The organism is Streptomyces sp. NPDC003035 (assembly GCF_042888285.1).
GTDB lineage: Bacteria > Actinomycetota > Actinomycetes > Streptomycetales > Streptomycetaceae > Streptomyces.
Genome location: NZ_JBIAPJ010000005.1, coordinates 209425 through 652285, shown reverse-complemented (window position 1 = coordinate 652285; position 442861 = coordinate 209425). Strand labels below are relative to the sequence as shown.

Here is a 442861-nt window from a genome sequence, read left to right as displayed (position 1 = left end):
GTAGGCGGTGCCGCGCTTCAGGCTCCGCTTGTAGCTGCGGTTGATCTCGAACCACTTGTAGAACGTGCGGTGCTTGTACGGGACGTACACGGCGGCGAGCGCGAGCATCGGGAAGCCGGTGAGCAGCACGATCCGCAGGGTGAGGACGGGGACGAGGAGTCCGCTCATCATGCCGAGGAACGCACCGGCGATGATCAGGGCGATCTCGCCGGTCTCGCGGTTCTTGCCGACGATCGCGTTCGGCCGGGCGCGGCCGATGAGATACGTACGGCGGGGCGTGACCGGCTGGGACTGGGTCGTCAACGCCCTCCACCTCCTGTGCTTCCTGTGTTCTTGCGGCTGCTGTGCGGGGTGCCTGATGTGGGGCTGCTGCTACGGGGCGGGGGTGCGGCGGAGGGGACAGTTCCGCCGCCGCCCCCGGCCGAGCCCCCGCGGCTGCTGTGGGCGGCGACACCGCCGGCGAGGGGGTTGGCGGGGCGGCTGTTGCCGCTTCCTCCTTGGCTCTGGCCGCCGTCGCCGCGGGCGCTGTGGGTCTTGATGCCCTGGGAGACGAGGGAGGCGGGGGAGGAGATGACGGCGGCGGCCGCGTTCTCGCCGGCGCGGTGGAGGCGGTTGTTGCGGGAGGCGACGATCTCGTCGCCGAAGCCGGGGACGAAGCGGTAGATCATGGCGGAGGCGAAGATGGCGAGCAGGATGATCGCGAGCCCGGACACGACGGCGGAGAACGAGTCGGGTCCGGTTCCGGAGGAGAGCGCGCCGGCGAGGCCGAGGACGATGACGATGACCGGCTTGACGAGGATGACCGCGATCATGATCCCGGCCCAGCGGCGGACGTGGCCCCACATGTTCTTGTCGACGAGCCCGGCGTAGACGACGACGCCGAGGAGGGCGCCGACGTAGAGCAGGACGGCGCGCAGGAACAGCTCGAGGTAGAGCACGCCGGCGGCGAGGATGCTCACCAGCGACACGATGATCAGCATGATCGGCCCGCCGCCGATGTCGTCGCCCTTCTGCAGGGCTTGTTTGAAGCTGCCGAAGAAGACGTCGGTCTGCTGGCCGGTGCCGGAGGCGATGACTTCGGTGACGGCGTCGGTGGCGTTGACGACGGTGTAGAGGATGAGCGGGGTGAAGGCGGAGGCGAGGACGGTCAGCCAGAGGAAGCCGATGGCCTCGGAGATGGCGGTGGTGAGGGGGACGCCGCGGATGGCGCGCTTGGCGACGGCGAGGAGCCAGAGGAGGAGGGTGAGGAAGGTGGCGGCGGCGAAGACGATGGCGTAGCGGCCGAGGAACTCGAGGTTGGTGAAGTCGACGTCGGCGGTCTCTTTGACGGCCTGGGAGAGCTTGTCGACGATGGCGACGGCGGCGTCGGCGCAGCCGCGGGCGAGGGAGGAGAGGGGGTCGAGGGCGGTGGTGGGGTCCTCGAGCCCGGTGCGGCCGGAGCTGCCGGGTTCGCCGCTGTTGCAGTATTCGCGTGCGGGCCCGCGGATAAGGTCGCACGGGTCGTTGCTCGTGCTCGGGCTGGGCGTCGGTGTCGGCGCCGCGAAGGCACGACCTCCAAGAAGAACCAGCGAGGCCTGTACCGCGGTGGCGGCGGCGACGATGGCGAGCGTACGAGGCGGACGCTTACCGGGCATAGGTGAACCCCCCGAACTGGTCGACGGCGTCGGCCATCTCCTCCGCGCTGGAGGCCCTCTGGTCACGGCCGACCGGCACCGGGCCGTCCTTCTGGTCGAAGTCCGTCACCTTCCAGTCGCCGCCGACCCACTGCAGTTGGTACGTGGTCGTGTACCAGCTCTCGGACACGGGGTTCGTGGACCCCTCGCCGGCCATGCCGAACAGCGACGAGAACCAGACGGCGACCGTGGCCCGGTCACTGCTGTAGCTCTCGATCTTCGAGCCCACGGGGATGACCCGGGAGATGAACGTCAGCCCGCTCGGAGCCGTGCCGTCCTCCTGCAGCCCGATGCGGGCGAGGAATCCCTTGTCCGAGTAGACCTTGTCCAGGTCGTCGCCGCGTTCGGCGGCAGCTGCCGGGGCGTAGACCGAGTTGACGATCTCGTGGCGGCGGGAGGCCACGAACATGTCGGCGGATCCGAGCGGTACCGAGTAGTTCACCGCCGCGCTCTGGGCGCCCTGTTCGTCTCGGGCGAAGCCCGTCGGGATCGTGCCGTTCTTGCCCGTCACCGGGCGGACGCCCGTCGCCGCCGTCGGGGCGGGGGCGCCGGGGGCGGAGGAGGAGGCCGCGGCGTTGTCGCCGGTCTCGTCCCCGGCGCCGCCTCTGTTCGCGAAGGCGATCGCGGCGATCAGCAGGACCACCACGCCCACGACCGTGACGAGCGACCGCGAGGTGCGGGCCGGTGGGCGGCGGGCGCCGCCGTAGACGTCGCCGGTGCCGCCCTCGGGGAGGCGCGTGCGGGTCTGGCCCGAGCCGCCGAAGCCGTCGTTGTCGTCGCCGAGGCTCATGACGGGTACGCCCCCTCAACCGTTCGTGGTTTCCGCGCGGGCGCGGTGTGCTGACTGGACATCAGGGAACGTGACCTCGGTGGTTAGACGGCCATCCCGTACACGATCGTGAACAGCGTCCCGAGTGATCCGATGATGAAGACTCCGGTCAGACCGGCCACGATCAGGCCCTTGCCCTGCTCGGCGCTGAACGTGTCCCTGAGGGCGGTCGCGCCGATGCGCTGCTTCGCCGCACCCCAGATGGCGATGCCGAGGCAGAGCAGGATGGCCACGGCCATCACGACCTCGATCATCACCTTGGCTTCATTGCCCAGGCTCCCGAAAGGCCCCCAGTTCGGGGCGATTCCACCGATGATGGTGGTGATGTCGCCCTTCTCGGCCGCCAGGTACATGTAACTCACCGCCCCTGTTGGGTAGTTCGTCGCCCCTGCCCGATGGCATGGGTCATCGCCCTATCTTCGCTGATGAAACCGCTCGCGTGTGACGGCTTGACGGCTCTCTTTACCCGATCCCCGCACACATGACCGAACTGGCCGTCTTGACCTGCGACGGTGTGGCCGGTTTCTCTACGAAGAAGCGTATGGTCACTCTGTGTATCACGGAGGGTGACTCCGGGCAATGACTGTCGTTGTTGCACTCTTGGGGTGGTCGTCAGGCGTAGGAGGCGATCAGTCGGGAGAGGTGGCGGCCGGCCAGCAGGAGCGGGGTCTCCGAGCGCGTGACCTGGGCGGTCACTTCGGCGCCTTCCAGGGTGTTGATGACCGTCGCCGCGAGATCGCGCGCCTCGGGGTCCGGGAAGCCGCAGCCGAGGAGCTTGTCGGCGACCAGGTTCTGCCAGGCCAGCAGGGCTTCGGCGCAGGCGCGTTGGATGGGGTTGTCCGTGCCGAGCGTCTCCAGGGCGGCCGCGGTGACCGGGCAGCCGTCGGTCCAGCCGGAGGCGCGGAGTTCCTTGGCCAGGAGGCGGGCGCAGGCGTCGACGGCCTCGGCGGGGTCGTCCTCGCCGTCCAGAGCGGTACGCAGGACCGCGGCGAACTCCTCGCGGCCGTACTCCATCGCCGCGACCGCCACGGCTTCCTTCCCGCCGGGGAAGAAGTGGTAGACGGAGCCGAGGGTGGCCTCCGCCTCGGTGGCGATCTGCTTGATGCCTGTGCCGACGTATCCCTGGCGCTGGATGAGGCGGGAGGCGGCGACGATGATCCGATCCCGCGTGCTCGTGGAGCCGGTGCTGGTCTGCATGGGGTGAGTGTAACGAGGCATTGAGTAGAGCGTTCGTTTTAGAGCTGTGCTACGTTTCTGGTCCCGGCTCTAAATAGAGCGTTCGTTTTAGGGAGGACATCGCTATGCGCAACTCCGTCACCGTCATCGGGCTCGGCCCCATGGGCCACGCCATGGCCGGCGCCTATCTCGACCAGGGCTACCGCGTCACCCTGTGGAACCGCACCGCCTCCCGCGCCGACGACCTCGTGCGCCGCGGCGCCGTCCTCGCCGCCTCACCCGCCGAGGCCGTGGCCGCCAACGAGCTCGTGATCGTCAGCCTCACCGACTACGCGGCTCTGTACGCCGTACTGGACGGGGTCGACCCCGCTGTCCTGGCCGGCCGGGTCCTCGTCAACCTCAGCTCCGACACACCCCGTCGGGCCCAGGCGGCCGCGGCTTGGGCGCAGGAGCGGGGCGCGGTCCAGCTCACCGGTGGGGTGCTCGTGCCGCCGTCCGGCATCGGCGACCCCGGCTCCTCCGCCTTCTACAGCGGCCCGCGCGAGGTCTTCGAGGCCCACCGCCCCGCCCTCGAAGTGCTCACCGGCACGGACTACCGTGGCGAGGACCCCGGTCTGGCCGCGCTGTTCTATCAGCTCAACATGGTCATGTTCTGGACCGCCCTCAGCGGTTACTGGCAGGCCCTCGCGCTCGCCGACGCGCACGGCTTCAAGGCCGCCGACCTCCTGCCGTACGCCGTCAACGCCCTGGACCTGCAGCAGTTCGTGGAGTTCTACGCACCGCGCGTCGACGCCGGTGACCACTCCGGTGACGTCGACCGTCTCGCGATGGGGCTGGCGAGCACCGAACACGTCCTGCACACCGTCACCGACGCGGGCGTCGACGGAGCGCTCCCCGCCGCCGTCGTCGACCTCTTCCGGCGCGGTGTCGAGGCGGGACACGGACAGGACAGCAGCTCCAGCCTGGTGGAGGTGCTGAAGCGGAAGTGAGGGCGGCGTGGACGGATCCCTCCGGGCACGACCTAGGGCCGGGACGGCGGTGTGTGGAAGCCCGTGCAGCCGAAGCGCCGCCACTCGGCCCGGTCGTCGCCGTCGGCGCGGTAGGCGACCACCGTCCAATCCCCGTCCCCGAGCAGGATGTGGTCGCCTATGCGCGCGGGGTCCTGCCCGGGTCTCAAGGGGTCCACGTCGCCGCACTGTAGTGCGGGCGGTGTCGTCCGCGGGGGCTGTCGGCCGCCTCGGGACACTTCCGGTCCGTCCCGTTCGCCACCCCCCGAACAGCCTCCCGCCACCTAGACTTGGCCGGGATGGACTGCCAAGACCCTAGGGGTGGTTGACGGTGCGTAGGGCGCGAGGGGCGCGCAAGGCGTGGCTGGTGGGCGCCGGGGTCATCGGGATGTGCTTCGGCTTCGTCGCGCTGCTCGTCGTCGGGACGTACTCCGCCGCCGCCGGGCTCCTCGGTGGTGCCGGGAACGCCAAGAACGGCACCGTCGGGCTGGCCAAGGGGGCCGTGCCGGCCGCGTACCAGGGGCTGGTGCAGAAGTGGGGGAACCTCTGCCCCGCCATCAACCCCGCCCTGCTCGCCGCGCAGCTCTACCAGGAGAGCGGCTGGAACCCGCGGGTCGTCTCGCCCGCCAACGCCATGGGCATCGCCCAGTTCATCCCCGGCACCTGGGCGGGCCACGGGATCGACGGCGACAAGGACGGCGACCGGGACGTCTGGGACCCGGCGGACGCGATCCCGTCCGCCGCCTCGTACGACTGCGAGCTCGCCGGCTATGTGAAGGACGTGCCGGGCGACCCGACGAACAACATGCTCGCCGCGTACAACGCGGGGGCGTACCGGGTCATAAAGTCCGGCGGGGTGCCGCGCATCAGCGAGACACAGAACTACGTGCGGATCATCCGCTCCCTGGAGAAGAGCTTCGCCCGGCCCCTGGGCCGGGTCGACCCCTCGCGGCAGGCCGCCGGAGCGATCCACTTCGCGCAGCAGAAGCTCGGCACGCCCTATCTCTGGGGCGGTACGGGAACAGCCGCGCAGAATGGCCGATTCGACTGCTCCGGGTTGACACAGGCCGCGTACCGGACCGTCGGGATCGAGCTGCCGCGCGTCGCCAACGACCAGTACAACGCGGGGCCTCATCCGGCCCGCGCCGAGCTGCTCCCGGGTGACCTCGTCTTCTTCTCCGACGACCTGACCAATTCACGTGCCATCAGGCACGTCGGCATCTACGTCGGCGGCGGCTACATGATCGACGCGCCGCGCACCGGGGCCGTGATCCGCTTCACCAAGGTCGACACTCCGGACTACTTCGGGGCGACCCGGGTCACCGAGGAGGGCGCGGCTGCGCTGCCGACCCACCTGCCGCAGACCTGACATTCCGTCGGACATGGCCGGAACTGGTCGGAACTCTCCGTCAAGCGCAGGCCCTGAGCTGCGACGACGTGTCTCTCTTCGGTAACGTCATGGTGATCGTCGAGGAAGAGCGGAACGCCCGCCTCAGGCGGTTCGTTTCCTGATCCGACCGGCCACGGTCGACTCACGTGACAAGGCAAGGGGCCTCAGCAGATGGCTGGACTCGCATCGGACGGTTCGAACCCCGATGTCAGCCTGCTCTACGACATCAACGGGCTGGCGCGGGAAGCCCCGCCGTGGTTCGACCGCGTCATGGGGTTCGTCGGCGAGTACGGGATCATGCTCGGCCTCGTCCTCGTCGCGCTCGGGTGCTGGTGGAGCGTCCGCCGGCGCGGCACGCTCACCGACTCCGTCACCGCCCTCTCGGGACTCGTCTGGGCCCCGATCGCCGCGGGCATCGCGCTGCTCGTCAACATCCCCATCCGGGGGTTCGTCGAGCGGCCCCGGCCGTTCAAGGACCACGAGGGCCTCGACGTCCTCGTCGACGGCAAGACCGACTTCTCCTTCGTCAGCGACCACGCCACCATGGCGATGGCCATCGGCGTCGGGATCTTCGTCGCCCACCGGAAGTTCGGCCTCGCCGCCATCGCCCTCGCCTTCGCCGAGGGCTTCTGCCGCGTCTACATGGGCGTGCACTACCCGACCGACGTCATCGGCGGCTTCGCCCTCGGTACGGCGGTGGCCCTGCTCCTCGCGCCCGTCGCCCTCGCCCTGCTGACCCCGCTGGTCTCCGCCGTCGCCCGCTCCCGGCACGGGGCGAGGCTGGTCCGCTCCCGGAGCGCCGCAGAGCGCTGCCCGCTGCCCGAGACGCTCGGCGTCCCCGAGCAGCGCATGGGGTCCGCCGAGAAGGACCTGGCCGCGTAAGGGCCGACCGCGGGGCGTGGTGGGGGACCTGGCCGCGGTCGGCACTGCCTGTACCCCTAGGCGGTCGGCTGCCGTGCCTCCGCCGCGTGCGTCGTCGCGTCCGACCGGGCCTTCTCCCTCGATCGGCGTGCCGGGCCCGTCCAGCCACAGCTGCACCGGGCTATCGCGAAGGAGCCGCGTTCCGTCGTGGTCGTGTGATGCGGGGCCTGCTGATGCACGGATCCACCGTACTGCGCGTGACGGGTGGCCCAGGACCGTCGTTAGGCGGGTCGGGCGGGTCCCGGACAGGCAGCGGTACGGCGTTGGGGGTTGGCAGGCGATGGTGGTGCAGCGGTACGGGCGCGGGGGCGGCTCCCTCGCTGTCGCGGCGGTCCTGGTCGGGGCGGTGACCACGGGCGGGTGCGCCGCCCCCGAGGACCCCAAGCCGGGCGGCGACCCGACGAGGACCGTGCGGGACGCGGCCGAGGTGCTGACCAGGGCCGGCACCTCCAAGGCGAGTACGAGCATGGAGATGGCGACCGGCGGGACCCGGGTGACCATCCGGGGCGAGGGCGGGTACGACTTCCGCCGTCGTACCGGACGCCTCCAGGTCGTCCTGCCCAAGGACGCCGCCGGGGCCTCCGAGCACCGGCCCATCACCGAACTGCTGGCGCCCGGCGCGCTCTACATGAAGAACCGCGGGGCCGGCGTCCCGGCCGACAAGTGGGTACGGGTGGACACCACCACCCTCGACGACGGCAACCTCGTCACCGGCGGGGCCACCGACCCGGCCGCCGCAGCCGAGCTGCTGCGCGGCGTGCGGCAGGTGACGTACGTCGGCGAGGTCGACCTGGCAGGGGTGAAAGTCAGCCACTACCGGGGGGTCACGGACATCGCCGTGGCCGCCCGAGCGGCCTCGCCGCAGGTGCGCGGGGCGCTGGCCGCGGCGGCGAAAGGGTTCGCCAAGGACACCGTGCCCTTCGACGCGTATCTGGACCACGAGGGGCGGCTGCGCAAGGTGCGTCACCAGTTCAGCTTCGCCAACCAGGGGCGTACGGTCGCGGTCGCGTCGACGACCCTGCTGTACGGGTTCGGTGCCGCCGTCGACGTACGGCTGCCGAACCGGAAGGACATCTACGCCGGGAAGATCGAGGCGTAGCGGGGGGCGTCCGCAGGCCATTCCCAAATGGTCCGGACGTGTCATGCGCGGTGCGTGGCGCGCTCCCTACGCTGGGAGACCGACGCCGGCAGGAAGAGGTGAATGCGCGTGGCTCCGCCCAGTACCGCGACAGTGCCCACTGACCAGGACTGCGTCGCTCTCGCCGAGATCGAGCTGTGCGGCGAATTGATCATCGCGGCCTCGGCCGCCGACGGGGAGCGGCTCAGCGCGGACCGTATCGACGAGGTGCTGAGGGTCGCGACGGAGCGAGCCGAACGCTGCTGAACCGCGGCCGCCGAGACCCCGACGACCGCCACCGACAGGGCCACCGCCACCGACACAGCGACCGCCACCGATCCGACGACCGCCGCCGAGAGGCCGGGGCCGTCGGCCGGGCTCCGGCTCTCAGGTGCGCATCATCCGTGCGATGGCCTTCGTCGCTTCCTCCACCTTCGCGTCGATCTCGTCGCCGCCCTTCATCGCCGCGTCGGCGACGCAGTGGCGCAGGTGCTCCTCCAGGAGCTGGAGCGCGAAGGACTGCAGGGCCTTCGTGGAGGCCGACACCTGGGTGAGTATGTCGATGCAGTACGTGTCCTCGTCGACCATCCGCTGCAGACCGCGAATCTGGCCCTCGATCCGGCGCAGCCGCTTGAGGTGCTCGTCCTTCTGTTTGTGGTAGCCGTGCACGCCGTGGTCGTGCTCGGTGACGGGCACAGCGCTCTCGACGGGCTGGGGGATGCCCTCGGCCGCCTCGGTGGTCGTCATCGCGTCCTCCCGTTGTCCAGAAAGGGTGTGTATACCCCTCGTGGGTATATGGTACCGATCCCCGCCGGTCCGGGCGGGGGCACGTGCAGATCACTGTGCCTGATGGGCGACACTGAAGGGACGCCGGTTAGCCGTGGCCGGATGATGCGCCTAGCATCAGCCTGACCGAAACCCAGCACCCCGAGGACCCCACGTGCGATTTCGTCTGACCCCCAGGGAGACGAGCTTCTACGACATGTTCGCCGCGTCGGCGGACAACATCGTCACGGGCTCGAAGCTCCTCATGGAACTGCTCGGAGCGGACATGTCCGCCCGGGCCGAGATCGCGGAGCGGATGCGGGCAGCGGAACACGCCGGTGACGACGCCACCCACGCGATCTTCCACCAGCTGAACTCCTCCTTCATCACGCCGTTCGACCGCGAGGACATCTACAACCTCGCGTCTTCCCTCGACGACATCATGGACTTCATGGAGGAGGCCGTCGACCTGGTCGTCCTCTACAACGTCGAAGAGCTTCCCAAGGGTGTCGAGCAGCAGATCGAGGTGCTGTCCCGCGCGGCCGTGCTGACCGCCGAGGCGATGCCGCACCTGCGGACGATGGACAACCTCACCGAGTACTGGATCGAGATCAACCGTCTCGAGAACCAGGCCGACCAGATCCACCGCAAGCTCCTCGCGCACCTCTTCAACGGCAAGTACGACGCCATCGAGGTGCTCAAGCTGAAGCAGATCGTGGATGTGCTGGAGGAGGCGGCCGACGCCTTCGAGCACGTGGCGAACACGGTGGAGACCATCGCGGTCAAGGAGTCCTGAGGCTTCGTGGACACCTTTGCGCTGATCGTGACCATCGGTGTCGCGCTCGGCTTCACGTATACGAACGGGTTCCACGACTCCGCGAACGCCATCGCCACCTCGGTCTCGACCCGGGCGCTGACGCCGCGCGCGGCGCTGGCGATGGCCGCGGTGATGAACCTCGCCGGAGCGTTCCTCGGCAGCGGGGTCGCCAAGACCGTCAGCAAGGGACTGATCGAGACGCCCGAGGGCAGCAAGGGGATGGGCATCCTCTTCGCCGCGCTGGTCGGCGCGATCGTCTGGAACCTGGTCACCTGGTACTTCGGCCTTCCGTCCTCCTCCTCGCACGCGCTGTTCGGCGGCATGGTGGGCGCGGCGCTCGCGGGCGGGATCGAGGTGATCTGGTCCGGGGTGCTCGAGAAGGTCGTCATCCCGATGTTCATCTCGCCGGTCGTCGGTCTGCTCCTCGGCTACCTGGTCATGTGCGCGATCCTGTGGATCTTCCGCAAGGCGAACCCGAGCAAGGCGAAGCGTGGCTTCCGTATCGCCCAGACGGTGTCGGCGGCGGGCATGGCGCTCGGTCACGGTCTTCAGGACGCGCAGAAGACGATGGGCATCGTGGTGATGGCCCTGGTCATCGCCGATGTCGAGCAGGCCGGTGACGCGATCCCGGCCTGGGTGAAGATCGCCTGTGCCGTGATGCTCTCGCTCGGTACGTACGCGGGCGGCTGGCGCATCATGCGGACGCTCGGCCGCCGGATCATCGAGCTGGACCCGCCGCAGGGCTTCGCGGCGGAGACCACGGCGGCGTCCGTGATGTACACGGCCTCGTTCATGTTCCACGCGCCGATCTCGACGACGCACGTGATCACCTCGGCGATCATGGGTGTGGGCGCCACGAAGCGGGTGAACGCGGTGCGCTGGGGCGTCGCGAAGAACATCATCCTGGGGTGGTTCATCACGATGCCGGCGGCGGCGCTGGTGGCGGCGGTGAGCTATTACGTGGTGAAGCTGTTCTTCGGGTAGCCCCCCGGCAGGTAGCTCCCGGCAGGCGTACGCGTACGGAAATGGGCCCGCCCCCTCGGGTAGAGGGGGCGGGCCCTTTCGTCCTGTGGTGGCACCGCCATGCAGCACCGCAGGACGGTCTCGGGGGTGTCGGCTTATCCGAAGCGGCCGGAGATGTAGTCCTCGGTCGCCTGGACGCTCGGGTTGGAGAAGATGCGCTCGGTGTCGTCCAGCTCGATCAGCTTGCCGGGCTGGCCCACGGCCGCCAGGTTGAAGAAGGCCGTGCGGTCCGAGACGCGGGCGGCCTGCTGCATGTTGTGCGTCACGATGACGATCGTGAAGCGCTCCTTCAGCTCGCCGATCAGGTCCTCGATCGCCAGCGTGGAGATCGGGTCCAGGGCCGAGCAGGGCTCGTCCATCAGCAGGACGTCGGGCTCGACCGCGATCGCGCGGGCGATGCACAGACGCTGCTGCTGACCGCCGGAGAGGCCGGAGCCCGGCTTGTTCAGGCGGTCCTTGACCTCGTTCCAGAGGTTCGCGCCCTTGAGGGAACGCTCGACGATGTCGTTGAGCTCGGACTTCTTGTACCGGCCGTTCAGGCGCAGGCCCGCCGCCACGTTGTCGAAGATCGACATCGTCGGGAACGGGTTGGGGCGCTGGAACACCATGCCGACCGTGCGGCGCACCGCGACCGGGTCGACGTGGGAGCCGTACAGGTTCTCGTCGTCCAGCATCACCTTGCCCTCGACGCGGCCGCCGGGGGTGACCTCGTGCATGCGGTTCAGGGTGCGCAGGAAGGTCGACTTGCCGCAGCCGGAGGGGCCGATGAAGGCCGTCACCGAGCGGGGCTCGACGGTCATGGAGATGTCGTCGATCGCCTTGTGGGCGCCGTAGTAGGCGGAGAGGCCGCTGACGTCGATTCGCTTGGCCATATCAATTCACTTCCCAGGTGGCCGCGGTCAGCGGCCGGTCTTCGGTGCCTTCCAGCGGGCGATGCCGCGGGCCACCAGGTTGAGGAACATGACGAAGGCGATCAGGACGAGCGCGGCGCCCCAGGCGCGGGCCACGGCTGCGTCGGTGCCGACCGCGTACTGCTCGTACACGTAGAGCGGCAGGGAGGACTGAGCGCCTTCGAAGGGGTTCGGGTTGATGAGCTTCGTCCCGAACACGAGGAGCAGGACGGGGGCCGTCTCACCGGTGATGCGGGCGACCGCGAGCATGACGCCCGTGGTGATGCCGCCGATCGCGGTGGGCAGGACCACCTTCAGGATCGTGCGCCACTTCGGGATGCCGAGGGCCAGGGAGGTCTCGCGCAGCTCGTTCGGGACGAGCTTGAGCATCTCCTCGGTGGAGCGGACGACGACCGGCATCATCAGGATCGCGAGGGCCATCGCGCCGGCGAACCCGGAGGGCCCGAAGCCCAGCATCAGATTCCAGGTGGCGAGGATGAACAGACCCGCGACGATCGACGGGATGCCCGTCATGACGTCGACGAAGAAGGTGACGGCCTGGGAGAGCCTCCCACCGCCGTACTCGACGAGGTAGACCGCGGTCAGCAGGCCGATCGGCGCGGCGATCAGGGTCGCGATGCCGACCTGCTCGATGGTGCCGAGCAGCGCGTGGTAGACACCACCGCCGGCCTCGGCGTCCAGGACGCCGTTCATCGAGTGGGTGAGGAAGTACGGGTCGAGTACCTCCATGCCCTTGCTGATCGTGACCCAGGCGAGGGAGAGCAGCGGGATGACGGCCAGGACGAAGCAGACCCAGACGAGGCTGGTCGCGACCCGGTCCTTGGCCTGGCGGGAGCCCTCGACCTTGGTGGTGATCGCGTACGTCGCGAGGACGAAGAACAGCGCGGCGAGCAGGCCCCACTGGATGCGGCTGTGCCAGCCGGCCGCGAGACCGAGGCCGACGCCGCCGGCGATCGACCCTATGGCGATGGCGAACGGGGTCCAGCGCGGGAGCCGGGCGTGCTTGAGCGGGTCGTGCGTGACAATGCTCTGCACCGGCGGACGGTCCTGTATGGCGTGGCTCATGCTGCTTCCCCATCAATCGCTTCTCCGCCCACGCGGCGCAGAGGTGCGGGCTGTGTCTCCGTCTGCGACCCGGCGGCCGCGCGTGCGTCGCTCATGCCGCGGCCCCCGAGTACTCCTTGCGGCGGGCGATGATCCACCGGGCCGCGCCGTTGACCAGCAGGGTGATGACGAAGAGCACCAGGCCGGAGGCGATCAGGGCGTCCCGGCCGAACTCGTTCGCCTCGTTGAACTTGGCGGCGATGTTCTGGGCGAACGTGCCGCCGCCCGGGTCGAGCAGGTGGCCCGAGAGGACGAAGCTGGGCGAGAGCACGACGGCCACTGCCATCGTCTCACCGAGCGCGCGGCCGAGGCCCAGCATCGAGGCGGAGATGATGCCCGAGCGGCCGAAGGGGAGGACGGACATCCGGATGACCTCCCAGCGCGTGGCGCCGAGGGCGAGTGCGGCCTCTTCGTGCATCTTCGGGACCTGGAGGAAGACCTCGCGGGTCACGTTGGTGATGATCGGCAGGATCATGATCGCCAGCAGGATGCCCACGGTGAACATGTTGCGGGCGACGCCGTCGCTGGCCTTGTCGAAGATGTACGTCCAGCCCAGGTACTCGTCGAGCCACTGGTTCAGGCCGTCCAGGTACGGGACCAGGAATATCGCGCCCCAGAGGCCGTAGATGATGCTGGGGACGGCGGCGAGCAGGTCGACCACGTACGCGAGCGGCTTGGCCAGCTTGCGCGGGGCGTAGTGCGAGATGAACAGCGCGATGCCGATGGCGACCGGCACGGCGATGACCATGGCGATGATCGACGAGACGACCGTGCCGAAGGCGAGGACGGCGATGCCGAAGACCGGCGGGTCGCCGGCCGGGTTCCACTCGAAGGTGGTGAAGAAGTTCGTGGAGTCCTGGGAGATCGCGAGCGCGGCCCGGTAGGTGAGGAAGCCGGCGATCGCGGCCATCAGCACCAGGAGCGTGATGCCGGATCCGCGGGACAGCCCGAGGAAGATCCGGTCTCCGGGGCGGGTCGCGCCCCTGGCGCGCCCGTCGTTTTCTATGGGTGGGGTTGTCGTAGCCATTCCGACTCTCCGGTCTGCGGAGCCGGTACGGATGTACGGGCTCCTGGCGGCGGTGCACCGGATGCCGGGCCGGTCCGTCGGGGGTGGCCGACGGACCGGCCCGGCCTGGGATCAGGACAGGGTGGGGACGATCTCGCGGACCTTGGCCGCGATCTCGGCCGGCATCGGGGCGTAGTCGGCCTCGGCGAGGACCTTCTGGCCCTCCTCGCTGATCGCGTAGTTGAGGAACGCCTTCAGGGTCGGCAGGGTCTCCGCCTTGTTGCCCTTGTCGCAGGCGATCTCGTACGTGACCAGGACGAGCGGGTACGCGCCCTCGGCCTTGGTGGCGTAGTCGAGGGAGAGGGCCATGTCGCTGCCGGTGCCCTTGACCTTGGCGGCGGCGATGGCCTTGGAGGCGTTCTCCGTGGTGGCGGCGACGGGGGCGGCGGCACCGGTGTTGACGCTGACCGTGGAGATCTTGTTGGCGGTCGCGTAGGAGAGCTCGAAGTAGCCGATGGAGCCCTCGGCGTCCTTGACCGCGGCGGCGACACCGGAGGAGCCGTTGGCGGCCTGGCCGCCCGGGGCGGGCCAGGACTTCGCCTTCGGGTCGTGCTTCCAGTCGGCCGCGGCGGCGGTGGAGAGGTACTTGCCCAGGTTCTGGGTGGTGCCCGACTCGTCGGAGCGGTGGAAGGCCTGGATGTTGCTGTCCGGCAGCTTGGCGCCCGGGTTCAGCTTGGCGATCGCCGGGTCGTTCCACTTGGTGATCTTCGTGTCGAAGATCTTGGCGATGGTGGAGGCGTCGAGGACCAGGTTGTCCACGCCGTCGAGCTTGTAACCGATGGCGATGGGGCCACCGACCATCGGCAGGTTGATGCCCTTGCCGCCCTTGCAGATCTTCTGCGAGGCGGCGACCTCCTCCTCCTTCAGGGCGGAGTCGGAGCCGGCGAAGGCGACCTGGCCCTGGTTGAACTTGGTGATGCCACCGCCGGAGCCGATGGACTGGTAGTTGACCTCGACGCCCGAGCACGCGGCCTGGAAGTTCTTGACCCAGAGGTCCATGGCGTTCTTCTGCGCGGAGGAGCCCGCGGCGAGGAGCTGGCCCTTGGCGTCCTCGCACTTGATGTTCGACGCCGCGGCGGACGTCTTCCCGCCGTTCGGGGTCGTGCCGGTGTTGTCGTCCGAACCACACGCCGACAGGACGAGGGCGCCGGAGACGACGAGGGCACCGATCGCAGAGGCGCGAAGCCCGTTGTTGCGCGAAAGCTTCACTTTCGGGTGTTCCTTCCAGAAGCCGCCTGGCGCGGACCCAGTGTCCTGAACGTTCTACGGCGGCGTGTGTCGGGGTTGTGGGTGCAGCGCTGTGCTTGTGCACCTTGTACGGCCGAAATTAGGCAGAACAGGTGAAGCGGCCGACGGGGGAGAGTGAACGGGAAGTGAACCGTGACGGAAGGCCGAGTGCGGGGCCCTCGGGCGGGCGGCCGGACGGGCGACAGTGCCCGGCCCCGGGCGCCTGCCCGCGTCTACGGGGTCGACACCAGCACGTCGAGGAGTTCGCGGTCCCTGGGCTGGGTCAGGCGGTCGCGGGCCTGCGCGGGGGTGAGCCAGTCCACCCGGTCGACCTCCGCCGTCGGGGTGAACGTACCCCCGAGCGCACGGGCCGACCAGTACGTGACCTCCTTCTGGCGACCGTTCGCCAGGTAGCGGACCGCGGGGAGGCGGGGGCCCAGGGCGCAGGACTGGCCGGTTTCCTCCCGTACCTCGCGGACCGCGCACGCCTCGGCGGTCTCGCCGCGTTTCAGCTTTCCTTTCGGATGGGACCAATCATCATATTTCGGCCGGTGGACCAGGGCGATCTCGATGCCCCGCCCCGAGCGGGCGGGACGCCACAGGACGCAGCCGGCAGCGAGGATCACGGGACCGGCGCCGTCGTGCGCTGCCAGGCGCGCTGGAAGGCGAAGCGGGCGGCCTCGACCTCGTGGCGCTGGTCGGCGTGGAGGACGCCCAGGGCGTACGCCGTGGCCGGGGCGATCCGGGGGGTGCGGGCCGCCGTGGCGGCCGCGGCGGCGGCCTCGGAGGCGTCCCGGTGGCGGTCGAGGGCGCGGCCTGCCTCGTAGAGGGCCGGATCGGGCTCGGTGCCGTGCAGGACCTCGCAGGCGTACCGGTGGAGGCGCAGCAGAAGCCGCGTCTGGTGCCAGGGCGCGTCCTGGGCCTCGCCGGCCGCGAGGGCGAGGGCGTCCGCGTTGTACGGGTGGGCCGCCCGGGACAGCGGCAGGCCGGCCACGGCCTCCGTGAGGCGGCGCTCGACGACCGCGGCCGGGGCGTCGAGGACCTCGATCGCCGGGGCCTCCCCCGCGGGCCCAAGAGGCACCTCGGAGGCGAGGAGCGCGACGGCGTCCGCGACCGCGTGGAAGCGGGAGGAGCCCAGCGCCTGGAGGGCCGCCGAGTGGGCTCGCGTACGGGCGAGGCTGAGCTGGCGGTCGAGCAGGGCGCCGGCGCGGGCGGCGCCGACCGTAAGACCCCGGCTGCCTTCCGTACCCCGCGCCACCGGGACGGGACCACTGCCGTTCGACAGCCGGGACAGCGCGTCCACCAGCCGGACGAGCCGGGAGGTGCAGGCGTGCTCCAGGGCGAGCGTTCCCGACAGCCAGGCGAGCTCCGTACGCAGCTGGTCGGCCCAGGCGGCGTCGAGAAGCGGCCGGAAGGTGTGCAGGGTGCCGCTGATCCGGCGGGCGGCGGACCGGAGCGACCGGGCGGCCTCCTCGGAGCCCGCCGTGTCCGCGCCGCTCTCGGTGTGCAGGCGCAGGGCGCGCAGGAAGTCTCCGGCGCGCGCCTGGAGGTAGGGGGAGAGGACCTCACCCGCCGTGACGCCTCTGAAGTCGCCCGCGGAGGCGCGCGGGGCGCCCGTGGAGGCGCCCGCGGAGACGTTCCGGGAGAGGGAGGGGTGGTCAGGGTTGTGCACGCCGGCGCCTCCGCGCGTCGATGAGCATCTCCTGGACGTGCCGCAGCGGCTGGCCCTCCGGGTCGGTCGCGTGCCGCGTCCAGTTCCCGTCCGGGCCGAGGTGCCAGGAGGAGGTGGTGTCGGACATTCCGGTCTCCAGGAGCCGGCTCAGGGCGGCTCGGTGGGCCGGGTCGGAGACCCGTACCAGCGCCTCTATCCGGCGGTCCAGGTTCCGGTGCATCATGTCGGCGCTGCCGAACCAGACCTCGGGCTCGCCGCCGTTGCCGAAGGCGAAGATCCGCGAGTGCTCCAGGAAGCGGCCGAGGATCGAGCGGACCCGGACGTTCTCGGAGAGGCCGGTGACGCCGGGGCGGATCGCGCAGATGCCGCGGACCCAGATGTCGACCGGGACGCCCGCCTGCGAGGCCCGGTAGCAGGCGTCGACGACGGCCTCGTCGACCATCGAGTTGACCTTGATCCGGACGTACGCCGGCCGGCCCGCCCGGTGGTGGGCGATCTCCTTGTGGATCCGGGACACCAGACCGTCCCGGAGGGACTTGGGCGCGGTGAGCAGCCGGCGGTAGGTCTCGCGGCGCGAGTAGCCGGAGAGCCGGTTGAACAGGTCGGAGAGGTCGGCGCCGACCTGCGGGTCGGCGGTGAGCAGACCGAGGTCCTCGTAGAGCCGGGCCGTCTTGGGGTGGTAGTTGCCGGTGCCGACGTGCGAGTACCGGCGCAGCACCTCGCCCTCCTGCCGGACGACGAGCGACAGCTTGCAGTGGGTCTTCAGACCGACGAGGCCGTAGACGACATGGCAGCCGGCCTCCTCCAGCTTGCGCGCCCACTTGATGTTGGCCTGCTCGTCGAAGCGGGCCTTGATCTCCACGAGGACGAGGACCTGCTTGCCGCTCTCGGCGGCGTCGATCAGGGCGTCGACGATGGGGGACTTGCCGGAGGTCCGGTACAGCGTCTGCTTGATGGCGAGGACGTCCGGGTCGGCGGCCGCCTGCTCCAGGAACGCCTGGACGGAGGTGGAGAAGGAGTCGTACGGGTGGTGCAGCAGCACGTCCCGCTCGCGCAGCGCCATGAAGATGTCGGGCGCGGAGGCCGACTCGACCTCGGCGAGATCGCGGTGGGTGCCGGCGACGAACTTGGGGTACTTCAGCTCGGGCCGGTCCAGCGAGGCGATCCCGAAGAGACCGGTGAGGTCGAGCGGGCCGGGCAGCGGGTACACCTCGGCGTCGGAGACCTTCAGCTCGCGGACGAGCAGATCGAGGACGTACGGGTCGATGGACTCCTCGACCTCCAGGCGGACCGGCGGCCCGAAGCGGCGGCGCAGCAGCTCCTTCTCCAGGGCCTGGAGGAGGTTCTCGGTGTCGTCCTCCTCGACCTCCAGGTCCTCGTTCCGGGTCACCCGGAACATGTGGTGGGCCAGCACCTCCATGCCGGGGAAGAGCTCCTCCAGGTGCGCCGCGATGACGTCCTCCAGGGGGACGTACCGCTGCGGAGAGGCCTCCAGGAAGCGGGTGAGGAGCGGCGGCACCTTGACGCGGGCGAAGTGGCGGTGGCCGCTGACCGGGTTGCGTACGACTACGGCGAGGTTGAGCGAGAGGCCGGAGATGTACGGGAAGGGGTGCGCGGGGTCGACGGCCAGCGGCGTGAGCACCGGGAAGATCTGCTGCCGGAACAGGGTGAAGAGCCGCGCCTGCTCCTTCTCCGTCAGCTCGGGCCAGCGGATCAGGTGGACGCCCTCCTCGGCGAGGGCCGGGGCCACGTCCTGCTGGTAGCAGGCGGCGTGCCGGGCCATGAGCTCGCGCGAGCGGGTCCAGATCAGGTCGAGCACCTCGCGGGGCTGCAGCCCGGAGGCGGAACGCGTGGCGACGCCGGTGGCGATCCGGCGCTTGAGACCGGCGACGCGCACCATGAAGAACTCGTCGAGGTTCGAGGCGAAGATCGCGAGGAAATTCGCTCGTTCGAGGAGGGGCGTGGTGGGGTCCTCGGCCAGTTCGAGGACCCGTTCGTTGAACGCGAGCCAGCTGCGCTCGCGGTCGAGGAAGCGGCCCTGGGGAAGCTCGCCGGCGGCGTCGTCGTCCTCGTACGCGTCGGGGTCGGCGTCCAGGTCGGGCTCGAGGTCCGACGCCGGCCCCGTGTGGACGGCGTGGGGGCGGTGCGCCGCTATGGAACCGACGGACGGCTGGGCGGTCGGCTCACCGTTCTGGGCACTCTTGGCGGACGGCTTCGAGGACGCCTTCGCGGACGTCTTGGCGTTCTTCGCGGACGGCTTGGCGGAGGACTGGACCGGGACCTCGGCAGGCTGCTGGCTCATGGCCCCATTCTTCCGCGCGAAGGGGTCGTCGGGCGCGTCGGAGCGGGCCGTGGGCGAGGGAAGTCTCCCTAGGGGGAGCCCCTTGGCGAGAGGAGACACGGCGGGCTTCATTGCGTGAGCGTCGCAAGCGTGTCTGAATGGCCGGTAACGACGACATGTCGTGCGGGAATCGGGGGCGGGGCCCTGAAGGCCCCGCCGACCGGTTCTCGACGGCTCGATCCGTACGTTACGGGTGCCGGGCGCGCAGCACCCGGAAGGCGGCGAACAGGGCGAGGGCGGCGAGGGCGAGGACGATGCCGGTCTCGACCAGCTGGAGTGGCCAGAAGTGGGCGGAGGGATGGAAGTCGGCGTAGTCGGCCGCGCCGCCGCGCCCGATCATGCATGCCGCGCTTTCTCCCGAGTAGGTCTGGCAGGCGTCCCACCCGATGCGCTCGCCAGAGGCGGTGACCATGCCGTTCTCCACGATCCAGGCGTCGGACACCTTGAGTGACAGTTCGCGGCCGGTGACGGTCTCGACGGGCCAGAGGCCCGGGCGCACCCAGGCCAGGGCCGCCAGCGCGAGTCCGATGACCAGCGCCGCTGCGCCCATCGCGACGACCGTGCGACGCACGAGCAAGCCGACGACGGTGCCGACGGTCAGCCCCAGGAGCGAGTGCGCCAACGGCACGACACCGTGCGAGGCGAAGACGTTCGGGTCGTACCAGTACGTGGGGTAGTCGTTGGCGGGCCCCGTCCGCCAGGCCCACGAGAAGAGCAGGCTCAGCAGCGGCACGATCGCGACGACGAGCGCGGCGGGCACGGCCAGCTTCGCCACGAGCCAGCGCGCCGGGCTGACGGACTGCGTCCATGCCAGCTTGTACGTACCGGACTCCAGTTCCCGGGCCAGCATCGGGCCCGCGACGAAGGCGCCGACCAGTCCCGGCAGGACGAGCATGCCGAGTGCGGTGTACTCGATGAGGTGACGGGACATCCACATGCCGTCCCAGTACTCGCGCTCCGGCTGGAAGCAGGAGCGGTCCGTGCTGCCGACGGCGCACCCGGCCGCGCGCAGCGCTTCCACCGTGCTGTCCGACCACAGGCGGGAGCCGATCAGTGCCGCCGTCGCCACCACCGCGAGGGCGATCGCCACCCACAGTGCCCGCCGGTGCTGGCGGGCCGTCACCCAGTACGGGCCCTTCAGGGCGAGGCTGCTCATGCGGAGGCTCCTTCGGGGGTGCGGGCGGCGCGGAGGTGGGCGAGGAGGAGTTCCTCCAGGGTGGGCGCGGAGGTCTGCCACGGGCCTTCGAGCGGCCCCTCCCGCCGAACGAGGGCGGTGAGCTGACGGCCCGTCGTGCGGGAGTCGACGACCGTGTGCGGGGCGAGGTCGGCCACCGGGCCCCTGACCAGGGTGTGGGTGGCGAGGAGGTCGTCGATGGGGCCGTCGAGCCGGACCCCGCCGCCCTCGACGAGGATCAGGTGGTCGCAGGCGCCCTCCAGCTCGCCGAGGATGTGCGAGGACATGACGACGGTCGTGCCGCGCTCGGCGGCGTCGGCCATCAGGACGCCCATGAGCTCGTGGCGGGCCAGCGGGTCGAGGTCGGCCATCGGCTCGTCCAGGAGCAGGAGTTCCGGCCGCTTGCCGAGGGCGAGGGCCAGTGCGACACGGGTGCGCTGGCCGCCGGAGAGGGAACGGATCCGGGCGTCCGGGTCCAGGGGCCCGGCGGCGACGATCCGTTCCGCGAGGGCCGCGTCCCAGCGGTCCGGGTTGAGCTCGCGGCCCATCCGGAGCGTTTCGGCGACGGTCAGCTGCGGGTACAGCGGCTTGTCCTGGGCCACGTACGCGAGATTCTCCCGGGCGGGGGCGAGGATCGTGCCCGCGGTGGGCTTGATCAGGCCCGCGGCGAGGGCGAGGAGCGTGGACTTGCCGGCGCCGTTGGGACCGACGACGGCGCAGACGCGGCCGGCGGGAAGCCGGAAGGAGCAGTCGAGCAGCGCCCAGACCCGCTTGCGTCCGGCGTAGCGTTTGCCCAGCCCGCTGGCTTCCAGAGCCGTGTCGGCGGTCATGCGTCGTCCCCCTCGAAGTGTTCTTTCAGTACGGATGTGAAGAGCGCCGCCACGTCGTCCCGGTCCAGGCCCTCCTCGCGCGCCCGGCGGGCCCAGTCGACGAGCTCGCCCCGCAGGGGTGAGTCGGCGGGGCCGGTGCCGAGCGTCGCGCGGACGAAGGTGCCGAGGCCGCGGCGGGCTTCCACGAGCCCTTCGCGTTCCAGTTCGCGATAGGCCTTGAGGACCGTGTTCGGGTTGATGGCCGTGGCCTCGACGACCTCGCGTGCGGTGGGCAGCCGGTCGCCGGGTTCCAGTACGCCCATGCGCAGGGCCTGTTTGGTCTGCTGGACGATCTGGAGGTAGGTGGCGACTCCGCTGCGCCGGTCGATCCGGTACTCGAGCACGTTCCTTCCACCACCCTTTCACTAATCAAGTAGTGAAAGGGTGGTGGAAAAGAGGGGGCGGTGTCAACCGCCCCCTCCGAAAGTCCGGTTCAGGACTCCGTGCGGTACATCAGGTCCACCTCGTGCGTGACGAAGCCGAGCCGCTCGTACACCGTCACCGCCGCCGTGTTGTCCGCGTCCACGTAGAGCATCGCCGTCGGCAGCGCCTGCGCCGCGAGGTGCCGCAGGCCGATCGCGGTGAGCGCCTTGCCGAGGCCGCCGCCCTGGGCCTCCGGCAGGATCCCGACGACGTACACCTCGCCGAGCTGCTCCTCGGCGTGCACCTTCGTCCAGTGGAAGCCGACCAGCCGCCCCTCCCTCTCCGCGAGGAAGAAGCCCTTCGGGTCGAACCACGGCTCGGACATGCGGTCGTCCAGGTCCCGCTGCGTGAGCGAGCCCTGCTCGGGGTGGTGGGCGAAGGCGGCCGCGTTCACCGCGAGCCAGGCCGCGTCGTCCTGGCCGGGTACGTACGTACGGACGGTGACGCCCTCGGGCAGCACGGGCTCCGGGATGTCGAGCGGCACCAACGGTCGGCGCAGCTGGCGCAGTTCGCGGAACAGGGTCAGGCCGAGCACCTGGGCCAGGTGCCGGGCCGCCGACTTCCCGCCGTGCGCCCACACCCGCAGCCGCTTGCCCGAGGCGGCGAGCAGCGCCGCCCCGAGCGCCCGCCCGTGGCCGCGCCCGCGGTGCGACGGGTGCACGACCAGCTCGGCGGCCGGGGCCTCCACCGGATCGGTGTCCTCCAGCTGGGCGTAGCCGTAGAGGTGTGATCCGACCGTGAGCAGGAAGTGCCGTACGCCCTCGCGCCTGCCGCGCCGCAGATACAGCCGCCCCTGCTCGGACACGGCGTGCAGTCCGTCGGCGCGGTCGGCCGCGTCCAGCAGGTCCAGGACGTCCTGGACCTGCTCGGGGGAGAGTTCGTCGAGGGTGAGGATCTGCCGTCCGGGTTCAAGGACCGGTGTCGGGTCAGGAGTCATGCCCCGAGCCTACGGAATCAACTGACTTGTAACCCGGCCCCCCCTGTTGCGCTACGCGCGTTGACTCTAGGCTGCGCTGGCACACCAGGAGTCGAGCAACGCCGCAAAAGGGGCGAGGAGACAAGGGGAGCGATGTCAGCAACACCGAAGAAGAAGAGGACGGCGCGGCGGATACTCGCCGTGGGCGCGGGGCTCGCCACGGCCGGTGCGCTCGTCGCCGCGCTGCCCGCGGGCGCCTCGGGCACCGAGGACCGACCGGGCGCCGCCCACGGGCGTTACGTCGACGTCCAACTGCTCTCCTTCAACGACCTCCATGGCAACCTGGAGCCGCCGACAGGTTCGTCGGGCCGGCTCACCCACCTCAACGAGGACGGCTCGACCAAGACGATCGAGGGCGTCGGCGGCGTCGAGTACCTCGCCACGCACCTGCGACAGGCCCGCGAGGGCAACCGCTACTCCGTCACCGCCGCCGCGGGCGACATGATCGGCGCCTCCCCGCTGCTCTCCGGGCTCTTCCACGACGAGCCGACGATCGAGGCGCTGAACAAGCTGAAGCTCGACGTGAGCTCGGTGGGCAACCACGAGTTCGACGAGGGCGCGCGCGAGCTGGCCCGCATCCAGAACGGCGGCTGCCACCCGACCGAGGGCTGCTTCGAGGAGGGCCGAAGCTTCGAGGGCGCCGACTTCCCGTACCTCGCGGCCAACGTGACGGACGAGAAGACCGGCCGGCCGATGCTCGACCCGTACTTCGTGTGGGAGCGCAACGGCGTCAAGATCGGCTTCATCGGCGTGACCCTGGAGGGCACGGCGGACATCGTGAACGCCGACGGCATCAAGGGCCTGAAGTTCGGCGACGAGGTCGAGACGATCAACAAGTACGCCAAGGTGCTGGAGCGCAAGGGCGTGAAGTCGATCGTCGCGCTGCTCCACGAGGGCGGACTGCCCGCCTCGGGCGCGTACAACTACGACTGCGACACCCCGGGCGCGGGCGCCGGCATCTCCGGCCCGATCGTCGACATCGCCAAGAACGTCAGCCCGCAGGTCGACGCCCTGGTCACCGGACACACTCACCAGGCGTACGCGTGCAGCATCCCGGACCCGTCCGGCAAGCCGCGCACGGTCACCTCGGCGGCCTCCTTCGGCCGGCTCTACACCGACACGACGCTGACGTACGACCGTCGTTCGAAGGACATCGTCCGCACCGCCGTCGCCTCCGCGAACCACGTCGTCACCCGTGACGTGACCCCGGCGAAGGACATGACCGACCTGATCGGCCGCTACAAGACGCTGGCCGCGCCGGTCGCGAACCGCGCGGTGGGTCACATCTCGGCCGACATCGAGAACCCGATGCCCGACCCCAAGAACCCGCTCGCCGGCATCGAGAGGCCGGCCGGCTACCTGATCGCCGACGCGCAGCTGGAGGCCATGGCCCCGGCCGACAAGGGCGGCGCCCAGCTCGCGCTGATGAACCCGGGCGGCGTCCGCATGCCGCTGGTCCACGCACAGTCCGGTGGCGAGGGCGACGGCGTGGTGACCTACGCCGAGGCGTACGCCGTCCAGCCGTTCACCAACATGATGACGGCGGTCGACCTGACCGGCGCCCAGCTCATCACCACGCTCCAGCAGCAGGTCAGCGGCGCGAACCAGGCCGCACCGAAGTACCTGCAGGTCTCCAAGGGCTTCACGTACACCCTGGACCTGACCAAGACCGGCGCGGACCGGATCGTGGTCGACTCGGTGAGGCTGAACGGCGAGGCGATCGACCCGGCGAAGACCTACCGGGTCGCGATGAACGAGTTCCTGGCGGCCGGCAGCGACGGCTTCCCCGTGCTGAAGGAGCACAAGAACAAGCTGGTCGGTGCCTCCGACCTGGATGTGCTCGTCGCCTACCTGGGCGCCCACTCCTCGGCGAGCGCCCCGCTGGCGCCGCCGGCGCTGGGCCGGATCACCATCGTCAAGTGAACCTGACGTAGCGCCCTGAGCGGAGGGGCGGCGGCCGGAGCGACCGGTCCGCCGCCCCTTCCGCATACGCGGGACCTTCCCCGTACGCGCGACTCTGGCGTTTCTTGACGCGTACGCGTCATACTCCGCGCATGGACCGACGCAGCTTTCTCGCGGGAGCCACGGCGGCCGGCGCCGTCCTCCTGGTCGGAGCCCCGCCCGCGCGAGCGCGCACCCGGGCCCTCACGACCCAGGACTGGATGGCCGGCCACGGCGACCTCACCCCGCTCCAGAGGCTCACCATCCCCGGCACCCACGACTCCGGCGCGCGCTTCGGCGGCCTCTGGTCCGAGTGCCAGAACACCACCGTCGCACAGCAGCTCGCCGCCGGAATCCGCTTCCTCGACATCCGCTGCCGGGTCACCGGCGGCTCCTTCGCCATCCACCACGGCGCCTCGTACCAGCGCATGATGTTCGGTGACGTCCTCATCGCCTGCCGCGACTTCCTGGCCGCCCATCCCTCCGAGACCGTCCTCATGCGGGTCAAGCAGGAGTACTCGTCGGACTCCGACGCGACCTTCGGCGCCATCTTCACCGACTACCTCGACCACCGCGGCTGGCGCTCCCTCTTCCGTATCGGGGACGCGCTCCCCACCCTGGGCGAGGCCCGCGGCAAGGTCGTCCTCATCGCCGACAACGGCGGACTGCCCGGCCTCAAGTGGTGGGACGGCGGGGCCATCGCGCTCCAGGACGACTGGAACGCCCTGCCCAACGCCAAGTACCCCAAGATCGAGGCCCACTTCCGCCAGGCCGTCGAGCAGCCCGGCAAGCTGTACATCAACTTCGTCAGCACCTCGGCCTCCCTGCCGCCGCGCTGGAACTCCGACAACCTCAACCCGCGCGTCCACGGCTTCCTGGACTCCACGGCGAGCGGCTGGAAGGGCCTCGGCATCGTCCCCCTGGACTTCCCGAACACCCGCTCAGGACTGGTCGAGTCCCTCATCCGCCACAACTGACGGCGGCGGCATCGGCGCGCCTGGCAGGCGGAGCACCGCCGCCGTGCCGCCGCCCTCCGGCGACGTCAGGGCCACCGTGCCGCCCGCCTGCTGGACCGTGCGGGCCACGATCGACAGACCCAGGCCCGAGCCGGGGAGGCTGCGCGCCGACGGTGAGCGCCAGAAGCGGTCGAAGACGTGGGGGAGTTCGTCGGGGGCGACGCCGGGGCCATGGTCGCGGACCGTCAGTTCGCCGCGCATCAGGGTCACCTCGACCGTGCCGCCCGGCGGCGAGAACTTCACCGCGTTGTCCAGCACGTTCACCAGTGCCCGCTCGAGCCCCGCCGGTTCCGCCCGGACGTACCAGGGCGCCAGATCCGTGACGAAGGTCAGCTCGGGGCCGCGCAGCCGCGCCCGGTCGAGCGCCGAGCGCAGGATCGTGTGGAGCGGTACGACCTCCAGCGGGCCCGGCTGCACCGCGTCCGGGCGGGCCAGCTCCTGAAGGTCGCCGATGAGCGCGGCCAGCTCCGTCATCTGCGCCTTCACCGAGGCCATCAGCGCCCGCCGGTCCTCGGGCGGCAGCGCGCGGCCGGTCTGCTCGCTGCGCGCGAGCAGCTCGATGTTGGTGCGCAGCGAGGTCAGCGGGGTCCTCAGCTCGTGACCCGCGTCGGCGATCAGCTGCGCCTGCCGGTCCCGGGACACCGCCAGCGCGGCCGTCATCGCGTTGAAGGAGCGCGAGAGCCGGGCGATCTCGTCCTCGCCCTCGACCGGGATGCGCACCGTCAGGTCCTCGGTCGCCGCCACGTGCTCGACCGCGCCCGTCAGCCGGTTCACCGGCTCCAGACCGGTCCGCGCCACCCAGAGCCCGGCCGCCCCGGCGCCCACGACACCGATTCCGGAGACCAGCAGCAGCACCCAGCCCAGCGTGGACATCGAGTTGTCGATCTCGTACAGCGGGCGGGCGACCGAGATCGCCACCGGCTGGTCGTTGATGGTCGCGGGATAGGAGTAGACCCGCATCTCCGTGCCGTTCTCGGCCCTGGTGGTGTGCAGGGTGTACGGCTCCTCCAGGCGCGCCACCGCGAGGTCCCCGGGCTCCGAGGGGATCGGGGAGGTGCCGAGCGAGCAGACCTCTCCGGTGGCGGTCACGATCTGGAGGGTCTGCGAGGGGCCCGCCGGCACCGGACGGTTCTGCGCCCCCGGTGCGCAGGCCGCCAGCAGCCTGCGCGCGTCCTCCTGCGTGAGCCGGGTGCCGCGCAGCGACGAGTCCAGCTCCGCCTCCAGCTGCGCCCGCGTCACGAACCAGCACGCCAGCGACACCGCCGCCACCGCGACCGCCACCGCGGTCGCCGTCAGGAGCGCCAGCCGGGACCGCAACGGCCGCGACCGGAACCACGTCACGGGTCCGCTCACTCCGGACCCCCGCCGCGCAGGACGTACCCCACGCCCCGCACCGTGTGCACCAGGCGCGGCTCGCCGCCCGCCTCCGTCTTGCGGCGCAGATACATCACGTACACGTCCAGGGAGTTCGAGCTCGGCTCGAAGTCGAAGCCCCACACCGCCTTCAGGATCTGCTCGCGCGTCAGCACCTGACGCGGGTGGGCCAGGAACATCTCCAGGAGCGTGAACTCGGTACGCGTCAGCTCCACCGGACGCCCGCCGCGCGTCACCTCGCGGGTCGCCACATCCATCCGCAGATCGGCGAAGCCCAGCACATCGCCCTCGGGCTGCGGTTCGCCGGCCGCCGCGTACGAGCTGCGGCGCAGCAGGGCCCGGATCCGCGCGAACAGCTCGTCCAGCTCGAAGGGCTTCACCAGGTAGTCGTCGGCGCCCGCGTCGAGCCCGGTCACCCGGTCGCCGACCGTGTCCCGCGCCGTGAGCATGAGGATCGGCACGGTCGAGCCGGAGGCCCGGATGCGGCGGGCCGCCGTCAGGCCGTCCATCCGCGGCATCTGGATGTCGAGGACGACGAGATCGGGGGCGTACGACTCCATCCGGGCGAGGGCGTCGACGCCGTCGACGGCCTCCTCGGTCCCGTACCCCTCGAAGGCGAGACTGCGCCGCAGCGCCTCCCGCACGGCGGGCTCGTCGTCGACGATGAGGATGCGGTCGCCTTCGTTCACCGGGCCAGTCATGGGGTCAGCCTCGCACGTGTTTCAGCCCGATCTTGAGAGAAACCTCGGGTGCTCCCGCCCGGGCGGAATCGCATCCTGAGTGCGGGGGCGTGGAGCGCCGCATCGCTCTGGAGTGCTGCCCGGCTGCGGTGGGGAGTTTCTGGTTCTGGATACGTCCTGATGACCGCGAGCGGTGCTCCGCCGCATGATCCGGCGAAACGGGAGGGGGCCGGAAGTGGCCCGCTCACACACAGACACGTACGGATGTATCTGGGGAACTCCTGCCGCAGGAACCGCGCGGAAACACCTTTCAGCGCGCCGTCGAGCCGGGACAGGACCTGGTCGGTGAATATCCCCACCGGTACTTCGTCATGAAAACAACGTGGATGTGAAGAACCACACAGTGTCTGCCAGTTCTGGTGGATCGGTACGGTGTTGTGGCGAGCCGTCGTACGTTGATCGCTATGAAGCTCGTTGTGCAGGTTCGTCTCATGCCGGATGCCGTGCAGGCACCGGCTCTTAAGCGCACCTTGCGCACGGTCAACGAGTGTGCGAACCGGGTCTCGGAAGGATCGTTCGAGAACTTCGGGCTCAAGGGCTCTGTGCGGGATCTGCGGTCGATGTCGTACGGGGAGCTGAAGGCCCGTGGGCTGGGGGCGCAGGCAGCGCAGCACGTCATCAAGCGTGTGGTGGACGCCTACACCACCCTGCGGGCGAACATACGAGCCGTGAACCTCGGTAAGGAGGGGTCGAAACGCCGGATAAAGGCCGGGTCCAAGCCCGTCGTGTTCCGCGTCGACGCGGCGCACACGTTCGATGACCGGTGTCTGTCGTGGAACTACGACGCGCAGGCCGTGTCCATCTGGACCTTCGACGGGCGCATCAAGAACCTGCGGTTCGTGTGCTCGCCGGGCGCTCTCAAGCAACTGGCCGAGCACCGTAGGGGTGAGTCCGACCTGGTGTTCCGGGACGGCAAGTGGTTCCTGGTCGCCACCATCGACGTCCCCGATGCCGAGGTGTTCGAACCGAAGGGCTGGATCGGGGTGGACCGGGGCGTCAACAACCTCGCCACCACCAGCGACGGCACCAACTACACCGGCCGCCGCCTGAACCGGTACCGGCGCTGGCAGGCTCGTAAGAAGGCCGAGTTGCAGGCCAAGCGCACCCGCTCGGCGACGCGTCTGCTCAAGAAGCGTGCCCGGCGAGAAGCCCGGCACGCCACCCACATCAACCACAGGATTTCCAAGGACATCGTGGCCGTCGCCCAACGCACCGATCGCGGCATCTCCGTCGAGGAACTGGCGGGCATCCGCGAGCGGGTCACGGTTCGACGCGACCAGCGGGCCACACAGTCGTCCTGGCCGTTCCACCAGCTCGGCTCCTTCCTGGAGTACAAGGCGCGCCGCGCAGGTGTGCCGTTCATCGCGGTGGACCCGGCCTACACCTCGCAGCGCTGCCCGCGCTGCGGGCACACCGAGCGGGCCAACCGGCCCACTCGGGAACACTTCCGCTGTCGTCGGTGCGGGCTCGCTGGCCCAGCCGACCATGTCGCCGGGGTCAACATCGCCAAGCGCGGTGCCCTGGCGTGGGGCTTCGTCAACAGTCCCGTCCCCGAGTCGGCCTGAGCCGAACCGAGGAGATGCGACCCGTGACCGCCCCGTCGTAGGGGGCAGTCGGGAGCGCGACAAGGTGGAGACGACCGAGCCGACAAGCTCGTCGTTCACGGCCGAGAAGTTGACTTGCCGTCACCGGACCGCAGATCGTCCAGATCGGCCTTGAGCGTGTTGACGGGGATGGCGAATCCGAGACCGACGCTGCCGGCCGAAGAACCGTTCGACGCGCTCGGCGCGTACATGGCCGAATTGATCCCGATGATCTCGCCGTTCATATTGATCAGCGCGCCGCCGGAATTCCCGGGGTTGAGCGAGGCGTCCGTCTGGATCGCCTTGTACGTGGTCTTCGACGAGCCGGTGTCACCGTTGAACTGCTGCCCGCCGAATTCGAAGGGCCAGCCCTGGCGCGGGTCGTACTGCTGCTGCTGCTGTCGCTGGTCCTGGCCGTCGTCCTTGGCCACGGTCACATCGCGGTCGAGCGCGGAGACGATGCCGCTGGTGACCGTGCCGGTCAGACCCTCGGGGGAGCCGATCGCGACGACCTGGTCCCCGACCTTGACGCTGTCGGAGTTCCCGAGCGTGGCCGCCTTCAGCCCGGACGCGCCCTGGAGCTTGATCAGCGCCAGGTCCCTGTCGGGGTCCGTGCCGACGACCTTCGCCTCGTACGTCTTCCCGTCGGACAGCCGCACGCCGATCGAGGAGGCGCCCGAGATCACGTGGTTGTTGGTGACGATCTCGCCGTCGGCCGTGATGATCACGCCGGAGCCGGTGGACTTGCCGGACGTCGAGCTCGCGGAGATCTCCACGATCGAGGGGGAGACGGCCTCGGCGACACCCGAGACTGTGCCCTTGCTGCTCGCGGAGACGGTCGTCCCGCTCACGCCGGACGCGCCCGTGGTGCCGTCCGCGGTGAGCTGCTGGACCAGCGTCGCGCTGCCGCCGCCGACGGCCGCCGCGGCGATCGCCACCGCCGCCATCAGCCCGACGCCCCGCTTGGCCCGCCGGTGGGGGAGAGGGGCCGCGTGGGCGGGACCGGGTGCCGTGGGGTCGTACGGCGGCTGCGGCGGGTAGTACGGCTGCTGCTGCGGCTGCTGCTGGTAGTCCCTCATGTCCGTCATGGAGACGACTCTGGGAGCCGTACATGAGAGCTTCCTGAGGACGGCCTGAGAAGCCCGACAGAACCCTGTATGCCCGATATAAAGGCGGGTCAGCCCTGGCAGCCACAAGAGCGGCGGACGACCAGGGCCGAGGGGAACTGCTTCACCCGCTCGCGCTTCGATCCCGCCACCCGCAGCGAGTCGTCCAGGACGAGGTCCACCGCCGCCCGGGCCATCGCCGGCCGGTCCGAGGAGATCGTCGTGAGCGGCGGGTCCGTGAGGGCCGCCTCCTTCACGTCGTCGAAGCCCGCCACCGCCAGCTCGGTCGGCACGTCGATGCGCAGCTCGCGCGCCGCGCGCAGCACACCGAAGGCCTGGTCGTCGGTGGAGCAGAAGATGGCCGGCGGCCGGTCCGGGCCGGAGAGGATCTTCAGGGCGACCTGGTACGCGTCGTAGCGGTTGTACGGGGCCTGGAACAGCCGGCCCTCGATGGAGAGGCCGGCCTCCAGCATCGCGCGCCGCCAGCCCTCCTCGTGGTCCGCGACCGGGTCGCCGACCGCCGGGGTGTTCGGGACGCCGCCGAGGCACGCCACGTACGGGTGCCCGTGCTCCAGGAGGTGCCGGGTGGCGAGCTGGGCGCCGCCGATGTCGTCGGTGACCACCGCGACGTCGTCCAGCGCCTCGGGCCGCTCGTGCAGCAGCACGACCCGGGCGTCCCAGGCCTCGATCTCGCTCGCGGCCCGCTCGCTCATGCCCTGGCTGACCAGGATCAGACCGGAGACCCGCATCCCGAGGAAGGCGCGGAGGTAGTGGACCTCCCGCTCGTCGCGGTAGTCCGAATTGCCGACCAGGACCATCTTCCCGCGCTCGGCGGCGGCCTGTTCGACGGCGTGCGCCATCTCCGCGAAGAACGGCTGGCGCGCGTCCGGGACGATCATGCCTATGAGGTCCGTCCGGCGCGACGCCATCGCCTGGGCCACCCGGTCGGGCCGGTACCCCAGCTCCTTGATGGCGGCGAGGACACGCTCGCGCGTGGCCGGGGCAACCGGCCGGGGTCCGTTGTTGATGACGTAACTCACCACAGCGGTCGAAGTACCCGCCAGTCGCGCTACGTCATCCCGCGTCACCTTGGCCACGCGCGGCAGTCTACGCGGGGTGACCTACCTACCGGCAGGTCGCACTGTGGCATCCACCACGTTCACGTCGCCCATCGGAGTGACATCCCGGTCCGCCTCCTTGACCCGGGCGGTGCGCGCCTCCTCCTTGGCACGCGCCTCCTCGGCGGCCCGCTCGACCTTCTCCGGGGTCACGAAGCGGTAGCCGACGTTGCGGACGGTGCCGATCAGCGACTCGTGCTCGGGGCCGAGCTTGGCCCGCAGGCGCCGTACGTGGACATCCACCGTACGGGTGCCTCCGAAGTAGTCGTACCCCCACACCTCCTGGAGGAGCTGGGCGCGGGTGAAGACCCGGCCCGGGTGCTGCGCGAGGTACTTCAGGAGCTCGAACTCCTTGAACGTCAGGTCAAGCACCCGGCCCTTGAGCTTGGCGCTGTAGGTCGCCTCGTCCACGGAGAGATCGCCGTTGCGGATCTCCATCGGGGAGTCGTCGGAGACGATCTGCTGGCGGCCCATCGCGAGCCGCAGCCGGGCCTCGACCTCGGCCGGACCGGCGGTGTCGAGGAGGACGTCGTCGATGCCCCAGTCGGCGGTGACGGCCGCGAGACCGCCCTCCGTGACGACGAGGATCAGCGGACAGCCCGGTCCGGTGGAGCGGAGCAGCTGGCAGAGGCTGCGCACCTGCGGGAGGTCGCGGCGGCCGTCGATCAGGATGACGTCGGCGCCGGGGGTGTCCACGAGCGCCGGGCCCTCGGCCGGGGCCACCCGCACGTTGTGCAGCAGCAGGCCGAGTGCCGGAAGCACCTCGGTCGACGGCTGGAGGGCGTTGGTCAGGAGCAACAGTGAGCTCATCGCGCCCCACCTGCCTGGGTCGTCGGTCGGTCGTGCTTCGTTCGCTCGTCCATGACGTCGGTTCCTCCTCGGTCCCTGCGAGGACTACGGCACTGCTTCGTACGCGTCACTGCTGGCTCTCGCGCCCTGAGAGCTTTTGTTCATCCGTCCGTAACAACGGTCGGAAAACGCAAAAGGACCCGGGGGCTGCGTTGCCCGGATCCTCTGCCTAGGAGAATAGCCCACATGACTTCCGAGGCAGAGGGTCGATTTCACATCGTGGATGTTTCCTCGCTCACGTTCCGACACCAGCGTGCCACTTTGCGGACGGATGACGGTGTCCGTATCGAGGCTGTTTACGAACCCTGTACGGCGGGCGTCACCGATACGGTGATCGTCCTCGCCCATGGTTTCACCGGCTCGGCCGACCGGCCCGCCGTCCGCCGGGCGGCCAAGACCCTCGCCCGCCACGCGGCCGTCGTCACCTTCTCCTTCCGCGGTCACGGCCGGTCCGGCGGCCGCTCCACGGTCGGCGACCGGGAGGTCCTCGATCTCACGGCCGCGGTGCGCTGGGCCCGGAAACTGGGCCACACGCGCGTGGCGACCGTCGGCTTCTCCATGGGCGGTTCGGTCGTCCTGCGCCACGCGGCCCTGGAACGGGACACGGGCGGGCACACCGACGCGGTCGCCGCGGTCAGCGCGCCGGCCCGTTGGTACTACCGGGGCACATCCTCGATGCGGCGGGTCCACTGGGTGATCACCCACCCGATGGGCCGGCTGGTCGGCCGTTACGGACTCCGGACGCGGATCCACGACCAGGACTGGGATCCCGTACCGCTGTCACCCGTGGAGGCGGTTCCGCTGATCGCGCCGACCCCGCTGCTGATCGTGCACGGCGACCGCGATCCGTACTTCCCCGTCGACCATCCGCGGATGCTGGCGGCGGCGGCCGGGGAGGGCGAGCTGTGGCTGGAGCGCGGCATGGGGCACGCCGAGAACGCCGCGGGCGACGAGCTGCTCGCCCGACTGGGGGACTGGCTCACGCGCCGATAGCTCATGATGGACAGCGGCGCGCACACGAACGAAGGGAGTGCCGCTATGGCAGCGGGAACCATCCGCTACTGGGCCGCGGCCAAGGCCGCCGCCGGAGTCGCCGAGGAGCCGTACACCGCCGAGACCCTGGCCGAGGCGCTGGAGACGGCCCGCGAGAAGCACCCGGGCGAGCTCGTCCGTGTACTCCAGCGGTGTTCTTTCCTCATCGACGGTGACCCCGTCGGGACCCGCGCGCATGAGACCGTACGGCTTGCCGAGGGCGGCACGGTCGAGGTGCTCCCGCCGTTCGCAGGAGGGTGAACCCCACAGCATGAGCAGCGATCAGCAGCAGCCGTACGATCCGGGTCACGACCCGTACGCGGGACAGCGCCAGTACGGGTATCAGGACCAGGACCCCTACGTCACGCAGACGTGGGAGGGGCAGACCTGGGACACCCAGTACCAGCCCACGGTCCAGCCTTCGCCGACGCCGCAACCGGCCCCGCAAGCGATGGCGTACGACACCGCGTACCTGCCGCCCCAGTCGGCGTACCCGCTGCCGCCCGAGACGCCCGTCGCCCCCGCCCCTGAGGAGCCGGCCGCCGCGCCCGCGTACTCCGCCCCCACCACGGTCGGCAACGCCCGGGTCACCGACGCCCAGCGCGCCAGGGCCGAGGGACGCTCGCCGGTCATCGAGCCGGGGATGCAGCCGGCCGCCCTCACCGCGGGCCTCGGCGTCCTGCTCGCCGCCGGGGCGGCCGTCGGGCCGTACGGACTGCTCGTGCCGCTCGTCCTGCTCCAGGTGGTCACCGCCGCCGGCTGGTTCCGCCTCAACGGCATGTGGCCGGCCCGGCAGGGCATCGCGCTCGCCTTCGCCGGCGGCCTGACCGCCGACGTCGCCCTGCTCGCCGCGGGCCGCGAGCACGCCCCCGCCGCCATCATGGGCACCCTCGGCGTCTGGGTGCTGCTCACGCTCGTCCTCCAGCTGCGCAGCCACGCCGACCCGGACGAGCGCATGTACGGCCTGATGGCGACCGTCGCCTCCGCGGCGCTGACCATCGTGGCCACCGGGCACCTCGGTGCCGCCCCGGACGCCGTGGTCGTCGGCGGGGTCGCCGTCGCCGCCGCCGTTCTCGCCCGGGCGCTTCCGCTGCCGGGTCCGGCCTCCGTCGTCGTGGCGCTCCTCGCCGCCGCGGGCGCCGGCATCGCGGCTGGCGGGTTCACCGACCTGGGCACCTCCGGCGCGCTGCTGGGCCTCGGGGCCGGGGTGTGCGCGCTGGTCGGGCTGCGGGCCGCGAGCTACGACTACCCCTCCCGCTTCGTCCACATGACCGCCGGGGTCGCGCTGCCGCTGACCGCCGCGGCCCCCGCCGTCTATCTGCTGGGCCGCGCGCTCGCCTAGGTCGTGTCCGGAAAGTATCGCCTGGTCCGCGGCGTCCGGCACGCCCGCTCGCTGCGTTGGCCAAAAGCCCAAGTAGCTCCGCTACGAGGGCTTCCGGCCGCCTTGCGATCGCACGCACCGGACGCCGCGGACCCCGCCCTTCGGGCGGACGGCGCTACTTTCCGGACACTCCCTAGCGCTCCCCGCCCGCCCGTGGGAACCATCCGGGCCCCCGACACGTCGATCTTGGTGTCGGGGGCCGGAGACTTATCTGGGGGCGGACAGGCCATGCGAGCACTGCGCGTACTGCTGATCGTGGCCGTACTGCTCGGGGGGATCCTCGTCGGTGTGGACCGGATCGCGGCCGCCTACGCGGAGTCGGAGGCCGCCGACCGGGTCCGGCTCGGTCCCGCGCGAGCGGCTTCGACGGACGTCGACATCAAGGGCTTCCCCTTCCTGACCCAGCTCATGGACCGGCGCTTCGACGAGGTCGACGTGGTGCTGACCGGCGTCGAGGCCACGGCCGGCGGCCGGAAGATCCGCATCGGCGAGATGACCGCGGCGCTCCACGACGTGACGCTGAACGAGGACCGGACGAGCGCACGCGCGGGCACCGTCAGCGGGACCGCGCTGATCTCGTACGCGGACCTCGCCGCGGCCTCCGAGCGCGAGGTGAAGGTCGCCTACGGCGGCGACGGCAAGGTGAAGGTCACGGGCGGGGTCGAGATCCTGGGCCGTACGGTCACCCGCAGCGTCGTCTCGACGGTGACGCTGATCGACGGGAACACGATCCGGGTGCGGGCCGACCGGGTGCCCGGGGGCGGCATTCCCGGCCTGGAGGACCTCGTCCGGCAGCGCACGGACTTCGACCGGCAGATCGGCGGACTGCCGGACGGGATGAAGCTGGAGAAGGTGGAGGCCCGCGAGGACGGTGTGGCCATCTCCGTGAGCGGCAGGAACATCGCGCTGACGGGCTGATCCGCCCTGCGGCCACATGGTGAGACGCCCCCGTCCGATCCGTAGAAGCCTATCCAGGACACCCTCTCCCCAGCCGGGCCAGGACCTCCTCCCGGGTGATCACGTCCCACATCTCGGACGATCGCGTCTCAAAATACGACACACCGGTGACACGGCCGCCTGTCCGTCCCTACGATCGTGGGCATGAAGCGACAGGCGGAACTCACGAAGCGGCGGGCAGTAGACCTGTGCCGCGTCGCCGCCATGCTCTGTCGCTCCGTCTGAGCGGGACGCCCGACTCCCGTATTCCTCAGGCCCTTCGACGATCCGTCGGGGCCGCCCGTGTAGCCCGTACGCACCTCGTTCCCCGCGATGACGCGTACCCGCACCACCCTGCGCAACACCGCCGAACACTGCCCCGGAGGAGAAACGAACATGAGCCGCAGCGACGTCCTGGTAGACGCCGACTGGGTCGAGGCGAACCTCGACAACCCGCAGGTCGCGATCGTCGAGGTCGACGAGGACACCTCGGCGTACGAGAAGAACCACATCCGCAACGCGATCCGGATCGACTGGACCAAGGACCTGCAGGACCCGGTCCGCCGCGACTTCATCGACCAGGAGGGCTTCGAGAAGCTCCTCTCGGCGAAGGGCATCGCGAACGACACGACGGTCGTCCTCTACGGCGGCAACAACAACTGGTTCGCCTCCTACGCCTACTGGTACTTCAAGCTCTACGGCCACCAGGACGTGAAGCTCCTCGACGGCGGCCGCAAGAAGTGGGAGCTCGACTCCCGCGACCTCGTCGCCGAAGTCCCGACCCGCCCGGCCACGTCCTACAAGGCGCAGCCGCAGAACACCGCGATCCGCGCGTTCCGCGACGACGTCGTCAAGGCGATCAACACCGAGAACCTCGTCGACGTCCGCTCGCCCGACGAGTTCTCCGGCAAGCTGCTCGCCCCGGCCCACCTCCCGCAGGAGCAGTCGCAGCGCCCCGGCCACGTGCCGAGCGCCCGCAACATCCCGTGGTCGAAGAACGCCAACGACGACGGCACCTTCAAGTCGGACGACGAGCTCAAGGCCCTCTACGAGGACGAGCAGGTCGACCTGGCGAAGGACACCATCGCCTACTGCCGCATCGGTGAGCGCTCCGCGCTGACCTGGTTCGTGCTGCACGAGCTGCTCGGCGTCGAGAACGTCAAGAACTACGACGGCTCGTGGACCGAGTACGGCTCCCTCGTCGGCGTGCCGATCGAGCTCGGCGCCAACAAGTAATTCTCCGGACCCCTCCCCGGACCTCCCGACCGTAAGGACAGAAGACATGTGTGGTGCGCAGCCCGGCGGCCCCGACGCCTCGACGATCAAGCCCGGTGAGACCACCATCCAGGGCTTCGTGACCAAGGACGGCCAGCCCGTCACCGGTTACGTCCGCCTCCTGGACTCGACCGGCGAGTTCACCGCGGAGGTCCCGACCTCCGCCACCGGCCAGTTCCGCTTCTACGCGGCCGAGGGCACCTGGACGGTCCGCGCCCTGGTCCCGGGCGGCACCGCCGACCGCCAGGTCGTGGCGCAGCAGGGTGGTCTCGCGGAGGTCGCCATCGCCGTCTGACGGCACCGTTGAACCGGCCGAAGGGCCGTGCCTCCTGGGGGGTTGGACGCCTATTCCAGGACTCGAGGCACGGCCCTTCGGTCTGTCCTGTCCGACCGGGGACGCGCCCCGCCCGGACGCGGAACGAAGAAGGCCCCCACCGGGTACGCCCGGCGGGGGCCTTCTCGTGCTGGGGCCCGCGGACGGGCCACCGGTGTCACGACCGGGCCAGCGACTCCTTCTTCTGCTGGACCTTGGCCTCATCGGCTTCGAGGCCCTGCGGGGAGCGGCTCGGGGCCGGGTAGGCAAGGTGGGCGAGGCGCGACTGCTCCTGGCGCAGGTGCATGAACGACTCGAGGATGTACCCCACCAGCAGCACGAGCACCGCGATGGTCATGATCGCCGCGGCGAGCATGGCCGTCGGGAAGCGCGGCACCGTGCCCGTGTTCACGTAGTCGACGATGACCGGCGTGCCGAGGCCGAGGGAGACCAGGGCGAGCAGGCCCGCGACCACGCTGTGGAAGAGCGAGGGCCGCTGGCGGCGGGCCAGGCCGAGGATCATCTTGAGGATGCGCCAGCCGTCCCGGTAGGTGCGCAGCTTGCTCTCGCTGCCGGCCGGACGGTCCTTGAAGTCGACGGGAAGCTCCGCCGTGGGCAGCCGCAGGTTCAGCGCGTGGACTGTCATCTCGGTCTCGGTCTCGAACTCGTGCGACAGCGCCGGGAAGGACTTGATGTAGCGCCGCGAGAAGACGCGGTAGCCGCTCAGCATGTCCGTGACGTCGTTGCCGAAGAGCGTACGGACCGCACCCGTGAGCATCTTGTTGCCGACCGCGTGACCCGGACGGTAGGCGCCCTCGACCGTCTCGCGACGGGCACCGACGACGTGGTCGTAGGGGCCCTCGAAGAGCAGGTCGACCATCTCGCGCGCGCGCGACGCGTCGTAGGTGTCGTCGCCGTCGATGATGAGCAGCGCGTCCGCGTCGACATCGGCGAAGGCACGGCGGATGACGTTGCCCTTGCCCTTGCGCCGCTCGTGCCGCACCGTCGCGCCGGCCTCCAGCGCGACCTCCACCGTGCGGTCGGTCGACGCGTTGTCGTAGACGTATATCTCGGCCTCGGGAAGCGCCGCACGCAGGTCGCGGACCACCTTGCCGATGGCCGCCTCCTCGTTGTAGCAGGGGACGACGCAGGCGATCGTGGGTCTCATCTCTAGGTCCTTCGGCTTGTCGTACACCCATGACGCGAGCGGGGCGTCTCGATACGACGAGTGGGCATGGTGCGGAGACGGGTGAGAATACCCTGCGGTTACTCTCTTTTTCATGTCCGATCAAGTCTCCCTGCGCCTCCGTCTGCGTGACGTCATCCGTGGTCTCTGGCGGGAGGTGGCGAAGTTCGGTGTCGTCGGGGCTCTCGCCTTCGTCGTGGACGCCGGCGGCTACAACCTTCTGGTCTTCGGCCTGCCTGGGACGATCGACGGGCCCATGGCATCCCTGCCGGTCCTGGCGTCGGTGGTGGCCACGGCGGCGGCGATGGTGGTCAGCTGGGCGGGCAACCGGCACTGGACCTATCGCGACCAACGCTCGGAGACGACACCGCGCGAGGTCGTCGTGTTCGTGCTGGTAAATCTTGCCGGGATCGTTATCACGGCCGCCCCGGTCTTCGTCTCCAGGGAGCTGGGCTTCGACTCGGCTCTGACCGACAACGTCACGCGTCTCTTCGGCTGGGCGGTGGCCACGCTCGTCCGCTTCGTCGTCTACCGGCGTTACGTCTTCCAGGCCGCGTAGAAGCGGTCCTGACCAGGCCCACCCGATGCGCGTTCGGTGGGTGAAGCGTGTCGACCTTGTGCTGTTAGGCTCCGACCCCATGAGACCTGAGCGACCCGTGCGACCGATCTCGCGGATGTGGTCAAATCTGTCAGATCGTCGGCTCTGGCCCTGGGTTCTCGCCGCCATCGCCGTGTTCTGCGGCGTGGGAACGGCCCTCCTCTTCTCTCCCGGCTTCCTGAGCCTGGACAGCTCCGACCAGCTGCAGCAGGCGCTGGGCAAGCAGCCCATGACCGACTGGCACCCGCCCGTGATGGCGCTGCTGTGGCGTGGGCTCATCGAGGTGACCGGCCGCCCCGGAGCCCTGGCCGCCCTGCAGTCCGCCGTCCTGTGGGCGGCGCTGTGGACGATCGCCTGGCGGGTCTGGGCCCGCACCGGCAAGCGGGTGGGCTCCCTCGCGGTCCTCGCGATCGGTCTCGCCCCGTTCGTCATCAACTTCACCGGGGTGGTGTGGAAGGACGTCCAGATGGCGTTCGTCCTCCTTGCCGCCTGCGCGGTCGCCTTCGTCGCCCGCGACCTGCCGGCCGACCGCACCCGTACGCGCTGGGCACTGCTGGTCCTCGGCGTGCTCTTCATCGCCTACGCCCTGCTGGTCCGCAAGAACGCGGTGCTGGCCGGCATCCCGGTCTTCTACCTGCTCGTGCGCTCCCTGTGGCCCGCCACCGGACGGCGCCGGTGGCTGATCTCGGCCGGTGCCCTGATCGCCGCGTTCGCCGTGGCGAGCGGGACCGTCTCCGCCGTGGCGAAGCCGACGGAGACCCGCCAGTTCTCGCAGATCCTGCTGGACGACCTGGTGCACGTCCTGACCGTGGACGAGGTGCGGGTGGCGGCCGGAAAGGCGGCGACCACGCCGGACTTCCAGCAGGCCATGGTCGTCACGGCCGAGCGGTGCCTGCCGGAGAAGAACCTGTCCGACGCCTACTGGCGGTGCTACCCGCGCGACCGCGCGGCCGGCCTGGCCGACCTGGGCAGGCACGCGGACGAGCTGACCTCGATGTGGATCAGCGAGATCCCGGGCCGACTGCCCCAGTACGCCGAGTACCGCCTGCAGGTCTTCTCGAAGGTGCTGTTCCAGGGCCGGTACACGTTCCAGAACGGCAGCCTGGACAACATCCCCGGGATCGGCGAACCGGACGAGCGCCGCACGGCGATCCTCCGCTACTACGTCGTCGGCATGGGCCAGGACCTGCCGATCCTCTTCGCGGGCTGGTTCTGGCTGGCCGTCGGCCTCACGCTGACGTTCCGGCCGGGCCGCGGGCAGTACGCGATGCCGATCCGCGTCCTGGGGATCAGCGCGGTGGCGTACTTCGCCGGCTACCTGCCGACGGTGCCCGCCGGCGACTTCCGGTACTTCTACTGGCCCGCGATCGCCGGCACGCTCAGCGTCCTGCTGTTCTGGCTGGGGCGGACCAAGGCGGCGCGCGCCGGCGGCAAGGACACGGCCGCGGCGGGGACCGGCGCCGGGACCGACACCGAGCAGGGTGCGTCGCGCGGTGCGGCTCCGGCCGATCTGACCGGGGTCGACGTCCGGTCGTAATCTGAGGGTATGTACGCGCGTCGGCGCCGCACCTACTTCTGGATGATGGGCATCTGCCTGGTGCTCTTCGTCGGGGCGTGGGCCGTCGTGCGGCTGTTCTCGATGCCCGTCGCCATCGGGATGTGCGTGGTCGCCATGCTCATCCCGCCGGTCGCCGCGATGATCGCGAATCGGCGGGGTCCCGAGGACCGCTGGTGGGACGACCCGTCCGGGGACCCGCAGTCCGACGAGTGGTGGGACGAGCTCGACGGCAAGAAGCGCCGGGAGTCCTGACCGCGAGTCCTGGCAGGGCCCGACTCAGTAGACGAGCGCCTGGGTGCCGTCCGTCATGGCCTCCTGGACGAAGACCTGCGCACCGGCGATCCGTACGCCCTCCAGGACGTCCTTCTCCGTGATCTCGCGCCGGGCCGCGCACTGCGTGCAGAGCGTGATCCGCCCGGCCGCCAGGATCGAGTCGATCAGGTCCGGCAGCGGCGCGGCGTGCGGCAGCTCGAACTCGGCCGCACGGCCCGGGAGCGCGAACCACGACGACTCGCCCGTCAGCCAGAGCGAGACCTCGACCCCACTGGCCACCGCGACCGCGGCCACCGTGAAGGCCTGCGAGCAGCGTTCGGGGGCGTCGGCCCCGGCGGTCACCTTGATCACGAGCTTCTTCGCCATATACCGAACTGTAATGCGGGCCACTGCAACCCCTTGCACCACTCGGGGGTCAGTTGGGTGCGCGGGTTACGGAATCTGCGCTTCAGGTCTCGTGGGGGGACCCTTTGGAAGCCATAGAAACTACGGAAAACACCGGAAACGCCCCGGTCACGGGGCTGGACCCGGTGACGCAGCCGGACTCGGTGACGCAGCCGGAGTCGGCGCCGGTCACGGAGCCTGCGTCCGCGCCGGTGCCGGACGCCGAGCCGCCGCGCCGCCGCCGGACCGGCCGTACCGTCGCGCTGATCGCCGTCGCCGCCGTCCTCGGCCTCGTCGGCGGTACGGCGGTGGGGTACGGCATCCAGGCCGAACGCGAGCCGACACCGCTCGCCGCGCTGAACCAGCCGGACCTCGCCTACCCGAAGCCGCTCCCGAGGGGCCAGAACCCGGCGCCGCTCACGGCCGCCGAGGACCGCAAGGTCAAGACGGACGGCGATCTGCGCAAGCTGCTGCTGCCCAGGCCCGCGGGGACGAAGAAGTCCGAGTTCTCGGACGCCGACGGCTGGATGACGCTGCGCGAGTACGCCTCTGGCTTCAGGAGCCCCGAGTGGGCCCTGGAGGACCAGCTCGAGAACAAGCTGCGACGGATCGCCGCCACGTCCTGGCAGAAGGGCGAGTTCCGGACCACGGAGATCCGGCTCGTCCAGTACCGCGCCGGCGATTCCCTCGGGGCACGGGACCATGCCGAGGGGCAGATCGAGGCGACCGCGGAGATGGCGGAGAACGACGGCGAACCGATCAAGGGATCGGCCGACGGGCGCGTCTTCGTCCTGCCCGTGCACAAGGAGGCCGGGTACGTCGACGTCTACGAGGCCCGGGCGTACTTCCACCGCGGCGACATCATGGTCACGGTTTACATCATCGACACCAAGAAGATCTCCGTGAAGGAGATCAGTTCGGTGGCCGAGCAGCAGCTGGGGCGCCTGTGAGCGAGGACCTGAACACCGTGACCGAGCCGCACAACGTCATGGCCCCGCCCGTGGACGTGCCCGCGAGTGAGCCGAAGAAGAAGACCGGCCGCGGGCGCAAGCTGCTGACGGTCGTGCTGCCCGCCGTGCTCGTGCTCGGGGCGATCGGTGGTGGCGTCACGTATACGGGCGTCACCGTCAGCTCCGCGGACCGCACCGCCCCGACGACCGTGTGGGAGCAGCCGGACCTGGGGGCGATGCCCAAGGACCCGGCGCTCGACGTCGCTCGCGGCCGCTCGTCGACGCCGCTCAGCAAGCTGTTGCTGCCGGTCCCGTCCGCGTACGAGCTCGGTCCCGACATCGAGTCGTACGGGAACGACGGCGAGCTGGGCGCGAAGGAGGCGGCCGCGCTGCTGAAGCAGCAGGGCAAGGGGCTCTCCGGCAAGAAGCGCCGTGACTACGAGAAGCGGGTCGAGCGGCTCGGCGTGCAGGGGATCGCGGTCCGCTCCTTCGCCTGGCCGGAGCAGGGCCTGCTGGTCGACGTGCACATCACGCGGATGAAGGACAAGAAGCGCATCCGCGAGATGTTCGAGCTCCGCGAGGACCTCTCCGGCCTGCTGGAGTTGCCCGCGGGGCCGAAGATCGGCGGACACAGGAACTCCGCCTGCTTCATGATTCCGCAGGACGAGGACGACGGCATGGACAAGGAGGAGAAGGAGGCGCAGCTGGACGGGATGGTCTGTGCGGCGTACGACTCCGATGTCTTCGTCTCGGTCACCGCCGTGGGCGTCAAGCCGTTCCAGAAGTCCGCGGTGGCGGAGCTGGTGAAGAAGCAGCTGGACCACATCAAGTCCCCGGGGGAGTACGTATGACCGAGCAGACGGAGACAGCGACGGAGACGGCGATCCCGCCCCTCCCGGTGGAGGAGCCGCCCGTCCCGCCCGTCGCGAAGTCCTCGCGGCGCGTGCTGTGGGCCGTCGCCCGCTGGACCGCCGCCGTGCTCGTGTGCGGCGGGCTCGGTGCCGGGACCGCGTTCGGGATCACCTCCATGGAGCGCACCGACGTGCCCGGTCTCGCGACCGAGAGCGACGGCCGCTGGGAGTACCCGAAGCTCAGCCTTCCGGCCCTCCCGGCCGACGCCCCGCGTCCCTTCACCGAGGGCAACGTGGGCGAGATCCACCACGCCGACCTGCGCAAACTCCTGCTGCCCGCCCCTGCGGGCGCCACGCCCGACCCGAAGCTGAACGGCGGCTGGGCCACCGTGGACCAGTACCTGGCCGAGTACCGGCCGGAAGACCGCACCGAGTTGAAGGACGCGCTGACCGAGTCCGCGCTGCGGCACATCGCGTCCCGCGGCTGGACCATGCCGGACGGCACGACGACCCGGATCCACCTGCTCCGGTTCAACTCGGTGGCCTTCGCCGAGGCGTACAAGGACGACGCCGTACGGGCCGGCTCGGTCGACGGCCCGCTCCTCGGGGTCGAGGGCATCAAGATGGAGAGCGAGTTCGCGAGCATGGTGCGGGTGCCGTACACCGCCCTCTACACCTTCGTGGAGGCGCCGCAGAACGCCGACCAGACCCGCTGGGCCTACATCCAGGCGGGCGACACCCTCGCGCTGGTCACCCAGACCCGGAAGGGCGAGGCGCTGAAGGTCCCCTTCCAGCAGACCGTCACCCTGCAGAACCAGCTTCTGGGCTGATCGGGCAGGACGCACCTCACAGCGCGGGGCCGGACCCCAGCCCAGTAAGCTGGGGTCCGGCCCGTTCTGCCTTCACCGCTCATTCGAGGAGCACCTGTGATCATCTTCTTCGAAGCCCTGCTGGCTCTGGTCTGCGTGGCCGTGCTCGCGTTCACCGTTCTGGCCGTGAAGAAGCTGTACCAGGGCCAGCGCTAATCACCTCTACAGATCGACAGAGCTGCTCATGATCGAGATCCCGTCCGACCTCAACCCGGACCTCGTCCCCCTCGCGTTCCTCCTCGGAACGTGGGAAGGCGCGGGCGTGGCCGACTTCCCCGGTGCCGAGAAGTGCAACTTCGGCCAGTCCGTGACGTTCAGCCACGACGGCCGTGACTTCATCGAGTACCGCTCGCACTCGTGGGTCCTGGACAACGACGGCAACCAGATCCGTCCGCTGGAGAGCGAGAGCGGCTACTGGCGGATCGACAAGGACCGCAAGGTCGAGACCGTCATGGTCCGCGACCAGGGCATCGTGGAGATCTGGTACGGCGAGCTCGCCGACAAGAAGCCGCAGATCGACCTGGTGACGGACGCCGTGGCCCGCACCGCGGCCTCCGGCCCGTACAGCGGTGGCAAGCGGCTCTACGGCTACGTCAAGGGCGACCTGATGTGGGTGGGCGAGAAGGCCACCCCGGAGGTCCCGCTCCGGCCGTACATGTCGGCGCACCTGAGGAAGGTCGTGACGCCGGAGGAGGTCGCGGAGATGGCACGCGGCCTCGGCGACCTGCCGGACGACGGCATCGCGTTCTTCAAGTAGGCCCGCGAAGACAAGTAAGCCCGCGAAACCCTCGGCTTCTCGCCACGCCCTCCTACACTGGGGGCGTGGTGAGCACCGACTGGAAGAGCGACCTGCGGCAGCGCGGCTACCGGCTGACGCCTCAGCGCCAGCTTGTCCTGGAGGCGGTGGACGCGCTCGAACACGCGACCCCCGACGACATCCTCGGTGAGGTCCGCAAGACCGCCTCCGGTGTGAACATCTCCACCGTGTACCGGACCCTGGAGCTCCTGGAGGAGCTCGGTCTCGTCTCCCACGCCCATCTGGGCCACGGGGCGCCGACGTACCACCTCGCCGATCGGCACCACCACCTCCACCTGGTCTGCCGGGACTGTACGAACGTCATCGAGGCGGATGTCGACATCGCGTCCGAGTTCACCGGGAAGCTGCGCGAGACCTTCGGCTTCGAGACGGACATGAAGCATTTCGCGATCTTCGGCCGGTGTCAGGACTGCTCCCGCAAGGCGTCCGCCGCCGGGTCGTAGGCTTGGCGCATGCAGCGACATTCACCGATCAGCCCTCTGCTGTCCCTCCCGGGTGCCGTCCCCGCCGAAGGCGCTGACGAAGGCGTCGCCGCGCACTACGGCGATCTCTTCCGTGAGCAGCGCACCCTCGCCGCGGGGAACGGTTTCGTCGACCTCTCGCACCGCGGGGTCGTCACCGTCTCCGGGGACGACCGGCTGAGCTGGCTCCACCTGCTGCTCACCCAGCACGTCAGCGAGCTTCCGGCCGGCCGGGCGACCGAGGCGCTGATCCTCTCCGCCAACGGCCACATCGAGCACGCGCTCTATCTCGTCGACGACGGCGAGACGGTCTGGGCGCACGTCGAGCCCGGCACGCGCGAGGAGCTCCTCGCCTATCTCGAGTCGATGAAGTTCTTCTACCGGGTCGAGGTCGCCGACCGTACGGACGACTTCGGCGTCGTCCACCTGCCGGCCGGCTCCATCGCCGAGGTGCCCGAGGGCGTGGTCGTACGGGAGACCCCGCACGGACGCGATCTGTTCCTGCCCCGCGCCGACCTGGAGTCCTTCGCGGCCTCGCACGGGCCGGCCGCGGGGATCCTCGCGTACGAGGCGCTGCGGATCGAGACCCACCGGCCGCGGCTCGGCTTCGAGACCGATCACCGGACCATCCCGCACGAGCTGGGCTGGATCGGCAGCGCGGTGCATCTGCAGAAGGGCTGCTACCGGGGACAGGAGACCGTCGCCCGCGTCCACAACCTGGGGAAGCCGCCGCGGCGGCTGGTCTTCCTGCACCTGGACGGCAGCGAGGTCCATCTGCCGGGCCACGGCACCCCGATCCGGCTCGCGGCGGACGGTGCCGATGGCCGGCAGCTCGGCTTCATCACCACCTCGGCCCGCCACCACGAGCTGGGCCCGATCGCACTGGCGATGGTGAAGCGGAACGTGCCGGTGGACGCGGAGCTGATCGCCGGTGACACGGCCGCCGCGCAGGAGACCGTCGTCGAGCCGTAGCCCGGAGCCGTAGCTCCTCCGGACTCAGACCTCGATCAGGACCGTGAACGGGCCGTGATTCGTGAGTGAGACACGCATGCTCGCTCCGAACCGGCCCGTCTCCACGCGCGCGCCCAGCGCCCGCAGTTGGGCCACCACCTCGTCCACGAGGGGTTCGGCGACGGGGCCGGGCGCGGCGGCGTTCCAGGTGGGCCTGCGGCCCTTGCGCGCGTCCCCGTAGAGGGTGAACTGAGAAATCACCAACAAGGGCGCATTCACGTCCGAACAGGATTTCTCTCCCTCCAGAATCCGGACGGACCACAGCTTTCTGGCGAGCTGAGCCGCCTTCTCCGGCGTGTCCTCGTGGGTCACTCCCACCAGTACGCACAGCCCCTCGCCGACGATCTCGCCGACCGTCTCGCCTGCGACGACGACGCTCGCGCCGTCGACCCTCTGCACCACTGCTCGCATACGGACCAACCTACAGACCGACGCATCTGGGGCCGAACGGGTGCAGAGCGCCTGCATACGCACTGCGGGAGTGGCACCATGCCTGGAGGCGGTGCGGCTCCGCACCGGTCGAGGGGACGAATCACATGAGTGCACCTGGTGCTGGGCAGTCGCCGTCCGGTCCCGTATCGCTGACGCGCGTCGGCGCGACCGTACGTCCGGCCGTACGTCCACCCCTGCAGCGGACGGCTGCCCCCACGCTGCCGGAACGGCCACAGCCCGACCTCGCCGCCCTGCGGCTGCCGGAGCTGCGCGCTCTGCGCCGTGACGCCCAGGGGGACGAGGCCGACCTCAGTTACGTACGGCGGATGCTGCAGGGCCGGATCGACATCCTGCGGGCCGAGCTGGCCCGGCGTACGGATCCGGAGACGCCGGTCCTGGACCGGCTCTCGGAGATCCTGGCGGACGCGCCCTCGCGGCTGCGGACCTCGGCGCGGCACGTGACGCTGTCGACGCCCCGGAGCGAGGAGTACCGGCGGCTCGCGGCGGAGATGCTGTCGGAGGTCGAGCTGTCGGACCTCGGCGCGCGGACGGACGACGAGCTGCACACCGCGATGGGGCGGCTCGCGGGGTACGAGCAGCAGGTCTCGCGGCTGCGGCAGCGGTTGCAGCGGACGGCCGACGACTGCAGCGCGGAGATCGCCCGCCGCTACCGCGAGGGCGAGGCACAGGTGGACGATCTGCTCACCTGACGGGCGGAACCGGACGCCCCGAGGACCCCGGGGAACCGGCCGAAACTCGGGTGCGAGGTGCGCCGAGCCCGGCTTAGCCTCGGAGGATGAGTCTTGAGGTGCGTGCTGTCGTCGAGTCCGAGTACGCCGACTGGCTCCGGGCCATCAACACCGGCTTCCTCCGGCCACCGGTCGTGTCGGACGAGGAGGTCGCCGACCGGCTTCCCCACACCGATCTCTCTCGTGTGCTGGGTGTCTTCGACGGCGGGCGGGTCGTCGCCACCTTCCGCTCGTTCACGCAGGAGCTGAGCGCGGTCGGCGGCGGCTCGCTCGTCGCCGACGCCGTCAGCGGCGTCACCGTCTCCGCGACCCATCGCCGGCAGGGGCTGCTCAGCCGGATGATGGCGCACGATCTCGCCGCCGCGAAGGAGCGGGGCGACGCCGTCGCCACGCTCATCGCCGCCGAGTACCCGATCTACGGCCGGTTCGGCTTCGGCCCGGCGACCTGGACGACCGAGTGGACCGTGGACGTCCGCCGCGCCGGTCTTGACCCGCGCCGTACCGGGCGGCCGGAGGACGGCGGGCGGGTCGATCTCACCGACGGCGAGGAGATCCGGAAGATCGGTCCCGAGCTGCACCGCCGGCTCGCCGCGATCCGGCCCGGCATCGTCGGGCGGGACGCGCGCGGCTGGGACGTCGGCACCGGCCGTGCCTTCCAGAGCACCCCGTGGACCGAGCCGTTCTACGTCGTCCACCGCGACGAGGCGGACCAGCCCCAGGGCTTCGCCGCCTACACCTGCGACGACAGGTGGGAGGACGGCAAGCAGCCCCTCAACACGGCCAAGGTGAAGGACCTGATCGCGGTCACGCCGGCGGCGGAGCGGGCCCTGTGGCATTTCCTGTGCTCGATCGACTGGGTCACGACGGTCAAGTCCGGCTACCGCGCGCCGGACGACCTCCTTCCCCTGCTGCTGCCCGACCCGCGCGCCGCCCGCGTCACGACCCAGGCCGACATGCTCTGGGTGCGGGTCCTCGATGTCGCCAAGGTCCTGGAGGGCCGTACGTACGGAGCATCCGGCACCCTCGTCCTCGATCTGCGGGACGCCGCCGGTCTGGCGGGCGGCCGCTACCGCCTCGACGCCTCCTCGGAGGGCGCCACCTGCGTGCCGTCCACCGCCTCGGCCGATCTCGCCCTCGACATCGCCGAGTTGGGCACGCTCTCGCTCGGTGACGAGTCGGTGGTACGGCTGGCCGCGCTCGGCCGGGTCGTGGAGCTCGTGCCGGGGGCCGCCGCCCGCGCGGACGCCCTGCTGCGGACCTCGCGCCGGCCCTGGTGCCCCGACATCTTCTGAGCCGGGCGGTCAGCGGGTGGTCCGGGTCACGCGGTGCGGCGGCGGAAGAGCGCACCGGACGCGGCCACCGCGAGCGCGAGCAGTGCGGCGCACCAACCGAGCGCGATCCATGGGGTGGTGCCGACCGGCTGGTCCAGGAGCAGCCCGCGCAGTGACTCGATGACGGGGGTGACCGGCTGGTGCTCGGCGAAGCCGTGCAGCCAGCCGGGCATGGTCTCGATCGGGACGAACGCGCTGCTCGGGTAGGGCAGGAACATCATGAAGAAGGTGACTCCGCCCGCCGCCTCGGGAGTGCGGGTGAGCAGTCCGACGGCCGCGGCCAGCCAGGAGATCGCCGTGATGTAGGCGAGAAGCAGTCCGATGGCGGCGAGCCAGCCGAGCGGGGTGGCCGAGGGGCGGAAGCCGATGAGGAAGGCGACGCCGAGGACGAGCGCGGTGGCGATGAGGTTGCGGGCCGCGCTGGCGGCGACATGGCCGGCGAGGATCGGCGTGCCGCCGATGTCGAGCGAGCGGAACCGGTCGATGATGCCGCCCTTCATGTCCTCGCTGACGGCCACGGCGGTGCCGGCCGCGCCGAAGCCGGAGCACAGGATCAGGACGCCGGGGACGACGTACGTGACGTACCGGGTGCCGGTGTCGATGGCTCCGCCGAAGAAGTAGACGAAGACCAGCATCAGCATGATCGGCAGCATCATCGAGGTGATGACGGCGTCGATGTTGCGGCGGCTGATGCGGATGCCCCGGCCGGTCAGCGTGCCGGTCACGGTGAGGACGTCAGACATGGGCGGGCTCCCGGTCGGTGAGGGCGAGGAAGACGTCGTCGAGCGTCGCCGTGTGGAGCGAGAAGCGGACGATGTCCGTGCGGTCCGGGTCGAGCGTGTCGAGCAGGGTCCGGACGTGGGCGGCGCTGCCGTCGGTGGGGATGCCGAGGGTGAGTGACTCGGGGGAGTGGTGGCTCGCCCGGTCCGTGAGCCGGAGATAGGTCTCGCGGTCGCGCAGGACGAGGTCGAGGCGGTGGCCGGCGACGCGTGACTTGAGCGTGTCCGCGCTGCCCTCGGCGACGATCCGGCCGGCGTCCATGACGGCGATGCGGTCGGCGAGCCGGTCGGCCTCCTCCAGGTACTGGGTGGTGAGGAAGACGGTGATGCCGCTGTCGGAGAGGTCGCGGACCGCCTGCCAGAGCTCCTGGCGGCTGCGCGGGTCGAGGCCGGTGGTCGGTTCGTCGAGGAAGATCACCGCGGTGTCGTCGGGGTCGCGGACGAGGCCGGCCGCGAGGTCGAGGCGGCGCCGCATCCCTCCGGAGTACGTCCGGGCGAGGCGCCCGGCGGCCGCGGCGAGGCCGAAGCGCTCCAGGAGTTCGGTGGCGCGCCGGTCGGCGGCGGCGCGGGAGAGGCCCGAGAGGCGGGCCATCATGCGCAGGTTCTCGGCGCCGGTCTGGGTCTCGTCGACGGCGGCGAACTGGCCGGTGAGGCTGATCGCGCGGCGCACACGGGAGCGTTCGGTGGCGATGTCGTGGCCGGCCACGCGCGCGTGGCCGGCGTCCGGTGCGGTGAGGGTGGCGAGGATGCGGACGGTGGTGGTCTTGCCGGCGCCGTTGGGGCCGAGCAGGGCGAAGACGGTGCCCTGCTCGACGTGGAGGTCGAGGGAGTCGAGGACGGTGAGGTCTCCGTAGGCCTTGCGCAGGCCGGTGGCGTGGATGGCGGTGGGCATGGAAGTCCCCCTGAGATCTACTGCGTATGCCATACGCGTTACTGTGTAAGGGTTACGCATTACTAGGATGGCGTCAAGCGAAGAAGGGGCGGCTTGTGATGGCGGACGGCAAGGGCGAGGGCGGTGGGGGCTTCCTGCCCGCGAGTGTCGAGGCCGCCTGGGGGCTGCGCGAGCGCCCGTCCAAGGGCCCCAAGCCCGGGCTCACCCTCGACCGGATCGTGGAGAAGGCCGTCGGCATCGCCTCGGTGGAGGGGCTCGACGCGGTCTCCATGGGGCGGATCGCCAAGGAGCTCGGCGTCTCGACCATGTCCCTCTATCGCTACGTGGGCGCCAAGAGTGAGCTGTACGTCCTGATGCAGGACCTGGCGATGGGTCCGCCCCCCGCCGATCTCGCGGCGGGCCCCGACTGGCGCGCGGGGATCGAGGAGTGGGCCTGGGCCGCCCGCGAGGGCTACCACCGCAACCTCTGGATGCTCCGCATCCCGCTCTCCGGCCCGCCCGCCACGCCGAACACGGTCGCCTGGTGGGAGCGGGCGATGGTGGCCCTGGAGGGCACCGGCCTCGACGAGGGCGCCAAGGTCTCGGTCCTCATGCTGATCGGCGGGTTCGTCCGCAACGAGGCGCTGATGATGGCCGACCTCGGCGCCGTCATCGGCGCCAGCGGGCAGAGCCCCTCGGAGGTGCTTTCGCGGTACGGCCACACCCTGCGGCGCCTCGCGGATCCGGCCCGCTATCCGGCGGTGGCGCGGATGCTGGACTCGGGTGTGATGGAGCAGGCGGACGAGCCGGACTACGAGTTCCGCTTCGGCCTGGAGCGGATCCTCGACGGGATCGCGCTGCTGGTGGAGAAGGAGGGCGGCAGGTGAGCGGGCTCCGGGAGCGGAAGAAGGAGCGGACGCGGCGGGCCATCTCGGACGCCGCCGTCGCCCTCTTCCTGGAGAAGGGCTTCGACGCCGTCTCGGTCGCCGAGGTCGCGGACGCCGCCGAGGTCTCCAAGCCGACGCTGTTCCGCTATTTCCCGGCCAAGGAGGACCTGGCGCTCCACCGGTTCGCGGACCACGAGGACGAGGCCGCGCGGGTGGTGGCCGGGCGGGGCGAGGGGGTGTCGCCGCTCGACGCCCTGCGGGCGCACGTCCTCGCCGGCCTGGAACGGCGCGAGCCGGTCACCGGGCTCTGCGACGACGCGGACGTGCTGGCCTTCCAGCGCCTGCTGTACGGGACTCCGGCGCTGGTCGCGCGGCTGTACGCGTACCAGAGCCGGTCGGAGGCGGCCCTCGCGCAGGCGCTGGGCGGTGCGTCGATGGCCGGCGGGGCGGTGGGCGGTGTCTCGCTGGAGGCGCGGCTCGCGGCCGGTCAGATCGTGGCCGTCCTGCGGATCCTGGCGGAGGAGAACGGGCGCCGGATCGCGGCGGGGGAGAGTGCGGCTGACGTGTACCCGGAGGCGGTGGCGGCGGCCGAGGGCGCGTTCCGGGCTCTGCGGGAAGGGCTTCCCTTCTCGTAACCCGATAACGAATGTGACTGAGTAACGTTATGCGTCTATCCTGGGCGCATGACGTCTCTCGACCGTGCACTCCTCAGCGAACGGAACCACCACGACGCCTGCCGCGCGGCCCTCGTCCGCATGGCCGAGGACGTCGCCGACCAGGTCGTCATCGGCGAGGACGTCGCCGCCTCGGGCGCCGACGCCGAGGTGCTCGGCCACCACCTGCGTACCCGCGCCAAGGAGTTCGGCGAGCAGCCGCCCGGCCCCCTCTTCTTCGGCCGCCTCGACCGAGAGGACGGCCAGACCCACCACATCGGCCGCCGCCGGATCGCCGAGCACCCGGCCGCCCCGCCCCTCGTCGTCGACTGGCGCGCCCCCGTCTCCCGCGCCTACTACCAGGCCGGCGCCCACGACCCGCAGGGCGTGATCCGGCGCCGCCGGTTCGGCTGGGCCCCGAACAGCCGGGGCGACTCGGCCGACCTGACCGGCCTGGAGGACGAGCACCTCGCGACCGGCCACGAGACCGTCAGCGCCATCGTCGCCGGGGAGATCGAGCGCCCCAGGATCGGCCCGATGCGGGACATCGCCGCCACCATCCAGCCCGAACAGGACGACCTCGTACGGTCCGGTCCTGCCACCTCCCTGTGCGTGCAGGGCGCCCCGGGGACCGGCAAGACCGCCGTGGGGCTGCACCGGGCCGCGTACCTCCTCTACACCCACCCGCAGCGACTCCGCCGCTCCGGCCTCCTCGTCCTCGGCCCCCACCGCACCTTCCTGACGTACATCTCCGAGGTCCTGCCCGCGCTCGGAGAGACCGGGATCCGCCAGGCCACCCTCGACGAGGAGATCGCACGTCACCCGGCGCGCGCGGTGGACGGCGAGGCGGCGGCGCGGGTCAAGCACGACGTACGGATGGCCGAGGTGCTGCGCCGCGCCCTGTACGCGCGCGTGGCGGTGCCCGAGGGCGAACTGGCCGTCACCGACGGCTCCTACCGGCTGCGCCTCGCGCCGGAGGAACTCGCGGAGATCGTCACGGCGGTACGGGAGGAGGCGCCGCCCTACGCCACCGGCCGGGAACGGGTCCGGGCCCGGGTCGTGCGCGCCCTCCAGCTCACGGCGGAACGACGGGCCGGGCCCCTGGGCAACGCCTGGGTGCGGAGGGTCGAGCGAGCGCGGCCGGTCTCGGCGTTCGTGGACGCCTGCTGGCCGCGGACGACGCCCGAGGAGGTGCTCGCCGCCCTGCTCACCGACCCGCGCGACCCGCTGCTCACCCCCGAGGAGCGGGCGGCGATCCGGTGGGCGAAGCCGCCGCGTTCCTTCCGCTCGGCGCGGTGGAGCGCCGCCGACCTCGTCCTGCTCGACGAGCTGGCCGGGCTGATCGAACGCCCGGAGGGCTACGGCCATGTCGTCGTCGACGAGGCCCAGGACCTGTCGCCGATGCAGTGCCGGGCCATCGCCCGTCGCGCCGGCTTCGGCGCGCTGACCGTGCTCGGCGACCTGGCCCAGGGGACCACCCCGTGGGCGGCGCGCGACTGGCGCGAGCAACTGGCCCATCTCGGCAAGCCGGAGGCGGAGATCGTGCCGCTGACCACCGGCTACCGGGTCCCGGCGGCGATCGTGGACCTCGCCAACCGGCTGCTGCCGCACCTGGGGGCGGGCGTGCCGGCGGGCAGGTCGCTGCGCGCGGACGGGGAGGTGACGGTCGCCCGGGTCGCGGACGTGGTGGCGGGTGTCGTGGCGGCGGTCCGTGCGGCGCCGGCGAAGGAGGGCTCGGTGGGCGTGATCGCGGCCGGGGAGCACGTCGGCCCGCTGGCGCGGGCGCTGGCCGCGTGCGCGGGGGAGCGGCTGACGGTCCTTCCGGCGACGGAGGCGAAGGGGCTGGAGTACGACCATGTCGTCGTCGCCGAGCCCGCCGCGATCGTGGCCGCCGAGGAACGCGGACTGCACCGGCTGTACGTCGTCCTCACCCGGGCCGTCTCCCGGCTGGACGTCGTCCACAGCGAGCCGCTGCCCGACTGCCTTGCCGTTCAGGCTTCCTGAAGGGCGGTCAGCAGGTCCCGTACGGCGGGCAGGGCGAGCGAGGAATCCCGTACCGCCGCATGGATCGAACGGACCGGCTCCGGGCCGCGGACCGCGCGGACGACGACGTTCGGGTGCCGGCTGCCCAGGCCCATCAAGGGGATCAGGCTGATGCCGAGCCCGGCCGCGACGAAGCCCTGGGCGGTGGCGTACTCCTCGCACTCCACCGCGAGGTCCGGGGTGAACCCGGCCGCCGCGCACGCCTCCAGGACGGCGTCCAGGCAGGGCCCGGGGCGCTCACTGCCCACCCATGGCTCGTCGGCGAGCTCGGCGAGGTCGATGACCCGGCGGTCGGCGAGCCGGTGGCCCTTGGGGAGGACGGCGCGGTACGGGTCGTCGACGAGATGGACCAGGCTCGTGCCGTCGCCGGGCGCTCCCCGGGGCCGTACGACGAGGGTGAGGTCGGCCTCCACATCGGGCGTCGCGCCCTCGGCGATCCTCAGGTCGACCCGTACGCCGGGGTGTTCGGCGCGGAACCGGGCCAGGGCGGGGGCGACGAGATCGGCGCCCGCGGTGGCGAAGTAGCGGACGGTCACCTGCCCGGTGCGTCCGGCCCGCAGATCCGCGAGGGCGGTCTCGGCCTCGGCGACCTGGCGGCCGATCACGGCGGCGTGCTCGGTGAGCAGCCGCCCTGCGGCGGTCGGACGCACGCCCCGGCCGAAGCGTTCGAGCAGGGCGATGCCGGCCTCCTTCTCCAGGACGGCGATCTGCTGGCTCACGGCGGAGGGGGTGTAGCCGAGGTTCGCCGCGGCGGCGGTGACGGAGCCGCTGGTGACGACGGCCCGGAGCACCTGCAGACGTCTCACATCGAGCATGTAGCAGAGCTTAACGCGGGATGCATGATTCTTCGCTTGTCCTGTCAGGTTCCGGCGAGGACCGTGGAGTCCATGACTTCGGCTGTACGGATGGGCGTCCTGGCCCTGCTCTGGGGCTCCGGCTTCCTGTGGATCAAACTGGCCCTCGACCACGGCCTCACCCCGGGGTGGATCACTCTCGTACGGTGCCTGTTGGGCGCGGGCGTGCTCGTCGTTCTCGCGTACGCGGCGGGGCAGGGGCTGCCGCGGGAACGGGGGACCTGGGGGCGGCTGGTCGTCGCGGCCTTCTTCTGCAACGCCCTGCCGTTCTTCTTGTTCGGCGTGGGTGAGCAGACCGTGGACAGTGGGGTCGCGGGTGTCCTGAACGCCACCACCCCGCTCTGGTCCCTGCTCATCGGCCTGGGTCTCGGTACGGAGCGCCCTCTGTCGGCGGCCCGGCTCGGCGGTCTCGTCCTCGGCTTCGCCGGTGTCCTGCTGATCTTCGCCCCGTGGAGCGGGGGCGGCGGGCTGATGAGCCTCGGGGCGCTCGCTCTCCTCGCGGCGTCCGCGAGTTACGCGGTGGCCTTCGCGTACATGGCCCGCCGTCTCACCGGCCGGGGCACCGCGCCGCTGGCGCTCTCCGCGGCGCAGCTGCTGACGGCGACGGTCCTGAGTGTCCCCACCCTGGCGTCCGGCGGCGAGGCCCGGCCGACGTGGACGGGCGTGCTGGCGGTCGTCGTCCTCGGGATCTTCGCGACCGGCCTCACGTTCCACCTCAACTACCGGATGATCGCGGAAGAGGGCCCGACGAGCGCGGCGACGGTCGGCTATCTGCTGCCGGTGGTGTCGGTGACGCTCGGGGCCCTCGTGCTCGGCGAACCGCTGACGGTACGGGTCGTGGCCGGGATGGCGGTCGTGCTGGTGGGAGTGGCGCTCACACGGCGGGGGTCGCGACCCGTTCCCGCTGCTCCCGCTTCGACTCCTCCCCTGCCGGCTGCTCGGGCCGCTTCGGCCGGCGAAGGACGGTGAAGGCGACCGCGAAGGCGGCGAGGAGGAGACCGGCGCCGACCCCGAAGGCCAGGTGGTACCCGCTGGTCAGCGCCTCGGCGGCGGGGCGGCCGGCTTCGGTGAGGGACTCGGTGCGGGAGGCGGCCAGGGTGGACAGGACCGCGATGCCGAGGGCCATGCCGATCTGCTGGGTGGTGTTGAACAGGCCGGAGGCGAGGCCCGCGTCCTCCTCCTTCGCGCCGGACATGCCCAGCGAGGTGAGGGCGGGGAGCGCGAGGCCGAAGCCGGCGGCCAGCAGCATCACGGGCAGCAGGTCGGTGACGTACGAGGCGTTCACGGGCAGGCGGGTCAGCAGCCCGAGGACGCCGACGAGGAGGGCGATGCCGGTGAGCAGGACGGTGCGCTCGCCGAAGCGGGCGATCAGACGGGTCGAGACACCCAGGGAGACCGCGCCGATGACGGCCGCGGCCGGCAGCATCGCGAGACCGGTCTCGGCGGCGCCGTAACCGAGGACCTTCTGCAGGTAGAGCGCCACGAGGATCTGGAAGGAGAAGAGCGCGGCGACCATCAGCATCTGGACGAGGTTGGCGCCCGAGACGCTGCGCGAGCGGAAGATCCGCAGCGGCATGAGGGGGTTGGCGGTCCTGGCCTGGCGGAGGACGAAGCCGGCGAGGAGGGCGAGCGAGAGGGCGCCCAGGCCGAGGGTGTGGGCCGAAGTGACCCCGTACTCCTCGATCTTGACGACCGCGTAGATGCCGAGCATCAGACCGGCGGTGACGAGCAGCGCGCCCAGGACATCCGCGCCGCCTCCGGCCTTCAGCCCGGGGCCGCGGTCGCCCGGCAGGGCGGGGAGGGCGACGAGGATCGCCGCGATGCCGATGGGGAGGTTGATGAAGAAGATCCAGTTCCAGGTGAGCGCGTCGGTGAGGACGCCGCCGAGGACCTGGCCGATCGAGGCGCCGGCCGCACCGGTGAAGCTGAACACGGCGATGGCCTTGGCCCGTTCGCGCGGCGCGGTGAAGAGCGTGACGAGGATGCCGAGGCTGACGGCGGAGGCCATCGCGCTGCCCACGCCCTGGAGGAAGCGGGCGGCGATCAGGACGCCGGGCGAGGTGGCGAAGCCGGCGAGGAGCGAGGCTGCGGTGAACACTCCCGTACCCGCGAGGAACATCCGCTTGCGGCCGATCAGATCGCCGAGGCGGCCGGCGAGGAGGAGCAGCGAGCCGAAGGCGATGAGGTAGGCGTTCACGACCCAGCTGAGTCCGACCGGGGTGAAGCCGAGGTCGCTCTGGATGGCCGGCATGGCGACGGTGACGATGCTGCCGTCGAGGATCGTCATCAGCATCCCGGTGGCCAGGACGCCGAGGGCGAGCCAGCGGGAGCGGGAGGGGGCTTGAGGGGCGGGGGTGGAAGGCATCGCGGTCTCTCCTGTCGTTGGGAGGCAACAGGAGAGACCGTAGCAGATAGTTTTGTTGCAGACTATCTTTTACGGATCGAGGTGTGCGGGCCTGCGGTCGTCATCCCTTCTGGCGAGCCCTCCGCGCCGGCCTCGCGCCCTCCACCGGCGCCTCCAGGTGCCCGGTGACCAGGCGGTTCAGCGCCCGCAGCAGTACCTCGCGCTCGTCGACGGGCAGGGAGGCCAGGGCGCTCTCGTGGACTCCGTCGACGATCTTCTGGCTCTCCGCGGCGACCTTCGCCCCCTCCTCGGTCACCGCGATGATCCGCGCCCGCCGGTCGGTGCTGGACGGCCTGCGCTCGGCGAGCCCGGCCTTCTCCAGGGCGTCGACGGTCACGACCATGGTGGTCTTGTCCATGTCCCCGATCTCGGCGAGCTGCGCCTGGGTGCGCTCTTCTTCGAGGGCGTGGACGAGGACGCAGTGCATCCGCGGGGTGAGCCCGATCTCCGCGAGTTCCGCGCTCATCTGTGTGCGCAGGACGTGGCTGGTGTGGTCCAGGAGGAAGGACAGGTCCGGTTCGGTGCGCGTGGGTGCCATGGCGGTCATGCCTGCCAGGGTAACGAAAGTCGATCCGTCGCGGATTATCAGGAAGTGGACGACAGGGCGGACGCGCTCGTCGGGCTCGGGCTCGGGCCCGTGGCCTTGCCCGCGCTCGTCGAGGCGAGCTCCGCGGCGGCGTCGATCACCTCGTCCAGGACCTCACGGGAGCGGACCAGGTCCGTGATCAGCCGGTCGATGCGTTCCCTTTCCTCCGCGAGTTCGGTGAGCAGCTGGGAGGTGGCGACCTCGGAGGGCCCGCCGTCCGTGTCGCGCATGCAGGGCAGGAGGCGGGCGATCTTCTTGCTGTGCAGGCCGGCGGCGTACAGCGCCTGGATGCGGATGACACGGTCGACCGCCCAGTCGCCGTAACTGCGGTGACCGCCGGGCGTGCGCTCGGCGGCGAGCAGGCCCTGCATCTCGTAGTAACGCAACGAACGCTCGCTCACACCGGTCCGCGCCGCCAGTTCACCGATCCGCATTCCCACCCCGCCCACCCCATCCGTCCCACTCGTCGCTCGCGGACTTGAATCTGACACCGATGGCAGCTTCTACGGTACCGGCATGACGCACACGGCCACGGAAACAGTCCGCGCATCCCGCCACGAAGTCCCCCTCGAAGTCCCCCTCGAATCCCGCCTCTTCGAGCCCGCCCGCCTCGGCGAGCTGGCCCTCCCCAACCGCCTGGTGATGGCGCCCATGACCCGTAACCGCGCGGGCGCCGACGGCGTCCCGCGGGAGGTCATGGCCACTTACTACGCGCAGCGTGCCTCCGCGGGGCTGATCATCGCCGAGGCCGCCACGCCGAACGCGGTGGGCCTCACGTACCCGCACATCCCCGCGATCTACGACCCGTCCCACGTGGCCGGCTGGCGCCGCGTCACCGACGCGGTACGGGACGCGGGCGGGCGGATGTTCCTGCAGCTCCAGCACGGTGGCCGGGTCGGTCACCCCGACAACAGCGGGCTGACTCCGCTCGCGCCCTCGCCGGTCCCGCTGCCCGATCCGATCCACACGGCGAGCGGTCCGCAGGAGCCGGTCGTACCGCGCGAGATGACGGCCGACGAGATCCGCTCGACGATCGCCGACTTCGCCGCCGCGGCCCGGCGCGCCGTCGACGCGGGCTTCGCCGGCGTCGAGGTGCACTCCGCGAACGGCTATCTGCTCCACCAGTTCCTCGCGAAGAACACCAACCGCCGCACGGACGCGTACGGAGGTCCGGTGGCGGGCCGCATCCGCTTCACGGTGGACGTGGTCCGGGCCGTCGCCGAGGCGATCGGCCCGGAGCGGGTCGGCGTACGGATCTCGCCCGGGCTGACCGTCAACGGCATCGAGGAGGGAGACACCGAGGCGATCTACCCGGACCTCGTCGGCACCCTGGCGGAGCTCGGCCTCGCCTATCTGCACATCGTGCACGCCGACCCCGACAGCCCGCTCTTCCAGAAGATCCGCGCGGCCTGGCCGGGCACGCTCATCGCCAACCCGGTCCTGTCGCGCGCGGCCGTCGCCGACGGCGGCGGCCGGCGCGAGGGCGAGCGGCTGCTCGCGGCCGGGGCCGACCTGATCGCCCTCGGCCGGCCGTTCCTGGCCAATCCGGACCTCGTCGACCGCCTGCGCACCGGCGCCCCGCTGAACCCGATCCGCGAGCGGTACCTGATGCACACCGGCGAGGAGACGGGCTACACCGACTACCCGGTGGTGACCGGCCAGGTCACCTGACGGTGTGCGTGCTGTCTCCATCGGTCAGGGCATCGACCGTCGGAACGACGAGACCGAAGAGGTCCGTGATGGTCGTCAGGCTGCTCCGCTGGAGGACGGCGGCGGGCACGGTTCCGCCGTCGGGCGCGGGCAGGGCGCGGGTGGCGGTCGCCTCGGCGACGACGGTGGGGCGGTAGCCGAGGTTGAAGGCTCCCTGGGCGGAGAAGGTGACGCACATGTGGGTCATGAACCCGGCCAGGATCAGATCGGGACCGGCGCCCAGGTCGCGCAGCGTCTTCTCCAGGTCGGTGGCGTGGAAGGCGTTGGGGACCCGCTTGACCACGACCGGTTCGCCGTCCGCGGGCGCCACCTCGGGGCTGATCGCGCCGAGCTCGGAGTCGATGTCGTAACCGGCGTCCAGGACGTGGACGACCGGCGTGCCGGCCGAGCGGGCGGCGGCGAGCAGGCGGGCCCCGGCGGCCAGGGCGGGCTCGGCGCCGTCGAGGGCCATGACGCCGGTGCGGTACGTGTTCTGGAAATCGATCATGATCAGCGTGGCCTCGCCGAGGCGGGGCAGGGTGTTGTCGAGGCCGATGACGTCGCGCAGGGTCGCGGAGGCGTTCATGGGTGAAAGGTTCCTTTCGGGACGTGGACGTGCGTGGGCATGGCGAGGCCGCCGTGTCGCGACGGCTCGCCTGTCGTATGCCGGATGTGGGGATGTAGGGATGCCGAGTGTCAGGAAGCGGTGCGGAACCGGCGGCGGTAGGACGCCGGGGTGGTGCTGATCTGCTTGCGGAACGCGCGGTGCAGCGTCTCCACCGAGCCCATCCCGACCGCCGCCGCGACCTGCTCCAGCGGCTGGTCGGTGGTCTCCAGCAGGCGGCGGGCCGCCTCGACCCGGGCCGCCTCCACATAGGAGGCCGGGCTGGTGCCGGTCTCCTGCCGGAAGACCCGGGCGAAATGGCGCTCGCTCAGGCACATGCGGCCGGCCAGCGCGGGCGCCGACAGATCGCCGTCGAGGTGCTCCGTGATGAACACGCGCAGCTCGTCGATGTCCCTGCGGGCCGCCGCCGGCCGGCTCAGCGGCACGCTGAACTGGCTCTGGCCGCCCTGCCGTCGGAGATACATCACCAGCTGACGGGCCACGGACAGCGCGAGCTCCTCGCCGTGGTCCTCGGCCACCAGGGCGAGCGCCAGGTCCATGCAGGTGCTGATGCCCGCCCCGGTCCACACCCGTCCGGAGCGGACGAAGATCGGGTCGGCGTCGACCTTCACCCGTGGGTGCTCGGCCGCGAGCTGTGCCGCGGTCGACCAGTGCGTGGTCGCCCGCCGCCCGTCGAGCAGCCCGGCGGCCGCCAGCAGGTGCGCGCCCACGCACACGGAGGCGATCCGCCGCGCGTGCGGCGCCGTGGCCCGCACCCACTCCACCACCGTGTCGTCGACCCGGGCCACCGGGCCGTCCGGGCCCGGATCCACCGCGCCGGGCACCAGCAGGGTGTCCACCGCGGTCCCCACCTCGGCGAAGGTGAGGTCCGGCACCAGCCGTACGCCGGCCGAGGTGGTGACCGGTTCGGTGCTCGGGCCGGCCAGTCGGACCACGTAGCCCGCCCGGCCCCCGGTCTCCCGGTTGGCCAGGGAGAAGACCTCGGCCGGGCCGGTGACGTCGAGCAGGTCGACGTCCGGGAAGACCGCGATGACGACACGGTGTGCGGGGGACATGCGTCCATCGTCGCGACGGCGCCGGGTGACCGCAATGACGGCTGTCTGTCACATCCGGACATCGGTGAGACGCGACACTCTTGCAAGCATGTGCTTGCAATAGTTAGCAAGCGATGGCATCGTCGGGGCATGGCATCACTCAACGTCGGCAATCTTGGCGAGTACCTCCGCGAGCAGCGGCGCACCGCGCAGCTCTCGCTGCGGCAGCTCGCGGAGGCCGCCGGGGTGTCCAATCCGTATCTGAGTCAGATCGAGCGGGGGCTGCGCAAGCCCAGCGCCGAGGTGCTGCAGCAGGTCGCCAAGGCGCTGCGGATCTCCGCCGAGACTCTCTACGTGCGGGCCGGGATTCTCGACGAGAAGGAGCGGGAGGAACTGGAGACGCGGGCCGTCATCCTCGCCGATCCCTCGATCAACGAGCGGCAGAAGCAGGTACTGCTCCAGATCTACGACTCCTTCCGCAAGGAGAACGCCGCCGAGGCGGCCGACGGCGACAGCGCCGGTCCCGATGCCGAACGAACCGTGAGCTAGTACGTACACATCCGGGAGGACCACACCCATGGCCATCATCGAAGAACTGCGTACCCCCCTCTACTTCGCCGCCGGCACCGCCGACCTCGCCGTCCAGCAGGCCAAGAAGGTCCCGGCTCTGATCGAGCAGATCGCCGCCGAGGCGCCCGCGCGGATCGACGCCGTGCGCAAGACCGACCCCAAGGCCGTGCAGGAGAAGGTGACCGACCGGGCCAAGGAGGCCCAGGCCACCGTGCAGTCGAAGCTGGCCGAGGTCGTCGGCAGCCTCGACACGGACCTGAAGAAGCTCGGCGAGACCGCCCAGGACCTGGCCCTGCGGAGCGTCGGCGTCGCCGCCGAGTACGCCGTCAAGGCCCGCGAGAAGTACGAGGAGGTCGCCGCGCACGGCGAGGAGGCCGTCAGGACGTGGCGCGGTGAGGCGGCCGAGGAGATCACCGAGATCGCCATCGTCGTCGAGCCCGAGCCGGAGCCGAAGGCCGAGCCGGAGCCGAAGGCCGAGCCCAAGGCGGAGGCGTCCGAGGACTCCAAGCCCGCCCGCAGGACCACCGCCCGCAAGCCGGCCGCCAAGAAGACCGCCGCCGCCGAGAAGTAGGGCGGGACGGGAAGGACGGGGACAGGTAAGGCGGGGACAGGCGGGGCACCAATCAGGGTGACCGGTGCGTTGTACCGGGTACCTTGGCCGCGAGGCGCTCCACTCACTCACGAGGCGGTTCAGACATGTTGCGCGCGGGATTCGACTCCATCATCTGGCTGGTGATCGGCCTGGTCTTCATCGGCATGGCCGTCGCCGCGCTCGTCTTCGCGGTCATGGCGCGCGAGGACGCCTACCGCGCGGCCGACAAGCAGACCAAGAAGTTCTGGCTGATCGTCCTGGGCATCAACCTCGCCGTGAACCTGCTGCTGCCGATGCTCTTCCTGCAGATCGCCGGCGTCATCGCGGCCATCGTCTTCATGGTCGACGTCCGGCCGGCACTCAAGCAGGTGTCCGGTGGAGGTGGCGGCGGCCGTCGCGGAGGCTCCAGCAGCGACGGTCCGTATGGCCCGTACAACGGCGGACGCTGACCGCCGGAGGGTGCTGAGCGACGGCGGATGCCGGTCGCTGAGCGACGCCGGACGGGTGACCGTCGGCCGTTGCCGACCGCCGGAGGGCGCTGACCGGCCGGTACAGGGAGAACGCGGAAACGGGCCCGGGGCTATCCCCGGGCCCTTTCCAGTGCCAGGACCGCCACGTCGTCCGTCAGCTCCCCGCCGTTCAGCGAGCGCACCTCCGTCACCGCCGCGTCCAGGAGCTCCTCGCCCCGCAGGCCCTCCGCCAGCTGCCGGTTGATCATCTCGACCATCCCGTCCTGGCCGAGCCGCGGCGAACCGGGACCGGCCGAGCGGCCCTCGATCAGGCCGTCCGTGTACATCAGCAGACTCCACGCCCCGCCCAGCTCCACCTGGCGCCGCGGCCAGCGGGCGCGCGGCAGCAGGCCGAGGGCCGGCCCGCCGTCCTCGTACGGCAGCAGCCGCGCCGCCCGGCCGTGCCGGGCGATCAGCGGGGAGGGGTGTCCGGCGAGGCACAGGCCCGCCCGGCGCCCGTCCGGGGCGATGTCGACCGTGCAGAGCGTCGCGAAGATCTCCTCGCTCTCCCGCTCGTGCTCCAGGACCTTCTGCATCGTGGAGAGCAGCTCGTCCCCGCACAGGCCGGCGAAGGTCAGCGCCCGCCACGCGATGCGCAGCTCCACGCCGAGCGCCGCCTCGTCCGGGCCGTGCCCGCAGACGTCGCCGATCATGGCGTGGACCGTGCCGTCGGAGGTCCGGACGGTGTCGTAGAAGTCGCCGCCGAGCAGGGCGCGCGAGCGGCCGGGCCGGTAGCGGGCCGCGAACCGCAGGTCGGAGCCCTCCAGGAGGGGGGTGGGGAGCAGTCCGCGCTCCAGGCGTGCGTTCTCCTGGGCCCGCAGGCGCGACTCGGTCAGCTTCACCTGGACCGCGTCGGCCCGCTTGCGCTCGACCGCGTACCGGATCGCCCGGCTCAGCAGCCGGCCGTCGAGCTCCTCGCGGAAGAGGTGGTCCTGGGCCCCGACCCGTACCGCCTCCGCCGCCAGCTCCGCGTCGGCCGAGGCGGCCAGGGCCAGCACGGCGTGGCGCGGCGCGAGCCGCAGGACGTGCCGCAGCGGCGCGAGGGGGTCGTCACCGGCCGCCCGGGGCCCGGGCAGGGCCAGGTCGACCAGGACGCAGTGCACGTCGTCGGTGAGCAGCCGCTCGGCCTCGGTGAGGTTCCGGGCGGTGCGGATACGGACGCGGGTCCCGTCGGCGTCGAGCATTTCAGGTACGGCGAGGGCACCCGCCGGGTCGTCCTCGACGACCAGAAGGGTGAGATCGGTGCCTGTCACAGCCGAGGCGGCCGAGGCGGCCGGGGCAGCCGTGACAGTGCCTGGCGCCGCGGCAGAGTCGTTTCTCTGACGCGGTACGGGTACGGGCATCGGTCTTTCTTCCTTCCCTCCCCCCGAGGGCGCGGCAGGGCGACGAACGACGTCCCGCCAGACCGGGACCATAGCGGTACCCCGCCGGGCAACGGAATGGTGATCACGGTACGAGCGCCGAGGGGCCACTGGCATATGCCGCGCATGGGGAGGTTGTTGCCCGTGAGGTCATGACGAACATCACGCCGCCGAGGTGAGCGGCCTCACTCCGGGCGGACGACTCCCAGGATCTCCATCGAGCCCGCCCCCGCGAGCGTGACGTTCCGCCCCGGCCTCGGCGCGTGCACCATCGCGCCGTTCCCGACGTACATCCCGATGTGACTCGCGTCCTTGTAGTAGACGATCAGGTCACCGGGCCGCATGTCCTTGATGTCCACGCGCGGCAGCAGCCGCCACTGCTCCTGGGAGGTGCGCGGGATGGGCCGGCCGGCCTCGCCCCAGGCCCGCTGGGTCAGTCCGGAGCAGTCGAACGAGCCCGGACCCTCCGCGCCCCAGACGTACGGCTTGCCGATCTGCGCGGTGGCGTACTCCACCGCGCGCTTGCCCTGCGCGGTCGCCTTGCCGTCCAAGCCCTTGAGGACACCGGTGTTCAGCCAGGCGGTCTGGGCCTTGTACCGCTCCTGCTCCTCGAGCCGCAGCAGCCGCGCCCGCTCCTCGGCCTCAAGCTCGGACTCCAGCTTCTCGGCCGCGGCGATCTTCGCGTTGATCTCCTTCTTCGCCTCGGCCTGCTTGACGCGGTTGGCCTCCAGCTTGGTCCAGTTGGTGCCCGCGTCCTTGGCGTAGACGGTCAACTGCGCCTGGGTCCGGTTCATTTCAGCGAGCAGGTCCGTGGTGGCCTTCTGGCCCTGCTGGAGCCGGCCGGCGTTGTCGAGGAAGAGCTGCGGGTCGTCGGTGAGGACGAACTGGGCGCCCTCGGGCAGCCCGCCGTTGCGGTACTGCGCGCGGGCCGCCGCGCCCGCCTGTGCCTTGAGCGCGTCGATCTTCTCGCGGCCGGCCACGATCATCCTGGCCAGCTCCACGAGCTCGGCCGACTGCTCCTTGGCCTTCTCCTCGGCGAGGTTGTACGCGTCGGTGGCGGAGGCGGCCTGGCGGTACAGGCCGTCGATCTCCTTGCGTACCTCTTCGAGCGTCTTCTTGGGAGGGGCGGGCGGCAGCGGTGCCGCCGGTGCCGACGGGGGGCGCGGGGCCGCGGAGGCCTGGAGGGTCAGTGCGGGCGAGGCCAGCACTGTCAGGGCGCAGACCACGGTGATCGCGGTGGTGGCGCAGCGGCGTCGGTTCACAAGCTCCCCCTTGGTCGGCCCTGAGGTTCCCATACCTGATTTACCGTCAGTAACTTAGCGGTGACCTCGGCGATAGTGCCATGCGAAACGTGAAAGCAACAGGGGATACCGGGGCCTGTCGGGTCACTGTCCCCCACAGGGGACGAGTGATCGGGGAGTCGCGTTCCCGACGTACCAAGATTTCACCGGCAGTTGGTCGGCTGCGGCGGGTGCGACCTGCGGCGCGTGTGCGGCGGGTCAGGGGGCCGCGGGCGCCAGGGCCTCCCAGCGCACCGTCACCTCGCCCTGCCGCCACCGCCGGTGCCCGTCCGTCAGCGGCCAGTCCGCCCCCAGGTCACGTACGGCCCGGATCCACCGCTGCCGCGCGCCGAGCGAGGCGTACGGAGCCGCCGCCGCCCACGCCCGGTCGAAGTCCCGGAGGAACGCGTGGACCGGCTCGCCCGGCACGTTGCGGTGGATCAGCGCCTTCGGCAGCCGCTCAGCGAGGTCCGAGGGCCGCTCCAGCGAGCCGAGCCGGGTGGCGAAGGTCACCGTGCGCGGCCCCGTCCGGTCCAGCGCCACCCACACATGGCGCCGCCCGATCTCGTCGCAGGTCCCCTCCACCAGCAGGCCCCCGGGCGCGAGCCGGGCGCACAGCCGCTGCCACACCGCGGCCACCTCGCCCTCGTCGTACTGGCGCAGCACGTTCGCGGCCCGGATCAGGGCGACCTCGCCCGCCACCGGGACCTCGAAGCCGCCGTGCAGGAACGTGAGACCCGCCCGCTCGTACGGGCGGGCTGCGGCGACCCGGGCCGGCTCGATCTCGATGCCGACGACCTCGGTGCGCGGGTCGGCGGTGCGCAGGCGGGTGAGCAGCTCGACGGCGGTCCAGGGGGCCGCGCCGTAGCCCAGGTCGACGGCGACGGGCGGCTCGGGGGACCGGCGCAGGGCCGGTCCGTGGACGGCGGCGATCCAGCGGTCCATGCGGCGCAGCCGGTTCGGGTTGGTGGTCCCGCGGGTCACCGTGCCGACGGGGAGGGTGGTGCGCGGGGCCATGGGACGAGGGTACGCGCCGAAGGCGGGGGCAATGAATTGGCAAAACGGAAATGGATGGCCTCATTCCGGTGTTGTGCCGCGTGGAGGGCGTCATGCGCCGTCCTTGTTGCCGTGCCCGCTATCTCTTGCCGTGCCCGCTACGCCCCCACTCAGCGGAAGGATCGTCGACGTGAGCCAGTACGTGTCCCGGCTCGCCGGCTCCCTGGCGACACCGGCCAGGCTCCGGTTCCCCGGACGTCACCGGACCCCGCGCCGGGTGGCCATGCTCAGCGTCCACACATCGCCCCTCCATCAGCCGGGCACCGGCGACGCCGGCGGCATGAACGTCTACATCGTGGAGCTGGCCAAGCGGCTCGCCGCGATCAACATCGAGGTCGAGATCTTCACCCGGGCCACCACCGGCGGACTCGCCCCGGTCGTCGAGCTCGCGCCCGGCGTCCTGGTCCGGCACGTGGACGCGGGCCCCTACGAGGGCCTGGCCAAGGAGGAGCTGCCGGCCCAGCTCTGCGCCTTCACCCACGGCGTGATGCAGGCATGGGCGGGCCACCGCCCCGGCCACTACGACCTGGTCCACTCCCACTACTGGCTCTCCGGCCACGTCGGCTGGCTCGCCGCCGAGCGGTGGGGCGTCCCGCTCGTCCACGCCATGCACACGATGGCCAAGGTCAAGAACGCGGCGCTCGCGGAGGGCGACACCCCCGAGCCCGCGGCCAGGGTGATCGGCGAGACGCAGATCGTCCGCGCCGCCGACCGGCTGATCGCCAACACCGCCGAGGAGGCCGACGAACTCGTCCGCTTCTACGAGGCGGATGCCGGCAAGGTCGCCGTCGTGCACCCGGGGGTCAACCTCGACCACTTCCGCCCGGCCGACGGCCGGGCCGCCGCGCGGGCCCGCCTCGGGCTGCCGACCGACGCCTTCATCCCCGTCTTCGCGGGCCGCATCCAGCCCCTGAAGGCCCCCGACATCCTGCTGAGGGCGGCGGCCCGGCTCCTGGAGGAGGACCCGTCGCTGCGCTCGCGCATGCTCGTGCCGGTCGTCGGCGGTCCCAGCGGCAGCGGCCTGGCCAAGCCGGAGAAGCTGCAGAAGCTCGCCGCCCGGCTGGGCATCGCGGACATCGTCCGCTTCCACCCGCCGGTCGGCCAGGACCGCCTCGCGGACTGGTTCCGGGCGGCATCGGTACTGGTCATGCCCTCGTACAGCGAGTCCTTCGGGCTCGTCGCCATCGAGGCGCAGGCGGCCGGCACGCCGGTCGTCGCGGCCGCGGTGGGCGGCCTTCCGGTCGCCGTACGGGACGACGTCACCGGTTTCCTGGTCCAGGGGCACGATCCGGCCGACTACGCCCGCGCGCTCGGGCGGTTCGTGGCCGACCCGGGGCTGTCCGCCCGTATGGGCGCCGCGGCGGCCCGGCACGCGGAGTCCTTCGGCTGGGACACGGCGGCCTCCGGCACGGCGGACGTGTACACGGCCGCGATGCACGATCACCGCCGTCGCGTACGCTCGCACCATGGCTGACGTCACCCGTGCCCAGCAGGTCATCGAGGACACCTTCAAGGACGCCGAACTCGAATGGGAGTCCCCCGAGCCCGGCTCGTACGTCGTCAAACTCCCCGGCACGCGCAAGCTCTTCACGACGCTCTCCCTCCGGGTGGGCCGCCACTCGCTCTCCCTCAACGCCTTCGTCATCCGTCACCCCGACGAGAACGAGACGGGCGTCCACCGCTGGCTCCTGGAGCGCAATCTCAAGCTGTACGGCGTGAGTTACGCGGTCGACGGCCTCGGCGACATCTATCTGACCGGCAAGCTGCCGCTGGCCGCCGTCACCCCGGACGAGCTGGACCGGCTCCTCGGCTCGGTCCTCGAAGCGGCCGACGGGTCCTTCAACACCCTCCTGGAGCTGGGCTTCGCGAGCGCGATCCGACGCGAGTACGAGTGGCGGGTCTCGCGCGGCGAGTCGACGCGGAACCTGGACGCGTTCACGCATCTGACCCAGAAGCCGACGAGCTGACGCTCCTTCCGTAGGCGCGCACGACCCCTTCCGTACCTCCCGTGGCCGTGCCATGCTCGCGGCCGTCGCACATCTGAATGTCGTTCACATTCATGAAAGGCGGGGCGGGGCATGGTCATGGGAATCAGCAGAAGGCAGTTCGTGGGCGGTGCGGTGGCGGTCGGAGTGGCCGCCACGACATCCGGATTCGCTCCGGCCCCGGCTCCCGCCGCCCGCCTCTGGGAGGAGTACGCCGACTCCCCGTACACCCACCCGCAGATCCCCTACGTCGGGCGCGCGGGCGCCCGCCGCGGCGCGACGCGGCTGCCCGAGCCGCCCGTCGTCGCGAACGTCCTCGCGTGCGGAGCCGTACCGGACGGCTCCGCGGACTCCGCCCCCGCCATCAACCGGGCGCTGGCGGAGGCGGGGGAGCGGGGCGGCGGCACGGTGCTCGTGCCGCCGGGGACGTACCGCATCGACGGCTACCTCCACATCGGCCACAGCGGCGTCGTCCTGCGCGGCGCAGGATCCGCCCGTACGACACTGCTGGCGACGAAGCACCTCACCGAGCTGATCGGCCCGTACGGCTCGCGCTACGGCGGCGACAAGTCCTCCTGGTCGTGGGCGGGCGGCCTGATCTGGCTGGCCCCGCGTGCACGTTTCGACTCCCTCACCGCCGCGATACGGGAGCGAGCCTGGCCCTTCGAGGGCTGGACCGGCAATCGCCGTGACGAGTGGCGGACCCTGACCACCGTGCGCCCCGCCCGACAGGGCGACTGGTCGGTGACGGTCGACGACCCGTCAGCTCTGCGCCGGGGCCGTGTCGTCCTCCTCCGGCTTGCCGACGACGCCGACCACACGCTCCTGGAGCACTTGGCGGGCGGAGGCGCGGGCCCGGAGGCGTACCACTGGGACGACAAGACCAAGCTGACGTCGTACGTCCCCTACGAATGGCCGGTCCGCATCGCCTCGGTGCGGGGCAGCCGGGTCACGTTCGAACGCCCGCTGCCGCTCGACGCCCGCCCGGAGTGGGACCCGAGGATCGTCACCCCCGCCGAGCCGCTGACGGACTCGGGGGTCGTGGGCCTTACGCTCGAAGCGGTCGAGACCGCGCAGTCCCCGCATCTGCTCGACAAGGGCTACAACGGCGTCACCTTCCAGTGCGCGTACGACTGCTGGGCCGAGGACGTCGTCGTACGCCATGTCGACAACGGCTTCGGTCTCGTCGCCGCCTCCGCCTGCACGCTGCGGCGCACCCGGGTGGAGGGGCGCGGCTCGCACCATCCGTACTTCTGCCGCGAGGGCGCGCACGACAACCTCGTGGAGGACTTCCGCATCGCGGCCCGTACGGTCCCGGCCCCGGCGGGCACCCAGCTGCACGGGATCAACGTGGAGGGGCTCTCCAGCCACAACGTGTGGTCGCGGGGGGCGATGGAGATGGGCACCTTCGACACGCACCGCGGGATGCCGTTCGCCAACGTACGGACGGAGATCACGGTCGAGAACAACGGCCGGCACGGCGGGGACGCCTCGGCCGGTCCGCTGTACGGCGCCCGCTTCGCCCATTGGAACGTGACGGTGACGAACGGCCGGGCGGGCCTGGTCAAGATCGACACGATCGCCCCGTACAGCGCGACGGTCGGCATCAGCGAGGTGCGGGAGTTCGACCAGATCGACGTACCGGACTTCGCGGGCGAGCTCCACGCGCGCGTGGAGGCGTACGGGAGCCCGGGGGCGGTCCACCCCCGGAACCTGTACGAGGCGCAGCGGACGCTCAGGCGCTGACGGAGCCGCTCTCGGTCTTGCCCTCGACGGCCTTCGCGGCAACAGTCCTGCTCTCCGTCGGCTCGTCGTCGTCGAGGGCCTTGCGGAGGCGAGTCGTGTATCCGAGGGCGGCGATGCAGCCGATGACCCCGCAGGCGATCCACAGCACGTCCGATCCGGGGCCGTCGATGACCCAGCCCGCGAGGATCGGAGCGAGGAAACCGGACAGCGCCCAGGACATGCCCATGACGCCCTGGTAGCGGCCGCGGGCGTGCTCGGGGGCGAGCTTGGCGGTGGCGGCGGCGTTGGTGGGGACGTGGACCATCTCGCCGATGGTCCACACGACGACGGTCGCGGCGAACACCAGCGGGGTGCCGGCCAGCGCGGTGGCGCCCGTGCCGACGGCGAAGAGCAGCGCGGAGACCGTGAGCAGCATCGCCGACGAGCGCTTCTCGGTCACCTTGTTGACCAGCAGCTGGAAGGCGACGATCAGGACACCGTTGACGGCGATGACGGCGCCGTATGCGGAGGGTTCGAGTCCCGCTTCCGCCATGGTGAGGGGCAGGCCGACCCAGGGGGCGGTGAAGACGAGGCAGACGAGGAGGTTGAGGAGGACGAGCGTACGGAAGGGGGCGTTGCGCAGGACGTCGAGGACGCTGACACGGTCCTTCTCGACGCGTTCGCCGGCGGGGTTCCGCTTGGTCTCCGGGCGGGTCTCCGGCAGCCGCAGGAAGACGATCAGGGCGCAGAGGGTGACCGCGACGGCCTCGACGAGGAAGAGCGTCCGGTAGCCGAGGAAGACGGCGGCGCCGCCGCCGAAGGCGGCGATGGCGAAGCCGAGGTTGAGGGCCCAGTAGTTGAGGGCGAAGGCCCGGCGGCGGTCGTGCTCGGGGACCATGTCGGCGATGGTGGCCTGGATGGAGGGGCGCACGGCCTGCATGGAGACGCCCATCAGCAGGACGACGGCGGCGATGCCCCAGGCGGTGGTGACCACGGAGAGTGCGGCGGCGCAGGCGGCCGTCATCAGGTGCATCGTGACCATGGTGGGGCGCCGGCCCCACTTGTCGGCGAGCGTCCCGCCGAGCGGGGATCCGGCGACGCCGCCGAGACCGTGGAGGGCGACGACGAGCCCGGCGTACCAGGCCGACTGTCCGAGCTCCTGGGTCAGGTAGAGGGACAGGAAGGTGAGGACGAAGGCGCCGGTGCGGTTCACGAGGGTGGAGAGCCAGAGCCACCAGAATCCGCCGGGGAGACCGGAGACGGTCGCGCGGGCTGATCGTCTGAGCGAGTCGATGGACATGTGGGCCGGCCCCCTGCTGTGTGTAAGTCCCTCTAGCGGCCCTCGTAACTTACGCATCTCTTATCCTGGACGCCAGCGAATTGACGGGGAGCGTCAAGCGTCGGGCGTCGATTAGGCTCGGGCGCATGGCCGACGCACCGTACAAGCTGATCCTCCTCCGCCACGGCGAGAGCGAGTGGAACGCGAAGAACCTGTTCACCGGCTGGGTGGACGTGAACCTCACCGAGAAGGGCGAGAAGGAGGCGGTCCGCGGCGGTGAGCTGCTGAAGGACGCCGGCCTGCTCCCCGACGTACTGCACACCTCGCTCCAGAAGCGCGCCATCCGCACGGCGCAGCTGGCGCTGGAGTCCGCCGACCGCCACTGGATCCCGGTCCACCGCTCCTGGCGCCTGAACGAGCGCCACTACGGTGCGCTCCAGGGCAAGGACAAGGCGCAGACGCTCGCGGAGTTCGGCGAGGAGCAGTTCATGCTCTGGCGCCGCTCGTACGACACCCCGCCGCCGGCGCTCGCCGACGACAGCGAGTTCTCGCAGGCGAACGACGCCCGCTACGCGACGATCCCGCCGGAGCTGCGCCCGCGGACGGAGTGCCTGAAGGACGTCGTCGACCGGATGCTGCCGTACTGGTACGACGGCATCGTCCCGGACCTCCTGACCGGCCGCACGGTCCTGATCGCGGCCCACGGCAACAGCCTGCGCGCCCTGGTCAAGCACCTGGACGACATCTCGGACGCGGACATCGCGGGCCTGAACATCCCGACGGGCATCCCGCTGGCGTACGAGCTCGACGAGAACTTCAAGCCCCTGAAGCGGGGCGGCACGTACCTGGACCCGGACGCGGCGGCTGCGGCGATCGAGGCCGTGAAGAACCAGGGCAAGAAGTAGCCCAGACGCACGGAAAGGCCCTCTACCTGCTGGTTCTCGGCGGGTAGGGGGCTTCTTCATGCCCACCGGACTCCTTCGCGTTCCCTTGACGGTCTACCGTTGAGACGTGGGGAAGCAAGGCCCTCGCAGGCAGAGGTGACTCCCGATGATCATCACCGTCGTCCGGCCCACCGAACTGGGCCCCGCCGAAGCGGACGCTTGGCGCACCATGCTGGACGACGGGCCCGTTCCCGCCAACCCCTTCCTGTCCCCCGAGTTCTCCCGGGCGGTAGGCCTGCAGCGCCCCGCCGTGCGGGTCGCCGTGCTCACCGAGGCGGACCGGTGCGTGGGCTTCTTTCCGTTCGAGCGGCGCCCGCTGGGCCTGGGCCGGCCGATCGGCGACGGTATCTGCGACGCCCAGGGGCTGGTGCACTCCGCCCAGCTCACCAGCTGGGACACCGATGCCCTGTTGCGGGCCTGCCGGCTGTACGCCTGGCAGTTCGACCATCTCACCACGGGGCAGGGCCCGTTCGAGGCGGGTATCACCCACCGGGCGGGCTCCCCGGTCATCGACCTGTCCGGAGCCGCCGAAGGCCGCGACCTGTTCGCCCACTGCTCGGTGAGGTTCCGGCGCGACGCCCGCGCGAAGGAACGCAGGCTGGCGCGGCGCGCCGGGGACATCCGGTTCGTCTTCCACGAGAGCGACCCGGACGCGCTGGAGAAATTGATGGCATGGAAGTCCGCGCAGTACCTCGCGAAAGGCAAGCCGGACCTGTTCTCCCGCCCGTGGGTCGCGGAGACGCTGAGGGAACTGCACCGGACCCGGTCCCCGGCGTGCTCCGGTGTGCTCTCCGTCCTGTACGCCGGCGACCGGCCGGTGGCCTACCACTTCGGCCTGCGCTCACAGCACATGCTGTGTCACTGGTTCCCCGTCTACGACCCCGACGTGGCCACCTTCTCGCCCGGACTTCTCCACTTCCGGAAGCTGGTGGAGGCGGCCGCCGCTGCGGGCCTGTCCCGCATCGACCTCGGCAAGGACGACTACGAGTGGAAGACCTCCGTCAAGACCGGTGACGCCCCGGTCGCCGAAGGCCACGTGGCACGCGCCACTCCCCAGGCCGCGCTACGCGTGCGGGTGCGGCATTCGGAGCTGGTACGAAGGGGCCGCGGTCTCGTGGCGGCCAACCCGGTACTCCGCGCGGCCGCGCTGCGGGTTCTCGACCGCTCTTGATCGACCTGCCGTCCATGAGGGCATGTCAGCCCTCCCGCTGATGCGGCTCTCTGGGGCTCATGAGGAGAAGTGGCATGCCGAGTCGCATCCTGGCCCGGACCCTGGGCGTCGTCGCGACCATGACCGTGGCGCTCACGGCCGCACCGCTCGTGAACACCGCCCATGCCCACACGGCCGCGTCCGGAACGGTGAGCTTCAGCGGTGAAGCGGGCGAGCCGATCTCGGGCGGTCGGTCGTACGCGTACACCGCCGGCGCGGTCGACCTGTTCGACGTCCAGGGCAGCACGGACGGGAACAGCCTCGCCGTCGCGATCGACGCGCGGGAGGGTACGTTCTGGCGTCTCCACATCGCCGCGCCGGAGGGTCAGAAGCTGACCGAGGGCACCACGTACACCGGGGCGAAGCAGTGGCCCGACGCCCAGCCCGGAGACCCGGAACTGCAGTTCAGCGGAACCGACAACGGGACCGACAAGTGGTGCGGCACCAGCTCCGGCTCCTTCACCATCCAGCACATCGCCTTCGGCCTCTACGGATACGTACGCGAACTCGACGCCACCTTCGAGCAGTTCTGCAACGGATCGACGGTGCCGCTCCGCGGTGAGGTTCACGCGGTCATGGTCGAGCCCCCCGTCGAACTGGCCCTGGGAATGAGCGTCGACCCCCACGGCACCGTAGGCGTCCCGGACGGCCGGATCACCGTCGGCGGCACCGTGACCTGCAACAAGCCCGTGAACGTCTCGCTCGGCGGCCACGTCTTCCAGCTCCAGAAGAAGCAGACGCCCGTTGCCTCCTACGGAACGACCGTGGCCTGCACCCCAGGCGCGCCCGTCCCCTGGTCCGTCGCGCTGACCAGCCAGGAACCCGGCACCGCGTTCCAGCCCGGCACCGCGACGCTGCGCGGCAGCGCCCGAGCGAACGACCCGGACTACCCGGTGACCGTCAGCACCGAACAGCAGGAGGCGGCGGTCACGCTCTCGAAGGGCTGATCCCGACGGGGACAGGATCGCCTGTCCCGGCCGGGGTGCGAGGAGGCTCGCGCCGTGCGGGCCTCCGACGACCGCCACCGGCAACCCGTCAGCGGTCGTCGCAGCCCTTCTCGCGGAAGTCCTCGATCGAGGAGGTGACGACCGTGTCGCCGACCTCGTACCGCACCTGGCCCGGCGTCAGGGCCGCCAGGTCCGCCGTCGTGAAGGACACCGACGCGGCGGCCCAGGAACTGTCGGTGGTCCATCCGTACATGCGGTAGGTCTGCTTCGGGTCCAGCCTGCCCAGAGGCGTCTCGACGGTCCAGCCCTCGACCGCGCCACCGGCGGCCATGGCCAGGGGCCAGGTCGTGAACCCGGTGACGGCCTCGTCCCGCTTCCAGCGGCCCGTCTGCTCCCGCGTGTTCGGATCGTCGTCGTCGGGATGGAGGGTTACGCCGTCGATGTGGTCGTGGCACATGAGCACCGCCCCGAGCGGCTGCCCGTCCGCCGTCACCGAGATGCCGGTCCTCCCGGCGGAGGGAACGGTGCAGCCGGCGACGGCGGCAGTCACCGCGCAGGCGGCGGTCATCGCGATCGGACGACGGGTCCATGTCGGACGACGGGTCCATGTCAGCACGGGCACATCCTGGGGTCCGCCCGGGCGCGTGACCAGAGCCCCGGGGAAATTCGCGGGCAAGGCTCATGACCGGCCGGTAGCCTCCGCGCCATGCCTCCATCGCTCCGCCTCGAGAAGATCACCCCCGACACCGTCGACGCCGCGCTCGCGCTGCGCGTCCACCCGCACCAGGAGAAGAACGTCGCGCCGGTCGCGACCTCGCTGGCCGAGGCGTACGCCTTCGGGGACACCGCCTGGCCGCGGCTGATCTTCGACGGCGAGGAGCTCGTGGGCTTCCTGATGGCCTTCCTGGACATCCAGTGGGCGCCGAAGAAGGACCCCGAGGACCGGCGCAGCGGGCTGTGGCGGCTCAACATCTCCGCCGATCACCAGGGCAAGGGGTACGGGAGCTTCGCCGTCGAGGCCGTCCGCGAGGAGATACGCCGGCGGGGCGGCAGCCTGATGTACGTGTCGTGGGAGCCGGGCGAGAACGGGCCCGGGGACTTCTACCTCAAGCACGGCTTCCGTACGACCGGCGAGACCACCGGCGGCCAGACCGTCGGAGTACTCGACGTCGTCGACGGGTGACAGGTGTCCCCGCCCGGCGAACCGGGCGGGGACACCTCCTCGTACGCGCCTATCCGGAGCAGCCCCCGCACTGGCACGGCCCGCCGGACTGGCAGCCGCAGCCGCAGCCCGAGCCGCACCCGCAGGCGCCGAGGACGGGCAGGAAGACCGCGTCGCGCGGCGTCTCCTGCTGGGGGTCGGTGGTGGCGGATTCGGCCATGGGGGTCCCTCCTCGAAGGCGTACGTCGCCTCTCCCCATTGCATGCCCACCCCACCGGGCGCATCAACGGCGCACAGGAGTGCGAACCGCCGCCCCCCGAGTGCGAACCGCCCCCCGAGGACGACGCCCGGATCTACGCCCCGGACCTACGCCCGGACCTACGCCCGGACCTACGCCCGGACCTACGCGCCCTCGACCGGAGCGTCCGCCTGCTGCAGCTCGTCCGCGTGCTCGCCCGTCACCAGGTACACGACACGCTTCGCCACCGACACCGCGTGGTCCGCGAACCGCTCGTAGTACCGCCCGAGCAGCGTCACGTCGACCGCCGTCTCGATGCCGTGCTTCCAGCGGTCGTCCATCAGGTGCTGGAACAGCGTCCGGTGCAGCAGGTCCATCTCGTCGTCGTCCTGCTCCAGCTGGAGCGCCAGGTCGACGTCCTTCGTGATGATGACCTCCGCCGCCTTCGCCATCAGGCGCTGCGCCAGCTGACCCATCTCCAGGATCGTGGCGTGCAGGTCGCGCGGCACCGCCGTGTCCGGGAAGCGCAGCCGGGCCAGCTTCGCCACGTGCTGGGCCAGGTCGCCCGACCGCTCCAGGTCCGCACTCATCCGCAGCGAGGTGACCACGATCCGCAGATCCGTCGCCACCGGCTGCTGCCGCGCGAGCAGGGCTATCGCCCGGGCCTCCAGGCCGTGCTGCAGATCGTCGACCTTCTGGTCCGCCGCGATCACGCTCTCCGCGAGCTTCAGGTCGGCGTCGAGCATCGCCGTCGTGGCGCGCCCGATCGCCGACCCGACAAGACGGGCCATCTCGACCAGGCCCTCGCCGATCGAGTCAAGTTCCTCGTGGTACGCGTCCCGCATCGATGTCCCTCTCTCACAAGCGTCCGGGGTCCGGGTGGGGCTCGGACCCCCACGCTCCCACGTTCGGGCTCCTAGAAGTCAGGCCCTGGCACCCCACATGAATCAGCCCTTTCCCCTCGGTGAACTCTGGGCGACGCGCGCCGCCGCCCCGAACGGTCCAAATGAACCACCACCGTCCCCACGGTGAACTCTGGGCGACGACTGTTCGAGCAGCCACTCGGACGGCTGGGAGAGTGTCCGTGACCACGCATAACCTGGATGGCATGGACGTGAACGCGGCGGTCGCCGCATTGGCCGCGATCGCCGGGGTGTGCACCGGCGTGATCGCCATGCTGGCGTTCCGCTGGAGCGAGCGCGACCAGGCGCGGCCCACCCGGACCTCCCTGCACACCGATGCCGTGCTCCCGCCCGGCGTCGACACCGTGCTGTCCGTGCTGCGCTCCTCCGCCGTCGTCCTCGACGAGAGCGACTCCGTGGTCAAGGCCAGCTCGGCGGCGTACGCCCTCGGCCTGGTCCGCGGCGGGAAGCTGGCCGTCGAGCCCATGCTCAACATGGCCCGCGACACCCGCCGTGACGGGGAGATACGACAGGTCGAGCTCGACCTGCCCCGGCGCGGCACCGGACGCGGCGAGGCCCTCGCCGTCTCCGCGCGCGTGGCACCGCTCGGCTCCCGCCTGGTGCTGCTCCTGGTCGAGGACCTGACGGAGGCCCGCCGTATCGAAGCGGTACGGCGCGACTTCGTCGCCAACGTGAGTCATGAACTCAAGACTCCGACAGGTGCGCTCTCTCTGCTCTCCGAGGCCGTCATGGACGCCTCGGACGACCCCGAGGCGGTCACCCGTTTCGCCGGCCGCATGCAGATCGAGGCGACCCGTCTGACCAATCTCGTACAGGAACTCATCGACCTCTCCCGGGTGCAGAACGACGACCCGCTCGAGGACTCCGAGCCCGTACGGGTGGCCGAACTGGTCGCCGAGGCCATCGACCGCTCCCGGCACACCGCCTCCACCAAGCAGATCACCATGGTCTCCGGAGGGACCGCCGATCTGCACGTCTGGGGCAGCCGCGGCCAGCTCGCCGCCGCTCTCGGCAACCTCGTCGAGAACGCCGTCAACTACTCTCCGGCCCGTACGAGGGTGGGCATCGCCGCCCGCCGCGTGGCCGCCCCCGGCGGCGACCTGATCGAGATAGCCGTGACCGACCAGGGCATCGGCATCTCCGAGAAGGACCGCGAGCGGATCTTCGAGCGCTTCTACCGCGTCGACCCGGCCCGCTCCCGCGCCACCGGAGGCACGGGCCTCGGCCTGGCCATCGTCAAGCACGTGGCCGCCTCGCACGGCGGAGAGGTCACCGTCTGGAGCACCGAAGGCCAGGGCTCCACCTTCACCCTGCGGCTGCCCGAGGCGGGCGCCGTACGGGACCGCCGATCATCCGCCTCCGCGTCTCCCACCCCCGATCTCATGACCGAACCGCTCCCTGCCCCGGAGGTCCTTCCGTGACCCGAGTGCTCGTCGTCGAGGATGAGGAATCCTTCAGCGACGCCCTGTCGTACATGCTCCGCAAGGAAGGCTTCGAGGTCGCCGTGGCGGCGACCGGGCCCGACGGCCTCGACGAGTTCGAGCGCAACGGAGCGGATCTCGTCCTCCTCGACCTGATGCTGCCCGGCCTGCCCGGCACCGAGGTGTGCCGCCAGCTGCGCGGCCGCTCGAACGTCCCGGTGATCATGGTGACCGCCAAGGACAGCGAGATCGACAAGGTCGTCGGCCTGGAAATAGGAGCCGACGACTACGTCACGAAGCCCTTCTCCTCGCGCGAGCTGGTCGCCCGCATCCGCGCGGTCCTGCGCCGCCGTGGCGAGCCGGAGGAGGTCACCCCGGCGGCCCTGGAGGCCGGCCCGGTCCGCATGGACGTGGACCGGCACGTCGTCACGGTCTCCGGCGGCAAGGTCGACCTCCCGCTGAAGGAGTTCGACCTCCTGGAGATGCTGCTGCGGAACGCGGGCCGCGTCCTGACCCGTATGCAGCTCATCGACCGGGTCTGGGGCGCGGACTACGTCGGCGACACCAAGACCCTCGACGTCCACGTCAAGCGCCTGCGGGCGAAGATCGAGCCGGACCCGGGCGCGCCGCGGTACCTGGTGACGGTCCGGGGTCTGGGCTACAAGTTCGAGCCGTAGACCGTACGAGTGAGAAAGGGCGCCCCCGCCGGAGTGATCCGGTGGGGGCGCCCCTTTCGTACGTCCGCGCGTGTCCGCGTGGGTTCGTACGTACGTGTCAGTGGCCGGCCGCGTGGCTCGCCTCGCCCGACGGGTCGGCGGAGGAGCCGGACTCGGCGCCGTGGCCCCCCGGCGACGCGGTGGCCGTCGCCGTCGGCGAGGCGGCCGGCGGCTTCGGGATCTCGGTCGGGCCGAAGTCCTTGAAGTAACCGCTCGCCGGGACGACGAACGCCTGCAGGCTCACGTCGCCGGTCTCGCTCAGCTTGAAGACGAGCTTCTGGACCCCGCCGTCCTTCACGGCCTCGTGGCCGTTCTCGATCGTGGCGCTGGCGTTGCCCTGGCCGCCGATGATGACCGAGCCGCCCGCGGGGACGGTGATCGGACCCGTACCCTCGGCCGCCTTGAGCTTCACGGGCGAAGGGGAGCCCGCCAGGGTGATCGATTCGAGCGTCTGCGGCGCGCGGCCGTTGTTGAAGACCGTCGCCGAGACGACGGCCGGGCCCGGGGCTCCGGCGGTCGGCTGGGTGATCACGATCGCGTTCTGGATCTTGACATCGTCCACGGCGACGGCGGCGTTGTCCGGCCGCACGCCGAGCGTCTGCGCGTCATTGCCCGCGCCACAGGCGGACAGCGAGGCGATCGAGATCACGAGGGCGGAGGCGGCGAGGGCGCCGCGTCGAAGGCTGCGGCTCACGGCGGCGGCAACTCCTAGGACGTACGGACGGGCGGGCTAAGGGCGACCGGCTGGGGGTGGAGCTCAGGACCAACCGGCTAAGGACGAGCTAAAGGTGCGTCAGCGCGCTTAGGTTACCGAGCCGCACTCTCCGTCCCGCACCCGACCCGCCCCTTCGCGCACCCGGGCCCTCCGCACACCCACCGCGATGGCCTGATCACGACGCATTGGCCGGCCGTTCACATAACGGCCTTGATCAATTCTGCGGCCGTGCGCGCATTCCTCCGCCCGCCGCGCGGAAAAACTCCGGTCCGGCCGCCGCGTGATCAATTCGGGATTCGGTCCGGGAAGCATCCGTACGAGTGACCGATCCTCGAACGGAGTACGCGAAGATGCCCGACCTGAACCCGGCAAAACGGGACATCGCTCCTCCTTCGGAGCTCTCCGGGCGGGTGTAACGTGCGTGTTTCTCTGCGTCCGTGCAGCCGCTCCGACCTGCGAATACCGCCTTCCATGAGCCCTCCGCAGCACGTTCGCGTTGCAGTTGTCAAGCCCCGAGATATGCCCTGACCTGCGAAAACGCCATTCAGAAGAAGCCGTATCCGTGTTACCCTGGATAGCCACGGAAGGGGTACCTGTCACATGACGTTCAAGGTTGGCGACACCGTGGTCTATCCCCATCACGGGGCCGCGCTGATCGAGGCCATTGAGACTCGCCAGATCAAAGGCGTGGACAAGACCTACTTGGTGCTCAAGGTCGCCCAGGGCGACCTGACAGTTCGTGTGCCGGCGGACAATGCGGAGTTCGTCGGTGTGCGCGATGTGGTCGGTCAGGATGGGCTGGACCGGGTCTTCGAGGTGCTGCGCGCGCCGTACGCCGAAGAGCCGACGAACTGGTCCCGGCGCTACAAGGCAAATCTCGAGAAGCTCGCCTCCGGCGATGTCATCAAGGTCGCCGAAGTGGTCCGTGACCTGTGGCGCCGGGAGCGCGAGCGCGGACTCTCCGCAGGTGAGAAGCGCATGCTCGCCAAGGCTCGGCAGATCCTGGTGAGCGAGCTGGCCCTCGCGGAGAACACGAACGAGGACAAGGCCGAGGCTCTCCTCGACGAGGTCCTCGCGTCCTGAGTGAAGCGATGCCGCGGTGCCCGTTGACGGCTGTGAGACTCACAGTGCTGTCGCCGGGCGCTGCGGCATGTTCGCGTCCTCGCGACAGCGACACGCCCACCGCATCGACCGTATCGAGACCGATCGGATCGACATCGATCTCCTCGACACCGACCGGATCGATCGGATCGACACCCGCACCATCCGCACCATCGGCATCCGCCGCCCGGACGTCCGCCGCCTCGCGGCCCGGCCGCCCACGGCGCTGCTACAACCGCCCCCCTCGCGTCTTCCTGTGCCACATCCCCTGTGCCGCGCGATACGCCCCGACCGTCGTCACGGAAAGGGCCCGGTCAAGGCGTCGCGTCCAGCACGGTGAGGCCATACCCATGTGGGCCGAGGAAACAAACCTGCCGGAGTGCAACCGATGACAGACGAAACGCGTCCCGCGCGCACCGCCGCTGTGATCCCCGCGGCGGGCCGGGGCGTACGGCTCGGCCCGGGCGCCCCCAAGGCGCTCCGCGCGCTGAACGGCACCCCCATGCTCATCCACGCCGTCCGGGCGATGGCCGCTTCCCGCGCCGTCTCCCTCGTCGTCGTGGTCGCGCCCCCCGACGGCGCCGCCGAGGTCAAGAACCTCCTCGACGCCCACGCCCTCCCCGAGCGCACCGACTACCTGGTCGTCCCCGGCGGGGACACCCGCCAGGAGTCCGTACGCCTCGGCCTCGCGGCGCTGCCCGAGGGCGTCACCACCGTCCTCGTCCACGACGCGGCCCGCCCGCTCGTCCCCGTCGACACCGTGGACGCCGTCATCGAGGCGGTCCGGGACGGCGCCGTCGCCGTCGTCCCCGCACTCCCGGTCGCCGACACGGTCAAGGAGGTCGAGCCCGCGGAGAAGAAGGGCGACCCCGAGAGCGTCGTCGCCACCCCCGAGCGCGCCCGCCTCCGCGCCGTCCAGACCCCCCAGGGCTTCGACTACGAGACCCTCGTCAACGCCCACGCGACCGTCGCCCTCACCGGTGACGGCGCCACCGACGACGCCGGCATGGTCGAACGCCTCGGCGCGCCCGTCGTGGTCGTCCCCGGCCACGAAGAGGCGTTCAAGGTGACCCGTCCCCTCGATCTCGTGCTGGCCGAGGCCGTACTCGCCCGCAGGAGGGCCAACGATGGCTTCTGAGCCCGTACGACTTCCCCAGGTCGGCATCGGAACCGACGTCCACGCCTTCGAGCACGGCCGCGAGCTCTGGTGCGCCGGCCTCCTCTGGGAAGAGGAGGAGTACGGCCTCGCCGGGCACTCCGACGGCGACGTCGCCGCCCACGCCGCCTGTGACGCCCTCTTCTCCGCCGCCGGCATCGGCGACCTCGGCGCCCACTTCGGCACCTCACGCCCCGAGTGGTCCGGCGCCTCCGGCGTCACCCTCCTCACCGAGGCAGCCCGCATCGTCCGCGCCGAGGGCTACGAGATCGGCAACGTCGCCGTCCAGGTCATCGGCGTCCGCCCCAAGGTCGGCAAGCGGCGCGACGAGGCCCAGAAGGCGCTGAGCGAGGCGGTCGGCGCCCCCGTCTCCGTCTCCGGCACGACGACGGACGGACTCGGCCTCACCGGCCGCGCGGAGGGCCTCGCCGCCATCGCCACGGCCCTGGTGATCCGTACCGCCTGACGCCTGGCGATCCGTACCACCTGACGGCCGTGACCCGTACTGCCTGACGGCCGGTGACCCGTACCGCCTGACGGCCCCGGCCCGGCGCACCGCCCGGACGGGCGCCACCCCCCGGTGTGCCCGCGCCCACAAACCTGCCCCGCGTAGCCGAATCGTGCGCGGGGCACTACCACACGCCCACTACCCTGGAGTGGTGACTATTCGCCTGTACGACACCAGCGCCCGGCAGATCCGTGACTTCACCCCGCTCACACCGGGCCACGTCTCGATCTACCTCTGTGGCGCCACCGTCCAGGCGGCCCCGCACATCGGCCACATCCGCTCGGGGCTGAACTTCGACATCATGCGCCGCTGGTTCGAGTACCGCGGCTACGACGTCACGTTCATCCGCAACGTCACCGACATCGACGACAAGATCATCACCAAGGGCGCCGACCAGGGCCGCCCCTGGTGGTCCATCGGTTACGAGAACGAGCGCGCCTTCAACTCCGGCTACGACGCCCTCGGTTGCCTCCCGCCCACCTACGAGCCCCGCGCCACCGGCCACGTCACCGAGATGGTCGAGATGATGCGCGGCCTCATCGAGCGCGGACACGCCTACGAGGCCGACGGCAGCGTCTACTTCGACGTCCGCTCCTTTCCGGGCTATCTGCAGCTCTCCAACCAGGACCTCGACGACCTGCGCCAGCCCGCCGAGGAAGGCATCACCGGCAAGCGCGACCCCCGCGACTTCGCCATGTGGAAGGCCACCAAGCCGGGCGAGCCCGACTGGGAGACCCCGTGGGGCCGCGGCCGTCCCGGCTGGCACCTGGAGTGCTCGGCCATGGCCCACAAGTACCTGGGCTCCGCCTTCGACATCCACGGCGGCGGCCTCGACCTGATCTTCCCGCACCACGAGAACGAGATCGCCCAGGCCAAGGCGTACGGCGACGACTTCGCCTCGTACTGGGTGCACAACGCCTGGGTCACCATGAGCGGCGAGAAGATGTCGAAGTCACTCGGCAACAGCGTCCTCGTCTCCGAGATGGTCAAGAACTGGCGCCCCATCGTCCTGCGCTACTACCTGGGCACCCCGCACTACCGCTCGATGATCGAGTACAGCGAGGAGTCCCTGCGCGAGGCCGAGTCCGCGTTCGCACGGATCGAGGGCTTCATTCAGCGCGTCACCGAGAAGGCCGGCAAGACCGTCCCGCCCGCCCCCGAGGTGCCGCCCGCCTTCGCCGAGGCCATGGACGACGACCTGGGCGTCCCGCAGGCGCTCGCGATCATCCACACCACCGTCCGCCAGGGCAACAGCGCCCTCGCGGCGGACGACAAGGACGAGGCCATCGCCCGCCTCGCCGAGGTCCGGGCCATGCTCGGCGTCCTCGGCCTGGACCCCCTCGACCCCCACTGGGCCGAGGAGACCGACCGCGGCGAGGAGCTCCACGGCGTCGTCGACACCCTCGTACGGCTCGTGCTCCAGCAGCGTGAGTCGGCGCGCGAGCGCAAGGACTGGGCCACCGCTGACGCGATCCGCGACCAGCTGAGCCAGTCCGGCCTCGCCATCGAGGACAGCCCCGACGGCCCCCGCTGGACGCTGGGCAACCGCTGATGATGTGCCGCCCGGGGAACTGGGCGGCACACTTCACTTACAGACCTACGTACGCAACACCGAGGATGAGAGTAGTCATGGCCGGGAACAGCCAGCGCAGAAACCGCCGCACGTCCAACAAGAAGGGCGCGACGGTCGGCAGCGGTGGCCAGCGGCGCAAGGGCCTCGAGGGCAAGGGCCCCACGCCGCCCGCCTCCGCCCGCAAGGGTCACAAGAAGAACCGCGTCGCCAACGCCCAGGCCAGGCAGGCCGCCGCCCGCCGCCCCGCCCCCCGCCGCGGCGGCCCGAAGGGCACCTCGGAGATGGTCGTCGGCCGCAACCCGGTCTACGAGGCCCTGCGCGACGGCGTCCCCGCGACCACGCTGTACGTCCAGCAGTTCATCGACAACGACGAGCGCGTCCGCGACGTCCTCAAGCTCGCCGGCGACCGCGGCAACATCAACCTGATGGAAGCCCCGCGCCAGGAGCTCGACCGGATGACCAACGGCCTGAACCACCAGGGCCTCGTCCTCCAGGTCCCGCCGTACGAGTACGCGCACCCCGAGGACCTCACCGCGGCCGCCTACGACGCCCACGAGGACCCGCTGATCGTCGCCCTCGACGGCGTCACCGACCCCCGCAACCTCGGCGCGATCGTCCGCTCCGTCTCCGCCTTCGGCGGCCACGGCGTCGTCGTCCCCGAGCGTCGCGCCGCCGGCATGACCGCAGGCGCCTGGAAGTCCTCGGCCGGCACCGCCGCCCGCACCCCGGTCTCCCGCGTCACCAACCTGACCCGGGCCCTGGAAGGCTTCCAGAAGGAAGGCCTCACGGTCGTCGGCCTCGCCGCCGACGGCGAGCACACCGTCGAGGACCTGGAGGCGCTCGACGGCCCCGTCGTCATCGTCATCGGCAGCGAGGGCAAGGGCCTCGGCCGCCTCGTCGGCGAGACCTGCGACTACCGCGTCCGCATCTCGATGCCCGGCGGCGCCGAGTCGCTGAACGCCGGCGTCGCCGCCGGCATCGTCCTCTACGAGGTCGCCCGCCGCCGCCAGGGCTGAGCCGCGCTGGACCAGGGCCGGTCCCGGTAGTCCTCCTCGCCGGTCCGCCGCGACATCCCATCGCGGCGGACCGGCGATGCGTGGAGCGTGCACGCCTAGATTCCAGCTGGGGGCGGCATGGGCACCCGGATACTGATCACCGGCGGTGCTGGGTTCATAGGATCGACGTACACCCGGATGCTTCTCGGCCCCGAAGGGGCCGGAGGCATAGAGATCACCGTCGTGGACAGCCTCACGTATGCCGGGAACCGGGAGAACCTGGCCGGACTGGGCGACGATCCCCGCCTCACCTTCGTGCGAGGCGACGTCTGCGACTTCAAGCTGATGGAGTCGCTTGCCGCCCGGCACGACGAGATCGTCCACTTCACCGCCGAGTCCCACGTGGATCGCTCCAACGAGTCCGGCACCCCGTTCGTCACCACCAACGTCCTCGGCACTCAGACCCTGCTGGAGGCAGCCGTCCGCCACGGCATCGACAGGCAGGCCCCGAGCCTCGCGGAGCTGACGGCCGACAACGCGCTGCCGTCGTACGAGAGTTGCCTCGCCCATGCGCGGACGCACCGACGCGTGACGGAATGAGCCGCACACACGCGCCGAAGTGGGCGGCCCGGTTGCCGATCAGACCCCGGATGCCCCGCGGTCACCGTTGATCTTGACGGGCCTCGGACATTTCGCGCCCGTCAAGGCAGTGTCCTAACCCCGCGTCACTCGGTTAGATGAGTGTGGACACCAGAACGCCCCGGCCGGGGTTCGACGATCAGCCCGCGCTGAGCATGGTCAAAGTGGATTCCGACCCCGCGCAGGTCATCGTGAACCACGCCAGCTTCCGTGTGCGGCTCGCGCCGGCCCAGCAGCCGAAGTTCGCCGCCGCCCCCCGGCTCTCCGCCCTGGGGACACCGGCGGGAGCGGCCGCAGGCGCCGCCGGCCGCCGCCGCCCCGTCGTCTGGACCGGAAAGTCCGCGCCTGGCGCCACCGGACTGCTCCAGGCCGTACGCGAGTCCTCCGTCTCGACGCTGGAACCGCCGGACACCGGAATCACCCAGGCCATCCCGCGCATCGACGACACCATGCCGACCCCCGTCGTCACCGCCGACGCGCCCCCGCTCCTGCCCCCCATGCGGCGGGCCGAAGGCGCGTACGACCTCCCGGACGAGACGGCACACGACGACGCGGCCGGCCAGGACGGCGACGACGAGTACCGCAACCGCGCCCACCGCCACGGCGCCGATCCGGTCCGCCACGCCTACTACCCAGGGCGCCGGATGAACCTCGGCGTCGTACTCCTCCCCCTCCGCGTCTTCCTCGGCTTCATCTCCATCTACGCCGGCATGGGCAAGCTCTGCGACCCCGTCTACTTCGACGGCGGCGAACGCGGCTCCATGGTCAAGTGGCTCACCTCGCTGCACCCCTGGGCCCTCGCCGAGCCGCTGCGCGACTTCGCCCTCCAGCACCCCGTCGGCGCCGGCCTGACCGTCGCCTTCCTCCAGGTCGTCGTCGGCGTCCTCACCGTCCTCGGACTCTGGCAGCGGGTCGCCGCCGTCATCGGCGCCCTGCTCTCCGCCGCCCTCATCCTGACCGTCAGCTGGAAGACCGTCCCGGTCTACGACTCCGCCGACATCATCTTCCTCGCCGCCTGGTCCCCGCTGATCATCGCCGGCGCCCCCGTCTACTCCATCGACGGCCGCCTCGCCGGCGAAGCCTGGCGCACCCTCGGACCCCGCTCCGAACTGTGGGAGCTGCGCCGCCGCGTCCTGCGCCGCGGCGCCCTCGTCACCTCCGTCGTCGTCGGCCTCACCCTCCTCGTCGGCTCGATGCTCGGCGGCGCCGTACGGTCCGCCGAGATGGTCACCGTGCCCGGCCCGAACGACGACCCGATCAACCACCTGCCCGGCCAGCCCCTCCCGCAGGACCCGGCCCCCGGCACCCCCTCCCGTACCGCCCCCAAGAGCCCCAAGCCGTCCGCGACGGCCGGCGCGAGCGGCACGAGCGAGGACGACGAGAAGGCTGAGCCGAGCCAGACCGTACGGGAGACCGGCCGGATCTCGGAGAGCCGCCCGACCGCCACCCGCGGCACCGACAGCGCCCCGACCCGGACCCGCCCCGCGCCCCCGCCCTCCACCAGCTCCGGCCCGACCAGTTCGGGCGGCACGAGCGGCGGCGGCACCGGCACCACCGACCCCACGAGCGGCTCGACCTCCGGTGGCAACCGGAACCCGATCGGCGGCCTGCTGGGCTGACGGAGAACCCCCGCCTGTACGGGAAGGGCGGCACCACTTCCGAGTGGTGCCGCCCTTCCTGTTGCGTACGAACCGACCGAGCGGCTCTCAGCGTCCCTGAGCGGCCAGCTCCTTCGCCGCCTCGGTCAGGTCCTTCGCCGTGTCGATCGCCCGCCAGTAGGCCCCCTGAGGCAGCGGGAAGCCCGCCAGACGGCGCTCCCGGGCCAGCCGGGGGAACGTGGTGCGCTCGTGGTCGCCCCGATCGGGGAGCAGCGCCGTGAACTCGGCGGAGAAGACGTACACGCCCGCGTTGATGAGATACGGCGAGGGCGGCGACTCGATGAAGTCGGTGATGTGCCCGAAGGTGTCCGTCTCCACGGCACCCCAGGGGATCCGGGGGCGGGCGAGGGCGAGCGTGGCGGTGGCGTCCCGCTCCGCGTGGAACTCGGCCATCTCGCGCAGGGAGAAACGGGTCCAGATGTCGCCGTTCGTGGCGTACCAGGGCTTCCCGGGCTCAGGAAGATGCGCGGCGGCGTACTTGAGGCCGCCGCCACGGCCCAGCGGCTCCGACTCGACGACGGTCGTCACACGGAGCGGCAGATCGGCGCCCCGCAGCCATTCCTGGAGCACTTCGGCGAGATGGCCGCAGGACACGACGGCATCCGTCACGCCCTCGGCGGCGAGCCAGGACAGCTGATGGCCGATGATCGGGGTCCCGGTGCCCGGGATCTCGACCATCGGCTTGGGGCGGTCGTCGGTGTACGGGCGCAGGCGCGAGCCCTGGCCGCCCGCCAGGACCACGGCCTGCGTCGGAGAGGTATCCATACCGGGAACGATATGCGTACCTCTCGAGGCTGCTGTTCAGCTTCGTGGCGTGGAGTCGTGAAGGGGTGTCGTGGCTCAGCTCGCGTACATCACGCCCGTCGCGAACGAGGTGTCGCAGACCGGGCGGGAGTAGGACTGGGCGCGGGTGGGGCCGTAGTACCGCACGGCGGCCTTGCCGAGGGCACGGGCGATGGACATGCAGTGCTTGGCGAGCGACGGGCTGTTCTCGACCTCGCGCTGGAGGTGCGTCAACGCCGTGCCGGGGTCCTTCTCCTGAAGTTCTGCGAGGAGGCGGTCGCGCAGAATATCCTGCGGTGCACGGGACTTGGCGGGGACGGAGACGTCCTCCGAGGACGCGGTGAGCATCTGGGTCCCGGAGGCCTGACCGGCCCACGGAACGGCGGACACCGCGAGCGTCCCGGAGAGCACCAGGACGACGGGCAGGACGAGAGCGAGAGAGCGGCCGATACGGCGGGCAGTATGCGTCACGCAGGCGAGCGTAGCGGCCGGTAGTGATATGGCGACATTTAGTCACTCTCGCGGGGGATGGTTCGAGGAGCCTTTTCGAATCCCGTGTTGACGCGGCCGCCCGAATTGGCGGTTCTGCCGGGGTATTTGTCGACACGCCCGCCGCGTACGCGAAAGGCCCCGCATCTGCAACAGATGCGGGGCCGTTCAGCGGTTCACGGCGTCAGCCGGAGAGACGCTCACCCGTCGAGGTGGAGAAGACGTGCAGCTCGTCGGCGCGCGGCACCACGTGCAGCGTGGAGCCCTTCTCCGGCACGGCACGGCCACCGACACGGACGACCAGGTCCTTGTCCTCGCTGCCGACGCGCGCGGAGCCGTAGACGTAACCGTCGGCGCCGAGCTCCTCGACGACGTTCACGGAGACGGCCAGGCCCTCCTTGCTGGTGGCACCCGAGACGTCGAAGTGCTCGGGGCGGATGCCGACCGTGACGGTCGTGTCGCCCTTGGCGGACGCGGCGGACAGCGCGTCACGGGAGACCGGGACGACGCTGTTGCCGAACTTCACGCCGCCCTCGATGATCGGCACCTCGACCAGGTTCATGGCCGGGGAGCCGATGAAGCCGGCGACGAAGAGGTTGGCGGGACGGTCGTACATGTTCCGCGGCGAGTCGACCTGCTGCAGCAGACCGTCCTTCAGTACGGCGACCCGGTCGCCCATGGTGAGGGCCTCGACCTGGTCGTGGGTGACGTACACCGTGGTGATCCCGAGCCGGCGCTGGAGGCTGGCGATCTGCGTACGGGTCGAGACGCGGAGCTTGGCGTCGAGGTTCGACAGCGGCTCGTCCATGAGGAACACCTGCGGCTCACGCACGATCGCGCGCCCCATCGCGACACGCTGCCGCTGACCACCGGAGAGCGCCTTCGGCTTGCGGTCCAGGTACGGCGTGAGGTCGAGGATCTTCGCGGCCTCCTCGACCTTGGCGCGGATCTCGGCCTTGTTGACGCCGGCGATCTTGAGCGCGAAGCCCATGTTGTCGGCGACGGTCATGTGCGGGTACAGCGCGTAGTTCTGGAACACCATGGCGATGTCCCGGTCCTTCGGCGGCAGGTGCGTGACGTCGCGGTCACCGATCCGGATGGAGCCGCCGTTGACGTCCTCCAGACCGGCGAGCATGCGCAGGGAGGTCGACTTGCCGCAGCCGGACGGGCCGACGAGGACGAGGAACTCGCCGTCCTCGATCTCGATCTCGAGCTGGTCGACGGCGGGCTTGTCGGAACCCGGGTAGAGCCGGGTCGCCTTGTCGAACGTGACAGAAGCCATGGTGATGTGTCCCTTCACCGGCAGGAACGTGCCGGACGATCCGAGTAAAGGAAGGATTGAGGTCTAGTCCACCGGAGTGAACTGCAGGCGACGCTACCTGGCGCCGCGCGATCTGTCAGTAGTCGGAGACCAGTGAGATTTCCGACCGGGGCAGGGTGGGTGTTGGTTACACTGCACTCGCTGCCTCCTTAGCTCAGCTGGCCAGAGCACCGCTCTTGTAAAGCGGGGGTCGTCGGTTCGAACCCGACAGGGGGCTCACGGCAAAGGGCCAGCGCAGGGGCATGATTCCCCGGCGCTGGCCCTTTCGCATGATCACGGCCGTGCCACCTACGTGCCAGAAGGCCCGTCCTTACGGGCTTGGCGGATCATCTCTCCGAGCTTCCCCGCGATGTGCTGATCACGGTCGCTCGTCATGTGCTGGTAGATCAGCGCGGCCCGGGTCGTGCTGTGTCCCATCCGCGTCATGAGTTCGCGGGTGCTGGCTCCGGCGCTGGACGCGAGGGTGTTCCCGGTGTGGCGGAGGTCGTGGAAGTGCACGTCCCTGGAGATGCCGGCCTTGGTGCGGGCGGCGGTCCAGTCGTCACGGAAGTTGCTGCGGCGCAGGAGCCCGCCGCGGGGACCTTGGAAGAGGTGGCCGTCCTGCCCGGCTCCGGCGAAGTGCTCCAGGTGGTGAGCGAGCTCGGGGACGAGTTCGGCCGGGAAGGCGACCGGTCGGACGCCGGCGGCGGACTTCGGTGCCTTGTCGGCCAGCGTGCCGTTCTGCAGCTCGGACTGTGCGCGGCGGACCAGGACCACGCAGCGGGTCAGGTCGAGGTCTCGGCGGCGGAGCGAGGCCAGTTCGCCGAAGCGGAGGGTGGTGAAGGCGGCGAGGAGGACGAGGACCCGGTAGTGCGGCTGGATGGCGTCGGCCACGGCGTACACCTCGGCAACGGTGAGGACGGGGCGCTCGGGCACGTCGTAGCGGTCGGCGCCCTTGATCCGGCAGGGGTTGCGGCGGATCAGCTCGTCGTCCACGGCCGTGTTCAGGATCGCGCGGAGGAGTTGGTACGCCTTGACGACGGTCGGCTCACCTACGCCGTTTTCCAGCAGGGCGGTGCGCCAGGCTCGGACGCGGGGGGTGGTGATCGCGGCCACCGTCCCGGCGCCGAAGGTCGGCTTGATGTGCAGCCGGATCACGCTCTCGTTCCGTTCCCGGGTGCGATCCTCCAGCTTGCGGTGCTTCAACCAGTCGTCGGCGTACGGCCCGAAGGCGACCTTGCCCGCGTCGGGGGCCTGGTAGGTGCCCCGGATGATCTCCGCCTCGATGGTGGTCAGCCAGACGTCGGCGTCTGTCTTCGTGTCGAAGGTGTGCGGGGCGGACTTCGTCTCGCCCGACAGCGGGTCGCGGTAGCGCGCCTGCCAGCGGCCCGAGGCGAGCTGTCGCACAGTGCCGAACCGGCGACGCCTGCCCTTGCGGTTCGCCATCAGGCCACCTTCCTGTAGCGACGCTCGATGGGCTGCACGGTGTGGGTCTCGATGTGCGCCTCGATGGCGGGCTCGGGGATGCGGACGTGACGGCCGACCTTGACGAAGGTGATGCGCCGTTCCTCGATGAGTCGACGGGGGAACCGGACGGAGGTGCCGAGGAGTTCGGCGACCTGGTCGACGGTGAGCAGACGTGCGGACATGGTCACCACTCCCCTTCGGTGGAGGATTCGAGCTCGGATCGGATCTCGCTGGCGAGTTCGCGGTTGTGCTGGATGTCGCGGTGGATGTTGGCGGCGAGCCACGATTCACCGGGTGTGGCGCCGTGGCCGGCGTAGGTCCAGTGGGCGACGACGAGGACGGTGGCCTCGGGGTGTTCGTCGGGGTCGGGCAGGCCGAGGGCTTCGCGTTGTTGGGCTGCGCGGTAGTCGGCGCGGACCTGGCGTAAGGCGCCGAGGGTGGTGGAGTAGCGGCGGGATTTGGTGGAGAAGTGACCGCGGAACCCGAGCATGTGAGCCCAGACCCTCAGGCGCCGGTCGGGGTAGGCGGCGTCGAGGTCCATGCAGGCTTCCATGAGCCGCCGGGGGTGGTCGGGCACGTCGAGGAGGACGAGCGCTTCCTTGTTGCCGACCCGGTGGTCGACGCTGCCGGTGGTCTCGGCGGCTTTGGTGGCGTACTTGGCGACGTAGGCGGCGACGGCTTGTTCGGCCAGGTCCTCGCCCTGGCCGAAGGCGCCGATGGGCTGGACGTCGAGCTGCGTGCCCCAGGTGAGCGTCAGGTCTTGGCCGACGCCGTGGTCCGGGGCGGCCGGTACGACCACCTGGACGCGGGTGGCGGCGGCTCGGATGGCGTCGGTGAGGAGGTCGAGGGTGGCCCAGGCCGGGGGTGGGCTGTCGGGTCCTTCGGGGCCGTCGAAGCGGATGACGGCGTGGAAGTGGACGGCGCCGCGCTTTTGGTATTCGGCGACCTTGCCGAAGGAGACGCGGGACTGTTCTCGGGCGGCTTTCTGGGTGAGGCCGGCGCGGGCGGCGATCTCGCGGCGGAGGTAGATCGTGAAGTAGCGCCACAGCTCGGAGGCGTGGTTGTTCCACAGCACCGCCCCGGCGTAGTCGTACGCGTATGGGTCGAGCGGGGTGCCGAGTTCGGGCGCGTCCTCCTGGTGCTGCCTGCCGCAGCGACACGGCCGGGTGCCGGGCCGGTTATGGACCGGACCGAAGGACGGGGCGGTCAGGGTGGCGAAGACGCGGGGATGGTCCCGGATCGTCTCCGGGGTGCCCTTGTCCGGGTTACCGACGAGCCCGGCGCGGATCAGGTGGTAGGTGTCGCCCGCGTAGGTCCAGGCGCAGGCCGGGCAGCGAGAGGCCCGGCGGTTGCCACAGGCGACCCGCAGCACGCCACCGGGCTCGTTGTCCGTGGTGTACGCGTTGAGGACGGTCCGGGTCGACGGGTCGAGGAATTTGGTGCCGCCGGAGAGGCGGATGGGTGCGGCGCATCCCCCGGTGCGGCGGATCTGGTCGGTGAGGCGGTCGAAGCCGGGGGACCCGGCCACCCGGAGCAGATCGCTCAGGGTGGCCGGGTCAAGGCCCGCCGCGGTGGCGGTGTCGGTCAAGGCGGTCACTTCCCGGCGCGGACGAGGGCGGCCGTCACGGTGCGGGTGCCGGTGCCCTTACAGGCCGGGCAGGTGGCCGGAAGGGTGCGGCGCCGGCCGTCTCGGGTGACGCTTCCCGTCGTGATGTGGACGACGGGAAACCCGTCGCAGTGGGAACAGACACGAGCAATCTGGGCGTGGGGCATCATGGGCTTTCCCTTTCGGGTCCGTTGGATCTGGAGGGGGTTGAGGCGCCCGGGGCGGCGGAAGTTTGGCGACCGAGGCCGCTCCGGGGGCCGCTCAGTGTGTGTTGCGCCTGCCGTGGCCCTTGGCCGCATACATCGAGGCGTCAGCGGCGGACAGGGCGTCGGTAAGGAGCGGGACCGGCAGGTGTTCGCGGTGGCAGTGCCCGACCGAGGCCGAGACCCGCAGGGTGTGTCCGTCGTGCGTGACCGGCTGGTCCAGCGCGGCGCGGAGGGCGGGAAGGCCGGCGGTGTGGTCGGGGTCGGTGACGATGGCGGCGAACTCGTCTCCCCCGAGGCGGGCGGCGATGCCGTGACGTCCGCACCAGGCCGCCAAGCGACTGGCGGTCGCGGTGAGCACGGTGTCTCCGGCGGCGTGGCCGTGGGTGTCGTTGATGGCCTTGAAGTCGTCCAGGTCGACCAGGAGCACGAGCGCGTTGCCGTGCCGGGTGATGAGGTGTTCGGCGCGGGTGGTCCATCCGGCGCGGGTGTGCAGGCCGGTCAGCGGGTCTCGGCGGGCGGCGCCAAGGCGGCGGGCGAGCATGCTGCCGTGCAGGGCCCAGCCGAGGGCCGGTAACCCGGCGGCGGCGATCGTGTAGGTGTCCATGCGGGTCACCGGCCCTTCTGCATGTCGCGGATGAGCATTCGCAGGACGACCGCGACGACGGCGACGGAGATGCCGGTGATGGCGACGGCCAGGAGCAGGGAGACGAGGACGGTGCCGACGACCAGGACGACGGCCCCGCCACCGGCGGCGAGTGCGACCGCGTTTCCCGGGGTGAGCTGAACCGTCGTGCGGGCCGGGGCGACCGGCACGTGGGCCGGGGCCGGGGTGGCCGGCGTGAGGACGGTCGAGTCGGGCACGGTGTGCTGGACCGGGATGTAGGTGTCGGGTGCCGGGTATTTCGGTGTGAACACGGGGCTTGCTCCTCTCAGGCTTTGCAGCGGTGGGTGCGGGCGGCGAGTTCGGCGGCCGGGCGGGTGAAGTAGTCGGCGGAGAAGTCGCAGCCGGGGGCGGTGCACACGGCGGTGTGCTTAGTACGACCGCGGCCGTCGTGGTGGGTACCGACCTTCACCGGGCCGAAGCGGGCGACGTTGTAGAAGCGGTTCGGGCGCACGGGTCTCCTTTCGAATCAGGCGAGTTGGAGGGCGATCGAGTCCGCGAGCGCGGGCGGGACGCCGAGGCGAGCACGGAGGGTTGCCGCGTCGATCGGGGCGCCGGTCTGGGCGGGGTGGGCGTCCGCGATCTTCCGGGCGTGGTCGAGCAGCGCGGGCGGCACAGGCACGGCAGGCGCAGAGGGAGTGGGCTCCGGCGGGGCTTCCTCGGGAGCGGGATCGGCCGGCGGCAGCTCGGGAGCCGGTTCCGGGGCACGCTCCACGGTCAGATCCGTCAGCGGTTCGGAGTCGGGTTCTTCCACGGGCTCCGGTTCCGGCCTCGACGACGGGGCGGGTGCGTGGGCGAGGAGCGTGCCGCCGAGGAAGGCCAGTGCCGGCCATCCGGCGACGAGGATGCGCAGCCAGGCCGGGACGTTGTTCATGTCGAGCAGTCCGGCGGTGGCGACGTTGGCGCCGAGCGAGGCGACGAGGGCGATGGTGAACCAGAGCCAGGCGTCGCGGTTGGATGCATCGGTTCGCATTCGGCGCCAGGCGGCGACCATCAGCAGGTCGACGCTGACCGGGTAGGCCCACGCCTTCCAGCCGTCCTGTCCAGCCGCGGCCGCCAGGTCGTGCAGGTGGGCGAAGGACAGGGCACCGGCGATGACGGCCTGGATGAGGACGGCGTCGAAACGGAGAGTTCGGAACACGGTTCACCTCCTTTCGGGCATGGGTCGGGTAGGGACCTGGCGTGAGACGGTCACGCCAACCGGCGGGAAGCGAAGGTCAGTCGGTTGCCGGGAACGGCTTGAACAGCGGCATCGGCGGGACGGGCTTGCCCGCGATGAGCTGCACCGGCCGGTAGACGGCGAGGCGCGGGAGGACCGGGGTCAGATGTGCGTACTCGGCGCACGTGGCTGCCGCATCGGCCGCGCTCAACTCGGGGGTGCGGATGCGGGACCAGCCCCCGGAGGAGTCACCGGCCACCGCCACACCGGGCCGGTCGGGCGGGATCGTCGTCACGGCCACGACCGCGTCCGGGGCGATGTCGCCCAATCCCATGTCGGCGGTCTGCTTGTCGTTGACCCGGTGGACGACGCGTCCGGTGAGCTGGGCTCGCAGCGTGGTGGCACCCCTGCCGAGGTCGGAGCCGAACCGCTGGCCGCAGACCTCCAGGAAGATGCCGGCCGCACGGGCCATCTGCCCAAGCCGGATCATCTGCATGACCATCCGGTCCCGCCGTTCCTCGTCCTTCTTCCCCGCAACGAGGAACAGTTCCGCGACCTCGTCCACCAGGACCACGACCGGCACCGGCCGCACCTTCTCCGGCAGAGCCCACACATCAGCGGCGCCGTGCTCGCTGAGCAGGTCGAAGCGCCCTTCCATTTCTTCCACCAGAGCGTCCAGAAGCCCGGACGCTTCCTCGGGCGTCACGGCGAGCGCCGACAGGCGGGGTGCGTATCCGCGCTGTTCGACCCCGCGCTTGCAGTCGATCCCGACCAGGGCGACGTTGAGCCGTGCGAGCCCGGCGATGAGGTTGCGCTGGTACATCGACTTGCCCGACTGGTTTGCGCCGAGCGTCAGCGCGTGCGGGACTTTCAGGTAGTCCCGGACGAACGCGGTGCCGTCCTCCCGCAGAGCGACCGGAACCGTCAGTTGACCGGAGGGGCGACGGCGCGGCATCTTCACCCGCCGCAGGACGTCGTAGCCGGTCATCCGCAGCTCGACGAACCCGGGCTTGGTCTCGATCACGTTGACCGAGTGGACGCCCCAGGCGTGCCGGAGCCGCTCCGAGGCGGCCATCACGTCGGCGGGTTCCAGACCGGCCGGAAGCCGGAGGGTGACCCGCATCCCGGTCGAGGTCCCCCGCACCCGGCGGATCTTCGGCGGCACGGGCTGGACGTCGCTGCGACGGGCCACGTTGCGGACGAGGAAAGCGCGGAAGCGGGAGGGCTGAACCGTCAGCCCGCACACGTCCATCGTGGAGCGGTACGACATCGCGAACCGCACTTGGGTGACCGGCAGTCCGACCAGCGACCAGAACACCCGAGGCGCCCGCACCTTCGCGTACCCGAGTCCACCGGCCCCGGCCAGCGGGAGGCCGACCTCCCATAACGTCGACAGGTCCGTCATGGTCAGGCCCCCATCGGCGTGACCGCGACAGCGCGGAAGGAGATCCCGTGCCGGGTCTGGCCGTTGAACGTGTTCTCCCAGTCGCGGGCCTTGAGGCCGATCACCGAAACCGGGGTCCCGGGCGTCAGGTTGTCGGGGAGGCCGGTCTCCGGCACGGTCACCTGGTAGAGGTTGCCCTCGCCCTCGTCCGAGATCAGCAGACCCACAGTCGACAGGCCGGCACCGGTCTCCCGGTCCATCGCGCGCTCACCGGTCTGCTTGCTTACGAGCTTCGGCGTCGGAGCGGTCGCGACGAACACGACGGCAGTCGAAAGATCGATCTTGAAGGACGGCATGTCCACTCTCCCGGTAAGGGGGGCTTAGCATGTGGCGTATGAAGTCAGATCTCCGTCCGGTTCCGCGAGGTGTTCGCCGTGATTGAAGAAGTGCGGCGGGTTGGCGCCATGCAAAATCACGCGCTCCGCGTGAAGGCCGCAGTGGAGCTGATGACGGAGCTGCAAGCGGCCGTCGTGGAGACGTCACGCATGCGCAAAGAGAGCATCGCGTGGCTCCGCGACAACGGGCACTCGATGGCCGACGTAGCGAAGCTCATGGGCGTGAGCCGGGCGCGCGTTGCCCAGCTCCGTGACGCCGGCCCACCGCCCGAGCGCGCGTTCTTCGGCACCCAGCACGCCCAGGTGCTCGTGCCGATGCGACCAGGTGAGCGTGAGTACGTGGCGCTCGAAGACAGTTCCACGGGCCAGAAGCTCTTGGCGCTCGCGCATCACCTCCAGCTCGAGGGCGACCTGGGGTACATCCCGACCTCTGGCGATATCGATCTCAACCGCGACGACCTCATCGTCGTCTGCGGCCCCAAGACCTCCCCTGTGGCGGCGGCAGCCCTCCAGGGCGATCCTCGTCTCTCGTACGAGACGCTGCTGGACGGCCGTTGGGCCCTCATCGAGCGAGACAGCGGCAAAACGTACACGTCACCGAGCGACGATCCGGACAACCCAACTCGCTCCGACGTGGCATACATCGGCAGGCTCCCGAGGCCGGACGGTCAGGGCACGTTCCTGCTGATCGCGGGCGTGCACGCGGTCGGCTCCCTCGGGGTCGCGCACTTCCTCACGGAGAATCTCGCCGACCTCTACGGCCGAGCCGGAACGCCCGAGTTCTCGATGGTCGTCGAGTGCGACTACGAGCAGGGGACGAAGGCGATCACCGACAGCCGTGCGGCCAGCGAGGTGCTTTTGCACGAGGTGACCTGACGTGCACGTCTCCCTGTCCAGCCTTTCCCGCCCCGGCGGGGTCAACGAGGACTTCGCGATCGCCAGCGCCGAGTGCGCCGTGGTGCTGGACGGCGCCGGCACCCCGAAGGGACTGCCCACCGGGTGCGTCCACGGCGTGGCCTGGTTCGCCCAGAGGCTTGGAACCATGCTGCACCGCGAAGCCGTCGAGAGCGGGCGCGACCTGGCCCGCTGTCTCGCCACCGCCATCGAGGGCACGGCGAAGCTTCACCGGGCGACGTGCGATGTGGGGAGTCCGTTCTCCCCGTCAGCGACGGTCGCCGTGCTCCGAAGCCGCGGGCAAGACGTGGAGTGGCTGGTGCTGGGTGATGCCGTTCTCGTCCTCGACGGCGGTGGAAGACCCGAGGTCGTCACGGATCAGCGCTTGGCGCGGGTGGCGAGTGAGGAGCGGGTCGCCCTGCGTACGACCGAACGGGGGCCGGAGGGGGAGCTGGGGGCGCACACCGCGTTGGTGGAGGCCGAGAGGGCGATGCGCAACCGGCCGGGCGGGTACTGGGTAGCTGCTGCGGAACCCGAGGCGGCGGACGAAGCCATCACAGGTCGGATGTCCATCGCGCAGCTGGACCGGGCAGCCCTCCTCACCGACGGCGCGTCCCGGTTCGTAGACACCTTCGCCCTTGGTGACTGGTCCACCTGTCTCGACGTGCTGGAGCACCACGGCACAGCCGACCTCATCGACCAGGTCCGCGACGCCGAGCGCAGCGACATCAACCTGGAGCGATGGCCGCGCTCCAAAACGCACGACGATGCGACGGTGATCTTCGCTCGCTTCTAAGTCGAGCTGTTACAGGTTTCTCTACCTCATCAAGCACCCGGCTCCGCGTTCCGCTCCGCCGGGCGGGCTTCCCGGCTCCGCTCCGCGCGACGCTCCTGCCTCCGGCCCGCTCCGCGCGCGCTGCGCCGACGCCCGCCCCTGCGAGTGGGATAGGCCCAAAGGCATGAGCCGAGCCCCAACGGTCCGCGGTTCCCTCTCCGTCACCGACATGCCTCCGGCGGGGGCGCTCCGGCTCCGGGATGGCGGGGGCGCCGTACGCGCGTGCCGGCCAGTGGGGGCTTGGGCGGGGAACTCCCATCCCGTCTGCCATCGACCCAGGACAAGCCGAGCAGACACGGCGCCGGGCGTCCAGGTCGTTCGTACAGTGGCGCGCTCCACCTGGACGCCCGGCACCGCGCCCGCTCCACGGTGTGTGGGTCGACGGCAGACGGGATGGGAGTTGGGGGTGAGTGGGGAGAGGCTGGAGATCCGGCTCCCATGGCAGGTTCGGCTTGAGGCCGCTCCCGCAGACTGGGTAACCCTCTGCCGCGACATGGAAGTTGAGGCCCCATGAGACGTGTACAGTGAGCGGCGTCATTCGCGGAAAATGACATGGCTATGAGCCGTAGGCGCTTGCTTGCACGCTGCCGCCACGGCTCTTTAGAGGCAGGAAGTTCAGATGAGGACTAGAAAGCCTGATCCGAAAGACCCAACCCAACGCACTAAGCAGTGCGCATCCAACGAAGGAAACTGTACACCACGTCCGGGACCTGGCAAGTGGCACACTGTTGCAGCCGTTTGTACAGGGCTTGGATCACTCATGGCGGGAGCGGCCGCACTGGTTGGGACAGTCGCAATGCTCGGGCTGAGTGTCTAACTGCGTGACAACGCCGACGAACAGCGGCGGACAAGCGCGAACGTCTGCGGACCATCAGCGCAGGTGAAAGACACACGGGACCAAGGCAGAGCTCCCACCCGAGTTGCTTCGGGATGAAGAAGTCATCCGTACAGCGGCTCTGTACGCAAGCTAAGCGACCAACGGGGCCCGACAGATGCGGGGTCGGCGACTCGCACTCGCCGACCCTGCAATACTCGCGCCGTGACGTTCCCCCAGGAGGCAACCGAGCCGCTCGACCCTGCAGAAGTGCTGGCCAGAACAGCATGGAGCGCTCTGGACCATGCCTATGGGACAGCTGAGGACGCACCGCAGATTCTGCTAGATCTTATGGACACCGATCTGCGCGTGAGGTCGCAGGCGTTGAGCCGCCTTCATCACGTCTTGCACCACCAGAACACCTTGTACACCGCCACAGCGCCGGCCGCCGTGTACGTGGCGGGCATCCTCGGCGACGCCCGGGCCCTTGAGGCCGTCGAGAAGGAGCGTCACGCCTTCCCTGGACCGATGCGTGCCGAATTGCTGGGGTGGCTCGACTCTGTCGCCAATGCCGCAGACGACGAGGCCGCGGCCACCATGCGGCGTTTCGGGTTCCCGCCGGAGAAGTACCCGCCATTCGTCGCAATCTGCCGGATTCGGCCGCAGCTCTTCCTTGCCGTTTCCGCGTTCCTCGACGACCGCGACCCTGACGTACGTGCAGCAGCTACCTCTGCCTGTATCCCACTACTGGACGACCCCCGTCTGGTTCACCACCGAGACACCTTGACCCCCATGTTGCGCGACAGCTTGGCCGCGAGCGTGCTTTGGCAGTACCAGGCGAGGGCGATCGACGCTTTGGGGAGTTGGGGCCAGGACGTCACTGGGTTGGAGGTCCGGCAGGAGCGGTACGCGTTCTGTGACGCCGAGCGTCAGCCTCAGGCTCGGGTGGCCGAGGCGCAGGACTGGAACGACGCCGATCTCCCCTTCTGAAGGCTTCCCAGTTGGCCGACCTCCCCACTCGGCTCCGTCTCGTTTGGCTCCGTCCGTCGTAGTTCAACGGAGGCCGAGAGCCGCGACACCGTCAGCAGCCGAACACGCGTGAACGCAGGAAAACGACCCCGTACGGGCCTCGGAGCAGCAATGACAGACTTGGAAAGCGCGCGCGGCCGGCGCTGGCAGGGCACTCTTGGCCATCGGCGGAGCCTGGCCGTCGGTTGGGTCCCGGGCTTGCACCGGGCCGCCCCCGGACAAAGCCAGGGATGCAGCTGCACTACAGAGCTGGACACCTCGGAAGCCGACCGCGCGCAGGTGGACGCTATCCCGAGGCACTGACAGTCCGCGGGGAAGACCGTGCCACATCCGTGCCAGATCGTGCGGGAAACCTCGGGGAATGAGGGGCGTTGTCGGGCTCCGGGGTGTCGGTCAGCTCCCGCAGTTTTTGTGCAGGTCAGGCATGGCCCCGCCTTCCCTCTCTTGTAAAGCGGGGGTCGTCGGTTCGAACCCGACAGGGGGCTCTGTGAGCAAGGCTCTGAGCTGGGGTTTCTCCTCAGGGAGGGGCTCTAGTCGGCCTCGGGCGTCTCGTCCGGGGCCGTTTGCGTGAGCGGACGTGGAGGGGATCGGCAGCCCGCTGCCTCCCTCCGAGCCGTCACCCCGCGAGCGTGATCGCGTGCGGTGTCGACGTGAGCCGGGCCCGGTAGCGGCGGATGCCCCAGTTGCGGTGGTGCAGTTCCGCTGCCATCAGTACCTCCGCGGTGTTCGGGTGGTCGGGTACGAGTTCCACCAGGGCGGTCACCGGGTGGTCGCCGGCCAGGGGGGAGCGTTTGGTCCCGCGGAACTCCCACAGGGGGTTCGGCTGGGAGGCGCCGTGTCCGCGGACGATCCACTCCTCCTTCGCCGGTCCCGCGTCCGGCGGGCGTTCCACGCCCACGTCCAGCAGACCCGCGTTGACGGTGAGGCTCATGCCCGTACCGAATCCCGCGACCGGGCGGGTGCGTTCGCCGGGGTCGATGAGGCGTGCGACCGGCCGGGCCTCGGGGTCCGGCGTGGAGAGTGCCACCCCCAGGGAGGCGTGGCGGAAGGTGCCTTTGCTCGTCGGTGTCTCCGGGCGGAACGAGCACACCATCAGCAGGTGCCGGAACTCCCGTTCGGGCGTGGCCTTGACGTAGGACAGCCACTCCGCCGGCGCACCCTCGTGGTCGGCGGGCAGCACGTCCCAGCCGAACGTGAGCCGGCCGCGCAGCGGCGCGTCGTCGGCCGGGCTGCCGAGTGTGCGCTCGGGCACGAGCTCGACCTCGTGCGACGGGATCTCGGTCATGCCACGGCTCCTTCGCTCCGGCCACACAGGTAGCTGAACGCCCCCCAGTCACGGTAGTGGGGATACACGGCGCGGGTGGCGAGTTGGGCCTCGCGGAAGGCCTCCTCCGGGGTGGTGCCGTGCGCGACCCGCCGGTGCATGTGGTGGAAGAAGTGCGTGGCCGGTTCCGGGCGTACGGGCCACAGGCAGCCGACGACGGCCTGCGCCCCGGCCGTGATCAGGGCCGAGGGGATGCCGCGGACGTTGTCTCCGCGGTCGTACCGGCCGAGGGCCGACTCGCAGGCGGCGAGCGTGACCAGACGGACGCCGCGCAGGTCCGCCTCCAGGAAGTCGTACGCGAACACCCGGCCGTCGTCGTCGCTGTCCGGGGTGAGGTAGAGGCAGTGCATCCAGGGAGCGTCCTGGTCCGCCGTTCCGTGTACGGCGATGTGGACGACATCCGCCGTCGACAGTTCGGTGAGCAGCCGTTCCCGCGTGGCCGCCGCCCCCGTGACGGCCTCCACGCCGATCACCTGGGCGATGTCCCGGGCGTGCTCCTCCAGGGTGGGTTCGGCGTGGAGCCCGTACGGTACGCCGCCGACGGCGGAGGCCAGTACGGCGGTGCGTGGCGGCCGTGCGGGACCCCGGGCGGGGGTGAGGGCTTCGAGGCCGACGACAGTGGTGACCGTCCAGTCGTCCGCGATCAACCGGCCGGCCCTGTGGCACAGGTGCAGCGGCAGGTAGTGCAGCGCGCCGTGCGGCCAGGCCAGAACGCGGTCCTTGCCGCCGGCCCGCCACTCGGCCCACCGTTCGCCGGGACCGAGCGGCAGACCGTCCGACTCCAGCAGTCGTCGGCCCTCCGGCGTCACGTCGGCGAACAGCGGGTCGCGCTCGATCTCCGCCCTGATCGCTTCGACGTCGTCCGCCATCGGATGCCGGTCGCTGTCCTCGTCCCCACCGTCGCCCAGGTGTACGACGAGGTCCCGGCCCTCTCTGGTCACCGCGAGCAGGACGACCCCGCCGCTCACCGCCGCGGGCAGGAACCAGGTCAGCAGCACGGTTCGTTCGTCGAGGAGTTCGTGCACGTGTGTCCAGAGGCGTTGGTCCTCGACGAACGGCACCGAGCCACGACGCAGTTCGTCGTCGATGAACGCGGAGATCCGCCACCGGAGGTTGCGGGCGACCTGCGTGTCGTCATGTCCTCCCGGTCGGCGGTCGGCCTCCAGTGCGGTCAGCAGGTTCGTCGACGCGCCGCCGAAGGCCGCGGACCGCTCCCGGTCACGGAGCTTGCCGAGGAAGAACTGGATGTGCTGGGGCAGCGTGAGCGGGCCCTCGATCCGCCACCGCACGCCCAGCCGCGACCCCTTGCCCGCTTGGTGCAGACCGAGCATGAGCCCCATGGGCAGCGTCTCGCTGTGCGCGGCGAGCTGCCACACCGCTGTGTGGACGAGATCGCGCAGTACCTCGCCCAGTTCGGGCATGCCGCTCGTGTCGAAGTTCGGCACGTCCACGATGAGCGCGTACAGGGCCCGCTGGAGTTCTTCTCCACGCAGGTTGCCCACCTGCTGCACGAACGGCACGAGGCACGCCCGCGCCGGCTCCTCGAAGCCGAGGGAGGCGTAGGCGGCAGCAGCGTACGTGTAGTAGCCCCACGGGAACGGGAGGGGACCGGCGGCCGGTTCGCCCGCCTCGGCCGCTTGGTGGTGCAGGTCCGCCGTCAGGAGCCGGAGCTCCTCGCTCGAGCCACCGCCCGCCCGGCGCAGGAGAGCCAGCCCCAGCGCCGGCTGCCGTCGGTCGCGGGCGTGAGCCGCCGTGTGCAGCAGCGCCGCCGTTCGTTGCGCGGATGTCCAGGAATCCGGGAACGACGTCGCCAGTTCCTGGTCAGGCCGGGGACAGTCGGTGGGATCGTCGGGCAGGGCGTGCAGCCGCGCCTCGATCAGCTGTCTGCGGTGGGCGGAGTCCCGCCGCACGTGGAGTCGCTCCGCCCAGTCGAGCGCGTGGCGCAGCAGCGGACGGTCGGCCCGCTCGCGGGCGAGGTTGAGGCTCTGGCTGATCACCCTCGCGGTGGTGTCAGTGCCATGGGTGGCGACGAAGTCCGCGAGGGGCGTCCCGAACACCGTGGCGAGCAGGCCGTCTGCTGTCTCCGGGGGAATACCCTCCACCACTCTCAGCAGGAACAGGGCGACGTCCGGATCCCGCATGTCGGGGGAGCCGAGCAGGGCCGAGAACGCCGCTTCGGCGGCTTCCCGGTGAACCTTCCGTTCGTCCGCGAGGATCTGCGCGAGTGTCGCGAGGAGGCGGGGTCGTCGCGTTCCGGCTCCGGCGTCCAGTTCCAGTGCCCGCACCACCAGATGACCGGCCTCCACCACCAGGCGGGGGGACTCGGCCTGGAACGGCTCCTCGTCCGTGAACCACGTGCGGTACAGCTCCGCCGACCAGCGGGCGAACCAGATGGTCTGTTCCCTGCGGGCGTACGCGTCGGCGGCGAGGTCCTCCGGCCCCCGCGAAGCCATCCGTAACCGTGCGGCGGCCAGCAGCGCGGCCTCCATGTCGTCGACGTCGGCGGGGTCGTCCAGGTCGTCGATCAGCCGGGTCGCCACCGCGTCGGCCTCCTCGAAGACCGCGCGCGAGCACCGGTCCGCGAGGAGCGGGACGGCCGTCTCGACGGTGCGGAGCGCCGCGATCCGCCAGGCGGCCCGGCTCTCGCAGGCGTCGGCCACCTCGGTGACCAGGCGCCAGTAGACGTACGTGAGCTCGACCAGGCCGCGGTGGTCGAGGAACTCGTCCCGGAACAGCAGGCCGACCATGGTCTCGGCCGACAGGGCGGAACCCGTGGCGTACCGCACCAGGTCACGCCGGACCCGCTCCAACTCGCGCGCCCGACGCATCGCCTCGTCCAAGGACAGGATCCGGTCGCACACGAACAGGGCCAGTTCCCGCAACTGGCCGACGGGGTCGATGAGGAACCTGGCCGTCGGCTCGCCTCGCTCCGCCTGGTCGGGTGCGCCGAACCGCACCGGGCAGGCGCACACCAGCCCTTGGCGCGTTTCGAAGGCGAGTGTGTCGAGCGGATCGTCCGTAGCGGGCAGCGCGTGAGAGACGACGAGCATGACCGAGCCGGTGCCGTGCGCCGCCTCGCGCCAGCCCGGCGGCCTTTCCAGGTCGAGGTCGTACGCGAATCCCGCGCCGTCGGGGCTGAGGACGGACAGCGTGCCGTCCTCGGCCTCGACGACACACCAGCGAGGGTCGACGGGACGGTCGAAGGGCAGCGCGTCCAGGGAGAGGAGCTCCGGGAGGCCCCACGCGAGCGCGCGGGCGAACAGGCTGCCGCCGGCCCCGTCGGCGGTGGTGAACGGACTGATGCCCGACAGCCCGACCGCCAGGCCGGCCTGCCGGACACCATCCACCTCCGCCAGGAACGCCCACCCGGTGATTCCTTGCGACAGTCGCACGTTGCCCCTTCGTGCCGATCGGCCGTGAACGGATCCCCGCGGTCCCCCCGGGTCCTGTTGGCGTTGGTGTGTCAGCGGCCCGAGAGGCGGTCCGCGAGTGTGGCGAGGCGGTCCGTCGTCGCCGTATGGGTCGTGGATTCGCGGCGGTCGGCCGTGCGGTAGGCCGCGTACATCGTCTGGACGCCGAGCCAGCGCAGGGGTTCCGGCTCCCAGGTGCGGACCTTGTGGTTGACCCAGGGGAGCGTGGTCAGGTCCGTGGGGCCCGACTGGCCGGAGTCCTGTTGGATCAGGTCGCGGAGGGTGCGGGCGGCGAGGTTGGCGGTGGTGACGCCCGAGCCGACGTAGCCGCCGGCCCAGCCGAGGCCGGTGGAGCGGTCGAGGGTGACGGTGGCGCACCAGTCGCGGGGGACGCCGAGGACGCCGGACCAGGCGTGGGCGATGCCGAGGCCGGCGAGCTGGGGGAAGAAGCGGGTGAGGATCTCGCGGAGGGCCTCGATGGTCCGGGGCTGGGTGCGGCCGTCATTGTCCGTCTTGGAGCCGTAGCGGTAGGGGACTCCGCGGCCGCCGAGGGCGATGCGGCCGTCGGCGGTGCGTTGGGCGTACATGTAGGCGTGGGCCGTGTCGCCGAGGGTTTCGAGGCCGTTCCAGCCGATGGATTCCCATTGGGCGTCGGTGAGGGGCTCGGTGGCGATCATGGAGGAGTTCATGGGGAGCCAGGTGCGGCGCTGGCCGGTGAGGGAGGCGGTGAAGCCTTCGGTGCAGCGGAGGATGTAGGGGGCGCGGACGGTGCCGTACGGGGTGATGGCGTGTTTGGGCTTGATCTCGGTGACGGGTGTCGATTCGTGGATGGTGACGCCGAGTGCTTCGACGGCCGTGGCGAGGCCCTTGACGAGTTTCACGGGGTGGAGGCGGGCTCCGTGGGGGGTCCAGGTGGAGCCGACGGCGCCGGTGACGCGGATGCGGTCGGCGGTTTCGCGGGCGCCGTAGAGTTCGCGGTCCTTTTCGCCGAAGGCGATTTCGGCGGCGTGGAAGTGCTTGAGGCGGGCGAGCTGGGCGGGGCTGTGGGCGATTTCGAGGACGCCGCCCTGGTGGATGTCGGCGTCGATGCCTTCCTCGGCGGCGGCGCGGATGACTTCGGTGACCGATTCGTTCATGGCCTGCTGGAGGCGTACGGCTGCTTCGTGGCCGTGGAGTTTCGCGTAGCGGTCGCGGCCGGCGATGCCGTTGTAGAGCCAGCCGCCGTTGCGTCCGGAGGCTCCGTAGCCGCAGAACTTGGCTTCGAGGAGGGTGATGTTGAGGAAGGGGACGGCCTTCTTGAGGTAGTAGGCGGTCCAGAGGCCGGTGTAGCCGCCGCCGACGATGCAGACGTCGGCGGTGGTGTCGCCGGGCAGCGGTTCGCGGGGGGCGGGGGTGCCTTCTTGGGCGTACCAGAACGAGATGCCGCCGTTGACCGTGCTGCTCATGTGTTCCTCGATGCGTCATGCGTACGGAGAGGTGTGGGCGGGAGGTTACTGGATGCGCGGGGGGCGTTCGCAGGGTGCGGGGTGTCTAGCATCGGTGTGTGATTGATGTTCCGGAGGAACTTGCCGCGTCCCAGGTCCGGTTCAACGGTGATGCGGGTCGGGCGTTCATCGCCGCGCTGCCGGGGCGGGCGGCGCGTTTTCTGGACAGGTGGGGGCTGCGGCGGGCGGGGCCTTCGATGTACGGGGTGGCGTCGTTGGTTCTGCCGGTGGTCCGGGTGTCCGACGGTGTGCCCGCGGCGCTGAAACTGCAGCTCCTGGACGAGGAGAGCGCCGGCGAGGCGGTCGCGTTGCGGGTGTGGGCCGGCGGCGGGGCGGTGCGTCTTCTCGCGGAGGACGCGGAGACGGGGACGTTGTTGTTGGAGCGGTTGGACGAGGGCCGGCATCTGTCGGTGCTGGAGGACTCGCGGGAGGCGGTGCGGATCCTGGCGGGTCTGCTCGCGCGGTTGGTGGCGGTTCCGGCGCCGGAGGGGTTGCGGGGGTTGGGGGACATCGCGGTCCGGATGCTGGCGGAGGTGCCGGAGGCGGCGGGGAAGCTGGGGGAGGCGGACGCGCGGCTGTTGCGGGACTGTGCGGCGGCGGTGCGGGGGGTGGTGGGGGAGCCGGGGGACCGGTTGCTGCACTGGGATCTGCATACGGACAACGTTCTGGCGGGCGGGCGGGAGCCGTGGCTGGCGATCGATCCGAAGCCGTTGGCGGGGGATCCGGGGTTCGATCTGTTGCCCGCGTTGACGAGTGCGTTCGATCCGGATCCGGCGGAGACGTTGTGGCGCTTCGATCTGTTGACGGAGGTGCTGGGTCTGGACCGGGCGCGGGCGGCGGCGTGGACGTGGGGGCGGGTGTTGCAGAACGGGTTGTGGGACGTGGAGGACGGGGAGCCCGCGCTGGATGAGGAACAGGTGCTCATCGCGCGGACGCTGCGGGCACGGCTGGGGTGATCGGGTGCGGGCTGGGCGCCGGCCGGGGTGAAAAGGGGAGGCGTGGGGAGAGGGGGCGGTGGCAGGGTGGCGGGGTTTGTGACGATCACGAGGGAGACGAGATGTCCGTGGGCCGTGCCATCACTTTGATCCGCTCCAGTGCTCTTTCCGATGTCGCCGAGTACGCGTACGCGGCGACGGCGCCCGCGGAGGCCCGGCTGGTGTTTCTGGCCGGGGCTTGTCCCTTGAACGAGGACGGGTCGACGGCGGCGGTCGGGGACTACGCGGGGCAGGCGGCGAAAGCCGTGGAGAACATGCGGGTGGCCCTCGCCGCCGCCGGGGCGTCGCTGGAGGATGTCATCAGTACGCGGGTTCTGGTGGCGTCCGCGCGGCGGGAGGATCTGGTGACGGCCTGGCAGGTCGTGCGGGACGCCTTTGGCGACCATGACGTTCCCAGCACGCTGATGGGTGTGACGGTGCTCGGTTACGACGATCAGCTCGTCGAGATCGAGGGTGTGGCCGCCGTTCTCGATTCGTAGGACTGTCGTACGGCTAGGGGATCAGGACCACCTTGCCGGTCGTGCCCCGGGTTTCCAGGGCGTGGTGGGCGGCTGCCGCCTGGGCGAGGGGGAAGCGGTGGACGGCGGGGCGGAGGGTGCCTTCGGCGGCCGCGGCGAGGGAGGCGAGTTCGAGGTGACGGACGTCTCCGCCGGCCTTCTGGATCATGACGGGGCCGAGGACGCTCTCGGAGGTGATGCCCCGGGCGGCGAGTTCCTCGTCGGTGAAGGTGAGCGGTTCGCCGTCGTGGATGCCCTTGCCGGACCAGCCGAAGACGATGTGCTGTCCGCCCTTGCCGAGGAGGTCGACCGCCGCGCGGCCGGTGTCGCCGCCGACCGAGTCGAAGACGACGGTCGCCGTGCGGGAGCCCAGGTACGCGCGGACCTGTTCCGGCCAGTCGGGGAGGGTGTAGTCGACGGCCAGGTCGGCGCCGTTCTCCCGGACGAGGGCGACCTTGCGGGGGCCGCCGGCGAGGCCGATGACGGTCGCGCCGGCGTTCTTGGCGTACTGGACGAGGAGGGTGCCGATGCCGCCGGCGGCGGCCGGGACGATGGCGATCGAGTCGGGGCCCAGGTCGGTGAACTGGAGGATGCCGAGGGTGGTGCGGCCGGTGCCGATCATGGCGACGGCTTCGGCGTCGCCGACGGTCTCGGGCAGGGCGTGGAGCTTGGCGGCGTCGACGACGGCGAGTTCGGCGTAGCCTCCGGGGGCGAGGCCGAGGTGGGCGACGACCCGCGTGCCGAGCCAGGCGGGGTCGGTGCCCTCGCCGAGCGCGTCCACGGTGCCGGCGACCTCGCGGCCGGGGATCGTGGGGAGCTCGGCGGGGGCGGGGAACGGGCCGGACTGGCCCTGGCGCAGGGCGGTGTCGAGGAGGTGGACGCCGGCCGCGGTGACCGCGATCCGTACCTGGCCGGGGCCGGGGGTGGGGTCCTCGGTCTCCTCGTAGGTGAGGTTCTCGGCCGGGCCGAAGGCGTGGAGGCGGATGGCGTGCATGGCGGGCTCCCCTGGTGGTGTTCTCCCGTTGACGTACGACAGCCTTCAGCCTCAAGCGTGCTTGAGGTCAAGCGTGGTTGAGGCCAAGCGCGTGCTTGAGGTCAAGCGTGCTCGGGGTCATGCTTCCTTGAGGTCGAGCTTCCTCGTGCGCAGTGCCAGGGACACCGCTTCGACCGCGCTCGTGAACGACACCTCGGACAGTACGCCGGGCGCCGCGACCTGGTCGCCCACGAGGTAGACGTCGTCGCCGCGGTCGATCGCGGGGCGGTCGCGCCAGGTGGTGCCGGGGCGGTCGACCGCTCCCGTACGGCCGCTGCAGAGGGCTTCGCGGCGCCAGACGGTCCGCTCGCGCCAGCCGGGGAAGCCGAGGTCGAGCAGGCGCTCGGCGTGGGCGATGCCGTCGGCCTTGTTCTGGTCGGGGCCGATGGGGAGCTGTGCCTGGATCAGCTGGTGGCCGGCCGGGGCGAGGGAGGGGTCCTGTGCGGTGAAGCGTTCGATCCAGCCGGGGGCGTCGAGGTCCGAGACGATGTACGGGTCGCCCTTGCGGGTGCGCACCGCCAGGTCGAACAGGACGGTGCGGCCGCTCTCCCAGGTCAGGCCGGGGTCGCCGAGGAGCCGGGCGGCGGCGGGGAGGGAGGTGGCGATGACGACGGGGCCGTCGGTGAGGGGCGGGGTGTCGAGGCGGGAGGACATCTCGATCCGTACGCCCAGGTCCCACGCACGGGCGGCCATGCGGTCGATCAGCTGTCCCCAGCCGCCGCGGATGAAGTGGGCCTCGGGCGGCAGGGCGGCGGCCCGGTGCAGCCGTTCCTGGACGAAGCGGGCGGAGAGCGCGCCGGGGTCGTGGTGGAAGAGGGCGACGCCGCTGTACGCGGCGGCCTGGCGGGCGGCCTCGGGGCCGGCGAGGCGGGTGGCCCAGGTCAGGAAGTCGGTCTCGACAGGGGCCTGTTCGGCGGTACGGAGGGTGTGGCGGAGGAAGCCGAGGGGCGGGGTGCGGCGCAGGGCGCCGGCCTGGTGGAAGCGGAAGCGGGCGGCTTCGGAGAGCGGTACGGGTGCGAGCGGGCCGAGGAGGCCGCGCTGTGCGAGCCAGGTCCAGTGGGGGCCGCCGTTGTAGATCGCGTGGGGTCCCTCGTTGGTGAGGTAGGGGCCTTCGGCGGTGCGGGCGCGCCCGCCGAGGGTGTGGTGGGCCTCATGGAGGGTGACCTCGGCCCCGGCCTCGGCGGCGGTGATCGCCGCGGTGAGTCCGGCGAATCCGCCGCCGATGACGGTGATGTGCTTCCTGTTCCGCTGCATGTCGTGCTCCCTCGTGTGGGTCGTACGCATGGGACGGCGGAGGGGGCGCGGTTTGTGACATCGGGGGCGTTGTCAGTGGCGCACGTCACCATGGGGTCATGGTGACGGGGAAGAAGAAGGTGGCGGTCGTGCGTCGGCCGGAGGTGCGGTTGCCGCCGCCGGGGGAGCGTGCACGAGGTCGGTTCAACTCGATCGCGGCTACGGGAGGCGGGGGAAGCGGGCCTGGAGGTCCCAGATCACCGGGTTGTCGCCGAGGCCCTCGTGCATGTCGGTGAGGTCGGCGATCAGGTCGTGCAGGAAGTCGCGGGCCTCGCGGCGCAGTTCGCGGTGGTTGAAGGTGAGCGGGGGCTCGTCGCCGGGCATCCAGTCGGCCTCGACGTCCACCCAGCCGAAGCGGCGCTCGAAGAGCATGCGGTCCGAGGACTCGGTGAAGTCGAGTTCGGCGTACTGGGGCTGGGAGGCCCGGTTGCCGCGCGGGTCCTGGTCGATCTGCTCGACGATGTCGCACAGCGCCCAGGCGAAGTCGAGCACCGGCACCCATCCCCAGGCTGTGGACACCTCACGGTCGGCCTTGGGGTCGGCGAGGTACACGTCCCCGCAGAACAGGTCGTGGCGCAGCGCGTGGACGTCCGCGCGGCGGTAGTCGGTCTGCGGGGGGTCGGGGAAGCGACGGGAGAGGGAGTAGCCGATGTCGAGCACGGAGACGATGGTCCCACGTGCCCGGGCCCCCGCCGCCCGCGCTCCCGCCCCGCCGCCGCCCGCGCTCCCGCCCCGCCGTCGTCCGCGCTCCCGCCCCGCCGTCGTCCCCGCTCCCGCCGCTGTCGACGGCAGCCCGCGCCGCTGCCGGTAGCCGGTGCCGATACCAGTTGTGTTGTCAGGCGCGCGTCCGGGCGTGCAGGGCGCGGGCCATGCGGGGGCCCAGCCAGCGCTTGAAGCGGCGCAGCGGCTCCAGCTGCTCGGCCGCCCGGTCGATCCGGTAGTAGAGCTGCGGCGGGATATGGGGGAGCAGGGGCGAGTGGCGCTGGCCGAGGAGCGCGAACATCTGGCGCGGCTCCAGGCCCATGTAGCGGGGGAGGTTCTCGTACCACTGGGCGCTGTAGCGGGCCGCGCTCTGGGCCGAGAGGAGCTCCGCGTGCCGCCGCTTGCCGTACCGGGTGAGCGCCGCGTCGAGGTCGCCGCCGTCCCGCAGGGCGTCCGCGAGGGCGAGGGCGTCCTCCAGGGCCAGGGTGGTGCCGGCGCCGATCGAGTAGTGCGTGGTGTGGGCGGCGTCGCCGAGCAGGACGAGGTTGCCGTGGTGCCAGGTGCGGGTCGTCAGGGTGCGGAAGTTCAGCCACTGCGCGGCGGCCTCGGCGTGCTGCGCCCGGCCGATCAGTGCCTGGCCGTCGAGGAGGTCCGTGAAGATCTTCTCCAGGGCGTTGAGGGTGTCCGGCTCGGACATGGTGTCCAGTCCGAGACCCGTCCATGTCTCCGGGGAGCACTCGACAACACAGGTGGACCGCTCGCCGCTGAAGCCGTAGGCATAGCACCAGATCCAGCCGTGGTCGGTCTCCTTGAAGGCGAAGCTGAAGGAGTCGAAGACCTTGGTGGTGCCGAGCCAGATGTAGTGGTTGCGCCCGGTGGCGACCTCGGCGCCGAAGTGGGTGGCGTGGGCCTCGCGCAGCACGCTGTTGACCCCGTCGGCCGCGACGACCAGGTCGGCGTCCGCGAGTTCCGGGTCGTCCGGTCCGCTGATCCCGTGCTCGAACGCGAGGCGTACGCCGAGGGATTCGGCCCGCTCGGCCAGGAGGGTGAGCATCCGGCGTCGGCCGATGCCGAAGCCCTCGTCGCCGCGGTGGACCGTCCGCTCGTCGCGGACGATGGCGACGCCGTCGGTCCAGCGGACGGACGCCTCGTCGACGGCGCGTGCCGACTCCGGGTCGCCGGCCCGCAGCTTGTCCAGGAGTCCGGCCCAGTAGGTCACGCCCCAGCCGTAGGTGGAGCCGGCCGGGTTCCGCTCGTAGACGGTGATGTCGTGGGACGGGTCCTGCCGCTTCATCAGGATCGAGAAGTACAGGCCGGCGGGCCCGCCGCCGACGCAGGCGATCTTCACGTTGCGCTCCCACTCCACGATCGAAAATGACACTTTGTGAAGGAATCGCAACGCAGAGTAGCAGCGTCAAGGCAGCAGGCGGCGTTCCTTCGCCACGGCGACGGCACCCGCACGTGTGTCCACGCCGAGCTTGGCGTAGATGCGGCCGAGGTGGGTCTTCACGGTCGCCTCGCTGATGAAGAGCGCGCGGGCGATCTCGCGGTTGCCGAGGCCGTGGGCGAGCTGGCCGAGGATGTCGCGTTCGCGGTCGGTGAGGGTGGGCCCGGCGGCCCCTCGCATCCGGTCCATGACCCGGCTGGCGACCGGTGGGGAGAGGGTCGTACGGCCCTGGGCGGCGGAGTGGATCGCGGCGAACAGCTCCTCGGGGCGCTCGGCCTTCAGGAGGTAGCCGGTGGCGCCGGCCTCGATGGCGCGGGTGATGTCGGCGTCCGTGTCGTAGGTGGTGAGGACCAGGACGTGTACGCCGGACCCGGCTCCCGAGATCCGGCGGGTCGCCTCGACGCCGTCGATGCCGGGGCCGAGCTGGAGGTCCATCAGGACGACGTCCGGTCGCAGTTTGGCGGCCATCGCGACCGCCTCCTCGCCGCTGCCGGCCTCGCCGACGACCTCGATGTCGGGGGCGCTGCCGAGCAGGGCGAGCAGCCCGGCGCGTACGACGGCGTGGTCGTCGCAGAGCAGGATCCGTACGGTCATGCACCGGCCTCCAGGGGCGTGGACAGGGGGATCGCGACGGAGAGCACCGTGCCCTCGCCGGGGGTGGACTCCACGGTGAGTGTGCCGCCGAGCTGCTGGGCCCGTACGCGCATGGCGGGCAGGCCGTGGCCGCGTACGCCGCTCTGCCGGGCGGCCGAGGCGTCGAAGCCGCGGCCGTCGTCGGCGATGTCGAGGACGACCTGGTCGTCGAGGTAGGTCAGGGTCAGGGCGGCGGAGCGGGCGGCGGCGTGCTCGCGGACGTTGGCGAGGGCGCCCTGCGCGATGCGCAGCAGCGCCGACTGGACGCGCTCCGGCAGCGGGACGGGGGCGCCGTCGACGCGGAACGCGGCGGACTCGCGCCCCGCGAGGGTGCGCAGCGCCTCCTCCAGGCCGCCGCCCTCGGCGAGGTCGGCCGGGGCGAGGTCGTGGACGAAGCGGCGGGCCTCGGCGAGGTTGCGTTCGGCGATCGACTCGGCCGTACGGACGTGGCGGCGGGCGGTCGAGGGGTCGGCGTCCCAGGTGCGTTCGGCGGCCTGGAGCAGCATCTGCTGGCTGGACAGGCCCTGGGCGAGGGTGTCGTGGATCTCCATGGAGAGCCGCTGGCGTTCGGCGAGGGTGCCCTCGCGGCGCTCGATGGCGGCCAGTTCGCGCCGGGTGCGGATGAGGTCGTCGATCAGCGCGCGCTGGCGGTCGGCCTGACGCTGCGCGTGGACGAAGACGGCGGTGGCGATGGCGGCGACGGCCGGCGGGGCGACGAGCAGGTTCGGGTCGAAGCCGCCGTGCGAGAGCTGGACCTGTGCCGTGACGACGAAGGCGGTGAGGAGGGCGACGAGGGCGAGGGCGGCGCGTGGCGGGAGGGTGCGCAGCCCGGTGTAGAAGAGCGGCACCGCGCACCAGGCGAAGCTCGGCGCGAGGACGACCAGGAGCACCCAGACGGCGACGACGGTGCAGAGCCAGGCGATCCGGCGGGGGGTGGCGCGGGTGCCGAGGACGGGGCCGAGGAGGTAGAGGGAGGCGAGGGCGCCGGAGAGGGCGACGATCCAGGGGCTGCGGTCCTCCCACGGGTGGCGCAGCAGGAAGCGGACGAGGGACGCGCCGAGGAGGAGGAAGAAGGCGATGTGCATGACCCGCGCCAGCCAGCGGGCGTCCGGATCCTGCTCCATCGCGTGCTTCTCCATCGGGCCTCTCTCGGTCGTGGCCGGGTCTCCATGGGTCGGCCACGGCTCCCGTCCGCGGCTCTGACCTGGCTCTCCGTGTCCATGCTGGCCCGGGGGGACCACAGGGGCATCAACCGATCGGCTGACACCCCCGTCGTCCATCATGCGCGACGGGGGGAGCCGGTTCGTGGACCGTACGGGCCCGGAATCGGCCGGAGGATCGATGGCAGAGCGAACGAGCCGCCCGGCTCGACCGCCGGGCCGACCACCTGGCTCGACCACCCGCTCGACCACGCCACAGCCTCAAGGAGACCTCCATGAAGAAGAAGATCCTCTTCGGTGCCGCCACCGCCGCCATCGCCGCCGCCGGTACCTTCGGCGCCGTCTCCGCGAACGCCTCCGCCCCGGCCGCCGCGCCCGCCGTCGCGGCCAAGGCCGACGCGTCGGACCAGAACCTGCGGCAGACCACGCACCTGACGATCGAGGCCGCCACCGAGGCCGCGCAGGCCACCCTGGACGCCGCCGAGGACGAGAACCAGCGCGTGACGGTCGCCGTCGTGGACCGCAACGGCAACACCATCGTGACCCTGCGGGGCGACGGCGCCGGCCCGCAGTCCTACGAGTCCGCCGAGCGCAAGGCGTACACCGCCGTCTCCTGGAACGCCCCGACCTCCGTGCTCGCGGAGCGCCTCGCCCAGGCCCCGAACCTGAAGGACATCCCCGGCACCCTGTTCCTCGCCGGCGGCGCCCCCGTGACCGTCAAGGGCGCGCCGATCGCCGGCATCGGTGTCGCCGGTGCGCCGAGCGGCGCCCTGGACGAGAAGTTCGCCCAGGCGGGCGTCGCGGCGCTCACCAAGTAGGAGGCCCGGCGGGCGGGACGCGTACGCCCCCCCGCCCCCCGCCCCCGACCCCCGCCCCCGGACCCTCCTCGCCGGGTGCCACCGATGCCGTACGCCCGCCGCCCATCCCGCCGTACGCCTGCCTAAGATCGGCGAGTGGAATCACGTATCCGCGCCGTTCTGGGAGCCGCCACCGCGCTGCTGCTCCTCGCGGGCTGCACCGGTGCCGCCGACGGCGGTGGCGTGGACATCGGCGGGGTGCGGGGCACACCCGGCGCGGCGGGGCTGCGCGACCCGTACTTCCCCAAGCTCGGCAACGGCGGCTACGACGTCACGCACTACGCGCTCGACCTCGCCTACGACCCGAGGAGCGGCAGGCTCGACGCCACCGCCATGATCACGGCTCGCGCCGGCCAGGACCTCAGCGCCTTCAACCTGGACCTCGCCGGCCTCACCGTCGACTCCGCCGCGGTCGACGGCGCCCCGGCCGCCGCCAGCCGGGCCGGGAACGAGCTGACGCTCCGGCCGCGCGAGGACATCGACAAGGGCGCCGTCTTCCGTACGACGATCGCGTACTCCGGCACACCCGAGACGATCACCGACGCGGACGGCTCGAAGGAGGGCTGGCTGCGGACCGAGGACGGGGCGGTGGCGCTCGGACAGCCGGTCGGCTCCATGGCCTGGTTCCCCGGCAACCACCATCCGTCCGACAAGGCGACGTACGACATCACCCTGACCGTGCCGCAGGGAACGCAGGCGATCTCCAACGGCGTACGGACGTCCGAGCGGACCGCGAACGGCCGGACCACCTCCGTCTGGCACTCCGCCGAACCGATGGCGAGCTACCTGGCGACCGTGGCCGTCGGGCGGTACACGACGAAGGTCTCGGCCACCCCCTCCGGGCTGCCCGTGCTCACCGCCGCCGATCCGGTCGTCGCCGCGAAGAGCGCGCCGCTGCTCGCCCGGATCCCCGAGCTCCTCGCCTGGCAGGAGAAGACCTTCGGGCCCTACCCCTTCTCCGCCACCGGCGCGATCGTGGAGCGGACCGGCGACGCCGGCTACGCGCTGGAGACCCAGACGCGGCCCGTCTTCCCGCTCGACTCCCTCACCGCCGAGATCCTCGTGCACGAGCTGGCGCACCAGTGGTTCGGCAACTCGGTCACGCCCGCCACCTGGCAGGACATGTGGCTGAACGAGGGCTTCGCGGTCTACGCGGAATGGCTGTACGCGGAGGACTTCGAGAACACCCCGGCGCAGGTGAACTTCGAGACCGCCTTCGCCGCCGACATCAACTGGGCCTTCCCGCCCGCGCGTCCGCCGGCGGCGGAGGACCTCTTCGACCCGCCGGTGTACCAGCGGGGCGCGATGGTGCTGCACCGGATCCGGCAGCGGGTCGGCGACCGCACCTTCCGCGAGCTCCTGGCCGGCTGGGCGGCGAGACACCGTCACGGGAACGCGTCCACCGCCGACTTCACCGCGTACGCGGAGGAGGTGGCGGGGGAGGACCTCGGTGAGGTGTGGGACGTCTGGCTGTACGGGGACGAGAGGCCGCGGCGCCCGAACTAGGTCAGTCCCCGGGCACAGCCGAAGAAAGGAGCCCCGGCGCAGTCCTCGCGCCGGGGCTCCTCGTCCTCAGTTCTTCCGTTACGTCAGAGGGTGACGCCGAAGTCGCGGGCGATGCCCTCGAGGCCGGAGGCGTAACCCTGGCCGACCGCGCGGAACTTCCACTCCGCGCCGTTGCGGTACAGCTCGCCGAAGACCATGGCCGTCTCGACGGCGGCGTCCTCGGAGAGGTCGTAGCGGGCGATCTCGCTGCCGCCGGCCTGGTTGAGGATGCGGATGTACGCGTTGCGGACCTGGCCGAAGTTCTGCGAGCGGTTGACCGCGTCGTAGATGGAGACCGGGAAGACGATCTTGTCGACGTTCGGGGGCAGCGCGGCGAGGTTGACGTTGATCTGCTCGTCGTCGCCGCCGCCCTCGCCGGTGCGGTTGTCACCGGTGTGGACGATGGTCTGGTCCGGGGTGGACTTGTTGTTGAAGAAGACGAAGTGCGCGTCGGAGGCGACCTTGCCGGCCGGGTCGACGCCGATGGCGGAGGCGTCGAGGTCGAAGTCGGTGCCGGTGGTCGTCCGGACGTCCCAGCCGAGGCCCACGGTGACGGCGGTGAGACCCGGGGCCTCCTTGGACAGGGAGACGTTGCCGCCCTTGGAGAGGCTTACAGCCATGGGAAGTGCCTTTCTTCGTGACCTTCGTGATGTCGTCGCAGGGGATAACGCGTGCGGAGGCACGGCGGTTCCATCGCGGAAAACAGGATGACGTGGGGGAGCCCCTCCGGGGAACATGGATGACATGTCCGGTCCGTATCCGATCCGCGGCTCCGTCTCCCTGCCCGAGGCCGAGCTCATGTGGCGTTTCTCGCGGTCGTCGGGGCCGGGCGGGCAGCACGTCAACACCAGCGACTCGCAGGTGGAGCTCCGCTTCGACCTGGCGTCGACGGAGGCGCTGCCGGAGGTCTGGAAGGCGCGCGCGCTCGAGCGGCTGGCTTCCCGCCTGGTGAACGGGGTGGTGACGGTCCGCGCGTCCGAGCACCGCTCGCAGTGGCGCAACCGTGAGACGGCCGCGGTCCGCCTCGCGGCGCTCCTCGCGGAGGCGACGGCGCCGCCGCCGAAGCCCCGCCGGGCGACGAAGATCCCCCGGGGCATCAACGAGCGCCGGCTGCGGGTGAAGAAGCAGCGGTCCGAGACGAAGCGGGGGCGCCAGGGCCGCGACTGGGGCTGACCCGACCCCGTCGAGGGGAAGACGAGACGATTCCCCAGCGGGGGCGGGCGTCAGGACAGGCGGCGGTACTTGCCGCGGAAGTACGTCAGGGGGCCGCCGTCCGCCGACGGGAAGTCGGCGGTCAGGACGCGGGCGACGACCAGGGTGTGGTCGCCGGCGACCACGCGGCTCTCCGTACGGCACTCCAGGGTCGCCAGGGCGCCGCCCACCAGCGGTGCGCCGCTCTCCTTCCCGCGCGTGTACGGGACGTCCTCGAAGAGGAGACGGTCGCTCACCCGGCCCTTCATGGCGAAGCGGCCCGCGATGTGGCGCTGGCTCTCGGAGAGGACGGAGACCGCCCAGACCGGGACCTCGCCCAGCAGGTCGTCCATGCGGGAGCCGTTGCGGAGACTGACGAGCACCAGCGGCGGATCGAGGGACACGGACATGAACGCCGTCGCCGTCATGCCGACGTCCTCGCCGCGCGGACCGTCGTCCGGGTCGTGCGCCGTCACCAGCACCACGCCCGCCGCGAGGCGGGACATCGCCGCCCGGAACTCGTCGTTGCTCACCCCTTCAGCATGAGGGATCGCCAGATCCGTGGCGGGGCGCGGGGCGGGAGTCGTCGTCAGCACACCTCGCACGCTAGTCGCGCCCCGCGCCCGCCCACATCGGGCCGGGGGACCAGTCCGGGCCCCCTCGCCGGTCCTAGGACCTCCGGTTCCGGCCCCGTACCCGCCCCGTGCGGCCTCGCACCGCCCCCCGTACCGCACTGTTCTCTTTGCGTTCAAGAAAGAACGGGAGCGCTTTCCGGCCGCGTCTGTGACGCTTCATCACCTGTTGTGACTTGAGTCACAGAGCACAGTATTTGTTGACCCTGTGTACCGGGTGCACAGCTCGCTGTGATTCAGTGGCAAGGACAGTGCAGCACGAAGCCGATGAGAACCCTGGAGTTGCTGTCGAGGTCTCGGGGAGAGCGAGCGATGGAGACCGAGTCGGAGCCGTACGTCCGTCTTGCGACCCTGCGGCAGCTGCATCAGGTCGTGGCGGACCTCAATACTGCCCGCAGCCTGGCGGACACCCTGCAGACCGTCGCCGACGGCATCGTCGCAGGTCTGAACTACGAACTGGCCTGCGTCAACCTCGTACGCCCCGACGGTGACCTCGTCGTCGCCGCCTTCGCCGGCAGCACCGCCGCCGAAGCGCTGATCACCGGCCGCGTCGGCTCCCGGGAGTCCTGGGAGCGCCGCCTCTCCATGGGCGTCGCCTGGGGTGACCTGCGGTTCATCCCGCACACCGAGGGCTGGGTCCTCATAGAGGACGACGTCCCGCAGTGGCACACCGAGGGCCCCGCCCCCCGCTTCGAGGACGAGTGGCACCCCCACGACCGTCTCTACGCCCCCATGTACGCCTCCGGCTCCAAGCGCGAGCTCCTCGGCGTGATCTCCGTCGACCGGCCCCGCAACGGCCGCCACCCCGGCCCCTGGGGTCAAGAAGCCCTGCAGATGTACGCCTCCCAGTCGGCCATTGCGATCAGCAACGCCCGGCTGCGCGCAAACATGCAGCGCGCCCTGGTCCGCCTCGAACGCGAGCAGCAGGCCCTGCGCGCCAGTGAAGAGTCGTTCCGGCAGGCCTTCGAGTACGCCCCCTCCGGCATGGCCATCGCCGAGATGGGCGGCGACCAGCACGGCCGCCTCCTGCGCACCAACGACGCCCTGTGCCGCCTCCTCGGCCGCCCCGCCTCGGTCATGCGCCGGTACTCCTTCGCCGACCTGGTCCACCCCGAGGACATAGGGACCCTGCTCCGCACCTCCGCCGAGGGCGGCCGCGCCGAGCTCCGCCTCGGCCGCCGCGACGGCACCTACGTCTGGGTCTCCCTGCGCAACTCCGTCGTCGCCGACACCGCCGACGGCCCCCGCTTCCTCCTCACCCATGTCGAGGACATCGAGGAGCGCAAGCGCCACGAGCTCCAGCTCGCGCACCGCGCCTCGCACGACGCCCTCACCGGGCTGCCGAACAGCGCCGAGCTCCGCTCCCGGCTCAGCGCCAGGCTCTGCGAGCGCCCGCACGCCGCACCGGAGACCGACTACGACGTCCCGTACGGGCACGAGCACAACTTCGGCTTCGACGCCGGGCCCGGCCCCGCCGGGCCGTACGACCACCACGTCCACACCGTCGCGCCCGCCGGCGGCGAGGTCGACGACGGGACGAAGGGGCTCGCCGTCCTCTTCTGCGACCTCGACGGCTTCAAGTCGATCAACGACCGCTTCGGACACCACACCGGTGACGCCGTGCTCATCGAGGTCGCCCGACGGCTCACCACCGGCGTACGGGACGGGGACACCGTCGCCCGCCTCGGGGGTGACGAATTCGTCGTCCTCGCCGACGGGCTCGGCGCGGCCGACGCCGCTGACCTGGCCGTACGGCTGCGCAACGCCATCATTCCGCCGATCCGGGTCGACGGACGGGCGGTCAGGGTCGGGGCGAGCTTCGGCATCGGCTGGGCCGAGTGCGGCATGAGCGTCGAAGAGGTCCTGAACTCCGCCGACCAGCGGATGTACATCGAGAAGCGGTCCCGGGCGAAGATCCACCGCCGCGCCGGATAGCCCGTTCCGTGCCGCAGCCGTTACTCACGGGTCACCTCCTGCTCGGTCAAGGGCCGGATCGGCGGGTGGTCCGTTCGAGGTAGGCTCGGCCGGTCGGCGACGGCTGGCGAGCATGGATAGGAGTGACCAGGGATGGCTGCCGGTAACAACGGCGCGAACACGCCCGAGGACGACGATCCGTTCGGCTACCTGTACGCGGACGGCCAGGCGGCAGGCGCCCAGCCGCCGGGACAGGCCGGTGGTTACGGCTACCCCGGACCGGCCGCGCAGCCGGGTGTCCCCAGAACCTCGTACAACCAGGTCAGGACGGTCGGCGAGCGCCAGTACGGTGGCGTGCCGCAGCAGCAGACCTACGGCGGCCAGCAGCAGTACGGCCAGCCGCACCCGCAGTACGCCGCGCCCGAGACCTACCCCGGTGGCGACCGGACCCGGCAGTCCCCGATCCCGCCCCAGCGCGGCGGTGGCGGTGGTGGCCGTGGCCCCAACACCAAGGGCCTGCTGATCGGCGCGATCGCGGTCGTCGCGGTCGTCGTGATCGGTATCACCGCCGCTGTCATCAGCAACACCGGTGACGAGAACACCGACGGCGGGACCGCGGGCGGCAAGCCGACCGGCGGGTCCACGCAGGTCCAGGAGCAGCCGTCCACCGAGCCCAGCGCGGACGAGACCCCGGCCGCGCTGCCGCAGCAGGACGCGGCGACGCTCAAGCTGGGCGGCACGGCGCTGCTCGCCAAGGACATCAAGGGCGCGGAGGGCACGGACGGCCTGTACGTGACCGGGTTCAACGCGATCGGCTCGTCCGCGACCTGGCAGACCGAGGTGCCCGAGGCCGGCACCTACCGCATGTACGTGAGGTACGCGATCCCCGCCAAGGACGCCAACGCCACCGTGACCGTCAACGGCAAGGCGAACACCTCACCGATGAATCTGAAGAACTTCATCGGCTCCACCGACCCGAACCCCGAGAAGAACTGGCAGACCACCTGGTCTCAGGTGTCGCTCCAGAAGGGGCAGAACACGATCATGCTCTCCTGCGAGCAGGGGAACCAGTGCGACGTGATCTTCGACTGGGTGAAGATCAGCAAGGGTGAGATCTGAGCCGTACGGCTCGGCCGAAGGCCCCGTGGAACCACAGGTTCCGCGGGGCCTTCGTCATGCCGCCGCGACCTGCTCCGTCACCGTGACCCGCGGCAGCAGCTCCTCGTACGCCGCCCGGTCGAACTCGCCCGCGACCGGGGAGAGCACCGTCGCCGCCGACAGGGCGACCGCCCGGGTCAGCCGGTCCGGCCACGGCAGGCCGTCGACCAGAGCGGACAGCAGGCCCGCGACGGCCGAGTCGCCGGCGCCCGTCGGGTTGCCCCGTACGGTGGCCGGCGGGGCGGCGTGCCACAGGCCGTCCGGGGTGGCGGCGAGGATGCCCGCCGGGCCGAGCGAGGAGACGACCGCGTGCGCGCCGCGCCGTCGGGCGTCGCGTGTGGCGCGGTGCGGTTCCCGGGAGCCGGTGAGCTGGGCGAGCTCGTCCGCGTTGGGCTTGACGAGGTCGGGGCGGGCCGCGATGCCGCGCCGCAGGGGCTCGCCGCTGGTGTCGAGCAGGACCGGGACCCCGACGCCGCGGGCGATGCGCACGAGTTCCGCGTACGCACCGACATGGATGCCGGGCGGCAGGCTGCCGCACAGGGCCACCGCCTCGGCGCCGGCGAGCAGCTCGGTGTAGTGGCCGGTGAAGGCGGACCACTCGGCGGGGGTGAGGTGGGGGCCGGGCTCGTTGAGCTGGGTGGTGTCGCCGGTCGAGGTGTCGACGACGGCGACGGTACGGCGGGTGGGCCCGGCGATCGTCAGGAGCGCGTCGGTCAGCGGCAGCTCGGCGAGGTGGGCGCGGACGACCTCGCCGGTCGGGCCGCCCGCGAAACCGGTGACGACGGTCTCGTAGCCGAGGGCGGCGAGCACGCGGGCGACGTTCAGGCCCTTGCCGCCGGGGCGTTCGATCACCTGGGTGACGCGGTGGGAGGCGTGCGGGGTCAGGGCGGGGACGCGGTAGGTGAGGTCCAGTGCCGTGTTGAGGGTGACCGTGAGAATCACCTGCCGTACCCCCGTACGCCGTCGAAAGATCGTGGAACAGCCGTGGAACAGCCGTGGAACGAGCCCTGATCATGCCAAACAGAAGGCGGTTGGCCCAGTCCCCGGGCCAACCGCCGTGTGCTCTGTTCCGTCGCGATCAGGCCACGTGCGGGTCAACCACCCAGGCGCCCTTGCGCATCACGCCCTTGACGTCGAAGTTCGCGTCGAGAACGACCAGGTCGGCGTCCTTGCCGGGCTCCAGCGAGCCGACCCTGTCGTCGATCCCGAGCAGTCGGGCCGGGTTGGCGGAGATGGCCTGGACGACGGATTCGACGGGCAGCTCGTCGATGGTCGCCGCCCGCTTGAACGCGCGGTCCAGGGTGAGGGTCGAGCCGGCGATCGAGCCGCCCTCGACGAGGCGCGCGACACCGTCCTTGACCTCGACGGCCAGCGAGCCGAGCGCGTAGTGCCCGTCGCCGAAGCCCGCCGCGTCCATCGCGTCGGTGATGAACGCGACGCGCCGCGGGCCCGCGTGATGGAACGCCAGCTCCAGCGAGGCCGGGTGCAGATGCGTGCCGTCGTTGATCAGCTCGACCGTGACGCGCTCGTCCTCCAGGAGGGCGGCGATCGGGCCGGGGGCGCGGTGGCCGAGGCCGGGCATCGCGTTGTACAGGTGGGTGGCGACGGTGGCGCCCGCCTCGATGGCCTCGACGGTCTGCTCGTACGTCGCGTCGGTGTGGCCGATCGCGGCGATCACGCCGTGTTCGGCGAGCAGGCGTACGGAGTCGATGCCGCCGGGCAGTTCGGTCGCGAGGGTGACCATCCGGGCCTGCCCGCGGGCGGCGTCGACGAGCTTGCGGACGTCGGCGGGGTCGGGGTCGCGCAGCAGCGTCTCGTCGTGCGCGCCCTTGCGGCAGGGGGAGATGAACGGCCCCTCGAAGTGGATGCCGGCGATCTCGCCCTGCTCGGCCAGTTCGGAGAGCAGGCCGGCGCGTGCGCTCAGGAAGTCCAGGTCGCCGGTGACGAACGAGGCGACGACGGTGGTGGTGCCGTGCAGCCGGTGGGTGTGGACGCCGGTGAGGATGTCCTCGACCGTGCCGGAGGTGAAGGAGGCGCCGCCGCCGCCGTGGTTGTGCATGTCGACGAAGCCGGGGACGACCCAGTGGCCGGACAGGTCGAGGGAGGGGGCGTCGGCGGGGGAGCTGCCCACGATGCGGCCGCCCTCGACGATCACGCGTCCGTTCTCGACGATCCCGGTCGGCAGCACCACGCGGGCGCCGGCGAGAACTGTGCGATCGGCCATCAGGCGGATACCTCCGAGTCGGGCTCGTTGCGGGCGGGGCCCTCGTGGTGGGTGGGGCGCTGGTTGGCGAGCAGGTCCCAGGCGAGGAGGCCCGCGCCCAGGCATCCGGCGGTGTCCCCGAGGGCCGCCGGGACGATGGCGGGCAGCTTCTGGAACGTCACGCGTTCCTCCACCGCGGCCCTCAGGGGTGTGAACAAGGTTTCCCCGGCCTCGGCGAGACCGCCACCGATGATGAGCGTGCGGGGGTCCAGCAGGGTGAGCGCGGTGACCAGGCCGTCGGCGAGGGCGTCGACGGCGTCCTGCCAGACCTGGACGGCCCGGGCGTCCCCGGACTCGACGGCCTTGGCGCAGTCGGCGGCGTCCGCGTCCGGGTCGCCGGAGGCGGCGGCCCAGGCGAGGGAGACGGCGGAGGCGGAGGCGTACCGCTCCAGGCAGCCGCGCTGGCCGCAGCCGCACGAGGCCCCGCCGGGGCGGACGACGATGTGGCCGATCTCGCCGGCGTAGCCGTGGGCGCCCGCCTCGATGACTCCGCCGATGCCGATGGCGCCGGCGATGCCGGTGCCCAGGGGGACGAAGAGGAAGCGGTCGGCGCCGTTCCCGGCGCCGATCCGGCCCTCGGCGAGGCCGCCGGTGCGGACGTCGTGGCCGAGGGCGACGGGGATGCCGTCGAGGCGCTCGCTGAGCAGGGCGCGCATCGGCACGTCGCGCCAGCCGAGGTTGGCGGCGTAGACGGCGATCCCGTTCTCGGCGTCGACGATGCCGGGGACGGCGACGCCGGCGGCCGCGGCGGGCTGTCCGTACCGCTCCAGGCCGTGGGCGCGCAGCTCGGCGGCGAAGCCGAGGATCGTCTCCACGACGGCCTCGGGGCCGCGCTCGCGTCCGGTGGCGCGCCGTGCCTCGTGGAGCAGGGTGCCGTCCGCCCCGACGAGGGCGGCCTTCATGCCGGTGCCGCCCACATCGAGGGCGATGACGTGTCTCACGGGACCATCCTCGCGCGTGAACGACCGAAAGGTCTAGTCCACTCGCCGATATTGTTGTGCGGGCATACAAATGACCGGCAATGGTGTAGGCCAGTGGTGTAGACCTTATGATTCCTCTTCTGTGAGAAACACAGCTCGACGACGAGCAAGAGGGTGGGACGACGCTGTGCAGCGGCGATTTCTTGGACTGACCGCGACGATCGCCGCACTGGGCCTGACCGCGGGTCTCTCCGGCTGCGGCCTGACCGGCGCCGACTCGGGCGACGTGACCCTGAAGCTGGTCGCCGCCGACTACGACCTCACCGGTGGCGACACCACCGAGCGGTACTGGGACAAGCTCACCGACGCCTACGAGGCCGAGCACCCCGGCGTGAACGTCGAGGTCCAGATCGAGTCCTGGAACGACGTCGACCGCAAGGTCGCCGAGATGGTCAAGGCCGGCCAGGCCCCTGACATCGCCCAGATCGGCGCCTACGCCGACTACGCCGCCGCCGGCGAGCTCTACTCCGCCGACGAGCTGCTCTCCATCCCCGTCCAGGCCAACTTCCTCGCCCCGCTCGTCTCCGCCGGCGAGATGCGGCGCACCCAGTACGGCCTGCCGTTCGCCGCCTCCACGCGACTGCTCTTCTTCAACCAGGACCTCTTCGACCGGGCCGGGATCACGAAGGCGCCGACCACCTGGGCGGAGCTGGCGGCCGCCGCCCAGAAGCTGAAGGACGAGGACGTCCCCTACCCCTTCGCGCTGCCGCTCGGCCCCGAGGAGGCGCAGGCCGAGACGATGATGTGGCTGCTCAGCGGCGGTGCCGGCTACACCGACGGCAGCGACCGCTACCGCATCGACTCCGACCAGAACGTGCGGACCTTCGACTGGCTGAAGGAGAACCTGGTCGAGAAGGAGCTGACCGGACCCGTCGCCCCCGGCAAGCTCAACCGCAAGGACGCCTTCGCGGCCTTCTCGCGCGGCGAGGTCGGCATGCTCAACGGCCACCCCTCGCTGATGCAGGAGGCCCGGAAGAAGGGCGTCAAGGTCGGCAAGGTCGCGCTGCCGGGCGTGTCCGGCAAGGCCAAGGCGTCCATGGGCGTCGCCGACTGGATCATGGGCTTCAAGCAGAACGGCCACCGCGAGGAGATCGGCGACTTCCTCGACTTCGTCTTCAGCGACGAGAACGTGCTGGAGTTCGCGGGCGGCAACGACCTGCTGCCGGTGACGGTCAGCGCGTACTCCCGTATGGAGAGCGAGGAGGAGCACAAGGACCTCCGCGAGTTCCTGGAAGAGCTGCCGAACTCCCAGCTCCCGCCGGTGGGCAAGACGTCCTGGGCCCGGGTCAGCGACACCATCAAGCAGAACATCGGCAAGGCCGTCGCGCCCGGCCAGAAGCCCGCCGAGGTCCTGGGGAAGATCTCCCGCGAGGCGACGGAGGCGGAGAACGCCGAATAAGTTGGGTCGTATGACCAACGATGAGGAACGGGGAGGCGGCAACGGTCCCGGCCACGGCCACGGCCTGGGCACGGGCGGCGGCCTCGGGGAGCGCGAGCGCGCCGTTCTCGCCCTGGAGCGCCGCTCCTGGCCGGGCCCCGGCGCCAAGGAGCGGGCCGTCCGCGAGCAGCTCGGCCTGTCCGCCACCCGCTACTACCAGCTCCTCAACGCGCTCCTGGACGACCCGCGCGCCCTGGAACACGATCCGGTGACCGTCAACCGGCTGAGGCGGGTCCGTGCGGAGAAGGAGCAGCGCCGCTGAGCCCGCCTCGGTAGGGTCGTCGTATGGTCAGCAGCCTTCCGCACCCGACCACATCCGCAGGCCGCGACGGCCTGGGCGCGCTTCTCGCGCGGCCGGACAAGGCCGTCGTCGCCCTCGACTTCGACGGGACGCTCGCCGAGATCGTCCCCGACCCGGAACAGGCCCGCGCCCACCCCGGCGCCGTCGCCGCGCTCGCCGCGCTCGCGCCCGAGGTCGCCTCGGTCGCGGTGGTGACCGGCCGCCCGGCAGGCGTCGCGGTCCGCTACGGCGGTTTCGCCGGCGTCCCCGGCCTGGAACGCCTCGTCGTCCTCGGCCACTACGGCGCGGAGCGCTGGGACGCGGTCACCGGCACCGTGCAGGCCTCCGCCGTGCATCCGGGCGTGGCCGCCGTCCGCGCCGAACTCCCCGGCTTCCTGGACAGCGTCGGAGCCTGGCCCGGCACCTGGATCGAGGAGAAGGGCCGCGCGGTCGCCGTCCACACCCGCCGCTCCACCGACCCCCAGGCCGCCTTCGAGGCCCTCAAGGGCCCCCTCGCCGAGCTCGCCGCCCTGCACGGCCTGGTCCTCGAACCGGGCCGCATGGTCCTGGAGCTGCGCCCGCCGGGCATGGACAAGGGCGTGGCGCTGGGGGAGTACGTACGGGAGGTGGGCGCCGCCTCCGTCCTGTACGCGGGCGACGACCTGGGCGACCTCCCGGCCTTCGCCGCGGTGGAGAAGCTCCGCTCGAACGGCACCCCGGGCCTGCTGGTCTGCAGCGGCTCCACGGAGGTCCCGGAACTGGCCGAGCGGGCCGACCTGGCGGTGGCGGGCCCGGCGGCCGTGGTGGACTTCCTGGCGGAACTGGCGAAGGCGGTACGGGAGGCCCGCTGAGGGCCCGCCCGCACCGCCTGGGCCGGCGTACCGGCGTACCAGCGGGCCCGGCGTGAAGGTCACATGAGCTTCACGCCGGCCTGCGGGGCCCGCCGTGCCGCGGGACGCGTCCGCGTCCGTGTGGTCGGACGCGATGCCGGGACCGACGGCGCGCGCGCCGCCATGGTCACGATGTGCCAGGCCCGTCGACCGGTGCGTCCCGCAGCGCCTCCAGCTGTTTCAGGAACCACTGCTGCGGCGGGAGCGCCGTCGCCGTAGCCGCCAGGCGCTTCGTGCGCTCGGCTCGCTCGCCCGGGGGCATCGTCAGGGCCTCGTGCAGGGCACGCGCCGTCTCGGACACGTCGTACGGGCTGACCGTCAGCGCGTCCTCGCGCAGCTCGTCGTACGCGCCCGCGCCCGTCGAGAGGACCAGCGCGCAGCCCTCCTCCGACACCACCGGGATCTCCTTCGCCACCAGGTTCATCCCGTCGCGGACCGGGTTGATCAGGGCCACGTCCGCCATCCGGTACGCCGCGAGGGAGCGCGTGAAGTCGTCCTTCACCGACAGCAGCACCGGCTGCCACTCGTCCGTGCCGAACTCGGCGTTGATCTCCTCCGCCAACTCCGCCACCGCCGCCGTGTACGCGCGGTAGACCGCGAGGTCCTGGCGGGAGGGGTACGCCGAGGCCAGGTGGACGACCCGGTCGTGCCACTCGGGCCGCTCGCGCAGCAGCTCGCGGTAGGCGAGCAGGCCGCGCAGCACGTTCTTGGACAACTCCGTGCGGTCCACCCGCACGATCGTCTTCCGGTCGCCGACCTCGGCCCGCAGCTGCGCGAGCCGCTCGTCCACCTCCGGTCGGTGCGCCAGGGACCGCAGTTCGTCCGCGTCCACGCCGAGGGGGTACGCCTGCACGCGCGTGGAGCGCTTGGGCCCGCCCCACCGGCGGTGGTGCACTCCGCGCCAGGGGTCGCCGCTCGGCCAGGCGCCCTGCGCCGTTCCCTCGGCACTGTCGATCTGCGCGCCGTTGATGAACGCCCCCGCCCAGCCCCAGGTGTGGAAGCCGAGCTCGTCCGCGCCGAGCATCCCCCACATCAGCTCCTCGCGGATGTCCTCCGGGAGCATCCGCAGATATTCGGACGACGCCCACGGCGTGTGCGTGAAGTGGGCGATCCGCAGGTCGGGACGGAGCTCGCGCAGCTGCCCCGGCACCAGCGCCAGGTGGTAGTCCTGGACCAGGATCTCCGCGCCCTCGGCCGCCTGCTCCGCCAGCGCTTCCGCGAAGGAGCGGTTGTAGGCGCGGTACGACTCCCAGCGGCGCCGGAACTCCGCGTCGAAGACCGGCTCGCGGGGGACGTCCCACAGGTGGTGGTGGAGGAACCACAGCACCGAGTTCGCGATGCCGTTGTACGCGTCGTCGTAGACCCCCGGGTCGAGGGCCAGCATCCGCACGCCGGGCTCCGAGACGCCCCGGCGCACGGCTTCCCGGTCGCCGTCCGACAGCGCGGCGCAGACCCACAGCGCCTCCGGCTGTTCGGCGAGGGCGGCGGACAGACCGGAGACGAGACCGCCCCCGCCGCGCCGGGCACTGAGCGTGCCGTCGGCGGCGAGGGCGTACGAGAGAGGGCCCCGATTGGAGGCAACGAGCACAGAAGCCATGTGGCGAACCTAGCCCGTCCCGTAAACGCTCAAACGTACGTATACGAGTGTGGCGAATCCACGCCTCAGAGTTCGCGCCGGCCGCGCAGGGCCGCCTTCGCCACCACACCCGTCGCCGCCAGGGCGAGGGCGAGGCCGCCGAGCAGCCAGAGGCGCTCGCCGTTGCCGCCGGTCTCCGCCATCGAGCCGCCGGGGCCGTGCGGGGCCGGGCGCGGCTCATGGGGGCTGGTGACCGGTGTCGGCTCGACGGTGGTATCGGTCGGAATCGGAGACGGCGAGGGATCCACCGGGTCCGTCGGCGTCGGCGTCGGTGACGGGGTGGGATCCGGGTCCGGCTTCGGGTCCGGGTCCGGCTTCGGGTCCGGCTTCGGTTTCGGCGCGTCGATCACCGGCGCCACCGCGCAGGCCGGGTCCTTGCTCCCGTCCCCGCAGTTCGAGCGCGGCGAGGCCGCCTCGACGCCGTTCAGCAGCTTCCCGTCCCCGCGCACCGGGTCGCGGACGGTGACGGAGTACGTGATCGTGGCCGCCTTGCCGGCCGGGATGTCACCGACGTAGCCGATCTTCGGCGCGTCGTACGTGACCTTGCCGATCGTCGCCTTCGCGTCGCCGTTGTAGACGGCGTCGTCCAGGGTCCCGGTCAGGTCGTCGGCGAGCGAGGCGCCCGGGTGGTCGAGCGGGCCGGTGTTCTTCGCCGTGATCGTGTACGTGAGGGTGTCGCCCGGCTTCACCTTCTGCGGGTGCGCCGTCTTGGTGACCTCCAGGTCCGGCACCGGTACGGAGAAGGCGAGGGCGGAGGGCACGTAGGTGTCGCCCGTCGTGGTGAAGGTCAGCTCCGCCGACCGGGCGCCCACCGGGATCGCCCCGTCCGGGATGTCGAAGGCCTTGGCGTCGATGCTCAGGTTGTTGACCAGCTTGGGGGAGACGGCCCCGTCGTCCTCGCTGACGAAGAAGTTCTTGGTGTTGCCGGTGTGGCTCTCGGTGACGTTCTTGCCGTCGACCAGGAACTGGTCCCCGGGCGTGTTCCAGTCGCCCTCGTACGCCGTCACGCTCGCCCGCGCCGTGCCCGCCGTGCGGTGGAAGCCGTCGACGGTGATCGTCGTCGCGGGGGAGGTGGAGCGCTGGAGCACGTGCCCGCCGTAGATGGACACATGGCGGCGGTCCGGCGCGTGCGTCGGCTCGGGTCCGGGGAACGCGTAGACGACGGTCAGGGACCAGCCCGCCACACAGCCCTTGCCGTTCGGCGCCCAGATGTTGCCGACCGCGACCTGCGCGTCGATGCCGCGCAGGCCCGCGAAGGCGGCCGTGACGTCCGACTCGCCCGTGTAGTAGTGCGGGCCGCCGGTGTCCGCCGGGTCCGTGACCATGGAGTCGATGGAGACCGCTGTCTCGGCCCCCGCGCCGACCCGGATGTGCGGCACGGTCGTCGCGTGGTCGCCGGGGGAGGGCGCCACATCGGGCCCGGAGATGTCGCAGCGTCTGAGCTGGGCGCCGCTCGGCCCCTTGTACGTGCCGTCGTTGCCGCCCCAGAAGAGCCGGGCGTACGCGACCTCGGCGCCCGCCGGGATCTTCACGTAACCGGTGCTCGATCCGTAGCCGTGGGCCATGGAGCCGGTGTTGACGCGCTCCATGGCGAAGGTGTTGTTGTTGTCGCCGCCCTGGCCCGCGGCGGCGACCGCGCAGCGAGCGGCCAGGTCGGCGGGGAACGTGGGGCAGGCCATGACCGTGTTGCCGATGGTGGTGAAGTCGCCGTACAGGGACGCGTCGTACCGCTTGCCGAAGGGCTCCACCACATCCGCCGCGGCCGGACCGGCCGCGGCGAGGGACAGCGTGCCGAGTGCGCCGGCGGCGAGACCGAGCGCCGCCAGGAAGGTAGTCATTCGATAGGTGAACCACATAAAACGGAAATTTAGGCAAGAAGCGCCATTCCGCGGCGTTACGCCACGCGCCGGTGCGCGTACTCCGTGATCTCGACCATCGGCGGCCGCTCCTCGGTGTCCACCGCGTACGTCCGGGGCGCGAAGCCCCTGCCGCCGTCCTTCTCGTCCCGCTCGAACTGCGTCAGCCGCGGCCGCACCAGATGCCCGCGGGACAGCCGCAGCTGCGCCGTGCGGTAGATCGCCGCCGCCATCCGGCCGAGCGCCTGACCGTCCTGATGGCGGTGCTTGCGGACGCCGACGTCGACCTGGGCGAGGGCGTCGAGACCGACCGTGTGCAGCGCGTCGACGAGGAGGCCCAGCTCCACTCCGTAACCGACGGGGAACGGCAGCCGCTCGAGCAGCGAGCGCCGCGCCGCGTACTCGCCGCCCAGCGGCTGCACGAAACCGGCCAGCTGCGGCCAGTGCAGATTGAGCAGCGGCCGGGCCACCAGCTCCGTCACCCGACCCCCCTGACCTGGGGTGTCGCCGAGCGGGCGGTCGTACATCGCCTTCACGAAGTCGACGTCCGGGTCGGTGAGGAGAGGGCCGACGATGCCGGTGACGAAGTCCGCGGAGAAGTCCCGCAGATCCGCGTCGACGAAGCAGACGATGTCACCGTCGGTCACCATCAGTGACCGCCACAGCACCTCGCCCTTGCCGGGCACGGCCGGTATCCGCGGAAGGATCTCGTCCCGCGCCACCACCCGCGCCCCGGCCGCCGCCGCGACCTCGGCCGTACGGTCGGTGGAACCGGAGTCGATCACCACGAGCTCGTCGACCAGCGGGACCGCCTCGGACATCAGCTCGCGGCGGATCACGGAGACGATGTCGCCGACCGTCGCCTCCTCGTCGAGCGCGGGCAGCACCACGCTGACCGTCGTCCCCCGCTTGGCGGCCAGCAGCCGCTCCACCGGACGGTCTGCCACGGACCAGGACCGCCGGGCCAGCCAGCGCTCCACCTCATCCAGCAACGTGATCTCCATCTCGCGGTTCGGACGACCATCTCGCCCGCCCATGCCTTCGGTTACAGTCTTGAACAACGCGGACGCCCGATGCATGTCGGGGTACCGCCCGCGTTCCACAACCGAATACCGCTCATCCAGAGGGGCAGAGGGAAACGGCCCGTTGAAGCCCCGGCAACCCTCCAGTCGGTCTCGTCCGCAGTCGTCGCACTGCGCAGCGAGGCTCCCGGCTAGGGAAGGTGCCAAATCCGTCTCATGGCGACGTTCGTCATGGGAAAGATGAGGAGAAAGGGCCTCGCCTCCATGGCTGTACAGACTGTTTCCACCACCGAAACCCCCGCCGAGACGGTCAAGACCGTTGATCTCGGTCCCGCTTCCGGGCTTTCCTGCCGGGAATGCGGCGAGGTTTTCGCCCTCGGCCCCATCTTCGCCTGCGAGCTGTGTTTCGGCCCGCTCGAAGTCGCGTACGACCTCCCCACCGGTGACCCCGAGGCGCTGCGCAAGCAGATCGAGGCCGGCCCCGCCAACATCTGGCGCTACGCCCCGCTGCTGCCCGTCCCCGCCGACGTCGCCGAGAAGCCGAACCTGAACCCGGGCTGGACCAAGCTCGTCCAGGCCGACAACCTCGCCCGCGAGCTGGGCGTCGAGCCGGGCAAGCTCTTCGTCAAGGACGACTCCGGCAACCCGACGCACTCCTTCAAGGACCGCGTCGTCGCCCAGGCCCTGGAGGCCGCCCGCGCCTTCGGCTTCACCACGCTCTCCTGCTCCTCCACCGGCAACCTGGCCGGCGCCGTCGGCGCCGCGGCCGCCCGCGCCGGCTTCCGCTCCTGCGTGTTCATCCCGCACGACCTGGAGCAGGGCAAGGTCGTCATGGCCGCCGTCTACGGCGGCGAGCTCGTCGGCATCGAGGGCAACTACGACGACGTCAACCGCTTCTGCTCGGAGCTCATCGGCGACCCGCTGGGCGAGGGCTGGGGCTTCGTCAACGTCAACCTGCGCCCGTACTATGGCGAGGGCTCGAAGACGCTCGCGTACGAGATCTGCGAGCAGCTCGGCTGGGTCATCCCCGATCAGTTGGTCATCCCGATCGCCTCCGGCTCGCAGCTCACCAAGATCGACAAGGGTCTGCAGGAGCTCATCAAGCTGGGCCTCGTCGAGGACAAGCCGTACAAGATCTTCGGCGCCCAGGCTGAGGGCTGCTCCCCGGTGTCGGCGGCCTTCAAGGCCGGCCACGACGTCGTACGGCCCCAGAAGCCGAACACCATCGCCAAGTCCCTGGCGATCGGCAACCCGGCCGACGGCCCGTACGTCCTGGACATCGCGCGCCGTACGGGCGGTGCGGTGGAGGACGTGAACGACGAGCAGGTCGTCGAGGCGATCAAGATCCTGGCCCGTACCGAGGGCATCTTCGCCGAGACGGCGGGCGGCGTGACGGTCGGCGTGACGAAGAAGCTGGTCGAGGCCGGTCTCATCGACCCGAGCCTGACCACGGTCGTGCTCAACACCGGCGACGGCCTCAAGACCCTGGACGCGGTGGCCGAGACCTCCCAGGCGACCGCCACCATCCGCCCGAGCCTCGACGCGTTCCGCGACGCCGGCCTGGCCCACTGACCACCCTCGTCACGGAAGGCAGCACCACCATGAGCGTCAAGGTCCGCATCCCCACCATCCTCCGTACCTACACGGGCGGCCAGGCCGAGGTCGTCGCCGAGGGCGCGACCCTCTCCCAGGTCATCGCCGACCTGGAGAAGAACCACACGGGCATCGCGGCCCGCGTCCTGGACGACCAGGGCAAGCTGCGCCGCTTCGTGAACGTGTACGTCAACGACGACGACGTCCGTTTTGAGCAGGGCCTGGAGACGGCGACGCCGGACGGCGCCGGCGTCTCGATCATTCCCGCCGTCGCCGGCGGCTGCTGAGCCCTCGCATGACCCGCCGTAACCGAATTGCCCCCTCCGCTCGGGAAGCGGAGGGGGCAATTCTGCATGGTTGAACGCGGTAGAGTTGGGGAAGCCCCCCGGCTTCCCTTCGCTGCTCATGCCAGGCGCATATGAGAATGCGTCCGTGCGCGACAAGATGCAGCCAAAGTGTTCGAGTGTTGTGTACCTTCTGCGCACTTTGCCGGGCCCGACTTGCCCCGGAATTCAGTGAATTCTCCTGAATTCTCCTTTACGCCGCGCCCAGAATTCTCGCCCGATTGCCCTGTTGCAGAGGGCAGTTGGGCAGATACATTCAGCCGCGGTCGACGCGTTCCGGCGCAGGGTCTGACCCGGGTCCGCGAAGTGCGGTCCCGCGCAAGGGCCAGTAATAGGGGAGTTAGGCATGGCTCAGGGCACCGTCAAGTGGTTCAACGCGGAGAAGGGCTACGGCTTCATCGCGGTCGACGGTGGTGCGGATGTATTCGTCCACTACAGCGCGATCCAGATGGACGGTTACCGCACCCTTGAAGAGGGTCAGCGGGTCGAGTTCGAGATCTCGCAGGGCCAGAAGGGTCCGCAGGCGGACATGGTCAAGCTCGCCGTCTGAGCACGGCGCGATCGGCCACCACGTACGCACTCACGCGTTCTCATCGCCGAGGGGTCCGCATCCTGACCAGGATGCGGACCCCTCGTGCGTTCGCCGACGGCTTCGCCGGAGGGCGCCCGATCTCCGAGAGGCGCTTGCCCCCGCCCGTCGCCCGACCACCACCCCTCATCGACGTCCCTTCGGGACGGCCTTGCACTCTCCCGGGTCGAGTGCTAATCATTGGCGTTAGCACTCTGAAGGTGAGAGTGCTTACGAGGATCGGGCAGACGAGGCCCGCGGCCAGGTGGGGCAAGGAACCATCGGGCACGCAGGCCGTCCGTCGCGGGCGTCGGTTCGGTCCTGGAGCGTTATCCACCCCATGTCCGGGAGGACCACTTCACATGGCCAAGATCATCGCGTTCGACGAGGAGGCACGGCGCGGTCTCGAGCGCGGGATGAACCAGCTCGCCGACGCCGTCAAGGTCACCCTTGGCCCCAAGGGCCGGAACGTCGTCCTCGAGAAGAAGTGGGGCGCCCCCACGATCACCAACGATGGTGTGTCCATCGCCAAGGAGATCGAGCTCGAGGACCCGTACGAGAAGATCGGCGCCGAGCTGGTCAAGGAAGTCGCCAAGAAGACGGACGACGTCGCCGGTGACGGTACGACCACCGCGACCGTCCTCGCCCAGGCGCTCGTCCGCGAGGGCCTGCGCAACGTGGCGGCCGGCGCCAACCCGATGGCCCTCAAGCGCGGCATCGAGAAGGCCGTCGAGGCCGTCTCGGGCGCCCTGCTCGAGCAGGCCAAGGATGTCGAGACCAAGGAGCAGATCGCTTCCACGGCCTCCATCTCCGCCGCCGACACCCAGATCGGCGAGCTCATCGCCGAGGCGATGGACAAGGTCGGCAAGGAAGGCGTCATCACCGTCGAGGAGTCCCAGACCTTCGGTCTGGAGCTGGAGCTCACCGAGGGTATGCGCTTCGACAAGGGCTACATCTCGGCGTACTTCGCCACCGACATGGAGCGTATGGAGGCGTCCCTGGACGACCCGTACATCCTGATCGTCAACTCCAAGATCTCCTCCGTGAAGGACCTGCTCCCGCTCCTGGAGAAGGTCATGCAGTCGGGCAAGCCGCTGCTGATCATCGCCGAGGACGTCGAGGGCGAGGCCCTGTCGACCCTGGTCGTCAACAAGATCCGCGGCACCTTCAAGTCCGTCGCGGTCAAGGCCCCGGGCTTCGGCGACCGCCGCAAGGCCATGCTGAACGACATCGCCATCCTCACGGGCGGCACGGTCATCTCCGAGGAGGTCGGTCTCAAGCTCGAGAACGCCGGCCTGGACCTGCTGGGCCGCGCCCGCAAGGTCGTCATCACCAAGGACGAGACCACGATCGTCGACGGCTCCGGTGAGAGCGACCAGGTCGCCGGTCGCGTCAACCAGATCCGCGCCGAGATCGAGAACTCGGACAGCGACTACGACCGCGAGAAGCTGCAGGAGCGCCTGGCGAAGCTCGCCGGCGGTGTTGCGGTCATCAAGGCCGGTGCCGCCACCGAGGTCGAGCTCAAGGAGCGCAAGCACCGCATCGAGGACGCCGTTCGCAACGCGAAGGCGGCCGTCGAGGAGGGCATCGTCGCCGGTGGTGGCGTGGCCCTGCTGCAGGCCTCCTCGGTCTTCGAGAAGCTCGAGCTCGACCTGACGGGCGACGAGGCCACCGGTGCCAACATCGTCAAGCTGGCGCTCGAGGCCCCGCTGAAGCAGATCGCGATCAACGCCGGCCTCGAGGGCGGCGTCGTGGCGGAGAAGGTCCGCAACCTGCCCGTCGGCCACGGCCTGAACGCCGCGACCAACGAGTACGTGGACCTCATCGCCGAGGGCATCATCGACCCGGCGAAGGTGACGCGTTCCGCCCTGCAGAACGCGGCCTCCATCGCCGCGCTGTTCCTGACCACCGAGGCCGTCATCGCCGACAAGCCGGAGAAGGCGTCCGCGCCGGCCGGCGGCGGCATGCCGGGCGGTGACATGGACTTCTGATCCTCCCGGATCGGTAGTTCATCGCTGTACGCGACCGAGGGCGGCACCCCTGTTGGGGGTGCCGCCCTCGGGCGTTCGGGGTGATGCTGGTGGGAGGACCCCCACGGCGGGAGAGCGGACCATGATCACGCTGCTGACGACACCGACCGACCGCGAGCTGGTCATCACCCGGACCTTCGACGCCCCGCCCGCCCGCGTGTGGGAGGCGTGGACGAAGCCCGAGCACGTCCGCCAGTGGTACGGGGTCGCCGCCCTGCCCACGGTGGTCTGCGAGATCGACCTGCGCGTCGGCGGCGCGTGGCGCTGGGGACAGAAGGCGCCCGACGGCCGGGAGATCGTCTTCTCGGGGACGTACGAGGAGATCGTGCCGGGCGAGCGGCTGGTCTACACGGAGACCTTCGAGCTGATGCCGGGCCCGCCGGTCCACGTGACCCTCACCTTCGACGACACCCCGGACGGCGGCACGGCCCTCACCAGCACCTCGCTGTGGCCGTCGACGGAGATCCGCGACCAGGCGCTGGCGACCGGAATGGAGGATGGGGTGAAGGAGGAGTACGACCGGCTGGCCGAGTACCTCCGCACGATGTGAGCTTGATCGTTCCCCGGCTGACGGCCGGGTCCTTCGCCGTGCGCCGGTGGGAGCGCGCCGACCTGCCCCTCGTGGAGGAGGCGTCGTCGGACCCGTACATCCCGCTGATCACCACCGTGCCGCCGGTGTACTCCGAGTCGGAGGGCGAGGCGTTCGTCCGGCGCCAGTGGGCCCGCTCGGAGACCGCCGCCGGCTATCCCTTCGTCATCGTCCGCCGCCGTGACGAGCGGCCCGTCGGCATGATCGGCCTCTGGCTCCGCGACCTGCCCGAGGGCCGTGCGACCCTCGGCTACTGGATCGCCCCGTCCTGCCGCGGCGAGGGCGCGGCCGGGGCGGCGCTCACGGCCGTGAGCGACTGGGCGCTGGGCGAACTGGGCATCCCTCGCCTCCAGTTGCTGGTCGAACCCTGGAACGAGGCCTCGGCCCGTACGGCGGAGCGGGCGGGGTTCGTACGGGAGGGGCTGCTGCGGTCCTGGCAGGAAGTGGGCGGGGAGCGGCGGGACATGGTGATGTACGGGCGGGTGGCGATGCCGACGGGGCCCGGGCTTGGGGATCCGGTGACCGGGGAACGCTGAAGAGAGGCCGAGGGGAGGCCGAGGCCGAGGGGAAGCCGAGCGGAGCCGGATCGCGGGGGTGGGCCGATGAGTCGCCGGAAACTGCCGTACCTCGATTACGTGGGGAAGACGTTCCCCACCCAGGAAGCGGACGAGCCGGTCGAGCCGCGCGACGGCACGATCCGCGTGCACGAGCACGTCTTCCGCCGGTCGCTCGACGGGAAGCAGGCCCCTTCCGTCTTCCTCGTGCGGACCCCGGGGCCCGTGGACGGCTCGCGGGGCCTCGTCCCCTGCACGCCGGAGGCGAGCCGTCGCTGGGCGCGGGCCGCCGTCGCCTACATCACCGCCGTGGACGAGGTCACCGACGCACTGTGGGCAGCCCGCCGACGTGCCGCGTCCGTCCCCCGGTGGAGGACCTTCGCCGCGCGCCGCGCCCTGCGCGACTGGGAGGAGACGCGGCAGCGGTACGAGCGGGTGATGCGGGAGGCCGGTGAGGCGTACGAGCCCGTCGGCCGGGAGATCCGGCAGGCGATCCAGGCCGAGAAGGACAAGGCCGCCGAGCGGGCGCGCGAACTGGCCCGGCGGGAGGAGGAGGCCCGGCGTCGCAGGGCGCGGCTGGCCGAGCGGGCGATCTGGGGCCGGGCGGTGGTGACGGAACCGGGCTGGCGGGCGGTGTGCGTCTTCCGGCACGACGTCCCGCGCGGCGAGGCTCCCGACACGGCCTCCCCAAAGGAGAGTCCGCATCTCGACCTGCCGGGTCTGCGCCGGGCGCTCAGGGAGCTGGACCTGCCCCATGTCCTGTGGGACGGCCCCGCGCTCGCCGAGACGGAGCGCGAGCTGGAGGGCGTCAGCTTCGGGCGCTGGTGGCGGGAGCTGTTCCACGAGGACTACCGCACGCTCACGGAGCGCCCGCCCAGCGGGGAGTATCCGGGCGGGGGATCCTCCAGCGGGGGTTCCTCCAGTGGGGGTTCAGGCCGCCGGGGGAACCCTTCCGGCGGGACCGGTACCAGCGGCTCGGGAGGCTTCAGCGGCGGCTTCAGCTGCGTCGGCGGCTTCTGACGCCGGGGCAACGGCTTGGGTGCGCCGGCCTCGGTGTTCCGTGCGAGACCGGCGCGCCCGTCGTCGTCGTGTGCGGCCTACCAGGTGACCGGGCGGCCCCCGAAGGCCGCGACGAGGCGGCCGTCCGCGGCGTAGGACCAGCTCAGAGCCCCGGCGTACGAGGAGCATCGGGAGCCGTTCGAGCCGGACCAGAACTGGTTCGTGCCGTCGACGTCACCGATGGTCCGGTCGTTCGTCCCGCTGCTGGTGCTACGGCAGGAGGTGTTGCTCCGGAACACCGACGTGCCCGCGTCGAAGGAGAAGTTGCGCTGGGCGTTGTCGATGCTGATGTTGTTCGAGACCGTCATCGAGCCCGGGTTGCTGTTGTACGTGAACCCGTGCTTGCCGTTGTGGAAGGCGATCGTGCGCCGGACGACGTGGTCGACCTTGATGTCCTCGCCGCCGAGCTTGAAGCCGTTGCGGTCACCGGCGCCGGCCTGCGAGCCGTCGCTGAGGGTGCCGTTGTCGTACGCGAGGGAGTCCTCGATGGTCACCACGCCGATGGGGCCGGTGTCCGTCTTGGTGTACAGGTCCCAGCCGTCGTCGATGTTGTGGTGGGCCACGGCGTAGCGGAAGACGTTGCCGCTGCCGACGGTGAGCTTGGCGGCGAAACCGTCGGCGTCCTCGCCGTCGGAGTCGGCGTTGTCGTGCGACTCGGCGCTCAGGACGAGGTTGTTGGACGGCCACTGCTCGCGGGGGGTGGTGGAGGCGATGCGCGAGAGCTGGAGGCCGGTGTCGCGGTTGAAGCGGGTCACCGTGCGCTCGATGACGTTGTTGCTGCCGCCGACGAAGATCCCGTTGTCGCCGGCGCGCTCGACGACGATGCCGTTGACGTGCCAGTACGACCCGTTGAGGGCGAGGCCGCGGTTGGCGGGGTCCTCGGTCATGGCGGAGAAGTTCAGCACCGGGGTCTCGCCGGGGTAGGCGGAGAGCTTCTTCCGGGCGGCGGCCGTGCCGTTGTTGGCGGGCGGGACGGTGATCGTCGTGGAGTGACGGTAGGTGCCGCCGCGGAGGTAGATGGTCCCGCCGGGGGCGATGCGGGCGATCGCCGAGGTGAGCGTCGTGGGGTCGGACTGGGTGCCGGAGGCGTTGTCGGTGCCGTTCGGCGCGACGTACAGCGCGCTGCTCGTCGGCGGCGGTGTGGTGTCGCCCGTCGTCGTGACGTTCAGGGAGTCGATGTTGGGCAGGCCGGCGGAGGTGGTGGGGCTGAGCCGGATGGTGTTGCTGCCTGCGGTGAGCGTCACGGTCAGGGTCTTGGTGGCCCAGGTGGACCAGGCGCCCGTGGCCTCGAAGGACGGCGTCTGGACGGTGGACCCGTTGACGACGAGGCCGGCGGGGCGCGCGGCGGTCCCGCCGTTGGCGAACCGGACGGCGAGCGTCGCGGTGCCGGCGGCGGGGGCGTTCACGGTGAACTGGGCGGAGGCGCCGACGGCGTTGGTGCCGTTGCAGAAGCCGCTGCCGGTGAAGCCGGACCAGTCGGACTCGATGGCGCCGGTGCAGACGGCGGGGGAGGCCTCGGCCTCGTACAGGGTGGAGGCGGCGTGGGCGGTGGTTCCGGACAGGGCGACGAGGGTGCCTGCCACGAGGCTGACGCACGCCGTGACGGATCGCAGATGCATCGTGGGGTCTCCAGAGTGGGGAAGGGAGGGCGTTCCGGGACTGGACGAGAAAGCGCTTTCACCGGAAGCTAGGGGCGTGGTCGTGGACGCGTCAATAGTCGCGTACATGATTAGTGTTCAGGTGAGTGAACGCGGTCGAGGCGCCGGGGGGCCGGCCCTGGAGAGGGGCGGGCTTCATGCCCCGCTGGTCACTGCCGGTGGGTGGCGGAACCCCCGACGCCCGTACGGGGCGCGGGGGTAGCCTCCGGGCAGGACGAAACAGGGGGAGTGGACGTCGTGGATGAGCAGACGTGTGGAGTCGTGGGGCAGTTCTGCGACGACGAGGGCTTCGAGGCCGAGTGCGTACTGCCGGCAGGGCATCCGGGCAGGGTGCATAAGGATCCGGTGATCGGCACGTGGGATGAGGACGAGCTCTACGGCGCCCCTCCCGCGTAACGCCGGATCGTAGGCATGGTGCGCGTGCGTAAGTGCTCCCGCATCAGCGGTACTCGGCACAAATAAGCGGCATTTACGGACAAAGTGCATCGCTCGGTGAGTTCTGGGCGGCCTTAGAACTCCTAACGAAATGATCTCCAGGGTGGTTGGATCACTTCGGGACGCTGCGCCGCGGAGAACATAAATGCGTCGACAGCGCCCCTCGGCACCCGGCAAAGTGCCCGTCCGTGACGAGCAGTGAACTGTGGACCCGTGCGACCGCCGACCGCTACGACGCCGAGGAGGCCGAAGCGTCCTCGGCTGCCGTTCTCGGACCGACTCTCGCCTTCCTTGCCGAGCTCGCCGGAGACGGCCGGGCACTGGAGTTCGCCATCGGGACCGGACGAGTGGGCGTCCCGCTCCGGGAACGCGGCGTGCCGGTAGTGGGCATCGAACTGTCCGAGCACATGGCAGCGGTGCTGCGGCGCAAGATCGACGAGGACACGCTCCCGGTAGCCCTCGGGGACATGGCCACCACCGTCGTTCCCGGCGAGTTCGCCCTGGTCTATCTCGTCTACAACACCATCACGAACCTGCTCACGCAGGACGAGCAGGTCGAGTGCTTCCGCAACGCCGCACGTCATCTGGAGCCCGGCGGCCGATTCGTCATCGAGCTGGGCGTGCCGCCGCTGCGGTTCCTGCCGCCCGGCCAGGTCGCGGTGCCGTTCGACGTCTCTGAGCAGCATCTCGGCTTCGACACCTTCGACCTCGTCGAGCAGATTCTCGTCTCGCACCACCTCACCCGCGACGGCGACGACGGCCGCTACCGCCGCGACAACTCCCGGCACCGCTACGCCTGGCCGGCAGAGCTCGACCTGATGGCACGGATCGCTGGGCTCGAGCTGGAACGTCGCGTAGCGGACTGGGACGGGGCGCCGTTCACCCAGGACTCCGCGAAGCACATCTCCGTGTGGCGCAAGCCAACCTGAGGTCGGCCAAGCCGACCACTCAGGGTCGGGTGTCCACACCCACCGGGCAGTGACCAGCCGGGCATGAAGCCCGGCCACCCACCGGCCGCAACACGCTGAGCTCTGCCGGGCCGCCCCATTCCACTGCCGCGCAAACCCACCCACGGACCCGCAGGCGCTCCACGGAGCTCGGGCGCAGACGGTCTTCCGCGCCCGCCCCACCCCCGGGCCGCCCTCCGAGAGTTTTCACGCGCCTGGAGCCGCCGGGTCAAGGGTGGGCGAAGCCCATCGCGCAGCGACGCGACGAAGGAGCGCCCTTGACGCGGCGGCGGAAGGTGCGACTCTCGGAAAGAGGGCGGTCCTACGGTGCCTACTTCAGGCCGTCCACGAAGAGGGCCCAGGAGGCGGTGCCGAAGACGAGCTTGGGCCCCTCCGGGTTCTTGGAGTCGCGGACGGGGACGATGCCGGGGTGGTCGTCGGAGACCTCCAGGCAGTCGCCACCATCGCCTCCGCTGTACGAGGACTTGCGCCAGGTCGCGACCTCGATGCAGTTGCCGCCGCTGCCGTCGCTGTAGCTGGACTTGAACCAGATCGCCGTGCCCAGGTCGTACTCAACGTTGCTGATCTTCATGGGCGTAATCCTCCGCCACTGACTCAATCAGGACCAGGGAATCGCGCGGTGACAGCGCAGCGGCCCCGAGCAGTTCGTAGGTGAGGGTGTGGCGGGCGACCGTGGCCGGATCGTCCTCAAGGCGGCCTGTACCAAGGCCCTGGAGGTAAACCAGAGGTGGGGCGTCCTCGAAGGACATCAGCTTCATCGAGCCGGTCATAGGTCCGTACGCCCCCGCCTTGAACGGCAACACCTGCGCGATCACCCGATGCTTCCTGATCAGCGTCGCCACATGCCGTAACGCCTCCGCCATCACCGCCGAGCCTCCGACCTCCTGTCGCAGCACCGCCTCCCCCAACACCACCCACAACAACGGCTTTGTTGGGTCGTCCAGCAGATGGCCACGGTCCAGGCGCGCCGCCACCAACTCGGCGATCCTCTCGTCCGGAGCGGTGGGCTGGTACGCGCGGAAGACCTCCCTCGCGTACGCCGGCGTCTGCAGCAGGCCCGGGATCAGCAGCGGCGCGAACTCCTTGATGGCCTCCGCCATCGCTTCCGCCTCCGCCGCCTCCGCGAAGTGGTCCGGGTACTTCGACTTGTTCGCCGCCTTGCAGTTCCGCGCGAAGAAGCCGCCCGTCCCCAACACCTCGTCCAGTTGCGCCGCCATCTCCGGCCGGATCCGTCGGGTGCCCGCCTCCATCTGGCCGACGTACGAGCCGCTCACGAACACCAGCTCCCCCAGCGCCTCCTGGCTCAGGCCCTTCCGCTCTCGTGCGTGGCGCAGTTCCGCGCCGATTATCGCTCTGGGCGAGGTCGACGGGTCCGGCTTCCGCTGTCCGTACATGGGCATCAACTCCCGCTTGCACATCTGGGGTTGTTGGGGCTCCACCACTGTTCCCCAGTGTTCTCCATCCGGACACTCTGTGGAGGCGAAATCGATACACACAGTGGAAAGGACCGTAAAATGCCCACTTCACTTGAGCGTCTGCAAGCCGCCCAGGAAGTCGTCACCCGACTCAAGGGCGAGTTCGACGCCCTCGGGGTCGGTCTGCCCTCGCTCGGGGTCGACCCGCTCACGATGGCCGGGGCAGGGAACACGTACCCCCTCGTCGAACTCGGGCGCTGCAACCTCGACACCGCGCTGCGGCTCCTCGCCGTGCTCGGGGAGGTGAAGCGGTGAACATCGGCGCGTACGTCATCGACTCCCGCGACGGCCGGATGGGTCGGGTCATGGCGCGCGTCGGACCCTATGTGCAGCTGAGACCGCCCGGTGGTGGGCGGGAATGGGACTGCCCGGTCGAGGAGCTGACTCCGGCGTCGGTGGGTGACGTGCTCCGGGCGCGGGTGCGGGCGATCAACCGTGAGAGCCGGCTGCCGTGAGCATGTCGGAGATCCCGGGCAGGGGGATAGCCCCACCCCGTACCGTCCCGGCTGCCGGATGGGAGCGTGGCCGGGTTTCAACCAGGCTCAGCACATGACGACTTACGCACGTTCGGGCCTCGTTCTCGTCCTCTCCGCCGCCGCCGTCGCGGCCTCCCTCACCGCCACCGCCACCGCTACCGCCGCCGGCGGGGGGCTCGTGTGGACGGACTGTGCCAAGGAGGGCGGGCCCGCCAGGCAGGAGTGCGCCACGCTCACCGTGCCGCTGGACTACGGCGACCCCGGCGGGGAGCAGGTCTCCCTCGCCGTGTCGCGGATCCGTAGCGACCGGCCCGAGGCGCGGCGCGGGACGCTGATGGTGATTCCCGGGGGGCCGGGCAGCTCCGGTGTGCAGCGGCTGTCGCAGAGGGGGGCCGCGCTGGCGGAGGAGATGGGCGGGGCGTACGACCTCGTGGCGTTCGACCCGCGGGGGGTCGGGGGCAGTTCGACTGCGAGTTGCGCGCTCGACGCGGACGACCGGCGCATGGTGAACCTGCGCTCGTGGCCGGCGGCGGACGGCGGGATCGACGAGAACGTGGCCCGTTCGCGCCGTATCGCCGAGGCGTGCGCACGCAACGGCGGCGAGGTGCTGCGCAGCTTCTCCTCGGCGAACCAGGTGCGGGACCTGGACCGGCTGCGGCAGGCGCTCGGGGAGGAGAAGCTGTCCGCGTGGGGCGTGTCGTACGGGACGTACGTGGGTGCCGTGTACGCGCAGAAGTACCCGGAGCGCACCGACCGATGGGTTCTGGACAGCAGTGCCGACCCGGACCCGAAGCGGGTCGAGCAGGGCTGGATGCGGAACATGGCGCGGGGGGCGGACGACCGCTTCCCGGACTTCGCGGCCTGGGCGGCGGCCCCGGAGCGGGAGGCGGCGGGACTGCGGCTGGCGGGGCGGGCGGAGGATGTACGGCCGCTGGTGCTCGGTCTGGCGGCGCGGCTGGACCGTGCGCCGAGGGAGTCGACGACTCCGGGCATGCCGCTGACCGGGAACGTACTGCGGCAGGCCCTGCAGAACGCCCTCTACAGGGACGCCGCGTTCCCGGGGCTCGCCCGGCTGATCCTGTCGGCGCAGGACCCGGACCCGGCCGTGCGGCCCGTCCTGCCGCCCGGTCTGGACAAGCCCCTGTCCGACGAGGACGCGGCCATCACCGTCGGCGTGATCTGCAACGACGTGAAGTGGTCCGGTTCCGTCCGCTCCTACGAGCGGGCCGTCGCCGCCGACCGGGCCGCCCACCCGCTCACCGCCGGGCTGCCCGCGAACATCACGCCCTGCTCCTTCTGGAAGGCCCCGGCCGAGAAGCCGACCCGGATCACCGACCGGGGGGCGTCCAACATCCTGATGATCCAGAGCCTGCGCGACCCCGCGACCCCCTACTTCGGCGGCCTGAAGATGCGCGCGGCCCTCGGCGAAAGGGCCCGGCTGGTCACGGTGGACCAGGGCGGGCACGGCATGTATCTGAGCAACGGGAACGCGTGCGGGGACCGGGCGGTGACCGCGTTCCTGCGGACGGGGGTGCGGCCGGAGCGGGACGCGTACTGCGGCTAGGGGCTGTGTGGGGGCGTGCGAGGACGTTCCCCGTACCGGGTGCGTCCTCGCACGTCTTGGCCGAGGTCAGGCCGCCGGGCGGGCGGCGAACCTGACCTCTTCGCGGTCCTCGTCCAGCGCGATGGTCAGGGAGGCGTCCAGTGCGACGGCGAGTCGGCGGAGGAGGGGCAGTGTCGGCATGGAGTCCGCCCCCTCGATCCGGGAGATCTTCGCCTGTGAGAGACCGGCCCGGGCGGCGACCTCGGTCTGGGACAGCCCCAGCTCCGTGCGACGGTCGTAGACGGCCTTCGCAAAGGCCATGGCCAGCCGAATCTCCGCCCGCTCGGCGATGATCTCCGGGGGCTCGCCGAGCCCGTCGACGTGTTGCCTCTCGCGGGCGAGCTTCCAGCGCGTGTGGTTCATGGGCGTCCCTTCCTAGCCGCGACTGTAGGTCTTGTGGGCGGGGCCGTGGTCGCTCTCGCACAGGGCGCGTGCGGTGACGGCACGAGCGACTTGGGCGGTCTCGCGCATGCGGGTTTTGCGGAAGACCGTGAGCAGGACGATGCGCCTGTCCGGTGCGAACCAGTAGGTGATCCTTGTGTCCTCCCCGTCCAGTGTCGGTCGAAGTTCATACACGCCATCCCTTAGTGGGCGGGCGAAGGGCATCGGGGTGTGCGTGCCGAGAGCGGCCAGCAGGTCCGCGTACTCCTCGACCTTGCGGTACTGCTTGGCGGGGAGGAGCTCCAGCCATTCGCGTACCTCTGGTTCCAGCTCAATGACGTGCGGGGTCTCCATGCGGCGCACCGTATTATGTCGTGCACGACATAATACGGGACTTGGTGCGGATTCGCTCGTTTCGGTGACGGAGGGGCGGACTGCTCAGGCGGTCGGCGGCGCGTGGAGGGCCGCGCGCAGGTGGCCCCGGGAGTCGGTGAGGCGGTCCGCGGCGGTCTTGGCGTCGATGTCGGCGAGGATCATCAGGATCGCCGTCTTCACCTCCCCGTCCGCCTCCGCCAGCGCCGTCTCGATCTGTTCGTCCGGTGCGCCGGTGGCGAGGGCGACGATCCGCCGCGAGCGTGCCTGGAGCTTGTCGTTGGAGGCGCGGACGTCGACCATGAGGTTTCCGTACGTCTTGCCGAGCCGGATCATCGTGATCGTCGAGATCATGTTGAGGACCAGCTTCTGGGCCGTGCCCGCCTTCAACCGGGTGGAGCCGGTGAGGAGCTCGGGGCCGGTGACGACCTCGATGCCGTGCTCGGCGGCGGCCGCGAGCCCGCTGCCCGCGTTGCAGGACAGGCCGATGGTCAAGGCGCCCCGGGCCCGGGCGTGTTCGACGGCGCCGATGGCGTACGGGGTGCGGCCGGAGGCGGAGATGCCGACCACCGTGTCGTCGGGGGTCAGGCCGAGCGCGTCCAGGTCCTCGGCCGCGAGTTTCTTCGAGTCCTCCGCCCCCTCGACCGCCTGCACCATCGCCGTGGGTCCGCCCGCGATCAGGCCGACGACCTCGCTCGGGTCGGTGTTGAAGGTGGGCGGGCACTCGCTGGCGTCGAGGACGCCGAGTCGGCCGGCCGTGCCCGCGCCGGCGTAGACGAGACGGCCGCCCCGCCCCATCCGTACGGCGGTGGCGTCGATCGCGGCGGCGATCTGCGGCAGCTGCGCGGTGACGGCGGCCGGGACGGTCTGGTCCTCGGCGTTCATGGTGCGGGCGATGTCGAGGGTCGGGAGCTGGTCGATCTCCGCGAGCTCGGGCCGGAACGCCTCGGTGGTGAGGTTGGCCAGCTGCGCCTGAAGCTCGGAGTACGTAGAGGACACGTGCGGCTCTTTCGGTGCTGTGGGTCGTCAGCGGGTGCGGGGGGAGTGGCGGTGGGCGAGGGCTTCGTACGAGGCCGCGAGGGCAGGGGCCGCCGTCTCGTACGTACGTTGGGTGACGCAGGTGAACAGGCAGTCCACGACCAGGAGTTGGCTGGTGCGGGACGACATCGCGGCGGGGCGCAGTTCGCTCTCGCGGGCGGTGGAGGTGGTGAGTATGTGGTCGGCGTACTGCGTCACGGGCCCGTCCGGGCGGCCGGTGATCGCGACGGTGGTGGCGCCGTGGTCGAAGGCGACGCGGAGCGGTTCTATGACGTCGCCGGTCGAGCCGGAGTGGGTGATGGCGATGGCGACGTCGCCGGAGCGGAGCTGTACGGCGTTGGTGACGGCGAGGTGCGGGTCGCTGTGCGCGTGCGCGAGGAGGCCGATACGGAGCAGCTTCTGGCCGAGGTCCTGGGCGACGAGGCCGGAGGCGCCGACGCCGTAGATGTCGATGCGCCGGGCGACGGCGAGGGCGGCGACGGCGGCGCCGAGCTGGACGGTGTCGAGTCCGGCGGCGGTGTCGGCGAGGGTCTGCTGCTCGTCGTAGGCGAGCTTGGCGACGACGTCGGCGATCGGATCGTCGACGGCGATGTCCGCGGTGACGGAGGGCGCGCGGCCGGACTGCTGCTGGGCGGCGAGGCCGGCGAGGGCGAGGCGCAGGTCGCGGTAGCCGGGGTAGCCGAGGAGGCGGGCGGTGCGGACCACGGTCGCCTCGCTCGTCCCGGTGAGCTCGGCGAGGCCGGTGACCGTGAGGGCCGCGCAGCCGGCGGGGTCCCCGGCGACGGCTTCGGCGACCCGCTGCATGGAGCGGGTCATGGACGGCGCGAGGGTGCGCACCTTGGCCGCGAGGGCGGCGGGTGCGGGCGGGGCGTCCTTGGCGGGGGGACCGCCACCGGCGCCCCCGCCCGCGCTGAAAATTTCCTTCACGTGATGGGTCACACCTGAAAGATATTTTCGGCTGGTGGGAGCGTCAAGACGCGTGACAATGGCTGCATGGACGACATCGACCCCCTGGAGCAGGCGCTGCACACCGCCCGCGCCCTGGTCCTCGCTGATCTGGCGGCGCGGAACGTGGCCGCGGCCGAGGTCGTGTCGATGGTCGAGGACTCCGTCACCCACCGCCGGTGGTGGGTCGAGCAGTGGCCGGAGGGCCTCACGTACGTCGCCGGGCTGGTTGCCCAGGACGTGCAGGACGCCCTCCTGGAGCGGCACGGCCGCTGGCCGCTCTGCCCGGTCTGCTCCTCCGGCGACCCGCACGCCCTGGACGTCGAACCCGAGCTCGGCCCGGACCCGCACTGGGTCTGCGGCAAACAGGGCGTGGTCGTCGCGCCGGTCGGCGGTCTGACGTGATGGCGGGCCCGACGTGACGCTCTACATCGATCCGCCGACCTGGCCGGGCCACGGCCGGATGTGGTCGCACCTGGTCAGCGACGTCTCGCACGAGGAACTGCACGCCTTCGCCGCCGCCATCGGCTGCCCACCGCGCGCCTTCGAGCGCGACCACTACGACATCCCGTCGGACCGGTACGCGGACGCGGTGGCGGCGGGCGCGGTCGAGGTCGGCTCGAAGGAACTCGTACGGCGGATCACGGAGGCGGGGCTCCGGCGGCCGAAGTTCCCGCGGCGGGAGCCGGAGACCGACGTGCTCTAGCGGCAGCGGGCGGCAGTCCGACGCGCTCTGGCGGCCGGCTCGTGGCAGTCCGACGCGCTCTGGCGGCAGCGGGCGGAACGGGGAGACCGACGTCCGCTAACGGGACGACACGGCCTTCTCCGGCCGCGGGGTCGAGGAGGCCACCACCCGCGAGCGGGAGCGGTGCAGCCGCAGCGAGAGCGCGACCGTTCCCAGTGCCACCACCGTCATCGCCGCGCCCGCCCACGCCGTCGCGGCGAAGCCGAGGTCCGCGTCGATGACCGTGCCGCCGAACCAGGGGCCGGCCGTGTTGCCGAGGTTGAAGGCGGCGGTGGTCGTGGCGCCCGCGAGGGTCGGGGCGGCGCCGGCCACGTTGAACATGCGGGCGTTGAGGGCGGGCGCGGTGTAGAAGGCCGAGACGCCGAGGAGGAAGGAGAGGGCGACCACGGCGACCGGGCTGGAGGCGAAGAGGGCCAGGGCGGCGAGGAAGACCGTCGAGGCGGTGATGCCGCTGAGCAGGACCCCGAAGAGGTGCGCGTCGGCGACCCGGCCGCCGATCGTCGTACCGATCAGCGCGCCGATGCCGAAGAGGCCGAGGATCGCGGAGACCCAGCGGGTGTCGATCCCGGCGACGTCGGTGATGACCGGGGCGAGGTAGGAGAACGCGCAGAAGACGCCGCCCGCGGCGAGCGCGGTGATCACGACCGAGAGCAGGACCTGCCGGTCGCGGTAGATCACCAGCTCGCGCTTGAGGCGGGGCTTGGTCTCGGGCACCGGGATGTGCGGGATGCGGGTCACCACGCCGACGAGCGCGATGGCGGAGGCCACGCCGACCGCCCAGAACGCGGAGCGCCAGCCGAGGTGCTCGCCGAGGAAGGCGCCGGCGGGGACGCCGAGGACGTTGGCGATCGAGAGGCCGCCGATCATGACGGCCATGGCGCGGGCGCGCGAGCCGACGGGGACCATCGCGATGGCGACGGCGGCCCCGACCGCCCAGAAGCCGGCGCAGGCGAGCGCGCTCACGATGCGGGAGGCGAAGAGGACGGCGTAGTTCGGCGCGAGGGCGCCGGCGACCTGGCCGAGGCCGAAGAGGGTGATCAGGGTGACCAGGGTCGTCTTGCGGGGGAGCCGGAGGGTCGCGACGGCGAGGAGCGGGGCGCCGACGACCATGCCGATGGCGAAGGCGGAGATGAGGAGGCCGGCGCGGGGGATGGAGACGTTCATGTCGTCGGCGATGGGTGGGAGCAGGCCGGACAGCATGAATTCGCTCGTGCCGAGCGCGAAGACGGAGAGGCCGAGGATGTAGACGGCCAGGGGCATACGGGTGGGGGCGGCGGATTCGGGTGTGGTGCGCTCGGCGGAGGTTGACGGCATGACATGGGTCAACGGGTGGTTTGTGCCTGACATTCCCCCGGGCGCGCGCGTCTCGGCATCCGGACCGGTGGACGGCGATAAGTCGACTGCAGCCGCACGGGCAATGCCGTGTCCTCCCTCCGAGGCCGACGGCCGGAAGTTTAGGCGAGAAGGCGCTCGCGCGTGGCTACTTTGAGTAGTCGCGTGGGTGCGCCTTGCAGCCGCCCTATGCTTGGCGGCATGCTCTCACCCGCCGCTGTGGCACCGGCCGACCAAGAATGCCCTCCAAACCACGGGGCCGTCTTCACGCGCCGCTGGGTGGTCGAATTGATCCTGGACCTCTGCGAGTACGTTGCGGACCGAGACCTCACGAGAATCCGCGCCGTAGAGCCGGCGGCTGGAGCGGGTGCGTTTCTGACGGTAATGGTGGAGCGCCTGCTGCGATCGAGGAAGCTGCATGCTGGGATGCAAAGCTGGTCGGACCTGGCTCCATGTCTGCGAGCTTGGGACCTGCAGGAGAACCATGTCGCCTCGTGCCGCCTGGCCGTGACAGAGACTCTTCAGGCCGCTGGCTGTCCACGCGAGGAGGCCCGTGAGCTTGCTGAGGCCTGGGTGCAGCAGGGGGATTTCCTGCTCCTTGAGCATGAGGAGAAGTCTGCCGACCTTGTCGTGGGGAACCCTCCCTACATCCGCATCGAAGACCTCTCGCCGAAGGTCTTGGCTGCGTATCGGAAGGCGTGTCCCACTATGGCGGGGCGGGCTGACATCTACATCGGCTTCTTCGAGAAGGCGATGACACTGCTGAAGCCGGAATCGAAGCTCGGATTCATCTGCGCCGACCGGTGGATGAGGAACCAGTACGGTCGGCGACTGAGAGAGAAGATCGCCACTGAGGGTTACGCCGTGGATGTATCCCTGATCATGCATGACGTCCAGGCTTTCGATGAGTCTGTGAGCGCATACCCGGCCATCACTATCCTGCGTCGAGGAATCCAGGAGTCAGCGGTTCTCGGGAACGCCAGCGATGAGTTCGGCGAGTCGGCTGCACGCCGCTTCGCGTCATGGGCTATCGATTCCGAGGCCGTCGCGTGGACTGATCCCACCGTGACCGCGGCGAGGCTGCCGCACTGGCATGAAGGCGGGGATTCATGGCCGGAGGGTTCGCCTGCGCTCATCGCATGGCTGGAAGAACTGGCTGGCGCGCATCCTCCCCTCGAGGATGAGGAGACGGCGACCCGCATCAGTATTGGTGTGGCATCGGGCGCTGACCGGGTATATGTCACGACTGACAGCGAAGCTGCCGAGCCCGAGCGGATGCTACGGCTGTCCATGGCGTCGGACATCAAGTCGGGCAAGTTTGTCTGGGGAGGTCGCTACCTGGTCAATCCGTGGGACACCAACGGCCTGGTGGATCTTGCAGATTGGCCTCGGTTGCGTGGGTACCTGTCCCGCCATGGCGAGCAGGTACGCGGCCGGGCCATTGCCCGTAAGAACGAGGCAACCTGGTACCGGACGATCGACCGCGTTTCCATGTCCCTGACGGCACGGCCCATGCTGCTGTTGCAGGACATGAAGTCGCACATTCATCCAGTGCTGGCGCCGGCTGGGTACTACCCCCACCACAACCTGTACTACGTCACCTCGGACGTCTGGGACCTGGAAGTGCTCGGCGGGCTGTTGCTGAGCGAGGCAGTAGAGCGCCAAGTCGAGGCGTACTGCGTGAAGATGCGCGGAGGCACCATGCGCTTCCAGGCCCAGTACCTCCGCAGGGTGAGGGTTCCTCAGTTGTCCAGCTTGCCCGAGGAAGTTCGGGATGAATTGAGGCGATCCTTCCAACTGCGTGATCGCCAGAGGGCCAGTGCTGCCGCGCTGCGCGCATATGGGATTCTGGAGCTGCCACGGTAGTGGCGTGAGCCCGTGCACGAGGCTCTCGACGGAATCCTGGGGGGGGAAACGTGAACGAAGCGTCGCGGATGAAGGTCGACCGTGCCCTTCGCAGCTGGGTGGACACCCGATTCGCACAAGCGACGCGGTCTGCCGAGAGTGGGAACGCGCAGCAAGGAAACCGCTCGGCAGTCACTGGTGGGCAGCATCTGAACGGCGTTGATCTGCTTGTGCGCGAGGAGCTTGCCGCTGCATCGGCGACGGGCCTCATCTTCAAGACCGGTCGGCCGACCCTGCCGGGTTACTACAGGGCCACCAAGGCTTGGGACCTTGTGGTCTTCCAGGGCCCGGAGCCGATCCTCGCCATCGAGTACAAGTCGATGAAGGGCAGCGAGGGCAAGAACCTCAACAACCGAGCCGACGAGGTGTTCGGGGTGGCCGAGGATCTGCGGCAGGCGGAGAAGCACGGCCTGCTCCCGGCGACGATGCGGCGGGCCTACGTCTTCGTCATGGGTGTAACGGAGGAGAGTCTGGCGCCGAAGAAACTGCCAGGCGTCCTGGCCGGGAAGCCCGACGAGGCCTTTGAGGGCGCGTCCTACCTGCACAGAGCCGCCATCATGTGTGAGCGTATGCGCGAAACCGGCCTCTACCATCTGACGTGGGCCGTTGGGGTTCAGGAGAAGCCTTTCGAATGGCAGGAGCCGATGCCCTCCGTCGGCTGGGATGTGTTCGCCAAGGGCTTGCGTGACATGTTCGACGACGGTGTCGTCAAACCGCTGCCCAGGGAAGAGATCTGATCTGGTCCGGCGGTTCAGCGGCTGGTCTGGCTTTCAGGTGACGAGGGCCGACAGCTCCCGCTCCAGGTTCCGGCGCGCCTTCGTCTCCCAGTTCCGGGTCCCGTACGGGGTGCGGAACAACCTCGGCAGGGCGAGGAGCTGGCGCAGGACCGCTGCGCGGCCCTCGCGGAAGGTGTCGTCCGGGACGAAGGCGTACTCCTCGCGGACCGCCCGCGCATACCCCCCGTACGTATCCGCGTCCGTCGCCAGGATCGCGAGGTCCGCGTCGCAGAGCACCTCGCCGTCGAGGTCGCCCGCGGCCGGGTCGTGGGTGATCGTCAGGCGGACCAGGCGGGCGACCTCCGTGACCGCCTCCGGGGGCAGGCCGGCCTCGGTCAGGGCCTTCTCCGCCAGGGCCGCCGAGCGCTCCTCGTTCTCGGAGCGGTCCGGGCGGTAGACCGCGTCGTGGAACCAGGCGCCGAGGCGGGCCAGCTCCACGTCGCCGGCGTGCTCGGACAGTTCGTCGACGCGGTCGAGGACCGCCCGCAGGTGGGTGACCGTGTGGTACCTGCGCTGCGGCTCCGCCCAGCGGGCGAGGAGGTTCCGGCCGTACGGGACGGGGTCCGGGCCCTCGCGGCCGGCGCGCGCCGCGAGCAGGGTCGAGGTCCAGCGCCGGAGCAGTTCTTCTTCGCCGTCTGCGGTCATGCGGTCATTCTGCCTGCCCGAGCCCGCTCCTCACCTCACCCTTACATACCCCCCACGGGTATGCTACGGTGCTCCGCGAAGGTACCCCCCAGGGGTATGTACGAGAGAAGGAGCAGGGCAATGTCAACCGTCAACCCCCGGCGCTGGTGGGCACTTGTCGTGCTCGCGGCCGCCCAGTTCATGGTCATCATGGACACCTCGATCATCGGGGTCGCGCTCCCCGAGATGCAGAAGGACCTCGGCTTCACGCAGAGCGAGCTCTCGTGGATCTTCAACGCCTACGTCATCGTCTTCGGCGGGCTCCTGCTCCTCGGCGGCCGTCTCTCCGACCTCCTCGGAGCCCGCAAGATCTTCGTCTCCGGCTGGGCGATCATGATCGCCGGCTCGGTGGTCGCCGCCGCCGCGCAGACCGCCTGGGTGGAGATCGTCGGCCGCGCCGTCCAGGGCGTCGGCGGTGCGCTCATCGCCCCGTCCGCCATGACGCTGCTGATGATGCTCTTCATGCACGACCCGAAGGAGCTCGGCAAGGCGATGGCCCTCTACGGCGCCGCGGCCCCCGCCGGCGGCACCGCGGGCGTCTTCCTCGGTGGTGTCTTCACCGAGTGGATGAGCTGGCAGTGGGTCTTCATCATCTACATCCCGATCGGCCTCGCCACCCTCGCCGCGACCAAGCTGCTCCCGGCCGTCGAGTCCCGCCGCGGCTCCGTCGACATCCTCGGCGCCGTCGCCGTCACCGCCGGTCTCGCGCTCGCCGTGTTCGCCGTGGTCTGGGCCCCCGAGGTCGGCTGGGGTGCCACCGCCACCGTCCTGGAGCTGGTCGGCGCCGCCGCTCTCCTCATCCTCTTCTTCGTGATCCAGAAGTCGGTCCGCGAGCCGCTCATGCCGCTCAGCGTCTGGCGCGTCCCGCGCCTCGGCTCGGCCAACCTGGCGATGACGCTGCTCGGCGCCGCGTGGATCCCGATGTGGTACTTCCTCAACCTCTACCTGCAGCAGGTCCTCGGCTACGGCGCCTTCGCCTCCGGTGCGGCCCTGCTCCCGATGACCGTCCTGCTCATGATCTTCATGACGGCCATCACCGCCCGCCTCATGGGCAAGTTCGGTGCCAAGCCGCTGATCGCCGGCGGTCTGCTCGTCCTGGCGGCCGGGCTCGTCTGGCTGGCGGCCGTCCCGCCGACCGGCACCTTCCTGATCGACGTCCTGCCCGCCTCGCTGGTCGCCGCGCTCGGCATGTCCCTGGCCTACATCCCGGCGATGATCGCCGCGATGGCCGGCGCCCCGCAGGAGCAGGCCGGTCTCGCCTCCGGCATCGTCAACACCACCTACAACGTCGGCTCCGCGCTCGGTCTGGCCGCGCTGACCGCCGTCGCCATGTCCCAGGGCGCCGACAAGATCGGTGACCTGCCCGCCCTCACCGACGGCTTCTCGGCCGCCTTCATCGGCGCCGCGATCATCGCCGCGGTGGGCGGTGTCATCACGCTCCTCGTCATGAAGAGCGACACGTCCCTGGCCGCCGAGCCCGCCCCCGCTCCCCAGGGCGAGAAGGTCTCCGCCTGACGTGAGCACCCGCGTGCTTCCGAAGGGGCCGCCCGATGTCCGACCCGGACATCGGGCGGCCCCTTTTCCCGTATCCGAAGAGGAGAGAAGGGCCAGAGATGGACATCCGTACCCGGGCCGTGCACGTCGTCGACGAACCGCCGGAGGAGGGGAGCCGGCCGCTCTCCGTGCCGCTCGTGCAGTCCTCGGCCTTCGCCTTCGACTCGGCCGACGCGCTCGCCGAGGCGATGGCGGGACCCGACGGCCGGTACGTCTACAGCAGGCGCGGCAATCCCACCGTACGAGCCCTGGAGAAGACCCTGGCCGGGCTCGAGGGTGGCGCCTCGGCCCTCGCCTTCGCCTCCGGCATGGGAGCCATCAGCGGCGCCCTGCTCGCCCTGCTGCGGCCCGGCGACCGGGTGGTGGCGCAGCGGTGCCTGTACGGGGGTACGTACGCGGTCCTCGCCGATCTGTCCGAGCGGTACGGGATCGAGGTCACGTACATCTCCGGCGACGACGTGACCGAGTTCGAGGGGGCGGCCGTCGACGGAACCCGGCTCCTCGTCCTGGAGACCGTCGCCAATCCGACCGGCCAGGTGCCGGACCTGCCGGGCCTCTTGGCGGCGGCGCGGCGCCTCGGGGTCACCTCCCTGGTCGACAACTCGCTCGCCTCGCCCGTCCTCTGCCGCCCCCTGGAGCTCGGCGCCGACATCGTCGTCCACTCCACCACCAAGTACCTCTCCGGGCACTCGGACGTCCTCGGCGGCGCCGCGGTCTTCGCCGACGACGCGCTGCGGCGGGCGGTGTGGCCGCGGACGGTCGAACTGGGCGCCTGCGCCGACCCGTTCGCCGCCTGGCTGACCCTGCGCGGGCTGCAGACGCTGCCGCTGCGGATGCGCGAGCACTGCGCGAACGCCGCCGTGCTCGCCGAGCGGCTCGCCGCCCGCCCGGAGGTGGCGGCCGTCCACTATCCGTGGCTCGCGGGCCACCCCTCGTACGACACGGCCCGCAAGGTGCTCTCCGGGGGCGGCGGGCTGCTCTCCTTCGAGCTGTCGGGCGGCCGGGATGCGGGGCGTGGCTTCATCGAGCGGGTGCGGCTCGCCCGGCTCGCCCTGTCCCTCGGCGGGGTCGAGACCCTCGTGACCCATCCCGCGTCCACCTCCCACCGGGAGCTGGGCGAGGAGGCGCTGCGCGAGGCCGGGATAGGGGCCGGGCTTGTGCGCATGTCGGTCGGCATCGAGGACGTCGAGGACCTCTGGGACGACATCCTCCGCTCTCTTTTGGGTTGACAAAATAAATGGGCCATTCGTAGATTGGGTGATGCCAGGGAACGACCATCCTTTAGGTCAAGGGGGGCGCGTGATGCGCTACTTCGAGGACTTCCGGCCGGGCGACGTCCATGAACTGGGCACCGTCACCGTCACGACGGAGGCCGTGCTGGAGTTCGGCAGGCGCTTCGATCCGCAGCCCTTCCACACCGACCCCGGGCTCGCCGCCGACTCGCAGTTCGGCGGTCTGATCGCCAGCGGTTTCCACACCCAGGCGATGTTCATGCGGCGCTACGTGGACGGGCTGCTCGCCTACAGCGCCTGCATGGGCTCGCCCGGTATCGACGAGGTCCGCTATCTGCGGCCCGTACGGCCCGGGGACGTCCTCGCCGCCCGCGTGGAGATCCTTGGCTCCACCCCGTCGCCGTTCAACCCCGCCACGGGCACCGTCAAACCGCGGTGCACGCTCGTGGCCGCCGACGGGACGGCCGTGTTCAGCATGATCCTGCACAGCATCTTCCGGCGCCGTCCCGCCGGATCCGAGGCCGGCCATCTGTCGTCGATGCCCGCGGCCGAGGACCCCGTCGCCTGTGCGCGCGTCAGTGCCTGAGCACGGCCGTCCGTATCTCTCCATCACATGAAGCGCCATCACATGAAGCGCCATCACATGAGGCGCCATCACACGAAGGGGGACCTCCTGTGGAGGCCGTATCCCGCACCGCCCAGTGGACCGCCGCAGCGCGCGCCCTGGAGACCGAGCGCGAGGACCGGCTGTTCGCCGATCCCTACGCGCGCACCGTCGCCGACGAGATCGGCTTCGAACTGCTCGAGCGCTACGCCGGGGCCGGCACCGTGCCGTTCCTCGCCATCCGCACCACCTACCTGGACCGGGCCATCGTCAAGGCGGTCGAGGAGCGCGGCATCCGCCAGGTCGTCTTCCTCGCCGCCGGCATGGACACCCGCTTCTTCCGCCTGCCCTGGCCCGACGGCGTGACCGTCTACGAGCTCGACCGCCCGGCGCTCCTGGAGGCCAAGGCGAAGATGCTCGCCGACGAGCCCCTGCCGGCCGGCCGCACCCGGATCACCGTGCCGGTCGACCTCACCCAGGACTGGACCGGCCCCCTGAAGGAGGCCGGCTGGAAGAGCGACGAGCCCGTCCTGTGGGTGGTCGAGGGGTTGCTGTTCTTCCTGCCCGAGCAGGCCGTACGGACCCTCATCTCGACGCTCTCCGCCCACGCGGCGCCCGGCTCCGTGCTGCTCGGCGACGTCATCTCCCGGGCCGCCCTGGAGAACCCGCTCTCCCGCCCGTTCCTCAACGCGCTGAGGGAGGACGGCAACCCGTGGCTCTTCGGCACCGAGGAGCCCGAGGCGCTGCTCGCCGCCTGCGGCTGGGACGTGACCGAGGTCAAGCAGCCCGGTGAGGAGGGCGCCGACTTCGACCGCTGGCCCTACCCGGTCCCGCCGCGCAACGTGCCGCGCGTGCCGAGGTCCTTCCTGTTCACCTGCGACCTGCCGGGTTCGAACCGGCCTACGTACGAGGAGGGGAAGGCCGCATGAGCGCCGGCGCCCACGACTTCCACCAGAAGGTCATCACCGACGCCGGCGCCGCCGTCCGCGGGCTGACCGTCGCCCTCGGCGAGCGGCTCGGGCTGTACAAGGCCCTGGCCGAGTCCGGCCCGCTCACCGCCGAGCAGCTCGCCGGGAAGACCGGCACCAACCCCCGCTACATCGAGGAGTGGCTGCACGCCCAGCTCTCCGCCGGGTACGTCGAGCGCCACCCGAGCTCGCTCACGTACACGCTCCCCGCCGACCACGTCGAGGTCCTCGCCGACCCGAAGGCCGTCACCTTCGCCGCCGGGTTCTTCACCGCGCTCAAGGCGCTGTACGCCACCGAGGACCTGCTCGTCGAGGCGTACCGCACCGGCGACGGCGTCGGCTGGGCCGAGCACGACGCGGCCCTCGACACCGGCATGGGCTCCTTCTTCCAGCCCACGTACGAGCACAAGCTCGTACCGGACTGGCTGCCGTCCCTGCACCAGGTCACGGACAAACTGCGCGGCGGCGGCACCGTCGCCGACGTCGGCTGCGGCGTCGGCCACACCACGCTGCTGATCGCCAAGGCGTTCCCCGAGGCCACGGTCCACGGCTTCGACTACTCCGAAGAGGCCATCTCCATCGCCCGGCAGCTCGCCGAGGAGGCCGGCCTCTCCCACCGGGTCGTCTTCGAGGTCGCCTCCGCCGACGACTACCCCGGCACCGGCTACGACCTGGTCTGCTTCTTCAACGCCCTGCACGACATGGGCGACCCGGTCGCCGCCGCGCAGCACGTGCACAAGTCCCTGGACGCGGACGGCACCTGGATGCTCGTCGAGTCGAACGTCTCGCCCGCCGACATCGACACCAACACGCCCGCCGCGCGCATGTTCATGGCCCTGTCCGCCGTGATGTGCCTGCCCGTCGCGGTCGCCCAGCGCGGCCCGCACGCGCTCGGCAACCACTCCGGCGAGAAGGCCTTCCGCGCCATCGCCGAGGAGGCCGGCTTCACCCGCTGGCGGCGCGCCACCGAGACCCCGGTCAACGCGGTCTACGAAGTCCGGCCCTGACGCCCCGCATGCCCGATGGCGAGTGAGCCGAAGGGCGCCGCGGGTGTCGAAAGGGAGAGCGCGCGGAGGTCCCGAGGAACGAGGGACCGAGCACGGTCGACCGTCGACGCACGCAACAGGGCGCCCGGAGGCGAACCGAGCCCCAAAACAGAGGAGTAGAGATGGGTGTCAGCGCCCCGCTGCCCGTTACCGACCGGTTCATGGAAGTCCTGGAGCGGCTCAGTTCCCGCTCCATCGAGGAGTACTACAACCCCTACCAGCAGTTCGACTGGCCCGACCAGCTGGAGGAGAAGCAGCTGTGGATGACGCCGGAGCTGCTCACCGTCTACGGCACGCCGTACTACGACGAGCTCGGTGAGGAGACGATCCAGAAGCTCTCCAAGTGGGAGTCGATCAACTTCTACAGCCTCAACGTGCACGGCATCCGCGAGCTGCTCATCGAGGTCGTCGGCCGCATCCACATGCCCGGCTTCGAGGTTCCCTCGGACTTCTTCCACCACTTCATCGGCGAAGAGAACGAACACATGTGGTTCTTCGCCGAGTTCTGCCGCCGCTACGGCAACAAGATCTACGGCTCCACCGCGATGCGCGCCGACTCCGCCTGGGAGCCGGAGGTGGAGAACTTCCTCGTCTTCGCCCGCATCCTGTTCTTCGAGGAGCTGGTCGACCACTACAACATGCGCATGGCCCAGGACGACTCCCTGTGCCACACCATCCGCGAGGTCAACCGCATCCACCACCAGGACGAGTCCCGCCACATCGCCTTCGGCCGTGAGCTCGTCTCGCTGCTGTTCAGCCGGATGCGCGAGGCGGTCCCCGCCGCGCGGGTCGCCGAGGTCGAGGCGTATCTGAAGCGGTACGTCGTCTACAGCGTCAACTCCCTCTACAACCCGCACGTCTACCGCGACGCCGGCGTCGCCGACCCGCTGGCCCTGCGCAACGCGCTGGTCGCCGACGAGCGCCGTCGCCCGTTCGAGCGCAAGGCGATCCGCAAGCCGCTCGCCTTCTTCCTGAAGACCGGGATCTTCTCCGACGACGTCCTGCCCGTCGTCTGAGGGCACCCGATCGACAGATCACCCGAGAGGTGAACAGACCATGACCGTGACGACCCCCGCGAGCGTCGGGGTCCCCGGGGAGACCAGGGGACTGCCGTCCCTGGGCCCCGAGGCGACCGCGCTGCTGCGGCTCCTCGACGACACCTTCGAGAGCTGGGGAGTGAGCGCGGGCGCCCGCCCGATGACCATGCCCCCGCTGCTGCCGGCCGCCGACCTGGCCCGGCTCGACTACTACGACAACTTCCCCCACCAGGCCGTCGTCGCCGCCCCGCTGAACCTGGAGCGCCGCGAGACCTCGACCTTCTGTACCGACACCGGCTGCTTTCCGTGCGACGCGCTCGAACCCGCCGCGCTCGGACTGCCCTCGGCGTCCTGCTACGCCGTCTACCTCGACCACCAGGGCCGGCAGGTGGCCGACGACACGCTGGTGACCATCTGCTCCTGGTGCTTCCGCAAGGAGACCCACTACGAAGGCATGCGGCGCCAGCTCGGCTTCCGTATGCGGGAGGTCGTCGCCATCGGCGCGCGCGAGCACGCCGAGACGCATCTCGCCGACTTCACCGACCGGATCCACTCCTTCGCCGCGGCGCTCGACCTGCCGCTGCGCCGGGAGGCGGCCTGCGACCCGTTCTTCGACAAGGGCGGCTCCAAGGCGGTGCTCCAGCGCCTCACCCCGGTGAAGCACGAGTTCCTGTACGAGGACCTGGCGATCGCCTCGGTCAACACGCACCGGAACTTCTTCGGCGAGCGCTGCGCCATCACGCTGGCGTCGACCGGCGGGCCCGCGTTCACCAGCTGCGTCGCCTTCGGCCTGGAGCGCTGGCTGTCCGCGCTGACCCGCCGCCACGGCAGCTGGGACGCGGCCACCCAGGCGGTACGGGACGCGGCCGGGCCGGTGATCTGACGTGCCGGCCCGACCCGTCGCCCCGCCGGCGGGCGGCCTGGGCTGGGCGAACCTCGGCATGGACATCGTGTCCGTCAACCGTGTCCGCGCACTCCTCGCCCAGTACGGCGAGGTGTTCTTCGAGCGGATGCTCACCCCCGGCGAACTCGCCGACTGCCGTACCTCCACCGGGCTCGACGTGCTGAGTCTGTGCGGACGGATCGCGGCCAAGGAAGCGGCCTTCAAGACCCTCCGGGTCCGGGGCAGGTTCCTGCCCTGGTCCGACATCGTCGTACGGCGCTCCGAGGGCGGCTGGCCCCTGGTGGAACTGCACCGGTCGGCCGCCGAGATGGCCGCGGGGTCCGGCATCACCGAGATCACCGTGTCCATCAGCCACGACGTGGACTACGCGGTGGCGGTGGCCGCCCCCATCATCGCCCCCACTTCCCTCCCCAACAGCTAGAAGGAGAAGCACCATGGCCGACGGCCTGCAGCAGGTGAAGAACTGGATCCTCGAGCGTCACCCCGAGCGCGAGGACATCGCGTCCGACCTCGACCTGATCGAGAACCGCCTCATCGACTCGCTGTCCTTCGTCGAGTTCGTCTTCCTGCTGGAGCAGGAGAGCGGCCGGTCCATCCAGATGGAGACGCTGGAGGTCGACGAGATCCGGACGCTCGACGCCATCGGCACCCACTTCTTCGCGGACACGCGTGCGGAGGTGGGCCAGGCATGAGCAGCCGGCGCCTGTTCACCTCGGAGTCCGTGACCGAGGGGCATCCCGACAAGATCGCCGACCGGATCAGCGACACCATCCTCGACGCGCTGCTCGCCGACGACCCGGGCGCGCGCGTCGCGGTGGAGACCCTGCTGACCACGGGTCTGGTGCACGTGGCGGGCGAGGTGACCACCACCGCGTACGCCCCGATAGCGAAGCTGGTGCGCGAGGCGATCCTCGACATCGGCTACGACTCCTCCGCGAAGGGCTTCGACGGCGCCTCCTGTGGTGTCTCGGTGTCCATCGGCGCCCAGTCGCCGGACATCGCGCAGGGTGTGGACACGGCGTACGAGACCCGGGTCGAGGGCGGTTCGCAGGAGCTGGACGCCCAGGGCGCCGGCGACCAGGGCCTGATGTTCGGCTACGCCTGCGACGACACGGCCGAGCTGATGCCGCTGCCGATCGCGCTGGCTCACCGGCTGGCGCGCCGGCTGACCGAGGTCCGCAAGAACGGGACCGTCCCGTATCTGCGGCCCGACGGCAAGACGCAGGTCACCATCGAGTACGACGGCGACCGGCCGGTCCGTCTGGACACGGTGGTGGTGTCGTCGCAGCACGCGGCGGACATCAGCGTCGAGGGACTGCTGGCCCCGGACATCCGGGAGTTCGTCGTCGAGGCGGAGCTGAAGGCGCTCGCCGAGGAGGGCGTCAACCTGGAGTCCGACGGCTACCGGCTGCTCGTGAACCCGACGGGGCGTTTCGAGGTCGGCGGTCCGATGGGCGACGCCGGTCTGACCGGCCGGAAGATCATCATCGACACCTATGGCGGCATGGCCCGCCACGGCGGCGGCGCGTTCTCCGGCAAGGACCCGTCCAAGGTGGACCGCAGCGCGGCCTACGCGATGCGCTGGGTCGCCAAGAACGTCGTCGCGGCGGGCCTGGCCCGGCGCTGCGAGGTGCAGGTCGCGTACGCGATCGGCAAGGCGGAGCCGGTGGGCCTGTTCGTGGAGACCTTCGGCACGGGCACGCTGCCCGACGAGAGGATCCAGGACGCCGTGTCGGAGGTCTTCGACCTGCGGCCGGCCGCGATCATCCGCGACCTGGACCTGAAGCGGCCGATCTACGCGCAGACGGCGGCGTACGGCCACTTCGGCCGCGAGCTCCCCGACTTCACCTGGGAGCGCACGGACCGGGTGGAGGCCCTGAAGAAGGCAGCGGGGGTTTAGAAGTGCGTATCGCTGTCACGGGATCCATCGCGACCGACCATCTGATGACCTTCCCCGGCTGGTTCAGCGAGCAGCTGCTCGCCGACCGGCTGGACCGGGTCTCCCTGTCGTTCCTCGCCGACAACCTGGAGGTCAGGCGCGGCGGAGTGGCAGCGAACATCGCCTTCGGGCTCGGCGTCCTCGGACTGCGCCCGGTCCTCGTGGGCGCGGTCGGCGCCGACTTCGAGCCGTACCGGGTCTGGCTGAAGGACCACGGTGTGGACACCGACTCGGTGCGCGTCAGCGAGTCGCTCCACACCGCCCGGTTCGTCTGTACCACCGACCGGGCGCAGAACCAGATCGCCACCTTCTACGCCGGAGCGATGGCCGAGGCCCGCGCGATCGATCTGCGGGAGGTCGTGGCCCGGTCCGGGCGCCTCGACCTGGTCCTGGTCTCCCCGGACGATCCCGAGGCCATGCTCCGGCACACCCGTACCTGCCGCGCGCTCGGGATCCCGTTCGCCGCCGACCCGTCGCAGCAGCTGGCGCGGCTCGGCCGGGACGAGGTGCGGCAGCTGGTGGACGGCGCGCGGTGGTTGTTCTCCAACGAGTACGAGACGGCCCTCCTCGGCGAGAGGTCGGGCTGGTCGGAGGCGGAGATCCTGCGCCGCGTCGGCGCCTGGGTCACCACCCACGGCGAGGCCGGTGTCCGCATCCGCGGCGAGGGCCGGGACACCCTGGCCGTGCCGGCCGTGGCGGTGCCGGGGGTCGTCGACCCGACCGGCGTCGGGGACGCCTTCCGGGCCGGTTTCCTCGCCGGTACGGCGTGGGGCGTGCCGGAGCGGTGCGCGGCGCAGCTGGGCTGCGCGGTCGCCGCCACCGTCCTCGACTACGTGGGCACGCAGGAGTACCGGCTGCACCGGGAGTCGCTCCTGGACCGGATCAGGACGACGTACGGCATCGGCTGCACGGCCGAGCTGCTCGCTCATCTCAGGGGGTTGTCATGAGACGGTCGGCGCGCGGATCGCTGCGGGACGAGTTCACCACCCGGGTCGTCGTGGCCGACGGGGCGATGGGCACCATGCTCCAGGCCGCCGACCCGACGATGGAGGACTTCGAGAACCTGGAGGGCTGCAACGAGATCCTGAACGTCACGCGGCCGGACATCGTCGCCTCCGTCCACGACGCCTACTTCGCCGTCGGCGTGGACTGCGTCGAGACGAACACCTTCGGAGCCAATCTGGCGGCGCTGGGGGAGTACGGCATCGAGAACCGCGTGTACGAGCTGTCCGAGGCCGGCGCCCGGATCGCCCGTAACACCGCCGACGCCCACACGGCGCGGGACGGCCGGCCCCGCTGGGTCCTCGGCTCCATGGGCCCCGGCACGAAGCTGCCGACCCTGGGACACATCACGTACGAGCCGCTGCGGGACGCGTACCAGCAGAACGCCGAGGGGCTGCTCAGGGGCGGCGCCGACGCCCTGCTGATCGAGACCTCGCAGGACCTGCTCCAGACGAAGGCCGCCGTCGTCGGCGCCCGTCGCGCCCTGGAGTGGTGCGGGCTCGACCTGCCGCTGATCGTGCAGGTGACGGTGGAGACGACGGGGACGATGCTGCTCGGCTCGGAGATCGGGGCGGCGCTCACCGCCCTGGAGCCGCTCGGCATCGACATGATCGGGCTGAACTGCGCCACCGGCCCGGCGGAGATGGCCGAGCACCTGCGGTACCTGTCGAGGCACGCCGGGATCCCGGTGTCGGTCATGCCCAACGCCGGTCTCCCCGTGCTCACCTCGGACGGCGCCCACTATCCGCTGTCGCCGGACGAACTCGCGGACGCCCAGGAGCGTTTCGTACGGGAGTACGGCCCCGCGCTCGTCGGCGGCTGCTGCGGTACGACTCCGGAGCATCTGCGCCGGATCGTGGAGCGGGTCCGGGGCGCGGCCGTGCCGGCCCGTGCACCGGTCACGGAACCGGGCGCCTCCTCCCTCTACAGCCATGTGCCCTTCCGCCAGGACACGTCGTACCTGGCGATCGGTGAGCGGACGAACGCCAACGGTTCGAAGAAGTTCCGCGACGCCATGCTGGACGGCCGCTGGGACGACTGCGTCGAGATGGCCCGCGACCAGATCCGCGAGGGCGCGCACATGCTCGACCTGTGCGTGGACTACGTCGGCCGGGACGGGACGGCCGACATGGCCGAGCTGGCCGGCCGCTTCGCCACCGCTTCCACGCTGCCGATCGTGCTGGACTCCACCGAGGTGGCAGTGCTGCGCGCCGGGCTGGAGAAGCTGGGCGGGCGGGCCGTGATCAACTCGGTCAACTACGAGGACGGCGACGGCCCCGAGTCGAGGTTCGCGCAGGTCACGGCGCTCGCGAAGGAGCACGGCGCCGCGCTGATGGCGCTGACGATCGACGAGGAGGGTCAGGCGCGGACGGTGGAGGCGAAGGTCGCCGTCGCCGAGCGGATCATCGCCGATCTGACGGAGAAGTGGGGGATCAGGGACTCGGACATCCTGATCGACACCCTCACCTTCACCATCTGCACCGGGCAGGAGGAGTCCCGGCGCGACGGTGTCCACACCATCGAGGCGATCAGGGAGCTCAAGCGCCGTCACCCGGACGTCCAGACGACGCTGGGCCTGTCCAACATCTCCTTCGGGCTCAACCCGGCCGCGCGGATCGTTCTGAACTCCGTCTTCCTCGACGAGTGCGTGAAGGCGGGGCTCGACTCGGCGATCGTGCACGCCTCGAAGATCCTGCCGATCGCCCGCCTGGAACCGGAGCAGGTCGAGGTGGCGCTCGATCTGATCCACGACCGGCGCTCCGAGGGCTACGACCCGCTCCAGCGCTTCCTGGAGATGTTCGAGGGCGCGACGGCGAAGTCCCTGAAGGCCGGGAAGGCCGAGGAACTGCTCGCGCTCCCGCTGGAGGAGCGGCTGAAGCGCCGGATCGTCGACGGCGAGAAGAACGGCCTGGAGGCGGATCTCGACGCCGCGCTGGCCGGGCGTCCCGCCCTGGAGATCGTCAACGACATCCTGCTGGACGGGATGAAGACGGTCGGTGAGCTGTTCGGCTCCGGCCAGATGCAGCTGCCGTTCGTGCTCCAGTCCGCCGAGGTCATGAAGACGGCGGTGGCCCATCTGGAGCCGCACATGGAGAAGGTCGAGGGCGAGGAGGGCAAGGGCACCATCGTCCTGGCCACCGTGCGCGGAGACGTCCACGACATCGGCAAGAACCTCGTCGACATCATCCTCTCCAACAACGGCTACAACGTCGTCAACATCGGCATCAAGCAGCCGGTGTCGGCGATCCTGGAGGCCGCGGAGGAGCACCGCGCCGACGTCATCGGCATGTCGGGCCTGCTGGTCAAGTCCACGGTGATCATGAAGGAGAACCTGGAGGAGCTGAACCAGCGCGGCCTGGCCGCCGACTTCCCGGTCATCCTGGGCGGCGCCGCCCTCACCCGGGCGTACGTCGAGCAGGACCTGCACGAGATCTACCAGGGCGAGGTCCGCTACGCCCGCGACGCCTTCGAGGGCCTGCGCCTGATGGACGCGCTGATGGGGGTCAAGCGGGGTGTGCCCGGGGCCGTGCTCCCGGAGCTGAAGCAGCGCCGGGTGCCCAAGCGCGAGACGCCGCTGCTTGAGGTACGGGAGCCGGAGCCGGCCGGCCGCTCGGACGTGGCCGCCGACAATCCCGTACCGGAGCCGCCGTTCCTCGGCACCCGGGTCGTCAAGGGCATCCAGCTCGCCGAGTACGCCTCCTGGCTCGACGAGGGTGCCCTGTTCAAGGGCCAGTGGGGCCTGAAGGACGCCGACACGATCGAGTCGGAGGGCCGGCCGCGGTTGCGCGGCTGGATCGACCGGCTGCAGACCGACCAGCTCCTCGAAGCGGCCGTCGTGCACGGCTACTTCCCCTGTGTGTCCAAGGGCGACGACCTGATCGTCCTGGACGAGGACGGAGGCGAGCGGACCCGCTTCTCCTTCCCCCGCCAACAGCGGGGCCGCCGCCTCTGCCTGGCCGACTTCTTCCGCGCCGAGGACTCGGGCGAGGTGGACGTGCTCGCGCTCCAGGTCGTCACGGTCGGCTCGCGGATCGGCGAGGAGACGGCCCGGCTCTTCGCCGCCGACCGCTACCGCGACTACCTCGAACTGCACGGCCTGTCCGTGCAGCTGGCCGAGGCCCTGGCCGAGTACTGGCACGGGCGGGTGCGCGCGGAGTGGGGCATCGCGGGCGCCTCGGAACCGGCGGGCATCGAGGGGATGCTGCGCACCGAGTACCAGGGCTGCCGGTACTCCCTCGGCTACCCGGCCTGCCCCGACCTGGAGGACCGGGCGAAGATCGCCGAGCTGCTGCGGCCGGAGCGGATCGGCGTCGAGCTCTCGGAGGAGTACCAGCTGCACCCCGAGCAGTCGACGGACGCGATCGTCGTCCACCACCCCGAGGCGAGCTACTTCAACGCGGGAGGCCGACGGTGAGCCGTGTGGGAGACCCCACCTTCTCCTTCGAGTTCTTCCCGCCGAAGAGCGAGCGCGGGGAGACGGTGCTGTGGGACGCGATCCGGCGGGTGGAGGCGCTCGCGCCGGACTTCGTCTCCGTGACGTACGGTGCCGGCGGCTCGTCGCGGGACCGGACCATCGACGTCACGAAGCGGATCGTCACCGAGACGACGCTGCGCCCGGTCGCGCACCTCACGGCCGTCGGCCACTCGGTGGCCGAACTGCGGGCCATCATCGGCGCGTACGCGGACGCGGGGGTACGGGACGTGCTCGTGCTGCGCGGCGACCCTCCGGGCGACCCGCGCGGGCCCTGGACCCCGCACCCGTACGGCTTCACCTACGCGTACGAACTGGTCGTGCTGGTCCGCTCGTTGGGCGACTTCCGGATCGGGGTGGCCGCCTTCCCGGAGGGCCACCCGCGGTCGGGTTCGCCGGCCGAGGACATCCGCCACTTCGTGGCGAAGTGCGAGGCCGGTGCCGACTACGCCATCACGCAGATGTTCTTCGACCCGGAGGACTACCTGCGGCTACGGGACCGGGTGGCCGCCGCCGGCTGCGACACCCCGATCATCCCGGAGATCATGCCCGCGACCGACGTCCGCCAGATCCGCAGGTTCGCGGAGCTGAGCGACGCCGCGTTCCCGGAGGACCTGGCGCACCGCCTGGAGGCGGCGAAGGACGACCCTGCGACCGCGTACCAGATCGGTGTCGAGCACGCGACGGCGATGGGCCTGCGGCTGCTGGACGAGGGCGCGCCGGGCCTGCACTACATCACGTTGAACAAGTCCACGGCGGCACGGGAAATCCACCGAACGATTCGAGCTTCAAGGAGCGTTGTCCATGTCTGAGGTCACCGAGTTCACGGACTACAAGGTCGCCGACATCGGCCTGGCGGAGTTCGGCCGCAAGGAGATCACGCTGGCCGAGCACGAGATGCCGGGCCTGATGGCGATCAGGAGGGAGTACGCGGCCTCCCAGCCGCTGGCGGGTGCCCGGATCACCGGCTCCCTGCACATGACCGTGCAGACGGCCGTCCTGATCGAGACGCTCGTCGCGCTCGGCGCGCAGGTGCGGTGGGTGTCGTGCAACATCTACTCGACCCAGGACCACGCGGCTGCCGCGGTCGCCGCCGCGGGCATCCCGGTCTTCGCCTGGAAGGGCGAGACCCTGGAGGAGTACTGGTGGTGCACGGAGCAGGCCCTTACGTGGCCGAATGCTGTGGGTCCCAACATGATCCTGGACGACGGCGGTGACGCCACCCTCCTCGTCCACAAGGGTGTGGAGTACCAGAAGGCGGGCGCCGTGCCCGACCCGTCGACGGCCGAGAACGACGAGCACCGCGTGATCCTGGAGCTGCTGCGGAACACGACCCTGGACTGGGCGGCGCTCGCGTCCGAGATCCGCGGCGTGACGGAGGAGACCACGACCGGTGTCCACCGCCTGTACGAGATGCACCGCGAGGGCGCGCTGCTCTTCCCGGCGATCAACGTGAACGACGCCGTGACGAAGTCGAAGTTCGACAACAAGTACGGCTGCCGCCACTCCCTGATCGACGGCATCAACCGGGCGACGGACGTGCTGATCGGCGGCAAGACGGCCGTGGTCTGCGGGTACGGCGACGTCGGCAAGGGCTCGGCGGAGTCGCTGCGCGGCCAGGGCGCGCGGGTGATCGTCACGGAGATCGACCCGATCTGCGCGCTGCAGGCGGCGATGGACGGCTACCAGGTCGCGACCCTGGAGGATGTGGTGGAGACGGCGGACATCTTCATCACGACGACCGGGAACAAGGACATCATCATGGCGTCGGACATCGCCAGGATGAAGCACCAGGCCATCGTCGGGAACATCGGCCACTTCGACAACGAGATCGACATGGCGGGACTCGCGCGGATCCCGGGGATCGTGAAGGACGAGGTCAAGCCGCAGGTCCACACCTGGACCTTCCCGGACGGGAAGGTCGTCATCGTCCTGTCCGAGGGCCGGCTGCTGAACCTGGGCAACGCGACCGGGCACCCGTCCTTCGTGATGTCGAACTCCTTCGCGGACCAGACCCTGGCCCAGATCGAGCTCTTCACCAAGCCGGAGCAGTACCCGACCGACGTCTACGTGCTGCCCAAGCACCTCGACGAGAAGGTCGCCCGCCTCCACCTCGACGCCCTCGGCGTGAAGCTGACCGAGCTGCGCCCGGAGCAGGCGTCGTACATCGGGGTCCCGGTGGAGGGCCCGTACAAGCCGGACCACTACCGCTACTGATGTGTACCGCCGATGTGCGTGATCCCTGGCTCCCGGACCGCTTGCTGCGGACGGAGCGGGACGCGCTGATGCCCCTGCTGCGGCGCACGCCGGAGGCGTCGTTCGACCTGCGCACCGCCTGCCCGGGCTGGACGGCCCGGCAGGTGCTCGCGCACTGCGCGGCGGCCCTCGTCAGGATCGTCGAGGGCCGTCTGGAGGAGGGTGTCTTCCTGCCGGAGGCCAACGCGGTCGACGTCGCCGAGCGGGAGTCCTGGCCGCTCGCCCGGATCCTCGACGAACTGGAGCGCGGCTTCACGGAGGCCGGCCCGGTGATCGCGGAGACGGCCGACGGCACGCTGGACGCGGTAGCGCTGGGGGAGTGGGTCCACGCCGGAGACGTACGGGAGGCCTTCGGCGAACCCGGCGCGTACTGCGGGGCCAGCCTGGAGCTCGCCCTCCCGCTCCTGTCGGTCACGAGCCGCAGACGGGAGACCCCGGCGCTCGTGGCCGTCCTTCGGGACCACCCGGACCCCGTCTCCCTCGGCAACGCGATCGCCGGCCGCCCCCCGGCCCGCTACGAGGGCGACGCACCGACCCTGATCCGCCTCTACTCGGGCCGGCCCCTGGTCCGCACGCGCTACACCCTGACGGGCGCGACGGAGCAGGAACTCCTCATCTACCGCTGAGCACGGCCCGGGCGGCGGCCGGCGGGCGGGCGCCGGGCAGGGGCCCGGCGCCCGCCCAGGGGCTTACCAGGACACGGCCCTGTTCCTGAAGCCCTGGTTGGCGCCGTAGTGGCAGTCCCACAGCCGCGCGCGGGCGCCCGGCTGCGTGCTCCAGTCGGCTATCTCCAGGCACTTGCCCTGGACGTACGAGTAGTCCATGTAGAGAATGCCGTCGCCGCCGTGGAAGAGCTGGTTGAGGCCGTAGTGGCAGTCCCACTGGTTGGCGGTCGCACCGTTGTTGCGCCCCCAGCCGCCGATCTCCAGGCACTTGTTGCTGTTGACGTTGACGTAGTAGGACGACCCAACGAGATCGTTCGACCGCCAGAAGCGGTGCCACTTCTGGTTGGCGCCACCGGTGCAGGGCCACTGGCGGACGGCCGCGCCGTTCGCCGTGCTCCAGTCCGCCACCTCAAGACACTGGCCGGAGTGGTCCACGCGGATCTCGACGGTGCCGAGGTAGGTGAAGGAGGGCTCGGCCGCCTGGGCCGGAATGGCCGAGACGCCGAAGACGAGACCGAGGGATGCGGCAAGAACGAGCAGGCCGCGACGGGCGCGGACGATCGGGTTGAACTTCATGGTCCTCTGCAATCAGAAAGGCTCCGGCCGATGGCCGGAAATCATTGTCATGATCGCACAAGTGTCCGCATCAACTGATCTCGCTGGAACGCCACTTGATGACAGAAATCGGAGCGCCTCCCTCCGCTCTGTCCGCTTCAGTGCGCCGGCCCTGGCGCGGGACGTGGAGGGCGCCGGGGGTGCGGAAAACCCGTTGCCGGGCCGGTACGGCGCGCGCCACGCTTCGGCGCATGACTTCCCACGCCGTATCGAACCCGGTGGCGGACCTGTTCTCCGCCGAGGGGCGCCTGAAGGCGATCCCGCGCAAGGCCGCGCGCCGCGCACAGCTGCTCGCCCACCTCACCGAGACGCTCTTCGAGCCGACCCGCTCCTACAGCGAGCGTGAGGTCAACGAGGCGCTGCTCTCCGTCCACGAGGACTTCCCGGCCCTGCGCCGCTACCTCGTGACCGACGGCCACCTCTCCCGTACGAAGGACGGCGCCAGCTACCGCCGCCAGCAGCAGCCCGGCTCCCCCGGAGGCGCGATCCCGTCCGTCGCGTGACCGCCGCGGTGGTGGCCGGCCTGCTCGCCGGCTACGGCATCGCGATCCCGGTCGGCGCGGTCGGCGCCTACCTCGTGGCGGTCACGGCGCGCACGGGCTGGCGTACGGGAGCGGCCGCGGCGCTCGGCGTCGCGGCGGCGGACGGGCTCTACGCCCTGATCGCCGTCCTGGGCGGCTCGGCGCTCGTACCGCTCCTCACCCCCGTCATGGCCCCGCTGCGCTGGGTCTCCGCGGTGGTCCTGGTGGGACTCGCGGCCCGCTCGGCATGGACGGCGGTACGGGCCTACCGCGCCCGGGACCTTGCGGTCCGCGACGAGCGCGACAGTCCTCTCACCCCGTTGCGGGCCTTCCTCACCTTCCTGGGCATCACGATCCTCAACCCCATGACCGTGATCTACTTCGTGGCCCTGATCCTGGCGACGGGCCCCTCGGGTCCGGCCACGCCCCTGGACCGTACGGCCTTCGTCCTGGCCGCCCTGGTCGCCTCCGCCAGCTGGCAGCTCTTCCTGGCCTCGGGCGGCGCGCTGCTGGGCCGGGGCCTGACGGGCCCCAGGGGGCGGCTGGCGACAGCCCTGGTGTCGAGCGCGTTGATCGGGGGGCTGGCGATCCACCTCGTGAGCTGATCGAACCCCCTGAAAGGGCGGCGTCGGGCCACGTCTAGGGGGTTTGCGGCCGGAGGCGGAGCATGGAGATCTCCGGCCGCACCTTGGCGATGGAGATGGAGTCGTCGTCCACGTGGATCAGCGTGAGGCGGTGCTGCTCGAGTGCGGGCACCCAGCCGAACGTCTGGCTCAGCATGGTGAAGAACGGCTCGTGGTCTCGATCGGCGCGAACTGCCGAGGTGTTGGCAAGGCAGTTCACAGCCCCGACCGCTCCCGCACTTCCAGGACTTTGAAGTCGAGAAAGTCCTCGGCGTTGTCCTGGAGCCAGCGGAGCGCCCGCGCGCGATCGTCCGCGCTGATCGCCGCCGCCATCGTCAGCGCCCGGTTGATGGTGTCGCGCTTCGTCCTGGTGCCGAGCTGCTGCTGGGCGAGGGCCAGCACGGCATCGTCGATGTCGATCAGTGTCTTGGACGTGGGGCCTCCGCACGGCGGGCGTATACGCGTCGAGACTACGGGTCGGTCACATCTCCCGGCGGCCGTGCGCGGCGGCCCCCGGGGACGCTCAGGATGGGGCCATGCGTACTCGTACCCGCCCCGCCGCGGCTGCCTCCGCCCTGCTTCTGGTCACCCTCGTCGCCGGCGGCTGCGCCGTCCCCCCGGACGACCTGCGGGCGGCCGGGGCGTCGACGGGGACGCCGACGGGGAGACCGGCGGGGACGCCGAGCTTGTACGACCCGGACGACATGGCCGACAAGTACGCCGAGAACCACGGCTACCGGCGCGAGATGGAGCTCACCCCGGAGCAGCGGGCCGGGGCGGAGGACGAGGCGGAGGCGCTCGGGGCCACGCTGCGGACGTTCGCGGGGAAGCCGGCCACGGAGGCCGAGCTGCGGGACGCCGTCGCCCCGGTCATCGGCGTCCAGCCGAACGAGGTCGAGATACGGGGCGAGTTCGGCAAGCCCTTGAAGAACGTCCTCGTCGGCGGCGGCCACGGCAAGGTGTGCGTCAACGGCCGCATCGGTGACCTCGACGGCGTCACGGCCGAGGTCGCCGGCCGCACGATGGACGGCACGTGCCTTCCGGGTCTCGGCGGCCACTGATGGAGGAGAACATGCGTCAGATCGTCAGTTCAGGATCCCCGCTGGAACCGCAGATCGGGTTCTCCCGCGCGGTGCGGGTGGGGCAGCACGTCGCCGTCGCGGGGACCGCACCCATCGGGGACGACGGCTCCACCGTCGGCCCCGGCGATGTCTACGCCCAGACGGTGCGCTGTCTCGACATCGCCGAGCGCGCGCTGCGGGAGGCGGGGGCCTCGCTCGAGGACGTGGTGCGGACGCGCGTCATGCTGACCGACGTCACGACCTGGAAGGAAGCCGCGCGGGCCCACGGCGAACGCTTCGCCGCCGTGCGGCCGGTGACCACGTTCGTCGAGGTCTCCCGCTTCATCGACCCCGACTGGCTGGTCGAGGTCGAGGTCGACGCGGTGACGCCTACGAGCCCTTGAGCCCCTGAACGAAGGGCGTCCAGGCGGCGGCGGGGAGGACGAGGACGGGGCCGTGGGGACGCTTGGAGTCGCGGACGGGGACGAGACCGGGGGCGTCGTCCGCGACCTCGACGCAGTTGCCGCCCGAGGAGTTGCTGAAGCTGCTCTTGCGCCAGCGGGCGAACTCCTCGGCGACCTCGACGCAGTCGCCGCCGGACGTGTTGCTGTAGCTGCTCTTACGCCAAGTGGCGGCGCTCAAGTCAATCCGACTGCGGGCCATTTCGGTAGTCCTCTGCCGCGTCCTCGATCATGGCGAGGGACGCCTCCAGCGGCAAAGCGGCGGCCCTCAGGAGATCGTACGACCTCCGATACTGCTTCACGATGGCCGGATCGTCGACGGTGTTTCCGTGGTGCTGCCCCTCCATGTAGACCATCGGTGGTGCGTCGGAGAAGTCCAGAACCATGGCGTTCCCCAGCATGAGGGCATGGGCGCCGGAGTTCCACGGGAGGATTTGCGTAAAGACCCGACCCCGCCTGATGAGGGCGGCGATGTGATCGAGCTGTTCGGCCATCTGCGCGCCTGGCAAGACGGTCAGCCGAAGCAGGGACTCGTGCAGAACGACGCAGTACTCGGGCTTCTTGTGGTCCTGCTCGAAGAGCTGGGCGCGCGCGAGGCGGCCGTTGATCTTCTCGTCGATCTCCTCTGGCAGGTCCTGGGCCCATTCGGCCCGGAACAGCGCGCGCATGTACGGGGCGGTCTGGAGCAGGCCAGGGAACACGGTAGGTGACCACTGCTGGATGGTCTCGGCGCGCTTTTCCGCCTCCAGCACACGCTCGAAGTACGGTGCGTGCCCCTTCCGCCTCGCCTTGCGGACGTCCTCGCAGCGACGTGCGAAGAAGCCGTCCGTCTTCAAAACCCGGTCCACGTGCCGGGCCAAGTCCAGCGGCATGCGGCGCTCACCGCGTTCGATCTCGCTCAGATACGTGACGCCGTAGAAGCTGCCGTCCACCAGCCTCTCCAGCGTCAGCCCCGCCTCCTCCCTCTTGAAGCGGAGCTCCTTGCCGTAGAACTCCGGCACGCTCGCCGAGCCGTCGATCTCCTTGCGTGCAGCCACCGTTGACCGCCTTTCGCACCTTGCGCCGTGGAGCGGGAAACCCTTCCACCGTAGGGCCCGGCGCGGCAGCGTGTGATCCGTTCATCACAGCACGCAACCGAAGGTGGACCCCCATGGACGACGACATCCGTCCCGACATCGACGCCCTGCGCGCCGCACTCGCAGCTCACGGCATCACGCTGCCGTCCCTCGGCGTCGATCCGGTCACCCTCGCCGGACGCTCGATCCGGCCCCCGCTCGTCGCGCTCGGCAACTGCAACGTGGCGACAGCTCGCCAACTGGCCGGCGTCCTGCGCAAGGCGGCCGAGGGATGAACGAGCTCACCGTGGAGCTGCTGGCCGTACCCAAGGCCGTGCCGGAGGTGCGGCACGCACTGCGTGACCGTGGGCCCGATCTCCAGCTCTGCGTCAGCGAGTTACTGGCCAACGTCATCACGCACGTGGGGGAGGGAACCCCGGTCACCCTCCACGTACGCGCGACGGCCGACGGTCGCACCCGCGTCGAGGTGACCGACCCGGACCCGAGGGTCTGGCCGGTCCTGCGGGACGCGACGGGCGAGGACGAGTCGGGGCGGGGGCTGGCGCTGCTTGAGGCGCTGTCGGTGCGGTGGGGCGTGGAGCAGGCCGCGGACCGGAAGACGGTGTGGTGCGAGCTGTCGGGGTGAACGCGGGGCGGCGCTCAGCGTTTTCGCGCCCGGTGGGCGGCGGGGCTTCATGCCCCGTGTGCCCCGGCCGGTGCGGCTACAGCGCACCGGCTCCCGCCAGGACCGCCACGGGAAGCAGCAGCATCCACTGCGGCAGTCGCAGCAGGGGGCGCGGCCAGCCCGCGCGGAGGGTGATCACCAGGAACACCGCCGCATACGCGAGGAAGTGGGCCGCGATGAAGAGGACGAGTGGCGCGTTCGGCGTGGGACGGGCCGCGAGGGCGATCAGTGCGACGCCGCTGAACAGGAGGTCCGCCGTGGCGAAGTGCCACACCGCGTGCAGGGTGCGCAGCGGCTCGGCTGCCAGGGCGCTGTCCAGCAGCGGGCGGACCACGTCGCGCCCCCCGGCGACGAGGTGGATCAGGGCCGTCACGGTCGCCAGGACGCCTGCCGCCAGAAGCCATCCGTTCACCGGGCCTCGATCCCCTTGGCGGCGATCCCGGCGATGTCCCGGGCCAGTTGGGGCCCGGCGGGCTCGCCGAGGATGCCCAGTCGGAACAGGATGGTGCCGACGAGGGTGTCGAGCACCAGGTCGGTCTCGACGCCGTCGCCGGTCTCGCCGCGCTCCTGGGCCCGTTCGAAGACATCGGCCAGGCGCTGCTTGGCCGGGGCGAGGAAGGCGGTGCGGATGGTGGCGCGCAGCGCGGGGGAGGCGGCGAAGTCCGCCAGCAGGCCGGGCAGCGTCGCCGCGGCGGCCGGTGCGGTGAACTCGTCGATCAACTGCTGTACGAGGACGGTGAGGTCCCCTTCGAGGGTGCCGGTGTCGGGAACCGGGGCGCTGTCGGTGGTGGTGAACACCGCCTCGTAGACCAGCTCGGCCTTGCCGGTCCACCGGCGGTAGATGGTGTCCTTCCCCACCCGGGCCCGGGCCGCCACGGCTCCGAGGGACATGGCGGCATAGCTGGTCTCGGCCACCAGTTCGGTGGCAGCGGCGAGAATCGCGGCATGCGCACGCTCATCACGCGGGCGTCCGCGCGGAGTTGTCCTGACAGTCACGACTCACTTTTACCATACGAGTCGTCCCGTTTGGTTATTCGAGGCGAGTTCATGGCGAGCGATCAGGGCAGCCGAAGCGCCGCTCAGTCGATGTGCACGATCTGGAACGCCTCCGCCATCCGGCCCGGCGGCAGGCCGCCCGCCGTCGCGTGCTCGCTCAGCCACTCCCGTAACAGCCCCGCGAGGTCGTCGAAGTGGGCCGTCTGGGAGGTGTGGATCCGCAGCGCCTCCACCTTGCGGTCGAAGACGGAGGTGACGTCGACGTACTGGTTGGGCGTCGGGCCCGTCATCAGCCACAGCTCGTGGACGATCCACGGCTCCAGGCCCTCCTCCTTCAGCAGCTCGGGGTGGGCGAAGGGGTTGCGGGCCTCGGGGTAGATCGCGCGCAGGCAGGCGTCGCCGACGGCGCGGTGGTCGGGGTGGAGGTCGGCCACGCGCGCCCAGTTGATCTCGGGGGAGGGGATGATCGCCCGCTGCGGGCGCACCTCGCGGATGACCCGGCACAGGTCGCGGCGGAGTTCCACGCTCGGCTCCACGAAGCTGTCGGGGTAGCCGAGGAAGCGGACGTCCGCGACGCCGCTGAGCTTGGCGGAGTGGACCTGCTCGGCACGGCGCAGATCCGCCATCGCCTGGCGCGGGAGCCGGTCGTCGTAACCGCCGGCGCCGCCGTCCGTGACGATGCAGTAGGTGACGCGGGACCCGCGTTCGATCCACTGCATGACCGTGCCGCTGACGCAGAACTCGATGTCGTCCGGGTGTGCGGCCACCACGAGCAGGGACGCGGGGGCGGTGCGATCGGTGTGGTCGAAGTCCTCCATGGGGCCAGCCTGTTGGGGTGGCGGGGGCGTCGCAAGGCCATGTCGTGGCGTGAACTGGACATGGCACTTACGCGCCATTCAAAAAGTTGGTAGATTCAAATCATTGGGTGTGACGGGTTACGTGCTTGGAGGGTGACCGGTATGTGCAGGATCTTCGGCTCCTTCGCCGCCGGGGCGGCGGCCCGCGCGGCCCGCCCCGAGCCGGCCGAGCTCGCGGCGGTGTCGGCCCGCCAGCGACACGGCGGGCCCGACGAACACGAGGTGCTCAGCGGGGCCGGCTGGTCGCTCGGGTGCGACCGGCTCGCCGTCACCGACCCGTGCGGCGGGCAGCAGCCCTACCGGCTGCCGCATCTGCCCGGCGTCCTCGCCGTGCTCAACGGCGAGGTCTACAACCACGCGTCGCTGCGCCGGCACCTCGCCGCCCGCGGACACCGCTTCCCCGACCGCTGCGACGGCAACGTGCTGCCCGCGCTGTACGCGGAGTACGGCCCCGCGTTCGCCGAGCACCTCGACGGCATGTTCGCCGTCGCGGTCCTCGACCTCCGGCCCGGGCGCGCCCAACTCGTCCTCGCCGTCGACGACATGGGCATGAAGCCCGTCCACTGGCACCACGCCGCCGCCGACGGGTCCACCCGGTTCGCCTCCGAGATCCCGGCGCTGCTCGCGTTCGAGGGGGTACGGATCGCTCCGCGCGAGGACTCCCTCGACACCGTCCTCGCCACCCGTACGTCGTTCTCGGCCCGCACCGCGCTCGACGGCATCGAGGTGCTGCCGCCGGGCGCCACCGCCGTCGTACGGCCCGGCTGCCGGCCGGTCGTGCGGCGCCGCGCCCCGCATCCGGCGAGGCCGGTCGGCGACACCCAGGACGTGTTACGGCGCGAGGTGCGGCGGCTCGCCCGCGCCGAGGTGCCCGTGTGCGCGATCACGAGCGGCGGCCTCGACTCCGGACTCGTCACGGCCCTCGCCGCCGAGTACGCCCGCGAGAGCGACGCCCCGCCGCTGCACACCTTCCACCTCACCTACCGGGGCAAGTGGCCCGACTCCGAGGCCGCGTACGCCCGCTCGGTCGCCCGCCGCGCCCGGACCACGCACCACGAGGTGGCGCTCGACCCCGACGAGCTCGGCTCGCTGCTCACCCGTACGGTCCGCCACCTCGGCCAGCCCAACGCCGACCCCATCGCCCTCTCCACGTACGCGCTGTTCCGGGCGGTACGGGAGGCCGGGTTCACCGTGGCCCTCGCGGGGGACGGCGCCGACGAACTCTTCGGCGGGTACGACCGGATGCGCGCGGCGCTCGACGCACCGGCGGGCGCGGACTGGGCCGGGGCGTACGCGGACGCGCTGTCGGCGGCGCCGCGGATGCTGCGCGAGCACCTGTACACCTCGGGATACCGCGCGTACATCGCCGAGCAGGGCTCGGCGGCCGACCGGATCGAGCAGGAGCTGCGCTCGGCGGGGCCCGACCGGATGACGGCCCTGACGGCGTTCGAGACGCGGTGGCGGCTGCCCGCGTACCACCTGCGGCGCGTGGACCATCTGTCGATGGCGTGGGCCGTCGAGGCGCGGCTGCCGTTCTGCCAGCCGGGGGTGGTGGCGCACGCGCGCTCGCTGCCGCCCGCGGCCCTGCGGGGCAAGCGGGCGCTGTACGAGGCCGGGGGCGACCTGCTGCCGGCCGCGGTCCTCGCCCGCCCCAAGCAGCCCTTCACGCTGCCGATCGCGGCCATGCTGACGCCGGGCGGCCCGCTCTTCGACACGGTCCGCGAACTCCTCTCCCCGGCCCGCCTCGTCCTGGGCGGCAAGGTCCGGGCCGACCGCGTCCAGAAGCTCCTCGCCCGGCAGATCGCGCGGCCCTCGCAGCGGGACGCGCTGGCCCTGTGGGGCCTGGCCGTGCACGAGCTGTGGTCGGACGTGGTGCAGGGCATGAGGATCCCGGTGGGTTGTGCGGCGTGATCGCCACGGTGGTCCGGGCCGAGGACGCGCCCGGGCCCACCCTCGTCGTCGAGACGGGACAACTGCCCGGCAGCGCACTGGCGTCGCGGGGAGAGCTGGGCGCGCTGCGTGAGGCCCTCGCCGGGACGCCGTACGCGCGACTGAACAAGATCGCGCTGTACGGCCCCTCGGCCCGCCCCGGCCCGGACCTGGACTACCGCTTCGTGCAGGCCCTGCCGGACGGTGGCTTCGACTTCCGTACCGGCTGCGGGCATTCCCTCCTCGCCTGCGTGGTGGCCTCCGGCCGCCAAGGGCCGGTCACGGTCCGCGCCGTGACGACCGGCGACGTCCTCCACTGCACGCCCGAGCCGCCCGGACCACCCGGACCGCCCGGACCGCCCGGGCCGCCCGAGTCACCCGGACCGCCCGAGCCGCCCGAGCCCTGGAGCTCGTACACCCTCCGCTTCCTGCGACCCCCCGACGCCCCGGGCACGCTCCCCACCGGGCGCCCGGTCGACGTGCTCGACGAGGTGCCCGTCTCACTCGTCCGGTACGGGAATCCGTACGTCTTCGTCGACGCCGCGCACCTCGGGATCCGTACCGCCGAGGGGCTGTTCCGGGCCGGGGACGACACCCTCCGGCGGCTGCTCGCGCTGCGCGCCCACGCCGCCCGCGTGCTCGGGTACGCACCGCACTCCGCCCTGCCCAAGATCGCCGCGTTCACGGCCGGCCCGGGCGGGACCGCCGTCCGTGCCCTCACCGTCGGCGGCTGGCATCCCCGGCTCGCCCTCACCGGCGCCGCCGCGCTCTCCGCCGCGGCCGCGCTCCCCGGGACGGTCGTACCGCCCCTCGACGGGCCCGTACACACCCCCGGCGGGACCGTCGCCGTCTCCGCCGACCCCCGCGGTGTCGCCGTCCACCACAAGCGCGCGACCGTGCTCGGCAGGCTGGAACTGCCGTGGCGTATCCACGCAACGGCGTGAACGCGCACCCCTCTCACCGGGCTTCGGCGCCGATTCCTCTGCCACGCTGAATTCCGACCGGCAACCGGTATCCATGGGGAGAGCGGACGAGCATGAAATTCGAGAATCTGCGTGTCGTCGTGACCGGAGCGTCCCGCTATTTCGGCCGCGCACTCGCCGTCGGATTCGCCCATCTCGGCGCCGAGGTCTATGTCTCGGCCCGCACCGTCGAGGCCGCCGAACGCACCCGTACCGAGGTCATGGGATCCGCCCGCGACCGCATCCACGCGTTCGGCTGCGATCTGAGCAGGCCCGCCGAGATCCGTGAGTTCGCGGCGCGGGTCGGCGAGCGCACCGACCGGGTCGACCTGCTGGTGAACAACGGCGCCCGCTGGCTCGACGGCATGGACCTGGAGGCGGCCAGCGACGACCAGATCGTGGAGACGATCGAGTCGACGGCCGGCGGCACCGTCCTCATGGTCAAGCACTTCCTGCCGCTGCTGCGCGGCTCCCTGCGGCCCGACATCGTCAACATGGTCGCCGTGCGGGACGCCGGGGGCGCCTCCGCGGCGGCGGGCGCCGCGCACGAGGCGTTCTGGGCGGCGAAGAGCGCGCAAGCGGGCTTCGCCGACATCCTCTCGCGCCGGCTGCGCCCTTCCGGCGTCCGGGTCTTCTCGCTCTTCCCGCCGGATTTCTCCACCTCGGATCCCCGGTTCGCGGAATGGGACGGATCGAATCCGGACGGAATAGCCCCGGACGAGAAGCTGACCACCCAGGCCCTTTTCGAATGCATCGTCTATGCCGTCGAACAGCCCCGTGACTGCTTCATCCGCTCCTTCCATTTCGAACCGCGCTGAAGCTCACCGCACCACAGCGTCAAGGAGGTCCCATGAGTACGCCCGTCTGGATCACCGCGACCCCTCCCGCCACCCACGGCGAACTGCACATCGGCCATCTCGCGGGGCCGTACGTCGCCGCCGACGTCCTGTCCCGGTTCCTGCGGGCCGAGGGCGAGCCCGTACGGTTCACCACCGGTACCGCCGACCACGCCAGCTCCGTCGAGGTCCGGGCCCTGCGCCACCACCGCAAGCCCGAGGAGGTCGCCGAGGGCTACCGCGCGGCGATCACCGCCGACTGGCTGCGCTCGGGCGTCGAGTTCGACCACATCGTCCGGCCGCGCCGCGACCGCGGCTACGGCCGCTGGGTGCAGGACCTCTTCAGCCGGCTGTACGCGGACGGCGTCATCGCGCCGCGCACCCGACTGCTGCCGTACTGCGAGCCGTGCGAGCGCTGGCTGTACGGCGCGCACGTCACCGGCGCCTGCCCGCACTGCGGCGCGTCCAGCGACGGCGGGATGTGCCACGAGTGCGCCCGGCCCAACGACGGGGGCGACCTGATCGCGCCCCGGTGCTCGCTCTGCGACACCCCCGCGCTGTCCCGCCGCTGCCGCCGTCTCTACATCCCCCTCGAACCCTTCCGCGAGACCCTCGCCGACTACTGGGCGACCGCCGGCCTTCCGCCCCGTCTCGCCGCGCTGTGCGAGTCGCTGGTGGAGGACGGGCTGCCGGACATCGCCGTCGGCCACCCGGCCGAGTGGGGCCTCCAGGTGCCGGTGGAGGGCTTCCCCGACCATCGCGTCGACGGCTGCTTCGAGGCCGCCGCGATGCACCTGTTCGGCTACGACACCAAGGGCCCGCTGCCCCGCCGCGCCATCCACTTCTGCGGCTTCGGGCACGCGTTCTGCCACGCCGTGCTGCTGCCGGTGATGCTCCTGGCCCAGGACATCAAGCTCCCGCAGGACTTCTGCGTCAACGAGTCGTACGTCGTCGAGGAGGGTGTCCAGGAGGGCAACGTCTGGGCGCTCGACCTGCTCACCGAGTACGGCTCCGACACGCTGCGCCGGCACGTCCTGCAGGCCCGCCCGCTGGGCCGCCGCACGGTCTTCCACCGTGACCGGCTCGCCGCGGCCCGCCGTGAGCTGGACGAGAGCTGGAACAGCTGGCTGTCGCGGCTCTTCACCTCCGTACGCGAGGAGTGCGCCGGCCTCGCCCCGCAGGCGCTGCCCGGCGGCACCGGCTGGGAGGTCCTGGAACGGCGGCTGCACCGGGCCGTCGAGGATCTGCGGGAGGCGTACGGCCCCGATGCCTTCGACCCGCGCCGCGCGGTCGCCGTCCTCGACGAGGTGGTGCGCTCGGTCGCCGACTTCGGCCATGTCAACGCCCATGAGCGCTGCCGGCCGACGACGGCCTGCCGCCATCTGCCCGCGCTCGCCACGCAATTGGCGGTCGCGTCGGCGCTGTCCGCGTGGGCGCGGCCGGTGATGCCGGAGGGCGCCGACCGGCTGGCGGCCGCGCTGAGGGTGGAGCCGGGCCGTCCGATCGACAGCTCCGCCCTGGCCGGGCCGCTGCCGGGCACCCGGCTCGCTCCGCCGTCCGGCCCCGTCTTCGGTTTCTGATCCATCGGTCTCTGATCCATCACCGTCCCGACCACCCTCTCCACCCCCACCCGCCGCGTGGCCGTGCGCGACGCAACGCAGGGACACGTGGCCCGCCCTCACAGGAGCCCCACGTGTCTCTGCGCGTCGCCATGCTCAGCGTCCACACCTCCCCGCTGCACCAGCCCGGGACCGGAGACGCCGGCGGGATGAACGTCTACATGGTCGAGCTGTCCCGTGCCCTGGCCGAACAGGGCGCGGAGGTCGATCTGTTCACCCGCTGCCGGGGCGAGGGCCGCCCCCCGCTCGTGGATCTCGCGCCGGGCGTGCGGGTCCGTCATCTGCACGCCGGCCCGCGCCGGGCGCTCCCCAAGGAAGCCATGCCGGGTCTCGTCGTGCCGTTCTCGCTGGCCCTGCTCAAGGAGGACCGGCGCTACGACCTGGTCCACTCCCACTACTGGCTCTCCGGGCAGGCCGGCCGTATCGCCTCCGCCGGCTGGCGGATACCGCTGGTCCACACCGCGCACACCCTGGCCCGGGTGAAGAACGCGGCCCTCGCGGAGGGCGACACCCCCGAGCCCGAACTCCGGATCCGTGGCGAGCGCCAGGTCGTCCACTCCGCCGACCGGTTGATCGCCAACACGGCCGACGAGGCCGAGGCGCTGCGGGCGCTGTACGGGGCCGAGGCTCCGCGCACCGTGGTGGTGCGGCCGGGGGTCGATCTGCGCACCTTCGAGCCGGGTGGGGGTACCTCCCCGGCCGCAGGCTCCGGGGGAGGGCGCGCGGCGGCCAGGGCCCGGCTGGGGCTGCCGGCCGATGCGTTCATCCCCCTGTACGCGGGGCGCATCCAGCCCCTCAAGGGCCCTGACGTGCTCGTACGGGCGGTGGCGGAGCTGCTGTCGATGGCGCCGGACCTGCGCCGCAGGCTGCTGGTGCCGGTCGTCGGGGGTCACTCGGGGGCGACCCGGGAGGGTTCGGCCTGGCAGCTGGCGCGGGAGCTGGGGGTGACCGATGTGCTGCGGCCCTGTCCTCCCGTACCGCAGGAGCGGCTCGCCGACTGGTATCGGGCGGCGGACGTGCTCGTGGTGCCCTCCCGCAGCGAATCCTTCGGTCTGGTGGCCCTGGAGGCGCAGGCCTGCGGGACGCCGGTGCTCGCGGCGGCGGTGGGCGGGCTGCCGACGGCGGTGTGGGACGGGGTGACGGGGCTGCTCGTCCGGGGGCACGATCCGGTGGAGTACGCCCGCCGGCTGCTGTGGCTGGCGGCGCATCCGGAGGCGCGGGCGAGGATGGGTGAGGCGGCGGTCCGGCACGCCCGGGGGATGAGCTGGCGCTGCTCCGCCGCCCGGACGATCGAGGTCTACGAGGCGGCTCTGAGGGAGGGGGAGAGGGGTGGGGCAGGAGCGGCGGCACGCTCCTGCCCCGACGGCCTCTCTCTCCTGGAGGAACGAGAAGGCCGTACCACAAGCCTAACATCTCTTTTGGTCTGACCAAAGGTATGGGGCATCCCGGATTCGGCAATTCCGTTGTGTGGCCGTCGCATTGGCACAATGACGCATCCACGCCATGGCAGATCCACGCATGGAGAAACTCTGGATCCGTTTCCCGGAGCGGGCCAATATGGAGATGTCTTCAGGGAGCGCCCGGCGGCACGGGCCCCCGGAAGGCGGAATTCACATTCCCACTCCTGGAGGAATCATGTCTGCTGCGCGTCACGCCGGTATCCGCAAGATCGTCCGCCAGTTCGCCCTCGCCATGGTGGCCTGTACGGCCGTCGCCGGCGGCGCCTCGCTGGTCGCCACCCCGCAGAGCGCCCCCGCCCAGCTCCACCAGCAGGCGGACGGGACGAACGACGACTGGCCGGTGCCCTCCCCGGCGCCCACCAACTGATCCGGCAAGAAGCTGAATTCAGCTGGGGAGTCAGCGGTAATCAGCTGGAAACAGAGGAGCCCCGCAATCGCCCGAAGGCGATCGGCGGGGCTCTTTTCGTTTCCGGCGCCGGAGGAACTCAGTCCACCCAGCCCATGCGCAGCGCACGCACGCCGGCCTCGAAACGGCTCGTCGCCCCTAATTCCTGCATGAGTTCCGAGAGCATGCGGCTGACCGTGCGCAGCGAGACCCCGAGGTTCCGGGCGATCTTCTCGTCCTTCATCCCCGTCGCGAGCATCTGCAGCGCCGCCCGCTGCTGCTCGGAGAGGCCGTCGCCGCCCCGGTCGGCCGCCGTGTCGTCCCCGTAGGGGGAGGCGGTGTGCCAGCAGTGCTCGTACAGGCTCAGATACGAGCGGACGAGGACGCGGCCGCGGGCCAGGATGGCGCCCTCGCGGGGGGCCTCCGGGCGGAGCGGCACCACGGCGTACTGCTCGTCGGCGATGACCATGTTCATCGGCACGACGGACGCGATGCGCACCTCCACCCCGAGCTCGACCCGGCGGTTCAGCAGGTCCGTGTGCTCCGGCCGGGCGGCGTCCCGGCTGTGGTAGATCGCGCGGACCCGCACCCCGTTGTCGATCTTCCGCCGGTCGCGGTCGAGGATCCGCTCCGGGATCGCCCGGGTGGGGCCGCTCGGATACATCGAGCAGGAGCTCTCCTGCACGACGTCGACGATGTCCTCCAGGGCCTGCTGGATCCGCCGGTAGTCGGTGATCGCCTCCACCGCGATCCCGGAGCGCGTCAGCGACCCGGCCCGCAGGAAGGTTCCGGCGAGCGTCTCCAGCGTGCTGTACGCCTTGTCGGCCTCGGCCAGGTGCTCCCGCAGCCGCTCGCGCTCCCGGTCGAGCAGGCGCAGCAGGGCGATCTCGGGATCGACCGCGGCCACCGTGTCCGTGTCCGGCTGCCAGTTGGCGTCCCGCACGTCGGAGATCGTGGCGTGCGCCCTGGTCGTCGGGACGATGAGGCCGAGCGAGGTGAGTTCCTCGCGACATCGCTCGTACTCCTCCGGCGCGAGCCGCACGCTCGCGCACGCCTCCCGGAAACTGGACACCCCGCGTCTGCGCAGTTCCTGATAGAGGGTCAGGGCCGCTCCGACGGCCTCCTCGTTCATGCCGTCGCTCACCGTGGCCATGGCGAAGTGACCCCCCTCGTCGCTCCGAGTCGCCCCCGCCTCACCCTGTCACACGGCGCGGCGAGCGGTCGTCGGTCGATCTTGTCCGTGCCGTCGTCACCCTAACTCGGCGTCCCGTTCGCGTAGTTCCCCGTCCAGCAGACCGAGCCGGGCCGCCTTCACCCCGGCCTCGAAGCGGCTCGCCGCGTCCAGCTCCTGCATCACCTCGGAGATCAGCCGGCTGACCGTCCGCAGCGACACCCCCAGGTTCTTCGCGATCTGGTCGTCCTTGATGCCCGAGGCGAGCATCTGGAGCGCGACCCGCTGCTGCTCGGACAGTCCGTCGCCGCCGTGCGTCTCCGTCGCCTCGTCGCCATAGGCGGTGGCCGCGTGCCAGCAGTACTCGAAGAGCGCGCGGTAGGAGCGGACCAGGCCGGGGCCGCGGGCCAGGATCGCGGCCGAGTCCGGATCGTGCGGATCGGTGGGCAGCAGGGCGAAGTTCTCGTCCGCGAGGACCATGTTCATCGGGACGACGGGGGAGAAGCGGAGCTCCACCCCGAGCGCGGCCCGCGCCTCCAGGTGCTGCGCCATCTCCGGTACGGCGCTGATGCGGCGGCTGTACATGGCGCGGACGCGCACCCCGCGGGCGATCCTGTGACGGTCGCGCTCCAGCTCCTCGGCCATGTCCTCGCGCCGTACGGAACCGGTGTGCATCACGTGCAGGGAGCTCTCCACGGTGTCGGTGAGCCCGGCCAGTTCGCGGCGCACGCGCGCGGCGTCGGCGACGATCTCGACCTCGACCTCGGAGCGCGGGGCGTCGGAGGTCCGGAGGAAGGGGCCCGCCAGGGTCGCCAGGCTGGTCTGCGCGCGGCTCGTCTCGGCGAGCCGGCTCTCCAGCCGGTCGCGCTCGTACTGCAGGAGGCGGACCAGGGCGACATCGGGGTCGACGACCGCGTCCGCCGTGCACTCGGCCGGTTCGATCAGGCCCAGGGTGGCGAGTTCGCCACGACATCGCTCGCGCTCGTCGGCGGAGAGGTCGAGCCCGTCGGCGACCTCGTCGAAGGCGTGGGCGGAGACGGGGCGGGCCCGGAGTTCGAGATAGACGGCGAGAGCCTGATCGCTTCCCGTACGCGTCCCGGTGGCGTTTTTCGACACAGCGCAGCAGACTCCCCTCGGATCCCTGCGGATCCCGTTGAATCGCCCCGCTAGACCCTGCCACAAAATCGAACGCGACGCACGGTGTTCAATCGGCCTCAGCCTGACGCGGAAGCCTGCGCGCAGTCGGGGCACAGCCCCTTGAAGACGACCTCGGCGTCGGTGGTCTGCCAGTCGGGAAGGCTGCCGCGGGGCGGGGTGGGCGCCTTGGCCTCGACGTTCTCCACACGGCCGCACTGCACACAGAGCGCGTGCTGGTGGGGCGGTCCGGAGATCTCGAAGACGGCCGGAAGGCCGGGGCGGTCGAACTTGCTGACCAGGCCCGTCTCCTGGAAGTGCCGGAGCATCTCGTACACCGCCTGGCTGGTGAGCGTGCCGAGACGCTCTCGGGCGGTGGTGGTGATGGCCTCGACGTCGAGGTGGCCGGCCGAGGCGAGCACCGTGAGCACCTCCAGGCGGGGGCCCGTGACGCGCAGGCCGACGTCGCGAAGGCGCTGGATCACCGCTTCGCGGCCCGTCAGCTCATCCACGACTGCCATCTTCTCCGCCTGGTCCTGGTCTGCCTGGTCCGCCTGGTCCGCTCAAACTTTTGCAGGCATCGTACCTCTTGCCCGTCCTTGATGTCAGTCGTCCGTACGACAGACCAGCAGCACGCTCTCGGTCCGTTCGTCGATGCGGTGCCGGCGCCGGCCCTCGATGTGCAGGCCGGCGGAGTGCAGTTCGGCCGCGAGGCTCTCGGGGTCGATGATCCACTTGTCGGTGGTCAGCACGGTCCGCTCGGTGGAGAGCTTCCCGGTCCTGGCGGCGTAGTACGTGATCCGCTCGCTCATCTCGCCGAGGTCGAAGACCTGCCGGGCGACCACCCACTCGTCGATCCCGTCGAAGCGCGGGACCTGGAAGGCCCAGGTCCGCCGTGGTTCGGCGACGAGTCCGGGGAGGAGGTGGGAGGTGTAGTCCAGGGCGAGGGCGCCGCCGGTGTCCAGGTGCGAGGCGATCTCGCGCAGCAGACCGGGGCGGGCCATCGGGGGGACGGCGGACACCATGGCGCCGGCGAGCAGCGCGAGGCGGTAGCTGCCGTGCAGGCGGAGTTCGGTGAGATCGGCGTGGGTGGTCACGATCAGCTCGGCGACCTGGGGGCCGATGCGGCTGGCCCAGGTCCGCAGCCGCTCCAGGGCGGCGGCGTCCCGGTCGACGGCCTCGACGGCGAAGCCGTGCCGGGCGAACGGGACGGCGAGCCGCCCGGCGCCGGAGCCGAGGTCGAGCACGGGGCCGTGGCCGCCGGTGGCGCGGGCGAGGCCGAGATAGCGGACGATGTCCGCGCTGTGGGGGCCGAGGAGGGCGTCGTGCAGCCAGACGGAGTCCTCGTCGCCGGGGGCGACGGACTCCAGCCCCGGGAGGGGGTCGGTGGTGAGGTCGTATCGGGACGGCAGGACCGGCGCGAGCGCGGCGCCGCTCTGTTTCTGCATCGCTCCTCCAGGGGCTCGCTCGGTCCATGCCGTCCGGGCGAGGATCCCGTGCCGCCGGGCCCGCGCCGCTGTGATCCATCCTGGAGGGGGGTGGCCCGCCGGGGCCAGCGGATCGCACGGCGTGAACACGCGATGGCGTTCATCTGCCAAGGCGCGACCACCGGGTGGCGGGCCCGTCCCGCCACCAGAGGCGGACGTCAGAGCGGGCGGCTCAGGCGGGTTGGGGTCAGGGGGGTGAAGCCCCGCTTGTCGTAGAAGGGGAGCGACGGGTCGGCCTCCAGTGGGAGGCTCACCCGCTGTTCGGCCGCCCCGTACCCCCGCATGCGGTCCGTCGCCGCCGCCAGCAGCGCCGACCCCACGCCCCGCCGTCGCGATCCCTCCGCCACCGCCAGCGCGTACAGCTCACCCTCGCCCGGGACCGGCACCCCGCCCGCCGCCGCGCCGACGACGGCGCCCTCCGCGTCGGTGGCCACCAGCCAGCCGAGCCAGCCCGGCGCGCCGCCGGGAATTTCAATTTCCGCGCGTATACGGGGAAGTGCGCATTGCGTGGAGACGAGTCGGCGCACGGGGATTTCACCGAGTATTCCGTCATAGCTGCCTCGAATGGCGTCGGCCAGCAGCCTGGATATCGTCGTCGCGTCCCCGGCCGCAGCCGTCCGCACGTCAGCCAGCTGCATTGGTTCGTACCCTTCGATGTGCCGAGCCTGAGCGCCAACATACCCACAATAGCCGGGAATTCAGAGTGATGTGACCGTTGCGAAATCTACGAATTCACTTAGTAATTACGTAGTGAATCGAGTCAATTAGCTGGAGAAGGAACAGCAGGCGATGATCAGCGGCGCCACCGCGAGACCCGCCGCCGCGATCGTCGACAGGCCCCGCAGCACCGGATGCCCCGCACTGTGCGGAGTGAGGATCCGCCGCATCCGCAGCGCCGCCGACGGGCCGCCCGCCGCGAACGCCACGCGCGGCGCCTGCCCCGATGCCAGGGCGTACAGCGCCGTGGCCAGCGCGTCGCGCGTGCAGCGCCGCAACGCCCGGTCGTCCGCCGTCATTTCGAGCAGCAGCGGTACGGCCGCCCCGCCGTGCCGTGCCAGGGGAAGCCGCGGGAACACCGCCGCGAACGCCTCCGCCGCCGCCACCAGCAGATGGTGGCGCCCGGTGATGTGGGCCCGCTCGTGCGCGAGCGCCGCCGCCAACTGGGCGTCGGTGAGCGTGTCCACGGCCCCCGAGGAGACCACGACCCGGCGGGTGCGCCCCGGGAGGCAGTACACCGCCGGCCGCGCGTGGTCGAGCACGGTCGCCCGCAGAGCCGGGTCGTACCGTCCGACCAGTCGCAGGACCCCCGCGTGCCGCAGCCTCGCCCGCCTCGCCCGTACCAGCTCCCGCGCGTACCCGACGGCGGGCAGCGCGAGCACCGTGAGGGCCAGGGCGAGGGCCAGGTATTCGCGGCCGGTGGGGTCGAGGAGCCGCTCCAGGGCCGGGAAGCGGAGCCCGAGATAGACATCGCTCAGCCGGTGGCTGGTGTCCGCCGGCAGGACGAGATGGGCGGGCAGCAGCGCGGCCGACGCGGCGAACACCGCGCCGCTCACCGCCCACACCGCCAGCGCGAGCCGGGGCACCTGCTGGGTCCAGCGCGCCCGGACCAGCAGCCAGGGGACCAGGAGCCCCGAGGAGAGGGCGAGTCCGAGCGGCGGCAGGAGGTGGTGGTTCACCCTGTCTCGCCGCCCTGGGGGCGGCGGGCGGACCGGAGCGCCGCGTCCAGGGCCCGCATGTCCTCGTCGGAGATGGTCTCCACGAAGCGCAGGAGGGCGGCCGGCCGGTCCGCGCTGTCGACGAGGGCGTCCTGCATCAGGGCCGCGGTGTACTCCTCGCGGCTGCGGACCGGTTCGTACAGCCAGGCCCGGCCCGCCTTCTCGCGGCGGAGCCAGCCCTTGCGGTGGAGGATGTCCGCCACCGTCATCACCGTCGTGTAGGCGACCCGCCGCCCCAGATTTATGTCGTCGACGATCTCGCGGACCGTGGCGGGCCGTTGCCAGGCCCACAGTCGGTCCATGATCTCGGCCTCCAGCTCACCCAGCCGGCGCACGCGCATCCCCTCCCCCTACGGGCCCGCCCATCGTACGGGCCGCTCCACCCGCGAAGGTATACCCCCCAGGGGTACGATGTCCGGATGTCGATCCCCATGAAGAACCGCCCCTGCGCGAAGGTCTGCGGCCCCGGTCTGCCCGGTTCGGTGGAGCTGACGCTCCTCCGTCAGGTGCTCGGGCTCTGTCTTCGCCTGAGCGTCCGACTGTCCGCCGACTGCCCTTCGCACAAGGGCGGTTGATCCCCTCACGTGGCCCCCTCAAGGAGGCTTACGTCCTGATCAGCCGGGCGATGGCCTTCGATGCCTCGCCCACCTTCACCTTCGCCTGGTCCCCGCCCTGGGCGATCGCCTCGGTGACACAGCAGCTGAGGTGCTCGTCCAGGAGGGCCACGGCGCAGGACTGGAGGGCCGCGTTGATGGCCGAGACCTGGGTCAGCACGTCGATGCAGTAGACGTCCTCGTCCACCATCCGCTGCACCCCCCGGACCTGCCCCTCGATGCGCCGCAGGCGCCTGATGATGTCTTCCTTGTGCTGTACGTAACCGGCCACGGCGGCCTCCTCGGATGTCCGCAGGGATGTCAGCGGTCGGCGGCCTGGAAACCGCGCAGGCGCAGGCTGTTGCCGACCACGAAGACCGAGGAGAAGGCCATGGCGGCCCCCGCGATCATCGGGTTGAGCAGTCCGGCCGCGGCGAGCGGCAGGGCGGCCACGTTGTAGGCGAAGGCCCAGAACAGGTTCGAGCGGATCGTGCCGAGCGTCTTGCGGGAGAGCCGGATGGCGTCGGCCGCGGCCCGCAGGTCCCCTCGTACGAGGGTCAGGTCGCCGGCCTCGATGGCGGCGTCCGTACCCGTACCCATCGCCAGGCCCAGGTCGGCCTGGGCGAGCGCGGCGGCGTCGTTGACGCCGTCGCCGACCATGGCGACCGAACGGCCCTCGCCCTGCAGGCGCTTGACGACGTCGACCTTGTCCTGCGGCATGACCTCGGCGATGACCTCGTCGATGCCGACCTCGGCGGCGACGGACTCGGCCACGGCCTTGTTGTCACCGGTCAGCAGGATCGGGGTCAGGCCGAGCGCGCGCAGCCGTCGGATGGCTTCGGGGCTGGTCTCCTTGATGGCGTCGGCCACCTCCAGGACCGCGCGGGCCTTGCCGTCCCAGGCGACCGCGATGGCCGTCTTGCCGGCCTTCTCGGCCTCGTCCTTCGCGGACTTCAGCGGCTGCGGCAGCTCCATCGCCCACTCTTCGAGGAGCTTCTCGCGGCCCACGAGGACCGCGTGGCCCTCGACGACGCCCTGCACACCCAGACCGGGAACGTTGGTGAAGTCCTCGGGGGTGGGGAGCGTACCGACCTTGGCGGCGGCGCCGGTGGCGACGGCCTGGGCGATGGGGTGCTCGGAGGAGTGCTCCAGGGCGCCCGCGAGACGCAGGACGTCGGTCTCGTCGGTGCCCTCGGCGGTGTGGACCTTGATGAGGGTCATCCGGCCGGTGGTGACGGTGCCGGTCTTGTCCAGGACGATGGTGTCGACCTTGCGGGTGGTCTCCAGGACCTCCGGGCCCTTGATGAGGATGCCGAGCTGCGCGCCGCGGCCGGTGCCGACCATGAGGGCGGTCGGGGTGGCAAGTCCCAGGGCGCACGGGCAGGCGATGATCAGGACGGCGACGGCGGCGGTGAAGGCGGCCGTCAGACCGGAGCCCGAGCCGAGCCAGAAGCCGAGGGTGCCGAGCGCGAGCGCGATCACGATGGGGACGAAGACCGCGGAGATCTTGTCGGCGAGGCGCTGCGCGGCGGCCTTGCCGTTCTGGGCGTCCTCGACCAGCTTGGCCATGCGGGCGAGCTGGGTGTCGGCGCCGACGCGGGTGGCCTCGACGACGAGCCGGCCGCCGGCGTTGAGCGTGGCGCCGGTGACGGAGTCGCCGACTCCGACCTCGACGGGGACGGACTCGCCGGTGAGCATGGAGGCGTCGACGGCGGAGGAGCCCTCGACGACGGTGCCGTCGGTGGCGATCTTCTCGCCAGGGCGGACCAGAAAGCGGTCCCCGACCTGGAGTTCGGCGGTCGGTACGGTGACCTCGCGGCCGTTCCTGAGGACCGTCACCTCCTTCGCGCCCAGCTGCATCAGCGCCTTGAGCGCCGCGCCCGCCTTGCGCTTGGAGCGGGCCTCGAAGTAGCGGCCGGCCAGGATGAAGGCGGTGACGCCGGCCGCGGCCTCCAGGTAGATGTTCCCGGCGCCGTCGGTGCGGGCGATCGTGAACTCGAAGGGGTGGGTCATCCCGGGCGTACCGGCGGTGCCGAAGAACAGCGCCCACAGCGACCACAGGAACGCGGCGATCGTGCCGACCGAGATCAGGGTGTCCATGGTGGCCGCGCCGTGCTTGGCATTGGTCCACGCGGCCCGGTGGAACGGCCAGGCGGCATAGACGACCACGGGCGCGGCGAGGGTGAGGCTCAGCCACTGCCAGTACTCGATCTGCAGCGCCGGGACCATGGCCATGGCGATGGTCGGGACGGCGAGGGCGACGGCGGTGATCAGCCGCTGCTTGAGGGGCCGCAGCTCCTCGTCGGCCTTCTCCTCGTCGGTGGGCCCTTCGTCGCCCGCGGCGGCCGTGCGCTCCGGCTGGGGCTCGGCGGCGGTGTAGCCGGTGGCCTCGACGGTCGCGATCAGGTCGGCGACCGAGATGTCGGCGTCCGCGTCGAAGGTGACCTTCGCCTTCTCGGTGGCGTAGTTGACGGTGGCCTCGACCCCGTCCATGCGGTTGAGCTTCTTCTCGATACGGGCCGCGCACGAGGCGCAGGTCATGCCGCCGATGGCGAGCTCGACCTGGGCGGCGCCGGGTGTCGTCGTGGTGGACAAGGTGCACCTCTTTCTGTGGAGACTCGTGGCGGCCGGCCCTGAAGCGGGAACTCGGGGGCCGGGGCCCATGGACGGACGGGCCCCGGCGGCCGGGGTGGGGCTCGGCCGGACGGTCAGGCCCGGCCGGTCAGCTCGTAGCCGGCGTCGTCGACGGCGGCGGCGATCGCGGCGTCGTCGGGCGCTCCGCCGGTCGTCACGGTCACCAGGCCGCCGGCGACGTCGACGTCCACGGAGATGACTCCGTCGAGCGCGCCGACCGAGGCGGTGATCGCGGTCTTGCAGTGTCCGCAGGTCATGCCGGACACGGCGTAGACGGTGGCGGTGCTGTCGGCGACGGCGGTGGTGGTGCCCTCCGCGGTGGTCGAGCAGCTGTTGTCAGGAGTACAGCAGGAACCCATGTCTTCCTCCTCGCTGGGTTGGATACCCTCGGGGGGTATCCGGCTGAGACCATGTATACCCCCCTGCCGTATCCGGCGCAAGCGTCTCCCCGACTTGACTTGATACCCCCCAGGGGTATGGTGAAGTGCATCGAACGGTTACTCACGTACGGGAGAGCTGCCATGAACACCGGTGTGAAGATCACTGCCTTCGCCGCCGCGCTCGCCGCGACCTTCGGGACCGCGTACGGGGTCGGCAAGGGCGTCGGACCCGTGGACGAGCCGGCGAAGGCCACGCACGGGGAGCACGCGGCGTCGAAGCCGGGGGCGGAATCCGGGGCGGGAGGCCACGCGGGCCATGGGGAGGGCGCGGCGAACGCCCCCGCGGCCGGCGGCCTCCAGGTCTCCGACGGCGGCTACACGCTGGCCATGGAGACGCCGAGGCCGGCCGCCGGCGCGAGCGTGCTGAAGTTCTCGATCAAGGACGCGGCCGGCCGGAAGGTCACCGCGTACACCACCGAGCACGGCAAGGAGCTGCACTTCATCGTGGCCTCGCGGGACCTCACGGTCTACCGCCACCTGCACCCCGTGCGCGCGGCCGACGGCACCTGGTCGACGCCGGTCGACCTGCCCACCGCGGGCGGGTACAAGGCCTTCGCCGACTTCAAGCCCGCGGGGAAGAACGCCAAGGGCGTGACCCTGGGCGTGGACCTGTCCGTACCGGGCGCGTACGCCCCGCAGCCGCTGCCGGCCGCCGCGCCGACCGCGACGGTCGACGGCTACCAGGTCGCGCTGGGCGGCACCCTCGCCCCCGGCAGGGCGGGCGAGCTGAAGCTGACGGTCAGCAGGGGCGGCAAGCCGGTCACCGACCTGGAGCCGTACCTCGGCGCGTACGGCCACCTCGTCGCCCTCCGCGACGGCGACCTCGCCTACCTCCACGTCCACCCGAACGAGGGCGGCCCCGGCCCGGACGTCTCCTTCACGGCGACGGCGCCCAGCGCGGGGACGTACCGTCTGTTCCTGGACTTCCAGCACGGCGGGAAGGTCCGGACGGCGGCCTTCACCGTGCACGCGGGTCCCGGCCACGCGACCGGTCCCGCGTCGACCGACAGCGCCGCGCACGATGCGGGAGGTCACTCGCACGGCTAGTCTGGTCATTGGACTAGACCTGTAGCCGTCATTCATGGAGGAATGGGCTCGATGAGCAAGCGTGCAGTCCTTGAGGTGATCGCCCTCGGCGCCGAGGACGCGGTCGCCGCCCAGGAGGGCGGGGCGGACCGCCTCGAGCTGGTCACGGACATGGCGGCGGACGGGCTGACGCCGTCACGGACCGGCTTCGAGGTGATCCGTGGCGCCGTGGACATCCCGCTGCGCGTGATGCTCAGGCTCGCCGACGGCTTTGCGGCCGGAGACATCGACGCGCTGGTGGCCCGTGCGTCCGACCTGCGGGAGGCGGGCGCGGAGGAGTTCGTGCTCGGTTTCCTGACGGCGGACGGGGACGCGGACCTGGTGGCGGTCGAGCGGCTGATCACCGTCCTGGACGGCTGCCGCTGGACCTTCCACCGGGCGATCGACCGCGCGGCGCACCGCGAGACCCTGCGCAAGCAGCTCGCGGACCTGCCGGGCCTCGACACCTACCTCACGGCGGGCGCGGCGACCGGCGTCGACGACGGCCTCGCCGTCCTCAAGGCCGAGGCGACGCGGGCGGCTTCGGGCGAGCCGGGCTACGAGCCGCAGATCCTGGTCGGCGGCGGCCTGCGCCTCGACCACCTCCCGGAACTCCGCTCGGCCGGCCTCACCGCCTTCCACATCGGCGGCGCGGCCCGCCCCCAGGGCTGGACGTCCCCGGTCTCACCGGACGCGGTCCGCGTCTGGCGCGAGGCGCTGGACGGGTAGGCGCGGAGGACGCGCAGACGACAAAGGGCGCCCCCTCCGAGGAGGGGGCGCCCTTTGTCGGGTGCCGGGGGTGGGTCAGTGCGCCGTGGAGTTCCTGCGGCGCTTCCACCAGATCACGGCTCCGCCGGCCGCGAGGAGGGCCGCTGCCAGACCGGCCACCGTGCCCACCCGTGTACCGGTGTCGGCGAGTCCGCCGTCCGCGCTGGGCGGCTGGGTGTGGCCGCCGTCGGTGGGCGCCGGGGTGGACGGGGCCGGGCTCGACGGGTCCGTCGGGGTGGGGGACGGGTCGGGCTTGCCGGTGCCGGTCGGCGTCGGCGTCGGCTCCGGCGTGGGGTCACCGGACGGCGTCACGTGGGTGCTGCCACCCAGAAGCTGCGTCCCGGTGTCGCGGTAGTCCCGCGGTGCGATCTTCGAGCGGTCGGTGACCTGCGGCAGGCGCGGGTTCTCGAGGTCGAAGCGCACCTTGGGGATGTTCTTCTTCGGCGCCTTGGAGAAGTCCACGCCGCCGACGCTGTACGTGTAGACGAGGCCGCCGTACTCGCGCTCGAACGAGTAGTCGCCCTCCCTGAAGGACTTCACGTACTTCTGGTAGACGTCGTTCTTGTCCCACTTCTCGCCGCGGATCGGCCAGCTCTTCACGTCGTTGCTGCCGATGATGCGGTGGTAGTCGCCGGCCTTCTTGCGGTCCTGCTGCATGACCCACTCGGCCGCCACCCGGGAGGTGTAGACCCGGCGCAGGTCGGCGTAGATCGGCTCGTCGCTCTTGTTGATCTTCTCTTCGATCTTGGGAATGACGTACTGCTCGATCAGGCGGTGGTTGTGCTGGATCTGCGCCTCGGTGAGGTGGCACTTCTCACCCGGGACGGGGGCGCTGAACTCCTGTGGCACGGACTTGACCTTCAGCGGGGCGTCGAGGATGTAGATGCCGCCGTCCTGCTCGCGCACCTGCGCGGGCTTCGGCTCGATCCAGTTCCGCACACTGTGCAGGCACGGGGCGCCGTCCACGCGGGTGAGGGAGTCCCAGACCCGGGCCGCGTCCGCGTCCTTGGGGTTCAGGAACGCCGCGTAGTCGTGCTTCATCTGGAGGTCGGCCTCCAGGAGCACCCGTCCGGCGTCGGTGGTGCCGAACTTCTCCTCCATGACCCGGTTCGGCTCGTCCGGGTTGAGGTTCACCCAGAACTTCTCCGGGGTGAGCGCCATCCACGTGAAGAACGAGTCCGAGACGAGCTGGGCCTTCTCCTCGCCTCCGAAGGAGGGGTTCTCGTCCGCGTCCGGGTTGATCCCGGCCTTGTACGAGTAGTCCAGGCCCTTGCCATCGACGGGGGTGCCGACGTAGCGCAGCTCGAGGGTGGAGAAGTCGACGCCGCCGGGGCCGCGCATACGCTGCGAGGCGTTCCCGTCGGCGCGTTCGGCCGCGGCGACGCGGCGGGCCTGCTCCCGGTTCTTCGGGGAGCCGTTGGCCGTCCGGTCCGCGGCGCCGTTGGCGGAGCAGATGCCGCCCGCGGCCGCGAGGTTCATGGTGCCGGTGCGCGGGGTCTGGCAGGCGGGGTTCAGGCTGCCGGAGGGCTTGTTGTAGCCGGTGTTGTTGTTGTACTTCGGCTGGGGCGTCGCGGTGTGCTTGTAATTGCCGATCTTCCCCTTGCCGTCGGCGTCGACTTCGGCGAGCTTCCGCTTCGTGGCTTCGTCGGGCTCCTCGCCGAAGATGTAGACGACCTTCCAGCCCCGGCTGGCGAGGGCCTTGTCGACGTGGATCTCCTTGTAGTCGAAGCGCCCTCCCGCCTTGTACTCGTAGATCGTCTTGGTCCTGGGGTTGACCGCGTCGAACCGTCGGTCCTTGTTCGGGAACTTGTCGCCGAGTTCCTTCTTCAGCTCCTCGTGCAGCTTCTTGTCGATGCCCTTGAGCGAGCCCTGGCACAGCCAGTCCGGGCCGGCCAGCTTGTAGTGCCGGGTGACCTGGCGCTCGAACTGGGCGCCTCGCTTGCCGTTGCCTTCGAGGCGGATGACTCCCTTCAGCCACCCGTCGAAGTCGGCCCGTGGCCACCGCTTCGACGCGTCAGTGTTCGCCTGGTTGCGGTTCCAGCGTGCGTAGATCTGCTTGTGGCGGTCGTTCGGCCACTTTTTGGGGTCCTTGCCGTAGCTTTCCAACTCCCTCTGACTCGCCGGAAGCTGGAGCCCGTCGTAGCCGAGGGACGGGTTGTCGTAGTCGTAGACGTACTGCTCGGCGTTCGGGGTGGCGTCCCGGCCGTTGGAGCCGGGCAGGCTGCCGGCCGGCGGCGGCGTGTCCGGGAGGCCGTACTTCTGGTCGCAACGGTTACGAGGCGCGGCCGTGGCGTCCTGGGCGTCCAGGAAAGGCAGTCCACCGGCGAGGAGCCCGGCGCTGACCGCGATGACCGACGCGCGCACGCCGAAGCGTGTACGTATGCGGGTGAGATGACTCAACTGGGTTCCCTGGGGGCAGGGAGGAGGAGGGGGCAGCGCGCATAGCCCCCGTCATGACGCTGCCATGACACACACTAGGGCAGTGTCTTCCCGTTGGCGAAGGGCGCCACGCGGGGCGTGAGGTGGGTAACCGCCCGGTGTGGCCGACTCGTTCAGCGCGGGACCAACCCCCTAGGGTCATGGGCATGACCTCAGGACAGAGTGTGCGCACCGGCGGAGTACCGGACCTGATCGTGTGGATCGACCACGTTCCGGAGGCGATCGACCGGCTGCGGGAGGAGAGTCTTCCCGAAGAGACGCGGCTCGATTTCGGCGTGGAGTCCCTGCCGCGGCTGGAGGCGGCCTTGTTGCGCCACTACGCCCCGGACGCGCCGGCGGAACCGGGCGTCGCACTCGTGAACGACGCCATGGCCTATCTCGGTGAGGTTCTGCTGACGGTCGCGGGCGGAGGATGGGGCTGGGACACGGAGCCGGTCGGTGAGGTGGAGGGCCGGCCGGTGGTGGTGCCGGACGCCGCGCTCGGGCTCGAACCGGTGGCCCCGATGCTCTTGGTCGAACGGGCGCTGAGCCGCCGTACCGGCGACGAGTTCGCGGCGGCCGCCCGGCGGCTGAGCGACGCCGTGGCAGGGATGCGCGAGGAGCGGCCGGACTGGGAGCCGGTGAAGGAGCACACGCCGGGAGTGGACCCGGAGCCGGAGGTCGCGCTCCATCCGTGGCTGGCCGGCTGGCTCGCCGAACGGGAGCGGGCGTTCGCCGCCTGGGTCCAGGAGACCGGGCAGCCGGCGGAGACCTGGGACTTCTCCGCCTCCTCCCTCGACGTGCTGGAGCGGCTGACCAAGGAACGGTTCTCCTCCGGCCCCCACTTCGAGGCGTCGGAGCCGGAGTCGTTCCTCCAGGGCGCCGTCTGGTACGTGGGGGAGGTGGCGCGGCGCTCGCGTGGCGCGGCGTGGAGCTACATGGACCCGGAGGAGCACGACACCACATGGGCGGGCCAGCCGTACCTGACCCAGCCGGGGGTACGGGACGGCAACATCGCCTCGCCCATGGCCGAGCTGTACGCGGCCTCGGTGATGGCCGGGGAGGACGAGAGCGGCGTGCTGCGGGAGCGGCTGAGCTGGTACAAGGAGAGCTGACGGCCGCGGGCCGGCGCTCTCGCCTCCGGTCAGCGGCCGCCCGAGACCCTCAGGATCGTGCCCGTCGTGTACGACGCGTCCGGGGACAGCAGCCAGGCCACCGCCGCCGCGATCTCCGACGGGTGGCCCGGGCGGCCCAGGGGGATCGTGGCCGCGGCCTTCGCCGGGCGGTCCGGATCGCCCATCGTCGCGTGCATGTCGGTCTCGATGATGCCGGGAGCCACCGCGTTGACCCGGATGCCGTCCGGGCCGAGCTCCTTGGAGAGGCCCACCGTCAGGGCGTCGGTCGCCGCCTTCGTGGCCGCGTAGTGGACGTAGTCGCCGGGGCTGCCCAGCGTGGCCGCGGCGGAGGAGATGTTCACGATCGCCCCCCCGCCGTGCGCGCCCATGTCGCGGGCGGCGCGGCGGCAACACAGCAGGTAACCCAGGAGGTTGACCTCCACCACCCGGCGCAGGTCCTCGGTCGTGGCGTCCGCGAGGCGGCCCAGCGGGCCCGTCACACCCGCGTTGTTGACCAGACCGGTCACCAGGCCCAGTTCGGCCTCCGCCGTGTCGAACAGCCGCTCCACGTCCGCCTCCACCGACGTGTCGGCCCGTACGACGGCACACCGCCGGCCCGCCGCCCGGACCGCCCGCGCCGTCTCCTCCGCGGCGGCGCCGTCGCGTACGTACCCGAGCACCAGATCGTGCCCCTCGGCCGCCAGCCGTACGCAGGTCGCCGCGCCGATCCCGCGGCTGCCGCCGGTGACGACGGTGACGGAGGTCGTGCTGGACATAGGGGTTCCACCCTTCTCGCGGTCGCGCCGCCCCCACCGTAATCCGGTCGCCCGGCGCGGGTTCCGCTGGCTACCCTCCGCGCCATGACCGACCTCGTGCGCAGACTGATCGCCGCCCAGTTCCCCCAGTGGGCGGAGCTGCCCGTCACGCACGTGCCGTCCGCCGGGACGGACAACGACATGTTCCGTCTCGGCGACGCGATGGCGGTCCGGCTGCCGAAGACCGCCGACAACGCCCGGTCCATCGTCAAGGAACAGCGCTGGCTGCCGCACCTCGCCCCGCACCTCCCGCTGCCGGTGCCGGTGCCGCTGGGCAAGGGCGTCCCGGGGGAGGACTTCGCGCTGCCCTGGTCGGTGTACGGCTGGCTCGACGGCGCCGACGCCTTCGACGAGCCCCTCACCGATCTCGCCCACGCGGCTGTGGAGTTGGGCCGCTTCGGCGTGGCCCTGCGGGCCGTGGACGCCACCGGAGGCCCGCGGTCCTTCCGGGGCGGCCGGGTCACCGAGTGGACGGGGGACCACATCGACCGCGCGCTGCGTGAACTCGGTGGAGACGGCACGGTCGACGGCGCCGCCGCGACCGAGGCATGGGAGTCGGTCCTGCGCCTTCCGCCGTGGGACGGCGACCCCGTCTGGGTCCACGGCGACCTGCTGCCAGGCAACCTGCTGACCCGGGAGGGGCGGCTCAGCGCCGTCATCGACTTCGGCGGCGTCGGCACCGGGGACCCGGCCTGCGACATGATGGCCGCCTGGACACTCCTGACCCCCGAGACCCGCCCGCTGTTCCGCGAGGCCGCCCAGGTCGACGACGCGACCTGGGCCCGGGGCCGGGGCTGGGCGCTCGGCTGGGGCCTGGTGACCGAGCACTACTACCGTGCCACCAACCCCGTCCTGGCCGCCGTCGCCCGCCGCGCCCGGTCCGAGGCGCTCGCCGAGTACCCGATCGAGTCTGCTCACCGTTTCTGCACCGAAGTCCTACGGGGCGGGGCGGCCTTGTGCGAGCGCAGGCCATAGGGTGTTCTGCGAGTGACGGGGAGGGTGGCCGGGAGATTGCGAGACGTGCTCGGCATGAGCTCGTACACGCAACTCGGACGAGGCCCGGCAGAGTTGCAAGCTCGCTCCTCCGTGAGGCCGGACCGTGCCACGTGCTCCCTCATCGAGTGAATGGTGCGAGAGGGAAACTATGTCGTATTCGGCGCCGCCCGGAGGGCCGGGCCCCGCGGGTCCGTACGGGGCACCGGGCCAGCAGCCCATCGCCCCTCATGGGGCACCGCCCCAGCAGCCCGGGTGGTACCCGCCCGGACCGCCTCCGCCACCGCCGCCGGCCGGCAACCCGGGCGGCGGCAAGGGCCTGAAGGCGGCCGTCATCGGGCTCTCGGTCCTGGCGCTCGTGGCAGTGCTCGGTGTCGGCGGGTTCGCCTTGTACAACGAGGTCGGCGGGGGTTCCCTGCCTCTTGCCGAAGGGTCGGGGGAAGACACCGAGCAGGTGGTGAGCCAAGAGGACATAGCCACATTGCTCGACGGCCGCACCCAGGCGCTGAAGAGCGGTGACGAGGACGCGTACCTCGCCCCCTTCGTCGGCCAGGCCAAGGAGGAGCAGCGCAAGCTCTTCCGGAACCTGCGCAAGGTGCCCTTCGCCGAGTCCAAGTACATGGTTCTCAAGCAGACCGGCGGCTCGGACGAGTACGGCTCCGACGTGAAGGTCGCCCTCGACATCGCCTTCGTCCATCAGATCAAGGGGGTCGACGTACGTCCGGTGTCCGAGTGGTACCGGTGGACGGTGGAGCGGGAGTCCGCGTCCGCCGAGCCGCGCATCACCGGCGTGGGCGGTTCACCCTCCGCGTACGGGCTCGCATCCGCTGTCTACTACCCGGCGCCCTGGGACCTCTACGAGGACATGTACGTCAAGCGGAACGCGCACACCGTGACCATCGCGGCGAAGAAGAACGCCGCCGCCGCCGGTCGCTACGCGCCGATCATCGAGCAGGCGGCGAAGGCCGACGTGGAGCTGTGGAAGTCGAAGGCTCCCGAGGTTTCCGACATACCCTCCGGCTTCCTCGTCGTGATCGAGCCGGACCGCAAGACGTACACGAAGCTCTACAACAACGGCGGCCGGGACGTCGGCTGGGACGCCGGGCAGAGCGTGCCGATGCCGGCCTTCAACGCGGGATACGGGGGAGGCACGGAGGACGCGCTGGAGTACGGCGGTGCGCGCATCAAGCTGGACGCCTCCACGAGCCGCTTCACCTCCTCCGCCTGGCAGCGGGGCGTAGCAGAGATATCCCGCCATGAGATCGCGCACGCGCTCGTCCAGCCCCTGGACGACGGGTCGTACGGCTACGACGAGAAGACGAGCATCCGGGCGTGGGTCGTCGAGGGGTTCGCGGAGTACGTCGCGTATCGCTTCGACCGAGGACTTGGGAAGGACCGTGTCCGCCGCGATCTGTCGGGTGAGGACTTCGACGGCAAGCTGCCGGAGCAGGACTTCGAGGGTTCCCTCAACCCGATCGGCATGAACTACGCGCTCAGCTATCTCGCGGTGCAGTTCATCGCCGACAAGGGCGGCGAAGAGGCCGCCTTCGAATTCGTCGTGGCCCACTACAAGAAGCCCACCGAGTTCGAGCAGCAGCTGCGGAAGGCCGTGGGCATGGGCGAGAGCGAATTCGAGGCCGCGTGGGCCCAGTACGTCAGGAGCAACAGCTGATGAGCACCAACGGTCCCGTGCCGGGCACCGACCCCTACGGGCAGCAGCCGCCCATGCCGCCGCAGGGCTATGGATACCCGCAGCAGGGCTACGGCTATCAGCAACAGCAGCCGATGGCGCCACAGCAGGGCTACGGCTATCAGCAGCAGTTCCCCGGGGCTCCCGTACCGGCAGCACCGCCACGCAAGAAGAACACCGGGCTGATCGTGCTGCTCGTCGTCGCACTCGTCGTCCTCGGCGGAGCGGGAGGAGGAGCCTGGTATCTCCTGGCGGGTTCCACCGAGCCGCTGTGGAGCGTGTCGTCGAAGACCGAGTGGGGCGGGAGCAGCGAACAGGAGGTGGACGGCACCTGGTTCACCGACAAGGCCGTGGTGCAGACCCTGGCCGGCGGTGTGAAGGCCTACGACCGCCTCACCGGGAAGAAGTTGTGGGCCACACCGCTCCCCGGTGCGGGCAACCAGGCGTGCGTGGCACCCTCCGGTTCCGACGGCGGGATCGGGATCGTCGCCTACGGCGCCTCGGGCGTCGGTGGGGCACACGGCAAGTGTGATCACGTCGCCGCGTTCGACCTCGGCACGGGCAAGGAGCTGTGGCACAAGCGCTTCAAGGTGAAGGACGAGTTCGGCTCGGGCACGAAGCTCGCGGTGGCCCGGACCGGTGAGGCGGTGGTCGTCAGGACGGACCTGGAACAGGTCGCGCTGAAGGCGTCCGACGGCTCCACGGCCTGGGACGTGAAGAAGGCCGCTCCGAAGGGCTGTTACCCCGGCACGTACACCGGTGGCAGGAATCTGATCCGTCTCAACGCGTGCGACGGCGGGGACGCGTTCTCCGGCGAGAAGTGGAGCGAGGCGTCCCTCATCGACCCCGCCACCGGCAAGGCCCGGTGGACGAAGCGGTTCGGTGAGGACGAGGCGGAGATCGTCCTCTCCAGCTCCCCGATCGTCATCAGCGCGGTGGGGCAAGGGGTCGATGTGTTCGCACTCGACGAGAAGTCCGGCGAACTGCGCAGCGAGCTCCCGAAGATCACGGAGAAGTACTACGCCCTCACGGACGACAACGGAATGCCGATGCGTCAGGCGGCAGGCTTCGGGAACATCTTCCTTCTGGGGACGAGCGAGCGAGGCGGTGAGGGCGAGTCGCGCACGCTGGTCGCCTACGACCTGGACACCGGCAAGGAGCTGTGGAAGGCGCCGGCAGCGGACGCGATCCAGTACATGCCGCTGAGGGAGACCGGCGGTGAGCGGCTCCTGGTGTACGTCACCGAGGCCACGAAGCAGCCGAAGCTGGTGGAGTTCGATCCCCAGAACGGTGCGATGACGACAGTCGCCGAGTATCCCGAAGAGGTGGACAAGAACCTGGGCGTCGGCGCGTGGCCGTTCTGGCACAAGGACACGATCTACGTCACCACGGTCGGTGCCAGCATGAGCGACACGTCCTACTCCCTCGTGGCCCTGCCCACGGCCACGTAGGAGCGGACCCGTCCGACGGCGAGGCCGGCTCTGAGCCGGCCTCGCCGCACTGCGGAACGCGTCCGTCAGTCCTCGGCCAACTGCGACGGCAAGGCCGAGGAGTGAAGCACCGTCAGGCCCGAGACGGCACGCGTCAGCGCCACGTACAGCCGCCGCAGGCCCGTCCGCTCGTCCGGCTCGCCGTCGACCACCGCCGCCGGGTCGTCCAGGACCACGTAGTCGTACTCCAGGCCCTTCGCCAGGGACGCCGGAACCAGCGTCAGCCGGGACTCGGCCGTCGTCTCCTCGCCCGGGGCGAGGTACGCGAGGCCGGCGGCCGTCAGCGCCTCCGCCAGCGGCGCGATCCGCGCGTCGGCGGCGATCAGGCCGATCGATCCCTCGTGCCCCAGGGACTCCACGCAGGCGGCGACGACGGCCGCGTCCAGCTCATCCGGCCCGAAGCGCCGGATCTCCAGCGAGCCCGGGTTCTCCCGGACCGACTCGACGGCCGCCAGGCCCGGGGACATGTGCGGCAGGAGCCTGGAGGCGTACGCGATGACCTCGCGCGGCACACGGAAACCGGCGGTCAGCTCCTCCACCACGGCCTCCGGCTTCCCCAGATGCCCCAGCGCCTGCGCCCAGCTCTCCGTCGCCCACGGCGTCGTGCCCTGCGCCAGGTCGCCCAGGATCGTCGCCGAGCCGGTCGAGCAGCGGCGCCCCACGGCCCGGTACTGCATCGGGGACAGGTCCTGCGCCTCGTCCAGGACCACGTGCCCGAGCGAGTGCGTGCGCTCCACCAGGTCCTTCGCCTCGTCGATCAGGACCGCGTCCGCCGCCGACCACTTCGCCGACTTCACCGACCGCGCGGGCTTCGTCCACAGCAGCAGCTTCTGCTCGTCCGCCGACAGCACCCCCTCCGCGTGCTCCGCCAGGAAGACCGGGTCGCTCAGCAGCCGCAGCACCAGCTTCGCCGGGTCGACCGCGGGCCAGACCGCCTTCACGAACGCCTTCACCGCCGCGTTGCGGGCCACCGCGTCCTGCACACGGTCGTCCGGCGCCTCACCCGCCTGCTCCATCCGCACCAGGACCGCGTGCGCGACGCGCTGCGGCAGCGCGTCATGGGCGGCGCCGTAGCGGATGTCCCGGTCCAGCAACTCCCGGACGATCTGCTCCAGTTCGTACGCCGGTACGCGCCACCGGCGGGAGCCGCGCACCACCATCAGCGGCTCGGTGGGCAGCGTGACGTGCGAGCGGACCGCGCGCCGCAGCACCTCCGCCATCCGCGCGTCGCCCTTCACGACCGCCGTCGCCGCCTCGTCCGTCCCCCGCACCTCGACATGCGCCACGAGGTCGTCGACGGTCGCCTGCCGCACCTCCAGCTCGCCCAGCGCCGGCAGCACCTGCTCGATGTAGTGCAGGAAGGACCGGTTCGGGCCGATGACGAGGGTGCCGGTGCGGGCCAGCCGCTCCCGGTGGGCGTAGAGGAGGTACGCGACCCGGTGCAGACCCACGGCCGTCTTTCCGGTGCCCGGCCCTCCCTGCACGCAGACGCTTCCGGCGAGACCGGACCGTACGATCTCGTCCTGCTCGGGCTGGATGGTGGCGACGATGTCCCGCATCGGACCCACGCGCGGCCGCTCGATCTCCGCCTGGAGCAGCCTGCTCGTCCGTTCCAGCTCGTCGGGGTCGGAGAGGTGCTCGTCCTCGTACGCGGTGAGCTCGCCGCCCGTGTAGCCGAACCGGCGCCGCAGCCCCACGTCCTGCGGATCCTTCTTCGAGGCCCGGTAGAACGGCTGCGAGACCGGGGCGCGCCAGTCGATCACCATCGGGTCGCCCTGGGCGTCGTGGACGTGCCGGCGGCCGATGTAGAAGCGCTGCCCCTCCTGCGTGGTGTGCAGGTAGTCGAGCCGGCCGAAGAACAGCGGGGTGTGGGAGAGGTCGGCCAGCGCCTTGATCCGCTCCTCGATCTGGGCCTGCAGCACCGCTGCGTTGACCCAGTTCGCGGTGACGTCCTTGATGTCCAGCGCCTCGGCGTCCTCGCGCATCGCGCGCAGCGCGGCACGGGAGTCGGTGAGATGGGCGCGCTCGCGCGCGAGGGGGTCGTCCGAAGCGGACATGGCGGTGCCTCCGAGTACGCGTGCATGACGGGGGCCGCCGGTTTCCGACCGGACGGCGACTCTCCACGAAAGGGAGGCGGGGAAGTCGGAGAGTGTAGCTTCCGCCCACGGTGGCGGGCGAACGATTTTCGCCTCGGCGTTTTCGCCTCGGCGGACCGTGCAACTTTCACCCGCCCCCGGAGGTCTCCTCTTCGCACCGCCGTCTCCCCACGGAGCACAGAGGAACAGAGGAGATCATGAGAAAGCCTTCCGCCGGCCGCGTCACGCGACTCGGTGCGAGCGTCACCGCAGCGGGTCTGTTCACGGTCGGGATGGCCGCCACCCCGGCCGCCGCCGACAGCGACCAGCTGTGGATCTCGGCGCCGTACGAGCTCGTGCTGCCCAAGGCCGCCGACAACGGCACGCAGACCCCTGCCACCACCGTCGCCCTGGGCCTCTCCCATGACAACGACACCTATCGCGTCACCGACGGCCGGCTCACCGTCGACGTCTCCGGCCTGGCAGGCGTGGCCGACGTCACCTGGCCGGAGAACTGCGCGCCGAGCGGTACGACCGCCGTGTGCTCCTTCCCCGAGGTCCAGCTGACGGGCTTCCCTCCCCAGCTCCATCTGAAGGTCCGGGCGGCGTCCGGGGCGGACGTCGGCGTCGGCGGCCGGATCTCCTACACGGCGACGGCCACGACGACGGGCGAGGGCGGCCTGCTCACGGCGCACGAGAACTCCACCACGGTCCGGGTCGCCTCCGGCCCCGACCTCGTCCTGAACCAGCCCGCGCCGGTCTCGGACGTCGCGCCGGGCAGCACCGTGCCCGTGCCGTTCTCCGTCGTCAACAACGGCAACGAGCGGGCGGAAGGCGTCCAGGTCACCTTCTACGCCACCCGCGGACTCGACATCGGCGCCGTCGCCCCGCAGTGCACCAGCACGCCGGTCGGCGAGGGCACGATCAAGCCGGTCACCAAGGTGGAGTGCGCCTTCGACGACGTCGTCGAGCCGGGCGGCTCCTTCGCCCTGCCGTCGCCGCTGCGGGCGACGGTCGCGTCGTACGCGCTCGCCGAGCGCATCGACATGGGTGTGCAGCCCCGCGGTGGCGTCGAGGACCTGGCGCCGGAGAGCAACGGCGCGATCGCCTCGATCGGGGCCAGGAACACGGCGGACTTCGCGGTCCGCGGCGCGAAGGTGAGCGGCGCCGCCGGTGAGACGGTGAAGGCCGAGCTGACCTTCCGTAACCGCGGCCCGGCGTGGATCGCCAACCTCGGCTCCGGCGACCCGGTCGCCGCCGTCGACATGACCGTCCCCCGCGGCGCCACCGTCACGGCCGTCCCGGACAGCTGCGAGCCCCGCACGCTGGACGGCGGCTGGTACGAGAGCGAGACCCGCACCGGTGCACCGCGCTACCTGTGCCAGCTCCCGATGTGGGTGGCCGAGCAGCAGACGGTGACGTTCCCCTTCGAGCTGCGGATCGACACCGTCGTCACCGGCGCCAAGGGCGCGATCACGCTGAAGCCCCCGTACGGCGACGCGCCCCTGCCGTTCGACCCGAACGTCGGGAACAACAAGGCGAAGCTGGTTCTGAACCCGGCGGTCTGACGACTGCACGCAAAGGGGCCCCGTCCGGTCCGGACGGGGCCCTTCGGCGTGGTCTAGGCGGGTGCGTCGCCTGCCATCAGTTCGTCCGCGTCGACGATCCGGTACGCGTACCCCTGCTCGGCCAGGAACCGCTGGCGGTGCGCCGCGAAGTCCTGGTCGATCGTGTCCCGCGCGACCACCGAGTAGAAGTGCGCCTGGTGGCCGTCGGCCTTCGGCCGGAGCACCCGGCCGAGGCGCTGGGCCTCCTCCTGGCGGGAGCCGAACGTGCCCGACACCTGGATCGCGACCGTCGCCTCGGGCAGGTCGATCGAGAAGTTCGCGACCTTCGAGACGACCAGCACGCTGATCTCGCCCTGGCGGAACGCCTCGAAGAGCTTCTCGCGCTGCGTGTTCGACGTCTCGCCCTTGATGACCGGCGCGTTCAGGTGCTCGCCCAGCTCGTCCAGCTGGTCGATGTACTGGCCGATGACGAGGATCTGCTGCCCGGCGAACTTCCGCACCAGGGCCTCCGTCACCTTCCGCTTCGTCGCCGTCGTCGCGCAGAAGCGGTACTTCTCCTCCGCCTCCGCCGTCGCGTACGCGAGCCGTTCGGCGTCCGTCAGATTGACCCGGACCTCCACGCAGTCGGCGGGCGCGATGTACCCCTGCGCCTCGATCTCCTTCCACGGCGCGTCGAAGCGCTTCGGGCCGATCAGCGAGAACACGTCCGACTCCCGCCCGTCCTCTCGGACGAGGGTCGCCGTCAGCCCGAGCCGCCGCCGGGCCTGCAGGTCGGCGGTGAACTTGAAGACGGGGGCCGGCAGCAGGTGCACCTCGTCGTAGACGATCAGGCCCCAGTCCCGGGAGTCGAAGAGCTCCAGGTGCGGGTAGATGCCCTTCCGCTTGGTCGTGAGGACCTGGTACGTGGCGATGGTGACCGGCCGGATCTCCTTCTTCGTACCGCTGTACTCGCCGATCTCGTCCTCGGTCAGCGAGGTCCGCTTCACCAGCTCGTGCTTCCACTGACGGGCCGAGACGGTGTTCGTCACCAGGATCAGCGTGGTCGCCTTGGCCTGCGCCATCGCACCGGCGCCGACCAGCGTCTTGCCCGCGCCGCAGGGCAGCACGACGACCCCGGAGCCACCGTGCCAGAAGCCCTCGACGGCCTGCTTCTGGTACGGCCGGAGCGCCCAGCCGTCCTCGGCGAGGTCGATGCGGTGCGCCTCGCCGTCCACGTACCCGGCCAGGTCCTCGGCCGGCCAGCCCAGTTTGAGGAGCGTCTGCTTGATCTGCCCGCGCTCGGAGGGGTGCACGGCGACCGTGTCCGCGTCGATCCGGGCGCCGACCAGCGGCTGCACCTTCTTCGAGCGGAGGATCTCCTCCAGGACGGGCCGGTCGGTGCTGGTGAGGACGAGGCCGTGGGTGGGGTGCTTGGAGAGGGTGAGCCGGCCGTAGCGGGCCATGGTCTCGGCGACGTCCACGAGGAGCGCGTGCGGCACGGGGTAGCGGGAGAACTCGACCAGCGCGTCGACGACCTGCTCGGCGTCGTGCCCGGCCGCCCGGGCGTTCCACAGCCCGAGCGGGGTCACCCGGTAGGTGTGGATGTGCTCGGGCGCCCGCTCCAGCTCCGCGAAGGGCGCGATGGCTCGCCGGCAGGCGTCGGCCTGCTCGTGGTCGACCTCCAGGAGCAGGGTCTTGTCGCTCTGGACGATGAGTGGTCCGTTCACGCCTTCAGGGTCCTTCCCGCCGTGCCGCTCCCTGGATTCCGGTAGCGGCCAAACATCCAGTGTGCATGACGGGCGGCCGGTGCAGGGGGGAGCAGCGGGTGACCTTCGCCCCGGGGGACCTACACGTGGTCGTCCGCCAGTTCCGCGACGCCCGTGATGCGGTGCAGCGGGTACGTGCGGACTTCGTCCGCCGTGTGGTCGTAACCCGTCACGAAGCCGCCCTCCACCCGGACCGGGGCGATGACCCGCTGGCTGGCCGCGCCCCCCGCGTTCACGTAGCCGATCCACACGGCCGAACCCGTCATCGCGGCGGCCTGGACCGTGGCCAGGGTCTCGGCGGCGGAGGTGCGGGGAAGTTCGCCGGGGGCCGGCGGGGCGCCCTCGGGGCGCTCCTTGCGGACGGCCGTCGAGGCGAGGTCCCCGGCCCGGATCGCGCGGACCGCCGCGCCGAGCAGGGTCGTGTCCGGTACGGGCGGGCCCTCGGGGACGGGGGCGGGCGCGGTGCGGGCGCCGGTGCGGTAGGCGTCGGCGCGGGTGATCAGGACATCGCCCTCCGCGGACTCGGCGGCCGGGGCGTACCCCATCGACCGCAGTCCGTCGAGCAGCGACGCCGGGTCGGTCTGGGCGGCGAGCACGGTGGGCGCGAGGCGGCGCAGCCGCAGCGACGTGGACCGCTTGTCGGCCAGGATCTCGCCGAGGAGCGCGTCGTCGTCGCAGCGTACGTAGGCGGAGGCGGCGCCGATCCGCAGATGGCCGTGCCTCCGCGCCACGTCGTCGATGAGGTACGCGAGGGGCTGCGGGACCGGCGTACGGGAGTGTGCCGTCAGGAAGTCGTGCAGATCGGAAGCGCTGCGTCCGGCGTCGAGCGCGCGGCGCACGGAGCCGGGCGTGAACCGGTAGACGGTCGCGCCACCCTTCGATTCCACGTCCGCGAGGACGGCGAGCATGTCGGCGAGGGGACGCCGGAGCGGCCCGGGCGCGACCGCGGTGAGGTCGGCCTGGAGCAGTACGTGGTCGACGGCCTCGGGGAGGAGCGGGGCGAGCAGGGCCGCGGCCCGGGAGGCGGCGACGGACAGCTCGACGTCGTGGAGGGCCACCGGCTCGGCGGCGGCCTCGGCGAGGGGCAGGTTGAGCAGCGCCCGGGCGTGCGAGGCGAGGGCCCCGCGGCCGGTGATCCCGAGCATCTCGGCCTCGGAGAGGGTCCACAGGGCGATGCGGGAGCGGAGGTCGGTGGGGGCGGTGTGCGCGGCGGAGGGGTGCCCGGGGTGGTCGGTGCCTCGACCGTACGCCGTGCCCGTACCGTGGCCTGCGCCTGCGCCTGCGCCTGCGCCTGCGCCTGCGCCTGCACCTCGGCCGTACGCCGTGCCCGTACCCGCGCCGTGGCCGTGCGCGCCGGCACCGGCACCGAATGTCGCACCCGCGGGCGCGCCCCCGCCGGCTCCCGTGCCCGCGCCCTGAGTGCCCGGCCCCGTGGGCCTGGCGGCCGCGCCCCGCAGGGGGCGTTCCCACCGCAGGCGCGCCAGCACCGACTCCGGGTCCGCCGCCGCGCCCGGCGGCAGCGTGGCCTGCAGGGTGAGCACCCGCCGCCGGACCTCCGGCGCCGCGCCCCGGTCGAGGTCCGGGCCCAGCGCCGACAGCGCGCGGCCCTTCGCGTCCTGGCCGCCGACCAGACCGGCGGTACGCGTCCCCACCAGCCAGGCCGTGACGAGCGCGGCCCAACGCTCGGCCGCGGGCAGGTCGAGCCAGTCGTCGTACGCGGGCGTCGGCGCGTACCGCTCGTCCGCCTCGCCGTCCGAGGCCAGCAGCCCCGCCCCGTAACAGAGTTCCAGCCAGAACGCGGCGACCGGCTCCGTGACGTCCAGTGCCGCGGCCGTCCGCTTGAGGTCCCGTACCGACAGACCACCCGAGCGCAGGACGGCGGGACCGCCCTGGTTCCAGCCCTTCAGCATCTCCTCGACCGTCGCGAGCGCCGTGTACGCCTGGCCGGCCGCCGCGTTGTCCACAGCCTTGGGAGAGTACGCGCGCAGGACGGACAGTGCCGGGGCGTGCGGCTCCGGCGTGCGGTGGGCCCGGCCGCCCCGCAGGTGCAGCGCGGCCTCGCGCGGCAGCACCACCGTGCGCGTCGAGGAGGGCAGGAGCAGGCCGCGGTCACGCAGCCAGCGGACCGGCGGGGCGGGGTTCGCCGTCACCTCTCCGTACGGCGGACCCCACACCAGCCGGTCGAGAACCGCCAGCGCCTCGGGCGGCGCCGTGTCGAGCAGCGCGCCCATCCGGTCCCGGTCGGTGAACAGCTCGGTCAGCGCGGCGACCGCCGAGACCGGGTCGTGCGTCGCGGGCAGTCCGGCCGCCGCGATGATCTCCTGGATCCGGCCGGGCGACATCCCCGCCGTGGCCTCGGCGACGGTCGGCCCCAGACCGGTGGGGGACGGGTGCTGCGGTGAGGGCGCGAGCAGCTCCCGCGCGGTCCGCACGAGCCGCAGCCGGTCGTCGTCGCCCCAGACGAGCGCCTGCTCGCGCAGGACCTCCAGCGCGCGCGGGAGCGCGGCCTCGATGTCCGGGTCGCCGTCGTCGCCGGTGAGCAGGGCGAGGAGTACGGGATACGGGGCGGGGTCCGGGGCCACGGCCAGCGCCTCGGCGGTCTGGAGCGTGAACCGGTCGAGCCGTTCGAGCGCGCGCACGACGGAGCCGCGGGTACCGGCCCGGGTCGCGAGCTGGGTCAGGTCGTTCGGCACGGGGGAGAGGAGATCCGGGCGGGCGCGCAGCAGCGCGGCCAGCCCTTCGTCGCCCCGCGCGCGCAGCGCCTCCGCAAGCGTGCGTGGCGCAGCGGCGGCACCAGTTCCTCCGGGCACGTGCGCCTCCCGATCGAGCTCACCGATCCCCATCCGCCCCACGTTAGCCCCTGCGCGGGCGCTAACGTCGGGGCGTACCGGCCGTGGAGGGGCACTGTGGGGATCGAGAGCGACCAGTTGGTCTTCGACTATCTGAGCCGGGTCGGCGATCTGGCGCAGCAGCGGCAGCTGTCGTCGGGCACGCGGATGCGGCTCGTGTCGTCGCTGCGGGGCGAGATCGACCGTCGGCGCGCCACGGACGGCCGGGAGAGTCCGACGGCGGTCCGCGGCATCCTCGACGAGCTGGGCACCCCGGACGAGGTGGTGGACCGGGCGGTACCGGAGCAGCGGGGGCGGTCGCGGAGCAGGGGCGCGGTGCCGGACGTGGGGGCGGCGCCGCCGCACGTGGCGGGTACGGACGAGGTCGGGGCGGCCGACACGGACCCGGACTGGTGGCGCCTGGACGGCACGCCGGAGCCGCGGCCGGGGGACGACCTGGTGCCGGGGTTCAGGGGCGGGGTGGAGATCCCGGAACTGCTGAAGCCGCCGGTGGAGGAGGACGAGGAGGAGTGGGAGGAGGGTGAGGAGGCGGCCGAGGCGCCGCGCCGGGGGTGGCGCCGGCTGCTGCGCCGCGCCGCTGCGGCCGAACCGGTGGAACAGGCGGCACCGGTCCGACGCTTCCGCCTGGGCAGCCCCTTCCTGCTCCTGGCCGCGCTGCTCCTGATCGGCGGGGCGGCCTTCGGCTCCCTCGTACCGCTGGCCGTGGGCTGGCTCCTCGCGTACACCTCCCGCCGCCTGTCCCGCGCGGAGGCCCAGTGGGCGGTCGTGGTGCTCCCGGCCCTGGCGGCCACGGGGGGCGCGGTCTGGCTCTGGGGCCGGGTGGAGGGCCGCTGGGGGGCGCCGGTGGCGGCGGGGGGCGAGGCGATGGGGGCGGCGATCTCGGAGACCTGGCCCTGGACACTCCGCTCAGCGGCCCTGGCCTCGGCCCTCTTCCTCCTCTGGCGCGCCCGCAAACACTGACCCCCGCCAAGCCGCCCGCGCCGACGCGGCGCGTCCGCCCCGTGTCACCCACCCCCGCGGGGGCAGCTGCCCCCCACTCCACCTCCGCCCCCACCCCGTGTGGGCAATCGTCCCGCGGGGCGGGACGGGTGGGCACACGGGACGGTGCCCTTGCGGGCGCTTCCGCTCCGACCGCCCCCGGACCACGAGGGCGTTCAGCCGTGCGGGCTCTCGGAGCGCGGGGGCTCGAGGGGCAGAGGCGCCTGCAAGGGCGCCGTCCGTTGTGCCCACCCGTCCCGCCCAGCGGGACGATCGCCCACAACGGGGGTGGGGGGAAGGGCGTGGCCCCGCAGGCCCCCGGGCGGGCGCCCACGACGAGGGAGCCCCCCGTCACCCCTCCACCGCGACCCCCTCCGTCGCCCCCCACGGCGCCCCCGGGATCACCAACGGCGAACCCGTCACCGGGTCCGGGATCACCACCGCGTCCAGGCCGAAGACGTCCCGCACCAGGTCCGCCGTCACCACGTCCTTCGGGTGGCCCTCCGCCACCACGCGGCCCGACTTCATGGCCACCAGGTGGTCGGCGTACCGCGCCGCCTGGTTCAGGTCGTGCAGCACCACGACGACCGTCCGGCCCCGCGCCACGTTCAGGCGGCGTACCAGGTCCAGCACCTCCACCTGGTGCGAGATGTCCAGGTACGTCGTCGGCTCGTCGAGCAGCAGCAGGTCCGTCTCCTGCGCGAGCGCCATCGCGATCCAGACCCGCTGCCGCTGCCCGCCCGACAGCTCGTCCACCGAACGCTCGGCCAGCGCGGCCACGTCCGTGCGCTCCATCGCGTCGACGACGGCCCGCTCGTCCTCCTCCGACCACTGCTTCCACCACGCCTGGTGCGGCTGGCGCCCGCGCGACACCAGGTCCGCGACCGTGATCGCCTCCGGGGCGACCGGGGTCTGCGGCAGCAGGCCGATCTGCTGCGCGATCCGCTTGGTCGGCAGTTTCGCGAGCGACTCCCCGTCCAGCAGCACCGCGCCGCCCGCCGGCTTGAGCAGCCGGCCGAGCGCCCGCAGCGTCGTCGACTTCCCGCACGCGTTCGGGCCGACGATCACGGTCACCTTGCCGTCCGGGACGGCAAGGTCCAGGTCCCGTACGACCGTACGGTCCTCGTACGCGAGCGTCAGCTCGCGCGCGGTCAGCCGGCTCACGACTCGGCTCACGACGTTCCTCCCACGGTTCGGCTCCGGACGATGAGCCAGATCAGATACGGGGCGCCGACCGCTGCCGTCAGGACACCCACGGGCAGCTCGGTCGGCGAGAGCAGCCGCCGCCCCAGCAGGTCCGCCAGGACGACCACGAACGCGCCCATCAGGGCCGAGCTCAGCAGCGGGATCTGCGCGGTACGGGTCATCCGGCGGGCGATCTGCGGGGCGAGCAGCGCCACGAAGTCGACCGGACCGGCCACCCCGGTGGCCACGGACGCCAGCACGACACCGACGGACACCAGACCCAGCCGGACCCGCCCGAGCCGTACGCCCAGCGCCGTCGCCGTGTCGTCGTCCAGGGAGACCGTCCGCTGCGCGCGGGCGGCCCACAGGATCGCCGGCAGCAGCACGATCAGGGTCCAGAGGATCGGCGCGGCCTCGTCCCAGCCCCGTCCGTTGAGCGAGCCCGTCATCCAGATCTGGGCCTGCTGGGCGACCAGGTAGTCGCCCTTGGTCATGAACAGGGTGATGAGCGAGCGCAGGGCGATCGCGAAGCCGATGCCGATGAGCACGAACCGGGTGGCGTGCAGCCCACCGCGCCAGGCGAAGACGTACACGAGCGCCGCCGCGGCGATGCCGCCGGCGATCGACAGGTACGGCAGGACGGTGTACGAGGTGAGGCCGAAGGTCATCGCGCCGACCGTCAGGGCGCCCGCACCCTGGCTGATGCCGATGATGTCGGGGCTGGCGAGCGGGTTGCGGGCGACGGTCTGGATGAGGGCGCCCGCGATCCCGAACGCGGCGCCGACCATCAGCCCGACGGCGAGCCGCGGCATCCGCAGCTCCTCGACGACGAAGGCGGCCCGCGAGTCCTGCCCGACGAGCACCTTCAGGACCTCGGACGGTTCGACGAACCTCTCGCCGACGCACAGATACGCGACGCCGACGGCGGCCAGGACCAGGGTCAGGCCGACGGCCACCACGGCCGAGCGGCGGTGGAGCAGGAACGATCCGCCTGCGGCGCGGACGATCCCGTAGCCCACGGGGCGTACCCCGGAAGAGGTCGCCGTCATGCCGGCACCGCCTTCCGGCGGACCAGCGTCACCAGGAACGGCACGCCGATGAGGGCCGTCATCACACCCGCCGGGACCTCGCCCGGTGGGAAGAGCACCCGCCCGATCACGTCCGACACCAGCAGCATCACCGGCCCCACGAGCGCCGCCATCGGCAGCACCCAGCGGTGGTCGCTGCCCACGATCGCGCGGGCGATGTGCGGGACCGCGAGGCCCACGAACGCGATCGGACCGGCCGCCGCCACCCCCGCGCCGGTCAGCACGGTGGCCCCGACGCCGCCCACGATCCGTACCGTCGCGACCCGCTGCCCCAGCCCCTTCGCCACGTCCTCGCCCAGCGCCAGCGCGTCCAGGCCGCGCGCCACCGACACCACCAGGACCGCGCCGATCAGCAGGAAGGGCCAGATCTGGCCGACGACCTCGGCGTCCCGTCCGTCGAGCGAGCCGATCTGCCAGAACCGGAACTCGTCCAGGGCCGACGCCCTCGTCGTCAGGATTCCGGTCGTCACGGAGAGCAGCAGGGCGTTGATCGCGGCGCCGCCGAGCGCGAGCTTCACGGGGGTCGCCCCGCCGCGGCCGCTCGCGGCGATCGCGTACACCGCGACCGAGGCGAGGGCCGCACCCGCGAAGCCGAACCACACGTACCCCGTCAGCGTGTGCACCCCGGCGAAGGCGATGGCGAAGACCACCCCGACCGAGGCGCCCTGGCTGATGCCGAGGATGCCGGGGTCGGCGATCGGGTTGCGGGTGATGCCCTGGAGGGCCGTGCCGGCCAGGGCGAGCGCGGCGCCGACCATCAGCCCGATGAGGGTCCTGGGCACCCGCATCTCCCGCACGACCTGGGCGTCGTCGCTCGTCCCGCCGTGCAGCAGCGCGTCGAGGACGGTCGACGGGGCGATGGCGCGGGCGCCCACGGCGAGGCTCAGGAGGATCGCGAGGAGGAGGGCGATGACGGCGGCGACGGTGGCGAGGACGCGTCTGGAGGGGAAAGCGGCTGTCATCGGGGCCCATCAGGAGGTGCGGGTGCGTGTGCGTGCGCGTGTTCGGTAAGGCTTGGCTTGGCTCAGTGACTCGGCGGCTCAGTCTAAGCAGCGGCCCGAATCGAACACCTGGGCACAATGTCCCCCATGACTTCTCTGACCGTCGGCTTCGACCTCGACATGACGCTGATCGACTCCCGCCCGGGCATCAAGGCCACGTACGAGGCCTTCTCCGCCCAGGTCGGCGTGCGCATCGACGCCGATCTGGCCGTCTCCCGGCTCGGGCCGCCGCTGGAGCACGAGCTGGCGCACTGGTTCCCGGAGGCGGAGATCGAGCGGCGCGTGACCGAGTACCGCGCGCTCTACCCGACGTACGCGATCCTGCCGTCGCTCGCGATGGCCGGCGCCCGGGATGCGATTCAAGCCGTTCGCGAGCGGGGTGGCCGGACGATCGTCGTCACCGCGAAGAACGAGCCGCACGCCAAGCTGCACCTCGCCCACCTCGGCATCGACCCCGACGCCGTCATCGGCGGCCTGTGGGCCGAGGGCAAGGCGGAGGCGCTGCGCGAGCACGGCGCGGGCGTGTACGTGGGTGACCACATCGGGGACGTGCGCGGCGCCGCGACCGCGGGCGCCGTGTCGGTGGCCGTGGCCACCGGACCGTGCGACGCGGAGGAGCTGCGGGCGGCGGGCGCGGACGTCGTCCTGCCCGACCTGACAGAGTTCCGCCCCTGGTGGGAGGCGTATCAGGCCTGAGGGGCCGGGCTCGCGGCCGCCGCTTTCGCCTGGCGGCGCTGCGCCGCGATCGAGCGCAGCACGCCGGCGCCCGCGACCAGGAATCCGACGCCCATCAGCATGCACACCGCGTACGCGACGGGCGGGAACGGTTCGGTGCCCAGGAACAGCGGGGCGACCGTGACCAGCGTGGCCACCGCGCCGATGATGAAGACGATCGCACCGGCACGGACGAGACCGTCACCCGGCGCGGAGTCGTCCGACGGGGCGGAAGGGGTTTCACTACGCATCCGGCCAGGGTAGTTCCCAGGCCGGAGGAACAAACCGGCGACGTCTTGTCACCAGCCCGGAGCCCATTAGCCTTGGCGCCTGGGGGTCCCCCCTGATCGAGCGGAGCGAGAGCTTGGGGAGGGTCGGGCGACCCGCTGTATTGCTATCCAGAGCCGGATTCCCGGCGCATCCATCGAGTACGAGGACAAGGACAGACGTGCCTACCGGCAAGGTCAAATGGTTCAACAGTGAGAAGGGCTTCGGCTTTCTCTCCCGGGACGACGGCGGCGACGTGTTCGTCCACTCGTCGGTGCTCCCTGCCGGAGTCGACGCCCTCAAGCCGGGGCAGCGCGTGGAGTTCGGGGTGGTGGCGGGCCAGCGCGGTGATCAGGCTCTGTCCGTCACGGTCCTCGACCCGACCCCGTCCGTCGCCGCGGCGCAGCGCCGTAAGCCCGACGAACTGGCGTCCATCGTGCAGGACCTGACGACGCTCCTGGAGAACATCACGCCGAGCCTGGAGCGGGGCCGCTACCCCGACAAGGTGCACGGCGCGAAGATCGCGGGTCTGCTGCGGGCGGTGGCCGACCAGCTCGACGTCTGACCCGTCCCGCTACGGGAACGCCAGCGCGTCCGGGCCGAGGGGCGGCACGAGCCCCTCGGCCGCGGCGCGCGTGAGCAGCCCGCGGACCGCCGCGTAGCCGGACTCGCCGAGGTCGGCCGTGAACTCGTTGACGTAGAGACCGATGTGCTGATCGGCCACCTTCGGGTCCATCTCCTGCGCGTGTTCGCGTACGTACGGGCGTGAGGCGGCCGGGTCGTCCCAGGCCATCCGTACGGATGTGCGGGCCGCGTCGGCGATCCGTCGCAGGGTCTCCGCGCCCAGCGAGCGCCTGGCGATGATCGCGCCGAGCGGGATCGGCAGGCCGGTGGTGTCCTCCCAGTGGGAGCCCATGTCGGCGAGGGCGTGCAGGCCGTAGTTCTGGTAGGTGAAGCGGGCCTCGTGGATGACGAGCCCCGCGTCGACCTTTCCGTCGCGCACGGCGGGCATGATCTCGTGGAACGGCATCACGACGACGTTCCCGACGTCTCCCGGGACGACGTCCGCCGCCCACAGCCGGAAGAGCAGGTACGCGGTCGAGCGCTCGCTCGGCACCGCCACCGTCCTGCCCGTGAGTCCCCCAGGGCCTTCGGCCCGGGAGGTGCCCCCACGAGCGTCCGGCTCGCGGGTGAGGACGAGCGGGCCGCAGCCGCGGCCCAGGGCGCCGCCGCAGGGCAGCAGGGCGTACTCGTCGAGGACCCAGGGGAGCACGGCGTACGAGACCTTGAGGACGTCGTACGCGGACGTGCCGTTCTCGGCCCAGCCGTTGGTGAGGTCGATGTCGGCGAACGTCACGTCGATGCGCGGAGCGCCGGGGACGCGGCCGTGGGCCCAGGCGTCGAAGACGAAGGTGTCGTTCGGGCAGGGCGAGTACGCGATCTTGAGCTTGGGCGTCATGGGGCGGGCTCCACGAAGAGGGAGTGGCTGAGCAGCTGGAAGGTGTGCCGCAGGGCGTCCATCGCCTGGCCGATCCGCCAGGCGCCCCGGTCGCGCGGGCCGACCGCGTTGGAGACGGCCCGGATCTCGACGACGGGCACGCCGTACGCGGCGGCGGCCTCGGCGACCCCGAAGCCCTCCATCGCCTCGGCGGCGGCGCCCGGGTGACGCCGCGCCAGCTCGTCGGCGCGCTCGGCGGTGCCGGTCACGGTGGAGACGGTGAGCACGGGTGCGACGGTGTGGGGCTGCCCGCCGCGGGTGAGGACGGCGGAGATCCGGCGGGTGAGCAGGCGGTCGACGGCGTGCGTGGACCGCCCGAAGCCGAGCTCCTCGACGGTCAGATAGCCGTCGGGCGTCTGCGCCCCGAGGTCGGCGGAGACGATCGCGTCGGAGACGACGACGGAACCGAGGGGCGCGAGGGCCTGGAACCCGCCGGCGATCCCGGCGGACACGACGAGGTCATAGGGCGCGGGCGGCGGCGCCGAGCCGAGGGCAGGGTGCCCGAGGGAGGCCGCGTGCGCGAGAGCGGTGGCGGTAGCAGCCGCGGCGGCGGCGGGCCCGACCCCACCGACCAGCACATCAACGCCGCCCCCGCCGCCCGCCGCCCCACCGTGCGGGACCCCGGGCTCCTGGCGGGCACCCCGGTCGGCGCCCGGCTCGGGAGATCGGCTTGTGCCGGAGACTCCGGCGGTGTCGGTGTCGGTGTCGGTGTCGGTGTCGGTGCGGGGCGCAGGAGCCGGGCCTGCGCCGGCAGCCCGGGCGGGGGTCGGTCCGGGGGTCGGCTCCGGAGCCGGGTGTCCGTCGGGCGTCGCGGCAGTCGGTGCCGTGTGGCGGAGCAGGCGGTAGCCGCCCGGGAGCGGGTACTCGGACGAGCCCGGTCCGCCGAGCGTGAGGCCCCGGGCGACGGAGTCCGCCTCCGCCGCCACGGCCGTCACGATCAGGATCCGGAGGGCCACCGGAGGATCAGGCGTCCTTCTTCAGCTCGAAGTGCCAGATGCCGGTCAGCTTCTTGCCGTCGGTCTCCACGATGGTGACCTGCGTCTTGTTGGTGGTCTCGCCGGTCTGGCTGGAGAAGAAGGCGCTGGCCGGGATGGACCGGTACGTCTTCTTGTACGGCTCCGGCTCGGCCTGCTGGCCACCGAGGAAGATGGTCCAGCCCTTCTCGGCGATCTCGGGGTCGACGCCGAACCGGACCTTGTCGTCCGCGGAGACCGTGATGGTCTTCTCGGCCTTCTTGTTGAGGCACTGCTGGACCTGCGACTCCTTGATGGCGTCGCCGTCGTTGTAGCAGGCGGCCTCGGAGTGCACCGAGTCGGTCCCGACCGTCAGGGTCGCGAGCGGAGTCGGCTTGTCGCAGGCGGAGAGTACGAGGAGCCCGGCGGAGACGGCCCCGAGGGCGACGGCGGCCCGGCGGCGCGAGCCGGTGAAGAACGCAACGGTCATGGCCCGAAGGCTATCGGGCGTGTCGAGCTCCGCCACGCGGGGGTGCGGCGCGCCGCGTTTTCCCCCCGTTGTGGCCCTGGCCCGTCCAGGCCCGCCCGGCCCCCGCCGGCCCCGCCCCTTCAGTCCGGGTGGCGGGCGGGCAGCGGCTTGCGCGCCGCGCCCAGAAGGCCCCTGACCGCCAGCAGCGCCCCCAGGCCCAGGATGCCGGCCGCCACCGACATGCCCACCCGGCCGCTCAGCGGCAGCGAGATGCCGACCGCGCCGCCCACCACCCAGGCCATCTGCAGCAGCGTCTCCGAGCGGGCGAACGCCGACGTGCGCACCACCTCCGGCACGTCCCGCTGGATCAGCGCGTCCAGGGACAGTTTCGACAGCGCCTGCGTCAGGCCCGCCACCGCCCCCAGCACAGCCACCATCGCCCCGCTGAAGAACACCGCCGCCAGGATCGCCGCCGTACACACGCTCATGATCATCGTGGCGATGATCACTTCCGGCGCGTGGCCGCGGTCCTTCAGGAGCGAGCCGACCGCCGTGCCGCACGCGTTCCCCACCCCCGCCGCCACCGCCACCATCGCCAGCGACACCGCCGCGCTCTGTCCCGAGAGCGGATGCTCGCGCAGCAGGAACGCCAGGAAGAAGATCAGGAAGCCCGACAGCACGCGCTGCGCCGCGTTCGCCTGCAGCCCGTGCAGCACCGAGGGGCCCACCGTGCGCAGGCTCGGCTTCTCCTCGCCGTGCGTCAGCAGGTGCGCGCGTCGTTCGCCCTTCGCCGAGTCGACCTTGTGCGGCATCCGGAAGGCCCAGTACCCGCCGAGCAGGAACAGCGCACATGCCCCGTACAGCGGATACGGCGGCCCGATCTGCTGCAGCCCCACCCCGGCCGGCGCGGCGATCCCGGTGGCGAGCAGTCCCGCCAGGGTGACCCGGGAGTTCGCCTTGACCAGGGAGAAGCCGTGCGGCAGCAGGCGCGGCACGACCGCGCTGCGGACCACGCCGTACGCCTTCGACGCCACCAGCACGCCCAGCGCCGCCGGGTACAGCTCCAGGCCGCCCGTGGCGACCGCCCCCGACAGGGTGAGTGCCAGGACCGCCCGGGTCAGCATCGCCCCGGCCATCGCCGCGCGGCGGCCGTGCGGGATGCGGTCCAGGAGCGGGCCGATCACGGGGGCGAGGAGCGTGAACGGGAGCATCGTGATCGCCAGGTAGAGCGCGACCCGGCCGCGTGCCTCGTCCGTCGGTACGGAGAAGAAGACCGTGGACGCGAGGGCGACGGTGATCATGACGTCACCGGCGCCGTTCACGGCGTGCAGCTCGATCAGCTTTCCCAGGCCCGACTCGCCCGCGCCGTGCGCGTGCGTCGCCTTCCGGATGCCCTTCGCCGTGCCGGTGAACGGCAGGTGGAGGGCGCGCCCGACCGCCCGGCCCGCTCGGCTGAGCGGCCCGGCATGATCGTGGGATCGTGCGGACGACCGTGCGGCTGCCACTCCGTCATAGTGCCCCACACCCGTCCCGTACGAACCGTGGCACGGCGGACGGCCGGTCCACGATCCGGGCCACTTGGGGCGGGCAGGTGGGCGGCGGGCGGCAGAGGGGGTAGCGTGCGTAGCGCGCCACCGGCGGAAGTTCTCGGCCGCGCGCCTCTTCGGCATCCCGCAGAATGGATGACGAGAGGTGTGCCCGAGACACGCGAGACATGTCGGGTGCGGACGTCGATGCGGCCCCCTGGTCCGCTCCGCCCGCCGCCCGTAGCTTCGCTCCCGCTCCTCGGCCCGGCGCACCCGTGAGACGGCGTAGGAGAGAAGCGAGACCTGTGAGTGCTGCGACGACGCGAAGCCGTACCCCGCGTACCCCCGACCGCCTGTGCGCCGAGGCGGTAGACCTGGCGCGTGCGGCCGCCGAGGAGGCGGCCGCACCCGGGATCGTTGGGCCGCATGTGGAGGTCGTCGCCGAGGGTGATCGGGTGGTCACGCACTTCTTCGAGTGCGAGGAGCCCGGCTACCGCGGCTGGCGCTGGGCCGTGACGGTCACGCGCGCCTCGCGGGCCAAGAACGTCACCCTCGACGAGACCGTCCTGCTGCCCGGCGCCGACGCCCTCCTGGCCCCGGAGTGGGTGCCGTGGAGCGAGCGGCTGCGGCCGGGCGACATGGGGCCGGGGGACCTGCTGCCGACGGAGCAGGACGACCTGCGGCTGGAGCCGGGGTACACCGGGGAGGACGCGCCGCCGCCGAACTCCGCGGTCTCGGAGGAGATGGCGGACCACCTCGACGCCGAGGACGCCGAGATCGTGTCCCGTACGCCGTCCCGGGGCGCGATCGCCTCGGTCGCCGAGGAACTCGGGATGCGGCGCGCGCGGGTGCTCTCGCGGTACGGGCTGCACGTGGCGGCGGACCGCTGGGACGAGGCGTTCGGCGCGAAGACCCCGATGGCGCAGGCCGCGCCGGCGTCGTGCGACTCCTGCGCGTTCCTGGTGCCGCTGGCCGGGTCGCTGAAGCAGGCTTTCGGTGTGTGCGCGAACGAGTTCTCGCCGGCTGACGGGCGGGTCGTCTCGCTCTCGTACGGCTGTGGCGGGCACTCGGAGGCGGCGGTGATGCCGAAGCCGCCGAGGCCGGCGGCGCCGGTGCTGGACTCGATGGGGGCGGATGTGTTCCCGCTGCGCCCGCCGAAGGACTCGGGCTCCACGACGTTCCCGGACACCTCGGACGACCTGGGCCACTCCTAGCCCCCAGGGCCCCCGGCCCCGCTGGGGCGGTGCCCACCCTCACCCCCGACCTGGTTGTGGGCAGGCGTTCCGCAGGGCGGAACGGGTGGGCACAACCCACGACGGCGCCGCACCCGTGGGCACCGCGGGCACGGGGGCCTGGGCCCGGCAAGGGCGCCGTCCCGTGTGCCCACCCGTCCCGCCCTGCGGGACGATTGCCCACACGGGCGTGGGGGTGGGCACCCGCACCCTGCGGGGCGAACGCCCACGCGGGCGCGGGGCGGCGGAGGTGTGAGCGTGAGGGCGGTACCCGCGCAACGGGATGAATGCCCGCACCCGGGTGGGTGACGGGCGTTCGAGTGGGCAGGCGTGCAGCAGCGTCCTGGGGCGTTCCCGCCGTCCCCACCCCGCCCGCCCGGAACGGGCGACGCGAGAGGCCCGCAGGTCGCGGTACCTTCGGGCCCCGGCACAATCCCGCCCCGCAGAGTGGAGTCAGACGTGAGCGTCAGCGTCAGGACGTCGACCGACGGAGCCGACCCCTTCGGTACCGCACGGCTGCGCAGAGGCGTCCTCGATGCCTGGGGCGCCGGGCCCGCCCGGTTCCGGGAGGACGCCAACGCCGAGGAGGACCTCGCCCTCGGCGGCTACCGCGACCGCCTCGTCGTCGAGCTCGCCCAGAACGCCGCCGACGCCGCCCGCCGGGCAGGGGTGACCGGCCGCCTCCGGCTCACGCTCCACCCCGCCGGCCCCGACGCCCCCGCCGTCCTGGCCGCCGCCAACACCGGCGCGCCGCTGGACGCGACCGGCGTCGAGTCGCTCTCCACCCTTCGCGCCTCCGCCAAGCGCGGCGAGCACGACACCACCGCCGTCGGCCGCTTCGGCGTCGGCTTCGCCGCCGTCCTCGCCGTCTCCGACGAGCCCGCCGTCCTGGGCCGCCACGGCGGTGTCCGCTGGTCCCTCGCCGAGGCCCGCGAGCTGGCCGCCGACGCCGCCCGGCACAGCCCCGGCCTCGGGGACGAACTGCGCCGCCGCGACGGCCACGTGCCGCTGCTGCGCCTCCCGCTGCCCGCCGAGGGCACCGCCCCCGAGGGTTACGACACCGTCGTCGTGCTCCCGCTGCGCGACTCCGCCGCCGTCGACCTCGCCGAGCGGCTCCTCGACTCCATCGACGACGCCCTGCTCCTCACCCTCCCCGGTCTCGCCGAGATCGTGGTCGAGACCTCGGAGGGCGTACGGACGATGCGCCGCTCCGAGGAGGACGGTTACGTCCACATCGCCGACTCCACCACCGGCACCCACCGCTGGCGGACCGTCAGCCACGGTGGCGCCCTCGACCCCGTCCTTCTCAAGGGCCGGCCCGTCGAGGAGCGGCTGCGCCCGCACTGGTCGGTGACCTGGGCCGTACCGGTCGACGGCCAGGGCGCCCCGCTGTTCCCCCGTACCGCCCCCGTCGTGCACGCCCCCACCCCGACCGACGAACCGCTCGGCATGCCCGCCCTGCTGATCGCCTCGCTGCCGCTCGACACCACCCGCCGCCACCCGGCGCCCGGGCCCCTCACCGACTTCCTGGTCGAGCGGGCGGCCGACGCGTACGCCGAACTCCTCGCCGACTGGCAGCCGGTGACGGTCGCCACGATCGACCTGGTGCCCGGACCGCTCGGCAAGGGCGCCCTGGACGGGGCGCTGCGTGCGGCGATCCTGGAGCGCCTGCCCCGGGTGGCCTTCCTGGCGCCCGAGGCGCCGTCCGAGGACGTGCCCGCGCTGCGGCCCGTGGAGGCCGAGGTGGTGGAGGGCGCGGGCGCCGAGACCGTCGCCGTCCTGGCGGAGGTCTTCCCGGCCCTGCTGCCCGCGGGACTGGAGCGGCGGACCGAGCTGCGCACGCTGGGGATCGGGCGCGTGCCGCTGACGGAGGCGATCGACCGGCTGGCCGGGGTGGACCGGTCGCCGTCGTGGTGGTGGCGCCTGTACGACTCGCTGGCCGGGGTGGACCCGGACCGGCTGACGGGCCTGCCGGTCCCGCTGGCCACGTCGGGTGAGACGGCCCGGGACGCGGACCTGGACATGGACCTGGACGCGGGCCCCGGCACGCGGCTCGGCGGCACCCGCCCGGACGAGGAGGGCCGGCCGGAGCCGGGGCGCCGTATCCGGACCACCATCGGCCCCCGGCACGTCCTGCTGCCCCAGGACCGCACCCCCGCCGACCTGACCCGGCTCGGCCTGAAGGTCGCCCACCCGGACGCCGCCCACCCCCTCCTGGAGAAGCTGGGCGCCCTGCCCGCCACGCCCCGCGCCGTGCTGACCACGCCGCAGGTCAGGGCGGCGGTCGCCGGTTCCCTCGACGTGGGGGAGATCTGGGACGAGGACGCGGACACGCTGGACGCCGACGAGCTCGCCGAGACCGTCCTCGCGCTCGTCCGGGACGCGGATCTGGAGCCGGGAGAGGAGCCGTGGCTCGGCGCGCTGGCCCTCCCGGACGAGGACGGGGAGCTCGCGCCCGCCGGTGAACTGGTTCTGCCCGGCAGCGCGTTCGCCGCCGTGATGCGCCCGGACGAGCTGGCGCTCTGCGACGCCGAACTGGCCGAGCGGTGGGGCGAGCAGCCGCTCGCCGCCTGCGGGGTGCTCGCCAACTTCGCCCTGGTCCGCGCCACCGACCTCGTGCTCGACCCGGACGAACTGGAGCCCCGCGAAGGCGACTTCGCCGAGCCTGACGACGCCGGTCTGCTCGACGCGGTCGACGTGTGGTGCGAGGACGTCCTCGACCGGCTGCCGGAGGCTCCGGTGCCTCCGCTGGCGACCGAGATCGTCGCCGTACGCGACCTGGACCTGGTCGACGACGACGCCTGGCCGCAGGCGCTCGCCCTGCTCGCGCAGCCGCCGCTGCGGGACGCGCTCATCCAGCCCGTACGGGTGCTGATGCCGGACGGGACGACCGAGACCGTACGGTCGTACACCGCCTGGTGGCTGCGCGACCACCCGGTCCTCGACGGCCGCCGCCCGGCCGGTCTGCGGGCCGCCGGGACGGACCCGCTGCTCATCGGCCTGTACGACTCCGCCGACGCGACCGGCTTCGAGGACGAGCAGGTCCTGCGGGCCCTGGGCGTCCGCACCTCGGTCTCCGCGCTCCTGGACGAGCCGGGCGGCGCGGCCGAACTCCTGGCCCGCCTGGCCCACCCGGAGCGCGAGGTGACCGGCGCGCAGCTGCACGCCCTGTACACCGCGCTCGCCGACCTGGACCCCGAGCAGGTCACCCTCCCCGACGAGCTGCGCGCGGTCGTGGACGGCGAACTCGTCGTGGTCGACGCCGCCGAGGCGCTGGTCGCGGACGCCCCCGACCTGCTGCCGCTAGCCGGCGGGCTGCCGCTGCTGCCGGTCGCCCCGTCGCGGGCGGCCGATCTGGCGGAGCTGTTCCAGGTGCGGCGGCTGAGCGAGACGGTCGAGGCCGAGGTGACCACGGTCGGCGAGGAGCACGACGTGCCGCCCGCGGTCCACGCCCTCCTCGGGCCGGCGACCCCGGACTCGTACGTCGAGCATGAGGAGCTGCGCGCCGCGGGCGTCGAACTCGACTGGCGCCGCACGCCCGACGGCACGATCCACGCCGCCACCCTGGAGGGCGTCGCCGCGGGCCTGGCCTGGGCGGCGGGCCAGTGGCCCCGCCGCTTCGAGGTCGCGGCCCTGCTCGAGGACCCGTCCCGCACGGCGGAACTGGCCCGGGACCGCTGGTTCGACTGACACGCCGTGCGCGCACGGGGGCGAGGCGCTTCACCGGCGCCGCGCTTCCCCGACTGGTACGGTAAAGCCGTACGACTCGTTGCCGTACGACTCGTTGCATGGTCGGATACCCGGAGGTCAGCCCGTGTCGATTTCGGCGAATGAGGCCCGGCAGCGGTTCTACCCGTTGATCCGGCAGGTCAACGAGGACCATGAGCCCATAGAGGTGACCTCTCGCGAGCACGGCGACATCGTCATCATGTCCGCCGAGGACTTCCGGTCCTGGCAGGAGACGGTCTACCTCCTGCGCTCGCCGCGGAACGCGCAGATCCTCATGGAATCCATCGCGGAGCTTGAGGCCGGGCATGGGGAGGCCAGGGAACTGATCGACACGGCGGACGCCGAGGAGCCCGCCGCGTGAAGGTCCTGTTCTCCAGCCGGGCGTGGGATCAGTACGCGTACTGGGCAACAGCCGATCCGAAGATCCTCAAGAGGATCAACCGCTTGATCAAGGAGATCCAGCGGACGCCGTTCGAGGGGGCCGGCAAGCCCGAGCCGCTGAAGGAGAACCTCTCGGGATGGTGGTCCCGACGGATCACCGACGAGCACCGCCTGGTGTACCGCGTGAGGGACGAGGCCGTGGAGATCGCTCAGGCCCGGTACCACTACTGACGCGCCCTGCCCTGCGCCCCGCTCACGCCCCGCTCACGCCCTCACGCCGGGAACCTGTGGTCCACCCACCGCCAGGCGAACTCCAGGATCAGCCCTCCCGCCGCGGCGATCGCCACCGCCGTCCACGGCATCGTCACGCCCACCAGCTTCAGGGCGAAGAAGTCCTGGAGCCACGGGACGACGAGGACGAGGAGGAAGGCTCCGCCCATCGTCGCCACCAGAGCGATGCGCCACCAGGTGTAGGGGCGGGCGACGATCGCCAGGACCCACATGGAGACCAGGAAGAGGGTCAGGGTGGCGGCGCTCGTCTCGGCGTCGAGCGCGCCCGTGCCGCTGTAGTGGGAGCGGGCGACGAGGTACGTGGTGAAGGTGGCCGCCGCCGCGATGATGCCGCCCGGGATCGCGTACCGCATCACCCGTTTCACGAAGTTCGGCCTCGCGCGCTCCTTGTTGGGGGCGAGGGCGAGGAAGAAGGCCGGGACGCCGATGGTCAGCGTCGACAGCAGGGTCAGGTGTCTCGGCAGGAAGGGGTACTCCACCTGTGAGCAGACCACCAGGATCGCCAGGAGCACCGAGTAGACGGTCTTGGTCAGGAACAGGGTCGCCACGCGCGTGATGTTGCCGATCACCCGGCGGCCCTCGGCGACCACCGACGGCAGGGTGGCGAAGGAGTTGTTCAGGAGGACGATCTGGGCGACGGCCCGGGTCGCCTCGGAGCCCGAGCCCATCGAGACGCCGATGTCGGCGTGCTTGAGCGCCAGGACGTCGTTGACGCCGTCGCCTGTCATGGCGACGGTGTGGCCGTGGGACTGGAGCGCGCCGACCATGTCCCGCTTCTGCTGCGGGGTGACCCGGCCGAAGACCGCGTTCTCGTCGAGCGCCTGGGCCATCTCCTCCCGGTCGGTGGGCAGCCGGCGGGCGTCGACGGTGTTCTCGGCGCCCGGCAGGCCGAGCTTTCCCGCCACGGCTCCGACGGAGACCGCGTTGTCGCCGGAGATGACCTTGGCGGCCACGTTCTGGTCCGCGAAGTAGGCGAGGGTGTCGGCGGCGTCCGGCCGCAGCCGCTGCTCGAGCACGACCAGGGCGCTGGGGCGGGCCTCCTCGGCGACCTCGGGGTCGTCCAGTTCGCGGGTGGTGCGGGCGAGGAGGAGAACCCGGAGCCCCTGCTCGTTGAGGTGGTCGATCTCGTCGAGCGTCGGGTCCCCGGCCTTCAGGAGGACGTCGGGGGCGCCGAGCAGCCAGGCCGAGGTCTCGCCGTTGCCCTCGCTGAAGGCCGCGCCGCTGTACTTGCGGGCGGAGGAAAAGGGCAGCGCCTCGGTGCAGCGCCACTCCTCGGCGTCGGGGTAGGCGTCGATGATGGCCTGGAGCGAGGCGTTGGGGTGCGGGTCGGACTCGCCGAGGGCGCCGAGGACCTTCCGTACGTATTCCTCGCCGTTCCCGTCGAGGGTGCGCAGCTCGGTGACGTCCATGCCGCCCTCGGTCAGCGTGCCCGTCTTGTCGAGGCAGACGACGTCGACGCGGGCCAGGCCCTCGATGGCCGGCAGCTCCTGCACGAGGCACTGCTTGCGGCCGAGCCGGATCACGCCGATCGCGAAGGCGACCGAGGTGAGGAGGACGAGCCCTTCGGGGATCATCGGGACGATGCCGCCGACGGTGCGGGCGAGGGAGTCCTTGAGGTTGGTGTCCTTGACGACGAGCTGGCTGATGATGAGGCCGATCGCGGTCGGGACCATCATCCACGTCACGTACTTGAGGATCGTGGAGATGCCGGAGCGCAGCTCGGAGTGGACGAGGGTGAAGCGGGACGCCTCCTCGGCGAGCTGGGCGGCGTACGCCTCGCGCCCGACCTTGGTGGCGGTGAACGCGCCGCCGCCCGCGACCACGAACGAGCCCGACATCATCGTGTCGCCGGGCTTCTTCACCACCGGGTCGGCCTCGCCGGTCAGCAGCGACTCGTCGACCTCCAGGTTGTCGGCCTCCGCGACCTCGCCGTCGACGACGACCTTGTCGCCGGGGCCGAGCTCGATGAGGTCGCCGAGGACGATCTCGGAGGTGGAGACCTGGGAGGAGACCCCGTCCCGGCGGACCGTCGGTTTCGCCTCGCCGATGACGGCGAGCCCGTCGAGGGTCTTCTTGGCGCGCAGTTCCTGGATGATGCCGATGCCGGTGTTGGCGACGATCACGAAGCCGAAGAGGCTGTCCTGGATCGGGGCGACGAAGAACATGATCACCCAGAGCACGCCGATGATCGCGTTGAAGCGGGTGAAGACGTTGCCGCGGACGATGTCGGCGGCGGAGCGCGAGCTGCGGACGGGTACGTCGTTGACCTCGCCGCGAGCGACGCGCTCGGCGACCTCGGCGGAGGTCAGTCCGGCGACGTGGTGGACGACGGGGGGTTCCTCCGCCGCTGTCTCCCTGTCGTCCGTGTCGATCTTCGCCCGCTGAGTCATGTTCTCGACGGTACGACCGGAAGGGCACGTTCACCCGCCGAGAAGGCGGAAGATCAGACCGGGGGAGGACGGAAATGGTCCCCCGGTACTACGGGGCCTCCGCCTGCCGGGCCGCCTCGGCCCGCTTGATCGCGGCGTCGCGCTTGCGGACGTACCAGATGCCGATCAGGCCGAGGCCCGCTCCCGCCAGGCAGGTCCACACCCACCAGGTCAGGTCACGGTCGTCGAACCAGCCGTAGAAGGGGACCTGGACGAGGAAGAGGACGAACCAGAGGATCGTGCCGCCGGTGATGGTGGCGACGACGGGCCCTTCGAGGGGCTCGGGTGCCTCGTACTTCGGTGTCCACTTGGCCATGGGGTCAGTCTAGGTGGCGGGAAATCGTATCTACGCGCGGAGATGGACGCTCGCTCGTTCATGTGTTCATACTGAAACGGTTTGCCTCTGGCGGGTTTCCCTCGTATGAACCGCCAAAAAGGACTTTTCTCCGAAGAGGAACCCCCCATGAGCACCACGGCCACCGCCAAGGCCACGTCCCCCGAGGGCCCCGACGTTCCCGTCTCGGGCCTCGACCGCTTCTTCAAGATCTCCGAGCGCGGCTCGACCGTCGCCCGCGAGGTCCGCGGCGGCTTCGCCACCTTCTTCGCGATGGCCTACATCATCGTGCTGAACCCGATCATCCTCGGCAGCGCCAAGGACATGTACGGGCACCAGCTCGACGGCGGCCAGCTGGTCACCGCGACCGTCCTCACCGCCGCCTTCTCGACGCTCCTCATGGGCGTCATCGGCAACGTCCCGATCGCCCTCGCGGCCGGCCTCGGCGTCAACACCGTCGTCGCCCTCCAGCTCGCGCCGAGGATGTCCTGGGCGGACGCCATGGGCATGGTCGTCCTCGCCGGCATCGTCGTGATGCTGCTCGTCGCGACGGGCCTGCGCGAGCGCGTGATGAACGCCGTCCCGGTCGGCCTGCGCAAGGGCATCGCGATCGGTATCGGGCTGTTCATCATGCTCATCGGCCTCGTCGACTCGGGCTTCGTCTCCCGTATCCCCGACGCCGCGCACACCACCGTCCCGCTCCAGCTCGGCGGCGACGGTCACCTCACCGGCTGGCCGGTCCTGGTCTTCGTCCTCGGCACGCTGCTCACCCTCGCGCTGATCATCCGCAAGGTGCCGGGCGCGATCCTGATCTCCATCGTCGTGATGACGATCGTCGCGATGGTGATCAACGCCGTCGCCACCGTGCCGTCCTGGGGCCTGACCACCCCGACCTGGCCCGGGAACCCGGTGGCCTCGCCCGACTTCGGTCTGGTCGGCGAGGTGAGCCTGTTCGGCGGCTTCGAGAAGGTCGGGATGCTGACCGGCGTCCTGTTCGTCTTCACCGTGCTGCTGTCCTGCTTCTTCGACGCGATGGGCACCATCCTCGGCGTCGGCGACGAGGCGAAGCTGGTCGACAAGGACGGCAACTTCCCCGGCATCAACAAGGTGCTGCTCGTGGACGGCCTGGCCGTCGCGTCCGGCGGCGCCACCTCCTCCTCGGCCACCACCTGCTTCGTGGAATCCACGGCGGGTGTCGGTGAGGGGGCGCGCACCGGCCTCGCGTCGGTGGTCACCGGTGGTCTGTTCTCGGTGGCGCTGTTCCTCACGCCGCTCGCCACGATGGTCCCGTCCCAGGCGGCCACGCCCGCGCTGCTCGCGGTGGGCTTCCTGATCCTGGCCGGTTCCGTCAAGGACATCGACTGGAGCGACTTCACCATCGCGGTGCCGGCGTTCCTGGCGATGGTGATGATGCCGTTCACGTACTCGATCACGAACGGCATCGGGATCGGCTTCATCGCCTTCAGCGTGCTGCGGCTCGCGGCCGGCCGGGGGCGCGAGGTCCCGGTGGCCATGTACGTCGTCTCGGCGGTGTTCGTCTTCTACTACGCGATGCCGGCTCTCGGCCTCACGTAGGCCGCGTCAGGCCGTAGAACTTCTCTGTCTCGTCGACGGCGGTCTGGAACCGTTCGTCGAAGTCATCGCGGATGAGCGTCCGGACCACATAGTCCTGGACGCTCATTCCGCGTTTGGCGGCATGTCCCTTGAGACGGTCGAGCAGCTCACCGTCGATGCGCAGGCTGAGCACGGTCGATCCCATGCCCGTCAGAGTCGCGGCAGGAACGGTGCCCGTGCGTCACTTTCCGGATCCATCTCACTCGTTCGGGTGACAGATTCGGTCGCCGGCATTCCGAATGGTATTTAGACTGGGTAATGAGTTATGCTAACGAACATGCCTGACCTGTCCCATGGCGCCGCTGCCGACGCGGCCGCCGTGAACGAGCTCCGCTCCGCCGTCATGCGACTGGGCCGACGCCTCAAGCACCAGCGTGTCGACGAGTCGCTGAGCCCGACCGAGATGTCGGTGCTCGGCACCCTCGCTCTCTGCGGCTCCGCCACCCCCGGCGAGCTGGCCCGCAAGGAGCACGTCCAGCCGCCGTCGATGACCCGCATCGTCGCGCTGCTCGAAGCCAAGGGACTGGTCCGGCTGGAGCCGCACCCCGACGACCGCCGGCAGAAGGTGGTCAGCCCGACCGAGCGGGCCGAGGCCATGCTGGAAGAGTCCCGCCGCAAGCGGAACGCCTGGCTGGCGACGCTCGCCGAGGGCCTGGACGAGGACGAATGGGCCAAGCTGCGCGCGGCCGCCCCCGTCCTGGAGAAGCTCGCCCACCTTTAGAGATCTACGCCGAGGAGGCGACGCACTTTGAGTACGGGACCCGGAGCAGACTCCGCACCCGTCCACAAACCCGATACCCACACCCGCGGGCGGGGGGAAACCTTCTCCTCACTCCGCATACGCAACTACCGGCTGTTCTTCACCGGTGCCATCGTCTCCAACACCGGCACCTGGATGGCCCGTATCACCCAGGACTGGCTGGTCCTGAGCCTCACCGGCTCCGCCGCCGCCGTCGGCATCACCACGGCGCTGCAGTTCCTGCCGATGCTGCTGTTCGGTCTGTACGGCGGTGTCCTCGCCGACCGCTACCCGAAACGGCGCATCCTCCTCATCAGCCAGGCCGCCCTCGGCCTCTGCGGGCTCGCGCTCGCCGCCCTGACGCTCTCCGGCCACATCCAGGTCTGGCACGTCTACCTGGTCGCCTTCCTCCTCGGCATGGTCACCGTCGTCGACAACCCGACCCGGCAGTCCTTCGTCTCCGAGATGGTCGGCCCCGACCAGCTGCGCAACGCCGTCTCGCTGAACTCCGCGAACTTCCAGTCCGCCCGGCTCGTCGGCCCGGCCGTCGCCGGCCTGCTCATCGCCACCGTCGGCAGCGGCTGGTCGTTCCTGCTCAACGGCCTGTTCTTCCTCGCCCCGCTGGCCGGGCTGCTCCTGATGCGCCCCGCCGAGTTCCACAAGGTGGAGCGCGCGCCGCGCGGCAAGGGGCAGCTGAGGGAGGGCCTGCGATACGTCGCCGGGCGGCCGGACCTGATCTGGCCGATCGTGCTCGTGGGCTTCGTCGGCACCTTCGGGTTCAACTTCCCGATCTGGCTCACGGCCTTCGCCGACGACATCTTCCACGTGGGCGCGGGGACCTACGGCTTCCTGAACACGCTCATGGCGGCCGGCTCGCTCGCGGGCGCCCTGTTCGCCGCGCGGCGCGGCAGCACGCGGCTGCGGATGCTGGTGGTCGCGGCGGTGATCTTCGGCCTCCTGGAGATCGCGGCCGCGTTCTCCCCGTCCTTCTGGCTCTTCGCGCTGCTGCTGGTCCCGATCGGCATGTTCGGCCTCACGGTCAACATCACCGCCAACTCGGCCGTCCAGCTGGCGACGGATCCCGTCATGCGGGGCCGGGTCATGAGCCTCTACATGATGGTCTTCGCCGGCGGCACTCCGATCGGGGCGCCGCTCCTCGGCTGGATCACCGACACGTACGGGCCGCGGATCGGCTTCGCGACGGGCGGTCTGGTCTCCCTCGCGGCGGCCTGCGTCATCGGCCTGGTCCTGGCGCGGGTCGGCGGCCTGAAGGTGTCCTTCGCCTGGCGCCACGGCCACCCCCAGGTCCGCCTCGTCGCCCGCGAGCGCCTGGCGACAGCGGCGTAGCCGGGTCTCCCGGGGCTGCTCCCGCGGCCGGTCCGTCACGACGGGGCTGCCCGCCGATCCCGGCGGGTGGCGCTGTCGGCAGGCCCCGGCCGCGTGCCCGCCGGGACGGTGTGTCAGACCATCGCGAGCCGGTCCACCAGCAGGTCCACCCTGCGCTCGGTGTCCTCCGGCGGCAGCCGTCGCGCCCGGGTCAGGGTCGCGAGGCCGTGCAGGGCGGCCCAGAACACCTCGGTGAACAGCGCCGGGTGGACGCCGTCCCCGGCGACCTCGCCGAGGCTTTCCAGCAGGGCGGCGAAGGCGTCCTTCAGCGGTTCCGGGGTGTCCTCGTGCGCGAAAGCCAGACCGCCGTCGAGCTGGAACATGGCGTCGTAGACCGCCGGGTTGCGCTCGGCGAAGTCGAGGTAGGTGCGGGCGAGTGCGGTGACCCGGGTGCGAGGTCCGTCCGCGGCGGAGGTCGCGGCCCGCAGCGCCGCGGCCATCTCGGCGGCGCCTTCGAGGGCGACGGCGCCGATGATCTCGCGCTTGCCGCGGAAGTGGCTGTAGAGGACGGGCTGGCTGTACTCGATGCGCTCGGCGAGCCGGCGGGTGGTGACCGCGTCCCAGCCCTGCTGCTCGGCGAGTTCGCGGGCCGTCGCCACGATGAGGCGCTCGCGGCCGGCCCGTTCGCGTTCCTTGCGTTCCTGTACCGACATGCCTCGATCCTAGCATCGCTAGACAATCAAGCGGCAGCAGTACTAGCGTTGCCTCATCAGCTAGCAGCGCTAGATCCCAGAAGGGGCCGTCATGCTCAACGCACTCGAGGTCTTCACCACCGTGGTCGTCGGCGTGATGGTGGGGGTGGAGTTCTCCGTCGCCTTCGTCGTCAACCCGATCCTCAACGCACTCCCGGAGGACAGCGGCCAACTCGGCCGCGCCCACGGGGGCCGGATGCTCGGCGCCGTGATGCCGGTCTGGTACATCACCTCGCTCGTCCTCGTCGCGGTCTGGGCCGTCGCCGGATGGCACCACCACGGCACCGGCCTCGTCGTCACCGCCGGCGCGCTGCTGATCCTCAGCGTGATCATGTCGATCCTGCTGCTCGTCCCGATCAACAACCGGGGCAAGACGTGGACCCCTGAGAACCGGCCCGCCGACTGGAAGCAGCAGATGAACCGCTGGGACCGCTATCACTACGTCCGCGTCGCCGTCATCATCGCCGCCTTCACCCTGCTGGTCGCCGCCCTCGTCTGAGCGGACCTGGGGTGGCCCGGGTGCGCGCGCCCGAACCGCGCGCACCGCTGCACCCCCGGCCCGCAGCGTCAGACCCGGCGCTCCAGCACCTGGCCCGGCCAGTCGCCCACCGTGAACGGCTCCGTCCTCGTGAAGCCCTGGCGCTCGTAGTACGCCACCAGGCGGCCCTCGCTGCCCGCGAAGCAGTCCACCCGCAGCAGCGAGATCCCCTGGCGGCGAGTCTCCTCCACCGCGTGGGCGAGCAGCGCCGCGCCCACCCCCCGCCCGTGGAAGCGCCCGTCCGTCGCCAGGAGGTGGACGTAGACCTCCGGCTCGTCCACCGGCGCCACGTACGACGTCGGGTGCGGGGTCAGCGTCACGGTGCCCGCCGGCTCGCCGTCGATCTCGGCGATCCACGGCGTACCCGAGTCGACGATCTCCCCGACCTTCTTCACGGCCGCGGGCTTCGACGTCCAGGGGTCCGTGCCCCACTGGTCGGTGATCCCCATGCCGTTGAGCCAGACGACGGCGCTGTCGAGCATCGCGAGTATCGCGGGGACGTCGTCCGCCCCGCCCTTCCTGATCGTGATCTCCATCCGGCCCACGTTAGCCACTGCCAGACTCTCCGTATGAGGCTTTTCGCTGCCGTACTGCCACCGCCGGAGCAGCTGACCGAGATCGCCCGGGTCGTCGACCGTCTGGACCACCTGCCCGGTGCCGAGCGGTTGCGCTGGACCTCACGGCCCGGCTGGCACTTCACGCTCGCCTTCATGGGCGAGGTCGACGAGGAGCTGCTCCCCGACCTCCACGAGCGGCTCGCCCGCGCCGCCCACCGCACCCCGCCGTTCGGCCTGCGGCTGCACGGCGGCGGACACTTCGGCCGGGCGGTGCTGTGGACGGGGGCCGCCGGGGACCTCGACGTGATGCGGCTGCTCGCCGAGCGCGCCGACGCGGCCGCCCGCCGGGCCGGGGTGCCGATGGACGAGCACCGCCGCTACCAGGCGCACCTGACGATCGCCCGCTCCCGCGACGGCGTCGACCTGCGCCCCTTCGTCGACGCGCTCGCTTCCTTCGAGGGCACCCGCTGGCAGGTCCCCGAGCTGGCGCTGGTGCGCAGCAACCTCCCGGGCGGCGGTGTGCCGGGGGAGCAGCCGCGGTACGAGACGGTCGCCGCATGGCCGCTCGGAGGCGCGGGTTAACCTCGAAGGGTGGACCCGAAAACCCGTAACCGGATCATGGCCGGTGTGCTCGTCCTGATGTTCGCGATCATCGCGGTGACCTCCGTGGTCGGTCAGTAGCCGCCAGTACCGCGACCGCCGACCGCGCCGGCCGCCGCCCCGCCCCGCGGGGCGACGGCCGTTCCCGCGTCGTGCTACGCCCTCACCAGGCGAAGGCCTCCGGGGACGGGCCCGGGCCGGGGAAGATCTCGTCCAGGCCGGACAGCACCTCGTCGCTCAGCTCCAGCTCCAGCGCCCGCAGGGCGGACCGGAGCTGCTCGGCGGTGCGCGGGCCGACGATCGGGCCGGTGACGCCGGGGCGCGTGAGCAGCCAGGCCAGGGCCGCCTCGCCGGGCTCCAGGCCGTGCTTGTCCAGCAGCTCCTCGTACGCCTGGACCTGTGCCCGCACCGCGCTGTCGGCCAGCGCCTCCGCGGTCCGGCCCGAGGCGCGCCGCCCGCCGCTGGTCTCCTTCCGGATGACCCCGCCGAGCAGTCCGCCGTGCAGCGGGGACCAGGGGATGACCCCGAGTCCGTAGTCCTGGGCGGCCGGGACGACCTCCATCTCGGCGCGGCGCTCGTAGAGGTTGTAGAGGCACTGCTCGCTGACGAGGCCGACCATCCCACGCCGGGCCGCGGCCTCGTTGGCCTGGGCGATCTTGTAGCCGGGGAAGTTGGAGGAGCCGGCGTAGAGGATCTTCCCCTGCTGGATCAGGACGTCGATCGCCTGCCAGATCTCGTCGAAGGGTGTGCGCCGGTCGATGTGGTGGAACTGGTAGATGTCGATGTAGTCGGTGCCGAGCCGCTTGAGGGAGCCCTCGACGGCCCTGCGGATGTTCAGCGCGGAGAGCTTGTCGTGGTTGGGCCAGACGGTCTCGCCGTCGGCGGCCATGTTGCCGTAGACCTTGGTGGCCAGGACGGTCCTGTCCCGCCGGCCGCCGCCCTGGGCGAACCAGCTGCCGATGATCTCCTCGGTGCGGCCCTTGTTCTCGCCCCAGCCGTAGACGTTGGCCGTGTCGAAGTAGTTGATCCCCGCGTCGAGGGCGGCGTCCATGATCACGTGGCTGTCGGTCTCGTCGGTCTGGGGTCCGAAGTTCATCGTGCCGAGGACGAGTCGGCTGACCTTGAGTCCCGTGCGTCCGAGCTGTGTGTACTTCATGGGGCACAAGCCAACGCCCTCGAGCGCGCTTCAGGCAAGAGGGGCCCGGGGCGCGGGTGTTGGGATCAGCTGCCGCCGAGCCAACTGGTGGCGTCGAGGCGGAAGGCGGTCTCCGGCGGGACGACCTGGCGCAGGGCGGTCTCCATGTCCCGTACGCGGTCGGCGCCGAGGGCCGCGCACCACTCCGCGCGCAGTTCGTCGAAGATGGCGGCCGAGCGGGCCAGGGCGTCGTGGCCGTGCGCGGTGAGGCGGACGAGTTTGCGGCGGGCGTCGGCCGGGTCGTCGGCGCGCTCGGCGTAGCCGACGGCGAGGAGGCGGTCGACGGTCTTGCCGGCGGCCTGCTTGGAGACGCCGAGGCGGCGTCCGATGTCGCTCGCGGTGGCGCCCTGGGGCCCGCTCGCGCCGATGGCCTGCAGGGCGAAGCCGTGGGCGGGGCGCAGCTCGGGGTGGCCCTGGCGGGTCAGTTCGGCGTGGAGCCGGTCGATGAGGGTGCGGAAACCGGCGAAGAGAAGCAGGGGCAGCTCGAACCCCGCGGGGGATTCCCCCTTGCCCGTATCGACAACCTGGTTTACGTTTCTCTCATCGGCATGGTCAACCATGTTGTCGATCCTATCTCTCTGTCCCAGGAGCCGCCTTGTTCACCGATCACACCGTAGAGACCGCCCCGGACGCCTCCCGCCGCCCCATGGAGAAGGTGACCGCCGCCTGGGGGCATCTCCCGCAGGCCGTCGCGCGCATGGCCGAATCCCCGCACGCGCTGGACGGCTTCCTGAGGATGAGCGCGCTGTTCGAGACCACGACGCTCGATCCGCACTCCCGCGAGACGGTCATCCTGACGGTCGCCGAACGGAACCAGTGCCATCTGTGCGTCGAGCTGCACGAGCGGAAGCTGACCGGCCTCGGCCCGGCGGAGAAGCCCGAACGGCTCGAGGCGGTACGGCGGTTCACCCATCAGGTCCTCGCCGCGTCGGGCGCGGTGAGCGACGCGCAGCTGGAGCGGTTCTTCGCGCACGGCTACACCCGCCAGAACGCCCTGGAGGTCGTCCTGGGCATCGGCGCGTACACCCTGTCGACCCTGGCGAACCGGCTGACGCGCTCGGTGTGAGCGGCGTGAGCGGCGTGTCAGCGCGCCCGGTAGGGCGAACCCAGGCCCCACGCCTGGTGCATGGCCGCCGCGAAGGCACCCGCCAGCTTGTGCTCGCCGGTCGGGCCCGGATGGGTGCCGTCGTAGGTGTCCGTGTGGATGTCGTACGACTCCGGAACCGTCGCGAGCAGCAGTGGCGACACGGCCGTGTCGAGGTCGGCGACGGCCTTCGCGAGGAGTTCGTTGAAGCGCTCGCACTCGGCGGCGAAGGGCGGGTCGTACTCGGCCCGTACGTTCGGGATGACGGGCAGGATCACGGCCTTGACGCGCGGGTTCGCCGCGCGGGCGGCGGTGACGAAGGCGCGCGTGTTCTCGGCCGTCTGGCCGCTGTTGGTGTAGAAGCCGAGGTCGATCAGGCCGAGCGAGACCAGCAGGACGTCCGCCCCGGTCGCGGTGACGGTCTCGCCGATGAGCGGGGCCATGTGCAGCCAGCCCTCGCCCCAGCCGGCCAGATGGCGCCGGGCCGGGGCGGGGAAGCCCGGGTCGGCGTACGCGTGGGAGAGGGGCGCGTCGGCGGCGGTGTCGTACAGCTCGGTGCGCGGCCCGACGATCTCGTACCGCCCCGGCAGGACGGTTTCGAGGTGCTGCCACATGCGGTAGCGCCAGGTGTGATCGCCGGCGCGTCCGATGGTGCAGCTGTCGCCGACGAACATGAAACGCATGGCGCTCATTCTCGCCGAGGGCACGGACCGCCGACGACGTGATCCAGGACACGGGAGCTGCCTGGTGGCCGGGGCCGGTCGGCGTCCGACGGTGTCGGTCGGCGTCAGTGCGTCAGTGCGTCAGTCGACGTACGACTCGAGCGTCCCGCGCCGCCGGACGTCGAGCGTCGCGCAGTGGAACGAGCCGCCGAACGGCGCGTAGTGCAGCAGCTCGCACGGGATGGGCTCGAACCCCCACCGCTCGAGCGCGCGCAGCATGCCGGTGTGGTGCCGCTCCGCGATCACCCGTTTCTCGTCGACCATGAGGACGTTCATGCTGAGCCACTTGCCGCACATCGAGGTGAGCCTGAGCAGCGGATCGCGGATCGGGTCGGGCTCGGGCGCGATCAGGACGTCCCACGAGCGCAGGACGTCGGGCAGGCGGTCGACGTCGACGTACTCGGGATTGACCAGCACCTTGCCGGGCGCGAGCGGCACGAACGTCGTGTCGATGTGCATGGGCGTACGGCAGCGGCTCTCGATCTCGTGGATGCGGTAGCCGGGTCCGAGGTGGCGGCGCAGCCACTCGATGCCCATCCGGTTGGTGACGTTGCTTCGGGTGACGAAGAGGTCGCGCCCCGCGCGCACGAAATCCGCCGCGTCGAAGACCGGCTCGAACTCGGTCAGGATGTAGCGCATGGGCTCGCCGTCCCGGGGGGCACGGAAGTCCGCCTCGTACAGCGCCTCGGTGAGCTGCGGCTTCGGTGCCGCCGTCCAGCGCGCACCGCGCCGGAAGTAGTCCTTGATGAGCGTGCGATAGGAGTGGGTCTCGAAGTACCGGCTCGGCCATGCTCCCGGGGTCTCGATGATCTCGTCGCCGATCACGAGCAAGGTGTCACGAGGGCAGGAGTTGGCGAATCCGCGCGCGGACCAGTCCGGGGTGCCGAAGCGCTTCTTGTAGTCCACCGCGTCCGGCCGCCGGACCGTGACGCCGAGGGACTGCAGGAGGGTGACGAACTCGTCGAGCTCCTGCTGCGCCTGATGGAGCAGCAGGCGCGGATACCGGAAGCCGGAAGCCAGTGCCTGCCACCGTGCCGCCCGGGGCGGGATGTTGCAGGTCACCACCGGGTGGTTGGAAGGGATCGTCGCGCCCTCCAGGCGTCCGACGATGATCTCCTCCAGCGGGTCCCACTCGTTGTGTGACCCGACCGGTGAGACGCGAGTTTCCGCCACCTCGGCAGTCATCGGGATGCCGGGCCGCTCTTCCACCGCCATGTTCAACCGCCTTCGATCACAGAAGTCGGCCACTTTCCGTGTTCGACCGTGACCCCACGTGAACACATCGGAGGGGGCGGGTCAACGAACGGCGCGGCCCGCGTCGTGGCCTTCGTGGCCTTCGTGGCCTTCGTGCGGGGCGGGCCGGTCGGCCAAGATCGAGGAGTGCTCCCCGTAACGCGCCGCGAATGACTCCTACGCGCCCTGTTACCGGAGGTCAGGCCGGCATTTTTCCCACCGCGCGGGGTGATGGTCCGGGTAGGTGATGACCGTACGTCGTGGGGTGAACGGAGGAACGGCTCTGATGAGAACCGCATGCGTGGTGGCGGCCGCGCTGCTGATGTCGGTGCTGCCGACGTCCGCGGCACCCGCGAACCCCGAGAAGATCCCCACGGTGTTCCTGGGCGACGCTTCCATCGGCGGGTACGGCATCGCACCCGTCGACCAGGGCGCGCTGCTGTGCGTGCGGGCGGCGGAGAACCTGCCGGACGTGATCGAGGACCAGCTCGCCGACCAGTCGATCCTGCTGGACATCACGGCGGACGTGTCGTGCGCGGGCGCCGCGCTCCACCACGTGTGGGAGGAGCAGGACCTCGGCGGCGGCATGACGGCGGCACCGCAGAAGCGGGCGCTGACGAAGGAGACGCGGCTGGTGGTCGCGGGCCTCGGGGCCGGGACGGTGGGGCTGGGGCAGATCCTGAAGCAGTGCTCGGCGCGGCTGCGCGGGACGGAGGGCGCGCATCTGCCGGACCGCCCGGTGGACGCGGCCTCGCCCGCGGCGCGGTGTCGCGCGTACTTCTCGACGGGCGCGGGCGCGGCGTGGCTGGAGGCGCGGTTCGAGCGGACCGGCAAGGACCTCGACAAGCTGTTCTCCGAGATCGGCAGCGAGGCGCCGTCGGCGAAGACGGTTCTGGTGGGCTACCCCCGGCTGGTCCCCGCGGACCGGACGCTGTGCCGCGCCCCGCTCCCGGGCGGGGGCGGCGGCCCGCTCGGGGACGTGCCGGAGGAGGCATGGGCCTTCCTCGACGAGAAGGTCCAGGCCCCGCTCAACGCGCTGATGGCGGCGAAGTCGAAGCGGTCCGGGGCGCACTTCGTCGATCTGTACGCGTCGACGGGCGCGTCGACGGCGTGCGACGGCACGGACCGGGCGGTGGGCGGCCTGCTCGAACCCTCGCAGGTGACGCTCCTCCACCAGACGCTGCCGTGGTTCCTCCGGTCGAACGAGACGGGCCGGGACGGCAACGGCGACGCGGTCGCCCAGTCGATCGCGGCGATGTACGGCCACGGCCCGGCCTGACGCGGTGCCCGCGGATCCGGCCTGACGGCGGCGCCTACGGCCCGGCCTGACGGGGCGGTGCCCACGGCCCCGGCCTGACGGGGCGGCGCGTACGTCCCCGGCCTAGCCGTCGATGTCGAGCGCCGTGCCGTACAGCCGGTCCACCTTCAGCCGGATGACGACACGGCGCTCGGCCACCGCCTGAGCCAGGAAGGCGTCCGCGTCCTCGCCCTGCGGTCGCGCGGCCTCCGGGACCATCGAGAGCAGCTCCCGCCCGACCGCGTCGCCCGGCGTGCTCGTGGTCTCGGAGACCTCGGCCTCACCCTCGGCCACGGCGAACGACCACACGTCGCCGCCCGGTACGTGCACGGCCGCGTGCGGGTCGCGCCGGAGCTGCTTGACCTTGACGCGGTCCGCGGTGGTGGAGAACCGTACGATCCGTGCTTCGGCGTCCCAGCTGTAGAGCATGGTCGTGAGGTGGGGGTGGCCACTGCGCTTGTTGGTGGCCAGGGTGCCGAACCGCTGCGTGCTCAGCAGCTCGGAGAGCTCGTCGTCGGAGAGGGGGCGGGGAGGCGCGGGCTTCTGGGTCATGTCGGGGCCAACTCCCTTACAGGCTCAGGAATTCCGGTCGGTCGGACGTGACGCGGCGTGAGGGCGGGCGGCGGCCCGGACGTCCGATCGGCGCCGGCTTCGCCGGCCTCCGTGGCAGGCTGGAGGGCATGCGATCACTGCTGGGCGTCTCCGGTGCCGCCGTCCTCGTCCTCCTCTCGGGCCCGGCCGCGTACGCCGCCGAGGCCGACCAGGACTTCACGATCAAGGATCCCCGGATCACCGAGTCCAGCGGTCTCGCCGCCAGTCGCGCCCACCCGGGCGTCTACTGGACGCACAACGACCAGGACGCGCCGCTGATCTACGGCATCGACTCCCGTACCGGCGAGACGGTCGCGACGCTCACCATGAAGGGCGTCGGCACCCCCCGGGACATGGAGGCGATCTCCGTCGGCCCGGACGGTGACATCTACGTCGGTGACATCGGCGACAACCGGGACGGCACCTGGGACCACGTCTGGATCTACCGCTTCCCCGAGCCCAGGCAGCTGAAGGACCAGACGGTCACGGCGAAGCAGTACGACGTGAAGTACGCGGACGGGCCGCGCAACGCCGAGGCCCTGATGGTGCATCCGAAGACCGGCCGGGTCTACATCGCCAGCAAGAACGAGAACACCGGCGGGCTGTACGCGGGCCCGGAGCGGCTGTCGACCGCGGGGACGAACGTCTTCCGCCGCGTCGACGACGTGCCGTGGGTGACCGACGGCGCCTTCTCGCCGGACGGCGGCCGGCTCGTGCTGCGCGGCTACTTCAGCGCGAAGGAGTACGCGTGGAAGGACGGCCGCCTCGGGGACGACGGAGAGTCCGTGGGGGCGCCCTTCCAGGGGCAGGCGGAGTCGGTGACGTACACGAGGGACGGATCGGCGCTGATGTTCGGCTCGGAGGGTGAGGGGAGCCGGGTCGTCCGGGTCGAGACGGACCGGCCGAAGCCCTCGGAGAGCGGCGGCGCCCCGGCCCCGGCTCCGACGCCGTCGGCCGACGCGCAGGCGCCCGGCACGGAGACCGACCGGGGCAATTTCACCGTCGGCGTGTTCGTGCTCGCCGCCGCCACCGCCCTCGTCATCGGCGGGAAGCGCCTCCTGCGCCGCGGCTGACGAGCACCTCGAAGCCCTGATCTGGGTGGGCGTGTGGTGTGGTCTCGTGCTTCCGAACGCCGAGGCGACGGGCGCGCTGTACGCCGTGATCTTTCCGCTCACGATGGTCTCCAGCGTGTACGTGGCGCCGAGCCTGATGCCCACCTGGCTGGCGCCGGTGGCCGCCTGGAACCCCGTCTCCTCGACGGTAGCCGCCGCCCGCGAACTCTTCGGGAACCCGGGCGCGGGCGGTGCCGGCTGGGTGGAGCAGCACGCGGTCCTGATGGCCTTCGTCTGGCCGCTGGCCATCACGGCGGTCTTCCTCCCGCTCGCGGTCCGCCGGTTCCAGCGGCTCAGCCGCTGACCTGCGGGTCTTTTCCCCGCGTCACGGCGAAGGGCCCGGCATCGACCATGTCCGATGCCGGGCCCTCACCTGTGCTTGCGAGCGTTACAGCTTCTCGATCACGTAGTCGACGCAGGCCGTCAGCGCCCGCACGTCCGCCGGGTCGATCGCCGGGAACATCGCGATCCGCAGCTGGTTGCGGCCCAGCTTGCGGTACGGCTCGGTGTCCACGATGCCGTTGGCGCGCAGCACCTTGGCGACCGCCGCCGCGTCGATGTCCTCGGAGAAGTCGATCGTGCCGATGACCTGCGAACGCTTCGCCGGGTCGGTGACGAACGGCGTCGCGTACTTGGACTCCTCGGCCCAGCCGTACAGCGCCTGGGAGGACTCCTTGGTCCGGGCCACGGCCCAGTCCAGACCACCCTGGCCGTTGATCCACTTCAGCTGCTCGTTGAGCAGGAAGAGCGTCGCGAGGGCGGGGGTGTTGTACGTCTGGTTCTTCAGCGAGTTGTCGATCGCCGTCGGCAGCGAGAAGAACTCCGGGATGTGCCGGCCCGACTCGTGGATCTTCTTCGCCCGCTCCAGGGCGGCCGGGGAGAAGGCCGCCAGCCACAGGCCGCCGTCGGCGGCGAAGGACTTCTGCGGGGCGAAGTAGTAGACGTCCGACTCGGTGATGTCGACCGGCAGGCCGCCCGCGCCGGAGGTCGCGTCGACGAGGACCAGCGCGCCCTCGTCGGCGCCCGCGACCCGCTTGACCGGGGCCGCGACACCCGTGGAGGTCTCGTTGTGGGTGAACGCGTAGACGTCGACGCCCGCCTCGGCCTGCGGCTCCGGGTGGGTGCCCGGGTCGGAGGAGATCACGGTCGGCTCGGCCAGCCAGGGGGCCAGCTTCGCGGCCTTCGCGAACTTGGAGGAGAACTCGCCGAAGTTCAGGTGCTGCGACTTCGACTCGATGAGCCCATGGGTCGCGATGTCCCAGAAGGCGGTGGAGCCGCCGTTGCCCAGGATCACCTCGTAGCCCTCGGGCAGCGAGAAGAGGTCACGCACTCCGGCACGTACCTCGCCGACCAGGTTCTTGACCGGGGCCTGGCGGTGGGACGTGCCGAGGAGGGAGGTGCCGGTGGCCGCCAGGGCGTCCAGCGCCTCCGTACGCACCTTGGAGGGGCCCGCGCCGAAACGGCCGTCGGCGGGCTTGATGTCAGCGGGAATCTGGATCTCAGCCACGAGGCGGAGCGTATCCGGTCGGAACGGTCGCGGGCGGCCGATGTCCGCCGGATGAGACGACAGGTGAGACATCCTGACCTCGTGCGAAAACACCACGAGCTGTCCGGGCTGGAGGCGGCACTGCGCGCGGCGGTGGCCGGAGACGTCGACTTCGGCGCCACGGCCAGGGCCCTGACGACGATGGACGCCTCCAACTACCGCCGGGTGCCGGTGGGTGTGGTGGCCCCGCGGGACGCCGCGGACGTGGCGGCGGCCCTGGAGGTGTGCCGCTCGTTCGGGGTACCGGTCGTCGCGCGCGGCGCCGGCACCTCGATCGCCGGTCAGGCCACCGGCACGGGCGTGGTGCTCGACTTCACCCGCCACATGCGCGCGATCGTGTCCGTGGACCACGAGGCACGGACGGCCGTCGTCCAGCCGGGCGCGGTCCTCGACCGGCTGCGGGACGCCGTACGCCCCTACGGGCTGACCTTCGGCCCCGACCCGTCCACGCACAGCCGCTGCACCCTCGGCGGGATGATCGGGAACAACGCGTGCGGGGCGCACTCGGTGGCCTGGGGCACGACCGCCGACAACGTGTCCTCGCTCGACGTCCTGACGTACGGAGGGGAGTCGCTCCGCCTCGGGCGGGACTGGCAGGGCGCGCCGGCGGGGCTGCGGGAGCTGGTGGGCTCGCGCCTGGCGCTCCTGCGGACCGGCTACCCGGAGGGGCTGCCGCGCCGGATCTCCGGCTACGCGCTCGACGCGCTTCTGCCGGAGCGGGGCGCGGACGTGGCCCGCTCGTACTGCGGCAGTGAGGGCACGCTCGGGGTCCTGACGGAGGCGACCGTACGGCTGGTGCCGCTGCCCTCCGCGCCGGTCCTCGCCGTCCTCGGGTACGCGGACGAGAGCGCGGCGGCCGACGCGGCGGCGGGGCTGCTGCCGCTCGGGCCGCTGACGGTGGAGGGGATGGCGGACGACCTCGTGCCCGGCCCCGAGCGGAAGCTGCTCCCCCGGGGCGGCGCGTGGCTCTTCGTCGAGACGGACGGTGAGGGCGCGGCGCGGGCGCTGGTCCGGGCGGCGGACGCGCTCGACGCGACCGTGGTGACGGACCTGGCCGAGCGGCGGGCGCTCTGGCGGATTCGCGAGGACGCGGCGGGCACGGCGACCCGGATGTCGGGGGGCGGCGAGGCATGGCCCGGCTGGGAGGACTGCGCGGTGCCGCCGGCGCGACTCGGCGCGTACCTGCGGGAGTTCCGCGCGCTGTTGGCGGAGTACGGCCTGCGGGGGACGCCGTACGGCCACTTCGGCGACGGCTGCATCCACGTCCGTATCGACTTCGATCTGTACACGGGGGAGGGGATCGGCCGCTTCCGGGAGTTCTCGGAGGCGGTGACGGAGCTGGTGGTCGCGCACGGGGGCTCGCTGTCGGGGGAGCACGGGGACGGGCAGGCGCGGGCGGAGCTGCTGCCGAAGATGTACGGCTCCGCGCTCGTCTCGCTGTTCGGCGAGGTCAAGGACGTCTGGGACCCGGACGGCGGACTGAACCCGGGGATGCTGGTTCGGCCGAGGCGGCTCGACGAGGGCCTGCGCTTCGCGGGGCTGCCCGTCGTCGTGCCCGAGGCCGCCCGCTGCGTCGGGGTCGCGAAGTGCCGGGTGGACGCGCCGAGCTCCGGTGCGGACGTGATGTGTCCGTCGTACCGCGCGACGGGGGAGGAGCGGCACTCGACGCGGGGCAGGGCGCGGCTGCTGCACGAGATGGCGCTCGGCGAGGTGATCACGGACGGCTGGCGCTCGGAGGAGGTCAGGGAGGCCCTCGACCTGTGCCTGTCGTGCAAGGGGTGCCGGAGCGACTGCCCGGTGGGCGTGGACATGGCCGCGTACAAGGCGGAGTTCCTCGACCGGCACTACGCGGGCCGGAGGCGGCCGTGGTCGCACGTGACGATGGGCCGGCTGCCGGAGTGGCTGCGCCTGTTCGGCCCCGCGCTCAACCTCGGGCGGGTGCTGCCCGCCCGTTTCGCGGGTGTCACTCCGGAGCGGGAGCTGCCGCGCGTCGCGTCCCGGACGTTCGTCTCCTGGTTCGGCACGCGCCTGGAGACGGCCTCCGACGTCCTGCTGTGGCCGGACACCTTCACCAACCATCTGGCCCCGCAGGTGGGCAGGTCGGCGGTACGGGTCCTGGAAGCGGCCGGGGTGCGGGTGGGGCTGCCGCCGGGCCGGGTGTGCTGCGGGCTCACGTACGTCTCCACCGGGCAGCTGGACCGGGCGCGGAAGGTGATGCGCAGGACGCTGGACGTCCTGGACGCGGTGGACGGACACCCGGTGGTCGTCCTCGAACCCTCCTGCGCCGCGACCTTGCGGACGGACCTGCCGGAGCTGCTCGCCGACGATCCGCGGGCGGCGCGGCTGGCCGCGTCCGTCCGCACCTTCGCCCAGGCCCTGGAGGAGTTCGCGCCGGCGTGGGAGCCGCCGCGCGTGGACCGCCCGGCCGTCGGCCAGACCCACTGCCACCAGCACGCGGTCCTCGGCGACGCCCCCGAACGCCGACTGCGCGAACGGGCCGGTCTCACGGGTGACCTGAGCGGCGGCTGCTGCGGTCTGGCGGGCAACTTCGGCTTCGAACCGGGCCACTACGAGGTGTCGGTGGCCTGCGCGGAGGACCGGCTGCTGCCGGCCGTCCGTGCGGCGGACGAGAACGCGGTCCTGCTGGCGGACGGCTTCTCCTGCCGCACCCAGCTCGACCACCTGACGGGCCGCCGCGCCCACCACCTGGCGGAGGTCCTCGCGGAGGCGCTGGTGGTCTAGGGGGTGTCCGGCCTGATCGGCAAGACACCCCCTAGGGAGTCCGGGTGAACGTGCGGCGGTAGGTCCGGGGTGGTACGCCGCGGCGGCGGACGAACTGTTCGCGCAGGACGGCCGCGCTGCCGTAGCCGACCAGGCGGGCGATCTCCTCGACGGGGAGGTCGGTCGTCTCCAGGAGCTCCTCCGCCCGGCCGAGCCGCAGGCCGAGGACCCAGGCGTGCGGAGTGGTCCCGGTCGCCGCGGCGAAGCGGCGGGCGAAGGAGCGGCGGCTCATCAGGGCGCGGCGGGCCAGCTCGGCGACGGGCAGCGGCTCGTGGAGGTGTGCGCGGGCCCAGGCGAGGACGCCGGCGAGCCGTTCGTCCTCGCCGTCCTCGGGGACGGGCGCGATGAGGTACTGGGCCTGTCCGCCGTCGCGGTGGGGCGGCAGGACGAGATCGCGGGCGACCCGGTTCGCGGCGGCCGCTCCGTACTCGCGGCGCAGCAGATGCAGGCAGAGGTCGAATCCGGCGGCGGCGCCCGCACCGGTGAGGATCCGGCCCTCGTCGACGTAGAGGGCGTCCGGTTCGACGGTGACGGACGGGTGGCGGCGCGCGAGCAGGTCGGCGAACCGCCAGTGGGTGGTGGCCCGCAGCCCGTCCAGCAGCCCGGCCGCGGCGAGCGCGAACGCCCCGACGCAGTGGGCCCCGACCAGGGCGCCGCGCGCGTGGGCGGTGCGGAGCGCGTCGAGCACAGGAGCGGGGGGCGGGGTGCGGAAGTCGACCCAGGGGAGGGCGAGGACGAGATCGGCGGCGGCGAGTCGGTCCAGCCCGTGGTCGACGGTGAGCGGCACGCCGAGGTCGGTGGGGACCTGGCCGGGGCGGTCGGCGCAGAGCGCGAAGTCGAAGCGGGGCAGGCCCTCGGGGGGAGCGCCGAAGACCTCGGCGACGAGCCCGACGGCGAGCATGCCGACGCGGGGCGGGGTGTAGGCGGCGACGTTCAGGAACGGCGGCATGCGGGGAGTCTGACACGTCTGGCAGAAAACCCGCGATGGGTGGCAGCACGGCCACTCGTCGGCGGTCCGCTCTGCGGAGAAGCTGAGGACATGACAGACCAGCCGCGCGGAAACACCGCCACCTACACCGTCCTGACCACCGGTTACACCCTCTCCACGGGCCCCGGGGTCGCCGCCACCGTCTCGTACGTCACCGACGGCGACCGGCACGTGATCGTCGACCCCGGCATGGTGGCGAGCCGTGACCGCATCCTCGGCCCGCTCGCCGCACTGGGCCTGGGCCCCGACGACATCACCGATGTGGTGCTGAGCCACCACCACCCGGACAACACCATGAACGTGGGCCTGTTCGGCCAGGCGCGCGTACACGACCACAAGGCGGAGTACCGCCACGACCAGTGGGACGACCGGGACGCGGAGGGCCATGAACTCACCCCGTCCCTGCGCCTGATCCGTACCCCGGGGCACAGCCCGGAGGACATCACGCTCCTCGCCGGCACCGCCGACGGAGTGGTCGCCTTCGTGGGCGACCTCTGGTGGCGCCCGGACGGCCCGACCGAGGACCCGGTCGCCCCGGACCGCGACGTCCACCGCGCCTCGCGCCTGCGGGTGCTGGCGGCGTCGGACGTGATCGTCCCGGGGCACGGGGCTCCGTTTCCGGCGGGCGGCGACGCACCGCTGTAGGGGGTGGGCGTGGCGCACCACCGCACGCCGTGCCGCTGTCGGCCCCCGCTGACGCTCACGCCTCGGGCGCCGACTCCTGGGCGATCTCCTTCGCCAGGGCCGCCGGCAGCGCCGTCGCCGGGTGGGGGGACGCGTCGCGCCAGGCCAGGAGGGTGGAGCGGTGCGTCTCCAGGGCGGCGAGCGTGCGGGAGACCGCGGGCTGGGTCAGGTGGAGCCGGGCGGCGGCCCCCCCGCCGTGCGCAGGCTCGTACGGTGGAAACCGAGGCCCGCTCGACGGGTGCACTATCCTGGACCGAAAGTCCAGGATGATGAACTGCGCGCAAGGGAGTGAGCCGGTGGACAGCCCGGTCAAGGACATCGCCGCCGTCTCGGTGCCGGAGGCGGCCGCCGCCACACCGGGTACCCCTGGGGCGCGCGCCACCCGAGCCACCCGTCTCGGCCCCGTCGCGCTCGTCGTCGCCGGTGGCCTGTCGGTCCAGTTCGGGTCCGCCGTCGCCGTCCTGCTCATGCCCCGCGCCGGCGCCCTCGGCGTCGTCACCCTGCGCCTCGTCCTCGCCGCCGCCGTCCTGCTGATCGTCTGCCGTCCCACGGTCCGCGGCTACGGCCGCGCCGACTGGGGCACCGTCCTCGCCTTCGGTGCCGCCATGGCGGGCATGAACATCCTCTTCTACCAGGCCGCGGACCGGATCCCGCTCGGCGCCGCCGTGACCCTTGAGGTCCTCGGTCCGCTGCTCCTCTCGGTGATCGCCTCCCGCCGCCTGATGAACCTGCTCTGGGCCGGGCTCGCCCTCGGCGGTGTCGTCCTGCTCAGTGGCGGCGGCTTCGACCGGCTGGATCCGGTGGGCGCGGCCTTCGCGCTCGCCGCCGGTGCCATGTGGGCGACGTACATCGTCTTCAGCGCCCGCACCGGCCGGCGCTTCCCGCAGGCGGACGGGCTCGCGCTCGCGATGGCGTTCGGCGCCGTGCTCAGCCTGCCGTTCGGCATCGTCGAGGCGGGCGACAAACTGCTCGTCCCGTCCACGATCGGCCTCGGCCTCGCCGTCGCGCTGATGTCCTCCGTCCTGCCGTACACCCTCGAACTCCTCGCCCTGCGCCGTCTCCCCGCCCCCACCTTCGCCATCCTCATGAGCCTGGAACCGGCCATCGCGGCGGCCGCCGGCTTCCTCGTCCTGAGCCAGGCCCTGGCTCTCACGGACGCACTCGCGATCGCCCTGGTCATCGCCGCGAGCATGGGTGCGGTCCGCACCCAGATGCGCAACGCGCCTCCACAGGGCTGACCCGGGAAAGGCTCCTGTCCCGATCCTGGTGATCTTCGGCCCGCGCGGGGGCTTTCCCGGGCCCGCCCAGCAGGCAGGATCGACGCATGGCCCTTGACATGCGCACCCTGTGCGAACGCTGCGAGATCACGACCCTGCCCGTCGACGCCGCCGCCCGCATCTGTACGTACGAGTGCACCTTCTGCGTGCCGTGCAGCGAGGCGATGGATGACGTCTGCCCCAACTGCGGCGGTGAGTTGGTTCCTCGGCCCCGCCGCGCCGTCCCGGTGGAGGAGACGTCCAAGTAATCAAGCAAGCACGCTTGATTGTTTCTGCTCCCGCTGCCATGCTCCTCGGCACACGCCCGTGTCCCGAGGGGAGCGCACCGTGTCCGACCCTGCCGTCGTCCTCGACGATCTGCGCAGCGAGAGCGAGGAAGTCGACCTTCTCGTACGGGAGTTGAGCGACGACGGGTGGGCTGCCCCCACCCCCGCGCCCGGCTGGACGATCGCCCACCAGATCGCCCATCTCGCCTGGACCGACCGGGCGGCCCTGCTCGCCGCCACCGACCCCGACGCCTTCGCCGCCGAGACCGAGAAGGCCCTCGCCGCGCCCGACCGCTTCGTCGACGAAGGGGCGGAGGAGGGCGCCGCGCTCCCGCCCGCCGAGCTGCTCGGACGGTGGCGGGTGGGCCGCGAGCGGCTGCAGTCGGCGCTGCGCACGGCCCCGCCCGGCGCCCGCTTCCCCTGGTACGGGCCACCCATGAGCGCCACCTCGATGGGCACCGCCCGGCTCATGGAGACCTGGGCGCACGGACAGGACGTCGCCGACGCCCTCGGGGTCGTCCGCGAGCCGACGGACCGGCTGCGGCACGTGGCCTGGATCGGCATCCGGGCCCGCGACTACGCCTATCTCGTCCGGGGGGCCACCCCGCCGGCCGAGCCCTTCCGGGTCGAGCTCACCGCCCCCGACGGCGAGGAGTGGCTCTACGGACCCCAGGACGCCACCCAGAGGATCAGCGGCCCCGCGCTCGACTTCTGCCTCCTCGTCACCCAGCGCGTCCACCGCGACGACACCGCCCTCGCGGCGGAAGGGGCGGACGCCGCGCACTGGCTCACCATCGCCCAGGCCTTCGCCGGACCCGCCGGTCCCGGCCGCGCGCCCCGGGGGGCCTGATGGTCCTCCGCATCGGCAACGCCTCCGGCTTCTACGGCGACCGCTTCGACGCCGTCCGCGAGATGCTCACCGGTGGCGGCCCCGACGGACCACTCGACGTCCTCACCGGCGACTACCTCGCCGAACTGACCATGCTCATCCTCGGCCGCGACCTGCTGAAGGACCCCCACGCCGGATACGCCAAGACCTTCCTGCGCCAGATGGAGGAAGGACTCGGCCTCGCCCACGAGCGCGGCGTCCGCATCGTCACCAACGCCGGCGGCCTCAACCCCGCCGGCCTCGCGGACGCCCTGCGCGCGCTCGCGGACAGGCTCGGGATCCCGGTACGGATCGGACACGTCGAGGGCGACCGGCTGCCTCCCGAGGACGGGACGCTCACCGCCAACGCCTACCTCGGCGGCGCCGGCATCGCCGCCTGTCTCGCCGCCGGCGCCGATGTCGTCGTCACCGGCCGCGTCACCGACGCCGCCCTCGTCACCGGCCCCGCGCAGTGGCACTTCGGCTGGGCCCCGGACGCGTACGACCGGCTCGCGGGCGCCGTCGTCGCCGGGCACGTCCTGGAGTGCGGCACCCAGGCCACCGGCGGCAACTACGCCTTCTTCACGGAGCACGACCCGAAGGCGCTGCGCCGCCCCGGATTCCCGCTCGCCGAGATCCACGCCGACGGCACCTGCGTCATCACCAAGCACCCCGGCACGGGCGGTGTCGTCGACCTCGGCACGGTCACCGCCCAGCTCCTGTACGAGACGTCCGGCGCGCGATACGCCGGGCCCGACGTGACCGCCCGGCTCGACACCGTACGGCTCACCCAGGAGGGTCCCGACCGGGTGCGGATCGACGGCGTACGGGGTGAGGCCCCGCCGCCCACCCTCAAGGCGGGGCTCACCAGGATCGGCGGCTTCCGCAACGAGGTCGTCCTCGTCCTCACCGGTCTGGACATCGAGGCCAAGGCCCAGCTCGTCAAGGACCAGATCGAGGACGCCTTCGAGCGTTCCGCCTCCTGCCCCGCCGACGTCCGCTGGGAGCTCGCCCGCACCGACCGCCCGGACGCCACGACCGAGGAGACGGCGAGCGCGCTGCTCCGCCTCGTCGTCCGCGATCCCGCCCCCGAGCCCGTGGGCCGCGCCCTCAGCGGCGCCGCGATCGAACTCGCCCTCGCGAGCTACCCCGGATTCCATGTGACCGCCCCGCCCGGTAAGGGCGCGCCCTACGGCGTCTTCGAGGCCCGGCACGTCCCGGCCGCCGACGTCCCGCACACGGCCGTCCTGCCCGACGGGAGCCGCGTCCCCGTCCCCGTACCCGCGCACACGCGGGAACTGGAACCGGTCGACGCACCCCCGCTGCCCGCGCCCCTGCCGGACGGTCCGACGCGACGCGCGCCCCTCGGCCGGGTCGCCGGGGCCCGCAGCGGGGACAAGGGAGGCGACGCGAACATCGGCGTCTGGGTCCGCACGGACGAGGCGTGGCGCTGGCTGGTGCACACCCTCACCGTCGAGAAGGTCGGGCGGCTCCTGCCGGAGACCGCCGGCCTGGACGTCGTACGGCACGTCCTGCCGAACCTGCGCGCGGTGAACTTCGTCGTCACCGGCCTCCTCGGCGACGGCGTCGCCTCCCAGGCCCGCTTCGACCCCCAGGCCAAGGCCCTCGGCGAGTGGCTCCGCGCCCGCGAACTCGACGTACCGGAGGAACTGCTGTGACCGTCCTCGCCTCCGCCCTCGACACGGGCGGACCCGACTACAAGGTCAACCGCTCCGCCATGCTCGACAAGCTCACCGCCCTCGACGCCGAGCACGCCAAGGCGCTCGCGGGCGGCGGCGAGAAGTACGTCGCGCGGCACCGGGGGCGCGGAAAGCTCCTCGCCCGCGAGCGGATCGAGCTGCTGGTCGACCCCGACACGCCCTTCCTGGAACTGTCGCCGCTCGCGGCCTGGGGCAGCGACTATCCGGTGGGCGCGTCGATCGTGACCGGCATCGGGGTGGTGGAGGGCGTCGAGTGCCTGATCACCGCCAACGACCCGACGGTTCGGGGCGGGGCCTCCAACCCGTGGACGCTGAAGAAGGCCCTGCGGGCCAACGAGATCGCGTACGCCAACCGGCTTCCGTGCATCGCGCTCGTCGAGTCCGGCGGCGCCGATCTGCCCTCCCAGAAGGAGATCTTCATCCCCGGCGGGGCGCTGTTCCGCGACATCACCCGGCTGTCGGCCGCCGGGATCCCGACGATCGCGGTCGTCTTCGGCAACTCGACGGCCGGCGGGGCGTACGTCCCCGGCATGTCGGACCACACCGTGATGATCAAGGAGCGGTCGAAGGTCTTCCTCGGCGGCCCGCCGCTGGTGAAGATGGCGACGGGGGAGGAGAGCGACGACGAGTCGCTGGGCGGCGCCGAGATGCACGCCCGCGTCTCCGGTCTCGCCGACCACTATGCCGTGGACGAGGTCGACGCGCTGCGGCAGGCGCGCCGGATCGTCGCCCGCCTCAACCACCGCAAGGCGCACCCGGATCCGGCGGGTCTCGTGGAGCCTCCGAAGTACGACGAGGAGGAGCTGCTCGGGATCGCGCCGGGGGACCTGAAGACCCCCTTCGACCCGCGCGAGGTGATCGCCCGGGTCGTGGACGGCTCGGACTTCGACGAGTTCAAGCCGCTGTACGGGCCGAGTCTGGTGACCGGCTGGGCCACGCTGCACGGCTATCCGGTCGGCATCCTCGCCAACGCCCAGGGTGTGCTGTTCAGCGCGGAGTCGCAGAAGGCCGCGCAGTTCATCCAGCTCGCCAACCAGCGCGACATCCCGCTGGTCTTCCTGCACAACACCACCGGCTACATGGTCGGCAAGGAGTACGAGCAGGGCGGGATCATCAAGCACGGCGCGATGATGATCAACGCGGTCGCGAACTCGAAGGTCCCGCACCTGTCCGTCCTCATGGGAGCGTCGTACGGCGCCGGGCACTACGGCATGTGCGGCCGGGCCTACGACCCGCGCTTCCTCTTCGCCTGGCCGAGTGCCAAGTCGGCCGTCATGGGGCCACAGCAGCTGGCCGGTGTGCTGTCGATCGTGGCGCGCGCTTCGGCGGCGGCGAAGGGGCAGCGTTACGACGATGAGGCGGACGCGGGGCTGCGCGCGATGGTCGAGGCGCAGATCGAGTCGGAGTCGCTGCCGATGTTCCTGTCCGGGCGGCTGTACGACGACGGCGTCATCGACCCCCGCGACACGCGCACGGTCCTCGGGCTGTGTCTGTCCGCGATCCACACGGCACCGGTCGAGGGCGCGCGCGGCGGCTTCGGCGTCTTCCGAATGTGAGGCGTGATGATTCAGTCGGTTCTTGTCGCCAACCGGGGTGAGATCGCCTGCCGGGTGTTCCGTACGTGCCGTGAGCTGGGCATTGCGACCGTGGCGGTGTACTCGGACGCGGACGCCGCCGCCCTGCATGTACGGGAGGCCGACGCGGCGGTACGGCTGCCGGGAGCGACGCCCGCGGAGACGTATCTGCGCGGCGACCTGGTGGTGAAGGCGGCGCTGGCGGCGGGCGCGGACGCCGTGCACCCGGGATACGGCTTCCTGTCGGAGAACGCGGACTTCGCGCGGGCCGTGGAGGACGCGGGCCTGGTGTGGATCGGCCCGCCGCCCGGCGCGATCGAGGCGATGGCCTCCAAGACGCGGGCGAAGGAACTCCTCGGGATCGCCCCGCTGGTGGACGTCACCGAAGCCGACCTGCCGGTCCTGGTGAAGGCGGCGTCGGGCGGCGGCGGGCGCGGCATGCGGATCGTCCGCGACCTGGCCGCGCTCCCCGGGGAGCTGGCGGCCGCCTCGGCGGAGGCGGCGAGCGCGTTCGGCGACGGCGAGGTGTTCGTCGAGCCGTACGTGGAGAACGGCCGGCATGTGGAGGTGCAGGTCCTGGCCGACGGGCAGGGGACGGTGTGGGCGCTCGGCACCCGGGACTGCTCGCTCCAGCGCCGCCACCAGAAGGTGATCGAGGAGGCCCCGGCGCCGGGCCTGCCGCCCGAGCTCGCGGACGAGCTGTACGAGAGGTCGGTCGCGGCGGCGAAGGCGGTCGGGTACGTCGGGGCGGGCACGGTCGAGTTCCTGGTCGCGGACGGCCGGGCGCACTTCCTGGAGATGAACACGCGGCTGCAGGTGGAGCATCCGGTGACGGAGGAGGTGTACGGGGTGGATCTGGTGGCGCTTCAGATCGCGGTGGCGGAGGGCGCGCGACTTCCCGCCGATCCGCCGACGCCGAGCGGTCACGCGATCGAGGCGCGTCTGTACGCGGAGGACCCGGCGGCGGGCTGGACCCCGCAGACGGGCGTGCTGCACGCGCTGGAGATCGCGGGCCGGGTCGGGGCGGGGGGCATGGAGCGGGCGCGCCCGCAAGGGCGCCGTTCCGTTGTGCCCACCCTCCCCCAGACTCCGTCCGGGGGGACCCCCATCGCCCCAGCGGAACGACTGCCCACAACAGTACGGGTGGATGCCGGCTATGCCTCCGGGGACTCCATCGGCGTGCACTACGACGCCATGCTCGCCAAAGTCGTCGTCCACGCACCCACCCGCGCCGAGGCCGTCCGCAAGCTCGCCCACGCCCTGGAGCGGGCCCGGATCCACGGGCCCGTCACCAACAGGGGCCTGTTGGTCGCCTCCCTTCGGCACCCCGACTTCCAGGACCCCGGGCGGCTCGACACCGGGTTCTACGAGCGGAACCTGGACGCGCTGACCCGCCCCCACGACGGCGAGGCGTACGCCGCCGTCGCCGCCGCGCTCGCGGAGGCCGAGGGACGTCGCGGGCGGTTCGGCGGCGGATGGCGCAACGTCCGCTCCCAGGACCAGGTCACGACGTACGGGGCGCACGAGGTCCGCTACCGGCCCACCCGCGACGGCGGCCACACCGTCACCGCCCCCGAAGGCGTCCGCCCCGTGAGCGTCACCCCCGACCGCGTACGGCTCGAAGTCGACGGAGTGGTACGGGACTTCGAGGTCGCCCGCCACGGCGACACCGTGTTCGTCGGCCCGCACCGGCTCACCGTCCGCCCCCGCTTCCCCGACCCCCGCGAGCAGACCGCCCCCGGCTCCCTGCTCGCGCCCATGCCCGGCACCGTCGTCCGCGTCGCCGAGGGCCTCGCGCCCGGTGCGCGCGTCACCGCCGGGCAGCCGCTTCTCTGGCTGGAGGCCATGAAGATGGAGCACCGCGTCACCGCTCCCGCCTCCGGCACGCTCACCGTGCTCCACGCCGCCCCCGGCCGCCAGGTCGAGGTCGGTGCCCTGCTCGCCGTCGTACAGACCGATGCACAGGAGGACCAGGCATGACCATCGAATCCGCCGAGCTCACCGCGCTCCGCGCCGCCGTCTCGGCCCTCGGCCACCGCCACGGGCCCGGCTTCGACCGGGCCGCCCTGTGGGCCGAGGCCGGCAAGCTCGGCTATCTGGGCGTGAACCTTCCCGAGGAGTACGGCGGCGGGGGCGGCGGCATGGCCGAACTCTCCATCGTCCTGGAGGAGGCGGGCGCGGCCGGGGCTCCGCTCCTGATGATGGTCGTCTCGCCGGCGATCTGCGGCACGGTCATCGCCCGCTTCGGCACCGACGCCCAGAAGGAGAAGTGGCTGCCCGGCCTCGCGGACGGCTCCCGCACGATGGCCTTCGGCATCACCGAGCCCGACGCCGGCTCCAACTCCCACCGCATCACCACCACCGCCACGAAGACCGAGGAGGGCTGGGTCCTCAACGGCCGCAAGGTCTTCGTCTCCGGCGTCGACATCGCCGACGCCACCCTCATCGTCGGCCGCACCTCGGACGCCCGCACGGGCACCCTCAAGGCCTGCCTCTTCATCGTCCCGCGCGACGCCCCCGGCTTCGGGCGCCGGCAGATCGACATGGAACTCGCCGCCGAGGAGAAGCAGTTCGAGCTGACCCTGGACGATGTCCACCTCCCGGCCGACGCCCTCGTCGGTGACGAGGACGCGGGTCTCCTCCAGCTCTTCGCCGGCCTCAACCCGGAGCGGATCATGACCGCCGCGTTCGCGATCGGCATGGGCCGTTACGCCCTCGCCAAGGCGGTGGCGTACGCCAAGGAGCGCCAGGTCTGGAAGTCCCCCATCGGCGCCCACCAGGCCATCGCCCACCCCCTCGCCCAGGCGCACATCGAGCTGGAGCTGGCCCGGCTGATGATGCGGAAGGCCGCCGCCCTGTACGACGCGGGCGACGACATCGGCGCGGGCGAGGCGGCCAACATGGCGAAGTACGCGGCCGCCGAGGCGTGCGTGAAGGCCGTCGACACCTCCGTCCACACCCTCGGCGGCAACGGCCTCACCCGCGAGTTCGGCCTCGCCCGGCTCATCACGGCCTCCCGCGTGGCCCGGATCGCCCCGGTCAGCCGCGAAATGATCCTCAACTACATATCGCACCAGTCCCTGGGTCTCCCCAAGTCGTACTGAGCCGCGCGATCCTGGCGCTCACCTTCCACCTCTCCAGGGGGCCACGCATGGTGTTCCACAGCGAGTACGAGCCCGTCCCGACCGTCTCCCTCCCCATCCACGAGGCCGTCCTCGGCCGGGCCGCCGAGTACGGCGACACCCCCGCCCTGATCGACGGGGCCGGCACGCTCTCCCTCACGTACGCGCAGGTCGACGCCTTCCACCGGCGGGTCGCCGCCGGGCTCGCCGAGGCCGGGGTGCGCAAGGGCGACGTGCTCGCCCTGCACAGCCCCAACACCGTGCTGTTCCCGATCGCGTTCTACGCCGCCACCCGGGCCGGGGCCTCCGTCACGACCGTCCATCCGCTCTCCACCCCGGAGGAGTTCGCCAAGCAGCTCCGCGACTCCTCCGCCCGCTGGATCGTCACCGTCTCCCCGCTGCTCGCGGCGGCCCGCGCGGCGGCCGAACTCGCCGGTGGCATCGAGGAGATATTCCTCTGCGACACGGGCGAGGACTGCCGCTCCCTCCAGTCCTTCCTGGCGTCCACCGCCCCCGAGCCGGCCGTGGACATCGACCCGGACGAGGACGTCGCCGCCCTGCCGTACTCCTCCGGCACCACCGGTGTCCCCAAGGGCGTGATGCTCACCCACACCTCGATCGCCACCAACCTCGCCCAGCTGGAGCCCTTCATCCCCATGGGCCCCGGCGACCGCATCCTCGCCGTCCTGCCCTTCTTCCACATCTACGGGCTCACCGCCCTGATGAACGCACCGCTGCGGCAGGGCGCCACCGTCGTCGTCCTGCCCCGCTTCGAGCTCGACCAGTTCCTCGCCGCCATCGAGAAGCACCGCATCAACGGCCTGTACGTGGCCCCGCCGATCGTCCTCGCGCTCGCCAAGCACCCGGCCGTCGCCGACCACGACCTGTCCTCCCTGGAGTACATCGTCAGCGCCGCCGCCCCGCTCGACGCCGCCCTCGCCGAGGCGTGCTCGGCCCGGCTGAAGCTGCCGCCGGTCCGCCAGGCGTACGGCATGACCGAGCTGTCCCCCGGCACGCACGTCGTCCCCCTCGACGCCGTGAACCCCCCGCCCGGCGCCGTCGGGAAGCTGCTGCCCTCCACCGAGATGCGGATCCTGTCCCTCGACGACCCGGCGCGGGACGCCGAGCCGGGCACGGAGGGCGAGGTCGCGATCCGCGGCCCGCAGGTCATGAAGGGCTACCTGGGCCGCCCCGACGCCACCGCCGCCATGATCGACGCCGACGGCTGGGTGCACACCGGCGACATCGGCCGGGTCGACGAGGACGGCTGGCTCTTCGTCGTCGACCGGGTCAAGGAACTCATCAAGTACAAGGGCTTCCAGGTCGCTCCGGCCGAGCTCGAAGCGCTGCTGCTGACCCACGAGGGGATCGCGGACGCGGCCGTGATCGGCGTGCAGGACGAGGACGGCGCCGAGATACCCAAGGCGTTCGTCGTCCGGCAGCCGAGCGCGGCGGACCTGAGCGCGGAGGACGTCATGGCGTACGTGGCCGGCAAGGTCGCCCCGTACAAGAAGATCCGGCGCGTGGAGTTCATCGACGGCGTGCCGCGGGCAGCGTCCGGGAAGATCCTGCGCCGTGAACTGAGGGACCGCGCGTGAACGAGCAGAGGGACCGCGAATGAACGAGCTGAGGGGCCGCGCATGAAGCTCGACCGTGGCATCGCCACCCTGACCCTGGACTCCCCGGAGAACCGCAACGCCCTCTCGGCGGCCCTGGTCGCCGAGCTGGCGGAGGCGCTGGCCGAGTGCGGACAGGACCCGGCCGTACGGGCGGTGGTCCTCACCCACACCGGTGCGACGTTCAGCGCCGGCGCGGACCTGAAGGCCCCGCCCAGCCCCTACGCCTTCGTGGCGCTGCTCCGGCAGATCGTGGCCCTGCCCAAGCCGGTGGTGGGGGTCGTGCGCGGCCATGTGCGGGCGGGCGGTCTGGGGCTGCTGGGGGCGTGCGACATCGTGGTGGCCTCGGAGGAGTCGGACTTCGCGCTGACGGAGGTACGGATCGGGGTGGCGCCCGCCGTCATCTCGCTCACGCTGCTGCCGAAGCTCGCGCAGCGGGCGGCGGAGCGGTACTACCTGACGGGGGAGCGGTTCGGGCTCGTGGAGGCGCTCGCGATGGGCCTGGTCACCGCGGGCGAGGACGCCCTCGACCCGATCCTCGACGGGCTGCGCGGGGGGTCGCCGCAGGGGCTGGCCGAGTCGAAGCGCCTGGTCACGGCTAAAGTCCTGGAGACCTTCGAGCGCGACGCGGAGGACCTGGTCCAGAGGTCGGCCTCGCTCTTCGCCTCCGCCGAGGCGCGCGAAGGGATGACGGCCTTCCTCGAACGACGGGACCCTGAATGGCGGCTCTGAACGGTCCGCGGGCTCTGAACGGCCCGAAGCAGGACAGGAGCCGCGCCACCCGGCAGCGGCTCCTGGAGGCGGCGGTGTCCTGCCTGGCCGAACACGGCTGGGCGGGCTCCACCGTCTCGGTGGTCGCCGAGCGCGCCGGGGTCTCGCGCGGCGCCGCCCAGCACCACTTCCCCACCCGGGAGGACCTGTTCACGGCGGCCGTGGAGTACGTCGCCGAGGAACGCTCCCAGGCCCTGCGGGCCCTCCCGGCCCGCGACCGTCACGAGGCCGTCGCGGCCCTGGTCGGCCTCTTCACGGGCCCGCTCTTCCGCGCGGCCCTCCACCTCTGGGTGGCCGCGGCCCACGAGCCGCAGCTCCACGCCCGGGTCACCGAACTGGAGGCCCGCGTCGGGCGCGAGTCCCACCGCATCGCGGTCGAGCTCCTCGCGGCGGACGAGTCCGTCTCCGGTGTACGGGAGACGGTGCAGGGACTGCTCGACATGGCCCGCGGCCTGGGCCTGGCCACCCTCCTGACCGACGACGGCACACGCCGCGAACGGGTCGTGGCCCAGTGGTCGAAGCTCCTGGACGAGGCGCTGGGCCAGGGGCGCGTTCCACGGTGACCCACGCCACACCCCTTCCGGGTGCCCCGCAGTACGCTGGGTCCATGCTTTCGCTCGTACGCCGTCGCCACGTGGACTTCCTCCGCGTCACGACCATGGGCTGTCGGCCCTCCGCCTGACACCGACGCCCACCCTCCCGGGCATCCGGCGGAGACCCCGCCCACCCGGGCCCCCGTACACCAGACGCGGACGCACACCATGACCTACAGCTCCCAGCTCCCCATCGTCGACCTCGCCGCCGCCGACCGCGGCCCCCAGGCCCGCCGGCTCCTCCACGCGCAGCTCCACTCCGCCGCCCACGACGTGGGCTTCTTCCAGCTCGTCGGGCACGGCGTCACCGAGGCCGAGATCCGGGCGCTCACCTCCGCCATGCGGGCCTTCTTCGCACTGCCCGAGGCCGACCGGCTCGCCCTCGACACCACCAACTCGCCGCACTTCCGCGGCTACACCCGTACCGGCGACGAACGCACCGGCGGCTCCCGGGACTGGCGCGACCAGCTCGACATCGGCGCCGAACGCCCCGCGCACGTCCCCCGTCCCGGCGAGGCGCCGTACTGGTGGCTCCAGGGACCGAACCAGTGGCCCGCCGCCCTCCCCGGGCTCCGCCTGGCCGCCCTGAACTGGATCGAGCGCCTGAGCGGGGTCGCCGAGCGGCTGCTGCACGAGCTGCTCGCCTCGATCGGCGCGCCCGCGGGCTTCTACGACGACGTCTTCGGCGACCGGGCCCACCCGCACCTCAAGCTGGTGCGCTACCCGGGAAGCGCCGGCGACGGGGACGACCAGGGCGTCGGCGCCCACAAGGACTACGGCTTCCTGACCCTGCTCCTGCAGGACCACGTCGGCGGCCTCCAGGTCCAGAGGGAGGACGGCGCCTTCCACGACGTACCGCCGCTGCCCGGCGCGTTCGTCGTCAACCTGGGCGAGCTCCTCGAAGTGGCGACGAACGGCTATCTGCTCGCCACCAAGCACCGGGTGGTCTCCCCGCCCGGGGCGACGGAGCGCTACTCCGTCCCGTTCTTCTACAACCCGCGGCTCGACGCCCGGATCGCCCCGCTGCCCTTCCCGTACGCCTCCACGGCGCCCGGGGTCACGGCCGACCCGGCGAACCCGCTGTTCGCCGAGTACGGCCGCAACGAACTCAAGGGCAAGCTGCGCGCCCACCCGCTGGCCGCGGCCCGCCACCACGCGGACCTGCTGCTCGCGGAGGAGCGCCAGCTCACCACGGCGGGCTGAGCCCACGGCGGGCTGAGCCCACAGCGGGCTGAGCCCACGGCGGGCTGAGTCAGCCCGCGTACGCCGCCAGGTCGGCGAAGCCCGCGATCTCCTGCGGGTCGCGCCGGCCCGGGCCGGTGTAGCGCGCCGAGGGCCGCACGAGGCGTCCCGTGCGCTTCTGCTCCAGGATGTGCGCCGACCAGCCGGCCGTACGGGCACAGCTGAACATCGACGTGAACATGTGCGCCGGGACCTCGGCGAAGTCGAGCACGATCGCCGCCCAGAACTCGACGTTCGTCGCCAGGACGCGGTCGGGACGGCGGTTGTGCAGCTCCTCCAGCGCGGCCTTCTCCAGCGCCTCCGCAACCTCGAAGCGCGGCGCCGCCAGCTCGCGCGCCGTACGGCGCAGGACGCGGGCGCGCGGGTCCTCGGCGCGGTAGACGCGGTGGCCGAAGCCCATCAGGCGCTCGCCCTGGTCCAGGGCCTTCTTCACGTAGCCGACCGCGTCGCCGGTCCGCTCGATCTCCTCGATCATGCCGAGGACGCGGGACGGGGCGCCGCCGTGCAGCGGCCCGGACATGGCGCCCACGGCGCCGGAGAGGGCCGCGGCCACGTCGGCGCCGGTCGAGGCGATGACGCGCGCGGTGAACGTGGAGGCGTTCATGCCGTGCTCGGCGGCCGAGGTCCAGTACGCGTCGACGGCCTTGACGTGCTTCGGGTCCGGCTCGCCGCGCCAGCGGATCATGAACCGCTCGACGACCGACTGCGCCTTGTCGATCTCGCTCTGCGGCACCATCGGCAGACCCTGGCCGCGCGCCGACTGGGCGACGTACGACAGCGCCATGACGGCGGCCCGGGCCAGGTCGTCGCGGGCCTGCTCGGCATCGATGTCGAGGAGCGGTTTGAGGCCCCACACCGGGGCGAGCATGGCGAGCGCGGACTGGACGTCGACGCGGATGTCACCGGAGTGCACCGGGATCGGGAACGGCTCGGCCGGCGGCAGACCGGGGTCGAACGCCCCGTCGACCAGCAGGCCCCACACGTTGCCGAACGAGACCTGACCGACCAGATCCTCGATGTCGACGCCGCGGTACCGAAGAGCGCCGCCCTCCTTGTCCGGTTCGGCGATCTCCGTTTCGAACGCGACGACTCCCTCGAGTCCGGGTACGAAGTCGGACATCAGGCGGCTCCTCTATCGATGATCAATCATCCGGTTGTTGGTCGGGAAGTAACAGTCATCCAGCGGAAGAGTCTGTACGGTTCCGATGATGCGGGGAAGCGTGACATCCGGCACACTCCGCCGATCCGGCGAGGAAGGGTTGGCGGCACGCTGTGCCGGGCAGACTAGGTCCCTGCGGCAGGATGGCCCTGTGACCGACGCTCTCGATCCCGCCGACATGCGCGAGCAGTACCGCACCAGGGAGCTGGTGGTGGCCGACCTCGCCCCCGAACCGATCGAACAGTTCACGCGCTGGTTCAAGGAGACCGCCACCAACCCGGCGATCCACGAGCCGAACGCGATGGTCGTCTCGACCGCGACCCCCGAGGGCCGCCCGTCCTCCCGCACGGTGCTCCTGAAGCACTACGACGAGGCCGGCTTCGTCTTCTACACCAACTACGGCTCCCGCAAGGGCGGCGAGCTGGCGGCCAATCCGTACGTCTCGCTGCTCTTCCCGTGGCACCCGCTGGCCCGCCAGGTCATCGTCACGGGCCGGGCGGCCCGCACGGGCCGGGATGAGACGGTCGCCTACTTCCGCACCCGCCCGCACGGCTCCCAGCTGGGCGCCTGGGCCAGCCACCAGTCCTCGGTGATCGCGTCGCGGGAGGAGCTCCTCGCCCGCTACGAGGAGCTGGCCGCGCGCTACCCGGAGAGCGAGGACCAGGTGCCCGTGCCCCCGGAGTGGGGCGGCTTCCGGGTCGTACCGGAGACGGTGGAGTTCTGGCAGGGCCACGAGAACCGGCTGCACGACCGGCTGCGGTACGTCCGGGTGGGGGACGGCGACGACTGGCGGGTGGAGCGGCTTTCGCCCTGAGGGCGGTGCCGGGAGACGCAGACGACCCGTGGGCCTGGTCCCGTCCGCTCGAGTTCGGACGAGAGCCGGCCGGACTTACCGGCGGCCCACGGGTCGGGTGACTGCGTGGTTTTCGGCAGGCGACCTGCCGAGGTGCACAGAGTGCGACGGCAGGCCGTTAGCCCGCAGTCACCTCACGAATCCGAAAAGAAACCATGTTCTCGGATCACCTCCTTTCAGCGTGTGCTCACAGCCTAGGAAGCCCGGGCGGGACGCTCAAGCTATTTTCCGGGTGGCCGCCGAGGAGTCGTTCGGCGAGCTCCGTGCGGAGATAGAGCACGCTCCGGCCGGCCCGGTGCGAGACGGTCAGACCGGCCGCGCGCAGAGCCGTGAGGTGGTGGGAGACGGTCGGCGTCGGCATGCCCGTGCGTTCGGCGAGCTCCGTGGTGGAGGCCGGGGCGCCCAGCTCCATCAGCAGCAGGGCCCGGGAGCGGCCGAGGACGCCCGCGACCGCCTCCGGCACCGGGACGCGGCCGCGCTCCCAGAGGGTGCCGATGCCCCGTGCCGGGTAGACAAGGCCCGGCTGGTTGGGTGGGGTGCTCTGGGAGAAGACCCCCGGCCACACGAACACCGAGGGGACCAGCACCAGGCCCTGCCCGCCGTTGAGGGCGCGGCTGGCCTCGTACCCGGGGTGGGCCACCCGCAGGATGCCGTTGTCCCAGCCGACCGACGGGTGCAGATCGGCGAAGAGTGCCTCGGTGCCGCCGCGGGCGATCAGGCGCCCGCGGCGCAGGATCTCGCCGTCCAGGAGGCGGACGATGCGCGGCCAGTGCGGCGCCAGCGCGGTCTCCCAGTAGGCGCGGATCTCGTCCGCGAGCCGGGCCAGACCGCGGGCCGGGGCCTCGTACAGCTCCGCGACCGCGCGGGGAAGCGGGGTGGAGATGCGGTCGAGGTCGGCCCGGACCGCCTCCGGCCCCGTCCGCAGCAGGCGGTCGATCTCGTCGTCCAGCGTCGGCTCGCCGGACTCCGGAACCGGCGTGAGGAAGTCCGGCACGTAGGCGGCCGGTACGGGCACCAGTGCGGCGAGGAGCGGGAACCGGACCCGGTCCCTGGCGAGCCGCTCGCCGGCGTCGCGGGCCCACGCCAGGTGCAGGGCGTGCCGGCCGGGGTCCTTCAGCGACTCGATGCTGGTGACGACCTCCCACAGCGGTGACCGGGCGAACCGTGAGCGGGCGAGGTCGCCGGCGGAGAACTCGAGCGTCAGCACGTTCCCTCCCCGTCCTCCGCGTGCCGCCCGTGGATTCGACCCAGATGAAATCTGTTGGCCCGCGTTCCTGACACCCACAGGCTGGTCGACAGATCGCCACCGTGCCCCGTCGGTCCACGCCCCATGCGACCGCGCCCCTCCCCGCCTGTGCGCCGCCCCGCGCGGCTCCGCCCGAAAGGCTTCCACACCCATGTCCGAAACAGCTGCCCCGGAACGCGAGGGCTTCCTGCAGCGCAGGCTCGCCCTGCCCGACATGCGCGGCAACCGGAAGATGGTCAACGCCGCCGTCATCGACAGCATCGGCTCCGGCCTCATCCTCGCCTTCATCCTCGTCTACTTCGCCAAGACCACCGACCTCTCGCTGCCCGCGATCGGCGGCGCGCTCACCCTGGCCCGGTTCCTGGCCGTGCCCACCGCGATGGTGGTGGGGCCGCTGATCGACCGCTGGGGGGCGCGGGTCGTCGCTCTGGTGGGCAACGTGATCTCGGCCGTCGGCTACGCCGGGTTCCTGCTCGCCGAGAACCTCTGGCAGATCGTCGTGGTGGCCTTCCTGACGCAGATGGGCGGGGCGGCGTACTGGACGTCCAGCAGCGGCTTGGTGGTGCTCGCCTCGACGCCGGAGCGGCGGCCGCGCTGGTTCGCGCTGCTGCACATGCTGCGGAACAGCGGCCTGGGGCTCGGCGGCGCGCTCGGCGCCCTGCTGGTCGGCTTCGACGGCACCACCGGGCTGAAGCTCCTGGTCGTCGCGAACGCGGCCAGCTATCTGGTCGCCGCGCTGCTGCTCGCACTGTGGCGGCCGCCGCTCGCCGCCGTCCAGGCCGCGGCGCGACAGAAGCAGGAGCGGAAGGAGCAGGAGGCCGCGGCGAAGCCCCAGGCCAAGGGTGGTTACGGGACCGTGCTGCGCGACAAGCGGTACATGCTGCTCGTCGGCATCAACATCAACTTCGTGTTCGCGGCGCTGGTGCTGAGCCTGCTGATCGCGGTGTTCGTGACCGAGGGCCTGGGGCAGGCGGCATGGATCGGCGGTGTCCTGCTCGTCCTCAACAGCGTGCAGGTCGCGGCGACCCAGACGCTCGTGAACCGGCGCCTCGAGCGGTACCGGCCGATCCGGGTGATCGCCGCCGGCAGCCTGATCAACGCCCTCGCGTTCGGCATCTTCGCGGCCCTCGGCCTCGCCCCCGCCTGGGTGGCGGTGGTCGGCCTGTTCGTCGCCATGGTCCTCTACAACTTCGCCGAGACCGCCGCGACCCCGTTCGCCGAGGACCTGTCGGTGTCCCTGGCCCCCGAGCACCTGCGCGGCCGCTACCTGGCCGTCTACCAGCTGTCCTGGACCTTCGGGCAGACGGTCGCCCCCCTGCTGCTGACCCTGCTGCTCGACATGGGCGCCGCGTGGCCGTGGGTGTTCCTGATGACGCTCGGCCTGCTGGCGGTGCCCGCGCTGCTGCTGCTCGAGCGGATGGTGGAGGCGGCCAAGCCGAAGCGGAACGACGGGGATGCGGGCGAGGGGAGGGACGAGGCGGACGCGCTCCAGCCCGCGCCGGCGGTGTGACGGGACGGCGCACGGGAAGGGGCGGGCCGGACACCTGGTGTCCGGCCCGCCCCTTCCTGGCTCCGGGCATGGCGTCGGTTCCGGCGGGACGGCCGTACGCGACTGAGGAGGGCCTCCGCCGTGTGGCGGGGGCCCTCTTTTCTCATGAGGCCGGCTTTCGGACCGGTCCCGCTCAGGCGGCCGGGTCCGTGTCGGGCTGCGTCTCCGGCGCTTCCAGCCGTGCCCTCAACTCGGCGTTCTCCGCCTCCAGGCGGGCGATGCGCTTGCGGGCGAAGTACAGCTCCATGACGGCGTCGTGGAACTCGGAGATCAGCTCCTCGGGAGTCAGTTGCACGCTCGTCCTCCCGTTACGCCGGCGCGACTTCGGTGACGGTGCCGTTGCCGCCCTGCCAGAACAGCTTGCCGTCCTGGGAGAAGAGGGAGCCGCCGCCGGCCGCGGCGGGCGCGTTGGTCGGTGCGGCGGGGACGTTGGCGAGCCGTACCGCGCCCTCGGCGAGGATGGCGGACGGGGCGTCGGCCGCCGCGACCACGTGGAGCTGAGACTGGGGCGTGGCGCCGCGGGCGATGCCGATGCCGGTCCGGCCCGTGCCCTTGACGACGAAATCCTCCACCCCCGGGTTGTTCCGCAGGACGATCAGGGCACCCTTGGTCGGACCCTCGGTTGCGGTGACGAAGATGCCCTGCGCGGCGGTCCCGGCGGTCTTGAGGTCGATCGAGAGACCGGAGGCCCCCGGGTCCGAGCCGTCGGCGTATCCCTTGTGGGAGATCTTCAGCGTGCCGCGCGAGGTCTCCACGCCGGTCAGGTACATGGCCGAGGTGGCCGGGTTGTCGGACGTGACGTTCAGCGCCGCGGTGTCCCCGGAAGGAGCCTTGTGGTTGATGGTGACGGTGTGCGCCGTCGTCGACGCCCCGTAGAACTGGGCCGGCGAGGTGTACAGGGTGTACTCGCCTTCGGCGGCCGCGGCCTCCGAACCGGTGGCGACGGTTACCGCGCCCGCGGTGAAGGCACCGAGGAACACTCTTCGTCCCACTGTCATGGGTGAACTCGCTTTCATTGTCGTCGGTTCGTGCCGCCGCAGCGGTGTGAAGACCATGTGATCATCCATCAGCAGCCGAGCACCAGGGAGTTCCGGACATGGCCGCGCCCCGGTCGTCGCATGTCCTCCACGACGCGGGCGGCCCGTGACTGTGAGAGGACGGTTCTGCGCCGGCGGTGTCACGGGACGGCGCACGGGAAGGGGCGGGCCGGACACCAGGTGTCCGGCCGCGCCCCTTGTCGTACGGCCGCGCCCCTTGTCGTACGCCGGTCAGGACGCGGTCGGCAGGGCGTTCTGGGCGGGGCCGGGCAGAGCTCCCTGGGGTCCGCCGGCGGCCCCCAGGCTGTCGTACTGCTCGGCGGTGTGCCGGAGCATGGTCAGCAGCTGGGCGGCGGTGACGCCCCGCCCCCCGGTCCGCGCCCGGCGGGGCAGCGGCAGCGCCCCCTGATCGGCCCAGACCAGCCGCCCGTCGGCGTCGATGGCGCTGCGGGTCGCGGCCCGGTTGTCGCGGTGCAGGCAGAACGGGACGTCCAGGAGGCCCCGGCGGAAGGCCTGCAGCAGCGCGCTGCCCACATCGTCGGAGAGCTGGAGGACCGCCTCGATCAGCGCGGTCGCCTCGGCGAGCACCCCGCTGTAGTCCGTCTGGTGCGCCCAGGGCAGATCGTGGGCGGTGCGCGCCCGGGCGGCGGCGTCGGAGGCGCGGCGCAGCGAGCGGACGTTCTCCGACACCGTGGGAATCCGGTGGGCCTCCGCGGGAGTCTTCACGATCAGGCGCTCCACCCCGGCACGCGCGGCCAGTTCGGCGCTGCGGTCCGTCAGCAGCTCGGCGCCGGCCCGGGTGGCGGGGAAGACGCCCATGTACGTGTAGAGCACCAGGTGCCTGTCCACATGCTCGGGCAGGTAGGTGTCGGCCAGCCGGCGCAGCGCGGCGAGCGCCTCCAGGTCCTGCACCGGGTCGGTCTGCTGCGCGTAGCTGAGGGAGACGCTGCGGATGCCCTGTTGGACGAAGAACAGGGACTCCAGCAGGCTGACGGCGATGAGCAGCGAGGGCGGGCACAACTGCCCCAGCAGACAGCCGCCGAAGGTCTCCAGGTGTGCCCTGCGGCCGAGTGCCGCGCATTCGTCCGCCAGTTGCCGGGTCGCCTCCCGCCAGTGCGCCACCGACTCGGCCAGCGGGGTGCGCCCGTAGGGGAGGCAGTACGAGACGGGGCCGCCCTCGCTGGCGGAGAGCCCGGCGCGGACCAGGGTGCGGAAGATGGCGCCGGGACTGGCCGAGCCGTGCCGGACCTGGACGGGCCGGTCGCCCGCCTCTCCGGCGAGGGCGGCGGTCAGCTCCGGGCCGTGGACGGTGATGGGGTATCCGTTGAGAAGGCCGTGGCGGGCGAGGGCGGCTCGGGCGCCGGCTTCGTCGCCGACACGGGTGTAACTGTCGATGGTGAGGGTGGCGACGGTCCGGGCCCGGGTGCCTGCCACCGCGCGCAGACCGGCGGCCATCACCCCCGGGTCGGACATGCCCATGCGGGGCTGGACGATCAGGGCGCTGCCGGCGAACCGGCGGACGTACTCGCCGAGGTCGTGGGAACCAGGTGCCGGGGCAGGGGCCGGTGCGGGTGTGCCGCCGCCGAGGACGACCGGTGTGTTCATCGGAGCGTCCCGGCGGCCAGATCGCGGACGGGCGCGGCGGCGGGCAGGACGGCGGGCGGGGCGGCGGGCGGGACGGCGGGCGGGGCGGCGAGGAAGGACCGCAGGGCGGTCTCGGGGGCGCCGTCCACGCAGACGGCGTCGAATCCGGCCTCTGCGAGTTCCCGTACGTACGAGGTGTCGTCGCCTCCCTGGACGCCGAGTTTGCCGCCGATCATGGCGCGGATCGTGCGGGTCCGTGGGTCGGCGCGCACGGCGCGGATCAGCCGGGCGCCGTCGAGGTGGCCGTGGCCGTTGACCGAGCTGATGACGATCGCGTCCGGCTGCTCGGCGGCCGCCGTCTCGATGAGCAACGCGTCGGGCACGCACGGGCCGAGGTTGATGACCTCGTGGCCGAGTTCCTCCAGCAGGAGCTGCAGGAAGACGAGGTTCCAGGTGTGGGAGTCCGAGGAGACCGTGGACAGCAGGATGCGTCGGCCTGCCGGGGAGAGCTGCGCCCTCATGGTGTGCTGTTCCTCTCGCGGGAGCGGGCAGGGGTCCGTGTCCGGAGGCGGGGATGCCGGACAGCGCGCTGCCGCCGCCACTCCGGGGGCCGGTGTGGCGGCGGCAGCGGACGTCGGGCCGGGGTCAGATACAGCAGCCGGTGGTGGCGGCCGGGGCGGTGGCGGCACCGGTACGGGTGGTGGCAGCCGCGCCGACACCGACCCGCGCCCCGACACCGAGCCCACTGCCGGCGCCGGACTCGGCGTCGGAGCCCGTGCCGGAACCGGCCGTGGGATAGCCGCCCTTCTGCCAGTACTCCAGGCCGCCGATCATCTCCTTGGCCCGGAGCCCGGCCGCGGCCAGCTTGGCGGCCCCTCGGGTGCCCCCGTTGCAACCGGGGCCCCAGCCGTAGGTGATGTAGACCGGGGCGGGGTCGAGTGCGGCGAGGGTCCGCGGGGTCATGTCGTGGTGCGAGAAGTGCACCGCGCCTTCGATGTGTTCGGCGTCGTAGGCGGGCCTTCGGCGTACGTCGAGGACGACGAATCCGGTCAGGCCGGCCGTCAGGTCGGCGTTCACGTCGTACGGGTCGGTCTCGAACCGCAGCCGGCCGGTGAAGTGCGCGAGCGCCTCCTCCGGTTCGGCCGCGCGGAATCCGAGGACCCGGTGCTTCTCGTCGGACATCTCGGCCCAAGGGTCCTGGCTCATACCGCGACCACCTCTCCGAGGACTCCGGCGCCTGCCGTGGCCTCCGCACGGGCCCCGCCGAGCTGGTCCACGGCCCACACGACGGTCTCGAGCCCGCGCCGCAGGTTCTCCTCCGTGACGGTCAGCGGCGGCAGGAGCTTCAGGACCTCGTCGGCGCGCCCGCAGGTCTCCACGATCAGCCCCCGGTCGAAGCAGAGCTGGGACACCTTGGCGGCCGACATGTCACCGGTCCGGGAGAAGTCCAGACCCAGCATCAGGCCCAGACCGCGCAGGGCGACCGGGTACCGGGAGGTGAGGGCGGTGGTGAGGAACTCCCCGGCGGCCCGCCCCTTGGCCCGGACCTCCCGGACGAACGCCCCGTCGGTGCCGTCCGCCCAGTAGTGCCGGATGACCGACTCGGCGGCGATGAAGGCGAGTTGGTTGCCGCGGAACGTCCCGTTGTGCTGGCCCGGCAGCCAGATGTCGTACTCCGGCTTGATCAGGACCACGGACATGGGCAGGCCGTACCCGCCGATGGCCTTGGAGAGGGTGACGACGTCCGGGACGATGCCCGCCCGCTCGAAGGAGAAGAAGGCGCCGGTACGGCCGCAGCCCGCCTGGATGTCGTCGACGATCAGCAGGATGCCGTGCCGGTCGCAGATCTCCCGCAGTCCGCGGAGGAACTCCACCGGAGCGACGTAGACGCCGCCCTCGCCCTGCACGGTCTCGATCAGCACGGCAGCCGGCTTCTCGAGGCCCGCGGAGGGGTCCTCCACCAGTCGCCGGAGCAGGTCGAGGGAGTCGAACTCGCCGAGCGGGGAGTCCGGGTACGGCAGGTGGACGGTGTTCGGCAAGGTCGCGTAGAGGCCCTGCTTGTAGTGCGCGGAACCGGTCGCCGCGAGCGCGCCGGTGCTCACGCCGTGGAAGCCGCCGCTGAAGGCCACCACCGGTCCGCGGCCGGTGACCAGCCGGGCCAGTTTGAGGGCGGCCTCGACCGCGTTCGTGCCGGAGGGGCTGGAGAACTGGATCCGGTAGTTCATGCCCCGGGGGGCGAGGATGTACCGGCTGAAGGCGTCGAGGAAGCCCGCCTTGGCCGTGGTGACGAGGTCGAGGCCGTGGGTGAGGCCGTCGTTGCTCAGGTAGTCGATGAGCCGCTGCTTGACCGGCTCCGGGTTGTGTCCGTAGTTGAGGGTGCCGGCGCCGGCGAGGAAGTCGAGGTACTCGGTGCCGTCCTCGGAACGCAGCAGCTCGTTCTTGGCCGTGGTGAAGACGCCCGGGAACGTCCGTGAGTAGGACCGGACGCCGGACTCGTGCATCTCCACCGTCATGCCGGCCGTCATACCGGCCGTGATACCGGCTGTCGTAACGGCCGTGGTGCCGGCCGTCGTGCCGACTGTCGTTGCCGTCATTGCTGTTACCGCCTTACCGCCTGGGGTTCCAGGGCTCGTGACAGAGGTCAGTGAGGGACGACGACGGCGGGTTCGGCCCCGATGTCGTCCCGGTAGCGCATGCCGCGGAAGGAGACGTGTGCGAGCTGCCGGTAGGCACCTCGCCGCGCCTCGTCCGCCGTCGCGCCGCGGCCCACCACGTGCAGCACCCGGCCGCCCGAGGTGACGGGCGTGCCCGCGGCGTCGCGGCGCAGGTTGGCGTAGAAGACGTCGGCCTCGGCGGGGTCTATCCCGGCCAGGCCGTGGACCTCCTGGCCGGTCTCGAACGCGCCGAACGGCCAGCCCGGCAGCGCCTGCGGGTCGCTCGGGTCCAGGCAGCCCTGGGTGAGCGCCACCGAGCAGCGGGCGAGGCCGTCGGACGTGAGCTCCTCCAGATGCAGCCGACGCTCCAGCACGGCTTCGCACAGCGCGGTGAAGGAGCTCTGCACGCCGGGCAGGACCACCTCCGCCTCGGAGTCGCCGAACCGGGCGTTGATCTCGATGACCCGCAGCCCGGCGTCGGTGATCATGGTGCCGAGATAGACGAAGCCGGTGAAGTCCAGGCCGTCGGCGGCGATGCCCCGCATCAGGGGCTCCAGGAGGACCGTGCGGATCTCCTGCCGCAGCGCCTCGTCGTCGGCGGGGTGGGGCGCGATGGAGCCCATGCCGTCGCAGTTGCCGCCGGCGTCCTGCTCCAGGGTGCGCTTGAAGTCCATCGCGGTCGGGAAGAGCAGCGCGCTCTCCCCGTCGAGCAGCGCGAACACCGACAGCTCCTGGCCGGTCAGCCGCTGCTCGACCACGACCTTGAACTGCTCGCCGTACGTCCGGGCGAAGGCGTCCACCGCGGCCGTCGCCTCACCCGCGGTGTCGCAGACCACCGCGCCGTCCCCGTCGGGGGTCAGCACGTCGATCTTGACCACGCAGGCGTACGAGAGCGAGCGGATGTACTCCTTGGCGGCCTCGGGATCGGTGAAGGACTGGTACGCGGCCGTCGGGATGCCGTGGTCCAGGCAGAAGCGCTTGCCGCGCTCCTTGCTGGACTCCAGCTCCGCGGCCTCGGCGGTCGGGCCGATGACCCGGTGTCCGAAGGCGCGCAGGATCTCGACGTAACCGCGGGACAGGGCGTCGATGTTGGAGATGAAGACGAGGTCGACCGGGTGCTCGGCCAGGAACTCCAGCGTCGGCCGGGGGTTGGTGAGCGTCAGCGTGCTCACCGGGATGATCCGGTCGTGCTCGATGACGTCGCAGCCGGGGCCGTAGTAGACGACGACGTCGGGGTCGGTACGGGTGAACAGCTCGCAGACCGCGTGGCCACGGCCCGTGCCGTCCACCACCAGGACGCGGTGGTGTCTCGGGGTGTGCTCGTCCGTGCGCTTCATCGTCCGTCACCCGCGCGCTCGGGGGTCAGCAGCCGGTCGAGCGGCTGGCCGACCATGCCGGCCTCGTGCAGGTGGTCCACCAGCGAGCCCCACACGTCGCTGTAGCGGTCGGAGCCGTCGGCGATGTCGTGGCTGCGGACGTAGGCGGAGTTCGCCCAGTCGCAGTTGGGGTGGATGTGGTGCAGGTCGTGCTGCACGGTGTCGCCGACGAGGACGAACATCCGGTACGAGGAGTGCACGACGAGGATCCGGAACCACCAGGTCGTCCAGGCCGCGGCACGCTTGGCCGCACCGCGGACCTCGGGGCCGGGCACCGCCTCGCCGCACATGCGGCCGAAGGTCAGGTGGTCCCGCTCCTTCTTGGTGAGCTTCTCCGCGTTGGAGAAGATCCACCAGCGGTGCTCGGTGTGCGTGTAGAGGAAGGTCGCGGCCTGGAAGCACACGGACAGCGGCAGGATCCACAGCACCAGGTACTCCATCCACCACCCGGTCAGCGCCACGAAGGCGATGGTCGCGGCGAGCCACACCAGCGACATGACCAGGCGGTAACGGGGTATCGGACCGCTGAAGTTGGACACGATCCGGCCGGACGAGAAGCCCCAGTGGTGCTTGGGCGAGACCAGCGTCCACCACAGGTAGCGGCGGTACTCGGCGCGTGACATGCCCGGCCGCATACCGGTGCTCAGGAGGTACCGGGTGTCGGCGTCCTTCATCGAGCAGGGGAACTGGTGGTGGAGCAGGTGCTCGCGCCGGTTCTCGTCGTACGGGCTGCGCCAGAAGACTGTGGTGATGAGCTCGCCGACCACCCGGTTGACCGTGTGGGACTTGGCGAACATCCGGTGCAGGGTCTGGTGGACGATCACCACGTCCAGGCGGCGCATACCGCCGGTGGTCAGGAGCGTGGCCAGCACCAGCAGGGGAACGGACCAGCCGGTGAAGGGGTGCAGGGCCCACGCGCCCAGGGCGATGCCGCCGGCCATCTGGACCAGGCCCAGCACCCCCGCCTTGTTGGGGCTCCAGCTGATGAGCTGTTTACCCCCTTCGAGCGGGGTTCCGGTCACCCAGGTGAGGTAGGGCTGGAAGACGGCCGGGAGACTCCTCATCGTCTCGCGCGGCGTGGTCGTCTGCGGCTCTGTCTGCGTCGTCATGTTCTCGGTCTCCTTTCTCGCCGCGTCACTTCTGGGCGACGGGGTCGGCCCCGGCGCCGCCGAAGAGGATGTCGTTGGTCTCGTGGGTACGGGGCGTGGTGAGGTCCTCGGCCGAGACCCAGGTCATGTTCACGATCGTGCGGCGGGCCTCGCCGCGGATCGGGTGCACGCGGTGCATCGTGGTGTCCGTCTTGACGATGTACGCGTCACCCGCGTTCATGTGGTACGAGTGCACCTGGCTCTTCAGCAGCGCCCCGTACACGTCGGGGTTCTCCTTGTCCCAGGACGTGTGCGGCACGCCCTGGATGAAGCCGCCGTCGCGGTATTCGGGGGCCTCCAGGACGAGGATGAAGCCGTAGGTGTAGTCGTCCCAGTGCCAGCCGTGGGTGTCGCCGGACCGGTCGAGCCGGCTGATCACGTAGTGCTCGCCGGCGTAGGGGCAGGTGAACACCTCCTCGCCGACGATCCCGGACATGAAGTCCTTGGTGTGGGGCGAGAAGTAGAAATTGTGGATCAGCGGTCCGTGGTCCTTGATGACCGGCTGGCCCACGGTCCGCATGTGACGCGGGGTGCCGTCGGTGATCTCCAGGACGAGGTCGCGCTGCACACCGTGCCCGTCCATGATCCCGAACGCCTCGGCGCGCATGGCGTCGAGCAGCTCGGGGGAGAGGAAGTTGCGGAGCGGGACCAGGTGCTGGGTGCGGAACTGCTCGCGAAGCTCCGCGCGGTCGGCGTCGGAGAACTGCCGGCGCAGGTGCGCGTCGAGGAGCGTGCCCAGCGTGTCCGCGGTCACCTGCTCCGCGGTCGCGGACTGATCGGTGGTGAGGGAGGTCATTCCTAACTCCTGATGTCAGTGCGTCGGGTGGGTCGTAAGGGGATGTGAAGTGGGGACGAACATCGGCTGCGGCAGCCAGACGTCCTCGGTCGACAGGTCGCCGGGGCGGTACTTGCCGAGGGCGCTGATGAGCAGGCGCAGTTCCAGGCGGAGCGCGTCCACCAGACGGACCAGGCCGTCCTCCGGGTCCGTGTCCGCGGCCAGCAGGGCCGCCCGGCCCAGGCCCACGGCGGTGGCACCGAGCGCCAGGCACTTGGCGGCCCGGCCGCCCTCCCAGATGCGCCCCGAGGCGAGGAGGCCGCGGCCACGGGCCGGGATCCGCGACAGGCACTCGCCCAGCGGCAGCCCCACGTGGTCGAAGAAGGCCGACGGCGCCCAGCCGGACCCGCCCTCCGCTCCGTCGACGGTGACCGCGTCCGCGCCCGCCTCCCAGGCGATCTCGGCGGCCGCCGCCACGTCACGGCCGGGCGGCAGCTTCACCCACACGCGGGCGCGCGGGTAGTTGTTGCGCATCAGCCGGATCTGCTGGCGCAGGATCTCCTCGGTGAAGGTGCCGGGCGTGCCGTACCGCAGGACGGCGTCGGCGCGCGGCCCGTAGACGTCCTCGGTCCGGTACTGGTCGGCCAGCCGGGCGGCGGCCTCCCGGCCGAGCACGGTGAGTCCGCCGAGGCCCGGCTTGGCGCCCTGGCCGACCTTCAGCTCGAAGGCCAGCCGGCCCTCCGCGAGGAGTCGGGAGGCCGCCGGGTCGCTGTAGACGAGGTTCCACACCTCGGCGTCGGCGTCCTGGGTGGACTGCTGGACGACGACCCCGCCGTCCGACCCGCCCGCCTCCTGGTAGGCGGCGATGCGGGACAGCAGCGAGCCGCGTACGGTGTCGCCGTCCAGCCGCCCGTATCCGGCGACCGGCACCACGTTCTCGCCGATGACCATCGGGATGCCGAGCCGGCCGGCCTGCCGGCTGACCGCGACCCCGAGGTCGGAGGCGGCCACCTGGGTGGAGCCGAAGGCGCTCACGTACACCGGGAGCGGGGCCCGGAAGCCGCCGAACTCGCACTCCAGTTCCACATGCTGGGGCAGTGGTTCCTCGCCGAGTTCCAGCATCCGCTCCATCCGGTGCGGAACGAAGACCGGCGGCACCAGCCGCAGGGCGTCGAGCTGGTCCTCCGCGCCGGGCGGGGCGCCCAGGCCGGCACCCGCGCCGAACAGCACGCTGCCGTAGCCCGCCCGGTCGGGGAACACGCCCGCCTCGCCGGTGCGAGCCCGGGCCCGGATCAGGTCCTCGGGACAGCCGGGTGCGGACAGGCCGGTCACGGCGAGACCACCCCGGGCAGTTTCGGGAAGGCGGTGGCCTGCCAGACGGCGTCCAGACCGGCGATGTAACGCGTCAGGCGCTCCAGGCCGATGCCGAAGCCGGCGCTGGCGGGCAGCCCCTCGCGGGCGAGGTCGAGGTACCACTTGTACTTCGACGGGTTCTCGCCGGTCTCGCGGATCCGGGTGAGCAGCTGCGTGTAGTCGGACTCGCGCTCGCTGCCGCTGATGACCTCGCCGAACCCCTCGGGGAGCACCAGGTCGAAGTTGCGGAGCAGGCCGGGCCGGTCGGGGTCCTCCCGGTCGTAGAAGCCGCGTGAGCCCTTGGGGTAGTCGAGGACGAAGAATCCCCGCTCCGCCTTCCGGGAGAGCAGCTCCTCGCCGACCCAGTCGAGTTCGGCGTGGTCGTCCTGGGGGTGGCCGAGCCGGTGCAGCGCGGCGGCCGCCTCGTCGTGGCCGATCCGGTCGAAGGCGCCCTCGGCGGTGCGGCGCAGCGCGTCGGTGTCCCGGCCCAGGAGCTCGAGTTCGGCGGGCAGGTGCTCCAGTACGGCCGCGGCCGCGCCGGAGACGATCTTCTCGGCGACCGCCATGGCCTGGTCGCGGTCGGCTCCGGCGATCTCGACGTCGATCTGGTGGAACTCCACCAGATGGCGGTGGGTGGTGGCGGTCTCCAGCGGCTCCAGGCGCACGTTCGGCGCCACGTTGAAGATCTTGTCGAAGGTGAGCAGGGACGCCTGCTTGTAGAGGATGCCGCTGGTCATCAGCTTCCAGCGGTGGCCGTAGAAGTCGATGTCGACCTGCTTGGCGCCGCGGGCGCCGGGGTCGGTGACCGGGCCGATGACGGGCGGCAGCAGTTCGGCGAAGCCGTCACCGGTGAGCAGCGCGCGGGTCGACGCGAGGATGCGCTGCTGGATGCGCAGCACGGCCCGGGTGGCGTCCGAGGTGAGGTGTTCCCTCGTGGAGGACGGGCGCAGGTGCACGTCCTGGCCGGGTGCGGTCAGGGCAGTGGTCACGCGGATTCCTTGTCTTCCTGCGAGCGGTAGGTGATCGGCTGGTAGTCGGCCAGGGCGTAGAAGTCGCGGTAGAGGACGTCGTAGTCCTGGTTCCAGATCAGGAAGGTGCCGCCGGCGGTGAACAGGGAGTCGGTCGGCGCGAGCTCCTCGCCCTCCGTGACCTTCCAGGTGATCTCGAACGGGCTCTGGACATCGGGCTCGTTGAGCTTCTCGACGTACCCGGCCCGCTTGGGGATCACGGCGTCGAAGCAGTACTCCGGCGGGTGCGGGTAGGGGCGGCTGGCGATGCCGGACTCCGCCTGGAGGGTCATGTTGACGATCGCCGCGGCGTAGTTGCGCTGCATCGCGGCGAGCCCGGCCAGGCCCTTGAACCGGGCGCCGACCTCCAGGAAGACCATCTCGTCGCGCGGGGTGAGGAAGAGCTCCAGGTGGGTGGAGCCGTCGAGCCGGCCGAGGGCGTTCAGAGCCTTCTCGGCGAAGGCGACCATGCGGGGGACACGGGGGTCGTCGTCGCGCAGGTTGATGTCGGCGTTGACCCGGCCCTGGACCACCTCCAGCGTGTTGACCAGGTACTCGGTCACGCCGGCGAAGACGGTCTCGCCGCCCTCGGTCACCAGGTTGACGCTGTACATGGTGCCGGTGACGAACTCCTCGACCTCGTACCCGCCCTCGAAGGAGTCGGGCAGCGCGCTGAAGTCGGCGAGCGAGTCGATCTGGCGGACGCCCTCGCTGCCGGCCGAGTCGACCGGCTTGAGGACGAACGGCAGCCCGACCTCGGCGACGATCCAGGTGAAGTAGCCGGACCGCTCGCGCCCGTAGCGCTCGTGGTCGAAGCGGCGGAAGCGCGGGAAGCGCACCCCGGTGCCGACCAGCCGGTCCTTCATCACGCACTTGTCGCGGTACGGGAGCATGTCCGCCGGGAGCGGGCCGCCGAGCCCGAACTCGGCGCGCAGCTCGGCCGCGAACATCATGAACAGCTCGTCGTAACAGTGCAGGGTGACGGTGCCGGATCCGGCCGCCTCGGTGATCTCCTTCAGCGCCCGTCGGGCGGCGTCCGGCTCGACGGCGGAGTTGACCAGGGGGGACGGGTCGTCGTACGCGCAGGGGACGACGTGCACCTGGTCGAAGTGGGACTTCACCTTCTCGGGGGTGGCCGCCCACTCGGGCTCGGAGACGATCAGGACGAGCCGCTTCGCGGCCGGGTCCTCGATCAGGTCGGGGCGGAACATCGGCATGCCGCGGGCGGACAGGAAAACGGCGGTCTTCACGGTGGTGGCTCCAGAGGTGGTCACGTCAGGTCCCGGCCGATGTACGGGGAGGCGGCGAGCACGTTGTTCTCGTTGTCGCCGAGGGGTTCGCCGTTGACCGTGGTCTCGCGGCGCGCCCGCAGGGCGGCGGTGTGCAGTTCGGCGGCGGTGTCGGCGGTGATGGCGAACATGCCGATGCTGTCGAGCTGGTCGGCGCGGCCGGAGAGTTCGTCGCCGGGCTTGCGCGGGCGGCGTCGGCAGAAGGTCGGTTCGGGGAACTCGACGGACTCGAAGCGGGTCAGCCCGGGCGGCGGCAGCAGGATCATCTCGGAGCCGTAGCGGACGGTGTTCCCGATGAAGCCGAAGTCGACCTCCTCGCCCAGGCCGAGGGCGGCCAGGAGCTCCGCGTACTCCAGCCCGTACGCCTCCCCGAACAGCACCATCGAGGCGGTGCCGGCCAGCCGGGGGTTGAAGTCGATCAGCTCGATGGGGCCTTCCTCCGGGACCATCACCTCGATCTGGGTGGCTCCGTTGTGGAAGCCCATCACCCGGTGGATCTCCTTGGCCTTCTCGAAGATCTCGGCGATCCGCGGGTGGTGGTACGGGAACTGGAAGCCCATCTCCACGACCGGGTCCTTGGCCAGCACGTAACGGCCCATCAGGCCGATCGGGTGCACCTCGCCCCGGCAGACCAGGGACTCCACCGACAGCAGCTCTCCCTGGGCCTCCTCCTCCAGGACGAAGCCGCGCGTGTTCTCGATGTACTCGCGCATCAGCGGGTGGGCGATGGAGATGTCGTCGAAGGTGGCGACGGCCGCGTTCAGCTCGTCGAGGTCCTTGACGATGAAGCACAGGGCGCTGCCGGTGCCGTTGGCGGGCTTGAGGACGGCCCGGCCGGCGTAGGGCCAGTGGTCCCAGGTGAGGGCTTCCTCCAGGGTGGACGAGCCGAGTGTGGTGAGGCCGTGCTCGCGCAGCCGGTCACGGACCTGGTTCTTGTCGAGGATGGTGCGCAGGTTCTCGGCGCCGGAGTGGGGGAGGCCGGCCATCTCGCGCAGCATCGCGTCGTACGGCAGGACCGGCTCGAACCCGGCGTAGGTGCCGACCACGTGGTGGCGGTCGTGGACGTCCAGCAGGATCTTCTCGATCTGCAGCGGATCGGCCCAGGAGTCGACCGTGATCAGCTCGTCGACGAAGCCCTCGGGCACCGCGTACGGACCCTCGGTCTGCAGGGGAGTGTTGTTGATCGCGACGATCCGCAGGCCCCGGGCCTTGGCCGCGCGGGCGACCTGGAGCATCGGGTTGAGCATTTCGAGCATGACGAACGTGGGAGTCATGGATCTTCCTGTTCGGTGCCGGGCGCTTCAGCCGGAGTACGCGTCCGCGGCGGCGGCGACGGTGAAGGCGATGGACTGGGCGGCGGCCTCGGCGCGCTGCAGCGCGGCCGTACTGGTCGGGCCCACCGCGATGACGTGCCCGAACCGGTCGGTGTTGTCGCCGTGGGAGCCGGTCTCGGTGCCGGTTTCGACGTACAGCTGGACGTCGACGACGCCCTCGTGCGCGCGGGCCTGGACGGTGCCGGTGATCTCGTCGACGCGTCCGGCGGTGCTGGGCAGGAAGACGATGGCGGCGCCGCGGTCGGTGCGGCCGGTGAGTTCGGGCCGGCGGCCGAGGTGCATCCCGATCTGCTCGGCGACCATGTCGATGCCGGTGGCCAGGGTGACGAGCCGGGTGATGCGGTCGCCGCCGGGGCGGCAGTTGACCTCGATCAGCTTGGGTCCGGCGGCGGTGACCCGGAGTTCGATGTGGGCCGAGCCGAAGGTGTAGCCGATCGCCGCCAGCGCGGCGGCGGCGACCTCCTCGCAGGCCGTCCGTACGTCCGGGTCCAGCGGGGCCGGGACGGCGTGCCCGGTCTCCACGAAGGCCGGCGGCGGCGACAGCAGCTTGCGGGTGACGGACAGCACCGAGGTGGTGCCCTCGTAGGTGAGGGTCTCCACGCTGTACTCCGGCCCGTCGAGGTACTCCTCGATCAGTACGGCGGGGGTGCGCGGCCGGCCCCGGTAGCCGATCTGGGAGCGTTCCTCCAGCAGGTGCCGTACGTGCGCGCGGGCCTCGGCGGCGCTCGCGCACAGCTTGACCCCGATGCTGAGGAGCTCGTCGACCGGCTTGACGATGCACGGGACGGGGATGTCGGCGTCGTCGAGGGTGTCGGTGCGCTCCACCCGGCGGAAGGCCGGGATCGGCACCGCGGCGGCCTGGCAGAGCGTGCGGGTACGGGACTTGTCGCGGGCCGCGGCGACGGCGTCGGGTTCGGATCCGGCCAGGCCGAGCCGCCGCGCGGCCGCGGCGGTCACGGCGACGTGCCATTCGCTCATCGTCAGGACCGCGTCGACCGGGTGGTCACGGCCCACCTCGCGGACGGCGGCCAGGACGGCCTCGACGTCGTCGGTGTCACAACACGCCACCCGGTCGATCAGGGTGGTGTCGAGGGTCTCGCCGACTCCGCCGACGTAGTAGGACAGGTCGCAGGTCAGGAAGGAGACCCGGTGCCCCATGCGCTTGGCGGCGGCGAGCGCCTCGAATCCCGAGCCGCTCATGTTGCTCTCGACGAAGACCAGGTGGGAGCTCACGGGCGCGGCTCCGGGACGGTCTCGACGGTGATGAGGGCGGCCAGCCGGTCGGCGGTCGCGGCGGCGGCCGCGGTGTCGGTTCCGGTGACGATGACCTGGCCGCTGCGGTCGAAGTTGTCGACGACCTCGACCACCCGGTCGCCGGGCCGCACGAAGAAGTCGAGCTCGATGAGGTCGGGGTCCTCGAGGACCTTCTCGGTGCCCTGGAATCCGGTCACCACGCCGGGCTCGCCGCGGAAGAAGGTGGTGGCGGCGGCGCGGGTGGCGACGGGGCGCTCGGGAAGGACCGGCAGCATCCCGAAGGGCGCGGCGCAGGCGTACTGCTCCAGGTCGATCCCGTACGCGTTGATCACCAGGTCGGGGATGCGCTCGCCGGGCAGCCGGTCGTGGGACTCGATGACCCGCGGGCCCTTCGAGGTGATCTTGATCTCGGTGTGGGCGACGCCGTCGCGCAGGCCCATGGCGGTGTGGAAGGACCGGACGTAGTCGGCGACTTCGGCGTCCATCTCGGGGGTGAGGCGGGCCGGCAGCGCGTGCGCCGACTCGACCACGCCGATCGTGTACTTCTCGGTGATGGCGACGATGGAGTGCGTGCCGTCGAAGGAGAAGGACTCCACGCTGTACTCCGGGCCGTCCAGGTACTCCTCGGCCAGGTAGCGGCCGACGGGGAAGAACTGGCCGAGGACGAGGTCGTCGCGCTCGCGCAGACCGACCGCCTCCGCCCACACCGCGGCGACGTCCTCGGCCCGCTCGATGATGACGACGCCGCGGCTGGCGGTGTTGTCGATGGGCTTGAGCACGACCGGGTAGCCGTACCGCCGGCCGAACTCCTCGATGTCTGCGGCGCCGGAGATCTCGGCGGCCGCCGCACTCGGGACGCCCTGCTCCGCGAGGTGGGCCCGCATGAGCAGCTTGTCCTTGTAGAGGGTGGACACGGCTTCCGGGGTGCCGCCCAGGCCGAACCGGTCGTTGATGCGGCCGACGGTCTCCATCGCCTGCTCACCGAGCGACATCACCGCGGTGAACCGGTAGACGGAGTGGATGGCGTCGACGATCGGGCGCGTGAGCTCCCAGTCGGTGTAGTCGACCATGAACAGCGCGTCGGAGGCCTCGACATGACCGGGCATCATGCGGTCGCGGTGCTGCAGGAAGACGACACGCAGGCCGAGCGCCCTGGCCTTGACCAGTGTCTCGGGACGTCCACCGACGATCAGAATGGTTTCCACTGCACTCAACTCTCTCGCTACGGGGCATACGGGGGCATACAGGGTGTACGGGGGCGCACGAAGGCGTGCGGGCGTGGCCGACGGGCGTCTGGGCAGCCGAAGGCGCGACGCGGCGCAAGGTCGCGGAGGGGGTGGGGGGTGAGGGGGGTGGGGGTGGCCGACGGAGGCGGTCGGCGGGGGCGGTCAGCGGGTGGTCAGCGGGTGACGGCGAGTCGGCCGCACGGCTGAACCGCGGTGCGCGGGAAGGGGGCGCGCCCGGGCGGCCCGGCGGAATGCCCCGTCCGGTGGCTGCTGGGGTCGGGGGTCAGTGCGACGGACCAGCAGCGGAGGTGAGTGGGGGTCCGCCGAGTCGGCAGGCCGACCCGGCGGAGTGCTCCGGGCCGGTCAGACGCCGACCGACGTCGGGCCGGTGCGCGGCGGGGGAACCGGGCCCCAGCCGTGGTCCGCGGAAATCACCGTCTCGGTGGCGGGGGTGGCGGCGGCCTGCACCGTCGCGGTCACCAGTGCGGCGGCGAGGAGTACGGCGCCGGCGCCCATCCGGCAGAGTCGGTACATCGAACGCGTCTTCATCACATTCTCCGTTGGTTCATGCAAAGTTTCGCGAATAGGCTCGAGGTCGACACGCTCAGGAATGCCGAGGGGAGTGGAAAGCTCTTTCGCATTTCCGGTGGGATTGGTTCCTGTCCGATCCGATCCCGATTCCCGCGACCTCGTGCTTCGGCATCGAAAGTCTGCACAGCTGTCTGGAAACAACGCAACCGAGTGTCCTAGCATGACTGCGCAGTGCACACTCACGCGGGGGGACATGCTGTGGCAGGTACATGCGAATCGGACAAATGTGACGGACCGAGACCGTGCGAGGAGGGGCTCGCGCAGTACCACACCGCGGTGACCTCCGGGCAGGTCGGCGCGCCGGACGTTCCCGGCTGTCTCCTGCGTCTTGGCTTGTTCGCCCCAGTGGCCGAGGGCGACCGGCTGGCCCCGGTCCCGGCCTCGGTGGCCTCCTCGCGAGCTCTCCAGCCGTACCGCCAGGAGATCATCGCCACGTCGCGCCTTCTGGAAGAGCTCACCTCCGTATTCGACGCGATCGAGCGGGTGTACAGCGACGCGACGGAGTCGCGGCTTCCCGGCTTTACGTTGCTGCGCGGCGCCGACGTGATTCACGGCGCGATCGACACGGCGGTCACCCGGTGCGCGAAGGAACTCATGACGGCGCAGCCCGGTGGCGGCCGACCTGCGGAAATCCTGGAAAGCTCGCTCCAGCGGAATACCGAGATAATTGAGCGGGGAGTGCGGCAGCGAACGCTTTATCAGCATTCGGTAAGGGCGCACCAGCCGACCTTCGAATACATCTGCAAGATCGTGGCAGCGGGCGGCGAGGTCCGCACGCTGGACGAGATGTTCGACCGGCTCATCATCTGCGACCGCACCGTCGCCTTCATCCCCACCAGCTCCGCCTACGAGCAGGAGGCTCTGGAGGTACGGGAGCCGGCCGTGGTGCGCTTCCTGTCCAACATCTTCGACAACGCCTGGTCGCGCGGCATCCCGGCGACCCTCGCCCGCGAACGGCGCCCCAAACTCGTGGCGTCCGACCTCGAGCGCGCCCTCGCCCGGATGCTCGTCGCCGGCTACACGGAAGAGAAGATCGCGCGGGACCTCGGCATGAGCCGCCGCACGATCGCCGACCACACCAGCCGCCTCTCCCGCCGCCTCGGCAGCACCAGCCGCGCCCAGTTGGGCTACCTCATCGCCAGCCGGGGCCTCCTCGAAGACACCGTCGAGGACGTCGAAGCGGTCGGGGCCTCCCAGCTCATCGGCTGACACCCGGTGTTCGTTTCCGGGTCGCAACGATTTGGTTGAACCGGGTGTGTCCTGCGTCACGTTCCAGTTGAATGATCGGGGGCGTGCGGATGCACGCGCGTACACCGTCCTGCAGGGGGTGCCGGGATGAGTGCTGCCAGGAGTGCCGGGAGTGAGACCACGTCCGTGCCGGGGAACGATCTACTCGCCGCGTTGCTCGACGGGATGGACGCGGCGCTCTGTGCCTTGGACGCCGACGGGACCGTGACGCACTGGAACAAGGAGGCCGAGCGGATTCTCGGCTGGTCCGCCGGGGAGGCCGTCGGACGCCGGGGGTTCGAGGGCTGGGCCGCGCGGCCGGCCGACGCCGGTGAGGCGCTGGCGCGGTTGATGGGGGCCATGGAGGCGCCGGGGCGGGTGGTGCACGAGTTCGCTCTGGTGCGGAAGGACGGCGGGCGGGTCCTCGTACGGACGCAGTCGGCCGGCGTGCGGGGCGCGGACGGGAAGCCGGCCGGGGTGTACTGCGCGTTCAGCGAGGTGCACGCGCAGATCGACCTCGAGCGCTCGATCGCGCTCAGCGAGGCGCTCTTCGAGGACGCGTCCTGGGGTGTCGTCCTCGTCGACGTGGATCTGCGGCCCGCCGTCGTCAACGGGCACGCGGCCCGGGCGATGGGCGCGGGCCGCACCACCCTGCTCGGCCGGCCGCTCGGCGAGCTGATCGAGCAGGGCGTAGAGGAGCTGGAGGGCGCGCTCCAGCACGTGCTCGCGGAGGGCGCGCCGCGGGCCCTGGCCGAGGTGTGGGTGACGCTGCGGACCGCGGAGGGCGAGCGGCGGCGGTGCTGGCGCAGCGGTTTCGTACGGCTGTCGTCGCCGCTCGCCGAGGAGCCCGTGCCACTGGGCGTGGGGTGGCTGTTCCAGGACGTCACCGAGGAGCGGCTCGCGGAGCAGGAGGCGGACCGACTGCGGTTCCGCTACAGCCAGTTGCACCGGGCGGGCGCGGCGGCGGCCGAGTGCGAGGACCCGCGGGAGGCGGCGACGGTCCTGCTGGACTTCGCCCTGGCCGGGTTCGCCGACCACGCGCTGCTCGACCTCGCGGCAGGGGAGCGGCGCCTGGTCCGGGTCGCGGCCACCCCGGCCGGTGCGCCCGGTCCGCTCGTCCCGGTCGCGGGCGGTGGCATTCCGGTCCGCTACCCCGCGGGCCACCCCGTCCTCCAGGCGGTCTCCCGTACGGGCCCGGTGCGCGCCTCGGCCTCCGCCGCGACACCGCAGGGCGCCGAGGACTGGGCGACGGAACGCCACTGGCCGCGCGACGCCGTCCACGCGCTGTGCCTCCCGCTGCGCAGCCGCGGCCGGACGGTGGGCGCCGTGACCTTCCTGCGCGGGGCCTCCCGTACGGCCTTCGAGCGCCCCGACGCGGTGTACGCGGAGACGGTGGCCGTACGGGTGGCGGCGTCGCTGGACCTGGCGGGGACGGCGGACCCGGCGAGCCCGGCGGACGCGCTGTAGCTGTTACGCCGTCGCCAGTGCCAGCGTCGGCGACAGGCGCGACGCCCGGACCGCCGGGTAGAGGCCCGCCACCGTGCCGATCACCAGCGTCGCGCCGAAGCCGCCGGCCACCGCCCACAGCGGCACCACCCACGGCAGCCCGCCCGTGGACGCGTACACGCCCGTCGCCGCCGCCCCCAGGGCCACGCCGGCCAGGCCGCCGAGGCCCGAGAGCAGCAGGGACTCGGTGACGAACTGGATCCTGATCTGGCCCCTGGTCGCGCCCAGGGAGCGGCGCAGGCCGATCTCGTGGCGGCGCTCAAGTACCGAGATGATCATGGTGTTGGCGACGCCGACGCCGCCCACCAGGAGCGCGATCCCGCCGAGCCCGAGGAGCAGCGTGGAGAACGCGCCCTCCGTCGCCGCCTTCGCCTTGAGCGCCGAGGACGGGTCGCCGACCGACACGTTCTGCGGGTTCCGCGGGTCGATCGTCGGGGCGAGGAGCCGCTGGACCTCCCGTACGGACGCGTCCGTGGACCGCTCGTACACCGCCGTCGGATGCCCGTCGAAGCCCAGCAGTCGCTGCGCGCCCTCCCAGCCGACCAGCGCCGAGCGCTCGATCTCGGGGGCGAGCGGCAGCGGGGCGAGGATGGCGATGACGGTGAAGTACCGGTCGTCGATCCAGACCTGCTGCCCCGGCCGGGTGATGCCCAGCCGCTCGGCCGAGACATGGCCCAGCACCACGGACGGATAGCGGCCGTTGGCGGCGTTCAGCCACGTGCCGGACGCCGCCTCGCCCCGCAGCACGTCGAGGAGTCCCTCCGTCGCCGCCTTCACCGCGATCCCGCCCGTCTCGGCCTCCGGGATCTTCTCGGAGCGGCGGACCGAGCGCTTGAGGTCGCCGGTCGCGCCGGCCTCCTCCACTCCCTCGATACGGCCGACCATGCCCACCGCGTCCTTCGGCAGCTTGACCTCCTGCCCACTGAACATCCCCTCGCCCGGCTTCGCCACCAGCATGTTCGTGCCGAGCGCGTCGAGCTGCCGGAGCAACTGGGCCTGGCTGGAGGCGGAGATGCCCACCACCGCGATCATCGTGGCGATCCCGATGGCGATGCCGAGCGCGGACAGCACCACCCGCACCGGCCGGCTCCGCAGCCCCGCCGAGCCGACGTGGAGGACGTCGCGCGGTCCGAGCCGGGCGGACCTGAGTTCGGATCTGAGTTTCGTACGGGACATCAGGCCGCGACCTTTCCGCGTGCCGTGTCCGCCACCACGCGGCCGTCACGGATCCGGACCTGGCGCGGCAGCCGTCCCGCGATCTCGGTGTCGTGGGTGATGACCGCGATCGTCGCGCCGTCCGCGTTCAGCTCGTGCAGGAGCTCCATCACCGCGTCGCCGGACGCCGAGTCCAGCGCGCCCGTCGGCTCGTCGGCGAGCAGCAGGGCCGGTTCGCCGACGACGGCGCGGGCGATGGCGACGCGCTGTTTCTGCCCGCCGGACAGTTCGTGCGGCCGGTGCCTCATCCGGTCGGCCAGGCCCACGCGGGCCAGCGCGTCGGCGGCCATCCTCCGTCGCCGCGCCCGGGGCAGCCCGGAGTACAGCAGCCCCTCGGCCACGTTCTCCAGGGCACCCACACCCGGCACCAGGTGGAAGGCCTGGAAGACGAAGCCGATGCGGCGGGCGCGGAGCGCCGACAGCCTGCGGTCCGTCAGCGAGGCGATGTCGTGGCCGGCGATCTCCACCGTGCCGCCGGTCGGCCGGTCCAGGGTGCCGACGATGTGCAGCAGCGTCGACTTGCCGGATCCGGACGGCCCGACGATGCCGAGCAACTCGCCCGCGCCGACGGTGAGATCGACGCCGTCGAGGGCCCGGACACCGCCCGCGTACTCCTTGGTGACTCCGCGGAGCCGTACCACCGTGTTCATGCGGACGGCACCCCGACCTTCATGCCCTCGCGCAGTCCGTCGCCGCTGACCTCGACCCGGCCCTGGCCGAACATGCCGAGCTCGACCTTCACGTCCCGCGCCGTGCCGTTCTCGACGACCTGGACGCCGAAGCCGCCGTCGGGCAGGGCGAGCAGCGCGTTGACGGGTACGGACAGGATGTTCCGGCGGGTCTCGCCGGTGAGGTCGACGGTGACCGGGGACTGGTCGATGCCCTTGATCTTCCCCGGTTGGTCGAAGGAGACGGTGATGTCGATCTTCGGGGTCTTGTCCTGGGGGTTCTGCGGGTCCTCGCCCGCCGACGCGGTCTTCCCGACCGCCGAGACCTTCCCCGCCGCCTCGGTGCCGTCCGGCAGCCGTACGGAGACGCGGGTCCCGACCTTGGCCAGACCGGCCTCCGGCACCGGGAGCGCGAACCGGACGACGCGTTCGGAACCGGTCACGTCGAGCACCGGAGCGCCCGGCGTGATCTGGTCGCCCGGTGCGATCCTGTCCTCGGCCGCGCCGCCCGCGTCCTTCACCCGCACCGCGCTGCCCGCGAAGGCGATGTGGTCCGGGCCGACGGTGCCGGTCTGCTTCAGGTCGTGGGACTTCTGCCACCGCTTGACGGCGGCGGCCGTCTTCGCCGTGTACTCCTCGTCGACGTCGAAGCCGGTGAACCCCAGGGCGGCGAGGTTCTCCTCCCACTGCCGTACGTCCTTGCCCTTGTCGCCCGTCTTGAGCGTCCGGTACATGGGCTCGGCGCCGTACATCAGCCGGACCGGCACGCCGTCGACCTCGTAGAGCCGTCCGTCCCGCTCGATCACCGATCCGGTCGGGGCGAGCCAGGTGAGGGTCCCGGCCCGGCCGCCCGCCTTGATCGTCCGCTCGCCGAGATGGCCGAGGGTGCCGTCCTGCTGGGAGCTGTTGGAGAGGTCGCCGCGGGTGACCGGGGCGGTGGCGGGCGGCAGCCCCCGGGAGTCCGCCGCGGCGGCCTGCGGCTTCTCCTGCGCGGAGAGGGCGGTGAGGGCCGCGCCGCCGCCCCCGACCGCGACGACCGCCACCAGCGCGAGGACGAGCCTGCGCCTGCTCATCGGGCCACGCCCTCGCACGCCTTCATGGCCTTCTCGAACTTCTGCTTCTCCGCGCCCTGCGGTACGGGCAGGGCGTGCTGCGCGGCCCCGTCGAACTTCGGATCGGGCATGTTGAAGCCGTTCTCGCGCATGCACTTCGCGTACGCCAGCGCCTTGTCCTTGTCGGCCTGGGTCGGCTCCGACCCCATGCCGGCGCCGCCCTTGCTCCGGCAGGCCTTGAACGCCTTCTCCATCTTCTCCTTCGACATGCCGTCGCCGCCGATGGTGAGCCCCACACCCTGCTCGCCCGGCTTGGGCTCGGGCACGTCGAGGCCCTGCTCGCGCAGGCACTTGCGGTGCTCGAAGGCCTGGTCGGCCTTCTTGCCCTCTTCGCTGGTGCCTGTCGTCTCCGGCTTGTCACCGGAGCAGGACGTCGCGAGGAGGGAGAGGGCCGCGAACGAGACGGCGGCGGCCAGCTTGAGGTTCCGTGAGGTCGTCATTCGAGTCGTCATGGGCGGGAGCGTGCCGCGAAGGGATGTTTCGCTTCTCTCAGCGGATGGGTTAACGCCGGCGAAACGTCCCTGTCGGATACACAGGGCCCATGCGCGTACTGGTGGTGGAGGACGAGGCGTTTCTCGCCGAGATGATCGCCGAGGGGCTGCGCCGCGACGCGCTCGCCGTGGACGTCGCCGCCGACGGCCTCGAAGCCCTGCGGAAACTCCAGTTCGGGGAGTACGACGTCCTCGTCCTGGACCGTGACCTGCCCGGCATGCACGGCGACGACGTGTGCCGCCGCGTGGTCGAGCAGCGGCTGATGACCCGGGTGCTGATGCTGACGGCGGCGGGAACGGTACGGGACCGGGTCCAGGGCCTCGGCCTCGGCGCCGACGACTACCTGACCAAGCCCTTCGCGTACGACGAACTGCTCGCCCGGGTCCTGGCGCTCGGCCGGCGCGCCCGGCCCGCGCTGCCCCCCGTCCTGGAGCGGGCCGGGATCGTCCTGGACACCGCCCGCCGTCAGGCGAGCCGGGACGGGCGCCATCTCCACCTGTCTCGCAAGGAGTTCGCGGTCCTGGAGGCCCTGCTGCGGGCCGAGGGCGCGGTGGTCAGCGGCGAGGACCTGATCGAGCAGGTCTGGGAGGAGCACACGAGTTACCGCACGAACGCCGTCCGGGTGACGATGAGCAAGCTGCGGGCCAAGCTGGGCGAGCCGCCGGTGGTGGAGACGGTCCCGGGCGCGGGCTACCGGATCGCGTCATGAGGAGCGAACGCGTCCGGCTGACGGCCCTGTACGGCGGGCTGCTCGTGCTCGCGGGCGCGCTGCTCACGGGCGTCGTGTACGTGCTGGTGAAGGAGACCCTGTACTCGTCGATCAGCCTGGCCGTCACCACCGCCGTACCGGCGCAGCGGCTGGAGGACCTGCCGACGTCCTTCCCCACGTCCTTCCCGAGCGCCGTGCCCGCCAGCCCCGGCCCGGTCCCACCCGGAGCGGTCTTCCGTGAACCGCTCGCGATCACCCGGACGGTCAGCGACGCGGCGGAGTCCGCCGCCCTCGAACGGCTCCTGACCGTCTCGGTGACCGTCCTCGCCGTGTACGCGCTGCTCTCCGTCGTGGTCGCCTGGTGGGTGGCGGGCCGGGTGCTCCGGCCGGTCGCCGTGATCACCGAGACGGCGCGCCGGCTGTCGGGCGAGAACCTGCACGAGAGGATCGCGCTCGACGGGCCGCCGGGCGAGCTGAAGCGGCTCGCCGACACCTTCGACGGCATGCTCGGCCGGATGGAACGGCTCGTCTCCGCCCAGCAGCGGTTCGCGGCGAACGCGGCGCACGAGCTGCGCACACCGGTCGCCGTGCAACGGGCGGCGGCCGAGATCGGGCTCGCGGGGGAGCCGTCCCCGGAGCGGGTCGCCCGGATCCGGGCGAAGCTGATCGAGGTCGCCGACGACAGCGAACGGATCATCGAGGGCCTGCTGCTGCTCGCCGCCTCCGACCAGGGGCTGCGGGAGCGGCGGCCGGTGGCGGTGCACGAGGTGGCCCGGGAAGCGGTGGACGCGCTGGCGGGCGAGGCGGCGGAGCGGGGCGTGACGGTCGCGGTACGGGCCCGGCCCCTGACGGTCGACGGCGACGCGGCGCTGCTCGACCGGCTGGTCCACAACCTGGTCGCGAACGGTGTACGCCACAACGTCCCCGACGGCCGGGTGGAGGTCCGTACGGGCCCGGACATCGGCATCGAGGTGACGAACACCGGCCCCGAGGTCCCGCCCGAGACGGTCCCGCTGCTCTTCGAGCCCTTCCGCCGGCTGACGGAGCGGTCCCACGCCCCCGGCGAGGGCGCGGGTCTCGGGCTCTCCATCGTCGAATCGGTCGCCCGCGCCCACGGCGCCACGACGCGGGCCACCGCCAACGAGGGCGGTGGCCTGACGGTCCGGGTGCGGTTCGGCCCCTAGGGGGTGTCCGTAGGCGCGGCCGGTGTCAGTGGCGGTAGAAGATCCGGTCGCCGTACTCCGTCATCACGCGGCCGTTCCACTCGTGGCCGCCGTCGACGTTCCCCGAGCGCAGCAGCGGCGGCTCGATGCCCAGGCGGACCATCTCCTCGGCCGCCGCGGCCATCGTGGCCTGCATCAGGGCGCTCGTGACGACCGTCGAGGCGGGGGCGAAGGGCGCCTCGATGCTCTCGTGGGTGAGTTCGGCGTCGCCGATGGCGATGTGGGAGTCGAGGACGATGTCGCAGTGGTCCTTCAGATACGTCCCCGAGACGTGCCGGGACTTCGTCTCCGTCGCGTACGCCACCGATGTGACGCCGATGACGGTCAGGCCCAGGGCGCGGGCGTTCATCGCCATCTCGACCGGCAGGGCGTTGCGGCCGGAGAGCGAGATGATGATCAGGACGTCCCCGGCCTTGGCGGGCGAGGAGTCGAGGACCGCGCCGGCGAGGCCGTCCACCCGTTCCAGGGCCGAGCCGAGCGTCGCCGGCATGACGTCGACGCCGACGACCCCGGGGACCGCGAGCAGGTTCATCAGGGCGAGCCCGCCCGCCCGGTACACGACGTCCTGGGCGGCGAGCGAGGAGTGTCCGGCGCCGAAGGCGAAGAGGCGGCCGCCGGCGGCGACGGCCTCGGCGATCGCGGTTCCGGCCGCGGCGATCTCCTCGGCGTCCTCGTCGCGGACCTGCCGCAGCAGGCCGATCGCGGCGTCGAAGAACTGCCCCGCCAGCTTGGACTCGCGCGCGCTGTCGCCCATTCCCGAAGCTCCTTGTCGTCGTGTCGCGGATCACGGTGCGGTCTGGACCATTGCCCTGTCAATACCGCCCTTCGGTCAGCACGGCACGGTTGTCGGTGGGATGCGTCAGAATTGGGGCAGGGCCAGCGCACGACTCATCGAGGGGCACGTATGTCCGGACTGATCGACACAACGGAGATGTATCTCCGCACCATCCTCGAGCTCGAAGAGGAAGGCGTGGTCCCCATGCGCGCCCGGATCGCGGAGAGGCTCGACCAGAGCGGCCCCACCGTGAGCCAGACGGTCGCCCGTATGGAACGGGACGGTCTGGTGACCGTCGCGGGTGACCGGCACCTGGAGCTGACGGAGGAGGGCCGGCGTCTGGCGACGCGCGTGATGCGCAAGCACCGGCTCGCCGAGTGCCTGCTCGTCGACGTGATCGGCCTGGAGTGGGAGCAGGTGCACGCCGAGGCCTGCCGCTGGGAGCACGTGATGAGCGAGGCCGTGGAGCGGCGCGTCCTGGAGCTGCTGCGGCACCCGACGGAGTCGCCGTACGGCAACCCGATCCCGGGTCTGGAGGAGCTGGGCGAGAAGGCCGAGGCGGAGTCCTTCCTGGACGACTCCATGGTGTCGCTGGCCGACCTGGAGCCGGGCGTGGACGGCAAGACGGTGATCGTCCGCCGGATCGGCGAGCCGATCCAGACGGACGCCCAGCTGATGTACACACTGCGGCGGGCGGGCGTGCAGCCCGGTTCCGTGGTGAGCGTGACGGAGTCGGCCGGCGGTGTCCTCGTCGGCAGCAGCGGTGAGGCGGCCGAGCTGGGCGCCGATGTGGCCGCGCACGTCTTCGTGGCGAAGCGCTAGTCGGTCTCCGGCGCCTGACACGCCCCTGGCGTACCCCGGCGCATTCCCGGGCCCGTTTTACGGCGGAATCGCCACGCCCCGACTCTCGGCGTGCCACGCTGGGGGGAGCCGTACGGCTGGGGAGGGGTGTGCGATGTCGCAGGCGTCTGGGGCGGTGCGCGGAGAGACAGAGGGCCCCGGCGCCCATGGGCGCCGGGGCCTGTCCTCCCCTGTGCTGACCCGGAGCCCCGAGCTCCCAGGGTCATTCCCTTCGGACCGTTTTCCCCGAGCGGTCCGCCTCCCGCTGAAGATCTCCCCTCGGCGGCGCGCGTCAATCCTTGAGTGCTGTCACTCGAACGAGGGGTGTTACGCGGCAGAACCGCATTTTCGAATATGAGTTCGATAGTCTGGCGGTGCTCGACACGCTCGACGGGAAGCACGCTCGATGGGAAAGAGGGGGTGCCAGGGAACATGGTGCGACGACTCGACGTCACCGGAGCCGGCGGCGTACGCCTGGCTGCCTGGGAGTTCACGGAAGAGCGGGCGGAGACGGCCGGGTCCGGCGTCTTACTCCTGCACGGTCTCATGGGGCGCGCCTCCCACTGGGCGCCCACCGCCCGCTGGCTGGCCGCACGTCACCGGACCGTCGCGCTCGATCAGCGCGGTCACGGCAGCAGCGCGAAGCCCGCCGCCGGCCCCTTCACACGCGAGGCGTACGTCGCCGACGCGGCCGCCGCCGTCGAGCAGCTCGGGCTCGGTCCCGTCACCCTCATCGGCCACTCCATGGGCGCCCTCACCGCCTGGCAGCTCGCCGCCGAACGCCCCGACCTCGTCCGCGCCCTGGTCATCTGCGACATGCGGGCGTCGGCCCTCGGGGCCGCGTCGCAGCGGGAGTGGCAGGACTGGTTCCGCCGCTGGCCGGTCCCGTTCGCCTCGCTCGACGCCGTGCGGAAGTGGTTCGGCGAGGACGACCCCTGGGTCGAGCGGCCCCAGCCCGCCCGCGGCGAGTTCTTCGCGGAGGTGATGGCCCCGCGCCCCGACGGCTGGTACCCGGTCTTCGACCCCGCGCAGATGCTGGCCTCCCGTCAGACCTGGGTCCACGAAGCCCATTGGGACTCGCTCGCCCAGGTCCGCTGCCCGACCCTGGTCGTCCGCGGCCTGGACGGCGAGCTGGGCCGCGCGGAGGCGCAGGAGATGGTCCGCGTCCTGCCCCGCGGTGCGTACGCCGAGATCCCCGACGCCGGCCATCTCCTCCACTACGACCAGCCGGACGCCTGGCGCACGGCGATCGAACCGTTCCTGAACGGCGCCCTGACCTCGTAGCCCGCGCCCGGTGTCCGCTACGTGCTGTGCATGATCTGGATCAGGTTGCCGCAGGTGTCGTCGAAGACCGCCGTGGTGACCGGGCCCGTCTCCGTCGGCTCCTGCGTGAACCGCACCCCGAGCCCGCGCAGCCGGTCGAACTCCGCGGCGACGTCGTCGACGAGGAAGGAGGTGGCCGGGATGCCGTCCCGCACCAGCGCCGTTTTGTACGGCTGCACCGCGGGATGCCCGGAGGGCTCCAGCAGCAGCTCGGTCCCGTCGGGATCCTCCGGCGAGACCACGGTCAGCCACCGGTCCTTGCCGCCCACCGGGACGTCGTGCTTCTTCACGAAGCCCAGCACGTCCGTGTAGAAGCGCGCGGCCCTTTCCTGGTCGTCGACGAAGACGCTGGACAGATGGATCCTCATGGCGTGTTCTCCGGTCGGTCGGGGTGAGTCATCGCTCGGACTCACTCATGGTCCGGCCCGGCGACGTCGGGCGGCGGGACCGGGCGGTCGTACACGTTGTTCGGCGTCACGATCCGGGTGATCGCCCGGGCGAGCAGCGAGCTCGGCTCCTGGCCCTGCGACTCGATGTCCGTGTTGAGCATCAGCACCAGGGTGGCCTTCTGCGAGGGGAGGTAGACCGTCACCGTCTCGTATCCGGGGATGGAGCCGTTGTGGCCGATCCAGCCGCCGCTCTCGAAGATGCCGAGGCCGTAGCCCGTGCCGGGGTGGCCCGTCGGCAGCATCTTGAGGCGCTCGGCCTGCGTCTTGGGGCTCAGCAGTGTGCCGGTGGCGACGATCTTCGCCCAGCGGCGCAGGTCGTGCAGGTCCGAGATCATCGCCCCCGCCGCCCAGGCCCAACTCGGGTTCCAGTCCGTGGAGTCGACGACCGCGCCGCTCAGCGTCTGGTTGGTGTACCCGCGCGGATGCGGCTCGGGGAACTCGTCGCCCTTCGGGAAGAGCGTGTGGCGCAGGTCGGCCGGGCGGAGCACCCGCTTCTCGACGAAGTCGACGAGACGGTGACCGCTGACCTTCTCGATCACCAGCCCGAGGAGGATGAGGTTGCTGTTGGAGTACTGGAACTGCGTCCCCGGGGCGAAGGTGTTCGGGTGCTTGTAGCCGTACGCGAGCACCTCGTGCGGGGTGAACGTGCGCTGCGGATCGCTCAGGAGGTCGTGCTGGAAGTCCGGGTCGTCCGTGTACGGGAACAGGCCGCTGCGCATCTCGGCGAGATGGCGCAGCGTGATCCGGTCGCCGTTGGGCACGCCATGGATGTAGGCGGAGATCGGGTCGTCCAGCCGGATCTTGCCGTCGTCGACCAGCTTCAGGAGCGCGGTGACCGTGAAGGTCTTGGTCTCGCTGCCGATCCGCACGAAGACGTCTGTGGTCATCGGCTTGCCGGTGGCCTTGTCGGCGACACCGGTCGCGCGGACGTAGCTCCCCTTGCCCGGCATCCACAGCCCGGCCACGACGCCGGGGATACCGGCCTGCTTGCGGACGTCCTCGATGGCCTTGTCCAGCCGCGCCGTCAGCTCGGGCCCGAACCCGTCGGGCGGGCAGTCCTCCTCGTGGTACCGGTGCGACGAGGTGCCGGGATCGGTGGTGACGCGTTCGGCGGTGCGGTGCTCGGCGGTGGCGGGGGACGCCACCACCGGGGCCAGCACGGACGCCACGAGCAACGCTGCGGCGAACAGACGGCGGGAGTGGGCGGGGGCGGGGGTACGTCTCATCTGGAGGTCCCTCTTCCGGATCGGGGGCTGGGAGGGCCACGTCACCATCCGACCCCCGGGCAGAGGCCCCCGCCGGGTGCGCCTTCCGCCGAGTCCACTCGTTCGGGCCCGCGCACCGTACGCCGGGCGGCGCCCTCGCTACGGCCGTTCCGTGACCTCGGCGAGCGCACGGCGCAGGCAGGCGACGAGGCGTGCCGCGAGCGTTCCCCCGGGATCGAGGCGCGGGTTGAAGATCGTCACGTCGCAACCGACGGCCCGCTCGTCCGCCAGGGCCGTACGCAGGACGTCCTCCAGCTCCGCCCAGGTCAGCCCACCGGGGATGCGGTAGTCGACGGCCGGCATGACCGCGTCGTCCAGGACGTCGACGTCGAGGTGGACCCAGTAGCCGGCGCGGTCTCCGCCGCCGAGGCGGTGGACCGCCCGGCGTGCCGCCTCGGCGGCGCCCGCGGCGCGTACGCCGTCGAGGTCGACGGCGTGCAGCCCCGGCGGGAGCGGCTGCATCCCGGCCGCGGAGGACTCGGCGGCGTCGCGGAAGCCGAGCGCGACGACGTCCTCGTCCCGGAGCAGCGGCCCGCGGCCTTCGAGGTCGGTGAGCGGCCGGGGCCCGCGGCCGGTGGCCAGGGCGAGCTCCATCGACGCCACTTCCCCGGCCGGCTCCGCCGACGGCTGGTAGAAGTCGGTGTGGCCGTCGAGGAACAGCAGCCCGTAGCGGCCGCGGCGGCGCAGAGCGAGCAGATTGCCCAGCAGGATGCTGCAGTCGCCCCCGAGGACCACGGGGAACCGTCCGGCGTCGAGAGCGCCGCCGACCGCGTCGGCGAGCCGTACGGAGTACCGCGCGATGCCCCCGGGATTGAGCACCCCGGTCACGGCGTCCCGCCGCCCGTCGTACTCCGGCGCCTCGACCCGCCCCGCCCGCACGGCTCCGGGGTGGTCCGCGAGACCGGCCGCGAGCAGAGCCGTCGGCGCCTCCTCCACACCCGACGGCCGCAGCCCGAGCACGGACGGAGCCTCGATGATCGCCACTGCCCGCACGCCCGGCCCTTTCGCCCACCGCCTGATACGCGGCACATGCCCCATGGTGCCGTCGGCATACGGCGCGGGGCGCGCCCAGAGGCCGCACCCCGCGTCCGAATGGCCGCTCCGACGTGCCCGGCCCCCATGACCTGCTTAGCGTCGTCCTGCCGCGCCGCACAGCCCGCGGCGCGCACCCGAGGCGATCGAGAGGAACCCCATGGCAGTCGCGATGCACCTTGTATGGCAGGAGATCACACCCCAGGTGTACGACGAGTCGCGCGCCCGCGTGAGGTGGGAGGAGGACGTCCCGGACGGGTTGGTGCTGCACGCCAGCTGGTTCGCCGAGGACGGCTTCCACGCGATGGACATCTGGGATTCGGAGGACCAGTTCCGGCGGTTCATCGCGGACCGGATCGGACCCGTGATCAAGGGGGAGATGGGCGTGACGAGCGACCCCCAGGTGTCCCTCTCCCCCCTGCACAGGCGCTTCGTCGCCCCGGGCGTCAGCGGCGGCGCCTGAACGTCGGTTACGGCGTCGGGCCCCCATCGGCCGCGTCGAGCAGCAGCTTCGCGGCCACCGTCGCCCCGTCCGTGCGGACCATCCCGGCCACGGCGGTCGCGCGGGCCCCGGCCTCGGGGCTCAGCGCCGTCTTGAGCGCGGCCGAGAGGGACTCGACCGTCGGGGCCGGACCGTCGTGCGCCGCGCCTATGCCCAGGTCGGCCACCCGCCCGGCCCAGTACGGCTGGTCCGCCCCCTGCGGGATCACCACCTGAGGCGTACCGGCCCGGGCCGCGGTCGTCGTGAGGCCCGCGCCGCCGTGGTGCACGACGGCGGCCACCCGGCCGAAGAGCGCCTGGTGGTCGACCTCGCCGACGACGAAGCAGTCGTCCCGGTCGTCGGCCGGGGCCAGGTCGGCCCAGCCCCGGGAGACGACGACCCGCCGCCCCTGGGCGCGTATCGCCTCGACGGCCACCCGGGCGACGTCCTTCAGGGACCCCATGGGCATGCTGCCGAAGCCCACGTACACCGGAGGCTCACCGGCGTCCAGGAACGCCACCAACTCGGCGGGCAGCGGCCGTTCGCCGCTCAGCATCCACGCACCGGTCTGTACGACGTCCAAGCCGCCCGTCCGCCACGGGTCCAGGGTCGGGTCCGTGGCCAGCCACGGCCGGTCGGTGAAGGCGTAGTCGCGGACGTTGTCCACCGGTGGCAGTCCGGCCTCCGCCCGCTGGGTGTTGAGCATCTCGCCGAACATCGCGTCCGCGATCTCGGCGTCCAGCTCCCAGAGCTTCCGGTTGTCGGTCATGTCATCCGGCAGCGGCTGACCTCGCCGAGCGGGCGGTCGACGGTACGGGGACGGCAGGACGACCGGCGAATGGCTCACGTAGACGAAGCGGATGCCCGCCTTCTCCGCCACGGACCGCGCCCCGGCCACGGCCGGCAACGGGCCGGTCGCCACCAGCGCGTCACATCCCTCGGCCGCCGCGGCGACCGTCTCGAACTGCGCGGCCATCAGATCGGCCGCCCGCTGCGCCAGACCCACGGCCGACCCCGGCGCCACCGAGGACACCACCGGGCGCACCGGCGCGCCGGTCGGCACCATCGTCACACCGACACCGGCCAGCAGCTCCACGAACTCCTCGTCCGGAGGCGCGCACACCCGTACCTCTGCGCCCAGTTCCCGCAGGCGTACCGCAAGTCCCGCCATCGGCACGACGCTTCCCCGCGTCCCATACGTCGACAACACCACACGCACGTCGTGACTCCCCGTCCCCGCTGATCAAGTCGATCTTCGACAGTCCGGTGATTCTGCGCCCCCACCTGGGCCTTGCCGCAAGCCCCCCGGCGCGCTATACGTTGAGACCGGACCACCACGCTTCTGTGGATGCACCCGCGCGACATGGCTCAGCGAGGTCGTGATGAGGTCACGCGCGGCGGCCGACCTCCTGGAGGAAGGCGGACCAGGCGGCCGGGGTGAGGCTCAGGGACGGGATCGAGACGTCCTTGGAGTCACGGACGTGGACGGTGTGGGGGCAGGCGGCGACCTCGACGCAGTTGCCGCCCTGGTCGCCGCTGTAGGTGGACTTGGTCCAGGAGATGGCGACCTCGACGCAGGCGCCGCCCTGGTCTCCGCTGTAGCTGCTCTTGAACCAGCTGAGGTCGGTGCTCATAGCTGTCGTGCCACCTGTTCGATGAGTCGTACGGAGTCTTCCGGAGTGAGGGCCTGCGCCCGCAGTGCGCCGTAGCGGGCGAAACAATCCCCGACGTCCGGCTGTTCGCTGAGAAAGTACCTCCCGCCTTGGCCCTCTACATAGACCAATTGGCTGCGACGCTCCTCAGTCTCCAACAGGATGAAGGGGCCGTTGAGGCCCGCATGGATCTCCCGTCCCTCCGGCATGACCTGGATGGTGACGTTCCGCAGCTCCGCACACTCGCGCACGTGCAACAAGTTCTTCCGCAGCACATCCGGTCCACCGAGTGGCTTGGTGAGAGCGGCCTTCTCCAGAACGAAGCTGACCAGCGGTGCAGGCTTGCGGAAAAGGACCTGCTGTCGAGCCAGCCGCGCCGCAACACCGGCCTCGATCTCGTCGTCTTCAAGCGCCGGGACGGCGCAGTTGAAGACAGCGCGTGCGTAGTCCTCGGTTTGGAGGAGTCCAGGGATCAGATGGTTCTCGTACCAGTGGATGCCCGCCGCCTTGGCCTCCTCCAGCAGGTAGTCCTCGAACCACGCCGCCACCCCACTCGCCGTCACCTCCTCCGCGACCTCCAAAAGTGCACCTTGTGCACCCAGCAGCGGGTCCGCGATCAGGACGAAGCGGCCCTTCGCTCGACGCTCCCCGCGCTCGATCATCGCCACCTGGGACTTGGAATATCCGGTCTCCTTGCCCAGCAGATCCTGCGAGACCTTCGCCCGTTCCCGGTAGAACCGCAGCAGTCTCCCGAACGCCTTCGCGGCCCCTGGACTCCCGCTGTTTCCGATGTTCACAACTCGCCTCCCCGAGTGCACAGTCCGACACAAACCGCCTGTGGCCCTGGTCACAGTAGAGCCGTGCCGGAAAGCTGGCGTCATGAATTCGCGCAAGTCACTTGACAGGGTGCCTTCTTGGGTTCCCGCGACCGGGCATGCCCTCCGCCACGCGGGCGTGCACTTCGACGCCGTACGTATCGGCGGGTTCCTCGGGGAGGACGTCGCGTACCGGCTCATGGAGTTCACGGACTTCCACGCCGGGCCGATCGTCCGCGAGGCCACCGGGGAGCGGAACCTGTACTTCCTGCTGCCGCCGCAGACCGCCGCCGCCCACTCCTGGCCGGCCCCCGCGCGGGCTCTGAGCCGTAACGGCCGGAGCGAGGCATTCGTCGGCATCCCGGCGCTCGGCGGCACCACCTGGCCCCTGGACTGGCGCTCGCTGCCGACGCTCGAAGACCCGTTCGTGGACCCGGAGTTGTTGTACGAGATGGTCATCCGTGCTGTACGGTAACCGCGGCATTACGCTCCGTGAGAAGCGGAGCGGCCCTCGGTGGTGCGCCAACACCGGGTCCGAGGGCCTTCACCACTAGTGGAAGAGGACTCCACCAGAAATGCTTCGGCATGCTATCGCGCCCACTCGGCACTGCCGTGGCTAATCGCAGTGCTTCCCCGTCTATGGGGGAGGTGAAGCGATTCTGAGCGCTGCTCTGACCCGCAGGTCAGGACGGACGTTTCTATTGCCGATGTACTGACGGACTATTGACAGCGGAGCCCCGCCTACGATCCGGCGAAATGGGGAGTCGGACCACAGGCGCTGGGCTCGCCAGTAGTGCCGGACCAGTGCCGGGTCCTCCTGGCGGAGCCTGCGGGAGCTGACGCCCTTCAGGCTGTTGACCAGCTTAGAGATGGCGACCTTGGTGGAAAGTTCACGAGCAGGTGGACGTGGTTGTTCTCGCCGTTGAACTCGACCAGAGCGCATTCGAAGTCCTCGCAGACCGCCCGCGTGATCTCCTCCATGAGCGTCAGGTGCGAGCTGCGGAAGACCTTGTGCCGGTACTTCGTCACGAAAACCAAATGCGCGTGCATGATGAAAGCGCAGTGTCTGCCTGTACGAATGTTCTGATGCTCACCCATAAACCTGCCGCGGTACGGTGATCGACATGCAGCTCAGGTATTCCTTCCGGATGTACCCGAACGGTCCGCAGCGCTCTGCGCTGGCTCGGGCGTTCGGGTGTGCTCGGGTTGTCTTCAATGACGCGCTGCGCGTCCGTGAGGACGCCCGTCACGCCGGGCTGCCATTTGTCACCTCGGCCGAGCTGAGCAAGCGGCTCACCGAGGTGAAGAAGACCGACGAACGCGCATGGCTTGGCGAAGTGTCCGCCGTGGTTCTGCAACAGTCTCTCCGAGACCTGGATACCGCGTACCGAAACTACTTCGACGGGTTGAAGGGCAAGCGCCCGCGCATGGGTGCCCCCCGGTTCAAGTCCCGCCGGGACAACCGGCAGTCAGTCCGGTTCACCGCGAATGCCCGCTGGAAGATCACGACCGGGGGAGACCTGTCATTGCCGAAGGTCGGTGACGTGCGGGTCAAGTGGTCCCGCGCCCTGCCGTCCGCCCCGTCCACGGTGACCGTGATCAAGGATGCCGCCGGGCGGTATTTCTGCTCGTTCGTCGTCGAAACCGACGCGAACGAGGTGCCGCTCGAGACGGACGTCCAGGTCGGTATCGACCTGGGTCTGTCGCACTTCGTGATCCTCTCGGACGGCACCAAGATCGACTCCCCGCGATTTCTGCGCCGGGCCGAGAAAAAGCTCAAGAAGGCACAACAGGCCCTCAGCCGCAAGGCGAAGGGCTCCAGTAACAGAACGAAGGCCCGGATCAAGGTCGCCCGCGTTCACGCACGGGTAGCCGACGCACGGCGCGAGTTCCACCACCAGCTCTCAACGAAGATCATCCGTGAGAACCAAGCGGTTACCGTTGAGGACCTGGCAGTCAAGGGACTCGCCCGCACACGCATGGCCAAGTCTGTGCACGATGCCGGATGGTCGGCGTTCGTGAGGATGCTGGAATACAAGGCCGCCCGGTATGGGCGCACCTTTATCAAGATCGGCCGGTTCGAGCCGACCTCACAGGTGTGCTCACAGTGCGGCGTCAAGGACGGACCCAAACCCCTGCACGTCCGCGTGTGGGAATGCGGAGCCTGCGGGGCCGTCCTTGACCGGGACATCAACGCGGCGGTCAACGTCGCCAAGGCCGCCGGACTGGCGGTATCAGCCTGCGGAGCGCGGGTAAGACCTGGAGCAATCCCGGCGCAGCGCGAAGAAACAGGAATCCACCGAGACGGTCAGACGACCGTGGTAGGAATCCCCGCCCTTTAGGGCGGGGATCGGAAGTCAATACTTTGAGTGGAAGTCGCAGTCGCAGAGCGAGCGGGGGCGTTGGGCCACGGAGCAGATGCTCTCGAACGTCCCCCTTACGCGTGAGGAGGCGAACGCCGTCCGGGGTGACGGGTCACCGAGTGCCGGGGGTCCGACCGTCGGTGCTCCGGAGTCACGAAAAGTCGGTGGCTCAAAACCGGTAGAAGAAGACCGGGAGAAGACCTTTCCCCACCCACCCCCCGAAGAGCCGGCCGCCGACATCGAACCGGGCCGGGAGGAAGCGGACCCCACGCCGAGCCCGGAGCCGGACCCGGCACCGAGCCCGAACCCGGACTCCGCAACCCGGAGCCGGACCCCGAACCGGACCCGGGCCCGGACCCAGAACCGGACCCTGCCCCGAAGCCGAACCTCGAGCCCGACCCCGCCTCGCCGCCCGAAGTCGTCGAGGCCGAGCGGCTCCTGCTGTCGCTGCGCCATGTGAACCCCAGCCTGTGGCTCGGTGTCCGCGAGGCGCGAGGTCTGGCCGAGGCGGCGGCGGAGTGGCTCCGGCGGGGCGTCTCCGCCGCCGACATGCGGCGTGCCCTGACCTCCGGTCTGCCGCGTGAGGGCATCCGCTCGGCGGTGGGCTTCCTCCGCCACCGGCTGGCCTCGAAGCTGCCCGCACCGCCCGCACCACCCACCCCGCACGCCACGTCCACGGCCCCCGCTCCAGCGGCCCCCGCCGGGCTCGTCCTCTGCGACGGGCCGGGGGACGACCACGTCTTCCGGCCCGTCGCCGACGAGACCCGCTGCCGCCCTTGCCGTACGCACGACGCCACACGGCAGCAGCAGCAGCAGCCCGACCGGCCGCCCCGCGCGTCCTGGCGGACGCTGGTCGCGGAGGAGGTGGCGGCCGGGAGGGTCTGACGCCGGCCCCTCGGTCAACGCAGGCCAGGGAGGCGTCCGCCACCCCTCACAGGGCTCCGCGTCGGCGATGAAGCCGGCCACGCGACGTCGTCGATCGCGAGCCATGGCGCGACGGCCACCTCCGTGGGAGTGAGCCCGGCCAACGACGTGACCTCGCGGTGAAGGTGGGACTGGTCGACGTAGCCACTCTCGGCGGCCACGCCGGCGGCGGCGTGGCCCGCCGCGAGAAGGCGGGCGGCGTGGTCGAACCGCACCAGTCGGGCGGCGCGTTTGGGTGTGATGCCGAGTTGGGACCGGAAGCGGGCCGACAGACGCTTCCGGCTCCAGCCGACGTCGTCCGCAAGGGCTTCGACCCGCGCCCGTCCCTTGCTGGTACGCATCTGCCGCCAGGCGAAGGCGACCTCCGCGTCGACCGTGTCGACCGTTGGTCGGGTGCCCAGCCGTCGGCCGAGGAGATCCGCCGCGATCGCGAACCGTTCGTCCCATGACGCGGCGGCACGCAGCCTCTCCTCGGCTCGTCCGGCATCGGGGCCCCAGACATCCTTGAGGGACACCACGGCCCCGGTGAGCTCGGTCGACGTGCCGAGCGCCGCGGCCGCTGCGACCGGATCCAACCGGATCTGAAGGCACTCGCCTGCCCGGCCACCTGCCCGGAGATCGCCGGGGAGGAGCCCGACCGCGACACTGCCGCGGACGTCCCGGCCATGGGTGTGGTGGACGAGACCTTCGCCCTCGCTCAGGTCGATGAACAAGGTGACGGAGGGATGCGCGACCATCGCGATGTCGACGGGCGCCGAGGCACGGTGGCGGAACCCGGCCATGCCGACCCCCGGCAGCCGATCTGGGGAGCGCGGAACGGCGATGTCCACGAGCGACCAGTCGAGTGGTGCCCCTGTCGGCAGCATATGGCCAGCCTAGACCTCATCAACTGCGATGGGTCAACGGTCTGTTGCCGCGAAATCGATGAGCAGCTTGCTGGTCGCCTCGGGTGCTTCGAGCATGGGCAGGTGCCCGACGCCGGGCAGTTGCTCGACCCGTGCGTTCGGCACCGCGTCGTACTGGTGCACCGACGACGGCTCCCAGCGGGGGTCGGCGGCGCCGAACACGGCCAGTACGGGCACGGGCACGTCGAGGGCGGCGAGACGCTCGGGCACGCTTCGCTCGGCGATGTACTCCATGTTCCGGCGCAGTACCGTCCTGAACGTGCGGTATGTGGTGCCCCGCATCTCGGCGACCACGTCGTCCGGGACATCCACCGGACGAGCGGCCGTCGCTCCGATCCCCTTGCGGATCATCGCGTCCGAACGCCTCGACCACAGGAGAGGGCCGAACGGAGGCCCCAGCAGGACGCGAAGGACGAGCGGCTGCGGGAGGAGCGCGTCGGAGCTCGGGCCGCAGCTGATCAACGCGATGGACCTCACCAGGTCGGGGCGCTGTTCGGCGAGCGCGGTGGCGACATAGCCGCCGCTGGAGTGCCCGACGGCAGTGACGGGACCGAGGCCGAGGTGGTCGAGGTGCGCCGCTACCCGGCCCGCCTGCGCGGGCACGTCGTAGGACGGCGCGGGCGGTGACTGGCCGCAGCCGGGGAGGTCGACACGGAGGACGTGATGATGACCGGCGAGTGCCGGGACCATCGGGCTCCAGGAGCCGCCCGAGGCGCCGGATCCGTGGATGAGCAGCAGCGGGGGCGCCTGTCGGGGGCCGTCGTGGACCACATGCATTCCATGGTCGTGCTCAACGTCGTACGCATTCATGCGAGCGATGATGCGTGGGCGGTCGATCGGGGGTCTTGTACAAATGTCGTGGTCGAGCTGACGACTGCGGCGGCTCTAGCCGACCCTGGCGAGCACGGCGAGGAGGGCGAGCGTGCCCACGGTGCCGACGGCGAGAGTGCCGTGCAGACACAGCCATCCGAACATCGCGCCGCCGGAAAGGTGCGGGCGGTCCGGCAGCAGCAGCCTGCGGGCGACCAGTGCCGGGATGGTGAGAGCCGCCGTGGACGCGATCCATCCGCCGAGGCCCGCCAGGAGGACGCCTGCCGGACCGGCCTCCACGGACGCTGCGGCCACGACGGCCGGCAGGGTGCTCGTGGCGGCCGCCGGCACCGGGATCCACCACCAGACCTCGCGGCCCGAGACCTCTCGGCCGAGCCATCCGGCCGTGACCAGGAGCGGCATCACCACGACGACCGACAGCAGGGCGCCGAGCACCGCCCGAGCACCGCCACGACCGGCGGCACCACAAGGACCAGGAGGACGAACGTCATCGGGGTCCAGCTGATGCTCGGGGCCCATACCCAGCACGCGATGGCGGCGATCGCGACCTCGGCTGCCAGCACCGTCGTCGACGCCAACAGCACCGCGCCGAACCGGTCCGTCAACCGGGTGAGCGGTCGCTCCGGCACGTGGTCCCGCATTTCTGAACGCATTCAAATCCCCTCCGCCCCGCATCATCCTCCATGCGGGGCGGGGCTGCGCGCGCGGGGTCCGGCGGTTGGATCAGAAGGCGAAGACGGAGGTCCTGGCCATGCCGACGTTCATCTCGCACTCGTTGCCGTACGTCGCGGACCAGCTGACCCGCTTGCCCTCCCAGATGCCGTCGCCGGTGACCGTGACCGGGTCCCACAGGTGCGCGCAGGGGGTGCTGTTGCCCATCATGGTCAGCTGGGCGAACTCCCCGTCGACCGACGCCAGTTCCGCGCAGGCCGACTCGGGGGAGGGGTGGGTGCCGCTGGGCGTGGGGGCACAGCTCAGGGTCACGGCCCTCTGGACCGCCGCCGTCGTCACGGACTCGCCCTCGCCGATCGTCAGGACGAGCGCCGAGGCCGGGTAGAGGCCGGCGGGCTCCGCCTGGGCGAGGCCGGGGGTCGCCGCGACGCCGACGAGGGCGACGCCGGTGGCGAGGGCGGTGGTGAAGGCGGTGTTGCGGAGGACGTAACGCACGAGGGTGTCCTTTCGAGGCGGGTGCGATCTGACTGCGCGCCGGAGTCTTGTCGACGCGGAGCGTGATCGCACATCGCCCGCTCCTTTCCGGCCGCCTGCCCCCACGCAGCCCCGACCGACCGCTCGTTCGGCCAGCTGGGGAGGGCTGCACCGCCCCTCCGGGGGGCGCCCGGCGCCCCCATTCCGAAGGGTGGTGCAAGCCTGAACGACCCCCTGACCTGTGGGGATCCGTAAATTGTTCTGTGTTGCAGCAATCCCGACCGGCCTTGTTCGACCGGAAGGCCCCCGTTCCGCCCGGCCGCGCCGGGTCGCGGCGGGCGATCTTGAAGTCGATCTCAGGGCGGACGCCGTGGCCGTGGGCGTTTCTCGGGAATGTCCAGAACGGCAGTGGCGAAATTCCGACGCGCGAAATGTCGCCACTGCGGGACGGTTTCCCGCCGTGATTCTCCACCTCAGGCCGGAGGCGTGGCTTCCGTCACAGACAATGAAGACCGATGCGCATCGAATATGGCCGAGGTAAACACTCGAACCCAGGGGGGTTAACACCGTGTCACGCACAACCGTATTACGCGCCACACTGATTGCGGCGCTGGCGACCACAACACTGGTCGGCACCGTCTCGTCGGCCAGTGCCGATGGCATCGACCTCGCCGGTAGCGACGCGTACGTCGTCAATCCCAACGAGAAGGGTCTCATCCAGCTGTACTCGACTCCGGAGCCCGGACAGGTTCAGCCGATGAACTGGACTGGCTCGCTCAGCGGCTGGGGTCCGGGAAATTACGAGTCTCGTCACTGGGACGACAACGACTACACGGAGATTCTGTTCACCGGGTGCACCATGTACGGCACAACTGGTCAGTCCGTCGGGGTGAAGCTCTGGCAGGCCGTCCCGTACAGCCTCGACAAGGACATGGGGATGAAGACCTTCACCTGGTGCTTCAAGGGCGCGAACAACACGTCTCGAGGCGAGTGGAACGCGTACTACACCAACGGTGACCAGCGATACTTCACCACCCCGGAACTGAATGGCTCGAGCTCCACCCGGGCCACCGTCTCGGTGCGTGAGGTCTTCGTCGACACGTCGGCGGCCGATTAACGACCCGTCTGAAGTGCATCCGGGTCGGGAGGGCCATTCCGCCTCCCGACCCGCCCTCATGTGAGATCGGTGTGCCACGTGAAGTTTCAAGCCCTCTTGCGTTCCTCGTCCGCCCTTTGGACCGCTCCCGTCTGGGTCGGCATCGTCGTTTTCTACTTCTTCCATGCCCTGCACCTCGAGGACCCGTACGAGGAAGTCATTGCCGGACCTCTCTGGGCGTCGCAGCAAGTGGCCGTCTCCCTGGGGTACTTCTATGCCTTCGCGTACGCCATCACCATCGGTCTCGCGACCTGGGAAGGCGGACGGCTGAGGAAGGACCGGGTGTGGGACCTCGCCCCCAGCCGCGCCCGGTACCGGGTGGCCGCCCACGCCCTCGCCCCCGCCGTCGTCGCCGGGTGGACGATCCTGCTCCTGCCCGTCTTCATGAGACTGATCGAGACCCGGCTGATCCCCACCCCCGTCTCTCTGCTCCCTCTTCTCATGGGGATGGGCATCGTGTGTGCGTACGCCGTCGTCGGCTGCGCCCTCGGCCACATCGCCCCTCGAGTGATCGCCGCTCCCGTCGCCGCCGTCGCCGCGTTCTACGTGATCAGCAAGACCGGCGCGTACAGCGATCCGATCTGGCCCCGGCATGTCTCCGGGCAGCTCGACACCCAGATCGCCTTCGGAGAGAACTACGCCGCTCCCACCGTTCTCGTTCCCTTCCTCTTCTCCGCCGTGGTGGCCCTGGCCGTCGCTGTCTGGTGGATCGGCGGCACACGCCGCTGGGTGTGGCGAATGGTCGCGGCGGCGACCGCGCTCGTGACCATGGCCGTGTGCGCGAACACGGCCTCCGGGTGGGGCATCGCCGCCGGCCCGGTCACGGCCGGCCACGCCGCCGCCCGTTGTGTCGGGGCGGCCCCGCGGGTCTGCATGGCCGAGACGGGAGGCGCGGTCGAGCGGCTCGAGGAGGTACGGAACGAGATCGTGCGCACCCTCCAGAACCTCAAGGCCGCTGGGGTCGACGTCACCGTTCCCGCGACCGTCTCCGACGGTCTGCTGTATGAACGGAACCGCCCAGAGTCGACCTCGTCGACCTGGTGGCTTCCGCTGACGGCCCAGGCGGAGAGGGCCGACGGCGACCTGACCGGCGTCCGCTACGCCGTCCTCCTCGGCTCCGTGACCTTCCCCTGCGCCTTCCCCACGTCCTTCGTCCCCGGCGTCTCCGCCGACTGGGTCGTCAACCACGATGCCGCCATTCTGTGGGCCGCGTACACGGTGGAAGCCCAGGACCCCTATCTCGCGTGGCGGAAGGGGGAGTACCAGCGCATCGCGAACGGTGCCGAAGTCCTGGCGAAGGTGGAGGAGCGCGCCGCGAAGGGCAGAAGTCTGCCCACCGCCGAGGAGCGAGCGGACTGGTTCGAGAAGGAGAAGGCGAAAGCCTGCCGTCTGGCGCCCCCGCCCGAGCAGGCCCAGCGGCAGGGGACGGATTCGTGATCTGGTGGTGGAAAGGACGACGGCTGGTGACCGTCATCCTGCCCGGCTTCGCCGCGTTCACGGCGCTCGCCGCCCTCGCCCACAGCGAGTCCGTGGCATTGCCCGGACTGGTGACAATGGGTGGCAATCTCCTCTTCCTGATGCACGTCACGCCGCTGATCGTGACCGGCACGCTCGCGCACAGCCTCGCCCAACGCCTGGCTGAGGCAGAGGACTTGGCCGCTCGCGCGATCCAGCGTTACGACGTGAGCCTGGCGCTCCTCAGCGTGACGGCGAGCGCGGGGGCTGCCTGGGTCATCGGCAGGCTCGCGCACTCGCCGGCTGCGACCGAGGCCGGTCGCAACACGCTGTTCCTCGCCGGCCTCATGCTGCTGGCCGGGGCCGTGCATCCCCAAGCGGCGACGGCGGCGCCCGTCGCCTGGGTCTTCGTTGTCGCGTTCGTCGGCTACCGCGACTTCCGGCGCCCTTGGCCCTGGGCCGTCACCCTCCACCCTGCCGGCCACCTGCCCACGTTCTTCCTCTGCCTGGCGGTTTTCGTCGGCGGCCTGGCCGCGCTGACCCGTACCCGCCGTCCCGCCTGAAAGGCCCCCGCACGTGTCCCTCGCACTCGAAGCCGTCTCCTACGCATACGGGCGCCGGGCGCCCCGCATCCTTTCCGGCCTCACCTACACCGTCCCGACGGGCCTCACGATCCTCCTCGGCCCCAACGGCGCCGGGAAGACGACCTTGTTGAAGCTCGCTGCCGGAGTGAACCAGCCGACGAACGGCTCCGTACGGCTGGGCCGACTGCCCTCCCGCTCGAAGGAATACCGGACGAAGGTGGCCTGGATGCCCCAGACGATCACCGCCATGACCGGACTCACCGCCCGCGAACAGGTCGCCTATACCGGGTGGTTGAAGGGCATGAGCCGCCGCGCGGCCTGGGACGCCTCCGCCGCCGCCCTGGACCACGTACAGATGCGCGAACACGCCGACGTGAGGACGAAGCAGCTCTCCGGCGGGCAGCTCCGCCGTGTGGGCGTCGCCTCCGCCCTGGTGCACGGCGCCAGGGTGCTTCTCCTCGATGAGCCGACAGCCGGCATGGATCCGACACAGCGACGCGTCTTCCGTGACCTCGTGCTCCGACTCGCCACCGAGGAGGTCCGGGTCCTTCTGTCGACCCACGACGTCGCCGACCTCGCCGAGGAGGCTGACCACGTCACCACGCTCACCGGCGGCAGGATCACCTTCTCCGGGTCCACGGGGGACTTCCTCAGCCACTCTCCCGCGCAGACCCCCGAGGGCCGCAGGGCAGAGGCCGCCTACACGGCTCTCACGTCACTCCCCGCCACCGGGCCCGAGGAAATGCCCCCGCAGAGCTGACCCGTGCGGCCCGTGGCGGAGGCGAAGCCCAGCCAGGTGTGGCGGTTGCCCCACCAGCACCAGCCGACCTTCGGGGCGTTGCGTCGCTCGCGACCGTCGCGCCCCGTGCCGTTGCTGATCCAGATCGCCGGGGTGCGGGCGTCCAGCGCGCCGTTCGCCTTGCGCAGCCGGGAGCCGATGGTCATGAAGCAGCGGTTGCGCTCGAGGGCGGCCGGCTGCTGGAGCACCCAGTGGATGCCTTCGGTGAGCGCCAGCGGGGTGCGGCTCTCCTTGGTGAGGGCGGGCAGCGCCTCCTCCGGGCTCCAGTTGGCCATGTGGTCGCCACGGTCGAGGCCGGTGACGAGATAGAGGGGGGTGTCGGGCAACTCGACGGTGCAGGGAGCGAACTCGTCGACGTCGGGCATGTCGACGACGATGAAGCCGGGCTTGCCGTCGCGGCTGAGCAGAGGTGCGAGGGCGGAGGCGGGGGCGCGGTCCGGATGGATGGCGAGCAGGGCGTCGCCCTCTCCGGGACCGGCGCCCTCGGCGAAAGCACGGAGGTCGTGAGCGGCCATCCCGGCGACATCATGCACACCGAGCTCGATCAGACGCTCCGCCTGGGCGGCGAGCGGTGGGAGAGGGGGCACCGGGAGAGTGGACGAGGTGTCGGGCAAGACACTCCTCGATTCGTGGTGGGAGCAGTGGGAGCAGTGGACCTGGGGTCGAACGAGGCGCCCGGTCGGAACGTTCCGGGAGCGTTCGGGTGGTGTAAGGGTGGGCGGCCTTACGGGACACGGGGTGCGGGCGCCCGGCCGGGACCGCCAGGGGCCGGGCGCCTTCGTAGCCCTCAGAGCCGCGTGTACGCCGCCTCGCTCCAGCCGGCCGTCAGCCCTTGCTCACCGCCGCCAGGATCTCCGGCAGGCGGGACGCCGTCCTGGGGGCCGCCAGCTTCAGGCCCGTCCAGGTGATCAGCGCGCCGTACGCGGCGCCGCCCGGGAGCAGGAGCCAGAGCAGGGACTCCTCGTCCGCGAGGTGGAGGTAGATCGTCGTCCCGATCACCGGGGCGCACAGCAGCGCCGCACCCACCATGCCGCCGAAGATCGAGATCCAGGCGAGGCCGCCCTGCCCCGGAGCGACGTTCTTGTACGCGCTGTCCTGCGGGATCGAGTACGGGAAGGTGGCCGAGGCCACCGCGCCGACCGCGATCATCGCGCCGAGCAGCGCGAGGGCCACGCCCAGCGCGTCCGGGAGCGCCGACCAGTCGCCGCTCACCGCCGCCGTCCCCGCCGTCACCAGGACCGTGAACGGGACGGTGATCAGCAGCAGTGCCAGGGCCCGCGCCCGCAGCTCGGCGTAGGCGTCCGCCGGTGTCGAGATCGTCTGCGCGACCATCCAGAACGCCGAGGTGTCCTGCCCGAACTGGTTGTACATCATCATGCCGAGCATCCCCGAGGCGAAGCAGGCCCAGTAGACCGAGCCCGTGCCCTGGAGCACGTTGAAGATCGGCACGATGGCGCCGATCGCCAGCGAGGTGATCCACGCCGCCTTCGTCTTCGGATCGCGCCAGATGTACCGCAGGCTGCGCTCCATCACCGTGCCCGTACGTCCGCCCGGCAGCAGCCGCCCCAGGAGTCCCGTACCGGCCCGGTCCCGGCCCGACGCCGAGGCCGCGCCGATCGTCGAGCCGTCCGGCGTCGTCATCAGCTTCACCAGGCTCCGCTGCCACCACAACAGCAGCGCCCCCAGGGCGAGCACGGTCAGGAGGAGTTGGCCCGCGGCCACCGCGTAGTCGCCCTCGCTCGCCGAGCCCACCGCCGCGATCGCCGAGGCGGGCGGGAGCCAGCCCGCGACCGCGGCCGCCGGTTCGAGGGACGCGAGGCCACCGGCCCGACTGAGCCGCTGCGCACCGAAGTTGATCACCTGGAAACCGACCGCGATCACAAGCCCGCTCAGGACGGCCAGGTCACGGCCCTTGCGCGAGGTCAACAGCCGTACGTTGGCCGCGGCGACCGCCCGTGACAGCGCCACGCACGCGACGACGACCAGCGGCACGGCGACCACCGCGGCCACCACGCCCGCCGCGCCGCGCGCCAGGGCGAGAGAGGCGCCCAGCGCTATGCACAGCGTGAACAGGGGCCCGACGCCCACCAGCGAGGCCACGAGCAGCGCGCGCACCAGGGGGCGGGGCCGCAGCGGCAGCATCACGAGCCGGGACGGGTCGAGCGTCTCGTCCCCGCTCGGCACGAACAGCGGCATCACGGCCCATGAGAGCGCGAGCACCGCGGTCATCAGCACCACGACCGAGTCCGCGTGCGCGTTGCCCCGCAGCAGCACGAAGCCGAGCAGCATCACCGCCGCGAACACGACCGTGACGACGACAGAGGTGATGTACGCGGCGGTGCGGCCGGCGGACTGCCGCAGTCCGTTGCGCAGCAGCGACAGCTTGAGCCGTACGAAGACCGACGTCAGAGAAGGGGGAGCGGGGGCGGCGGCCGTGGTCATCGGGTCGGACCTCCGAGCCAGTCCAGGGAGTCGCCGGCCGCGTCCCGCCCGTGCGCGCCCACCAGTTCCAGGAACGCGGCCTGGAGCGAGGGCGCCTCGCCCCGTACCTCCGCCAGCGGTCCCTGGGCCCGGATCTGGCCGGCGGCCATCACCGCGACCCAGTCGCACAGCGACTCCACCAGCTCCATCACATGGCTGGAGAAGACGACGGTCGCGCCGGAGCCGGTGTACCGCTCCAGGACGCCCCGGATGGTCTGCGCGGACACCGGGTCGACGCCCTCGAACGGCTCGTCCAGGAACAGCACCTCGGGGTTGTGCAGCAGCGCCGCGGCGAGCCCGATCTTCTTGCGCATGCCGGTCGAGTAGTCCACGACCAGCTTGTGCTGCGAGCCGGCCAGGTCCAGGACGTCGAGCAGCTGGGTGGCCCGCTTGTCGACCTCGGCGCCGGGCAGCCCCCGCAGCCGCCCGCTGTACGCGAGGAGTTCGCGGCCCGAGAGCCGCTCGAAGAGGCGCAGCCCCTCGGGCAGGATCCCGATCCGGGCCTTGACCTCCGCCACCGACTCCGGATCGCGCCAGACGTCGTGACCGGCCACGAGGATCCGCCCGTGGTCGGGCCGCAGCAGGCCGGTGATCATGGAGAGCGTGGTGGTCTTTCCGGCGCCGTTGGGCCCGACGAGACCGATGAACCTGCCCGCGGGCAGAACGAGATCGATGCCGTTCACCGCGATCTGCTGCCCGAAGCGCTTCCACAGCCCCTCGACGCGAACGGCGGGCACCGCACCCGATTCCGGTGCGCCGCCCGCCTGTTCGAACACTTCGTCAAATGCCTGGTCAGGCATGGTCCGTCAACCCCTCGGTTGTCCCCGTAACACGTACGAGCACACCCTAAGGGCCCTGTGGGCCGCCTCTCAGGGGCGACGGGCCCTGGCCGCGGCCGCTTCCCGCCCGCACGCGTACGCGAGGGGGCTGATCAGCTCCTCGGCGTCCGGCAGCCAGCGGTTCGCCGCGGTGGGCCGCCGGGCCCACTGCACGGCGCCGTGCCCGCCGACGCGCGTGGGTGGCGCCGCGACGTAGTGGCCCTCGCCCCGGGTGACCAGGTCGATCGAGGTGGGGGCCCAGCCCAGCTTGCGGACCAGGTCCGGGACCTTGGTCGCGGCACCGGGCAGGACGAAGAAGAGCATCCGGCGGTCGGGCGTGCAGGTCACGGGGCCGAGCGTGAGCTCCATGCGCTCCATCCGGGCCAGCGCCAGGAAGCCCGCCGACTCGGGCACGTCGATCGCGTCGAAGGTGCGCCCCGTCGGCAGCAGGATCGACGCCTTGGGCTGCTTCGACCACATGCGCCGCGCCCCGACGGCGCTGCCGGTGGCCTGGGTCGACCAGTCCGGCCTGGCCGGGTGCGCGCCGGGGGTGGCGCAGCTCTCGACGCCGCAGGAGCAGCGCTCCCTGCCCTCCACGGCTTCCAGCCAGGTCCCGGGGAACACGTCCCAGTGCCGCTCTTCCGCGTACCGCACGGCGCAGTCCAGCAGCAGCTCGCCTCGCTGCTTGGGGATGTGTGCGGCTTCCGTGACTCCGATGGTCTCTTCCACGGTGAACACAACTCCCGCCGTCACCCGGGGTTACGGGCGCGGTCAAGAGCGGTGTGGAGCATCGATCCTGCATGCGGGGCGCATGGGTGCACGGGCGGGGGCGCGCGTGGGGCCGGGGAGCGGCCGGTGGGTAGCCACAGGCGGGGGGTGTCGCCCCGGGCCCGCGGCGCGGGGTCCGTACGGCGGGGCGATGCGTCCGGTTTCGCGTGTTCACATCGGCATTGACCGGATATTTGCCGGGCAGTGATCAGTTCCCATCGAACGCACACCGGCCTCAGGGGGTAGTTGTAGTGATGGCAGCCAGGCCACTCGTCGCACGTCAGCCGAACGAACGGCTGCAGGCGTTGATTCAGGAGGCCGGATGTTCCAACGCCGGCCTCGCCCGCAGAGTGAACATGGTCGGGGCCGAACGCGGCCTCGATCTGCGCTACGACAAGACGTCGGTGGCGCGCTGGCTGCGCGGGCAGCAGCCGCGTGGCCGGGCGCCGGGGATCATCGCGGAGGCGCTGGGCCGCAAACTGGGCCGCACGGTCACGATCGACGAGATCGGCATGGCGAACGGCAAGAACCTGGCCTCCGGCGTCGGGCTGCAGTTCGCACCCACCGTGCTCGGCGCGATCGAGCAGGTCTGCGAGCTGTGGCGCAGCGACGTGGGGCGCCGGGACTTCCTGTCCGGTTCGACGGTGGCGGCCTCCGCGCTGGTGGAGCCGAGCAGGGACTGGCTGATCACGGGCGCGGACCCGCAGGTGGCCCGGGCGGCCGGGGCGCGGGTGGGTGCCTCGGACGTGGAGGCGGTCCGGTCGATGACGAGCGCGCTGGTCGAGCTCGACCGGCGGTTCGGCAGCGGGCACGTCCGGCCGGTGGTGGTGCACTACCTGAACAGCGTCGTCGCCGGGATGCTCTCGGGCTCGTACCGGGAGGCGGTGGGGCGGCAGCTGTTCGCGGCGGTCGCGCGGCTCACGGAGCTGGCCGGGTACATGGCGGTGGACACCGGGCAGCCCGGGCTCGCCCAGCGGTACTACATCCAGGCGCTGCGGCTGGCGCAGGCGGCGGGCGACCGGGGTTACGGCGGCTATGTGCTGGCCGCGTCCATGAGTCATCTGGCCGCGCAGCTCGGGAACCCGCGGGAGATCGCCCAGTTGGCGCGGGCGGCGCAGGAGGGTGCGCGGGGGCGGGTGACGCCGAGGGCGGAGGCGATGTTCTACGCGGCGGAGGCCCGGGGGCACGCGCTGCTCGGGGACGCCCACTCCTTCGACGCCGTCGCGGGACGGGCCGTACGGGCTCTTGAGCGGACCGATCCGGAGTCGGGGGACGACCCGGACTGGATCGCGCACTTCGACCACGCGTACCTCGCGGACGAACTGGCCCACTGCCACCGGGACCTGGGCCGGGCGGAGGCGGCGGCGCGCGCGGCGGAGGAGTCGCTGAGCGGCCATCCGCAGACGCGGGCCCGCCGCCGGGCGATCGGTCTGGTGCTGCTCGCGACCGCGCAGGCGCAGCGGCGCGAGGTGGAGCAGGCGTGCCACACGGGCACGCAGGCGCTGGAGCTCCTGGCCACGCTCCGGTCCTCGCGCGGGGCGGAGTATCTGGACGACCTCAGGGAACGACTGGAGCCGTACGCGTCGGAGCCGGCGGTGCGGGAGTTCGGGGCGCGGGTGGATCTGCTCGCCGCCTGACACCGTGTGACCACGGTCACCGGAGGGCCGGATCGGGCTCCCTGGCAGGGCAGTTGTGCGGGGAGTTGTCGTGGGTCTGTTACCGGTCTCACAGGTGTGTGCGCGGCCCGGGACGCACCCGGTAGCGTGAACCGACGATTCCGTAGGTCCATCAGTAGGAGTCCCGGTGACGCAAAGCGGACAGGGTCCGGAGCCGCACTATCCGGCGGTACGGCCCACGCACGAAGGTGTCGTGCTGCCCGCGGAGGGCGGCGAGCAGACCGGCCCGGGCGCAGGCCCGGCCGGCGGTCAGCCGTGGGGCGGCACCTGGGGTCCCGGTGGGGCGCCGCAGGGACAGCCCCTGCCACCGGCCCAGCCGCTGCCGCCCGAGGCCGTGCCGGGCGGGGTCTCGGACATGCAGGCGACGCAGTACATCGCGCCGGTTCCGCAGCAGGGCGCGCCGGGCGGCGCTCCGGGGCCGCTGCCAGGCCCCATGCCGGGCCCGATGCCGGGGGCGCCCGGGGACATACCGGGCGCGCACCAGCCGCCGCAGGGCGGATACGGCTTCCCGCCGCCGCCCGCCACCCAGGGCGGTTACGGATACCCGTCGCAGGCCGCCGCGCAGGGGGGCTACGGATACCCGCCGCAGGCCGCCGCGCAAGGGGGCTACGGCTTTCCGCCGCCGGCCGCCGCGCAGAGCGCCGCGGACCTCCAGGCGACCCAGCACATCCCGCCGGTCGCGCAGGGCCAGGGCCCGGGTCACGGCCAGGGCCAGGGCCAGGGCGACGGTGGCGCGAGCACGCAGTTCCTCGGCACCGGGCCGCTGCACCAGCAGCCGGGCGGGCCCGGTCAGCCGGCCGGCGCCTCCGACGCGACCCAGTACATCGCTCCCGTACCGCCGCAGATGTCGCAGGCGCCGCAGACGCACGGCGAGCGGCAGCCGCCCGCCGAGTTCGACAACCTCTTCCGCAGCGACGCGACGCAGCACCTGCCGCAGCCCCCGCAGCCGCAGGCGCCCCGGCCGCCGCAGCAGCAGCAGTACGGGCACCAGCCGCCGCAGTCTCCCTTCCAGGGCGCCTACGCACAGGACGGCTACCAGGACGGGTACGACGACGAGCCGCCGCGCCGCAAGTCGCCCGTCGCCCTCATCGCCGCCGTCGTCGTCGGCTGCGCGGTCGTCGGCCTCGGCGCGGGCGCGCTGCTCAGCGGCGGGGACGAGGACAAGGACAAGGACAAGAACCCCGGCCAGAGTGTGGTCGCCAGTTCCGGGGCCCCGTCCACGGGCGCGACGGAGAAGCTCGCCGATCCCGCCGAGCCGCAGGCGAAGGCGCTCGACAAGCTGCTCGCGGACAGCAACGACAGCCGCGACGCGGTGATCCGTTCGGTCGAGGCCATCAAGCAGTGCAAGAACCTCGACCAGGCCGCCGTCGACCTGCGCGGCGCCGCGCAGCAGCGCCGGGACCTCGTGACCCGGCTGCAGACGCTGTCGGTCGACAAGCTGCCGAGCAACGCCGCCCTGACCGCCGCCCTCACCAAGGCGTGGCAGGCCTCGGCCTCCGCCGACGACCACTACGCCGCCTGGGCGGACCAGATGAAGGGCAAGAAGGCCTGCAAGGGCGGCAAGGCCCGCAGCACCAACCACACGGTCGAGGCGAGCAAGAAGAGCAGCGAGGCCACGATCGCCAAGCGCGAGGCGGCCGGGCTGTGGAACCCGACCGCCAAGACGTACGGACTGCCGCAGCGGGCCGCCACGCAGCTGTGAACCAGCGCGCGGCAGCGGGCCGGGTTACGGGGCGCTGAGCACGGTCTCGCCGACGTCGACGAAGCCCGGCTTCTGTGCCACGAGCCGCCCCTCGCGGACCACTTGGAAGGTCACCTCGTGGTTGACGATCCGGGGGAAGCGGGGCGCGCCGAGCATGTCCTCGTACCGCCAGCGCAGTTCGGGCGTGAGGCCGCCGGTGTCGATCCGGACCCCGCGGTCGAGGGCGTGCGAGACGGCCCCCGCCGAGATCGTGTCGCGGTCGAGCGACTCGATCACCTGCTTCAGCACGGTGTACGCGATCCAGGTCGTCTGCACGCCCGCGTCGGCCGGGTCGACGCGGTTGTCCGCGAACGCGTGCTCCTGGATCACCTTGCGCATCGGCGCCCAGCGGCCGTCGTTGGCCTCCGGGTACCAGCCGGTGACGTACGCGCCCTCGAAGGGGCTGCGGGCGCCGCCCGTACGGTCGATGACGGGCTGGCTGACGCTGCCGAGCACGGAGGAGATCCGTACGGCCCCGTCCTCCTTCGCGTCCTCGCTCTCGGGCAGGCGCCGGAACGAGTCGAAGAACGTCTGGGTGCGCTCGCCGAGGACCGCCGCGACGCAGCCGTCCGCCCGACCGGCCTTGGTGCGGGCCCGGTCGGCCTGCTGGGTGTACTCGGCGGCGTCCTCGAGCGCCGGGATGTCGCTGGCGCCGAGGTGGCGGCTCTTGCGCAGACCGGAGTTGAGGAGGTCGGGCAGCTTGTCGCCGGCGAGGGTGTCGGGCCGGACGAGGGAGACCTTGCGGCAGGACTCGGCCAGCTGCATGCCGTGGCCGGCCATGAGGGAGGCCAGGCCGCCGTTCACCGGGTAGGAGAGCGGACTGGTGAACTCGTCCTCGGAGATGCCGTAGCCGCCGATGTACGGGATGCCCGCGGCCTCCAGGGGGGCCATGAACGCCCGCCCGTTCTGGCTGTAGGAACCGACGACGGCCACGACCTTCTCACGGACGGCCCGGCGGGCGCAGGCCGCGGCGCCGGCGGAGGTGTTCTGCTCGTTGCAAGTGAGGATGCGCAGTTCGTGCCCGTCGAGGCCGCCGTTGGCGTTGGCCCAGCGGGCGTAGGCCTGGGCCATGGCGGGCATGCCGGGCTGGTTGGTGGCGCGGGTGCCGTCCGGAGCCCAGGTCATCACTGTGACGGGCTCCCTGGATCCCCCCGTGGTTCCAGGGAGCACGCCACATCCGGTGAGCAGCGACGCCCCGGCCGCCGCTGCCATGACATACGCGAGGAGTGAGGTCAGTCGCCTACCGGTCATGGACACGCACAATTCCGCCTCACGGGTAACGCGGGAGTGTGCGTGGTTCAACGCTGGGTGACGTGAAGGTGAATTGCCGGGGCGGTCGCTCGCGGGGAAGGGGGCCGGTCCGTCGATCTTGTGGGGGAACGTACGATCGAACGGTGTCCAGTCCACTCTCCAGTTCGGTGAACTCTTCCCGTCGCGGCCGTCGCTCCTCCACCATGGGCGGCATGCCGCTCAACGACATGCCGTGGTGGCGCTGGCGCAGCAACGTGCGCTCGGCGCTGCACATGCTTTCCGATCCCGGGTTCCACGAGACGACCTGGCTGGCCGGTCACGACGGGTACGGCGACGTCACCGACGCCGTCTACCGCCTGGTCGAGGACACCTGGCTGGACAACTGGTCCGCCGAGAAGTACGTCGGAACGATCTTCCGCGACTCCGGCGAGGCCGCACTGGTGGACGTCGCCGTGCTCCGGGTGCTGCGGATCATGCACCAGGTCGGGCCCGACGCGCCGTTCTCCGCGTACATGGAGCACCACGGCTGGCCGGAGGCCGTGCGGGCCGCCCGCGAGGCACACGTACGGATGGCGGCGGCGGACGGCGAGGATCCGGATACGCCTCCGCGCTCCCTGGACGTGCTCCGTATCATGACGCGGTCCGCCTGACGGACGGCGGCCCTGCCGTCCCGGCGGGGTGTGAAAAGCTAAGGGGATGACCGACCAGTACGTCCTCACGCTCTCCTGCCCGGACAAACAGGGCATCGTGCACGCCGTGTCGAGCTATCTCTTCATCACGGGATGCAACATCGAGGACAGCCAGCAGTTCAAGGACCGGGACACCGGCCTCTTCTTCATGCGGGTCCACTTCTCGGCGGAGGCTCCGGTGACCGTGGAGAAGCTCCGGGCGAGCTTCGCGGCGGTGGGCGACGCGTTCGCGATGGACTGGCACATCAACCGGGCCGACGAGCGCATGCGGGTCGTGCTGATGGTGTCGAAGTTCGGGCACTGCCTGAACGACCTGCTGTTCCGCTCGCGGATCGGGGCGCTGCCGGTCGAGATCGTCGCGGTCGTCTCCAACCACACGGACTTCGCGGAGCTGGTGGGCTCCTACGACCTTCCGTTCCGGCACATTCCGGTCACGAAGGACAACAAGCCGGAGGCGGAGGCGGAGCTCCTGGAGCTCGTCCGCGCGGAGAACGTCGAGCTGGTCGTGCTCGCGCGCTACATGCAGGTGCTCTCCGACGACCTGTGCAAGCAGCTGTCGGGCCGGATCATCAACATCCACCACTCCTTCCTGCCGAGCTTCAAGGGCGCCAAGCCCTACCACCAGGCGCACGCGCGCGGCGTGAAGCTGATCGGCGCGACGGCCCACTACGTGACGGCGGACCTCGACGAGGGCCCGATCATCGAGCAGGAGGTCGAGCGGGTGGGCCACGAGGTCACCCCGGACCAGCTCGTGGCGATCGGCCGGGACGTGGAGTGCCAGGCGCTGGCGCGCGCGGTGAAGTGGCACGCGGAACGCCGCATCCTCCTGAACGGCCGCCGCACGGTGGTCTTCACGTAGGTCCCGCTGCCCCGGGGGCGCCGCGGCTGCGGGGCGGTGCCCACAGGGGGTGGTTACAGGCGGCTCAAGCTCGCCGCCGCGAAGAGGACGTCTCGGATCGCCTCGCGGTCGCCGTCCTGGCCTGCCGCCGCCTCCTCCGGTGGCACGTGGCCCGCCACGAGCTGGCAGAACTCGACGCCGTCCATCGCCACCTGCGCCACCGCGTGGTCCGGGGAGCCGACCGCCGCCGGGGAGTCCAGCGCGATGTACCAGTGGCCGCCGCCCGAGCCCTCGACCTCCAGGTGGAGCGAACGGCCGGGGGCGCCCGCCGCGACCAGATGGCGCGGCGGGGCCGCGAGGCCCGCGCGACGGCGGTCCGCCAGCGCCGCAGGAAGCAGCCGGGCCGCCAGGTCGATCATGCCGTGCAGATGCGCCCCGCTCGGCGGGTCGTACGGATACGCCACCGCGTTCGCGATGTCGTCCGCGTGCAGCCAGCACTCGAAGGCCCGCTCCAGGAGCGAGTCCCGCATCGGCAGCGCGAAGTCGCCGTACGTCACCGTCAGGTCCGCGACTCCCCGCCCCGCGAACGACACCGTGCGGATCAGCGTGTGACTCTGGTCGCGCCACGGCTCGCGCACCCCGCGCGTCGGCGGATGGTACGAGCCCTGCCAGTACGCCTCGGTCCGCTCGGCCGGTGACATCTCGCGGGCCGCCGGCCCCAGCGGATCGTCCAGGCCGAGCGCCGTCGCCACCAGGCCGTCCACCGTCAGGAGATGCCCGATCACCCCGGCCACGGTCGTCTTGCGGCTCACCGCCTGCTCGCCCTCGAACCACTTGAGCCGTACCGGCGCGTGCCACTCCGACTCGCCGATGTCCCGCAACAGCGCGTCGAGCCGGGCCGTCTCCGCGTCGTACGGAGTCGCCCAGGCGGGCACCGGGATACGGGCGGGACGCCGGCCCAGGCAGTTCTCCAGGACCCGGGAGCGCAGCAGCGGATCGAGGTCCAGGTCCCGCTCCGAGTGCAGCAGCGCGACCGCGTCCCGCAGCCGCAACGCCTCGTCCGCGCACGGCGCGCACACGGTGAGATGGTCCTCGACCGCCTGGGTCTCCTCGGCCGAGCACGCGGACAGCGCCCACGCCCCGAGGAGGGACTTGAGCACGGCGTGCGTCGGCGGGGGAGGCGGCGGGGGAGAGGGAGGGGACGCCGGCGTGAGGTCCGCGTGGTCGTCCGCCGCCGACCGCGGCCCCGGTATCCACGGAGCGCGCGCGACCTCGTCCGGGTCGCCGTTCGCCCCGTTCACCGGGAGGGCCCGTCCAGCGGACGCGTGTTCGCCGTCGACAGCAGCTGCAGTCCGAGCCGCAGCCGGCGCCGCGCCTCGTCCTCCGTCACACCGAGGTCGGCGGCGGTCTGGCGGTAGTCGCGCCGCTGGAAGTACGCCAGCTCCAGCGCGGCGCGCAGGGGCGTCGGCATCGCCGTCACGATGTAGTCGGCGCGGGCCGCGACCTGGGCCCGGCGCACCTTCTGCTCCAGCTCCTCCGCCGAACCCTCGCCCGTCTCCGCGTACGCCACGGCCTCCGACTGCCGGAGCCGCAGCACCGCCTGCCGCTGCGTCAGTCCGGCGACCCACGCCCGCATGTTCCCCTGCTTCGGGTCGTACGCGTCGGGGTTCTCCCAGATGTAGCCGAAGACCTCGCGGGTGACCTGGTCGGCGGCGGCGTCGTCGTCGAGCACCCGGTGGGCGAGGTTGTGCACCAGGGAGGCGAACCGGTCGTAGAGCTCACCGAGCGCGGCGGCCTCACCGCGCGCCAGCCGCTGCTGCATTCTGCGGTCCCAGCGCGGTGGTGTGTCCTTCGCCATCCGGAGCCCCCTCCCAACCGAGTTCGCCCTCCACGGTAATGCGCCGGGCCGACAGCGCACCCGCCTTTGTGACAAGTGCGCCCCCATAAGGGGTGGGCATGGTAGAGAAAGCGTCACCTTTCATGGGAGGCGTTTCGTTCCGCCGTGGCGGGGCAGCGGGAGGGGACAGGAAGCACCGCCTCCGCTTTGAAGGGCACTAGCCGTGACGCTCCACGTCGAGGAAGACGAGCGGGATCCCTGGACCGTGCTGCACATCCAGGGCGAACTGGATCTGGTGACCTCACCCCTGGTCCGCAGACGGGTCCACGACGCCGTCGCCGGTGGCCGCCACGACGTGGTCCTCGACCTGTCGGGCGTGCTGTTCTGCGACTCCAGCGGGGTGGGCGTACTGATCGCCGCACGCCGTCTGATGCGCTCCTGCGGCGGACGGCTGCGGGTCGTGCTGCCCGCGCGCGGCGCGCTGGACGGCTCGCACGTCAACCGCGTCCTCGCCGCGCTGGGCGTACGCCGGCTCTTCGAGGTGTACGCGGACGCGGCCGACGCGGTCGACGAGCGGGCGCGGCCCCTCCCGGTGGATTCCCTCGTCGGGCAGACCACGACCGTTCCCGCCCAGCCGTTCCGCTCGCGGAGGGAGACACCGCGGCCCCTCTCGGCATAAGCGCCTTCCTCGTCGTACTCTCCGCACATGGAGCCCATGGAAGCCGAGCAGGACCGTGACCAGGACCGCCAGGATCAGGACCAGGATCAGGACCGGGACCAGGACCAGGACCGTGACCCCGGACAGCTCTACCAGCGCCGGATCGCCTCCCGGTTCGCCGCGTTCGACCAGGACGGCGACGGGACGATCTCGCGCGAGGACTTCAACACGGCGGCGAAGCGACTCCTGACGGAGTTCGAGGTCCCGTTCCGCTCCGACCGGGGGCAGGCGCTCTGCCAAGGCGCCGAGGCCTTCTGGCAGGGCATGGCCGGGATCGCCGACGTCGACGGAGACCAGCGGGTCAGCCGCGAGGAGTTCGTCGGAGGCGCGGTGAAGCGGCTGCACGACCACCCCGACCGCTTCGCCGAGATCGCCCGGCCCTTCCTGCGCGCCGTCCTCGCCATCGCCGAGACCCCCGCCGAGATCGAGCGCGCCCTGCTCGCGCTCGGCATCGCCCCCGTGCCGGCCGCGCTCAGCGCCCGTACCCTGCCGACCGCCGCCTCGGGCCGGGTCGACGAGGACGCGGCGGTGGCGGCCTTCGCCCGCCTCTGGGACTAACGCAGGGGGCCCGCGCCGTACCGCTCCCGGAGCTTGTACTTCAGGACCTTCCGCAAGGTCTCGTTGCGCGGCAGGGCCTCCACCACCTCCAGCTGTTCCGGCAGCTTGTGGACGGAGAGCCCTGCGGCCCGCAGGAAGTCGGTGACGGTCCGCAGGCTCAGGGGTGCGGCGCCCGGCGGCTGCTCGATCACCGCGCAGACGCGTTCGCCGCGCTCGGGGTCGGGGAGGCCGATGACCGCGGCGTCGCCGACCGCGGGGTGCTGGTGGAGAAGGTCCTCGATCTCCTTGGCCGAGATGTTCTCGCCCTTGCGGATGATGACGTCCTTGATCCGGCCGGTGAGGACGAGATGGCCGCTCGGGGTCAGATGCCCCACGTCGCCGGTGATGAGGAAGCCGTCCTCGTCGAAGGCCGCGGCCGTCTGCGCGGGGTCGAGATAGCCCTGACAGACCGCCTCACCCCTGAGCCGTACCTCGCCGTTCCCGGAGCCGTCGTCGGCGATCCGTATCTCCATGCCCTCGGGCGGCCGGCCCTCCGTCGTCGCCAGGTTCTCCGCGGTGTCGTCCGGTGAACCCATCGTGATCATGGGGACCTCGGTCATCCCGTACCCGTGGGTGAGCTGACAGCCCAACTCCCGTACCACCGCGTGGTAGATCTCCGGCGGCTTCGGAGCCCCGCCGCCCGCGAGCAGCCGCAGGCTCGGTATCAGCCTCTCGCCGGGCGGCAGCTTGCGCTGCTCGGCGAGGAACATCGAGTAGAACGCGGTGGATCCGCCGGCGACGGTCACGCCGTGACGGCGGTACTCCGCCACCGCGTCGGGCAGCGCGAACTGCTCGAACATCACCGCGGGGAACCCGTACAGCAGCAGCATCACCGTGTAGTCGGGCCCCGCGATGTGCGCGTACGGGAAGGCCATCGAGCCGATGTCGTCCGCGGTCAGGCGCAGCGCGTGGGCGAGGCAGGAGCCGCCCGCGATGAGGGAGCGGTCGGTGTGCAGGACGCCCTTGGGGTCGGAGGTCGTCCCCGACGTCCAGTAGATCCAGCGCACGTCGGTGCCGGAGGCGGGCGGGGGCGGCAGGACGGCCGGGTCGCCGTCGGGCACGGAGTCGTACGCCTCGAAGATCCCGCGCGCCCCGAGCCGCCGCGCCATCTCCGTGTGGTCGAAGCCGCGCCACGTCCCGGGCACGGCGAAGAAGTCGGCCTTGGACTCACGCAGCGCGAAGCCGACCTCGCGGTCCCGGTAGAAGGGGATGACGGGGGACTGCACGGCACCGATGCGGGCGAGCGCGAAGGAGAGGACGGCGGTCTCGATCCGGGTGGGCAGCTGCCACGCCACCACGGTGCCGGGCCGCACCCCCCTCCCGTACAGACCGGCGGCGCACCGCTCGGCCCGCTCGCGCAGCCCGCCGAAGGTGAGGGTCCTGTCCCCCTGGAGGAGGACGGCCCGGTCGGGCGTGAGGTCGGCGCGGCGCTCGACGAGCTCCCAGAGGGTGCGGGAGGTACCCAGGGCGTGTGCGGTGTCGGTCACGGCGATCCCCTTAGCTGACGGCCAGTCAGATCAACTGGAGAGCGTAGAGGTGCGCTGCTTGTCGGTCCAGAGGCGCGGGGCTAGCCTGAGAGCCGTCAATATCTGACGGGGCATCAGAAACAGCCTCGGAATGGGAGAGGGTCTCATGACGGAACTTCCGCGGATCATCAGCGTCGACGACCACGTGATCGAGCCGGCCCACCTCTTCGAGACCTGGCTCCCCGCCAAGTACCGCGACCGCGGGCCCCAGCCCCTGACCGCCGGAATCGGGGAGCTCGCCTACGTCGGCGGGAAGTACCGGATCACGATGGACCCGGACGGGCCGCCGACCGACTGGTGGATCTACGAGGACCTGCAGTTCCCGTACAAGCGCAACATCGCCGCCGTCGGCTTCGACCGCGACGAGATGACCCTGGAGGGGATCACCAGGGAGGAGATGCGGCGCGGCTGCTGGGACCCGAAGGCGCGCCTCGCCGACATGGACCTCAACCATGTCGAGGCCTCCCTCTGCTTCCCCACCTTCCCGCGCTTCTGCGGCCAGACCTTCGCCGAGGCCAAGGACAAGGAGGTCGCCCTCGCCTGCGTCCGCGCCTACAACGACTGGATGGTCGAGGAGTGGTGCGGCGACAGCGGCGGCCGGCTCATCCCGCTCTGCATCATCCCGCTCTGGGACATCGACCTGGCGGTCGCGGAGATCCGCCGGAACGCGGCCCGGGGCGTGAAGGCCGTGACCTTCTCGGAGATCCCGACGTATCTCGGACTCCCGTCGATCCACTCCGGCTACTGGGACCCCTTCTTCGCGGTCTGCCAGGAGACGGGCACGGTCGTCAACATGCACATCGGCTCCTCCAGCCAGATGCCCGCCGCCTCCCCCGACGCGCCCCCCGCCGTCCAGGCCGCGCTCAGCTTCAACAACGCGATGGCCTCGATGATGGACTTCCTCTTCAGCGGTGTCCTGGTGAAGTTCCCGAGGCTGAAGCTCGCGTACAGCGAGGGCCAGATGGGCTGGATCCCGTACGCCCTCGAACGCGCCGACGACGTGTGGGAGGAGCACCGCGCCTGGGGCGGCGTCCGCGACCTGATCCCCGAGCCGCCGTCCACGTACTACTACCGGCAGATCTTCTGCTGCTTCTTCCGTGACAAGCACGGGATCGCCTCGCTGGACGTGGTGGGCCGGGACAACGCCACCTTCGAGACCGACTACCCGCACGTCGACTCCACCTTCCCGCACACGAAGGAGGTCGCCCTCGACCACGTCCAGGGCCTCGACGACGAGACGGTCTACAAGCTCATGCGCGGCAACGCCATCCGCATGCTGGGCCTCGACCTCGACCTGGGCATCGTCTGATGGATCTCACGTACACGGACGAGGAGGAGGAGTTCAGGGAGGGGCTGAGGTCGTGGCTCGTGAGCGCGCTGCCCACGCTGCCGCCGAAGCCCGACCCGCTGGACTGGCCGGGGCGGCGGGCGTACGACTGCGGCTGGCAGCGGCGGCTGTACGACGCGGGCTACGCGGACGTGCACTGGGGCGGCTCCCCGACCCAGCGGCTGATCTTCCTGGAGGAGACCGAGCGCGCCGGGGCGCCCTACGTCGGCGCGAACTTCGTCGGACTGCTCCACGCCGGGCCGACCGTCGCCGCCGAGGGCACGGCCGACCAGCGCGAGCGCTGGCTGCCGCCGGTGCTGCGCGGCGACGAGGTGTGGTGCCAGGGCTTCAGCGAGCCGGAGGCCGGGTCGGACCTGGCGTCGCTGCGGACGAGGGCGGTACGGGACGGGGACGCGTACGTCGTCACCGGCTCCAAGATCTGGACTTCGCACGCCCAGGTCGCCGACTGGTGCGAGCTGCTCGTACGGACGGACGCTTCTGGCCCCAAGCACCGGGGGATCAGCTGGCTCGCGATGCCCATGGACGCCCCCGGCATCACGGTCCGGCCGCTGCGGACGCTGGCCGGATCGACGGAGTTCGCCGAGATGTTCCTCGACGAGGTCCGGGTGCCCGTCGCCAACCGGGTCGGCGAGGAGAACGACGGCTGGCGCGTGACGATGGTGACGCTGTCCTTCGAGCGCGGTACGGCCTTCGTCGGCGAGGTCGTGGCGTGTCGGCGGGTGCTCGGTGAACTCGCGGGGACGGCGCGGAAGAACGGTGCCTGGGACGACCCGGAGGTGCGGCGGCGCCTCGGCAGGCTGAGCGCCGAGTTCCGGGCGCTGTGGCGGCTCACCCAGTGGAACGTCAGCGAGGCACAGGCGGGGCCCGGGCTTCCAGGTGTGGGGGGCTCGGTCTTCAAGCTGCGGTACTCACACGCGCGGCAGGAGCTCTACGACGCTGCCGCCGCCGTCCTCGGGCCGGACGCGCTCGACCTCGGGCGGGAGTGGAATCTCGACCGGCTGTCCTCGCTGTCGTACACCATCGCCGCCGGAACCTCGCAGATCCAGCGGAACATCGTCGCCGAGCGGATCCTCGGCCTGCCGAAGGGGCGGTGAGACCGGTCGTGGACTTCCGGCTGACGGACGACCAGAAGGCGCTGAAGGCGGGGGTACGGGAGCTGCTCGCCGGCCGCTTCGACCGGGACGCGCTCCGGGCGGCGGTGGACTCCCCGGGGCTCGACCGCGCGCTGTGGCGGGAGCTGGGGGCCGCCGGGTTCTTCGCGCTACGGGTGCCGGAGGCGGCGGGGGGTGTGGGGCTCGGGCTGCCGGAGGCGGTGCTCGTGTTCGAGGAGGCGGGGCGGGTGTTGTTGCCGGGGCCGTTGGTGGCGACGCATGTGGCGGCGGGGGAGGTGGAGGGGGCCGCGGAGGGGGAGGTGGTGGTGACGGCGGTCGACGGGGTGTTGGTGGAGTGGCTGGACGAGGCGGACGTGGTCCTGGGCGATGTCGAGGGTGCCGTGCCTGTGCGGTCGGTGGACCCGCTGACGCCGCTGCATCGGGTGCCCGGGCGCGAACCACTGCCCCCGACGGGGGTTCTGCTCACCGCCGCTGAGCAGCTGGGGAGTGCCGGGCGTACCACCGAGATGGCCGTCGAGTACGCACGTACCCGGGAGCAGTTCGGGCAGCCGATCGGGGGCTTCCAGGCCGTCAAGCAGCTGTGTGCCGAGATGCTCGTACGAACGGAAGTCGCCCGCGCCGCCGTCTACGCCGCCGCCGTCACCGCCGACCCCGTCGAGATCGCCGGGGCGAAACTGCTCGCCGACGAGGCGGCGGTGGACTGCGCGCGGGACTGTCTCCAGGTGTACGGCGGCATGGGCTTCACCTGGGAGGCCGATGTGCATCTGCACCTCAAGCGGGCCTGGGTGCGGGCCGAGCGCGGGCTGTCGAGGGCCCGGGCGGCGGAGGTCGAGGCGGCCGCGCTGTAGCCGACGGGTGCCCGCCGCTCACGGAGCGTCGATATCGGGTTGTGTCCTTCGGCCGGTCCGTCACGGCCCGGAGTCGGGGCCCCGCTCCGGTACCCTCCGTGGGATGCGAGTGCTTGTGGGCCCGGATCGTCCCGGTGCCGTCGATGCGGCGGCTCCGGATCCGGCGATGCCCGCCGCTCGTACCCCGTGGAGGCGCTGGACGCCCTCCTGTTCGACTCTCCGCAGCGTGCGTCGCACAGTATGGACCATGCGTACTCCTTCGCGCTGGAATATGCCTGAAGCGCTTGTTGCGGTGACTGTACGTCAACCATGCTGTCTCACAAGGGAATCACGTTCCGTAAGGACGTCGATGGCTGTGAGGCGCGAGGCGATGTGTCCGCCGGTTCGGATGGTGTGAGCGGTGCAGGTGCTTCAGGTTCAGTTGGAGGTCGGGCCGGACCCGGCGGAGGTGGGGCGTGCCAGGCGATGGGCGCGCTCGAGGCTCGCCGGATCGGGCATAGGGGATGACGAGCCGCTGGCCGAGACGCTGGTGCTGCTCATCTCCGAGCTCGTGACCAACGCCGTGGTGCACACCGGCTGCCCGGCCGTGCTGCGGATGTTGTTCGGCGCGGACTGTCAGGGCGCCGGGACGGTACGGGTGGAGGTCGCCGACACGAGCGACCGGCCGCCGCTGCCGCGACGCGCGCAGGGCGAGGACACCAACGGGCGCGGCCTGGAGCTGGTGTCCGGCCTGGCGGACCGGTGGGGCTGGCAGCCCGAGGGCGTGGGCAAGAGCATCTGGTGCGAGGTGGACCGAGGGGTGGCGACGACGCCGGAGGCGTCGGTGACCACCCCTTCGGCTTCGGTGCCCTGTTGACGATTCGTGGCGTTTTGTTCACCCTGGGGTGAGCGATTCGACGCGAGGGGACGTCGAGGGCGTGAGCCCTCGACGAGTGCGGGTCGTGTCCGGGGTGGCGGCGGCGACGTCGTGCCGTGCTCGGGGCGCGCGCGAGTGCGCCGCCACCCATGGTTCACCACTCAGAGGATCGCCACCGGGGCCACCGGTGTGCCCGTACCGCCCACGAAGGGCTCGGGCATCGCGGAGAGCAGGAACGCGTACCGCTCGCGTTGTGCACAGGCTGTGGACAAACTTTCCAGATTCCAGTTCTGGCCCTGGAGCATTCCCATCTCGACGAGGTCGAGCGCGTGCACGGGCAGCCAGAGGTTCTCGATCTCGGGCGGGAAGATCTCGAAGGTGAGCGTGTCGTTGGCGACGGCGGCGACATCGCGGGCGTGGAACCACTCGGGCGTACGGATCGAGAGGCCGGGGGAGGGGAAGGCGTACGCGTGCCTGTCCCCGGCGAGGTACTGCCGCATCTGCCCGGTCCGTACGAGGACGATGTCGCCGGCCCGGACGGTGACGCGGCCGAATTCCGCGGCCTCGTCGAGGTCTTCGGGGGTCACGGCGTGGTCGCCGGGCAGCTGCTCCAGGCCCTTGGCGGCGGCCACGTCGAGCAGGACACCGCGGCTGACGATGTGGCGGGCGGTGTGGATGCCGCTGAACTCGGAGCGGCCGTGCGGGGTGATCGTGGCGGCGGGCCGGCCGTTGTAGATCCTGCCGGAGTGCGAGACATGGGTGAGCGCGTCCCAGTGGGTGCCGGCCTGGAGGCCGAAGGTCACGGCGTCATCGCTGGTGGCGACCGTGCCGGGCCCGAAGAGCTCCTGGTTGATCTGGACCATGACGTGGAGCGGGTTGACCCGGCCCGGGATCATGCCGGTCTGTATGCCGTCCTGCTTGAGGTCGAGGGCGAGGGGCACGCGGTGGCCGGAGCGGACGGTCGCGACGGCCTGTCGTACGACGTCGTCGGTGATCAGGTTGAGGGTGCCGATCTCGTCGTCCCGGCCCCAGCGTCCCCAGTTGTTGACGCGCTTGGCGATGTCGTGGAACTCGGCGGGGAGCTGCGCGGGATCTGACATCGGGGCCTCCGGGGTCTTGTTCTCCGGTATCTGACGGACCGTAGAATCCTGTCGACGAACGAATCTAACGGACCGTCAGAAAATGCGGGAAGGGGCCGGGCGTGGGGAACTTCTTGGCAGGCAAGGTCGTCGCCGTGACGGGCGCGGGGCGGGGGATCGGCCGGGCGGTCGCCCTCGCGTGCGCGGCGGAGGGCGCGAAGGTCGTCGTCAACGACTACGGGGTCTCCATCGAGGGTGGGGAGCCGACGTCGGAGGTCGCGCTGGCGGTGGTGAAGGAGATCGAGGCGGCGGGGGGCTCGGCGGTCGCCGTCGCCGACGACATCTCCACGATGGCGGGCGGACAGCGGATCGTGGACGTGGCGCTGGCGGAGTACGGGCGGATCGACGGGGTCGTGTGCGTGGCCGGGATCCTGCGCGAGCGGATGCTGTTCAACATGTCCGAGGAGGAGTGGGACCCGGTCGTCGCGACGCATCTGAAGGGCACGTTCACCGTCTTCCGGGCGGCGTCGGCGGTGATGCGGAAGCAGGGCGCGGGAACGCTGATCGGCTTCACGAGCGGCAACCACCAGGGGTCCGTGGCGCAGGCGAACTACTCGGCGGCCAAGGGCGGGATCATCTCGCTGGTGCGGAGCGCCGCACTCGGGCTGCACAAGTACGGGGTCACGGCGAACGCGGTGGCGCCGGTGGCGCGGACCCGGATGTCGGCGAACGTGCCGATGGAGCTGAAGGAGATCGGCGAGCCGGAGGACGTGGCGGCGCTGGTCGTCTACCTGCTGTCGGAGCGGGCGAGGGAGGAGCGGATCACCGGCCAGGTCTACACGATCGCGGGCCCCAAGATCGCGGTGTGGGCGCAGCCGAGGGAACTGCGGGCGGGGTACGCGGAGGGCGGCGCGTGGACACCGGAACGGATCGCGGACTTCCTGCCGGGGACGGTGGGGACGGACCCGATGCCGATGCTGGCGCGGCTGGAGGAGATGGCGAGGGCGGCGGCGGAGGGCGCCAGACCGAACGGGTAGGGCGTGCGCGGGGCCGGTGCCCCCACCGTTGTGGGCAACTGTTCCGCTGGGGCGGAACGGGTGGGCACAACGGACGGCGCCCTTGCCGGGCCCAGGCGCCCCGTGCCCACGGTACCCACGGGTGCGGCGCCGTCGTGGGGTTGTGCCCACCCGTTCCTCCCCCTAGGGCTTCGCCCTGGGGGGACCCCCATGCGGAACGAATGCCCACAACGGAGTGGGGTGGGGGAAATACCCGCCCCCCGACACGAGGAGCACGCTCATGAGAGGTGTCGTCTACGACGGCAAGCAGGTCCAGGTCGTGCACGACCTGGTCGTACGCGAACCCGGGCCCGGCGAGGTGCTCGTCCGCGTCGTCGCCGCCGGGCTCTGTCACAGTGATCTGTCCGTCGTCGACGGGACCATCCCCTTCCCCGCCCCCGTCGTCCTCGGCCACGAAGGCGCCGGTGTCGTCGAGGCCGTCGGGCCCGGCGTCACCCATGTCGCCCCCGGCGACCACGTCGCTCTCTCCACGCTCGCCAACTGCGGCGCCTGCGCCGACTGCGACCGCGGGCGCCCCACCATGTGCCGCAAGGCGATCGGCAGGCCCCAGCAGCCGTTCTCCCGGGCCGACGGCCGGCCCCTGTTCCAGTTCGCCTCCAACTCCTCCTTCGCCGAGCGGACCGTCGTCAAGGCCGTCCAGGCCGTGAAGATCCCGCGGGACATCCCGCTCACCTCCGCCGCCCTCATGGGCTGCGGCGTCCTCACCGGCGTCGGCGCCGTACTCAACCGCGCCAAGGTCGACCGCGGCGAGACCGTCGTTGTCATCGGCACCGGCGGCATCGGACTCAACGTCCTCCAGGGCGCCCGCATCGCCGGCGCGCTCACGATCGTCGCCGTCGACACCAACCCGGCCAAGGAAGAGACCGCCCTCCGCTTCGGGGCCACCCACTTCCTCGATTCCACGGAGACCGTCCGGGACATCCTCCCCACCGGCGCCGACCACGTCTTCGAATGCGTCGGACACACCGGCCTCGTCCGCACCGCGATCGACCTGCTCGACCGTCACGGCCAGGCGATCCTGCTGGGCATGACCGCACCCACCGCCGAGGCGAGCTTCCCGCCCGCCGCGATGTTCCTGGACAAGTCGATCCTCGGCTGTCGGTACGGCTCCTCCCGCCCCCAGAAGGACATCGCCCTCTACGCCGAGCTGTACCGCGAGGGCCGTCTCCTGCTCGACGAACTCGTCACCGCCACGTACCCGGTGGAGGAGTTCACGCGGGCGGCGGAGGACGCCGAGCAGGGAAAGGTCGCACGCGGCGTGCTGACCTTCTAGGCGGCGCCTCTGGACGACACCTCTAGACGACACCCGCCCGGAACGTGCGCCGGTAGGTCCTCGGGGTCACGCCGATCGCGGCCTGGAGGTGGGAGCGCAAGGACTGGGGCGTGCCGAAGCCGGCGTCCCGCGCCACCTGGTCGACCGGCAGGTCGGTGGACTCCAGGAGGTGGCGGGCCCGCTCCACCCGCTGCTGGGTGAGCCACTGGCCGGGGCTGACGCCGACCTCCTCCCGGAAGCGGCGCGTGAACGTCCGCACGCTCATCGACTCCCGTACCGCCAGGTCCCGCAGCTGGATCGGCTCGTGCAGATGGGCCAGTGCCCAGGCGCGGGCCGTCGTCGTCGTCGCCGTGCCCGGCTCCGGGAGCGGGCGCTGGATGTACTGGGCCTGTCCGCCGTCCCGGTGCGGCGGTACGACCGTCCTGCGGGCCACCTCGTTGGCGACGGCGCTGCCGTGGTCGCGGCGCACGATGTGCAGGCACAGGTCGATCCCGGCGGCGACGCCCGCCGAGGTGAGGACGTCCCCGTCGTCGACGAACAGGACGTCCGCGTCGACCCGGACGTTCGGGAACAGCCGCTGGAAGTGCTCGGCCGAGGCCCAGTGCGTGGTGGCCGGCCGGCCGTCGAGGTAGCCGGCGGCGGCGAGCACGTACCCGCCGGTGCAGATGGACACGAGCCGGGTCCCGGGCCGGATGTGCGCGAGGGCGGCCGCCAGTTCGTCGGTCAGCCTGCCCTCGTCGTAGACGGGACCGAGTTCGTACGAGGCGGGGACGACGACCGTGTCCGCCGCCGCGAGCGCCTCCGGGCCGTGCTCCACCTGAACGGCGAAGTCCGCGTCCGTCCGGACCGGCCCGGCGACCGGGGCGCAGGTCACGATCTCGTACAGCAGCCGGCCCTCGGTGTCCTTGGCGCGGCCGAAGATCCGGTGGGGAATGCCCAGTTCGAAGGGGAGGAGGCCGGGCAGGGCGAGGACGGCGACACGGTGCGGCACGAGTTATTCCCTTTGTGGTCCAGACCACTTGCTGCTAGAAGTCGAGTCTGTGACGGACAAGCCAACGGACATGCCGGCGAACAAGCCCACGGGCAAGCCATCGGAGCACTACTCGTACAAGTCTGAGGTGCGGGAGCCCATTCCCGCACCGGTCGCGGCTCCCGCCCTCTGGAACCGTAACTTCCGGCTCTTCTTCGTGGCCCGGGCCGCCGCCGTGTTCGGCGAGGGCATGGTGCCCGTGGCCCTCGCCGCCGGTCTGCTCGGCGCCGGGTACCCCGACTCCTCCGTCGGGTACGCGCTGGGCTCCTGGATCGGCCCCTTCGCGCTCTTCGTCGTCTTCGGCGGAGTCCTCGCCGACCGCTTCACCGCACGCCGGATGATGATCCTCGCGGATGTGCTGCGGCTGCCCGGCGCGGCCGTCCTCGCCGTCTCCTTCGCCACGGGCGGTCCGCCGCTGTGGGCCGTGTACGCGCTCAGCGCCGTCAGCGGTGTCTGCGCCGCCCTCTTCCAGCCGGGCGTCGCCTCCACCATCCCGCGTATCGCCCCCGACGTGCAGCGCGCCAACGCGGTCCTGCGGGTCGTCGAGTCCCTGATGACCATGGCGGGTCCGGCCGTGGCGGGCCTCCTCGTCGCCCTCTCCGGGGCGGGGGCCGCCTTCGGTGTCAACGGCGCGACCTTCGCCGTCAGCGCCCTCTGCCTCGCTCTGATGCGGATACCCGCGGCCCCGGGCGACGCGGCGGTCCGGGGTTCGCTGCGCGCCGAGATGGCCGTCGGCTGGCGGGAGTTCCGGGCCCGGAGCTGGCTGTGGGGGGTCATCGCCATCTGGACGGTGTACGGCCTGACGGTCGCCGGCCCGATGGTGCCGCTGACCGCGACCCTGGTGACCGGCGACCACGGCTCGGCCGCGTACGGCACGCTGATGGCCGTCAACGGCGCCGGCAGCGCGGTCGGCGGCCTGCTCGCCCTGCGGCTGCGCCCGCGCCGCCCGCTGGCGGCGGGCGCGGTGGCGCTGCTCGGCCTGCCGGTGAACCTCCTCCTGCTCGGCTCGGGGGTGTCCGTGGCGCTGCTGGGCGTGGGGCAGTTCCTGGGCGGGGCGGCCTTCGCGTTCTGGCTGGTGATGTGGTCGACGTCGGTGCAGACGCATGTGCCGCAGGACGCGCTGAACCGGATGCACGCGTACGACGTGGCCGGATCGCTGCTGATGATGGCGGCGGGCCGGGCGCTGGCCGGGCCGGTGGCGGAGGCGGTGGGCGCCGAGAGGGTCCTGCTGGCGGGGGCGGGGATCGCGGTGCTTGTGGTGGTGGCGCTGCTGGTGGTGCGGCCGATCAGGACGCTGCCGCGGGTATGACCCTCGTGTCCCGATCCTTGCGAAAGTTGTCATTCGGGCCAGTGGTGGGGGGTCGCCCGGGCCACGATGCTGTGTGACGTGACCCAGACAACCGAGACCGCCGCGACGCCGCCTCCCGTCCTGCCCCGTACCCCCCGAGTCCACCGCGCCTGGTTCGTCGCGGCGGTCACCTTCGTCACGATCATCGGCGCCGCGGCCTTCGCCTCACTGCCCGGGCTGCTGATCGAGCCCCTGCACGGCGAGTTCGACTGGTCGCGCGGCACGATCGGCTTCGCGGTGTCGGTGAACCTCGCGCTGTACGGCCTGACGGCGCCGTTCGCCGCGGCCCTGATGGACCGCTTCGGCATCCGCCGGGTCGTCGCGGTCGCGCTGAGCGTGATCGCGCTCGGCTCCCTGCTGACCGTGTGGATGACGGCGGCCTGGCAGCTCGTCCTGTTCTGGGGCGTCCTCGTCGGCCTCGGCAGCGGCTCGATGGCGCTGGCGTTCGCGGCGACGGTGACGAACCGGTGGTTCGTCGCCCGGCGCGGCCTGGTGACCGGCATCCTCACCGCGGCCGGGGCGTCGGGCCAGCTGGTCTTCCTGCCCCTACTGTCCTGGCTGGTCGAGAACCACGGCTGGCGCCCGGCCTCGGTGACCGTGGCGCTCTCCGCGCTCGCCGTCGTGCCCTTCGTCTGGCTGCTGCTGCGCGACCACCCGGCCGACGTGGGGCTCGCGCCGTACGGCGGCACGTTCGCGCCGAAGCCCGCCCCGGTCACGGGGGCGGCCCGCCGCGCCGTGAGCGTCCTCCTCAAGGCGGCCCGCACCGGCCCGTTCTGGCTCCTGGCCGGCACGTTCGCGATCTGCGGCGCCTCGACGAACGGCCTGGTCAAGACGCACTTCGTGCCGGCCGCCCACGACCACGGGATGCCCATCACCGCGGCGGCCTCGCTGCTCGCCGTCATCGGGGTCTTCGACGTCGTCGGCACGATCGCCTCCGGCTGGTTCACGGACCGCTTCGAGGCGCGGCGCCTGCTCGCCGTGTACTACGCGCTGCGGGGGATCTCGCTGCTCTTCCTGCCCATGCTCCTGGCGCCGTCCGTCCACCCACCGATGATCTTCTTCATCGTCTTCTACGGCCTGGACTGGGTGGCGACGGTCCCGCCGACGATCGCGCTGTGCCGCGAGCACTACGGGGAGGACAGCGCGATCGTCTTCGGCTGGGTCCTCGCCTCCCACCAGGTGGGCGCGGCGGTGGTCGCCTTCGCGGGCGGCGTGGCGCGGGACGTCTTCGGCTCCTACGACGTGGTCTGGTACGCCTCGGGCGCCCTGTGCGCGGCGGCGGCCCTGATGGCCCTGGTGATCCGCCGCCGTCCCCCGACCCCCGTGGCGCACTCTCACGTCTCCTAGTGCGGGAGTGGGTGGCCTTGTTTCGGCAGCTCATCGCATCTCCAGGTCGTACGCGGGCGCGGTACAACCATCCCTGGTGATCGCGAGTCTGATCGGGCGCAACGTATGGTGCGCCTGGTCTTCCTGAGGAGAACCCGCCTTGTCTCACGCCCGTCCCGCTCGTCGTCGGCTCGCCGCGGCCGTCGTCACCGTGCTCGTCGTCACCGCCGGCGGGAGCGGGCTGACCGCGCCGGCGATCGCCGCGCCGGTCGCCGAAGGCGCCACGAGAGCGGCGACGACCACGACGACTGTCGCGCCGTTCCCGAAGAACAGCAATATCTTCGGTGCCACTGCCACGGGGTACCTGGCCCTCACGGAGGCCAACCCGATGCGGTACTGGGTCCCGGCGGACGGCTCTCCCGCGAGGGCGCTGAACTGGGGTCCCCAGATCGAGAACACCGGGTCGGGGGACATCGTGGCCTCCCACTGGACCACTGGTGCCGACCTCACCGACATGGCGACGGGCCAGAAGCTGAGCTCGGTGCCGCTCGACACGGAGACCCGCTACGCGGGAGCCGCGGGAACGGCTCTGTTCACCACCGTGGGGGACCGGCTCCTTCACATGCACACCATGACCAGCGGGTCGGGCAAGGTGACGACCGGTGTTCCGGAAAACGTCTGGAACCTCAAAGTCCACCCCGGTACCACCGATCACGCCCTGCTGACGTACAACGGGTACGCGGATACGGACTACCAGAATTACGTGGCCACGCTCGACCTGGCCACGAACACCGTGATCGAGACCTACGAAGTCCCCGCGACCGCGAAGGGCAACATCGCGCTCTCGGCGACGCACATCGCATGGGTCGAGTACGACCAAGAGGCCGACGTCACGTTGGTGGCCGTCGATCGCGCCGCCCAGGCGGCGCAGAACTTCCGCCTCGGAAACGTCCGGCGGAAGGACGTCCAGGTCGGTCTGGTCGGCGAGTGGGTCACGTACGGCACCCGCAGCGGTCTCACCGACGTCAAGGCGGATCCCTTGCACGTCCTGACCGCGCGCAGTCTGAAGGATGGGATCTCCACTCGCAGGCTCCTCGACCACACTCTGACGGCCGCTGTCGCACCCGACGGCGCCCAGATCGTGCGCGGCGGTACCGTCGCGCAGGGCGAGGGTCTCTACCGGATCGCCCCCGGCGTCGACGGCGTCCCGGCCGCCACGCTCGTCGCGAGCAGCGGCGAGTCCACCAAGGTGGCTCTGCTGAGCCACAACATCCCCGGCACGATGGATCTCGACCAGAATTACGGCGCGTTTGGGTTCCAATGGTGGCTGTCTCGGTCCAACGTACGGGCCAAGGTCACCCTGCGGCACGTCCGGACGGGCAAGACGATCTTTCAGGAGTTCGACCAGCCGGCGAACGGGGTTCTGTACATCGGCTGGAGAGGTGTTCTCGGCTCCACCTTGGTCGAAACCGCCTACAACGGTGACTACACCTGGGAGATCAGCGCCGAACCCCTGAATGGCCTCGGCCCGAACTTGGTCACTTCCGGGACGTTCAAGGTCGTCCGCAAGCCCGCGCCGCACGACTACAACGACAACGGCACCCCGGACGTGCTGCTGCGCGACGGTTCGGGTCGTCTCTGGCGCGCCGATTCGCACTTCGACCACGAAAACCACTGGATGGGGTCGATCGCATCGGCGGAGCAGAAGCTCATCGGCAGCGGGTGGGGTGGCTACAACCAGATCGAGGCGGTCGGCAACATCGCCGGCGCCGCCCACGGCGACATCGTGGCGCGCGACACCGCCGGTGTGCTGTGGCACTACCTCGGCAAGGGCGACGGCACCTTCGCACCCCGCTACAAGGTGGGCACGGGCTGGGGCGGGTACAAGCAGATCACCGGCGGCAGCGACCTCAACGGGGACGGCAAGTCCGACCTCGTCGCCACCGACGGGACGGGTGCCCTGTGGCTGCACAAGGGAACCGGCAGTTGGAGCGCCCCCTTCGCGCCGCGCGTCAAGCTCGGCACCGGCTGGCACGGCTACAACCAGATCACCGCCACCGGCAACATCGCCGGAGCCGCCGCCGGTGACCTCGTCGGCCGCGACACCGCCGGCGTCCTCTGGCTCCACCTCGGCAAGGGCGACGGCACCTTCGCCCCCCGCATCAAGATCAGCGCCGGCTGGCAGGGCTACAGCCACCTCGTCGGCATCGGCGACGCCGACCGCGACGGCCGACCCGACCTCTTCGCCACCAACTCCGCCGACAACAGGACGTACCTCTACAAGGGCACCGGCAGCTGGAGCGCCCCCTTCGGCCAGGGACAGGAAACCACCATGCCCAACAACAGACCCACTTCTGTGGCGTGATCCGACGATCGGTGGTCTCGTCCGGAGCCCTTGCGGTCGGGGAGGGTGCCGGGTAGGCGTAAGCCGTTGCGGTCACCCCACCGACAGGCGCAGAGCCGGGAGGACGACCAGGACTGCCGTCGGCAGCGTCACGAGCTGCCTCTCGCGGACGGCGCGGTCAGCCGGGCAGCCCCTAACCGGTGAACCGCCCGAACCGCCCCCGGTGGAAGAGCAGCGGCTCGCCGCCCTCCGCGGCCCCGAGCGCCTCCACCCTCCCCACCACGATCAGGTGGTCCCCGCCCGTGTGGACCGTGGCGATCGTGCAGTCGATCCAGGCGGGGGCCCCGGCGAGCCGCGGGGAGCCCGTCACCGGGGCGCCGTCGTGGTCCACGCCCGCGAACTTGTCGGCCCCGCTCCTCGCGAAGCCCCGGCACAACTCCCCCTGGTCCGCACCCAGGACGTTGACGCAGAAGACCCCGGCCCGGGCGATGCGGGGCCAGGTGGTCGACGTACGGGCGACCATGAAGGCGACCAGGGGCGGATCCAGGGAGAGCGAGGCGAAGGACTGGCAGGCGAAGCCGGCTGGGCCGTCGGGGCCGGGGGCCGTCACGACGGTGACGCCGCTCGCGAAGTGCCCGAGCACGCGCCGGAACTCGGCCGGGTCGACGGGCAGCCGCTCGTCCTCCCGTACCGCCCGGAGCCGCGGCCTGGGGTGCGGTTCGACGGCCGTGGGCGACCCGGCCGACCTGAGGTATCGGACGGCGGTGGCCGCCATCCCAGCATGTCCCATCACACCGTCCATTGAAGCTGACGAGTCGTCAGATAGATACCCGTCGGCCACCCCTGGATACGAGAAGACCCCGGGACGGGCCGCTGAAGCCCGTCCCGGGGTCCCCGGGTCCCACCACGTCCGCCCGGTCAGGCCGCGACGGCCCCCGTCGAAGCGGTCCACGCGACACCCGCGTAGTGCGCGGGCCGGTACGCGTTCACACGGACGGTGATCTTCATGCCGCGCTGAGCCGCGGTCAGCGTCAGCGTGGTACGCGTCGCTCCTCCGCGACAACACCGACCGAAAAACCGGGAGGTCAGGGGGCGGCTACCGCCCCTCGTACCGAGGCGTCCTTCGCTCGACGAAGCTCGCCACACCCTCGTTCGCGTCCCGCGTCGTCATGTTGATCTCCTGGGCCGCCGCCTCCGCCGCGAACGCGGTGGAGCGGTCGCTGTCCAGGGAGGCGTTCACGAGCTGCTTGGTCAGGGCCAGCGCCCGTGTCGGCCCCTGGGCCAGCCGCTCGGCCCACTCCCGCGCGGTCTTCTGCAGCTCCTCCGCCGGAACCACCCGGTTCACCAGGCCCAGCTCCCGGGCGTCGTGCGCCGTCACCGCGTCGCCGAAGAACATCAGCTCCTTCGCGCGCTGCGGGCCGATCAGCCGGGGCAGCAGATACGCCCCGCCCCCGTCCGGCACCAGGCCGCGGCGTACGAACACCTCGATGAACGTCGCCGGTTCCGCCGCGAGCACGAGATCGCAGGCGAACGCCAGATGCGCCCCGATCCCGGCCGCCGTGCCGTTCACCGCCGCGATCACCGGCTTCTCGCAGTCCAGTACGGCCCCGATCAGGCGTTGCGCCCCGAGCTGGATCGTCCGCGCCACGTCACCGGGGACGCGCTCGCCCGAGGACGGGGCGCCCCGCAGGTCCGCGCCCGCGCAGAAGCCGCGACCGGTGGCGGTCAGGACCACCGCCCGTACGTCCGGATCGGCCGAGGCGTCCCCCAGCAGCGCGATGATCCGCTCGCGCTGGTCCCAGGTGACGGCGTTCATCGCCTCGGGCCGGTCGAGCGTGATCCACGAGACGCCGTTGTCGATGCTGTGCAGGATCTCTTCCACCGGGCTCCGGGCTCCTATCGGCACACCGCGAGCGCGTCGAGCGCCACCGCGCCCTGCCCGCGCGGCAGCACCATCAGCGGGTTGATGTCCAGTTCGGCGAGGTCGCCGTCGAGTTCGAGCGCCATCCGCTGCACCCGCAGCACGACCTCCACCAGCGCGTCCACGTCCGCCGGCGGAGCCCCCCGTACGCCCTTCAGCAGAGCCTGCCCGCGCAGTTCGCCGAGCATCCTCCTGGCCTGGTCCTCGCCGAACGGCGGCACGCGCACGGACGCGTCGTTCAGGACCTCGACCAGGACGCCCCCGAGACCCACCGTGACCGTCGGCCCGAAGAGCGGGTCGCGGGTCACGCCGACCACCATCTCGACCCCGCGCCCGACCATCTGGCAGACCAGGATCCCGTCGAGGTCGACGCCCTCGTAGCGCGCGATGTCGGTCAGCTCGCGGTACGCGTCCCGGACCTGACTCGCCGAGGTCAACCCGACCTTCACGAGCCCCAGTTCGGTCTTGTGCGCCAGCTGCGCACCGGACGCCTTCATCACCACCGGGTAGCCGACCAGACCGGCCGCCCGGACGGCCGCGGCGGCGCTCGTCACCAGCTGCTCGCGCGGCACCCGGATCCCGTACGCCCGCAGCAGCTGCTTCGCCGCGTGCTCGCTCAGCTGCCGGCCGGGCCGCATGAGGGCCTGGGCCTTGCGGAAGGAGGGGGAAGGGGTGCGAGGGGCCTCGTCGAAGGGGGAGCGGTAGGCGGCGGTGAAGCGGTGGTGGTCGAGGTAGGCCCGCACGGCCCCGATGCAGTTGGAGAACGTACGGAAGGTGGCGACGCGCGAGGATCCGAGCAGGGTCTCGCGGTAGGCGGCCTCCGTCCCGACCGGCGAGCCCCACACCACGCACACCAGCTTGTCGGTGGCCTCGGCCGCGTCGACCAGGTCCTGCGCCAGCTTGTCGCTCATGGGAGGGAAGGGGCCCGTGATGGGGCAGATCAGCACCCCGACGGACGGGTCGGCGAGGATCGCGTCGATGATCTTCCGTCCGCGCCAGTCGCCGACCGGGTGCCCGCCGTTGTCGACGGGATTGGCCACGTTCAGATACGGCGGTATCCACTGGTGGAGCTCCGCCTGCTTGGCTTCCGAGAGGGTGGGCAGAGTCAGCCCGGCGGCCGTGGCGAGGTCGGAGAAGTGGGCGCCGGTGCCGCCGGAGATCGAGTAGACGACGACACCGTCGGCGACCGGCTTGCGGGCCCGGGCCAGCAGGGCGGCGGTGTCCTGGAGCTCGTCGAGCCCGTCGACCCGGATGACCCCGAACTGGCGCATCGCCGCGTCGACGACCTGGTCCGCGCCGGTGAGCTTGCCGGTGTGCGAGGCGGCCATCCGCGCGCCGGTCTCGGTCCGCCCGACCTTCACCGCGACGACGGGCACGCCCTGGCGGGCGGCGCGGTCGGCGGCCAGCAGGAAGGAGCGCCCGTCCTTGAGCCCCTCGACGTAACAGGCGATGGCCCCGACCTCGGGCCGGGTCGCGAAGTACGAGATGAAGTCGGCGGTCTCCAGGTCGGCCTCGTTGCCGGTGGGCGCCCAGTGGGAGAGCCGTATCCCCAGCTCCTGGAGGGTGTGCACGGGCCGGCCCTGGTGCCCGGACTGGGTGATGAGCGCGATCGCCGGCCCGTCCAGGTCGTCGCGGAAGCGCTCGAAGGCGTTGAGGTTGGTGTTCGGTCCGAGCAGACGGATCCCGGACCGCCGGACGGCGTCGGTGAGACGTTCCTGCGCGGCGGCGCCCTCGTCGCCGGTCTCGGCGAAGCCGGATGCGAAGGCGACGGCGAACCTCACCTTGGCCTCCGCCAGTTCCTCGACGACGGGGAGCGGGTCGGCGACGAGCAGGACGGCGAGGTCGACGGGCTCACCGAGCGCGCCGACCGAGGGCACGCAGTCGATCCCGAAGACGCTCGTACGGGTGGGGTGCACGGGCACGAGCCGGGCGCCGACCCGCTCGGCCCAGGCGATGAGCTGCCGGGTGATGCCGGTGTTGGGCCGCCCCTCGGCGTCGGAGGCGCCGACGACGGCGACGGACCCGGGCCGGAAGAACCGGTCGAGGTCGGGCACGGGTACGTGCAACGGCCGCCCGCTGACGTCGACGTCTCCCGCGATCGCGGTCGTGCCGCGCACGACGTTCCGGTCCGAGTGAGGCTCTCCGCAGGCGTCCACGCGGGCGCGGAGATCGGTGGTGAAGGTGCCGTGAGTCGATCCAAGCATCGTTCCGCTCCGCCCTGCCCGACGTCCGACCAGTCATCTGACGTCTCGTCAGGTTAGCAAAGTGACGGGCCGTCAGGAATGGCCCGGACTCTTGATCGATCAACTCGCGGAAAAGGGCCTCGACCCGGACACGGAGCTGGACGTGAGCCCGGGCGAGTACGAGGACGGCCTCCAGCCGACCGCCGAGCAGTGGTACCAGAACGGCATCCAGGACGCCCAGATGAAGATGGGCCAGCCGTAGTGGACAAGAAGTGGTTGCCGCTGACCATCGTGCTCGGCGCCGCCGGGGTGGCCGTCGTGACGGCGAGCTTCTGGCCTGACGGCGAGGAGAAGCCGCCGCTGCCGCAGACCCTGTGTCACGGGGCGCTCAGCCGGCAGACGGCGGAACTGATCGACGACGGCAAGGGGGTGAGGTCAGCGCGGAGGAGTGGGAGCGCGAGGGCAAGAGCACCGATCACGCGGTGTTCAAAGGGTGCCAGGTGCAGCGCGCCAACACGGACAGTGACGTCCCCCGCGGGGTCTACCAACTGATCGTCCAGGACAACCGGCACGCCGCCGGCCGGAAGAAGGACTCCGTCCCCCTCGGCCCCGGATACACCGGCTGGGCGCTCCCCGACCAGGCCGAGGCCACGCTGCCTGCCGGCTGCGCCGCCCGCATGGGCTCGACCGCCCCGTACATCACGGTGTCGCTCAGCGCACCCTCACAGGCGGAGAAGAAGGACCTCGTCGACCGGGACACCGCGATCCGCAACAGTGCGACCGTGGTGCGGGAGGCCGCCACCAACCTCGCCAAGAAGTACGGCTGCGCCACCTGACCGTGGCCCGACCGTCGCCTGACCGGGTCAGTCCGCCCGTCGCCGCGCCTCGCCGCGGCGGCGGGCGGCCGAGGCGCGCTGACGGGTGATCCCGCGCGCGATCTTCTCCGCGTCCAGGGCCAGCTCACGGAGCATCCCGCTGATCGGGTTCGTGAACCCCGTGAAGTACAGCCCCGGCGCCTCGCGCGCCGTCCGCGCGCCCCGCACTGCCGGCCGGCCCTGCTCGTCGAGGACGTCCAGGTGGCCGACCAGTGATTCCAGGGCCCGTCGGTAGCCGGTCGCCGCGATCACGGCTTGCGGGGTGATCGTGGAGCCGTCCGCGAGCAGCACCTTGTCGCCGTCGAAGGAGCCGACCGCGCCGACGATCTCCACCTTCCCCTTCCGTACGGCGTCGATCAGGCCCACGTCCTGCACCGGGACCGCGCCCTCGCGCACCCGCGAGTAGAGCCCCGTGTCCGGCCGGGGCAGCCCGTGTTCCGACAGGTCGGGTATCGAGATCCGGCTCACCAGCTCGCCCAGCTTGTCCACCAGCCGCACCGGTAGCCGCCGGACCAGGATCCCCGTCCGCTGCGCCGGCCACCCGGCCGTGGAGCGCCGCACGATGTGCGGCACGGTGCGCACCGCGAGCCGTACCCGCGCGGCCCCGCCCTCGGCGAGGTCGGCGGCTATCTCGGCCCCCGTGTTCCCCGCGCCGACGACGAGGACGTCCTTCCCCTCGTACGGCGCGGGATTGCGGTAGGCGCTCGCGTGGATCAGCTCACCGCCGTACGCCTCCAGGCCCGGCCACTCGGGCACGCGGGGGGTGTGGTTGTAGCCGGTCGCGACGACGACCGCCCGCCCGGTCAGCCGCCGTCCGCCGGTCGCGTGCAGGAGCCAGTCCTCACCGGCGCGCTCGACGCGGGAGACCTCGACACCGGTGACGATCTCCAGCTCGTGCGCCTCGGCGTACTTCTCCAGGTACCGCACGACGTCCGCGCGGGCGACCCAGCGCCCGAAGGAGCGGGGTATCGGCAGGCCGGGCAGCGCGGAGAGGCGGCGGGTGGTGTGCAGCCGCAGACGGTCGTAGTGCGAGCGCCAGGAGGCGCCGACGGCGTCGGACTTCTCCAGGACGACGGCCCGTACGCCCTGCGCGCGGAGGGAGGCGGCGACGGCGAGTCCGCCGGGTCCGCCCCCGATGACGTAGACGGGGTGGTCCGGTCTGGATTGGGGGGTGTTGGTCACGAATGCTCAGCGTAACGAGATGCTCACTTGTTGGGTCTCGGTCAAGAGGGGAATCGGTTGCGAAACGGTCACGTGTGGGCGGGGTGTGTGGGGATGTGCGGGGGTCTTGCGCGCACGGGCCCGGATCAGCTGAACTGACGTACCGTCAGATCACCTTCGGGAGGGGCAGGTAGCGACCGATGCAGACCATCTGGCTCACCGGCGCCGAATGGCTCGCCGTCCTCCGCATCGGCCTCGGCCTGTGGTGGCTGGAGAGCTGGCGCCACAAGGACAAGAAGGGCTGGTTCGAGCGCGGCACCGGCATCGCCTGGGCGGCGGACGTCGCCGGCAAGCACCGGTGGCCGTTCGTGAAGAAGGGCTTCGACGCGGTCGTGGCACCGCGCCCGAAGGTGATGGCGTACCTCGTCGTCTACGCCGAACTGGCCCTGGGCCTCGGGCTGATCGTCGGCTTCCTGACGCCCGTGGCGCTGGTGGGCGGGCTGCTGCTCAACCTGCTCTACCTCGTCCTGATGATCCACGACTGGGCCGAGCAGGGGCAGAACGCGATGATGGCGCTGATCTCCCTGGTCGCGCTTCTCGCGATGTCCTGGCAGACCTGGTCCCTCGACCACGCGATCGGACTGTTCCGATGACCGCCGCCGACCCCGACATCGACGCCTTCACCCGCCCCTACTGGGACGCGGCGGGGGAGGGCCGGCTGCTGTTGAGGCGGTGCGAGGGTTGCGGGAAGGCCCACCACTACCCGCGCGAGTTCTGCCCGTACTGCTGGAGCGAGGACGTGCGGTGGGAGCGGGCGAGCGGCCGGGCCACGCTCTACACCTGGTCCGTCGTCCACCGCAACGACCTGCCGCCCTTCGGCGACCGGGTGCCGTACGTGGCGGCGGTCGTCGACCTGGTGGAGGGCCCACGCTTGATGACCGAGGTGGTGGGGGTGGCGGAGGGCGACCTCCGGATCGGGATGGACCTGGAGGTCGCGTTCCGGCCGGAGGGGGACGTCCGGGTCCCCGTGTTCCGCCGTTACGTCACGGAAGCGGAAGCGGAAGCGGCAGCGGCAGCGGGCCGAGCGTCGCGTGGATCTCCGGAGCCGCCTCGGCCAGTGAACTGAAGTGGCGGTGCGACCCCTCGGGGGCGGCCGGGGCGTTCACGGTCCAGACCGTCATGCCGGCGGCCAGGCCCGACCGGACCCCGGACGGCGCGTCCTCGACCACCAGACAGTCGGCGGGCTCGGCGCCCAGCTTCTCGGCCGCCAGAAGGTACGGAGCCGGGGACGGCTTGCCCTCGTGTACGGACGCGGCGTCGACGATCAGGTGGGGGAGGGGGAGGCCGGTGCGCTCGAAGCGGCCCCGGACCCGGTGTTCGTAGTTGGAGGTGACGAGCGCCCAGGAGCCGGGAGGGAGTGCGGTGAGCAGGTCGGCCGCGCCGTCGAAGGCGGAGTACGTGCCCGTACGGACGTCCTCGTCCTCCAACTCGTGCAGGAGCGCGAGACACGCGTCCGGGTCGAGACCGGGCGCGACGGCGGCGAAGGTCTCGACGGGCCGGGTGCGGAGCGCCACCGCGTACACCTCGTCCCCGTCGAGCCCATGGCGTGCCGCCCAGGCGTGCCAGACACGCCGCTGGTTGGCGACAGCGTCCATAAGGGTGCCGTCGACGTCGAAGAGGATGAATTTGCTGGTCACGTGGGTGGAGCTTAGTGACCCGGGGAGAAGGTCGTCGTTGGCCGGGGCATGAAGAGCACCCTTGCATACGGCCTGGCCGCCGCCACCTTCGCCGGCCTCGGCCTCGGCCTCGCGAGCGCGGCGGACGCCGTGCCGAAGCCGCCCACCCGGCTCCACCTGACCGTCACCGACGCGGAGGGCGTGGCGAAGGACGTCTTCCTCGGCTGCCGCCCGACCGGCGGCAACCACCCCAACGCGGCTGCGGCGTGCGACGCGCTGCACGACGCGGGCGGCGAACTCGACAAGCTGAAGGGTGGCGCGGACGTCGTCTGCACGACGGAGTACGACCCGGTCACGGTGACCGCGGAGGGCACGTTCAACGACGCGCCGCTCAGCTGGAAGAAGGAGTTCGGCAACGCGTGTGAGCTGAACGCGAGGACGGGCGCGGTCTTCGCGTTCTAGAAGCCGCCGGTGACCGGGCGCTGCGCGAGGTTGTCGACGATCTCGCGCAGCCACGGGCCGCGGACGGCCGGCAGCCGGACCAGCGTGCGCCGGAACGTTCCCCGGTCGACCTGGAAGGGGTGAGGGGCGCGGGGCGAGAACAGGTCGTCCAGGACGTCGTCGGCCACGCGGCCCGACGTCGGAACCGGTAGTGGGGGCTGGGGGAAGGCCATCCACCGCCACACCCCGAACGTCAGCGGCACCGGGTACGCCGACGTGGCCGGGCCGGCGGGGGTCCAGGTGCGACCCGTCTGCGGATGGACCGGTACGAGCAGGATGTCGGCGCCCGCGTCGGGGGCGGGCAGTCCCGGTCCCGCCAGGACGGCCCGCCGCTCCGGCGGGCCGGCGGGCAGAAGGGCGTCGAGGGCGGGTTGGAACACCTCCTCGACGAGGCCGTTCGGGACGGTCACCGGCTGTCCTTCGGAGGCCGCCAGCAGATGGGCGAGGGCCTGCCCGGCCGCCGCCTCCCATTGCGGGCTCCATGACCAGTGGCGGTGCGACCCGAGTCGTTCCCCCCACGGAGTGATCGGCTCGAACGGAGGAGTGCCCCGGTCCTTCTCCATCAGCTTCTCCCAGGAGAGCGGTACGGCGTCGGGGCCGGCGTCGTCGACGGGGAGGCGGTGCACGGCGTACGGGGCGAGCCACACCGCCTGCCAGAGCGAACAGTCGTCGATCCTGGTCGCCACGAGCAGACCGCACGTCTCGCAGGCCATGTTGGGCCCGTCGCCCTGGGCGAGACCGCAGCAGGCGCCGCCGCGCTTCTCGGGGATCAGCAGGGTGCCGCGGACATCTCCGGGTGCGATGACGATCGCCCCCGGAGCACCGTCGGAGAGGGCGTGGACGGGCGCGTGGACACCGCGGGCGGCCGCCTCCTCCGGACCGATCTCCTCCCACGTCCGCCAGGGCGGCCCCCAGGGCTCCGGCTCCACGGCGAAGGTCCCCGACTCCATGAGCACGGGGAGCTGGGTCCCGTTCCCGTACATCTGATGGGCGTGGGCCGGAAGGGGAACGTGGGACAACGGGTCGGTCAACTCGGCGCCGCACTCCGCACACACGAAAACGAACAAAGATCCTCCGCCCGGGCAACAGAGGCATCCTCGCAGCCCGGCGGAGACCGGTCCCCTGCTTTTCTGAGGTCGGACAGTACGGTCTGTGCCCGGACCAGCATCAGTGGGTCGACGGCGACCGGATGTTCCGTGTCGAGCGCCTCAGGCGCCGTGACGCCGTGCCCGACGACCAGTGGGGCCCCGTCCGGACCGTCATGCGGACCCTCGCCGACCTGCACGGTGACGAGGACGTCCGGCTGGTGGTGTGGTTCGACGACTGACGGGGGGTCGCGAAGAGCGTCCGGGCGACGGTTCCGGTCGGAGCACCGCGTCGAGTGGCGCGTTAATGACCTGCGCCGTCGGCCGTTGATCGGTAGCATCCCCGATGTGAACACCGGACCGGCGTCGCTACGCCACTCACGGATTGGCCACCCGGTGGTGGACTGATCGCACGGTGGGTGCGCTCGACGCACCCCCAGCCCCTCGTTTCGACACGCGGACCTCCCCGTGCTCCCGCACCCGAGCGTCCCTCTTCCGTGTCGAACCCACAGCGAGGTCAACCGTATGACAGTCACGTTCAACCACACCATCATCGCCGCCAAGGACAGCAACGAGTCTGCTCTGTTCTTCCGGGAGCTGCTGGAGCTCCCCGAAGCACCGTCCTGGGGGCCCTTCACCAACATCCAGCTCACCGATGGCGTGCTGCTCCAGTTCGCGACGCCGCCGGCACACATCGAGATCCAGATGCAGCACTACGCCTTCCTGATCGACGACGAGCTGTTCGACCGGGCGTACAAGCGGCTGTGCGAGGGCGGCGTCGAGCACTGGGCCGATCCGCAGATGCGGCGCCCCGGCGAGATCAACGACGAGCACGGCGGCCGGGGCGTGTACTTCAAGGACCCGGCCGGTCACGCGATCGAGCTGATCACCCGCCCTTATCTGTAGAGCGAAAGCCCCGGGGCGGGACGTGGTGACCACGTCCCGCCCCGGGGCTGTTGTGCCGCGGATCAGACCACGGACGTCGGCCTGTTGTTGGGCATGCCGGTGTCCTGTCGCTGGCCGAAGGGGGCGCTCCAGCTGCCGGTGCCCTTGTAGAGGTACGTCCTGTTGTCGGCGGAGTTGGTGGCGAAGAGGTCGGGGCGGCCGTCGCGGTCGGCGTCGCCGATGCCGACGAGGTGGCTGTAGCCCTGCCAGCCCGTACCGATCTTGACGCGGGGGGCGAAGGTGCCGTCGCCCTTGCCGAGGTGGAGCCAGAGGACTCCGGCGGTGTCGCGGGCGACGAGGTCACCGGCGGCGGCTCCGGCGATGTTGCCGGTGGCGGTGATCTGGTTGTAGCCGTGCCAGCCGGTGCCGAGCTTGACGCGCGGCGCGAAGGGGGCGCTCCAACTGCCGGTTCCCTTGTGCAGCCACAGGGCTCCCGTCCCGTCGGTGGCGACGAGGTCGGACTTGCCGTCCCCGTTGAGGTCGCTGCCGCCGGTGATCTGCTTGTACCCGCCCCAGCCCGTGCCCACCTTGTAGCGGGGTGCGAAGGTGCCGTCGCCCTTGCCGAGGTAGTGCCACAGCACACCGGCGGTGTCCCGGGCGACGATGTCGCCGTGGGCGGCGCCGGCGATGTTGCCGACCGCCTCGATCTGGTTGTAGCCACCCCAGCCACTGCTGATGAGCTTCTGCTCGCCGGAATTCAGCTGCTGGTTGTAGGTGTCGTAGTGCGAATCGGCGCGCCACAGCCGGCCCGACCCGTCGCGCAGCAGCACGTCCGGGGAGCCGTTGTCGTTGTAGTCGTGCGGCGCGGCCTTGCGGACGACCTTGAACGTGCCGGACGAGGTCACGGTCGGCCCGATGCCGTTGAGCGGCCGGCCGCTGAACTCCCAGGTGTAGTCACCGTTGTACGCACTCTCGTACATGAGTTCGCCCCTCCAGTCCCAGCGCACGACCCCATCCTGCGCCTGGATGAAGCTCGCGCTCATGGACTTGCCCGTCCGGACGTGGCGCAGGGTGATCCTGGCCTCCACGTTGTACCGGGACACCTTCCATTCGAGCGGCACACGGCCGCCGTTCTGGTCGAGGTCGATCACGGCGGGGACGTTCTGGCTCAGCAGGGTGAGCTTGGTGGGCTCGCCGGTGGTCGCCACGAGCTTGGCGGTCGGAACCCCGTCGGCACCGAGGGCGATCCGGTAGAAGCCCTCCCCGTGCTCGACCGTGCCGCCGCGGACGACCAGCGTGCCGTCGGGTGCGGCAACGGCCGCGAGGGTGTGGTCGAGGAGCTTACGGGTGGTGGTCCCGTCCTTCAGGCTGCGCGCGGTCAGGGCGTACAGGGGGTGCGGCTCGACCTCCGAGAGACCCTTGAGCGTGCCGTACGTGACCCAGTCGCCGACCAGGCCGACCTCGATGTCCTCCCGCCACGCGGTGCCGATCGGCATGTTCGTACGCATGCCGGTGGAGCGGTCGACGACCACCACCGTGGCGTTCGAGGAGGCGTCGTACTCGACCCAGGTGAGGTGGGTCGCCGAGACGGCCACGTTGCCGTCGCTCGCGCGCTCACGCTGCTCGGCCACGGCTCCGGTGGCGAGATCGATCAGCCCCACGTACCGCTTGACCGCCTCGCCCGTGCCGGTGGAGTAGGTCACCAGGCCGTGGCCGGGCGTGCCGGGGGAGACGTCGATGCTCGTGGCGTTCGCCGGAAGGCCGGTCGTGGGCATGTCGCTGGTGCCCTGGACGTGCATGCGGAGGTCCTTGCCTCCGGACGCGTTGTCGACGGTGGTGAACAGGGTCCTGTCGGCGGCGCCCACGTACTCCTGGCCGAGGAGGGGAACCGTGAACAGCTTCTGCCGGGTCGCCATGTTGGTGAGTATGGCTTCGGGGAAGGACCTGTCGTTGGTGTTGACGGCAACGAGGTCTCCGAGACCCGTGGCCTCGACCCCGACGTACCACATCCAGCTACCACCCGAGGTGCCGTCCGAGGCCCGTATCCAGCTCCTGGAGGAGGATTCCTTGCTCGAGGTCAGATAGCCGGTCGCGGTGCCACCGAAGATCGTGGTGCCAGGGGGGATCGTGATGACGTCCTGCGTGGTCGTCACGTCGGACGCGGCCGCGCTGTCGGTGGCCGGCGCGGCGATCGCCGGGGCGGTCAGCGCGCTCCCGCCGACGGTGACGGCGAGCACGGTGACGACGGCTGCGGCGAGCCGACGACGGGCGGGACGGGCGTGGGACAAGGTGAGTTCTCCTCAGGAAGACCAGGCGCATCATGCGTTGCGCCGGGTCGTCGGACTCGCGATCACGAAGGATGGTTGTACGCGGCGCCTCGTGTGTGACGAGGCCCGCCGATCAGATCAGATCGTCGTGTCAGGCCACGGAGGTGGGCCTGTTGTTGGGCAGACCCGTGAGCTCGCGGGGTCCGAAGGGGGCGCTCCAGCTTCCGGTGCCCTTGAACAGGTACGTCCTGTTGTCGGCGGAGTTGGTGGCGAAGAGGTCGGGTCGGCCGTCGCGGTCGGCGTCGCCGATGCCGACGAGGTGGCTGTAGCCCTGCCAGCCGGCGCTGATCTTGATGCGGGGGGCGAAGGTGCCGTCGCCCTTGCCGAGGTGGAGCCAGAGGACGCCGGCGGTGTCGCGGCCGACGAGGTCACCGGCCGGGGCTCCGGCGATGTTGCCGGTGGCCACGATCTGGTTGTAGCCGTGCCAGCCGGTGCCGAGCTTGACGCGCGGCGCGAAGGGGGCGCTCCAGCTTCCGGTTCCCTTGTGCAGCCACAGGGCACCCGAGCCGTCGGTGGCGACGAGGTCGGACTTGCCGTCGCCGTTGAGGTCGCTGCCACCAGTGATCTGCTTGTACCCGCCCCAGCCCGAACCGACCTTGTACCGGGGTGCGAAGGTGCCGTCGCCCTTGCCGAGGTAGTGCCACAGCACACCGGCGGTGTCGCGCGCCACGATGTCGCCGTGGGCGGCTCCGGCGATGTTGCCGACCGCCTCGATCTGGTTGTAACCACCCCAGCCACTGCCGAGGAGCTTCTGCTCCCCGGAGGCGAGCTGGCGGTTGAGGACATCGTAGTGAGAGTCGGCGCGGTACAGCCGGCCGGAGCCGTCGCGCAGGAGCACGTCCGGGGAGCCGTTGTCGCTGTAGTCGTGCGGCGCGGCCTTGCGGACGACCTTGAACGTCCCGGAGGAGACCAGGTTCGGGCCGATGCCGTTGATGGGTTCGGCGGTGAGCTCCCAGGTGTAGTCACCGTTGTAGGCGCTGTCGTCGTTCATGGGCATGTTGTTGAGCTGGCCCAGCCAGTCGTAGCGCACGGCCCCGTTCGTCGGGTGGTAGATCTCCCGGCCGATGAGCCTTCCGGTCCGTACGTGCCGAAGAATGACGATGGCCCGCACGTTGTACCGGGACAACTGCCATTCGAGCTGCGCCTGGCCGCGGTTCTGGTCGAGGTCGATCACGGCGGGAACCTTGGTGCCCAGCAGGGCGACCTTGGTGGACTCGCCGCTGCTCGCGACGAGCGTGGCGGCCGGGATGCCGTCGACGCCGGGGGCGATCCGGTAGAGACCCTCGCCCTGCGCGACCGTACCGCCGCGCACGATCTGGGCGCCGTCGGGTGCGACAGCGGCCGTCAGAGTGTGGTCGAGGAGCTTGCGGGTGGTGGTCCCGTCCTTCAGGCTGCGCGCGGTCAGGGCGTACAGCGGGTCCGGGGTGATGTCGTCGAGGCCACTGCGGGTGCCGTACGTGACCCAGCCGCCGACCAGGCCGACCTCGACGTCCTTCCGCCAGGCCTTGCCGACCTTGAAGTTCTGGACCGTCCTGGTGATCCGGTCGACGACCACCACCGTGACGTTCGAGGAGGCGTCGTACGTGACCCACGCGAGGTGCGTCGCCGAGAGGGCGATGTTGCCCGCGCGGGTCGAGGGGAGCTCGTACGTCTCGGCCACCGTGTTGGTGGCGAGGTCGAGCGTGGCCACGTAATCCTTGGCGGCCGCATCCGTCTCGACGGTGTAGGTCAGCAGGGCGTGATCGCCGGTGCCGGCGCTGACCCGGACATGTACGGCGCCGCCCGGAAGGCCGGCCGTCATCTTGCCCGTCGCGCCGATCGCGTTCATGTGGAGGACCGTGTCCCCGTTCACATTGACCATGCTGGTGAAGAGAGCCTTGCCGGCGGCTCCCGCGTACGCGACCTCACCGCCGACGGACACCCCGCTCAGCTTCTGGCCCGTCGCCATGTCGGTGAGGTCGGCTCCCGTGGCCCAGTTGGAGGCGGCTATGTCTTCCGAGCCGGTCATCTCGATCTTGGCGCCCCAGTTCAGTTCCTTCGGGGCGGAGCCGTCCGCAGGAACCCAGTACCGCGTCTCGGAAAAAGGCTCCTCGCCGTGGGGCGGGGTCTGCGTGAGGGTCAGGAAGCCCGTCGCGCCCGCGCCCAGGACGGTGCTCTTCTGCGGGAACGGGACGACGTTCGTCGTCGCGGCCGCCTCCGTCGTGGCCTCGGCGGCCGGGGCGGCGATCGCCGGGGCGGTCAGCGTGTTCGCGCCGACGGTGACGGCGAGCACGGTGACGACAGCGGCGGCGAGCCGACGACGGGCGGGACGGGCGTGAGACAAAGCGTTATCTCCTCAGGAAGACCAGGCGCATCATGCGTTGCGCCGGATCAGACTCGCGATCCCGAAGGATGGTTGTACGCCACCCCTCGGAAATGCGGCGTCGCCGCCCCATGGGCCGCTCCGGTCTTCAGCGCCGCTCCACCACGCCCCGTACGTACGCCGCTTGGCCCGCGTGCTGGTTGTCCTCCGCGATCACGCTCACCAGGCGGACGCCGAGGGTGACCGGCGGGTCCCAGGCGTCGTCGACGACGCGGTCGAGGTCCGTGTTGGTCAGGGTCCCGAGGTGTTCCAGGGTCCGGGCGTGGACGGCGTCGTAGTAGCCGAGCAGCAGTTCCGCGGGGGCCCGGACCGCGGCGACCTGGGTGCTGGAGTGGCCGTAACCCGTCGCCCGCGCGGAGAAGGGGAGGCCGAAGCGGGACTTCCAGCCGTCGGACGTCCACAGCTGCTCGGTGCCGAAGGCGCCCGCGACGTGGTCGTCCTGGATCCGGGTCAGGTGCCAGACCAGCCAGGCGATCGTGTTGGCCTCCTCGTCGATCCTGGCGGTCAGCTCGTCCTCCGTCAGTCCCTCGACGGCTCCGTGCACGGCTTCCTGGACGCGGCCGAACGCGTCCAGCAGCAGGTCGGCGCTCCTCATGTCACTCACTCCTCGCTCGACGGTGCGGTGTGCTCCACCCAGTGGGCCATCGAGGAGCGGCCGGGGACGGACCGCGCGGCCGGTGACGCGGCCGGGAGGCGGCCGAGTTCACCTAGTCGGTGGCCAGGATCCGCAGCGCCCGGACGAACGCCTCCCGGTCCGCCGCCGGGAGCCGGGACAGCAGGCGTTCCTCGCCCTTCTGGATCTCGGACTGCACGGTGTCCCGCAGCTCGCGGCCCTCGCGGGTGAGGGACAGCAGGCGCGCCCGGCGGTCCTGGGGGTCGGGGCGGCGGCGGATCAGACCGCGCGTCTCCAGGTCGTCGAGGACGGCGATGATCCGGGTCTTGTCCGCCCGGATGGCCTCGGCGAGCGCGGCCTGGGTGCGGATGGGGGTCTCGTCGAGGTGCAGCAGGACCGCGTACGCCCACATCGTCACGCCGTGGGCGTCCAGGACCGGCTGCTCCGCCGCCATCAGGGCGCGGCCGAGCGGCACGACCATCGCCGCGAGATCGGGACGGGACTCTTCCATGGCCTCCATGGCCACGAAAGTACCCGTTGACACATCGTAAGCTCCAGTAGATCGTAAGCACATGCTTATTAGTTCGAAGGCTCGGGAGCATCGGCACGTACGGAGCGGTTCGACCGGTTACGGCCCCTCCACGCGCGCGTGGTCCGGGACAGGGTTCCTGGACCGGATCCTCGCGGCGCTCGGCCGCACACCCGAGCAGCCGACCGGCGGCACCGCGTGCTGAGGTCCTCGTGGACGCCCGGCCGGGAGGGAGAACGGCCGGGCGCCGGCGGTCAGGTGCTGGTCAGCGTCACCGACTTCACGCTCGACCGCCGCCGGGACCTGCCCGGCGTCCATCGCGCCGGCCGCCGACTCGCGGCGGGCTGGCCGGAGCTGGAGGGTGCGTACGGAATGTGGCTCTGGACGCTGCCCACGGCCGGGCGCTGCGGCGCCGTCGCCGTCTGGCGCGACGAGGCCGCCCTGGGGGGTTTCGTCGCCTGGCCGCCGCACATCGAGATCATGCGCGCGTACCGTGGACGGGGCGCGCTGACGTCGACGAACTGGCGGGCGGAGGAGTTCGACCGGGTACGGATCTGGGCCCGCGCCCGGCGGATGCTGCGCGGCCGGTGACGGACCGGCCGGTGCAGGGTCGGCCGATGACGGACCGGCCGGTGCCACGGGGCTACCCGCCGTCGCGCTCCGACCGCCAGCGTGCCACCGTCGCGTCCACGTCGAACGGCTTCAGGTTCAGCGGCGGCCCCGCGGGCGGGCGCGTCAGGGCCGCGGCGATCCTGGTGTTGATCTCGCCGAGGATCCGGCGCACCTGCGCCTCCGACACGGCCCGCCCGACCGCCTCCATCGCGTCCTCGGCCTCCTTGCGCAGGGCCAGCGAGGGCGGGAGGACGGACGCGCCTTCGCGGTGCATCTTGCCCTTGATCCACCACAGCTCGTCGTAGGGGGCGTTGTCGTCGTCGAGCGGTTTCCCGAAGCCGGCCAGATTCCTGAACTCGCCGCGCTCCGCGGCCTCGCGGATCTGCTTGTCCACGAATGACTCGAAGCTGACGCCGGGCGGTTTGCGTTCGGTCATGTGTCCAGCGTGGCACAGCGGTGAAGGACGCGGCAGGCGAAAAAGGCAGGAGCCCCGCTCGTGCCCGAAGGCACGGAGCGGGGCTCCTTGGGTACTTCTCTAGCCGTGCGCGATCGCCGATCCGGGCAACTTAGACCGGGGTGACGTTCTCCGCCTGCGGGCCCTTCGGACCCTGCGTGACGTCGAAGTTCACCTGCTGGTTCTCCTCCAGGGAGCGGAAGCCAGCGGCGTTGATCGCGGAGTAGTGGACGAAGACATCCGGGCCGCCGCCGTCCTGGGCGATGAAGCCGAAGCCCTTTTCAGCGTTGAACCACTTGACGGTTCCGGTAGCCATAAGCCCTCCTTGGGCCAAAGGGTTGCCCTGCTCCAGAACCTGCAAAGAAGTCTGAAAACTACAAAAGCCTGCGGGTTACATGCTCCGCAGGCTCTGTACTGCAAGGGAAACCAAACTGCAACTTGCGATGAGCCTAGCACGCAGGGTGTGCGACGCACTAGAGGGAAAGATCACGTCACCCACACGTTTGACGCACCCCGCGACGCGCTGACGCGAGCGCCACGCGCGCCCCGGCGATGTCCACCGTACGAGACGGGGCTAGCCTCGCGATGTGGACAATGCAACCGATGACCACCAGCGCAGCCGGCCCCGCGTCGGACACATCCAGTTCCTGAACTGCCTCCCCCTCTACTGGGGCCTGGCCCGTACCGGAACGCTCCTCGATCTGGAGCTGACGAAGGACACGCCGGAGAAGCTCAGCGAGCGGCTGGTGCGCGGCGACCTCGACATCGGCCCCATCACCCTCGTCGAATATCTCCGCAACGCGGACGATCTCGTCGCCCTGCCGGACATCGCCGTGGGCTGCGACGGCCCGGTCATGTCCTGTGTGATCGTCTCCCAGCGGCCCCTGAAGCAGCTGGACGGTGCCCGGGTGGCGCTCGGGTCCACCTCCCGTACCTCCGTACGCCTCGCGCAGCTGCTGCTCGCCGAGCGGTACGACGTACGGCCCGACTACTACACCTGCCCGCCCGACCTCGGGCTGATGATGCAGGAGGCGGAGGCGGCCGTCCTGATCGGCGACGCCGCCCTGCGCGCCTCGCTGCACGACGCGCCGCGGCTCGGTCTCGAGGTCCACGACCTGGGGCTGATGTGGAAGGAGTGGACGGGCCTGCCCTTCGTCTTCGCCGTGTGGGCGGCCCGCAAGGACTTCCTGGCCCGCGAGCCGGAGACCGTGCGCGAGGTCCACGAGGCGTTCCTGGCCTCGCGCGATCTGTCGCTGGTGGAGGTCGCCAAGGTCGCCGAGCAGGCGGCGCGCTGGGAGTCCTTCGATGCGGAGCTCCTGGAGCGGTACTTCCGGACGCTGGACTTCCGCTTCGGTCCCGAGCAGCTGGCGGGGGTACGCGAGTTCGCCCGCCGGACCGGTCCGACGACCGGATTCCCGGCGGACGTGAAGGTCGAGCTGCTCGCCTGACGCCGGGGTGCCCCGGCGGCCAGGACCTCAGGAGGAGGGGATCGGTCCCTGCATGTGGCGGCTGATCCACTCCATCGAGCCGTCCCCCATGCCCCGGATGTAGCCCCTGGCGTTGTGCCCGCCGCCCTGGATGACCTGGAGGCGGGTCTTCACCGGGCCCTTGCCGTAGCTCTTCATGAAGGACTTCAGCCGGGGAGCGCCCGACTCCTCCGACCCGATCTGGAACGCCACGTAGACCCGGTTCCCCTCGGTGTCCGGCTTCGCGGAGAGCGCCGCGGCGAGCCTCTCCGGGTTGTTCGCCTGCCGTTCCGCCTCGTGGCCCGCCCACAGCGGGGAGTCCGGGACGGTGTCGGGGCCGGACGCGATCACGGCCTTGAACCGGTCGGGGCGCTGGAGCACGGCCTTCAGCCCGGCGAAGGCGCCGGAGGAAGAACCCATGAACGCCCACCCGTCGCGGGACGCGAACGTACGGAAATTCGCCCGGACGAAATCGGGAACGTCCTCGGTCAGCCAGGTGCCCATTTTCGGCTGCCCCGGGATATCGCTGCCGTCGTAGTAGAACCTGTCGTCGGGGTTGAGGACGGGCATCACGACGATGAACGGAAGGCTTTTCCCTTCCCTCGACCACGCGCTGATGCTCGACTGCAGTTTGAGGTCCGTACCCATCCAGTAATTCACCGGATAACCGTTACCGCCCGGCAGCGCCACGAGGACCGGGAAGCCGCTCTCGGCGTACTTCGGGTCGAAATACTGCTTCGGGGCCCACACCCACACCTTGCCCGTGAACCCGGACTTCGCTCCTGAGAGCGTGGTGACACCGATCTTGGTGCCGTCCTCAAGGGTGTTGGCCGTGGTGAAACGCGCCGTGGGGCCGGTGGGGAGAACCGTTTCGGGGACGTTCGCCCGACGGGCCCCGGAGGTCCCGGGCGTGCGCGGTGTGTCGGCCGCTGCCGTCGATCTCGGAGTGTCGAACGTGACGGGCGCGCCCTCCCCCGAGCAGCCGCTGACCAGAGCGGCCGTGGTCCCGAGGGCGAGGGCGGCGGCGAGGATCCTGGAGAGGCGTTTCATCGGTGACTCCGGGTGTTTCGGGCGCGGCGGGTGACTACGGAGGGGAGGAGGGGCATGGTGGGCGATCGGTTGGCTGGGTACGGTTCCGAATCGGGTGATCCGGCCCACCAGAATCCGGGGGACACATGCAGCCGCTCGAAGCAGACGAACCGAGGACCATCGGTGCCTACCGGCTCCTCGGCCGTCTCGGCTCCGGCGGTATGGGGCGCGTCTACCTGGCCCGCAACGAGGGCGGCCGGACCGTCGCCGTGAAGATCGTGCACCCGCACTTCGCCCTGGACGAGCAGTTCAGGGCCCGGTTCCGGCGCGAGGTGGAGGCCGCCCGGCTGGTCGGCGGGCGGTGGACCGCGCCGGTCCTGGACGCCGATCCGGAGGCCGCCGTCCCGTGGGTCGCGTCCGGGTACGTCGCCGGGCCGACGCTCGCCCGGGCCGTGGAGGCGGTCGGCCCGCTGCCCGAGCACACGGTACGGACCCTGGGGGCGGGCCTCGCCGAGGCGCTGACGGGCGTGCACGGGCTCGGCCTGGTCCACCGCGACGTGAAGCCCTCGAACGTGATCGCCACCCTGGAGGGCCCCCGGCTCATCGACTTCGGCATCGCGCGGGCCACGGACGGCACGGCGTCGCTGACGGCCACGGGCGTCTCCCTCGGTTCGCCCGGCTACATGGCACCGGAGCAGATCCTCGGCCACGGGGCGACGGGCGCGTCCGACGTCTTCTCGCTCGGCGCGGTCCTCGTGTACGCGGCGACCGGCACACCGCCCTTCCCCGGCGACACCTCGGCCACCCTCCTCTACAAGGTCGTCCACGAGGAGCCCGAGCTGGGGACGCTGGTGGGGGAGCTGCGGGAGCTGGCGGCGGCCTGCCTCGCGAAGGACCCGTCGGCCCGCCCCGCCCCGACCGAGGTCGCCGGCGCGCTCGCCCCTGCCGGCGCGGCGGCGCTGGTGGCGGGCGGCTGGCTGCCGGGCCCGCTGGTGGAGGAGATCAGCCGGACCGCCGTACGCCTCCTGGAACTCGACGCGGGTGCGGGAGCGGGTGTGAGCGGGGGAGCAGGGCTGGGCGTTCCCGGCCTCGCCCCGGCGCCCTTCCCGGACTTCCCCGACCCGAACGTCTCGGGGCCCGTCCCCTTCACCGTCCCCTCGGTGTCGCCCGCCGGACCGCCGCCGGGAGTCTTCGGTGCTCCGACGGACCCGGTGCCGGGCGTCTTCGGCCCCCCGCCCGGCCGCCCGCCCGGACCCCCGCCCATGCCCCCCGGCGTGCCCGCTCCCCGCCAGGGCCAGGGCCAGGCGGAGGACGGCGACGCGCGGCGGCAGGTGACCCTCTCCGTGGCGGCGGGGCGACGGGTCAGCTGCAGCGTCGCGCTCGCCGTCGCCGGGGCGCTCGCCGCCGTGACCCTGGGGGCGGGGTACCTCTTCGACCTGATGCCCGGCGGCCGCAGGGGCGCCGACGCCGGCAAGACCGGGGGGAACACGTCGAGTCCGCCCGCCGCCACCGCACCCACCACCGCACCCACCCCCGCCCCCGGCTCCGTCCCCTCCGCGTTCCTCGGCACCTGGACCGGGCCCACCACCGAACGCAACGGCTCCCCGCACGGCGACTTCACCGCCGTCGTCACCGAGGGAACCACCGGCGAGGACGTCGTCCGCACCACCCACACGATCAGCGTCCTCGGCACCACCGTCCGCTGCCACGGCATCGGCAAGCTGGCCTCCGCCACCGCCACCGAACTGCGCATCGCGGACCGCACCGACCCCGAGCGCCCCGGCACCCAGGGCCTCTGCACCGGCGGGACGTCGACCTTCACCCTGACCCGCAACGCGGACGGCACCCTCGCCTACCGTTCCGACGAGGAGGCGGCCGGCCGTCCCACGGGCACCCTGCGGAAGTCCTGAGAAGCGCTGGCGTAGGCTGGCTCGGTCAGTGCAGCACCCTCCGAAAGGGACCACCCGGTGACCGAGAAGGCCGACCTTCAGTCCGTCCTCGACCGCGCCGCCGAGGGTGGCCGGATCACTCCCGAGGAGGCGCTCGACCTCTACCGCTCGGCGCCCCTGCACGCGCTGGGCGCCGCCGCCGACGCCGTGCGCCGCCGTCGCTACGCGGGTACGGAGCACATCGCGACGTACATCATCGAGCGCAACATCAACTACACGAACGTCTGCGTCACGGCCTGCAAGTTCTGCGCCTTCTACGCACCGCCGAAGGACACGGCCAAGGGCTGGACCCGCGACCTCGACGACATCCTGCGCCGCTGCGCGGAGACCGTGGAGCTCGGCGGCACCCAGATCATGTTCCAGGGCGGCCACCACCCGGACTACGGCGTCGAGTACTACGAGAAGCACTTCGCCGCCATCAAGAAGGACTTCCCGCAGCTGGTCATCCACTCCCTCGGCGCGTCCGAGGTCGAGCACATGGCCCGGATCTCCAAGGTCTCGGTGGAGGAGGCGATCCAGCGCATCCACGCGGCCGGTCTCGACTCCTTCGCCGGCGCCGGTGCCGAACTGCTCCCGGCCCGCCCGCGCAAGGCGATCGCCCCGCTCAAGGAGAGCGGCGAGCGGTGGCTGGAGATCATGGAGATCGCGCACGGCCTCGGGGTCGAGTCGACGTCCACGATGCTGATGGGCACCGGCGAGACGAACGCCGAGCGCATCGAGCACCTGCGGATGATCCGTGACGTGCAGGACCGGACGGGCGGCTTCCGGGCCTTCATCCCGTACACGTACCAGCCCGAGAACAACCACCTCAAGGGCCGCACGCAGGCGACGATCTTCGAGTACCTGCGCATGATCGCGGTGGCTCGGCTCTTCATGGACAACATCGCCCACATCCAGGGCTCCTGGCTGACCGTCGGCAAGGAGGCCGGCCAGCTGTCACTGCACTACGGCGCCGACGACCTGGGCTCGATCATGCTGGAGGAGAACGTCGTCTCCTCGGCCGGTGCCAAGCACCGCTCGAACCGCATGGAGATCATCGACATGATCCGCAAGGCCGGCCGCGTCCCGGCCCAGCGCGCCACGACGTACGAGCACCTCCTCGTCCACGACGACCCGGCGAACGACCCGGTCGACGAGCGGGTCGTCTCGCACATCTCGTCCACGGCGATCGAGGGCGGCACGGCGCACCCCGAGCTGAAGCTGCTGAACGCCAACTGATGCCGCCGTGCTGACGATCCACGCGGCGGACGTGCTGCTGCCGGGCGGGGGCCGCGCGCCCGTGCCCGGCGGCGCGGTCGCCGTCCGGGACGCGGAGATCGCGGCCTTCGGCCGGTACGAGGACGTGGCCGCCGCCCATCCGGACGCGCGGCTACGGCGCTGGCCGGGCGTCCTGACACCCGGGCTGCGCCAGTGGCACGGGCACTGGCTGCTCACGCGGGTGTACCACCCCGACCCGCGCGAGGCGGACGAGTTGGGCACCGCCCCGATCTCCGGTCCGGCCTTCGACGCGCTCGCGCCCGACGCGGCCCGGATGGCGGGCAGTGTGCGGCGGGGCATCCAGCGGATGCTGGCGCACGGGACGACGCACGTGGGCATCGGGGCGCGGCCCGAGGTGCGGCAGGCCGTGGCACGAGCCGGGCTGCGGGAAGTGCCGAACGCCCCGCTGCTGGCCCCGCCGGTCTGGGACGGCCCGGACCTCGACCCCTTCGTGGAGGGCCACGACCTGGCGGGCACCGTCCACGGTCCGCTGACCGTGGGACAACCCGCCGACCTGGCCGCCTTCGACGTGACCGACGAGACCGGCCTGCTCGCCCACGGCGCCGCCACCTGCGTGGCCACCGTGCTCGGCGGCCGCCTGGTGTTCCGGCGCCGATAACACCGACCGGCCGAGGCTCAGCCGCCCTGGATCGTGGTCTGCTTCTCCTGAACCGGGTTGTCGTCGGCGTACTTCACCAGCTCCGTGAAGCGGGGGTCCCGGGCGACGGTGAGCAGCTGATCCGCCGTCACCGGGGACGAGGCGGCGGTCGTCGCCCCCGTCTTGTCCGAGGGATCGACGGAGAGCACGACATGGCTGCGGCCGTAGGCGTACATGACGATCGCGCTCATGGTGTCGGGCTCGTTGATCGGCATCGTGTACGCCTGCGCGGTGCGGCCCTCGCCGATGTCCGCCTTCTCGCAGGTCATCCGCTTGGCCGGGACGCTCTCGCAGGCCTGGAGGGCCTCTCCCTCCGCCGGGCGTACGGACATGCGGGTGAGGAAGGTCCGCTCGCCGGAGGAGATCCGGTAGAGGGACACGTGGCCCTCCACCGGCCGGATGTCGGTCACGGTCGCCGGCAGCAGCTCGTCCAGGAGCGCCGCGACCTGCTGCTGGAACTGGGCGCGGCGCTCCGCCTCGGCCCCGGTCTCCGGCGCCGGTGCCTGCTGGCCCGGTGTCGGCTGCAGCGCTACTGGGGTGCGGTACACGGACGGGAAGGCGACCGGAGGCGCGGCGGGCATCGTCACGCCGGCGCCGGGTCCCGGCAGCGCGGTCAGGCCGAGCGCGGCGGCGGTCACCACGCCGAAGACCCCCCCGACGGCGGCGAGGCGGGCCCGGGCGCGCCGCCTGCGGCCCTGGACCATCGCGGCGGGCGCGAGGTCGGGGAGCGGTGGCAGTTCCTCGGTCGTACGGTCCATGGCGCTCTTGAGCAGTGTGGCGTCGTTGGTGTTGTCCACGGCGTGCCTCAGCTTCCGGTGGCGTGATGGTCGGTGGCGTAGAGGTGGGCCTCGCCGAGGCGCTCCCGGAGCCGGGAGAGCGAGCGGGAGCACTGGCTCTTGACGGTCGCCTCGCTGCAGCGCAGGAGGGAGGCGACGGTCTCCACACTCAGGTCCTCCCAGTACCGCAGGACGACCATGGCGCGGGCCCGGGGCGGGAGCTCGGCGAGCGCGGCGAGCAGGGTGACCCGGAGGTCGGCGTGCTCCGCCGCGGGGGCGGGGCCGAGCCCGCCGGTCTTGGTGAAGGCGAGCAGGTCGCGCAGTCGGCGGCGCCGCTCGGCGAGGAAGGTGCGGGTCAGTACGGTCTTGGCGTAGGCGTGCGGGTACTCGGCCGTACCGGCCCGGCGCCAGTGCTGGAACAGCTTGGCGAGGGTCGTCTGGGTGAGATCCCGGGCGGTCTCGGCCTCCCCGCAGAGCAGGTACGCCGTGCGGTACAGCCGCGTCTGCCCGGCGCGGGCGAACTCCTCGAACGCCTGGTCCGAGCCGTGCGGTGTCTGCATCGCGCTCCTTCCTCCCTGGGGGCCGTCCCCCGCTGCCTGACTGTCACCCCTCCTTGAGTGCGCGTCCCCGGGAAAGGTTGAAAGCGCCGACGGAAATTTTTTCGCTCCGAATCCCCGGTGGCCCGGAGGGCTCCCGAAGGCCGTCGTGGGAGGGCTGCCACAATGGCCGGGTGACCCGAGCATCCCTGGACAAGCAGCCGCACGAAGTCGCCTCGATGTTCGACGACGTGGCGGCGAACTACGACCTGACCAACGACGTGCTCTCGCTCGGCCAGGACCGGCGCTGGCGCAAGGAGGTCGCCAAGGCGGTCGACGCCCGCCCGGCCCAGCGGATCCTGGACCTGGCGGCCGGGACGGCCACCTCCTCGCAGCCCTTCGCCCGCGCGGGGGCGTACGTCGTGCCCTGCGACTTCTCGATCGGCATGCTCCAGGTCGGCAAGAAGCGGCACCCGTGGATGCCGTTCACCGCCGGCGACGGGACGAAGCTCCCCTTCCGCGACGACGTCTTCGACGCGGTGACGATCTCCTTCGGCCTGCGCAACATCCAGGACACCGAGGGGGCGCTGCGCGAGCTGTACCGGGTGACGAAGCCCGGTGGGCGGGTCGTGATCTGCGAGTTCTCGCACCCGACCTGGGCGCCGTTCCGCACGGTGTACGAGGAGTACCTGATGCGCGCCCTGCCGCCGGTGGCGCGGGCGGTCTCCTCGAACCCGGACGCGTACGTCTACCTCGCCGAGTCCATCCAGTCCTGGCCCGACCAGCCGACCCTCGCGGGGCTGCTGCAGAAGGCCGGCTGGTCGAAGGTCGCCTGGCGGAACCTCTCGGGCGGCATCGTGGCCATGCACCGGGGCTTCAAGCCGTAACTCCGGCCGCCCCGCGAGACCCTGATTCCTCCGCAATAGACTGCAATCGACCTGCCCTCGACCCTCACCCTTCGGGAGACCACGCCGTGACCGAGCCCCTCTCCGAGCACAGCGCAGATGTGATCGTCGTCGGGGCAGGCCCGGCCGGCTCCACGACCGCGTACTACCTCGCCAAGGCCGGACTCGACGTCCTGCTCCTGGAGAAGACCGCGTTCCCCCGCGAGAAGGTCTGCGGCGACGGCCTCACCCCGCGCGCCACGAAGCAGCTCGTCGCCATGGGCATCGACATCTCCGAGGAAGCCGGCTGGCTGCGCAACAAGGGCCTGCGCATCATCGGCGGCGGCGTCCGGCTCCAGCTCGACTGGCCCGACCTCGCCTCGTACCCGGACTACGGACTCGTCCGCAAGCGCGACGACTTCGACGAGCAGCTCGCCCGGCAGGCCCAGAAGGCGGGCGCGCGGCTGTACGAGCGCTGCAACGTCGGCGCCCCGGTCATCGACGACCGCACCGGCCGGATCACGGGCGTGACCGCCAAGCTCGGCGAGGAGAAGCGCGAGGTCACCTTCCACGCGCCGCTCGTCGTCGCCGCCGACGGCAACTCGACCCGGCTCTCCCTCGCCATGGGCCTGCACCGGCGCGAGGACCGGCCGATGGGCGTGGCCGTACGGACGTACTTCACCAGCCCCCGCCACGACGACGACTACCTGGAGTCCTGGCTGGAGCTGTGGGACCGGCGCGGCCCACAGGACCGTCTCCTGCCGGGCTACGGCTGGATCTTCGGCATGGGCGACGGCACGTCCAACGTCGGCCTCGGCATCCTCAACTCCTCCTCCGCCTTCAAGGAGCTGGACTGGCGCGAGGTCCTCAAGGCATGGTGCGCCTCCATGCCGGAGGACTGGGGCTACACCCCGGACAACATGACGACGCCGATCCGCGGCGCCGCCCTGCCGATGGCCTTCAACCGCCAGCCGCACTACACCAAGGGCCTGCTGCTCGTCGGCGACGCCGGTGGCCTCGTCAACCCGTTCAACGGCGAGGGCATCGCGTACGCCATGGAGTCGGGCCAGATCGCGGCCGACGTCATCGTCCAGGCGCACGCCCGGTCGACCCCGGCCCAGCGCGAACTGGCCCTGCACAACTACCCGAAGATCCTCAAGGACACCTACGGCGGGTACTACACGCTCGGCCGGGCCTTCGTGAAGATCATCGGCAACCCGAAGATCATGAAGATCGCGACGCAGCGGGGCCTGACCCACCCGGTCCTGATGAAGTTCACGCTGAAGATGCTCGCGAACCTGACGGACCCGACGGGCGGCGACGCGATGGACCGGATCATCAACGGCCTCTCGAAGGTGGCCCCGAAGGCCTAGGCGTCCGAAGGCCTAGGCGTCCGAACGCCGGAACGCCCGCCGGTAGTCAGAGGGGGACACCCCGACCGTGCGGGTGAAGTGGCGCCGCAGATTGGCCGACGTGCCCAGGCCGCTCCGTTCGCCGACCAGTTCCACGGGCAGGTCGGTGGACTCCAGGAGGGTCTGGGCGCGGGCCACGCGCTGCTGGAGCAGCCATCGCAACGGCGTGGTCCCGTGCGCCTCCCGTACCCGCCGGTGGAAGGTGCGCGGGCTCATCCGGGCCCGCCGGGCGAGGTCGTCGACGGTCAGCGGTTCGGCGAGGCGCTCGGTCGCCCACTGCAGGACGGGCCCCAGGCTGTCGCCGTCGCTCGGCGGCAGCGGCGCCTCGATGAACTGGGCCTGTCCGCCGGTGCGGTGGGCGGGCACGACCAGGCGCCGGGCGAGCTGCCCCGCGACGGTGGCGCCGAGGTCCCTGCGGACGAGGTGCAGACACAGGTCGAGAGCGGCGGTGGCCCCGGCGCTCGTCAGCACCGTTCCCTCGTCCGTGTAGAGCACCGAGTCGTCCACGAGCACCCCGGGGTGGCGGGCGGCCAGCTGCGCGGTGTGCTGCCAGTGGGCGGTGGCCCGGCGCCCGTCGAGGAGGCCGGCGGCGGCGAGCGCGAAGGCTCCGGTGCACAGGGACACCATCCGCGCGCCGGACGCGGCGGCCGCGCGCAGGGCGTCCACCAGCTCGGGCGGCACCTCCTCGCCGTCCTCCACGACCGCGTCGGGCACCGACGGCACGATGACGGTGTCCGCGCCCACGAGTCCTTCGAGGCCGTACTCCGTCCGCAGCGAGAACACTCCCGGTCCCGCCTCGCCGCACAGCCGCAGCTCGTACCAGGGGTCCGCCAGGTCCGGTTGCGGGTTGCCGAAGACGGCGCACGCGATGGCGATCTCGTACAGCTCCCACAGCGACGTACCGATCCGCCGGTCCGGTACGACGGCGATGGCGACCACTCCCGCACTCATGTCGGCGACCCTACGGCAGGAAACGTGCGGCCGTCGTCAGTCCTGCCACTGTCGGCCGGATCCGGCCGCTGCGAGCGTGGAGCGCCGTTGTGGGCATTCGTTCCGCTGGGGCGATGGGGGTCCCCCCGGACGGAGTCTGGGGGAGGGTGGGCACAACGGACGGCGCCCTTGCGGGCGCCTCCGCCCCGTGCGCCCCCGCCCGCCCCGAGGCGCCCGCACGCGCGTCGGCCCTGGTGCACAGGGGCCCATGAGCGGAACGCGCCCGCAAGGGCGCCGTCCCGTGTGCCCACCCGTCCCGCCCAGCGGGACGATTGCCCACACGGGCGGGGCCGGGTCCTGGTCAACCTCACCACCGGCTCGCCCGAGCAGGCCCGCGCGGAGGCGGAGTGGGCGGCGGAGCACGGCATCGGCTATCTCGACGGCGCCGTCATGACGACGCCGCCCGGGGTCGGCGGCAGCGGCAGCATGATCCTGTACGCGGGCGGGCCGGAGCTCCTCGCCGAGCACCGCGCGACGCTGGCCGTGCTCGGCGACCCGGTGGACCTGGGCGCGGACGCGGGCCTCGCCTCCCTGTACGACGCCGGGCTGCTCGGCCTCATGTGGTCGGTCTTCGGCGGCTGGCTGCACGCGACCGCCCTGGTGGGCGCCGACGGGGTGGCGGCCCGGGACTTCACGGCGGTCGCGGTCCGCTGGCTGAGGACGGTCTCCTGGTTCATGACCGGGTACGCGGAGCAGATCGACGCGGGGGAGTACCCGGGCTCGGACGCCACGATCGACGTCCAGGTGGCCGCCATCGGGCATCTGCTGCACGCGGGGGAGGCGCGCGGCATCGACAACCGGCTGCCGGAGCTGCACCTGGAGCTGATGCGGGGCGCGGTCGAGGCGGGACACGGCGGTGACAGCTACGCCCGGATCGTCGAGGCGTTCCGGAAGAAGTAGGACGAAAGCGGCGAAAAGCCGTCACTCCCCCGAGGAGTGACGGCTTTTCGGCGTACGGATGATCAGAGGATGCGGACGGCGCCGGAGGGGGTGTCCCAGTCCAGGGAGCGCTCGACGACACCGGTCGACGGGTTCTGCGCGCCGACGTAGTTGCCGCCGCCGACGTAGATCGCCACGTGGTACGAGCCGCTGCGGCTGCCCCAGTAGAGGATGTCGCCCGGCTGCAGGTTGCTCAGCGAGACGGACGTACCCATGGACGACTGCGAGCTGGAGACGCGGGGCAGGTCGATGCCGGCCTGGGCGTAGGCGGCCTGGACGAGGCCGGAGCAGTCCCAGGAGTTGGGGCCGGTGCCGCCGGAGACGTAGGCGTCGCCGACCTGGGCGCGGGCGAAGGCGACGATCGCCGCGGCGGAGCCGGTGGCCACCTGCGAGCCGCTGTCGGCCGTGGAGCCGGAGGAGGACGCGGAGAGCGTGGTGCGGGCCGCCGTGCGGGAGGCGCGCTCCTGGGCCTCGACGCGGGCCTTCTCGGCGCGCTCGGCCTCAGCCTTGGCGGCCGCGGCCTTGCGGTCGGCCTCGGCCTTGGCCTTCTTGGCGTCCTGGGCGGCCTTCTGGATGGACGCGTCCTGCTGGGCCTGCAGGCTCAGGTCGAGCGCCTCCTGCTGGGACGCCTCGGCCGAGGCGGAGACGGCGCTCGCCAGGTCGGCGTCGAGCGTGCCCAGCGTGGGCATTTCGATGGTCTCGGTCACCGGCTCGGCGTTCGCCGGGCCGGCGGCACCGGCCACCGCGATGGTGCCGAGGACGCCACCGGCAACTCCTGCCCGGAGCGCGAGCTTCGAGGCGCTGCGGCGGGGCTTCCGGTGGCTGGGTATGTGAGCGGTCTGGGACATGAGTACAACCGCTATCAGGGCTTCACGGTTCCCTTCAAGAAACGTGGGTTGCGCCACAGTTACGTCCGGAACCCCTTAATCCGCTTCTCTGACACCCTTATTGACGCCGTAACGGACAATACGGGCAGGGCCTATCAGGCCCTTGATCACGGGTTTTCCGCGAAACGTCCGAATTGACCGCCACTTACCACCTCTTCACACCGTTGGCCAAGCCCCGCTTTCCTCGGGCGGGTGGAGGTGTGGCACAGGTCACAGCCGGGCTCGTGAATGCGCGCACGCGTCCACTCCGGTCCGCCAGGGCCCCCGACTGGGCGACGGGCGGTTGCTTTATCACCCGGGTGGCGTCCATCGCCAATTTGCTTGCATGGTCCATCTCTTGATAGAGCGCCACCCCTCCGACCAGCGCTTTCCGGTCCGGATGTCACAACTGGTGATCACCTGGGCGCTTCGCGTACCAAGATCACCGCTCATCCGACTTCATGATCCTTCGTCAGGTGGTGGAGATCACAAACTCATAGGTGCACCCCGTGTCGCAGATCACAGAGGGGCAGGCATAAGATGCGGGGCAGTCGGGCTTGTGAACTGCCTCACATGGGGGCGATCTTCCACAGCCCGGCCGTGCGGTCCAACGGTCAAGGACGACTGGAAGGAGCGAGGAGCGTGAATGCGTACGCGCCCATCCTCGTGCTCGGTGCCCTGGGTGCGGGGTTTGCGATCTTCTCCGTGGTCATGGCCACGCTAATCGGCCCAAAGCGGTACAACAGGGCAAAGCTTGAGGCGTACGAGTGCGGCATCGAGCCGACGCCCACTCCCGCCGGAGGCGGCCGCTTCCCGATCAAGTACTACCTGACGGCGATGCTCTTCATCGTCTTCGACATCGAGATCGTCTTCCTCTACCCCTGGGCCGTCACCTTCGACGCCCTGGGGCTTTTCGGGCTCGTGGAGATGCTGCTCTTCGTGCTCACCGTCTTCGTCGCCTACGCCTATGTGTGGCGGCGCGGCGGCCTGGAATGGGACTGAGGGGCTGAGGGGCACCTATGGGACTCGAAGAGAAGCTGCCGAGCGGTTTTCTGCTGACGACGGTCGAACAGGCCGCGGGCTGGGTGCGCAAGTCATCCGTCTTCCCTGCGACCTTCGGCCTCGCCTGCTGCGCCATCGAGATGATGACGACCGGCGCCGGCCGCTACGACCTGGCGCGCTTCGGCATGGAGGTCTTCCGCGGTTCACCGCGCCAGGCCGACCTAATGATCGTGGCCGGCCGCGTCAGCCAGAAGATGGCGCCCGTGCTGCGGCAGGTCTACGACCAGATGCCGAACCCCAAGTGGGTCATCTCCATGGGGGTGTGCGCGTCTTCGGGTGGAATGTTCAACAATTACGCGATTGTGCAGGGCGTTGACCATGTTGTGCCGGTCGACATCTATTTGCCGGGTTGCCCGCCGCGCCCGGAGATGCTGATGGACTCGATTCTCAAGCTCCACCAGAAGATCCAGAGTTCCCCCCTCGGAGTGAACGCGGAGGAAGCGGCTCGCGAGGCGGAGGAAGCAGCGCTCAAGGCCCTGCCGACGATTGAGATGAAGGGTCTTCTTCGGTGAGCGACGCACGCGCGGCCGCCGGGCCGCAGATGACGACGATGCTCGCGCCTCTGCGCCGCGCGGGCGGAGAAGCGAACGGGGCAGCACGGTGAGCGACGCACGCGCGGCCGCCGGGCCGCAGACGACGACGATGCTCGCGCCTCTGCGCCGCGCGGGCGGAGAAGCGAACGGGGCAGCACGGTGAGCGACGCACGCGCGGCCGCCGGGCCGCAGATGACGACGATGCTCGCGCCTCTGCGCCGCGCGGGCGGAGAAGCGAACGGGGCAGCACAGTGAGCGACGAGACTCCCAATCCCGACAAGGACCTGAGCGCGCAGAACCTGCCGGGCCAGCGCGGGGACCGGGGCGAGGAGGTCCGCGTCCAGCGCGGGATGTTCGGCGCCCAGAGCGGCGGCGACACCTCCGGCTACGGCGGCCTCGTCCGCTCCGTACGGCTCCCCGGCCCGGCCGCCCGCCCCTACGGCGGCTGGTTCGACGAGGTGGCCGACGAGCTCGAGGGCGCCCTCGACGAGCAGGGACTCCTCCCGGAGAACGCGATCGAGAAGACGATCGTCGACCGCGGCGAGCTGACCTTCCACATCGCGCGCGAGCACCTCGTCCGGGTCGCCCGCACCCTGCGCGACGACCCGGCCCTGCGCTTCGAGCTCTGTACGGGCGTCTCCGGCGTCCACTACCCCGGCGACAAGGGCCGCGAGCTGCACGCCGTCTACCACCTGCGCTCGCTGACCCACGGCCGGCTGATCCGGCTGGAGGTCTCCGCCCCGGACGCCGACCCGCACATCCCGTCCCTCGTCGCGGTCTACCCGACCAACGACTGGCACGAGCGCGAGACGTACGACTTCTTCGGCATCGTCTTCGACGGGCACCCCGCCCTCACCCGGATCATGATGCCGGACGACTGGCAGGGCTTCCCGCAGCGCAAGGACTACCCCCTCGGCGGAATCCCCGTCGAGTACAAGGGCGCCCAGATCCCGGCTCCGGACCAGCGGAGGTCGTACTCGTGAACACCCCCCATGCTTCCCCCGCCTCCCCCCGCGAGACCACCGAAGGCACCGTCTACACGGTCACCGGTGGTGACTGGGAGGAAGTCGTCGAGTCCGCCGCCAAGGCCGACGACGAGCGCATCATCGTCAACATGGGCCCGCAGCACCCGTCCACGCACGGCGTGCTGCGCCTGATCCTGGAGATCGACGGCGAGACCGTCACCGAGGCCCGCTGCGGCATCGGTTACCTCCACACCGGCATCGAGAAGAACCTCGAGTACCGGACCTGGACGCAGGGCACCACCTTCGTCACGCGCATGGACTACCTCACCTCGTTCTACAACGAGACGGCGTACTGCCTCGGCGTCGAGAAGCTGCTCGACATCACCGACCAGATCCCGGACCGGGCCACGGTCGTCCGCGTGATGCTGATGGAGCTCAACCGGCTCTCCTCCCACCTGGTGGCCATCGCCACCGGCGGCATGGAGCTCGGAGCCACCACGATCATGATCTACGGCTTCCGGGACCGCGAGATGATCCTGGACCTGTACGAGCTGATCACCGGCCTGCGCATGAACCACGCGTTCATCCGCCCCGGCGGCCTCGCCCAGGACCTCCCGCCCGGCGCCGTCGACGCCGTGCGCGAGTTCGTGAAGACCATGAAGAAGAACCTGCCGGAGTACGACAAGCTCGCCACCGGCAACCCCATCTTCAAGGCCCGTATGCAGGACGTGGGCTACCTCGACCTCACCGGCTGCATGGCGCTCGGCGCCACCGGACCGATCCTGCGCTCGGCGGGCCTCCCGCACGACCTGCGCAAGACCGACCCGTACTGCGGCTACGAGACCTACGACTTCGACATCCCGACCGCCGACACCTGCGACTCCTACGGCCGCTTCCTCATCCGCCTGGAGGAGATGCGGCAGTCGCTGCGGATCGTCGAGCAGTGCCTCGACCGGCTGGCGCCCGGCCCGGTCATGGTCGGGGACAAGAAGATCGCCTGGCCGGCGCAGCTCGCGCTCGGCCCGGACGGACTCGGCAACTCCCTCGACCACATCAAGAAGATCATGGGCACCTCCATGGAGGCCCTGATCCACCACTTCAAGCTGGTCACCGAGGGCTTCCGCGTTCCGCCGGGACAGGCGTACGTGGCCGTCGAATCGCCCAAGGGTGAGCTCGGCGCGCACGTCGTCTCCGACGGCGGCACCCGCCCCTACCGGGTCCACTTCCGCGACCCGTCCTTCACCAACCTGCAGGCCATGGCGGCGATGTGCGAGGGCGGCCAGGTCGCCGACGTCATCGTCGCCGTCGCGTCCATCGACCCCGTGATGGGAGGCGTCGACCGATGACGGACGGACACACCAGTCTCGGGATGCCCCAGCTCCCCGCCCCCGACTACCCGGCCGAGGTACGCGCCCGGCTGGAGGCGGACGCCCAGGAGATCATCGCCCGCTACCCGGGGTCCCGCTCCGCGCTCCTGCCGATGCTGCACCTTGTGCAGGCGGAGGACGGATTCGTGACCCGTACCGGCATGAAGTTCTGCGCGGAGCTCCTCGGCCTGACGACCGCCGAGGTGACCGCCGTCGCGACCTTCTACACGATGTACCGGCGCAAGCCCTCCGGCGACTACCAGGTCGGGGTCTGCACCAACACGCTCTGCGCGGTGATGGGCGGCGACGCCATCTTCGAGGAGCTGAAGGAACACCTCGGCGTCGGCAACAACGAGACGACCGAGGACGGCAAGGTCACGCTGGAGCACATCGAGTGCAACGCGGCCTGCGACTTCGCGCCCGTCGTGATGGTCAACTGGGAGTTCTTCGACAACCAGACGCCCGAGTCCGCGAAGAAGATCGTCGACGACCTGCGGGCCGGCCGCCCGGTCGAGCCGACGCGCGGCGCGCCCCTGTGTACGTACAAGGAGACCGCCCGCATCCTGGCCGGCTTCCCCGACGAGCGCGAGGGGGCCGTCGAGGCCACCGGAGGGGCCGGCCCGGCCTCGCTCGTCGGGCTGCGTCTGGCCAAGGGCGAGTCCCCGCACCACAAGATCGTCCACCCGCGCGGCGAATCGGCCAGTGGGGAGGGGGAGTGATGACCTTGGCAGCCGAGATCAACAACAGCAGCCCCGAGAAGCTTCTGGCGCCGGTCCTTTCGGCGTTCTGGGACGAGCCCGACTCCTGGACCCTGGAGACGTACAGGAGGCACGAGGGGTACGAGGGCCTGAGGAAGGCCCTCGCGATGACGCCCGACGACCTCATCGCGTACGTCAAGGACTCCGGGCTCCGCGGCCGCGGCGGCGCCGGCTTCCCCACCGGGATGAAATGGCAGTTCATTCCGCAGGGCGACGGCAAGCCGCACTACCTCGTCGTCAACGCCGACGAGTCCGAGCCGGGGACCTGCAAGGACATCCCGCTCCTCTTCGCCAATCCGCACTCCCTCATCGAGGGCATCGTGATCGCCTGCTACGCGATCCGCTCGTCGCACGCCTTCATCTACCTGCGCGGCGAGGTCGTCCCCGTCCTGCGCAGGCTGCACGAGGCCGTGCGCGAGGCGTACGAGGCGGGCTTCCTCGGCGAGAACATCCTCGGCAGCGGGCTGAACCTCGAACTCACCGTGCACGCCGGCGCCGGCGCGTACATCTGCGGCGAGGAGACCGCCCTGCTCGACTCGCTCGAAGGACGGCGCGGCCAGCCCCGGCTGCGCCCCCCCTTCCCCGCGGTCGCCGGTCTGTACGCCTGCCCCACCGTGGTGAACAACGTCGAGTCCATCGCGTCCGTTCCCGCGATCCTCCACAGGGGCAAGGACTGGTTCAAGTCGATGGGCAGCGAGAAGTCCCCGGGCTTCACGCTCTACTCGCTCAGCGGGCACGTCGCCTCGCCCGGCCAGTACGAGGCACCGCTCGGGATCACGCTGCGCCAGCTCCTCGACATGAGCGGCGGGATGCGGCCGGGCCACCGGCTGAAGTTCTGGACCCCGGGCGGCTCCTCCACCCCGATGTTCACCGACGAGCACCTCGACGTCCCGCTGGACTACGAGGGCGTGGGCGCGGCCGGCTCGATGCTCGGCACCAAGGCGCTCCAGTGCTTCGACGAGACCACCTGCGTGGTGCGGGCCGTGACCCGGTGGACCGAGTTCTACGCCCACGAGTCCTGCGGCAAGTGCACGCCCTGCCGCGAAGGCACTTATTGGCTGGTCCAGTTGCTCCGTGACATCGAGGCCGGCAAGGGCGTGATGTCCGACCTCGACAAGCTGAACGACATCGCCGACAACATCAACGGCAAGTCGTTCTGCGCGCTCGGCGACGGCGCCGCCTCCCCGATCTTCTCCTCGCTGAAGTACTTCCGCGAGGAGTACGAGCAGCACATCACCGGCCGGGGCTGCCCCTTCGACCCGGCCAAGTCGACCGCCTGGGCGGACAACCACAAGGAGGTGACGGCATGACGGTCACCACGGCCGGCTCGGCCGGTGGCGGTTCCCCGGCGGTACCGCCCGAGGATCTCGTCACGCTGACCATCGACGGCGCCGAGATCTCCGTCCCCAAGGGGACCCTCGTCATCCGCGCCGCCGAACAGCTCGGCATCGAGATCCCCAGGTTCTGCGACCACCCGCTCCTCGACCCGGCCGGCGCCTGCCGCCAGTGCATCGTCGAGGTCGAGGGCCAGCGCAAGCCGATGGCCTCCTGCACCATCACCTGCACCGACGGCATGGTGGTGAAGTCGCAGCTGACCAGCCCGGTCGCCGAGAAGGCCCAGCACGGCGTGATGGAGCTGCTGCTCATCAACCACCCGCTGGACTGCCCGGTCTGCGACAAGGGCGGCGAGTGCCCGCTGCAGAACCAGGCGATGTCCCACGGCCAGGCCGAGTCCCGCTTCGACGGCAGGAAGCGGACCTTCGAGAAGCCGGTACCGATCTCCCCCCAGGTGCTGCTCGACCGCGAGCGGTGCGTGCTCTGCGCCCGCTGCACCCGGTTCTCCAACCAGGTCGCCGGCGACCCGATGATCGAACTGCTCGAACGCGGCGCGCTCCAGCAGGTCGGCACCGGCGAGGGCGACCCCTTCGAGTCGTACTTCTCCGGCAACACCATCCAGATCTGCCCGGTCGGCGCGCTGACCTCGGCGGCGTACCGGTTCCGCTCCCGCCCCTTCGACCTCGTCTCCTCGCCCTCCGTCTGCGAGCACTGCGCGGGCGGCTGCGCCACGCGCACGGACCACCGGCGCGGCAAGGTCATGCGGCGGCTCGCCGCCGAGGACCCGGAGGTCAACGAGGAGTGGGTGTGCGACAAGGGGCGGTTCGCCTTCCGGTACGCGCAGCAGCGCGACCGGCTGAGCACCCCGCTCGTACGGAACCCGGAGACGGGTGAGCTGGAGCCGGCGTCCTGGCCCGAGGCCCTGGAGGCGGCGGCGCGCGGGCTCGTCCGCGGCCGCACCGGCGTCCTGGCCGGCGGTCGGCTGACCGTCGAGGACTCCTACGCGTACGCCAAGTTCGCCCGGGTCGCCCTCGACACCAACGACGTCGACTTCCGGGCCCGTGACCTCTCCAGCGAGGAGGCCGACTTCCTGGCCTCCACCGTGGCGGGACGCGGACGCGACCTGGACGGCAGCGGGGTCACGTACACCTCCCTGGAAGCCGCCCCGGCCGTGCTGCTCGTCGGCTTCGAGTCCGAGGAGGAGGCGCCCGGCGTCTTCCTGCGGCTGCGCAAGGCATGGCGCAAGCACGGCCAGAAGACGTACGCGCTCGCCTCGCACGCCACCCGGGGCCTGGTGAAGGCCGGCGGCACGCTGCTGTCGGCCGCGCCCGGAACTGAGACCGAATGGCTGGACGCCCTCACCTCCCAGGTCGGCCTCGACGAGCCCGGCAGCCACGCCGCCGAGGCGCTGCGCCGGGACGGCGCGGTCATCGTCGTCGGCGAGCGGCTCGCCGCCGTGCCCGGCGGACTGACCGCCGCCGTACGGACGGCGACCGCGACCGGCGCGCAGCTGGTGTGGATCCCGCGCCGGGCCGGTGAGCGCGGCGCGCTCGAAGCGGGCGCCATCCCGACCCTGCTGCCCGGCGGCCGCCCGGCGACCGACCCACGCGCGCGTGAGGAGGTCGCGGCCGCCTGGGGCGTACGCGAACTCCCGCACGGCTACGGCCGCGACACCGGACAGATCGTCGAGGCCGCGGCCACCGGCGAACTGGGTGCGCTGCTCGTCGGCGGCGTCGAGGTGCGCGACCTGCCCGACCCGGCACGCGCGCGTGAGGCCCTGGACGCGGCGTTCGTGGTCTCCCTGGAGCTGCGGCCGAGCGAGGTCACCGAGCGGGCGGACGTGGTCCTGCCGGTCGCCGCCGTCGCCGAGAAGGCCGGCACCTTCCTCAACTGGGAGGGCAGGGCACGGCTCTTCGAGGCCGCGCTCAAGCCCGATCAGATGACCCGCCCGCTGCCGCCGACGGACACGCGCGTGCTGCACATGCTCGCCGACGCCCTCGACGCCCATCTGGCCCTGCCCGATCTGCGCTCGGCCCGCCGGGAGCTGGACCGGCTCGGCGGCTGGGACGGCGAGCGGGCCTCCGAGCCCGTCGAGCCCGCACAGCCCGCGCCCCGGCCGGCCGAGGGCGAGGCGGTCCTCGCCGGACACCGGCTCCTGCTCGACCTGGGCCGGCTCCAGGAGGGCGACCCGGCCCTGGCGGGCACCCGCCACGCGGCGGTCGCCCGCGTCTCGGCCGCCACCGCCGCCGAGACCGGCGTCAAGGACGGCGACCTCCTCGCGGTCACCGGCCCGGCGGGCTCGACCCGTCTCCCGCTCCAGGTCACCGAGATGCCCGACCGCGTGGTCTGGCTCCCGCTGAACTCCACGGTGGGCGGAGTCCTCTCCGACACCGGCGCCCACCCGGGCGACCTGGTCCGCATCGGTCCCGTGGGTGCCGTCGAAGCGGCGGAGGTCCGGTCATGACCGACATCCTCGACCGCCGTAGCCACGTCGTCCGGCCGGGCGAAGCCCTGGCCGCCGCCGCACGGGAGGTGGGCGCATGACCGCCCTCGCTCAACTCGCGGACGCACAGCGCAGCGTCCTCGCCGCCGAAGACCTCTCCATGTTCGGGACCGACCCCTGGTGGCTCGTCGCGATCAAGGCCGTCTTCTGCTTCGCCTTCCTGATGATCACCGTGCTCTTCTCCATCGTGTGGGAGCGCAAGGTCGTCGCCTGGATGCAGCTGCGCATCGGCCCCAACCGGCACGGACCCTGGGGTCTCCTCCAGTCCCTCGCGGACGGCATCAAGCTGATGCTCAAGGAGGACGTCGTCGTCAAGCGCGCCGACAAGGTCGTCTACATCCTCGCGCCGATCATCGCCGCCGCCCCGGCGTTCATGGCCATCGCCGTGATCCCCTTCGGCCCGGCCGGCAACGAGGTGTCGATCTTCGGCCACCGCACCACGATGCAGCTCACCGACCTGCCGATCGCCATGCTGTACGTCCTGGCCATCGCCTCCGTCGGCATCTACGGCATCGTGCTCGCCGGCTGGTCCTCCGGCTCCACGTACCCGCTCCTCGGCGGCCTGCGCTCCTGCGCGCAGATGATCTCGTACGAGATCGCCATGGGCGCCGCGTTCGCCTCGGTGTTCCTCTACTCCGGGTCGATGTCGACCTCGGCGATCGTCGAGGCGCAGGCGGACCGCTGGTTCATCGTCCTGCTGCCGGTCTCGTTCATCATCTACATCGTCACGATGGTCGGCGAGACCAACCGCGCCCCGTTCGACATGCCGGAGTCCGAGGGCGACCTCGTCGGCGGCTTCAACACCGAGTACTCCTCCATCAAGTTCGCGATGTTCATGCTCGCCGAGTACGTGAACATGGTGACGGTCTCCGCCGTCTCCGTGACGCTCTTCCTCGGCGGCTGGCGCGCACCGTACCCGGTCTCCACCTTCTGGGAGGGCGCGAACCACGGCTGGTGGCCGATGCTCTGGTTCGTCCTCAAGGTGCAGCTGCTGCTCTTCTTCTTCATCTGGCTCCGCGGCACCCTGCCCCGCGTCCGCTACGACCAGCTGATGAAGCTCGGCTGGAAGGTCCTCATCCCGGTCTCGGTGCTCTGGCTGATGCTGGTCGCCACCGTCCGCGCCCTGCGGAACGAGAACGTCGGCTTCCAGAACATCGTGCTGTACGTCGCCGGTGCCGTCATCGCCGTCCTGCTCCTCTCCTTCGTCGCCGACATGTTCCGCGACAGGAAGGCGAAGGCCGCCGGGGTGGAGGACGAGCCTCCGTTCGACCCGATGGCCGGCGGCTTCCCCGTACCGCCCAAGCCCGGACAGTCCCTGCCGCACGTACCCCGGCGCAGGCCCCGGCACGAACGGGACCTGGTTGTCAGTGGGGCCCCCGATACTGCTACTGCGAGTGAGGGAAAGGAGACGGACGGTGTCTGACTTCCAGAATCCGGTGGCCGGCTTCGGCGTGACCTTCAAGGCCATGTTCAAGAAGCGGCTGACCGAGCAGTACCCGGAGCAGCAGAAGACGACCGCGCCGCGCTTCCACGGCCGGCACCAGCTCAACCGTCACCCCGACGGTCTCGAGAAGTGCGTCGGCTGCGAGCTGTGCGCCTGGGCCTGTCCCGCCGACGCCATCTACGTGGAGGGTGCGGACAACACGGACGAGGAGCGCTACTCCCCGGGCGAGCGGTACGGCGTCGTCTACCAGATCAACTACGCCCGCTGCATCCTGTGCGGGCTGTGCATCGAGGCGTGCCCCACCCGGGCGCTGACGATGACCAACGAGTTCGAACTGGCCGACTCCTCCCGTCAGAACCTGATCTACACCAAGGAGCAGCTCCTCGCGGGCCTGGAGGAGGGCATGGTCGACTCCCCGCACGCCATCTACCCGGGGATGGACGAGCAGGACTACTACCGGGGGCTCGTCACCGAGGCCGCTCCGGGCACGGTCCGTCAGGTCGCCACCTCCAAGGGGGAGACGGGCGAGCCGGAAGAGGTGGACGCATGAACGCCACCCTCGCCGCCTACACGACCTCGAACGGCGAAGCCCTCCAGTTCTGGGTCCTCGGCACCGTCGCCGTCATCGGCGCCCTGTGCACGGTCCTGATGAAGAAGGCGATGCACAGCGCCCTCTGCCTGGCCGGCACGATGATCGTCCTGGCGGTCTTCTACCTCGCCAACGGCGCGTACTTCCTCGGCATCGTCCAGATCGTCGTCTACACCGGCGCGATCATGATGCTGTTCCTCTTCATCGTCATGCTGGTCGGTGTCACGGCCGCTGACTCGCTGAAGGAGACCATCAAGGGGCAGCGCTGGTGGGCCGCGGCCTGCGGGCTCGGCTTCGGCATCCTGCTGATCGCCGGCATCGGCCAGGCCGCCCTGACGGAGTTCAACGGACTGGGCGCGGCCAACAGCGCGCACGGTGGAAACGTCGAGGGCATCGCCGCCCTCATCTTCACCAAGTACGTCTTCGCCTTCGAGATCACCGGCGCGTTGCTGATCACCGCGGCCGTCGGCGCGATGGTCCTCACCCACCGCGAGCGCACCGAGCGGGCCCGCACCCAGCGAGAGCTCGCCGAGCAGCGGGTACGGGAGGGCAAGCACGTGCCGCCGCTGCCCGCGCCGGGTGTCTACGCCCGGCACAACGCGGTGGACATCGCCGGTCTGCTGCCCGACGGCACCCCCAGCGAGCTGACCGTGATGCAGACCCTGCGCAAGCGCGGCCAGGTCCGCGACGTGTCCGGCGAGGCGCTGGCCGACCTCAAGGCGCTGGAGCAGCGCGCGGAGGAGAGGCTCGGCCGGGACGAGGTCCGGGACGAAGAGGAGGCCACGCGGTGAACCCCGTCAACTATCTGTACCTCGCCGCTCTGTTGTTCACCATCGGCGCGGCCGGGGTGCTGATCCGGCGCAACGCGATCGTCGTCTTCATGTGCGTGGAGCTGATGCTCAACGCCTGCAACCTCGCGTTCGTCGCCTTCTCCCGGATGCACGGCAACCTCGACGGCCAGATCATCGCCTTCTTCACGATGGTCGTCGCCGCCGCGGAGGTCGTCGTCGGGCTCGCGATCATCGTGTCGCTGTTCCGTTCCCGCCACTCGGCCTCGGTCGACGACGCCAGCCTGATGAAGCTGTAAGGGGCTGAATTGTGGAGAACCTGATTGCGCTGCTCGTCGCGGCGCCTCTGCTGGGAGCGGCCGTCCTGCTGTGCGGCGGGCGGCGCCTGGACAAGGCCGGGCCCTGGCTCGGCACGCTGCTCGCGGCCGTCTCCTTCGTCATCGGTGCCGTCCTCTTCGCCGACATGCTCGGCAGGAGCGCGGACGACCGGGCCCTGCACCAGCGGCTGTTCAGCTGGATCCCGGTCGAGGGCTTCCAGGCGGACCTCGCCTTCCAGCTCGACCAGCTGTCGATGACGTTCGTACTGCTGATCACCGGCGTGGGCACGCTGATCCACGTGTACTCGATCGGGTACATGGAGCACGACGAGCGCAAGCGCCGCTTCTTCGGTTATCTGAACCTGTTCCTCGCGGCGATGCTGCTCCTCGTCCTCGCCGACAACTACCTGCTGCTGTACTTCGGCTGGGAGGGCGTCGGTCTCGCCTCGTACCTCCTGATCGGCTTCTGGCAGCACAAGCCCAGCGCGGCCACCGCCGCGAAGAAGGCCTTCCTGGTCAACCGGGTCGGCGACATGGGCCTGTCGATCGCCATCATGATCATGTTCACCACCTTCGGGACCTTCGCCTTCGGGCCGGTGCTCTCGGCGGCGGGCGAGACGTCCGAGGGCACGCTGACGGCGATCGCGCTGATGCTGCTCCTCGCCGCCTGCGGCAAGTCGGCCCAGGTGCCGCTGCAGTCCTGGCTCGGGGACGCGATGGAGGGCCCGACCCCGGTCTCGGCCCTCATCCACGCGGCCACGATGGTCACCGCCGGTGTCTATCTGATCGTCCGGTCCGCCGCCGTCTTCAACGGCGCCCCGGACGCGCAGCTCGTGGTCACCGTGGTCGGCGCGGTCACGCTCCTCTTCGGTGCGATCGTCGGTTGCGCGAAGGACGACATCAAGAAGGCGCTCGCCGGCTCGACCATGTCGCAGATCGGCTACATGATCCTGGCGGCGGGCCTCGGCCCCATCGGCTACGTCTTCGCGATCATGCACCTGGTCACGCACGGCTTCTTCAAGGCCGGGCTCTTCCTCGGCGCCGGTTCGGTCATGCACGGCATGAACGACGAGGTCGACATGAGGAAGTACGGCGGCCTGCGGAAGTACATGCCGGTCACCTTCGTCACCTTCGGCCTCGGCTACCTCGCCATCATCGGCTTCCCGGGCCTGTCCGGCTTCTTCTCCAAGGACGAGATCATCGAGGCGGCCTTCGCCAAGGGCGGCACCGAGGGCTGGATCCTCGGCGGCGTCGCCCTGCTGGGCGCCGCCATCACCGCGTACTACATGACGCGCGTGATGATCATGACCTTCTTCGGCGAGAAGCGCTGGCAGCCCGCGCCCGACCCGGACACGGCGCCCAGCGTCGAGCCGGGCATCGAGGTGCACCCCGGCGAGATGCCGCACCCGCACGAGTCGCCGAGGTCGATGACGATCCCGATGATCCTGCTGGCCTTCGGGTCGGTCGGCGCGGGCGCGTTCTTCGGGATCGGCGACCGCTTCGTGCACTGGCTGGAGCCGGTCACCGCGTTCGAGCACGGGCACCCGCCGATCAGCGCCGGAGCCATCACCTCCGCCACGGTCGCGGTCATGGTGCTCGGCGTCGGGCTCGCGTACCTCCAGTACGGGCGCAGGCCCGTCCCGGTCACCGCGCCGCGCGGCTCGCTGCTCACCCGGGCCGCCCGCCGCGACCTCCTCCAGGACGACTTCAACCACGTCGTCTTCGTCCGGGGCGGCACGCACCTCACCCGCTCGCTCGTCTACGTCGACCACACCCTGGTCGACGGGGTGGTCAACGGGACCGCGGCCTCGGTCGGCGGTCTGTCCGGCCGGCTGCGCAAGCTGCAGAACGGCTACGCCCGCTCGTATGCGGTCTCCATGTTCGGAGGTACGGCGGTGCTGATCGCCGCGACCCTGCTGATGAGGGCGGTGTGATCGCCATGTCCCAAGTAGTCAACGCGGGGTTCCCCCTGCTGACGGCCACGGCAGCGGTGCCGGCGGTCGGTGCGATCCTCACCGCCGCCGTCCCCGCCGCCCGCCGTACGGCGGCCAAGTGGCTGGCGCTGTTGGTCTCGCTGGTCACGCTCGCGCTCGCCGCGGTCGTCATGGTCCGCTTCGAGCCCGGTGGCGACCGCTACCAGCTCGTCGAATCCCACTCCTGGATCAAGGACTTCGGGGTCCGCTACGAACTGGGCGTGGACGGCATCGGGGTGGCACTGATCGCGCTCACCGCGCTGCTGATCCCCTTCGTCATCCTGGCGGGCTGGCACGACGCCGACCCCCTGGAGACGAAGTCGTCGCGCTGGCGGCCGACCCAGGGCTTCTTCGCCCTGATCCTCATGGTCGAGGCGATGGTGATCCTCTCCTTCGAGGCCACCGACGTCTTCCTCTTCTACATCCTGTTCGAAGCCATGCTCATCCCGATGTACTTCCTCATCGGCGGCTTCGGCGACCGCGCCCACGCCGGCTCGGACGAGAACGCGGCGGCCCAACGCTCGTACGCGGCGGTCAAGTTCCTGCTCTACAACCTGGTCGGCGGACTGATCATGCTGGCCGCCGTCATCGGGCTCTACGTGGTCGCGGGGAACTTCTCCCTCACCGAGATCGCCGAGGCCCGGGCGAGCGGGCAGCTGGAGATGGCCACCAACACGGAGCGGCTGCTCTTCCTCGGCTTCTTCTTCGCCTTCGCGGTGAAGGCGCCGCTGTGGCCGCTGCACACCTGGCTGCCGAACGCGATGGGGGAGGCGACCGCCCCGGTCGCCGTCCTCATCACCGCGGTCGTCGACAAGGTCGGCACCTTCGCGATGCTCCGCTTCTGCCTCCAGCTCTTCCCGGAGGCCTCGAAGTGGGCGACCCCGGTGATCATCGCGCTCGCGCTGATCAGCATCGTCTACGGGGCGTTGCTCGCGGTCGGCCAGCGGGACATCAAGCGCCTGGTGGCGTACGCCTCGATCTCGCACTTCGGCTTCATCATCATGGGCATCTTCGCCATGACCAGCCAGGGCCAGAGCGGCGCGACGCTCTACATGGTCAACCACGGGATCTCGACGGCCGCGCTGATGCTGGTCGCCGGCTTCCTGATCTCCCGGCGCGGCTCGCGGCTCATCGCCGACTACGGCGGTGTGCAGAAGGTCGCCCCGGTGCTCGCCGGCACCTTCCTGATCGGCGGTCTGGCCACCCTCTCGCTGCCGGGTCTCGCGCCCTTCGTCAGCGAATTCCTGGTCCTGGTCGGCACGTTCGCCCGGTACCCGGTGGCGGGCATCATCGCCACCACCGGCATCGTCCTCGCCGCGCTCTACACCCTCGTCCTGTACCAGCGGACGATGACGGGCCCGGTGAAGGAGGAGGTCCGGACGATGCCGGACCTGCGGGTGCGCGAACTGGTCGTGGTCACCCCGCTGATCGCCCTGCTGATCTTCCTCGGCGTGTTTCCGAAGCCCCTGACGGACATCGTCAACCCGGCCGTGGAGCACACCATGTCCGACGTCCAGCAAAAGGACCCTGCACCCGAAGTGGAGGCGGCCAAGTGAGCGCAACGGCTGTCCACAGCCTGTGGACGACGGCCGCCGAGCCCGTCAGCAAGATCCCGGCACCCCATATCGAGTACGTCCAGCTGTCGCCCGTCCTCATCGTGGTCGGCGCCGCGGTCCTCAGCGTCCTCGTCGAGGCCTTCGTGCCCCGCAAGGGCCGCTACCACAGCCAGGTGTTCCTCAGCGTCCTGGCGCTCGTCGCCGCCTTCGCCGCGATCGTCGGCCTCGCCGCCGGTGGCTACGGCTCCACCAAGGCCCACATCGCGGCCATGGGCGCCATCGCCGTGGACGGCCCGGCGCTCTTCCTGCAGGGCACCATTCTGCTGGCCTCGATCGTCGCGGTCTTCACCTTCGCCGAGCGCCGGCTCGACCCCGCCGACCACGGCCACAGGGTCGACTCCTTCGCCGCGGAGGCCGCGGCCGTCCCCGGCGGCGAGCAGGAGAAGGCCGCGATCAAGGCCGGGTTCACCACCACCGAGGTGTTCCCGCTGGCGCTGTTCGCCGTCGCCGGCATGCTGGTCTTCCCCGCGGCCAACGACCTCCTGACGCTCTTCATCGCCCTCGAGGTCTTCTCGCTGCCGCTCTACCTGCTCTGCGCCGTCGCCCGCCGCAAGCGGCTGATGTCGCAGGAGGCGGCGGTCAAGTACTTCCTCCTCGGTGCCTTCTCCTCGGCGTTCCTGCTCTTCGGGATCGCCCTGCTCTACGGCTACGCGGGCTCCGTCTCGTACGCCACCATCGCCGACGTCGTCGACGGCTCGGTCACCGCGGTCGACCCGGCCCTCGCCGGGACGATGGGCAACGACGTCCTGCTGCTCATCGGCTTCGCCCTGGTCCTGATGGGCCTGCTCTTCAAGGTCGGCGCCGTGCCGTTCCACATGTGGACCCCGGACGTCTACCAGGGCGCGCCGACCCCCGTCACCGGCTTCATGGCGGCCGCGACGAAGGTCGCCGCGTTCGGCGCGCTGCTGCGCCTGCTGTACGTGGTGCTGCCGGGCCTCACCTGGGACTGGCGGCCGGTCATGTGGGGCGTCGCCATCGTCACCATGCTGGGCGGCGCGATCGTCGCGATCACCCAGACCGACATCAAGCGGCTCCTCGCGTACTCCTCCATCGCGCACGCGGGCTTCCTGCTGGCCGGTGTCATCGCCGCGACGCCCACCGGCATCTCGTCGGTGCTGTTCTACCTGGGCGCGTACTCCTTCGTGACGATCGGCGCGTTCGCCGTCGTCACGCTGGTGCGGGACGCGGGCGGCGAGGCGACGCACCTGTCCAAGTGGGCGGGTCTCGGCCGTCGTTCGCCGCTCGTGGCCGCGGTCTTCGCGGTCTTCCTGCTCGCCTTCGCCGGCATCCCGCTGACCTCCGGCTTCTCCGGCAAGTTCGCGGTCTTCAAGGCGGCGGCGGAGGGCGGCGCGGGCGCGCTGGTCGTGGTCGGCGTCGTCTCGTCGGCGATCGCCGCGTTCTTCTACATCCGGGTGATCGTGCTGATGTTCTTCAGCGAGCCGAAGGCCGACGGCCCCACGGTCGCCGTGCCCTCGGGCTTCACGGCGGCCACGATCACGGTCGGTGTGGTCGTGACGCTGGTGCTCGGCCTGGCGCCGCAGTACTTCCTGGACCTGGCGAACCAGGCGAGCGTCTTCGTCCGGTAGGGGCGCCCGTACGCGACTCAGGGCCCGGTCTCCGCGCGAGCGGCGACCGGGCCCTGACGCGTACGGCTACGACTTCGGCTTCTCCTCGTCGCAACACTCCACCCTCGGGTTGTACGGGGTGAGCACGCCCTTCGGGTTCTTCTTGAAGATCCAGGCGTGCAGGGAGTAGATGCTCCCCACACCGGGGACAACCTCCGGCCCGTCGAAGCTCTTGCCGAAGAGCTGCGGGGCGGTGGGCTGGCCCGTGTTCGGGACGATGTACTCCAAGGCGACCAGCTTGCGCTCGCCACCCTTGTGGTCCTCCGCGTACACCAGGGCGGCGGGCTTCTGCGGGTTCGTGCCGAACTGGTCGGGCAGGCCGTTCCGGCCGACGTGGAAGTAGTGGAAGCCCATGCCGCCGAGCTTCGGGTCCTCGACGCACTCGTTCGTCCGGACGTAGCCGTCGGCGATGGCTGCCTGTTCCGACTTGTACTTCACCGTGGCGTCGTACGCCCTCTTCAGGTCCGGGTGGGGCCAGCCGTGGTCCGGCTTCGCGGCCGAGGCCGGGGCGGTCACCAGGACCAGCGAGGCAGCGGCCGCGAGGCCGAGTGCGGCTATGAGCGGACGGGATCGTGCGGGCATCTGCGTGCTCCTTGAACGGGAGTGTCGGGTCCCCCACCGACAGCAGCATGGGCCGCCGGTGAGGGGTCCCGCACGCGGAGTGACCCATTGGGGGGTCAGGCCGCCGGAACGATCCGGCCCGTCACCTCGCCGAGCGCGACCTGGGTGCCGTCCGGGCCCGGAGCCCACGCGGTCAGCGTGACCTCGTCGCCGTCCTCCAGGAACGTCCGCTTGCCGGTGGGCAGTTCGAGCGGGTCGCGGCCGTTCCAGGTCAGTTCGAGCAGCGAGCCGCGCTGGTGCACCTCGGGGCCGGAGACCGTGCCGGAGCCGTACAGGTCACCGGTCCGCAGCGACGCTCCGTTGACCGTCATGTGGGCGAGCTGCTGGGCGGCCGTCCAGTACATCGTGGCGAACGGCGGCTCCGAGACCACCTGGCCGTTGATCTCGACGGTGATCCGCAGGTCGAAGCCGCCGTGCTCCTCCTCGCCGGAGTCGTCCAGGTACGGCAGCAGGTCGAAGTCCCGGGCGGGCGGCGCGGTACGGGCTGCGTCCAGGGCCTCCAGGGGGGTCACCCAGGCCGAGACGGACGTGGCGAAGGACTTGCCGAGGAACGGGCCGAGCGGTACGTACTCCCAGGCCTGGATGTCCCGGGCGGACCAGTCGTTCAGGAGCGTCAGACCGAAGACGTGCTCGCGGAAGTCGGCGAGCGGGACCGGCGTTCCCTGGGCGGACGGGGTGCCGACGACGAAGCCGACCTCCGCCTCGATGTCCAGCTTCACGGAAGGCCCGAAGACGGGAGCCGGGTCGGTGGGCGCCTTGCGCTGCCCGGAGGGGCGCACGACCTCGGTGCCGGAGACCACGACCGTGCCCGCGCGACCGTGGTAACCGATCGGCAGATGCTTCCAGTTGGGCGTGAGCGGCTCGCCGTCCGGGCGGAAGATGTGGCCCACGTTGGTGGCGTGGTGCTCGCTCGCGTAGAAGTCGACGTAGTCCGCGACCTCGTACGGCAGGTGCATGGTGACCGCGTCGAGCGGGTGCAGCAGCGGCTCTATCTCCGGCCGGTGCGCGGGCACGGTCACCCAGGCGGTCAGGGCCCGGCGCACATCGCGCCAGGCGGTCCGGCCGGCGGCGAGGAGGGGGTTGAGGCTGGGCTGTGCGAGCAGCGCGGCGTACGGCGATCCGAGGGCGTGCGCGGCGGCTCCCGCGTCGAGGACATGACCGCCGATGCGGACGCCGACCCTCCGCCGGTCGGGCTCGTCGGCGGTGGAGAAGACGCCGTACGGAAGGTTGTGCGGGCCGAAGGGATCGCCTTCGGCGAGGTCGAGCGGGGACTGCTCGGGCATCGGTGCTTGCCTCGCTTTCCACGGGTGTGGGGGACACGTTACGGGGCGGGACGCTCGGCGCGGATGACATGGGTCACACAAAAAGTGAGGCCTCCGTGCACAACTGTCCATGTTCGCGCGGTTTATGCCTGCAGTGGGGCGGGGGTGCGGCTGAGCGCGTTCAATTCGCTCTTTTCCCGGGCCTTATCCGGGCCATACGATCTCGGCAACGCCGCGCCGCGTGAAGACCGCCGCAGGCGCAGCCCCCCTTCTTCCATCCTTCTTCTTTCGACCAGAAAAGGTCTGCCTTGAAGATTCGCCGCATTCTCGCGACGGCCGTCGCCGCCGCCGTGACGACCCCGGTCGTCCTCCTCTCCGCCGCTCCGGCGTTCGCGGACACGAAGCCGGCGGCGCCGGCCCAGGAGCAGAAGCAGAACCCGACGCTGGAGCAGCTGCAGCTCGCGGTCGCCAAGGCGAAGACCGCCTACGACGCTTCGGTCATCGCTCTCGACGCCGCCGAGAAGGCCGTCGAGGACCTGAAGAAGGCCGACAATAAGCTGAAGGTCGCCGCCGCCGACGCGCAGACGGCGGCCGACGAGGCCGCCGCCGCCAAGACCGCGGCCGACGACAAGCTGACGAAGGCCAAGGAGGCCTTGGCGGCGCTGCCCGCCGACGCCACGGCCGAAGAGAAGGCTGCCGCCGAGACTGCTGTCTCCGAGGCCCAGGTTGTCGCCGACACCGCGAAGACCACGGCCGAGACCAAGGCCGAGGCCGCCAAGCAGGCGCAGAAGGCGTACGACGACGCGCTGGCCGCAGCCAAGGCGGACGTCGAGACCGCCAAGCAGACGAAGCTCGACGCGGACAAGGACCTTGAGGCCGCCAAGCAGGCGCTCAAGGAGGCCGAGGAGGAGGAGCCGGGCGAGGGTGAGTGCACCGTCGACCAGAACCTCGTCGCGACCATGACCGGCCCGCAGAAGATCACCGCCGGTACCAGCGGCGTCTTCACCTTCCGGCTGACCAACAAGGGCGAGGTTCAGCTGGGCGAGGTCGGCGGCTACGCCGAGGCCTTCGCCATGGACGAGGAGCAGGACAAGTTCCTCGACCTGACCTGGTCCTCCGCGAACAGCCCGAAGTGGCAGCCGATCGACGACGAGGAGGGCTTCTCCAGCCTCGCCGCGTTGAAGCCTGGCGGCTCCTTCGACTTCAAGCTGAAGGTCACCGTCGACGCCAAGGCCCCGGCCGGCGACGGCATTGTGATCGGTGGCGGTGCCTACATGAACGAGGACGGCTCCTGCGGCTGGTCGGAGGAGGGCGCCTACGCCGAGTTCGGCATCGTCAAGGGCAGCAAGCCCTCGACCGGCTCCAACGGTGGCTCCAACGGTGGCGGCAACACCAACACCACCGAGCAGGGAGGCACCTCCACCACCCCGGTGAACGGCGGAACGACCGGTTCCACCAACGGCAACCTCGCCAACACCGGTTCGAACGACATCGTTCCGCAGATCGCCCTCGCGGGTGGCGCGGCCGTCGTCCTCGGTGCCGGCGCGATGTTCATCGTCCGTCGCCGCAAGGCCGGTTCGAACGCCTGATCAGAGCAGTGAGTGAGGGGCCCGCATTCCACCAGGAATGCGGGCCCCTCAGCAGTATGGCGCTTACCGCTCGGGTCCCTCCCACACGATTGAGGATTCACCCGGGACCCGTGTCCAGCGTTCCAGGCGGAGGGGTCCGGGGTAGAATACCGAGCTTCCCGGACCGACCATATCGCCACCGGTCAAGTACCCGTGCAGCCACTCTGCGAACCCCATCCGGTATTCGTAGAAGTCCTGCTCGTCGCCGTCGCAGGTAAGGATCCGCCAGGAGTTCCCCTCCCTGTCTCTCGCGGCGAACACGTACTCACCTCGGTCGGTGGTGGCGAGGGGTACCATTCCCGTCCTGCCGCCGAACCTAGGACCTGTCTTCTCGAATCCGGGACACGCGACGCCTTCGCCCCAGCTTGTTTCCCGGAAGGCCTCAATGGTCTGCCTCAAGAATATGTCGAGGTCTTCCGAGGGGTGCGGGAGGTCGAGGTGCCAGTTCACCTGCACCGGGGCGTACGTCTCCACGATTCGCTTGTATTCTTCTGGGAAAGTAATGTTGAGATTTGCTTCAATGTGCTCCCACGCTGTGCTAGGGGCGGCGTAGGCCGTGCGTGGCTCGCCCATCAAGGCAAACACCGCTCCCAGGTAATCCATTTGAATCCCTCACTTCTTCTGTGGGCAGTTGGGAGTTCCGACAGTCTTTCCGCCGGACAGCTGGTTATAGACGGTGCAGTGCTTCCACTCGCCACTTCCCGCGATCGAGTAGTTGTATTCGATTCGCGAAGGAATTCCGGAGCTGTTGTTGTCGTAGTGCGGAACGATCGACACTGTGACGCGCCTTCCAGATTCGAGCCCGTCACGAATGTCCTTCTCGATAGTGTCCCTCAAGTACGGCGTGTTCACGTGGCTGTATTGCGCAACGAGGTTGCGCAGGTCCGTACCGGATCCACCACCGAGCTTGGGTATCAGATGCCCGTTGTGCGGTTCCCCGCCATACGAGCGTATCTCGGCGTACCCTGGAGGCTTCTTGGAGCCAGTGGAGGTACCCGGCCCCGGTTTGGCCTTTGTCGTCAGATCGCTGTAGTCCAGGAGACCGTAGACGCCGGTGGCGCGACATTCCTCACGCATGCTGAAGCTGTCGTAGTACCGCTCGCGAGGGAGATAGATCTGGTGCCCGGTCGGGCTCACACCCGGTCCATCGTCGCACTTGTTGTCCTTGCGTGTACGTCCACGAGTGCCCCCGCCAGGCTGGGGTTGGAGGCGCGGATCGGGGCCGTTGATGACGTCGGGTGCAAACATGGCGATCGCCAGGAGATCGAGCATCGCCTTTGAGGTGAAGGTGGCGGTGGTGACGCCCGTGGTCGCTGTCCATGTCGCCGCTGCCCATACCGCGATGGCCGGAGGAAGGGTCGGGGCCGGGAACGGGTTCCAGTCGTTGTTCGGGTTCTGATCGATCGGCGGCTTCGGGGGCTTGACCGTGGTCGTACCGCACGTGCCGTTGCAGCGGTACTGGTTGCCGCGACTGTCGCCTCCGGAACTCGACCCTCGACTGCTCACTACCCGTCCGTAGCCCAAGGGGGTGTCGTAGTTGCTGTTGCCCCGTGGGGCGGTAGCCGCGTGGTCCGCCTGGCTCGTCAGCGCGTAAGTGGTGTACTTGGTGTCACACCGGTCGATGATGATTCCGCAGGTCGGCCCGACAGCGGTTGAGGTGTTCGGCCCCAGGAGGTCTTCCGTGAAGGCGGATACGGCCTCACACAGAATGGCCCACCAGGCGGCGCAGTGGCCGGTCGGGTCGGTGTGGTTGAGCGGATCCGCGTTCCCGTACACCATGCGGTTCGCCTGGGCCGACGGGCTCGGGTCGAGCTGCCAGGTGTCGCGGGACACGAACGCTCCCGTACTGGGCCGGTACCAGCGGGCGGCCATGTTGACGTCGCCCGACGAAGGGTCCGTCCAGCCTGACTGGTAGCCGAGCGCTCCGCCGACGCCAGCCGTCGCAGTGACCTCGCCGAAGGGGGAGTACGCCCGGGAACCCGTGACCGTGCGGCCGTCCGGGGACAGCCCGGCCACGACGTCTGTGTGGCGGTCGGTGACGGCCCACTGACCGGACGTCCCACTTACCATCGCCTGCAGCGACCCCCCGGGGCCACGGGAGTACTTGGACTTTCCATCGCCGGTGACGCCGTTGGAGCCGCCGTCGTAGGTGAGGGCCTGAGGGCCGGCCGTGGCAACGCGGTCCAGCGAGTCGTACGAGAATGCGGACGAACCGTCGGTGATCTTCCGCTCGAAGGCGTCGAAGGCCAGGGTCCGGGCGGCCTCGCCCGTCGTGATGGAGGACAGGGTGCCGCGTGGGGTGTACCTGTACGTCGAGGTGCCGTCGGACTGCAGCCGGTTGCGGGAGTCGTACGTCGATACCGTGCTGCCGGCCCTCGTGCGGTTGCCCGCGTCGTCCCAGTCGTAGGTGGTGTTCGTACCGTCCTTCGTCCAGGAGGTCATGCGGTCCGACTGGTCGTAGGCGTAGGACTGCTCGCCGGCCCCCGCCGTCCCGGCGGTGGTTTTCTTGGTCAGGCGGTCGGCGAGGTCGTAGTCGTAGCTCGTCGACGCGGTCGCGATGGCCCCCGACGGGTCGGTGATCCGGTCGCTCTTGAGCCGGCCGAGGCCGTCGTAGTCGAAGGTGCGGCGAGCGGACTCGACGTAGTCGGCGGCGCCCTCGGGCTTGGCGGCGTACCTCTCCACCTTGGGACGCCCCGCGGCGTCGAAGTCATACAGGATGTTGCCGCCAGTGAGGGAGTCCCAGGTCCAGTCGGGCCGCCCCGCCGCGTCGTATCCGTAGGAGGCCGCGCCAGCGCTCGTCTCGCGCAGGGTCATGTTTCCGTCCGCGTCGTATGCATAGGACGACGTACCGCCCGGACCCGCTGCGGACAGGAGCAGGCCCCGGTCGTTGTACCGGTACGTGTTGAGTTCCGAGGCCGCGCCCGTGCCGCTCGCGGTGAGCCGGCCCGTCAGGTCGTACTCCAGCTTGCGAGCGTTCGTCGCCGCCTCCGCGCCCGTGCCGGTCTCGGCTGTCAGGCGGCCCAGCGAGTCGTAGGCGCGTTCGCGCTTGACCCCGCCGGGAAGCAGATCGGCGATGCTCTGGCCAGCCGCGTCGTAGACGGTCGTCCAGGTGCGGTCACCGGCCTCCTGGTGGGCGTCGGTGGCCGGTTCGACCGTCGACTCGGGCAGATTCCACGGCGTGAACGTGTACACGGTGGTATTGCCACGGCCGTCCGTCAGGCGGGTGCGATTCCCGGCCGCGTCGTGGCCGAAGCTCGTGACGATCGACCGCGTGGCGCTGATCGGTTCGGTCTGTCGGGTCCTCCGACCCGCGGCGTCGTACGCGTAGGTGGTGCGAGCCAGCGTCGCCGAGACGGAAGCCGTCAGGTTGCCGTCCGGGTCGAACTCCGCGCTGGTGGACCGCAATGCGGTCGTCCCGGTGCCGTAGTCGGTTGTTCCGGTGACGTTGCCCAGCGCGTCGTGAGTCTGCGTGGTTCTGCGGTTGGTCGCATCCACGGTCTCGTTCTGCCGGCCGAGACCGTCGTAGCCGAACCGTGTGACGCCGCCGAGCGGGTCGGTCAGGGAGACGATCTCGCCCGCCGCGTTGTACCCGCCGGTCGTCGTCCGGCCGCCCGGGGTGGTGGAGCTGACCTGGTTGCCTGCGTCGTCCCAGCTGTAGCGCGTCGTCAGGTTCTGTGGCGATGGGTAGCGCTCGACTGCGGTCTCGGTCAGCTTGCGCCCCAGTTCGTCGTACGTCGCCTCGCTTCTCGCGCCCGTCGGGTCGGTGGTGGAGAGCTGCTTACCAGTGGGCGTCCAGGTGTAGCGGGTGAGCCCCGCGCCACTGAGGTCCGTCTCGTTGCTGTTCAGCGTTGAGAACTCGCTCTCCGCCAGAGTCGGCAGGGTGCCGCTGACGATCACCGGGTCCGTTTTCGTGGTCAGGTGACCGAGCTGGTCGTAGGCGTAGCGGGTGGTGCGGCCGAGCGGATCGGTTGCGACGGATACGCGACCGGCGGAGTTGTACTCGGTGCGTGATACGGCAGTGATCTTCGTGCCGCCCGGCGGGGTGTAGTCGGGCAGCGTGACAGCGACAGGACGGCCGAGCTTGTCGACCTGGGTGCGGGTCACAGCGCCACGGGCGTCCTTCGTTTCCGTGACCTCGCCGAAGGTGTTGTAGCCCGTGAGGAGTGCAGGCTGGGACGTCCTTGCAGCCTCCCCCTTCTCCTCCGTCTCGACTGCTGGAGCCTTCTGCTCCACCAGCTTTCCCAGCTCGTCGTAGCGGCGCGTGGTGGTGTAGGCGGCGGCATTGGCCCCGGCAACGTTTCCGCGGGGGCTGACCGTGGATATGAGCAGGCCGCGGTCGTCGAAGGTCTGGGTGGTGACTCGCGTGCTGGTGCCGTCCGTGAGCGTCGACTTGATGGGGTTGCCCGCGGTGTCGTACTCGCTGGTGGTGGTCAGTTTCTTGCCGGAGGTGTCGATCGTCCTCGCCTGCGTTGTCAGGCGATCGTCGTTGTCGTAGCCGTAGGTGGTGACGCGGTTCAGCCCGTTGGGATCCAGCACGCTGCTGGTGGTGCGGCCCGTGGCGTCCACCACGTGGGTGACCGTCGTACGGCCGCCACCCGTTATTTGTTGGGTCAGATGTCCTGCGCCGTTGTAGGCGTTCGACTCCAGCACGATGTCGCGCTTGGTTCCGTCGGACTGGGTGACCTGCTTGGCTGTCGTCGTGGCGGAGAGGCCGTCGTCGAAGTATGTGTAGGCGGTTGTGGCGCCCATGGCATCCGTGGTCGAGGCCAGGCGCCCGGCGGGGTCGTACGCGTTGGACTGCAGCACGAGCTCGCGGCTCTCCCCCGACGGGTCGCCCTTCCAGCCCCACAGCGCGGTCTCGTGGTGTTGCCCGTTGGGCGTGTATCGGTAAGAGAAGATGTTGCCGGTCTGGTCGATGGAGACGTCCACTCGGCCCAAGCCGTCGTGAGCGTAGCGGGTGCGGTTGCCCTCCGAATCCGTGGTGTACTCGTTGAGCCCGTGGGCGTCGTAGGTGTAGGTCGTGGTGCGCTTTGCGTCGGCGCCTGTGGTGTCCTCGGTCGACTCGGTGAGGAGCAGGCCGTCGGCATCGAATGTTCGGCTGATCTTGGCGGTGTGTGTGACACCCGTGATCTCGTTCTTGACTGCTGCCCCGGTCTCGGTGACGACCTTGGACATGCTGTCGTAGGTGTAAGCCGTCGTCACGCCGGCCGGGAAGCTGTCCGACACCTGGGTCTCGGACAGTTTCCGGCCGAGCCCGTCGTACGTGAACTTCGTGACGAGACCGCCTGGAGAAGTGATCTGGGCGAGATCACCGTTGGAGACGTATCCGTAGGAGGTGATGGCTCCTGCGGGCGTCTTCTCTGTGGAGACCAGGCCGGCTGGGACGGTGCCGCCACCCACTGCTGCCTCGGTGCCCACGGTGTACGTCCTGACACGTGACCGCCCGTCCGCGAGCGTCGTCGTGGCAGGTAGACCGGTGGACGTGTACGACATCGTCGTGCGGTACCGGTTGTCCACCGGGTTTGCGGAACGCGCGTCCCGTGCCGCGACGGGCTTGTCGTTGCGTGGATCCATGGGGTCTGCGTCGTTCACGTGGTATTCCATGAACGATGTCCAGCATGAGTTGGCATCCCGGCATGTAGTACGGGAGACAGTGTTGCCACGAGCGTCGTGGCCCGTAGTGACCGTGTGTCCGTTGGGGTCGGTCACCGTGTGCTGGAAGCCGCCGCTGTCGTACGCATAGGTGGTGACACCGCCTTGCGCGTCGGTCTCGGACGCAATGCGGTTGCCCCGAACGGCGTCGTAGGTCGTGGCTGTCGTGTAGCCGACGGGGTTCGTGACCTTGACGGTCGCGCCGAGCGCTACGTTCGCCGAGACCGCCTTGGCCCTGTAGTGGGTCGACACCTCCTGTTCGGTGAGCGCGTGCTGGTAGACCGCAGGCTCGTCGATGGTTCCGTTGAAGTAATAGGTGCCGTTCGCAACGCCCATCCAGTCCTGGCTGGCGTAGCCTGCGCCGATGTAGGCGTGGCTGGTCCGCTGATCGGCGCGGGTGCCGGTCAGCGTGCCGACCTGGACACCGTCGAGGTACAGGGTCTGGGTGGTGCCGGATGCGGACAACACGACGTGGTGCCATGTGTCGTCCGTGACGACCTGGGCTGAAGTGATGGGCGCCCCGCCGGGCAGCCAGAACTCGCCGCGGAGTTTGCCCGCTTGGTCGACGTTGAGGATCGGGCGCCAGGTCGTGGGCGTCGTTCCGAGAGCCGTGTTCTGTGCCCCGAGCAGGACGCCGTGGGATCTGGTCCGGAACCACATTTCGACGGCGAGGTCGGGAGCTCCTCCGAGTAGCGTCCCGGGTATCTGTACGGAGGTCTTGCCGGCAAACTGGACGGCGTTGCCCCCAGAGGTTCCGAAGGCGCCGGTCCCGCCGAGCTGACCTACCGAGCCGTCGGTGCCCGGAGTGGCCTGGAACGTGGCGTCCCCGGCGTTGACGGCGACAGCACTGGAGAGCTTGGTGCCCTCCTCCTCTTCGAAGCGCCAGTAGGCGGCGGGAGCGTCGCTCATGACACTGTCCCGATACTGCTCGGCATTGCCCTCTACCAGGCCGGTCCGAGCCTTGAAGTGGCGCGCGACCGTGCTGCCTACGGGGGCAGGATAGGCGTAGTCAACAGTGCTCGACGCGCGGAAGGTCACGAGTGACTTGTCGTAGAAGGCCACTTCGTCGATTTGGCCCTCGAAATTTCGCTCTCCCGCAGTGCCGCCGTCCCAGCCTGGCGCGGACCAGCCGCCGCCGATGTACATGTGGGGCATGCGCTTGAGGTCGGGATCGAGCTGCGATATCCCCACCACCGCGCCGTCGAGGTAGAGGGCCTGCGCGCCCTTGCCGGAAGTAAGCACGGCATGGTGCCACTTGTCATCGGTCACGGTGGCAGAAGACGTCATGATCACCGAGCCGCCGACCAATTGGCCGCGTAGCTTGCCAGCAGCGTCCACGTTCAGCATCGGCCGGTAGTCGGTGGGCTGCGTGCCCAGTTCTGCGTTCTGCTGCGACACGAGGACACCAGGCTTGGTCGTCTTGAACCAGAGCTCGATGGAGGGCGACGTCGTGGTGCCGAGTGCTTCCGCCGGTACCTTCACCGCCGCATCAGCGGTGCCGTCGAACGTGACCGATGTGTCGTCGCCGTCGGCGAAGGCCCCTGGGCTACCCAGGTGGGTGCCGTCCAGGTACGAGCCGTCCATGCCATCACCCACGGAGCTGAATGCCGAGGCTCCGGTGCGTTCGCCGAGGCGCCAGTAGCCCAGGGGTCCCGACCCGATCACGGCATCCGCGTAGGACGAAGATGCGGAGGAGTAGGACGGATCCGAGATCTTCCAGGTGCCACCGTTCTGGTCGGTGGTCTCGGTGACCCGGCCCGTGCCGGAGTTGTACGTGACCTGGGCGTGGATGCGGCCAGACGGCAGCGTGACCTTGGTCATCCGAGGCGTCTGAGCGCGGGCTGCGTAGTGCTCCGCCACCGTCGTCGGGTCCAGCGCGTGGTGGTACAGCGCGACTTCGTCCATCTGACCGGTCAGGCGCCGGACCCCCGCCGTCGTCGCGTCCCAGACGGGGGCCGAGTAGCCGGCGCCCAGGTAGGCGTAGATCTTCTCGTGGTGGTCGATGGGGCCGGTGAGGGAGCCGACAGGAGCACCGTCGAGGTACATGGTCTGGGTAGTTCCGGCGCCCGTCATCACGACGTAATGCCACTGGCCGTCAGTGACGGTCGCCGTGGACACGATGGGCGTGACCGGCTTGCCTGTGATCTCGAACTGGCCGCGAAGCTTGCCGGCTGTGTCGATTGCCAGCGGGCTGTAGTAATGGGGGTTGGGGACGCCGTCCTCCAGTTCCCCGCCTTGGAAGCCGACAAGCACACCTGGCTTGGTGGTCTTGAACCACAGCTCCAGTGAGAGGAACGTCGAGGCTTGGAGCGCCGTCTCTGGAAGCACGGTGGACGAGTCGGTGCCGTCGAAGCCCGCCGCGGTGTCACTGGTCCCGTTGATGGCGCCGGGCTGCCCGAGCTGCACATCGCGGTGGAAGATCTCGTCGAGGCCGTTGCGGGACGGCGCCTGACTGGTGCCGACCGGTCCCTCGGTCTCTCCCAGTCGCCAGTAGGAGACGGGATTCTCGTCGAGGACCATGCTCCGATAGATGGAGCCGTCTTCGTAGGTGTACGTCGTGCATGCCGTTGTGGAGGAGGGCGGGCAGACCTTCGTCAGCTTGTCGTCGTCGTAGGTGTAGGTCCACGTGAGGGCCGGCGAATCAGGGCCGACGGCGTTGGTCCTCACCGCGGTGACATGGCCGGCCGCCCAAGTGAATGTCAGTGAGCGACCCGACAGTTCGTCCGTCACAGACTCCAGGGGGCCGGAGTCCCCGTATCTGTATTGAAGGCTCTGGCGCCGCCCTGCACCGTCCGCGATCAGGCTGAGAAGGCCGCCGCGGCTGAAGTGGTAGGTGATGCCGCTGCGCTCGCGGACGACCCAGCCTGCGTATTCGCCCTCGCCCTCCCTTGCGAGCGTCGTGGTGCTGCCGGACGGTGCGGCATACGACCCGTCGGGGTCGACTCCGAACCGGACCCTTGAGCCGTCCCCCAGAGTGATCAGGACCGCATTGGTTCCGAACTCCTCCCGCAATTGCATGTCCCAACGGGTGGACCAGCCGGTACCGAAGGCCGTGTCACGCCGTGGGTCGAGCGAGTTGTAGGTGCGCTTGACCGACAGCTCGGGCCCGACGGTAGGGAGAGAGGCGTCTGATGCCGCCGTCGCATAGTTGCCCGTACGCGAGGCGAACTCGCGTCCGCCGTCACCGCCGAGATGACCGGTGACAGCAGGCTGTGGCACTTGAGTGGTGAAGAACGCCGGGTGTGGACGGGCCGATGTCGCCTGACCGTCCCAGACGTATGTGTACCAGGCGTAGTTCTTGCCCCAGTACAGCCAGCCGCTCGGCACCGCCCACTGCCGAGCGGTGCTGCGAGTGCCGGAGCGGCAGTTTTTACGGGTGTCCTTGCCGCTTACTTCGCAGACCTCGAACGTGTACTGGAGCGGGCTGCCCGGATACCGGTCGGTGTCCTTGCCCTCTGCCCACAGAGAAGGTGTCAGCGAGTTGAGCACGGCGCCACTCGCCGGGGACTCGCTCGTCAGCTGCGGTGGAACGTTGACGGCGGAAAACTTGACCGCGACGCCGGGTACACCATCGTCAGTGAATTTGCGGACGCCGTACTCGTCCATCGTCCACTGGAGCGTGTACGTAGCGGGGGCCAGCGGGGCGATCTTCGCGGTGAGCGTCACGCTCTCACCCGGTGAGATGTCGCTGGGCATGGGTGTCCAGCGGATCTTCGCGGCGTCTGTGATCGCCTTGCCCGTGGAGTCGAAGAGGTTGTAGCGGAGCTTGAAGTTGCTGCCCGCCGTCCAGGTCTGCTGGCCCTGGTTGGTGACGGTGACCTTCATGCTGCCTTCGGCGGTCGCGGTCACCGGTGTGACGAACCCGCCCACCTTGTAGGTCGCACCGTACTTCGTCCACGTCACGTCCAGGCGCGGCTTGCCGTTCGGGTAGTCGTCAGACCCGAACTGCTTCCACGCACGCGAGTCGGACGTCGACGCCTTCACCGCGAGGCCGTAGTTCTTCTTTCGCGCGTGCGTCCAGTCGTCGACCAGGCTGCGGCCGGCCGAGCCGAGTGGCATGCCTTCCCAGGCGGGGCCGCATGACCAGGTCGTCGTACCCTCCGGCCGCCATCCGTGGGCGAAACTCTTGGAGGCCAAGGAGGGGCCGGTGGCTGGACCTGGATAGGTCGTGGTAGTGCTCTCGGCCCAATTGGACGTGATGGGGTGGATGGTCACCGGGCGCGCGCTGCAGGAGTACGACCAGGTGTTGTAGAGGTTGAGCTTGGCATCGAGGACCCAAGCATTCTTGAGAGTGCTCTCAAGGCCTGCGAAGCGCAGGAAGCTCGCCGCCTTCGTGCCTCCGCCGTTGTGGGTACCGACCTTGAGGACCGTGTCGCCCGAGAAGTTCTGGTTGTAGGGATACTGCACGTACGTGCCGGACGTGGAGGTGACTCCAGTCACGGAGGGGTCCACACGGACCGGGAAGACACGCTCAGGGGCGTTCAGCCACTGCTTGTCGAGCGTAACGACGAGGACCTGGTGGCCGGTGTTCCCGGTCAGGCGGTAGCTGACACCGGACGATATGACGCCCTCGTTGGCGTTTTCTGCCCGCCGTGAGTCCTCCATCCACCCCGGGGGCATCCAGGCGTGCAGCCCCCCGGTGGGGTCTTCGAAGCTCACACCGCCGTTGCTCAGCCGTGCTGTGAGGCCATCAAGTTCTAGCGGGAAGCGCCACTCTGTGGGCGCGTCCTTGCTTCGCAGGATCAAGGTCTCCTTGACCGAGGCGCCGCCGGCCACCAGTTCGAGATCCGTGGCTCTGCGGATATTCGGGTAGGTGACTGCGCTGCCATCGACTCTGCCAAGCACCGGGGCGGCGCCTTCGACGGAGTATGCGAGGGACTGCTTCTCGCCGGTCTGCATGCGAACCAGCGAACGGGTGTTCCCGTATTCGGCGAAGGTGATCTGGTCCGCCGTGGAGCGGGCGCGCCACTCGCCGCCCGCGTTCATCGTCGCCGCGCCGTCCGGTCGTACGAGTGTGGTATCGATCGGCGTCCACCCGCCTTGCGGCTTGCGGAAGTTGACTGGCTCATCGAAGAGTTGAGTGGTGCGTGTTCCGTCGGGGTTCAGGAAGGTGCGGCTTCGCTCATCGCGCTCATTGGCCAACTCTTTGCTGCGGCGATGGTCGAAACCTTCGATACTCGTGCGGGCAGGTTCGGTAACCACTGTGGCTTTGCCCATGACGGGCTTCTTCGCCACACCCAGGTCGCCGCCTACGCTCCGAAACTCGGCTGGAAGCTCGCCAGGCGCCGTGAGCGGGTCGTCGTGACCTCCCGAGGCGGTGGCGTCCGTGGCGGACGGCTTCGCCTTGAAGCCGCGCCCCTCGGCGGAACCCCACCGCTGCTCGGGCGCGTCCGGGCCGCTGATTCTCGGCTGTGGTGCCCACAGCGTCGCCGCTGATGCGCCGTGCTCGGTTCCAGCAAGGACAGCCATCAAGAAGGCCGTGCCGACGATGAATGGGCGCGCTGCTGTGCGCACTTGAATCCCCCCGGGTATCCAAACGAGGAGGACTTCCTATCGTTCGGCACAGGAAATACACAAGAGCTTCACAGTCTCGACCCGCCGCTGCGTGATGCATCTCACGGGACTTTCCGGGAACTTCAGCTATCAAGGGCATGTCGTGCGCCCCGGAATAGACCTGTGTGCTGCGGGAAAGAGGCTCTTTATCCAGCCGTATGGCTTAGTTCATCCTGCCGTTCGCGGAACGCGTTTCTCCCAGGTCCGGTGGAAGATCACTTCACCGGCCTCTTTGCACACCACCTCGTTCGACGTGAGGAATGCGTCCGCGTCGCACGCGATCTCCGAGCGCGCGTCGATCGTGATGTTCCATGCCATCTCCGGGCGGTGCATGCGGATCGACCAGTCCGAGCGGGTGTGGGCCGACAGTGGGTCCCTCTCGGTGATCGTGTACGTCTCCAGGACGTCCTCCGTGCATTCCAGGCCGTCCGGATGGACCCGCGTACCGCCAGGGCGCGGATCGACCTCCAGTCTCCATTCGCCCTTCGCCACGTCCCGTACCACCAGACGCTCCGGGCGAGGCTCCTCCAGGGTCGCCGGGATCACCACGGTCGGCGGTTCGGAGTGTTCCGGTTCCTGCCATTCCACCGTGTCGTCCGTGGGGCGGCGGACCGGCAGGGTCAGGTGCGAGGCGGTCGGGTCGAGCGTGAAGCCCGCCGCGTCCGGCTGGGGCCAGATCCACGGCCAGTACGCGGAGGAGACCGCCAGGCGGACCCGGTGGCCCGGCGGGAAGGTGTGGCCGATGCCGTTCAGCTCGAAGGCGGAGCTCTCCGCCTCCTCGTGGCGGGCCGAGAGGGTGAGCGCCCCTCGGGTGACCAGGGTCGAGGAGCCGTCCGGGGCGACGTCGCAGAGGCGGGCGATCACCTGACCCGTCGGGGCCGGGGTGGTCAGGGCCAGGCTCACCCAAGGGCGGCCCAGGATCTCGATCGGCGGGCCGTCTTCGGGGACCACGAAGTCGAAGCAGGCCGAGTGGGCGTCCTCGTCGCGCTGGTCGGGCGGCAGGTCCGCGTCGTTGCCGCGCGGGAGGAAGCGCCCCGCGTCCAGACCGGTCTGCTGCGGGGAGTCGACCACGACCGGGTCCCCCTGGAAGGCGTACGTCACGGGGGTGATGTTCGGGGACGGCCAGGCGGGGTCGGCGACCCAGCGGCCCGGCAGCTCCTCGTACACCGTCGCCGGCGGGTGCGACGCGCTGATCCAGGAGCGCAGCAGCGGTTCCGCCATGACGTCGTTCTCCGCGCCCTTGAGGTGGTGGTCCCACCATCTCAGCGTCTCCTGGAGGAAGCCGATGGCCGGCCCCGGCGGGAGCCCCTGGTCCGGGTACTGGTGGGACCAGGGCCCGATGATCCCGCGCACCCGGTCCTCGGGGAGGTGCTCCACCAGCCGCAGCACCGTGTCCCGGTACGGGTCGTGCCAGCCCCCGACCGCGAGGACGGCCGCCTCGATCGCGCCGTGGTCCTCGCGGACGCCGCCGTGCCGCCCGTAGGCGTCCCGCGTCCGGTGCGCGAGCCAGGTGGGGACGGACGGCTCCACCGCCTCCAGGCGCCGCAGCCACATCTCCCGCCACTCCTCGCCCACGTACCGGGGGTCCGGCGGCCGGCGGACGAAGTCCGGCAGGGTGGCCGCCCAGGCGGAGTCGTCGTCGTAGCGGTCGTCGGACGAGCAGACCGTGACGATCGCCTTCAGCGGCCCGGGGGCGAGCGCGGCGATCCGGAGCGCGGTGGAGCCGCCCCGCGAGATGCCGAACATGCCGACCTTCCCCGTGCACCAGGGCCGCTCGGCGAGCCAGTTCACCACCGCCACGCCGTCCGCCGGCTCGACGGCGTCGTACGCGTTCCCGGGCAGGCCCTCGCTGTTCCCGTGCCCGCGCACGTCGACGCGTACGGAGGCGTAGCCGTGCCCGGCGTACCAGGGGTGGCGCTGCCCGTCGCGGGGCGCCGTCCGGTCGGTGAGGCGGCCCGGCAGGTACTCCAGGAGGGCCGGGACGGGGTCGTCGGTGACCGGCCGCCAGACCCGGGCGTACAGCCTCGTACCGTCCGGGAGCGGGATCCGGACATCCTCGTGGGTCGTCTCGTAAGGGAAGGTGGTACGGATGCGCATGGCGGACCCACCTCAGGGGACGGGGTGCGTGGCGGCCGCTCGCTTGTTCGGGTCGGGCGCGCTCACTCTTCGGGACAAAGCACCTGCTCCTGGTCGTATCAGCTGATCACGAACATACCGGGGGTGGCGGGAAGGCGCCCATGGTGATCGAAAGGCGACCGGATACGCTGACTTGAGTGAATCGAGCGACACATCGACAATCCGTGTGATCGTCGGCAGGTAGTTGCAGGCGTCAGCAGACAGGAGACCCCCTCGTGACCGTCGTCGGGCCGTTCGGTCTTAGCGTGCGGGACCAGGCTCTTGAGGCCGATGTCCAGACCGGATTGGCGGCTGTGGAGGCAGGGCTCCTCGACGCCACCAAGAGCGAGATCCCGTTCATCACGGAGGCCGCGCAGCACCTCGTCCTGGCCGGCGGCAAGCGCTTCAGGCCGCTGCTCGTGATGCTCGCGGCCCAGTTCGGCGACCCCTACGCGCCGGGTGTCGTGCCCTCGGCCGTCGTCGTCGAGCTCACCCACCTCGCCACGCTCTACCACGACGACGTCATGGACGAGGCCGACGTGCGGCGCGGCGTCGACAGCGCGAACACCCGGTGGGGCAACTCGATCGCCGTCCTGACGGGTGACTTCCTCTTCGCCCGCGCCTCGCACACCCTGGCGGACCTGGGGCCCGAGGCCGTACGCATCCAGTCCGAGGCGTTCGAACGCCTGGTCACCGGCCAGATCCTGGAGACCGCCGGACCGCAGGGCGACCGCGACCCCGTCGACCACTACCTCGACGTCCTCGGCGGCAAGACCGGCTCGCTCGTCGCCGTCTCCTGCCGCTTCGGCGCGATGATGGCCGGCGCGGACCGCAGCGTCGTCGACACCCTCACCCAGTACGGCGAGCGCCTCGGCGTCGCCTTCCAGCTCGCCGACGACGTCCTCGACATCGCCTCCGACTCCCACGAGTCCGGCAAGACCCCGGGGACGGACCTCAGGGAGGGCATCCCCACCCTGCCCGTGCTCCACCTGAGGGCCGCCGCGGCGGCCCACGGGCGCCCGGAGGACGTGGAGCTGGTCGAGCTGATCGACAGCGACCTCAGCGACGACGCACGCCACGCGGAGGCCCTGCGGCGGCTGCGGGTCCACCCCGCTCTGGAGCAGGCCCGCCGGGACACCGTGCGCTACGCCGAGGAGGCGCGCGCGATGCTGGCGCCGCTGCCCGAGGGGTACGCGAAGGCGGCCCTGGGAGAGCTGTGCGACGCGGTGGTCCACCGCGCGGGCTAGGGACTCTCAGGGTCGGGTCATCCCGTAGCAGTACGTGAGGTTGAGCCCGGAGTCTGACGATTCCGCACCGCCGCTTTGGTCAGATGGAGTCATCGACCACGGAGGTAGAGCAGACCATGGCAGACACCCGTAAGACGAGCCGCTACGTCGTCCCGGTCGCGGTGGCCGCGGTGGCCGCGGCGACCATCGGGCTCGTACCGGCCCTGGCGGCGTCCGGCGACCCGGACCTGCCGGAGATCACGGCGCAGCAGCTGATCGAGAAGATCGCCGCGTCCGACACCCAGACGCTCTCCGGCACGATGAAGATCAGCACGGACCTCGGGCTGCCGTCCTTCGCGGGTCTGCTCGGCGGGGCGGCCGGCGGCTCGGCGTCCGCGGACCCGCAGCAGAAGCTGACGGAGCTGGCGGCGGGCACGCACACGCTGCGGGTGGCCGCCGACGGCCCGGACCGGCAGAAGCTGACGATCCTGGACGGCTCGGACGGGTACAGCCTGATCCACAACGGCGACGACGTCTGGGCGTACGACAGCAAGTCGAACGAGGTCTTCCACGAGAAGACGGACGGGGCCGCCGAGGCGCCGGAGAAGGAGCTCCCGACCACGCCGAAGGAGCTCGCCGACGAGATCCTGAAGGCCGCGGACGGCACGACGTCGATCACGGTCGGCGGGACGGCGACGGTGGCCGGCCGGGACGCGTACCAGCTGGTGATCAAGCCGAAGCAGAGCGGCTCGACGGTCGAGTCGGTGAAGGTCGCGGTGGACGCCAAAACCGGCACCCCGCTGAAGTTCACGCTGGCGTCGGTCGAGGGCGGCAAGCCGGTCGTCGACGCGGGCTTCACGAAGGTCGACTTCGGCAGGCCGGCGGCCTCGACGTTCGACTTCAAGGCACCGAAGGGCGCGAAGGTCACGGAGGGCGGTCCGGAGCACGAGAAGGCCCCGGAGGACTTCGCCAAGGAGTTCGGCGGCCTCGCGGACCTGACCGGCGCCAAGGGTGAGGGCATGAACGTCGTCGGCGAGGGCTGGACGACGATCGCGAAGCTCGACACCGGCGCCCCGGCCCCGAAGACGGACGAGGCCCCGAAGGAGGTCCAGGGCTTCCTGGACGCCCTCGGGGACAAGGTCACCGGGAAGTTCGGCTCGGGCACCGTCTTCAAGACGAAGCTGGTGAACGCGCTGATGACGGACGACGGCACGGTGTACGTCGGCGCGGTGACGAAGGACGCGCTGGTGGACGCGGCGAACGCCGGGAAGTAGCGGGAAGCAGGGCGCTTGGGACCCCGGGCGGGTCGGGGGCGATGGTCACCGACCCACCCGGGAGTTCTTTCTCGCGTTCTACGGGATCAGAACGTGAGCTTGAAGCCGTTGATGTAGCCGGTGTCCTGCGCGGCCCTGTCCTGGGCCCGCAGTTTCCACGCGCCGTTGGCGACCTCGCTGGAGGCGTTGACCGTGTACGTGGTCTGGATGTTGTCCGCCGAGTCGGAGGACGAGAACGGCTTGAGGTTGTAGACCGAGCCGTCCGGGGCGACCAGGTCGACGACGACGTCACCGCGCCAGGTGTGGACGATGTCCACACCGACCTTGAGGGTGGAGGGCGCGTTGCCGGTGACGCCGGTGACGTTGACCGTGGAGGTCACCGCGGCGCCGTTGTCCGGGATCGACACGTCGGCGGTGTTCTCGAAGACCTTGCCGGGAGGCGGGGTCGTACCGGTCGACAGCGTCCAGATCGCGTGGGCGACGGCGTCGCTGTTGCGGTCGAGGGCGGTGTCGTTGATGTTCGCGGTCGTGTCGCAGGAGGAGTGGTAGCAGCGGTCGAAGGCCGTGGCCGTACCGCCCCACTTCTGGACCTGCGCGCTGGTCTTGACCCGGCTGGCGCCGGTGAACAGACCGCCGACGGGTATGCCCACGTTCTTGAACGAGGCGTGGTCGGAGCGGCCGTCGCCCTCGGTCTCGATCTCGGTGGGCACCCCGAGGCCGGCGAAGTAGTCCTTGAAGGTCTGCTCGATGGTGGGATCGTCGTCGTAGACGAAGTAGCCGGGGTTGGGCGACCCGATCATGTCGAAGTTCAGATACCCGGAGACCTTCGCCCGCTCGGTGCTGGGCAGTTGGTTGACGTAGTGCTTCGACCCGACGAGCCCGAGCTCCTCCGCGCCCCACCAGCCGAAGCGCAGATGCTTCGTGGGCTGGAGGCTGGCCCGGGAGACGGCGAGCGCGGTCTCCAGGACGGCGGCGGAGCCGGAGCCGTTGTCGTTGATGCCGGCGCCGGACGAGACGGAGTCGAGGTGCGCGCCGGCCATGACGACCTGGTTCGGGTCACCGCCGGGCCAGTCGGCTATCAGGTTGTAGCCGGTGGTGCCGTTGTAGGTGAACTGCTGGACGGTGGTGGTGTATCCGGCCGCGTCCAGCTTGGCCTTCACGAAGTCGATGGACGCCTTGTAACCGGTACGGCCGTGGGCGCGGTTGCCGCCGTTGGCGTTGGCGATCGACTGGAGGTCGGCGAGGTGCTGCTTGACGTTGGCGAGCGGGATGTCGGGCGCGGTCAGGGCGGACGGTGCGGAAGGCGCGGCGGGCGCGGACGGCGCGGCGTTCGCGGAGACGCCGGTGAACCCGGCGAGGGCGAGCGCGGCGACGGCGGAGAGCGCGGCGGCACGTCTGGGAACGGAGAAAGTCATGTGGGGGCTCCGGATTCCGAACGGGGATGGGACGGAAACGTGCGAGACGCCCCGGGGCGTGGGTGCCACGAGGCGCTGGAGCTGTACGGGTGGTGCGTGCGCTGAATGTTCGAGGAGAGTTTGACTTGACGTCAAGAGCGGAAACCGGTCAGGTGTGTTCGCTCAGCGGACGAGCGCCTCCATGGCGTCCTCGACGGCCTCCCTGACGTCCGGGTGCGGGTCGTGCTCCAACTCCCTCAGGACGGAGTCCACTCCGGGTGTGGACCAGTAGGCGACGGCCTCGACGAGCGCGGCACGCACGGCGGCGTCCGGGTGCCGGGCCAGCCGGGCCAGGCGCTCCAGGGGCCCGCGCCGCCGCATCCCGTACCAGCGCAGCGCCTCGCACAGCGCGTCGGCGTCCCCCTTGTCCTCGGCCGCCTCGACCCGGGCGAGCAGTTCGCGGGGCGGGGGAGGAGGACCGTCCAGCGGATGCGGCCTGCGTTCCCGCAGCCTCCGCGAGCCGTACTCACCGCGCACCCGGCACCCGTAGCAGGTGCAGGGCGTCCTGCCGTGGGCATCGGGGAAGTACCGCCACCCGTTGACCTGCCGCACCCGTCGAACGCTCCGCACCTCGCGCCGGGCAACGGCCCGGGGCAGGAACACCTCCCACCCGCGCGGATCGTCGAGCGCCCCCACCGTGCGCACCGCCTCGGCGGCCGTCGTCCCCAGCGGCTCCCGATCGCTGTACCGCCCGACGGTGACCGCCTCCCCGTCCGCGAGGGTGACGTGTACGGCGACGAAGGGGCCGGGGCCGGGCCGGCGGGTCAGCTCGCGCAGCCACTGGTGGGTCAGCGTGTACGACGGCAGGACGGGGAAGAGGTACACGCCCCGCCCGGCCGCGCCGAGCCCGCTGCCGCGCCCCCTGCTGAGGGCCCGTACGCCCGCGCGGCGGATCCGCGGGACGGTGGCCGCGGCCGTGAGGTGCACGAAGGTCGCCATGGGGGCCGATGGTAGGCGGTACGGGAGCCGGAAAGGGAGATCGGCTCTTGACCTCAAGTGCGGTTGAGTTTCTACGGTCGTCGGCGACGAAAGGAACACGACTGTGACGACATTGGTGACGGGTGCCACCGGGAACACCGGACGGCATGTGGTGGCGGAGCTGGTGCGCCGGGGCGAGAACGTGCGGGCGCTGACGCGGGATCCGGCGGCGGCCGCGGGGAGGTTACCCGCCGGGGTGGAGCTGGTGGCCGGCACGCACACGGCGCCGGCGGGCCTGGACGCCGCCCTCGAGGGCGTCAGCCGGCTGCACATCACCGTGACGGCCGGACTGGCCGAGGTCGGGCCCGAGTTGGTGAAGCGGGCGGTCGACGCGGGCGTGGGGCGCATCACCGTGGTGTGGGGCGGCTGGGTCGGGCCGGCCGAGCAGGCCGTGGCGGAATCAGGCGTGGAGTGGACGCGCCTGGAACCGCAGGAGTTCATGTCCAACACGCTCCTCTGGGCCGAGTCGATCCGGACCGAGGGCGTCGTCCGCGAGCCGTACGACCTCCCCAGCGCGCTCGTCCACGAGGCCGACATCGCGGCGGTGGCGGCGGTCGCGCTCCTCGAGGACGGTCACGCGGGACGCGCCTACAACCTCACCGGCCCCGAGGCGCTGACCCCGAGCGAACGGATCGCCCTGCTGTCCCGGGCGGCCCGCCGCGACATCGCCTTCGTGCCGATCACCCACGAACAGGCCGTCGCACGGCTGATGGCCACGGGCGTGCCACGCGCTGACGCCGAGTACGTCGTCGGCTGGTACGCGTCCCCCACCGAGGACTCCACGACGGTGGTCGACACGGTCGAGCAGGTGACCGGCCGCCCGGCGCGCACGTTCGCGCAGTGGGTGACCGAGCACGCGGAGCGCTTCCAGGCGGCCTGACGCTCCGTCAAGGCCGGGGCGGCGAGGCGCCTGTCCGTCCGGCCCAATACCCTCGGTACCTCCGGTGCCGGATCGATCCGCGACGACCTCGGGCCGTGCCCCGATCCCTGCCCGGGTCCGTGCCCGGTTCGGGACGGTTCTCACGGTGGGGAAGGTGACGGCCTTGCGAGGCGGAGACATACGGGTACGGGTGCGCACGGCGGGGGTGCTCGTGGCCCTGGCGCTGGCCTGCGGCTGCTCGTCGCAGGACCCCGAGCAGGTCACGGCATGGCAGCGGGACTACTGCGGCAAGCTGGGACTGTGGCAGCACGGGCGCGACTCGGCCGTGTTCTCGGGCGCCGCGCGCGCCGAGGTTGCCACGGGCTCCGTCGGCGCGGCGGACGCCTCGGTCATCGAGGCGCGCGAGAGCGCCGGGCGGGCCGCCATCGCCGCCTCCGCGGTACTCGACCGGGAGCAGCTCGATCGCGACGGCAGCCACATCCTCGCCGACACCCACCAGGCCGTGATGTCCGGCGACCTGCGGGCCGAGGCCCGCGCCGTGCGCTACTGCGACGGCGCGGGCTTCGAAACCCTCGTCGGTGCCACGGGGGATTAGGGGGCCTGCCCCTGCCGCCGGGAGAACCTCTCCGTCCGAATACCGCCGGTACGACGGTCGTCCGCGCGTGACGCTGGGGGCATGACGACCTACACCGCACGCCCCATCGAGCCCACCGCCCTCGCCCGACTCCGGGTCGTGGACGACGCCGGACAGCCCTGTGTCCCGTACACCGCCACCGAGGGCGGGAGTCCGCTGCGCTGCTGCCTGCGGGCCGTCGCGCCCGGGGAGAGGATCGCGCTCGTCTCCTACGCGCCACTGCGCCGCTGGGCCGCCGCGACCGGGGCCCGGCCGGGGGCGTACGACGAGCAGGGGCCGGTCTTCATCCACGCCGAGGAGTGCGCGGGGCCGCCGGCGGACTCGGGGGCGTACCCCTTCGACCGGCCCGGCGCCCTGCGCACCCTGCGCCGCTACGACTCCGAGGGGCGGATCGTCGGCGGCCGGCTCCTGGAGATACCGGCCGAGGCGACCGAGGGCTTCGACAAGGCCTTCGCGGAGGCGTTCGCCGACCCGCGGGTGGCGCTCGTGCACGTCAGGGCCGTCGAGTACGGCTGCTTCCAGTTCGAGGTGCGGCGCCCCCAAGGATCGTGAGCCTCCGCGCCCTGAACCTCATTGCACACAGAACTCGTTGCCCTCGGGGTCCGTCATGACCACCCACGTTCCCCCCGGCTCCGCCACGCGGCGCAGGACCGACGCGCCCAGGGACTCCAGGCGCTCGACCTCCGCGTCCCTGGTGCCCTCGGGGGCGTGGACGTCCAGGTGGAGACGGTTCTTGACGGTCTTCTTCTCCGGGACGCGCTGGAAGAGGATGCGGCGGCCCAGGCCGATGCCGGTCTGCTCCTCGTACGGCTCGTCCGGGTGCCGGACGGCGATCAGATCGCGGAACGCGAGGCGGTCGGAGAACGTGACGGTCGCCTCGGGCGGCAGCGCGCCGAGGTCGAGGAGGCGCTGGATGTGGGCGCTGTTGTCCTCCGCCAGATAGCCGAGGGCGGCGGCCCAGAACGCGGCTTGGGCGTGCGGGTCGTCGGCGTCGATCACGAGCTTCCAAGGGAGCGGTGTCATGTAACCAGTTATAGTGGTGTCGTGATGCAGGCCACAACCGGAATGATCCTGGTTCACCCCGATGGACAGCGGTTCCGCTTCGACGCGGGCGCCCTCTGCCTGGAGCTGCTGCTCACGGGCGGCCCCGGGCCCGTGGCGGCGCGGTTCGAGGTCCTCGACGCGCCCGAGGGGCTGCTCGACTGGGTCCGGCGGTGCCGGCTCGGGCCCGATCTCGACGTGACCGTCGCGGCGGGCGAACTGGCGCGGGTACGGGAGGTGCGGGACGCGCTGTGGAGGCTCGCGCACGCCCGGACGCACGGCGGCGCCTACGCGCCGGAGGACCTCGCGCTCGTCAACGAGGCCGCCGCCCGGCCTCCGCTCGTCCCGCGCATGACCGCCGACGGGGCGCACGCCTGGGCCCCGGGGGCCACCGCGACGGCCCTGCTGTCGACCGTCGCCCGCGACGCGGTCGCGCTGTTCACCGGCCCCCACGCCGACCGCGTCCGCGCATGCGGCTCCGACACCTGCTCCCTGTTGTTCGTGGACACCTCCCGGCCCGGGCGCCGCCGCTGGTGCGCGATGGAGCGGTGCGGCAACCGGCACAAGGTGCGGGCGCACCGGGCCCGTACGCACGAGGAACGGGGCCCGGCCTGACCGCGCCCCCGTGCCTGGCCGCGCCCCTCAGGCCGTGGCCCCGGCAGCCGCCTCCGCCTCCGCCGCCTCCTTCGCGTCGTACGCCTCACGCGCCGCCGCGATCTCGTTCTGGTGGCGTTCCGTCCATGTCACCAGCGAGCGGATCGTCGTGTGCAACGTGCCGCCCAGCGGCGTCAGTTCGTACTCCACGCGCGGCGGCACCACCGGGTGCACCGTCCGCTTCACCAGTCCGTCCCGCTCCAACTGCCGCAGCGTGACCGTCAGCATCCGCTGGCTGATCCCGTCGATCTCCCGCCGCAGCTCCGTGAAGCGCAGCTTCCGGCGGTCGAGCAGGGCGATGACCAGCAGGGACCACTTGTCGGCGACCCGGTCGAGGATCTGGCGCACCTCGCAGTCCTCGCGGGTGTCCCACTGGAAGGGGTCCGTGTCGCCCTCGTGCCCCTCGGCGTAGGTCACTTCGCAGTGACTCGGTGACTTCAAAGTGCCTTCTTCCATGGCACCGCATGCTGCCGCAGGATGCAGGTGGTTACAAGAGGGAACCGACCCTCTGGCCGGTAACCGACCCCACCCCTTCCCGACCTGGAGACAGCTGTGTCCGCATCCCTTCCGGCACGATCCCCCCGGCTTCCCGCACGCGCCTGGGCCCTCCTCCTCGTCCTCTGCGGAACGATCTTCCTCGAAGGCATCGACGTCGCCATGCTCGCCGTCGCCGTGCCCAGCATCAGATCCGATCTCGACCTGTCCACCGGCACCGCGGCCTGGGTGATGTCGGCGTACGTCCTCGGCTACGCCGGCTTCACCCTCCTCGGCGGCCGCGCCGCCGACCTCCTCGGCCGACGCCGGATGTTCCTCGGCTGGCTCACCGTCTTCCTGCTCTTCTCCGGTCTCGGCGGCTTCGCGCAGGAGGGCTGGATGCTGATCACGGCCCGCTTCGTGACCGGCGTCGCCGCCGCGTTCATGACCCCCGCCGCGATGTCGATCATCACCACCTCCTACGAGGAGGGACCGCAGCGCAACCAGGCGCTGCTGGTCTTCGCGGGGACGGCAGCCGGAGGCTTCTCCCTCGGGCTCGTCATCGGCGGGCTGCTCACCCAGCTCGGCTGGCGCTGGGTCTTCTTCGCCCCCGTGCTGCTCGCGGCCGGGATCCTGCTCGCCGCGCTGCGTCTGATCCCGAAGGAGGCGCGGCCGGGGAAGGCGGCCGGAGGCTTCGACCTGGCCGGCGCGCTGACGGCCGCGGGCGCGATGCTGCTGCTCGCGTTCGGGATCGTGCGTCTGGAGCACGGCCTCGACGGCTGGCCGTTGACCGTGCTCGTCGCCGCCGGAGGGCTCGTCCTCGCCGGGGTCTTCGTCGCCGTCGAACGCCGGGCCACCGCCCCGCTCGTACGCCTCGGGCTGCTCCGCAAGGCGACCACCGTCCGCGCCGACCTCGGGGCGCTGCTGTTCGTCGGCTCGTTCTTCGGCTTCCAGTTCGTCGCGACGCTCTACCTGCAGGAGCTGCGCGGCTGGTCCTCCCTGGAGACCGCGCTCGCCCTGGTCGTCATGGGCGTCGACGCCGTCCTCGCCCCGACGCTGACCCCGAGGCTGGTGGCGCGGTACGGCAACGCCCGGGTGATCCTCGGCGGGTTCGTGCTCGCGATCGTCTCGTACGCGCTGTTCCTGCCGGTCGGCCCGGACTGGTCGTACGCGGCGATGTTCCCGACCCTGCTGCTGACCGGCCTCGCCTTCGCCCTCGCGTACGGGCCGTTGACGATCGCCGCGACCGACGGCATCGCGGAGGAGGAGCAGGGGCTCGCGAGCGGGCTGCTGACGACGGCGACGCAGTTCGGCTCGGCGGTCGGCATCTCGGCGGTGACGGCGGTGTACGGGATCGCGGGCGGCGGCCTGGACGGGTTCCGGGCGGCGCTGGTGGTGCCGGTCGCGATGGTGGCGATCGGCGCGGCGGTCACCGCGACCGGCGTGCGGACGGGCAGGGCGGCCGAGGCGGCCAAGGCGACCCAGGGGCCGGCCGGTTGGGAAGCCCAGGACGGGGCGCCAGGAGCTGCGACGAAGGTCACGGTCTCGTGAGCGAGCGGCGCCCTTAGTGTGGAGGAATGAACGATTCGCCCGGTTGCCCGCTGGTCGGCGTGGCCGCCACGTACATGCCCCGGCTCTCCGAGTTCTCCTTCGAGCCGGGGCTCGTGGCTGCCGTCGACCAGCACGCGGCGGCCGTGCGCGACGCCCTGATCCCCGCACAGCGAGGCCCTGTGGACGGCTCGGTGGACGTACTCGCCGCCCACCGGGCCGTCCATAGGGGGGATCTGTCCGACTATGTCCTCGGCTTCACCGACTGGCTGTCGGAGGTCGACTGGGTGGAACCGGTCGGACACGACTTCGCGACCCTGCGGCTCACCGCGGTGTGCTGGCTGATCCGGGAGCACGACCTGCTGGGGAGGTGACCCGCCCGGTCACATCGGGTCGATCGGCTCAGGGCCCTGGTTCGGGCCCTGGTTCGGACCCTGCCTCGGCCCCATCCCCGGACCCTGATCCGGGCCTCGATCCTGGCCCCGGCCCTGCCCCCGGGCCGTGTCGTCGCCCCGGCCGCGCTCCATGCGCTCCTGCGGGGCCGGCATACCGCGCTTCGCGTCCTCGCGGCCCCGCTGGTACGCCGAGATCTGGTCCTTCGCATGACCCGTCTCCGACTCCGCGGCCGAGAGCCAGCGCTCCCACCGTCCGCGCATCGGGGTGATCAGGCCGCCGCCGACGCCCACGATCAGGATTCCCGCGATCGTCGCCAGGACCGCCGTGAGCACGGGGCCGGTCACCGAGGTGGCGATGCCCGCCTGGCTCAGGGCCGCGATGACGCCGAGCCCGACGATGAAGGCCCAGGCCGCCGTCGCGACGACCTTGCCGTACGACATCTGGCCCAGCGCACCGGTCAGGATGTCCCGGACCGCCCGGGCGATGGCCATCGCCACCACCACGATGACGCAGGCGACGATCGCCCTGGGCAGCCAGGCGACGATGCCGTTGATCATCACGCTCACCGGGTTGGGGCCGAAGACCCCGAAGGCGAGCTGGAGCGCGATCAGCAGGACCGCGTAGTAGAGGATCTTGGCGATGATGCCGGTGGCGTCGTACTTCGACCCTTTCAGGGTGCCGGAGACGCCACTGCGTTCGGCCATCCTCTCGAAGCCGACCTTGCGCAGCAGCCGGTCCGCGACCTTGGCGATCATCTTCGCCACGAACCAGCCGATCAGCAGGATGGCGAGGAAGCCGATGAACTTCGGTACGAACTCGGCGACCGCGGACCACGCGTCGGTGAAGCCCTGGCTGAAGTCGACCGAGAGTGCGAGGGTCTGCGCCATGCGAACTCACTCCGCTCGGGATGGGCCCGCGGGAAGAGCGGGCCCGGTTACCCCCGACGTAACACCGGAGTGCGCAGGGCTGCCTGTGGTCAGCGTCCGGGCTGGGCCGATGGGGTGGAAACGGTGGTGTCCCCGGTCTCTTCGGCCGCGTGTCCGGTCGCGGCGCCGGACCGTGCGCGGTGCGCGGCGGCCGCGGTGGCCGCGGTGGCCATGGCGGCTGTGGCGGCTGTGGCGGCTGTGGCAGTCGCGGCGGCCGTGGCCAGAGCCTCCGCCGCCGCCCGGTTGCGCCTCGCCGTCCGCAGGGCGTCCCACGTCAGGATCGTCAGTGCCAGCCACACCAGCGAGAAGCCCGCCCAGCGCTCTGGCGGCATCGCCTCGTGGAAGTAGAGGACGCCCAGGCCGAACTGGAAGAGCGGTGCCAGGTACTGCAGCAGCCCCAGCGTCGACAGCGGTACGCGGATCGCCGCCGCCCCGAAGCAGACCAGGGGCACGGCGGTGACGATGCCGGTCGCCGCGAGGAGGGCCGCGTGTCCCGCGCCCTCGGTGCCGAAGGTGGCCGAGTCCTGCGAGCCCAGCCACAGCAGGTAGGCGAGCGCCGGCAGGAACTGGACGGCGGTCTCCGCGGCCAGCGACTCCAGGCCGCCGATGTTGACCTTCTTCTTCACCAGGCCGTAGGCGCCGAAGGAGAAGGCCAGGACCAGCGAGATCCACGGGGGGCGTCCGTAGCCGATCGAGAGGACGAGGACGGCCGCGGCGGCGACGCCGACCGCCACCCACTGCGCGGGCCGCAGCCGCTCCTTCAGGAACAGGACGCCCAGGGCGATGGTGACGAGCGGGTTGATGAAGTAGCCGAGCGAGGACTCGACGACCTGGCCGGCGTTGACGGCCCAGATGTAGAGGCCCCAGTTGACGGTGATCACCGTCGCGGCGACCGTGATGAGGCCCAGCTTGCGCGGGCTGCGCATCAGCTCGCGTATCCAGCCCCAGCGGCGCAGCGCGAGCAGCGCGACGCCGACGACGACCAGTGACCACACCATCCGGTGGGCGAGGATCTCGACCGCCCCGGCCGGCTTGAGGAGCGGCCAGAAGAGCGGGACCAGTCCCCACATGCCGTAGGCGCCGATCCCGTAGAGGAGTCCTGCCCGTCCCTCTTCGTCCGTCTTCACGGAACCTCCTGCCCTGCGTCGCACCGTTCTGACGAAGGTAGCGCCGCGCAGGGCAGGCTGTCATGTCCGTACCGCGATACGGTCATGACCTCTGGGCGAGGGCCTCGGCGATCGTCTCGGCGAGCGGGGTGGTCGGGCGGCCGATGAGGCGGGAGAGGTCGCCGGTCCGCCGGGCGAGCGCCCCGCGCTCGATGGCCCTGTCGACGTCCACGAGGATCGCGGCGAAGAGGGGCGGGACGCCCGCGCCGGTCAGGATCTGCTCGTGCGTCTCGGCCGGGACGTCGCTGTACGCGATCTCCTTGCCGGTCTGCCGCGCGACCTCGGCCGCGTACTCGGCCAGCGACCAGGCGACGTCGCCGCTCAGCTCGTACGCCCTGTTCAGGTGCTCCTCGGCCGGGCCGGTCAGGACCGCGGCGGCCGCGGCGGCGAAGTCGGCGCGGGAGGCGGAGGCGATCCGGCCTTCGCCGGCGTTCGCGACGACGGCGCCGTGGGCGACGACGGGGGCGAGGTTGGCGGTGTAGTTCTCGGTGTACCAGCCGTTGCGCAGGAAGGTGTACGGCAGGCCGGAGTCGAGGATCAGCCGCTCGGTCTCCTTGTGCTCGGCGGCCAGGTCGAAGTCGGCCTCCGGGCCGCCGAGGACGCCGGTGTAGGCGAGCTGGGCGACGGCGGCGGCCTTCGCCGCGGCGATCACGGCGGCGTGCTGGGCCACGCGCTGCCCGACCTCGCTGCCGGAGATCAGCAGCACCCGGTCGCCCGCCCCGAAGGCGTCCGCCAGGGTCTCCGGCTTGCCGTAGTCGGCGATCCGCAGCTCGACACCGCGCTCGGCGAGGTCGGCGGCCCTGGCCTTGTCGCGGACGACGGCGGCCACGGACTCGGCCGGGACCCGGGTCAGCAGCTCGTCGATGACGAGACGGCCGAGCTGTCCGGTGGCTCCGGTGACGACGATGCTCATGGGGATCTCTCCTCGGTGGGGCGGGTCGGGCAAGGCACTCACCGTACGACGGGCGCTAACCTTTTGAAAGTACCCACTTTGAAGTAAGGTACTGACGTGGAAGTAAGTGAGGAACCGAAGAGTCTGTTCGCCGATGTCGCCGGAGCCATGTGCCCGTCGCGGCTCGTCCTGGAGCACGTCACCAGCCGGTGGGGGGTCCTGGTCCTGATCGCGCTGCGCGAGCGTTCCTACCGCTTCAGCGAGCTGCGCCGACGCGTCGGCGGCGTCAGCGAGAAGATGCTCACCCAGACCCTCCAGACCCTGGAGCGCGACGGGTTCGTCCATCGCGACGCCAAGCCGGTGATCCCTCCCCGCGTCGACTACAGCCTCACCGACCTGGGCGAGGAGGCCGCCGACCGGATCGCGGACCTGGCCCGCTGGACCGACGCCCGGGTCCCGGCCGTCCAGGAGGCCCGCGCCCGCTACGACGAGGCGCGTCGCGAAGCCGCTGCGAGATCGTCTCAATAACGTGGTAACCAGGGCGAGTTGAACACCTGCCGCGTACGATCTGCTCACCACTCGGGGAAAGCGTGAGCGTGCGTGGGGGAAGCGTGACGTACGGGTACCGAAGAGTGCTGCGCGCCTGGGGGTCCTTGCTGGCCGCCGGCCTGATCCTGACAGGCTGCTTGGGCTCCGGCTCGGGCGACGACGGCCGGAACGCCGACGGCAGGGGGAGTCCGAGCACGTCCCCCGCGCCGACCGGAAGCTCGGAAACGCCGCCGACCGGGGCCGTGCCCACGAAGCTCGGCTTCACCGCGGACCCGAAGCGCGCTCCGAAGAACCAGGCCGAGGCCGAGCGCCTCGCCCTCGCGATCGTCGCCGGGCCCGACTCCTGGGGCTCCGACTACGTCAAGCGCACCCCGCATCTCAGCCCGGACGGCTACTGGCCCGTCCTCGGCAAGCAGTGCACGTGGGGGACCGGCACCCGCCCGACGTCCGTGCTCCACAGCGTCACCGCCTACAGCGAGATCCCCGCCGGGCCCGGCAAGGGGGTGCTGCGGGTCTCCGCGACCGTCACCGTCCACCGGACCGAGACGGACGCGGACTGGGAGATGGCCGAGACGCTGGAGGAGGCGCTCCGCTGCCCCGACCAGCAGCTGCGCGCGGGGGAGCGGATCCGCGGACTGATGTCCCTCGGCAGCCCCTTCGGTGTCGGCGGCAACTTCACCGCCGTGGACTCGCTCCGGGAGGCGGGGACGTACCTCAACGACTCCGTCCCGGGCGAACAGACCTACTCCTGGGTCCAGTCCCGCGTCGGACAGGTGACCGTCGCCGCCGTCGTCAAGGGCGCGCCCGGCCACTCCGCCAAAGAGACGGACAGCGCGCAGGTCCAGGCCCTGGTGGCCATGATCGGCCGCGCCGAGGACCAGCTGGAGGTCCGGTCGTGAGCCCCGCCGTCCCGCCCGCATCCGCATCCTCTCGCGAGCCCGCCGTCCTTCAGCCGCTGCTGCCCTCCGACCCGTCGGCGATCGCCGGCTACCGCCTCCTCGGCCGGCTCGGTGCCGGCGGCATGGGCGTGGTCTACCTCGGCCGTACGGACAGCGGCGAACTCGCCGCCGTGAAGGTCACCCACGCCGACCACGCCGACCAGCCCGACTTCCGCGCCCGCTTCCGCCGCGAGGTCGAGGCTGCCCGCCGCGTCTCCAGCCCCTGGGCCGTCCCCGTCACCGGCGCCGACCCCGACGCGCCCGAGCCCTGGATGGCGACCGCCTTCGTCCCCGGGCCCTCGCTCGGCGAGGCGGTGACCGCGCACGGCCCGCTGCCGGAGCGGAGCGTACGGATCCTCGGCGGCGCCCTCGCCCGCGCGCTCGCCGCCGTACACGCGGCCGGACTCGTCCACCGTGACGTCAAACCCGGCAACGTCCTTCTGGCCGTCGACGGACCGCGCCTGATCGACTTCGGCATCGCGCGGACGACGGGGGAGACCGCGCTCACCTCCACCGACATGGTCGTCGGCACCCCCGGCTTCCTCGCCCCCGAACAGGCCGAGGCCCGCGCCGCCGAGATCGGCCCGCCCAGCGACGTCTTCGCCCTCGGCTGCCTCCTCGCCCACGCGGCGACCGGCCGCCCGCCCTTCGGTACGGGGGCGGTCGACGCCCTGCTGTACCGCACCGTCCACGACGAGCCCGACCTCGACGGCGTACCGGAGGCGCTGCTGCCGCTGGTGACCGCCTGCCTCGCCAAGGACCCGGCCGAGCGGCCGACCGCCGCCGAGATCGCCGCCCGTCTCACGGAGGACACCCCGGGCGGCGCGGCCGACTGGCTGCCCGCCCCCGTCGTGCGCACCATCGCCGAACGCTCGGCCGCGATGCTCGCCCTGCCCGAGATCGACGCGACCCGGCCCGGCGCATCCGCACCGGACGGCCGACCAGCGCCCAGTCGGAGGAAGTTCCTGCTGGCGTCCGGGGGAGCCGTCCTCGCCGTCGGCGGCGGCATCGGCGCCTGGGCCACCCTGCGGGACGACGGCACGGGCCGGAAGGCCACCCCGCCACCGAAGAAACGGCGCTGGGTCATCGGCGTCCACGCGGACCTGACAGGCCCCGCCAAGGACATCGGCCGCGCGCAGGAGCGGGGCGCCCGACTGGCCGTCGAGCAGTTCAACGCCCGCGAGGACAAGCCCTTCACCCTCGAACTCAAGGTCTCCGACGACGGCGGGGACAAGAACAAGGCCCTGGCCGCGGCGCGCGTCCTCACCGGCGACCCCGACGTCCTCGGTGTGCTCGGGCCGACCTCCGACTACACGGGCCTGGCCGCCCTCCCCGCGTACGACGAAGCGCTCGTCCCCCTGATCACGGTCTCCGCCGGGCTGAACCTGCTGAGCAACGCGCCGGGCGGCCAGGGGCTCTCGGTGCTGCAGGCCTGCCCGCAGCACGCCATCGCGGGCACCTACCTCGCCTATTACGTTCTGACGAAAAGCCGGAGCGTCCGGCCGGGCATCCTCCAGGAGAGGACGGACGACACCTACGCCTGGCAGTACACCGGCGGCGCGAACTTCGGCTTCCGGCAGGGGAAGGTCACCCCTCTTCCCCGTGTCGTCCCCGGGGCCACCACGGACTACAAGCGCGTGCTCGGCGCCATGATGGCCGACGGCATGGACGCGTACGTCCACTGCGGCCTCACCCCGAGCGCCGTCCTCGCGGCCCGGGCGCTCGACGAACTCGGCTTCACCGGCCTGAAGGTCACCGGGCAGCACGTCTTCGAGCCCCGTTTCCCGGCGGAGGCGGGCGACGCCGCGGAGGGCTGGGTGCTCGGCGCCCCGGTCGTCGACGCCACGACCGTCAAGGCGGCGTCGCCCTTCGTCGCCGCGTACCGCAAGCGGTACGGCACGGCCCCCGCCTTCTACACGGGCGAGTCCTTCGACCTGGTCAACCTCCTGGCCCAGGAACTGGCGAGGGCGGCCAAGGCCGGGAAGCGCCCCGACCGCAGGACACTCGCGCCCCTTCTGCGCAAGGCGGGGTACCAGGGCATCATGGGCGGCTACGTCTTCGATCCCGAGACCGGCCAGCTGCGAACAGGGGTGGTCGGCACGTTCATGTACGTGGTGGAGAACGGCCGGTACAAAGCCCTGGAGTTCGCCCCCGCCGGGCCGCCGAAGAACCGACGGACCTGACGCGTGCGGCCTCTCCGCCCCGCCGATCCCTCCGCGATCGCCGGATACCGCCTGCTCGGCCGGCTCGGTGCCGGCGGCATGGGCGTGGTCTACCTCGCCCGGACCGCCGGCGGCTCGCTCGCCGCGCTCAAGCTGATCCTCGCCGAGCACGCCGCCGACCCCGGCTTCCGCGAGCGGTTCCGGCGGGAGGCCCGCGTCGCCGAGCGCATCACCGGTCGCTGGGTGGTCCGCGTCCTCGGCTCCGACCCGGAGGCCCGGGAACCCTGGCTGGCCACCGAGTTCGTCCCCGGACCCTCCCTCGCCGAGGCCGTCGGCCTGCACGGCGCCCTGCCCGAGTCGACCGTACGGGCCCTGGGCGCCCGGCTCGCCGACGCGCTCACGGACATGCACGAGGCCGGACTCGTCCACCGGGACGTCAAGCCCGCCAACGTGCTGCTCGCCCTCGACGGACCGCGCCTGATCGACTTCGGCATCGCCCGCTCGGCCGGCGCCACCGCCCTCACCGCCACCGACGCGATGATCGGCACGCCCGGCTTCCTCGCCCCCGAACAGGCCCGCGTCACCGGCGCCGGCGAGGTCGGCCCGCCGAGCGACGTCTTCTCGCTCGGCTGCGTGCTCGCGTACGCGACCACCGGCCGGCGCCCCTTCGGTACGGGATCGGTGGCCGCGGTCGTGTACCGCACCGTCCACGAGGAACCCGACCTCGACGGCGTACCGGCGCTGCTGCCGCTGGTGACCGCCTGTCTGGCCAAGGACCCGGCGGACCGGCCCACGGCGGCGGAGGTACGGGCACGGCTCGGGTCGGCCGGGGGCCCTGCGGGCGACTGGCTGCCGCCCGGGCTGCCCGCACTGATCGCCGAGCGTTCCGCCCGGGTCCTGGACCTGCCCGTGGCGGAGCCGACCGTCGTCGCGTCCTCCGCCGAACCGGCCCGCACCTCGCCGTCACGGCGCCGCTTCCTGGTCCTGGGCTCCGCGGGCGCCGTCGCCGGGGCGGGCGGCCTGACCGCCTGGCTCGTGAACCGCGGCCTCGGCGGAACGGGCACGGGCTCCGGCGGGCCGCCCGCGGCCCTGCCCACGTACACGATCGGCGTCCAGACCGATCTGAGCGGTCCCCGCGCGCTGGACGGACGTGCCCAGGAACGCGGAGCGAGGCTGGCCGTCGAGACCTTCAACGCCCGTCCCGACCGGCCCTTCGACCTGGCGGTGAAGGTACGGGACGACGCGGGCGAGCCGGCCCGGGCCGGTGCCGTGGCACGGGAGTTCGTGCGCGATGCGGCCGTCGTGGCCGTGATCGGCCCGACCACCCGCGAGACCGTGATCGCCGTCGCCGACACGTACGACGCGGGCCTCCTCGTCTGCGCGACCGTCGCCGTCGGCATCGATCAGATGGACCTCCCCGGTCAGACCACCAACCCCACCTACCGCGAACTGCGCGTCCATCACGACATGCTGCAGTTGCCCTTCACCAGCGTCGCCCTCGTGCGGGAGGCCGTACGGACGGCCGTGGTGGACGACCGGGCGGCGGGTGACTACAGCTGGCGGGTGGCCAACTCCGCGCGGACCACCATGTCCCAGGTGGGCAAGGTGGTCACGTCTCATCAGGTGCGTGCCGAGACCGAGGACTTCGGACCGGTGGTGCGCGAGGCCCTCGCCGCCCGCCCCGACGCCGTGCTCTACGCCGGCGTCTCGCAGCGCAGGGCCGGGCTCTGCGCCAAGGCGCTGATGCGGCAGGGGTTCGACGGAATGTGCGGAGGCGTCGAATACGCGCTGGGGCCGGAGTTCCTCTCCGTCGCGGGTCCGGCGGCCGAGGGCTGGTACTTCGGCACCACCTACGTCGATCCGGCGCTGGTGCCCGGGGCCAAGGCGTTCACGACCGCCTACCGCAAGCGCTGGGGGCTCGCGGCTTCGGCACCCGTCGACCGGTTCGCCGGAGAGGCGTACGACGTGGTGACGGGGATGGCCGAGCGCATGAGGGACCTGGTGTCGAGCCGGAAGCTGGCCGTCTCGCGGGAATCCCTGCGGGGGGCGATGCGGGTGTTCACGTACCAGGGGATCATGAAGAAGTACGGCTTCGACGAACAGAACGTGATGATGTTCAAGTACCACTCCGAGCTGTTCCTGTACCGGATCGAGCAGGGTGCCCCGCGGTTCCTCGGTCAGTTCGAGAAGGCCGGGAAGGACGAGAAGAAGCGGCGCGGGAAAGGCTGAGGGGCGCGGCCTCTCGCGTGCCGCGCCCCTCAGCCGTGCCGCTTCCGTCAGCTGTGTCCTTTCGGTCAGCCGACGACGGTCCAGGTGTCGTTCCCCGCGAGCAGCTGCCCGAGGTCGCCCTTGCCGTTCTGCTCGATCGCCGTGTCCAGCTGGTCGGCCATCAGGGTGTCGTACACCGGGCGCTCCACCGAGCGGAACACCCCGATGGGTGTCTGGTGCAGCGTGTCCGGGTCCGCCAGGCGGGACAGCGCGAACGCGGTCGTCGGGGAGGCGGCGCGCGCGTCGTGGACCAGGACGGCGCTCTCGTTCTCGGGGGTGACCGTGACGACCTTCAGGTCGCCCGTGGCCGGGTCCCGTACGACGCCCTTGTCCAGGCCGGCGCCGAAGCGGATCGGCTGCCCGTGCTCCAGGCGGATCACGGCCTCCTGGGCCTGGTCCTTGTCCTTCAGGACCTCGAAAGCACCGTCGTTGAAGATGTTGCAGTTCTGGTAGATCTCCACCAGCGCCGTGCCCGGGTGGTCGGCGGCCTGGCGCAGGACCTCGGTGAGGTGCTTGCGGTCGGAGTCCACCGTCCGGGCCACGAAGGACGCCTCCGCGCCGAGCGCGAGCGAGACCGGGTTGAACGGCGCGTCGAGCGAGCCCATCGGGGTCGACTTGGTGATCTTGCCGACCTCGCTGGTCGGGCTGTACTGCCCCTTCGTCAGACCGTAGATCCGGTTGTTGAAGAGCAGGATCTTGAGGTTGACGTTGCGCCGCAGGGCGTGGATCAGGTGGTTGCCGCCGATGGAGAGCGCGTCGCCGTCACCGGTCACCACCCAGACCGACAGGTCGCGGCGCGAGGTGGCCAGGCCCGTGGCGATGGCCGGGGCGCGGCCGTGGATGGAGTGCATCCCGTACGTGTTCATGTAGTACGGGAAGCGGGAGGAGCAGCCGATGCCGGAGACGAAGACGATGTTCTCCTTCGCCAGACCGAGCTCGGGCATGAAGCCCTGCACGGCGGCGAGGACGGCGTAGTCGCCGCACCCGGGGCACCAGCGGACCTCCTGGTCGGACTTGAAGTCCTTCATCGACTGGGCGGCTTCGGCCTTCGGTACGAGGTGCAGGAGCGACTCACTCATCGATGGCCTCCTTGAGCGCCGAGGCGAGCTGCTCGGCCTTGAACGGCATCCCGTTGACCTGGGTGTACGAGCGGGCGTCGACGAGGTACTTCGCCCGGACGAGGGTGGCGAGCTGGCCCAGGTTCATCTCCGGGACGACCACCGTGTCGTACTGCTTCAGCACCTCCCCGAGGTTCTTCGGGAAGGGGTTCAGGTGCCGCAGATGGGCCTGGGCGATCGGCAGGTCCTCGCGGCGCAGCCGGCGGACGGCCGCCGTGATCGGCCCGTAGGTGGAGCCCCAGCCCAGGACGAGGGTCCGGGCGCCGTCCGGGTCGTCGACCTCGATGTCGGGGACGTCGATGCCGTCGACCTTGGCCTGCCGGGTGCGGACCATGAACTCGTGGTTGGCGGGGTCGTAACTGATGTTGCCGGTGCCGTCCTGCTTCTCGATGCCGCCGATGCGGTGTTCGAGACCGGGGGTGCCGGGGACGGCCCAGGGCCGGGCGAGGGTCTGCGGGTCGCGCTTGTACGGCCAGAAGACCTCGGTGCCGTCCGCCAGCCGGTGGTTGGGGCCGGTGGCGAACGTGGTGGCGAGGTCCGGGAGCTCGTCGAGGTCCGGGATGCGCCAGGGCTCGGAGCCGTTGGCGAGGTAGCCGTCGGAGAGCAGGAAGACCGGGGTGCGGTACGTGAGGGCGATCCGGGCGGCCTCGAGCGCCGCGTCGAAGCAGTCGGCGGGGGTCCTCGGGGCCACCACCGGCACCGGCGCCTCGCCGTTGCGGCCGTACATGGCCTGGAGCAGGTCGGCCTGCTCGGTCTTGGTCGGCAGGCCGGTCGACGGGCCGCCGCGCTGGATGTCCACGACGAGCAGCGGCAGCTCCAGGGAGACCGCGAGGCCGATCGTCTCGGACTTCAGCGCCACACCCGGGCCGGAGGTGGTGGTGACGGCGAGCGAGCCGCCGAAGGCCGCGCCGAGCGCGGCGCCGATGCCGGCGATCTCGTCCTCGGCCTGGAAGGTGCGGACGCCGAAGTTCTTGTGCCTGCTGAGCTCGTGCAGGATGTCGGACGCCGGAGTGATGGGGTACGAGCCCAGGTAGAGCGGCAGGTCGGCCTGGCGGGACGCGGCGATCAGGCCGTACGAGAGGGCCAGGTTCCCGGAGATGTTCCGGTACGTGCCGGTGGGGAACGCCTGGGTCGCCGGGGCGATCTCGTAGGAGAAGGCGAAGTCCTCGGTCGTCTCGCCGAAGTTCCAGCCGGCCCGGAACGCGGCCACGTTCGCCTCGGCGATCTGCGGCTTCTTGGCGAACTTCTGGCGCAGGAAGGTCTCGGTGCCCTCGGTCGGCCGGTGGTACATCCAGGAGAGCAGCCCGAGCGCGAACATGTTCTTGGAGCGCTCGGCCTCCTTCCGGGACAGCCCGAACTCCTTCAGGGCCTCGATCGTCAGCGTCGTCAGCGGGACCGGGTGGACCCGGTAGCCGTCCAGCGAGCCGTCCTCCAGCGGGGACGTCTCGTAGCCGACCTTGGCCATGGCGCGCTTGGCGAACTCGTCCGTGTTGACGATGATCTCGCCGCCGCGCGGCACGTCGCCGATGTTGGCCTTCAGGGCGGCCGGGTTCATCGCGACCAGCACGTTCGGGGCGTCGCCCGGGGTCAGGATGTCGTGGTCCGCGAAGTGCAGCTGGAACGAGGAGACGCCCGGCAGCGTGCCGGCGGGCGCCCGGATCTCGGCGGGGAAGTTCGGCAGCGTCGAGAGGTCGTTCCCGAAGGACGCCGTCTCGGAGGTGAACCGGTCACCGGTCAGCTGCATACCGTCACCGGAGTCCCCGGCGAACCGGATGATCACCCGATCGAGTTTCCGGACTTCCTTCGCGTCACCGTGGTGGGGCGCTGCGGGGATACTGCGCTGCTCCCCGACCAGGGCCTCACCGGCCTCGCTACTGACCTTGCTGGTCACTGAACTGGACCTCCCTCGCGGCAAGGGTCTCTCCGCCAGAGGCGGGGAGAAGGCTCGGGAGACGGTCGGCTGACCGGCCGTCCCGTGGCCCACCCTACGACGGTGAGGGGTGCCTTCCCGGGACTTCTCGCATCATGGACCTCGTTTTGAGATGCCCTTGTGTCATCGATTGTCACGTTCTGTCGCCCCCGGAGTCTTCGCGAACCTCGCGTTCCGCTCGTCCTTTGGTGCCAGGCCCGGCTTGCTTCGGTATGAGGTCCGGCCGGCCGGACCCTGCGTCGTTGTCTGACAGAGTGTCAGGTCCTCAGGAGTTCAGGTAGGTCAACACCGCGAGTACCCGGCGGTGATCCCCGTCACTCGGCGAGAGGCCCAGCTTCAGGAAGATGTTGCTGACGTGCTTCTCCACCGCGCCGTCGCTCACCACCAGCTGTTTCGCGACCGCCGAGTTCGTCCGCCCCTCGGCCATCAGCCCGAGGACCTCCCGCTCGCGCGGGGTCAGGTTCGCGAGCACGTCCTGCTTACGGCTCCGGCCGAGGAGCTGCTGCACGACCTCCGGATCCAGCGCCGTACCCCCCCGGGCCACCCGGACCACGGCGTCCACGAACTCGCGGACCTCGGCGACCCGGTCCTTCAGCAGATAGCCGACGCCCCGGCTCGAACCGGCCAGCAGCTCGGTGGCGTACTGCTCCTCCACGTACTGCGAAAGGACCAGGACCCCTATCTCCGGGTACTCCTTGCGCAGCCGCACCGCCGCCCGTACGCCCTCGTCGGTGTGCGTGGGGGGCATCCGTACGTCCGCCACCACCACGTCCGGCAGCGCGTTCTCACCGGCGAGCCCGGCCACGGTCTTGACCAGGGCCTCTCCGTCGCCCACGCCGGCGACGACCTCGTGCCCCCGGTCGGTCAGCAGCCGGGTCAGACCCTCACGGAGCAGCACTGAATCCTCGGCGATGACCACACGCACCCTGTCCGCCACGTCTTCCACGACCCTGAAGCCCCCATGTCCCGATGATCGGTTGCGGGTCCCAGCATCGCACCCCGCCCGCCCCGTTGTGGGCAACTGTTCCGTTGGGGCGGAACGGTTCACGTGCGCCAGGGCAGCTCCGCCGTGACCGTCGTCGGGCCGCCCGCCGGCGAGTCCACCGCCAGGATCCCGTCGACCGCGTCGAGCCGCTCTGTCAGACCTGCGAGCCCCCTGCCCGCCGCCACGTCCGCGCCGCCCCGGCCGTCATCCCTGACCTGCAGCATCAACCGGTCGCCGGCCCGCCACACATCCACCCACGCGCGCCGTGCGCCGGAGTGCTTGGACACGTTCTGGAGCAGCTCGGACACGGTGAAGTAGGCGATCCCCTCGATCGCGGGCACCGGCCGGGCCGGAAGGTCGACCTCCACCGACACCGGGACGGTGCACCGCGCGGCGATCGAGGAGAGGGCGGCGTTCAGGCCGCGGTCGGTGAGGACCGCCGGGTGGATGCCCCGGGCGAGGTCGCGCAGCTCCCGCAGCGCCGTCTTCACCTCGCCGTGTGCCTCCTCGACCATCTGCGCCGCCGCCCGGGGGTCCTCGGCCAGCTTCTCCTTCGCCAGACCCAGGTCCATGGCGAGCGCGACGAGCCGGGCCTGGGCGCCGTCGTGCAGATCGCGCTCGATCCGGCGCAGATCGGCGGCGGCGGTGTCCACGACCACGCCCCGGTCCGACTCCAGCTCCGTCACGCGCGTCGCCAGCCGCGACGGGCCGAGCAGCCCGGAGACCATCAGCCGGTCGACCGCGGTCAGCGAGCGGATGATCCACGGCCCGGCGAGCACGAACAGCAGACCGACGGCGCTGGTCACGGTGATCTCGAAGGGCGAGTCGAGATAGAAGGCGTGCGTCCGGTCGCCGTACAGCTGGATGCCGTCCTGGCCGGCGTACATGGGGAAGACCCACTGCCACAGCGGGTACGTGAAGAGGGCCCAGCCGTACACCCAGAAGGCGACCGACACGGTGAAGGCGAAGACCGCCCACGGCATGTGGAGGATCGCGTACAGCAGGTGCCGCCAGGACGCGCCGCTCTTCAGCATCGCCCCCATCCACGACATCGCCCCGCCCGTACGGCCCCGCACCGGCTCGGGCGCCGCCACGTCCAGGCCGAGCAGACCGCGCGCCCGGGCCCGCTCCACGGCGCCGAAGCCGCGGCACAGGGCGAGTCCGCCGGCCAGGACCGGGATGCCGAGGAAGGTGATCAACAGTCCCGCCCCCGCCGAGACCATGGCGATGGAGAGGGCGAAGTACACGCAGCTCAGCGGCAGACCGAGCACCAGGTGGCCGAACTCGCGCCAGGTGCGGGCCTCGAACGGCGCGCGGATCCCGGCGGGGAGGCGGTGGGTTGCCATCGCTGTGGTCCGTTTCTGCTCGGTTCTGCTCAGGGAGGTGATGTCTCAAGGGTTCCGGTCGGGGGCGCTCCGGACCATGAGGAGGGTGGGCGTCTCGGCCGGGGGGTTTTCCCTACCTACGCCTGCACCTGCGCCGGTCGGTGTCGAGGACGACGCCTGCGCCTACGCGGATGCCGGCCGGGCCCGCCACGGCAGCCGCCTACGCGGATGCCGGCCGGGACCGCCACGGCAGCCGCCTACGCGGATGCCGGCCGGGCCCGCCACGGCAGCTCCGCCGTGACCGTCGTCGGCCCGCCCTCCGGCGAGTCGAGGACGAAGAGCCCGTCGACCGCGCCCAGACGCTCCGCCAGCCCCGCCATCCCCGTACCGCCGTCCAGCCGTGCCCCGCCGCGCCCGTCGTCCCGTACCTGGAGCAGCAGCCGGTCGTCCCGGCGCCACACCTCCACCGAGGCGGAGCGCGCCCGCGCGTGCTTGGACACGTTCTGGAGCAACTCGGAGACCGTGAAGTAGGCGATGCCCTCGATGGCCTCGGCCGGCCGCTCGGCCAGATCGACGGTCACCTTCACCGGGACGGTGCACCGCGCGGCGATCGAGGAGAGGGCGGCGTTCAGGCCGCGGTCGGTGAGGACCGCCGGGTGGATGCCCCGGGCGAGGTCACGCAGTTCCTGGAGCGCCAGCTTCACCTCGCCGTGCGCCTCGTCGACCATGGCGGCGCCTGCCTCCGGGTCCTCCAGGAGCTTCTCCTTCGCCAGGCCGAGACCCATGGCCAGCGCGACGAGCCGGGCCTGGGCGCCGTCGTGCAGATCGCGCTCGATCCGGCGCAGATCGGCGGCGGCCGTGTCCACGACCACGCCCCGGTCCTCCTCCAGCTCGGCGATCCGCCGCTCCAGCTCGTCCGAGGGTGAGAGCAGGCCGCGGACCATGGCCCGGTCGGCGTTGGAGAGCCCACGGGCGAGGAACGGCAGCACGGGCCAGAGCACGATCAGCGAGACGAGGGTGACGGCGAAGGTCACGATCCCCCAGGGCAGCCGGATGAACATGTACAGCAGCGTCCGCCACGCCACCGGGTCCTTCAGCGCCGTCCACAGCCAGGGGAAGAAGCCGTGTCGGCGGGGGAGCTGGCTCGGCTCCTCCACCCGTACGCCGAGCAGCGCCCGGGCCCTCGCCCGCTCCGCCCGGCCCATGCCGCGCGCGCCGGCGAGACCGAGGGCCAGCAGGGGCAGACCGATCACCGTGACGGACAGCCCGACGCCGACGGCGACCGACACCACGGCGTACACGAAGCCGACCAGCGCGATCGGCAGATTGGCCAGAAGGAAGGAGATCTCCTTCCAGACGTGCCGGCCGTAGGCGAGGCGGGCGGGCGGCAGCCGGTCGCTGTCAGGGGTATCGGTGTCGACGCTCATGGGCCCAGCCTGCCGGTCGGCGGGGAGCGCGCGCCATGGGGGACGTGGGTGAGCGGGAGTAGGGATATCCCCCGTGCCGCCGTCCCGTACGCCGCTCCGCCCACTCCGTGACACGACCGCTTACGGGCTCTTTAACAGGGCCTAGACTCCCGTGCGTACAGATCGTCGAAACGGGCAGGGAGCGAGGGTGGACGTGCCGGATCCGACCGTACGCGCGGGAATCGGACTCGCGGCGGACTACTTCCAGTCGTACTCCGTCGTGGGACTGCTCGCCGTCATCGGTGTGCTCTTCGTGGCCGTCGCGTTCGGCGCGGGCCGACTGCTGCGGCCCGTCGTTCCGACGCCGGAGAAGCTGCTGACGTACGAGTGCGGTGTCGACCCGGTGGGGGAGGGCTGGGCGCACACCCAGGTCCGCTACTACGTGTACGCCTTCCTCTACGTGATCTTCGCCGTCGACTCGATCTTCCTCTTCCCCTGGGCGACCGTGTTCGCCGCGCCCGGCTACGGCGCGACGACGCTGGTCGAGATGTTCATCTTCCTCGGCTTCCTGGCCGTGGGACTGCTCTACGCGTACAAGAAGGGCGTCCTGACATGGACGTGACCCCGACTCCGCTTCCGCTTCCGGCTCCGAAGCTGGGCGCGCTCGCCCGCCTGGCCCCCGAGCCGATGAAGGTGGTCCTGAACTGGGGCCGCCGCTACAGCCTCTGGGTCTTCAACTTCGGGCTCGCCTGCTGCGCGATCGAGTTCATCGCCGCGTCGATGGCCCGCCACGACTTCATCCGGCTCGGCGTGATCCCCTTCGCGCCCGGGCCGCGCCAGGCCGACCTCATGATCGTCTCCGGCACGGTGACGGACAAGATGGCGCCGGCGGTGAAGCGGCTGTACGAGCAGATGCCCGAGCCCAAGTACGTCATCTCCTTCGGCGCCTGCTCGAACTGCGGCGGGCCCTACTGGGACTCGTACTCGGTGACGAAGGGCGTCGACCAGATCATCCCGGTGGACGTGTACGTCCCGGGCTGCCCGCCGCGCCCCGAGGCGCTGCTCCAGGGAATCCTGAAGCTGCAGGAGAAGATCGCGCGGGAGTCCCTGGCCGCGCGGTACTCGGGCCCCTCGGTCGGCCAGCTCACCAGCGGACTGGTCACCCCGCCGGCGCCGGGAGGCACGGCGTGAACGCCTACGACACCCTTCCCGACGCCGTGACGGAGATCTTCGGCGAGGAGGCGACCGCGGAGCGGGCGTACGACCTGCTGACGGTCGACGTGCCGGTGGGCTCCTGGATCGCGGCGCTGGAGACCGCGCGGGACAAGCTGGGCTGCACGTACTTCGACTGGCTGAGCGCGGTGGACGAGCCGGGCGAGGGCTTCCGCGTCTGCGCGCACGTGGTGGCGCTTGAGGGGGGCGTGGTGCGGCGCCTGCTGGTCCGTACGACGGTCCCGCACGCCGCTCCGTCGCTCCCGACCGCGGTCGAGGTGTACGCGGGCGCGGGGTGGCACGAGCGCGAGACGCACGAGATGTTCGGCGTGGAGTTCACGGGCCACCCGAATCTCGTTCCGCTGCTGCTCCCGGAGAACTTCGAGGGCCACCCGCTGCGGAAGGACTTCGTGCTGGCCGCGCGGGTCGTGAAGGCGTGGCCGGGCGCGAAGGAGCCGGGGGAATCCGAGCACGGTGGTCCCAAGCGCCGCCAGATGCTCCCCCCGGGCGTCCCCGACCCCAACGAGTGGGGCCCCCTCAAGGGCCAGCTCCCCCCTGCCCCGACCCGCCCCGCCCGCGCGGCAGCGGCCGACCGCCCACCCCGCCGCACCCGTACGACGACGGACGGCTCGGCCACCCAGCTCCCGGAAACGGCCACCCCGCCGGTGCCGGAGGCGATGGGTCCGGCGGAGCCTGGGACCCCGCCGGGGCGCCCGCCGCGCCGCAGTCGCACCGCGGCGGACGGCTCGGCGAGCCAGGCGGCCCCGGAGGCACCTGCCGCCGGTCCGGGGCGGAGTCGCTCCGCGAGCGGGGATCCGGCGGAGGGCGCGCCCTCCGAGGCCCAGCCCCTGGTACAGCCGCCACCCCGCACCCGCAGCTCGGACGCCCCGTGGCACCACGCCCGCCCGACATTCGAGGACGACCCCACGCCGGCCTCGGACCCCACCCCGGCCTCAGAGGCCAAGCCGGCCTCCGAGCCGACCCCGGCTCTGGAGGCGAAGCCCGCCCCCGAGGCGGCGCCCGCCCAGGCGGAGCCGGCCCGCGAGGAGGAGCCCGCCCCCGGGACGGAACCCGCCCCCGAGGGGCAGTCCGCTTCGGCGGAACCCGCGTCCGAGGTGGGGGCCGCCCAGGCGGAGCCGGAAAGTGCGGGCGACCGCGACGGCGAGCGTGCCGATCATGACCACCACCCCAGCCCCACCGACCCCGCCGGAGGCGAACCCGCGTGAACGACGCACTCGACGTCGCCCTCCGGCTGCTCGTCGTCTTCGCCGTGTTCCTCGTGCTGCCCCTCGTCATCGGGCAGACCGAGCACAAAGTCATGGCCCACATGCAGGGCCGCCTCGGGCCCATGTACGCCGGTGGATTCCACGGGTGGGCCCAGCTCGTCGCCGACGGGGTCAAGTTCGCGCAGAAGGAGGACGTGGTCCCGGCCAACGCCGACCGCCGCGTCTTCCAGCTCGCCCCCGCCGTCGCCCTCCTCCCGTACCTCCTCGTCCTCGTCGCCATCCCCATCGGCCCGAGCGAGGGAGCCGTCGGCGTCCTCGTCGACGCCGGCATCTTCTTCGTGCTCGCCGTCATGGGCGTCGGCGTCCTCGGCAGCCTCATGGCCGGCTGGGCCTCCGCCAACAAGTTCTCCCTGCTCGGCGGCCTCCGCACCGCCGCCCAGCTGCTCGCCTACGAGCTCCCGATGCTGCTCACCGCCGCCTCCGTCGCGATGGCCGCCGGCACCGTCTCCCTCCCCGGCATCCTCAACGCCTTCGAGTGGTGGTGGCTGCCCTGGCAGATCGTCGGCGCGCTCGTCTTCTTCGTCGCCGGCCTCGCCGAGCTCCAGCGCCCGCCGTTCGACATGCCCGTCGCCGACTCCGAGATCATCTTCGGCGCGTACACCGAGTACACCGGCCTCCGCTTCGCGCTCTTCCTGCTCGCCGAGTACGCCGGCATCGTCGTCCTCTGCGGCCTCACCACCGTTCTCTTCCTCGGCGGCTGGCACGGCCCCTTCGGCGCCGACGGACTCGGCTGGGTCTGGACCCTCTTCAAGACCGCCGTCCTCGCCTTCCTCGTGATCTGGCTCCGGGTGAGCTACCCCCGGCTCCGCGAGGACCAGCTCCAGAAGCTCGCCTGGACGACCCTCGTCCCGCTCGCCCTCGCGCAGATCGCGCTCACCGGCATCGTGAAGGTGGCGATCAACTGATGTCCCCGATCCCCGGTTCCGGCCTCGCCAAAGGCCTCGCCGTCACGCTCCGCACGATGACGAAGAAGACCGTCACCGCGCAGTACCCCGACAAGCAGCCCGAACTTCCGCCCCGTTCCCGCGGCGTCATCGGGCTCTTCGAGGAGAACTGCACGGTCTGCATGCTCTGCGCCCGCGAGTGCCCCGACTGGTGCATCTACATCGACTCCCACAAGGAGACGGTGCCCGCCGCCGCCCCCGGCGGCCGCGAGCGCAGCCGCAACGTCCTCGACCGTTTCGCCATCGACTTCGCCCTCTGCATGTACTGCGGTATCTGCATCGAGGTGTGCCCCTTCGACGCGCTGTTCTGGTCGCCCGAGTTCGAGTACGCGGAGACGGACATCCACGAACTCACCCACGAGCGCGACAAGCTCCGCGAGTGGATGTGGACCGTCCCGGAGCCGCCCGCGCTCGACCCGCGCGCCGAGGAACCCAAGGAGATCGCCGCCGCCCGCAAGGCCGCGGAGAAGGCCGCCGCCCAGGCGCAGGCCGAGGGGGACCAGCAGTGACCCTCGCCGCCACGGCTCCCGGCTTCCTCTCGCCCTCCGGCGTCGAGATCGCCTTCCTCCTCGTCGGCCTCGTCACCCTCGGCGCGGCCGTCGTCACCGTCACCACCCGCCAGCTCGTCCACGCCGCGCTCTGGCTGGTCGTGGCGCTCGGCGGCCTCGCCGTCGAGTACCTCCTCCTCACCGCCGAGTTCATCGCCTGGGTCCAGGTGCTGATCTACGTCGGCTCCGTCGTCGTCCTCCTCCTCTTCGGCCTCATGCTCACCAGGGCCCCCATCGGCCGCTCCCCGGACGCCGACTCGGGCAACCGCCTCGTCGCCCTCGCGGTCGCGCTCGCCGCGGCCGCCGCGCTCGTCTGGGTGGTCGTCGACGCGTTCCGTACGACCTGGATCGACCTCGACGGACCGGCCCAGGGCTCCACCAAGGTGTCCGGCGAGATCCTCTTCCGGCACTGGGTGCTGCCCTTCGAGGCGCTCTCCGTCCTCCTCCTCGCCGCACTGGTCGGCGCGATCGTCCTGTCCCGCAAGAACGCCAAGGAGGCCCGGGACTGATGCATCTCGCCTACCCCGCCGTCCTCGCCGCCCTGCTCTTCTGCGTCGGCCTCTACGGCGTCCTCGCCCGCCGCAACGCGATCCTCGTCCTGATGTCCGTCGAGCTGATGCTCAACGCCGTCAACCTCAACCTGGTCGCCTTCGACGTCTGGCTGCGCGACGCCCTCCACGCCGGCCAGGCGCTCACCCTCTTCACCATCGCCATCGCCGCCGCCGAGATCGGCATCGGGCTCGCGATCGTCCTGATGGTCTACCGCAACCGCGGCACCTCGGACGTCGACCGGCTGCGCGACACGGTGGAGGCCGACACCCCCTCCTCCGACGCCGACGAGAAGGCCGAGGCCACCGCGTGACCACGACGACCCTCGCCGCGCTCGTCCCCCTCCTGCCCTTCCTCGGCTCCGCCGCCGGTCTGCTCCTCGGCCGCACCGCGCCCGGTTTCGTCCGCCCCCTCGCGGTCCTGCCGACGCTCGCGGCAGCCGTCGTGGCCGTCCTCGTCGCCGTCCGCCAGGGCGGCGGGAAGACCATCGAGGCCGCCACCCAGCTCACCCCCACCGGCTCGGTCCCCATCGACCTCGCCCTGCACATCGACGGCTTCGCCGCCCTCGTCGCCATCCTGGTCGGCCTCGTCGCCACCTGCGTGCAGATCTACTCGACCGGGTACCTCCGCGACGACCCCCGCTACCCCTCGTACGCGGCGCTGGTCTCCCTTTTCACCTCCGCGATGCTGCTCGTCGTCTACTCCGGCGACCTGATGGTGCTCCTGGTCGGCTGGGAGATCATGGGCATCTGCTCGTACTTCCTCGTCGGCCACTACTGGGAGACGCCCGAGGCGCGGGCGGCCTCCCTCAAGGCCTTCCTGGTCACCAAGCTCGGTGACGTCCCCTTCCTGATCGGCCTCTTCGCGCTCGCCGCGGACGCGGGCACCTTCCGGATCGACGGGATCCTCGGCGCCGTCGCGGGCGACGGCCTCGACCACCCCACCCTCATCGCGCTGCTGCTGCTCGCCGGTGTGGCGGGCAAGTCCGCGCAGTTCCCGCTGCACACCTGGCTCCCCGACGCCATGGCCGGCCCCACCCCCGTCTCCGCGCTCATCCACGCGGCGACCATGGTCGCCGCCGGCATCTACTTCGTGGCGCGCCTGCTGCCCGTCTTCGCGTCCTCCGCGGCCGCGCTGACCGTGCTCGCGGTCATGGCCGCCGTGACGATGGTCGGCTCGGCCCTCGCCGCGCTCGCCCAGGACGACATCAAGCGGGTCCTCGCCTACTCGACCATCGGCCAGCTCGGCTACATGGCGGGCGCCCTGGCCGTCGGCGACCGCGGCGCCGCCGTCTTCCACCTCCTCTCCCACGGCGCGTTCAAGGCCCTGCTCTTCCTCGCCGCCGGCGCGGTCATCCACGCCGCCGGTACGAACTCGCTCTCGGCCATGTCCCGGATGAGCGGCCTGACCCGGCGGATCCCGGACGCGTACTGGACGATGACCGTCGCCCTCCTCGCCCTCGCCGCGATCCCCCCGTTCGCCGGGTTCTTCTCCAAGGAAGCCGTCCTCGTGGCCGCCGAGCACACCGCCCTCGGGGACAGGACCGTCGCCCCCGCCGGGGCCGGCTGGACCGTCCTCGTCGCGGGCCTGCTCACCGCCCTCCTCACCGCCGCCTACGCGGCCCGCCTGTGGCTGCTCGCCTTCCGGGGCCGGGGCGCCGAGGCCCCCGACCACGGCCGCCAGCCGCTCGCCATGACCACCGTCCTGTGGGTGCTCGCGATCCCCTCCCTCGGCTTCGGTCTGAGCGCCACGTACCTCGACGACTGGTTCGACGGCCACGCCCTCACCCCGACCGTCACCACCGCGGTCCTGGGCACGGGCATCGCCCTCGCCGGCGCAGCGGTCACGTACGCGGTCTGGCAGCGCACCCGCGCCCTCGCGGCCCGTACCCCGCTCGGCGCCGTCGCCGCCCACCCCGAGGGCGACGCCGGTCTCGTCGAGGCCGAGGCGATCGCGAGCCACACCCCCGCCTACGGCGACATCGCCGCGGCCCCGGACCCGGCCGACCCCGGCCGCGTCCTGCTCGGGCCGCTGCACCGCCACGCGGCCACCGGCTTCCACCTGGACGCCCTCTACACCGCCGTGTTCGTCTGCCCCGTCCTGGCCGCGGCCTCCCTGGTCCGCTTCCTGGACCGCGAGGTCGTCGACACGTACGTCAGCGGCGCGGGCACCGGCACCCGATGGCTCGGATGGCTCGTCCGCCGCGCCCAGACCGGCAACGTGCAGACCTACCTCAGTGCCCTGCTCGCCGGCTCCGTCGTCCTGGCGCTCGCCGCCGTACTCGTCGCCGCCGGAGCGTGAGACGTGATCGATATCAGCGAATCCGTGATGCAGTTCCTTCTCGCGTTGATCGTCGCCGGCCCGCTCGTCGGTGCCGTCGCCGCTCTCCTCCCGGCCCCGCCCGGGCTGAAGGGCACCTCACCCGACCAGGCTGTGCTCCGCCACGGCGTGATCGTCACCGGTGTGATCCTCGCCGCGGCGATCGTCCTCACCCTCGGCTTCGACCACGACCAGCCGTCGAGGATGCAGGCGAGCACGGACATCACATGGATCCCCGCACTCGACGTGCGCCTCCACCTCGGTGTCGACGGCATTTCCCTCCCCCTCCTGGTCATGACCTCGCTCCTGACCTTCCTCTGCGCGCTGTACAGCTACTTCAAGATGCCCGCCGGCCCCTCCCCCAAGGGCTTCGTGGCACTTCTCCTCGTCCTCGAGTCCGGCACCCTCGCGACCTTCGCCGTCCTCGACCTCATGCTGTTCTTCCTGGCCTTCGAGATGGTCCTCATCCCGATGTACTTCCTCATCGCCCGCTGGGGCGGAGAGGGCAGGCAGGCCGCCGCCTGGAAGTTCATCCTCTTCACCCTCCTCGGCTCCGTCGTCATGCTGCTCGGCCTGCTCCTCATCGGCCTGAAGGCGGGCACGTTCGACATGGTGGCACTGGCCACTGACAACGGCCGCGGACTGACCACATCCGTGCAGGTCATCGCCGTTCTCGCGATCGGGATCGGGCTCGCCGTGAAGACCCCGATGTGGCCGCTGCACAGCTGGCTCCCGGACGCCCACACCGCCGCCCCGACCGTCGGCTCGGTCCTCCTCGCCGGCGTCCTGCTGAAGATGGGAACGTACGGGTTCGTCCGGATCGTCCTTCCCGTCGCCCCGGACGGCATGCGGGTCTTCGCCCCGTACCTCGCCGCCCTCGCCGTCGCCGGCATCATCTACGGATCGCTCGCCTGCCTCGCCCTCGCGAGGCGCGGCAGCAAGGGCGACCTCAAGCGCCTGATCGCCTACTCGTCCGTCGGCCACATGGGCTTCGTGCTCCTCGGCATCGCGACCATGACCCCCACCGGAGTCAACGGCGCGCTCTTCGCCAACATCGCCCACGGCCTCATCACCGGCCTGCTCTTCTTCCTGGTCGGCGCGGTGAAGGACCGGTACGGCACCGCCGACCTCGACACCCTCGCCGGCGCCACCGGCGCCGCGCTCTACGGCCGCGCCCCCCGCCTGGGCGGACTGCTCGCCTTCGCCGCCGTCGCCTCCCTCGGACTGCCCGGCCTCGCCGGCTTCTGGGGCGAGATGCTGGCCCTGTTCGGCGCCTTCGAACCGGCCGCGGGCCTCAGCCGCCCCGCCTTCCTCACCTTCATGGCGATCGGCGCCTTCGGCACCCTGCTCACCGCCGCGTACCTGCTCGTCGTCGTCCGCCGGGTCTGCATGGGCGGCCCCCGCCCGAGCGGGGAGACGGCCATCGCCGACGTCCAGGGGTACGAGTTCGCCGCCTGGACCCCGCTCGTCGCCCTCACCGTCCTCGCCGGCCTGTGGCCCGCGGTCCTCCTCGGCCTCACCGATCCGGCCGTCCAGAAGCTCCTCGCGGGAGGGAACTAGTGACGACCACGAACCTCGTCCAGTCCGTCGACTGGCTCGCGATCGCGCCACCCACCCTCACCGCCGTGGTCGCGCTGGCCGTGCTCGTGGCCGACCTCTTCGTCCCCGCACGCCACAAGCAGCTCCTCGGCTGGACCGCGATCGCCGGGCTCGTCGCCTCGATCGCCCTGCTGATCCCGCTGCGCGCCGGCGACCGCTCCACCTTCTGCCTCACCACCGAGCCGGCCGCGACCGCGGCGTGCAGCTACACCGCCGACCGCTTCACCCTCGTCCTCCAGTTCCTGGTGCTGGGCGGGGCGCTGCTCACGGCCCTCCTGTCGCTCTCCGACACGAAGGAGAAGCTGCCGGCGGGGGAATACTGGTTCCTGCTGCTCTCCTCGGCCGCCGGCGCGGCGCTGCTGCCCGCCTCCCGCGACCTCGCGACCCTCGTCGTCGCCCTCGAAGTGGCCTCGCTGCCCGCCTTCGCACTCGTCGGCCTGCGCCGCGGCGACCGGCAGTCCAGCGAGGCCGCGCTGAAGTTCTTCCTCTCGTCCGTCACCGCGACCGCCGTGACCCTGCTCGGTGTCAGCTTCGTGTACGGCGCGACCGGCACCCTCCACCTCACCGAGCTCGCCCAGCGCCTCGACGGCGTCCCCGGGCAGCTGGAGACCCTCGCCCAGGCCGGTGTCGCCCTCACCCTGGTCGGCTTCGCCTTCAAGACGGCCGCCGTGCCCTTCCACTTCTGGGTCCCCGACACCTACGTCGGCGCCCCCCTGCCCGTCGCCGCCTACCTCTCGGTGGTCGGCAAGGCCGTCGGCTTCACCGGCCTCATCCTGGTCACGGTCGTCGCCTTCCCCTCGTACGCGGACGTCTGGGGTCCGGCGCTCGCCGTCCTCGCCGCGCTCACCATGACCGTCGGCAACGTGGCCGCCCTGCGGCAGGTCTCCACGCGCGCGTGGAGCGCGGTCCGGCTGCTCGCCTGGTCCTCCGTCGCCCAGGCCGGCTACCTCCTGGTGCCGATCGCCGCCGCCGCGTACTCCAGCGACGACCAGATCGGGGCCACCGTCGCGTACGCCCTGATGTACGCCGTCGTGAACCTCGGCGCCTTCGCGGTGGTCGTGCTGGTCGCCCGTACGCACCCCGAGAACCGGATCGCCGACTACCGCGGCCTGTACGCCGGCCGCCCGGTGATCGCCCTGGTCATGGGCTTCTTCCTGCTCAACCTGGCCGGCCTGCCGCCCGGCATCATCGGCCTCTTCGCCAAGGTCACCGTCTTCTCGGCGGCGGTCGACGCGGGCCTCGGCTGGCTGGCCGTGGTCATGGGCATCAACGTCGTGATCGGCCTGTACTACTACCTGCGGTGGACGGCGCTGCTGTTCCGCGCGCCGACGGAGGAGAAGGCCGCCCACGCGCGCGTGCCCGCGCCGATCACCCTGGCGGTCGCGGCGGCCGCCGTCGTGGGCGTCGTGCTCTCGGGCTACCCGCAGTTCGCACTGCGCTTCGCGGCGACCACCCTCTTCTGACCCACGCAGCTGATCCAGGTGCGTGACTCACGCGCCTGACTCACGCGCCTGACTCACGCGCCTGACTCACGCGCCTGCCCCACGCGGCTGATCGGTCACCCCTTCGGCCTACACCGCCCGCCCGCCGCCCCCGGTACGGCCCGGGGAACCCGTGCCTCCCGCCTGGCGTTGACCAGTACGGGAGGGTCCACTGGACGAGTGGACCACCACAGAGCAAAGGGTTCCCCTGCCGCACCACCTGGAGGGCGTACCGTGCACCGCCGGCACAACGGGCTGAGGACCGCCGTACTCCTCGGAGGGCTCTCGGCCCTCATCATTCTCATCGGCAGCTTCTTCGGCCGTACGGGGCTGATCGTCGCGCTCGTCGTGGCGCTCGGCACCAACGCGTACGCCTACTGGAACAGCGACAAGCTGGCCCTGCGCGCCATGCGGGCCCGCCCGGTCAGCGAGTTCGAGGCGCCCGGGCTCTACCGGATGGTGCGCGAGCTCTCCACCCAGGCCCGCCAGCCGATGCCCCGGCTCTACATCTCGCCGACCCAGGCCCCGAACGCCTTCGCCACCGGCCGCAACCCGCGCAACGCCGCCGTGTGCTGCACCGAGGGCATCCTGCGGATCCTCGACGAGCGCGAGCTGCGCGGCGTCATCGGCCATGAGCTCAGCCACGTCTACAACCGGGACATCCTGATCTCCTCGGTCGCCGGAGCGCTCGCCTCTGTGATCATGTTCCTGGTCAACTTCGCCTGGCTGATCCCGGTCGGCCGCTCCAGCGACGACGACGGCCCGGGCCTGCTCGGCATGCTGCTGATCATGATCCTCGGCCCGGTCGCCGCCTCCGTCATCCAGCTCGCCATCTCCCGCTCGCGGGAGTACGAGGCGGACGCCTCCGGCGCCCAGCTCACGGGCGACCCGCTGGCCCTCGCCAGCGCCCTGCGCAAGCTCGAAGCGGGGACGAAGCAGCTGCCGCTGCCTCCCGAGCCCAAGATCGAGACCGCAAGTCACATGATGATTGCGAACCCCTTCGGAGCGGGCAGAGGACTCTCGAAGATGTTCTCGACGCACCCGCCGATGGCGGAGCGCATCTCCCGACTCGAGCAGATGGCAGGTCACCGCCCGTGAAGACAATCCTCAACGTCATCTGGCTCGTCCTGTGCGGCTTCTGGATGTTCCTCGGCTACCTGCTGGCCGGCGTCCTGCTGTGCATCACGATCATCGGGATCCCCTTCGGTCTCGCCGCGTTCCGCATCGGCATCTACGCCCTCTGGCCCTTCGGCCACACGGTCGTGGACCGGCGCGACGCGGGCGCGCCCTCCGTCGTCGGCAACGTGCTGTGGCTGATCCTCGCGGGCTGGTGGCTGGCGCTCGGCCACATCACCACCGGCCTCGTGCTCTGCGTCACGATCATCGGCATCCCGCTGGGCATCGCGAACTTCAAGCTGGTCCCGGTGTCGCTGCTGCCGCTGGGCAAGGAGATCGTCCCCACGGACCAGCCGTACCCGTACACGATCCGCTGACTCAGCCAGCCGTACCCGTGCACGACCCGCTGATTCAGGGGCGCGCGTGGTCGCGTCGTCCCCGGCTGACGGCGTACGCGACGGTGCCCGCCGCGAGGACCCCGACGCCGGCCAGGACGGAGGCCGGCGGCAGCGCGAACGCCAGCGCCCCGCACCCGGCCAGGCCCAGCGCGGCGAGCGGCCGGTGCGCGCGGCCCAGCGTCCACGCGGAGGCGTTGGCGATGCCGTAGTAGACGAGCACACCGAACGACGAGAAGCCGATCGCGCCCCGTACGTCCACCGTGGCCGCCATCACGGCCACCACCGCGCCCACCGCGAGCTCCGCCCGGTGCGGCACCTGGAACCGGGGGTGCACGGCGGCGAGCCCGGTCGGCAGATGACCGTCCCGGGCCATCGCCAGGGTCGTACGGGAGACCCCGAGGATCAGCGAGAGCAGCGAGCCCAGTGCGGCGACGGCCGCGCCGACCGTGACGACGGGCACCAGCCAGCCGGCGCCGGCCGCCCGGGCGGCGTCCACGAGCGGCGCGCCGGAGGCCGCCAGGCCCTGCGGTCCGAGGACGGCGAGCACGCACACCGCCACCGCCGCGTAGACGGCGAGCGCGATGCCGAGCGCCACGGGGACGGCCCGGGGAATGGTCCGGGCCGGGTCGCGCACCTCCTCGCCGAGCGTGGCGATCCGCGCGTACCCCGCGAACGCGAAGAACAGCAGCCCCGCCGCCTGGAGCACGCCGCCCGCCGTCGCGTCCCCGCCGAGGGCGAGCCGCCCGAAGTCACCGTCTCCCGTGGTCGCCACAGTGACGATCAGGGCCGCAAGCACCGCGAGGACCAGCGCCACGATCACCCGCGTGAGCAGGGCGGACTTCTGGACGCCGCCGTAGTTCACGGCCGTCAGCGCCACCACGGCCGCGACTGCCACCGCATGCGCCTGCCCCGGCCAGACGTACGCCCCGACCGCCAGCGCCATCGCCGCGCAGGAGGCCGTCTTGCCGACGACGAACGCCCAGCCCGCCAGGTAGCCGAAGAAGGGTCCGAGGCGTTCGCGACCGTACACATAGGTGCCGCCCGAGGCCGGGTACAGGGCGGCGAGCCGGGCCGAGGCCATCGCGTTGCAGTACGCGACGAGCGCGGCGATCCCGAGCGCCGGGAGCAGTCCGGAACCGGCCGCTCCGGCCGCCGGGCCGAGGGCGACGAAGATTCCGGCGCCGACCATGGATCCGAGCCCGATGACGACGGCGTCGAACACGCCGAGCGAGCGGCGCAGTTCCTGTGTCATGCCCCGCACATTACGATGCCCCGCAACCACGCCCGGCGCCCCCGCGTCCTCCTCGGCATGAACGTCATCAGCTGGATCGTCCTGGGCCTGCTCGCGGGCGTCGTCGCCAAGGTCCTGCTCCCCGGCCGCGACCCGGGCGGGCTCATCGGCACGACCCTCATCGGCATAGCCGGCGCCTTCATCGGCGGCTGGATCTCGTCCACGTTCCTGGACCGCCCGATCACCACCGGCTTCTACGACACGGCCACGTGGCTCTCGGCCATCGGCGGCTCGCTGGTGCTGCTGATCGCGTACCGGATCCTCTTCGGCCACTCGCGCTCGCGCTGAGGACCCGTCTCGCGCCAACGACCCGTCTCCGCTAAAGACCCGTCTCGCGCAAGGTGATGTTCAGCCGCCCGCTGAGCCCCAGCGCCGGATCGGCCGTGCCCGCGTAGACCTTCGGCACCCCGTGGTACGCGAAGCGCGACGGCCCGCCGAAGACGAAGAGATCCCCGGACGCCAACTCCACGTCCGTGTAAGGCTTCCCGCGGGTTTCGGTGTTCCCGAACCGGAACACGCAACGGTCGCCGAGGCTCAACGACACCACCGGCGCACCGGACCGCTCCTCCTTGTCCTGGTGCAGCCCCATCTTCGCGCCGGCGCCCGCGTCGTAGAAGTTCACCAGCGCGGTGTCGGGGTGGAACCGCTGGTCGCTCCCGTACGCCTCGCTCAGCGCCTCGCGCCCCAACGCGGCCAGCCAGCCGGGCAGTTCGACGCCCACCTCGTCGAGATACCGGTACGGCACCCAGCGCCGCCCCAGGCAGAGCGACTGCACGGACATCACGCCCCCAC

The 442861-nt window shown here is 71.3% G+C and carries 432 protein-coding genes, 1 tRNA gene, 4 pseudogenes and 1 riboswitch (2 of these 438 running past the window's edge); of the genes and pseudogenes, 232 read left to right on the top strand and 205 right to left on the bottom strand.

Features of this window, described 5'->3' with window-relative positions; translation table 11 throughout:
* The 5 genes from ACFYV5_RS19855 to ACFYV5_RS19835 form a co-directional block, all read right to left on the bottom strand.
* Positions 1-303, bottom strand: the beginning of a protein-coding gene (locus ACFYV5_RS19855) for an SCO6880 family protein (RefSeq protein WP_355104253.1). It extends 1251 nt beyond the left edge of the window; the window shows 303 of its 1554 coding nt (coding positions 1-303); the start codon lies at positions 301-303; its stop codon lies off the left edge, out of view.
* The gene (locus ACFYV5_RS19850) at positions 300-1634 is read right to left on the bottom strand and encodes a hypothetical protein (protein ID WP_389169900.1); all 1335 of its coding nucleotides are present in this window, start codon (positions 1632-1634) and stop codon (positions 300-302) included. The genes ACFYV5_RS19855 and ACFYV5_RS19850 overlap by 4 nt, the downstream gene beginning before the upstream one ends.
* Positions 1624-2463: a hypothetical protein gene (locus ACFYV5_RS19845; protein ID WP_389169898.1), complete on the bottom strand. Its 840-nt coding sequence runs from the start codon at positions 2461-2463 to the stop codon at positions 1624-1626. Before ACFYV5_RS19845 ends, ACFYV5_RS19850 begins: the two co-directional genes overlap by 11 nt.
* A gap of 83 nt (positions 2464-2546) precedes the next feature.
* Positions 2547-2855 carry a hypothetical protein gene (locus ACFYV5_RS19840; RefSeq protein ID WP_024757447.1) on the bottom strand — a complete coding sequence of 103 codons (309 nt, stop codon included), beginning with the start codon at positions 2853-2855 and terminating at the stop codon, positions 2547-2549.
* A gap of 259 nt (positions 2856-3114) precedes the next feature.
* Complete coding sequence (locus ACFYV5_RS19835) at positions 3115-3699, bottom strand: TetR/AcrR family transcriptional regulator (RefSeq protein WP_389169895.1); 585 nt, start codon at positions 3697-3699, stop codon at positions 3115-3117.
* 104 nt (positions 3700-3803) lie between these two features.
* Here ACFYV5_RS19835 and ACFYV5_RS19830 point away from each other — a divergent pair, with 104 nt between their 5' ends.
* Positions 3804-4667 carry an NAD(P)-dependent oxidoreductase gene (locus tag ACFYV5_RS19830; protein ID WP_389169893.1) on the top strand — a complete coding sequence of 288 codons (864 nt, stop codon included), beginning with the start codon at positions 3804-3806 and terminating at the stop codon, positions 4665-4667.
* Positions 4668-4699: 32 nt separating this feature from the next.
* On the opposite strand, the gene ACFYV5_RS19825 is transcribed toward ACFYV5_RS19830, so the two are convergent.
* Positions 4700-4864 carry a hypothetical protein gene (locus tag ACFYV5_RS19825; protein WP_389169890.1) on the bottom strand — a complete coding sequence of 55 codons (165 nt, stop codon included), beginning with the start codon at positions 4862-4864 and terminating at the stop codon, positions 4700-4702.
* Positions 4865-5073: 209 nt separating this feature from the next.
* Here ACFYV5_RS19825 and ACFYV5_RS19820 point away from each other — a divergent pair, with 209 nt between their 5' ends.
* The 4 genes from ACFYV5_RS19820 to ACFYV5_RS19805 all read left to right on the top strand — a co-directional run bounded on the left by ACFYV5_RS19820 (position 5074) and on the right by ACFYV5_RS19805 (position 8380).
* Complete coding sequence (locus ACFYV5_RS19820) at positions 5074-6054, top strand: bifunctional lytic transglycosylase/C40 family peptidase (RefSeq protein WP_355105911.1); 981 nt, start codon at positions 5074-5076, stop codon at positions 6052-6054.
* Positions 6055-6246: 192 nt separating this feature from the next.
* On the top strand, positions 6247-6957 hold the full coding sequence (locus tag ACFYV5_RS19815; RefSeq protein WP_389169887.1) for a phosphatase PAP2 family protein: 711 nt from the start codon (positions 6247-6249) through the stop codon (positions 6955-6957).
* 319 nt (positions 6958-7276) lie between these two features.
* The gene (locus tag ACFYV5_RS19810) at positions 7277-8095 is read left to right on the top strand and encodes a hypothetical protein (protein ID WP_355104267.1); all 819 of its coding nucleotides are present in this window, start codon (positions 7277-7279) and stop codon (positions 8093-8095) included.
* Between the two features lie 102 nt (positions 8096-8197).
* Positions 8198-8380: a hypothetical protein gene (locus ACFYV5_RS19805; protein WP_355104269.1), complete on the top strand. Its 183-nt coding sequence runs from the start codon at positions 8198-8200 to the stop codon at positions 8378-8380.
* 120 nt (positions 8381-8500) lie between these two features.
* Here ACFYV5_RS19805 and ACFYV5_RS19800 read toward each other — a convergent pair whose 3' ends face one another.
* Complete coding sequence (locus ACFYV5_RS19800; RefSeq protein WP_355104271.1) at positions 8501-8860, bottom strand: metal-sensitive transcriptional regulator; 360 nt, start codon at positions 8858-8860, stop codon at positions 8501-8503.
* A gap of 193 nt (positions 8861-9053) precedes the next feature.
* On the opposite strand from ACFYV5_RS19800, the gene ACFYV5_RS19795 reads away from it, so the two are divergent.
* Together ACFYV5_RS19795 and ACFYV5_RS19790 are read left to right on the top strand one after the other, a co-directional pair.
* On the top strand, positions 9054-9674 hold the full coding sequence (locus tag ACFYV5_RS19795; protein ID WP_329118043.1) for a DUF47 family protein: 621 nt from the start codon (positions 9054-9056) through the stop codon (positions 9672-9674).
* A 6-nt stretch (positions 9675-9680) separates the two neighbouring features.
* The gene (locus ACFYV5_RS19790) at positions 9681-10679 is read left to right on the top strand and encodes an inorganic phosphate transporter (RefSeq protein ID WP_355104275.1); all 999 of its coding nucleotides are present in this window, start codon (positions 9681-9683) and stop codon (positions 10677-10679) included.
* Positions 10680-10813: 134 nt separating this feature from the next.
* On the opposite strand, the gene pstB is transcribed toward ACFYV5_RS19790, so the two are convergent.
* The 11 genes from pstB to mshD all read right to left on the bottom strand — a co-directional run bounded on the left by pstB (position 10814) and on the right by mshD (position 22442).
* Positions 10814-11590: a phosphate ABC transporter ATP-binding protein PstB gene (gene pstB / locus ACFYV5_RS19785; protein WP_355104277.1), complete on the bottom strand. Its 777-nt coding sequence runs from the start codon at positions 11588-11590 to the stop codon at positions 10814-10816.
* A 27-nt stretch (positions 11591-11617) separates the two neighbouring features.
* Positions 11618-12694, bottom strand: coding sequence for a phosphate ABC transporter permease PstA (gene pstA / locus ACFYV5_RS19780; protein ID WP_389169880.1), 1077 nt, complete (start codon positions 12692-12694; stop codon positions 11618-11620).
* A 91-nt stretch (positions 12695-12785) separates the two neighbouring features.
* Complete coding sequence (gene pstC / locus ACFYV5_RS19775; protein ID WP_355104281.1) at positions 12786-13760, bottom strand: phosphate ABC transporter permease subunit PstC; 975 nt, start codon at positions 13758-13760, stop codon at positions 12786-12788.
* A 111-nt stretch (positions 13761-13871) separates the two neighbouring features.
* Entirely contained in the window at positions 13872-15008 is a 1137-nt protein-coding gene (gene pstS, locus ACFYV5_RS19770) for a phosphate ABC transporter substrate-binding protein PstS (RefSeq protein ID WP_389169876.1), read from the bottom strand.
* A gap of 251 nt (positions 15009-15259) precedes the next feature.
* Positions 15260-15652: an NUDIX hydrolase gene (locus ACFYV5_RS19765; RefSeq protein ID WP_355104285.1), complete on the bottom strand. Its 393-nt coding sequence runs from the start codon at positions 15650-15652 to the stop codon at positions 15260-15262.
* Positions 15649-16698 carry a CHAD domain-containing protein gene (locus tag ACFYV5_RS19760; RefSeq protein WP_389169873.1) on the bottom strand — a complete coding sequence of 350 codons (1050 nt, stop codon included), beginning with the start codon at positions 16696-16698 and terminating at the stop codon, positions 15649-15651. Before ACFYV5_RS19760 ends, ACFYV5_RS19765 begins: the two co-directional genes overlap by 4 nt.
* On the bottom strand, positions 16685-19000 hold the full coding sequence (locus tag ACFYV5_RS19755; protein ID WP_389169871.1) for an RNA degradosome polyphosphate kinase: 2316 nt from the start codon (positions 18998-19000) through the stop codon (positions 16685-16687). Before ACFYV5_RS19755 ends, ACFYV5_RS19760 begins: the two co-directional genes overlap by 14 nt.
* Before the next feature lie 226 nt (positions 19001-19226).
* Positions 19227-20195: a hypothetical protein gene (locus ACFYV5_RS19750; protein ID WP_389169868.1), complete on the bottom strand. Its 969-nt coding sequence runs from the start codon at positions 20193-20195 to the stop codon at positions 19227-19229.
* Entirely contained in the window at positions 20192-21043 is an 852-nt protein-coding gene (locus tag ACFYV5_RS19745) for an ABC transporter ATP-binding protein (RefSeq protein WP_355104293.1), read from the bottom strand. The genes ACFYV5_RS19750 and ACFYV5_RS19745 overlap by 4 nt, the downstream gene beginning before the upstream one ends.
* Positions 21040-21426, bottom strand: coding sequence for a GntR family transcriptional regulator (locus ACFYV5_RS19740; protein WP_355104295.1), 387 nt, complete (start codon positions 21424-21426; stop codon positions 21040-21042). The genes ACFYV5_RS19745 and ACFYV5_RS19740 overlap by 4 nt, the downstream gene beginning before the upstream one ends.
* A gap of 89 nt (positions 21427-21515) precedes the next feature.
* Positions 21516-22442: a mycothiol synthase gene (gene mshD / locus ACFYV5_RS19735; RefSeq protein WP_389169864.1), complete on the bottom strand. Its 927-nt coding sequence runs from the start codon at positions 22440-22442 to the stop codon at positions 21516-21518.
* Between the two features lie 132 nt (positions 22443-22574).
* Between mshD and ACFYV5_RS19730 the strand changes: the two genes are divergently transcribed.
* A complete protein-coding gene (locus tag ACFYV5_RS19730) occupies positions 22575-24404 on the top strand; it encodes a bifunctional metallophosphatase/5'-nucleotidase (protein WP_389169861.1) in 1830 nt (609 codons plus the stop codon).
* A gap of 131 nt (positions 24405-24535) precedes the next feature.
* On the top strand, positions 24536-25399 hold the full coding sequence (locus ACFYV5_RS19725) for a phosphatidylinositol-specific phospholipase C domain-containing protein (RefSeq protein WP_389169858.1): 864 nt from the start codon (positions 24536-24538) through the stop codon (positions 25397-25399).
* On the opposite strand, the gene ACFYV5_RS19720 is transcribed toward ACFYV5_RS19725, so the two are convergent.
* Positions 25364-26779: a sensor histidine kinase gene (locus ACFYV5_RS19720; protein WP_389169855.1), complete on the bottom strand. Its 1416-nt coding sequence runs from the start codon at positions 26777-26779 to the stop codon at positions 25364-25366. The genes ACFYV5_RS19725 and ACFYV5_RS19720 overlap by 36 nt on opposite strands.
* Before the next feature lie 8 nt (positions 26780-26787).
* A complete protein-coding gene (locus ACFYV5_RS19715; protein WP_355104304.1) occupies positions 26788-27513 on the bottom strand; it encodes a response regulator transcription factor in 726 nt (241 codons plus the stop codon).
* Between the two features lie 443 nt (positions 27514-27956).
* Between ACFYV5_RS19715 and ACFYV5_RS19710 the strand changes: the two genes are divergently transcribed.
* Positions 27957-29117: an RNA-guided endonuclease InsQ/TnpB family protein gene (locus ACFYV5_RS19710; RefSeq protein ID WP_389170013.1), complete on the top strand. Its 1161-nt coding sequence runs from the start codon at positions 27957-27959 to the stop codon at positions 29115-29117.
* Between the two features lie 95 nt (positions 29118-29212).
* Here ACFYV5_RS19710 and ACFYV5_RS19705 read toward each other — a convergent pair whose 3' ends face one another.
* The 3 genes from ACFYV5_RS19705 to ACFYV5_RS19695 form a co-directional block, all read right to left on the bottom strand.
* A complete protein-coding gene (locus ACFYV5_RS19705) occupies positions 29213-30214 on the bottom strand; it encodes a S1C family serine protease (protein WP_389170010.1) in 1002 nt (333 codons plus the stop codon).
* A 98-nt stretch (positions 30215-30312) separates the two neighbouring features.
* Entirely contained in the window at positions 30313-31338 is a 1026-nt protein-coding gene (locus tag ACFYV5_RS19700) for a LacI family DNA-binding transcriptional regulator (protein WP_355104308.1), read from the bottom strand.
* A 24-nt stretch (positions 31339-31362) separates the two neighbouring features.
* Positions 31363-32169, bottom strand: a complete 807-nt coding sequence (locus ACFYV5_RS19695; protein WP_355104310.1) for a response regulator transcription factor — start codon at positions 32167-32169, stop codon at positions 31363-31365.
* Positions 32170-32394: 225 nt separating this feature from the next.
* Between ACFYV5_RS19695 and ACFYV5_RS19690 the strand changes: the two genes are divergently transcribed.
* The 7 genes from ACFYV5_RS19690 (at position 32395) to ACFYV5_RS19660 (ending at position 37127) form a co-directional block, all read left to right on the top strand.
* On the top strand, positions 32395-33201 hold the full coding sequence (locus tag ACFYV5_RS19690; RefSeq protein ID WP_389169850.1) for an alpha/beta hydrolase: 807 nt from the start codon (positions 32395-32397) through the stop codon (positions 33199-33201).
* Between the two features lie 45 nt (positions 33202-33246).
* Positions 33247-33501: a MoaD/ThiS family protein gene (locus ACFYV5_RS19685; RefSeq protein WP_355104314.1), complete on the top strand. Its 255-nt coding sequence runs from the start codon at positions 33247-33249 to the stop codon at positions 33499-33501.
* 10 nt (positions 33502-33511) lie between these two features.
* The gene (locus ACFYV5_RS19680; protein ID WP_389169847.1) at positions 33512-34582 is read left to right on the top strand and encodes a hypothetical protein; all 1071 of its coding nucleotides are present in this window, start codon (positions 33512-33514) and stop codon (positions 34580-34582) included.
* Between the two features lie 267 nt (positions 34583-34849).
* Positions 34850-35539, top strand: a complete 690-nt coding sequence (locus tag ACFYV5_RS19675; protein ID WP_389169844.1) for a DUF2993 domain-containing protein — start codon at positions 34850-34852, stop codon at positions 35537-35539.
* Positions 35540-35722: 183 nt separating this feature from the next.
* Complete coding sequence (locus ACFYV5_RS19670) at positions 35723-35803, top strand: Ms5788A family Cys-rich leader peptide (protein ID WP_352021666.1); 81 nt, start codon at positions 35723-35725, stop codon at positions 35801-35803.
* 150 nt (positions 35804-35953) lie between these two features.
* The gene (locus ACFYV5_RS19665) at positions 35954-36793 is read left to right on the top strand and encodes a sulfurtransferase (RefSeq protein ID WP_355104320.1); all 840 of its coding nucleotides are present in this window, start codon (positions 35954-35956) and stop codon (positions 36791-36793) included.
* A gap of 46 nt (positions 36794-36839) precedes the next feature.
* A complete protein-coding gene (locus ACFYV5_RS19660) occupies positions 36840-37127 on the top strand; it encodes a DUF1416 domain-containing protein (RefSeq protein WP_073819964.1) in 288 nt (95 codons plus the stop codon).
* A gap of 196 nt (positions 37128-37323) precedes the next feature.
* Here ACFYV5_RS19660 and ACFYV5_RS19655 read toward each other — a convergent pair whose 3' ends face one another.
* Entirely contained in the window at positions 37324-38313 is a 990-nt protein-coding gene (locus tag ACFYV5_RS19655) for a glycosyltransferase (RefSeq protein WP_355104322.1), read from the bottom strand.
* A 112-nt stretch (positions 38314-38425) separates the two neighbouring features.
* On the opposite strand from ACFYV5_RS19655, the gene ACFYV5_RS19650 reads away from it, so the two are divergent.
* The 3 genes from ACFYV5_RS19650 (at position 38426) to ACFYV5_RS19640 (ending at position 40739) form a co-directional block, all read left to right on the top strand.
* A complete protein-coding gene (locus ACFYV5_RS19650; RefSeq protein WP_389169839.1) occupies positions 38426-38890 on the top strand; it encodes a GtrA family protein in 465 nt (154 codons plus the stop codon).
* A 184-nt stretch (positions 38891-39074) separates the two neighbouring features.
* Positions 39075-40466 (top strand): hypothetical protein, encoded by a 1392-nt coding sequence (locus ACFYV5_RS19645; protein ID WP_389169836.1) that lies wholly within the window; start codon positions 39075-39077, stop codon positions 40464-40466.
* A 9-nt stretch (positions 40467-40475) separates the two neighbouring features.
* On the top strand, positions 40476-40739 hold the full coding sequence (locus ACFYV5_RS19640; protein WP_355104328.1) for a DUF3099 domain-containing protein: 264 nt from the start codon (positions 40476-40478) through the stop codon (positions 40737-40739).
* 24 nt (positions 40740-40763) lie between these two features.
* Here ACFYV5_RS19640 and ACFYV5_RS19635 read toward each other — a convergent pair whose 3' ends face one another.
* On the bottom strand, positions 40764-41126 hold the full coding sequence (locus ACFYV5_RS19635) for a DsrE family protein (protein ID WP_137994334.1): 363 nt from the start codon (positions 41124-41126) through the stop codon (positions 40764-40766).
* Positions 41127-41290: 164 nt separating this feature from the next.
* On the opposite strand from ACFYV5_RS19635, the gene ACFYV5_RS19630 reads away from it, so the two are divergent.
* From ACFYV5_RS19630 to ACFYV5_RS19605, 6 genes are all read left to right on the top strand, one after another.
* Complete coding sequence (locus ACFYV5_RS19630; RefSeq protein ID WP_389169832.1) at positions 41291-42094, top strand: hypothetical protein; 804 nt, start codon at positions 41291-41293, stop codon at positions 42092-42094.
* Complete coding sequence (locus ACFYV5_RS19625) at positions 42091-42945, top strand: hypothetical protein (protein ID WP_389169829.1); 855 nt, start codon at positions 42091-42093, stop codon at positions 42943-42945. Before ACFYV5_RS19630 ends, ACFYV5_RS19625 begins: the two co-directional genes overlap by 4 nt.
* Positions 42942-43775, top strand: coding sequence for a hypothetical protein (locus ACFYV5_RS19620; protein ID WP_389169826.1), 834 nt, complete (start codon positions 42942-42944; stop codon positions 43773-43775). Before ACFYV5_RS19625 ends, ACFYV5_RS19620 begins: the two co-directional genes overlap by 4 nt.
* A gap of 223 nt (positions 43776-43998) precedes the next feature.
* The gene (locus tag ACFYV5_RS19615) at positions 43999-44571 is read left to right on the top strand and encodes an FABP family protein (protein ID WP_355104337.1); all 573 of its coding nucleotides are present in this window, start codon (positions 43999-44001) and stop codon (positions 44569-44571) included.
* A 65-nt stretch (positions 44572-44636) separates the two neighbouring features.
* Positions 44637-45074, top strand: coding sequence for a Fur family transcriptional regulator (locus ACFYV5_RS19610; protein ID WP_389169822.1), 438 nt, complete (start codon positions 44637-44639; stop codon positions 45072-45074).
* 9 nt (positions 45075-45083) lie between these two features.
* Complete coding sequence (locus tag ACFYV5_RS19605; protein WP_389169820.1) at positions 45084-46064, top strand: YgfZ/GcvT domain-containing protein; 981 nt, start codon at positions 45084-45086, stop codon at positions 46062-46064.
* Positions 46065-46088: 24 nt separating this feature from the next.
* On the opposite strand, the gene dtd is transcribed toward ACFYV5_RS19605, so the two are convergent.
* Positions 46089-46514: a D-aminoacyl-tRNA deacylase gene (dtd, locus tag ACFYV5_RS19600; protein ID WP_355104343.1), complete on the bottom strand. Its 426-nt coding sequence runs from the start codon at positions 46512-46514 to the stop codon at positions 46089-46091.
* Between the two features lie 125 nt (positions 46515-46639).
* Here dtd and ACFYV5_RS19595 point away from each other — a divergent pair, with 125 nt between their 5' ends.
* Positions 46640-47245, top strand: coding sequence for an ABC transporter substrate-binding protein (locus ACFYV5_RS19595; RefSeq protein ID WP_355104345.1), 606 nt, complete (start codon positions 46640-46642; stop codon positions 47243-47245).
* An 86-nt stretch (positions 47246-47331) separates the two neighbouring features.
* Complete coding sequence (locus ACFYV5_RS19590; RefSeq protein WP_389169816.1) at positions 47332-48576, top strand: GNAT family N-acetyltransferase; 1245 nt, start codon at positions 47332-47334, stop codon at positions 48574-48576.
* A gap of 26 nt (positions 48577-48602) precedes the next feature.
* On the opposite strand, the gene ACFYV5_RS19585 is transcribed toward ACFYV5_RS19590, so the two are convergent.
* Together ACFYV5_RS19585 and ACFYV5_RS19580 are read right to left on the bottom strand one after the other, a co-directional pair.
* Positions 48603-49358, bottom strand: a complete 756-nt coding sequence (locus ACFYV5_RS19585) for an ABC transporter permease (RefSeq protein ID WP_355104349.1) — start codon at positions 49356-49358, stop codon at positions 48603-48605.
* Positions 49351-50286: an ATP-binding cassette domain-containing protein gene (locus ACFYV5_RS19580; protein ID WP_389169812.1), complete on the bottom strand. Its 936-nt coding sequence runs from the start codon at positions 50284-50286 to the stop codon at positions 49351-49353. Before ACFYV5_RS19580 ends, ACFYV5_RS19585 begins: the two co-directional genes overlap by 8 nt.
* A 98-nt stretch (positions 50287-50384) precedes the next feature.
* On the opposite strand from ACFYV5_RS19580, the gene ACFYV5_RS19575 reads away from it, so the two are divergent.
* The 3 genes from ACFYV5_RS19575 to ACFYV5_RS19565 are packed head-to-tail and all read left to right on the top strand — an operon-like array spanning position 50385 to position 53809.
* Positions 50385-51152: a TetR/AcrR family transcriptional regulator gene (locus ACFYV5_RS19575; protein ID WP_355104353.1), complete on the top strand. Its 768-nt coding sequence runs from the start codon at positions 50385-50387 to the stop codon at positions 51150-51152.
* Positions 51149-51787 (top strand): TetR family transcriptional regulator, encoded by a 639-nt coding sequence (locus ACFYV5_RS19570; protein ID WP_389169808.1) that lies wholly within the window; start codon positions 51149-51151, stop codon positions 51785-51787. Before ACFYV5_RS19575 ends, ACFYV5_RS19570 begins: the two co-directional genes overlap by 4 nt.
* A 48-nt stretch (positions 51788-51835) precedes the next feature.
* On the top strand, positions 51836-53809 hold the full coding sequence (locus ACFYV5_RS19565) for an AAA family ATPase (RefSeq protein WP_355104357.1): 1974 nt from the start codon (positions 51836-51838) through the stop codon (positions 53807-53809).
* Here ACFYV5_RS19565 and ACFYV5_RS19560 read toward each other — a convergent pair.
* Positions 53797-54663: a LysR family transcriptional regulator gene (locus ACFYV5_RS19560; protein WP_389169806.1), complete on the bottom strand. Its 867-nt coding sequence runs from the start codon at positions 54661-54663 to the stop codon at positions 53797-53799. The genes ACFYV5_RS19565 and ACFYV5_RS19560 overlap by 13 nt on opposite strands.
* 72 nt (positions 54664-54735) lie before the next feature.
* On the opposite strand from ACFYV5_RS19560, the gene ACFYV5_RS19555 reads away from it, so the two are divergent.
* Complete coding sequence (locus tag ACFYV5_RS19555) at positions 54736-55671, top strand: DMT family transporter (RefSeq protein ID WP_389169803.1); 936 nt, start codon at positions 54736-54738, stop codon at positions 55669-55671.
* On the opposite strand, the gene ACFYV5_RS19550 is transcribed toward ACFYV5_RS19555, so the two are convergent.
* From ACFYV5_RS19550 to ACFYV5_RS19540, 3 genes are all read right to left on the bottom strand, one after another.
* Positions 55577-57067, bottom strand: a complete 1491-nt coding sequence (locus ACFYV5_RS19550) for an MFS transporter (protein WP_355104363.1) — start codon at positions 57065-57067, stop codon at positions 55577-55579. The two genes, ACFYV5_RS19555 and ACFYV5_RS19550, sit on opposite strands and share 95 nt — an antisense overlap.
* A gap of 100 nt (positions 57068-57167) precedes the next feature.
* Positions 57168-57653, bottom strand: a complete 486-nt coding sequence (locus ACFYV5_RS19545; protein WP_389169799.1) for a MarR family winged helix-turn-helix transcriptional regulator — start codon at positions 57651-57653, stop codon at positions 57168-57170.
* Positions 57654-57691: 38 nt separating this feature from the next.
* The gene (locus tag ACFYV5_RS19540) at positions 57692-58126 is read right to left on the bottom strand and encodes a MerR family transcriptional regulator (RefSeq protein ID WP_355105914.1); all 435 of its coding nucleotides are present in this window, start codon (positions 58124-58126) and stop codon (positions 57692-57694) included.
* Positions 58127-58334: 208 nt separating this feature from the next.
* On the opposite strand from ACFYV5_RS19540, the gene ACFYV5_RS19535 reads away from it, so the two are divergent.
* Entirely contained in the window at positions 58335-59363 is a 1029-nt protein-coding gene (locus ACFYV5_RS19535; protein WP_389170005.1) for an alkene reductase, read from the top strand.
* Here the strand turns inward: ACFYV5_RS19535 and ACFYV5_RS19530 are convergent.
* A complete protein-coding gene (locus tag ACFYV5_RS19530) occupies positions 59356-59967 on the bottom strand; it encodes an isochorismatase family protein (RefSeq protein ID WP_389169796.1) in 612 nt (203 codons plus the stop codon). The two genes, ACFYV5_RS19535 and ACFYV5_RS19530, sit on opposite strands and share 8 nt — an antisense overlap.
* Before the next feature lie 110 nt (positions 59968-60077).
* On the bottom strand, positions 60078-61061 hold the full coding sequence (locus ACFYV5_RS19525; RefSeq protein ID WP_389169793.1) for a GlxA family transcriptional regulator: 984 nt from the start codon (positions 61059-61061) through the stop codon (positions 60078-60080).
* A 129-nt stretch (positions 61062-61190) separates the two neighbouring features.
* Between ACFYV5_RS19525 and ACFYV5_RS19520 the strand changes: the two genes are divergently transcribed.
* The 3 genes from ACFYV5_RS19520 to ACFYV5_RS19510 all read left to right on the top strand — a co-directional run bounded on the left by ACFYV5_RS19520 (position 61191) and on the right by ACFYV5_RS19510 (position 62651).
* A complete protein-coding gene (locus ACFYV5_RS19520; protein ID WP_355104373.1) occupies positions 61191-61589 on the top strand; it encodes a helix-turn-helix transcriptional regulator in 399 nt (132 codons plus the stop codon).
* Positions 61590-61617: 28 nt separating this feature from the next.
* On the top strand, positions 61618-62181 hold the full coding sequence (locus tag ACFYV5_RS19515) for a hypothetical protein (protein WP_355104375.1): 564 nt from the start codon (positions 61618-61620) through the stop codon (positions 62179-62181).
* A gap of 125 nt (positions 62182-62306) precedes the next feature.
* Positions 62307-62651 carry a DUF2516 family protein gene (locus ACFYV5_RS19510; RefSeq protein ID WP_389169789.1) on the top strand — a complete coding sequence of 115 codons (345 nt, stop codon included), beginning with the start codon at positions 62307-62309 and terminating at the stop codon, positions 62649-62651.
* Between the two features lie 131 nt (positions 62652-62782).
* On the opposite strand, the gene ACFYV5_RS19505 is transcribed toward ACFYV5_RS19510, so the two are convergent.
* The 3 genes from ACFYV5_RS19505 to ACFYV5_RS19495 form a co-directional block, all read right to left on the bottom strand.
* On the bottom strand, positions 62783-64054 hold the full coding sequence (locus ACFYV5_RS19505; RefSeq protein ID WP_355104379.1) for a fused response regulator/phosphatase: 1272 nt from the start codon (positions 64052-64054) through the stop codon (positions 62783-62785).
* A 203-nt stretch (positions 64055-64257) separates the two neighbouring features.
* Positions 64258-65334, bottom strand: coding sequence for an NlpC/P60 family protein (locus tag ACFYV5_RS19500; protein WP_355104381.1), 1077 nt, complete (start codon positions 65332-65334; stop codon positions 64258-64260).
* A 237-nt stretch (positions 65335-65571) separates the two neighbouring features.
* A complete protein-coding gene (locus ACFYV5_RS19495; RefSeq protein WP_355104383.1) occupies positions 65572-66369 on the bottom strand; it encodes a class I SAM-dependent methyltransferase in 798 nt (265 codons plus the stop codon).
* Positions 66370-66538: 169 nt separating this feature from the next.
* On the opposite strand from ACFYV5_RS19495, the gene mshA (ACFYV5_RS19490) reads away from it, so the two are divergent.
* The 3 genes from mshA (ACFYV5_RS19490) (at position 66539) to ACFYV5_RS19480 (ending at position 70139) form a co-directional block, all read left to right on the top strand.
* On the top strand, positions 66539-67882 hold the full coding sequence (gene mshA, locus ACFYV5_RS19490) for a D-inositol-3-phosphate glycosyltransferase (protein WP_355104385.1): 1344 nt from the start codon (positions 66539-66541) through the stop codon (positions 67880-67882).
* Positions 67875-68375, top strand: coding sequence for a YbjN domain-containing protein (locus ACFYV5_RS19485; RefSeq protein ID WP_355104387.1), 501 nt, complete (start codon positions 67875-67877; stop codon positions 68373-68375). Before mshA (ACFYV5_RS19490) ends, ACFYV5_RS19485 begins: the two co-directional genes overlap by 8 nt.
* Positions 68376-68492: 117 nt before the next feature.
* The gene (locus ACFYV5_RS19480; protein ID WP_389169782.1) at positions 68493-70139 is read left to right on the top strand and encodes a glycosyl hydrolase family 28-related protein; all 1647 of its coding nucleotides are present in this window, start codon (positions 68493-68495) and stop codon (positions 70137-70139) included.
* Here ACFYV5_RS19480 and ACFYV5_RS19475 read toward each other — a convergent pair.
* Positions 70129-71418 (bottom strand): MFS transporter, encoded by a 1290-nt coding sequence (locus tag ACFYV5_RS19475; RefSeq protein ID WP_355104391.1) that lies wholly within the window; start codon positions 71416-71418, stop codon positions 70129-70131. The genes ACFYV5_RS19480 and ACFYV5_RS19475 overlap by 11 nt on opposite strands.
* A gap of 125 nt (positions 71419-71543) precedes the next feature.
* Here ACFYV5_RS19475 and ACFYV5_RS19470 point away from each other — a divergent pair, with 125 nt between their 5' ends.
* The 3 genes from ACFYV5_RS19470 to ACFYV5_RS19460 all read left to right on the top strand — a co-directional run bounded on the left by ACFYV5_RS19470 (position 71544) and on the right by ACFYV5_RS19460 (position 74498).
* Positions 71544-72302, top strand: coding sequence for a phosphoglyceromutase (locus tag ACFYV5_RS19470; RefSeq protein ID WP_355104392.1), 759 nt, complete (start codon positions 71544-71546; stop codon positions 72300-72302).
* Positions 72303-72447: 145 nt separating this feature from the next.
* A complete protein-coding gene (locus ACFYV5_RS19465) occupies positions 72448-73512 on the top strand; it encodes a GNAT family N-acetyltransferase (protein ID WP_389169778.1) in 1065 nt (354 codons plus the stop codon).
* Between the two features lie 74 nt (positions 73513-73586).
* A complete protein-coding gene (locus ACFYV5_RS19460) occupies positions 73587-74498 on the top strand; it encodes a hypothetical protein (protein ID WP_389169775.1) in 912 nt (303 codons plus the stop codon).
* Positions 74499-74586: 88 nt separating this feature from the next.
* On the opposite strand, the gene ACFYV5_RS19455 is transcribed toward ACFYV5_RS19460, so the two are convergent.
* Positions 74587-75114 (bottom strand): hypothetical protein, encoded by a 528-nt coding sequence (locus ACFYV5_RS19455; RefSeq protein WP_389169772.1) that lies wholly within the window; start codon positions 75112-75114, stop codon positions 74587-74589.
* Positions 75115-75204: 90 nt separating this feature from the next.
* On the opposite strand from ACFYV5_RS19455, the gene ACFYV5_RS19450 reads away from it, so the two are divergent.
* Entirely contained in the window at positions 75205-75681 is a 477-nt protein-coding gene (locus tag ACFYV5_RS19450) for a GNAT family N-acetyltransferase (protein WP_389169770.1), read from the top strand.
* Between the two features lie 49 nt (positions 75682-75730).
* Here ACFYV5_RS19450 and ACFYV5_RS19445 read toward each other — a convergent pair whose 3' ends face one another.
* Together ACFYV5_RS19445 and phoU are read right to left on the bottom strand one after the other, a co-directional pair.
* Entirely contained in the window at positions 75731-75880 is a 150-nt protein-coding gene (locus ACFYV5_RS19445) for a hypothetical protein (RefSeq protein ID WP_355104402.1), read from the bottom strand.
* A 182-nt stretch (positions 75881-76062) separates the two neighbouring features.
* A complete protein-coding gene (phoU, locus tag ACFYV5_RS19440; protein ID WP_355104404.1) occupies positions 76063-76743 on the bottom strand; it encodes a phosphate signaling complex protein PhoU in 681 nt (226 codons plus the stop codon).
* A gap of 263 nt (positions 76744-77006) precedes the next feature.
* On the opposite strand from phoU, the gene ACFYV5_RS19435 reads away from it, so the two are divergent.
* Both ACFYV5_RS19435 and ACFYV5_RS19430 read left to right on the top strand, forming a co-directional pair.
* A complete protein-coding gene (locus ACFYV5_RS19435; RefSeq protein WP_355104406.1) occupies positions 77007-78242 on the top strand; it encodes an ATP-binding protein in 1236 nt (411 codons plus the stop codon).
* A complete protein-coding gene (locus ACFYV5_RS19430; RefSeq protein WP_017242433.1) occupies positions 78239-78919 on the top strand; it encodes a response regulator transcription factor in 681 nt (226 codons plus the stop codon). Before ACFYV5_RS19435 ends, ACFYV5_RS19430 begins: the two co-directional genes overlap by 4 nt.
* A gap of 97 nt (positions 78920-79016) precedes the next feature.
* Here the strand turns inward: ACFYV5_RS19430 and ACFYV5_RS19425 are convergent, their stop codons facing one another.
* Positions 79017-79652, bottom strand: a complete 636-nt coding sequence (locus tag ACFYV5_RS19425) for a DUF461 domain-containing protein (RefSeq protein ID WP_389169763.1) — start codon at positions 79650-79652, stop codon at positions 79017-79019.
* A gap of 621 nt (positions 79653-80273) precedes the next feature.
* Between ACFYV5_RS19425 and ACFYV5_RS19420 the strand changes: the two genes are divergently transcribed.
* From ACFYV5_RS19420 to ACFYV5_RS19385, 8 genes are all read left to right on the top strand, one after another.
* The gene (locus tag ACFYV5_RS19420; protein WP_003953493.1) at positions 80274-80756 is read left to right on the top strand and encodes a CarD family transcriptional regulator; all 483 of its coding nucleotides are present in this window, start codon (positions 80274-80276) and stop codon (positions 80754-80756) included.
* Between the two features lie 67 nt (positions 80757-80823).
* On the top strand, positions 80824-81114 hold the full coding sequence (locus tag ACFYV5_RS19415) for a hypothetical protein (RefSeq protein ID WP_389169760.1): 291 nt from the start codon (positions 80824-80826) through the stop codon (positions 81112-81114).
* A 48-nt stretch (positions 81115-81162) separates the two neighbouring features.
* Positions 81163-81912 (top strand): 2-C-methyl-D-erythritol 4-phosphate cytidylyltransferase, encoded by a 750-nt coding sequence (gene ispD, locus ACFYV5_RS19410; RefSeq protein ID WP_355104410.1) that lies wholly within the window; start codon positions 81163-81165, stop codon positions 81910-81912.
* The gene (gene ispF / locus ACFYV5_RS19405) at positions 81902-82396 is read left to right on the top strand and encodes a 2-C-methyl-D-erythritol 2,4-cyclodiphosphate synthase (RefSeq protein ID WP_389169756.1); all 495 of its coding nucleotides are present in this window, start codon (positions 81902-81904) and stop codon (positions 82394-82396) included. Before ispD ends, ispF begins: the two co-directional genes overlap by 11 nt.
* A 193-nt stretch (positions 82397-82589) precedes the next feature.
* Entirely contained in the window at positions 82590-83990 is a 1401-nt protein-coding gene (gene cysS / locus ACFYV5_RS19400) for a cysteine--tRNA ligase (protein ID WP_355104414.1), read from the top strand.
* Positions 83991-84067: 77 nt separating this feature from the next.
* On the top strand, positions 84068-85027 hold the full coding sequence (rlmB, locus tag ACFYV5_RS19395) for a 23S rRNA (guanosine(2251)-2'-O)-methyltransferase RlmB (protein ID WP_355104416.1): 960 nt from the start codon (positions 84068-84070) through the stop codon (positions 85025-85027).
* Positions 85028-85144: 117 nt separating this feature from the next.
* Positions 85145-85606, top strand: coding sequence for a GDP-mannose 4,6-dehydratase (locus tag ACFYV5_RS19390; RefSeq protein WP_389169752.1), 462 nt, complete (start codon positions 85145-85147; stop codon positions 85604-85606).
* A gap of 137 nt (positions 85607-85743) precedes the next feature.
* Positions 85744-87264, top strand: coding sequence for a DoxX family membrane protein (locus ACFYV5_RS19385; RefSeq protein ID WP_389169748.1), 1521 nt, complete (start codon positions 85744-85746; stop codon positions 87262-87264).
* An 87-nt stretch (positions 87265-87351) separates the two neighbouring features.
* Here the strand turns inward: ACFYV5_RS19385 and ACFYV5_RS19380 are convergent, their stop codons facing one another.
* The 3 genes from ACFYV5_RS19380 to ACFYV5_RS19370 form a co-directional block, all read right to left on the bottom strand.
* On the bottom strand, positions 87352-88068 hold the full coding sequence (locus tag ACFYV5_RS19380) for a nucleotidyltransferase family protein (RefSeq protein ID WP_355104420.1): 717 nt from the start codon (positions 88066-88068) through the stop codon (positions 87352-87354).
* 75 nt (positions 88069-88143) lie between these two features.
* Positions 88144-88557: a hypothetical protein gene (locus ACFYV5_RS19375; protein WP_329117893.1), complete on the bottom strand. Its 414-nt coding sequence runs from the start codon at positions 88555-88557 to the stop codon at positions 88144-88146.
* Positions 88558-88759: 202 nt separating this feature from the next.
* A complete protein-coding gene (locus ACFYV5_RS19370) occupies positions 88760-89857 on the bottom strand; it encodes a sn-glycerol-3-phosphate ABC transporter ATP-binding protein UgpC (protein WP_355104422.1) in 1098 nt (365 codons plus the stop codon).
* A 182-nt stretch (positions 89858-90039) separates the two neighbouring features.
* On the opposite strand from ACFYV5_RS19370, the gene ACFYV5_RS19365 reads away from it, so the two are divergent.
* Positions 90040-90113: transfer RNA gene (locus tag ACFYV5_RS19365), tRNA-Thr, on the top strand.
* 71 nt (positions 90114-90184) lie between these two features.
* On the opposite strand, the gene ACFYV5_RS19360 is transcribed toward ACFYV5_RS19365, so the two are convergent.
* The 9 genes from ACFYV5_RS19360 to ACFYV5_RS19320 form a co-directional block, all read right to left on the bottom strand.
* Positions 90185-91321: a tyrosine-type recombinase/integrase gene (locus ACFYV5_RS19360; RefSeq protein ID WP_389169744.1), complete on the bottom strand. Its 1137-nt coding sequence runs from the start codon at positions 91319-91321 to the stop codon at positions 90185-90187.
* A complete protein-coding gene (locus ACFYV5_RS19355; RefSeq protein WP_389169741.1) occupies positions 91321-91524 on the bottom strand; it encodes an excisionase family DNA-binding protein in 204 nt (67 codons plus the stop codon). Before ACFYV5_RS19355 ends, ACFYV5_RS19360 begins: the two co-directional genes overlap by 1 nt.
* A 2-nt stretch (positions 91525-91526) precedes the next feature.
* Positions 91527-92930: a replication initiator protein RepSA gene (gene repSA / locus ACFYV5_RS19350; RefSeq protein WP_389169738.1), complete on the bottom strand. Its 1404-nt coding sequence runs from the start codon at positions 92928-92930 to the stop codon at positions 91527-91529.
* A 279-nt stretch (positions 92931-93209) separates the two neighbouring features.
* Positions 93210-93758, bottom strand: a complete 549-nt coding sequence (locus tag ACFYV5_RS19345; protein ID WP_389169736.1) for a GGDEF domain-containing protein — start codon at positions 93756-93758, stop codon at positions 93210-93212.
* A gap of 5 nt (positions 93759-93763) precedes the next feature.
* Positions 93764-94069 (bottom strand): SpdD-like protein, encoded by a 306-nt coding sequence (locus ACFYV5_RS19340; protein ID WP_389169733.1) that lies wholly within the window; start codon positions 94067-94069, stop codon positions 93764-93766.
* A 14-nt stretch (positions 94070-94083) separates the two neighbouring features.
* A complete protein-coding gene (locus ACFYV5_RS19335; RefSeq protein WP_389169730.1) occupies positions 94084-94269 on the bottom strand; it encodes a mobile element transfer protein in 186 nt (61 codons plus the stop codon).
* 15 nt (positions 94270-94284) lie between these two features.
* Positions 94285-94956, bottom strand: coding sequence for a DUF2637 domain-containing protein (locus ACFYV5_RS19330; RefSeq protein WP_389169728.1), 672 nt, complete (start codon positions 94954-94956; stop codon positions 94285-94287).
* Positions 94957-95032: 76 nt separating this feature from the next.
* On the bottom strand, positions 95033-96379 hold the full coding sequence (locus ACFYV5_RS19325) for an FtsK/SpoIIIE domain-containing protein (protein ID WP_389169725.1): 1347 nt from the start codon (positions 96377-96379) through the stop codon (positions 95033-95035).
* A gap of 2 nt (positions 96380-96381) precedes the next feature.
* Positions 96382-96714: a hypothetical protein gene (locus tag ACFYV5_RS19320; protein ID WP_389169722.1), complete on the bottom strand. Its 333-nt coding sequence runs from the start codon at positions 96712-96714 to the stop codon at positions 96382-96384.
* A gap of 78 nt (positions 96715-96792) precedes the next feature.
* Between ACFYV5_RS19320 and ACFYV5_RS19315 the strand changes: the two genes are divergently transcribed.
* The 3 genes from ACFYV5_RS19315 to ACFYV5_RS19305 all read left to right on the top strand — a co-directional run bounded on the left by ACFYV5_RS19315 (position 96793) and on the right by ACFYV5_RS19305 (position 100286).
* Complete coding sequence (locus tag ACFYV5_RS19315; protein WP_389169720.1) at positions 96793-97629, top strand: sigma-70 family RNA polymerase sigma factor; 837 nt, start codon at positions 96793-96795, stop codon at positions 97627-97629.
* Between the two features lies 1 nt (position 97630).
* Positions 97631-98443, top strand: coding sequence for a protein phosphatase 2C domain-containing protein (locus ACFYV5_RS19310; protein WP_389169717.1), 813 nt, complete (start codon positions 97631-97633; stop codon positions 98441-98443).
* Positions 98444-99521: 1078 nt separating this feature from the next.
* Positions 99522-100286: a hypothetical protein gene (locus ACFYV5_RS19305; protein ID WP_389169714.1), complete on the top strand. Its 765-nt coding sequence runs from the start codon at positions 99522-99524 to the stop codon at positions 100284-100286.
* A 655-nt stretch (positions 100287-100941) separates the two neighbouring features.
* Here the strand turns inward: ACFYV5_RS19305 and ACFYV5_RS19300 are convergent.
* The 3 genes from ACFYV5_RS19300 to ACFYV5_RS19290 all read right to left on the bottom strand — a co-directional run bounded on the left by ACFYV5_RS19300 (position 100942) and on the right by ACFYV5_RS19290 (position 106504).
* A complete protein-coding gene (locus ACFYV5_RS19300; RefSeq protein ID WP_389169711.1) occupies positions 100942-101610 on the bottom strand; it encodes a hypothetical protein in 669 nt (222 codons plus the stop codon).
* Positions 101607-105041 (bottom strand): CHAT domain-containing protein, encoded by a 3435-nt coding sequence (locus tag ACFYV5_RS19295; RefSeq protein WP_389169708.1) that lies wholly within the window; start codon positions 105039-105041, stop codon positions 101607-101609. The genes ACFYV5_RS19300 and ACFYV5_RS19295 overlap by 4 nt, the downstream gene beginning before the upstream one ends.
* A 71-nt stretch (positions 105042-105112) precedes the next feature.
* A complete protein-coding gene (locus ACFYV5_RS19290; RefSeq protein WP_389169705.1) occupies positions 105113-106504 on the bottom strand; it encodes an NAD(P)/FAD-dependent oxidoreductase in 1392 nt (463 codons plus the stop codon).
* 98 nt (positions 106505-106602) lie between these two features.
* Here ACFYV5_RS19290 and ACFYV5_RS19285 point away from each other — a divergent pair, with 98 nt between their 5' ends.
* Positions 106603-107499: an aminoglycoside phosphotransferase family protein gene (locus tag ACFYV5_RS19285; protein WP_389169702.1), complete on the top strand. Its 897-nt coding sequence runs from the start codon at positions 106603-106605 to the stop codon at positions 107497-107499.
* A gap of 107 nt (positions 107500-107606) precedes the next feature.
* A complete protein-coding gene (locus ACFYV5_RS19280) occupies positions 107607-108017 on the top strand; it encodes a RidA family protein (RefSeq protein WP_389169699.1) in 411 nt (136 codons plus the stop codon).
* A 13-nt stretch (positions 108018-108030) separates the two neighbouring features.
* On the opposite strand, the gene ACFYV5_RS19275 is transcribed toward ACFYV5_RS19280, so the two are convergent.
* From ACFYV5_RS19275 to ACFYV5_RS19250, 6 genes are all read right to left on the bottom strand, one after another.
* A complete protein-coding gene (locus tag ACFYV5_RS19275) occupies positions 108031-109029 on the bottom strand; it encodes a zinc-binding dehydrogenase (RefSeq protein WP_389169695.1) in 999 nt (332 codons plus the stop codon).
* Between the two features lie 117 nt (positions 109030-109146).
* Positions 109147-110322: an NAD(P)-binding protein gene (locus ACFYV5_RS19270; RefSeq protein WP_389169693.1), complete on the bottom strand. Its 1176-nt coding sequence runs from the start codon at positions 110320-110322 to the stop codon at positions 109147-109149.
* A gap of 198 nt (positions 110323-110520) precedes the next feature.
* The gene (locus tag ACFYV5_RS19265) at positions 110521-111021 is read right to left on the bottom strand and encodes a hypothetical protein (RefSeq protein ID WP_355104438.1); all 501 of its coding nucleotides are present in this window, start codon (positions 111019-111021) and stop codon (positions 110521-110523) included.
* A gap of 175 nt (positions 111022-111196) precedes the next feature.
* Positions 111197-112411, bottom strand: coding sequence for an FAD-dependent monooxygenase (locus ACFYV5_RS19260; protein WP_389170002.1), 1215 nt, complete (start codon positions 112409-112411; stop codon positions 111197-111199).
* 66 nt (positions 112412-112477) lie between these two features.
* The gene (locus tag ACFYV5_RS19255; protein WP_389169690.1) at positions 112478-113104 is read right to left on the bottom strand and encodes a response regulator; all 627 of its coding nucleotides are present in this window, start codon (positions 113102-113104) and stop codon (positions 112478-112480) included.
* Complete coding sequence (locus tag ACFYV5_RS19250; protein WP_389169687.1) at positions 113101-114282, bottom strand: sensor histidine kinase; 1182 nt, start codon at positions 114280-114282, stop codon at positions 113101-113103. Before ACFYV5_RS19250 ends, ACFYV5_RS19255 begins: the two co-directional genes overlap by 4 nt.
* Positions 114283-114578: 296 nt before the next feature.
* Between ACFYV5_RS19250 and ACFYV5_RS19245 the strand changes: the two genes are divergently transcribed.
* Both ACFYV5_RS19245 and ACFYV5_RS19240 read left to right on the top strand, forming a co-directional pair.
* Positions 114579-115121: a heme-binding protein gene (locus tag ACFYV5_RS19245; protein ID WP_389169685.1), complete on the top strand. Its 543-nt coding sequence runs from the start codon at positions 114579-114581 to the stop codon at positions 115119-115121.
* Positions 115122-115256: 135 nt separating this feature from the next.
* Entirely contained in the window at positions 115257-116666 is a 1410-nt protein-coding gene (locus tag ACFYV5_RS19240; RefSeq protein WP_389169683.1) for a M1 family metallopeptidase, read from the top strand.
* Between the two features lie 83 nt (positions 116667-116749).
* Here the strand turns inward: ACFYV5_RS19240 and ACFYV5_RS19235 are convergent, their stop codons facing one another.
* On the bottom strand, positions 116750-117325 hold the full coding sequence (locus tag ACFYV5_RS19235) for a TerD family protein (RefSeq protein WP_355104446.1): 576 nt from the start codon (positions 117323-117325) through the stop codon (positions 116750-116752).
* A 115-nt stretch (positions 117326-117440) separates the two neighbouring features.
* Here ACFYV5_RS19235 and arfB point away from each other — a divergent pair, with 115 nt between their 5' ends.
* Positions 117441-117878: an alternative ribosome rescue aminoacyl-tRNA hydrolase ArfB gene (gene arfB, locus ACFYV5_RS19230; RefSeq protein ID WP_389169680.1), complete on the top strand. Its 438-nt coding sequence runs from the start codon at positions 117441-117443 to the stop codon at positions 117876-117878.
* Positions 117879-117928: 50 nt separating this feature from the next.
* On the opposite strand, the gene ACFYV5_RS19225 is transcribed toward arfB, so the two are convergent.
* Entirely contained in the window at positions 117929-118492 is a 564-nt protein-coding gene (locus tag ACFYV5_RS19225; RefSeq protein ID WP_355104450.1) for a flavin reductase family protein, read from the bottom strand.
* 348 nt (positions 118493-118840) lie between these two features.
* Here ACFYV5_RS19225 and cdgB point away from each other — a divergent pair, with 348 nt between their 5' ends.
* Both cdgB and ACFYV5_RS19215 read left to right on the top strand, forming a co-directional pair.
* Complete coding sequence (cdgB, locus tag ACFYV5_RS19220; protein ID WP_355104452.1) at positions 118841-120463, top strand: diguanylate cyclase CdgB; 1623 nt, start codon at positions 118841-118843, stop codon at positions 120461-120463.
* Positions 120464-120595: 132 nt separating this feature from the next.
* Complete coding sequence (locus tag ACFYV5_RS19215; protein WP_389169675.1) at positions 120596-121561, top strand: CBM35 domain-containing protein; 966 nt, start codon at positions 120596-120598, stop codon at positions 121559-121561.
* A 54-nt stretch (positions 121562-121615) separates the two neighbouring features.
* Here ACFYV5_RS19215 and ACFYV5_RS19210 read toward each other — a convergent pair whose 3' ends face one another.
* From ACFYV5_RS19210 to ACFYV5_RS19200, 3 genes are all read right to left on the bottom strand, one after another.
* A complete protein-coding gene (locus ACFYV5_RS19210) occupies positions 121616-122542 on the bottom strand; it encodes a 1-phosphofructokinase family hexose kinase (RefSeq protein ID WP_389169672.1) in 927 nt (308 codons plus the stop codon).
* 136 nt (positions 122543-122678) lie between these two features.
* Complete coding sequence (gene nagA / locus ACFYV5_RS19205; RefSeq protein WP_355104458.1) at positions 122679-123824, bottom strand: N-acetylglucosamine-6-phosphate deacetylase; 1146 nt, start codon at positions 123822-123824, stop codon at positions 122679-122681.
* Positions 123824-124804 (bottom strand): ROK family protein, encoded by a 981-nt coding sequence (locus ACFYV5_RS19200; RefSeq protein ID WP_389169669.1) that lies wholly within the window; start codon positions 124802-124804, stop codon positions 123824-123826. Before ACFYV5_RS19200 ends, nagA begins: the two co-directional genes overlap by 1 nt.
* A 166-nt stretch (positions 124805-124970) precedes the next feature.
* Here ACFYV5_RS19200 and ACFYV5_RS19195 point away from each other — a divergent pair, with 166 nt between their 5' ends.
* The 3 genes from ACFYV5_RS19195 to otsB are packed head-to-tail and all read left to right on the top strand — an operon-like array spanning position 124971 to position 127412.
* Positions 124971-126242 carry an ABC transporter substrate-binding protein gene (locus ACFYV5_RS19195; RefSeq protein ID WP_389169666.1) on the top strand — a complete coding sequence of 424 codons (1272 nt, stop codon included), beginning with the start codon at positions 124971-124973 and terminating at the stop codon, positions 126240-126242.
* 10 nt (positions 126243-126252) lie between these two features.
* Positions 126253-126543 (top strand): DUF3263 domain-containing protein, encoded by a 291-nt coding sequence (locus tag ACFYV5_RS19190; RefSeq protein ID WP_355104464.1) that lies wholly within the window; start codon positions 126253-126255, stop codon positions 126541-126543.
* A 23-nt stretch (positions 126544-126566) separates the two neighbouring features.
* Positions 126567-127412: a trehalose-phosphatase gene (gene otsB / locus ACFYV5_RS19185; protein WP_389169662.1), complete on the top strand. Its 846-nt coding sequence runs from the start codon at positions 126567-126569 to the stop codon at positions 127410-127412.
* Between the two features lie 166 nt (positions 127413-127578).
* Here otsB and ACFYV5_RS19180 read toward each other — a convergent pair whose 3' ends face one another.
* The 3 genes from ACFYV5_RS19180 to ACFYV5_RS19170 all read right to left on the bottom strand — a co-directional run bounded on the left by ACFYV5_RS19180 (position 127579) and on the right by ACFYV5_RS19170 (position 131935).
* Positions 127579-129048: a trehalose-6-phosphate synthase gene (locus ACFYV5_RS19180; RefSeq protein ID WP_389169659.1), complete on the bottom strand. Its 1470-nt coding sequence runs from the start codon at positions 129046-129048 to the stop codon at positions 127579-127581.
* 65 nt (positions 129049-129113) lie between these two features.
* Positions 129114-130925 (bottom strand): hypothetical protein, encoded by a 1812-nt coding sequence (locus ACFYV5_RS19175; RefSeq protein ID WP_389169656.1) that lies wholly within the window; start codon positions 130923-130925, stop codon positions 129114-129116.
* A gap of 56 nt (positions 130926-130981) precedes the next feature.
* Positions 130982-131935: a glucosyl-3-phosphoglycerate synthase gene (locus ACFYV5_RS19170; RefSeq protein WP_389169653.1), complete on the bottom strand. Its 954-nt coding sequence runs from the start codon at positions 131933-131935 to the stop codon at positions 130982-130984.
* A 121-nt stretch (positions 131936-132056) separates the two neighbouring features.
* Positions 132057-132212: riboswitch (SAM riboswitch) on the top strand.
* Between the two features lie 17 nt (positions 132213-132229).
* On the opposite strand from ACFYV5_RS19170, the gene thrC reads away from it, so the two are divergent.
* The 7 genes from thrC to ACFYV5_RS19135 all read left to right on the top strand — a co-directional run bounded on the left by thrC (position 132230) and on the right by ACFYV5_RS19135 (position 138663).
* Positions 132230-133537: a threonine synthase gene (thrC, locus tag ACFYV5_RS19165; protein WP_355104474.1), complete on the top strand. Its 1308-nt coding sequence runs from the start codon at positions 132230-132232 to the stop codon at positions 133535-133537.
* A gap of 29 nt (positions 133538-133566) precedes the next feature.
* Positions 133567-133845, top strand: a complete 279-nt coding sequence (locus ACFYV5_RS19160; RefSeq protein WP_355104476.1) for a MoaD/ThiS family protein — start codon at positions 133567-133569, stop codon at positions 133843-133845.
* Positions 133846-134248: 403 nt separating this feature from the next.
* The gene (locus ACFYV5_RS19155) at positions 134249-134452 is read left to right on the top strand and encodes a cold-shock protein (RefSeq protein ID WP_005315736.1); all 204 of its coding nucleotides are present in this window, start codon (positions 134249-134251) and stop codon (positions 134450-134452) included.
* Between the two features lie 380 nt (positions 134453-134832).
* Entirely contained in the window at positions 134833-136461 is a 1629-nt protein-coding gene (gene groL / locus ACFYV5_RS19150) for a chaperonin GroEL (RefSeq protein WP_355104479.1), read from the top strand.
* 121 nt (positions 136462-136582) lie between these two features.
* Entirely contained in the window at positions 136583-137050 is a 468-nt protein-coding gene (locus ACFYV5_RS19145) for an SRPBCC family protein (protein ID WP_355104481.1), read from the top strand.
* A gap of 2 nt (positions 137051-137052) precedes the next feature.
* Entirely contained in the window at positions 137053-137625 is a 573-nt protein-coding gene (locus ACFYV5_RS19140; protein WP_389169648.1) for a GNAT family N-acetyltransferase, read from the top strand.
* A 66-nt stretch (positions 137626-137691) separates the two neighbouring features.
* A complete protein-coding gene (locus ACFYV5_RS19135; protein ID WP_389169644.1) occupies positions 137692-138663 on the top strand; it encodes a hypothetical protein in 972 nt (323 codons plus the stop codon).
* 77 nt (positions 138664-138740) lie between these two features.
* Here ACFYV5_RS19135 and ACFYV5_RS19130 read toward each other — a convergent pair whose 3' ends face one another.
* Positions 138741-140321, bottom strand: coding sequence for a carbohydrate-binding protein (locus ACFYV5_RS19130; protein WP_355104487.1), 1581 nt, complete (start codon positions 140319-140321; stop codon positions 138741-138743).
* 662 nt (positions 140322-140983) lie between these two features.
* Here ACFYV5_RS19130 and ACFYV5_RS19125 point away from each other — a divergent pair.
* A complete protein-coding gene (locus ACFYV5_RS19125; protein ID WP_389169641.1) occupies positions 140984-141724 on the top strand; it encodes a class I SAM-dependent DNA methyltransferase in 741 nt (246 codons plus the stop codon).
* A 349-nt stretch (positions 141725-142073) separates the two neighbouring features.
* Here ACFYV5_RS19125 and ACFYV5_RS19120 read toward each other — a convergent pair whose 3' ends face one another.
* Positions 142074-142334: a DUF397 domain-containing protein gene (locus tag ACFYV5_RS19120; RefSeq protein ID WP_389169638.1), complete on the bottom strand. Its 261-nt coding sequence runs from the start codon at positions 142332-142334 to the stop codon at positions 142074-142076.
* The gene (locus ACFYV5_RS19115) at positions 142315-143157 is read right to left on the bottom strand and encodes a helix-turn-helix domain-containing protein (RefSeq protein ID WP_389169636.1); all 843 of its coding nucleotides are present in this window, start codon (positions 143155-143157) and stop codon (positions 142315-142317) included. The genes ACFYV5_RS19120 and ACFYV5_RS19115 overlap by 20 nt, the downstream gene beginning before the upstream one ends.
* Before the next feature lie 120 nt (positions 143158-143277).
* Between ACFYV5_RS19115 and ACFYV5_RS19110 the strand changes: the two genes are divergently transcribed.
* The 3 genes from ACFYV5_RS19110 to ACFYV5_RS19100 all read left to right on the top strand — a co-directional run bounded on the left by ACFYV5_RS19110 (position 143278) and on the right by ACFYV5_RS19100 (position 145278).
* The gene (locus ACFYV5_RS19110) at positions 143278-143493 is read left to right on the top strand and encodes a hypothetical protein (RefSeq protein ID WP_355104497.1); all 216 of its coding nucleotides are present in this window, start codon (positions 143278-143280) and stop codon (positions 143491-143493) included.
* Positions 143490-143693, top strand: coding sequence for a hypothetical protein (locus ACFYV5_RS19105; RefSeq protein ID WP_389170018.1), 204 nt, complete (start codon positions 143490-143492; stop codon positions 143691-143693). The genes ACFYV5_RS19110 and ACFYV5_RS19105 overlap by 4 nt, the downstream gene beginning before the upstream one ends.
* Before the next feature lie 94 nt (positions 143694-143787).
* Positions 143788-145278, top strand: coding sequence for an alpha/beta hydrolase (locus ACFYV5_RS19100; protein WP_389169632.1), 1491 nt, complete (start codon positions 143788-143790; stop codon positions 145276-145278).
* A 66-nt stretch (positions 145279-145344) separates the two neighbouring features.
* Here ACFYV5_RS19100 and ACFYV5_RS19095 read toward each other — a convergent pair whose 3' ends face one another.
* The 4 genes from ACFYV5_RS19095 to ACFYV5_RS19080 all read right to left on the bottom strand — a co-directional run bounded on the left by ACFYV5_RS19095 (position 145345) and on the right by ACFYV5_RS19080 (position 148035).
* Positions 145345-145680, bottom strand: coding sequence for a helix-turn-helix transcriptional regulator (locus ACFYV5_RS19095; RefSeq protein ID WP_355104501.1), 336 nt, complete (start codon positions 145678-145680; stop codon positions 145345-145347).
* A gap of 12 nt (positions 145681-145692) precedes the next feature.
* Positions 145693-146052, bottom strand: coding sequence for a type II toxin-antitoxin system RelE/ParE family toxin (locus ACFYV5_RS19090; RefSeq protein WP_355104503.1), 360 nt, complete (start codon positions 146050-146052; stop codon positions 145693-145695).
* Positions 146053-146136: 84 nt separating this feature from the next.
* Complete coding sequence (gene murQ, locus ACFYV5_RS19085) at positions 146137-147069, bottom strand: N-acetylmuramic acid 6-phosphate etherase (RefSeq protein WP_389169629.1); 933 nt, start codon at positions 147067-147069, stop codon at positions 146137-146139.
* 27 nt (positions 147070-147096) lie between these two features.
* Positions 147097-148035 carry a MurR/RpiR family transcriptional regulator gene (locus ACFYV5_RS19080; protein ID WP_389170000.1) on the bottom strand — a complete coding sequence of 313 codons (939 nt, stop codon included), beginning with the start codon at positions 148033-148035 and terminating at the stop codon, positions 147097-147099.
* 66 nt (positions 148036-148101) lie between these two features.
* Between ACFYV5_RS19080 and ACFYV5_RS19075 the strand changes: the two genes are divergently transcribed.
* Together ACFYV5_RS19075 and ACFYV5_RS19070 are read left to right on the top strand one after the other, a co-directional pair.
* On the top strand, positions 148102-148458 hold the full coding sequence (locus ACFYV5_RS19075) for a hypothetical protein (protein WP_389169626.1): 357 nt from the start codon (positions 148102-148104) through the stop codon (positions 148456-148458).
* A gap of 13 nt (positions 148459-148471) precedes the next feature.
* On the top strand, positions 148472-148759 hold the full coding sequence (locus ACFYV5_RS19070; protein WP_389169623.1) for a DUF4031 domain-containing protein: 288 nt from the start codon (positions 148472-148474) through the stop codon (positions 148757-148759).
* Between the two features lie 96 nt (positions 148760-148855).
* Here the strand turns inward: ACFYV5_RS19070 and ACFYV5_RS19065 are convergent, their stop codons facing one another.
* The gene (locus tag ACFYV5_RS19065) at positions 148856-150058 is read right to left on the bottom strand and encodes a Cmx/CmrA family chloramphenicol efflux MFS transporter (RefSeq protein WP_389169997.1); all 1203 of its coding nucleotides are present in this window, start codon (positions 150056-150058) and stop codon (positions 148856-148858) included.
* A gap of 273 nt (positions 150059-150331) precedes the next feature.
* Between ACFYV5_RS19065 and ACFYV5_RS19060 the strand changes: the two genes are divergently transcribed.
* Together ACFYV5_RS19060 and ACFYV5_RS19055 are read left to right on the top strand one after the other, a co-directional pair.
* A complete protein-coding gene (locus ACFYV5_RS19060) occupies positions 150332-151996 on the top strand; it encodes an Eco57I restriction-modification methylase domain-containing protein (protein WP_389169619.1) in 1665 nt (554 codons plus the stop codon).
* Between the two features lie 50 nt (positions 151997-152046).
* Positions 152047-152772: a PaeR7I family type II restriction endonuclease gene (locus tag ACFYV5_RS19055; protein ID WP_389169615.1), complete on the top strand. Its 726-nt coding sequence runs from the start codon at positions 152047-152049 to the stop codon at positions 152770-152772.
* Between the two features lie 33 nt (positions 152773-152805).
* On the opposite strand, the gene ACFYV5_RS19050 is transcribed toward ACFYV5_RS19055, so the two are convergent.
* On the bottom strand, positions 152806-153456 hold the full coding sequence (locus ACFYV5_RS19050; RefSeq protein WP_389169613.1) for a hypothetical protein: 651 nt from the start codon (positions 153454-153456) through the stop codon (positions 152806-152808).
* Between the two features lie 120 nt (positions 153457-153576).
* Between ACFYV5_RS19050 and ACFYV5_RS19045 the strand changes: the two genes are divergently transcribed.
* From ACFYV5_RS19045 to ACFYV5_RS18975, 15 genes are all read left to right on the top strand, one after another.
* Positions 153577-155010 carry an MFS transporter gene (locus ACFYV5_RS19045; protein WP_389169610.1) on the top strand — a complete coding sequence of 478 codons (1434 nt, stop codon included), beginning with the start codon at positions 153577-153579 and terminating at the stop codon, positions 155008-155010.
* A 98-nt stretch (positions 155011-155108) separates the two neighbouring features.
* Complete coding sequence (locus ACFYV5_RS19040) at positions 155109-156278, top strand: trans-sulfuration enzyme family protein (RefSeq protein WP_389169607.1); 1170 nt, start codon at positions 155109-155111, stop codon at positions 156276-156278.
* A 73-nt stretch (positions 156279-156351) separates the two neighbouring features.
* Entirely contained in the window at positions 156352-156867 is a 516-nt protein-coding gene (locus ACFYV5_RS19035; protein ID WP_389169604.1) for a MaoC/PaaZ C-terminal domain-containing protein, read from the top strand.
* 89 nt (positions 156868-156956) lie between these two features.
* Positions 156957-157814 (top strand): SAM-dependent methyltransferase, encoded by an 858-nt coding sequence (locus tag ACFYV5_RS19030; RefSeq protein ID WP_355104519.1) that lies wholly within the window; start codon positions 156957-156959, stop codon positions 157812-157814.
* A complete protein-coding gene (locus tag ACFYV5_RS19025; RefSeq protein WP_389169601.1) occupies positions 157811-158860 on the top strand; it encodes a class I SAM-dependent methyltransferase in 1050 nt (349 codons plus the stop codon). The genes ACFYV5_RS19030 and ACFYV5_RS19025 overlap by 4 nt, the downstream gene beginning before the upstream one ends.
* Positions 158861-159021: 161 nt before the next feature.
* Positions 159022-159915: a diiron oxygenase gene (locus ACFYV5_RS19020; protein WP_355104523.1), complete on the top strand. Its 894-nt coding sequence runs from the start codon at positions 159022-159024 to the stop codon at positions 159913-159915.
* Positions 159916-159955: 40 nt separating this feature from the next.
* Positions 159956-160819, top strand: coding sequence for a hypothetical protein (locus ACFYV5_RS19015; RefSeq protein ID WP_389169597.1), 864 nt, complete (start codon positions 159956-159958; stop codon positions 160817-160819).
* Position 160820: 1 nt separating this feature from the next.
* A complete protein-coding gene (acpS, locus tag ACFYV5_RS19010) occupies positions 160821-161261 on the top strand; it encodes a holo-ACP synthase (RefSeq protein ID WP_355104527.1) in 441 nt (146 codons plus the stop codon).
* A gap of 13 nt (positions 161262-161274) precedes the next feature.
* Positions 161275-161532 carry an acyl carrier protein gene (locus ACFYV5_RS19005; RefSeq protein WP_355104529.1) on the top strand — a complete coding sequence of 86 codons (258 nt, stop codon included), beginning with the start codon at positions 161275-161277 and terminating at the stop codon, positions 161530-161532.
* Positions 161529-162740 carry a methionine adenosyltransferase gene (gene metK, locus ACFYV5_RS19000; protein WP_355104531.1) on the top strand — a complete coding sequence of 404 codons (1212 nt, stop codon included), beginning with the start codon at positions 161529-161531 and terminating at the stop codon, positions 162738-162740. The genes ACFYV5_RS19005 and metK overlap by 4 nt, the downstream gene beginning before the upstream one ends.
* A 2-nt stretch (positions 162741-162742) precedes the next feature.
* Entirely contained in the window at positions 162743-163726 is a 984-nt protein-coding gene (locus ACFYV5_RS18995; protein ID WP_389169592.1) for a carbohydrate kinase family protein, read from the top strand.
* Positions 163723-167196 carry a methionine synthase gene (metH, locus tag ACFYV5_RS18990; protein ID WP_389169590.1) on the top strand — a complete coding sequence of 1158 codons (3474 nt, stop codon included), beginning with the start codon at positions 163723-163725 and terminating at the stop codon, positions 167194-167196. Before ACFYV5_RS18995 ends, metH begins: the two co-directional genes overlap by 4 nt.
* On the top strand, positions 167193-168065 hold the full coding sequence (gene metF / locus ACFYV5_RS18985; protein WP_389169587.1) for a methylenetetrahydrofolate reductase [NAD(P)H]: 873 nt from the start codon (positions 167193-167195) through the stop codon (positions 168063-168065). Before metH ends, metF begins: the two co-directional genes overlap by 4 nt.
* Positions 168058-169470 (top strand): adenosylhomocysteinase, encoded by a 1413-nt coding sequence (gene ahcY, locus ACFYV5_RS18980; RefSeq protein ID WP_389169583.1) that lies wholly within the window; start codon positions 168058-168060, stop codon positions 169468-169470. Before metF ends, ahcY begins: the two co-directional genes overlap by 8 nt.
* Positions 169470-170135, top strand: coding sequence for a maleylpyruvate isomerase family mycothiol-dependent enzyme (locus tag ACFYV5_RS18975; protein WP_389169580.1), 666 nt, complete (start codon positions 169470-169472; stop codon positions 170133-170135). The genes ahcY and ACFYV5_RS18975 overlap by 1 nt, the downstream gene beginning before the upstream one ends.
* Positions 170136-170198: 63 nt before the next feature.
* Here ACFYV5_RS18975 and ACFYV5_RS18970 read toward each other — a convergent pair whose 3' ends face one another.
* Positions 170199-170762 (bottom strand): RICIN domain-containing protein, encoded by a 564-nt coding sequence (locus tag ACFYV5_RS18970; RefSeq protein ID WP_355104543.1) that lies wholly within the window; start codon positions 170760-170762, stop codon positions 170199-170201.
* A 218-nt stretch (positions 170763-170980) separates the two neighbouring features.
* Between ACFYV5_RS18970 and ACFYV5_RS18965 the strand changes: the two genes are divergently transcribed.
* Complete coding sequence (locus ACFYV5_RS18965) at positions 170981-171292, top strand: DUF2087 domain-containing protein (protein ID WP_389169577.1); 312 nt, start codon at positions 170981-170983, stop codon at positions 171290-171292.
* Positions 171289-171915 (top strand): LysE/ArgO family amino acid transporter, encoded by a 627-nt coding sequence (locus tag ACFYV5_RS18960; RefSeq protein WP_389169574.1) that lies wholly within the window; start codon positions 171289-171291, stop codon positions 171913-171915. The genes ACFYV5_RS18965 and ACFYV5_RS18960 overlap by 4 nt, the downstream gene beginning before the upstream one ends.
* Positions 171916-171949: 34 nt before the next feature.
* On the opposite strand, the gene ACFYV5_RS18955 is transcribed toward ACFYV5_RS18960, so the two are convergent.
* Entirely contained in the window at positions 171950-172090 is a 141-nt protein-coding gene (locus ACFYV5_RS18955) for a hypothetical protein (RefSeq protein ID WP_389169571.1), read from the bottom strand.
* A 59-nt stretch (positions 172091-172149) separates the two neighbouring features.
* Positions 172150-172335 (bottom strand): DUF2191 domain-containing protein, encoded by a 186-nt coding sequence (locus ACFYV5_RS18950; RefSeq protein WP_389169569.1) that lies wholly within the window; start codon positions 172333-172335, stop codon positions 172150-172152.
* A 134-nt stretch (positions 172336-172469) separates the two neighbouring features.
* Here ACFYV5_RS18950 and ACFYV5_RS18945 point away from each other — a divergent pair, with 134 nt between their 5' ends.
* Both ACFYV5_RS18945 and ACFYV5_RS18940 read left to right on the top strand, forming a co-directional pair.
* Complete coding sequence (locus ACFYV5_RS18945; protein WP_389169566.1) at positions 172470-172994, top strand: precorrin-3B C(17)-methyltransferase; 525 nt, start codon at positions 172470-172472, stop codon at positions 172992-172994.
* An 11-nt stretch (positions 172995-173005) separates the two neighbouring features.
* On the top strand, positions 173006-173398 hold the full coding sequence (locus ACFYV5_RS18940; RefSeq protein ID WP_389169564.1) for a RidA family protein: 393 nt from the start codon (positions 173006-173008) through the stop codon (positions 173396-173398).
* On the opposite strand, the gene ACFYV5_RS18935 is transcribed toward ACFYV5_RS18940, so the two are convergent.
* Together ACFYV5_RS18935 and ACFYV5_RS18930 are read right to left on the bottom strand one after the other, a co-directional pair.
* Positions 173385-173657 (bottom strand): DUF397 domain-containing protein, encoded by a 273-nt coding sequence (locus ACFYV5_RS18935; RefSeq protein ID WP_389169561.1) that lies wholly within the window; start codon positions 173655-173657, stop codon positions 173385-173387. The two genes, ACFYV5_RS18940 and ACFYV5_RS18935, sit on opposite strands and share 14 nt — an antisense overlap.
* Positions 173638-174492 (bottom strand): helix-turn-helix domain-containing protein, encoded by an 855-nt coding sequence (locus tag ACFYV5_RS18930; protein ID WP_389169558.1) that lies wholly within the window; start codon positions 174490-174492, stop codon positions 173638-173640. The genes ACFYV5_RS18935 and ACFYV5_RS18930 overlap by 20 nt, the downstream gene beginning before the upstream one ends.
* A gap of 113 nt (positions 174493-174605) precedes the next feature.
* On the opposite strand from ACFYV5_RS18930, the gene ACFYV5_RS18925 reads away from it, so the two are divergent.
* Both ACFYV5_RS18925 and ACFYV5_RS18920 read left to right on the top strand, forming a co-directional pair.
* Positions 174606-174806: a hypothetical protein gene (locus ACFYV5_RS18925; protein ID WP_389169554.1), complete on the top strand. Its 201-nt coding sequence runs from the start codon at positions 174606-174608 to the stop codon at positions 174804-174806.
* Positions 174803-175156, top strand: a complete 354-nt coding sequence (locus tag ACFYV5_RS18920; RefSeq protein ID WP_389169551.1) for an ATP-binding protein — start codon at positions 174803-174805, stop codon at positions 175154-175156. Before ACFYV5_RS18925 ends, ACFYV5_RS18920 begins: the two co-directional genes overlap by 4 nt.
* 76 nt (positions 175157-175232) lie before the next feature.
* On the opposite strand, the gene ACFYV5_RS18915 is transcribed toward ACFYV5_RS18920, so the two are convergent.
* The 3 genes from ACFYV5_RS18915 to ACFYV5_RS18905 form a co-directional block, all read right to left on the bottom strand.
* Positions 175233-175607 (bottom strand): hypothetical protein, encoded by a 375-nt coding sequence (locus tag ACFYV5_RS18915; RefSeq protein ID WP_389169548.1) that lies wholly within the window; start codon positions 175605-175607, stop codon positions 175233-175235.
* A complete protein-coding gene (locus tag ACFYV5_RS18910) occupies positions 175604-176191 on the bottom strand; it encodes a TetR/AcrR family transcriptional regulator (RefSeq protein WP_389169545.1) in 588 nt (195 codons plus the stop codon). The genes ACFYV5_RS18915 and ACFYV5_RS18910 overlap by 4 nt, the downstream gene beginning before the upstream one ends.
* A gap of 83 nt (positions 176192-176274) precedes the next feature.
* Positions 176275-177009, bottom strand: a complete 735-nt coding sequence (locus tag ACFYV5_RS18905) for a PIG-L deacetylase family protein (RefSeq protein WP_355104565.1) — start codon at positions 177007-177009, stop codon at positions 176275-176277.
* Positions 177010-177150: 141 nt separating this feature from the next.
* On the opposite strand from ACFYV5_RS18905, the gene asnB reads away from it, so the two are divergent.
* The 6 genes from asnB to ACFYV5_RS18875 all read left to right on the top strand — a co-directional run bounded on the left by asnB (position 177151) and on the right by ACFYV5_RS18875 (position 184221).
* Positions 177151-178959 (top strand): asparagine synthase (glutamine-hydrolyzing), encoded by a 1809-nt coding sequence (asnB, locus tag ACFYV5_RS18900; protein ID WP_389169540.1) that lies wholly within the window; start codon positions 177151-177153, stop codon positions 178957-178959.
* Positions 178956-179921: a PrpF domain-containing protein gene (locus ACFYV5_RS18895; protein ID WP_389169537.1), complete on the top strand. Its 966-nt coding sequence runs from the start codon at positions 178956-178958 to the stop codon at positions 179919-179921. The genes asnB and ACFYV5_RS18895 overlap by 4 nt, the downstream gene beginning before the upstream one ends.
* Before the next feature lie 92 nt (positions 179922-180013).
* Entirely contained in the window at positions 180014-180757 is a 744-nt protein-coding gene (locus ACFYV5_RS18890) for an SDR family oxidoreductase (RefSeq protein ID WP_355104571.1), read from the top strand.
* Positions 180758-180789: 32 nt separating this feature from the next.
* Positions 180790-182355 carry a class I tRNA ligase family protein gene (locus tag ACFYV5_RS18885; RefSeq protein ID WP_355104573.1) on the top strand — a complete coding sequence of 522 codons (1566 nt, stop codon included), beginning with the start codon at positions 180790-180792 and terminating at the stop codon, positions 182353-182355.
* 131 nt (positions 182356-182486) lie between these two features.
* The gene (mshA, locus tag ACFYV5_RS18880; RefSeq protein WP_389169995.1) at positions 182487-183821 is read left to right on the top strand and encodes a D-inositol-3-phosphate glycosyltransferase; all 1335 of its coding nucleotides are present in this window, start codon (positions 182487-182489) and stop codon (positions 183819-183821) included.
* Between the two features lie 208 nt (positions 183822-184029).
* Entirely contained in the window at positions 184030-184221 is a 192-nt protein-coding gene (locus ACFYV5_RS18875; RefSeq protein ID WP_355104575.1) for a hypothetical protein, read from the top strand.
* 118 nt (positions 184222-184339) lie between these two features.
* Here the strand turns inward: ACFYV5_RS18875 and ACFYV5_RS18870 are convergent, their stop codons facing one another.
* The 7 genes from ACFYV5_RS18870 to ACFYV5_RS18840 all read right to left on the bottom strand — a co-directional run bounded on the left by ACFYV5_RS18870 (position 184340) and on the right by ACFYV5_RS18840 (position 190081).
* Positions 184340-185392, bottom strand: coding sequence for a LuxR C-terminal-related transcriptional regulator (locus ACFYV5_RS18870; RefSeq protein WP_355104577.1), 1053 nt, complete (start codon positions 185390-185392; stop codon positions 184340-184342).
* A gap of 96 nt (positions 185393-185488) precedes the next feature.
* Complete coding sequence (locus tag ACFYV5_RS18865) at positions 185489-186526, bottom strand: LuxR C-terminal-related transcriptional regulator (protein ID WP_389169531.1); 1038 nt, start codon at positions 186524-186526, stop codon at positions 185489-185491.
* Positions 186527-186624: 98 nt separating this feature from the next.
* Positions 186625-187065 carry a Fur family transcriptional regulator gene (locus tag ACFYV5_RS18860; RefSeq protein ID WP_389169528.1) on the bottom strand — a complete coding sequence of 147 codons (441 nt, stop codon included), beginning with the start codon at positions 187063-187065 and terminating at the stop codon, positions 186625-186627.
* An 84-nt stretch (positions 187066-187149) separates the two neighbouring features.
* Positions 187150-187992, bottom strand: a complete 843-nt coding sequence (locus tag ACFYV5_RS18855; RefSeq protein WP_389169525.1) for a class I SAM-dependent methyltransferase — start codon at positions 187990-187992, stop codon at positions 187150-187152.
* Between the two features lie 197 nt (positions 187993-188189).
* Entirely contained in the window at positions 188190-188669 is a 480-nt protein-coding gene (locus ACFYV5_RS18850; protein ID WP_389169522.1) for a GNAT family N-acetyltransferase, read from the bottom strand.
* A 126-nt stretch (positions 188670-188795) separates the two neighbouring features.
* Positions 188796-189707: a M56 family metallopeptidase gene (locus ACFYV5_RS18845; protein ID WP_355104587.1), complete on the bottom strand. Its 912-nt coding sequence runs from the start codon at positions 189705-189707 to the stop codon at positions 188796-188798.
* On the bottom strand, positions 189704-190081 hold the full coding sequence (locus tag ACFYV5_RS18840) for a BlaI/MecI/CopY family transcriptional regulator (RefSeq protein WP_355104589.1): 378 nt from the start codon (positions 190079-190081) through the stop codon (positions 189704-189706). The genes ACFYV5_RS18845 and ACFYV5_RS18840 overlap by 4 nt, the downstream gene beginning before the upstream one ends.
* Positions 190082-190165: 84 nt before the next feature.
* Here ACFYV5_RS18840 and ACFYV5_RS18835 point away from each other — a divergent pair, with 84 nt between their 5' ends.
* Positions 190166-190321, top strand: a complete 156-nt coding sequence (locus tag ACFYV5_RS18835; protein WP_355104591.1) for a hypothetical protein — start codon at positions 190166-190168, stop codon at positions 190319-190321.
* Positions 190322-190349: 28 nt separating this feature from the next.
* Here ACFYV5_RS18835 and ACFYV5_RS18830 read toward each other — a convergent pair whose 3' ends face one another.
* The 3 genes from ACFYV5_RS18830 to ACFYV5_RS18820 form a co-directional block, all read right to left on the bottom strand.
* On the bottom strand, positions 190350-190631 hold the full coding sequence (locus ACFYV5_RS18830) for a metal-sensitive transcriptional regulator (protein ID WP_137994181.1): 282 nt from the start codon (positions 190629-190631) through the stop codon (positions 190350-190352).
* A gap of 29 nt (positions 190632-190660) precedes the next feature.
* The gene (locus ACFYV5_RS18825; protein ID WP_389169992.1) at positions 190661-192880 is read right to left on the bottom strand and encodes a heavy metal translocating P-type ATPase; all 2220 of its coding nucleotides are present in this window, start codon (positions 192878-192880) and stop codon (positions 190661-190663) included.
* A 167-nt stretch (positions 192881-193047) separates the two neighbouring features.
* A complete protein-coding gene (locus ACFYV5_RS18820; protein WP_355104595.1) occupies positions 193048-193332 on the bottom strand; it encodes a cation transporter in 285 nt (94 codons plus the stop codon).
* A 162-nt stretch (positions 193333-193494) separates the two neighbouring features.
* On the opposite strand from ACFYV5_RS18820, the gene ACFYV5_RS18815 reads away from it, so the two are divergent.
* On the top strand, positions 193495-194460 hold the full coding sequence (locus ACFYV5_RS18815) for a hypothetical protein (protein WP_389169516.1): 966 nt from the start codon (positions 193495-193497) through the stop codon (positions 194458-194460).
* 51 nt (positions 194461-194511) lie between these two features.
* A complete protein-coding gene (locus ACFYV5_RS18810) occupies positions 194512-195207 on the top strand; it encodes a copper homeostasis protein CutC (RefSeq protein WP_389169513.1) in 696 nt (231 codons plus the stop codon).
* Positions 195208-195282: 75 nt separating this feature from the next.
* Here ACFYV5_RS18810 and ACFYV5_RS18805 read toward each other — a convergent pair whose 3' ends face one another.
* Positions 195283-197610 carry an LPXTG cell wall anchor domain-containing protein gene (locus ACFYV5_RS18805; RefSeq protein WP_389169510.1) on the bottom strand — a complete coding sequence of 776 codons (2328 nt, stop codon included), beginning with the start codon at positions 197608-197610 and terminating at the stop codon, positions 195283-195285.
* A 221-nt stretch (positions 197611-197831) separates the two neighbouring features.
* Here ACFYV5_RS18805 and ACFYV5_RS18800 point away from each other — a divergent pair, with 221 nt between their 5' ends.
* A complete protein-coding gene (locus ACFYV5_RS18800; RefSeq protein ID WP_389169507.1) occupies positions 197832-198779 on the top strand; it encodes a hypothetical protein in 948 nt (315 codons plus the stop codon).
* 29 nt (positions 198780-198808) lie between these two features.
* Here ACFYV5_RS18800 and ACFYV5_RS18795 read toward each other — a convergent pair whose 3' ends face one another.
* Positions 198809-199555, bottom strand: coding sequence for an SDR family oxidoreductase (locus tag ACFYV5_RS18795; protein WP_389169504.1), 747 nt, complete (start codon positions 199553-199555; stop codon positions 198809-198811).
* 84 nt (positions 199556-199639) lie between these two features.
* On the opposite strand from ACFYV5_RS18795, the gene ACFYV5_RS18790 reads away from it, so the two are divergent.
* The 3 genes from ACFYV5_RS18790 to ACFYV5_RS18780 all read left to right on the top strand — a co-directional run bounded on the left by ACFYV5_RS18790 (position 199640) and on the right by ACFYV5_RS18780 (position 203728).
* On the top strand, positions 199640-200569 hold the full coding sequence (locus ACFYV5_RS18790; RefSeq protein WP_389169502.1) for an aminoglycoside phosphotransferase family protein: 930 nt from the start codon (positions 199640-199642) through the stop codon (positions 200567-200569).
* A gap of 169 nt (positions 200570-200738) precedes the next feature.
* A complete protein-coding gene (locus ACFYV5_RS18785) occupies positions 200739-202259 on the top strand; it encodes a hypothetical protein (protein WP_389169499.1) in 1521 nt (506 codons plus the stop codon).
* The gene (locus tag ACFYV5_RS18780) at positions 202259-203728 is read left to right on the top strand and encodes a PQQ-binding-like beta-propeller repeat protein (RefSeq protein WP_389169496.1); all 1470 of its coding nucleotides are present in this window, start codon (positions 202259-202261) and stop codon (positions 203726-203728) included. Before ACFYV5_RS18785 ends, ACFYV5_RS18780 begins: the two co-directional genes overlap by 1 nt.
* A 65-nt stretch (positions 203729-203793) precedes the next feature.
* Here ACFYV5_RS18780 and ACFYV5_RS18775 read toward each other — a convergent pair whose 3' ends face one another.
* Positions 203794-205824, bottom strand: coding sequence for a HelD family protein (locus ACFYV5_RS18775; protein ID WP_389169493.1), 2031 nt, complete (start codon positions 205822-205824; stop codon positions 203794-203796).
* 236 nt (positions 205825-206060) lie between these two features.
* On the opposite strand from ACFYV5_RS18775, the gene ACFYV5_RS18770 reads away from it, so the two are divergent.
* Complete coding sequence (locus ACFYV5_RS18770) at positions 206061-207410, top strand: hypothetical protein (protein WP_389169490.1); 1350 nt, start codon at positions 206061-206063, stop codon at positions 207408-207410.
* A 53-nt stretch (positions 207411-207463) separates the two neighbouring features.
* Here ACFYV5_RS18770 and ACFYV5_RS18765 read toward each other — a convergent pair whose 3' ends face one another.
* Together ACFYV5_RS18765 and ACFYV5_RS18760 are read right to left on the bottom strand one after the other, a co-directional pair.
* Complete coding sequence (locus ACFYV5_RS18765; RefSeq protein WP_389169487.1) at positions 207464-209116, bottom strand: DNA repair helicase XPB; 1653 nt, start codon at positions 209114-209116, stop codon at positions 207464-207466.
* Positions 209117-209235: 119 nt separating this feature from the next.
* The gene (locus ACFYV5_RS18760; RefSeq protein ID WP_389169484.1) at positions 209236-211998 is read right to left on the bottom strand and encodes a helicase-associated domain-containing protein; all 2763 of its coding nucleotides are present in this window, start codon (positions 211996-211998) and stop codon (positions 209236-209238) included.
* Between the two features lie 63 nt (positions 211999-212061).
* Here ACFYV5_RS18760 and ACFYV5_RS18755 point away from each other — a divergent pair, with 63 nt between their 5' ends.
* Entirely contained in the window at positions 212062-212964 is a 903-nt protein-coding gene (locus ACFYV5_RS18755; protein ID WP_389169481.1) for a hypothetical protein, read from the top strand.
* Positions 212965-213333: 369 nt separating this feature from the next.
* On the opposite strand, the gene ACFYV5_RS18750 is transcribed toward ACFYV5_RS18755, so the two are convergent.
* The 3 genes from ACFYV5_RS18750 to ACFYV5_RS18740 are packed head-to-tail and all read right to left on the bottom strand — an operon-like array spanning position 213334 to position 216217.
* A complete protein-coding gene (locus tag ACFYV5_RS18750; protein WP_389169989.1) occupies positions 213334-214146 on the bottom strand; it encodes an ABC transporter ATP-binding protein in 813 nt (270 codons plus the stop codon).
* 8 nt (positions 214147-214154) lie between these two features.
* Positions 214155-215216 carry a FecCD family ABC transporter permease gene (locus ACFYV5_RS18745; RefSeq protein ID WP_389169478.1) on the bottom strand — a complete coding sequence of 354 codons (1062 nt, stop codon included), beginning with the start codon at positions 215214-215216 and terminating at the stop codon, positions 214155-214157.
* Complete coding sequence (locus tag ACFYV5_RS18740) at positions 215213-216217, bottom strand: FecCD family ABC transporter permease (protein ID WP_389169475.1); 1005 nt, start codon at positions 216215-216217, stop codon at positions 215213-215215. Before ACFYV5_RS18740 ends, ACFYV5_RS18745 begins: the two co-directional genes overlap by 4 nt.
* Before the next feature lie 117 nt (positions 216218-216334).
* Between ACFYV5_RS18740 and ACFYV5_RS18735 the strand changes: the two genes are divergently transcribed.
* Positions 216335-216952, top strand: coding sequence for an HAD family hydrolase (locus ACFYV5_RS18735; protein WP_355104627.1), 618 nt, complete (start codon positions 216335-216337; stop codon positions 216950-216952).
* On the opposite strand, the gene ACFYV5_RS18730 is transcribed toward ACFYV5_RS18735, so the two are convergent.
* Positions 216943-217221 carry a hypothetical protein gene (locus tag ACFYV5_RS18730; protein ID WP_355104629.1) on the bottom strand — a complete coding sequence of 93 codons (279 nt, stop codon included), beginning with the start codon at positions 217219-217221 and terminating at the stop codon, positions 216943-216945. The two genes, ACFYV5_RS18735 and ACFYV5_RS18730, sit on opposite strands and share 10 nt — an antisense overlap.
* A gap of 197 nt (positions 217222-217418) precedes the next feature.
* Between ACFYV5_RS18730 and ACFYV5_RS18725 the strand changes: the two genes are divergently transcribed.
* Positions 217419-217802 (top strand): cold-shock protein, encoded by a 384-nt coding sequence (locus ACFYV5_RS18725; protein WP_355104631.1) that lies wholly within the window; start codon positions 217419-217421, stop codon positions 217800-217802.
* Positions 217803-217811: 9 nt separating this feature from the next.
* On the opposite strand, the gene ACFYV5_RS18720 is transcribed toward ACFYV5_RS18725, so the two are convergent.
* The 4 genes from ACFYV5_RS18720 to ACFYV5_RS18705 all read right to left on the bottom strand — a co-directional run bounded on the left by ACFYV5_RS18720 (position 217812) and on the right by ACFYV5_RS18705 (position 221662).
* The gene (locus ACFYV5_RS18720) at positions 217812-218696 is read right to left on the bottom strand and encodes a 1,4-dihydroxy-6-naphthoate synthase (RefSeq protein ID WP_389169470.1); all 885 of its coding nucleotides are present in this window, start codon (positions 218694-218696) and stop codon (positions 217812-217814) included.
* On the bottom strand, positions 218693-219691 hold the full coding sequence (locus ACFYV5_RS18715) for a futalosine hydrolase (protein ID WP_389169468.1): 999 nt from the start codon (positions 219689-219691) through the stop codon (positions 218693-218695). Before ACFYV5_RS18715 ends, ACFYV5_RS18720 begins: the two co-directional genes overlap by 4 nt.
* A gap of 7 nt (positions 219692-219698) precedes the next feature.
* Positions 219699-220178, bottom strand: coding sequence for a DUF2771 domain-containing protein (locus ACFYV5_RS18710; RefSeq protein ID WP_355104637.1), 480 nt, complete (start codon positions 220176-220178; stop codon positions 219699-219701).
* A 119-nt stretch (positions 220179-220297) separates the two neighbouring features.
* A complete protein-coding gene (locus tag ACFYV5_RS18705; protein WP_355104639.1) occupies positions 220298-221662 on the bottom strand; it encodes an MFS transporter in 1365 nt (454 codons plus the stop codon).
* A 326-nt stretch (positions 221663-221988) separates the two neighbouring features.
* Between ACFYV5_RS18705 and ACFYV5_RS18700 the strand changes: the two genes are divergently transcribed.
* The 4 genes from ACFYV5_RS18700 to ACFYV5_RS18685 all read left to right on the top strand — a co-directional run bounded on the left by ACFYV5_RS18700 (position 221989) and on the right by ACFYV5_RS18685 (position 227256).
* Complete coding sequence (locus ACFYV5_RS18700) at positions 221989-222897, top strand: DUF3027 domain-containing protein (RefSeq protein WP_389169463.1); 909 nt, start codon at positions 221989-221991, stop codon at positions 222895-222897.
* Between the two features lie 477 nt (positions 222898-223374).
* Complete coding sequence (locus ACFYV5_RS18695) at positions 223375-226605, top strand: sacsin N-terminal ATP-binding-like domain-containing protein (protein ID WP_389169460.1); 3231 nt, start codon at positions 223375-223377, stop codon at positions 226603-226605.
* A gap of 124 nt (positions 226606-226729) precedes the next feature.
* Positions 226730-227005 carry a type II toxin-antitoxin system prevent-host-death family antitoxin gene (locus ACFYV5_RS18690; RefSeq protein WP_355104645.1) on the top strand — a complete coding sequence of 92 codons (276 nt, stop codon included), beginning with the start codon at positions 226730-226732 and terminating at the stop codon, positions 227003-227005.
* A complete protein-coding gene (locus tag ACFYV5_RS18685; RefSeq protein WP_355104647.1) occupies positions 227002-227256 on the top strand; it encodes a Txe/YoeB family addiction module toxin in 255 nt (84 codons plus the stop codon). The genes ACFYV5_RS18690 and ACFYV5_RS18685 overlap by 4 nt, the downstream gene beginning before the upstream one ends.
* A gap of 41 nt (positions 227257-227297) precedes the next feature.
* Here the strand turns inward: ACFYV5_RS18685 and ACFYV5_RS18680 are convergent, their stop codons facing one another.
* Positions 227298-229706, bottom strand: a complete 2409-nt coding sequence (locus ACFYV5_RS18680) for a cation-translocating P-type ATPase (RefSeq protein WP_389169455.1) — start codon at positions 229704-229706, stop codon at positions 227298-227300.
* 88 nt (positions 229707-229794) lie between these two features.
* Positions 229795-230061 carry a DUF2530 domain-containing protein gene (locus tag ACFYV5_RS18675; RefSeq protein WP_389169452.1) on the bottom strand — a complete coding sequence of 89 codons (267 nt, stop codon included), beginning with the start codon at positions 230059-230061 and terminating at the stop codon, positions 229795-229797.
* A 147-nt stretch (positions 230062-230208) separates the two neighbouring features.
* Here ACFYV5_RS18675 and ACFYV5_RS18670 point away from each other — a divergent pair, with 147 nt between their 5' ends.
* Positions 230209-231654 (top strand): NCS2 family permease, encoded by a 1446-nt coding sequence (locus tag ACFYV5_RS18670; RefSeq protein WP_355104653.1) that lies wholly within the window; start codon positions 230209-230211, stop codon positions 231652-231654.
* On the opposite strand, the gene ACFYV5_RS18665 is transcribed toward ACFYV5_RS18670, so the two are convergent.
* Positions 231647-231838 (bottom strand): ribbon-helix-helix protein, CopG family, encoded by a 192-nt coding sequence (locus tag ACFYV5_RS18665; protein WP_355104655.1) that lies wholly within the window; start codon positions 231836-231838, stop codon positions 231647-231649. The two genes, ACFYV5_RS18670 and ACFYV5_RS18665, sit on opposite strands and share 8 nt — an antisense overlap.
* Before the next feature lie 132 nt (positions 231839-231970).
* Between ACFYV5_RS18665 and ACFYV5_RS18660 the strand changes: the two genes are divergently transcribed.
* Positions 231971-232414 (top strand): MarR family transcriptional regulator, encoded by a 444-nt coding sequence (locus ACFYV5_RS18660; RefSeq protein ID WP_355104657.1) that lies wholly within the window; start codon positions 231971-231973, stop codon positions 232412-232414.
* 27 nt (positions 232415-232441) lie between these two features.
* A complete protein-coding gene (locus ACFYV5_RS18655) occupies positions 232442-233779 on the top strand; it encodes an MFS transporter (RefSeq protein ID WP_355104659.1) in 1338 nt (445 codons plus the stop codon).
* Between the two features lie 113 nt (positions 233780-233892).
* On the opposite strand, the gene ACFYV5_RS18650 is transcribed toward ACFYV5_RS18655, so the two are convergent.
* A complete protein-coding gene (locus ACFYV5_RS18650; RefSeq protein ID WP_355104661.1) occupies positions 233893-234471 on the bottom strand; it encodes a TetR/AcrR family transcriptional regulator in 579 nt (192 codons plus the stop codon).
* Positions 234472-234562: 91 nt separating this feature from the next.
* Here ACFYV5_RS18650 and ACFYV5_RS18645 point away from each other — a divergent pair, with 91 nt between their 5' ends.
* Complete coding sequence (locus ACFYV5_RS18645; RefSeq protein WP_389169445.1) at positions 234563-235009, top strand: anthrone oxygenase family protein; 447 nt, start codon at positions 234563-234565, stop codon at positions 235007-235009.
* Positions 235010-235077: 68 nt separating this feature from the next.
* Here the strand turns inward: ACFYV5_RS18645 and ACFYV5_RS18640 are convergent, their stop codons facing one another.
* Entirely contained in the window at positions 235078-235584 is a 507-nt protein-coding gene (locus tag ACFYV5_RS18640) for a GNAT family N-acetyltransferase (protein ID WP_355104665.1), read from the bottom strand.
* Positions 235585-235617: 33 nt separating this feature from the next.
* On the opposite strand from ACFYV5_RS18640, the gene thpR reads away from it, so the two are divergent.
* The gene (thpR, locus tag ACFYV5_RS18635; protein WP_389169441.1) at positions 235618-236187 is read left to right on the top strand and encodes an RNA 2',3'-cyclic phosphodiesterase; all 570 of its coding nucleotides are present in this window, start codon (positions 235618-235620) and stop codon (positions 236185-236187) included.
* A 181-nt stretch (positions 236188-236368) separates the two neighbouring features.
* On the opposite strand, the gene ACFYV5_RS18630 is transcribed toward thpR, so the two are convergent.
* Positions 236369-237361: an aldo/keto reductase gene (locus ACFYV5_RS18630; protein ID WP_389169438.1), complete on the bottom strand. Its 993-nt coding sequence runs from the start codon at positions 237359-237361 to the stop codon at positions 236369-236371.
* Positions 237362-237426: 65 nt separating this feature from the next.
* Positions 237427-237960: a MarR family winged helix-turn-helix transcriptional regulator gene (locus tag ACFYV5_RS18625; protein WP_389169435.1), complete on the bottom strand. Its 534-nt coding sequence runs from the start codon at positions 237958-237960 to the stop codon at positions 237427-237429.
* A 35-nt stretch (positions 237961-237995) separates the two neighbouring features.
* On the opposite strand from ACFYV5_RS18625, the gene ACFYV5_RS18620 reads away from it, so the two are divergent.
* Positions 237996-238466: a carboxymuconolactone decarboxylase family protein gene (locus ACFYV5_RS18620; RefSeq protein ID WP_389169432.1), complete on the top strand. Its 471-nt coding sequence runs from the start codon at positions 237996-237998 to the stop codon at positions 238464-238466.
* Between the two features lie 17 nt (positions 238467-238483).
* Here ACFYV5_RS18620 and ACFYV5_RS18615 read toward each other — a convergent pair whose 3' ends face one another.
* Together ACFYV5_RS18615 and ACFYV5_RS18610 are read right to left on the bottom strand one after the other, a co-directional pair.
* On the bottom strand, positions 238484-239167 hold the full coding sequence (locus tag ACFYV5_RS18615) for a GDSL-type esterase/lipase family protein (protein ID WP_389169429.1): 684 nt from the start codon (positions 239165-239167) through the stop codon (positions 238484-238486).
* Positions 239168-239287: 120 nt separating this feature from the next.
* A complete protein-coding gene (locus tag ACFYV5_RS18610; RefSeq protein WP_389169426.1) occupies positions 239288-240421 on the bottom strand; it encodes an amidinotransferase in 1134 nt (377 codons plus the stop codon).
* 304 nt (positions 240422-240725) lie between these two features.
* On the opposite strand from ACFYV5_RS18610, the gene ACFYV5_RS18605 reads away from it, so the two are divergent.
* The gene (locus ACFYV5_RS18605) at positions 240726-241718 is read left to right on the top strand and encodes an SGNH/GDSL hydrolase family protein (protein WP_389169423.1); all 993 of its coding nucleotides are present in this window, start codon (positions 240726-240728) and stop codon (positions 241716-241718) included.
* 102 nt (positions 241719-241820) lie between these two features.
* Here the strand turns inward: ACFYV5_RS18605 and ACFYV5_RS18600 are convergent, their stop codons facing one another.
* The gene (locus tag ACFYV5_RS18600) at positions 241821-242288 is read right to left on the bottom strand and encodes a pyridoxamine 5'-phosphate oxidase family protein (RefSeq protein WP_389169420.1); all 468 of its coding nucleotides are present in this window, start codon (positions 242286-242288) and stop codon (positions 241821-241823) included.
* 128 nt (positions 242289-242416) lie between these two features.
* On the opposite strand from ACFYV5_RS18600, the gene ACFYV5_RS18595 reads away from it, so the two are divergent.
* Positions 242417-243400 carry a WD40 repeat domain-containing protein gene (locus ACFYV5_RS18595; protein WP_389169417.1) on the top strand — a complete coding sequence of 328 codons (984 nt, stop codon included), beginning with the start codon at positions 242417-242419 and terminating at the stop codon, positions 243398-243400.
* A gap of 13 nt (positions 243401-243413) precedes the next feature.
* A pseudogene (locus ACFYV5_RS18590) lies at positions 243414-243743 on the top strand (ABC transporter permease); the annotation flags it as partial.
* An 84-nt stretch (positions 243744-243827) separates the two neighbouring features.
* Here ACFYV5_RS18590 and serC read toward each other — a convergent pair.
* Positions 243828-244946: a phosphoserine transaminase gene (gene serC / locus ACFYV5_RS18585; RefSeq protein ID WP_355104685.1), complete on the bottom strand. Its 1119-nt coding sequence runs from the start codon at positions 244944-244946 to the stop codon at positions 243828-243830.
* Positions 244947-244997: 51 nt separating this feature from the next.
* On the opposite strand from serC, the gene ACFYV5_RS18580 reads away from it, so the two are divergent.
* Positions 244998-247727, top strand: coding sequence for an FAD-binding and (Fe-S)-binding domain-containing protein (locus tag ACFYV5_RS18580; protein WP_389169414.1), 2730 nt, complete (start codon positions 244998-245000; stop codon positions 247725-247727).
* 31 nt (positions 247728-247758) lie between these two features.
* Here ACFYV5_RS18580 and ACFYV5_RS18575 read toward each other — a convergent pair whose 3' ends face one another.
* Positions 247759-248715, bottom strand: coding sequence for a GlxA family transcriptional regulator (locus ACFYV5_RS18575; RefSeq protein ID WP_389169411.1), 957 nt, complete (start codon positions 248713-248715; stop codon positions 247759-247761).
* A 90-nt stretch (positions 248716-248805) separates the two neighbouring features.
* Between ACFYV5_RS18575 and ACFYV5_RS18570 the strand changes: the two genes are divergently transcribed.
* The gene (locus ACFYV5_RS18570) at positions 248806-249399 is read left to right on the top strand and encodes an MBL fold metallo-hydrolase (RefSeq protein WP_355104691.1); all 594 of its coding nucleotides are present in this window, start codon (positions 248806-248808) and stop codon (positions 249397-249399) included.
* Between the two features lie 55 nt (positions 249400-249454).
* On the opposite strand, the gene ACFYV5_RS18565 is transcribed toward ACFYV5_RS18570, so the two are convergent.
* Positions 249455-249682, bottom strand: a complete 228-nt coding sequence (locus ACFYV5_RS18565) for a LysR family transcriptional regulator (RefSeq protein WP_389169408.1) — start codon at positions 249680-249682, stop codon at positions 249455-249457.
* A gap of 52 nt (positions 249683-249734) precedes the next feature.
* On the opposite strand from ACFYV5_RS18565, the gene ACFYV5_RS18560 reads away from it, so the two are divergent.
* The 11 genes from ACFYV5_RS18560 to ACFYV5_RS18510 all read left to right on the top strand — a co-directional run bounded on the left by ACFYV5_RS18560 (position 249735) and on the right by ACFYV5_RS18510 (position 262449).
* Positions 249735-250676: a DMT family transporter gene (locus ACFYV5_RS18560; RefSeq protein WP_389169405.1), complete on the top strand. Its 942-nt coding sequence runs from the start codon at positions 249735-249737 to the stop codon at positions 250674-250676.
* 86 nt (positions 250677-250762) lie between these two features.
* Positions 250763-250963 carry a DUF1272 domain-containing protein gene (locus tag ACFYV5_RS18555; RefSeq protein ID WP_389169403.1) on the top strand — a complete coding sequence of 67 codons (201 nt, stop codon included), beginning with the start codon at positions 250763-250765 and terminating at the stop codon, positions 250961-250963.
* Between the two features lie 79 nt (positions 250964-251042).
* A complete protein-coding gene (locus tag ACFYV5_RS18550) occupies positions 251043-251831 on the top strand; it encodes a TIGR03084 family metal-binding protein (protein WP_389169401.1) in 789 nt (262 codons plus the stop codon).
* Positions 251831-253528 (top strand): acyclic terpene utilization AtuA family protein, encoded by a 1698-nt coding sequence (locus ACFYV5_RS18545; RefSeq protein WP_389169399.1) that lies wholly within the window; start codon positions 251831-251833, stop codon positions 253526-253528. Before ACFYV5_RS18550 ends, ACFYV5_RS18545 begins: the two co-directional genes overlap by 1 nt.
* Positions 253525-255126 (top strand): acyl-CoA carboxylase subunit beta, encoded by a 1602-nt coding sequence (locus tag ACFYV5_RS18540; protein ID WP_389169397.1) that lies wholly within the window; start codon positions 253525-253527, stop codon positions 255124-255126. The genes ACFYV5_RS18545 and ACFYV5_RS18540 overlap by 4 nt, the downstream gene beginning before the upstream one ends.
* A 6-nt stretch (positions 255127-255132) precedes the next feature.
* Positions 255133-257124 (top strand): acetyl/propionyl/methylcrotonyl-CoA carboxylase subunit alpha, encoded by a 1992-nt coding sequence (locus ACFYV5_RS18535; RefSeq protein WP_389169395.1) that lies wholly within the window; start codon positions 255133-255135, stop codon positions 257122-257124.
* A complete protein-coding gene (locus tag ACFYV5_RS18530; protein ID WP_389169393.1) occupies positions 257121-258248 on the top strand; it encodes an acyl-CoA dehydrogenase family protein in 1128 nt (375 codons plus the stop codon). Before ACFYV5_RS18535 ends, ACFYV5_RS18530 begins: the two co-directional genes overlap by 4 nt.
* 47 nt (positions 258249-258295) lie before the next feature.
* Positions 258296-259864 carry a 4-coumarate--CoA ligase family protein gene (locus tag ACFYV5_RS18525; RefSeq protein ID WP_389169391.1) on the top strand — a complete coding sequence of 523 codons (1569 nt, stop codon included), beginning with the start codon at positions 258296-258298 and terminating at the stop codon, positions 259862-259864.
* A 42-nt stretch (positions 259865-259906) separates the two neighbouring features.
* Positions 259907-260614 carry an enoyl-CoA hydratase family protein gene (locus ACFYV5_RS18520; RefSeq protein ID WP_389169389.1) on the top strand — a complete coding sequence of 236 codons (708 nt, stop codon included), beginning with the start codon at positions 259907-259909 and terminating at the stop codon, positions 260612-260614.
* On the top strand, positions 260602-261216 hold the full coding sequence (locus ACFYV5_RS18515; RefSeq protein WP_389169387.1) for a TetR/AcrR family transcriptional regulator: 615 nt from the start codon (positions 260602-260604) through the stop codon (positions 261214-261216). Before ACFYV5_RS18520 ends, ACFYV5_RS18515 begins: the two co-directional genes overlap by 13 nt.
* Positions 261217-261414: 198 nt before the next feature.
* Entirely contained in the window at positions 261415-262449 is a 1035-nt protein-coding gene (locus ACFYV5_RS18510) for an isopenicillin N synthase family dioxygenase (RefSeq protein ID WP_389169385.1), read from the top strand.
* A 49-nt stretch (positions 262450-262498) separates the two neighbouring features.
* Here ACFYV5_RS18510 and ACFYV5_RS18505 read toward each other — a convergent pair whose 3' ends face one another.
* Positions 262499-263608: a citrate synthase 2 gene (locus ACFYV5_RS18505; RefSeq protein WP_389169383.1), complete on the bottom strand. Its 1110-nt coding sequence runs from the start codon at positions 263606-263608 to the stop codon at positions 262499-262501.
* A 190-nt stretch (positions 263609-263798) separates the two neighbouring features.
* Here ACFYV5_RS18505 and pdxH point away from each other — a divergent pair, with 190 nt between their 5' ends.
* Entirely contained in the window at positions 263799-264461 is a 663-nt protein-coding gene (pdxH, locus tag ACFYV5_RS18500; RefSeq protein WP_389169381.1) for a pyridoxamine 5'-phosphate oxidase, read from the top strand.
* Between the two features lie 226 nt (positions 264462-264687).
* Here pdxH and ACFYV5_RS18495 read toward each other — a convergent pair whose 3' ends face one another.
* Complete coding sequence (locus tag ACFYV5_RS18495) at positions 264688-265707, bottom strand: ArsR family transcriptional regulator (protein WP_389169379.1); 1020 nt, start codon at positions 265705-265707, stop codon at positions 264688-264690.
* 190 nt (positions 265708-265897) lie between these two features.
* On the opposite strand from ACFYV5_RS18495, the gene ACFYV5_RS18490 reads away from it, so the two are divergent.
* A complete protein-coding gene (locus ACFYV5_RS18490) occupies positions 265898-267256 on the top strand; it encodes an MFS transporter (RefSeq protein WP_389169378.1) in 1359 nt (452 codons plus the stop codon).
* Between the two features lie 172 nt (positions 267257-267428).
* On the opposite strand, the gene ACFYV5_RS18485 is transcribed toward ACFYV5_RS18490, so the two are convergent.
* The 16 genes from ACFYV5_RS18485 to ACFYV5_RS18410 all read right to left on the bottom strand — a co-directional run bounded on the left by ACFYV5_RS18485 (position 267429) and on the right by ACFYV5_RS18410 (position 283881).
* The gene (locus tag ACFYV5_RS18485; RefSeq protein WP_389169376.1) at positions 267429-267590 is read right to left on the bottom strand and encodes a hypothetical protein; all 162 of its coding nucleotides are present in this window, start codon (positions 267588-267590) and stop codon (positions 267429-267431) included.
* Between the two features lie 13 nt (positions 267591-267603).
* Complete coding sequence (locus tag ACFYV5_RS18480; protein WP_389169374.1) at positions 267604-268293, bottom strand: hyaluronoglucosaminidase; 690 nt, start codon at positions 268291-268293, stop codon at positions 267604-267606.
* Positions 268294-268563: 270 nt separating this feature from the next.
* Positions 268564-269937, bottom strand: a complete 1374-nt coding sequence (locus ACFYV5_RS18475; RefSeq protein WP_389169372.1) for a methylaspartate mutase — start codon at positions 269935-269937, stop codon at positions 268564-268566.
* The gene (locus ACFYV5_RS18470) at positions 269934-270437 is read right to left on the bottom strand and encodes a cobalamin B12-binding domain-containing protein (RefSeq protein WP_389169370.1); all 504 of its coding nucleotides are present in this window, start codon (positions 270435-270437) and stop codon (positions 269934-269936) included. Before ACFYV5_RS18470 ends, ACFYV5_RS18475 begins: the two co-directional genes overlap by 4 nt.
* Before the next feature lie 124 nt (positions 270438-270561).
* Entirely contained in the window at positions 270562-271122 is a 561-nt protein-coding gene (locus ACFYV5_RS18465) for a rhodanese-like domain-containing protein (RefSeq protein ID WP_389169368.1), read from the bottom strand.
* The gene (locus tag ACFYV5_RS18460) at positions 271119-272453 is read right to left on the bottom strand and encodes a diaminobutyrate--2-oxoglutarate transaminase (protein ID WP_389169986.1); all 1335 of its coding nucleotides are present in this window, start codon (positions 272451-272453) and stop codon (positions 271119-271121) included. The genes ACFYV5_RS18465 and ACFYV5_RS18460 overlap by 4 nt, the downstream gene beginning before the upstream one ends.
* Positions 272454-272557: 104 nt before the next feature.
* Positions 272558-273907 (bottom strand): phosphoribosylamine--glycine ligase, encoded by a 1350-nt coding sequence (gene purD / locus ACFYV5_RS18455; RefSeq protein ID WP_389169366.1) that lies wholly within the window; start codon positions 273905-273907, stop codon positions 272558-272560.
* Positions 273904-275055, bottom strand: coding sequence for a fatty acid desaturase (locus tag ACFYV5_RS18450; protein ID WP_389169364.1), 1152 nt, complete (start codon positions 275053-275055; stop codon positions 273904-273906). The genes purD and ACFYV5_RS18450 overlap by 4 nt, the downstream gene beginning before the upstream one ends.
* A gap of 25 nt (positions 275056-275080) precedes the next feature.
* Entirely contained in the window at positions 275081-275890 is an 810-nt protein-coding gene (locus ACFYV5_RS18445; protein WP_389169362.1) for a hypothetical protein, read from the bottom strand.
* Positions 275891-275905: 15 nt separating this feature from the next.
* A complete protein-coding gene (locus tag ACFYV5_RS18440) occupies positions 275906-277201 on the bottom strand; it encodes a glutamate synthase-related protein (protein WP_389169361.1) in 1296 nt (431 codons plus the stop codon).
* Entirely contained in the window at positions 277198-278211 is a 1014-nt protein-coding gene (locus tag ACFYV5_RS18435) for an asparagine synthetase A (protein WP_389169359.1), read from the bottom strand. Before ACFYV5_RS18435 ends, ACFYV5_RS18440 begins: the two co-directional genes overlap by 4 nt.
* Positions 278208-279479: an acetyl-CoA carboxylase biotin carboxylase subunit family protein gene (locus ACFYV5_RS18430; RefSeq protein ID WP_389169357.1), complete on the bottom strand. Its 1272-nt coding sequence runs from the start codon at positions 279477-279479 to the stop codon at positions 278208-278210. The genes ACFYV5_RS18435 and ACFYV5_RS18430 overlap by 4 nt, the downstream gene beginning before the upstream one ends.
* A 20-nt stretch (positions 279480-279499) precedes the next feature.
* A complete protein-coding gene (locus ACFYV5_RS18425) occupies positions 279500-280792 on the bottom strand; it encodes an acetyl-CoA carboxylase biotin carboxylase subunit family protein (RefSeq protein WP_389169356.1) in 1293 nt (430 codons plus the stop codon).
* Between the two features lie 27 nt (positions 280793-280819).
* The gene (locus tag ACFYV5_RS18420) at positions 280820-282085 is read right to left on the bottom strand and encodes an ATP-grasp domain-containing protein (protein WP_389169354.1); all 1266 of its coding nucleotides are present in this window, start codon (positions 282083-282085) and stop codon (positions 280820-280822) included.
* Entirely contained in the window at positions 282082-283311 is a 1230-nt protein-coding gene (locus ACFYV5_RS18415; protein ID WP_389169353.1) for an ATP-grasp domain-containing protein, read from the bottom strand. The genes ACFYV5_RS18420 and ACFYV5_RS18415 overlap by 4 nt, the downstream gene beginning before the upstream one ends.
* 384 nt (positions 283312-283695) lie before the next feature.
* On the bottom strand, positions 283696-283881 hold the full coding sequence (locus ACFYV5_RS18410) for a hypothetical protein (RefSeq protein ID WP_355104745.1): 186 nt from the start codon (positions 283879-283881) through the stop codon (positions 283696-283698).
* A gap of 318 nt (positions 283882-284199) precedes the next feature.
* Here ACFYV5_RS18410 and ACFYV5_RS18405 point away from each other — a divergent pair, with 318 nt between their 5' ends.
* Complete coding sequence (locus ACFYV5_RS18405) at positions 284200-285132, top strand: LuxR C-terminal-related transcriptional regulator (RefSeq protein WP_389169351.1); 933 nt, start codon at positions 284200-284202, stop codon at positions 285130-285132.
* Positions 285133-285258: 126 nt separating this feature from the next.
* On the top strand, positions 285259-286617 hold the full coding sequence (locus ACFYV5_RS18400; RefSeq protein WP_389169350.1) for a PAS domain-containing protein: 1359 nt from the start codon (positions 285259-285261) through the stop codon (positions 286615-286617).
* Positions 286618-286620: 3 nt separating this feature from the next.
* Here the strand turns inward: ACFYV5_RS18400 and ACFYV5_RS18395 are convergent, their stop codons facing one another.
* The 4 genes from ACFYV5_RS18395 to ACFYV5_RS18380 are packed head-to-tail and all read right to left on the bottom strand — an operon-like array spanning position 286621 to position 290103.
* Entirely contained in the window at positions 286621-287832 is a 1212-nt protein-coding gene (locus tag ACFYV5_RS18395) for an ABC transporter permease (protein WP_389169348.1), read from the bottom strand.
* Entirely contained in the window at positions 287832-288521 is a 690-nt protein-coding gene (locus tag ACFYV5_RS18390) for an ABC transporter ATP-binding protein (RefSeq protein WP_355104753.1), read from the bottom strand. The genes ACFYV5_RS18395 and ACFYV5_RS18390 overlap by 1 nt, the downstream gene beginning before the upstream one ends.
* A complete protein-coding gene (locus ACFYV5_RS18385) occupies positions 288518-289612 on the bottom strand; it encodes a peptidoglycan-binding protein (protein ID WP_389169346.1) in 1095 nt (364 codons plus the stop codon). The genes ACFYV5_RS18390 and ACFYV5_RS18385 overlap by 4 nt, the downstream gene beginning before the upstream one ends.
* Entirely contained in the window at positions 289609-290103 is a 495-nt protein-coding gene (locus ACFYV5_RS18380; protein WP_389169344.1) for a hypothetical protein, read from the bottom strand. Before ACFYV5_RS18380 ends, ACFYV5_RS18385 begins: the two co-directional genes overlap by 4 nt.
* 89 nt (positions 290104-290192) lie before the next feature.
* Between ACFYV5_RS18380 and ACFYV5_RS18375 the strand changes: the two genes are divergently transcribed.
* Both ACFYV5_RS18375 and ACFYV5_RS18370 read left to right on the top strand, forming a co-directional pair.
* Positions 290193-290852: a response regulator transcription factor gene (locus tag ACFYV5_RS18375; protein ID WP_389169342.1), complete on the top strand. Its 660-nt coding sequence runs from the start codon at positions 290193-290195 to the stop codon at positions 290850-290852.
* Positions 290849-292036 (top strand): ATP-binding protein, encoded by a 1188-nt coding sequence (locus tag ACFYV5_RS18370; RefSeq protein WP_389169340.1) that lies wholly within the window; start codon positions 290849-290851, stop codon positions 292034-292036. Before ACFYV5_RS18375 ends, ACFYV5_RS18370 begins: the two co-directional genes overlap by 4 nt.
* 25 nt (positions 292037-292061) lie before the next feature.
* On the opposite strand, the gene ACFYV5_RS18365 is transcribed toward ACFYV5_RS18370, so the two are convergent.
* The gene (locus tag ACFYV5_RS18365) at positions 292062-292829 is read right to left on the bottom strand and encodes an SIS domain-containing protein (RefSeq protein ID WP_355104763.1); all 768 of its coding nucleotides are present in this window, start codon (positions 292827-292829) and stop codon (positions 292062-292064) included.
* Positions 292830-292979: 150 nt separating this feature from the next.
* On the opposite strand from ACFYV5_RS18365, the gene ACFYV5_RS18360 reads away from it, so the two are divergent.
* Positions 292980-293672 carry a metal-dependent transcriptional regulator gene (locus ACFYV5_RS18360; RefSeq protein ID WP_389169338.1) on the top strand — a complete coding sequence of 231 codons (693 nt, stop codon included), beginning with the start codon at positions 292980-292982 and terminating at the stop codon, positions 293670-293672.
* A 450-nt stretch (positions 293673-294122) separates the two neighbouring features.
* Positions 294123-294974, top strand: a complete 852-nt coding sequence (locus ACFYV5_RS18355) for an alpha/beta hydrolase (protein WP_355104767.1) — start codon at positions 294123-294125, stop codon at positions 294972-294974.
* 17 nt (positions 294975-294991) lie between these two features.
* Here ACFYV5_RS18355 and ACFYV5_RS18350 read toward each other — a convergent pair whose 3' ends face one another.
* The 3 genes from ACFYV5_RS18350 to ACFYV5_RS18340 form a co-directional block, all read right to left on the bottom strand.
* Positions 294992-295381 (bottom strand): VOC family protein, encoded by a 390-nt coding sequence (locus ACFYV5_RS18350; RefSeq protein ID WP_355104769.1) that lies wholly within the window; start codon positions 295379-295381, stop codon positions 294992-294994.
* Positions 295382-295422: 41 nt separating this feature from the next.
* Positions 295423-296688, bottom strand: coding sequence for a serine hydrolase domain-containing protein (locus ACFYV5_RS18345; RefSeq protein ID WP_389169336.1), 1266 nt, complete (start codon positions 296686-296688; stop codon positions 295423-295425).
* Positions 296689-296826: 138 nt separating this feature from the next.
* Positions 296827-297720 (bottom strand): arginase family protein, encoded by an 894-nt coding sequence (locus tag ACFYV5_RS18340; RefSeq protein WP_389169334.1) that lies wholly within the window; start codon positions 297718-297720, stop codon positions 296827-296829.
* 199 nt (positions 297721-297919) lie between these two features.
* On the opposite strand from ACFYV5_RS18340, the gene ACFYV5_RS18335 reads away from it, so the two are divergent.
* Positions 297920-298222, top strand: coding sequence for a hypothetical protein (locus ACFYV5_RS18335; RefSeq protein ID WP_355104774.1), 303 nt, complete (start codon positions 297920-297922; stop codon positions 298220-298222).
* A 7-nt stretch (positions 298223-298229) separates the two neighbouring features.
* Here ACFYV5_RS18335 and ACFYV5_RS18330 read toward each other — a convergent pair whose 3' ends face one another.
* The 3 genes from ACFYV5_RS18330 to ACFYV5_RS18320 all read right to left on the bottom strand — a co-directional run bounded on the left by ACFYV5_RS18330 (position 298230) and on the right by ACFYV5_RS18320 (position 300689).
* Positions 298230-299453, bottom strand: coding sequence for a glycosyltransferase (locus tag ACFYV5_RS18330; protein WP_389169983.1), 1224 nt, complete (start codon positions 299451-299453; stop codon positions 298230-298232).
* A 175-nt stretch (positions 299454-299628) separates the two neighbouring features.
* Positions 299629-299874 (bottom strand): DUF397 domain-containing protein, encoded by a 246-nt coding sequence (locus ACFYV5_RS18325; protein ID WP_389169332.1) that lies wholly within the window; start codon positions 299872-299874, stop codon positions 299629-299631.
* A complete protein-coding gene (locus ACFYV5_RS18320; protein WP_389169331.1) occupies positions 299871-300689 on the bottom strand; it encodes a helix-turn-helix domain-containing protein in 819 nt (272 codons plus the stop codon). Before ACFYV5_RS18320 ends, ACFYV5_RS18325 begins: the two co-directional genes overlap by 4 nt.
* An 82-nt stretch (positions 300690-300771) precedes the next feature.
* Between ACFYV5_RS18320 and ACFYV5_RS18315 the strand changes: the two genes are divergently transcribed.
* Entirely contained in the window at positions 300772-301182 is a 411-nt protein-coding gene (locus ACFYV5_RS18315) for a hypothetical protein (protein WP_355104782.1), read from the top strand.
* A 162-nt stretch (positions 301183-301344) separates the two neighbouring features.
* Here ACFYV5_RS18315 and tnpA read toward each other — a convergent pair.
* Positions 301345-301805 (bottom strand): annotated as a pseudogene (gene tnpA / locus ACFYV5_RS18310) (IS200/IS605 family transposase).
* Between the two features lie 26 nt (positions 301806-301831).
* On the opposite strand from tnpA, the gene ACFYV5_RS18305 reads away from it, so the two are divergent.
* Both ACFYV5_RS18305 and ACFYV5_RS18300 read left to right on the top strand, forming a co-directional pair.
* Complete coding sequence (locus ACFYV5_RS18305; protein ID WP_389169329.1) at positions 301832-303049, top strand: RNA-guided endonuclease InsQ/TnpB family protein; 1218 nt, start codon at positions 301832-301834, stop codon at positions 303047-303049.
* A 477-nt stretch (positions 303050-303526) separates the two neighbouring features.
* Positions 303527-303955, top strand: a complete 429-nt coding sequence (locus ACFYV5_RS18300; RefSeq protein WP_389169328.1) for a hypothetical protein — start codon at positions 303527-303529, stop codon at positions 303953-303955.
* A 14-nt stretch (positions 303956-303969) separates the two neighbouring features.
* On the opposite strand, the gene ACFYV5_RS18295 is transcribed toward ACFYV5_RS18300, so the two are convergent.
* The 5 genes from ACFYV5_RS18295 to ACFYV5_RS18275 form a co-directional block, all read right to left on the bottom strand.
* Positions 303970-304860 (bottom strand): helix-turn-helix domain-containing protein, encoded by an 891-nt coding sequence (locus tag ACFYV5_RS18295; protein WP_389169327.1) that lies wholly within the window; start codon positions 304858-304860, stop codon positions 303970-303972.
* 33 nt (positions 304861-304893) lie between these two features.
* Entirely contained in the window at positions 304894-305709 is an 816-nt protein-coding gene (locus tag ACFYV5_RS18290) for an alpha/beta fold hydrolase (protein WP_389169325.1), read from the bottom strand.
* A gap of 75 nt (positions 305710-305784) precedes the next feature.
* Complete coding sequence (locus ACFYV5_RS18285) at positions 305785-306165, bottom strand: hypothetical protein (RefSeq protein WP_389169323.1); 381 nt, start codon at positions 306163-306165, stop codon at positions 305785-305787.
* On the bottom strand, positions 306132-306383 hold the full coding sequence (locus ACFYV5_RS18280; RefSeq protein WP_389169321.1) for a hypothetical protein: 252 nt from the start codon (positions 306381-306383) through the stop codon (positions 306132-306134). The genes ACFYV5_RS18285 and ACFYV5_RS18280 overlap by 34 nt, the downstream gene beginning before the upstream one ends.
* A gap of 70 nt (positions 306384-306453) precedes the next feature.
* Entirely contained in the window at positions 306454-306897 is a 444-nt protein-coding gene (locus ACFYV5_RS18275; protein ID WP_389169319.1) for a subtilase-type protease inhibitor, read from the bottom strand.
* Between the two features lie 547 nt (positions 306898-307444).
* Between ACFYV5_RS18275 and ACFYV5_RS18270 the strand changes: the two genes are divergently transcribed.
* From ACFYV5_RS18270 to ACFYV5_RS18255, 4 genes are all read left to right on the top strand, one after another.
* Positions 307445-307993, top strand: coding sequence for a hypothetical protein (locus tag ACFYV5_RS18270; RefSeq protein ID WP_389169317.1), 549 nt, complete (start codon positions 307445-307447; stop codon positions 307991-307993).
* A gap of 96 nt (positions 307994-308089) precedes the next feature.
* Positions 308090-309469 carry a hypothetical protein gene (locus ACFYV5_RS18265; protein WP_389169315.1) on the top strand — a complete coding sequence of 460 codons (1380 nt, stop codon included), beginning with the start codon at positions 308090-308092 and terminating at the stop codon, positions 309467-309469.
* Positions 309470-309495: 26 nt separating this feature from the next.
* The gene (locus ACFYV5_RS18260; RefSeq protein ID WP_389169313.1) at positions 309496-310050 is read left to right on the top strand and encodes a hypothetical protein; all 555 of its coding nucleotides are present in this window, start codon (positions 309496-309498) and stop codon (positions 310048-310050) included.
* Between the two features lie 13 nt (positions 310051-310063).
* A complete protein-coding gene (locus tag ACFYV5_RS18255) occupies positions 310064-310831 on the top strand; it encodes an ATP-binding cassette domain-containing protein (RefSeq protein WP_355104800.1) in 768 nt (255 codons plus the stop codon).
* On the opposite strand, the gene ACFYV5_RS18250 is transcribed toward ACFYV5_RS18255, so the two are convergent.
* The 4 genes from ACFYV5_RS18250 to ACFYV5_RS18235 all read right to left on the bottom strand — a co-directional run bounded on the left by ACFYV5_RS18250 (position 310771) and on the right by ACFYV5_RS18235 (position 314907).
* Positions 310771-311484, bottom strand: coding sequence for a DUF5701 family protein (locus ACFYV5_RS18250; protein ID WP_389169311.1), 714 nt, complete (start codon positions 311482-311484; stop codon positions 310771-310773). The genes ACFYV5_RS18255 and ACFYV5_RS18250 overlap by 61 nt on opposite strands.
* A gap of 211 nt (positions 311485-311695) precedes the next feature.
* Complete coding sequence (locus tag ACFYV5_RS18245; protein WP_389169310.1) at positions 311696-313312, bottom strand: transporter; 1617 nt, start codon at positions 313310-313312, stop codon at positions 311696-311698.
* Entirely contained in the window at positions 313309-314151 is an 843-nt protein-coding gene (locus ACFYV5_RS18240) for an ABC transporter ATP-binding protein (protein ID WP_389169308.1), read from the bottom strand. The genes ACFYV5_RS18245 and ACFYV5_RS18240 overlap by 4 nt, the downstream gene beginning before the upstream one ends.
* A 69-nt stretch (positions 314152-314220) precedes the next feature.
* The gene (locus ACFYV5_RS18235; RefSeq protein ID WP_355104808.1) at positions 314221-314907 is read right to left on the bottom strand and encodes a bifunctional DNA primase/polymerase; all 687 of its coding nucleotides are present in this window, start codon (positions 314905-314907) and stop codon (positions 314221-314223) included.
* A gap of 284 nt (positions 314908-315191) precedes the next feature.
* On the opposite strand from ACFYV5_RS18235, the gene ACFYV5_RS18230 reads away from it, so the two are divergent.
* Positions 315192-316574 carry a transcriptional regulator gene (locus tag ACFYV5_RS18230; RefSeq protein WP_389169306.1) on the top strand — a complete coding sequence of 461 codons (1383 nt, stop codon included), beginning with the start codon at positions 315192-315194 and terminating at the stop codon, positions 316572-316574.
* A gap of 166 nt (positions 316575-316740) precedes the next feature.
* The gene (locus ACFYV5_RS18225) at positions 316741-318315 is read left to right on the top strand and encodes a hypothetical protein (protein WP_389169304.1); all 1575 of its coding nucleotides are present in this window, start codon (positions 316741-316743) and stop codon (positions 318313-318315) included.
* Between the two features lie 24 nt (positions 318316-318339).
* Here the strand turns inward: ACFYV5_RS18225 and ACFYV5_RS18220 are convergent, their stop codons facing one another.
* Complete coding sequence (locus ACFYV5_RS18220; protein WP_389169303.1) at positions 318340-319605, bottom strand: ABC transporter substrate-binding protein; 1266 nt, start codon at positions 319603-319605, stop codon at positions 318340-318342.
* A gap of 203 nt (positions 319606-319808) precedes the next feature.
* Between ACFYV5_RS18220 and ACFYV5_RS18215 the strand changes: the two genes are divergently transcribed.
* Positions 319809-320255: a hypothetical protein gene (locus tag ACFYV5_RS18215; RefSeq protein ID WP_355105932.1), complete on the top strand. Its 447-nt coding sequence runs from the start codon at positions 319809-319811 to the stop codon at positions 320253-320255.
* Positions 320256-320301: 46 nt separating this feature from the next.
* Positions 320302-321153 (top strand): formyltetrahydrofolate deformylase, encoded by an 852-nt coding sequence (gene purU / locus ACFYV5_RS18210; RefSeq protein WP_355104816.1) that lies wholly within the window; start codon positions 320302-320304, stop codon positions 321151-321153.
* Positions 321154-321206: 53 nt separating this feature from the next.
* Here purU and ACFYV5_RS18205 read toward each other — a convergent pair whose 3' ends face one another.
* Both ACFYV5_RS18205 and ACFYV5_RS18200 read right to left on the bottom strand, forming a co-directional pair.
* Entirely contained in the window at positions 321207-322433 is a 1227-nt protein-coding gene (locus tag ACFYV5_RS18205; RefSeq protein WP_355104818.1) for a zf-HC2 domain-containing protein, read from the bottom strand.
* On the bottom strand, positions 322430-322990 hold the full coding sequence (locus ACFYV5_RS18200; protein WP_355104820.1) for a sigma-70 family RNA polymerase sigma factor: 561 nt from the start codon (positions 322988-322990) through the stop codon (positions 322430-322432). Before ACFYV5_RS18200 ends, ACFYV5_RS18205 begins: the two co-directional genes overlap by 4 nt.
* 202 nt (positions 322991-323192) lie before the next feature.
* Between ACFYV5_RS18200 and ACFYV5_RS18195 the strand changes: the two are divergent.
* Positions 323193-323558 (top strand): annotated as a pseudogene (locus ACFYV5_RS18195) (STAS domain-containing protein); the annotation flags it as partial.
* A gap of 117 nt (positions 323559-323675) precedes the next feature.
* Positions 323676-324245, top strand: a complete 570-nt coding sequence (locus ACFYV5_RS18190; protein ID WP_389169301.1) for an EF-hand domain-containing protein — start codon at positions 323676-323678, stop codon at positions 324243-324245.
* On the opposite strand, the gene ACFYV5_RS18185 is transcribed toward ACFYV5_RS18190, so the two are convergent.
* Complete coding sequence (locus ACFYV5_RS18185) at positions 324242-325771, bottom strand: AMP-binding protein (RefSeq protein WP_355104824.1); 1530 nt, start codon at positions 325769-325771, stop codon at positions 324242-324244. The genes ACFYV5_RS18190 and ACFYV5_RS18185 overlap by 4 nt on opposite strands.
* Positions 325772-325916: 145 nt before the next feature.
* Here ACFYV5_RS18185 and ACFYV5_RS18180 point away from each other — a divergent pair, with 145 nt between their 5' ends.
* The 4 genes from ACFYV5_RS18180 (at position 325917) to ACFYV5_RS18165 (ending at position 329974) form a co-directional block, all read left to right on the top strand.
* Positions 325917-327119 carry an amidohydrolase family protein gene (locus ACFYV5_RS18180; RefSeq protein WP_355104826.1) on the top strand — a complete coding sequence of 401 codons (1203 nt, stop codon included), beginning with the start codon at positions 325917-325919 and terminating at the stop codon, positions 327117-327119.
* Positions 327119-328252, top strand: coding sequence for an acyl-CoA dehydrogenase (locus tag ACFYV5_RS18175; RefSeq protein WP_389169298.1), 1134 nt, complete (start codon positions 327119-327121; stop codon positions 328250-328252). Before ACFYV5_RS18180 ends, ACFYV5_RS18175 begins: the two co-directional genes overlap by 1 nt.
* An 8-nt stretch (positions 328253-328260) precedes the next feature.
* Complete coding sequence (locus ACFYV5_RS18170; protein WP_389169979.1) at positions 328261-329118, top strand: acyl-CoA dehydrogenase family protein; 858 nt, start codon at positions 328261-328263, stop codon at positions 329116-329118.
* A gap of 400 nt (positions 329119-329518) precedes the next feature.
* The gene (locus ACFYV5_RS18165) at positions 329519-329974 is read left to right on the top strand and encodes an ATP-binding protein (RefSeq protein WP_355104830.1); all 456 of its coding nucleotides are present in this window, start codon (positions 329519-329521) and stop codon (positions 329972-329974) included.
* Between the two features lie 161 nt (positions 329975-330135).
* Here the strand turns inward: ACFYV5_RS18165 and ACFYV5_RS18160 are convergent, their stop codons facing one another.
* Positions 330136-331074 carry a cyclase family protein gene (locus ACFYV5_RS18160; protein ID WP_355104832.1) on the bottom strand — a complete coding sequence of 313 codons (939 nt, stop codon included), beginning with the start codon at positions 331072-331074 and terminating at the stop codon, positions 330136-330138.
* A gap of 101 nt (positions 331075-331175) precedes the next feature.
* On the opposite strand from ACFYV5_RS18160, the gene ACFYV5_RS18155 reads away from it, so the two are divergent.
* Entirely contained in the window at positions 331176-332090 is a 915-nt protein-coding gene (locus ACFYV5_RS18155) for an SDR family NAD(P)-dependent oxidoreductase (protein ID WP_389169296.1), read from the top strand.
* 259 nt (positions 332091-332349) lie between these two features.
* Complete coding sequence (locus ACFYV5_RS18150) at positions 332350-333402, top strand: Zn-dependent alcohol dehydrogenase (protein ID WP_389169294.1); 1053 nt, start codon at positions 332350-332352, stop codon at positions 333400-333402.
* Between the two features lie 22 nt (positions 333403-333424).
* On the opposite strand, the gene ACFYV5_RS18145 is transcribed toward ACFYV5_RS18150, so the two are convergent.
* On the bottom strand, positions 333425-334393 hold the full coding sequence (locus tag ACFYV5_RS18145) for a GlxA family transcriptional regulator (protein WP_389169292.1): 969 nt from the start codon (positions 334391-334393) through the stop codon (positions 333425-333427).
* Positions 334394-334463: 70 nt separating this feature from the next.
* Between ACFYV5_RS18145 and ACFYV5_RS18140 the strand changes: the two genes are divergently transcribed.
* The 3 genes from ACFYV5_RS18140 (at position 334464) to ACFYV5_RS18130 (ending at position 339471) form a co-directional block, all read left to right on the top strand.
* Positions 334464-335741 carry an MFS transporter gene (locus tag ACFYV5_RS18140; RefSeq protein ID WP_389169976.1) on the top strand — a complete coding sequence of 426 codons (1278 nt, stop codon included), beginning with the start codon at positions 334464-334466 and terminating at the stop codon, positions 335739-335741.
* A gap of 66 nt (positions 335742-335807) precedes the next feature.
* Positions 335808-337127 carry an MFS transporter gene (locus ACFYV5_RS18135; RefSeq protein WP_389169290.1) on the top strand — a complete coding sequence of 440 codons (1320 nt, stop codon included), beginning with the start codon at positions 335808-335810 and terminating at the stop codon, positions 337125-337127.
* 139 nt (positions 337128-337266) lie between these two features.
* Entirely contained in the window at positions 337267-339471 is a 2205-nt protein-coding gene (locus ACFYV5_RS18130) for an FG-GAP repeat domain-containing protein (protein ID WP_389169288.1), read from the top strand.
* A 172-nt stretch (positions 339472-339643) separates the two neighbouring features.
* On the opposite strand, the gene ACFYV5_RS18125 is transcribed toward ACFYV5_RS18130, so the two are convergent.
* The 3 genes from ACFYV5_RS18125 to ACFYV5_RS18115 form a co-directional block, all read right to left on the bottom strand.
* Entirely contained in the window at positions 339644-340252 is a 609-nt protein-coding gene (locus tag ACFYV5_RS18125; protein WP_389169286.1) for a flavin reductase family protein, read from the bottom strand.
* Positions 340253-340546: 294 nt separating this feature from the next.
* On the bottom strand, positions 340547-341266 hold the full coding sequence (locus tag ACFYV5_RS18120) for an enoyl-CoA hydratase/isomerase family protein (protein ID WP_389169973.1): 720 nt from the start codon (positions 341264-341266) through the stop codon (positions 340547-340549).
* Between the two features lie 80 nt (positions 341267-341346).
* Positions 341347-343575: an acetate--CoA ligase family protein gene (locus ACFYV5_RS18115; RefSeq protein WP_389169284.1), complete on the bottom strand. Its 2229-nt coding sequence runs from the start codon at positions 343573-343575 to the stop codon at positions 341347-341349.
* Positions 343576-343666: 91 nt separating this feature from the next.
* Here ACFYV5_RS18115 and ACFYV5_RS18110 point away from each other — a divergent pair, with 91 nt between their 5' ends.
* The gene (locus ACFYV5_RS18110; protein ID WP_389169283.1) at positions 343667-343816 is read left to right on the top strand and encodes a hypothetical protein; all 150 of its coding nucleotides are present in this window, start codon (positions 343667-343669) and stop codon (positions 343814-343816) included.
* A gap of 238 nt (positions 343817-344054) precedes the next feature.
* Positions 344055-344390, top strand: coding sequence for a hypothetical protein (locus tag ACFYV5_RS18105; RefSeq protein ID WP_389169281.1), 336 nt, complete (start codon positions 344055-344057; stop codon positions 344388-344390).
* A gap of 27 nt (positions 344391-344417) precedes the next feature.
* Here ACFYV5_RS18105 and ACFYV5_RS18100 read toward each other — a convergent pair whose 3' ends face one another.
* Positions 344418-345611, bottom strand: a complete 1194-nt coding sequence (locus tag ACFYV5_RS18100) for an NAD(P)/FAD-dependent oxidoreductase (RefSeq protein ID WP_355104860.1) — start codon at positions 345609-345611, stop codon at positions 344418-344420.
* A 179-nt stretch (positions 345612-345790) separates the two neighbouring features.
* Here ACFYV5_RS18100 and ACFYV5_RS18095 point away from each other — a divergent pair, with 179 nt between their 5' ends.
* The gene (locus ACFYV5_RS18095) at positions 345791-346243 is read left to right on the top strand and encodes a DoxX family membrane protein (protein ID WP_355104862.1); all 453 of its coding nucleotides are present in this window, start codon (positions 345791-345793) and stop codon (positions 346241-346243) included.
* Entirely contained in the window at positions 346240-346716 is a 477-nt protein-coding gene (locus ACFYV5_RS18090; RefSeq protein WP_389169278.1) for a Zn-ribbon domain-containing OB-fold protein, read from the top strand. Before ACFYV5_RS18095 ends, ACFYV5_RS18090 begins: the two co-directional genes overlap by 4 nt.
* Here ACFYV5_RS18090 and ACFYV5_RS18085 read toward each other — a convergent pair.
* Positions 346634-347287: an HAD family hydrolase gene (locus ACFYV5_RS18085; protein ID WP_389169276.1), complete on the bottom strand. Its 654-nt coding sequence runs from the start codon at positions 347285-347287 to the stop codon at positions 346634-346636. The two genes, ACFYV5_RS18090 and ACFYV5_RS18085, sit on opposite strands and share 83 nt — an antisense overlap.
* A 48-nt stretch (positions 347288-347335) precedes the next feature.
* On the opposite strand from ACFYV5_RS18085, the gene ACFYV5_RS18080 reads away from it, so the two are divergent.
* Positions 347336-347728, top strand: coding sequence for an SSI family serine proteinase inhibitor (locus ACFYV5_RS18080; protein WP_355104868.1), 393 nt, complete (start codon positions 347336-347338; stop codon positions 347726-347728).
* Here the strand turns inward: ACFYV5_RS18080 and ACFYV5_RS18075 are convergent.
* Positions 347725-348834 carry a hypothetical protein gene (locus tag ACFYV5_RS18075; RefSeq protein ID WP_389169274.1) on the bottom strand — a complete coding sequence of 370 codons (1110 nt, stop codon included), beginning with the start codon at positions 348832-348834 and terminating at the stop codon, positions 347725-347727. The genes ACFYV5_RS18080 and ACFYV5_RS18075 overlap by 4 nt on opposite strands.
* A 122-nt stretch (positions 348835-348956) precedes the next feature.
* On the opposite strand from ACFYV5_RS18075, the gene ACFYV5_RS18070 reads away from it, so the two are divergent.
* On the top strand, positions 348957-349094 hold the full coding sequence (locus tag ACFYV5_RS18070) for a hypothetical protein (protein WP_389169272.1): 138 nt from the start codon (positions 348957-348959) through the stop codon (positions 349092-349094).
* Between the two features lie 283 nt (positions 349095-349377).
* Positions 349378-349758: a VOC family protein gene (locus ACFYV5_RS18065; protein WP_389169270.1), complete on the top strand. Its 381-nt coding sequence runs from the start codon at positions 349378-349380 to the stop codon at positions 349756-349758.
* A gap of 62 nt (positions 349759-349820) precedes the next feature.
* On the opposite strand, the gene ACFYV5_RS18060 is transcribed toward ACFYV5_RS18065, so the two are convergent.
* The 4 genes from ACFYV5_RS18060 to ACFYV5_RS18045 all read right to left on the bottom strand — a co-directional run bounded on the left by ACFYV5_RS18060 (position 349821) and on the right by ACFYV5_RS18045 (position 355559).
* Positions 349821-352025, bottom strand: a complete 2205-nt coding sequence (locus ACFYV5_RS18060; RefSeq protein ID WP_389169268.1) for an FG-GAP repeat domain-containing protein — start codon at positions 352023-352025, stop codon at positions 349821-349823.
* Between the two features lie 130 nt (positions 352026-352155).
* On the bottom strand, positions 352156-354387 hold the full coding sequence (locus ACFYV5_RS18055; protein WP_389169266.1) for an FG-GAP repeat domain-containing protein: 2232 nt from the start codon (positions 354385-354387) through the stop codon (positions 352156-352158).
* Between the two features lie 127 nt (positions 354388-354514).
* Positions 354515-355021: a DinB family protein gene (locus tag ACFYV5_RS18050; RefSeq protein ID WP_355104880.1), complete on the bottom strand. Its 507-nt coding sequence runs from the start codon at positions 355019-355021 to the stop codon at positions 354515-354517.
* A gap of 112 nt (positions 355022-355133) precedes the next feature.
* Complete coding sequence (locus tag ACFYV5_RS18045; RefSeq protein WP_355104882.1) at positions 355134-355559, bottom strand: MarR family winged helix-turn-helix transcriptional regulator; 426 nt, start codon at positions 355557-355559, stop codon at positions 355134-355136.
* A 207-nt stretch (positions 355560-355766) separates the two neighbouring features.
* Here ACFYV5_RS18045 and ACFYV5_RS18040 point away from each other — a divergent pair, with 207 nt between their 5' ends.
* The gene (locus tag ACFYV5_RS18040; RefSeq protein WP_389169263.1) at positions 355767-356159 is read left to right on the top strand and encodes a hypothetical protein; all 393 of its coding nucleotides are present in this window, start codon (positions 355767-355769) and stop codon (positions 356157-356159) included.
* A 52-nt stretch (positions 356160-356211) separates the two neighbouring features.
* Here ACFYV5_RS18040 and ACFYV5_RS18035 read toward each other — a convergent pair whose 3' ends face one another.
* Complete coding sequence (locus tag ACFYV5_RS18035) at positions 356212-356616, bottom strand: DUF1992 domain-containing protein (RefSeq protein ID WP_389169261.1); 405 nt, start codon at positions 356614-356616, stop codon at positions 356212-356214.
* Positions 356617-356746: 130 nt separating this feature from the next.
* Positions 356747-356950 (bottom strand): cold-shock protein, encoded by a 204-nt coding sequence (locus ACFYV5_RS18030; protein ID WP_014144190.1) that lies wholly within the window; start codon positions 356948-356950, stop codon positions 356747-356749.
* A 271-nt stretch (positions 356951-357221) separates the two neighbouring features.
* Between ACFYV5_RS18030 and ACFYV5_RS18025 the strand changes: the two genes are divergently transcribed.
* Positions 357222-358082, top strand: a complete 861-nt coding sequence (locus ACFYV5_RS18025) for a menaquinone biosynthetic enzyme MqnA/MqnD family protein (RefSeq protein WP_389169259.1) — start codon at positions 357222-357224, stop codon at positions 358080-358082.
* A gap of 27 nt (positions 358083-358109) precedes the next feature.
* Here the strand turns inward: ACFYV5_RS18025 and ACFYV5_RS18020 are convergent, their stop codons facing one another.
* The gene (locus ACFYV5_RS18020; protein WP_389169257.1) at positions 358110-359150 is read right to left on the bottom strand and encodes an alpha/beta hydrolase; all 1041 of its coding nucleotides are present in this window, start codon (positions 359148-359150) and stop codon (positions 358110-358112) included.
* Between the two features lie 125 nt (positions 359151-359275).
* Between ACFYV5_RS18020 and ACFYV5_RS18015 the strand changes: the two genes are divergently transcribed.
* The 3 genes from ACFYV5_RS18015 to ACFYV5_RS18005 are packed head-to-tail and all read left to right on the top strand — an operon-like array spanning position 359276 to position 362954.
* The gene (locus tag ACFYV5_RS18015; protein ID WP_389169255.1) at positions 359276-361039 is read left to right on the top strand and encodes a serine/threonine-protein kinase; all 1764 of its coding nucleotides are present in this window, start codon (positions 359276-359278) and stop codon (positions 361037-361039) included.
* A 57-nt stretch (positions 361040-361096) separates the two neighbouring features.
* Complete coding sequence (gene mqnC, locus ACFYV5_RS18010) at positions 361097-362296, top strand: cyclic dehypoxanthinyl futalosine synthase (protein WP_355104895.1); 1200 nt, start codon at positions 361097-361099, stop codon at positions 362294-362296.
* A 7-nt stretch (positions 362297-362303) separates the two neighbouring features.
* A complete protein-coding gene (locus ACFYV5_RS18005) occupies positions 362304-362954 on the top strand; it encodes a hypothetical protein (RefSeq protein WP_389169253.1) in 651 nt (216 codons plus the stop codon).
* A 17-nt stretch (positions 362955-362971) separates the two neighbouring features.
* Here the strand turns inward: ACFYV5_RS18005 and ACFYV5_RS18000 are convergent, their stop codons facing one another.
* Both ACFYV5_RS18000 and ACFYV5_RS17995 read right to left on the bottom strand, forming a co-directional pair.
* The gene (locus ACFYV5_RS18000) at positions 362972-363790 is read right to left on the bottom strand and encodes a hypothetical protein (RefSeq protein WP_355104899.1); all 819 of its coding nucleotides are present in this window, start codon (positions 363788-363790) and stop codon (positions 362972-362974) included.
* 8 nt (positions 363791-363798) lie between these two features.
* Positions 363799-364329, bottom strand: coding sequence for a SigE family RNA polymerase sigma factor (locus tag ACFYV5_RS17995; RefSeq protein ID WP_389169251.1), 531 nt, complete (start codon positions 364327-364329; stop codon positions 363799-363801).
* A 170-nt stretch (positions 364330-364499) separates the two neighbouring features.
* Here ACFYV5_RS17995 and ACFYV5_RS17990 point away from each other — a divergent pair, with 170 nt between their 5' ends.
* Together ACFYV5_RS17990 and ACFYV5_RS17985 are read left to right on the top strand one after the other, a co-directional pair.
* On the top strand, positions 364500-365192 hold the full coding sequence (locus ACFYV5_RS17990; RefSeq protein WP_355104903.1) for a demethylmenaquinone methyltransferase: 693 nt from the start codon (positions 364500-364502) through the stop codon (positions 365190-365192).
* An 86-nt stretch (positions 365193-365278) separates the two neighbouring features.
* A complete protein-coding gene (locus ACFYV5_RS17985; protein WP_355104905.1) occupies positions 365279-366562 on the top strand; it encodes a geranylgeranyl reductase family protein in 1284 nt (427 codons plus the stop codon).
* Between the two features lie 12 nt (positions 366563-366574).
* On the opposite strand, the gene ACFYV5_RS17980 is transcribed toward ACFYV5_RS17985, so the two are convergent.
* Complete coding sequence (locus ACFYV5_RS17980) at positions 366575-367552, bottom strand: helix-turn-helix domain-containing protein (protein WP_389169248.1); 978 nt, start codon at positions 367550-367552, stop codon at positions 366575-366577.
* Positions 367553-367879: 327 nt separating this feature from the next.
* Here ACFYV5_RS17980 and ACFYV5_RS17975 point away from each other — a divergent pair.
* A pseudogene (locus tag ACFYV5_RS17975) lies at positions 367880-368491 on the top strand (NAD(P)-dependent oxidoreductase); the annotation flags it as partial.
* Positions 368492-368553: 62 nt separating this feature from the next.
* On the opposite strand, the gene ACFYV5_RS17970 reads toward ACFYV5_RS17975, so the two are convergent.
* A complete protein-coding gene (locus tag ACFYV5_RS17970; RefSeq protein ID WP_389169247.1) occupies positions 368554-369378 on the bottom strand; it encodes a C40 family peptidase in 825 nt (274 codons plus the stop codon).
* A 660-nt stretch (positions 369379-370038) separates the two neighbouring features.
* Between ACFYV5_RS17970 and ACFYV5_RS17965 the strand changes: the two genes are divergently transcribed.
* The 14 genes from ACFYV5_RS17965 to nuoN all read left to right on the top strand — a co-directional run bounded on the left by ACFYV5_RS17965 (position 370039) and on the right by nuoN (position 386232).
* On the top strand, positions 370039-370398 hold the full coding sequence (locus ACFYV5_RS17965) for an NADH-quinone oxidoreductase subunit A (protein WP_030494815.1): 360 nt from the start codon (positions 370039-370041) through the stop codon (positions 370396-370398).
* Between the two features lie 17 nt (positions 370399-370415).
* Positions 370416-370970, top strand: coding sequence for an NADH-quinone oxidoreductase subunit B family protein (locus ACFYV5_RS17960; RefSeq protein ID WP_355104911.1), 555 nt, complete (start codon positions 370416-370418; stop codon positions 370968-370970).
* A gap of 272 nt (positions 370971-371242) precedes the next feature.
* Complete coding sequence (locus ACFYV5_RS17955) at positions 371243-371974, top strand: NADH-quinone oxidoreductase subunit C (RefSeq protein ID WP_355104913.1); 732 nt, start codon at positions 371243-371245, stop codon at positions 371972-371974.
* Entirely contained in the window at positions 371971-373302 is a 1332-nt protein-coding gene (locus ACFYV5_RS17950) for an NADH-quinone oxidoreductase subunit D (RefSeq protein ID WP_355104915.1), read from the top strand. The genes ACFYV5_RS17955 and ACFYV5_RS17950 overlap by 4 nt, the downstream gene beginning before the upstream one ends.
* On the top strand, positions 373299-374042 hold the full coding sequence (gene nuoE / locus ACFYV5_RS17945) for an NADH-quinone oxidoreductase subunit NuoE (protein WP_389169245.1): 744 nt from the start codon (positions 373299-373301) through the stop codon (positions 374040-374042). The genes ACFYV5_RS17950 and nuoE overlap by 4 nt, the downstream gene beginning before the upstream one ends.
* Complete coding sequence (gene nuoF, locus ACFYV5_RS17940; RefSeq protein ID WP_389169244.1) at positions 374039-375391, top strand: NADH-quinone oxidoreductase subunit NuoF; 1353 nt, start codon at positions 374039-374041, stop codon at positions 375389-375391. Before nuoE ends, nuoF begins: the two co-directional genes overlap by 4 nt.
* Complete coding sequence (locus ACFYV5_RS17935; protein ID WP_389169242.1) at positions 375388-377880, top strand: NADH-quinone oxidoreductase subunit G; 2493 nt, start codon at positions 375388-375390, stop codon at positions 377878-377880. Before nuoF ends, ACFYV5_RS17935 begins: the two co-directional genes overlap by 4 nt.
* A gap of 76 nt (positions 377881-377956) precedes the next feature.
* Positions 377957-379342: an NADH-quinone oxidoreductase subunit NuoH gene (gene nuoH, locus ACFYV5_RS17930; protein ID WP_389169241.1), complete on the top strand. Its 1386-nt coding sequence runs from the start codon at positions 377957-377959 to the stop codon at positions 379340-379342.
* The gene (gene nuoI, locus ACFYV5_RS17925; protein ID WP_355104925.1) at positions 379335-379913 is read left to right on the top strand and encodes an NADH-quinone oxidoreductase subunit NuoI; all 579 of its coding nucleotides are present in this window, start codon (positions 379335-379337) and stop codon (positions 379911-379913) included. The genes nuoH and nuoI overlap by 8 nt, the downstream gene beginning before the upstream one ends.
* Positions 379910-380743, top strand: a complete 834-nt coding sequence (locus ACFYV5_RS17920; RefSeq protein WP_389169239.1) for an NADH-quinone oxidoreductase subunit J — start codon at positions 379910-379912, stop codon at positions 380741-380743. The genes nuoI and ACFYV5_RS17920 overlap by 4 nt, the downstream gene beginning before the upstream one ends.
* On the top strand, positions 380740-381039 hold the full coding sequence (nuoK, locus tag ACFYV5_RS17915) for an NADH-quinone oxidoreductase subunit NuoK (RefSeq protein ID WP_069927518.1): 300 nt from the start codon (positions 380740-380742) through the stop codon (positions 381037-381039). The genes ACFYV5_RS17920 and nuoK (ACFYV5_RS17915) overlap by 4 nt, the downstream gene beginning before the upstream one ends.
* Positions 381040-381050: 11 nt before the next feature.
* Complete coding sequence (gene nuoL / locus ACFYV5_RS17910) at positions 381051-382991, top strand: NADH-quinone oxidoreductase subunit L (protein ID WP_389169237.1); 1941 nt, start codon at positions 381051-381053, stop codon at positions 382989-382991.
* A gap of 5 nt (positions 382992-382996) precedes the next feature.
* On the top strand, positions 382997-384586 hold the full coding sequence (locus ACFYV5_RS17905) for an NADH-quinone oxidoreductase subunit M (protein WP_389169235.1): 1590 nt from the start codon (positions 382997-382999) through the stop codon (positions 384584-384586).
* Positions 384583-386232 carry an NADH-quinone oxidoreductase subunit NuoN gene (gene nuoN / locus ACFYV5_RS17900; RefSeq protein WP_355104933.1) on the top strand — a complete coding sequence of 550 codons (1650 nt, stop codon included), beginning with the start codon at positions 384583-384585 and terminating at the stop codon, positions 386230-386232. Before ACFYV5_RS17905 ends, nuoN begins: the two co-directional genes overlap by 4 nt.
* A 66-nt stretch (positions 386233-386298) precedes the next feature.
* Here nuoN and ACFYV5_RS17895 read toward each other — a convergent pair whose 3' ends face one another.
* Positions 386299-386853, bottom strand: a complete 555-nt coding sequence (locus tag ACFYV5_RS17895; protein WP_355104935.1) for a hypothetical protein — start codon at positions 386851-386853, stop codon at positions 386299-386301.
* 95 nt (positions 386854-386948) lie between these two features.
* Positions 386949-388175 carry a fumarylacetoacetase gene (gene fahA, locus ACFYV5_RS17890; RefSeq protein ID WP_355104937.1) on the bottom strand — a complete coding sequence of 409 codons (1227 nt, stop codon included), beginning with the start codon at positions 388173-388175 and terminating at the stop codon, positions 386949-386951.
* Positions 388176-388462: 287 nt separating this feature from the next.
* Here fahA and ACFYV5_RS17885 point away from each other — a divergent pair, with 287 nt between their 5' ends.
* Positions 388463-389743 (top strand): peptidase, encoded by a 1281-nt coding sequence (locus ACFYV5_RS17885; protein WP_389169233.1) that lies wholly within the window; start codon positions 388463-388465, stop codon positions 389741-389743.
* 63 nt (positions 389744-389806) lie between these two features.
* On the opposite strand, the gene ACFYV5_RS17880 is transcribed toward ACFYV5_RS17885, so the two are convergent.
* The 3 genes from ACFYV5_RS17880 to ACFYV5_RS17870 all read right to left on the bottom strand — a co-directional run bounded on the left by ACFYV5_RS17880 (position 389807) and on the right by ACFYV5_RS17870 (position 403084).
* A complete protein-coding gene (locus ACFYV5_RS17880; RefSeq protein ID WP_389169970.1) occupies positions 389807-390355 on the bottom strand; it encodes an SMI1/KNR4 family protein in 549 nt (182 codons plus the stop codon).
* A gap of 39 nt (positions 390356-390394) precedes the next feature.
* Entirely contained in the window at positions 390395-400651 is a 10257-nt protein-coding gene (locus tag ACFYV5_RS17875) for a LamG-like jellyroll fold domain-containing protein (protein ID WP_389169967.1), read from the bottom strand.
* A 504-nt stretch (positions 400652-401155) separates the two neighbouring features.
* Positions 401156-403084 (bottom strand): CocE/NonD family hydrolase, encoded by a 1929-nt coding sequence (locus ACFYV5_RS17870; RefSeq protein ID WP_389169232.1) that lies wholly within the window; start codon positions 403082-403084, stop codon positions 401156-401158.
* A 254-nt stretch (positions 403085-403338) separates the two neighbouring features.
* Between ACFYV5_RS17870 and ACFYV5_RS17865 the strand changes: the two genes are divergently transcribed.
* Together ACFYV5_RS17865 and ACFYV5_RS17860 are read left to right on the top strand one after the other, a co-directional pair.
* Positions 403339-404349: a polyprenyl synthetase family protein gene (locus tag ACFYV5_RS17865; protein WP_355104943.1), complete on the top strand. Its 1011-nt coding sequence runs from the start codon at positions 403339-403341 to the stop codon at positions 404347-404349.
* 116 nt (positions 404350-404465) lie between these two features.
* Positions 404466-405602: an outer membrane lipoprotein carrier protein LolA gene (locus ACFYV5_RS17860; protein ID WP_389169230.1), complete on the top strand. Its 1137-nt coding sequence runs from the start codon at positions 404466-404468 to the stop codon at positions 405600-405602.
* Between the two features lie 86 nt (positions 405603-405688).
* Here the strand turns inward: ACFYV5_RS17860 and ACFYV5_RS17855 are convergent, their stop codons facing one another.
* A complete protein-coding gene (locus tag ACFYV5_RS17855) occupies positions 405689-407017 on the bottom strand; it encodes a M28 family peptidase (RefSeq protein ID WP_389169228.1) in 1329 nt (442 codons plus the stop codon).
* A gap of 162 nt (positions 407018-407179) precedes the next feature.
* Positions 407180-407995 (bottom strand): HEAT repeat domain-containing protein, encoded by an 816-nt coding sequence (locus tag ACFYV5_RS17850; protein ID WP_389169226.1) that lies wholly within the window; start codon positions 407993-407995, stop codon positions 407180-407182.
* Positions 407996-408098: 103 nt separating this feature from the next.
* Here ACFYV5_RS17850 and ACFYV5_RS17845 point away from each other — a divergent pair, with 103 nt between their 5' ends.
* The 3 genes from ACFYV5_RS17845 to ACFYV5_RS17835 all read left to right on the top strand — a co-directional run bounded on the left by ACFYV5_RS17845 (position 408099) and on the right by ACFYV5_RS17835 (position 410100).
* Positions 408099-408914, top strand: coding sequence for an NmrA family NAD(P)-binding protein (locus ACFYV5_RS17845; protein ID WP_389169224.1), 816 nt, complete (start codon positions 408099-408101; stop codon positions 408912-408914).
* 154 nt (positions 408915-409068) lie between these two features.
* Positions 409069-409509, top strand: coding sequence for a hypothetical protein (locus ACFYV5_RS17840; RefSeq protein WP_389169223.1), 441 nt, complete (start codon positions 409069-409071; stop codon positions 409507-409509).
* Positions 409510-409590: 81 nt separating this feature from the next.
* Entirely contained in the window at positions 409591-410100 is a 510-nt protein-coding gene (locus ACFYV5_RS17835; RefSeq protein WP_389169221.1) for a DUF1203 domain-containing protein, read from the top strand.
* An 18-nt stretch (positions 410101-410118) separates the two neighbouring features.
* Here ACFYV5_RS17835 and ACFYV5_RS17830 read toward each other — a convergent pair whose 3' ends face one another.
* Entirely contained in the window at positions 410119-410571 is a 453-nt protein-coding gene (locus ACFYV5_RS17830) for a VOC family protein (RefSeq protein WP_389169219.1), read from the bottom strand.
* 24 nt (positions 410572-410595) lie between these two features.
* On the opposite strand from ACFYV5_RS17830, the gene ACFYV5_RS17825 reads away from it, so the two are divergent.
* Positions 410596-411204 (top strand): ABATE domain-containing protein, encoded by a 609-nt coding sequence (locus ACFYV5_RS17825; RefSeq protein WP_355105936.1) that lies wholly within the window; start codon positions 410596-410598, stop codon positions 411202-411204.
* A gap of 27 nt (positions 411205-411231) precedes the next feature.
* On the opposite strand, the gene ACFYV5_RS17820 is transcribed toward ACFYV5_RS17825, so the two are convergent.
* Complete coding sequence (locus tag ACFYV5_RS17820) at positions 411232-411699, bottom strand: helix-turn-helix domain-containing protein (protein ID WP_355104959.1); 468 nt, start codon at positions 411697-411699, stop codon at positions 411232-411234.
* A gap of 96 nt (positions 411700-411795) precedes the next feature.
* On the opposite strand from ACFYV5_RS17820, the gene ACFYV5_RS17815 reads away from it, so the two are divergent.
* Both ACFYV5_RS17815 and ACFYV5_RS17810 read left to right on the top strand, forming a co-directional pair.
* Complete coding sequence (locus ACFYV5_RS17815; RefSeq protein ID WP_389169217.1) at positions 411796-413268, top strand: MFS transporter; 1473 nt, start codon at positions 411796-411798, stop codon at positions 413266-413268.
* A 26-nt stretch (positions 413269-413294) separates the two neighbouring features.
* Positions 413295-413639 (top strand): DUF6401 family natural product biosynthesis protein, encoded by a 345-nt coding sequence (locus tag ACFYV5_RS17810; protein ID WP_389169215.1) that lies wholly within the window; start codon positions 413295-413297, stop codon positions 413637-413639.
* A gap of 9 nt (positions 413640-413648) precedes the next feature.
* On the opposite strand, the gene ACFYV5_RS17805 is transcribed toward ACFYV5_RS17810, so the two are convergent.
* From ACFYV5_RS17805 to ACFYV5_RS17795, 3 genes are all read right to left on the bottom strand, one after another.
* Positions 413649-414548, bottom strand: a complete 900-nt coding sequence (locus tag ACFYV5_RS17805) for a hypothetical protein (protein ID WP_389169214.1) — start codon at positions 414546-414548, stop codon at positions 413649-413651.
* A gap of 89 nt (positions 414549-414637) precedes the next feature.
* On the bottom strand, positions 414638-415657 hold the full coding sequence (gene rarD, locus ACFYV5_RS17800; protein ID WP_389169963.1) for an EamA family transporter RarD: 1020 nt from the start codon (positions 415655-415657) through the stop codon (positions 414638-414640).
* 139 nt (positions 415658-415796) lie between these two features.
* Complete coding sequence (locus ACFYV5_RS17795; RefSeq protein ID WP_389169212.1) at positions 415797-416666, bottom strand: NAD(P)H-binding protein; 870 nt, start codon at positions 416664-416666, stop codon at positions 415797-415799.
* Between the two features lie 147 nt (positions 416667-416813).
* Here ACFYV5_RS17795 and ACFYV5_RS17790 point away from each other — a divergent pair, with 147 nt between their 5' ends.
* From ACFYV5_RS17790 to ACFYV5_RS17775, 4 genes are all read left to right on the top strand, one after another.
* The gene (locus tag ACFYV5_RS17790; RefSeq protein ID WP_389169961.1) at positions 416814-417173 is read left to right on the top strand and encodes a winged helix-turn-helix transcriptional regulator; all 360 of its coding nucleotides are present in this window, start codon (positions 416814-416816) and stop codon (positions 417171-417173) included.
* 263 nt (positions 417174-417436) lie between these two features.
* Entirely contained in the window at positions 417437-418093 is a 657-nt protein-coding gene (locus tag ACFYV5_RS17785) for a hypothetical protein (RefSeq protein ID WP_389169211.1), read from the top strand.
* Positions 418090-420315 carry a bifunctional serine/threonine-protein kinase/ABC transporter substrate-binding protein gene (locus tag ACFYV5_RS17780; RefSeq protein ID WP_389169209.1) on the top strand — a complete coding sequence of 742 codons (2226 nt, stop codon included), beginning with the start codon at positions 418090-418092 and terminating at the stop codon, positions 420313-420315. Before ACFYV5_RS17785 ends, ACFYV5_RS17780 begins: the two co-directional genes overlap by 4 nt.
* A 3-nt stretch (positions 420316-420318) precedes the next feature.
* A complete protein-coding gene (locus tag ACFYV5_RS17775; RefSeq protein WP_389169207.1) occupies positions 420319-422523 on the top strand; it encodes a bifunctional serine/threonine-protein kinase/ABC transporter substrate-binding protein in 2205 nt (734 codons plus the stop codon).
* A 65-nt stretch (positions 422524-422588) separates the two neighbouring features.
* Here the strand turns inward: ACFYV5_RS17775 and ACFYV5_RS17770 are convergent, their stop codons facing one another.
* The 5 genes from ACFYV5_RS17770 to ACFYV5_RS17750 form a co-directional block, all read right to left on the bottom strand.
* Positions 422589-423641 (bottom strand): 2-oxoacid:ferredoxin oxidoreductase subunit beta, encoded by a 1053-nt coding sequence (locus ACFYV5_RS17770; protein WP_355104979.1) that lies wholly within the window; start codon positions 423639-423641, stop codon positions 422589-422591.
* Positions 423634-425571, bottom strand: coding sequence for a 2-oxoacid:acceptor oxidoreductase subunit alpha (locus ACFYV5_RS17765; RefSeq protein WP_355104981.1), 1938 nt, complete (start codon positions 425569-425571; stop codon positions 423634-423636). Before ACFYV5_RS17765 ends, ACFYV5_RS17770 begins: the two co-directional genes overlap by 8 nt.
* A gap of 304 nt (positions 425572-425875) precedes the next feature.
* A complete protein-coding gene (locus ACFYV5_RS17760; RefSeq protein WP_355105938.1) occupies positions 425876-426535 on the bottom strand; it encodes a response regulator transcription factor in 660 nt (219 codons plus the stop codon).
* Between the two features lie 119 nt (positions 426536-426654).
* Positions 426655-427941 (bottom strand): sensor domain-containing protein, encoded by a 1287-nt coding sequence (locus tag ACFYV5_RS17755; RefSeq protein ID WP_355104983.1) that lies wholly within the window; start codon positions 427939-427941, stop codon positions 426655-426657.
* Positions 427942-428177: 236 nt separating this feature from the next.
* Positions 428178-429347 (bottom strand): sensor histidine kinase, encoded by a 1170-nt coding sequence (locus ACFYV5_RS17750; RefSeq protein WP_389169205.1) that lies wholly within the window; start codon positions 429345-429347, stop codon positions 428178-428180.
* Between the two features lie 193 nt (positions 429348-429540).
* Between ACFYV5_RS17750 and ACFYV5_RS17745 the strand changes: the two genes are divergently transcribed.
* From ACFYV5_RS17745 to ACFYV5_RS17690, 12 genes are all read left to right on the top strand, one after another.
* The gene (locus ACFYV5_RS17745) at positions 429541-429948 is read left to right on the top strand and encodes an NADH-quinone oxidoreductase subunit A (RefSeq protein WP_355104987.1); all 408 of its coding nucleotides are present in this window, start codon (positions 429541-429543) and stop codon (positions 429946-429948) included.
* Complete coding sequence (locus tag ACFYV5_RS17740) at positions 429939-430517, top strand: NADH-quinone oxidoreductase subunit B family protein (RefSeq protein WP_355104989.1); 579 nt, start codon at positions 429939-429941, stop codon at positions 430515-430517. Before ACFYV5_RS17745 ends, ACFYV5_RS17740 begins: the two co-directional genes overlap by 10 nt.
* Positions 430514-431764, top strand: a complete 1251-nt coding sequence (locus ACFYV5_RS17735) for an NADH-quinone oxidoreductase subunit C (RefSeq protein ID WP_389169202.1) — start codon at positions 430514-430516, stop codon at positions 431762-431764. The genes ACFYV5_RS17740 and ACFYV5_RS17735 overlap by 4 nt, the downstream gene beginning before the upstream one ends.
* Positions 431761-432729: an NADH-quinone oxidoreductase subunit H gene (locus ACFYV5_RS17730; protein WP_389169200.1), complete on the top strand. Its 969-nt coding sequence runs from the start codon at positions 431761-431763 to the stop codon at positions 432727-432729. The genes ACFYV5_RS17735 and ACFYV5_RS17730 overlap by 4 nt, the downstream gene beginning before the upstream one ends.
* The gene (locus ACFYV5_RS17725; RefSeq protein ID WP_355104995.1) at positions 432729-433277 is read left to right on the top strand and encodes an NADH-quinone oxidoreductase subunit I; all 549 of its coding nucleotides are present in this window, start codon (positions 432729-432731) and stop codon (positions 433275-433277) included. Before ACFYV5_RS17730 ends, ACFYV5_RS17725 begins: the two co-directional genes overlap by 1 nt.
* Positions 433274-433825 (top strand): NADH-quinone oxidoreductase subunit J, encoded by a 552-nt coding sequence (locus ACFYV5_RS17720; protein WP_355104997.1) that lies wholly within the window; start codon positions 433274-433276, stop codon positions 433823-433825. Before ACFYV5_RS17725 ends, ACFYV5_RS17720 begins: the two co-directional genes overlap by 4 nt.
* Positions 433825-434178: an NADH-quinone oxidoreductase subunit NuoK gene (nuoK, locus tag ACFYV5_RS17715; protein WP_355104999.1), complete on the top strand. Its 354-nt coding sequence runs from the start codon at positions 433825-433827 to the stop codon at positions 434176-434178. The genes ACFYV5_RS17720 and nuoK (ACFYV5_RS17715) overlap by 1 nt, the downstream gene beginning before the upstream one ends.
* A complete protein-coding gene (locus ACFYV5_RS17710) occupies positions 434175-436166 on the top strand; it encodes an NADH-quinone oxidoreductase subunit L (protein ID WP_389169198.1) in 1992 nt (663 codons plus the stop codon). Before nuoK (ACFYV5_RS17715) ends, ACFYV5_RS17710 begins: the two co-directional genes overlap by 4 nt.
* 27 nt (positions 436167-436193) lie before the next feature.
* Positions 436194-437744, top strand: coding sequence for a NuoM family protein (locus ACFYV5_RS17705; protein ID WP_389169958.1), 1551 nt, complete (start codon positions 436194-436196; stop codon positions 437742-437744).
* On the top strand, positions 437744-439246 hold the full coding sequence (locus tag ACFYV5_RS17700; RefSeq protein WP_389169196.1) for an NADH-quinone oxidoreductase subunit N: 1503 nt from the start codon (positions 437744-437746) through the stop codon (positions 439244-439246). Before ACFYV5_RS17705 ends, ACFYV5_RS17700 begins: the two co-directional genes overlap by 1 nt.
* A 252-nt stretch (positions 439247-439498) precedes the next feature.
* Entirely contained in the window at positions 439499-440362 is an 864-nt protein-coding gene (gene htpX / locus ACFYV5_RS17695; RefSeq protein ID WP_355105005.1) for a zinc metalloprotease HtpX, read from the top strand.
* Positions 440359-440757, top strand: coding sequence for a YccF domain-containing protein (locus ACFYV5_RS17690; RefSeq protein WP_389169194.1), 399 nt, complete (start codon positions 440359-440361; stop codon positions 440755-440757). Before htpX ends, ACFYV5_RS17690 begins: the two co-directional genes overlap by 4 nt.
* Positions 440758-440791: 34 nt before the next feature.
* Here the strand turns inward: ACFYV5_RS17690 and ACFYV5_RS17685 are convergent, their stop codons facing one another.
* The gene (locus ACFYV5_RS17685; RefSeq protein ID WP_389169192.1) at positions 440792-442030 is read right to left on the bottom strand and encodes an APC family permease; all 1239 of its coding nucleotides are present in this window, start codon (positions 442028-442030) and stop codon (positions 440792-440794) included.
* 57 nt (positions 442031-442087) lie between these two features.
* Here ACFYV5_RS17685 and ACFYV5_RS17680 point away from each other — a divergent pair, with 57 nt between their 5' ends.
* Positions 442088-442357, top strand: a complete 270-nt coding sequence (locus ACFYV5_RS17680; RefSeq protein WP_389169956.1) for a GlsB/YeaQ/YmgE family stress response membrane protein — start codon at positions 442088-442090, stop codon at positions 442355-442357.
* Between the two features lie 31 nt (positions 442358-442388).
* Here the strand turns inward: ACFYV5_RS17680 and ACFYV5_RS17675 are convergent, their stop codons facing one another.
* Positions 442389-442861, bottom strand: partial view of an alpha-ketoglutarate-dependent dioxygenase AlkB family protein gene (locus ACFYV5_RS17675; RefSeq protein ID WP_389169191.1) — the 3' portion only. The gene runs 154 nt beyond the window's last position; 473 of the gene's 627 nt are visible here — the last part of the coding sequence; the start codon falls outside the window, past its right edge — the gene reads right to left on this strand; its stop codon occupies positions 442389-442391.

What these genes read in the sequence shown, in the direction of transcription:
- ACFYV5_RS19850 (WP_389169900.1), bottom strand. Translation starts at nt 1,634, where the DNA reads ATGCCCGGTAAGCGTCCGCCTCGTACGCTCGCCATCGTCGCCGCCGCC.
- ACFYV5_RS19845 (WP_389169898.1), bottom strand. Translation starts at nt 2,463, where the DNA reads ATGAGCCTCGGCGACGACAACGACGGCTTCGGCGGCTCGGGCCAGACC.
- ACFYV5_RS19840 (WP_024757447.1), bottom strand. Translation starts at nt 2,855, where the DNA reads ATGTACCTGGCGGCCGAGAAGGGCGACATCACCACCATCATCGGTGGA.
- ACFYV5_RS19835 (WP_389169895.1), bottom strand. Translation starts at nt 3,699, where the DNA reads ATGCAGACCAGCACCGGCTCCACGAGCACGCGGGATCGGATCATCGTC.
- ACFYV5_RS19830 (WP_389169893.1), top strand. Translation starts at nt 3,804, where the DNA reads ATGCGCAACTCCGTCACCGTCATCGGGCTCGGCCCCATGGGCCACGCC.
- ACFYV5_RS19820 (WP_355105911.1), top strand. Translation starts at nt 5,074, where the DNA reads ATGTGCTTCGGCTTCGTCGCGCTGCTCGTCGTCGGGACGTACTCCGCC.
- ACFYV5_RS19815 (WP_389169887.1), top strand. Translation starts at nt 6,247, where the DNA reads ATGGCTGGACTCGCATCGGACGGTTCGAACCCCGATGTCAGCCTGCTC.
- ACFYV5_RS19810 (WP_355104267.1), top strand. Translation starts at nt 7,277, where the DNA reads ATGGTGGTGCAGCGGTACGGGCGCGGGGGCGGCTCCCTCGCTGTCGCG.
- ACFYV5_RS19805 (WP_355104269.1), top strand. Translation starts at nt 8,198, where the DNA reads ATGCGCGTGGCTCCGCCCAGTACCGCGACAGTGCCCACTGACCAGGAC.
- ACFYV5_RS19800 (WP_355104271.1), bottom strand. Translation starts at nt 8,860, where the DNA reads ATGACGACCACCGAGGCGGCCGAGGGCATCCCCCAGCCCGTCGAGAGC.
- pstB (WP_355104277.1), bottom strand. Translation starts at nt 11,590, where the DNA reads ATGGCCAAGCGAATCGACGTCAGCGGCCTCTCCGCCTACTACGGCGCC.
- pstA (WP_389169880.1), bottom strand. Translation starts at nt 12,694, where the DNA reads ATGAGCCACGCCATACAGGACCGTCCGCCGGTGCAGAGCATTGTCACG.
- pstC (WP_355104281.1), bottom strand. Translation starts at nt 13,760, where the DNA reads ATGGCTACGACAACCCCACCCATAGAAAACGACGGGCGCGCCAGGGGC.
- ACFYV5_RS19755 (WP_389169871.1), bottom strand. Translation starts at nt 19,000, where the DNA reads ATGAGCCAGCAGCCTGCCGAGGTCCCGGTCCAGTCCTCCGCCAAGCCG.
- ACFYV5_RS19750 (WP_389169868.1), bottom strand. Translation starts at nt 20,195, where the DNA reads ATGAGCAGCCTCGCCCTGAAGGGCCCGTACTGGGTGACGGCCCGCCAG.
- ACFYV5_RS19745 (WP_355104293.1), bottom strand. Translation starts at nt 21,043, where the DNA reads ATGACCGCCGACACGGCTCTGGAAGCCAGCGGGCTGGGCAAACGCTAC.
- mshD (WP_389169864.1), bottom strand. Translation starts at nt 22,442, where the DNA reads ATGACTCCTGACCCGACACCGGTCCTTGAACCCGGACGGCAGATCCTC.
- ACFYV5_RS19730 (WP_389169861.1), top strand. Translation starts at nt 22,575, where the DNA reads ATGTCAGCAACACCGAAGAAGAAGAGGACGGCGCGGCGGATACTCGCC.
- ACFYV5_RS19725 (WP_389169858.1), top strand. Translation starts at nt 24,536, where the DNA reads ATGGACCGACGCAGCTTTCTCGCGGGAGCCACGGCGGCCGGCGCCGTC.
- ACFYV5_RS19715 (WP_355104304.1), bottom strand. Translation starts at nt 27,513, where the DNA reads ATGACTGGCCCGGTGAACGAAGGCGACCGCATCCTCATCGTCGACGAC.
- ACFYV5_RS19710 (WP_389170013.1), top strand. Translation starts at nt 27,957, where the DNA reads ATGAAGCTCGTTGTGCAGGTTCGTCTCATGCCGGATGCCGTGCAGGCA.
- ACFYV5_RS19705 (WP_389170010.1), bottom strand. Translation starts at nt 30,214, where the DNA reads ATGAGGGACTACCAGCAGCAGCCGCAGCAGCAGCCGTACTACCCGCCG.
- ACFYV5_RS19695 (WP_355104310.1), bottom strand. Translation starts at nt 32,169, where the DNA reads ATGAGCTCACTGTTGCTCCTGACCAACGCCCTCCAGCCGTCGACCGAG.
- ACFYV5_RS19690 (WP_389169850.1), top strand. Translation starts at nt 32,395, where the DNA reads ATGACTTCCGAGGCAGAGGGTCGATTTCACATCGTGGATGTTTCCTCG.
- ACFYV5_RS19685 (WP_355104314.1), top strand. Translation starts at nt 33,247, where the DNA reads ATGGCAGCGGGAACCATCCGCTACTGGGCCGCGGCCAAGGCCGCCGCC.
- ACFYV5_RS19680 (WP_389169847.1), top strand. Translation starts at nt 33,512, where the DNA reads ATGAGCAGCGATCAGCAGCAGCCGTACGATCCGGGTCACGACCCGTAC.
- ACFYV5_RS19675 (WP_389169844.1), top strand. Translation starts at nt 34,850, where the DNA reads ATGCGAGCACTGCGCGTACTGCTGATCGTGGCCGTACTGCTCGGGGGG.
- ACFYV5_RS19670 (WP_352021666.1), top strand. Translation starts at nt 35,723, where the DNA reads ATGAAGCGACAGGCGGAACTCACGAAGCGGCGGGCAGTAGACCTGTGC.
- ACFYV5_RS19665 (WP_355104320.1), top strand. Translation starts at nt 35,954, where the DNA reads ATGAGCCGCAGCGACGTCCTGGTAGACGCCGACTGGGTCGAGGCGAAC.
- ACFYV5_RS19660 (WP_073819964.1), top strand. Translation starts at nt 36,840, where the DNA reads ATGTGTGGTGCGCAGCCCGGCGGCCCCGACGCCTCGACGATCAAGCCC.
- ACFYV5_RS19655 (WP_355104322.1), bottom strand. Translation starts at nt 38,313, where the DNA reads ATGAGACCCACGATCGCCTGCGTCGTCCCCTGCTACAACGAGGAGGCG.
- ACFYV5_RS19650 (WP_389169839.1), top strand. Translation starts at nt 38,426, where the DNA reads ATGTCCGATCAAGTCTCCCTGCGCCTCCGTCTGCGTGACGTCATCCGT.
- ACFYV5_RS19640 (WP_355104328.1), top strand. Translation starts at nt 40,476, where the DNA reads ATGTACGCGCGTCGGCGCCGCACCTACTTCTGGATGATGGGCATCTGC.
- ACFYV5_RS19635 (WP_137994334.1), bottom strand. Translation starts at nt 41,126, where the DNA reads ATGGCGAAGAAGCTCGTGATCAAGGTGACCGCCGGGGCCGACGCCCCC.
- ACFYV5_RS19620 (WP_389169826.1), top strand. Translation starts at nt 42,942, where the DNA reads ATGACCGAGCAGACGGAGACAGCGACGGAGACGGCGATCCCGCCCCTC.
- ACFYV5_RS19615 (WP_355104337.1), top strand. Translation starts at nt 43,999, where the DNA reads ATGATCGAGATCCCGTCCGACCTCAACCCGGACCTCGTCCCCCTCGCG.
- ACFYV5_RS19605 (WP_389169820.1), top strand. Translation starts at nt 45,084, where the DNA reads ATGCAGCGACATTCACCGATCAGCCCTCTGCTGTCCCTCCCGGGTGCC.
- dtd (WP_355104343.1), bottom strand. Translation starts at nt 46,514, where the DNA reads ATGCGAGCAGTGGTGCAGAGGGTCGACGGCGCGAGCGTCGTCGTCGCA.
- ACFYV5_RS19595 (WP_355104345.1), top strand. Translation starts at nt 46,640, where the DNA reads ATGAGTGCACCTGGTGCTGGGCAGTCGCCGTCCGGTCCCGTATCGCTG.
- ACFYV5_RS19590 (WP_389169816.1), top strand. Translation starts at nt 47,332, where the DNA reads ATGAGTCTTGAGGTGCGTGCTGTCGTCGAGTCCGAGTACGCCGACTGG.
- ACFYV5_RS19585 (WP_355104349.1), bottom strand. Translation starts at nt 49,358, where the DNA reads ATGTCTGACGTCCTCACCGTGACCGGCACGCTGACCGGCCGGGGCATC.
- ACFYV5_RS19580 (WP_389169812.1), bottom strand. Translation starts at nt 50,286, where the DNA reads ATGCCCACCGCCATCCACGCCACCGGCCTGCGCAAGGCCTACGGAGAC.
- ACFYV5_RS19575 (WP_355104353.1), top strand. Translation starts at nt 50,385, where the DNA reads ATGGCGGACGGCAAGGGCGAGGGCGGTGGGGGCTTCCTGCCCGCGAGT.
- ACFYV5_RS19565 (WP_355104357.1), top strand. Translation starts at nt 51,836, where the DNA reads ATGACGTCTCTCGACCGTGCACTCCTCAGCGAACGGAACCACCACGAC.
- ACFYV5_RS19560 (WP_389169806.1), bottom strand. Translation starts at nt 54,663, where the DNA reads ATGCTCGATGTGAGACGTCTGCAGGTGCTCCGGGCCGTCGTCACCAGC.
- ACFYV5_RS19555 (WP_389169803.1), top strand. Translation starts at nt 54,736, where the DNA reads ATGACTTCGGCTGTACGGATGGGCGTCCTGGCCCTGCTCTGGGGCTCC.
- ACFYV5_RS19550 (WP_355104363.1), bottom strand. Translation starts at nt 57,067, where the DNA reads ATGCCTTCCACCCCCGCCCCTCAAGCCCCCTCCCGCTCCCGCTGGCTC.
- ACFYV5_RS19545 (WP_389169799.1), bottom strand. Translation starts at nt 57,653, where the DNA reads ATGACCGCCATGGCACCCACGCGCACCGAACCGGACCTGTCCTTCCTC.
- ACFYV5_RS19540 (WP_355105914.1), bottom strand. Translation starts at nt 58,126, where the DNA reads ATGCGGATCGGTGAACTGGCGGCGCGGACCGGTGTGAGCGAGCGTTCG.
- ACFYV5_RS19535 (WP_389170005.1), top strand. Translation starts at nt 58,335, where the DNA reads ATGGCGCCCATGACCCGTAACCGCGCGGGCGCCGACGGCGTCCCGCGG.
- ACFYV5_RS19530 (WP_389169796.1), bottom strand. Translation starts at nt 59,967, where the DNA reads ATGAACGCCTCCGCGACCCTGCGCGACGTCATCGGCCTCGACAACACC.
- ACFYV5_RS19525 (WP_389169793.1), bottom strand. Translation starts at nt 61,061, where the DNA reads ATGTCCCCCGCACACCGTGTCGTCATCGCGGTCTTCCCGGACGTCGAC.
- ACFYV5_RS19520 (WP_355104373.1), top strand. Translation starts at nt 61,191, where the DNA reads ATGGCATCACTCAACGTCGGCAATCTTGGCGAGTACCTCCGCGAGCAG.
- ACFYV5_RS19515 (WP_355104375.1), top strand. Translation starts at nt 61,618, where the DNA reads ATGGCCATCATCGAAGAACTGCGTACCCCCCTCTACTTCGCCGCCGGC.
- ACFYV5_RS19510 (WP_389169789.1), top strand. Translation starts at nt 62,307, where the DNA reads ATGTTGCGCGCGGGATTCGACTCCATCATCTGGCTGGTGATCGGCCTG.
- ACFYV5_RS19505 (WP_355104379.1), bottom strand. Translation starts at nt 64,054, where the DNA reads ATGCCCGTACCCGTACCGCGTCAGAGAAACGACTCTGCCGCGGCGCCA.
- ACFYV5_RS19495 (WP_355104383.1), bottom strand. Translation starts at nt 66,369, where the DNA reads ATGGCCCCGCGCACCACCCTCCCCGTCGGCACGGTGACCCGCGGGACC.
- ACFYV5_RS19485 (WP_355104387.1), top strand. Translation starts at nt 67,875, where the DNA reads ATGGCTGACGTCACCCGTGCCCAGCAGGTCATCGAGGACACCTTCAAG.
- ACFYV5_RS19480 (WP_389169782.1), top strand. Translation starts at nt 68,493, where the DNA reads ATGGGAATCAGCAGAAGGCAGTTCGTGGGCGGTGCGGTGGCGGTCGGA.
- ACFYV5_RS19475 (WP_355104391.1), bottom strand. Translation starts at nt 71,418, where the DNA reads ATGTCCATCGACTCGCTCAGACGATCAGCCCGCGCGACCGTCTCCGGT.
- ACFYV5_RS19470 (WP_355104392.1), top strand. Translation starts at nt 71,544, where the DNA reads ATGGCCGACGCACCGTACAAGCTGATCCTCCTCCGCCACGGCGAGAGC.
- ACFYV5_RS19465 (WP_389169778.1), top strand. Translation starts at nt 72,448, where the DNA reads ATGATCATCACCGTCGTCCGGCCCACCGAACTGGGCCCCGCCGAAGCG.
- ACFYV5_RS19460 (WP_389169775.1), top strand. Translation starts at nt 73,587, where the DNA reads ATGCCGAGTCGCATCCTGGCCCGGACCCTGGGCGTCGTCGCGACCATG.
- ACFYV5_RS19450 (WP_389169770.1), top strand. Translation starts at nt 75,205, where the DNA reads ATGCCTCCATCGCTCCGCCTCGAGAAGATCACCCCCGACACCGTCGAC.
- ACFYV5_RS19445 (WP_355104402.1), bottom strand. Translation starts at nt 75,880, where the DNA reads ATGGCCGAATCCGCCACCACCGACCCCCAGCAGGAGACGCCGCGCGAC.
- phoU (WP_355104404.1), bottom strand. Translation starts at nt 76,743, where the DNA reads ATGCGGGACGCGTACCACGAGGAACTTGACTCGATCGGCGAGGGCCTG.
- ACFYV5_RS19435 (WP_355104406.1), top strand. Translation starts at nt 77,007, where the DNA reads ATGGACGTGAACGCGGCGGTCGCCGCATTGGCCGCGATCGCCGGGGTG.
- ACFYV5_RS19420 (WP_003953493.1), top strand. Translation starts at nt 80,274, where the DNA reads ATGACGTTCAAGGTTGGCGACACCGTGGTCTATCCCCATCACGGGGCC.
- ACFYV5_RS19415 (WP_389169760.1), top strand. Translation starts at nt 80,824, where the DNA reads ATGTTCGCGTCCTCGCGACAGCGACACGCCCACCGCATCGACCGTATC.
- ispD (WP_355104410.1), top strand. Translation starts at nt 81,163, where the DNA reads ATGACAGACGAAACGCGTCCCGCGCGCACCGCCGCTGTGATCCCCGCG.
- ispF (WP_389169756.1), top strand. Translation starts at nt 81,902, where the DNA reads ATGGCTTCTGAGCCCGTACGACTTCCCCAGGTCGGCATCGGAACCGAC.
- rlmB (WP_355104416.1), top strand. Translation starts at nt 84,068, where the DNA reads ATGGCCGGGAACAGCCAGCGCAGAAACCGCCGCACGTCCAACAAGAAG.
- ACFYV5_RS19390 (WP_389169752.1), top strand. Translation starts at nt 85,145, where the DNA reads ATGGGCACCCGGATACTGATCACCGGCGGTGCTGGGTTCATAGGATCG.
- ACFYV5_RS19385 (WP_389169748.1), top strand. Translation starts at nt 85,744, where the DNA reads ATGAGTGTGGACACCAGAACGCCCCGGCCGGGGTTCGACGATCAGCCC.
- ACFYV5_RS19380 (WP_355104420.1), bottom strand. Translation starts at nt 88,068, where the DNA reads ATGGATACCTCTCCGACGCAGGCCGTGGTCCTGGCGGGCGGCCAGGGC.
- ACFYV5_RS19370 (WP_355104422.1), bottom strand. Translation starts at nt 89,857, where the DNA reads ATGGCTTCTGTCACGTTCGACAAGGCGACCCGGCTCTACCCGGGTTCC.
- ACFYV5_RS19360 (WP_389169744.1), bottom strand. Translation starts at nt 91,321, where the DNA reads ATGGCGAACCGCAAGGGCAGGCGTCGCCGGTTCGGCACTGTGCGACAG.
- ACFYV5_RS19355 (WP_389169741.1), bottom strand. Translation starts at nt 91,524, where the DNA reads ATGTCCGCACGTCTGCTCACCGTCGACCAGGTCGCCGAACTCCTCGGC.
- ACFYV5_RS19345 (WP_389169736.1), bottom strand. Translation starts at nt 93,758, where the DNA reads ATGGACACCTACACGATCGCCGCCGCCGGGTTACCGGCCCTCGGCTGG.
- ACFYV5_RS19325 (WP_389169725.1), bottom strand. Translation starts at nt 96,379, where the DNA reads ATGACGGACCTGTCGACGTTATGGGAGGTCGGCCTCCCGCTGGCCGGG.
- ACFYV5_RS19320 (WP_389169722.1), bottom strand. Translation starts at nt 96,714, where the DNA reads ATGCCGTCCTTCAAGATCGATCTTTCGACTGCCGTCGTGTTCGTCGCG.
- ACFYV5_RS19300 (WP_389169711.1), bottom strand. Translation starts at nt 101,610, where the DNA reads ATGACCGAGATCCCGTCGCACGAGGTCGAGCTCGTGCCCGAGCGCACA.
- ACFYV5_RS19290 (WP_389169705.1), bottom strand. Translation starts at nt 106,504, where the DNA reads ATGAGCAGCACGGTCAACGGCGGCATCTCGTTCTGGTACGCCCAAGAA.
- ACFYV5_RS19275 (WP_389169695.1), bottom strand. Translation starts at nt 109,029, where the DNA reads ATGCACGCCATCCGCCTCCACGCCTTCGGCCCGGCCGAGAACCTCACC.
- ACFYV5_RS19270 (WP_389169693.1), bottom strand. Translation starts at nt 110,322, where the DNA reads ATGCAGCGGAACAGGAAGCACATCACCGTCATCGGCGGCGGATTCGCC.
- ACFYV5_RS19255 (WP_389169690.1), bottom strand. Translation starts at nt 113,104, where the DNA reads ATGACCGTACGGATCCTGCTCTGCGACGACCACGCCGTCGTACGCGCC.
- ACFYV5_RS19250 (WP_389169687.1), bottom strand. Translation starts at nt 114,282, where the DNA reads ATGGAGAAGCACGCGATGGAGCAGGATCCGGACGCCCGCTGGCTGGCG.
- ACFYV5_RS19245 (WP_389169685.1), top strand. Translation starts at nt 114,579, where the DNA reads ATGAAGAAGAAGATCCTCTTCGGTGCCGCCACCGCCGCCATCGCCGCC.
- ACFYV5_RS19235 (WP_355104446.1), bottom strand. Translation starts at nt 117,325, where the DNA reads ATGGCTGTAAGCCTCTCCAAGGGCGGCAACGTCTCCCTGTCCAAGGAG.
- arfB (WP_389169680.1), top strand. Translation starts at nt 117,441, where the DNA reads ATGGATGACATGTCCGGTCCGTATCCGATCCGCGGCTCCGTCTCCCTG.
- cdgB (WP_355104452.1), top strand. Translation starts at nt 118,841, where the DNA reads ATGGAGACCGAGTCGGAGCCGTACGTCCGTCTTGCGACCCTGCGGCAG.
- ACFYV5_RS19215 (WP_389169675.1), top strand. Translation starts at nt 120,596, where the DNA reads ATGGCTGCCGGTAACAACGGCGCGAACACGCCCGAGGACGACGATCCG.
- nagA (WP_355104458.1), bottom strand. Translation starts at nt 123,824, where the DNA reads ATGGCCGATCGCACAGTTCTCGCCGGCGCCCGCGTGGTGCTGCCGACC.
- ACFYV5_RS19190 (WP_355104464.1), top strand. Translation starts at nt 126,253, where the DNA reads ATGACCAACGATGAGGAACGGGGAGGCGGCAACGGTCCCGGCCACGGC.
- otsB (WP_389169662.1), top strand. Translation starts at nt 126,567, where the DNA reads ATGGTCAGCAGCCTTCCGCACCCGACCACATCCGCAGGCCGCGACGGC.
- ACFYV5_RS19180 (WP_389169659.1), bottom strand. Translation starts at nt 129,048, where the DNA reads ATGGCTTCTGTGCTCGTTGCCTCCAATCGGGGCCCTCTCTCGTACGCC.
- ACFYV5_RS19175 (WP_389169656.1), bottom strand. Translation starts at nt 130,925, where the DNA reads ATGACTACCTTCCTGGCGGCGCTCGGTCTCGCCGCCGGCGCACTCGGC.
- thrC (WP_355104474.1), top strand. Translation starts at nt 132,230, where the DNA reads ATGGCTGTACAGACTGTTTCCACCACCGAAACCCCCGCCGAGACGGTC.
- ACFYV5_RS19160 (WP_355104476.1), top strand. Translation starts at nt 133,567, where the DNA reads ATGAGCGTCAAGGTCCGCATCCCCACCATCCTCCGTACCTACACGGGC.
- ACFYV5_RS19155 (WP_005315736.1), top strand. Translation starts at nt 134,249, where the DNA reads ATGGCTCAGGGCACCGTCAAGTGGTTCAACGCGGAGAAGGGCTACGGC.
- groL (WP_355104479.1), top strand. Translation starts at nt 134,833, where the DNA reads ATGGCCAAGATCATCGCGTTCGACGAGGAGGCACGGCGCGGTCTCGAG.
- ACFYV5_RS19145 (WP_355104481.1), top strand. Translation starts at nt 136,583, where the DNA reads ATGATCACGCTGCTGACGACACCGACCGACCGCGAGCTGGTCATCACC.
- ACFYV5_RS19135 (WP_389169644.1), top strand. Translation starts at nt 137,692, where the DNA reads ATGAGTCGCCGGAAACTGCCGTACCTCGATTACGTGGGGAAGACGTTC.
- ACFYV5_RS19130 (WP_355104487.1), bottom strand. Translation starts at nt 140,321, where the DNA reads ATGCATCTGCGATCCGTCACGGCGTGCGTCAGCCTCGTGGCAGGCACC.
- ACFYV5_RS19120 (WP_389169638.1), bottom strand. Translation starts at nt 142,334, where the DNA reads ATGAAGATCAGCAACGTTGAGTACGACCTGGGCACGGCGATCTGGTTC.
- ACFYV5_RS19115 (WP_389169636.1), bottom strand. Translation starts at nt 143,157, where the DNA reads ATGTACGGACAGCGGAAGCCGGACCCGTCGACCTCGCCCAGAGCGATA.
- ACFYV5_RS19110 (WP_355104497.1), top strand. Translation starts at nt 143,278, where the DNA reads ATGCCCACTTCACTTGAGCGTCTGCAAGCCGCCCAGGAAGTCGTCACC.
- ACFYV5_RS19100 (WP_389169632.1), top strand. Translation starts at nt 143,788, where the DNA reads ATGACGACTTACGCACGTTCGGGCCTCGTTCTCGTCCTCTCCGCCGCC.
- ACFYV5_RS19095 (WP_355104501.1), bottom strand. Translation starts at nt 145,680, where the DNA reads ATGAACCACACGCGCTGGAAGCTCGCCCGCGAGAGGCAACACGTCGAC.
- ACFYV5_RS19090 (WP_355104503.1), bottom strand. Translation starts at nt 146,052, where the DNA reads ATGGAGACCCCGCACGTCATTGAGCTGGAACCAGAGGTACGCGAATGG.
- ACFYV5_RS19075 (WP_389169626.1), top strand. Translation starts at nt 148,102, where the DNA reads ATGGACGACATCGACCCCCTGGAGCAGGCGCTGCACACCGCCCGCGCC.
- ACFYV5_RS19065 (WP_389169997.1), bottom strand. Translation starts at nt 150,058, where the DNA reads ATGCCCCTGGCCGTCTACATCCTCGGCCTCTCCGTCTTCGCGCTCGGC.
- ACFYV5_RS19060 (WP_389169619.1), top strand. Translation starts at nt 150,332, where the DNA reads ATGCTCTCACCCGCCGCTGTGGCACCGGCCGACCAAGAATGCCCTCCA.
- ACFYV5_RS19050 (WP_389169613.1), bottom strand. Translation starts at nt 153,456, where the DNA reads ATGACCGCAGACGGCGAAGAAGAACTGCTCCGGCGCTGGACCTCGACC.
- ACFYV5_RS19045 (WP_389169610.1), top strand. Translation starts at nt 153,577, where the DNA reads ATGTCAACCGTCAACCCCCGGCGCTGGTGGGCACTTGTCGTGCTCGCG.
- ACFYV5_RS19040 (WP_389169607.1), top strand. Translation starts at nt 155,109, where the DNA reads ATGGACATCCGTACCCGGGCCGTGCACGTCGTCGACGAACCGCCGGAG.
- ACFYV5_RS19035 (WP_389169604.1), top strand. Translation starts at nt 156,352, where the DNA reads ATGCGCTACTTCGAGGACTTCCGGCCGGGCGACGTCCATGAACTGGGC.
- ACFYV5_RS19025 (WP_389169601.1), top strand. Translation starts at nt 157,811, where the DNA reads ATGAGCGCCGGCGCCCACGACTTCCACCAGAAGGTCATCACCGACGCC.
- ACFYV5_RS19020 (WP_355104523.1), top strand. Translation starts at nt 159,022, where the DNA reads ATGGGTGTCAGCGCCCCGCTGCCCGTTACCGACCGGTTCATGGAAGTC.
- ACFYV5_RS19015 (WP_389169597.1), top strand. Translation starts at nt 159,956, where the DNA reads ATGACCGTGACGACCCCCGCGAGCGTCGGGGTCCCCGGGGAGACCAGG.
- ACFYV5_RS19005 (WP_355104529.1), top strand. Translation starts at nt 161,275, where the DNA reads ATGGCCGACGGCCTGCAGCAGGTGAAGAACTGGATCCTCGAGCGTCAC.
- metK (WP_355104531.1), top strand. Translation starts at nt 161,529, where the DNA reads ATGAGCAGCCGGCGCCTGTTCACCTCGGAGTCCGTGACCGAGGGGCAT.
- metH (WP_389169590.1), top strand. Translation starts at nt 163,723, where the DNA reads ATGAGACGGTCGGCGCGCGGATCGCTGCGGGACGAGTTCACCACCCGG.
- ahcY (WP_389169583.1), top strand. Translation starts at nt 168,058, where the DNA reads ATGTCTGAGGTCACCGAGTTCACGGACTACAAGGTCGCCGACATCGGC.
- ACFYV5_RS18975 (WP_389169580.1), top strand. Translation starts at nt 169,470, where the DNA reads ATGTGTACCGCCGATGTGCGTGATCCCTGGCTCCCGGACCGCTTGCTG.
- ACFYV5_RS18965 (WP_389169577.1), top strand. Translation starts at nt 170,981, where the DNA reads ATGACTTCCCACGCCGTATCGAACCCGGTGGCGGACCTGTTCTCCGCC.
- ACFYV5_RS18955 (WP_389169571.1), bottom strand. Translation starts at nt 172,090, where the DNA reads ATGCTGAGCCAGACGTTCGGCTGGGTGCCCGCACTCGAGCAGCACCGC.
- ACFYV5_RS18945 (WP_389169566.1), top strand. Translation starts at nt 172,470, where the DNA reads ATGCGTACTCGTACCCGCCCCGCCGCGGCTGCCTCCGCCCTGCTTCTG.
- ACFYV5_RS18940 (WP_389169564.1), top strand. Translation starts at nt 173,006, where the DNA reads ATGCGTCAGATCGTCAGTTCAGGATCCCCGCTGGAACCGCAGATCGGG.
- ACFYV5_RS18935 (WP_389169561.1), bottom strand. Translation starts at nt 173,657, where the DNA reads ATGGCCCGCAGTCGGATTGACTTGAGCGCCGCCACTTGGCGTAAGAGC.
- ACFYV5_RS18925 (WP_389169554.1), top strand. Translation starts at nt 174,606, where the DNA reads ATGGACGACGACATCCGTCCCGACATCGACGCCCTGCGCGCCGCACTC.
- ACFYV5_RS18920 (WP_389169551.1), top strand. Translation starts at nt 174,803, where the DNA reads ATGAACGAGCTCACCGTGGAGCTGCTGGCCGTACCCAAGGCCGTGCCG.
- ACFYV5_RS18905 (WP_355104565.1), bottom strand. Translation starts at nt 177,009, where the DNA reads ATGGAGGACTTCGACCACACCGATCGCACCGCCCCCGCGTCCCTGCTC.
- asnB (WP_389169540.1), top strand. Translation starts at nt 177,151, where the DNA reads ATGTGCAGGATCTTCGGCTCCTTCGCCGCCGGGGCGGCGGCCCGCGCG.
- ACFYV5_RS18890 (WP_355104571.1), top strand. Translation starts at nt 180,014, where the DNA reads ATGAAATTCGAGAATCTGCGTGTCGTCGTGACCGGAGCGTCCCGCTAT.
- ACFYV5_RS18885 (WP_355104573.1), top strand. Translation starts at nt 180,790, where the DNA reads ATGAGTACGCCCGTCTGGATCACCGCGACCCCTCCCGCCACCCACGGC.
- mshA (WP_389169995.1), top strand. Translation starts at nt 182,487, where the DNA reads ATGCTCAGCGTCCACACCTCCCCGCTGCACCAGCCCGGGACCGGAGAC.
- ACFYV5_RS18875 (WP_355104575.1), top strand. Translation starts at nt 184,030, where the DNA reads ATGTCTGCTGCGCGTCACGCCGGTATCCGCAAGATCGTCCGCCAGTTC.
- ACFYV5_RS18870 (WP_355104577.1), bottom strand. Translation starts at nt 185,392, where the DNA reads ATGGCCACGGTGAGCGACGGCATGAACGAGGAGGCCGTCGGAGCGGCC.
- ACFYV5_RS18860 (WP_389169528.1), bottom strand. Translation starts at nt 187,065, where the DNA reads ATGGCAGTCGTGGATGAGCTGACGGGCCGCGAAGCGGTGATCCAGCGC.
- ACFYV5_RS18855 (WP_389169525.1), bottom strand. Translation starts at nt 187,992, where the DNA reads ATGCAGAAACAGAGCGGCGCCGCGCTCGCGCCGGTCCTGCCGTCCCGA.
- ACFYV5_RS18850 (WP_389169522.1), bottom strand. Translation starts at nt 188,669, where the DNA reads ATGCAGCTGGCTGACGTGCGGACGGCTGCGGCCGGGGACGCGACGACG.
- ACFYV5_RS18835 (WP_355104591.1), top strand. Translation starts at nt 190,166, where the DNA reads ATGTCGATCCCCATGAAGAACCGCCCCTGCGCGAAGGTCTGCGGCCCC.
- ACFYV5_RS18825 (WP_389169992.1), bottom strand. Translation starts at nt 192,880, where the DNA reads ATGACCTGCGCCTCGTGCGCGGCCCGTATCGAGAAGAAGCTCAACCGC.
- ACFYV5_RS18820 (WP_355104595.1), bottom strand. Translation starts at nt 193,332, where the DNA reads ATGGGTTCCTGCTGTACTCCTGACAACAGCTGCTCGACCACCGCGGAG.
- ACFYV5_RS18815 (WP_389169516.1), top strand. Translation starts at nt 193,495, where the DNA reads ATGAACACCGGTGTGAAGATCACTGCCTTCGCCGCCGCGCTCGCCGCG.
- ACFYV5_RS18810 (WP_389169513.1), top strand. Translation starts at nt 194,512, where the DNA reads ATGAGCAAGCGTGCAGTCCTTGAGGTGATCGCCCTCGGCGCCGAGGAC.
- ACFYV5_RS18800 (WP_389169507.1), top strand. Translation starts at nt 197,832, where the DNA reads ATGACCTCAGGACAGAGTGTGCGCACCGGCGGAGTACCGGACCTGATC.
- ACFYV5_RS18795 (WP_389169504.1), bottom strand. Translation starts at nt 199,555, where the DNA reads ATGTCCAGCACGACCTCCGTCACCGTCGTCACCGGCGGCAGCCGCGGG.
- ACFYV5_RS18790 (WP_389169502.1), top strand. Translation starts at nt 199,640, where the DNA reads ATGACCGACCTCGTGCGCAGACTGATCGCCGCCCAGTTCCCCCAGTGG.
- ACFYV5_RS18785 (WP_389169499.1), top strand. Translation starts at nt 200,739, where the DNA reads ATGTCGTATTCGGCGCCGCCCGGAGGGCCGGGCCCCGCGGGTCCGTAC.
- ACFYV5_RS18780 (WP_389169496.1), top strand. Translation starts at nt 202,259, where the DNA reads ATGAGCACCAACGGTCCCGTGCCGGGCACCGACCCCTACGGGCAGCAG.
- ACFYV5_RS18775 (WP_389169493.1), bottom strand. Translation starts at nt 205,824, where the DNA reads ATGTCCGCTTCGGACGACCCCCTCGCGCGCGAGCGCGCCCATCTCACC.
- ACFYV5_RS18770 (WP_389169490.1), top strand. Translation starts at nt 206,061, where the DNA reads ATGAGAAAGCCTTCCGCCGGCCGCGTCACGCGACTCGGTGCGAGCGTC.
- ACFYV5_RS18760 (WP_389169484.1), bottom strand. Translation starts at nt 211,998, where the DNA reads ATGGGGATCGGTGAGCTCGATCGGGAGGCGCACGTGCCCGGAGGAACT.
- ACFYV5_RS18745 (WP_389169478.1), bottom strand. Translation starts at nt 215,216, where the DNA reads ATGACGGCGACCTCTTCCGGGGTACGCCCCGTGGGCTACGGGATCGTC.
- ACFYV5_RS18740 (WP_389169475.1), bottom strand. Translation starts at nt 216,217, where the DNA reads ATGACAGCCGCTTTCCCCTCCAGACGCGTCCTCGCCACCGTCGCCGCC.
- ACFYV5_RS18735 (WP_355104627.1), top strand. Translation starts at nt 216,335, where the DNA reads ATGTCCCCCATGACTTCTCTGACCGTCGGCTTCGACCTCGACATGACG.
- ACFYV5_RS18730 (WP_355104629.1), bottom strand. Translation starts at nt 217,221, where the DNA reads ATGCGTAGTGAAACCCCTTCCGCCCCGTCGGACGACTCCGCGCCGGGT.
- ACFYV5_RS18720 (WP_389169470.1), bottom strand. Translation starts at nt 218,696, where the DNA reads ATGACGCCCAAGCTCAAGATCGCGTACTCGCCCTGCCCGAACGACACC.
- ACFYV5_RS18710 (WP_355104637.1), bottom strand. Translation starts at nt 220,178, where the DNA reads ATGACCGTTGCGTTCTTCACCGGCTCGCGCCGCCGGGCCGCCGTCGCC.
- ACFYV5_RS18680 (WP_389169455.1), bottom strand. Translation starts at nt 229,706, where the DNA reads ATGACTCAGCGGGCGAAGATCGACACGGACGACAGGGAGACAGCGGCG.
- ACFYV5_RS18675 (WP_389169452.1), bottom strand. Translation starts at nt 230,061, where the DNA reads ATGGCCAAGTGGACACCGAAGTACGAGGCACCCGAGCCCCTCGAAGGG.
- ACFYV5_RS18670 (WP_355104653.1), top strand. Translation starts at nt 230,209, where the DNA reads ATGAGCACCACGGCCACCGCCAAGGCCACGTCCCCCGAGGGCCCCGAC.
- ACFYV5_RS18665 (WP_355104655.1), bottom strand. Translation starts at nt 231,838, where the DNA reads ATGGGATCGACCGTGCTCAGCCTGCGCATCGACGGTGAGCTGCTCGAC.
- ACFYV5_RS18660 (WP_355104657.1), top strand. Translation starts at nt 231,971, where the DNA reads ATGCCTGACCTGTCCCATGGCGCCGCTGCCGACGCGGCCGCCGTGAAC.
- ACFYV5_RS18650 (WP_355104661.1), bottom strand. Translation starts at nt 234,471, where the DNA reads ATGTCGGTACAGGAACGCAAGGAACGCGAACGGGCCGGCCGCGAGCGC.
- ACFYV5_RS18645 (WP_389169445.1), top strand. Translation starts at nt 234,563, where the DNA reads ATGCTCAACGCACTCGAGGTCTTCACCACCGTGGTCGTCGGCGTGATG.
- ACFYV5_RS18640 (WP_355104665.1), bottom strand. Translation starts at nt 235,584, where the DNA reads ATGGAGATCACGATCAGGAAGGGCGGGGCGGACGACGTCCCCGCGATA.
- thpR (WP_389169441.1), top strand. Translation starts at nt 235,618, where the DNA reads ATGAGGCTTTTCGCTGCCGTACTGCCACCGCCGGAGCAGCTGACCGAG.
- ACFYV5_RS18630 (WP_389169438.1), bottom strand. Translation starts at nt 237,361, where the DNA reads ATGAAGTACACACAGCTCGGACGCACGGGACTCAAGGTCAGCCGACTC.
- ACFYV5_RS18625 (WP_389169435.1), bottom strand. Translation starts at nt 237,960, where the DNA reads ATGGTTGACCATGCCGATGAGAGAAACGTAAACCAGGTTGTCGATACG.
- ACFYV5_RS18615 (WP_389169429.1), bottom strand. Translation starts at nt 239,167, where the DNA reads ATGCGTTTCATGTTCGTCGGCGACAGCTGCACCATCGGACGCGCCGGC.
- ACFYV5_RS18610 (WP_389169426.1), bottom strand. Translation starts at nt 240,421, where the DNA reads ATGGCGGTGGAAGAGCGGCCCGGCATCCCGATGACTGCCGAGGTGGCG.
- ACFYV5_RS18605 (WP_389169423.1), top strand. Translation starts at nt 240,726, where the DNA reads ATGAGAACCGCATGCGTGGTGGCGGCCGCGCTGCTGATGTCGGTGCTG.
- ACFYV5_RS18600 (WP_389169420.1), bottom strand. Translation starts at nt 242,288, where the DNA reads ATGACCCAGAAGCCCGCGCCTCCCCGCCCCCTCTCCGACGACGAGCTC.
- ACFYV5_RS18595 (WP_389169417.1), top strand. Translation starts at nt 242,417, where the DNA reads ATGCGATCACTGCTGGGCGTCTCCGGTGCCGCCGTCCTCGTCCTCCTC.
- ACFYV5_RS18580 (WP_389169414.1), top strand. Translation starts at nt 244,998, where the DNA reads ATGAGACGACAGGTGAGACATCCTGACCTCGTGCGAAAACACCACGAG.
- ACFYV5_RS18575 (WP_389169411.1), bottom strand. Translation starts at nt 248,715, where the DNA reads ATGCCGCCGTTCCTGAACGTCGCCGCCTACACCCCGCCCCGCGTCGGC.
- ACFYV5_RS18570 (WP_355104691.1), top strand. Translation starts at nt 248,806, where the DNA reads ATGACAGACCAGCCGCGCGGAAACACCGCCACCTACACCGTCCTGACC.
- ACFYV5_RS18555 (WP_389169403.1), top strand. Translation starts at nt 250,763, where the DNA reads ATGGCCCTTGACATGCGCACCCTGTGCGAACGCTGCGAGATCACGACC.
- ACFYV5_RS18545 (WP_389169399.1), top strand. Translation starts at nt 251,831, where the DNA reads ATGGTCCTCCGCATCGGCAACGCCTCCGGCTTCTACGGCGACCGCTTC.
- ACFYV5_RS18535 (WP_389169395.1), top strand. Translation starts at nt 255,133, where the DNA reads ATGATTCAGTCGGTTCTTGTCGCCAACCGGGGTGAGATCGCCTGCCGG.
- ACFYV5_RS18530 (WP_389169393.1), top strand. Translation starts at nt 257,121, where the DNA reads ATGACCATCGAATCCGCCGAGCTCACCGCGCTCCGCGCCGCCGTCTCG.
- ACFYV5_RS18525 (WP_389169391.1), top strand. Translation starts at nt 258,296, where the DNA reads ATGGTGTTCCACAGCGAGTACGAGCCCGTCCCGACCGTCTCCCTCCCC.
- ACFYV5_RS18520 (WP_389169389.1), top strand. Translation starts at nt 259,907, where the DNA reads ATGAAGCTCGACCGTGGCATCGCCACCCTGACCCTGGACTCCCCGGAG.
- ACFYV5_RS18515 (WP_389169387.1), top strand. Translation starts at nt 260,602, where the DNA reads ATGGCGGCTCTGAACGGTCCGCGGGCTCTGAACGGCCCGAAGCAGGAC.
- ACFYV5_RS18510 (WP_389169385.1), top strand. Translation starts at nt 261,415, where the DNA reads ATGACCTACAGCTCCCAGCTCCCCATCGTCGACCTCGCCGCCGCCGAC.
- ACFYV5_RS18505 (WP_389169383.1), bottom strand. Translation starts at nt 263,608, where the DNA reads ATGTCCGACTTCGTACCCGGACTCGAGGGAGTCGTCGCGTTCGAAACG.
- ACFYV5_RS18490 (WP_389169378.1), top strand. Translation starts at nt 265,898, where the DNA reads ATGTCCGAAACAGCTGCCCCGGAACGCGAGGGCTTCCTGCAGCGCAGG.
- ACFYV5_RS18480 (WP_389169374.1), bottom strand. Translation starts at nt 268,293, where the DNA reads ATGACAGTGGGACGAAGAGTGTTCCTCGGTGCCTTCACCGCGGGCGCG.
- ACFYV5_RS18475 (WP_389169372.1), bottom strand. Translation starts at nt 269,937, where the DNA reads ATGAACACACCGGTCGTCCTCGGCGGCGGCACACCCGCACCGGCCCCT.
- ACFYV5_RS18470 (WP_389169370.1), bottom strand. Translation starts at nt 270,437, where the DNA reads ATGAGGGCGCAGCTCTCCCCGGCAGGCCGACGCATCCTGCTGTCCACG.
- ACFYV5_RS18465 (WP_389169368.1), bottom strand. Translation starts at nt 271,122, where the DNA reads ATGAGCCAGGACCCTTGGGCCGAGATGTCCGACGAGAAGCACCGGGTC.
- purD (WP_389169366.1), bottom strand. Translation starts at nt 273,907, where the DNA reads ATGAAGCGCACGGACGAGCACACCCCGAGACACCACCGCGTCCTGGTG.
- ACFYV5_RS18450 (WP_389169364.1), bottom strand. Translation starts at nt 275,055, where the DNA reads ATGACGACGCAGACAGAGCCGCAGACGACCACGCCGCGCGAGACGATG.
- ACFYV5_RS18445 (WP_389169362.1), bottom strand. Translation starts at nt 275,890, where the DNA reads ATGACCTCCCTCACCACCGATCAGTCCGCGACCGCGGAGCAGGTGACC.
- ACFYV5_RS18425 (WP_389169356.1), bottom strand. Translation starts at nt 280,792, where the DNA reads ATGACTCCCACGTTCGTCATGCTCGAAATGCTCAACCCGATGCTCCAG.
- ACFYV5_RS18410 (WP_355104745.1), bottom strand. Translation starts at nt 283,881, where the DNA reads ATGAAGACGCGTTCGATGTACCGACTCTGCCGGATGGGCGCCGGCGCC.
- ACFYV5_RS18400 (WP_389169350.1), top strand. Translation starts at nt 285,259, where the DNA reads ATGAGTGCTGCCAGGAGTGCCGGGAGTGAGACCACGTCCGTGCCGGGG.
- ACFYV5_RS18395 (WP_389169348.1), bottom strand. Translation starts at nt 287,832, where the DNA reads ATGTCCCGTACGAAACTCAGATCCGAACTCAGGTCCGCCCGGCTCGGA.
- ACFYV5_RS18390 (WP_355104753.1), bottom strand. Translation starts at nt 288,521, where the DNA reads ATGAACACGGTGGTACGGCTCCGCGGAGTCACCAAGGAGTACGCGGGC.
- ACFYV5_RS18385 (WP_389169346.1), bottom strand. Translation starts at nt 289,612, where the DNA reads ATGAGCAGGCGCAGGCTCGTCCTCGCGCTGGTGGCGGTCGTCGCGGTC.
- ACFYV5_RS18380 (WP_389169344.1), bottom strand. Translation starts at nt 290,103, where the DNA reads ATGACGACTCGAATGACGACCTCACGGAACCTCAAGCTGGCCGCCGCC.
- ACFYV5_RS18375 (WP_389169342.1), top strand. Translation starts at nt 290,193, where the DNA reads ATGCGCGTACTGGTGGTGGAGGACGAGGCGTTTCTCGCCGAGATGATC.
- ACFYV5_RS18370 (WP_389169340.1), top strand. Translation starts at nt 290,849, where the DNA reads ATGAGGAGCGAACGCGTCCGGCTGACGGCCCTGTACGGCGGGCTGCTC.
- ACFYV5_RS18365 (WP_355104763.1), bottom strand. Translation starts at nt 292,829, where the DNA reads ATGGGCGACAGCGCGCGCGAGTCCAAGCTGGCGGGGCAGTTCTTCGAC.
- ACFYV5_RS18360 (WP_389169338.1), top strand. Translation starts at nt 292,980, where the DNA reads ATGTCCGGACTGATCGACACAACGGAGATGTATCTCCGCACCATCCTC.
- ACFYV5_RS18355 (WP_355104767.1), top strand. Translation starts at nt 294,123, where the DNA reads ATGGTGCGACGACTCGACGTCACCGGAGCCGGCGGCGTACGCCTGGCT.
- ACFYV5_RS18350 (WP_355104769.1), bottom strand. Translation starts at nt 295,381, where the DNA reads ATGAGGATCCATCTGTCCAGCGTCTTCGTCGACGACCAGGAAAGGGCC.
- ACFYV5_RS18345 (WP_389169336.1), bottom strand. Translation starts at nt 296,688, where the DNA reads ATGAGACGTACCCCCGCCCCCGCCCACTCCCGCCGTCTGTTCGCCGCA.
- ACFYV5_RS18335 (WP_355104774.1), top strand. Translation starts at nt 297,920, where the DNA reads ATGGCAGTCGCGATGCACCTTGTATGGCAGGAGATCACACCCCAGGTG.
- ACFYV5_RS18325 (WP_389169332.1), bottom strand. Translation starts at nt 299,874, where the DNA reads ATGAGCACCGACCTCAGCTGGTTCAAGAGCAGCTACAGCGGAGACCAG.
- ACFYV5_RS18315 (WP_355104782.1), top strand. Translation starts at nt 300,772, where the DNA reads ATGAATTCGCGCAAGTCACTTGACAGGGTGCCTTCTTGGGTTCCCGCG.
- ACFYV5_RS18305 (WP_389169329.1), top strand. Translation starts at nt 301,832, where the DNA reads ATGCAGCTCAGGTATTCCTTCCGGATGTACCCGAACGGTCCGCAGCGC.
- ACFYV5_RS18295 (WP_389169327.1), bottom strand. Translation starts at nt 304,860, where the DNA reads ATGCTGCCGACAGGGGCACCACTCGACTGGTCGCTCGTGGACATCGCC.
- ACFYV5_RS18290 (WP_389169325.1), bottom strand. Translation starts at nt 305,709, where the DNA reads ATGAATGCGTACGACGTTGAGCACGACCATGGAATGCATGTGGTCCAC.
- ACFYV5_RS18280 (WP_389169321.1), bottom strand. Translation starts at nt 306,383, where the DNA reads ATGCGTTCAGAAATGCGGGACCACGTGCCGGAGCGACCGCTCACCCGG.
- ACFYV5_RS18245 (WP_389169310.1), bottom strand. Translation starts at nt 313,312, where the DNA reads ATGACCACGGCCGCCGCCCCCGCTCCCCCTTCTCTGACGTCGGTCTTC.
- ACFYV5_RS18240 (WP_389169308.1), bottom strand. Translation starts at nt 314,151, where the DNA reads ATGCCTGACCAGGCATTTGACGAAGTGTTCGAACAGGCGGGCGGCGCA.
- ACFYV5_RS18230 (WP_389169306.1), top strand. Translation starts at nt 315,192, where the DNA reads ATGGCAGCCAGGCCACTCGTCGCACGTCAGCCGAACGAACGGCTGCAG.
- ACFYV5_RS18220 (WP_389169303.1), bottom strand. Translation starts at nt 319,605, where the DNA reads ATGACCGGTAGGCGACTGACCTCACTCCTCGCGTATGTCATGGCAGCG.
- ACFYV5_RS18215 (WP_355105932.1), top strand. Translation starts at nt 319,809, where the DNA reads ATGGGCGGCATGCCGCTCAACGACATGCCGTGGTGGCGCTGGCGCAGC.
- purU (WP_355104816.1), top strand. Translation starts at nt 320,302, where the DNA reads ATGACCGACCAGTACGTCCTCACGCTCTCCTGCCCGGACAAACAGGGC.
- ACFYV5_RS18200 (WP_355104820.1), bottom strand. Translation starts at nt 322,990, where the DNA reads ATGGCGAAGGACACACCACCGCGCTGGGACCGCAGAATGCAGCAGCGG.
- ACFYV5_RS18190 (WP_389169301.1), top strand. Translation starts at nt 323,676, where the DNA reads ATGGAGCCCATGGAAGCCGAGCAGGACCGTGACCAGGACCGCCAGGAT.
- ACFYV5_RS18180 (WP_355104826.1), top strand. Translation starts at nt 325,917, where the DNA reads ATGACGGAACTTCCGCGGATCATCAGCGTCGACGACCACGTGATCGAG.
- ACFYV5_RS18175 (WP_389169298.1), top strand. Translation starts at nt 327,119, where the DNA reads ATGGATCTCACGTACACGGACGAGGAGGAGGAGTTCAGGGAGGGGCTG.
- ACFYV5_RS18160 (WP_355104832.1), bottom strand. Translation starts at nt 331,074, where the DNA reads ATGTCAGATCCCGCGCAGCTCCCCGCCGAGTTCCACGACATCGCCAAG.
- ACFYV5_RS18150 (WP_389169294.1), top strand. Translation starts at nt 332,350, where the DNA reads ATGAGAGGTGTCGTCTACGACGGCAAGCAGGTCCAGGTCGTGCACGAC.
- ACFYV5_RS18140 (WP_389169976.1), top strand. Translation starts at nt 334,464, where the DNA reads ATGCCGGCGAACAAGCCCACGGGCAAGCCATCGGAGCACTACTCGTAC.
- ACFYV5_RS18135 (WP_389169290.1), top strand. Translation starts at nt 335,808, where the DNA reads ATGCTGTGTGACGTGACCCAGACAACCGAGACCGCCGCGACGCCGCCT.
- ACFYV5_RS18125 (WP_389169286.1), bottom strand. Translation starts at nt 340,252, where the DNA reads ATGGACGGTGTGATGGGACATGCTGGGATGGCGGCCACCGCCGTCCGA.
- ACFYV5_RS18120 (WP_389169973.1), bottom strand. Translation starts at nt 341,266, where the DNA reads ATGAACGCCGTCACCTGGGACCAGCGCGAGCGGATCATCGCGCTGCTG.
- ACFYV5_RS18115 (WP_389169284.1), bottom strand. Translation starts at nt 343,575, where the DNA reads ATGCTTGGATCGACTCACGGCACCTTCACCACCGATCTCCGCGCCCGC.
- ACFYV5_RS18095 (WP_355104862.1), top strand. Translation starts at nt 345,791, where the DNA reads ATGCAGACCATCTGGCTCACCGGCGCCGAATGGCTCGCCGTCCTCCGC.
- ACFYV5_RS18090 (WP_389169278.1), top strand. Translation starts at nt 346,240, where the DNA reads ATGACCGCCGCCGACCCCGACATCGACGCCTTCACCCGCCCCTACTGG.
- ACFYV5_RS18080 (WP_355104868.1), top strand. Translation starts at nt 347,336, where the DNA reads ATGAAGAGCACCCTTGCATACGGCCTGGCCGCCGCCACCTTCGCCGGC.
- ACFYV5_RS18070 (WP_389169272.1), top strand. Translation starts at nt 348,957, where the DNA reads ATGTTCCGTGTCGAGCGCCTCAGGCGCCGTGACGCCGTGCCCGACGAC.
- ACFYV5_RS18065 (WP_389169270.1), top strand. Translation starts at nt 349,378, where the DNA reads ATGACAGTCACGTTCAACCACACCATCATCGCCGCCAAGGACAGCAAC.
- ACFYV5_RS18050 (WP_355104880.1), bottom strand. Translation starts at nt 355,021, where the DNA reads ATGAGGAGCGCCGACCTGCTGCTGGACGCGTTCGGCCGCGTCCAGGAA.
- ACFYV5_RS18045 (WP_355104882.1), bottom strand. Translation starts at nt 355,559, where the DNA reads ATGGAGGCCATGGAAGAGTCCCGTCCCGATCTCGCGGCGATGGTCGTG.
- ACFYV5_RS18035 (WP_389169261.1), bottom strand. Translation starts at nt 356,616, where the DNA reads ATGACCGAACGCAAACCGCCCGGCGTCAGCTTCGAGTCATTCGTGGAC.
- ACFYV5_RS18030 (WP_014144190.1), bottom strand. Translation starts at nt 356,950, where the DNA reads ATGGCTACCGGAACCGTCAAGTGGTTCAACGCTGAAAAGGGCTTCGGC.
- ACFYV5_RS18020 (WP_389169257.1), bottom strand. Translation starts at nt 359,150, where the DNA reads ATGAAACGCCTCTCCAGGATCCTCGCCGCCGCCCTCGCCCTCGGGACC.
- ACFYV5_RS18015 (WP_389169255.1), top strand. Translation starts at nt 359,276, where the DNA reads ATGCAGCCGCTCGAAGCAGACGAACCGAGGACCATCGGTGCCTACCGG.
- ACFYV5_RS17995 (WP_389169251.1), bottom strand. Translation starts at nt 364,329, where the DNA reads ATGCAGACACCGCACGGCTCGGACCAGGCGTTCGAGGAGTTCGCCCGC.
- ACFYV5_RS17980 (WP_389169248.1), bottom strand. Translation starts at nt 367,552, where the DNA reads ATGAGTGCGGGAGTGGTCGCCATCGCCGTCGTACCGGACCGGCGGATC.
- ACFYV5_RS17970 (WP_389169247.1), bottom strand. Translation starts at nt 369,378, where the DNA reads ATGTCCCAGACCGCTCACATACCCAGCCACCGGAAGCCCCGCCGCAGC.
- ACFYV5_RS17960 (WP_355104911.1), top strand. Translation starts at nt 370,416, where the DNA reads ATGGGACTCGAAGAGAAGCTGCCGAGCGGTTTTCTGCTGACGACGGTC.
- nuoE (WP_389169245.1), top strand. Translation starts at nt 373,299, where the DNA reads ATGACGGACGGACACACCAGTCTCGGGATGCCCCAGCTCCCCGCCCCC.
- ACFYV5_RS17935 (WP_389169242.1), top strand. Translation starts at nt 375,388, where the DNA reads ATGACGGTCACCACGGCCGGCTCGGCCGGTGGCGGTTCCCCGGCGGTA.
- nuoH (WP_389169241.1), top strand. Translation starts at nt 377,957, where the DNA reads ATGACCGCCCTCGCTCAACTCGCGGACGCACAGCGCAGCGTCCTCGCC.
- ACFYV5_RS17920 (WP_389169239.1), top strand. Translation starts at nt 379,910, where the DNA reads ATGAACGCCACCCTCGCCGCCTACACGACCTCGAACGGCGAAGCCCTC.
- ACFYV5_RS17905 (WP_389169235.1), top strand. Translation starts at nt 382,997, where the DNA reads ATGTCCCAAGTAGTCAACGCGGGGTTCCCCCTGCTGACGGCCACGGCA.
- ACFYV5_RS17895 (WP_355104935.1), bottom strand. Translation starts at nt 386,853, where the DNA reads ATGCCCGCACGATCCCGTCCGCTCATAGCCGCACTCGGCCTCGCGGCC.
- fahA (WP_355104937.1), bottom strand. Translation starts at nt 388,175, where the DNA reads ATGCCCGAGCAGTCCCCGCTCGACCTCGCCGAAGGCGATCCCTTCGGC.
- ACFYV5_RS17880 (WP_389169970.1), bottom strand. Translation starts at nt 390,355, where the DNA reads ATGGGCGAGCCACGCACGGCCTACGCCGCCCCTAGCACAGCGTGGGAG.
- ACFYV5_RS17875 (WP_389169967.1), bottom strand. Translation starts at nt 400,651, where the DNA reads ATGGGCAAAGCCACAGTGGTTACCGAACCTGCCCGCACGAGTATCGAA.
- ACFYV5_RS17870 (WP_389169232.1), bottom strand. Translation starts at nt 403,084, where the DNA reads ATGCGCATCCGTACCACCTTCCCTTACGAGACGACCCACGAGGATGTC.
- ACFYV5_RS17860 (WP_389169230.1), top strand. Translation starts at nt 404,466, where the DNA reads ATGGCAGACACCCGTAAGACGAGCCGCTACGTCGTCCCGGTCGCGGTG.
- ACFYV5_RS17855 (WP_389169228.1), bottom strand. Translation starts at nt 407,017, where the DNA reads ATGACTTTCTCCGTTCCCAGACGTGCCGCCGCGCTCTCCGCCGTCGCC.
- ACFYV5_RS17850 (WP_389169226.1), bottom strand. Translation starts at nt 407,995, where the DNA reads ATGGCGACCTTCGTGCACCTCACGGCCGCGGCCACCGTCCCGCGGATC.
- ACFYV5_RS17835 (WP_389169221.1), top strand. Translation starts at nt 409,591, where the DNA reads ATGACGACCTACACCGCACGCCCCATCGAGCCCACCGCCCTCGCCCGA.
- ACFYV5_RS17830 (WP_389169219.1), bottom strand. Translation starts at nt 410,571, where the DNA reads ATGACACCGCTCCCTTGGAAGCTCGTGATCGACGCCGACGACCCGCAC.
- ACFYV5_RS17825 (WP_355105936.1), top strand. Translation starts at nt 410,596, where the DNA reads ATGCAGGCCACAACCGGAATGATCCTGGTTCACCCCGATGGACAGCGG.
- ACFYV5_RS17820 (WP_355104959.1), bottom strand. Translation starts at nt 411,699, where the DNA reads ATGGAAGAAGGCACTTTGAAGTCACCGAGTCACTGCGAAGTGACCTAC.
- ACFYV5_RS17810 (WP_389169215.1), top strand. Translation starts at nt 413,295, where the DNA reads ATGAACGATTCGCCCGGTTGCCCGCTGGTCGGCGTGGCCGCCACGTAC.
- ACFYV5_RS17805 (WP_389169214.1), bottom strand. Translation starts at nt 414,548, where the DNA reads ATGGCGCAGACCCTCGCACTCTCGGTCGACTTCAGCCAGGGCTTCACC.
- rarD (WP_389169963.1), bottom strand. Translation starts at nt 415,657, where the DNA reads ATGTGGGGACTGGTCCCGCTCTTCTGGCCGCTCCTCAAGCCGGCCGGG.
- ACFYV5_RS17795 (WP_389169212.1), bottom strand. Translation starts at nt 416,666, where the DNA reads ATGAGCATCGTCGTCACCGGAGCCACCGGACAGCTCGGCCGTCTCGTC.
- ACFYV5_RS17790 (WP_389169961.1), top strand. Translation starts at nt 416,814, where the DNA reads ATGTGCCCGTCGCGGCTCGTCCTGGAGCACGTCACCAGCCGGTGGGGG.
- ACFYV5_RS17770 (WP_355104979.1), bottom strand. Translation starts at nt 423,641, where the DNA reads ATGAGTGAGTCGCTCCTGCACCTCGTACCGAAGGCCGAAGCCGCCCAG.
- ACFYV5_RS17755 (WP_355104983.1), bottom strand. Translation starts at nt 427,941, where the DNA reads ATGGCAACCCACCGCCTCCCCGCCGGGATCCGCGCGCCGTTCGAGGCC.
- ACFYV5_RS17750 (WP_389169205.1), bottom strand. Translation starts at nt 429,347, where the DNA reads ATGAGCGTCGACACCGATACCCCTGACAGCGACCGGCTGCCGCCCGCC.
- ACFYV5_RS17740 (WP_355104989.1), top strand. Translation starts at nt 429,939, where the DNA reads ATGGACGTGACCCCGACTCCGCTTCCGCTTCCGGCTCCGAAGCTGGGC.
- ACFYV5_RS17725 (WP_355104995.1), top strand. Translation starts at nt 432,729, where the DNA reads ATGTCCCCGATCCCCGGTTCCGGCCTCGCCAAAGGCCTCGCCGTCACG.
- nuoK (WP_355104999.1), top strand. Translation starts at nt 433,825, where the DNA reads ATGCATCTCGCCTACCCCGCCGTCCTCGCCGCCCTGCTCTTCTGCGTC.
- ACFYV5_RS17705 (WP_389169958.1), top strand. Translation starts at nt 436,194, where the DNA reads ATGCAGTTCCTTCTCGCGTTGATCGTCGCCGGCCCGCTCGTCGGTGCC.
- ACFYV5_RS17685 (WP_389169192.1), bottom strand. Translation starts at nt 442,030, where the DNA reads ATGACACAGGAACTGCGCCGCTCGCTCGGCGTGTTCGACGCCGTCGTC.
- ACFYV5_RS17680 (WP_389169956.1), top strand. Translation starts at nt 442,088, where the DNA reads ATGAACGTCATCAGCTGGATCGTCCTGGGCCTGCTCGCGGGCGTCGTC.